Annotated in this window: 420 protein-coding genes, 6 tRNA genes and 2 pseudogenes (2 of these 428 cut by a window edge); 258 read left to right on the top strand and 170 right to left on the bottom strand. The window is 66.2% G+C overall.

Annotation, left to right across the window (positions count from 1 at the left end; translation table 11 throughout):
- Window positions 1-228, top strand: the 3' portion of a protein-coding gene (locus RD110_RS20430) for a hypothetical protein (protein ID WP_157900265.1). 66 nt of this gene lie to the left of the window's left edge; only the last 228 of its 294 coding nucleotides appear in the window; the start codon falls outside the window, past its left edge; its stop codon occupies window positions 226-228.
- Window positions 229-275: 47 nt separating this feature from the next.
- Here the strand turns inward: RD110_RS20430 and RD110_RS20425 are convergent, their stop codons facing one another.
- On the bottom strand, window positions 276-1,145 hold the full coding sequence (locus tag RD110_RS20425) for a DUF6279 family lipoprotein (protein ID WP_083686396.1): 870 nt from the start codon (window positions 1,143-1,145) through the stop codon (window positions 276-278).
- Window positions 1,146-1,170: 25 nt separating this feature from the next.
- On the opposite strand from RD110_RS20425, the gene glmU reads away from it, so the two are divergent.
- Complete coding sequence (gene glmU / locus RD110_RS20420; RefSeq protein ID WP_076201561.1) at window positions 1,171-2,583, top strand: bifunctional UDP-N-acetylglucosamine diphosphorylase/glucosamine-1-phosphate N-acetyltransferase GlmU; 1,413 nt, start codon at window positions 1,171-1,173, stop codon at window positions 2,581-2,583.
- A gap of 18 nt (window positions 2,584-2,601) precedes the next feature.
- Window positions 2,602-3,378: a sensor histidine kinase gene (locus RD110_RS20415; RefSeq protein WP_157900264.1), complete on the top strand. Its 777-nt coding sequence runs from the start codon at window positions 2,602-2,604 to the stop codon at window positions 3,376-3,378.
- 6 nt (window positions 3,379-3,384) lie between these two features.
- Here the strand turns inward: RD110_RS20415 and RD110_RS20410 are convergent, their stop codons facing one another.
- The gene (locus RD110_RS20410; RefSeq protein WP_076201553.1) at window positions 3,385-4,308 is read right to left on the bottom strand and encodes an EamA family transporter; all 924 of its coding nucleotides are present in this window, start codon (window positions 4,306-4,308) and stop codon (window positions 3,385-3,387) included.
- Between the two features lie 207 nt (window positions 4,309-4,515).
- Here RD110_RS20410 and RD110_RS20405 point away from each other — a divergent pair, with 207 nt between their 5' ends.
- Entirely contained in the window at window positions 4,516-5,109 is a 594-nt protein-coding gene (locus tag RD110_RS20405; RefSeq protein ID WP_076201552.1) for a DUF2059 domain-containing protein, read from the top strand.
- 12 nt (window positions 5,110-5,121) lie between these two features.
- On the opposite strand, the gene RD110_RS20400 is transcribed toward RD110_RS20405, so the two are convergent.
- Together RD110_RS20400 and RD110_RS20395 are read right to left on the bottom strand one after the other, a co-directional pair.
- Entirely contained in the window at window positions 5,122-6,399 is a 1,278-nt protein-coding gene (locus tag RD110_RS20400) for an Hsp70 family protein (protein ID WP_076201551.1), read from the bottom strand.
- Window positions 6,396-7,091, bottom strand: a complete 696-nt coding sequence (locus tag RD110_RS20395) for an alpha/beta hydrolase (RefSeq protein WP_076201549.1) — start codon at window positions 7,089-7,091, stop codon at window positions 6,396-6,398. Before RD110_RS20395 ends, RD110_RS20400 begins: the two co-directional genes overlap by 4 nt.
- 130 nt (window positions 7,092-7,221) lie before the next feature.
- Here RD110_RS20395 and RD110_RS20390 point away from each other — a divergent pair, with 130 nt between their 5' ends.
- Window positions 7,222-8,121 (top strand): LysR substrate-binding domain-containing protein, encoded by a 900-nt coding sequence (locus RD110_RS20390; RefSeq protein ID WP_076201548.1) that lies wholly within the window; start codon window positions 7,222-7,224, stop codon window positions 8,119-8,121.
- A 92-nt stretch (window positions 8,122-8,213) separates the two neighbouring features.
- Here RD110_RS20390 and RD110_RS20385 read toward each other — a convergent pair whose 3' ends face one another.
- Entirely contained in the window at window positions 8,214-9,422 is a 1,209-nt protein-coding gene (locus tag RD110_RS20385) for a D-amino acid dehydrogenase (RefSeq protein ID WP_204249989.1), read from the bottom strand.
- A 233-nt stretch (window positions 9,423-9,655) separates the two neighbouring features.
- Here RD110_RS20385 and RD110_RS20380 point away from each other — a divergent pair, with 233 nt between their 5' ends.
- From RD110_RS20380 to RD110_RS20370, 3 genes are all read left to right on the top strand, one after another.
- Complete coding sequence (locus tag RD110_RS20380) at window positions 9,656-10,540, top strand: transporter substrate-binding domain-containing protein (RefSeq protein ID WP_076201545.1); 885 nt, start codon at window positions 9,656-9,658, stop codon at window positions 10,538-10,540.
- A gap of 14 nt (window positions 10,541-10,554) precedes the next feature.
- A complete protein-coding gene (locus tag RD110_RS20375) occupies window positions 10,555-11,331 on the top strand; it encodes an aspartate/glutamate racemase family protein (protein WP_076201543.1) in 777 nt (258 codons plus the stop codon).
- A gap of 77 nt (window positions 11,332-11,408) precedes the next feature.
- Complete coding sequence (locus tag RD110_RS20370; protein ID WP_076201542.1) at window positions 11,409-12,185, top strand: hypothetical protein; 777 nt, start codon at window positions 11,409-11,411, stop codon at window positions 12,183-12,185.
- 7 nt (window positions 12,186-12,192) lie between these two features.
- Here the strand turns inward: RD110_RS20370 and RD110_RS20365 are convergent, their stop codons facing one another.
- Together RD110_RS20365 and ftsY are read right to left on the bottom strand one after the other, a co-directional pair.
- Window positions 12,193-12,948, bottom strand: coding sequence for a PEP-CTERM sorting domain-containing protein (locus RD110_RS20365; RefSeq protein WP_083686394.1), 756 nt, complete (start codon window positions 12,946-12,948; stop codon window positions 12,193-12,195).
- A gap of 253 nt (window positions 12,949-13,201) precedes the next feature.
- Window positions 13,202-14,533 (bottom strand): signal recognition particle-docking protein FtsY, encoded by a 1,332-nt coding sequence (ftsY, locus tag RD110_RS20360; RefSeq protein ID WP_076201539.1) that lies wholly within the window; start codon window positions 14,531-14,533, stop codon window positions 13,202-13,204.
- A gap of 28 nt (window positions 14,534-14,561) precedes the next feature.
- Here ftsY and RD110_RS20355 point away from each other — a divergent pair, with 28 nt between their 5' ends.
- The 10 genes from RD110_RS20355 (at window position 14,562) to RD110_RS20315 (ending at window position 28,595) form a co-directional block, all read left to right on the top strand.
- Window positions 14,562-16,004 carry a M16 family metallopeptidase gene (locus tag RD110_RS20355; RefSeq protein WP_076201537.1) on the top strand — a complete coding sequence of 481 codons (1,443 nt, stop codon included), beginning with the start codon at window positions 14,562-14,564 and terminating at the stop codon, window positions 16,002-16,004.
- Window positions 16,005-16,016: 12 nt separating this feature from the next.
- The gene (locus RD110_RS20350; RefSeq protein WP_076201536.1) at window positions 16,017-17,366 is read left to right on the top strand and encodes a M16 family metallopeptidase; all 1,350 of its coding nucleotides are present in this window, start codon (window positions 16,017-16,019) and stop codon (window positions 17,364-17,366) included.
- Between the two features lie 25 nt (window positions 17,367-17,391).
- A complete protein-coding gene (gene rsmD, locus RD110_RS20345; protein ID WP_076201534.1) occupies window positions 17,392-18,033 on the top strand; it encodes a 16S rRNA (guanine(966)-N(2))-methyltransferase RsmD in 642 nt (213 codons plus the stop codon).
- Between the two features lie 9 nt (window positions 18,034-18,042).
- On the top strand, window positions 18,043-18,543 hold the full coding sequence (gene coaD / locus RD110_RS20340) for a pantetheine-phosphate adenylyltransferase (RefSeq protein ID WP_076201532.1): 501 nt from the start codon (window positions 18,043-18,045) through the stop codon (window positions 18,541-18,543).
- 333 nt (window positions 18,544-18,876) lie between these two features.
- Window positions 18,877-21,285 (top strand): penicillin acylase family protein, encoded by a 2,409-nt coding sequence (locus RD110_RS20335; protein WP_157900263.1) that lies wholly within the window; start codon window positions 18,877-18,879, stop codon window positions 21,283-21,285.
- Complete coding sequence (locus RD110_RS20330) at window positions 21,275-21,916, top strand: tRNA-uridine aminocarboxypropyltransferase (protein WP_076201529.1); 642 nt, start codon at window positions 21,275-21,277, stop codon at window positions 21,914-21,916. Before RD110_RS20335 ends, RD110_RS20330 begins: the two co-directional genes overlap by 11 nt.
- Before the next feature lie 179 nt (window positions 21,917-22,095).
- Window positions 22,096-24,315, top strand: coding sequence for a glycoside hydrolase family 3 protein (locus RD110_RS20325; protein WP_083686393.1), 2,220 nt, complete (start codon window positions 22,096-22,098; stop codon window positions 24,313-24,315).
- Window positions 24,316-24,475: 160 nt separating this feature from the next.
- Complete coding sequence (locus tag RD110_RS20320) at window positions 24,476-27,235, top strand: glycoside hydrolase family 2 TIM barrel-domain containing protein (RefSeq protein WP_083686391.1); 2,760 nt, start codon at window positions 24,476-24,478, stop codon at window positions 27,233-27,235.
- 78 nt (window positions 27,236-27,313) lie between these two features.
- On the top strand, window positions 27,314-27,454 hold the full coding sequence (locus RD110_RS28110; RefSeq protein WP_157900261.1) for a hypothetical protein: 141 nt from the start codon (window positions 27,314-27,316) through the stop codon (window positions 27,452-27,454).
- 205 nt (window positions 27,455-27,659) lie between these two features.
- The gene (locus RD110_RS20315; protein ID WP_239467082.1) at window positions 27,660-28,595 is read left to right on the top strand and encodes a LacI family DNA-binding transcriptional regulator; all 936 of its coding nucleotides are present in this window, start codon (window positions 27,660-27,662) and stop codon (window positions 28,593-28,595) included.
- A 26-nt stretch (window positions 28,596-28,621) separates the two neighbouring features.
- Here the strand turns inward: RD110_RS20315 and RD110_RS20310 are convergent, their stop codons facing one another.
- Entirely contained in the window at window positions 28,622-29,119 is a 498-nt protein-coding gene (locus tag RD110_RS20310) for a DUF2059 domain-containing protein (RefSeq protein WP_076201526.1), read from the bottom strand.
- 94 nt (window positions 29,120-29,213) lie between these two features.
- Entirely contained in the window at window positions 29,214-29,741 is a 528-nt protein-coding gene (locus RD110_RS20305; RefSeq protein WP_076201524.1) for a GNAT family N-acetyltransferase, read from the bottom strand.
- A 188-nt stretch (window positions 29,742-29,929) separates the two neighbouring features.
- Between RD110_RS20305 and RD110_RS20300 the strand changes: the two genes are divergently transcribed.
- The 3 genes from RD110_RS20300 to RD110_RS20290 are packed head-to-tail and all read left to right on the top strand — an operon-like array spanning window position 29,930 to window position 32,574.
- The gene (locus RD110_RS20300) at window positions 29,930-30,340 is read left to right on the top strand and encodes a hypothetical protein (protein WP_157900260.1); all 411 of its coding nucleotides are present in this window, start codon (window positions 29,930-29,932) and stop codon (window positions 30,338-30,340) included.
- Complete coding sequence (locus RD110_RS20295; protein WP_076201522.1) at window positions 30,337-31,821, top strand: DUF7125 family protein; 1,485 nt, start codon at window positions 30,337-30,339, stop codon at window positions 31,819-31,821. The genes RD110_RS20300 and RD110_RS20295 overlap by 4 nt, the downstream gene beginning before the upstream one ends.
- A 39-nt stretch (window positions 31,822-31,860) precedes the next feature.
- Complete coding sequence (locus RD110_RS20290; protein ID WP_076201521.1) at window positions 31,861-32,574, top strand: GGDEF domain-containing protein; 714 nt, start codon at window positions 31,861-31,863, stop codon at window positions 32,572-32,574.
- An 18-nt stretch (window positions 32,575-32,592) separates the two neighbouring features.
- Here the strand turns inward: RD110_RS20290 and RD110_RS20285 are convergent, their stop codons facing one another.
- Complete coding sequence (locus RD110_RS20285; protein WP_076201519.1) at window positions 32,593-33,048, bottom strand: GNAT family N-acetyltransferase; 456 nt, start codon at window positions 33,046-33,048, stop codon at window positions 32,593-32,595.
- An 11-nt stretch (window positions 33,049-33,059) separates the two neighbouring features.
- Window positions 33,060-33,506 (bottom strand): SRPBCC family protein, encoded by a 447-nt coding sequence (locus RD110_RS20280; protein ID WP_076201518.1) that lies wholly within the window; start codon window positions 33,504-33,506, stop codon window positions 33,060-33,062.
- A 161-nt stretch (window positions 33,507-33,667) separates the two neighbouring features.
- Here RD110_RS20280 and RD110_RS20275 point away from each other — a divergent pair, with 161 nt between their 5' ends.
- The 6 genes from RD110_RS20275 (at window position 33,668) to RD110_RS20250 (ending at window position 39,725) form a co-directional block, all read left to right on the top strand.
- A complete protein-coding gene (locus RD110_RS20275) occupies window positions 33,668-34,990 on the top strand; it encodes a replication-associated recombination protein A (RefSeq protein WP_076201516.1) in 1,323 nt (440 codons plus the stop codon).
- A 237-nt stretch (window positions 34,991-35,227) separates the two neighbouring features.
- Complete coding sequence (locus RD110_RS20270) at window positions 35,228-36,157, top strand: branched-chain amino acid ABC transporter permease (RefSeq protein WP_076201515.1); 930 nt, start codon at window positions 35,228-35,230, stop codon at window positions 36,155-36,157.
- Between the two features lie 24 nt (window positions 36,158-36,181).
- Window positions 36,182-37,255 carry a branched-chain amino acid ABC transporter permease gene (locus tag RD110_RS20265; protein WP_076201513.1) on the top strand — a complete coding sequence of 358 codons (1,074 nt, stop codon included), beginning with the start codon at window positions 36,182-36,184 and terminating at the stop codon, window positions 37,253-37,255.
- Window positions 37,256-37,265: 10 nt separating this feature from the next.
- Complete coding sequence (locus RD110_RS20260) at window positions 37,266-38,051, top strand: ABC transporter ATP-binding protein (protein WP_076201512.1); 786 nt, start codon at window positions 37,266-37,268, stop codon at window positions 38,049-38,051.
- Between the two features lies 1 nt (window position 38,052).
- Window positions 38,053-38,781 (top strand): ABC transporter ATP-binding protein, encoded by a 729-nt coding sequence (locus RD110_RS20255; RefSeq protein WP_076201510.1) that lies wholly within the window; start codon window positions 38,053-38,055, stop codon window positions 38,779-38,781.
- A 128-nt stretch (window positions 38,782-38,909) separates the two neighbouring features.
- On the top strand, window positions 38,910-39,725 hold the full coding sequence (locus RD110_RS20250; protein WP_076201509.1) for a phytanoyl-CoA dioxygenase family protein: 816 nt from the start codon (window positions 38,910-38,912) through the stop codon (window positions 39,723-39,725).
- 10 nt (window positions 39,726-39,735) lie between these two features.
- Here RD110_RS20250 and RD110_RS20245 read toward each other — a convergent pair whose 3' ends face one another.
- The 5 genes from RD110_RS20245 to RD110_RS20225 form a co-directional block, all read right to left on the bottom strand.
- Window positions 39,736-40,569 (bottom strand): phosphatase PAP2 family protein, encoded by an 834-nt coding sequence (locus RD110_RS20245; protein ID WP_076201507.1) that lies wholly within the window; start codon window positions 40,567-40,569, stop codon window positions 39,736-39,738.
- Window positions 40,569-41,480, bottom strand: a complete 912-nt coding sequence (locus tag RD110_RS20240; protein WP_239467081.1) for a metallophosphoesterase family protein — start codon at window positions 41,478-41,480, stop codon at window positions 40,569-40,571. Before RD110_RS20240 ends, RD110_RS20245 begins: the two co-directional genes overlap by 1 nt.
- Window positions 41,450-42,427 (bottom strand): diacylglycerol/lipid kinase family protein, encoded by a 978-nt coding sequence (locus RD110_RS20235; protein WP_083686383.1) that lies wholly within the window; start codon window positions 42,425-42,427, stop codon window positions 41,450-41,452. The genes RD110_RS20240 and RD110_RS20235 overlap by 31 nt, the downstream gene beginning before the upstream one ends.
- A gap of 127 nt (window positions 42,428-42,554) precedes the next feature.
- Complete coding sequence (locus RD110_RS20230; RefSeq protein WP_076201500.1) at window positions 42,555-43,799, bottom strand: hypothetical protein; 1,245 nt, start codon at window positions 43,797-43,799, stop codon at window positions 42,555-42,557.
- Window positions 43,796-45,913 (bottom strand): TCAD7 domain-containing protein, encoded by a 2,118-nt coding sequence (locus tag RD110_RS20225; protein WP_083686381.1) that lies wholly within the window; start codon window positions 45,911-45,913, stop codon window positions 43,796-43,798. The genes RD110_RS20230 and RD110_RS20225 overlap by 4 nt, the downstream gene beginning before the upstream one ends.
- 297 nt (window positions 45,914-46,210) lie before the next feature.
- Here RD110_RS20225 and RD110_RS20220 point away from each other — a divergent pair, with 297 nt between their 5' ends.
- The 4 genes from RD110_RS20220 (at window position 46,211) to RD110_RS20205 (ending at window position 53,316) form a co-directional block, all read left to right on the top strand.
- The gene (locus tag RD110_RS20220) at window positions 46,211-46,927 is read left to right on the top strand and encodes a YebC/PmpR family DNA-binding transcriptional regulator (RefSeq protein WP_076201497.1); all 717 of its coding nucleotides are present in this window, start codon (window positions 46,211-46,213) and stop codon (window positions 46,925-46,927) included.
- A 184-nt stretch (window positions 46,928-47,111) separates the two neighbouring features.
- Window positions 47,112-48,551: an amidohydrolase family protein gene (locus RD110_RS20215; protein WP_076201495.1), complete on the top strand. Its 1,440-nt coding sequence runs from the start codon at window positions 47,112-47,114 to the stop codon at window positions 48,549-48,551.
- Window positions 48,548-49,822 (top strand): metallophosphoesterase family protein, encoded by a 1,275-nt coding sequence (locus RD110_RS20210; RefSeq protein ID WP_239467080.1) that lies wholly within the window; start codon window positions 48,548-48,550, stop codon window positions 49,820-49,822. Before RD110_RS20215 ends, RD110_RS20210 begins: the two co-directional genes overlap by 4 nt.
- Window positions 49,819-53,316, top strand: coding sequence for an ATP-binding protein (locus tag RD110_RS20205; RefSeq protein WP_076201494.1), 3,498 nt, complete (start codon window positions 49,819-49,821; stop codon window positions 53,314-53,316). Before RD110_RS20210 ends, RD110_RS20205 begins: the two co-directional genes overlap by 4 nt.
- A gap of 25 nt (window positions 53,317-53,341) precedes the next feature.
- On the opposite strand, the gene RD110_RS20200 is transcribed toward RD110_RS20205, so the two are convergent.
- The gene (locus RD110_RS20200) at window positions 53,342-54,352 is read right to left on the bottom strand and encodes a LacI family DNA-binding transcriptional regulator (RefSeq protein ID WP_076201492.1); all 1,011 of its coding nucleotides are present in this window, start codon (window positions 54,350-54,352) and stop codon (window positions 53,342-53,344) included.
- Between the two features lie 180 nt (window positions 54,353-54,532).
- Between RD110_RS20200 and RD110_RS20195 the strand changes: the two genes are divergently transcribed.
- The 3 genes from RD110_RS20195 (at window position 54,533) to RD110_RS20185 (ending at window position 57,073) form a co-directional block, all read left to right on the top strand.
- Window positions 54,533-55,492, top strand: coding sequence for a Bug family tripartite tricarboxylate transporter substrate binding protein (locus RD110_RS20195; protein WP_076201490.1), 960 nt, complete (start codon window positions 54,533-54,535; stop codon window positions 55,490-55,492).
- Between the two features lie 9 nt (window positions 55,493-55,501).
- A complete protein-coding gene (locus RD110_RS20190) occupies window positions 55,502-56,632 on the top strand; it encodes an L-talarate/galactarate dehydratase (protein ID WP_076201489.1) in 1,131 nt (376 codons plus the stop codon).
- 72 nt (window positions 56,633-56,704) lie between these two features.
- Complete coding sequence (locus tag RD110_RS20185) at window positions 56,705-57,073, top strand: response regulator (protein WP_239467079.1); 369 nt, start codon at window positions 56,705-56,707, stop codon at window positions 57,071-57,073.
- Window positions 57,074-57,080: 7 nt separating this feature from the next.
- Here the strand turns inward: RD110_RS20185 and RD110_RS20180 are convergent, their stop codons facing one another.
- Window positions 57,081-57,977, bottom strand: coding sequence for an AraC family transcriptional regulator (locus RD110_RS20180; protein WP_076201487.1), 897 nt, complete (start codon window positions 57,975-57,977; stop codon window positions 57,081-57,083).
- Window positions 57,978-58,080: 103 nt separating this feature from the next.
- Between RD110_RS20180 and RD110_RS20175 the strand changes: the two genes are divergently transcribed.
- Complete coding sequence (locus tag RD110_RS20175) at window positions 58,081-59,352, top strand: MFS transporter (RefSeq protein ID WP_076201485.1); 1,272 nt, start codon at window positions 58,081-58,083, stop codon at window positions 59,350-59,352.
- Between the two features lie 49 nt (window positions 59,353-59,401).
- Here RD110_RS20175 and RD110_RS20170 read toward each other — a convergent pair whose 3' ends face one another.
- Together RD110_RS20170 and RD110_RS20165 are read right to left on the bottom strand one after the other, a co-directional pair.
- A complete protein-coding gene (locus RD110_RS20170; protein ID WP_076201484.1) occupies window positions 59,402-59,713 on the bottom strand; it encodes a hypothetical protein in 312 nt (103 codons plus the stop codon).
- Between the two features lie 108 nt (window positions 59,714-59,821).
- Window positions 59,822-60,043, bottom strand: a complete 222-nt coding sequence (locus RD110_RS20165; protein WP_157900259.1) for a hypothetical protein — start codon at window positions 60,041-60,043, stop codon at window positions 59,822-59,824.
- Between the two features lie 164 nt (window positions 60,044-60,207).
- Here RD110_RS20165 and RD110_RS20160 point away from each other — a divergent pair, with 164 nt between their 5' ends.
- Window positions 60,208-61,734 carry a CYTH and CHAD domain-containing protein gene (locus tag RD110_RS20160; protein WP_076201481.1) on the top strand — a complete coding sequence of 509 codons (1,527 nt, stop codon included), beginning with the start codon at window positions 60,208-60,210 and terminating at the stop codon, window positions 61,732-61,734.
- A gap of 115 nt (window positions 61,735-61,849) precedes the next feature.
- Window positions 61,850-62,137, top strand: coding sequence for a hypothetical protein (locus tag RD110_RS20155; protein WP_076201479.1), 288 nt, complete (start codon window positions 61,850-61,852; stop codon window positions 62,135-62,137).
- A 7-nt stretch (window positions 62,138-62,144) separates the two neighbouring features.
- Here RD110_RS20155 and RD110_RS20150 read toward each other — a convergent pair whose 3' ends face one another.
- The 7 genes from RD110_RS20150 to RD110_RS20120 form a co-directional block, all read right to left on the bottom strand.
- Complete coding sequence (locus RD110_RS20150) at window positions 62,145-63,029, bottom strand: 2-hydroxy-3-oxopropionate reductase (RefSeq protein WP_076201478.1); 885 nt, start codon at window positions 63,027-63,029, stop codon at window positions 62,145-62,147.
- Window positions 63,030-63,045: 16 nt separating this feature from the next.
- Window positions 63,046-63,840 (bottom strand): HpcH/HpaI aldolase family protein, encoded by a 795-nt coding sequence (locus tag RD110_RS20145; protein ID WP_076201476.1) that lies wholly within the window; start codon window positions 63,838-63,840, stop codon window positions 63,046-63,048.
- 43 nt (window positions 63,841-63,883) lie between these two features.
- Entirely contained in the window at window positions 63,884-65,218 is a 1,335-nt protein-coding gene (gudD, locus tag RD110_RS20140; protein ID WP_076201474.1) for a glucarate dehydratase, read from the bottom strand.
- A gap of 220 nt (window positions 65,219-65,438) precedes the next feature.
- On the bottom strand, window positions 65,439-66,470 hold the full coding sequence (locus tag RD110_RS20135) for a LacI family DNA-binding transcriptional regulator (RefSeq protein WP_076205336.1): 1,032 nt from the start codon (window positions 66,468-66,470) through the stop codon (window positions 65,439-65,441).
- Window positions 66,471-66,526: 56 nt separating this feature from the next.
- Window positions 66,527-66,943, bottom strand: coding sequence for a VOC family protein (locus RD110_RS20130; protein WP_157900258.1), 417 nt, complete (start codon window positions 66,941-66,943; stop codon window positions 66,527-66,529).
- The gene (locus RD110_RS20125; RefSeq protein WP_076201472.1) at window positions 66,940-67,680 is read right to left on the bottom strand and encodes a CBS domain-containing protein; all 741 of its coding nucleotides are present in this window, start codon (window positions 67,678-67,680) and stop codon (window positions 66,940-66,942) included. Before RD110_RS20125 ends, RD110_RS20130 begins: the two co-directional genes overlap by 4 nt.
- A gap of 72 nt (window positions 67,681-67,752) precedes the next feature.
- Entirely contained in the window at window positions 67,753-68,517 is a 765-nt protein-coding gene (locus RD110_RS20120) for a hypothetical protein (RefSeq protein WP_239467078.1), read from the bottom strand.
- A 33-nt stretch (window positions 68,518-68,550) separates the two neighbouring features.
- Here RD110_RS20120 and RD110_RS20115 point away from each other — a divergent pair, with 33 nt between their 5' ends.
- Window positions 68,551-71,019 carry a UvrD-helicase domain-containing protein gene (locus RD110_RS20115; RefSeq protein WP_076201469.1) on the top strand — a complete coding sequence of 823 codons (2,469 nt, stop codon included), beginning with the start codon at window positions 68,551-68,553 and terminating at the stop codon, window positions 71,017-71,019.
- 31 nt (window positions 71,020-71,050) lie between these two features.
- On the opposite strand, the gene RD110_RS28865 is transcribed toward RD110_RS20115, so the two are convergent.
- Window positions 71,051-72,811, bottom strand: coding sequence for a methyl-accepting chemotaxis protein (locus tag RD110_RS28865; protein WP_076201467.1), 1,761 nt, complete (start codon window positions 72,809-72,811; stop codon window positions 71,051-71,053).
- A gap of 21 nt (window positions 72,812-72,832) precedes the next feature.
- Window positions 72,833-73,333 (bottom strand): chemotaxis protein CheW, encoded by a 501-nt coding sequence (locus tag RD110_RS20105; RefSeq protein WP_076205333.1) that lies wholly within the window; start codon window positions 73,331-73,333, stop codon window positions 72,833-72,835.
- Between the two features lie 295 nt (window positions 73,334-73,628).
- Between RD110_RS20105 and RD110_RS20100 the strand changes: the two genes are divergently transcribed.
- The 7 genes from RD110_RS20100 to arsH all read left to right on the top strand — a co-directional run bounded on the left by RD110_RS20100 (window position 73,629) and on the right by arsH (window position 77,680).
- Complete coding sequence (locus RD110_RS20100; RefSeq protein WP_076201466.1) at window positions 73,629-74,066, top strand: Hsp20/alpha crystallin family protein; 438 nt, start codon at window positions 73,629-73,631, stop codon at window positions 74,064-74,066.
- Window positions 74,067-74,095: 29 nt separating this feature from the next.
- On the top strand, window positions 74,096-74,497 hold the full coding sequence (locus RD110_RS20095) for an Hsp20/alpha crystallin family protein (RefSeq protein ID WP_076201464.1): 402 nt from the start codon (window positions 74,096-74,098) through the stop codon (window positions 74,495-74,497).
- A gap of 104 nt (window positions 74,498-74,601) precedes the next feature.
- The gene (locus RD110_RS20090; RefSeq protein ID WP_076201462.1) at window positions 74,602-74,820 is read left to right on the top strand and encodes a hypothetical protein; all 219 of its coding nucleotides are present in this window, start codon (window positions 74,602-74,604) and stop codon (window positions 74,818-74,820) included.
- Between the two features lie 71 nt (window positions 74,821-74,891).
- Window positions 74,892-75,242 carry an ArsR/SmtB family transcription factor gene (locus RD110_RS20085; RefSeq protein WP_076201460.1) on the top strand — a complete coding sequence of 117 codons (351 nt, stop codon included), beginning with the start codon at window positions 74,892-74,894 and terminating at the stop codon, window positions 75,240-75,242.
- Window positions 75,224-76,504, top strand: a complete 1,281-nt coding sequence (locus RD110_RS20080; RefSeq protein ID WP_076201459.1) for an arsenic transporter — start codon at window positions 75,224-75,226, stop codon at window positions 76,502-76,504. Before RD110_RS20085 ends, RD110_RS20080 begins: the two co-directional genes overlap by 19 nt.
- Before the next feature lie 41 nt (window positions 76,505-76,545).
- Complete coding sequence (arsC, locus tag RD110_RS20075) at window positions 76,546-76,977, top strand: arsenate reductase (glutaredoxin) (protein WP_076201457.1); 432 nt, start codon at window positions 76,546-76,548, stop codon at window positions 76,975-76,977.
- Window positions 76,928-77,680, top strand: a complete 753-nt coding sequence (gene arsH / locus RD110_RS20070; RefSeq protein ID WP_076201456.1) for an arsenical resistance protein ArsH — start codon at window positions 76,928-76,930, stop codon at window positions 77,678-77,680. Before arsC ends, arsH begins: the two co-directional genes overlap by 50 nt.
- An 84-nt stretch (window positions 77,681-77,764) precedes the next feature.
- Here the strand turns inward: arsH and RD110_RS20065 are convergent, their stop codons facing one another.
- On the bottom strand, window positions 77,765-79,726 hold the full coding sequence (locus RD110_RS20065) for a PhoX family protein (protein WP_076205331.1): 1,962 nt from the start codon (window positions 79,724-79,726) through the stop codon (window positions 77,765-77,767).
- A 440-nt stretch (window positions 79,727-80,166) separates the two neighbouring features.
- Here RD110_RS20065 and RD110_RS20060 point away from each other — a divergent pair, with 440 nt between their 5' ends.
- Together RD110_RS20060 and RD110_RS20055 are read left to right on the top strand one after the other, a co-directional pair.
- On the top strand, window positions 80,167-81,054 hold the full coding sequence (locus tag RD110_RS20060; RefSeq protein ID WP_076201454.1) for a hypothetical protein: 888 nt from the start codon (window positions 80,167-80,169) through the stop codon (window positions 81,052-81,054).
- A complete protein-coding gene (locus RD110_RS20055) occupies window positions 81,051-81,908 on the top strand; it encodes a hypothetical protein (protein WP_157900257.1) in 858 nt (285 codons plus the stop codon). The genes RD110_RS20060 and RD110_RS20055 overlap by 4 nt, the downstream gene beginning before the upstream one ends.
- 16 nt (window positions 81,909-81,924) lie before the next feature.
- Here RD110_RS20055 and RD110_RS20050 read toward each other — a convergent pair whose 3' ends face one another.
- From RD110_RS20050 to RD110_RS20040, 3 genes are read right to left on the bottom strand one after another with little or no spacing between them, the layout of a single operon-like run.
- Entirely contained in the window at window positions 81,925-82,728 is an 804-nt protein-coding gene (locus tag RD110_RS20050; RefSeq protein ID WP_076201450.1) for a BPSS1780 family membrane protein, read from the bottom strand.
- Window positions 82,725-83,720, bottom strand: a complete 996-nt coding sequence (locus RD110_RS20045) for a homoserine kinase (protein WP_076201448.1) — start codon at window positions 83,718-83,720, stop codon at window positions 82,725-82,727. Before RD110_RS20045 ends, RD110_RS20050 begins: the two co-directional genes overlap by 4 nt.
- A 15-nt stretch (window positions 83,721-83,735) precedes the next feature.
- Entirely contained in the window at window positions 83,736-84,089 is a 354-nt protein-coding gene (locus tag RD110_RS20040) for a hypothetical protein (RefSeq protein ID WP_076201446.1), read from the bottom strand.
- Between the two features lie 250 nt (window positions 84,090-84,339).
- On the opposite strand from RD110_RS20040, the gene RD110_RS20035 reads away from it, so the two are divergent.
- Entirely contained in the window at window positions 84,340-84,669 is a 330-nt protein-coding gene (locus RD110_RS20035) for a FlxA-like family protein (protein ID WP_083686377.1), read from the top strand.
- 56 nt (window positions 84,670-84,725) lie between these two features.
- Window positions 84,726-87,542 carry a DNA polymerase I gene (polA, locus tag RD110_RS20030; protein ID WP_076201436.1) on the top strand — a complete coding sequence of 939 codons (2,817 nt, stop codon included), beginning with the start codon at window positions 84,726-84,728 and terminating at the stop codon, window positions 87,540-87,542.
- A 3-nt stretch (window positions 87,543-87,545) separates the two neighbouring features.
- On the opposite strand, the gene RD110_RS20025 is transcribed toward polA, so the two are convergent.
- On the bottom strand, window positions 87,546-89,174 hold the full coding sequence (locus RD110_RS20025; protein ID WP_076201435.1) for a GGDEF domain-containing protein: 1,629 nt from the start codon (window positions 89,172-89,174) through the stop codon (window positions 87,546-87,548).
- Window positions 89,175-89,428: 254 nt separating this feature from the next.
- On the opposite strand from RD110_RS20025, the gene RD110_RS20020 reads away from it, so the two are divergent.
- Window positions 89,429-90,262 (top strand): ZIP family metal transporter, encoded by an 834-nt coding sequence (locus tag RD110_RS20020; RefSeq protein WP_076201433.1) that lies wholly within the window; start codon window positions 89,429-89,431, stop codon window positions 90,260-90,262.
- A gap of 15 nt (window positions 90,263-90,277) precedes the next feature.
- On the opposite strand, the gene RD110_RS20015 is transcribed toward RD110_RS20020, so the two are convergent.
- Window positions 90,278-90,652 (bottom strand): YXWGXW repeat-containing protein, encoded by a 375-nt coding sequence (locus RD110_RS20015; RefSeq protein ID WP_083686375.1) that lies wholly within the window; start codon window positions 90,650-90,652, stop codon window positions 90,278-90,280.
- A gap of 16 nt (window positions 90,653-90,668) precedes the next feature.
- Window positions 90,669-90,896, bottom strand: coding sequence for a hypothetical protein (locus tag RD110_RS28105; RefSeq protein WP_157900256.1), 228 nt, complete (start codon window positions 90,894-90,896; stop codon window positions 90,669-90,671).
- Between the two features lie 58 nt (window positions 90,897-90,954).
- On the opposite strand from RD110_RS28105, the gene RD110_RS20010 reads away from it, so the two are divergent.
- Window positions 90,955-91,941 carry a ferritin-like domain-containing protein gene (locus RD110_RS20010; protein ID WP_394329422.1) on the top strand — a complete coding sequence of 329 codons (987 nt, stop codon included), beginning with the start codon at window positions 90,955-90,957 and terminating at the stop codon, window positions 91,939-91,941.
- 40 nt (window positions 91,942-91,981) lie between these two features.
- On the opposite strand, the gene RD110_RS20005 is transcribed toward RD110_RS20010, so the two are convergent.
- Together RD110_RS20005 and RD110_RS20000 are read right to left on the bottom strand one after the other, a co-directional pair.
- Window positions 91,982-92,764 carry a hypothetical protein gene (locus RD110_RS20005; RefSeq protein WP_076201429.1) on the bottom strand — a complete coding sequence of 261 codons (783 nt, stop codon included), beginning with the start codon at window positions 92,762-92,764 and terminating at the stop codon, window positions 91,982-91,984.
- Between the two features lie 17 nt (window positions 92,765-92,781).
- Complete coding sequence (locus RD110_RS20000; RefSeq protein ID WP_083686373.1) at window positions 92,782-93,270, bottom strand: DUF4019 domain-containing protein; 489 nt, start codon at window positions 93,268-93,270, stop codon at window positions 92,782-92,784.
- 169 nt (window positions 93,271-93,439) lie between these two features.
- Here RD110_RS20000 and RD110_RS19995 point away from each other — a divergent pair, with 169 nt between their 5' ends.
- From RD110_RS19995 to RD110_RS19965, 7 genes are read left to right on the top strand one after another with little or no spacing between them, the layout of a single operon-like run.
- Window positions 93,440-95,782 (top strand): bifunctional salicylyl-CoA 5-hydroxylase/oxidoreductase, encoded by a 2,343-nt coding sequence (locus RD110_RS19995; RefSeq protein ID WP_076201427.1) that lies wholly within the window; start codon window positions 93,440-93,442, stop codon window positions 95,780-95,782.
- Window positions 95,779-96,552 carry an SDR family NAD(P)-dependent oxidoreductase gene (locus RD110_RS19990; RefSeq protein ID WP_076201425.1) on the top strand — a complete coding sequence of 258 codons (774 nt, stop codon included), beginning with the start codon at window positions 95,779-95,781 and terminating at the stop codon, window positions 96,550-96,552. The genes RD110_RS19995 and RD110_RS19990 overlap by 4 nt, the downstream gene beginning before the upstream one ends.
- Entirely contained in the window at window positions 96,549-97,121 is a 573-nt protein-coding gene (locus RD110_RS19985; protein ID WP_239467077.1) for a MarR family winged helix-turn-helix transcriptional regulator, read from the top strand. The genes RD110_RS19990 and RD110_RS19985 overlap by 4 nt, the downstream gene beginning before the upstream one ends.
- A complete protein-coding gene (locus tag RD110_RS19980; RefSeq protein ID WP_076201423.1) occupies window positions 97,118-97,969 on the top strand; it encodes an enoyl-CoA hydratase family protein in 852 nt (283 codons plus the stop codon). Before RD110_RS19985 ends, RD110_RS19980 begins: the two co-directional genes overlap by 4 nt.
- Window positions 97,970-97,971: 2 nt before the next feature.
- Window positions 97,972-99,159: an acyl-CoA dehydrogenase family protein gene (locus RD110_RS19975; RefSeq protein ID WP_076201421.1), complete on the top strand. Its 1,188-nt coding sequence runs from the start codon at window positions 97,972-97,974 to the stop codon at window positions 99,157-99,159.
- Between the two features lie 14 nt (window positions 99,160-99,173).
- On the top strand, window positions 99,174-100,784 hold the full coding sequence (locus RD110_RS19970) for an AMP-binding protein (RefSeq protein ID WP_076201419.1): 1,611 nt from the start codon (window positions 99,174-99,176) through the stop codon (window positions 100,782-100,784).
- A 43-nt stretch (window positions 100,785-100,827) separates the two neighbouring features.
- Entirely contained in the window at window positions 100,828-101,223 is a 396-nt protein-coding gene (locus tag RD110_RS19965) for a RidA family protein (RefSeq protein WP_076201417.1), read from the top strand.
- Window positions 101,224-101,242: 19 nt separating this feature from the next.
- Here RD110_RS19965 and RD110_RS19960 read toward each other — a convergent pair whose 3' ends face one another.
- From RD110_RS19960 to RD110_RS19945, 4 genes are all read right to left on the bottom strand, one after another.
- A complete protein-coding gene (locus RD110_RS19960) occupies window positions 101,243-102,274 on the bottom strand; it encodes an isocitrate/isopropylmalate family dehydrogenase (RefSeq protein ID WP_076201415.1) in 1,032 nt (343 codons plus the stop codon).
- 63 nt (window positions 102,275-102,337) lie between these two features.
- Window positions 102,338-103,234: a sulfurtransferase gene (locus RD110_RS19955; RefSeq protein WP_076201413.1), complete on the bottom strand. Its 897-nt coding sequence runs from the start codon at window positions 103,232-103,234 to the stop codon at window positions 102,338-102,340.
- A 25-nt stretch (window positions 103,235-103,259) separates the two neighbouring features.
- Window positions 103,260-104,171, bottom strand: a complete 912-nt coding sequence (locus RD110_RS19950; RefSeq protein WP_076201411.1) for a DMT family transporter — start codon at window positions 104,169-104,171, stop codon at window positions 103,260-103,262.
- A 97-nt stretch (window positions 104,172-104,268) separates the two neighbouring features.
- A complete protein-coding gene (locus tag RD110_RS19945; RefSeq protein ID WP_076201409.1) occupies window positions 104,269-105,411 on the bottom strand; it encodes an aromatic ring-hydroxylating oxygenase subunit alpha in 1,143 nt (380 codons plus the stop codon).
- A 251-nt stretch (window positions 105,412-105,662) separates the two neighbouring features.
- Between RD110_RS19945 and RD110_RS19940 the strand changes: the two genes are divergently transcribed.
- The 4 genes from RD110_RS19940 (at window position 105,663) to RD110_RS19925 (ending at window position 110,199) form a co-directional block, all read left to right on the top strand.
- A complete protein-coding gene (locus RD110_RS19940) occupies window positions 105,663-105,926 on the top strand; it encodes an exodeoxyribonuclease VII small subunit (RefSeq protein ID WP_076201407.1) in 264 nt (87 codons plus the stop codon).
- Complete coding sequence (locus tag RD110_RS19935; RefSeq protein WP_076201405.1) at window positions 105,923-106,942, top strand: polyprenyl synthetase family protein; 1,020 nt, start codon at window positions 105,923-105,925, stop codon at window positions 106,940-106,942. The genes RD110_RS19940 and RD110_RS19935 overlap by 4 nt, the downstream gene beginning before the upstream one ends.
- Window positions 106,943-107,023: 81 nt before the next feature.
- Window positions 107,024-108,961 carry a 1-deoxy-D-xylulose-5-phosphate synthase gene (gene dxs / locus RD110_RS19930; RefSeq protein ID WP_076201403.1) on the top strand — a complete coding sequence of 646 codons (1,938 nt, stop codon included), beginning with the start codon at window positions 107,024-107,026 and terminating at the stop codon, window positions 108,959-108,961.
- A 155-nt stretch (window positions 108,962-109,116) separates the two neighbouring features.
- Window positions 109,117-110,199, top strand: a complete 1,083-nt coding sequence (locus tag RD110_RS19925) for a TRAP transporter substrate-binding protein (protein ID WP_076201401.1) — start codon at window positions 109,117-109,119, stop codon at window positions 110,197-110,199.
- Window positions 110,200-110,368: 169 nt separating this feature from the next.
- On the opposite strand, the gene RD110_RS19920 is transcribed toward RD110_RS19925, so the two are convergent.
- On the bottom strand, window positions 110,369-112,153 hold the full coding sequence (locus tag RD110_RS19920) for a TRAP transporter large permease (RefSeq protein WP_076201399.1): 1,785 nt from the start codon (window positions 112,151-112,153) through the stop codon (window positions 110,369-110,371).
- A gap of 12 nt (window positions 112,154-112,165) precedes the next feature.
- The gene (locus RD110_RS19915) at window positions 112,166-112,768 is read right to left on the bottom strand and encodes a TRAP transporter small permease subunit (RefSeq protein ID WP_076201397.1); all 603 of its coding nucleotides are present in this window, start codon (window positions 112,766-112,768) and stop codon (window positions 112,166-112,168) included.
- A 234-nt stretch (window positions 112,769-113,002) separates the two neighbouring features.
- Here RD110_RS19915 and RD110_RS19910 point away from each other — a divergent pair, with 234 nt between their 5' ends.
- The 7 genes from RD110_RS19910 (at window position 113,003) to RD110_RS19880 (ending at window position 119,630) form a co-directional block, all read left to right on the top strand.
- The gene (locus RD110_RS19910; protein ID WP_239467076.1) at window positions 113,003-114,244 is read left to right on the top strand and encodes an SUMF1/EgtB/PvdO family nonheme iron enzyme; all 1,242 of its coding nucleotides are present in this window, start codon (window positions 113,003-113,005) and stop codon (window positions 114,242-114,244) included.
- 123 nt (window positions 114,245-114,367) lie between these two features.
- A complete protein-coding gene (locus RD110_RS19905) occupies window positions 114,368-115,354 on the top strand; it encodes an alpha/beta fold hydrolase (protein WP_076201393.1) in 987 nt (328 codons plus the stop codon).
- A gap of 7 nt (window positions 115,355-115,361) precedes the next feature.
- Entirely contained in the window at window positions 115,362-117,647 is a 2,286-nt protein-coding gene (locus RD110_RS19900; protein ID WP_076201391.1) for a RelA/SpoT family protein, read from the top strand.
- 81 nt (window positions 117,648-117,728) lie between these two features.
- Window positions 117,729-117,803, top strand: a tRNA-Val gene (locus RD110_RS19895).
- 64 nt (window positions 117,804-117,867) lie between these two features.
- A complete protein-coding gene (locus tag RD110_RS19890; RefSeq protein ID WP_076201389.1) occupies window positions 117,868-118,200 on the top strand; it encodes a hypothetical protein in 333 nt (110 codons plus the stop codon).
- A 116-nt stretch (window positions 118,201-118,316) separates the two neighbouring features.
- On the top strand, window positions 118,317-118,853 hold the full coding sequence (gene phaR / locus RD110_RS19885) for a polyhydroxyalkanoate synthesis repressor PhaR (protein WP_076201388.1): 537 nt from the start codon (window positions 118,317-118,319) through the stop codon (window positions 118,851-118,853).
- A gap of 159 nt (window positions 118,854-119,012) precedes the next feature.
- Window positions 119,013-119,630, top strand: coding sequence for a pyridoxamine 5'-phosphate oxidase family protein (locus RD110_RS19880; protein WP_076205321.1), 618 nt, complete (start codon window positions 119,013-119,015; stop codon window positions 119,628-119,630).
- Between the two features lie 4 nt (window positions 119,631-119,634).
- On the opposite strand, the gene RD110_RS19875 is transcribed toward RD110_RS19880, so the two are convergent.
- Window positions 119,635-120,534 (bottom strand): LysR family transcriptional regulator, encoded by a 900-nt coding sequence (locus tag RD110_RS19875; protein ID WP_076201386.1) that lies wholly within the window; start codon window positions 120,532-120,534, stop codon window positions 119,635-119,637.
- 144 nt (window positions 120,535-120,678) lie between these two features.
- Here RD110_RS19875 and rimO point away from each other — a divergent pair, with 144 nt between their 5' ends.
- A complete protein-coding gene (gene rimO, locus RD110_RS19870; protein WP_076201384.1) occupies window positions 120,679-122,091 on the top strand; it encodes a 30S ribosomal protein S12 methylthiotransferase RimO in 1,413 nt (470 codons plus the stop codon).
- A gap of 122 nt (window positions 122,092-122,213) precedes the next feature.
- On the opposite strand, the gene RD110_RS19865 is transcribed toward rimO, so the two are convergent.
- Window positions 122,214-122,298 (bottom strand) — tRNA-Leu (locus RD110_RS19865).
- A gap of 171 nt (window positions 122,299-122,469) precedes the next feature.
- On the opposite strand from RD110_RS19865, the gene rnr reads away from it, so the two are divergent.
- From rnr to RD110_RS19835, 6 genes are all read left to right on the top strand, one after another.
- Complete coding sequence (rnr, locus tag RD110_RS19860) at window positions 122,470-124,767, top strand: ribonuclease R (protein ID WP_083686693.1); 2,298 nt, start codon at window positions 122,470-122,472, stop codon at window positions 124,765-124,767.
- A gap of 87 nt (window positions 124,768-124,854) precedes the next feature.
- Entirely contained in the window at window positions 124,855-125,610 is a 756-nt protein-coding gene (locus tag RD110_RS19855; protein ID WP_076201382.1) for an SDR family oxidoreductase, read from the top strand.
- 133 nt (window positions 125,611-125,743) lie between these two features.
- Window positions 125,744-126,553, top strand: a complete 810-nt coding sequence (locus RD110_RS19850) for a GntR family transcriptional regulator (RefSeq protein WP_076201381.1) — start codon at window positions 125,744-125,746, stop codon at window positions 126,551-126,553.
- Between the two features lie 25 nt (window positions 126,554-126,578).
- On the top strand, window positions 126,579-127,859 hold the full coding sequence (gene kynU / locus RD110_RS19845) for a kynureninase (RefSeq protein WP_076201379.1): 1,281 nt from the start codon (window positions 126,579-126,581) through the stop codon (window positions 127,857-127,859).
- A gap of 3 nt (window positions 127,860-127,862) precedes the next feature.
- Window positions 127,863-128,684, top strand: a complete 822-nt coding sequence (locus RD110_RS19840; protein ID WP_076201377.1) for an alpha/beta hydrolase family protein — start codon at window positions 127,863-127,865, stop codon at window positions 128,682-128,684.
- Between the two features lie 140 nt (window positions 128,685-128,824).
- On the top strand, window positions 128,825-129,580 hold the full coding sequence (locus tag RD110_RS19835; RefSeq protein ID WP_083686371.1) for a GntR family transcriptional regulator: 756 nt from the start codon (window positions 128,825-128,827) through the stop codon (window positions 129,578-129,580).
- On the opposite strand, the gene RD110_RS19830 is transcribed toward RD110_RS19835, so the two are convergent.
- The 4 genes from RD110_RS19830 to RD110_RS19815 all read right to left on the bottom strand — a co-directional run bounded on the left by RD110_RS19830 (window position 129,565) and on the right by RD110_RS19815 (window position 134,633).
- The gene (locus RD110_RS19830) at window positions 129,565-130,314 is read right to left on the bottom strand and encodes a fumarylacetoacetate hydrolase family protein (protein WP_076201367.1); all 750 of its coding nucleotides are present in this window, start codon (window positions 130,312-130,314) and stop codon (window positions 129,565-129,567) included. The two genes, RD110_RS19835 and RD110_RS19830, sit on opposite strands and share 16 nt — an antisense overlap.
- 49 nt (window positions 130,315-130,363) lie before the next feature.
- A complete protein-coding gene (locus tag RD110_RS19825) occupies window positions 130,364-131,833 on the bottom strand; it encodes a bifunctional ADP-dependent NAD(P)H-hydrate dehydratase/NAD(P)H-hydrate epimerase (RefSeq protein ID WP_076201366.1) in 1,470 nt (489 codons plus the stop codon).
- Between the two features lie 49 nt (window positions 131,834-131,882).
- Window positions 131,883-133,154, bottom strand: a complete 1,272-nt coding sequence (locus tag RD110_RS19820; protein WP_076201364.1) for a D-amino acid dehydrogenase — start codon at window positions 133,152-133,154, stop codon at window positions 131,883-131,885.
- A 99-nt stretch (window positions 133,155-133,253) separates the two neighbouring features.
- Window positions 133,254-134,633, bottom strand: a complete 1,380-nt coding sequence (locus RD110_RS19815; RefSeq protein ID WP_076201362.1) for an amidase — start codon at window positions 134,631-134,633, stop codon at window positions 133,254-133,256.
- 245 nt (window positions 134,634-134,878) lie between these two features.
- Between RD110_RS19815 and rpsB the strand changes: the two genes are divergently transcribed.
- The 21 genes from rpsB to RD110_RS19710 all read left to right on the top strand — a co-directional run bounded on the left by rpsB (window position 134,879) and on the right by RD110_RS19710 (window position 157,321).
- Window positions 134,879-135,628 (top strand): 30S ribosomal protein S2, encoded by a 750-nt coding sequence (gene rpsB / locus RD110_RS19810; protein ID WP_076201360.1) that lies wholly within the window; start codon window positions 134,879-134,881, stop codon window positions 135,626-135,628.
- A 116-nt stretch (window positions 135,629-135,744) separates the two neighbouring features.
- A complete protein-coding gene (gene tsf / locus RD110_RS19805; RefSeq protein WP_076201358.1) occupies window positions 135,745-136,665 on the top strand; it encodes a translation elongation factor Ts in 921 nt (306 codons plus the stop codon).
- A 112-nt stretch (window positions 136,666-136,777) separates the two neighbouring features.
- The gene (gene pyrH, locus RD110_RS19800) at window positions 136,778-137,500 is read left to right on the top strand and encodes a UMP kinase (protein WP_076201356.1); all 723 of its coding nucleotides are present in this window, start codon (window positions 136,778-136,780) and stop codon (window positions 137,498-137,500) included.
- Window positions 137,501-137,572: 72 nt separating this feature from the next.
- A complete protein-coding gene (gene frr, locus RD110_RS19795; RefSeq protein ID WP_076201354.1) occupies window positions 137,573-138,133 on the top strand; it encodes a ribosome recycling factor in 561 nt (186 codons plus the stop codon).
- Window positions 138,134-138,174: 41 nt separating this feature from the next.
- On the top strand, window positions 138,175-138,918 hold the full coding sequence (uppS, locus tag RD110_RS19790; RefSeq protein WP_076201352.1) for a polyprenyl diphosphate synthase: 744 nt from the start codon (window positions 138,175-138,177) through the stop codon (window positions 138,916-138,918).
- Window positions 138,919-138,937: 19 nt separating this feature from the next.
- A complete protein-coding gene (locus RD110_RS19785) occupies window positions 138,938-139,789 on the top strand; it encodes a phosphatidate cytidylyltransferase (protein ID WP_076201350.1) in 852 nt (283 codons plus the stop codon).
- Between the two features lie 93 nt (window positions 139,790-139,882).
- Window positions 139,883-141,061 carry a 1-deoxy-D-xylulose-5-phosphate reductoisomerase gene (ispC, locus tag RD110_RS19780; RefSeq protein WP_076201349.1) on the top strand — a complete coding sequence of 393 codons (1,179 nt, stop codon included), beginning with the start codon at window positions 139,883-139,885 and terminating at the stop codon, window positions 141,059-141,061.
- A 21-nt stretch (window positions 141,062-141,082) separates the two neighbouring features.
- Complete coding sequence (rseP, locus tag RD110_RS19775) at window positions 141,083-142,447, top strand: RIP metalloprotease RseP (protein WP_076201347.1); 1,365 nt, start codon at window positions 141,083-141,085, stop codon at window positions 142,445-142,447.
- Between the two features lie 53 nt (window positions 142,448-142,500).
- The gene (gene bamA, locus RD110_RS19770) at window positions 142,501-144,798 is read left to right on the top strand and encodes an outer membrane protein assembly factor BamA (protein ID WP_076201345.1); all 2,298 of its coding nucleotides are present in this window, start codon (window positions 142,501-142,503) and stop codon (window positions 144,796-144,798) included.
- The gene (locus RD110_RS19765) at window positions 144,798-145,328 is read left to right on the top strand and encodes an OmpH/Skp family outer membrane protein (RefSeq protein ID WP_076201344.1); all 531 of its coding nucleotides are present in this window, start codon (window positions 144,798-144,800) and stop codon (window positions 145,326-145,328) included. Before bamA ends, RD110_RS19765 begins: the two co-directional genes overlap by 1 nt.
- A gap of 25 nt (window positions 145,329-145,353) precedes the next feature.
- Window positions 145,354-146,355, top strand: a complete 1,002-nt coding sequence (gene lpxD, locus RD110_RS19760; RefSeq protein WP_076201342.1) for a UDP-3-O-(3-hydroxymyristoyl)glucosamine N-acyltransferase — start codon at window positions 145,354-145,356, stop codon at window positions 146,353-146,355.
- The gene (gene fabZ / locus RD110_RS19755; protein ID WP_076201340.1) at window positions 146,352-146,795 is read left to right on the top strand and encodes a 3-hydroxyacyl-ACP dehydratase FabZ; all 444 of its coding nucleotides are present in this window, start codon (window positions 146,352-146,354) and stop codon (window positions 146,793-146,795) included. The genes lpxD and fabZ overlap by 4 nt, the downstream gene beginning before the upstream one ends.
- 8 nt (window positions 146,796-146,803) lie before the next feature.
- Window positions 146,804-147,592 (top strand): acyl-ACP--UDP-N-acetylglucosamine O-acyltransferase, encoded by a 789-nt coding sequence (gene lpxA / locus RD110_RS19750; RefSeq protein WP_076201338.1) that lies wholly within the window; start codon window positions 146,804-146,806, stop codon window positions 147,590-147,592.
- Window positions 147,593-147,624: 32 nt separating this feature from the next.
- The gene (gene lpxB, locus RD110_RS19745; protein WP_076205315.1) at window positions 147,625-148,761 is read left to right on the top strand and encodes a lipid-A-disaccharide synthase; all 1,137 of its coding nucleotides are present in this window, start codon (window positions 147,625-147,627) and stop codon (window positions 148,759-148,761) included.
- Complete coding sequence (gene rnhB, locus RD110_RS19740; RefSeq protein ID WP_076201336.1) at window positions 148,730-149,380, top strand: ribonuclease HII; 651 nt, start codon at window positions 148,730-148,732, stop codon at window positions 149,378-149,380. Before lpxB ends, rnhB begins: the two co-directional genes overlap by 32 nt.
- Window positions 149,377-150,159, top strand: a complete 783-nt coding sequence (locus RD110_RS19735; RefSeq protein WP_076201334.1) for a TrmH family RNA methyltransferase — start codon at window positions 149,377-149,379, stop codon at window positions 150,157-150,159. Before rnhB ends, RD110_RS19735 begins: the two co-directional genes overlap by 4 nt.
- Before the next feature lie 158 nt (window positions 150,160-150,317).
- On the top strand, window positions 150,318-151,685 hold the full coding sequence (gene yjjJ / locus RD110_RS19730) for a type II toxin-antitoxin system HipA family toxin YjjJ (RefSeq protein ID WP_204249988.1): 1,368 nt from the start codon (window positions 150,318-150,320) through the stop codon (window positions 151,683-151,685).
- Between the two features lie 173 nt (window positions 151,686-151,858).
- On the top strand, window positions 151,859-153,049 hold the full coding sequence (gene carA / locus RD110_RS19725; RefSeq protein WP_076205313.1) for a glutamine-hydrolyzing carbamoyl-phosphate synthase small subunit: 1,191 nt from the start codon (window positions 151,859-151,861) through the stop codon (window positions 153,047-153,049).
- Window positions 153,049-156,315 carry a carbamoyl-phosphate synthase large subunit gene (gene carB, locus RD110_RS19720; protein ID WP_076201330.1) on the top strand — a complete coding sequence of 1,089 codons (3,267 nt, stop codon included), beginning with the start codon at window positions 153,049-153,051 and terminating at the stop codon, window positions 156,313-156,315. The genes carA and carB overlap by 1 nt, the downstream gene beginning before the upstream one ends.
- Window positions 156,316-156,410: 95 nt before the next feature.
- On the top strand, window positions 156,411-156,887 hold the full coding sequence (gene greA, locus RD110_RS19715; RefSeq protein WP_076201328.1) for a transcription elongation factor GreA: 477 nt from the start codon (window positions 156,411-156,413) through the stop codon (window positions 156,885-156,887).
- Window positions 156,888-156,901: 14 nt separating this feature from the next.
- Entirely contained in the window at window positions 156,902-157,321 is a 420-nt protein-coding gene (locus RD110_RS19710; protein ID WP_076201326.1) for a DUF4149 domain-containing protein, read from the top strand.
- Between the two features lie 105 nt (window positions 157,322-157,426).
- On the opposite strand, the gene RD110_RS19705 is transcribed toward RD110_RS19710, so the two are convergent.
- Window positions 157,427-157,909: a YhbY family RNA-binding protein gene (locus RD110_RS19705; RefSeq protein WP_076201325.1), complete on the bottom strand. Its 483-nt coding sequence runs from the start codon at window positions 157,907-157,909 to the stop codon at window positions 157,427-157,429.
- A 21-nt stretch (window positions 157,910-157,930) separates the two neighbouring features.
- Between RD110_RS19705 and RD110_RS19700 the strand changes: the two genes are divergently transcribed.
- The 5 genes from RD110_RS19700 (at window position 157,931) to rlmD (ending at window position 164,543) form a co-directional block, all read left to right on the top strand.
- Window positions 157,931-158,608, top strand: coding sequence for an RlmE family RNA methyltransferase (locus RD110_RS19700; protein ID WP_076201323.1), 678 nt, complete (start codon window positions 157,931-157,933; stop codon window positions 158,606-158,608).
- Window positions 158,609-158,803: 195 nt separating this feature from the next.
- Window positions 158,804-160,729 (top strand): ATP-dependent zinc metalloprotease FtsH, encoded by a 1,926-nt coding sequence (ftsH, locus tag RD110_RS19695; RefSeq protein WP_076201321.1) that lies wholly within the window; start codon window positions 158,804-158,806, stop codon window positions 160,727-160,729.
- Window positions 160,730-160,819: 90 nt separating this feature from the next.
- Window positions 160,820-161,683, top strand: coding sequence for a dihydropteroate synthase (gene folP / locus RD110_RS19690; protein WP_076201319.1), 864 nt, complete (start codon window positions 160,820-160,822; stop codon window positions 161,681-161,683).
- A 68-nt stretch (window positions 161,684-161,751) separates the two neighbouring features.
- Window positions 161,752-163,113 (top strand): phosphoglucosamine mutase, encoded by a 1,362-nt coding sequence (gene glmM / locus RD110_RS19685; protein ID WP_076201317.1) that lies wholly within the window; start codon window positions 161,752-161,754, stop codon window positions 163,111-163,113.
- Between the two features lie 26 nt (window positions 163,114-163,139).
- Entirely contained in the window at window positions 163,140-164,543 is a 1,404-nt protein-coding gene (gene rlmD, locus RD110_RS19680; RefSeq protein WP_076201315.1) for a 23S rRNA (uracil(1939)-C(5))-methyltransferase RlmD, read from the top strand.
- Between the two features lie 42 nt (window positions 164,544-164,585).
- Here rlmD and RD110_RS19675 read toward each other — a convergent pair whose 3' ends face one another.
- Both RD110_RS19675 and RD110_RS19670 read right to left on the bottom strand, forming a co-directional pair.
- Window positions 164,586-164,942, bottom strand: coding sequence for a hypothetical protein (locus RD110_RS19675; RefSeq protein ID WP_076201313.1), 357 nt, complete (start codon window positions 164,940-164,942; stop codon window positions 164,586-164,588).
- 104 nt (window positions 164,943-165,046) lie between these two features.
- On the bottom strand, window positions 165,047-165,748 hold the full coding sequence (locus tag RD110_RS19670; RefSeq protein ID WP_076201311.1) for a Bax inhibitor-1/YccA family protein: 702 nt from the start codon (window positions 165,746-165,748) through the stop codon (window positions 165,047-165,049).
- Window positions 165,749-165,976: 228 nt separating this feature from the next.
- On the opposite strand from RD110_RS19670, the gene RD110_RS19665 reads away from it, so the two are divergent.
- Window positions 165,977-166,384, top strand: coding sequence for a GlcG/HbpS family heme-binding protein (locus RD110_RS19665; RefSeq protein WP_076201309.1), 408 nt, complete (start codon window positions 165,977-165,979; stop codon window positions 166,382-166,384).
- A gap of 308 nt (window positions 166,385-166,692) precedes the next feature.
- Window positions 166,693-172,815: a PA14 domain-containing protein gene (locus RD110_RS19660; RefSeq protein WP_076201308.1), complete on the top strand. Its 6,123-nt coding sequence runs from the start codon at window positions 166,693-166,695 to the stop codon at window positions 172,813-172,815.
- 150 nt (window positions 172,816-172,965) lie between these two features.
- Here the strand turns inward: RD110_RS19660 and hemP are convergent, their stop codons facing one another.
- The 15 genes from hemP to RD110_RS19585 all read right to left on the bottom strand — a co-directional run bounded on the left by hemP (window position 172,966) and on the right by RD110_RS19585 (window position 188,403).
- Entirely contained in the window at window positions 172,966-173,190 is a 225-nt protein-coding gene (gene hemP / locus RD110_RS19655) for a hemin uptake protein HemP (RefSeq protein WP_076201306.1), read from the bottom strand.
- A 126-nt stretch (window positions 173,191-173,316) separates the two neighbouring features.
- Window positions 173,317-173,730: an ExbD/TolR family protein gene (locus RD110_RS19650; RefSeq protein ID WP_076201304.1), complete on the bottom strand. Its 414-nt coding sequence runs from the start codon at window positions 173,728-173,730 to the stop codon at window positions 173,317-173,319.
- 2 nt (window positions 173,731-173,732) lie between these two features.
- Complete coding sequence (locus RD110_RS19645; protein ID WP_076201302.1) at window positions 173,733-174,449, bottom strand: MotA/TolQ/ExbB proton channel family protein; 717 nt, start codon at window positions 174,447-174,449, stop codon at window positions 173,733-173,735.
- 25 nt (window positions 174,450-174,474) lie between these two features.
- Complete coding sequence (locus RD110_RS19640; protein ID WP_076201300.1) at window positions 174,475-175,179, bottom strand: energy transducer TonB; 705 nt, start codon at window positions 175,177-175,179, stop codon at window positions 174,475-174,477.
- Between the two features lie 148 nt (window positions 175,180-175,327).
- Window positions 175,328-175,654, bottom strand: coding sequence for a (2Fe-2S)-binding protein (locus RD110_RS19635; protein ID WP_076201298.1), 327 nt, complete (start codon window positions 175,652-175,654; stop codon window positions 175,328-175,330).
- A gap of 152 nt (window positions 175,655-175,806) precedes the next feature.
- Window positions 175,807-176,925 carry an alpha-hydroxy acid oxidase gene (locus RD110_RS19630; protein WP_076201296.1) on the bottom strand — a complete coding sequence of 373 codons (1,119 nt, stop codon included), beginning with the start codon at window positions 176,923-176,925 and terminating at the stop codon, window positions 175,807-175,809.
- A complete protein-coding gene (locus RD110_RS19625; RefSeq protein WP_076201295.1) occupies window positions 176,922-177,605 on the bottom strand; it encodes a Fe2+-dependent dioxygenase in 684 nt (227 codons plus the stop codon). The genes RD110_RS19630 and RD110_RS19625 overlap by 4 nt, the downstream gene beginning before the upstream one ends.
- A gap of 162 nt (window positions 177,606-177,767) precedes the next feature.
- On the bottom strand, window positions 177,768-180,050 hold the full coding sequence (locus tag RD110_RS19620; protein WP_083686367.1) for a TonB-dependent receptor: 2,283 nt from the start codon (window positions 180,048-180,050) through the stop codon (window positions 177,768-177,770).
- A gap of 209 nt (window positions 180,051-180,259) precedes the next feature.
- Window positions 180,260-181,348, bottom strand: a complete 1,089-nt coding sequence (locus RD110_RS19615; RefSeq protein ID WP_076201293.1) for a DUF1513 domain-containing protein — start codon at window positions 181,346-181,348, stop codon at window positions 180,260-180,262.
- Complete coding sequence (locus tag RD110_RS19610) at window positions 181,338-182,258, bottom strand: imelysin family protein (protein ID WP_157900255.1); 921 nt, start codon at window positions 182,256-182,258, stop codon at window positions 181,338-181,340. Before RD110_RS19610 ends, RD110_RS19615 begins: the two co-directional genes overlap by 11 nt.
- Window positions 182,259-182,382: 124 nt before the next feature.
- A complete protein-coding gene (locus RD110_RS19605; protein ID WP_076201289.1) occupies window positions 182,383-183,867 on the bottom strand; it encodes a di-heme oxidoreductase family protein in 1,485 nt (494 codons plus the stop codon).
- Entirely contained in the window at window positions 183,864-185,054 is a 1,191-nt protein-coding gene (locus tag RD110_RS19600; protein WP_076201287.1) for an imelysin family protein, read from the bottom strand. The genes RD110_RS19605 and RD110_RS19600 overlap by 4 nt, the downstream gene beginning before the upstream one ends.
- Before the next feature lie 176 nt (window positions 185,055-185,230).
- A complete protein-coding gene (locus tag RD110_RS19595) occupies window positions 185,231-186,163 on the bottom strand; it encodes an exopolyphosphatase (protein WP_076201285.1) in 933 nt (310 codons plus the stop codon).
- 112 nt (window positions 186,164-186,275) lie between these two features.
- Window positions 186,276-187,421: an alpha-hydroxy acid oxidase gene (locus RD110_RS19590; protein WP_076201283.1), complete on the bottom strand. Its 1,146-nt coding sequence runs from the start codon at window positions 187,419-187,421 to the stop codon at window positions 186,276-186,278.
- Window positions 187,422-187,521: 100 nt separating this feature from the next.
- On the bottom strand, window positions 187,522-188,403 hold the full coding sequence (locus tag RD110_RS19585; protein ID WP_076201281.1) for a LysR family transcriptional regulator: 882 nt from the start codon (window positions 188,401-188,403) through the stop codon (window positions 187,522-187,524).
- A 118-nt stretch (window positions 188,404-188,521) separates the two neighbouring features.
- On the opposite strand from RD110_RS19585, the gene RD110_RS19580 reads away from it, so the two are divergent.
- Window positions 188,522-189,121: a short chain dehydrogenase gene (locus tag RD110_RS19580; protein ID WP_076201279.1), complete on the top strand. Its 600-nt coding sequence runs from the start codon at window positions 188,522-188,524 to the stop codon at window positions 189,119-189,121.
- A gap of 16 nt (window positions 189,122-189,137) precedes the next feature.
- Here RD110_RS19580 and pbpC read toward each other — a convergent pair whose 3' ends face one another.
- The 4 genes from pbpC to RD110_RS19560 are packed head-to-tail and all read right to left on the bottom strand — an operon-like array spanning window position 189,138 to window position 198,296.
- Window positions 189,138-191,387, bottom strand: a complete 2,250-nt coding sequence (gene pbpC, locus RD110_RS19575) for a penicillin-binding protein 1C (protein WP_076201277.1) — start codon at window positions 191,385-191,387, stop codon at window positions 189,138-189,140.
- A 4-nt stretch (window positions 191,388-191,391) separates the two neighbouring features.
- Complete coding sequence (locus RD110_RS19570) at window positions 191,392-191,796, bottom strand: GFA family protein (protein ID WP_076201275.1); 405 nt, start codon at window positions 191,794-191,796, stop codon at window positions 191,392-191,394.
- A gap of 51 nt (window positions 191,797-191,847) precedes the next feature.
- Window positions 191,848-192,270, bottom strand: coding sequence for a DUF488 domain-containing protein (locus RD110_RS19565; protein ID WP_076201273.1), 423 nt, complete (start codon window positions 192,268-192,270; stop codon window positions 191,848-191,850).
- Between the two features lie 23 nt (window positions 192,271-192,293).
- Complete coding sequence (locus RD110_RS19560; protein ID WP_076201271.1) at window positions 192,294-198,296, bottom strand: Ig-like domain-containing alpha-2-macroglobulin family protein; 6,003 nt, start codon at window positions 198,294-198,296, stop codon at window positions 192,294-192,296.
- Window positions 198,297-198,579: 283 nt separating this feature from the next.
- Here RD110_RS19560 and opgC point away from each other — a divergent pair, with 283 nt between their 5' ends.
- Window positions 198,580-199,851, top strand: a complete 1,272-nt coding sequence (opgC, locus tag RD110_RS19555) for an OpgC domain-containing protein (protein ID WP_239467075.1) — start codon at window positions 198,580-198,582, stop codon at window positions 199,849-199,851.
- On the opposite strand, the gene RD110_RS19550 is transcribed toward opgC, so the two are convergent.
- Together RD110_RS19550 and RD110_RS19545 are read right to left on the bottom strand one after the other, a co-directional pair.
- A complete protein-coding gene (locus RD110_RS19550) occupies window positions 199,781-200,626 on the bottom strand; it encodes an SGNH/GDSL hydrolase family protein (RefSeq protein WP_239467074.1) in 846 nt (281 codons plus the stop codon). The two genes, opgC and RD110_RS19550, sit on opposite strands and share 71 nt — an antisense overlap.
- 251 nt (window positions 200,627-200,877) lie before the next feature.
- Window positions 200,878-202,383, bottom strand: coding sequence for a Do family serine endopeptidase (locus RD110_RS19545; RefSeq protein ID WP_076201267.1), 1,506 nt, complete (start codon window positions 202,381-202,383; stop codon window positions 200,878-200,880).
- Window positions 202,384-202,503: 120 nt separating this feature from the next.
- Between RD110_RS19545 and RD110_RS19540 the strand changes: the two genes are divergently transcribed.
- From RD110_RS19540 to RD110_RS19500, 9 genes are all read left to right on the top strand, one after another.
- The gene (locus RD110_RS19540; protein ID WP_076201265.1) at window positions 202,504-203,496 is read left to right on the top strand and encodes a LysR family transcriptional regulator; all 993 of its coding nucleotides are present in this window, start codon (window positions 202,504-202,506) and stop codon (window positions 203,494-203,496) included.
- A gap of 161 nt (window positions 203,497-203,657) precedes the next feature.
- Window positions 203,658-204,653 (top strand): Bug family tripartite tricarboxylate transporter substrate binding protein, encoded by a 996-nt coding sequence (locus tag RD110_RS19535; RefSeq protein ID WP_157900254.1) that lies wholly within the window; start codon window positions 203,658-203,660, stop codon window positions 204,651-204,653.
- A gap of 30 nt (window positions 204,654-204,683) precedes the next feature.
- Entirely contained in the window at window positions 204,684-205,511 is an 828-nt protein-coding gene (locus RD110_RS19530) for an SDR family NAD(P)-dependent oxidoreductase (RefSeq protein ID WP_076201263.1), read from the top strand.
- Entirely contained in the window at window positions 205,508-206,503 is a 996-nt protein-coding gene (locus RD110_RS19525) for a Bug family tripartite tricarboxylate transporter substrate binding protein (protein WP_076201261.1), read from the top strand. Before RD110_RS19530 ends, RD110_RS19525 begins: the two co-directional genes overlap by 4 nt.
- Entirely contained in the window at window positions 206,503-207,507 is a 1,005-nt protein-coding gene (locus RD110_RS19520; RefSeq protein WP_239467073.1) for a Bug family tripartite tricarboxylate transporter substrate binding protein, read from the top strand. Before RD110_RS19525 ends, RD110_RS19520 begins: the two co-directional genes overlap by 1 nt.
- Complete coding sequence (locus RD110_RS19515) at window positions 207,504-208,583, top strand: Ldh family oxidoreductase (RefSeq protein WP_076201260.1); 1,080 nt, start codon at window positions 207,504-207,506, stop codon at window positions 208,581-208,583. Before RD110_RS19520 ends, RD110_RS19515 begins: the two co-directional genes overlap by 4 nt.
- 13 nt (window positions 208,584-208,596) lie before the next feature.
- Window positions 208,597-209,448, top strand: a complete 852-nt coding sequence (locus RD110_RS19510) for a sugar phosphate isomerase/epimerase family protein (RefSeq protein ID WP_076201258.1) — start codon at window positions 208,597-208,599, stop codon at window positions 209,446-209,448.
- Complete coding sequence (locus RD110_RS19505; RefSeq protein ID WP_076201256.1) at window positions 209,445-210,512, top strand: Gfo/Idh/MocA family protein; 1,068 nt, start codon at window positions 209,445-209,447, stop codon at window positions 210,510-210,512. Before RD110_RS19510 ends, RD110_RS19505 begins: the two co-directional genes overlap by 4 nt.
- 20 nt (window positions 210,513-210,532) lie before the next feature.
- Window positions 210,533-211,213 (top strand): DUF4286 family protein, encoded by a 681-nt coding sequence (locus tag RD110_RS19500; protein WP_076201254.1) that lies wholly within the window; start codon window positions 210,533-210,535, stop codon window positions 211,211-211,213.
- Between the two features lie 22 nt (window positions 211,214-211,235).
- Here RD110_RS19500 and RD110_RS19495 read toward each other — a convergent pair whose 3' ends face one another.
- Window positions 211,236-211,733, bottom strand: a complete 498-nt coding sequence (locus RD110_RS19495) for a hypothetical protein (protein ID WP_076201252.1) — start codon at window positions 211,731-211,733, stop codon at window positions 211,236-211,238.
- Window positions 211,734-211,847: 114 nt separating this feature from the next.
- On the opposite strand from RD110_RS19495, the gene RD110_RS19490 reads away from it, so the two are divergent.
- The 10 genes from RD110_RS19490 (at window position 211,848) to ntrC (ending at window position 222,288) form a co-directional block, all read left to right on the top strand.
- Window positions 211,848-212,591 carry a 16S rRNA pseudouridine(516) synthase gene (locus RD110_RS19490; protein WP_076201250.1) on the top strand — a complete coding sequence of 248 codons (744 nt, stop codon included), beginning with the start codon at window positions 211,848-211,850 and terminating at the stop codon, window positions 212,589-212,591.
- Window positions 212,592-212,727: 136 nt separating this feature from the next.
- Window positions 212,728-213,687 (top strand): YVTN family beta-propeller repeat protein, encoded by a 960-nt coding sequence (locus tag RD110_RS19485; RefSeq protein WP_076201248.1) that lies wholly within the window; start codon window positions 212,728-212,730, stop codon window positions 213,685-213,687.
- Window positions 213,688-213,694: 7 nt separating this feature from the next.
- Entirely contained in the window at window positions 213,695-214,513 is an 819-nt protein-coding gene (locus RD110_RS19480; protein WP_239467072.1) for a polysaccharide deacetylase family protein, read from the top strand.
- A gap of 3 nt (window positions 214,514-214,516) precedes the next feature.
- Window positions 214,517-215,485 carry a sterol desaturase family protein gene (locus RD110_RS19475; protein ID WP_076201246.1) on the top strand — a complete coding sequence of 323 codons (969 nt, stop codon included), beginning with the start codon at window positions 214,517-214,519 and terminating at the stop codon, window positions 215,483-215,485.
- A 71-nt stretch (window positions 215,486-215,556) separates the two neighbouring features.
- Window positions 215,557-216,462 (top strand): EI24 domain-containing protein, encoded by a 906-nt coding sequence (locus RD110_RS19470; protein WP_076201245.1) that lies wholly within the window; start codon window positions 215,557-215,559, stop codon window positions 216,460-216,462.
- Window positions 216,428-217,267, top strand: coding sequence for a competence/damage-inducible protein A (locus RD110_RS19465; RefSeq protein ID WP_076201243.1), 840 nt, complete (start codon window positions 216,428-216,430; stop codon window positions 217,265-217,267). The genes RD110_RS19470 and RD110_RS19465 overlap by 35 nt, the downstream gene beginning before the upstream one ends.
- 230 nt (window positions 217,268-217,497) lie before the next feature.
- Complete coding sequence (glnA, locus tag RD110_RS19460; RefSeq protein WP_076201242.1) at window positions 217,498-218,913, top strand: type I glutamate--ammonia ligase; 1,416 nt, start codon at window positions 217,498-217,500, stop codon at window positions 218,911-218,913.
- 186 nt (window positions 218,914-219,099) lie between these two features.
- Window positions 219,100-219,573 (top strand): hypothetical protein, encoded by a 474-nt coding sequence (locus RD110_RS19455; RefSeq protein ID WP_239467071.1) that lies wholly within the window; start codon window positions 219,100-219,102, stop codon window positions 219,571-219,573.
- Between the two features lie 23 nt (window positions 219,574-219,596).
- A complete protein-coding gene (gene glnL, locus RD110_RS19450) occupies window positions 219,597-220,667 on the top strand; it encodes a nitrogen regulation protein NR(II) (RefSeq protein WP_076201239.1) in 1,071 nt (356 codons plus the stop codon).
- Window positions 220,668-220,716: 49 nt separating this feature from the next.
- Window positions 220,717-222,288 (top strand): nitrogen regulation protein NR(I), encoded by a 1,572-nt coding sequence (gene ntrC, locus RD110_RS19445; RefSeq protein ID WP_076201237.1) that lies wholly within the window; start codon window positions 220,717-220,719, stop codon window positions 222,286-222,288.
- A gap of 54 nt (window positions 222,289-222,342) precedes the next feature.
- Here the strand turns inward: ntrC and RD110_RS19440 are convergent, their stop codons facing one another.
- The 5 genes from RD110_RS19440 to RD110_RS19420 form a co-directional block, all read right to left on the bottom strand.
- Window positions 222,343-222,933, bottom strand: a complete 591-nt coding sequence (locus RD110_RS19440) for a DUF4142 domain-containing protein (protein ID WP_239467070.1) — start codon at window positions 222,931-222,933, stop codon at window positions 222,343-222,345.
- 128 nt (window positions 222,934-223,061) lie between these two features.
- Window positions 223,062-225,761 (bottom strand): excinuclease ABC subunit UvrA, encoded by a 2,700-nt coding sequence (locus RD110_RS19435; RefSeq protein WP_076201234.1) that lies wholly within the window; start codon window positions 225,759-225,761, stop codon window positions 223,062-223,064.
- Window positions 225,739-226,137, bottom strand: a complete 399-nt coding sequence (locus tag RD110_RS19430) for a DUF4383 domain-containing protein (RefSeq protein ID WP_076201233.1) — start codon at window positions 226,135-226,137, stop codon at window positions 225,739-225,741. The genes RD110_RS19435 and RD110_RS19430 overlap by 23 nt, the downstream gene beginning before the upstream one ends.
- A gap of 102 nt (window positions 226,138-226,239) precedes the next feature.
- Window positions 226,240-226,845, bottom strand: a complete 606-nt coding sequence (locus tag RD110_RS19425) for an ATP-dependent Clp protease proteolytic subunit (RefSeq protein ID WP_076201231.1) — start codon at window positions 226,843-226,845, stop codon at window positions 226,240-226,242.
- A 106-nt stretch (window positions 226,846-226,951) separates the two neighbouring features.
- Window positions 226,952-229,387, bottom strand: coding sequence for a catalase (locus RD110_RS19420; RefSeq protein ID WP_076201230.1), 2,436 nt, complete (start codon window positions 229,385-229,387; stop codon window positions 226,952-226,954).
- A 224-nt stretch (window positions 229,388-229,611) separates the two neighbouring features.
- Here RD110_RS19420 and RD110_RS19415 point away from each other — a divergent pair, with 224 nt between their 5' ends.
- Window positions 229,612-230,649, top strand: a complete 1,038-nt coding sequence (locus RD110_RS19415) for an iron ABC transporter substrate-binding protein (protein ID WP_076201228.1) — start codon at window positions 229,612-229,614, stop codon at window positions 230,647-230,649.
- A 37-nt stretch (window positions 230,650-230,686) separates the two neighbouring features.
- Here RD110_RS19415 and RD110_RS19410 read toward each other — a convergent pair whose 3' ends face one another.
- Entirely contained in the window at window positions 230,687-230,959 is a 273-nt protein-coding gene (locus RD110_RS19410) for a hypothetical protein (protein WP_076201226.1), read from the bottom strand.
- A gap of 178 nt (window positions 230,960-231,137) precedes the next feature.
- Here RD110_RS19410 and RD110_RS19405 point away from each other — a divergent pair, with 178 nt between their 5' ends.
- On the top strand, window positions 231,138-231,734 hold the full coding sequence (locus RD110_RS19405) for a histidine phosphatase family protein (protein ID WP_076205300.1): 597 nt from the start codon (window positions 231,138-231,140) through the stop codon (window positions 231,732-231,734).
- Between the two features lie 19 nt (window positions 231,735-231,753).
- Here the strand turns inward: RD110_RS19405 and RD110_RS19400 are convergent, their stop codons facing one another.
- The 3 genes from RD110_RS19400 to RD110_RS19390 all read right to left on the bottom strand — a co-directional run bounded on the left by RD110_RS19400 (window position 231,754) and on the right by RD110_RS19390 (window position 235,415).
- Window positions 231,754-232,608: a PA4780 family RIO1-like protein kinase gene (locus tag RD110_RS19400; RefSeq protein WP_076201224.1), complete on the bottom strand. Its 855-nt coding sequence runs from the start codon at window positions 232,606-232,608 to the stop codon at window positions 231,754-231,756.
- A gap of 63 nt (window positions 232,609-232,671) precedes the next feature.
- Window positions 232,672-233,871 (bottom strand): DUF1501 domain-containing protein, encoded by a 1,200-nt coding sequence (locus RD110_RS19395; RefSeq protein ID WP_076201222.1) that lies wholly within the window; start codon window positions 233,869-233,871, stop codon window positions 232,672-232,674.
- 8 nt (window positions 233,872-233,879) lie between these two features.
- Window positions 233,880-235,415 carry a DUF1800 domain-containing protein gene (locus tag RD110_RS19390; RefSeq protein ID WP_239467069.1) on the bottom strand — a complete coding sequence of 512 codons (1,536 nt, stop codon included), beginning with the start codon at window positions 235,413-235,415 and terminating at the stop codon, window positions 233,880-233,882.
- A gap of 169 nt (window positions 235,416-235,584) precedes the next feature.
- Here RD110_RS19390 and RD110_RS19385 point away from each other — a divergent pair, with 169 nt between their 5' ends.
- Window positions 235,585-237,333, top strand: a complete 1,749-nt coding sequence (locus tag RD110_RS19385) for an ATP-binding cassette domain-containing protein (protein WP_083686363.1) — start codon at window positions 235,585-235,587, stop codon at window positions 237,331-237,333.
- A 9-nt stretch (window positions 237,334-237,342) separates the two neighbouring features.
- Here the strand turns inward: RD110_RS19385 and RD110_RS19380 are convergent, their stop codons facing one another.
- Entirely contained in the window at window positions 237,343-238,218 is an 876-nt protein-coding gene (locus RD110_RS19380; RefSeq protein ID WP_076201221.1) for an IclR family transcriptional regulator, read from the bottom strand.
- 207 nt (window positions 238,219-238,425) lie between these two features.
- On the opposite strand from RD110_RS19380, the gene RD110_RS19375 reads away from it, so the two are divergent.
- The 7 genes from RD110_RS19375 to RD110_RS19345 are packed head-to-tail and all read left to right on the top strand — an operon-like array spanning window position 238,426 to window position 245,084.
- Window positions 238,426-239,484: an ABC transporter ATP-binding protein gene (locus RD110_RS19375; RefSeq protein WP_076201219.1), complete on the top strand. Its 1,059-nt coding sequence runs from the start codon at window positions 238,426-238,428 to the stop codon at window positions 239,482-239,484.
- A gap of 2 nt (window positions 239,485-239,486) precedes the next feature.
- Window positions 239,487-240,344, top strand: coding sequence for an ABC transporter permease (locus RD110_RS19370; RefSeq protein WP_394329462.1), 858 nt, complete (start codon window positions 239,487-239,489; stop codon window positions 240,342-240,344).
- Window positions 240,345-240,350: 6 nt separating this feature from the next.
- A complete protein-coding gene (locus tag RD110_RS19365; protein ID WP_076201216.1) occupies window positions 240,351-241,145 on the top strand; it encodes an ABC transporter permease in 795 nt (264 codons plus the stop codon).
- 4 nt (window positions 241,146-241,149) lie between these two features.
- The gene (locus RD110_RS19360; RefSeq protein ID WP_076201214.1) at window positions 241,150-241,446 is read left to right on the top strand and encodes a (2Fe-2S)-binding protein; all 297 of its coding nucleotides are present in this window, start codon (window positions 241,150-241,152) and stop codon (window positions 241,444-241,446) included.
- Window positions 241,443-242,828 (top strand): FAD/NAD(P)-dependent oxidoreductase, encoded by a 1,386-nt coding sequence (locus tag RD110_RS19355; protein WP_076201213.1) that lies wholly within the window; start codon window positions 241,443-241,445, stop codon window positions 242,826-242,828. Before RD110_RS19360 ends, RD110_RS19355 begins: the two co-directional genes overlap by 4 nt.
- On the top strand, window positions 242,825-243,964 hold the full coding sequence (locus RD110_RS19350) for an NAD(P)/FAD-dependent oxidoreductase (protein WP_076201211.1): 1,140 nt from the start codon (window positions 242,825-242,827) through the stop codon (window positions 243,962-243,964). The genes RD110_RS19355 and RD110_RS19350 overlap by 4 nt, the downstream gene beginning before the upstream one ends.
- Window positions 243,965-244,016: 52 nt before the next feature.
- Entirely contained in the window at window positions 244,017-245,084 is a 1,068-nt protein-coding gene (locus tag RD110_RS19345; protein WP_076201210.1) for an ABC transporter substrate-binding protein, read from the top strand.
- Window positions 245,085-245,090: 6 nt separating this feature from the next.
- On the opposite strand, the gene RD110_RS19340 is transcribed toward RD110_RS19345, so the two are convergent.
- Window positions 245,091-246,290 carry a DNA topoisomerase IB gene (locus tag RD110_RS19340; protein ID WP_076201208.1) on the bottom strand — a complete coding sequence of 400 codons (1,200 nt, stop codon included), beginning with the start codon at window positions 246,288-246,290 and terminating at the stop codon, window positions 245,091-245,093.
- A 107-nt stretch (window positions 246,291-246,397) separates the two neighbouring features.
- Entirely contained in the window at window positions 246,398-247,663 is a 1,266-nt protein-coding gene (gene dinB, locus RD110_RS19335) for a DNA polymerase IV (protein WP_076201207.1), read from the bottom strand.
- A 122-nt stretch (window positions 247,664-247,785) separates the two neighbouring features.
- On the opposite strand from dinB, the gene RD110_RS19330 reads away from it, so the two are divergent.
- The 6 genes from RD110_RS19330 to RD110_RS19305 all read left to right on the top strand — a co-directional run bounded on the left by RD110_RS19330 (window position 247,786) and on the right by RD110_RS19305 (window position 252,922).
- Window positions 247,786-248,259 (top strand): BON domain-containing protein, encoded by a 474-nt coding sequence (locus RD110_RS19330; protein ID WP_076201205.1) that lies wholly within the window; start codon window positions 247,786-247,788, stop codon window positions 248,257-248,259.
- Between the two features lie 104 nt (window positions 248,260-248,363).
- Window positions 248,364-248,864: a GFA family protein gene (locus tag RD110_RS19325; RefSeq protein ID WP_076201204.1), complete on the top strand. Its 501-nt coding sequence runs from the start codon at window positions 248,364-248,366 to the stop codon at window positions 248,862-248,864.
- A gap of 117 nt (window positions 248,865-248,981) precedes the next feature.
- Window positions 248,982-250,049 carry an extracellular solute-binding protein gene (locus tag RD110_RS19320; protein WP_076201202.1) on the top strand — a complete coding sequence of 356 codons (1,068 nt, stop codon included), beginning with the start codon at window positions 248,982-248,984 and terminating at the stop codon, window positions 250,047-250,049.
- A 6-nt stretch (window positions 250,050-250,055) separates the two neighbouring features.
- A complete protein-coding gene (locus RD110_RS19315) occupies window positions 250,056-251,156 on the top strand; it encodes an ABC transporter ATP-binding protein (RefSeq protein WP_076201201.1) in 1,101 nt (366 codons plus the stop codon).
- 1 nt (window position 251,157) lies between these two features.
- A complete protein-coding gene (locus RD110_RS19310) occupies window positions 251,158-252,045 on the top strand; it encodes an ABC transporter permease (RefSeq protein ID WP_076201199.1) in 888 nt (295 codons plus the stop codon).
- A gap of 10 nt (window positions 252,046-252,055) precedes the next feature.
- Complete coding sequence (locus tag RD110_RS19305) at window positions 252,056-252,922, top strand: ABC transporter permease (RefSeq protein WP_076201198.1); 867 nt, start codon at window positions 252,056-252,058, stop codon at window positions 252,920-252,922.
- Between the two features lie 124 nt (window positions 252,923-253,046).
- Here RD110_RS19305 and RD110_RS19300 read toward each other — a convergent pair whose 3' ends face one another.
- Window positions 253,047-253,949 (bottom strand): DMT family transporter, encoded by a 903-nt coding sequence (locus RD110_RS19300; RefSeq protein ID WP_076201196.1) that lies wholly within the window; start codon window positions 253,947-253,949, stop codon window positions 253,047-253,049.
- Between the two features lie 178 nt (window positions 253,950-254,127).
- Here RD110_RS19300 and RD110_RS19295 point away from each other — a divergent pair, with 178 nt between their 5' ends.
- On the top strand, window positions 254,128-255,117 hold the full coding sequence (locus tag RD110_RS19295; RefSeq protein WP_076201194.1) for a quinone oxidoreductase family protein: 990 nt from the start codon (window positions 254,128-254,130) through the stop codon (window positions 255,115-255,117).
- Complete coding sequence (locus RD110_RS19290) at window positions 255,114-255,917, top strand: NUDIX hydrolase (protein WP_076201193.1); 804 nt, start codon at window positions 255,114-255,116, stop codon at window positions 255,915-255,917. Before RD110_RS19295 ends, RD110_RS19290 begins: the two co-directional genes overlap by 4 nt.
- A gap of 228 nt (window positions 255,918-256,145) precedes the next feature.
- On the opposite strand, the gene RD110_RS19285 is transcribed toward RD110_RS19290, so the two are convergent.
- Complete coding sequence (locus RD110_RS19285) at window positions 256,146-257,054, bottom strand: LysR family transcriptional regulator (RefSeq protein ID WP_076205293.1); 909 nt, start codon at window positions 257,052-257,054, stop codon at window positions 256,146-256,148.
- A 92-nt stretch (window positions 257,055-257,146) separates the two neighbouring features.
- Here RD110_RS19285 and RD110_RS19280 point away from each other — a divergent pair, with 92 nt between their 5' ends.
- Window positions 257,147-258,151: a bile acid:sodium symporter family protein gene (locus RD110_RS19280; RefSeq protein WP_076201191.1), complete on the top strand. Its 1,005-nt coding sequence runs from the start codon at window positions 257,147-257,149 to the stop codon at window positions 258,149-258,151.
- A gap of 316 nt (window positions 258,152-258,467) precedes the next feature.
- On the opposite strand, the gene RD110_RS19275 is transcribed toward RD110_RS19280, so the two are convergent.
- The 4 genes from RD110_RS19275 to RD110_RS19260 all read right to left on the bottom strand — a co-directional run bounded on the left by RD110_RS19275 (window position 258,468) and on the right by RD110_RS19260 (window position 264,794).
- Window positions 258,468-260,126, bottom strand: coding sequence for a Na/Pi cotransporter family protein (locus tag RD110_RS19275; RefSeq protein WP_076201189.1), 1,659 nt, complete (start codon window positions 260,124-260,126; stop codon window positions 258,468-258,470).
- Window positions 260,127-260,224: 98 nt separating this feature from the next.
- A complete protein-coding gene (gene lspA, locus RD110_RS19270; RefSeq protein WP_076201188.1) occupies window positions 260,225-260,734 on the bottom strand; it encodes a signal peptidase II in 510 nt (169 codons plus the stop codon).
- Window positions 260,734-263,676 carry an isoleucine--tRNA ligase gene (gene ileS / locus RD110_RS19265; RefSeq protein ID WP_076201186.1) on the bottom strand — a complete coding sequence of 981 codons (2,943 nt, stop codon included), beginning with the start codon at window positions 263,674-263,676 and terminating at the stop codon, window positions 260,734-260,736. The genes lspA and ileS overlap by 1 nt, the downstream gene beginning before the upstream one ends.
- A gap of 107 nt (window positions 263,677-263,783) precedes the next feature.
- Window positions 263,784-264,794, bottom strand: a complete 1,011-nt coding sequence (locus RD110_RS19260) for a bifunctional riboflavin kinase/FAD synthetase (RefSeq protein ID WP_076201184.1) — start codon at window positions 264,792-264,794, stop codon at window positions 263,784-263,786.
- 163 nt (window positions 264,795-264,957) lie between these two features.
- Here RD110_RS19260 and RD110_RS19255 point away from each other — a divergent pair, with 163 nt between their 5' ends.
- Both RD110_RS19255 and RD110_RS19250 read left to right on the top strand, forming a co-directional pair.
- Window positions 264,958-265,515, top strand: coding sequence for an HNH endonuclease (locus tag RD110_RS19255; protein ID WP_076201183.1), 558 nt, complete (start codon window positions 264,958-264,960; stop codon window positions 265,513-265,515).
- 258 nt (window positions 265,516-265,773) lie between these two features.
- Window positions 265,774-266,559 (top strand): Npun_F0296 family exosortase-dependent surface protein, encoded by a 786-nt coding sequence (locus RD110_RS19250; protein WP_076201181.1) that lies wholly within the window; start codon window positions 265,774-265,776, stop codon window positions 266,557-266,559.
- 144 nt (window positions 266,560-266,703) lie between these two features.
- On the opposite strand, the gene RD110_RS19245 is transcribed toward RD110_RS19250, so the two are convergent.
- From RD110_RS19245 to RD110_RS19235, 3 genes are read right to left on the bottom strand one after another with little or no spacing between them, the layout of a single operon-like run.
- Complete coding sequence (locus RD110_RS19245; protein ID WP_076201180.1) at window positions 266,704-267,819, bottom strand: acyl-CoA dehydrogenase family protein; 1,116 nt, start codon at window positions 267,817-267,819, stop codon at window positions 266,704-266,706.
- 13 nt (window positions 267,820-267,832) lie between these two features.
- Window positions 267,833-269,011, bottom strand: coding sequence for an acyl-CoA dehydrogenase family protein (locus tag RD110_RS19240; RefSeq protein WP_076201178.1), 1,179 nt, complete (start codon window positions 269,009-269,011; stop codon window positions 267,833-267,835).
- 44 nt (window positions 269,012-269,055) lie between these two features.
- The gene (locus RD110_RS19235) at window positions 269,056-269,763 is read right to left on the bottom strand and encodes a YceH family protein (protein ID WP_394329461.1); all 708 of its coding nucleotides are present in this window, start codon (window positions 269,761-269,763) and stop codon (window positions 269,056-269,058) included.
- Between the two features lie 13 nt (window positions 269,764-269,776).
- Between RD110_RS19235 and purN the strand changes: the two genes are divergently transcribed.
- The gene (gene purN, locus RD110_RS19230; protein ID WP_076201175.1) at window positions 269,777-270,373 is read left to right on the top strand and encodes a phosphoribosylglycinamide formyltransferase; all 597 of its coding nucleotides are present in this window, start codon (window positions 269,777-269,779) and stop codon (window positions 270,371-270,373) included.
- Window positions 270,374-270,378: 5 nt separating this feature from the next.
- Here purN and RD110_RS19225 read toward each other — a convergent pair whose 3' ends face one another.
- Window positions 270,379-271,263 carry an EF-hand domain-containing protein gene (locus RD110_RS19225; protein WP_076201174.1) on the bottom strand — a complete coding sequence of 295 codons (885 nt, stop codon included), beginning with the start codon at window positions 271,261-271,263 and terminating at the stop codon, window positions 270,379-270,381.
- Between the two features lie 201 nt (window positions 271,264-271,464).
- Between RD110_RS19225 and RD110_RS19220 the strand changes: the two genes are divergently transcribed.
- Window positions 271,465-272,214, top strand: coding sequence for a response regulator (locus RD110_RS19220; protein ID WP_076201172.1), 750 nt, complete (start codon window positions 271,465-271,467; stop codon window positions 272,212-272,214).
- Window positions 272,215-272,216: 2 nt separating this feature from the next.
- A complete protein-coding gene (locus RD110_RS19215; protein ID WP_083686360.1) occupies window positions 272,217-273,437 on the top strand; it encodes a sensor histidine kinase in 1,221 nt (406 codons plus the stop codon).
- Window positions 273,438-273,478: 41 nt separating this feature from the next.
- Here the strand turns inward: RD110_RS19215 and RD110_RS19210 are convergent, their stop codons facing one another.
- Window positions 273,479-273,715, bottom strand: coding sequence for a DUF1653 domain-containing protein (locus RD110_RS19210; protein ID WP_076201164.1), 237 nt, complete (start codon window positions 273,713-273,715; stop codon window positions 273,479-273,481).
- A 61-nt stretch (window positions 273,716-273,776) separates the two neighbouring features.
- Here RD110_RS19210 and RD110_RS19205 point away from each other — a divergent pair, with 61 nt between their 5' ends.
- Both RD110_RS19205 and RD110_RS19200 read left to right on the top strand, forming a co-directional pair.
- Window positions 273,777-275,096, top strand: coding sequence for an RsmB/NOP family class I SAM-dependent RNA methyltransferase (locus RD110_RS19205; RefSeq protein WP_076201162.1), 1,320 nt, complete (start codon window positions 273,777-273,779; stop codon window positions 275,094-275,096).
- Between the two features lie 117 nt (window positions 275,097-275,213).
- Window positions 275,214-276,428, top strand: coding sequence for a DesA family fatty acid desaturase (locus RD110_RS19200; protein ID WP_076201161.1), 1,215 nt, complete (start codon window positions 275,214-275,216; stop codon window positions 276,426-276,428).
- 222 nt (window positions 276,429-276,650) lie between these two features.
- Here the strand turns inward: RD110_RS19200 and pcaF are convergent, their stop codons facing one another.
- From pcaF to RD110_RS19185, 3 genes are read right to left on the bottom strand one after another with little or no spacing between them, the layout of a single operon-like run.
- Window positions 276,651-277,856, bottom strand: a complete 1,206-nt coding sequence (gene pcaF / locus RD110_RS19195; protein ID WP_076201159.1) for a 3-oxoadipyl-CoA thiolase — start codon at window positions 277,854-277,856, stop codon at window positions 276,651-276,653.
- A gap of 32 nt (window positions 277,857-277,888) precedes the next feature.
- Window positions 277,889-278,530: a 3-oxoacid CoA-transferase subunit B gene (locus tag RD110_RS19190; protein WP_076201158.1), complete on the bottom strand. Its 642-nt coding sequence runs from the start codon at window positions 278,528-278,530 to the stop codon at window positions 277,889-277,891.
- A 1-nt stretch (window position 278,531) separates the two neighbouring features.
- Window positions 278,532-279,248, bottom strand: a complete 717-nt coding sequence (locus RD110_RS19185; protein ID WP_076201156.1) for a 3-oxoacid CoA-transferase subunit A — start codon at window positions 279,246-279,248, stop codon at window positions 278,532-278,534.
- 77 nt (window positions 279,249-279,325) lie between these two features.
- Between RD110_RS19185 and RD110_RS19180 the strand changes: the two genes are divergently transcribed.
- Window positions 279,326-280,141, top strand: a complete 816-nt coding sequence (locus tag RD110_RS19180) for an IclR family transcriptional regulator domain-containing protein (RefSeq protein ID WP_076201154.1) — start codon at window positions 279,326-279,328, stop codon at window positions 280,139-280,141.
- A 500-nt stretch (window positions 280,142-280,641) separates the two neighbouring features.
- Entirely contained in the window at window positions 280,642-281,439 is a 798-nt protein-coding gene (locus tag RD110_RS19175) for a GntR family transcriptional regulator (protein WP_076201152.1), read from the top strand.
- 304 nt (window positions 281,440-281,743) lie between these two features.
- Here the strand turns inward: RD110_RS19175 and RD110_RS19170 are convergent, their stop codons facing one another.
- Window positions 281,744-282,115: a class II aldolase/adducin family protein gene (locus tag RD110_RS19170; RefSeq protein WP_076201150.1), complete on the bottom strand. Its 372-nt coding sequence runs from the start codon at window positions 282,113-282,115 to the stop codon at window positions 281,744-281,746.
- Between the two features lie 31 nt (window positions 282,116-282,146).
- Window positions 282,147-282,926 carry a tripartite tricarboxylate transporter substrate-binding protein gene (locus RD110_RS19165; RefSeq protein ID WP_157900253.1) on the bottom strand — a complete coding sequence of 260 codons (780 nt, stop codon included), beginning with the start codon at window positions 282,924-282,926 and terminating at the stop codon, window positions 282,147-282,149.
- Window positions 282,927-283,387: 461 nt separating this feature from the next.
- Between RD110_RS19165 and RD110_RS19160 the strand changes: the two genes are divergently transcribed.
- The 11 genes and pseudogenes from RD110_RS19160 to RD110_RS19110 all read left to right on the top strand — a co-directional run.
- The gene (locus tag RD110_RS19160) at window positions 283,388-284,524 is read left to right on the top strand and encodes a cupin domain-containing protein (RefSeq protein WP_076201147.1); all 1,137 of its coding nucleotides are present in this window, start codon (window positions 283,388-283,390) and stop codon (window positions 284,522-284,524) included.
- 145 nt (window positions 284,525-284,669) lie between these two features.
- Window positions 284,670-285,581, top strand: coding sequence for a fumarylacetoacetate hydrolase family protein (locus RD110_RS19155; RefSeq protein ID WP_076201145.1), 912 nt, complete (start codon window positions 284,670-284,672; stop codon window positions 285,579-285,581).
- A 61-nt stretch (window positions 285,582-285,642) separates the two neighbouring features.
- Window positions 285,643-286,842, top strand: a complete 1,200-nt coding sequence (locus tag RD110_RS19150) for an ABC transporter substrate-binding protein (protein ID WP_157900252.1) — start codon at window positions 285,643-285,645, stop codon at window positions 286,840-286,842.
- Window positions 286,839-287,753 carry a branched-chain amino acid ABC transporter permease gene (locus RD110_RS19145; RefSeq protein ID WP_076205289.1) on the top strand — a complete coding sequence of 305 codons (915 nt, stop codon included), beginning with the start codon at window positions 286,839-286,841 and terminating at the stop codon, window positions 287,751-287,753. Before RD110_RS19150 ends, RD110_RS19145 begins: the two co-directional genes overlap by 4 nt.
- A gap of 3 nt (window positions 287,754-287,756) precedes the next feature.
- Window positions 287,757-288,743 carry a branched-chain amino acid ABC transporter permease gene (locus RD110_RS19140; protein WP_076201143.1) on the top strand — a complete coding sequence of 329 codons (987 nt, stop codon included), beginning with the start codon at window positions 287,757-287,759 and terminating at the stop codon, window positions 288,741-288,743.
- The gene (locus RD110_RS19135; protein WP_076201141.1) at window positions 288,736-289,554 is read left to right on the top strand and encodes an ABC transporter ATP-binding protein; all 819 of its coding nucleotides are present in this window, start codon (window positions 288,736-288,738) and stop codon (window positions 289,552-289,554) included. The genes RD110_RS19140 and RD110_RS19135 overlap by 8 nt, the downstream gene beginning before the upstream one ends.
- Window positions 289,541-290,251 (top strand): ABC transporter ATP-binding protein, encoded by a 711-nt coding sequence (locus RD110_RS19130; protein ID WP_076201139.1) that lies wholly within the window; start codon window positions 289,541-289,543, stop codon window positions 290,249-290,251. The genes RD110_RS19135 and RD110_RS19130 overlap by 14 nt, the downstream gene beginning before the upstream one ends.
- 114 nt (window positions 290,252-290,365) lie before the next feature.
- Window positions 290,366-291,403 carry a carbon-nitrogen hydrolase family protein gene (locus RD110_RS19125; protein WP_076201137.1) on the top strand — a complete coding sequence of 346 codons (1,038 nt, stop codon included), beginning with the start codon at window positions 290,366-290,368 and terminating at the stop codon, window positions 291,401-291,403.
- Window positions 291,400-292,209: a maleate cis-trans isomerase family protein gene (locus RD110_RS19120; protein WP_076201135.1), complete on the top strand. Its 810-nt coding sequence runs from the start codon at window positions 291,400-291,402 to the stop codon at window positions 292,207-292,209. The genes RD110_RS19125 and RD110_RS19120 overlap by 4 nt, the downstream gene beginning before the upstream one ends.
- A gap of 4 nt (window positions 292,210-292,213) precedes the next feature.
- Window positions 292,214-293,098: an alpha/beta hydrolase gene (locus tag RD110_RS19115; protein ID WP_076201134.1), complete on the top strand. Its 885-nt coding sequence runs from the start codon at window positions 292,214-292,216 to the stop codon at window positions 293,096-293,098.
- Between the two features lie 191 nt (window positions 293,099-293,289).
- A pseudogene (locus tag RD110_RS19110) lies at window positions 293,290-294,108 on the top strand (IS481 family transposase); the annotation flags it as partial.
- A gap of 53 nt (window positions 294,109-294,161) precedes the next feature.
- Here the strand turns inward: RD110_RS19110 and RD110_RS19105 are convergent.
- Together RD110_RS19105 and RD110_RS19100 are read right to left on the bottom strand one after the other, a co-directional pair.
- Window positions 294,162-294,238, bottom strand: a tRNA-Pro gene (locus RD110_RS19105).
- Between the two features lie 26 nt (window positions 294,239-294,264).
- Window positions 294,265-295,296 (bottom strand): polyprenyl synthetase family protein, encoded by a 1,032-nt coding sequence (locus tag RD110_RS19100; RefSeq protein WP_076201132.1) that lies wholly within the window; start codon window positions 295,294-295,296, stop codon window positions 294,265-294,267.
- A 122-nt stretch (window positions 295,297-295,418) separates the two neighbouring features.
- On the opposite strand from RD110_RS19100, the gene rplU reads away from it, so the two are divergent.
- The 4 genes from rplU to proB all read left to right on the top strand — a co-directional run bounded on the left by rplU (window position 295,419) and on the right by proB (window position 298,398).
- Window positions 295,419-295,730 (top strand): 50S ribosomal protein L21, encoded by a 312-nt coding sequence (gene rplU, locus RD110_RS19095; RefSeq protein WP_076201130.1) that lies wholly within the window; start codon window positions 295,419-295,421, stop codon window positions 295,728-295,730.
- A 19-nt stretch (window positions 295,731-295,749) separates the two neighbouring features.
- Window positions 295,750-296,010: a 50S ribosomal protein L27 gene (rpmA, locus tag RD110_RS19090; protein WP_076201128.1), complete on the top strand. Its 261-nt coding sequence runs from the start codon at window positions 295,750-295,752 to the stop codon at window positions 296,008-296,010.
- Window positions 296,011-296,104: 94 nt separating this feature from the next.
- Window positions 296,105-297,184, top strand: a complete 1,080-nt coding sequence (cgtA, locus tag RD110_RS19085; protein ID WP_076201126.1) for an Obg family GTPase CgtA — start codon at window positions 296,105-296,107, stop codon at window positions 297,182-297,184.
- Between the two features lie 56 nt (window positions 297,185-297,240).
- Window positions 297,241-298,398, top strand: coding sequence for a glutamate 5-kinase (gene proB, locus RD110_RS19080; protein ID WP_076201124.1), 1,158 nt, complete (start codon window positions 297,241-297,243; stop codon window positions 298,396-298,398).
- A gap of 36 nt (window positions 298,399-298,434) precedes the next feature.
- Here the strand turns inward: proB and RD110_RS19075 are convergent, their stop codons facing one another.
- The gene (locus RD110_RS19075; RefSeq protein ID WP_076201123.1) at window positions 298,435-298,980 is read right to left on the bottom strand and encodes a CNP1-like family protein; all 546 of its coding nucleotides are present in this window, start codon (window positions 298,978-298,980) and stop codon (window positions 298,435-298,437) included.
- Window positions 298,949-299,620: an RNA pyrophosphohydrolase gene (locus RD110_RS19070; protein ID WP_076201121.1), complete on the bottom strand. Its 672-nt coding sequence runs from the start codon at window positions 299,618-299,620 to the stop codon at window positions 298,949-298,951. The genes RD110_RS19075 and RD110_RS19070 overlap by 32 nt, the downstream gene beginning before the upstream one ends.
- A 116-nt stretch (window positions 299,621-299,736) precedes the next feature.
- Here RD110_RS19070 and RD110_RS19065 point away from each other — a divergent pair, with 116 nt between their 5' ends.
- Both RD110_RS19065 and RD110_RS19060 read left to right on the top strand, forming a co-directional pair.
- The gene (locus tag RD110_RS19065; RefSeq protein WP_076201120.1) at window positions 299,737-301,488 is read left to right on the top strand and encodes a proline--tRNA ligase; all 1,752 of its coding nucleotides are present in this window, start codon (window positions 299,737-299,739) and stop codon (window positions 301,486-301,488) included.
- 19 nt (window positions 301,489-301,507) lie between these two features.
- A complete protein-coding gene (locus RD110_RS19060; RefSeq protein WP_394329421.1) occupies window positions 301,508-302,161 on the top strand; it encodes a lytic transglycosylase domain-containing protein in 654 nt (217 codons plus the stop codon).
- Between the two features lie 36 nt (window positions 302,162-302,197).
- On the opposite strand, the gene RD110_RS19055 is transcribed toward RD110_RS19060, so the two are convergent.
- The 24 genes from RD110_RS19055 to RD110_RS18940 all read right to left on the bottom strand — a co-directional run bounded on the left by RD110_RS19055 (window position 302,198) and on the right by RD110_RS18940 (window position 327,760).
- Window positions 302,198-303,562, bottom strand: a complete 1,365-nt coding sequence (locus tag RD110_RS19055; protein ID WP_076201118.1) for a virulence factor family protein — start codon at window positions 303,560-303,562, stop codon at window positions 302,198-302,200.
- Window positions 303,559-306,204, bottom strand: coding sequence for a bifunctional lysylphosphatidylglycerol flippase/synthetase MprF (gene mprF / locus RD110_RS19050; protein WP_076201117.1), 2,646 nt, complete (start codon window positions 306,202-306,204; stop codon window positions 303,559-303,561). Before mprF ends, RD110_RS19055 begins: the two co-directional genes overlap by 4 nt.
- Window positions 306,205-306,363: 159 nt before the next feature.
- The gene (locus RD110_RS19045) at window positions 306,364-306,912 is read right to left on the bottom strand and encodes an NUDIX hydrolase (RefSeq protein ID WP_076201115.1); all 549 of its coding nucleotides are present in this window, start codon (window positions 306,910-306,912) and stop codon (window positions 306,364-306,366) included.
- Window positions 306,913-306,988: 76 nt separating this feature from the next.
- A complete protein-coding gene (locus RD110_RS19040; protein ID WP_076201114.1) occupies window positions 306,989-307,684 on the bottom strand; it encodes a fumarylacetoacetate hydrolase family protein in 696 nt (231 codons plus the stop codon).
- Window positions 307,685-307,718: 34 nt separating this feature from the next.
- Window positions 307,719-308,729 carry a cell envelope integrity protein TolA gene (tolA, locus tag RD110_RS19035; protein WP_076201112.1) on the bottom strand — a complete coding sequence of 337 codons (1,011 nt, stop codon included), beginning with the start codon at window positions 308,727-308,729 and terminating at the stop codon, window positions 307,719-307,721.
- A gap of 8 nt (window positions 308,730-308,737) precedes the next feature.
- Window positions 308,738-309,160: a protein TolR gene (gene tolR, locus RD110_RS19030; protein ID WP_076201111.1), complete on the bottom strand. Its 423-nt coding sequence runs from the start codon at window positions 309,158-309,160 to the stop codon at window positions 308,738-308,740.
- Window positions 309,161-309,169: 9 nt separating this feature from the next.
- A complete protein-coding gene (tolQ, locus tag RD110_RS19025; protein ID WP_076201109.1) occupies window positions 309,170-309,862 on the bottom strand; it encodes a protein TolQ in 693 nt (230 codons plus the stop codon).
- Window positions 309,859-310,275, bottom strand: a complete 417-nt coding sequence (gene ybgC, locus RD110_RS19020; RefSeq protein ID WP_076205283.1) for a tol-pal system-associated acyl-CoA thioesterase — start codon at window positions 310,273-310,275, stop codon at window positions 309,859-309,861. The genes tolQ and ybgC overlap by 4 nt, the downstream gene beginning before the upstream one ends.
- 35 nt (window positions 310,276-310,310) lie before the next feature.
- Window positions 310,311-311,495 carry a pyridoxal phosphate-dependent aminotransferase gene (locus RD110_RS19015; protein WP_076205281.1) on the bottom strand — a complete coding sequence of 395 codons (1,185 nt, stop codon included), beginning with the start codon at window positions 311,493-311,495 and terminating at the stop codon, window positions 310,311-310,313.
- Between the two features lie 8 nt (window positions 311,496-311,503).
- A complete protein-coding gene (gene nusB, locus RD110_RS19010) occupies window positions 311,504-312,055 on the bottom strand; it encodes a transcription antitermination factor NusB (protein ID WP_076201107.1) in 552 nt (183 codons plus the stop codon).
- Window positions 312,052-312,525, bottom strand: coding sequence for a 6,7-dimethyl-8-ribityllumazine synthase (gene ribH, locus RD110_RS19005; RefSeq protein ID WP_076201105.1), 474 nt, complete (start codon window positions 312,523-312,525; stop codon window positions 312,052-312,054). The genes nusB and ribH overlap by 4 nt, the downstream gene beginning before the upstream one ends.
- Window positions 312,526-312,527: 2 nt before the next feature.
- Window positions 312,528-313,682 (bottom strand): bifunctional 3,4-dihydroxy-2-butanone-4-phosphate synthase/GTP cyclohydrolase II, encoded by a 1,155-nt coding sequence (ribBA, locus tag RD110_RS19000; protein ID WP_076201104.1) that lies wholly within the window; start codon window positions 313,680-313,682, stop codon window positions 312,528-312,530.
- The gene (locus RD110_RS18995) at window positions 313,679-314,350 is read right to left on the bottom strand and encodes a riboflavin synthase (RefSeq protein WP_076201102.1); all 672 of its coding nucleotides are present in this window, start codon (window positions 314,348-314,350) and stop codon (window positions 313,679-313,681) included. The genes ribBA and RD110_RS18995 overlap by 4 nt, the downstream gene beginning before the upstream one ends.
- 66 nt (window positions 314,351-314,416) lie before the next feature.
- Window positions 314,417-315,541, bottom strand: a complete 1,125-nt coding sequence (ribD, locus tag RD110_RS18990) for a bifunctional diaminohydroxyphosphoribosylaminopyrimidine deaminase/5-amino-6-(5-phosphoribosylamino)uracil reductase RibD (RefSeq protein ID WP_076201100.1) — start codon at window positions 315,539-315,541, stop codon at window positions 314,417-314,419.
- Window positions 315,542-315,584: 43 nt separating this feature from the next.
- Window positions 315,585-316,058, bottom strand: a complete 474-nt coding sequence (locus tag RD110_RS18985) for a hypothetical protein (protein ID WP_157900251.1) — start codon at window positions 316,056-316,058, stop codon at window positions 315,585-315,587.
- Window positions 316,059-316,177: 119 nt separating this feature from the next.
- Window positions 316,178-316,663 (bottom strand): type IV pilin protein, encoded by a 486-nt coding sequence (locus RD110_RS18980; protein ID WP_076201097.1) that lies wholly within the window; start codon window positions 316,661-316,663, stop codon window positions 316,178-316,180.
- On the bottom strand, window positions 316,660-321,678 hold the full coding sequence (locus RD110_RS18975; protein ID WP_076201095.1) for a pilus assembly protein: 5,019 nt from the start codon (window positions 321,676-321,678) through the stop codon (window positions 316,660-316,662). Before RD110_RS18975 ends, RD110_RS18980 begins: the two co-directional genes overlap by 4 nt.
- Before the next feature lie 44 nt (window positions 321,679-321,722).
- The gene (locus RD110_RS18970) at window positions 321,723-322,436 is read right to left on the bottom strand and encodes a pilus assembly PilX family protein (RefSeq protein WP_076201093.1); all 714 of its coding nucleotides are present in this window, start codon (window positions 322,434-322,436) and stop codon (window positions 321,723-321,725) included.
- Window positions 322,436-323,515 (bottom strand): PilW family protein, encoded by a 1,080-nt coding sequence (locus tag RD110_RS18965; RefSeq protein WP_076201092.1) that lies wholly within the window; start codon window positions 323,513-323,515, stop codon window positions 322,436-322,438. Before RD110_RS18965 ends, RD110_RS18970 begins: the two co-directional genes overlap by 1 nt.
- Window positions 323,512-324,216, bottom strand: a complete 705-nt coding sequence (pilV, locus tag RD110_RS18960) for a type IV pilus modification protein PilV (protein ID WP_076201090.1) — start codon at window positions 324,214-324,216, stop codon at window positions 323,512-323,514. The genes RD110_RS18965 and pilV overlap by 4 nt, the downstream gene beginning before the upstream one ends.
- Window positions 324,217-324,224: 8 nt before the next feature.
- On the bottom strand, window positions 324,225-324,827 hold the full coding sequence (locus RD110_RS18955; protein ID WP_076201089.1) for a GspH/FimT family pseudopilin: 603 nt from the start codon (window positions 324,825-324,827) through the stop codon (window positions 324,225-324,227).
- Between the two features lie 83 nt (window positions 324,828-324,910).
- Window positions 324,911-325,354 (bottom strand): transcriptional regulator NrdR, encoded by a 444-nt coding sequence (gene nrdR / locus RD110_RS18950; protein ID WP_076201087.1) that lies wholly within the window; start codon window positions 325,352-325,354, stop codon window positions 324,911-324,913.
- Window positions 325,355-325,390: 36 nt separating this feature from the next.
- Window positions 325,391-326,635: a serine hydroxymethyltransferase gene (glyA, locus tag RD110_RS18945; protein ID WP_076201086.1), complete on the bottom strand. Its 1,245-nt coding sequence runs from the start codon at window positions 326,633-326,635 to the stop codon at window positions 325,391-325,393.
- A 288-nt stretch (window positions 326,636-326,923) separates the two neighbouring features.
- A complete protein-coding gene (locus tag RD110_RS18940) occupies window positions 326,924-327,760 on the bottom strand; it encodes a lytic transglycosylase domain-containing protein (protein WP_076201084.1) in 837 nt (278 codons plus the stop codon).
- 973 nt (window positions 327,761-328,733) lie between these two features.
- Here RD110_RS18940 and RD110_RS18935 point away from each other — a divergent pair.
- Complete coding sequence (locus RD110_RS18935; protein WP_076201083.1) at window positions 328,734-332,750, top strand: DUF748 domain-containing protein; 4,017 nt, start codon at window positions 328,734-328,736, stop codon at window positions 332,748-332,750.
- Between the two features lie 189 nt (window positions 332,751-332,939).
- On the top strand, window positions 332,940-335,762 hold the full coding sequence (locus RD110_RS18930; protein ID WP_076201081.1) for a DUF349 domain-containing protein: 2,823 nt from the start codon (window positions 332,940-332,942) through the stop codon (window positions 335,760-335,762).
- A gap of 202 nt (window positions 335,763-335,964) precedes the next feature.
- On the opposite strand, the gene RD110_RS18925 is transcribed toward RD110_RS18930, so the two are convergent.
- Window positions 335,965-337,977 (bottom strand): 3'-5' exonuclease, encoded by a 2,013-nt coding sequence (locus RD110_RS18925; RefSeq protein WP_076201080.1) that lies wholly within the window; start codon window positions 337,975-337,977, stop codon window positions 335,965-335,967.
- A gap of 311 nt (window positions 337,978-338,288) precedes the next feature.
- Here RD110_RS18925 and gcvA point away from each other — a divergent pair, with 311 nt between their 5' ends.
- Window positions 338,289-339,299 (top strand): transcriptional regulator GcvA, encoded by a 1,011-nt coding sequence (gene gcvA, locus RD110_RS18920; protein ID WP_076201078.1) that lies wholly within the window; start codon window positions 338,289-338,291, stop codon window positions 339,297-339,299.
- Window positions 339,300-339,333: 34 nt separating this feature from the next.
- On the opposite strand, the gene efp is transcribed toward gcvA, so the two are convergent.
- The 3 genes from efp to RD110_RS18905 form a co-directional block, all read right to left on the bottom strand.
- Window positions 339,334-339,888, bottom strand: coding sequence for an elongation factor P (efp, locus tag RD110_RS18915; RefSeq protein ID WP_076201076.1), 555 nt, complete (start codon window positions 339,886-339,888; stop codon window positions 339,334-339,336).
- 160 nt (window positions 339,889-340,048) lie between these two features.
- Window positions 340,049-341,179 carry an elongation factor P maturation arginine rhamnosyltransferase EarP gene (earP, locus tag RD110_RS18910; protein WP_076201075.1) on the bottom strand — a complete coding sequence of 377 codons (1,131 nt, stop codon included), beginning with the start codon at window positions 341,177-341,179 and terminating at the stop codon, window positions 340,049-340,051.
- Between the two features lie 3 nt (window positions 341,180-341,182).
- The gene (locus RD110_RS18905) at window positions 341,183-342,091 is read right to left on the bottom strand and encodes a LysR family transcriptional regulator (protein WP_076205280.1); all 909 of its coding nucleotides are present in this window, start codon (window positions 342,089-342,091) and stop codon (window positions 341,183-341,185) included.
- A gap of 152 nt (window positions 342,092-342,243) precedes the next feature.
- Between RD110_RS18905 and RD110_RS18900 the strand changes: the two genes are divergently transcribed.
- The 13 genes from RD110_RS18900 (at window position 342,244) to RD110_RS18840 (ending at window position 354,824) form a co-directional block, all read left to right on the top strand.
- A complete protein-coding gene (locus RD110_RS18900; RefSeq protein WP_076201073.1) occupies window positions 342,244-343,458 on the top strand; it encodes a CaiB/BaiF CoA transferase family protein in 1,215 nt (404 codons plus the stop codon).
- Window positions 343,455-344,444: a hydroxymethylglutaryl-CoA lyase gene (locus tag RD110_RS18895; RefSeq protein ID WP_076201072.1), complete on the top strand. Its 990-nt coding sequence runs from the start codon at window positions 343,455-343,457 to the stop codon at window positions 344,442-344,444. Before RD110_RS18900 ends, RD110_RS18895 begins: the two co-directional genes overlap by 4 nt.
- Window positions 344,445-344,474: 30 nt before the next feature.
- The gene (locus tag RD110_RS18890) at window positions 344,475-345,455 is read left to right on the top strand and encodes a Bug family tripartite tricarboxylate transporter substrate binding protein (protein WP_076201070.1); all 981 of its coding nucleotides are present in this window, start codon (window positions 344,475-344,477) and stop codon (window positions 345,453-345,455) included.
- 28 nt (window positions 345,456-345,483) lie between these two features.
- Window positions 345,484-346,476 (top strand): Bug family tripartite tricarboxylate transporter substrate binding protein, encoded by a 993-nt coding sequence (locus RD110_RS18885; protein ID WP_076201069.1) that lies wholly within the window; start codon window positions 345,484-345,486, stop codon window positions 346,474-346,476.
- A 118-nt stretch (window positions 346,477-346,594) separates the two neighbouring features.
- Window positions 346,595-348,634: an excinuclease ABC subunit UvrC gene (gene uvrC / locus RD110_RS18880; RefSeq protein WP_076201067.1), complete on the top strand. Its 2,040-nt coding sequence runs from the start codon at window positions 346,595-346,597 to the stop codon at window positions 348,632-348,634.
- A gap of 17 nt (window positions 348,635-348,651) precedes the next feature.
- The gene (gene pgsA / locus RD110_RS18875) at window positions 348,652-349,218 is read left to right on the top strand and encodes a CDP-diacylglycerol--glycerol-3-phosphate 3-phosphatidyltransferase (RefSeq protein WP_076201066.1); all 567 of its coding nucleotides are present in this window, start codon (window positions 348,652-348,654) and stop codon (window positions 349,216-349,218) included.
- Entirely contained in the window at window positions 349,215-350,114 is a 900-nt protein-coding gene (locus RD110_RS18870) for a DMT family transporter (protein ID WP_076201064.1), read from the top strand. The genes pgsA and RD110_RS18870 overlap by 4 nt, the downstream gene beginning before the upstream one ends.
- 32 nt (window positions 350,115-350,146) lie before the next feature.
- Complete coding sequence (locus tag RD110_RS18865; RefSeq protein ID WP_076201062.1) at window positions 350,147-351,256, top strand: tartrate dehydrogenase; 1,110 nt, start codon at window positions 350,147-350,149, stop codon at window positions 351,254-351,256.
- 283 nt (window positions 351,257-351,539) lie between these two features.
- A complete protein-coding gene (locus RD110_RS18860; RefSeq protein WP_076201061.1) occupies window positions 351,540-351,812 on the top strand; it encodes an HU family DNA-binding protein in 273 nt (90 codons plus the stop codon).
- 16 nt (window positions 351,813-351,828) lie between these two features.
- Window positions 351,829-351,904: transfer RNA gene (locus RD110_RS18855), tRNA-Val, on the top strand.
- A gap of 56 nt (window positions 351,905-351,960) precedes the next feature.
- Complete coding sequence (locus RD110_RS18850; protein WP_076201059.1) at window positions 351,961-353,901, top strand: SurA N-terminal domain-containing protein; 1,941 nt, start codon at window positions 351,961-351,963, stop codon at window positions 353,899-353,901.
- A 27-nt stretch (window positions 353,902-353,928) separates the two neighbouring features.
- A tRNA-His gene (locus RD110_RS18845) sits at window positions 353,929-354,004 on the top strand.
- Between the two features lie 70 nt (window positions 354,005-354,074).
- Window positions 354,075-354,824, top strand: coding sequence for a DUF4145 domain-containing protein (locus RD110_RS18840; protein WP_204249987.1), 750 nt, complete (start codon window positions 354,075-354,077; stop codon window positions 354,822-354,824).
- 126 nt (window positions 354,825-354,950) lie between these two features.
- On the opposite strand, the gene RD110_RS18835 is transcribed toward RD110_RS18840, so the two are convergent.
- Window positions 354,951-355,802, bottom strand: a complete 852-nt coding sequence (locus RD110_RS18835; protein ID WP_076201057.1) for an FRG domain-containing protein — start codon at window positions 355,800-355,802, stop codon at window positions 354,951-354,953.
- Window positions 355,803-356,140: 338 nt separating this feature from the next.
- Here RD110_RS18835 and RD110_RS18830 point away from each other — a divergent pair, with 338 nt between their 5' ends.
- The 3 genes from RD110_RS18830 to nadA all read left to right on the top strand — a co-directional run bounded on the left by RD110_RS18830 (window position 356,141) and on the right by nadA (window position 358,599).
- Window positions 356,141-356,464, top strand: coding sequence for a hypothetical protein (locus tag RD110_RS18830; RefSeq protein WP_076201056.1), 324 nt, complete (start codon window positions 356,141-356,143; stop codon window positions 356,462-356,464).
- A 120-nt stretch (window positions 356,465-356,584) separates the two neighbouring features.
- Window positions 356,585-357,457: a carboxylating nicotinate-nucleotide diphosphorylase gene (gene nadC, locus RD110_RS18825; RefSeq protein ID WP_076201054.1), complete on the top strand. Its 873-nt coding sequence runs from the start codon at window positions 356,585-356,587 to the stop codon at window positions 357,455-357,457.
- Between the two features lie 2 nt (window positions 357,458-357,459).
- On the top strand, window positions 357,460-358,599 hold the full coding sequence (nadA, locus tag RD110_RS18820) for a quinolinate synthase NadA (protein WP_076201053.1): 1,140 nt from the start codon (window positions 357,460-357,462) through the stop codon (window positions 358,597-358,599).
- 9 nt (window positions 358,600-358,608) lie between these two features.
- Here nadA and nadB read toward each other — a convergent pair whose 3' ends face one another.
- Window positions 358,609-360,186 carry an L-aspartate oxidase gene (gene nadB / locus RD110_RS18815; RefSeq protein WP_076201051.1) on the bottom strand — a complete coding sequence of 526 codons (1,578 nt, stop codon included), beginning with the start codon at window positions 360,184-360,186 and terminating at the stop codon, window positions 358,609-358,611.
- Between the two features lie 443 nt (window positions 360,187-360,629).
- Between nadB and RD110_RS18810 the strand changes: the two genes are divergently transcribed.
- Window positions 360,630-361,661 (top strand): acyltransferase family protein, encoded by a 1,032-nt coding sequence (locus tag RD110_RS18810; RefSeq protein ID WP_076201050.1) that lies wholly within the window; start codon window positions 360,630-360,632, stop codon window positions 361,659-361,661.
- 379 nt (window positions 361,662-362,040) lie between these two features.
- Here RD110_RS18810 and RD110_RS18805 read toward each other — a convergent pair whose 3' ends face one another.
- The 15 genes from RD110_RS18805 to RD110_RS18730 all read right to left on the bottom strand — a co-directional run bounded on the left by RD110_RS18805 (window position 362,041) and on the right by RD110_RS18730 (window position 370,042).
- Window positions 362,041-362,442 carry a hypothetical protein gene (locus tag RD110_RS18805; protein WP_076201048.1) on the bottom strand — a complete coding sequence of 134 codons (402 nt, stop codon included), beginning with the start codon at window positions 362,440-362,442 and terminating at the stop codon, window positions 362,041-362,043.
- Between the two features lie 512 nt (window positions 362,443-362,954).
- Window positions 362,955-363,245 (bottom strand): hypothetical protein, encoded by a 291-nt coding sequence (locus RD110_RS18795; protein ID WP_076201045.1) that lies wholly within the window; start codon window positions 363,243-363,245, stop codon window positions 362,955-362,957.
- 24 nt (window positions 363,246-363,269) lie between these two features.
- On the bottom strand, window positions 363,270-363,791 hold the full coding sequence (locus RD110_RS18790; protein WP_076201043.1) for a hypothetical protein: 522 nt from the start codon (window positions 363,789-363,791) through the stop codon (window positions 363,270-363,272).
- Window positions 363,788-363,973, bottom strand: coding sequence for a hypothetical protein (locus RD110_RS18785; protein WP_076201042.1), 186 nt, complete (start codon window positions 363,971-363,973; stop codon window positions 363,788-363,790). The genes RD110_RS18790 and RD110_RS18785 overlap by 4 nt, the downstream gene beginning before the upstream one ends.
- Window positions 363,974-363,992: 19 nt before the next feature.
- Window positions 363,993-364,364, bottom strand: coding sequence for a hypothetical protein (locus RD110_RS18780; protein ID WP_076201040.1), 372 nt, complete (start codon window positions 364,362-364,364; stop codon window positions 363,993-363,995).
- Entirely contained in the window at window positions 364,361-364,633 is a 273-nt protein-coding gene (locus tag RD110_RS18775; protein WP_076201039.1) for a pyocin activator PrtN family protein, read from the bottom strand. Before RD110_RS18775 ends, RD110_RS18780 begins: the two co-directional genes overlap by 4 nt.
- Window positions 364,630-365,136, bottom strand: coding sequence for a hypothetical protein (locus RD110_RS18770; protein WP_076201037.1), 507 nt, complete (start codon window positions 365,134-365,136; stop codon window positions 364,630-364,632). The genes RD110_RS18775 and RD110_RS18770 overlap by 4 nt, the downstream gene beginning before the upstream one ends.
- A gap of 178 nt (window positions 365,137-365,314) precedes the next feature.
- On the bottom strand, window positions 365,315-365,704 hold the full coding sequence (locus RD110_RS18765) for an ASCH domain-containing protein (RefSeq protein WP_076201036.1): 390 nt from the start codon (window positions 365,702-365,704) through the stop codon (window positions 365,315-365,317).
- Window positions 365,704-367,809: a ParB/RepB/Spo0J family partition protein gene (locus RD110_RS18760; RefSeq protein WP_076201034.1), complete on the bottom strand. Its 2,106-nt coding sequence runs from the start codon at window positions 367,807-367,809 to the stop codon at window positions 365,704-365,706. The genes RD110_RS18765 and RD110_RS18760 overlap by 1 nt, the downstream gene beginning before the upstream one ends.
- A gap of 10 nt (window positions 367,810-367,819) precedes the next feature.
- Entirely contained in the window at window positions 367,820-368,374 is a 555-nt protein-coding gene (locus RD110_RS18755; RefSeq protein ID WP_076201033.1) for a hypothetical protein, read from the bottom strand.
- Window positions 368,371-368,604: a hypothetical protein gene (locus tag RD110_RS18750; protein WP_076201031.1), complete on the bottom strand. Its 234-nt coding sequence runs from the start codon at window positions 368,602-368,604 to the stop codon at window positions 368,371-368,373. The genes RD110_RS18755 and RD110_RS18750 overlap by 4 nt, the downstream gene beginning before the upstream one ends.
- Window positions 368,601-368,798, bottom strand: coding sequence for a hypothetical protein (locus RD110_RS18745; RefSeq protein ID WP_076201029.1), 198 nt, complete (start codon window positions 368,796-368,798; stop codon window positions 368,601-368,603). The genes RD110_RS18750 and RD110_RS18745 overlap by 4 nt, the downstream gene beginning before the upstream one ends.
- Entirely contained in the window at window positions 368,788-369,177 is a 390-nt protein-coding gene (locus RD110_RS18740) for a hypothetical protein (RefSeq protein WP_076201028.1), read from the bottom strand. Before RD110_RS18740 ends, RD110_RS18745 begins: the two co-directional genes overlap by 11 nt.
- Before the next feature lie 2 nt (window positions 369,178-369,179).
- Window positions 369,180-369,581 carry a hypothetical protein gene (locus RD110_RS18735; RefSeq protein WP_076201026.1) on the bottom strand — a complete coding sequence of 134 codons (402 nt, stop codon included), beginning with the start codon at window positions 369,579-369,581 and terminating at the stop codon, window positions 369,180-369,182.
- On the bottom strand, window positions 369,578-370,042 hold the full coding sequence (locus RD110_RS18730) for a hypothetical protein (protein WP_076201025.1): 465 nt from the start codon (window positions 370,040-370,042) through the stop codon (window positions 369,578-369,580). Before RD110_RS18730 ends, RD110_RS18735 begins: the two co-directional genes overlap by 4 nt.
- Before the next feature lie 115 nt (window positions 370,043-370,157).
- Between RD110_RS18730 and RD110_RS18725 the strand changes: the two genes are divergently transcribed.
- A complete protein-coding gene (locus RD110_RS18725) occupies window positions 370,158-370,583 on the top strand; it encodes a hypothetical protein (RefSeq protein WP_157900250.1) in 426 nt (141 codons plus the stop codon).
- 97 nt (window positions 370,584-370,680) lie between these two features.
- Here the strand turns inward: RD110_RS18725 and RD110_RS18720 are convergent, their stop codons facing one another.
- The gene (locus RD110_RS18720) at window positions 370,681-371,106 is read right to left on the bottom strand and encodes a helix-turn-helix domain-containing protein (protein WP_076201021.1); all 426 of its coding nucleotides are present in this window, start codon (window positions 371,104-371,106) and stop codon (window positions 370,681-370,683) included.
- 82 nt (window positions 371,107-371,188) lie between these two features.
- Here RD110_RS18720 and RD110_RS18715 point away from each other — a divergent pair, with 82 nt between their 5' ends.
- The 39 genes from RD110_RS18715 (at window position 371,189) to RD110_RS18525 (ending at window position 400,792) form a co-directional block, all read left to right on the top strand.
- The gene (locus tag RD110_RS18715; RefSeq protein WP_076201020.1) at window positions 371,189-371,464 is read left to right on the top strand and encodes a YdaS family helix-turn-helix protein; all 276 of its coding nucleotides are present in this window, start codon (window positions 371,189-371,191) and stop codon (window positions 371,462-371,464) included.
- Between the two features lie 113 nt (window positions 371,465-371,577).
- The gene (locus RD110_RS18710) at window positions 371,578-372,069 is read left to right on the top strand and encodes a phage regulatory CII family protein (protein WP_076201018.1); all 492 of its coding nucleotides are present in this window, start codon (window positions 371,578-371,580) and stop codon (window positions 372,067-372,069) included.
- Window positions 372,070-372,074: 5 nt separating this feature from the next.
- Window positions 372,075-372,368 (top strand): hypothetical protein, encoded by a 294-nt coding sequence (locus RD110_RS18705; RefSeq protein WP_157900249.1) that lies wholly within the window; start codon window positions 372,075-372,077, stop codon window positions 372,366-372,368.
- An 8-nt stretch (window positions 372,369-372,376) separates the two neighbouring features.
- The gene (locus RD110_RS18700) at window positions 372,377-374,761 is read left to right on the top strand and encodes a VapE domain-containing protein (RefSeq protein WP_083686357.1); all 2,385 of its coding nucleotides are present in this window, start codon (window positions 372,377-372,379) and stop codon (window positions 374,759-374,761) included.
- Window positions 374,762-375,137: 376 nt separating this feature from the next.
- A complete protein-coding gene (locus RD110_RS18695; RefSeq protein WP_157900248.1) occupies window positions 375,138-375,488 on the top strand; it encodes a hypothetical protein in 351 nt (116 codons plus the stop codon).
- Window positions 375,475-375,882, top strand: coding sequence for an antiterminator Q family protein (locus RD110_RS18690; protein WP_076201012.1), 408 nt, complete (start codon window positions 375,475-375,477; stop codon window positions 375,880-375,882). The genes RD110_RS18695 and RD110_RS18690 overlap by 14 nt, the downstream gene beginning before the upstream one ends.
- A gap of 255 nt (window positions 375,883-376,137) precedes the next feature.
- Complete coding sequence (locus RD110_RS28655) at window positions 376,138-376,344, top strand: HNH endonuclease signature motif containing protein (protein ID WP_239467067.1); 207 nt, start codon at window positions 376,138-376,140, stop codon at window positions 376,342-376,344.
- A gap of 161 nt (window positions 376,345-376,505) precedes the next feature.
- On the top strand, window positions 376,506-377,063 hold the full coding sequence (locus RD110_RS18680) for a P27 family phage terminase small subunit (RefSeq protein ID WP_076201009.1): 558 nt from the start codon (window positions 376,506-376,508) through the stop codon (window positions 377,061-377,063).
- The gene (locus RD110_RS18675) at window positions 377,060-378,760 is read left to right on the top strand and encodes a terminase large subunit (protein WP_076201008.1); all 1,701 of its coding nucleotides are present in this window, start codon (window positions 377,060-377,062) and stop codon (window positions 378,758-378,760) included. Before RD110_RS18680 ends, RD110_RS18675 begins: the two co-directional genes overlap by 4 nt.
- Entirely contained in the window at window positions 378,757-380,097 is a 1,341-nt protein-coding gene (locus RD110_RS18670; RefSeq protein WP_083686349.1) for a phage portal protein, read from the top strand. The genes RD110_RS18675 and RD110_RS18670 overlap by 4 nt, the downstream gene beginning before the upstream one ends.
- A complete protein-coding gene (locus tag RD110_RS18665; protein ID WP_076201006.1) occupies window positions 380,087-380,851 on the top strand; it encodes a head maturation protease, ClpP-related in 765 nt (254 codons plus the stop codon). Before RD110_RS18670 ends, RD110_RS18665 begins: the two co-directional genes overlap by 11 nt.
- A gap of 73 nt (window positions 380,852-380,924) precedes the next feature.
- A complete protein-coding gene (locus tag RD110_RS18660) occupies window positions 380,925-382,154 on the top strand; it encodes a phage major capsid protein (protein WP_076201005.1) in 1,230 nt (409 codons plus the stop codon).
- A gap of 71 nt (window positions 382,155-382,225) precedes the next feature.
- Window positions 382,226-382,567 carry a hypothetical protein gene (locus tag RD110_RS18655; RefSeq protein WP_076201003.1) on the top strand — a complete coding sequence of 114 codons (342 nt, stop codon included), beginning with the start codon at window positions 382,226-382,228 and terminating at the stop codon, window positions 382,565-382,567.
- Between the two features lie 75 nt (window positions 382,568-382,642).
- A complete protein-coding gene (locus RD110_RS18650) occupies window positions 382,643-383,140 on the top strand; it encodes a head-tail connector protein (RefSeq protein WP_076201002.1) in 498 nt (165 codons plus the stop codon).
- Window positions 383,137-383,490, top strand: coding sequence for a phage head completion protein (locus RD110_RS18645; RefSeq protein ID WP_076201000.1), 354 nt, complete (start codon window positions 383,137-383,139; stop codon window positions 383,488-383,490). Before RD110_RS18650 ends, RD110_RS18645 begins: the two co-directional genes overlap by 4 nt.
- Window positions 383,487-383,903, top strand: coding sequence for a hypothetical protein (locus RD110_RS18640; protein WP_076200999.1), 417 nt, complete (start codon window positions 383,487-383,489; stop codon window positions 383,901-383,903). Before RD110_RS18645 ends, RD110_RS18640 begins: the two co-directional genes overlap by 4 nt.
- A gap of 7 nt (window positions 383,904-383,910) precedes the next feature.
- Window positions 383,911-384,492: a phage tail terminator protein gene (locus RD110_RS18635; protein ID WP_076200997.1), complete on the top strand. Its 582-nt coding sequence runs from the start codon at window positions 383,911-383,913 to the stop codon at window positions 384,490-384,492.
- Window positions 384,493-384,501: 9 nt separating this feature from the next.
- Window positions 384,502-385,047, top strand: a complete 546-nt coding sequence (locus RD110_RS18630; RefSeq protein ID WP_076200995.1) for a DUF2635 domain-containing protein — start codon at window positions 384,502-384,504, stop codon at window positions 385,045-385,047.
- A gap of 91 nt (window positions 385,048-385,138) precedes the next feature.
- The gene (locus tag RD110_RS18625; protein ID WP_157900247.1) at window positions 385,139-386,449 is read left to right on the top strand and encodes an SGNH/GDSL hydrolase family protein; all 1,311 of its coding nucleotides are present in this window, start codon (window positions 385,139-385,141) and stop codon (window positions 386,447-386,449) included.
- A 10-nt stretch (window positions 386,450-386,459) separates the two neighbouring features.
- Window positions 386,460-387,026, top strand: a complete 567-nt coding sequence (locus RD110_RS18620; RefSeq protein WP_076200992.1) for a hypothetical protein — start codon at window positions 386,460-386,462, stop codon at window positions 387,024-387,026.
- Entirely contained in the window at window positions 387,026-387,595 is a 570-nt protein-coding gene (locus RD110_RS18615; protein WP_157900246.1) for a hypothetical protein, read from the top strand. Before RD110_RS18620 ends, RD110_RS18615 begins: the two co-directional genes overlap by 1 nt.
- Window positions 387,596-387,735: 140 nt before the next feature.
- The gene (locus RD110_RS18610) at window positions 387,736-388,422 is read left to right on the top strand and encodes an MltR family transcriptional regulator (protein ID WP_076200989.1); all 687 of its coding nucleotides are present in this window, start codon (window positions 387,736-387,738) and stop codon (window positions 388,420-388,422) included.
- A gap of 71 nt (window positions 388,423-388,493) precedes the next feature.
- Window positions 388,494-388,688 carry a DUF2635 domain-containing protein gene (locus tag RD110_RS18605; RefSeq protein ID WP_076200987.1) on the top strand — a complete coding sequence of 65 codons (195 nt, stop codon included), beginning with the start codon at window positions 388,494-388,496 and terminating at the stop codon, window positions 388,686-388,688.
- A 63-nt stretch (window positions 388,689-388,751) separates the two neighbouring features.
- A complete protein-coding gene (locus RD110_RS18600; RefSeq protein ID WP_076200986.1) occupies window positions 388,752-390,245 on the top strand; it encodes a phage tail sheath subtilisin-like domain-containing protein in 1,494 nt (497 codons plus the stop codon).
- 41 nt (window positions 390,246-390,286) lie between these two features.
- Window positions 390,287-390,646, top strand: coding sequence for a phage tail tube protein (locus tag RD110_RS18595; RefSeq protein ID WP_076200984.1), 360 nt, complete (start codon window positions 390,287-390,289; stop codon window positions 390,644-390,646).
- The gene (locus RD110_RS18590) at window positions 390,637-390,966 is read left to right on the top strand and encodes a phage tail assembly protein (protein ID WP_083686348.1); all 330 of its coding nucleotides are present in this window, start codon (window positions 390,637-390,639) and stop codon (window positions 390,964-390,966) included. The genes RD110_RS18595 and RD110_RS18590 overlap by 10 nt, the downstream gene beginning before the upstream one ends.
- Before the next feature lie 140 nt (window positions 390,967-391,106).
- The gene (locus tag RD110_RS28250; RefSeq protein ID WP_076200980.1) at window positions 391,107-392,798 is read left to right on the top strand and encodes a phage tail tape measure protein; all 1,692 of its coding nucleotides are present in this window, start codon (window positions 391,107-391,109) and stop codon (window positions 392,796-392,798) included.
- Window positions 392,799-392,806: 8 nt separating this feature from the next.
- Window positions 392,807-394,081 (top strand): DNA circularization protein, encoded by a 1,275-nt coding sequence (locus RD110_RS28245; RefSeq protein WP_076200979.1) that lies wholly within the window; start codon window positions 392,807-392,809, stop codon window positions 394,079-394,081.
- A complete protein-coding gene (locus RD110_RS18575; protein WP_076200977.1) occupies window positions 394,078-395,355 on the top strand; it encodes a phage baseplate assembly protein in 1,278 nt (425 codons plus the stop codon). The genes RD110_RS28245 and RD110_RS18575 overlap by 4 nt, the downstream gene beginning before the upstream one ends.
- Window positions 395,352-395,831: a phage baseplate assembly protein V gene (locus RD110_RS18570; RefSeq protein WP_204249986.1), complete on the top strand. Its 480-nt coding sequence runs from the start codon at window positions 395,352-395,354 to the stop codon at window positions 395,829-395,831. The genes RD110_RS18575 and RD110_RS18570 overlap by 4 nt, the downstream gene beginning before the upstream one ends.
- Complete coding sequence (locus tag RD110_RS18565) at window positions 395,828-396,268, top strand: phage GP46 family protein (protein WP_204249985.1); 441 nt, start codon at window positions 395,828-395,830, stop codon at window positions 396,266-396,268. The genes RD110_RS18570 and RD110_RS18565 overlap by 4 nt, the downstream gene beginning before the upstream one ends.
- On the top strand, window positions 396,261-397,289 hold the full coding sequence (locus RD110_RS18560; RefSeq protein WP_076200976.1) for a baseplate J/gp47 family protein: 1,029 nt from the start codon (window positions 396,261-396,263) through the stop codon (window positions 397,287-397,289). The genes RD110_RS18565 and RD110_RS18560 overlap by 8 nt, the downstream gene beginning before the upstream one ends.
- A complete protein-coding gene (locus tag RD110_RS18555; protein WP_076200974.1) occupies window positions 397,280-397,879 on the top strand; it encodes a YmfQ family protein in 600 nt (199 codons plus the stop codon). The genes RD110_RS18560 and RD110_RS18555 overlap by 10 nt, the downstream gene beginning before the upstream one ends.
- A gap of 22 nt (window positions 397,880-397,901) precedes the next feature.
- Window positions 397,902-398,435 carry a hypothetical protein gene (locus RD110_RS28100; protein ID WP_076200973.1) on the top strand — a complete coding sequence of 178 codons (534 nt, stop codon included), beginning with the start codon at window positions 397,902-397,904 and terminating at the stop codon, window positions 398,433-398,435.
- Between the two features lie 19 nt (window positions 398,436-398,454).
- Complete coding sequence (locus tag RD110_RS18545) at window positions 398,455-398,871, top strand: hypothetical protein (protein WP_076200971.1); 417 nt, start codon at window positions 398,455-398,457, stop codon at window positions 398,869-398,871.
- Between the two features lie 4 nt (window positions 398,872-398,875).
- On the top strand, window positions 398,876-399,328 hold the full coding sequence (locus RD110_RS18540) for a hypothetical protein (RefSeq protein WP_076200969.1): 453 nt from the start codon (window positions 398,876-398,878) through the stop codon (window positions 399,326-399,328).
- Entirely contained in the window at window positions 399,325-399,864 is a 540-nt protein-coding gene (locus RD110_RS18535) for a glycoside hydrolase family 108 protein (protein WP_076200968.1), read from the top strand. Before RD110_RS18540 ends, RD110_RS18535 begins: the two co-directional genes overlap by 4 nt.
- A complete protein-coding gene (locus tag RD110_RS18530) occupies window positions 399,864-400,439 on the top strand; it encodes a hypothetical protein (protein WP_076200966.1) in 576 nt (191 codons plus the stop codon). Before RD110_RS18535 ends, RD110_RS18530 begins: the two co-directional genes overlap by 1 nt.
- A complete protein-coding gene (locus RD110_RS18525) occupies window positions 400,436-400,792 on the top strand; it encodes a hypothetical protein (RefSeq protein WP_076200964.1) in 357 nt (118 codons plus the stop codon). The genes RD110_RS18530 and RD110_RS18525 overlap by 4 nt, the downstream gene beginning before the upstream one ends.
- 50 nt (window positions 400,793-400,842) lie before the next feature.
- Here RD110_RS18525 and RD110_RS18520 read toward each other — a convergent pair whose 3' ends face one another.
- Window positions 400,843-401,178, bottom strand: coding sequence for a hypothetical protein (locus RD110_RS18520; RefSeq protein WP_076200963.1), 336 nt, complete (start codon window positions 401,176-401,178; stop codon window positions 400,843-400,845).
- A gap of 24 nt (window positions 401,179-401,202) precedes the next feature.
- Complete coding sequence (locus tag RD110_RS18515) at window positions 401,203-402,222, bottom strand: site-specific integrase (RefSeq protein WP_239467066.1); 1,020 nt, start codon at window positions 402,220-402,222, stop codon at window positions 401,203-401,205.
- A 210-nt stretch (window positions 402,223-402,432) separates the two neighbouring features.
- Between RD110_RS18515 and dusA the strand changes: the two genes are divergently transcribed.
- Window positions 402,433-403,413, top strand: a complete 981-nt coding sequence (dusA, locus tag RD110_RS18510; protein ID WP_083686345.1) for a tRNA dihydrouridine(20/20a) synthase DusA — start codon at window positions 402,433-402,435, stop codon at window positions 403,411-403,413.
- A 17-nt stretch (window positions 403,414-403,430) separates the two neighbouring features.
- Here dusA and RD110_RS18505 read toward each other — a convergent pair whose 3' ends face one another.
- The 5 genes from RD110_RS18505 to RD110_RS18485 all read right to left on the bottom strand — a co-directional run bounded on the left by RD110_RS18505 (window position 403,431) and on the right by RD110_RS18485 (window position 410,072).
- Window positions 403,431-406,946: a PAS domain-containing hybrid sensor histidine kinase/response regulator gene (locus RD110_RS18505; protein ID WP_076200957.1), complete on the bottom strand. Its 3,516-nt coding sequence runs from the start codon at window positions 406,944-406,946 to the stop codon at window positions 403,431-403,433.
- Window positions 406,934-407,998 carry an ATP-binding SpoIIE family protein phosphatase gene (locus tag RD110_RS18500; RefSeq protein ID WP_076200955.1) on the bottom strand — a complete coding sequence of 355 codons (1,065 nt, stop codon included), beginning with the start codon at window positions 407,996-407,998 and terminating at the stop codon, window positions 406,934-406,936. Before RD110_RS18500 ends, RD110_RS18505 begins: the two co-directional genes overlap by 13 nt.
- An 8-nt stretch (window positions 407,999-408,006) precedes the next feature.
- On the bottom strand, window positions 408,007-408,378 hold the full coding sequence (locus RD110_RS18495; RefSeq protein ID WP_157900244.1) for an STAS domain-containing protein: 372 nt from the start codon (window positions 408,376-408,378) through the stop codon (window positions 408,007-408,009).
- Window positions 408,379-408,386: 8 nt separating this feature from the next.
- Window positions 408,387-409,283 (bottom strand): protoglobin domain-containing protein, encoded by an 897-nt coding sequence (locus RD110_RS18490; protein ID WP_076205260.1) that lies wholly within the window; start codon window positions 409,281-409,283, stop codon window positions 408,387-408,389.
- A 153-nt stretch (window positions 409,284-409,436) separates the two neighbouring features.
- Window positions 409,437-410,072, bottom strand: a complete 636-nt coding sequence (locus RD110_RS18485) for a GntR family transcriptional regulator (protein ID WP_076200952.1) — start codon at window positions 410,070-410,072, stop codon at window positions 409,437-409,439.
- A gap of 96 nt (window positions 410,073-410,168) precedes the next feature.
- Here RD110_RS18485 and scpA point away from each other — a divergent pair, with 96 nt between their 5' ends.
- Both scpA and RD110_RS28970 read left to right on the top strand, forming a co-directional pair.
- Entirely contained in the window at window positions 410,169-412,343 is a 2,175-nt protein-coding gene (gene scpA, locus RD110_RS18480; protein ID WP_076200950.1) for a methylmalonyl-CoA mutase, read from the top strand.
- 50 nt (window positions 412,344-412,393) lie between these two features.
- Window positions 412,394-412,555, top strand: a pseudogene (locus tag RD110_RS28970) (GIY-YIG nuclease family protein); the annotation flags it as partial.
- A gap of 387 nt (window positions 412,556-412,942) precedes the next feature.
- Here the strand turns inward: RD110_RS28970 and RD110_RS28650 are convergent.
- Entirely contained in the window at window positions 412,943-413,185 is a 243-nt protein-coding gene (locus tag RD110_RS28650) for a hypothetical protein (protein WP_239467324.1), read from the bottom strand.
- On the opposite strand from RD110_RS28650, the gene meaB reads away from it, so the two are divergent.
- The 6 genes from meaB to RD110_RS18445 all read left to right on the top strand — a co-directional run bounded on the left by meaB (window position 413,099) and on the right by RD110_RS18445 (window position 419,492).
- The gene (meaB, locus tag RD110_RS28645; protein WP_239467303.1) at window positions 413,099-414,061 is read left to right on the top strand and encodes a methylmalonyl Co-A mutase-associated GTPase MeaB; all 963 of its coding nucleotides are present in this window, start codon (window positions 413,099-413,101) and stop codon (window positions 414,059-414,061) included. The two genes, RD110_RS28650 and meaB, sit on opposite strands and share 87 nt — an antisense overlap.
- A complete protein-coding gene (locus RD110_RS18465) occupies window positions 414,058-414,852 on the top strand; it encodes a BUD32 family EKC/KEOPS complex subunit (RefSeq protein ID WP_076200948.1) in 795 nt (264 codons plus the stop codon). Before meaB ends, RD110_RS18465 begins: the two co-directional genes overlap by 4 nt.
- Before the next feature lie 22 nt (window positions 414,853-414,874).
- Complete coding sequence (locus RD110_RS18460; protein WP_076200946.1) at window positions 414,875-416,407, top strand: acyl-CoA carboxylase subunit beta; 1,533 nt, start codon at window positions 414,875-414,877, stop codon at window positions 416,405-416,407.
- Window positions 416,408-416,566: 159 nt separating this feature from the next.
- Window positions 416,567-418,696: an acetyl-CoA carboxylase biotin carboxylase subunit gene (locus tag RD110_RS18455; RefSeq protein WP_076200944.1), complete on the top strand. Its 2,130-nt coding sequence runs from the start codon at window positions 416,567-416,569 to the stop codon at window positions 418,694-418,696.
- Window positions 418,697-418,722: 26 nt separating this feature from the next.
- Window positions 418,723-419,007: a cupin domain-containing protein gene (locus RD110_RS18450; RefSeq protein WP_076200942.1), complete on the top strand. Its 285-nt coding sequence runs from the start codon at window positions 418,723-418,725 to the stop codon at window positions 419,005-419,007.
- The gene (locus tag RD110_RS18445; RefSeq protein WP_076200940.1) at window positions 419,004-419,492 is read left to right on the top strand and encodes a VOC family protein; all 489 of its coding nucleotides are present in this window, start codon (window positions 419,004-419,006) and stop codon (window positions 419,490-419,492) included. The genes RD110_RS18450 and RD110_RS18445 overlap by 4 nt, the downstream gene beginning before the upstream one ends.
- A gap of 4 nt (window positions 419,493-419,496) precedes the next feature.
- On the opposite strand, the gene RD110_RS18440 is transcribed toward RD110_RS18445, so the two are convergent.
- From RD110_RS18440 to RD110_RS18430, 3 genes are all read right to left on the bottom strand, one after another.
- On the bottom strand, window positions 419,497-420,684 hold the full coding sequence (locus tag RD110_RS18440) for a response regulator (protein WP_076200938.1): 1,188 nt from the start codon (window positions 420,682-420,684) through the stop codon (window positions 419,497-419,499).
- A gap of 95 nt (window positions 420,685-420,779) precedes the next feature.
- Complete coding sequence (locus RD110_RS18435) at window positions 420,780-423,503, bottom strand: response regulator (RefSeq protein WP_076200936.1); 2,724 nt, start codon at window positions 423,501-423,503, stop codon at window positions 420,780-420,782.
- Window positions 423,504-423,546: 43 nt separating this feature from the next.
- The gene (locus RD110_RS18430; protein WP_338053051.1) at window positions 423,547-424,065 is read right to left on the bottom strand and encodes a putative pterin-binding protein; all 519 of its coding nucleotides are present in this window, start codon (window positions 424,063-424,065) and stop codon (window positions 423,547-423,549) included.
- A gap of 188 nt (window positions 424,066-424,253) precedes the next feature.
- On the opposite strand from RD110_RS18430, the gene RD110_RS18425 reads away from it, so the two are divergent.
- Window positions 424,254-425,780, top strand: coding sequence for a methyl-accepting chemotaxis protein (locus RD110_RS18425; RefSeq protein ID WP_157900243.1), 1,527 nt, complete (start codon window positions 424,254-424,256; stop codon window positions 425,778-425,780).
- Window positions 425,781-425,783: 3 nt separating this feature from the next.
- On the opposite strand, the gene RD110_RS18420 is transcribed toward RD110_RS18425, so the two are convergent.
- Together RD110_RS18420 and RD110_RS18415 are read right to left on the bottom strand one after the other, a co-directional pair.
- Window positions 425,784-426,437, bottom strand: a complete 654-nt coding sequence (locus RD110_RS18420) for an RnfABCDGE type electron transport complex subunit B (RefSeq protein ID WP_204249984.1) — start codon at window positions 426,435-426,437, stop codon at window positions 425,784-425,786.
- A 1-nt stretch (window position 426,438) separates the two neighbouring features.
- A complete protein-coding gene (locus tag RD110_RS18415) occupies window positions 426,439-428,199 on the bottom strand; it encodes a polyhydroxyalkanoate depolymerase (RefSeq protein ID WP_083686342.1) in 1,761 nt (586 codons plus the stop codon).
- A gap of 259 nt (window positions 428,200-428,458) precedes the next feature.
- On the opposite strand from RD110_RS18415, the gene RD110_RS18410 reads away from it, so the two are divergent.
- The gene (locus tag RD110_RS18410; protein WP_076205252.1) at window positions 428,459-430,144 is read left to right on the top strand and encodes an isovaleryl-CoA dehydrogenase; all 1,686 of its coding nucleotides are present in this window, start codon (window positions 428,459-428,461) and stop codon (window positions 430,142-430,144) included.
- Window positions 430,145-430,243: 99 nt separating this feature from the next.
- Here RD110_RS18410 and RD110_RS18405 read toward each other — a convergent pair whose 3' ends face one another.
- Window positions 430,244-431,440, bottom strand: a complete 1,197-nt coding sequence (locus tag RD110_RS18405; protein ID WP_076200930.1) for an amino acid aminotransferase — start codon at window positions 431,438-431,440, stop codon at window positions 430,244-430,246.
- Window positions 431,441-431,666: 226 nt separating this feature from the next.
- On the opposite strand from RD110_RS18405, the gene uvrB reads away from it, so the two are divergent.
- The 10 genes from uvrB to RD110_RS18355 all read left to right on the top strand — a co-directional run bounded on the left by uvrB (window position 431,667) and on the right by RD110_RS18355 (window position 440,570).
- A complete protein-coding gene (uvrB, locus tag RD110_RS18400) occupies window positions 431,667-433,787 on the top strand; it encodes an excinuclease ABC subunit UvrB (protein WP_076200928.1) in 2,121 nt (706 codons plus the stop codon).
- A gap of 257 nt (window positions 433,788-434,044) precedes the next feature.
- The gene (iscR, locus tag RD110_RS18395) at window positions 434,045-434,581 is read left to right on the top strand and encodes a Fe-S cluster assembly transcriptional regulator IscR (RefSeq protein WP_076200926.1); all 537 of its coding nucleotides are present in this window, start codon (window positions 434,045-434,047) and stop codon (window positions 434,579-434,581) included.
- A 202-nt stretch (window positions 434,582-434,783) separates the two neighbouring features.
- Window positions 434,784-436,004: an IscS subfamily cysteine desulfurase gene (locus RD110_RS18390; protein ID WP_076200924.1), complete on the top strand. Its 1,221-nt coding sequence runs from the start codon at window positions 434,784-434,786 to the stop codon at window positions 436,002-436,004.
- A gap of 23 nt (window positions 436,005-436,027) precedes the next feature.
- Complete coding sequence (gene iscU / locus RD110_RS18385) at window positions 436,028-436,450, top strand: Fe-S cluster assembly scaffold IscU (protein WP_076200922.1); 423 nt, start codon at window positions 436,028-436,030, stop codon at window positions 436,448-436,450.
- A 1-nt stretch (window position 436,451) separates the two neighbouring features.
- The gene (gene iscA, locus RD110_RS18380; RefSeq protein ID WP_076200920.1) at window positions 436,452-436,775 is read left to right on the top strand and encodes an iron-sulfur cluster assembly protein IscA; all 324 of its coding nucleotides are present in this window, start codon (window positions 436,452-436,454) and stop codon (window positions 436,773-436,775) included.
- A 74-nt stretch (window positions 436,776-436,849) separates the two neighbouring features.
- Window positions 436,850-437,377 (top strand): Fe-S protein assembly co-chaperone HscB, encoded by a 528-nt coding sequence (hscB, locus tag RD110_RS18375; protein WP_076205249.1) that lies wholly within the window; start codon window positions 436,850-436,852, stop codon window positions 437,375-437,377.
- 35 nt (window positions 437,378-437,412) lie between these two features.
- Window positions 437,413-439,269, top strand: a complete 1,857-nt coding sequence (gene hscA / locus RD110_RS18370; RefSeq protein WP_076200918.1) for a Fe-S protein assembly chaperone HscA — start codon at window positions 437,413-437,415, stop codon at window positions 439,267-439,269.
- A gap of 10 nt (window positions 439,270-439,279) precedes the next feature.
- Window positions 439,280-439,618, top strand: coding sequence for an ISC system 2Fe-2S type ferredoxin (gene fdx / locus RD110_RS18365; protein ID WP_076200916.1), 339 nt, complete (start codon window positions 439,280-439,282; stop codon window positions 439,616-439,618).
- Window positions 439,619-439,754: 136 nt separating this feature from the next.
- Window positions 439,755-440,468, top strand: coding sequence for a DNA polymerase III subunit epsilon (gene dnaQ, locus RD110_RS18360; protein WP_076200914.1), 714 nt, complete (start codon window positions 439,755-439,757; stop codon window positions 440,466-440,468).
- A gap of 27 nt (window positions 440,469-440,495) precedes the next feature.
- Window positions 440,496-440,570 (top strand) — tRNA-Val (locus tag RD110_RS18355).
- A 102-nt stretch (window positions 440,571-440,672) separates the two neighbouring features.
- On the opposite strand, the gene RD110_RS18350 is transcribed toward RD110_RS18355, so the two are convergent.
- Together RD110_RS18350 and RD110_RS18345 are read right to left on the bottom strand one after the other, a co-directional pair.
- Entirely contained in the window at window positions 440,673-441,731 is a 1,059-nt protein-coding gene (locus tag RD110_RS18350) for a porin (RefSeq protein WP_157900242.1), read from the bottom strand.
- 118 nt (window positions 441,732-441,849) lie between these two features.
- Window positions 441,850-442,632 carry a FadR/GntR family transcriptional regulator gene (locus RD110_RS18345; protein WP_076200911.1) on the bottom strand — a complete coding sequence of 261 codons (783 nt, stop codon included), beginning with the start codon at window positions 442,630-442,632 and terminating at the stop codon, window positions 441,850-441,852.
- 175 nt (window positions 442,633-442,807) lie between these two features.
- On the opposite strand from RD110_RS18345, the gene RD110_RS18340 reads away from it, so the two are divergent.
- From RD110_RS18340 to RD110_RS18310, 7 genes are all read left to right on the top strand, one after another.
- Entirely contained in the window at window positions 442,808-443,962 is a 1,155-nt protein-coding gene (locus tag RD110_RS18340; protein WP_076200910.1) for a mandelate racemase family protein, read from the top strand.
- 52 nt (window positions 443,963-444,014) lie between these two features.
- Window positions 444,015-445,622, top strand: a complete 1,608-nt coding sequence (locus tag RD110_RS18335; protein ID WP_239467065.1) for an ABC transporter substrate-binding protein — start codon at window positions 444,015-444,017, stop codon at window positions 445,620-445,622.
- 24 nt (window positions 445,623-445,646) lie between these two features.
- Window positions 445,647-446,681 (top strand): ABC transporter permease, encoded by a 1,035-nt coding sequence (locus tag RD110_RS18330; RefSeq protein ID WP_157900404.1) that lies wholly within the window; start codon window positions 445,647-445,649, stop codon window positions 446,679-446,681.
- On the top strand, window positions 446,681-447,568 hold the full coding sequence (locus tag RD110_RS18325; protein WP_076200905.1) for an ABC transporter permease: 888 nt from the start codon (window positions 446,681-446,683) through the stop codon (window positions 447,566-447,568). The genes RD110_RS18330 and RD110_RS18325 overlap by 1 nt, the downstream gene beginning before the upstream one ends.
- 5 nt (window positions 447,569-447,573) lie before the next feature.
- Window positions 447,574-448,446: an ABC transporter ATP-binding protein gene (locus RD110_RS18320; RefSeq protein ID WP_394329420.1), complete on the top strand. Its 873-nt coding sequence runs from the start codon at window positions 447,574-447,576 to the stop codon at window positions 448,444-448,446.
- A 19-nt stretch (window positions 448,447-448,465) separates the two neighbouring features.
- Window positions 448,466-449,239 (top strand): ABC transporter ATP-binding protein, encoded by a 774-nt coding sequence (locus RD110_RS18315; protein WP_076205246.1) that lies wholly within the window; start codon window positions 448,466-448,468, stop codon window positions 449,237-449,239.
- 68 nt (window positions 449,240-449,307) lie between these two features.
- On the top strand, window positions 449,308-449,820 hold the full coding sequence (locus RD110_RS18310; protein ID WP_076200904.1) for a GNAT family N-acetyltransferase: 513 nt from the start codon (window positions 449,308-449,310) through the stop codon (window positions 449,818-449,820).
- 9 nt (window positions 449,821-449,829) lie between these two features.
- On the opposite strand, the gene RD110_RS18305 is transcribed toward RD110_RS18310, so the two are convergent.
- Window positions 449,830-450,128, bottom strand: the 3' portion of a protein-coding gene (locus RD110_RS18305; RefSeq protein WP_076200902.1) for a PP2C family protein-serine/threonine phosphatase. The gene runs 457 nt beyond the window's last position; only the last 299 of its 756 coding nucleotides appear in the window; the start codon falls outside the window, past its right edge; it ends in the stop codon at window positions 449,830-449,832.

Genomic DNA, 450,128 nt, shown 5'->3' with positions numbered 1-450,128 from the left:
CAGCCCATCCACCATCCGTTGCCGGGCCGCGTGGCACGGCAGCAGCAGCAGAACAACGGCTTTCCGGAGTTCCAGCCCAAGGCGCAGATGGGGGCTCCGGTGGTGGACGACCGCAACTACACGCTTTCGGCGTATCTGGAGCGTGCCGGCAAGGCCGGTGACCTGCCGGGCGCGCGGGTGCACGATCTGGGCGAAGTCCGCTCGCGCAGGCAGCAGCAACAATCCTGATCCCTGAGACGGCCATTCGCCGTCTCTTTCCTTGGTCCGCTGGACCGCTATTTCTGCGGCTGCGCGGCGAGTTCCTTCAGGTCCCTCTCGTAGCCGGCCAGCCATTTGAGGCCGTGCTGGCGCTGCGCCGCCGTGGTGCGGTTGTGCAGCGCGGCCACGCCTTCGCACATCTGCTGTGTCGCGGCCTCCTGGGCCTTCTGGCCCGGGACCGACGGACGCATCAGCCGTTCGATGGCTTCGCGCGCCTCCTGCACAGCCTGTGCCGGTTCGGGCGGGCGGGCCAGCCACTGCCGCAGCGTCTGCAGCGTGTCCTGCTGCCGACGCAGCCGTTCGGCATAACGCGTCTGTTCGTCCAATCCCGAGCGCGCCACCTGCTGGCGCAACAGTTCGCGCTGCTCGGTGTCGAGCCGGCCGTAGACGGTCTGCGCATTCTCCAGCGCCTTGTCGTAGCGTTTGTCCAGCACCTGCTCGGGCGAGCGATCGAGCCAGTCCTTGCGGAAATCGGCATTCGACCTGGCGTACTTCTTCTCCAGCGCGGTGATCTGTTGCGGCTGCAGCGTCATGGCCAGTTGCGCGGCCGTGGGTGCCGCGGCGACCACCAGGACATCCAGGCGTTGGCGCACATTGGCCCATTCGCTGCAGACCTGCGCCGCGTCGACGTCCTGCGGCATCAGCGCCTGGGCCTGGCGCAGCAGTTTGGCGTATTCGGGCAGTTCGCGGCGCCGGTGCCAGGCCTGGAGCTGGCCCAGGTCCTCCTTGAGCCGGATGGCCTGCTCGCCGGTAAAGTCCGCATAACCGTCGAGCCACCAGTAGGCCAGGTCCGGCCCGTTGTTGTAGCCGAGCTTGATCGCGCTGCAGGACTGCAGCACGGCGGCGGCCAGCAACAGGCCGATAATCCGGCCCAGCGTTGCAAACACATTTTTTCGGGGGAGATGCAGCTTTATGTCAGCAGTGGATGTGGTCATCATGGCCGCGGGCAAGGGGACCCGCATGAAGAGTCGGTTGCCCAAAGTGTTGCACCGTTTGGCCGGGCGTGCGTTGCTGGGCCATGTGGTTGACACCGCCGCCGGGTTGAAGCCGCGCCGCGTGGTCGTGATCACGGGCCACGGCGCGGACGAGGTGGAGGCGGCGGTGAGCGCCTGGCCTACCGGCCTCGACCTGAAGTTCGCCCGCCAATCGCCGCAACTCGGCACCGGCCACGCCGTGCAGCAGGCGCTGCCAGCCCTGGCCGACCTGCCCGACGACGGCATCGTGCTGGTGCTGTCGGGCGACGTGCCGCTGACCCGCATCGACACTTTGCAGGCGCTCATCGACGCTTCGGGCGGCGACAAGCTGGCGCTGCTGACGCTGGCCCTGCCCGATCCCACGGGTTACGGCCGCATCGTGCGCGAAGCCGGCTCGCCGGACGGCCACGTGCAGGCCATCGTCGAACACAAGGACGCGAGCGAGGCCCAGCGCGCCATCAACGAAATCTACAGCGGCATCATGGCCGCGCCGGCGGCGCAGCTGCGCCACTGGCTGGGCCGCGTGGACAACCGCAACGCCCAGGGCGAGTACTACCTGACCGACATCGTCAAGCTGGCCGTGGCCGATGGCGTGGCCGTGGTGGCGCACCGCATCACGGACGAGCTGCAGGTGGCCGGCGTGAACAGCCCGGTGCAGCTGGCCGAACTCGAACGCGCCTACCAGCGCGGCCGCGCACTCGCGCTCATGGAGCAGGGCGTGCGCCTGGCCGATCCGGCGCGGTTTGATGTGCGTGGCACGCTCGAATGCGGCCAGGACGTGGCCATCGACGTGAACTGCGTGTTCGAAGGCCGGGTCACGCTGGGCGAGGGCGTGCGGATCGGTGCCAACTGCGTGATCGCCAACGCCAGCATCGCGGCCGGCGCGGTGATCCATCCGTTCACCCACATCGACGGCGAACAGGCCGGCGTGACGGTGGGCGAGGGTGCGCTCATCGGCCCGTTCGCGCGGCTTCGCCCGGGCGCGCGGCTCGGCGCCGAAGTGCACATCGGCAACTTCGTGGAGGTCAAGAATTCCACGCTGGCCGCCGGTGCCAAGGCCAACCACCTGGCCTACCTCGGCGACGCCAGCGTGGGCGAGCGCGTGAACTACGGCGCCGGCAGCATCACCGCCAACTACGACGGCGCCAACAAGCACCGCACCGTGATCGAGGCCGACGTGCACGTGGGCAGCAACTGCGTGCTGGTGGCGCCGATCACCATCGGCGCGGGTGGCACGGTGGGCGGCGGCTCCACCCTCACCAAGGACGCGCCGCCCGGCGCGCTCAGCGTGGCACGCGGCCGGCAGGTCAGCATTGCGAACTGGAGCCGGCCCAAGAAGGCGGCGAAGTAGGCGGCGGCGGAGCACGCGATGGACCAGGGTTCGCCCGCCTCCCCCGACATGCTGGCTGCGTTGCAGGCGCGGCTGCACGAAAGCGAGGCCGCCAACCTGCGCCTGCAGGCCGAGCTGGACGCCACGCGGGCCGAGCTCGAGCACTTCATGCACAAGGTGTCGCACGACCTGCGCGCGCCGCTGCGCCACATCACCTCCTACGGCCCGTTGGTGCGCGAGATGCTGACCGACGGCGAAGACCCGTCGTCCTGCCTGGACACGATCGACCAGTCGGCCCGGCACATGGGCAAGATGATCGATGCGCTGCTGGCCCTGTCGCGCCTGGGCAAGACCGCGCTGCAGCCCGTGCCCGTGCCCATGGGGGAACTGGTGGCCGAGGCGCTGCGTGGCGCCCGGGCCCAGACCGGCGCGCGCCAGGTCGAATGGCAGGTGGCCGCCGACTGGCCCGTGGTGCAGGGCGACGCCGCGCTGCTGCGCGAGGTCTGGGGCCATCTGCTGGCGAATGCGCTCAAGTTCACGCGGCAGCGGGCGGTGGCGCGCATCGAGATCGGCTGGGGAGCGGCGGGCGAGGGTAAGCCTGTGCGCTTCTTCGTGCAGGACAACGGCGTGGGCTTCAATCCGGCCTATGCCGGCCAGTTGTTCGGCCTGTTCCAGCGCCTGCACAGTGCCACCGAATACGAGGGCACCGGCCTGGGCCTGGCGCTGGCGCGGCAGATCGTGCGGCGCCACGGCGGCGAGATCGAAGCCGAGGCCCGGCCCGACCAGGGCTGCCGCGTGAGCTTCACCTTGCCTTAGCTCGGATCATCGGGCCTTGGAAGTCGTCAGGAGCACGATGCCGCCGACCACCACCAGGCCGCCGAGCACCTGCAACGCGCCCAGCCGCTGGCCCAGGATCAGCCAGCCGAACAGCAGCGTGGCGATGGGTTCGCTGTTCATCACCGCCGCATTGCGCGCCATGTCCAGCCGCGGCAGGGTGATGAACATCACCGAGAACGCCGTGCCGTAGAGCAGCACCAGCAGACCCAGGCCAGTCCAGCCGGGCGCGTCGTGCGGCCAGGCCATGCCGCCGGGCACAGCGCCGCTCCAGCCGGCCAGCAGCATGGCCACGAAGACGATGGAGAGCGTCATCAGGCTGCGCACCGAGCCGCGCAGGGCCTTGAGCTTGTGGTCGGTGATCCACAGCGCCATGGCGAACGCGAGCGCCGCGCCGGCGGCGAAGGCGATGCCCTGGCCCCATTGCGGACCCGGGCCGGCGGCTTCCATCGAAGCCAGCCGCGTCGGCACGTCCAGCGCCAGCACCAGGCCCAGCAGGATCACGCCCATCAGCACGCTGGCGCGCCGTGTCGGCCGCGGGCCGCCGAGCGCCCAGGTCAAGAGCGCCAGCACCACCGGCAGGGTATTGCTGACCAGCAGGGCCAGCGCCACCGGGATGCGTGCCACGGCCGAGTACAGGCACAGGCTCTGGGTGGCGATCAGCAGGCCGACCGCGAGCTGCCACGGCCAGGCGCCGCGCGGCAGCCGCAGGGCTTCGCGCTGCCACAACACCACACCGAGCAGGGCCAGCATGGTCACGCCCGAACGGCAGACGATGGCCACCAGCAGGCCGGTGCCGTGGTCGAAGGCCAGCCGGGCCGAGATGTGGTTGCCCGCAAAGGCGCAGCCGAGCAGGGCGATCAACAGGACGGCGGTATGGCGTTGAAAAAGGGCAGGCGTGGCAGCGGACATTGGCGAAAGGGGGATGGCTGGACCCGCAAGTGTCCAGGCGGTCCGGCGGCGGAAAGGCGGGGAGGGGTGGAAGGCGGCGTGATTATGGGCGCTGGGGAGCAACTCGGCTGTAGCGCACCGGCATGCCCCCCTGTACGCAGGGCCATCGCGGCACGGGGTCATAATCGGCCCCATTGTGTGCAAGCTCGTCATTCTCTGAGGATTGGTATGAAGAAATATTTGTGGTCTGTCCCGGCTGTATCGGCCATCGCGCTGTTTGCCGTCACCGGCCTGGCCCATGCCGAATCCACGCCCGCGAAAAAGGAACTCGTCGCCAAGGTGATCCGCCTGCAGATGCCGGTGCGCGAGCAGATGATGCGCCAGATGGCACAGAGCCCCGTGGCATCGATGGCCCAGCAGGTCGGGCAGATCCTGCAGTTCCGCGTGCCGCCCGAAAAGCGCGAGGCGCTGACCAAGGAAATCCAGGGCTACATCGGCAAGTACGTCGACGAAACCATGGCCCTGCTGCGCGAGCGCGAAGCCAAGGCCGCAACGACGGTGATCGGTCCGATGCTCGAGGAGAAATTCTCCGAGGATGAGTTGAAGCAGCTCGTCACCTTCCTCGAGTCGCCGGTGCAGAAGAAGTACCTGGACACCACGGCCGAAGGCCTGAAGGCGCTGTCGACCCAGCTCGTCGCCGACACCCGTGGCGTGGTCGAGTCCAAGTTCAAGGTCATGGAGCAGACCGTGACCAAGCGCCTGAACGAAGTGGTCGGTCCGGCCGCCGCGCCAGCGTCGCCGGCTGCGCCTTCCACCAAGTAAGCGCCTGAACGCTCAGGCGTCGGCCGTCTGCCGGCCGGCGCGCTGGGCGGCAGACGCCACCGCGCCGCCGTAGGCCAGACCCGCTGCTACGCTGCCGAACCGGTCGCCCGAAGCCATGGTGGCATCGGGAAAGGCCGCCTGCATCGCCGCCTGCAACGGGGCGAGCGCGGAGGAGCCGCCGGTGAGGTAGACGGTATCGAGCCGGCCCACGCCGGAGGCGGCCACACATTCCCGCGCACAGGCCACGATGGCGTCCAGCTGGCCTTGCAGCACCTCGTGCAGGCCTTCGGGCGACAGAGGCACGCACAGGCCCGCCTCGATGCCCGACAGGTCGATCCGCTCGCCCTGGCCCGAGATGGAGCAAGCGATCTTCGCGGTCTCGGTCGCGGCCAGCAGCTGGTGGCCCATGTGCAGTTCCAGCACGTGCATCAGCCGCGTGTGCAGCATCCTGTCGCTGTAATCGCTGCGCAGCGATTCGCTGTGGGCGATGGCGCGGCGGCCGTAGCTCTGCTGGATCAGGTGCCAGGTCGACAGGTTGAAGAACACCGACGACGGCACCTCGCGACCGCTCGGTCCGTGGTGGCCCAGGCCGAGCAGCGGCATGGCGTGGCGCAGGTGCAGCGCGCGGTCGAAATCCGTTCCGCCCAGGTGCACGCCCGTGGTGGCCAGCAGGTCGCGGCTGCGGTCGACGTCGGCATGCCGGTCCGGGCCGACCCGCACCACGGTGAAGTCCGAGGTGCCGCCGCCGATGTCGACCACCAGCACGGTGGTCTCGGCTGTCACGCGGCGCTCGAAGTCGAACGCGGCGGCGATCGGTTCGAGCTGGAATTGCACCTCGTCGAAGCCCGCGGCCAGCGCGGCCTTGCCCAGTGTGGCCTGGGCCAGTGCGTCACGCGCGAGATCGTCGTCCACGAAGTGCACGGGCCGGCCGAGCATCGCCCGGCTGACGGCGTGGCCCAGGTGTTGTTCCGAGCGGCGCTTGAGTTCCTTGAAGAACAGCACCACGATCTCGAACAGGCTGGTGAGCTTGCCGTTGACCAGGGTCTGCTCGTCCATCAGGCTGGAGCCGAGCAGGCTCTTGATGGAGCGCATCAGCCGGCCGTCGGTGCCGCTGAGGTAGGCCTGCATGGCCGCGCTGCCGTAGAAGACCTGGCCACTCTCGTTGGAAAAGAACAGCGCCGTCGGCATCGACGGGCTGCCCGGCTCCAGCGGAATGCTGCGCAGCCGGCCCTCGCCGTCGACCAGCGCCACGGCCGAATTGGAGGTGCCGAAGTCGATCCCCAGCATCATCGGCTGGATGCCTTGGCGGCATCGCGCGGCAGCACGGTCTGCAGGAAGCGACTGATGTCGGCCACTTCCTGCGGATGCACGCTGTGCGGCATCGGATAGGTGTGCCACGAGACCTGGTAGCCCAGTGCCGCCAGCGCCTGGCGCGAGGCCTCGGCGCGGGCCAGTACCACCACCGGGTCGGCCGTGCCGTGGGCCATGAAGATGGGTGTGTCCTGGTTCGCCGGGCTGCGCTCGGCGGCCACGCTGGCGGCCAGCGGCAGGTAGCCCGACAGCGCCATGATGCCGGCCAGCCGCGCCGGGTGGCGCAGGCCGGTGTGCAGCGACATGGCGCAGCCCTGCGAGAAGCCGGCGAGCACGATGCGGTCGGCCGGGATGCCGCGCGCCACCTGGTCGGCGATCAAGGCCTCGATGGCGCGCGCCGAGGCCTGGATGCCGGCGGCGTCTTCGCGCCGCACCAGGTCGGCGGCGAAGATGTCGTACCAGGCCGGCATCACATAGCCGTTGTTGATGGTCACCGGCATGGTCGGCGCGTGCGGGAACACGAAGCGGATCGGCGCGCAGCCGTTCAGGTCGAGCTCGGGCACGATGGCGGCGAAATCGTCGCCGCTGGCGCCCAGGCCATGCAGCCAGATCACGGCCGCGGTGGGGTTCGGTGCGCTTTCGATTTCGATGGTTTCGAGCAGTTGGGTCATGGCGGTGCGGTGGATTGAGTGGCGGGCCGCCGAAAGAGCGGAACCGGCGATTTTAAGGAAGCCCGAACCCCATGGGCCGGCCAACGTATATTGCCCGCATCGCGCCAGCCGTTTCGGCGCCGGAGTTCCCATGCGCTTGCGACACATCGAGGTATTCAACGCCGTCATGCTCACCGGCAGCGTGAGCGGCGCCGCACGGCTCATCAACGTGACCCAGCCGGCGGTGAGCCGCATCCTGCAGCATGCCGAACTGCAGCTCGGCTTCGCGCTGTTCCAGCGCGCCAAGGGCCGGCTCGTGCCCACGCCGGAGGCGCTCACCCTGGCGCCGCATGTGGAGCGGCTGTTCGCGCAGCTCGACGAGGTGCAGCGCCTGGCCGGCAACCTGAAGCTGGGCCAGAGCGAGGCCGAACTGCGCGTGGTCAGCGTGCTCGCGCTGAGCTTCGAGATGCTGCCGCGCGCCATCCGGCGCTTCCGCGTCAGGCACCCCGACGTGCCGATCAGCCTCAAGGCCTTGCATTCGCCGCAGATCGTCTCGGCGCTGGTCCTGCAGGAGGCTGACATCGGCTTCCTCTTCAGCGCCGCCGGCCACGCCGCGCTGGCGCAGGAGCCGCTGGCCGAGGCGCGCATCGTCTGCGTGGCGCCCAAGGGCTTGTTGCCTGCGCGTCTGCTCAGGCGCGGCAGCGTGGCGCTGGCGGATCTGGCCAAGGCGCCGGTCATCGGTCTGGACGTGCACGATCCCGTCGGCCGCAGCCTGAACCAGGCCTGCCGCGAAGCCGCCGTGGGCCTGCAATTCCGGCTGACGGTGCAGACCTACCATGCGGCGCTGGCCCTGGCGCACCACGGGCTGGGCGTGGCCTTGGTGGACGGGTGCACGGCGGCTTCGGCGGACCCGGCGAAGGTCGATGTGCTCGCGCTCGAACCCTTGATTCCCGTGCCCATCATGGCCTTGCGGCCGGCAGGCAAGCCGGGTTCGGTGGCGGCGCGGGCTTTTGTGCGCTGCCTGCAGCAGACGCTGGCCGAGGTCGTTTAATCCAAGTCGGCGACACACTCCGTTCGTGCTGAGCCTGTCGAAGCACCTGTGTCCCTTCAAGGAGCACTTCGACAGGCTCAGTGCGAACGGGGTCACCCGAGGCTTTCGACCACACCTTCCGCCGTGCCGAAGGCCAGCGTGAAGCCGAGCGCGCCATGGCCCGTGTTGAACACCAGGTTGCTCGGCGCGCGCGGCAGCCGGCCGACGATGGGCAGGCCGGTGGGTGTGGCCGGGCGCATGCCGGTCCAGGGGTTCAACTCGGCAAAGCTGCTGCAGGCCGGGAACAGCGTTTTCGTGGAGACCACGAGCGAGGCGATGCGGTCGTCCGGAATGGCGTCGTCGTAGCCCACGAGTTCGGCCATACCGGCCACGCGCAGGCGTTCGCCGACCCGCGCGAACACCACCTTGCGCGCGCTGTCGGTCACGCTGACGCGCGGCGCGTCGCTTGCGGCGAGATCGGTGGGCACGGTGATGCTGTAACCCTTGAGCGGATACACCGGCAGGAACGCGCCGAGCATGCCGGCCAGCTTCGGCGAGAACGCGCCCAGCGCCATGACGAATTGATCCGCCGTGACCTCGCCACGCGCGGTGCGCAGCGCCACGAGCCGCTCGCCACGCCGCTCGAAGCCTTCGATGTGGGTGTCGAGCAGGAAGGCGACGCCGCGCGCGCGCAGCACGTCGACCAGGCCGCTACAGGTCTTCAGGCAGTCGGCTGCGCATTCGCTGGGCGTGTGGATCGCGCCGGCGATGTGCGGCGCGTAGTGCCGCAGCGCGGGCTCGATGGCCACACATTCGACCGCGTCCACGGCGCGCTGCTGCACGCCGAGCGACTGCTGCAGCGCGAGCTGTTTCGTCGCCTTCTCGAACGAAGCTGCCGTGGCGTACAGCACCAGCTTGCCGGTGGCCGAGAAATCGCAGGCCAGGGCTTCGCGCTGCATCATCGCTTCGAAGCCGAGCCGGCTGCGTGCGGCCAGCGCGAGCAGGGCCACGGTGGTGCTGCGCGAGGTCTCGGCATTGCAGGCCGCGAGGAACTGCAGCGCCCAGCGCCATTGCGCCGGATCGAGCTGGGGGCGCAGCTTCAGGGGTGACGACCTGGAGAACAGCAGCGTGGGCAACTGGGCCCAGATCGACGGATCGGCCAGCGGCTGCACATAGGAATAACTGAGCTGTGCGCCGTTGCCGCCGCTGGCGCCGCGGCCCGGGGCGGCGCGGTCGACCACGGTCACATCGAAGCCCGCATCGTTGAGCCGATAGGCCGTGGCCAGACCGACGATTCCCGCCCCCATCACGCAGACCCGCATTGGTTTTCTCCCTGAATGCGGCGACTTTACGGGGGATGGCAGACTTTGAACAATGCAAAAAGCGGGGCCGCCCATGACGCGAACTCATGGGCCGGCGGCCGGCCGTGGGGCGCCCTGCCCATAACTTTCCGGCATGGGCTGTCCCTCAAAATGAATTTCCGCGCCCAGGAAGCTCTGCCTACACTGGCGCTGCGTTTTCGATCCTCCCAACCGCCCCCCCCGAAAGGACTTGCATGAAATTCCACGTTGTGACCACCGCCTCCCTGCTGGCCTGCGGACTGCTGGCCGCCGCCCATGCCGACACGCTCTCCAAGGTGACGGAGAGCAACAAGATCACCGTGGCCTACCGCGAATCCTCCGTGCCTTTCAGCTACCTCGCGGGGGCCGGCGCGGCGGTGGGTTTCTCGGCCGACCTGACGGCGGCCATCGTCGATGCGGTGAAGAAGAAGGTCAACAAGCCCGCGCTTGAAGTGGTCATGATGCCCGTCACCTCGCAGAACCGCATCCCGCTGCTGACCAACGGCACGATCGACCTCGAATGCGGCTCCACCACCAACAACACGACGCGCGGGCAGGAAGTGGCCTTCGCCATCAACCATTTCTACACCGGCACGCGGCTGCTGGTGAAGAAGTCTTCCAACATCAAGAACTACGCCGACCTGGCCGGCAAGAACGTGGCCAGCACCACCGGCACCACCAACGCCCAGGTGATCCGCAAGTACAACACCGACAACAACCTCGGCATGAACGTCGTGCTGGGCAAGGACCACGACGATTCGCTGCTGATGGTGGAAGGCGGCCGCGCCGTGGCCTTCGCGATGGACGACATCCTGCTGTTCGGCCTGAAGGCCAACTCGAAGGATCCGGCCTCGCTCGACGTGGTCGGCGATTCGCTGCAGGTCGAGCCCTACGCCTGCATGCTGAGGAAGGACGACCCGGCCTTCAAGGCGCTGGTCGACGGCGTGATCTCGGGCCTCATGAAGTCGGGTGACTTCGAGAAACTCTACACCAAGTGGTTCATGTCGCCGATCCCGCCGAAGAACATCAACCTGAACCTGCCGATGAGCCAACAGTTGAAGGACAACTTGAAGGCGCTCAGCGACAAACCCGCGATGTGAGCGGAGCCGCGGCGATGAAATCCCCCAGCGTGGTCGGCATCCTCGGCGGCATGGGCCCGGCGGCCGGGGCGGATTTCGCACGGCTGTTCGTGCAGGCCTGCGCGGCGCATCTGCAGGCGCTCGGCCTGCCGGTGTCGGACCAGTCGTTCCCCGAACACTGGCTGGCCCAGGTGCCCGTGCCCGACCGCACCGCCGCCCTGGATGCGCCGCATGCCGGGCGAGCTGGCGCGCACCAGCCGCTCGACCCGATGCTGCAGGCCCTGGGCCGGCTCGCTGCGCTCGGCGCCACCACCGTGGCCGTGGCCTGCAACACGGCCCATGCCTGGCACGGCTTGCTGCAGCAGCGGTTCCCGCAGATCGAAGTGCTGCACGTGGCGCATGAAGTCGCTCACGACCTGCGGGCGCAAGGCGTGCGCGAAGTCGGCCTACTGGCGACAGCCGGCACTTACCGCGCAGGCCTGTACGACGGTGTGCTGCGAGACGCCGGCATCGCCTGCCATCTGCCCACCGAGGCCGAGCGCGAGCGTTTGATGCATGGCATCTACCACGGCGTGAAGGTCAACGACCTGGCGCTGGCACGCGATTGTTTCGAACCCGTGGCGCGCGCACTGGCCGAACGGCATGGCCTGTCCACGCTGATCCTCGGCTGCACCGAGATCCCGCTGGCGCTGCCCGCCGTGCCCGGTCACCCGCGGCTACGGTGTGTGGACCCGGCCTGGGTGCTGGCCCGGGCGCTCGCGCGGCGCGCGTATGCGGGCTTCCGCGAGGAAAGGCCGATGCTCGCGGCCTGAGTTGCATTTGGAGATGTATCCGCCCAACCCGGGAGATACCGGCAGGTAAACTGCGGCGGACCTCACTTCTGGACACCATGCCCCCGATCCGTTCCGCGCTCACCGGCCTGCTCATCACCCTTGGCGGCGCTGGCGCACTTGCGGAGACGGCCCCCGAGCCGGTGGCCAAGGACTTCCAGATGGTGCAGCGCATCGACGACGTGTTGATCGGCGTGGACACCATTTCGCTCGAACTGATCGGCAGCCGCTACGTGGTCGGCAGTTATTTCCTGATCAACATGCGCCAGCCGAGCCCGATTGCCGGGCGGGCGGAGTTCGTGGCCGATTGCCAGGGCCCGCTGCGCATCGCCACGCTGGCCTCCACGCTGCCTTCAGGGTCGCTGTCGCCCGATGCGCCGGTGCTGCCGCCGCAGCGGCGCGCGGGTGCGATCGACGTGGCTGGCCTGGCCTTCAACGCCGTGCACATGCTCGATGGCACCTGGATGGTGGCGGACTTCGCCTGCCAGGCCTCGAGCCAGCCCGGCCGGGCCGTGCAGTTGGCCAGGAAGAGCCTGGAAGAGGGGGGGCCGCCCGACATGCAGACGCTGTATTGCGATCTGCAATCCGACGGCAAGGGCGCCGTGCGGCGCGGGGTGCAGATCCGTTTCAGCGACAGCGAGGATGCCGTCGTGGTCAATCGGCAGTGGCTGAGTTCCGGCTACGTGACCGACACCGCCGTGGTGTTCGGCAGCGCCGCGCAGTGGGTGGTGGACCGCTCGGCGCGCGAGGCGCGGTTGATTGCGCCCAATGGCAAGCGGCTTTTCACCGGCGCTTGCGACAAGAGGCCGCCTGCCGACGGGCAGCCAGGCGGTTGAGCAGGGCTCAGACGGGGTGCGTCTTCCGGCGGCTTGCGACACCGCCCATGACCCCGAGCGCGCCCAGCATCAGGGCCAGGCTGCCCGGCTCGGGCACGTGGTTCTCGCCAGAACCGCCGCTCGACAGCTTGTCGACAACCAAGTAGTCCTGGTAGGTCGGATTGGTGTAGACGCTGATCTGGTATTGGCTGGTGACAGACTTCAACCCGTCCAGCCAGCCCTGGGCGAGCGCGGCGGTACCGACGCCGGTCGATGTTTCGATCAGATTGCCGGAAGCCAGGTCGTAGTGCAGGCTGCCGTCGATGCGATCGGTTTCCTGCACGATTTCCCAGATGGCCATTTGCAGTGCGCCGGTGGCCTGGGCGGTGAGCGGGCTGCTGCCATTCCATCGATCGAACTCGGTCATCAGGCGGCGAAGGTCGTCCGCCTTTTCCGCGCCGAAGTAGCTGAGGCCGTCGACGAGACTGTAGACGTTGGTGGCGTAACCGGAATACTGACTTAGTTGTACGCAGTAGGCCTGGAAGAGACTGGAGACCCCGTCGTCCGTTTTAATAAATTGCATCAAGCCCGCGTGGTAGACGGTCTCGCCGAACACGGGAGCGCTGTTGACATAGTCGACGGTTTGCCCGCCCTCGAAAGTGTCCTGGTAGGCCAGAGTGGTCGTGGCGCCTGCTGAGCTGGCCTGCAGGCCCCACAAAGCGACGGCAGCCGCAGTCCAGAGTTTGACCGATGGGATCCGCTTGAAAAACGAAGTGGTTGGCATGGTGCTTCCTCAAAATTTGCTGAGTTTTTGAACTAATTGAGGCTTGCATGCTATTCGTATACCGAAATACAGCTCGTCAAATTTTTAACGTCGATAAATTTTGTTCTTAATTTGTAATTTATATTTTTTATGTATACATCAAAAATATAAATAGAAACGCACTGGCCGACTCTTTGCAGCCAGTGGAAAGCGGATCGGTATGCGGGGAGGCGTCGATGCGTGGGAGGACGCTGCGCAAGCCGCCCGCTGGTGCCTAGCTCAGCAGCGCCTGCGCGAATTCGCGCGCGTTGAAGGTTTCCAGGTCCTCGAGCTTTTCGCCGACGCCGATGAAGTAGACCGGGATTGGCCGCTCCTGCGCGATCGCCGCGAGCACGCCGCCCTTGGCCGTGCCATCGAGCTTGGTGACGATCAGGCCGGTCAGGCCGATGGCGTCGTCGAAGGCGCGGACCTGGGCCAGCGCGTTCTGGCCGGTGTTGCCGTCGATGACCAGCAGCACCTCGTGGGGTGCGGTCGCATCCGCCTTCTGCACCACGCGGCGGATCTTCTTCAGTTCTTCCATCAGGTGCAGCTGCGTCGGCAAGCGGCCGGCGGTATCCACCAGCACCACGTCCTTGCCGCGCGCCTTGCCCGCGCTCACCGCGTCGAAGCTCACCGCGGCCGGGTCGCCGCCTTCCTGGCTGATGATCTCCACCGTGTTGCGGTCGGCCCAGACGCCGAGCTGCTCGCGTGCCGCGGCGCGGAAGGTGTCGGCCGCGGCCAGCAGCACACTCGCGCCTTCGGTGGCCAGGTGCTTGGTGAGTTTGCCGATGGACGTGGTCTTGCCGGCGCCATTCACACCCGTGACCATGATCACGGTCGGCGTGTACTGGCCGATCACGAGCGACTTCTGCAAGGGGGTGAGCAGGTCGGTGAGGGCGTCCGCCAGCAGGCCCTTGACGGCGGCCGGGTCGGCGGCCTTGTGCTCCTTCACGCGGCGCTTGAGGTCGGCGAGCAGGCGTTCGGTGGCCTTGACGCCGGTGTCGGCCATCAGCAGCGCGTCCTCGAGTTCCTCGTAGAGCGCGTCGTCGATTTGCGTGCCGGTGAAGACGGTGGCGATGCTCGAGCCGGTCTTGCGCAGGCCCGCCTTGAGTTTGTCGAGCCAGCCCTTGCGTGCGGGCGCGACGGCGGGCTCGGCGGCCGGGAAGTCGACGGCAGGCTCGGGTGCTGGCTTCCACGAGGGGGCTGGGCCGGGCGCCGGCGCGGCTGCGGGCGGCGTTGCAGGGGTCGGTATCGGGGCAGGGGCTGGCACCGGTTGGACAGGGGCCGCGGCATCGGGCTGCGGCGCCGGTTCGGCCGGCGGTTTGCCGCCGAAGGCGTTGCGCAGCCAGCCCAGGGGCGAGCTGCCGGATTTCTCGGCCGGCATCTCGAAGCGCGGCGCGAGCTCGGGCACGAGCAGCGCCGGATCGAGCGTGGCTTCGGGCGCAGGTTCAGCGGAGGGCGCGGCGATTTCGGGCGCGGGCGTCGCTGGTTCGGGCAGGGGCGGCGGCGCGGCGACTTCGGGCTGAACTGCGGGTGGAAGCGGTTTTTTCTTGAAAAAGCTGAACATTTGGTGCGTTCTTAGAATCAATGATTCTATGAAACGCTTCAACGTCCTGTTTTCTTCCTTGCTTTGTCTTGGATTCTGGCTTCCAGCCATCGCGCAGACCGCACCATCCCCCGGCCCTTCCGCCACGCCCCAGCCGAGCGCCTCGGCCTCCGCCCAGGCCACGCAGTTCGTGCTGCCCAATGGACTGACCGTGATCATCAAGCCCGACCGGCGCGCGCCGACGGCGGTGAACATGCTGTGGGTGCGCGTGGGCGCGATCGACGAGGTGGACGGCACGTCCGGCGTGGCCCATGCGCTCGAGCACATGATGTTCAAGGGTTCGGCCCAGTTGAAGCCCGGCGAGTTCTCGCGCCGCGTGGCCGCGCTCGGCGGGCGCGAGAACGCATTCACCACGCGCGACTACACCGGTTATTACCAGCAGATTCCTTCCAGCCGGCTCGAGGACGTGATCCGCCTGGAGGCCGACCGTTTCGCCCACAACCAGTGGCCCGACGGTGAATTCAAGAAGGAGATCGAAGTCGTGAAGGAAGAGCGGCGCATGCGCACCGAGGATTCGCCGCGCGCCCAGCTCTACGAGGCGCTGAACGCGGCCGTGTTCACGGCCTCGCCCTACCACCGCCCCGTGGTCGGCTGGATGAGCGACCTCGACGCAATGACACCAGACGACGTGCGCAACTTCTGGCGCACCTGGTACGCACCCCACAATGCCGCCGTGGTGGTGGCCGGCGACGTGGACGTGGCCGAAGCCAAGCGCCTCGTCGAGAAGTACTACGGCGCGATTGCGCAGCGCGCGCTGCCCGCACGCAAGCCGCGCATCGAACCCGCGCAGGCCGGCATCCGCCGCATCGACTTCAAGGCGCCGGCCGAGCAGGCCTACGTGGCGCTGGCCTTCCGGGTGCCGTCCTTTGCCGGCATCGACGCGACCGACGCCGGCAGCAACGACGCGCTGGCGCTGACCATCCTGGCCGAGGTGCTCGATGGTTATCCCGGGGCGCGGCTGGACCGCGCGCTCACCCAGGGCGAGGGCCGCGTGGCCGACAGCGCCGGCGCCGGCAACGGCCTGCTCGGCCGCGGCCCCCAGCTGTTCACGCTCGACGGCGTGCCCGCCGCCGGCAAGACGGCCGAACAGGTGGAAGCCGCGCTGCGCGAGCAGGTGGCGCGCATCGCCCGCGAGGGCGTGTCCGACGCCGAACTGCAGCGCGTGAAGACGCAGTGGGTGTCGAGCGAGGTCTACAAGCTCGACTCGGTGATGGGCCAGGCGCGCGAACTCGGCAGCAACTGGGTGCAGGGCCTGCCGATCGATGCCGGCGACCGCATCATTGCGCGGCTGCGCGACGTCACCGCCGCCCAGGTGCAGGCCGTGGCGGCGAAATACTTTGGCGATGACCAGCTCACCGTGGGCGTCCTGCGGCCCCAGCCGGTGGATCCGAACCGCAAGCCGCGCACCCCGCCACCCGGCGCCAGGCATTGAGAGCACCACGCCATGATCACTATCAAAAAAATAGCTAGCAGCGCAGCATTCATCTGCGCGAGCGGCCTGTTTTGCATCCATTCCGCCTGGGCGGCGATTCCGATCCAGCAGTGGACGCAGCCCAGCGGCGCGCGCGTCTTCCTCGTCGAAAGCCCGGCCATTCCGATGCTCGATGTGCAGATCGACTTCGACGCCGGCGGCCGGCGCGATCCACCAGCGCAAGCCGGCCTGGCCAGCCTCACGGCCAGCATGAGCAACAAGGGCGTGGCCGCACGCGGCGGTGAACCCGCGCTCGACCAGAACGCCTGGAGCGAGGCCTGGGTCGATCTCGGGGCGTCGTTCGGTGCGGGTGCGGGCGACGACCGCATGAGCTTTTCGCTGCGCACGCTGACCTACCCGGACCTGATGGACAAGGCCGCGCGCCTGGCCGCGCGCCAGCTCGGCGAGCCGGCCTTCGCCGCCGATCTGTGGCAGCGCGAACGCCAGCGCATCGCCGCCGCCCTGAAGGAGGCCGACACCAAGCCGGCCACCATCGCCGGCCGGGCGTTCCAGCATGCCGTGTATGGCGATCACCCGTATGGCTACGAGCTGACGCAGGCCTCCCTGGACCGTGTGCAGACCAGCGACATGCAGGCGTATTTCTCGCGCATGGTCCAGCCCTGCCGGGCCACGGTGAGCCTGGTCGGTGCGGTGAACCGCACGCAGGCCGATGCCCTGGTGCGCACGCTGCTGTCGCGCATACCGGCGACCGAAGGCTGCACGCCGCTGCCGCCGGTGGGCGAGGTGGCGCCGCTCGCGGCACCCAACGACATCCGCATCCCGTTCGCCTCGGCGCAGGCGCAGGTGTTCATCGGCCAGCCCGGCTTCAAGCGCGACGATCCGGACTTCTTCGCGCTGACGGTCGGCAACTACATCCTCGGCGGCGGCGGTTTCGTCTCGCGCCTCACCGAGGAGGTGCGCGAGAAGCGCGGCCTGAGCTACAGCGTCTACAGCTACTTCGCGCCGGGCCAGCATGCGGGTGCGTTCACCATCGGCCTGCAGACCCGGCCCGACCAGGCGGCCCAGGCCGTGCAGGTGTCGCGCGAGGTGCTGGCCAAGTTCGTGGCCGACGGGCCGACGCCGGCCGAGCTCAAGGCCGCCAAGGACAACCTGATCGGCGGCTTCGCGCTGCGCATCGACAGCAACCGCAAGCTGCTCGACAACGTGGCCAACATCGCCTGGAACAGGCTGCCGCTCGATTACCTCGACACCTGGACGCAGCGTGTGAATGCCATCACCGTGGCCGACGTGAAGGCCGCCTTCGCGCGCAAGCTGCAGCCGGAAAAGATGGTGACGGTGGTGGTGGGTGGCGGCGCCCCCTGATGCGGGCTTGCATTAAGCTCGCGGCATGACCACCGCTCCCCGCTCCGAACGGCCGCAGGCCAAAAAGAAACCGACCACGCCCCGGCGCAACACCACGCCGCCCGGTGAGATCCGCCTGATCGGCGGCCTGTGGAAGCGCACCAAGCTGCCCGTGGCCGACAAGCCCGGCCTGCGCCCCACGCCCGACCGCGTGCGCGAAACCCTGTTCAACTGGCTCGGCCAGGACCTGACCGGCTGGCGCTGCATCGACGCGTTCGCCGGCACCGGCGCGCTCGGCTTCGAAGCCGCCTCGCGCGGCGCGGCCGAAGTTATCATCGTCGAGCAGGATGGCATCCTGGTCTCGCAACTCATGGCGACCCAGAAGAAACTCGCCGCCAGCGCGGTGCAGGTGCGGCGCGGCGACGGCGTCGGCCAGTTGCGCCAGCTGGCCCCCGCGAGCCAGGACGCGGTCTTCCTCGACCCGCCGTTCGACGCCGAGGTCTACGAGCCGGCGCTGCGCGCCGCGGCCGCCGCGATCAAGCCCGATGGCCAGATCTACCTCGAGGCCGGCCAGCGCTGGACCGATGAAGCCCTGGCGGAGATCGGCCTGGCGTTGCACCGCCACCTGAAGGCCGGCGCGGTGCATGCGCACCTGCTGCGTCGCCTCCCCGATACCGCCACTGCCTAGGACCCCGCCATGTCGCACAAGATCATCGCCGTCTATCCCGGTACCTTCGACCCGATGACCCTGGGCCACGAGGACGTGGTGCGACGGGCCACGCAGCTCTTCGACACGGTGATCGTGGCCGTGGCCGCCGGGCACCACAAGAAGGCCATGTTCTCGCTCGAGGAGCGCATCGAGATGACACGCGAGGCGGTGAAGGCCCATCCGCGCGTGACGGTCGAGAGTTTCTCGGGGCTGCTGCGCGACTTCGTGGTGGCGCGCGGCGGCAAGGCCATGGTGCGCGGCCTCCGGGCGGTGACGGATTTCGACTACGAATTCCAGCTTGCGGGGATGAACCGCACGCTGATGCCCGATGTGGAAACCGTCTTCCTCACCCCGAGCGACAAATACCAGTTCGTCTCCAGCACTTTCGTCCGGGAGATCGCGGTGCTGGGCGGGGAAGTCGACAAGTTCGTTTCGCCGGCCGTGTTCGAACGGCTGATGGACAAGGTCAAGGCGCTGGGCCAGGCTTGAGGCCTGAAGCGGCGACGCAAGGTCGCTGACGCTCTGCCGTAGCGGCGTGATGGACGCAATTTGTCAAGTGCACTACGCCATTTTTACGTTTTGTGGCAAGGGAAGATTCCCGTAGTTTTTTACACAAAACCGCTATATTTTGTATCTGCTTGGCCTAAACTGTGGCTTGTCCAAGCGTCACTTGTATTCCGTGCGCATTGGCTTCGCTGCTTGTGAACAATTTTTCGTGCATCCACGGTGCCGAATTCCCGCGCAGGCTCCCCATCAGCCCTCACCGGCGCCTGAACCTGCGCCAAGGAAACCATCGTGCCCCAGCTTTTCACCAGATACCGGTTGCGCCTCCCCCTCTCCCTGTCGATGATCTCCGCTGCGGTGCTGTTGTCGGGGTGTCTCGGTGGCGGGGACGGCGGCGTGGCCAGCCCATTGGCCGCCAGCATCCGCTACACCACGGGCGGTGTGCCGCACATCAAGGCCGACAGCTTTGCCGGCGCGGGTTATGGCTACGGTTATGCCTTCGCCAAGGAAAACCTCTGCCTCTACGCCGAGGAACTGGTCACCCTGCGGGGTGAAAGGGCGCAGTATTTCGGCATGGCCAACGGCTACCTGGGCCAGTTCGGCACTACCTTCGGCAACGTCGATTCGGACTTCTTCTACCGGCTCCTGCTGACCGCCGACCAGGTCGCCAAAACCAAGGCCGCGGCCAGCACCCAGGTGCAGGGGCTGCTGTCGGGTTTTGCCGCCGGCTACAACCGTTATCTGCGCGACACCCCGGCCGCCCAATTGCCGGCCGCCTGCGCCGGCAAGCCCTGGCTGCGGCCGATGACCGAGTCCGACGCCTACCTGCGCGTGCTGCAGGCCGCAATCACGGCCAGTTCGCTGGGCTTCATCGGCGAGATCGGCAGCGCGCAGCCGCCCACGGCGTCCAAGAGTGCGAAGGTGGCCACCGCTGCCCCGGTGGCGGCCACGTCGGCGGCCTACGAATCCTCGCCGATCGGGCAGGCGCTTTCGAAGATCCGCGAACACGAGGTGGGCTCCAACGGTTACGGCCTGGGCAGCGACGTGACCGACAACGGCCGTGGCCTGCTGCTGGCGAACCCGCATTTCCCATGGTGGGGCGTGCTGCGCCTGAACCAGCTGCACCTTACGGTCGCCAATGAAAACTACGACGTCAACGGCGCCACGCTGCTCGGCGTTCCGCTGCCGCTCATCGGCTTCAACAGCAAGCTGGCGTGGACGCATACGCTGTCCACCGACAACCGCTTCACGCTGCGCTACCTGGCGCTCGACCCGGCCAGCCCCACGCGCTACATCAAGGACGGCCAATCCGTGGCGATGACGGCTGTGCCCCTGACCATCAACGGCACCGCCGCCGACGGCAGCGTGGTGCCGATCACGCGCACGCTCTACACCACGGAATACGGCCCGATGCTGATGGACAGCAGCTTCACCTGGAGCACCAGCGCGGCCTTTGCCATCCAGGACGCGAACCTGTCCAACTACAAGCTGATGGACCAGTTGCTGCTCAACGGCAAGGCCGACAGCGTGGACAGCCTGCGCCAGGCCTCGGCGACATACATGGCGCTGCCCTGGGTCAACACCGTCGCCGCCGACAGCGCCGGCCAGACCCTGTTCGCCAACTATTCCGTGGCGGCGAACGTGAGCGACGCGCAACTGCTCGGCGGCTGCGTGCCCGGCGCCTCGGTCGGCGCGCCGTTCGATGCGCTGCTGGCTTCGACCGGCGTGGTCGTGCTCAGCGGCACCACTGCCGCATGCGACTGGCGCGGCGCGGTGCCCGCGGCCGACCGCCCCTGGGTGAAACGTTCCGACTATGTGCTCAACACCAACGACAGCCATTGGTGGCCGAGCCTCGACACCTTCCTCACCGGTTTCCGCAAGATCATCGCCACCGGTCCGAATGCCGAAGGCCAGTTGCAGAACAACCGCACCCAGACCGGCCATGCGCAGGTCCAGGACCGGCTGGCCGGCACCGACGGCCTGGCCGGCAAGCGCTTCAACCTGGCCAACCTGCAGCAGGTGCTGGTGAAGACCCGTTTCTTGCGCGCCGAACGCTGGCTGCCCGACTTCACCACCGCCTGCCTGGCTTCGACCAACGCCAGCGCCGCCGCGCGCGACGCCTGCACCGTGCTGCAGGACTGGGACAAGACCCATGGCATGAGCAGCCAGGGGGCGATCCTGTTCCAGGAACTCTACCTGGCGCTCGGGGAACTCAATGCGCAGAGCTGGTGGGCCGTGCCTTTCGACCCGGCCAACCCGATGACCACGCCGCGCGGCGCGGCCAATACCGCGGCGGCGCTGGCGCAGCTGGAGACCCTGGTGGCTTCGACGCAGTTCGACACCCCGCAAAAGCGCCGCACACGGCCGCAGGACGTGCAGATCCTCGTGCGTGCCGACGGCAACATCGCCGTGCCCGGCGGCGCCAAGACCTTCTACAACTGGAACGGCCAGAAGACCGAAGTCGCACCCGGCAACTTCATCTACACCGCCGACCCACTGACCCAGGCCGGCGCGGCCGGCAACAGCTACATCCAGTTCGTCACCTGGGACAGCGCCGGCCCGGTCGCCGAAGGCCTGCTGACCTACGGCCAGTCGTCCAACCCGGCCAGCCCCTTCTACAGCGACCAGACGCGCAAATATGCGGCGGGCCAGTGGAACAAGCTGCCCTACACCGAGGCCCAGATCAAGGCCGACGCCGGCTACAGCGTCGTGGACATTGCCGAATAACCCACCGGTTTCGCGGCGCGCAAGCTGCGCCGCCTGCAACCGGCCGGCCAGCGCCTGCATCTGCGGCTGGGTGGTGCCGGTGGCGCACCGCGTCGAGGTGTTGATCCTGCAGCACCCGCTGGAAGTGGCCCATGCCAAGAACAGCGCGCGGTTGCTGCACTTGTGCCTGCCGCACAGCAGGCTGGTGGTCGGCGAGGCCTTCGATGACAAGACCTGGCTCACGGCGCCGTGGAACGCGGGCGACGCGCCGCGCCGGCCGGTGTTGCTCTACCCCGCAACACCGCTCGACCAGGCCGTGGACCTGGTACCCCCACCTGCGCTCGATGCGGCCAGCCTGGCCGAGCCGGCGCGGCTGCGCCTGGTGGTGCTCGACGGCACCTGGCGCAAGAGCCGCAAGATGCTCTACGCCAGCCCGGCGCTGCAGCAGTTGCCGCGGCTGGCACTGCGCGACATACCCCCATCCAGGTACCTGATCCGCAAGGCGCGCCGGCCCGATCAGCTGTCCACCCTGGAAGCCGTTTGCGCGGCGTTGAAGCAGATCGAAGGGGATGCCGTGGCGGTGGGGCCGCTGCTGGCTGCGTTCGACGGCTTCGTGGGTCAGCAATTGAGCCACCGGACACTCGGTCGATAGCGTCCCCGCGAGCGCCGACGCTCGAACGCCTTCAGGGGTTCCCGGCGCCGCCATGCCTTTTCCAGCGCTTAAGGGAAAGTCCCCATCAAAACGGGTTGACCGTCAAAATGTCATCGTTAACAATTCGGATAACGTTAACAATAGTTGACATTTCTTTGCATCAACACAACGGAGACAAGATGAAAAAAGCAGCAAGCGCGACGAGGGGACTGGTCCGGACGCTTCGGTTATCACCCATCTCGCTGTCGATCGTGGGCGCCTTCGGCGCGGTCGCATTCGCCGTGGCCGGCTGCGGCGGCGGCGGTGGGGAAATGGCCCAGCCGGATCTGGGTGCGCGCAGCAAGCCCATCCTGACGGTCGATGCGAAGAAATTCAAGGATCTGAACGGCAACGGCAAACTGGATCCTTATGAGGATTGGCGGCTTTCGGTCGACAAGCGCATCGACGACCTCGTCGGCCAGATGACCCTGGAGGAAAAAGCCGGCCTGATGCTGATCGACACCATGAATGCGGGGACGAACGGGGCCTTGCCGGCCAACGCAACTACTTTTGTTAACGACAACAAAATGCGCCGCTTCATCCTGCGCAGCGTGGTCACGGCCACGCCAACGTCCGGCCAGGTGACGCCGCTGCAGGCCGCGACGTTCACCAATGCGGTGCAGGAACTGTCGGAGGCCTCGCGCCTGGGCATTCCGTCGATCTTCAAGTCCAACGCGCGCAACCATTACGAGAAGGACGCACGTGTCGGCATCAACGAAGCCGCGGGCGCCTTCACAGAATTCCCCAAGGAAGCGGGCATCTCGGCCGCGGCCCTGGGCGAAGAGTCCCTGAAGTCCGGCAAGGAGCCCACCGTCGGCGACATGTCCATCGTCAAGACTTTTGCCCAGACCATGGGCGACGAATGGAAATCCATCGGCCTGCGTGGCATGTACGGCTACATGGCGGACATGTCCACCGAACCGCGCTGGTACCGCGTGCACGAGACCTTCACGGAAAACGCCGACCTCAATTCGAACATCATCAAGACACTGGTGGAGACCCTGCAGGGGCCGATGGTGAACGGCAGCTCGGTGAGCCCCACATCGGCGGTGGCCCTGACGATGAAACATTTCCCGGGTGGCGGACCGCAGGAGCTCGGCCTCGATCCGCATTACACCTTCGGCAAGACCCAGGTGTACCCGGGCGGCAACTTCGGCTACCACCTGAAGCCCTTCATGGCTGCGATCAACGCCGGGGTTTCGGCCATCATGCCGTACTACGGCGTGCCCATCAACGTGACGTACGAAGGCGTCAAATACGACCAGCTCGGCATGGCGTTTTCCAAGCAGATCGTGACCGATCTGCTGCGCGGCAAGCTGGGCTTCAAAGGCTATGTCAATTCGGACACCGGCGTGATCAACGATCGCGCCTGGGGCCTCGAGAACAAGACCGTGCCCGAACGCGTGGCCACCGCCATCAACGGCGGCACCGAAACGCTCTCCGGCTTCAACAGCGTGAAGACCATCGTCGACCTCGTCAACGCCAACCTGATCACCGTGGACCGCGTCAACGAAGCCGCACGGCGATTGCTGAAGGAGCAGTTCCAGCTCGGCCTGTTCGAGAACCCGTACGTGGACGCGAGCCTGGCCACGGCCGCCATCGGCAGCGATGCCAACCGCGCCAAGGGCATGGAAGTGCAGCGCAAATCGATCACGCTGCTGCAGAACCAGGACAAGACGCTGCCCCTCAAGGCCGCCGCCAAGGTCTACACCATGGGCATGGCCAAGTCCGACGTCGAGAAATACGGCTATGCCGTGACCGACGGTGAAGCGCTGGTCAACGGTGTACGCCCGAGCGCGGCCGGCGCCGACTACGCCGTCATCCGCGTGGAGGTCTCAAATCCACGTGCGGCCACCGGCGTTTATCGGAGCAGTGATCCGGCCACCGGCGCCAATCCGGCCTTCATCAGCCCCATCACCGGCAAGACCTACGGTGCAGACGATCCGACGAACCTGGACAATGGTTTGGGCTTCGGCGGTGCCTATCCGTGGGAAGCCAGCAACCTGTCGTTCACGGCGATGGCGGCATCGCAGTCCTGGCAGATCTCGCCCAAGCTTGCCGATATCAAGGCCGTGATGAACGAGGTCGGCGCCAAGAAGACGGTGCTGAGCATCTACTTCCGCCAACCCTATGTGCTCGACGACGCGAGCGGCCTGAAGAACGCTGGCGCCATCGTGGCCGGCTTCGGCGTGAGCAATACGGCGCTGCTCGACGTGCTGAGCGGCAAGTTCAAGCCGCAGGGCAAGCTGCCGTTCGCACTGGCCAACAACCTGCAGGCGATCGTGGACAACCAGCCCGACGTGCCCGGTTATCCGGCCAAGGACACGCTGTACCCGTTCGGATTCGGGCTGACCTACTGAGTGTTGTGAGTGGTGAGCGGCGTCGCCTCCTGGCGGCGCCGACTGTTCCCATCAATGGCGCCGCGCAACGCTGGTGCCTATTTCAAACCGGCCGACTTTCCCACGGCAAGCCTCACCGCGTGCGGGGTGTCGGGTCAATGACGTCGCCATAGGAGTTCCCATGCAATCCAAGATTTTCAAGATGAAGCGGCTGGTCGAAGCGCTTGCCCTGGGCCTGGTCGTCTCGACCGCACTCGTGGCCTGCGGTGGCGGCGGCGGTGGCAACGGTGCGGGCGCGGTGTCCGTGGACGCGCTGCGCAACCAGACCTCGCTGGCCAAGAACTGGAAGTTCGTTCAGGACGACAACCTGACGGACACCCAGGCACTGGCCGCCAGCGGTACCAACTGGGCGACGGTGAACCTGCCACACACCTGGAACGCGATCGACGCCGCCACCACGGCGCAGTCGACGCCGACGACGCCTGACTACAAGCGCGGCCTGGGCTGGTACCGCCTGGAATTCGATGCCGCCGCAGCGGCAGGCAAGACACGGTGGCTGCAATTCGATGCGGCCAGCATGGTGGCCGACGTCTGGCTCAATGGCGTCAAGCTCGGCCAGCACCGAGGTGCGTTCACGGCCTTCCGTTTCGATGTCACGTCCGGCCTGAAAGCCGGCAAGAACGTGCTGCTGGTGAAGACCGACAACTCGGCCGCGGCCAACGATGCGAGCCCGACGGCGATCGCCCCGCTCGGCGGTGACTTCAACGTGGCGGGCGGCCTGTACCGCACCGTGTCGCTGATCGAAACACCGTCCACCGCGCACATCGCGCTGGACGATCTCGGCAGCAGCGGCGTGTTCGCCAAGACCACCTCGCTGACGGGCACGAGCGCCACGGTGAACGTGCTGGCCAAGCTGAAGAACGACTCTTCCACCGACGGGACCTATACCGTGACGGCTTCGCTCGTCGAGGCCGACGGGAAGACCTTGAAGAAGTCGTCGACCGCACAGGTGACCCTGAAGGCTGGACAAAGCGCACCGCTGGCTCAGGACATCAACGTCGACCAGCCGCACCTCTGGCAAGGCTTGAGCGATCCCTACCTCTACCACCTGGTCGTGGAGCTGAAGGATTCGACAGGGGCGGCGGTCGACCGCGTGGTGCAGCGCTTCGGTGTGCGGGAGATGCGCTTCGATGCGAACCAGGGCTTCTTCCTGAACGGCAAGTCGATCCCTCTGCATGGCGTGAACATCCACCAGGACGAACTGGGCAAGGCCTGGGCGATCACCAACGAGGATATCGACCAGACCTTCGCCTTCATCAAGGAAGTGGGGGCCAACACGGTGCGGATGGCGCACTACCCCCATTCCGACTACACCGTGCAGCAGGCCGACAAGCTCGGTGTCGTCGTATGGGCCGAGTTGCCGCTGGTGAATGCCACGTCGAAGGCGAGCCTGGTCGATCCCGAAACCACCGGGTTCGCGGAGAACGCGCGCGTGCAACTCCAGGAACTGATCCGGCAGAAGTTCAACAATGCGTCGATCGGCCTGTGGTCCATCGCCAATGAAGTCACCGGCGGCAACGATGCACGCAACAACGTCCAACCCCTGTTGAAGAGCCTGAACCAGGTGGCCAAGTCCGAGGATCCGACCCGCGCGACCACCCTGGCCAACCAGGTCACCCGCAATGGCGACGTCGTGCTGCCCGATACGCTGACGCAGACCGGCTACACCGATACCTACGGTGTCAACCGCTACTTCCAGTGGTACTACGGCACCTCGGAGACGCAGCTCGGCGAAAACCTGGATGCGCTGCATGCGCAAATCCCGACACAGCCGATCGGCGTGAGCGAGTACGGTGCCGGCAACGCCATCACGCACCACACCGACAACGTGTTCGGCGGCCGGGTCTGCTCGAGGGACACCAGCGGCTTCACCCGCATCTGCTACCAACCGGAAGGTTATGCGAACTACGTGCACGAAAAGGCGTACAACGAGATCGTCAAGCGGCCTTATCTGATGGGCACCTGGATCTGGAACATGTTCGATTTCGGCTCGGGCAACCGGCACGAGGGCGACATCGGCCAGACCAATACCAAGGGCATTGTCACATTCGGAAGAGACGTCAAGAAGGACGTCTTCTACTTCTACAAGGCCAACTGGACACAGACGCCGGTGACCTACATCACCAGCCGCCGCTACACCCAACGCGCTTATCCGGTCACCGACATCAAGGTCTACAGCAACGCGAGTTCGATCACGCTGCAGGTCAATGGCCAGGCGGTGGGCAGCAAGGCCGCGGCGGACTGCCCGCTCAAGGTGTGCGAGTTCAAGAACGTGGCGCTCCAGGCCGGCAACAACAGCGTGGTCGTCAACGGTACCCACGGCTCGGAAACCGTCACCGACGCAGTGAGCTGGAACCTGGCGCAGGAGAACGCGACCAACTTCTTCATCGCCGCCGGCGGCTTGACCACCGGTTTCCTCTCCAACGACCCGCTGCTCGGCCAACACCGCTACGGTTCGGACAACTTCTTCGTCGGTGGCGAACTGCCGCCGATCACGGGGCGTTCGAGCGTCGGCCTGACAGGGGCCGTGGCGATCAATGGGCTCGGCACCACCACCATTCCGGAAACCGGCCGGGTCTGGGACATGTGGCGCGAGGGCAATGCGTTCAGCTACAACCTTCCGCTCGCCAACGGCTCCTACATGGTCACCCTGGGTTTCCTCGAGCCCACCGCCACGGCCAATGGCGCACGCGTGTTCAACGTGAATGCAAACGGTGCCAATCAAATTGCCAACCTCGATGTGCTGCAGGCCGCCGGCGCGCGCAACACGGCCATCGTGCGGAAGTTCCCGGTGACGGTGAGCAACGGCCGGCTGTTGCTCGACTTCCAGGGCGTCACCGGCAAGGCGATCGTCTCCAACATCGCGGTCGTCAAGCAGTAGACGCCATGGCGATCAGGGGCTCTCCGGCGCGAGAGCCCTTTCTTTGTCTTCCATCCTTTCCTCGACAGGTCGATGTCCATGGATTTCTGCCTTCCACTGCTGCTGGCCAGCGTGCCATGGATCACCGTGCTGCTGGCCCTGGCCGGTGCGGCGACAGACCTGGCCGAACAGGAGGCCCCATCGTTGCCGCCGTCGTCCGCGGAGCAGGCCGTGCTCTGAACCCTCGGCCGGGCGGCGGCGCTGTCTTCCTTCGTTGAGACCCGAATCCGGACCGGGTGACAGCACTACACTCTTCAGTTCCTCGATCTCGCTGCGTCGCCACGCGATGCGAGCATCGGCAATGCAAAGGAGCATCGGAACTGTGATCAAGAAGACCCAGGCGCTCACCGTCCATGACGTGGCCAGGCTGGCAGGCGTTTCGACGATGACAGTCTCACGCGCGATCAACACGCCGGACAAGGTCTCACCGTTGACGCTGCAGAAGGTCAAGCAGGTCGTCGCCCAGATCGGCTATGTGCCCAACGCCATGGCCAGCGGCTTGCGGCTTTCCCGGGCCAAGCTGGTGGCGGCCGTGCTGCCCACGCTCACCGGCCCGGTGTTCCAGGAAACCGTCCGTTCGCTGGCCAGCGCGCTGGACCAGGCCGGCTACCAGCTGATGATCGGGCAGACCGGCTACGAGACTTCGCGCGAAGATGCGCTGCTGGATGCGGTGATTCGCCGGCGGCCGGACGGTATCGTGCTGGTCGGCATCCTGCACTCCGTCGAGGGGCGCCGCCAGTTGCTGTCCTCCGGCATACCGGTGGTGGAAACCTGGGACCTGACGCCTACACCCATCGACATGCTGGTCGGTTTTTCCCATGAACGCATCGGCGAGTCCGTCTGCCGGTTCCTGGCGGGCAAGGGCTACCGCCGCCCGGTGCTGCTGACCGCCAGTGACCCGCGTGCGCAAAGACGGCTCGAAGGATTCCGCCGCGCCGCCGGGACGCTGGGCCTGGAGGTGCCCGCCGTCGTGGTGGATGCGCCGACCACGCTGGCGTCGGGGCGATCCGCCATTGCGGAAACGCTCGCGCTGTACCCGCAAACCGATGCCGTCTTCTGCAGTTCCGACATGCTGGCGCTGGGTGTGCTGATCGAGTTGAATGCGCGCGGTCTGGTGGTGCCGCGCGACATGGGCGTGGTCGGGCTCGGCGACATCGAATTCGCCAGGAGCCTGGACCCTCCGCTGACGACGGTGAAGATCGACGGCGTTCGCATGGGGGAACTCGCCGCGCAACTGATCGTGAGCCGGTCCCAAGGTGTGCGCATCGACCAGCACATCGTCGACATCGGGTTCGAAATCGTGGAGCGGGACAGCACCTAGGCGGCGCGGCGTGCCGCACGGCGCCTCTATTTGCTGGACTGCGCCTCGGCCATCGCCCGCGCGGTGGCGATGCGCATCTTCTCCATCATCGGCGCCACGCGCGATTGCACCAGGGCCATGGTCTTCTGCATCACGATCGGCATCTTGTTGGTCAGTGCCTCGCCGGCCGGGCTGCGGTAGAAGGCCACCAGGCCGTCCACCTCTTCCTGGGTGAAGCTTTCCTGGTAGAGCTGCACGTACAGCGGCTTCAACGTGGCCCAGGACATTTCCTCCTTCATGGCTTCGGCGAACTGGCGCGGCGCTTTGTCCAGGAAGCGCTGCAGCTGCGGCGTGACCTTGCGGCCGGCCAGCGTCTGGGCCATGCCCTGGCGCAAGGTGTTTTCCATGTTCGCGTTGACCGACTCCATGATGGCTTCGCTCTTGGTCGCCACCAGCAGCGCCTCCACGGATTCGGTGCTGGGCGGCTCGGCCCGGCAGGCCAGGGTGGCGGTGAGCAAGGCGAGGGCGAGCAGGGTTTTGCGCATGGCGAGGAAATGGGATGTCGGCATATAGAAAGAATAGCAGCCTGCGCCCTGGCCGCGCCCGCCGGAGGGCAATTGGACGTGTAAAGGGGTGGTATCAGGGTGCCGGCGCGTTCTTTGCGAGATCGCACCACATGTGCACCTTGGCCACGAACCCGTCGCCGACGCGCACGGCCAGCGGCTCGGTGCCGTAGGCCTCGAAGCCGCAGCCTTGGTAGAGGGCGATCGCCGCCTGGTTGCCCTCTGTCACGGTGAGCTGGAGGACGCGCAGGCCGGGCCGTGCGCGCGCGTGGGCCAGCACGGCCTGCACCAGTTGCCGGCCGAGGCCCCGGCCGCGGGCCTGTTCGCCGACCACCATGCCGAACAACGTGGCCTTGTGGCGCGTCTTCTCGCGGGTTTCGAAAGACAGGCCGGCCACGCCGAGGATGTGGCCGCCTTCGACCCACCCGAACACGCATTCACCAGCGTCCGCCGCCGGCTCCAGCCGTGCCGCCCACCAGGCCAGCGGCAGCGCGGCGCGGTCGGCCACGCTGGAAGTGAAGGCGTCCGGGTGGTCGGCATAGGCCTTCAGCATCAATGCGCGGTAGGCGGTTGCGTGGCTGGGAACGAGGCGTTGGACGGACATGGCGAAGCTTTCTTGTCGGGCCGGAGAGCGACAGTCAGTGCGCGATCGCGGCCAGGCGGTGGCGAGGGCAACGTACTGTAAGGGCTGGCTGTTGGTGCGGCAACGCACAGACGGCACTGCGGGAAGGGACGAAACTCCGAAAGGCATCCACCTTTGCCTTACAGGCCCCCCTGCGAAAGGCCTGCCCCATGAGCCGAACAGAATCCAGAGACGACCCCAGAGAGGACCCTAGCGGCGGCGCCGGCTTCGTTGCCGCCGCGGCCGTGGCCCGGTGGGGCAACATCGTCGATGCGCTCACGCCGGTGCTGGGCCAGCGCGGCCTGGCGGCGCTGTACCGGCGCACGCTGACCGTCGCCGGCCGAACCCATCCCTGCCTGCTGCAGGCCCTGGAAGACACCGAACCGGTGAGCTTCCAACCGCTGCGCAGGATGCTGGTGCAGCAGTCTGCCGATACCGCGGCCGCGGCCACCGATGCGTCGCTCGAAACCTTCCACGAATTGCTGAACAGCCTGATCGGTCGATCCCTGACCCAGCGCCTGCTCGGCACGCTGTGGTCCCCCGAATTCAGCGGCTCGCCCGTGCAGGACAAATCGAAATGAAGACCAAAGTAGAAATCAACCGGCTCGCCACCGGCGTGCCTGGCCTGGACGCAGTGCTCGGCGGCGGCCTGCCGGAGTTCTCGTTCAACCTGATCGCCGGCCCGCCGGGTTGCGGCAAGACCACGCTCGCGCACCAGATGATGTTTGCGCTGGCCACGCCCGAGCGCCCGGCGCTGTACTTCACCGTGCTCGGCGAGCCGCCGCTGAAGATGCTGCGCTACCAGCAGCAGTTCAGCTTTTTCGACAGCGGCAAGGTCAACGATTCGATCCGGTTCATCAACCTGTCCGACGAAACCGTGGCCGGCGACCTGGACGTGGTGCTCGAGAAGATCAGCTCCGAAGTGCAGGCGCGCAGTCCATCGCTGGTCTTCGTCGATTCCTTCCGCTCGGTGGTGCTGGCCAGCCAGGTCAAGGGCAAGCCGGGCAATGAACTGCAGCGCTTCGTGCAGCAGCTCGGCATGCTCATGACGAGCTGGCAAGCCACCACCTTCCTGATCGGCGAGTATTTCAACGAGACCGATGCCAACCCGGTCTTTACCGTGGCCGACGGCCTGATCTGGGTGCGCCAGAGCGTGCAGCGCAACTCCATGGTGCGCAAGATGGAAATCCTGAAGATGCGCGGGCAGCCCACGCTGCCGGGCTTGCACACCTTTCGCATCGGCCCGGACGGCATCCAGGTGTTCGCACCCGTGGGGCAGGCCACGGCGTCCTCTCCCGCCGCAGTGGCCGTGCCGGACGCAAGCCGGATCTCCATCGGCGTGCCTGCGCTCGACGAGATGCTCGGCGGCGGGCTGCCGCGCGGCTACTCGGTGCTGGTCGCCGGGCCTTCGGGCTCGGGCAAGAGCATTCTGGCCGCAGCCTTCCTGGCCGAGGGGGCGCGGCAGGGGGAGACCGGCGTCATTGCGGCGTTCGAGCAGCAGCCCAGCGGCACGCGCAACCGGCTGCTGGCCGATCTCATCGCCAGCGGTTCGGTGGGCATCGTCGACAGCCGCGCGCCCGATCTTTCGATCGATGAAATCGTGCTGTTGCTGCAGGCGGAAATCCAGCGGCTCAAGGCGACGCGGGTGGTGATCGACTCGCTGTCGGGCTTCGAATTGGCGCTGGCCCCCACCTTTCGCGACGATTTCCGAGAATCCCTTTCGAGGCTGGTGACGGCGCTGGCCAGCACCGGCGTCACGGTGCTGATGACCTCCGAGCTCGAAGACCGCTACACCGACCTGCGCTTCAGCCCCTACGGCACGGCCTTCCTCACCGACGTCATCATCGTGCAACGCTACATCGAGGTCGACAGCCGGCTGCGCCGCATGATCGCGGTGGTGAAGATCCGGGCCAGCGCGCATTCCGACGAGATGCGGCTGTTCCGCATCGATGGTGCGGGCATCCACATCGGCGAGATGCTCTCCGACCGCGAAGGCCTGCTCGGCGGCAGGCCGACCTACCGAAGCCCCGGGCCCAGCGATCCGGGGCGCACTCGCGGTTGATCCGGGCCGCAAGCAGCCACGCGCCCGCCAGGAGGTTTCATGGATGATGGCGCTGCGCAGCGAGCCGCTGCCGAACTGGCCTCCCTGGTGCGCCAGGTCACCTACGCACGCGGCGTGCTGGCCGCCCTGCACGCGCAGATCTCCACCGCACGCGCCCGGCTCGACCAGGGTGATTCCGCGCAGCTGCGCGAGGCCAACGCGCGCCTGGTCGTGGCGGCGATGCAGCAAAAGGACCAGACCGATTCCGCGCTGCAGGCGCTGGACGCGCTGGCGCGCTCGGCCGAACTCGATGGCCTGACGCAGCTGCCGAACCGCGCGCTGATGCTCGACCGCTTCACCCAGGCCATCGCCAAGGCCAGGCGGCAGCACACGCGGCTGGCGCTGCTGTTCATCGACCTGGATGGCTTCAAGCAGATCAACGACAGCCTGGGTCACGCCGCCGGCGACGACGTGCTGCGCCAGACGGCGCGTCGCCTGACCGGTTCGGTGAGGGACGTGGACACCGTGAGCCGCCATGGCGGCGATGAGTTCCTGATTCTGCTCGCGGACGTGGCCCAGAAGGCCGACGCCGTGCGGGTGGCCGACAAGCTGAGCCTGGCCATGTCGGCCTCCATGCTGGTCAACGGGCATGAACTGCACCTGTCCGTCAGCGTCGGCATCTGCATCTATCCCGACGAGGGCGCCGAGCCCGAAGCCCTGATTGCCTGCGCCGATGCAGCGATGTACCGGGCCAAGCGGCGCAGGGCGCCATAGCGAGCGAAGACCTCGAGATCAGGGCCCGAGGTGGGCGTTCGGGTTCAATATCTCCATCAGCCGCTCGGGCCGTGCCACCTCGGCAAAACCGAATTGCCGGTACAGGCCATGCGCATCCTTGGTCGCCAGCATGAAGCGGCGCAGGCCCTGCAGGGCCGGATGCGCGAATACGGCGGCCATCAATCGCTTCGACAAACCCCGTCCGCGGTGCGGCTCGAGGATGTACACGTCGGACAGGTAGGCGAAGGTCGCACGGTCGGTGATCACGCGTGCGAAACCGACCTGGCTGCCTTGGCAATACACGCCGAAACACAGCGCGCCCTGGACGGCGCGTGCCACCAGGTCCCTGGGGATGCCGGGCGACCAATAGCTGCGTGTCAGGTAGGCGTGGATGGCGTCGATGTCCAGCCGGGCGGCGTCGTCGGAGATGTCGTAAGGGTCCATGGCTGACTCGCTGTGGTCGGCTGATGTCATCGGTTTCCCGCCTACTTGATTTCGGGCTCGACCAGTTGCATCAGCAGCGTGAGGGATTCCTGCCAGCCCATGTAGCAGGCCTCGGCCGGGATCATCGCGGGAATGCCTTCCTGCACCGCGTGGAGCTCGGTGCCGCAGAATACCGGGCGCAGCGTGACCGTGGTCTGCATCTCGCCCGGCAGGTTCGGGTCGTCGAATGTTGCGCTGTAGCGGATCTTTTCGTTCGCCACCAGTTCCAGGTAGTCGCCGCCGAACGCATGGCTCTGGCCATTGGTGAAGTTGGTGAACGACATCCGGTAACTGCCGCCGAGCCTGGCGTCCATGTGGTGCACCTTGCCGGTAAAGCCATGCGGCGGAAGCCATTTGGCCATGGCGTCGGCATCGAGGAAGGCGCGGTAGATGCGTTCGGGCGTGGCGCGGATCACGCGGTGCAGGCGGACGGTGTGGGTCGTGGTCATGTTTTCGATCCTTGGTTTGAAAGCAGAGGACGGGCCTCTGACTGTACGACGAAGACGGGCGGCGAAATCGACAGGGGGCTTTGCACCGCTGGTCGGCGCGCGTGGCAGATCCCGGGCGCCCGGTATCATCCCATCGCCTCGTTCTTCCAGCCGGGCCCGCCATGTCCACCCGCCCACCCGCCAAACCTCCTAAAACCCTCGCCGCGGCGCACCAGCCGCTGGCCGAGCGCCTGCGTCCGCACACCCTGGGCGAAGTCATCGGCCAACAGCAACTGCTGGGCGAGGGCATGCCGCTGCGCATCGCGTTCGAGTCGGGCCAGCCGCATTCCTGCATCCTGTGGGGCCCGCCGGGCGTGGGCAAGACCACCATCGCGCGGCTCATGGCGGACGCGTTCGATGCGCAGTTCATCACCATCAGCGCGGTGCTGGGCGGGGTGAAGGACATCCGCGAGGCGGTGGAGCAGGCGCAGGCGGCGCGCGACGGCCTGATGCAGCAGCGCACCATCGTCTTCGTCGACGAGGTGCACCGCTTCAACAAGAGCCAGCAGGATGCGTTCCTGCCGCACGTCGAGAGCGGGCTGTTCACCTTCATCGGCGCCACCACCGAGAACCCATCGTTCGAGGTCAACTCTGCCCTGTTGTCGCGCGCCGCGGTGTATGTGCTGCAGCCGCTGTCCGAAGACGACCTGAAGCAGATCGTGACCAAGGCGCAGGCGATCCAGGCGGTGCCGGCGATCGAGGCCGTGGCGGTGGATCGCCTCGTGGCCTATGCCGACGGCGATGCGCGCCGGCTGCTCAACACCCTGGAAACCCTGGCTGTGGCGGCGCAGCAGGAGCAACTGGCGCAGATCGACGACGTCTGGCTGCTGCGCGTGCTGGGTGAACGCATGCGCCGCTACGACAAGGGCGGCGAGCAGTTCTACGACACCATCAGCGCGCTGCACAAATCCGTGCGCGGCAGCGATCCGGACGCGGCGCTGTACTGGTTCGTGCGCATGCTCGACGGCGGCGCGGACCCGCGCTACATGGCGCGGCGCTTCATTCGCATGGCCAGCGAAGACATCGGCCTGGCCGACCCGCGGGCCCTGCGCCTGGCCCTGGACGCGGCCGACGTCTACGAACGGCTGGGCACGCCCGAAGGGGAGCTGGCATTGGCCGAGTGCGTGGTCTACCTGGCCGTGGCACCAAAATCGAACGCCGTCTACAAGGCTTTCAACGAAGCCCGGGCCTTCGTGAAGAAGGATGGCACCCGTCCGGTGCCGATGCACCTTCGCAATGCACCGACAAAGCTCATGAAGGAGCTGGACTACGGCAAAGGCTACCGCTACGCGCATGACGAGGAGGGCGGATTCGCGGCGGGCGAGAACTACCTGCCAGAAGGCATGCCGCCGCCGGGTTTCTACCGGCCGGTGCCGCGTGGCCTGGAAATCCGCATCGCCGATAAGCTGGACGAACTCAAACGCCGCAACCATCACACCGACTAATGCCATGGCAATCCGGTGAATGCGGCCCGCGCGTGCCGTTTTTTCAAGGGTAAACCCCGGCCAAACCCGCTATTTGGGGTCCATGCGGCGTGGATACAATCCGCCCGGAACCCGCCAATGCACACCCTGGCGGGTTTTTTGCTAGATAAACCTTCGTGCCCAAAAGGAAGTCCGCCGGATCCAGGCCCGGTGGCGTTCGAGGTCTTCTGGCACATCACAAAAACGGAGTAATTCTTTATGGAAATATTGCTACAGCAGATCATCAACGGTCTGGTCCTGGGCAGCATGTACGCCTTGGTGGCCCTGGGCTACACCATGGTGTACGGCATCATCAACCTGATCAATTTCGCGCACGGCGAGGTGCTGATGGTCGGGGCGCTCACGAGTTGGACGATCATCGGCCTGATGCGCGACGCCTGGCCCACTTCCCCTGGCTGGCTGGTGTTGTTCGTCGCGCTGATCATCTCCTGCGTGGTGGCATCGGTGCTCAATTTCGTGATCGAGAAGGTGGCCTACCGGCCGCTGCGCAACAGCCCCAAGCTCGCACCGCTGATCACCGCGATCGGCATGTCGATCCTGCTGCAGACGCTGGCCATGATCATCTGGAAGCCGAACTACAAGCCGTACCCCACGCTGCTGCCGAGTGCGCCGCTGCAGATCGGCGGCGCGGTGATCACGCCGACGCAGATCCTGATCCTCGGGCTCACGGCGGTGTCCCTGGCCGTGCTGATGTGGCTGGTCAACTACACCAAGCTCGGACGCGCGATGCGGGCGACGGCCGAGAATCCGCGCGTGGCGGCCTTGATGGGCGTGAAGCCCGACATGGTGATTTCCGCCACCTTCGTCATCGGCGCGGTGCTGGCCACCATCGCCGGTGTGATGTATGCCTCCAACTACGGCACCGTGCAGCACACCATGGGCTTCCTGCCCGGTCTGAAGGCGTTCACGGCGGCGGTGTTCGGCGGCATCGGCAACCTGGCCGGCGCGGTGGTCGGCGGCATCCTGCTGGGGCTCATCGAGTCCATCGGCTCGGGCTACATTGGCGTGCTCACCGGCGGCGTATTCGGCTCCAACTATTCCGACATCTTCGCCTTCATCGTGCTGATCATCATCCTCACGCTGCGCCCATCCGGCCTGCTGGGTGAACGCGTGGCCGACCGGGCCTGACGAGATCGATCGAGGAACATCGACATGAAATCAACCAATACCAAATTGCTCATCGGCGCGGTCGCGCTGCTCGTGCTGCCGCTGATCCTGCAAGGCTTCGGCAACGCCTGGGTGCGCATCGCCGACATGGCGCTGCTGTACGTGCTGCTGGCCCTGGGCCTGAACATCGTGGTCGGCTACGCCGGCCTGCTCGACCTGGGCTATGTGGCCTTCTTCGCCGTCGGCGCCTACATGTTCGGCCTGATGGCGTCGCCGCAGCTCAGCGACAACTTCCCGGCCTTCGCCGCGATGTTCCCCAACGGCCTGCATTCGCCGCTGTGGCTCATCGTGCCGCTCGGGGCGGGGCTGGCGGGGCTGTTCGGCATCCTGCTGGGCGCGCCCACGCTGAAGCTGCGCGGCGACTACCTGGCCATCGTGACGCTCGGCTTCGGTGAAATCATCCGCGTGTTCATGAACAACCTGGACCACCCGATCAACATCACCAACGGCCCCAAGGGCCTGGGCCAGATCGACTCCATCAAGTTCTTCGGCCTGGACCTCGGCAAGAACCTCGACATCGGCAGTTACACGCTGTCGTCGGTGTCGCTGTACTACTACCTGTTCCTGGTGCTGGTGGTGGTGAGCGTGATCATCTGCCACCGGCTGCAGCTCTCCCGCATCGGCCGCGCCTGGATGGCCATCCGCGAGGACGAGATCGCCGCCAAGGCCATGGGCATCAACACCCGCAACATGAAGCTGCTGGCCTTCGGCATGGGCGCCACCTTCGGCGGCGTGTCGGGCACCATGTTCGCCGCCTTCCAGGGCTTCGTTTCGCCCGAATCGTTCAGCCTGATGGAGTCGGTGATGATCGTCGCCATGGTCGTGCTCGGCGGCATCGGCCACCTGCCCGGCGTGATCCTGGGCGCGGTGCTGCTGTCGGCCCTGCCCGAGGTGCTGCGCTACGTGGCCGGCCCGCTGCAGGCCATGACCGGCGGCCGGCTCGACTCCGCCATCCTGCGCCAGCTGCTCATCGCGCTGGCCATGATCGTGGTGATGCTGGTGCGTCCGCGCGGCCTGTGGCCCGCGCCCGATCACGGCAAATCGCTGCAAGCCAAGTAAGGAGCACAACATGAGCGAAACCCTACGAAAAGATGTTGTTCTCAAGGTCGGTGGCATCTCCAAGCGCTTCGGCGGCCTGCAGGCGCTGAGCGATGTCGGCATCACCATCGAGCGCGGCCAGGTGTATGGCCTGATCGGCCCCAATGGCGCCGGCAAGACCACGTTCTTCAACGTGATCACCGGGCTCTACACGCCGGACGCCGGCAGCTTCGAACTCGCCGGCAAGCCCTACCAACCCACCGCCGTGCACGAAGTGGCCAAGGCGGGCATCGCGCGCACCTTCCAGAACATTCGGTTGTTCGCCGAGATGACGGCGCTGGAAAACGTGATGGTCGGCCGCCACATCCGCACCGGCTCCGGCCTGCTGGGTGCGGTGTTCCGCACGCCCCGCTTCAAGAAGGAAGAACTCGAGATCGCCCAACGGGCGCAGGAATTGCTCGACTACGTCGGCATCGGCAAGTTCGCCGACTACAAGTCGCGCACGCTGAGCTACGGCGACCAGCGCCGTCTGGAGATCGCGCGCGCCCTGGCCACCGATCCGCAGCTCATCGCCCTGGACGAGCCCGCGGCCGGCATGAACGCCACCGAGAAGGTGATGCTGCGCGAACTCATCGACCGCATCCGCAACGACAACCGCACCATCCTGATCATCGAACACGACGTGAAGCTGATCATGGGCCTGTGCGACCGCGTCACCGTGCTCGACTACGGCAAGCAGATTGCCGAAGGCACACCCGCCGACGTGCAGAAGAATGAAAAAGTGATCGAGGCTTATCTCGGTACCGGAGGACACTGAGATGGCAACCACAAACAAAGACGTGCTGCTGAAGGTCAACGGCCTGCAGGTGGCGTATGGCGGCATCCAGGCCGTCAAGGGCGTGGACTTCGAAGTCCGCGAAGGCGAACTGGTCTCGCTGATCGGCTCCAACGGCGCCGGCAAGACCACCACCATGAAGGCCATCACCGGTTCGTTGCCCTTCGTGGCCGGCGACATCCAGTACCTCGGCCAGAGCATCAAGGGTCGCGGCGCGTGGGACCTGGTCAAGCTCGGCCTGGCCATGGTGCCCGAAGGCCGCGGTGTGTTCGCGCGCATGACCATCACCGAGAACCTGCTGATGGGCGCCTACATCCGCAGCGACAAGGGCGGCATCGCCTCCGACATCGAGAAGATGTTCAACATCTTCCCGCGGCTGCGCGAACGCAAGGACCAGCTCGCCGGCACCATGTCCGGTGGCGAACAGCAGATGCTGGCCATGGGCCGCGCGCTCATGAGCCGCCCGCGCGTGCTGCTGCTCGACGAACCCTCCATGGGCCTGTCGCCGATCATGGTCGACAAGATCTTCGAGGTCATCAAGGACGTGTACGCCCAGGGCGTGACCGTGCTGCTGGTCGAGCAGAACGCCAGCCGCGCGCTCGGCATCGCCAACCGCGGTTACGTGATGGAGTCGGGCATCATCACCATGAGTGGCGAAGCCAAGCAGATGCTGAACGATCCGAAGGTCCGCGCCGCTTACCTCGGCGAATGATCCCCCGTTCGCCCTGAGCCTGTCGAAGGGCCGGACAAGGCTTCGACGGGCTCGGCCCGAACGGCGGAACCCTGTCGAGGCGCAAGTCATCCGTTGGCCCTGAGCTTGTCGAAGGGCATTCCATCGACATGCCTACACCCAAAGTCTTCCGACTGCCCCCTGACGCCATCACCGACTACGCCCACGATGGTGCCGTGATCCTGCGCGGTGTGCTCGACGCGGCGGAGGTGGCGCGGCTGGCCGAAGGCATCGAACACAACCTCGCCCATCCCGGCCCGCTGGCTGCCGTCGCCAGCCAACCCGACGACCCGGGCCGTTTCGTCGAGGACTTCTGCACCTGGCAGCACAACCCGTCCTACCGCGAGATCCTGTTCGCGTCCGCGCTGCCGCACGTGGCGGCGCAGCTCATGCAAAGCGAGACCGTGCGGCTCTACCACGACCATCTGCTGGTCAAGGAAGCCGGCACGCGCCAGCCCACGCCATGGCACCAGGACCAGCCCTATTACAACGTGAGCGGCCGGCAGAACGTGAGCTTCTGGATCCCGGTCGATGCGGTGCCGCTGGCCAGCACGCTGCGCCTGGTGGCCGGATCCCACGCCGGCACCTGGTACATGCCGCGCAGCTTCCGCGACCAGCAGGCCAAGTGGTTTCCCGACGGCACGCTGGCCGAGTTGCCCGACATCGATGCCGATCCCCTGCGGTTTCGCCAACTGGCCTGGGCCATGGCGCCCGGCGACGTGCTGGCCTTCCACATGTTGAGCCTGCACGCCTCCAGCGGCGTCGGCCCCGCCGCGCGGCGCCGCGTGTTCTCCGCGCGTTACCTCGGCGACGACATGCGCCACGCACCACGGCCCTGGCGCACGTCGCCGCCTTTTCCGGGCTTGACCGAGCGGCTGGCGGATGGGGCGGTGATGGACGACGTGTTGTTTCCGCGGGTGTATTGAGTCAGTCGGCTCAGGCCGCCGCCCGGCGTTCGCCGCGCCGCCGTGCGAACGCGATGCTGGCGATGCACAGCACCAGCCAGGCCGCACCCGAGCACAGCCCCGCCACCACGTCGCTGGCGAAATGCACGCGCAGGAACACCCGGCTGGCGGCGGTGGTGAGGATCACGGCGGTGGCGCCCATGGCCGCGGCCACGTGCCAGCGCGGCGGAAGCAGGCGCCAGGCCAAGTAGGCGAGCATGCCGTAGGTGACCATGGCCCCCGAACTGTGGCCGCTGGGGAAGCTGAAGCCTTGCGCGGGCGTGGCGATGTCCAGATGCAGAGGCCGCGCACGTTCGAACACCTGCTTCAACAGCGGATTGAGCACGGCGTTGCCGCCCACCGCCGCCACCCAGCCCAGCGCCAGGCCGCGGTGGGCGCTTCGCCACAGCAGCCCGGCCACGGCAACGCCGAGCACGGTCAGCACCAGCGGCTCGCCGAAATGTGTGAGCCAGCCGAACGCCGCCAGGGCCGCCGCCGGCGCGCGGGTGGCCACAGTGCGGCTCAGAGCCTCGTCCGCCAGCTGCAGCGTGCCCCCGTCGCCGAGCAGCCGGGCGATGCCCGAGAACACGGCTGCCGTGAACAGCAGCAGCGCGAAACTCCCCACCACGCGCGGGCCGAGCCGCTGCAGGAAGCCACTGCGCACCGGCTGGCTGGTGTCGCTCGGTGCGGGTCCGCCGTGGGCCAGCCAGGCGGTGATGCCGCCTGTGGTGCAGGTGGCAAGCAGCAGCAAGCCGAGAAACAGCGGCCAGGCGTGCAGGCCAAGCTGTTCACCGATGGCGATCCATTGGGATGGGCTGGCCAGCATCAGAAGCTGTTGGAAGTGTGTTCAGAAAGCGGCGCAGCCAGCTCGAGCAGATCCGTATGGACCAGCACGAAGGCATCGGCATCGGCCAGGTAGTCCCAGCGCTCGACCGCGCAGCGTCTCCGGGTTGCGGTGCAGTCGGCCCGCAGCAGGTTCACCGAATTCGGCGCGCCGGGCCGGGTGCGCGAAGAGACGGCGGTACCCGCCTGCACGGCCCACATGGGGCGCGGCGCCGCACCGTTCGGCGTGGCGGGAAGCCATGGCGCGCGGCGGTGCAGCGGCACGACGAAGGGCAGGTGGATGTGGCCGCCGAGCACGATGTCGGCGCCCGCGGCAGCCCAGGCCTTCACAGCCGAAGCCGCGCCGCGCAACATGTTCTTCCGTTCACCGGCTTGTTGCACCGCGATGGGCTGGTGCACCGCCACCACGCGGATCTGCAGCGGGTTCGCCTGCACAGAGACCGCCAGCCGGCGGGCCGTGTCAGCGATCTGGGCGTGGGAAATCTCGCCGTGTTTGTGTCGGTACCAGCGCGTGGTGTTGTTCGACAGCAGGCACCAGGCCGGCGTCTGCAGTTCGGGTGCGAGCACGTCGCCGAAGGCGGCTCGGTAGCGGGCGTAAGGTTGGAAAAGCCGCGCGGGCAGGTCGAGCAGAGGGATGTCGTGGTTGCCGGGAATCGCCATGCAGTGCGCGATGGCGAGCCGGTCGACGAAGGCGCGCGCCTCGGCGAACTGCGCGCCGGTGGCGCGTTGCGTCACGTCGCCCGAAAGGATGGCCTGACCTGGCGCATGCATGCGCACCAGGCGGACCAGCGCCTCGATCACCTTCGGCTGTGCGGTGCCGAAATGGGTGTCCGACAGATGCAGCAGCGTGCCGGCGCCCATGGTCATGCAACCGCCGGCGGGCGGATCAGCCACAGTGGCTCCGGCGCGACGCGGAACCGCAGTGGCATCTGCATGAAGCCGACCTCGCCATCGGTGGCCACCTTCACCCGCCGCCGCAGTGCGCCACGGCTCGGCGCCACGTCCAGCGAGCGGAACGACAGAGTCTGCACCTTCTCCGCATCGTCGAGCCGGCTCGCCGCGCCGCGCAGCAATAGGCCGAGGCGCGCCAGCCGGTGCATGGGCCGCACCAGCACCGCGACGAGCGAGCCGCCTTCCAGCGCCTCGCCCTCGGCCACGCCCACCTGCTCGAACTGCAAGGCGTTGTTGCCAACGAACAGGCTGGCCGTGCGCAGCGAATGGACCTCGCCGCCCCAGGCCAGGCGCAGATCCCAGGGCCGGTGCTGGCCGAACAGCGTGCGCAACGCGGCGCCGAAGGCCACGAACCGGTTGCGGCCGTAGCGGGACTTGAAGGCCTCGCGGTCCTCGAGCAACTGCGCGTAGACGCCCAGACTGGCATTCACCAGGAACACGCGGTCGTTGACCAGCCCGACCTGCACAGGCTGCGGCGGCTGGCTCAGCAGCACGCGCAGCGCGCCTTCCATCTCCGTGGGAATGCCGTGGTTGCGCGCGAAATAGTTGAACGTGCCCTGCGGCAATACGCCGAAGGCGCAGCCGCTGCCCAGGGTGGCCTGGGCCACGGTGTTGATCGTGCCGTCGCCACCGGCCACACCCACGATGCCGCCGCCGGCCTGCGCCGCGGCCACGGCGGCGCCTGCCTGCTGCTGCGGCGGATGGCGCTTGTCAATGGCGAAAACCTGCAGCGTGCGGCCGGCGGCCGCGCAGGCCTGTTCGATCTCCGCGACAGCGGCGCCCGCCTCACCGTGGCCAGAGGCGGCGTTGAGCACCAGGCACAGCGGCCCGCCAGGCACCTGTCGGGGCGCGGATGAACGGGCGGCAGAGGAGGGGGAGGGTGAAGACATTCACCCGCCATGTTAGGGCAGCAGGGTGGAGCACCGGTCAGGACGCCGGCGCGTCCCGGTGTCGGAACACGCCTGCATCGGCGCGCTGCGTCACACGTAGGCCGCGCTTACCGGCACGCGCGTGCAGTCACGAAGCCAGCGTCTTGCGCAGCGCGCTGGCCAGTTCGTCGGACTCCCAGTAGATGGAGTGAGCCCAGCCCTTCTCATCGACCAGCTCGGTGGCGGTGTCCTGCACGGCGATGTCGGTGGGTTGGCTGCCGTCGGCCAGGCGAAAGACGGTGCCTGCCGTGAACGCGAGCAAGTCCATCGGGTCCCAGAGGTTGGTCCAGCGTCCGATGCTGGGCGGCAGCTTGACGGGTGTGTCGCGTCGGTAGGTGGCGAGTTCGGGGCGGCGGGGATCGACGATGTGGAAGAAGGCGGCCTGGCTGCCGAAGGTCAGGAAGGACCTGATCCACAGGCGTTTGTCTTCCGACGCCGGTTTCACCGCGGCGTCGAAGGCGATCACACCACCCAGGCTGTGTGCGACCACGCTGATCGGTTTGTTCTGGGTGCCCCAATCAGGGCCGCACTGCGCGAGGGCATCACGCAGCCTTTTCTGGGCTTGATCGGGTTGGCGCTGGTAGCTCATGATGTCGCCCAGCGTGGCCGAGATCGGTACCGCCAGGCGCGCGCGCACGTCCTGGTTCAGCCGGCCCAGCTGGTTGCCGACGAAGCGGCCGAGTGCCTCGTCGATGCCGTGCAGCACGTGGCCGGCGATGCGCTTGACCGGGTCGAGCAGGGCGCGCGTATCGACCGCTTCGACCTCTCCGGGCGCGTCACCGCCGCGCACGGCGTAGCCACCGCCGACCGCGAATTCCCCGGCAGGTGACGCCACCGTCGGCGCAGCGTCACCGTGTGGCAAGTCCCGCAACACGGCGTCGATGGCGCGCCCGACGATGGCCAGGGTCTCGGGGTCGTCGATGTGCTGCAGCACCTGGGTGGTGCCAAGCTCGTCGGCCACCGCGTCGCGCACGGCGTGGGGTTGCACGCCCGGCGCGCCGCGCACCAAGGAGTCGGGCTGCACCTGGCCGCTGACGAGGTCCGCGCGTTGTGCATTGTCGAGCTGCGGGCCGGCTCGGGCGACCAGGGCGCGCACGGCCTGCGGGCTGAGCGACGGGGAGGCGCCCTCGTCCGCGCGTACGTGCCATTCACCATCCGAGAATGCGGGCAGGCAGTCGGCCAGGTCGGTCGACTGGCCGCCGAGATCGCCCCAATAGACAGGCACCAGGCGCTTGCCCTGTCCGAGGATTTGCTGGAGTTGGTCCACCTGCTTCTGGAAGGGCGGAAAGTCATGGTTGTTGACGCCATGGATGACGAGGATCGGTTCGGTCATGCGTGCTCCAGCCGCGCGAGCGGATTGCCGTAGAGGGTGTAGGCCAGCGGTGTCGGGTCGCCGGGATTGGCGGCGCGCAACTTGGCACGTGCGGCCTGCATCGCTTCGCCGAGTGTCTGGCCTTTGATCAGCTCGTCGTAGAAGGTCTCCGAGAACTGCCGCGCGCTGACGTCGCGCACCTCCCAGAGCGTGCCGATGAAGGCGCCGCTGCCACACTTGAGGAAGCGATCGGCCCAGCTCGCCAGCTCGGTGTAGAGCGCGGTGGTGCCCGAGGTGGTGCACGCGTTCATGAAGACCAGCGGCGCCCGCGACTTGAATTTGTTCTGCGGCACCGCGCCCATGAAGGTCAGGTCCCAGCGCTGCTGGCCGAACGGCACGTAGGCGCCGCCTTGCACATTGGGCAGGTTCACGTTGTGGGCGGCGAAATGCAGCAGGTCGAAGCCGCCAGCGGCCAGCAGCGTGTTGAGGCTGGTGAGATCACCGATGGTGCTCGCACCGTTGAGCAGGGTCTGCAGGCGTTGCAGTTCGGCCTGGGCTTGGGGCGGTGCGTCGGCGGGCAGCACCAGCACCTTGGTGGCCCGCTTGAGCGAGCGGCAGGGCCCGGCACCGTAGCGCCAGCGCGCCACCGTCGTCGATGCGGCCAGGAAGTCACCCTCGCCCGTGTCGGGGTCGGCCAGGAACAGCAATTCCCATGGCGTCGGATCGGCCTCGGAAAGGATGTTGAGCACGCGGATGTTGCGCTTGTGCTCGATCAGCAGCGCCTTCAGCCCGTCCGGCACGAGTTGCTCGAACAGCAGGTTGCCCATGCCGCGCAGCCACACCGCCTGGTCTTCCTTCTTCAGCGCATAGAGGTTGCGCGCCTGGGCATTGAGATTGGCGATGGTCGCGTCGTAGTTCTGCTGCCGAGCATTCAGCAAAGGCTCGGAATACATCGGCGGCCAGACGTCCTTGCGGTCGCTGCGCAGCTGGAAGCGGTAGCGCCGCGTCTCGGCGTCCATCGCCACGTCCAGCGTGTACTCGCCGGACTCGGGCTCGCGCATGTCCATGTCGCCCACGGCTTCGTTGGCGCCCGCGGTGACCGCTTCGGTGGCCACCGCGATCTGCAGGGTCACGCCGGCCACCTGCGCGGAGCCGTTCCAGGCCATCACATCGACTTGCTGGATGCCTGGCTGCTGCGCCATGAAACCGAAGCGCAGGCTGGCCGAGTTGCCGCTGGCCGGCACCTGCAGGGTCAGCGTCGTCGGCCCGATGGCCTTGAGGCCAGGGGCATGCACGTCGATGGTCAACTCGCCGGTGAAACCGCCGATGGGGGCGTTGGCCGCTGCCGTGCCGGGTGCGGGCTGGGCCGCCTCGCCCGCCACCTGCACGATGACGTAGGTCTGCGCATTCAACGCGACACGGTCCGGCGTGCGGGCATTGAAGAATCGGGGCGGCGCAGGCGGTGGCAGGGGCGGGGCGTCATCGGGCAGCGCCGCGCCCGTGGGTTCGGGCAGCAAGTCTGGCGTTGGTTCGGCGCGGACGCTGAACTCGACGGTTTCTTCATCGGGCAGCTGGCGGCTCGGGGCTTCGCGGGAGTTGAACACCTCGCCGAACACATCCAGATCAGGCAAGCTGCGGGCCGCGTCGCGGCTGCTGCGATGCCGGAACAGCCTTCCCAGTTTCCCGAGTCCGCCGAGCCCGCCCAGTCCGCCCAACACATCCGGCAAGGACATGGGCGGGCTCGCGGGTGTGGGCGGCTCCGGACTGTCGGGCGCGACAAAGCCCAGGGCCCTGTCGCCGCGCACGACCACCGCGCCCTGGAACGGCGCCTCCTGTTCGTCCACGGTCGGGCTCGAGGTGGATGCGTGCAAGTCCAGCAAGATCGTCAGCGTCGATCGGGCCCTCTCCTGTTGGCTGCAGGCCCCCAGGCGCCCGAGCACTTCCGCGCTTTCGAAGAGATAGAAGTAGACCAACCCGCTGTGCTCGCGGCGCACGATCACGTGCCTGGCGCGCCTCCCATCGGGCTTTTGCAGGCGGTCCAGGGCGGCCTGGCCGGTCTGGGACGCGTCGAGTGCGGTGAAAGCGGTGGAATAGGCCCGCCCCGCGGGGGCCGGCTGCATGGCTGCGGACGACATGGTGATGTTCCTCCTGCGAACGCCGGGTCGGCGCCGCGTGAAACTTTAGGCGGCCGCGGTGCGGACGTAAAGGCGGGTGTACCCCGGGGCATCCCCCATCATGGGGGCGCGTTCCGCCGCTGTACGCGATGCAGGCGACCGTGGCGGGGTGCCGCAAAGCCGCCTCGGCGTCTGGGCCGGGCGTTGGGTGTATAACCGGGGCCCTCTTCGGCCACGCGCCGCCCCGTCCGGGCCGTGCGCGGGCCTCCGCACAACTCGGCCGGCGCATTGGGGCGCCGCCACCTCAAGGAAGACGACATGGGCGCGCAGTGGAAAGCAAAAGGCAAGGAACTGGCCGCGAACGCCAGGGGCCGGATGTTCGGCAAACTCGCCAAGGACATCATGATCGCCGCGCGCGCCGGAGCCGATCCGGCGTCCAACGCGCGGCTGCGCCTGGTGGTGGAGCAGGCGCGCAAGGTGTCGATGCCCAAGGAAACGCTGGAACGCGCCATCAAGAAGGGCGCCGGCCTGACTGGCGAGGCCGTGCACTTCGAGCACGTGATCTACGAAGGCTTCGCGCCCCACCAGGTGCCGGTGATGGTCGAATGCCTGACCGACAACGTCAACCGCACCGCGCCCGAGATGCGTGTGCTGTTCCGCAAGGGCCACCTCGGCACCTCTGGATCCGTGGCTTGGGACTTCAACCATGTCGGCATGATCGAGGCCGAGCCTACGGGTGGTTCGGCGGCCGATGCGGAACTGGCTGCGATCGAGGCCGGCGCACAGGACTTCGAGCCCGGCGAGGAAGAGGGCACCACGACGTTCCTCACCGATCCGGGCGACCTGGACCTGGTGAGCCGTGCCTTGCCGGCCCAAGGGTTCACCGTGTTGTCGGCCAAGCTCGGCTACAAGGCCAAGAACCCGGTCGATCCGGCGAAGCTCACGCCGTCGCAACTCGAGGAGGTCGAGGCTTTCCTGGCCGCGATCGACGCCAACGACGACGTACAGAACATCTTCGCCGGCCTGGGCGGCTGATCCGCGGTGCGGGCGCATGCCGCCGTTCGGGCCAGGCCGGTTTGATCGAAGGCAACCATTCCCGATTTCGCAGTCGGACGGCGCCGCGCCGCCCCGGCTCCCGTTAAGCTACGCATTGGCGTGAAACGCGCGATCAGGCGAGCCGCATCGTGTCGCGTCCATTCATCTCCCCGCGGAAGCTGCCATGAGAAACGAATCGAGAAAATGGGTGACGCACCAGGCCTGGGTCGAGGGCAAGTGGGAGCGCGACGTGGTGCTGGCGATCGGCGCCGACGGTACCTGGGCCAGCGTCCTGCCCAATGCCAGTGCGGCGCAGCAGGCCGGCGCCACGCGCCTGGACGGGCCGGTGCTGCCGGGCGTGGTCAATGCCCATAGCCATGTGCTGCAGCGCATGCGCGCCGGTCTCACCGAGCGGCGCGGCGTGGCCTCGCAGGTGGCGCAGGAGCGTCGAACGCATGCTGCCCAGCGTGTCACGCCGGCGCAACTCGAGGCCGTGGCCGGCCAGTTGTATGCGGAACTCCTGCTCGGCGGCTATACGCATGTCTGCGAATTTCTCTTCCTCCATGCCGAGGCCGCAGCCGAGCCGCTCCAGATGGCGCAGGCCCTGGCCCGTGCGGCGCGCGGCGTGGGCATCGGGCTGACGCTGTTGCCGGCGCTGGCCTCGGCCGGTCACAGCGGCCCCGCGCCGGTGGCAGAGTTGCTGGCGGTGGTCGAGGCCATCAACCGGCAGACCGCGGCCGCGGTGCGCGTGCCGGCGGTCTCGCGCGAGGCGTCGAGCGCCGGGGCGGTGCTGGTCGGTGCCGGTGTCGGCCTGGGCGGACTCGACACCGCGGACCGCAGCGCGATGCAGGCGCTGACCGCCGCGGCGCGCAAGACCGGCCTGCCGGTGCACATCCACATCGCCGAGCAGCCGTCCGCGGTGGACGACTGCCTGGCCCGTACCGGCCAGCGGCCGATCGAATGGCTGCTGGCCCATGCCGACGTCGATGCGCGCTGGAACCTGGTGCATGCCACCCATGCATCGCCGGCTGAAATCGGCGCGGTGCGCAGCGCGGGTGCGGCCATCGTCGTCTGTCCGAGCAGTGCGGCCAACCTGGGCCGCGGCGTGTTCGACCTGCCGGCCTTTGCGGCCGTGGGCGGCAACTGGTCGATCGGCTCGGACCGGCACGTCGCGCGCAGCTGGCCCGAGGAATTGCGCCTGCTGGAATACACCTACCGGTTGCAGCGTCACGCCCGCAATGTGGCCGCCGAGGCCGCGGGGCGCGAGAGCTGCGCGGCCGTCCTGTTCGACGCCGTGGTGGCCGGCGGCCAAGCGGCGACGGGGCAACGCGTCGGCCCGATCCAGGTCGGCCGGCGCGCCGACTTCCTGGTGCTCGATGCCGCATCGAACGCCCTGCTCGGCCTGCCCGCCGACCACCATCTCGACGCGCTGCTTTTCTCCAGCCCCTCGGCGCGCTTTCGCGACGTGTTCGTGGCGGGCGCGCGGGTGGTGCGGGAAGGCCGCCTGGTCGGCCCTCAGAACGACACGGCGCTGGCGGTCCGCATCGGCGAAGCCTTCGTGCCGGTGATGCAGGCGCAGCATGTGCGGCCGGCGCAGGCCGTCGCGGTCCCGAGGCCCGCTTGATTCGTTTCATCCACGCGGCCGACCTGCACATCGACAGCCCGCTGCGCGGCCTCGGCCGCTATGCAGGCGCACCGGTCGAGCGGCTGCGCAACGCCACACGCCGCGCGCTGGTGCAACTGGTCGATCTGGCACTGCGCGAGCAGGTGCATTTCGTGCTGCTGGCCGGCGATCTGTACGACCGCGACTGGCCCGACTTCCACACCGGCCTGTTCTTTCGCGAGCAGATGGTGCGGCTGGTGCGCGCCGGCACGGCCGTGTTCGTCGTGCAGGGCAACCACGACGCGCAGGGGGTGATCAGCCGGCAATTGCCGCTGCCCGAACAGGTGAAGGTCTTTGGCAGTCGCGCGGCGGAAACGGTGCTGCTGCGAGAACTCGGCGTGGCACTGCACGGCCGCAGTTTTCCGGACCGTGCGGTGGACGAGGATTTCGTGCCGAACTATCCCGAGCCCGTGCCCGGCGTCTTCAACATCGGCCTGCTGCACACCAGCCTCACCGGCGCGGCCGGGCACGACACCTATGCGCCGACCAGCCTGCCGGTGCTGCGCGCCAAGGGCTACGACTATTGGGCCCTGGGCCACGTGCATGCGCGCCAGGTGGTGAGCGAGGCTGCGCCGCGCGTGGTGTTTCCCGGCAACCTGCAGGGCCGGCACGCGAACGAGACCGGTGCCAAGGGCTGTGAACTCGTCACGGTGCATGGGGGCGCCGTCGACGCCGTGTTCGTGCCGCTGGACGTGGTGCGCTGGCACCAGTGCACGGTCCCGCTCGACGGCATCGATCAGCTCGGCGCGGCCACGCAGCGCGTTGCGCGGGCGCTGGCCGATGCCGCCGAGGAGGGCGCGGGCGGTGACCGGCTGCACGCCATGCGCATCCATCTCGTCGGCCAGACCGCGCTGCAGGCCGAAGAGGCGCGCCAGCCCGGCACGCTCGCTGCCATGGTGCACGCCGCGGCGCAGGACGTGCCCGGTGCCGAGGTCTGGATCGAGCAGGTACGGCTGGCCGTGTCTTCCCCCGTGGACCGAGCGCGTATCGCCCAGGGGCAGGATGCCGTGGCCGAACTCGTTCGCCTCGTGGATGAACTTGCGGCCGATCCCGCGCGGCTGGCCGACTGGTCGGCACGCATGCTCGGCGACGTGCTGCACAAGCTGCCCGCGGAGGTTTTGGCCGGACAGGCGGGCGACCTGCCGGTACTGGCCGATCCCGAGTCCCTGCGCGGACTCTTGATGGAAGCCGAAGCCACGCTGCTGGCCCGATTGAACGCCAATCCGGCATGAAGATCCGCAAGCTCTTCCTCCAGGCCTTCGGGCCCTTCACCGGTCGTGTGCTCGACTTCGGCGCCACACCCGCGCGGCTTCACCTGGTCTACGGGCCGAACGAGGCCGGCAAGTCCTCCGCCTTGCGCGCCATCGGCGACCTGCGTTTCGGCATCCCGCTGCGCAGCGCCGACAACTTCGTGCACGACAACGCGCAACTGCTGCTGGCCGGTGTGTTCGAACAGGCCGATGGCACGCCGCTGGCGCTCGCGCGGCGCAAGAAGAACAAGGACGCGCTCACCGCGGCCGACCCGCTCACCGGCGAGCCGCTGCTGCACAGCCCGGCGAACGCGGCCGTCGTGCAGGCCCTGACCGGCGGGCTGGACCGGGCGCGTTTCGAACTCGGCTTCGGCCTGGACCATGCCCGGCTGCGCGAAGGCGGCCGGCAACTGGTGCAGGGCGAAGGGGAGCTCGGTGCGGCGCTGTTCGAGGCCAGCGCCGGCCTGCAGGGCGTGAAGGCGCTGCTGGCCACCTTGCAGGAGGACGCCAAGGCCTACTACGGCCCGCGCTCGGCCCAGGCCGTGATCAACGACGCGGCCCGTCAGCTCGAAGAGCACAAGCAAGCGCTGAAGAAGGCCCTGGTGCGGCCCGAGGCCTGGCGCGAGCGGCAACGCGCGCTCGACGCAGCCGGCGAGCAGCTGCAGGCCCTGCAGGCTGAGATGGCCGCGCTGCGTCAGCGCGCGGCCACGCTCACCGAACTGCGTGCGGTGCAGCCGCTGCTGCGCCAGCGCGACCAGGCGCTGGCCGACAGCGTGCAGCTCGGCCCGGTGCCGGCCTTGCCCGCCGATGCGCGCGAACAACGGCTCGCCGCCCAGCAGACCCTGGCCACCGTGCAGCAGCAGATGGCCGAAGCCCAGGCCGAGATCGACGCCTGCGCCGACGCCCAGGCCGCGCTGCGCCTCGAACCCGGGCTCACCCGGCACGCGGCCGCGGTCGAACGCCTGGTGCAGGATTTCGCGGCCGTGCGGCGCCAGCGGCCCGAACTGTTGCAGACCCGCGCGGCTCTGCAGGCCGGCGGCCAGGCCCTGGCCGAGCAGGCCGCGCAGATCGAGACCGGGCAGGGCGTGGCGGCACTGCTGGCCGTCGCACCCACGGCCGCCGAGCGCCTGGCCCTGGACGAACTGCTGGCCGATGGCGCGCGCGTGGCCCAGGCGCTTGCCGATGCGCAGGCACGGGTCGCCCGTACCGCGGCCCAATTGCAGGCCAGCCTTGGCGTGGGCGACGCGGCCACGCCCGTGTTCGCATCGGTGGTCGCCGCGCTCGACGCCGCCTTGCAGCACGCCCAGGCCTGGAGCGAAGGCGCATCGCGCCAGACCGAGCTGCAGCGCGACGTGGATGCCACGGCGCGCCGGCTCGGCCAGGCGCTGCACGAACTCGGCATGCCCGACGCGGCCAGCTTGCAGACTGCGCGGCCGCTGCTCGCGGGTGAGATCGCCCAGGCCGAACAGGCCATGGCGGCGCGCGAGGCCGAAGGCCTGGCCCTGGTCAGAGAGGACATGCAGTTGCAGCAGGACCTGCAGGTCCACCTGCGACGGCAGCAGCAACTCGCGGCCGTGGGCGAACTCGTCACGGCGCAGACGTTGCAGGCCGCGCGCGAACGCCGGCACGGTTTGTGGCGAGAGTTCAAGCGCTTGCCCGGGCCCAGCGTCGACGTTGACGCCCTTGCCGCACTCGCCGAGCGTTTCGAACAGGCCCAGGCCGAAGCCGACCGCCAGGCCGACCTGTTGCGCGAAGGTGCGGAGCGCGCGGCACAGGCCGCCGAATGCGGCTTGCGCATCCAGGAGAACCAGGCCGCCCGCCAGGCCCACGGGCTGGCCCGCGCCGATTGGCAGCGTCGGCAAGACCAGGCGGCCATGGACTGGCGAGCCCGGCTGGTCGCGGCCGGCCTGCCTGCCCACGACCCGGCCGTGCTGCGCGACTGGCAACAGCGCCGTGCGCAGGCGCTGGAACTGGCGCAGCAACATGCCGACTTGCAGCGCGAGTCGGCCGACCTGGGCGAAGCCGTGCAAGCCGCGCTGTCGGACCTGCAGGCCGCACTGCGCGCCGCCGGCCAGGAGACGCCGGCGAGCCCCTCGCTCGCGGCGCTGGTGCAGCAGGCGCGCGGCTGGCTGCAGGCGCAGGTCGAAACCGCGGCCCGTGCCGAGGCCCGGGCCGCGCAACAGCAGCAGTGGCGCGCCGAGCTTGCCGCCGCCGAGGCCGACGTCGCTGCGCGGCAGGCCGAACATGCGGCCAATGCCGAGGCCCGTGCCGGCTGGACTCAACGCCTGCGCCTGGCACCGCACAGCACACCCGCCGCAGTCAAGGCGCGGCTGGCCGAGTTCGCGGGCCTGGCCCAGGCCCAGGCCGTGCTGCACCAGCAGCAGGCCAGCATCGACCGGGCCCAGGCGCTCGAAGACGCACTGGCCCGCGACGCCGCGGCGCTGGCCACGCTGCTGCAGGAAGCGGCGCCCAGCCATCTGGGCGACTTCATCGATCAGCTGCAGCGCCGCACCGCCGAGGCTTCGGCGGGCGAATCACGGGCTGCCGAACTCGAACGCCGCGCCGGCGCCGCACGCCGCCAGTTCGACCAGGCCCGGCGCCAGGGCCAGGCCGGTGCCGCCGTCCTGCAGGACCTGTGCGCCATGGCCGGCGTGGCCACCGTGGACGAACTGCCGCAGGCCGAGCTGCGCGCCGAAACCGGCCGCCGCCTGCAGCAGGACGTGACCAGACTTGCGGCCCAACTCGCCGCCGCCTCGGCGCGCTCCGTCGATGCCCTGCGCGAAGTCGTCGCCGACCTGGACACGGCCGGCACCGATGCCGAACGCGCGCGCATCGAAGCCGCGCTGCCCCTGCTGCAGGCGCGCATCGACGAAGCCCTGGCGAATCAACTGGCGGCGCGCCAGGCCTTCGAGGCGATCGACACCTCGGGCGCGGCCGCCGAGGCGCGCGAGGCCATGGAGTCGGCGGCCGCGCGTTACCGCGCCGCGGTCCGGCCCTGGGCGCAGCTGAAGATGGCGGAGAGCCTCTTGCAGGAAGCGCTACGGCGTTTTCGCGAACGCGCACAGGGGCCGATGGTGACGCTGGCTTCGGACTACTTCGCACTCGTCACTGGCGGCCGTTACCGACGCTTGCGCGTCGACGAGGCCGGCGACAAACCCGCACTGCAGGCCGTCGACGCCGAAGGCCGCGCCATCGGCGTCGAGGCCATGAGCGAGGGCACGGCCGACCAGCTCTACCTCGCGCTGCGCCTGGCCGCGCTGGAGTTGCAGCGCAGCCCGGAACGCGCCATGCCGTTGGTGCTCGACGACGTGTTGATGACCTCCGACGATGAACGTGCCGCGCAAATGTTCAAGGCCCTGGCGCGGTTCGCCGAAGGCGGTCAGGTGTTGTTGTTCACGCACCACCGGCACCTGGTACCGCTCGCACGATCGGTGCTGCCGGCCGAAGTGCTGGCCGTGCATGCGCTGGGGCCCTGACCGGCTGGCGGCGAGCGGTTGGGCTTCAGGCCTGGCTCAGTGACGTCGAGCGCCGCTCGATGATGCTGAAGCCCACGTCCACCACGGGGTTCTGGATCGGCGTGTCGTTGCAGCGGTCGATCACGAGTTGCGCGGCCAGCCTCCCGATCGCCGCGCCGTCCACGTGCACGGTGGTCAGCGAAGGTTGCATGTGCGCCGCGAAATCCGCATTGCCGAAGCCGCAGACGGCCAGCTCCTGCGGCACACGGATGCCGCGGGCCTGCGCCTCGGCCAGCACGCCTTGGGCCAGTTGGTCCGAACTGCAATACACGGCCTGCAGCTTGGGGTCCTGCCGCAGCAGATCGGCCAGAGCCCGACGGCCGAGCGCCAGGCTGCTCGGTGCCGGCACCACGGCGGTGGGCACGTCTTTGCCGATCGTGGCCAGGAAACCCTCGCGACGCAGTGCGCCGCGGTGGTCATCCCCGGTGGCGATGCCCACGCGTTGCCAGCCCTTGCCGAGGAAATAGCCGGCAATGGCGCTGCCCACCTTCAGGTGCGAAAACCCCACCAGCATGTCGATGGGCCGCTCGCTGAGGTCCCAGGTCTCCACCACCGGGATGCCGACGCGCCGCAGGCGTTCCCTGGCGGTGGCCGAGTGCACCAGCCCCGTGAACACGATGCCGTCCGCGCGCCGGCTGATCATGGTGTTGATGAGGGCCTCCTCGCGCGCATGGTCGTAGCCCGTCTGGCCCAGGATCAACTGGTATCCCGCATCCGCAAGCGTTTCGGTCAACGCCTGCACCGTCGGCAGGAACTGCGCCACCGAAATCGTCGGCACCAGGCCGGCGACCATCAGGCTGCGTTTCGACTTCAGCCCGCCGGCCAGCAGGTTGGGGATGTAGCCGACGGCTTGCGCCGCCGCCTGAACCTTGAGGATGGTGTTTTCCGAAACCAGCTTCGGATTGCTCAGCGCCCTGGAAGCGGTGATCGGCGACACCCCGGCCTGGCGGGCGACGTCATGCAGGGTGGCGGCTTTGAATGGGGTTGCTGGATGCATCGGCAATGGCGGGATGACGTTTGACAACGTTGGCATTTTACGGTCCGTGATTATTCCCATCCTGCATCGTGAGCGCTAGGGTAAACCCGAGGCATGAAGCGCTTGACGGTGAGACTGACAACGTTATCATTTGCATCTCAAAGCATCGACCGCAACAGCGGCGCCCACCCGGAGACCCGAATGAAGAAATACCTGACCGCTGCCGCTCTCGGCCTGTGTTTGCTCGGCGCGCACGCGCAAAACTGGCCCGAGAAGGCGGTGACCCTGGTCGTACCTTTCCCGCCTGGCGGCTCGACCGATCAGGTCGCGCGCGCGGTGGGACCGTTCCTCACGGAGAAGTTCAAGCAGTCCTTCCTGGTGGACAACCGGGCCGGGGCCACCGGCACCATCGGCGCCACCTTCGTCAAGCGCGCCGCGCCGGACGGCTATACCTTCCTGGTTACCTCGCTCGGCCCGCTGGTCATCGTGCCGCACCTGATCAAGGGGCTGCAGTTCGATGCGCTGAAGGACTTCGACCACATCACGGTGGCCGTGCAGTCGCCCAACGTGCTCGTGGTGCCGGCGAATTCGCCGCACAAGAGCCTGGCCGACGTGATCGCCTTTGAGAAAGCCAATCCCGGCAAGATGACCTTCGCCTCGGCCGGCAACGGCTCCAGCGATCACCTCACGGCCGAACTGTTCTGGCAGGAGACGGGCACCAAGGGCATCCATGTGCCCTACAAGGGCGGCGCGCCGGCGCACACCGACCTGATCGGCGGTCAGGTCGATGCCTCGTTCCAGAACGTCAACGCGGTACTGCAGTACATCAAGGGCGGCAAGATGCGGCCGCTGGCCGTGACCAGCGCGAAGCGCTCGCCCGTGCTGCCCGACGTGCCCACCATGGCCGAGGCCGGCGTGAAGAATGTGGAGGTCACGTCCTGGCAGGCGATCGTGGCGCCCAAGGGCCTGCCACCAGCCGTGCGGGAGAAGGCCCATGCCGCCTTCGTCGAGGCCTTGAACAGCCCCAAGGTCAAGGACCAGTTCACCAGCATCGGCTTCGAGATGGTGACCAACACGGCGGCCGAGTTCGCCACCTTCCAGCAGCAGGAATACGCACGCTGGAAGAAGGTCATCGAGACCGGCAAGATCACCATTGAATAAACCACGGCCATGACCCACGACAGCATCACCCACGTCCGCATTTCTTCCTGCTACCTGCCGCTGGCCAACCCGATCAGCGACGCCAAGGTGCTCACCGGCCGGCAGAAGCCGATGACCGAGATCGCCATGTTGTTCGCCGAGATCGAGACCCGCGACGGCCACAGGGGCCTGGGTTTCAGCTACTCGAAACGCGCCGGCGGCCCGGGCCAGTTCGCGCATGCGAAGGAGATCGCACCGGCCCTCATCGGCGAAGACCCGAGCGACATCTCCAGGCTCTGGACCAAGCTGCAGTGGGCCGGTGCCTCGGTGGGCCGCAGCGGCATGGCGGTGCAGGCCATCGGGGCCTTCGACGTCGCGCTGTACGACCTGAAGGCGCGCCGCGCCGGCCTGTCGCTGTCCAAGCTGCTGGGTTCGCAGCGCGATTCCGTACGCTGCTACAACACGTCGGGTGGCTTCCTGCACACGCCGCTCGATCAGTTGCTGGTCAACGCCGCGGCTTCGCGCGAGCGCGGCATCGGCGGCATCAAGCTCAAGGTCGGCCAACCCGACCAGGCGCTCGACATCAAACGGGTGGAGGCTGTGCGCAAGCACCTCGGCGACCACGCGCCGCTGATGGTCGACGCCAACCAGCAATGGGACCGGCCCACCGCACAGCGCATGTGTCGCATCTTCGAGCAGTTCAACCTGGTCTGGATCGAGGAGCCGCTCGACGCCTACGACAACGAGGGCCACGCGGCGCTGGCCGCGCAGTTCGACACGCCGATCGCCACCGGCGAGATGCTGACCTCGGCCGCCGAACACGCCGAGTTGATCCGCCACCGTGCGGCCGACTACCTAATGCCCGACGCACCGCGCGTCGGCGGCATCACGCCCTTCCTGCGCATCGCCGCCCAGGCCGAGAACGCCGGCCTGGCGCTCGGGCCACATTTCGCGATGGAATTGCACGTGCACCTCGGTGCCGTGTACGCCACCGAGCCGTGGGTGGAGCATTTCGACTGGCTGGAGCCGCTGTTCAACGAGCGCCTGGAGATCAAGGATGGCCGCATGCTGGTGCCGACCCGGCCCGGCCTCGGCCTGAGCCTGAGTGAGCAGGCAAGGACCTGGACGCGCGAAGTCGCCGAGATCGGCCAGCGGGCCTGAGGCGCCGCTGCTGGCACCGACGCGCTTGGGCGCAGGCAAAATCTACAATTGCCGAATTTGAGTGCGTAAAAATTGATTTCATACCTCTACGTCGAAGACAACGAAGACATCCGTGAAGCCTTCGGTGCCCTGATCGAAGCCGATCACCGGCACATCACGGCCGTCGCCGATGCGGAGGCCGCGCTGGCGCTGTTCGGCACGCGGCATTTCGACGTGTTGATCACCGACGTGAGCCTGCCGGGCCTGTCCGGCACCGATCTGGCGCGCGAATGGCTCAAGCCCGATCCGTTGCGCTGGGTGCTGCTGCTGTCCGGCTATGCATTCGGCCACGGGCTGCAGGGGATCGGGGCGAACGTGCGCGCCTTGGTGAAGACCTGCGATCCGGGCGAGCTCGAAGCGCTTCTGGAAAAGATCGAGGCCACGCTGGCCCCCAACGCCTGAGCGGCTCTCAGGCTGCTGCCTCGGCCGGCTCCACGCGGCCCGAGAAATGGCTCGGCGAGGCGCCCATCGCCGCCTTGAACATCGCCGAAAACGCGCTGTCGCTCGCATAACCGCTGGCCGCCGCCACCTGGCTCACGGGCAGCCCGCGCGCGAGCATGGGCAGCGCATGGGCCAGCACGGCCTGCTGGCGCCATTGCTGATAGCTGGTACCCAACTCGTCGCGGAACAACCGGGCCATGGTGCGTTCGCTCGCGCCCACGTCGGCGGCCCAGCCAGCCAGCGTGGCGCGCTGGCCGGGCGCGCGCAGCACGGCCTCGCACAGGGCGCGCAGGCGCTTGTCGCCGGTGTGGGCAGGGGGCAGCGGCACGCCGAGCGCCTGGGTGGCCGCATGCGTGATCTCGTCGAGCACCAGGCTGCCGAGCATGGTTTCGCGCGAGGAGGGGCTGGCGGGCAGCGGCGCGGGCAGGTCGAGCGCATGGATGAGTTCGCGCAGCAGGCTCGAGACCATGATGACCCGGCAGCCGCGCCAGCCCGCGGGGGTCACGCTGGCATCGAGGTACAGGGTGCGCAGCTCGGCGCGTTCGAGCACATGGATGGCGTGCAGTGCGCCGGGCGCGATCCATACCGCGCGCGAAGGCGGCACCATGTAGGTGACTTCGTCGGCCGTGGTGCGGACAGCGCCGCCGGCCGCGGCGTCCGCTTCCGTGGCGCAGACGACCTGCACCATGCCGGTGGCGCAATAGGCAAGTTGCGCCCAGGCGTGGCGGTGCGGCTCGAAATGGCTGTCGGCCGGCAGCACACGCGCGCGCACCCGCACGGGCCTGGCCGCTGTGGGCGTGAACAGGTCGGTGTCGCCGACCGGCATGAACCGCGGCGTCTTGCGGGCAGGCGAGAGTGAGTTCATCGAAGTCGATCAGGTAAGGGCTGGAGGCTGCTTGTCTGGAATTCGCCAGAACCTGTCTTTTTGTCGCATTCCGGAAAACAGGAGCGGATACTACGATAAGCGCATGAACACCACAACAGCCACCGGTGCCCCGATGTCGGGCACGCAGACCAGTCTCAAACAGGACGCGGGCGTGATCGGCCTGGTCGGCCTCGCCCACATGATCAGCCATTTCAGCCAGCTCCTGCTGGCGCCCCTGTTTCCCTGGCTCAAGACCGATTTCAACGCGAGTTATGCCGAACTCGGCTTCCTGATGTCGGTGTTCTTCGTGGTGTCCTGCGCGGTGCAGATGGCTTCGGGCTTCGTGGTCGATCGCTTCGGCCCGCGGCCCGTGCTGTTCGGCGGCCTGGCCTTGCTCGGCGTGTCCGCTTTCGGTTTCGCGCTGAGCACCGATTACTGGATGCTGGCCGCTGTCTCGGTGGTGGCCGGCGTCGGCAACGGTGTCTTCCATCCCGTGGACTACACGCTGCTCAACCGCAAGGTCAGCAGTCCGCGCCTGGGCCACGCCTACAGCGTGCACGGTATCACCGGCAATCTCGGCTGGGCGCTGGCGCCGGCGATGCTGGTGCCGCTCGCGCTCCTCTTTTCATGGCGCGTCGCGCTGGCCTCGGCCGGCCTCCTGGCGTTTGCCGTGCTGGCGGTGTTGTGGGTCAATCGGGACAAGCTGAGCCTGCCGCCGCCCACGCCGACGACCCACAAAACAGGTGTGCCGGCGCTCGAAGGCGGCAGTCTCGGCTTCATGAAAATTCCGGCCGTGTGGATGTGTTTTGCCTTCTTCTTTTTCTACGCCATGGCGCTGAGCGTGGTGCAGGCCTTCGCGCCGGAAGCCGCGCGGCAGTTGCACCAGGTGCCAGTGGCGCTGGTGGCCACCTGCCTCACGGTGTACATGGTCTGCAGCGCGGGCGGCATGGTGCTTGGCGGCTTTCTCGCGGCCGACCCGGCGCGTTGCGAACGCATCGTCGGCTTCGGTCTGGGTTTTGCCGCGCTCGTGGCGCTGGTGATCGGTTTTGCCGATGTGTCCGGCCTGGCCGTGCCGGCCTTGTTCGGGCTGATGGGCTTCGCCGCCGGCACGGGCGGGCCGTCGCGGGACCTGATCGTGAAGCGCGCCACGCCGGCGAATTCCACCGGCCGCGTCTACGGCGTGGTGTATTCGGGCCTGGACATCGGCCAGGCGGTCTCGCCACTGGTGTTCGGCAGCCTGATGGACCACGGGCAATACCGGGGTGTGTTCATCGGCCTGGCGCTGGTGCAGGCCGTGCTCATCACCACGGCCTTCAATGTGCGCAAGGCGCGGCGCACGGCGGCAGCACCGGCGCAGATGCCGGCCGGCGCCTAGTAACAGGAACGCGCGAGGCCGTGACGCGCAGGGGTTCCCTGCACATTCTTCAGGCCATGCGCACGTCGAACCAGGATTCCGGGCTTTCGCCCAGGCCCTGCATGGCGGCCTGGCGTGCGGCGTCGGTGGCCACGCGCCAGTGGGCGACGAGTTTGAGTTCCTCGGGCGTCGGCTCGTCGCCGCTGCCCCCGTCGGCCAGTTGTTCGACCGCGCGCAGGGCATGCACCACGTCTTCCGGCGGGCCGAGGCGGCGTTCCAGCGCACGGCAATAGCGCATCTCGGCCGCGACGCGTTCCTTGAGCGGCAGTTCGGGGTAGTCGCGCAGGGCGACGGTGTACAGGGTGTCGAGCGTGGTTTCCATCGGTTCGCCTCCGGTTGATGGTCAATGACTGTTTATTTGAACAGTATTATGACCACGTGGAGTGACCGAGTCCACCACGGGGCTATGCCCCCGCGCGTCTTCCGGAAACTAGGCGATGGCTTCTGGTTGCAGGCTGCGTTTGAGTTCTTCGCGCCCCATCGGCGTGATCGCCAGCACCCGCGCATAAGGCTTGGCCGAGCCGGGTGCCGAAACGAAGGCGGCGGCGTGGCCGGAAGCGCGCAAGGCGCGGACATTCTCGATCTCTTCCGGGCTCTCGATGGTCCAGGGCAGGACTTTTTTGGAAATGTCGCGCAGCAGGGTCAAATTCATCGATTTCTCCTTCACCATGGCCCGATTCTGCAAACTCTTCGTGGCCGTTTGAAGTCAATCCGGCGGATGGCGAAGGGTCATGGGTAAAAATCCGTATGCAGTTTTCGGGCCAGCGCCCCCGGGTTGAATCGCGTGCAAATGCACTGTCTGCGGAGGAAGTGACCATGGAAATCGAATTCAAGTTGGCGGTACCCGCCGAGCGCCTGGAAGAAGTGGAGCAGGCCTTGCGCGCGCAGAAGACCAGCCGCACCCGGCTGCAGGCGCGTTATTTCGACACGGCCGACGCCGCACTCGCCAGGCACGGCGTGGTGCTGCGGCTGCGCAAGGAAGGCACCCATTGGGTGCAGACGGCCAAGGCCGTGGTCGAAGGGCAAGGGGCTTTGCACCGGCTCGAGCACAACGTCACGCTAGACGGCCGTGCCGCCAAGGCCGTGCCCGATCCGCTGCGCCATGCCGATTCGCCGGTCGGCAAGTTACTGGGCAAGGCGCTTGGCGATGCGGCTTGCCCGCTGGGCGAGACCCTGTCCACCGACATCTGGCGCCTGGCCCGACACGAGCGGCTGGGCGAGACCACGGTGGAGCTCGCGCTCGACGTGGGTCAGGTGATGGGCGGCCTGGCCGAGGACGGCAGGCCGCGCAGCTCTGCGGTGTGTGAACTCGAGCTGGAATTGGTGCAGGGCCGTGTCGAAGATCTGGTCGAGATCGCGCGGGGCTGGTGCGAACGCCATGGCCTCTGGCTCAGCACCTTGTCCAAGGCCGAACGCGGACAACGGCTGGCGCACGCGGCGGATCAAGGCTACGCGGTGCGGGCAGAACCGCCGCAGCTGGCCGGCAAGACCGGGGCCCAGGTATCGGGCCCGGCTTTCCAGCGCGCCGTGCTGGCCGCGTGCCTGGCCCAGGTGTTGCCCAACGCGAGCGAGCTGGCCTCGGGTAACACCGATGCCGAGGTGGTGCACCAGTTGCGCGTGGGCATCCGCCGTCTGCGCACCGCCTTGCGCGAATTGGGCGCATTCGCGCCGGAACCCGCCCCGCAGTTCGACGCGAGCTGGGAGCCCGCGTTGACCGCGGTGTTCCGCCGCCTCGGTGCGCAGCGCGACACCGCATTGCTGCTCACCGAAATGGCGCCGAGACTGAAGGCGGCCGGTGCGCCGGAGATCCGCATCCCCAGGTCCGGCACCAAGGCGGTGGACATCCGTGCGGTGGTGCGTGCCGTGTCGTTCCAGGTGGCGCTGGTGGGCTTGATTGGTTTGGCCGCGCCGACAGATCAGCCCGCGCCAGGCGGTGATGACGATCTCCGACGCCTGCTCAAAAAACGCCTGCGCAAGCTGCAGCATCAATTGCTGGCCGACGGTGCGCGTTTCGAATCGCTGCCGGTGTCCGCGCAGCACCGCATGCGCAAGCGGCTCAAGCGGCTGCGCTACCTAGCCGAATTCGCCGCGCCGCTGTTCGATGCGAAGGCGGCCGCGCACGACATCGCCCATCTCGAGCCGGCGCAGGATGCGCTCGGCGCCTTCAACGACGCGAACGTCGCGCTGGCGCGCTACCGCGAAGCGGCGGTGAAGGATCCAGGTGCGTGGTTCGCCGTCGGCTGGCTGGTCGCGCAGCAGGGCCGCATGGCGCGTGCCTGCCGCAAGGCGTTGCAGCGGTTGGGCAAGCTGCACGGGTTCTGGGATAAGGCCGGCGGCGGATAAAAGCGGCCTCATGACGTCGATGATGATATGTCACAAATCTGAAACGCACATGTCATCTTCATAGCGACGTCGACGGTTCTAATCCTGCTTGACTGTCCCTTCCCTTCGGAACCCCATGAACGCCATCAAACAAGCCAAGAACCACATCGCCAAGAACCCGTTTACTGAATCGGCCAAGACCTTCGCCGACCTGGTGCTGTCGCTGGAATCGCAGGAGCCGTTCCGGCTCGAGCGGCTGTACGAACTCGACCTGGGTGATTTCGATCTGGCGCTGGCGATGCTCAAGGAATGGCGGCTGGAGCGTTATTACGCAGGCAAGGCCAAGCTCTACGACTTCGCGCTGCAGTTGAACCAGCTCGACACGACGACCGCGCAGCCCGCGGAGACTGCGCCGACGCGCTGAGCGTAGGTCAGGCCTTCGCCACCTCGTGCGAGGCCATCAGTTCCAGCGCCTTCACCAGGGCGGAATGGTCGAGGTCTTTCCAGCCATTGGCTGCGCACACCTGCATCAGCTGGGCCGCACCCGCGGTCTGCGGCAGCGCGACGCCGAGTTCGCGTGCGCCCTGCAGGGCCAGGCCGAGGTCCTTCTGGTGCAGGCCGATGCGGAAACCCGGGTTGAAGGTGCGCTTGACCATGCGCTCGCCGTGCACCTCGAGGATGCGGCTCGAGGCGAAGCCGCCCATCAGCGCCTGACGCACTTTCGCTGGATCGGCGCCGGCCTTGCTGGCGAACAGCAGGGCTTCGCCCACGGCGGCGATATTCAGCGCCACGATGATCTGGTTGGCCACCTTGGTGGTCTGGCCGTCGCCGTTGCCGCCGACGTGGGTAATGTTCTTGCCCATGAGTTCGAACAAGGGCTTGGCTTTGGCGAAGGCTTCCTCGGTGCCGCCGACCATGATGGTCAAGCTCGCGGCCTTGGCACCGACTTCGCCGCCCGACACCGGCGCGTCCAGGTAGTCGCAGCCGAGTGCGTTGATGGTCTTGGCGAAGGCCTTGGTTTCGATCGGCGAGATGCTGCTCATGTCGATCACGGTCTTGCCGGCCGAGAGCCCCGCGGCCACGCCGTCCTTGCCGAACAGCACGGCTTCCACGTCAGGGGTGTCGGGCAGCATGGTGATGATGACCTCGGCCTGCTCGGCGACTTCCTGGCCCGTGGCGCAGGCGATGGCATTGCTGGCCGCGATGTCGGCGTTGATCTTGTTGCGCTTGACGTAATACAGCTGGTGGCCGGCGTTGACGAGCTGCAAGGCCATGGGCGCGCCCATGATGCCGAGGCCGATGAATCCGATCTTCATGTGAATCTTCCTTGTTTCAGTAAGTGGAGGAGCCCGCGCCCGCAGAGGGTGGCGCGGCGCGCATGCTGGCCATCACCTGCTGCGCGCCGGCTGCCATCAGCCGCGCGTCGGAGCTGACGGTGACGAACTGGAAGCCCTTGGCGACACGCGCGAGCGCACCTTCGGGCGTGCCGTTGTGGATGCCGGCCACCACGCCATGGGCCTTGGCGCGCGCCAGGATGTGGTCGATGGCCTGCTGCGCCTTGTCGTCCACGTCGTCGAACACCGGCCGGCAGCCGAGTGCCAGCGATAGGTCGGACGGGCCGATGTAGATCGCGTCCAGGCCTTCGACCGAGAGGATGTCGTCGAGGTTGTCGAGCGCGGCCGCGGTCTCGATCATGGCGAAGGTGACGATGGTGTCGTTGGCGGCCGACGGGTAGTCCGCACCACCATACAGCGTGGCGCGGATCGGGCCGAAGCTGCGGGTGCCGCGCGGCGCGTAGTGCGTCCAGGCCACGAGTTTCTGCGCGTCCTCGCGGGTGTTGACCATCGGGCAGATCACCCCGTAGGCGCCCGCGTCGAGCGTCTTCATCAGGATGCCCGGCTCGAGCCAGGGCACCCGCACCACCGGCACCGTGGCGGTGGTGGAGATGGCCTGCAGCATGCCAACCATGGCCTGGTAATCGACCACGCCGTGCTGCAGGTCGATGGTCAGCGAATCCCAGCCCTGGTGGGCCATGGTCTCGGCTGAGAAGCCGTTCGGAATCGCCAGCCAGCCATTGACGGCAGCGCCGCCCGATTGCCAGATCTCACGCAGTCGATTCGGTCGCATCGTGGCGCTCCTTGGTGGTCTGTCGGTGATGGGGCGCTGCGGCTCAGCGGTCCAGCGCCGGCTTCTTCGGGTCGAACTTCCAGCCCGGGATCAGGTACTGCATCGCCATGGCGTCGTCGCGCGAGCCCAGGCCGTGCTGTTTGTAGAGCTGGTGTGCCTTTTCCACTTCGGCCATGTCGAGTTCGACGCCCAGGCCAGGCTTCTTGGGCACCTGCACCAGGCCGCCCCTGATCTGCAGCGGATCCTTCGTCAGGCGCTGGCCGTCCTGCCAAATCCAATGGGTATCGATGGCCGTCACCCGGCCCGGCGCGGCCGCGGCCACGTGGGTGAACATGGCCAGCGACACGTCGAAATGGTTGTTCGAATGCGAGCCCCAGGTCAGGCCCCAGTCGCGGCAGGTCTGCGCCACGCGCACCGAGCCGGCCATGGTCCAGAAATGCGGATCGGCCAGCGGAATGTCCACCGATTGCAGCGACAGCGCGTGGGTCAGTTGGCGCCAGTCGGTGGCGATCATGTTGGTGGCGGTGGGCAGGCCGGTGGCGCGGCGGAACTCGGCCATGATCTCGCGGCCCGAGAAACCGTCTTCGGCGCCGCACGGGTCTTCGGCATAGGCCACCACGCCACGCATGTCGCGCATCAGGCGGATCGCGTCCTTGAGCAGCCAGCCGCCATTCGGATCGAGCGTGACGCGCGCCTTGGGAAAACGCTCGTGCAGCGCCACGATGGCTTCGATTTCCTCCTCAGCGCGCAGTGCGCCGCCCTTGAGCTTGAAGTCGTTGAAGCCGTAGCGCTCATAGGCCGCCTCGGCCAGGCGCACGATGGCCTCGGGCGTGAGCGCGGCCTCGTGGCGGATGCGCGACCAGGCGTTGTCCGCATCAGGTTCGCTGTTGTAGGGCAGGTCGGTCTTGGACTTGTCGCCCACGTAGAACAGGTAGCCCAGCATCTCCACCGCATCGCGCTGTTGGCCTTCGCCGAGCAGCGCGGCGATCGGCACGTCGAGGTGCTGGCCCAGCAGGTCGAGCAGCGCCGATTCGATGGCGGTGACGGCGTGGATCGTGGTGCGCAGGTCGAAGGTCTGCAGGCCGCGGCCGCCCGCGTCGCGGTCGGCGAACTTCTGGTGCACTTCCTGCAGCACGCGTTGGTGCGAGCCGATCGGCTGGCCGACGACCAGGGGGCGGGCGTCTTCCAGCGTCTGGCGGATTTTCTCGCCGCCGGGCACCTCGCCCACGCCGGTGCGGCCGGCGTTGTCGGTCAGGATCAGCAGGTTGCGTGTGAAAAACGGGCCATGCGCGCCGCTGAGGTTGAGCAGCATGCCGTCCCGGCCGGCAACGGGAATGACGCGCAGGTCGGTGACGAGAGGGGTGGAAGTGTTCGGCATGGGATTCGTTGAACTGAAAAGCTGGTGAGAACGTGTGGATAAATTGCGGAATCGTTGGGGATAACCGTGGAGCACGATGAACAGGTTGGAGCATAGGGGTCAGCCGCGGGCTGTCGGCCCTCCAAAACCCTGTGTTGCCCGTGCAGCGGTAGCGCTACCATTCTAACCATCGAAAACCCGCTGGGCAAGGGGCGAACCCCGGGTGCCGAGGCCGGTTTTCTCAGGCGCTTTGCCGGTCGACGATCGAAAAGCCGATGTCGACCACGCGCTGATCCACCTCCCGGCCCTCGGCACGCGCCACGATGAAGCGTGCCGCCTGCTGCCCGATGGCGGTGCTGTCGATGTGCACCGTGGTCAGCGCCGGGTGCAAGTCGGCTGCGAATTCGAGGTCGCCGAAACCCACCACGGCGAGTTGCGCGGGCACGGTCAGGCCGCGCGCCTGCGCCTCGGTGAGCACGCCGAGCGCGAGCAAGTCCGAGCTGCAGAACACGGCGTCGATGCGGGTGTCGGCCTGCAGCAGCTCGGCCAGGGCTCGTCGGCCGCTCTTGAGCGTGGTGGGCGCCGGCACCACGACCATCGCCACCGGGGGCAGGCCGAGTGCCGTGGCGGCGGCCTTGAAGGCCTCGTGCCGGCGCGTGGAGCGCTCGTCGTCGCCGGCCACCACGGCCAGCCGGCGCCGGCCCCGGGCGAACAGGAATTCCGCGACGGCGCGGCCGACCTCGGCGTGCGAAAAGCCGACCAGCATGTCGATCGGCGTGGGCGTCAGGTCCCAGGTCTCGACCACCGGAATGCCGCAGGCCAGCAGGCGCCGTCGGCCCTCGGCGGAATGCATGATGCCGGTGAGCACGATGCCGTCGGGTCGGCGGCCGATGATGGCTTCGAGCAGCGCATCCTCGCGCGAATCCACATAGCCGCTCTGGCCCAGCATCAGCTGGTAGCCGTGTTCGGCCAGCGCCGCGGTCAACGCCTGGATGGTCTGCAGGAACACTGGGCCAGCAATGGTCGGCACCACCGCGGCGATCAGCCGGCTGCGCGTGGAGGCCAGGCCGCCGGCCAGCAGGTTCGGCACGTAGCCGGTGCGTTTGACGGCTTCGGCCACCTTCTGTCGCACCTCGGCCGAAACGCGCTCGGGCGTGTTCAGCGCACGCGATGCCGTGATCGGCGCCACGGCGGCGAGGCGTGCCACGTCGTGCAACGTCACAGCGCCGCTGCGGCGGCGGCTGCGTTTGGGGGGCGGGGGCGCTTTGGACATGGCCGGCATCCTAGCCGAAAGATAGCGCTACCCATTTCTTGTCCCTACACGGGAAATCAGGGCTCGTAGCCTTGGCCCGTCCATTGCAGGAAGCACAGGCCGTGGCCGAAAGGGTCGCCCAGCGTGGCGATGTAGCCCCAGGCGTGCAGGGTCGGCCCGGTTTCGAGGGTGGCGCCGGCCGCTATCGCGTTGGCCACGGCCGCGTCCAGGTCCTCGACCACGAAGTCCAGATGCAGCGGGGTCCAGTGCCTGGCGTACCCGCGGTTTTGCGGCACATGCGGGCCGGCGCCCGAGCCCTCGGGTTTCTCGAGCAGGTACACCGGTACCGCGGCGCCGCGCATTTCGGCCACGCTGCCGCCGAAGAGCCGGCGGTTCAGGCGAAGTCCGGTCGCGGCTTCGTAGAAGCGCACGGCGGCGGCCAGGTCGGGCACGTCGATGTTGATGAGCAGCGCCACTGGCGAGGGCGTGTTCATCCCCAGACGTCCAAGGGTGGATCGGAAGCGACCGCGCGCAGGATGTCGGTACGCGACACGAAACCGGTCACGCCGCCCGCATCGTCCACCACCGGCAGGCCGGGCAGCGCGGTGTCGAGCAGCACGCGGGCGACGCGGCGGATGTCGGTGTCGGCCGAGACGCTGGGCACCGGCGTCCACATGAGGTCGGCCACGGGCTGGGCCATCAGCGTGTCCCAGTCGGGCGCGGCCGGCTCGGGTGCGGGCTCGGTGGCGGGCGGGCCGACAGCCGTCGAGGCAGAGGCTGGCGGTGCCACGGCGGATGCGGCGCGCTGCGGGCGGAACAGGTCGGCGCGCAACAGCAGGCCAACCAGGCGGCCGAGCCCGTCGACCACCGGCATCTGGCCGATCCGGTGCTGGCTGAGCAGTGCGGAGGCCTCGCCGAGCGTGGCTTCGGCGCGCACGGTGATCGCGGGCTGGCTCATCAGCAGATCGACCCGGTCCAGCGGCTGGCGCGGCGTGTCGGGCACCGTGGCCGTGACGTAGGCGGCAATCGCGGAGCGCACGGGCGACTGCGGCGAGGGCGCGGCGCCTGCGAAGCCACCGGGCAAGCCTTGCACCGTCTGGTCGGGCGGCATGTCCACGTCGCCCGGCTCGATGCGGCGCAGGCGCGCGAGTGCGTTCACCTTGTCGATGTGGCGCAGCTGCTCGACGGTGCCGGTGAACACCTTGCCCGTCACGCCGTAGACCGAGAACATTCGGCACTCCCTTGGGGGTTGATCGATGGGTTCAAACTAACACAAGCCCGCCGTTGCAGCAAAAACCGCAGGTCATTCCTTCGGCGCGATGCACTTCGACTGCGCCGCACCGAACACCCGGCCCTGCGCATCCTGCACCCAGCCCAGCACGCGCAGGCGTTCGGGCCGCGCGCCTTCGGCAACACCCATCGGCCGCGATTCGAAAAGCCGCGGCACGGATCTGGTGCCGGCCGGGGTCTCGGCGGCTGGCGCGGCCTGGGCCGGGTTCCAGTCCTGTACCAGCACATTGCGCACCAGGTTGCGCGTGACCGGCGTGCCTTCGCTGCCGGCCGCGATGGTTTCCACCAGCACCAGCCAGGCCGTCCACGGCGCCGCTTCGGCGCGCGCCGGGACTGGCTTGAGCTCGATCGAGGCCCCGACGTAGCCAGCCAGCGGCAGGCCATGGGCCACGCGCAGCCGGCTCGCGCCACCAATGCGCCGCACGGGCGTATTGGTGAGTGTGTTGGCCGCGGTGCCAGGCGGGGGCTGGTGCAGCGCGGCAAGCCGGGCCAGGCTGTCGCGCGTAGCGGCGGCGGAAAGCGGTGCGTCGTCGCCGCGGCTGCCGGGCACGATCCAGTCGAGCACCATCGCATTCGCGGCGGGTTTGGCGCCGGCCGTGGCCCAGCAGCTTTCGCAGTCGGCGCTGATGAAGCGCTCGACGATGGCACTCGGCGCGGGCTGGCCGTCGCTGGCGCAGAACGACTGGGCGGCCGCGGCGAACGGCGAGGCCAACATCAGCGCACAGGCCCATCGGCGCCGGTGCAGAAGTGAAACCAGGGGTGATGTGGTCAGGGGCATGAGGTGGGGAGGTGCGGTTTCTACAATGGCCCTATGTTCTCAGCAAATCCAAATCCCGTCTCGGGTCATGTCGCAGCGCCCCTTGGTTCGAACTCGCCGCTGCTGCACAACCTCAATCCCGAGCAGCTGGCCGCCGTCACGCTGCCGGCTGAACACGCGCTGATCCTGGCCGGCGCCGGCTCGGGCAAGACACGGGTGCTGACCACCCGCATCGCCTGGTTGCTGCAGACCGGCCAGGTCACGCCCGGCGGCATCCTGGCCGTGACCTTCACCAACAAGGCCGCCAAGGAAATGATGACGCGGCTGGCCGCCATGCTGCCGGTGAACGTGCGCGGCATGTGGATCGGTACCTTCCACGGCCTGTGCAACCGCTTCCTGCGTGCGCACTACAAGCTGGCGAACCTGCCGCAGAGCTTCCAGATCCTGGACACGCAGGACCAGCTCAGCGCGATCAAGCGGCTGATGAAGCAGTTCAACGTCGACGACGAACGTTTTCCGGCCAAGCAGACGCAGTACTTCATCGCCGGCTGCAAGGAAGACGGCCTGCGCCCGAACATGGTGGAGGCGCGCGATGCGGAGACGCTGAAGAAGATCGAGATCTACCAGCTCTACGAAGAGCAGTGCCAGCGCGAAGGCGTGGTCGACTTCGGCGAGCTCATGCTGCGCAGCTACGAACTGCTGCGCGACAACGACCCGATCCGAGAGCACTACCAGCGGCGCTTCCGCCACATCCTGATCGACGAATTCCAGGACACCAACACCCTGCAGTACGCGTGGATCAAGATGCTGTCGGGCCACGGGCCGGCCGACATCGAATCCGGCGCGGCCTTGCGCCATGCTCCGGGCAGCGTGCTGGCCGTGGGCGACGACGACCAGAGCATCTACGCCTTCCGCGGCGCGCGCGTGGGCAACATGGCCGACTTCGTGCGCGAGTTCAACGTGACGCGGCAGATCAAGCTCGAGCAGAACTACCGCAGCGGCAGCAACATCCTGGATTCGGCCAACGCGCTCATCAGCCACAACAGCAAGCGCCTGGGCAAGAACCTGCGCACCGAGCAGGGCCCGGGCGAGCCGGTGCGCGTGGTCGAGAGCCCGCGCGACTACGACGAGGCGCAATGGCTGGTCGACGAGGTCAAGCAGCTGGTGCGCGACGACCACGAGCGCAAGGAGATCGCCGTGCTCTACCGCAGCAACGCGCAGAGCCGGGTGATCGAGACCGCGCTGTTCAACGCCGCCGTGCCGTACCGCGTGTATGGCGGCCTGCGCTTCTTCGAACGCGCCGAAATCAAACACGCGTTGGCCTATCTGCGCCTGCTGGAGAACGCCAACGACGACACCAGTTTCCTGCGCGTGGTGAATTTTCCGCCGCGCGGCATCGGCGCGCGCAGCATTGAGCAGCTGCAGGACGCGGCCAAGGCCGCAGGCTGTTCGCTGCACGACGCCGTGAGCAGCCTCGGCGGCAAGGCCGGCACCAACATCGGCGGCTTCGTGGCCAAGCTGGACGTGATGCGCGAGCAGACCGCAGGCCAGACGCTGCGCGAGATCATCGAACTCGTGCTCGACCACAGCGGCCTGGTCGAACACTACAAGGCCGACCGCGAAGGCGCCGACCGGCTGGAGAATTTGGCCGAACTCGTGAACGCGGCCGAAAGTTTCGTCTCGCAGGAAGGCTTCGGCCGCGACGCCGTGGCGCTGCCGGTGGATGAACTCGGCGGTGGCGCCCTGTCGCAGTCGCCCGCCAGCCAGGGCATCGACCCGAACCTGGCTACGGACGATCTTCCGCCGAGCTACATCGACCAGGACAGCGGCGAGACCCTGTCGCCGCTGGCCGCCTTCCTGACCCATGCCGCGCTCGAATCCGGTGACAACCAGGCCCAGGCTGGGCAGGATGCCGTGCAACTCATGACCGTGCATGCCGCCAAGGGCCTGGAGTTCGACGCCGTGTTCGTCACCGGCATGGAGGAGGGGCTGTTCCCGCACGAAAATTCCATGAGCGACCGCACCGCGCTCGAGGAAGAGCGCCGGCTGATGTATGTGGCCATCACGCGCGCGAGGAAGCGCCTGTACCTGAGCTTCTCGCAGACGCGCATGCTGCACGGGCAGACGCGTTACCACATCAAGAGCCGCTTCTTCGAGGAACTGCCGGAAGGCGCGCTGAAGTGGATCACGCCGAAACAGCCCGGTTTCGCCTCGGGCATGGGTGGGGGCTGCAGTGGCGGCTTTGCTCGCAATTCAGGAGCGGGCAGCGAAGGCTACGCCAGCGCCAGAGGCGCTTTCAATGCACAGACCGCCACCTTCGCCAGCCCGCCCGTGCCGCCGCAGAAGGCCGCGCCTTCACACGGCCTGAAGGTCGGCATGAAGGTGTTTCACAACAAGTTCGGCGAGGGCAAGGTGCAGACGCTCGAAGGCGCGGGCGACGATGCGCGCGCGCAGATCAACTTCCCGCGCCACGGGGTGAAGTGGCTGGCGCTGAGCGTGGCGAAGTTGACGGTGGTGGATTGAACGCAGCGGGCATGCGCCCTCCGCCGGCAGCCTAGAAACTGGTCCAGTCGTCATTGCCCGCCTTCTGCAACGGCAGGGAGACCGGCTCGGCCTTCTTCGGTGCGGCCTTGGCATGGCCTGCAAAGGCGGGACGGACCACATTGGCGGCCCGGTGCGGACCGCGGCGTTCGGTGAGCGGCGCACTGGCCAGCGTCGCCGCGTTGGCCGCATGCTGATGCTCGTGTGCGCCGAGCTTGAACACGGCCACGGCCTTGAGCAACTGCTGCGCCTGGGTGCTGAGGCTGTTGGCCGCGGCGGCGCTTTCCTCGACCAGGGCCGCATTTTGCTGGGTCACCTGGTCCATCTGCGTGACGGCTTCGCCGACCTGGCTCACGCCCTGGCTCTGCTCCGAACTCGCGGCGCTGACCTCCGCGATGATGTCGGTGACGCGGCGAATCGAAGACACCACCTCGGTCATCGTCGCGCCGGCGCTGGCGACCAGGGTCGTGCCCTGCTCGACCTGGGTCACGCTGGTGTCGATCAGGACCTTGATCTCCTTGGCCGCCGTGGCGCTGCGCTGGGCCAGGCTGCGCACTTCGCTGGCCACCACGGCGAAGCCGCGGCCCTGTTCGCCCGCGCGGGCCGCCTCCACCGCGGCATTGAGCGCCAGGATGTTGGTCTGGAAGGCGATGCCGTCGATCACGCTGATGATGTCGGCGATCTTCTTCGAGCTGTCGTTGATGCCCTTCATGGTTTCCACCACGCGGCTGACGACCTCGCCGCCCTGCACGGCCACGGTGGAGGCGTTCACCGCCAGTTGGCTGGCTTGGCGGGCGCTGTCCGCGTTCTGCCGCACGGTGCTCGAAAGCTCCTCCATCGAGGCGGCTGTTTCCTCCAGCGCGCTGGCCTGCTGCTCGGTACGCCCGCTGAGGTCCTGGTTGCCCTGTGCGATCTCGGCGCTGGCCGTCGTCACGCCCTCGGCGCTTTGGCGCACGTTGGCAACCACGCCGACCAGGCTGGTCTGCATGACCTTGAGTTGCGCCATCAGGCTGCTGTCGTCGCCCGCCTTGGTCGGGATGTCCGTGGTCAGGTCACCCTCGGCGACCGAGCGGGCCACAGCCGCTGCCGTGCCGGGCTCGCCGCCGAGGGCGCGCACCAGGCGGCTGGTAATGAGGTAGCCGAGCAGGACGGCCGAGGCGACGGCTGCCAGGCTGGCCGCGATCAGCAGCCAGCGGGCCTGGTTGTAGTTGGCCTCGGCCTGGGCCAGGCTCGCGTCGCCGTTCTTGTCGCTGAAGGTCTGGTAGTCGGCGCTGGCTTTCAACAGCGCGGCCAGCAGAGGGCGGCATTCCTTGTTCATCTTGGCGATGGCTTCGTCCTTCTTGCCGTCCAGCGCCAGCTTGACGATGCCCAGCGCCACGGGCCCGTAGGACGCCTCGATGCGGTTGATGTCTTCCACCAGCCGCCGTTCCTCCGCGGTCGTTTCGGGGGACTTGTTGAGTGCCGCATTCAGGGCCGCCAGGTGCTTCTGGGTGTCTTGATGCGCCACGGTCACGGCTTGCTGTTCCGCGGCAACGTCCTGCGGCGTGTTGACCAGCACCAGATTGCGCGCGGCCACCGCGCGCCGGTTCACGGCGCTCTCGATGTCGGTGACGAGTTGCGTGCGTGCCACGTTGAGATGGCTGTAATGCTGGAAGTCCCGGTTGCTATTGCCGAGTGCGCTGATCGCCACCAGGGAAACGGCCAGCACCAGAATGGCCAGAAGGCCGAAGGCAAAGCCCAACTGGCTTTTGACCGTGAGGTTCTTGAAGTTCATTGCGAGTTTCTCCGAAAGGGCTCAGACCAAGGCCTGTGTGGGCGACGCGCTTTCCGCACCGCAAAGAAGGGATTCGGCGTCGACGAGGATCAGCATGCGCTCACCGACGGTGGCCATGCCGGTGATGAAGCCTTCGCCGTGCCCGGTGTGGACGTCGGGTGCGGGCAGGACTTCCCCTGGCTCGAGGCGGACCACGTCGGAAACGGAGTCGGCGACCACGCCGACGACCTTCGTCCCCAGGTTCAGCACGATGACCACGGTGGACAGGTTGTATTCCGCGTTGGCGCAGTCGAGCTTGAGGCGCAGGTCGACGATGGGCACCACCACGCCGCGCAGGTTCATCACGCCCAGCACCTCGACGGGTGAATGGGCGATGCGGGTGGGCGAAGTGAAGGAACGGATTTCCTGAACAGTCAGGATGTCGATGCCGTAGTCCACGGAGCCCAGGGTGAAGGACAGGTATTCGCGAACGGACGAGGCTTCCTGCGTTCCGGCGCGGGTGATGAGTGGAAGGTCAAGCATGGTCACGGGATGGGTTGAAGAGGTATCAAATATATGAGTTATTTGATTAAATTGATACCAAATTGAACACGTATTTCTTGGGAAATTGAGGTGACTTGGCAGAAATCAAAATTCCGGTGGTTATTGGCATATTTGATAAATATGGGGAAGACGAAGTCCTTGCCAGAAGGCCGCTCCCTTACGACGCGTTTCCAGGCCCTTGAAACACGGACGCCCGCTCCCAGATGGGAAAACGGAAACGCTGGAGGCGCGTTCTCCGGCGTTCCGTTCAACCACTTTGAATGGAGTCACCGCCATGTACCGATCCTTTTTCCCGCGCGACGTCTTCGCCGAGATGGATCGCCTGCAGCGCGAGATGCAGCAGGCTTACGATCTGTCTCCCACCATTCGCGGCTTCGCCCGCAACGGCTTTCCGGCGCTGAACGTCGGTAGCACCCCCAAGGCCATCGAAATCTATGCCTTTGCACCAGGCGTCGACCCGGCCACGCTCGAGGTCCATCTCGAGCGCGGCGTGCTCACCATTGCGGGCGAGCGCAAGACGCCGCTGTCGTCGGCCGATGCCAAGTCCACCATCCACATCAACGAACGCTTCGACGGCAAGTTCCACCGCGTGCTGACGCTGCCCGAAGACGCCGATCCGGAAGCGATCGAGGCCCGGCTGCGCGACGGCGTGCTGCACGTGTCGGTGCAGCGCCGGGCCTCGTCCCAGCCGCGGCGCATCACCATCCAGTGAGTTCCCATTCAGAAACAGAGGAGCCAACCATGAACGACAAGCTTCAGACCGCCGGTGCCACGCAAGGCAACGCGCAAGCCGCATCCACCCGCTACAGCGATGCGGCCCTGACGCCGCCGGTGGATGTGATCGAGGACAACGGCGGGATCACGCTCTACGCCGACCTGCCCGGGGTGAGCCGGGAAAAACTGCAGCTGCAGGTGGAGGCCGGCACGCTGACCATCGAAGCGGAGGCCGACTTGGCCGTGCCCGAAGGACTGACCTCCAGCCACACCGAGGTCGGCCTGGCGCGTTTTCGCCGGGTCTTCACGCTCAGCAAAGAGCTCGACACCGAGAAGGTTTCGGCCGAGCTCGCCCAGGGCGTGTTGACGCTGCGCATCCCGAAGGCTGCGCACGCGCAGCCGCGGCGCATCGAAGTCCAGGTGGCCTGAGCCTGGCGCCTGACGCGCCGCCTGCCGGGGCGTCAGGCGCGACGGCCGCGCCGCAGTTCACGAAGCAAATTCTCCACACCGCCAATCTTGAAAGGAGACCCACCATGGCGATGGCGCTCTTGCGCGAACTGGCTTCCCAGTCCTTGCCCCTCACAGTACGAGACCCCTATGTCGTCGAGCAGCTCCGCTGGCTTCGGGCGGCGAACTTCATCGCCGCCGTGACATCGCCGCCGGATGCGGGCCAACCGTTCGGTACGGTTTTCTCCCTGACCAAACGGGGGCGAGAGGCCTTGACGCTTGAACAGCGGGCCAAGGCGGCCTGAGCCTTGCTGACGAAGCCTGTCAACGTGCCTGCGGATTTGCATGAATTAAATAATTCAATAATAATTGAACCATGGAAGAAAATGCCGTGGTTCGTTCTCTGTTGGCGCTGGCCCAGGTGGTTCGCCTGCGGGTGTTCCGCGCCCTGGTCGTCGCAGGGCCCGACGGCATGACGCCGGGCGCGCTCGCGGAGGCGCTCGAAGTTCCGGCCACCGGCCTGTCCTTTCACCTCAAGGAACTGGCCAATGCCGGCCTGGTTTCACAGGAGCGCCAGGGCCGCAATCTCATCTACCGGGCGTCTTTCGAGGAGATGAACCAACTCCTGGCCTTTCTCACCGAAAACTGCTGCCAAGGGCAGGCATGCGAGCTGGCCGGCGACGCTCTTCAATCTCATCGAACGCCTTCATGCCAGCGGCCATCCTGATCTTCATCTTCACGCTCGTATTGGTCATCTGGCAACCGCGCGGCCTGGGTATCGGCTGGAGCGCTTCGCTCGGCGCCGTGATGGCATTGCTTTTGGGCGTGGTCCACCTGGGCGACGTTGCGGTGGTGTGGGGCATCGTCTGGAACGCGACCGCCACTTTCATTGCCGTCATCGTCATCAGCCTGCTGCTCGACGAGGCCGGCTTTTTCGAATGGGCCGCCTTGCACGTGGCGCGCTGGGGCCGGGGAAGCGGGCGGCGGCTGTTCGCCTTCATCGTGCTGCTGGGCGCCGCGGTTTCGGCGCTTTTCGCCAACGACGGCGCCGCGTTGATCCTCACGCCCATCGTGATGGCGATGCTCGTCGCGCTCGGCTTCACGCCGGCGGCCACGCTGGCCTTCGTGATGGCGGCGGGTTTCATCGCCGACACCGCCAGCCTGCCGCTGATCGTGTCCAACCTGGTGAACATCGTCTCCGCCGATTTCTTCAAGATCGGCTTCAACGCCTACGCAGCGGTCATGGTGCCGGTGAACCTCGCGGCCGTGCTGGCCAGCCTGCTGGTGCTGATGTTCCACTTCCGGCACAGCATCCCGGCGCGTTACGACGTGCGGTCGTTGAAGGCACCGCATGAGGTGATCCGCGACCACCGGACCTTTCGCGCGGGCTGGATCGTGCTGGCGCTGCTGCTGCTGGGCTTCTTCGGTCTGGAGCCGATCGGCGTGCCGGTGAGCGCCGTGGCCGCGGCCGGTGCGGCCGTGCTGCTGGCGGTGGCGGGCCGCGGCGCGGTGATCAGCACGAAGAAGGTCCTGCACGGCGCCCCCTGGCAGATCGTGGTGTTCTCGCTCGGCATGTACCTCGTGGTGTACGGGCTGCGCAATGCCGGGCTCACCGATCACATCGCCGGGCTGCTGAACCTGTTCGCCCAAGGCGGTGTGTGGGGTGCCGCGTTGGGCACCGGCTTCCTGACGGCCCTGTTGTCCTCGGTGATGAACAACATGCCGACGGTGCTGATCGGCGCGCTGTCCATCGATGCGACCGGCGCCACCGGTGTGGTCAAGGAGGCCATGGTCTACGCCAACGTGATCGGCTGCGACCTGGGGCCGAAGATCACGCCGATCGGCAGCCTGGCGACCTTGTTGTGGCTGCATGTGCTGGCTCAGAAAGGCACGACGATCGGCTGGGGCTACTATTTCAGGGTCGGCATCGTGCTGACCGTGCCGGTGCTGTTCGTGACACTCGCCGCGCTCGCCCTGCGGCTGGGTTGACGATTGTTTTTCCGCCAATGACACCTCGATACCCGACTTCCATGAACGACATCACGATCTACCACAACCCCGGCTGCGGCACGTCTCGCAATGTGCTCGCGCTGATCCGCAACACCGGCGAGGAGCCGACGGTCATCGAATACCTGCGGCACCCGCCGGACCGCGAGACGCTGGAGCAACTCGTTGCCGCGATGGGCATGCCCGTGCGCGATCTGCTGCGCCGCAAGGGCACACCCTATGACGAACTCGGCCTGGACGATGCGAAGTGGACCGACGAGCAGCTCATCGGCTTCATGCTGCAACATCCCATCCTCATCAACCGGCCTATTGTCGTGACGCCGCTCGGCACGCGCCTGTGCCGGCCCTCGGAAACCGTGCTCGACATCCTGCCGCGTCCTCAACAAGCGGCGTTCACCAAGGAAGATGGCGAAGCCGTGGTCGACGCGAAGGGCCAGCGTGTCGGCAAACCCTGATCTTCCGAACCTCGATGCGCAGTACTTCCGCAAGCCCGATCTGCGGCAGCTGCTGCCCGCGGCGCATGCCGCCCATGCGCCGCGCATCCTGCTGCTCTATGGTTCGGTGCGCGAGCGCTCTTACAGCCGGCTGCTGACCGAGGAGGCCGCACGCCTGCTGCAGGCCATGGGCGCCGATACGCGCATCTACGATCCGCGTGGACTGCCACTGCCCGATGGCGCGCCGGAAGACCACCCCAAGGTCCAGGAACTGCGCGATCTGGCGCAGTGGTCCGAAGGCATGGTCTGGTGCTCGCCCGAACGCCATGGCGCCATGACCGGCATCATGAAGGCGCAGATCGACTGGATTCCGCTGTCCGTGGGCTCGGTGCGGCCCACACAGGGCAAGACGCTGGCGGTGATGGAGGTGTCCGGTGGTTCGCAGTCGTTCAACGCCGTGAACCAACTGCGCGTGCTCGGCCGCTGGATGCGCATGATCACCATCCCCAACCAGTCGTCGGTGGCCAAGGCCTTCCTCGAGTTCGAGGAAAACGGACGCATGAAGCCCTCGCCGTATTACGAACGCGTGGTCGATGTGATGGAAGAATTGGTGAAGTTCACGCTGCTCACGCGCGATTGCGCGGAGTACCTGGTCGACCGCTACAGCGAGCGGCGCGAGAGCGCGGAGGCCCTGTCGCAGCGTGTCCAGCTGCGCAGCATTTGACGCGAGCCTGTGCATCCGAATCACAGGCTCGGTTGACGAAAAAAAGGCGGCCCGCAGGCCGCCTTCACAACAACACCGTGGTGTTCAGGCGTTGACCGACATTGCCGTCAGGTCGCCGGTGAGGTAACCCACCGAGGCGCCGAAGCGGTCCTTGTAGTTGGCGCGGATCAGCGGGTCGAGCGTCGGCTGCACCTTGCTGTGCAGCGAGCTGCTCCAGTCGCCGGCGTGCTGGAAGTTGCTCATGATGTAGGTCCAGCCATTGATCTCGTCCACGGCATGCAGGCCGGTGGATTCGCCGCCCGCCGGGATCGACATGATGCGCGACAGCTTCTTGGTGTCGACGTTGTAGGCCCACAGGAAGTTGTTGACGTGGTAGCCGCTGTCCTCGCCGATGAACAGCGTGCGCAGCTTCTCGCTGAACTTCAGGTTGTCGGGATTGGCCACCTTGTCCGGGTTGGCCAGGTTGCCCAGGGCGTCTGCGGCGATGTCCTCGCCGATGATGAAGGCACGGGTCTGCACCGGCATCCATTCGCTGGCGATGGCAGCGCCGGCCGTGTCCTTCTGGCCGCCGGCCAGGTTGTGGGCGAACACGCCGCCGGCGTTGATGGTCTTCTCCACCGTGATGTTGTTGTTGGCGTTCCAGGCGGCGTTGCCGCGCACCATCGAACTCTGGATGTTCTGCAGCGCCGAATAGGCGATCTTGTCCTTGATGTTGACCGTCGTGCCTTCGAGCTTGGTGAAGCCCATGCTGGCGCCCAGCAGGTTGGCGTAGCGGTGCGTTTCCAGGAAGGCCGCGGCCTTTTCCATGCCGGGCTTGAGCTTGACCCAGTTGGCCGCGCCGTCCACATACATCTTGGTGTAGGTGGCATCCAGCGGGTCGGTCTTGGACACCGTCATGATGTCGGCCGGCTTCAGGGTGTTGGCCAGGTTCTCGACCTCCGCGCTGGTGGCGTGGCCGAGGTTGATCCAGGTGATCGGTGCGCCGGCGGCGGCCGGGTCCACGGAGAAGCCTGCGCCGAGCTTGGCCACATAGAGCGTGCCGGCGGACAGATCCTTTTCCTTGTCGGCGACGAAGACGAACAAGCCGCCGTTGGTGTAGTCGTCCCCCATCAGCACGGTGCGGTTGTCGGGCATGACCTGCACCAGTTCGTGCGAGATGCGGCCCAGGCAGTAGTGCTTCTTCACCGAGCCGGTGCCGTCGGCCTTGACGGTGATCTCCGGCAGGTGGCCGTAGTGGTAGGGGTTGGCTGCGGTTTCGCTGCCGAACACGTTCTTGCTGTAGGCCTTGAACTGGGCGTTGGTGCTGGCGAAAGGCGCGTCAGGTTCGTATTCTTCGCTGGACAAATGGGTGCCCCAGGGCGACAGGCTGGCACCGCAGGTGATCCAAAGGCCGTGGGCGCTGGACATGTCCACGTTGTGGTACTTCACCAGGGAGAGCTTGCCGGTGTTCTTGTCCTGGTCGAGCGTGAGCACGGCAATCGGCGAAGGCAACACGCCGTAGGTGCTGTTGCCGGCCTGGTCGCGGGTGGTGTATTCGAACTGCACCACGGCGAACACCGTGTTGCCCTTCACGCCGGCCACCGTGGGGTTGGCCACCGTCAGCAGCGAGGTGCCGTCGGGCGAATCCGAGAAGAACTGGCGTTCCTTGCCGGCCACCGACTTGTCGATGATGGGCTGGTTGTTGATGTCCACATAACCGCCGGCGAGGATGGTGCCGCCATTGCCGTTGGGCACCATGTCGCCGGTCATGAAGAAGGGCTGGTAGGCCAGCTTGTAGCTGCGCACGGTGTTGTTGTCGAAGGCCACGTCCAGCGACGAGGCCACATAGGTCTTGGCCATGTCCGCCGGGTTCGCCAGCGTGGGTGCGGCCATGCCGTTGAACGTGGCCGAGGTGAACTTGGCGCCGTCGTTTCCGCCGCCGCAGGCCGACAGCGAGAGGGCCGAGGTCAGCGTGCCCAGGGGCAACACGGGAGCCGCGCCGAGGAACTTCAGGATCTGGCGGCGGGAAGCGACAGCGGGGCCGGAGGATGGGGTGAGGTCGGTCATCGTGGTTTTGAAGAAGGGGTGGAACGGCCGGTCATCGCGGCCTGGGAGCCGGCGATGGACCGTGGTTCTTGCCACCTGTTTCATCGCCTTGCTCGACGATGGTAGGAAGCTTGTATGACAGTTTCTTGAATTGTGCGGATGCGGCATAGCAGCCGTGCGCTGTCGGCGGCCAAGACGCGGACCCACCCTATCGCTTTCCCAGGAAAGGTATTCTTCACATTAATCAACGTAAATTTGCATGCAGTTAATCATTTATGATTTGTTGTTTAACAAACTTTGCTAACAAAATGATTGATGGAACTGGGTCTTTTTCTTCGCGCGGCCTGAGGACGGTGGCTGGTGCCGTGGTGGTGTGTTCCCTGGCCGCATGCGGTGGTGGAGGGGGCGGCGGGGGCGATAGCGCCGGCGGCGGGGGGACTGTGGCGCAGCCCGATGCGAACTTGCTCAAACTGAGCGCTTCCAATTACGTGAACAGCGCCCGTGAGGTGTTGGCGGCCGATGCCCAGTTGCAGGGCAACACCAACGTTTCGTCCCTCGTCACCGGCGTCGACGCTGCGCAAGCCACGGGCACCAGCCGCTTCGTGCAGCAGCAATTGCCCAGGCTCGCCGACTGGGTGCGCGCCGCGAAATCCTATGCGGTGGGTGCCACCGCGTCAGAGTCCTATCCGTGCAGCGTGTCGGGCAGCCTGCTCGTCACCGCCACCGATGCCAACAACAACCGACGTCTCGACGGTGGCGACGCCGTGACCGTGGTGGCCAACGACTGCCGGGAGCCGAATGCGGACCCGATGACCGGTACTTTCACCATCACCGTCAACGCCATTTCGGGCGACATCGACTCCGACAAGTACGCCGTCGATCTCAGTGTTGCGTTCGGCAATCTGAAGTTCACCAGCGTCACCGGCGCTGCCACGATGGCGGGCACGGTGCGCCTCATCAATGAATCGTTCGGGGCTGATGGCTACAAAAACAGCTTCTCCACCGACAACTACAACATCACCGGTGATCTGGCCGGCATGGCCTACAGCCGGGTCTTCACCAATTACGCCAGCAGTTATGCCCATACGGGCACGGCACCCGACTATCGCGATACCTTGGTGATCAATGGCAGCTTGCTCAGCAGCCACTTCAACAACCAGTCGGTACGGATCAGCACCCCGACGCCGTTGGTCAGCGTTCCGGGCGGGCTGCAATCAGGTCAGTTGCTGCTGACCGGCGCCGCCGGAGGCCAGGTGCGCGTGAGCGCGGACGGCGCCCTGGCCGCGCTGGTTGAGTTCGACGAGAACGGCGACGGCAACTACGACACGAAGACCACCCAGCCGTGGTGAGCGTCGCCACAAGCCTGGCCGTGCCGCGCCGGGATTCCGGGGGGCCATGGCGGGTGTGCATGCTGCTGCTGGCCTGCGCATTGGCCCCGCCTGCGTTGGCGGGGTCTTGTGGCTCGCCGGTGCTGGACGCCAACGTCGGCACCGAGCGCAGCCGCTGGTCCGAGTTCGATGGCGCCGGGGGGCGCCTGGTCAAGGAAGGCGGCTGGCTGAAAACCGTCACTGTGGGTGCCGGCCTGGAATGCGCCGGCTGGACTTGGCAGGGGCACGTCCAGCACGCGCAGGGCAACCGCGACTACGATGGCCGCAGCAACAACGGCGCGCCGCTGCAGACCTCGAGCGACATACGCCGCCAACGGTTGGACCTGCAGGCCTGGCGACCCGGGAGCGAGGCGCTGGCGTTCGGCGCACAGTTGAACTGGACCATGCTGGACCGCGATATCGCCGGGGTGGGATGGGTGAAGGGTTATCCGGAGCAGTTCCGGTACCTGCAGGCCGCGGTCGGCGCGCGTTATGCCGTGTCCGACATCGCCGGCATGAGGTTCGGCGTCGAAGCCTGGCTGGGCGCTGGTCCGGCGGGTCACGTCACGGTGCAGTTGCCGGGTTTCGACGAGGCCCGCCTGCGGCTGGGCCGCAGCCAGTGGGCCCGGTTGGGTCTGTCGCTGTCGTCGACCGAGGCCGCACCGCAAGTCGCCGGGTGGGGCTGGCAACTTCGGCTCGACCTGCGCCAGGAAAACACCCGCGCCGGTCAGCCACAGCCCTTGTACCGGCACGGCGTGCTGGCCGGCGGCGCGGTGCAGCCCAAGTTCCGGCAGACCAGTGTCGGGCTGGATGCCGGATTGCGCTACCGGTTCTGAGCTTGGACGATGCCGGTTAGGGCAGGCTCACCTGCGCCCCGTCGCCGGCTTCCGGCGCATCCGCGACGAAGCTGTCGCGGAAGGTGAAGAAGATCGAGGTGAAGAACATCGTGGCCATGATCAGCGCCACCGGCACCATGGCCGCGGCGGCGAGTTGGGGCGAGTCGAGCAGCGCGGCGACGGTGGTCATGATGATGCCGGCCACGATGAACACGCCGACCCAGGCCAGGCCGAACACGGTGTAGGCGCCGAAGTTGCGCATGCAGGCGACAAAGCTGAAGAACAGGCTCTTGACCGGCGGCACGCCGTACCAGTGCACCAGCGCCGGCGCATGCCAGAACAGCAGCGACAGCGGCAGGTACAGTGCCATCCCGACCCACATCGCCGTCTGGAAGCTTGGCTCGGCCAGGGTTTCACGCGAAATCTGCGCGCCCAGCAAATACATCCGGGCGAAGCTGCCGCCGTCGAACAGGGCCGAGATGCCCATGATCAGCAGGAAGCCGAACGCATACAGCGCGCCGAGGGTGAGCATGGCACGCACGCGCTGGCGGCCGGCGCGAAAGGCGCTGACCAGGATCAGCGGCGTGGGGAACTTGCCCTTGGTCGCCTCCTGCGTGGCGGCCATCAGCCCGAGCGTGGCTGCCGGCAGCAGGCCGAGCGCGAGCGCACTGCCGAGCAATGGCAGCATGGTGGCGATGGTCATCACGGCCATGAACATGAAGAACAGGCCAGCCAGGGCCAATGGCTGTTTGAAGAAGGTCAGGATGCCCGACTTGACCCAGGCGGCGCCGGTGCGTGCCGGCACGATGTTGAGCTTCATGCGCAGACCGCCAGTTGGCCGATATCGGCCAGCGGATGAGCCACGCGCTCCCGCAACACCCGCTCGAAATGCGAGGGATCGTGCGCCTTGAGCATGTCCGCCGCGCGCGGCAGATGGAAATCCCAGAGCCGCGAGATCCAGAAGCGCAGTGCACCGGCGCGCAGCATGGCCGGTAGCAACTGGCGCTCGGGGCCGGTCAGCGGCCGCACGGATTCGTAGGCCTGCAGGAATGCCGCCGTGCGTGCCGCATCGGTCGCGCCGGTGGCCAGGTCGATGCACCAGTCGTTGAGGCACACCGCCAGGTCGAACAGCCAGGTGTCGTCGCCCGCGAAATAGAAGTCGAAGAAGCCGCTCAGTACCGGGCCTGCCTGGCCGTCGGCGCCGCTGTCGAACATCACGTTGTCGCGGAACAGGTCGGCATGCACCGGTCCGCGCGGCAGCGCCGCGTAGGCGGACGAGGCCGCGACGTGGTTCTGGAAAGCGAGTTCGCTCTGCAGCAGCGCGGCCTGTGGTGGATCGAGATAGGGCTTGACCACCGGCACGGTTTCATTCCACCAGGCCAGGCCACGCAGGTTGGGCTGGCTGCGGTTGAAGTCTCGGCCCGCCAGGTGCATGCGCGCCAGCATCGCGCCCACCGCGCGGCCGTGCGCGACGCCGGGCGCGAGTTCGCTCCTGCCAGCGAGCCTGGTCACCACCGAGGCCGGCTTGCCCTGCACGGTGTGCAGGACGTCGCCGTCGCGGTTGGCCACCGGGTCCGGCACGGGGATGCCGCGCTGCGCCAGGTGCTTCATCAGGTACAGGTAGTAGGGCAGTTGCTCGAAACTCAGCCGTTCGAACAGCGTGAGCACGTATTCGCCTTCGACCGTGCTCATGAAATAGTTGGTGTTCTCGATGCCGCCTTCGATGCCGCGCAGCGCGCTGGCCTCACCCAGACCGAGCTCGCGCGACAGCGCCTGCGCCTCTTCCAAAGAGACTTTCGTGTAGACAGCCATGACGGGGAAATCGAATCAGAAATTGAACAGTTTCCAGACCCGCTGGCCGGAATTGCCGGACGCGGCATCGCGCTCGCCCAGCGGCCGGTTGCGCGCGCCATTGGCCGGCACCACCTCATAGGCGGGCATGCCGTTGGTCGGCTGCACGGTGATGCTCTGGGTTTCGCCGCCGTAGCGGCGCTCTTCGATGTGCACGTCCTTATCTTCGACCTGGATGTGTTCGATGCGCTGGTCCACCCGGGAGCCGGGCCGGGCGGGTGCGGAGGCCGCTTCAGCGGGCGCGGCCGGGGCCGCCGGAGATTGGGCCCAGGCGGCGGCCTGCCCGAGCAGGAGGGCCGAAAGGAGCGGAATGAGGTGGAAGGCGCGCATGCCTGGATTGTAGGACCGATGCCTGACCCGCGTGGCGCCCACCCCACAAAACGCCAGGGCACACGGCCGGAATGGCCGCGCCTCCCAGGCGAGGGCGACGTGGAAGGCCTGGAGGACGTCTTTCTTGCATCCAGCCGAGCCGCCGCCATGGCGTTCGAGCCATGGAGTTCGAATCTGTCAGCCTCGACGTCGATCTGACGACCGCCACGACCGTCCTCAAGAAAGCGGCTCATCCGTCGATCAATATCCCATGAGAATCACATCTTCCGCTTCCGTCTCATCGCAAGACGCTCAGGCTGCCAGCCAAATCGCGGCGCTGGTCAAGCAGATGTTGCAACTCATGCAACAGTTGAAAGACGTGGCCGCGCAGGACATGGATGCGAAGGCCAAGGACTTGCAGGTCAAGCTGCTGCAGGCGCAGATTCAACTGGTGCAGGCCCAGATCGCCGCGATCCAGCGCCAGCAGCAACAGGCGCAATGGGACCAGCAGCGGGTGGCCCAGGCCGACCAGGATGCCCAGGCCGCGCCGCGCGTATCCCGATCACCCGGGCTGGGCGAAAACCTCGATACCTACGCCTGAAACGTCGGCAGCGTTCACCTCACGCCGGGTCGCGGGGGCGCAGGCAAAATGCCGCCATGACAAAGAAAACCCTGCTGCTGGTCGATGGTTCCAGCTACCTGTACCGTGCCTTCCACGCCATGCCCGACCTGCGCGCCGTGCCCGGCGACCCGACCAGCCCGGCCACCGGAGCGATCCGCGGCATGATCAACATGATGACCAGCCTGCGCCGCGAGCAGCCCGCCGATTTCGCGGCCTGCATCTTCGACGCGCCGGGCAAGACCTTCCGCGACGACTGGTATCCCGACTACAAGGCGCACCGCTCGCCCATGCCCGACGATCTGCGCAGCCAGATCGAGCCGATCCATGAGGTGGTGCGCGCGCTCGGCTGGCCGGTGCTGGTGGTGCCGGGGGTGGAGGCCGATGACGTGATCGGCACGCTGGCCGTGGTGGCCGCGGCGCAGGGCATCGAGGTCATCGTCTCCAGCGGCGACAAGGACCTGAGCCAGCTGGTGGACGAACACATCACCATCATCGACACCATGAACGGCAAGCGCCGCGACGTGGCCGGCGTCACCGCCGAGTTCGGCGTGCCGCCGTCGCTGATGGTGGACTACCAGACCCTGGTGGGCGACACCGTGGACAACGTGCCCGGCGTGGCCAAGGTCGGGCCGAAGACGGCGGCCAAGTGGCTCATGGAGTACGGCTCCCTCGATAGGCTGCTCGAGCGCGCCCATGAGATCAAGGGCGTGGCCGGCGAGAACCTGCGCAATGCGCTGGACTGGCTGCCGCAGGGCCGCAGGCTGGTGACGATCCGCACCGATTGCGACCTGGCCGCGCACATCGCCGGCCTGCCGGCGCTGGACGCCATGGCCTTCACCGAACAGCAGGCCGACGCGCTGCGCGCCTTCTACGAGAAATATGGCTTCAAGGGACTGGTGCGCACGCTGGAGGCCGCCGCGGTGGTCGATGCCGCCGTGCTGGCGTCGCCGACGCCGAAGCCGCGCGCCAGGCCGGGCAACGAACCCGGCCTGTTCGACGACCCCGAGGACATCATCGCCGACGAGGAAGCGCGCGTGGCGCAGGCCACGTCCCTGCGCTACGACACCATCCTGACCTGGGAACAGCTCGCGCCCTGGCTGGCGCGCCTCGATGCCGCCGAGCTGGTCGCGGTGGACACCGAGACGACCTCGCTCAACGAGGTGGTGGCCGAGATCGTCGGCGTGAGCTTCAGCGTCGAGCCGGGCGAGGCCGCCTACGTTCCGCTGGCGCACGATTACCCGGATGCGCCAGCGCAATTGCCGCGCGACGAAGTGCTGGCGCGGCTCAAGCCCTGGCTCGAAAATCCGAGCCGGAAAAAACTCGGCCAACACATCAAGTACGACCGCCACGTGTTCGCCAACCACGGCATCGAGGTGCAGGGCTACGCGCACGACACCATGCTGCAGAGCTACGTGCTCGAAGTGCACAAGCCGCACGGCCTGGCCAGCCTGGCCGAGCGCCACCTGGGGCGCAGCGGCGTGAACTACGAGGACCTGTGCGGCAAGGGCGCGAGCCAGATCCCGTTCAGCCAGGTCGACATCGGCAAGGCCTCGCATTACGCGTGCGAAGACTCCGACCAGACGCTGGACGTGCACAACACGCTGTGGCCGCAGTTGCAGGCCGATGCCAAGCTGCGTTTCATCTACGAACTGGAAATCGCATCGAGCGAGGCGTTGTACCGCATCGAACGCAACGGCGTGCTGATCGACGCACCGATCCTGGCCAAGCAGAGCGGCGAGCTTGGCGCGCGTATCCTGCAGCTCGAGGCCGAGGCGCACGAACTCGCGGGCCAGCCGTTCAACCTCGGCAGCCCGAAGCAGATCGGCGAGATCTTCTTCACCAAGCTCGGCCTGCCGGTGGTGAAGAAGACCGCCACCGGCGCGCCCAGCACCGATGAAGAAGTGCTCGAGAAACTCGCCGAGGACTACCCGCTGCCGGCCAAGATCCTGGAGCACCGCGGGCTGTCGAAGCTCAAGGGCACCTACACCGACAAGCTCGCTCAACTCGCCAACCCGCGCACCGGCCGCGTGCACACGCACTACGCACAGGCCGTGGCCGTGACCGGGCGGCTCTCCAGCAACGACCCGAACCTGCAGAACATCCCGATCCGCACCGCCGAGGGCCGGCGCGTGCGCGAAGCCTTCGTGGCGCCCGCCGGCCGCGTGATCGCCAGCGCCGACTATTCCCAGATCGAGCTGCGCATCATGGCCCACATCAGCGGCGATCCTGCGCTGCTCCACGCCTTCAAGGAGGGCCTCGACGTGCACCGCGCCACCGCGGCCGAGGTCTTCGGCGTGGCGGTGGACCAGGTGTCGAGCGAGCAGCGGCGCTATGCCAAGGTCATCAATTTCGGCCTGATCTACGGCATGAGCGCCTTCGGCCTGGCGCGCAACCTCGGCATCGACAACACCGCGGCCAAGAACTACATCGCGCGTTACTTCGAGCGCTACCCGGGCGTGAAGCACTACATGGACGAGACCCGACTCAGTGCCAAGAGCAAGGGTTATGTGGAAACGGTGTTCGGCCGGCGGCTGTATCTGCCCGAGATCAATTCACCCAACGGTCCGCGCCGCGGCGGCGCCGAGCGCGCGGCCATCAACGCGCCGATGCAGGGCACGGCGGCCGATCTCATCAAGCTCAGCATGGTCGAGGTGCAGCGGGTGCTGGACGCCGAGCGGCGCGGCACGCTGATGATCATGCAGGTGCACGACGAACTGGTGTTCGAGGTGCCCGAGGCCGAGATCGAATGGGTGCGCATGGAGATCCCGCGCATCATGGCCGGCGTGGCCGACCTGCAGGTGCCGCTGCTCGCGGAAGTCGGTTTCGGCGCGAACTGGGATCAGGCGCACTGAGCTTCAATCCGCGCTGCGTCCGACTGAAAATAGGTCGGTGATCTCGTAGCGGTTGCGGCCCGAATTCTTGGCGCGGTAGAGCGCCGCATCGGCCGCGTCCACCAGGGCTTCCGGCTTGAAGGCCGGGTCGGGCACGGCGCTGGCCACGCCGATGCTCAGCGTGAGCTGCGGCGCGGTGGCCGAGGCCGCATGCGGGATGTCGGCCAGGGCCAACTGCTCCATGCAACGCTGGGCCATGAAGCGCGCCTCGTCGTTGCTGGTGGCCGGCATCAGCAGGGCGAATTCCTCGCCGCCGTAACGTGCCACGACTTCACCCGAGCGGCGCAGGCAGCTCTGCAGCACCTGGGCCACGCGGCGCAGGCATTCGTCGCCGGCCAGGTGGCCGTAGTGGTCGTTGTAGCCCTTGAAATGGTCGATGTCGATGATCAGCAGGGCCAGCGGCTCCTGATGGCGCGCCTCGCGCAGCCATTCGGCGGCCAGCGTCTCGTCGAAGTGCCGGCGGTTGGCGATGCCCGTGAGCCCGTCGGTCACCGACAGCATGGCCAGCCGCTCGTTGGCGGCTTCGAGCGCCTGGCGCTGGTGCACCATCTCGGTCACCTCCATGCCCGCGGCCACCACATAGCCTTGCGGCGTGCGGATTTCGTAGATGTGCATCCAGCGGCCGTCGCGAACTTCCTGCAGCATCGGCGCCACGTGGGTGCCGCGACGGGCCAGGCGCTCGGCCAGCCATTCCTGCTCCCGGCCGATGGCGGCGGTGATCCACTGGTGCTGCAGGGAGTGCTGCATGATGTGGTCGAAGCTCAGGCCGACCATGGTGCGCAGGTTCATGTGCGGATGAAGTTGCACCGCATGTTCGTTGCAGATCACCAGCTTGTCCTGCGCGTCGTAGATTTCGATGCCCACCGGCATGCCCTCGATCGCCGACTCGAGCAGGGCCCGCGCCTCCTGGGAGGCCAGCCGCGCGAGCTCGAGTGCGCCGCGCTGCTTCTGGGCCAGGCGGCGCGCGCGCTCCAGATCGCGCTCCTTGCGCACGGCGTCGGTCACGTCGGTGTGCAGGCCGACCATCCAGCCATCGCCGCTGCGGCGTTCGTTGATGCGCACCCAGCGGTCGTCGGCCAGGGCCTGCGTCATCTGCGTGGCGGGCGCACGGTGCTGGGCCAGGCGCTGCTGGACCCAGGTTTCCTCGCGGCCCCGGGCTTCGACCACTTCGCCCAGCGCCACTGCGCGGCGCAGGATGTCCTCGTAGCGCGCTCCGGGGACGATGTGTGCCGCCGTCTTCGGAAACATCGCCATGAACCCCGCATTGGCGCGCACCAGCCGGTCCTGTGCGTCGAACACCGAACAGATGCTGTCCGCGGGCAGGATGTCGAACAGCGCGCGCAACTGGACCTCTGCACTGGCCGCGGCCTCGCGGGCCCGCCGGGCCTGGTCCAGCGCGCGGCGCTGGCCGACCAGCGCCGAGGCGGCCGTGCCGAGCGCCACCAGCAGGGCCACCAGCATGCTGAGCAAGGCTGCCGAGAAACCGCCCTGGCCGAGCTGCCAGATCGCGGCCAGCCCGAGCACCAGCGATCCCGTCCCCAAGAGGGGCAGACCGAGGCTGAATTTGGCGGGCTTGTCGGAGGTGTGTTTCATCAAGACGGTCCACCGCCTCTGGCTGAGTGGCTGCACAGTCTAGCAGTGGCGTCGAAAAAGAGTAACAAGGTGTACTTAGGTTCTTTAGGGGGTTGGGATGCCGGCACGGGGCACTTGTTAAGATCGACCACCGCTTGTCGGGCTGCCAGCGGCCCGGCCGGTGGCCGCGGGTGTCGCGGCCGCGTTCCTCCATGCCCACCGAAGTTTTAATATCAAAGTTGCCGCCAATGCAGTCGGGGCGTGCGTAAGTAGCTATGATTCTGGTAGCAATCCTGATCGGCACCCTGTGTGCCGGTATTGGCAGCGTCTGGCTCGCCGCGATGCTGACTTTCGGCGTATTGTCGCGTTACACCCAGCACATGCTGAGCCTGGCCGCGGGCGCGCTGCTCGCCACGGGCTTCATGCATCTGCTGCCCGAGGCCTTCGAAAGCCAAGCCGGCGCGCAGGAGTTGTTTGCCACGCTGCTGGCGGGTCTGGTGTTCTTCTTCCTGCTCGACAAGGCCGAACTCTGGCACCACGGGCACGAACACCACCACCACAGCGCCCAGGGCCAAGTCCAGGGCCACGGCCACGCGGAGGATCACCACACCCATGACCATCACGACCATGGCACCCATACCGTGCAGTCTCCGCGCACCGGCGGCTGGGCCGTGTTGGTCGGCGACAGTGTGCATGCGTTCGGCGACGGCATCCTGATCGCCTCGGCGTTCATCGCCGACCTGCGCCTGGGCTGCGTGGCCGCGCTGGCGGTGCTGGTGCACGAGGTGCCGCACCACATGGGCGACCTGGTGGTGCTGCGCGCCACGTCGGACAACCGCAAGGCGGCGCTGGTCAAGGTGTCGCTGGCGGGCTCGGTGACGGCGATCGGCGGCGTCGTCGGCTTCGGCCTGGTGGACATGCTGCACCAATGGCTGCCGTATTTCCTGGTCATGGCGTCGAGCAGCTTCATCTACGTGGCGCTGGCCGACCTGATCCCCCAATTGCAAAAGCGCCTGTCGGCACGCGAGACGGCCGCCCAGGTGGCCTGGCTGCTGGCCGGCATCGCGCTGGTGAGCGTGGTCAGCGGCCTGGCGCACGGTGGACACTGAGCGCGCCGCGCGCTTTCAACGGCGGTAGGGGTCATTGGGCCGCCGGTCGATGGCGTTGGGCACGCCGTCGCCATCGCGGTCGCCGCGCGCCCAGCCACCCTGGCGCATTTCCCATCGGCCGTCGCGCTGGACCCAGGTCGGCGTGGCGTAGTGGAAGCCCGGCCGCTCGCGCAGCCAGACCCCGCTGACCCAGACCGGATTCGGGCCACGCGCCTCCCAGTGGCCGGGCACCCAGATCTGGCCCGCACGCGGGGCAGGCACGACTTCATAACGCGGCGGTGGCGGGGCGCCACGCAGGCCGATGTTCGACTCGGCCAGGGCCGGCGTCGTGCTGGCGGCACCCAGGCAGGCCAGGGCAACGCAGGTGGCGGCAAAACTCTTGCTCATCATGAGGTTCTCCTTCGGTTCAACCCATGCGCCGAAGGCCGGCGCTTTCAGCCAGCTTCGGCGTCAGAGGTAAAGCCACCATGCGCTGAATGCGAAGAGATGTAAAGCCCTTGATGCGTTCGGGAAACCTTCGGGCCGTGTGGCTCATCTCCGTTGTCTCGCGGCTTGTTTTCCTACAACTGCCGTCGCGCACCGATGACATGGGCGCGCCGGCCGATTCATCAACATGAAGCTTCATCTTCGGCATGGCCTTCGAGACAAAAGGCGCCGGAGCCGGTTTCACCTTTCATCGAAGGAGCATCCAAATGGCTATGGCAGACGAACGCAACGAACGCAACCTGAATCTCGACCCGATCACCGACGAAGCCGGCGCACACCCGGTCGGCACCGGCATCGGCGCGGCCAGCGGAGGCATGGCCGGCGCAGCGGCCGGTGCCTTCGGCGGGCCCGTCGGCGCGGCCGTGGGACTGGTCGCTGGCGCGGTCGTGGGCGGCTTGGCCGGCAAGGCGACCGCCGAGGGCATCAACCCGACGGTGGAGCATGCCTACTGGCGCGAGCGCTACGGCAACGAAGACTATGTGCAGACCGGTTACACCTATGACGACTATGGCCCGGCCTATGAATACGGCTGGAGCAGCCGTGGCGCCTATCCCGGCGAATTCGAATCCGCCGAGCCGACGCTGGCCACGGCCTGGGCGGAGCGCCGCGGCACCTCTAGCCTGACGTGGGACCAGGCACGCCCGGCCACCCGTGCGGCCTGGGACCGCGTCGATCGGCAGTATGCGGGCGGCTATGTCGGTGACACGGCCGATGTCGGCGTTGGGGTTGACGGCGCGATGGACAACGACGACGTGGTCGACGTGCTGAACGACCTGCTGGAGACCTGCCGCGATGGCGAATACGGCTTCCGCGAAGTGGCCGAGCACACCAAGACCGCTACCTTGAAGACCACCTTCCTGCAGCGTTCCAACGAGTGTCTGAAGGCCGGTTCAGAACTGCAGTCGCTGGTCGTGCGCTACGGTGGCGAAGTCGCCGAGGGCGGGACGACCAGCGGTGCGTTGCACCGCGGCTGGGTGTCGGTGCGCGGGGCGCTGGGCGGCCTGAGCGACCTGGCCATGCTCAACGAATGCGAGCGCGGCGAAGACGCCGCACTGGCCCGTTATCGCAAGGCGCTGAAGGAAGAGGGCCTGCCGTCGGACGTGCGCGCGCTCATCGAGCGGCAATTGCAGGGCGTCCAGCGCAACCACGACCAGATCAAGCTGCTGCGGGATCAGGAAAAGGCAAGGGCGTAAAGACAGCCACCCAGGCTGCGCACTTCTGGAATATGGCAGGCTAGTTTTCAGGCGCTGTTGGTTCACCCAGCAGCGCCTGATTGTCTTCATCCAGCCCCGCCATCGGCGTGGCCTTGGCTAGGGCCATCCACAGGCCGAAGGGCAGCCGTGTGATCGCCCTGCGCGGTGCCTTGCGGGCCACGTGGAGCCGGTTCTGCTCCAGCAACAGCACGCCGCATTCGACCGGTACTTCGTCCGGCGCACCGATGCAGCGGCCCTTCTTGTCGCTGCCCAGCACATACCAGCATTCGCCGCCGAGATCGAGGTAGGCCGCGCGTTTCATCGGCTGGCGCAGATCGCCCAGCAGATCGGCGCGGCGTACCTTGATCTCGTGCACCACCGGTTCGGTGTAGGCCTCGACCGTGGTGTTGCGGATCGAGAACACGTCCGGCTGGGCAATGCACCAGCGTCCGGGCGTTGCGGGGTCCGGCCCGGGCAGCTGGGCACGCAGGCTCAGGCCGCGCCAGGCGATGCGGCCCGCGCGCTGCATCTCGCGCGCCACCCGCTCCACCAGCGCCTCGTGGTCCGAGCGCACGGCGCGGTTGCCGGCCAGGGTTTGCGCAAGCACGGCGATGCCGGCATCCGTCACCTGCAGGACGGTGTGGCCGCTCGGTGTGAGACAGCGCTTCACCAGCCCTGCCGCAAGCAGTTCCACTTCCAGCATGTCCTGGCAAGGCCATCCCGCCGAACGGTAGATTTCACGCAGCCTGCGCGTGTGCAACCGCGTCAACGCAGGAACCGCAGCGTCCGTGCCGGCCGCCGATGTCGATGCCTCGGCACCCATCGAAGGTGTTGCCGTGTTCAGCGCGTGAAATAACCCGTCACGCGCCAGCGTCCATCGGGCTCTCGCACCGTGGTCACGACTTCCTCCAGCGCTTTCTTGTTCGTGTATTCGGTGCTGAACACGGCCGTGACGTATTCCCCGTCGGGCCGGCCCTGCAGCGTCGTCTTGTACACCGCCGTGGTCGGGGTGCGCGAGACCAGTGTGCCGAGTGGCAGCCGGTCCTTGGGGATGGCGTTCATCCAGGTGTCGATCGGCACCATGCCACGAAACACCTGGCTGGCCGCGTCCCAGGCGCCACCCCAGTTCTGCCGGTCGAGCAGCAGCAGCCAGCCCTGGGCCGCGAGCTGGCCCGCGGCCTCCTTGTCGGCGGTTTCCTTGTCCGAAGCGCCGGGCGCGCTGGCCGCAGCGGCGGCCGGGGCGGCGGTCTGTGCCATGGCCGAGAAGCCCAGCAGTGAACCGCAAAGAAGCGCAGCCAGTGCGGCGCGCGAAACGGGGCGAATTTTCATGATGACTCCGTGCGTGAAAGACGATTGGAGCCAGTTTAGGCTCCAACGTGCACCGCGCCAAAGTAAAGACCCGTTTACAAGCTTTTGCAACGGCCGGAAAAATTGTTGACTTCTAAACTATTCACTCATAAACTGAATCCACGGAGACGCTTTTCCAACAGGAGCACAAATGAAGATTGTTTGTATCGGTGGCGGGCCGGCCGGCCTGTATTTCGGTCTGCTGATGAAAAAGCAGAATCCGGGCCACGACATCACCGTGGTCGAACGCAACAAGCCCTACGATACCTTCGGCTGGGGCGTGGTGTTTTCCGATGCCACCATGCAGAACATGCGCCAGTGGGACCCGGCCACCGCGGCCACCATCGAGCATGCGTTCAACCACTGGGACGACATCGAACTGCGCTTCAAGGGCGAAAGGATCCGCAGCGGCGGCCACGGCTTCGTCGGCATCGGCCGCAAGAAGCTGCTCAACATCCTGCAGGCGCGCTGCGAGGAACTTGGGGTGAAGCTGGTGTTCGAGACCGAAGCGCTGTCCGACGCCGATTTTCCCGACGCCGACCTGGTCATCGCCTCCGACGGCATCAACTCGCGCATCCGCCAGCAGCATGCCGACATCTTCAAGCCCGACGCGGTGACGCGGCCGAACCGTTTCATCTGGCTCGGCACGCACCAGCAATTCGACGCCTTCAACTTCATCTTCGAGAAGACCGAGCACGGCTGGTTCCAGGCCCACGTCTACAAGTTCGACGAGAACACCACCACCTTCATCGTGGAGACGCCGGAAGACGTGTGGCTGGCCCACGGTCTCGACAAGATGAATGTCGACGAGTCGGTGGCCTTCTGCGAAAAGATGTTCGCCGCCCACCTGGGTGGCCATCCGCTGATGACCAATGCGCGCCATCTGCGCGGTTCGGCCTGGCTCAACTTCCAGCGCATCAAGTGCGAGCAATGGTCGTTCCACAACGGCCACAGCCACGTGGTGCTGATGGGCGACGCGGTCCACACGGCGCACTTCGCCATCGGCTCCGGCACCAAGCTCGCGATCGAGGACGCCATCGAACTCACGCGGCAGTTCCAGCAGCAGGGCGCCACGGCCGAGAAGATTCCCGAGGTGCTCGCCACCTACCAGCAGTTGCGCAACATCGACGTCTTGCGCCTGCAGAACGCCGCGTGGAACGCGATGGAGTGGTTCGAAGTGGTGGGCCAGCGCTACGCCGACACCTTGCCGCCCGAGCAGTTCATGTATTCGATGCTGACCCGTTCGCAGCGCATCTCGCACGAGAACCTGCGCCTGCGCGATGCGGTGTGGCTCGGCGGTTTCGAGCGCTGGTTCGCCGAGCGGGCCGGCGTGGCCGTGCCGGCCGACAAGGCCGCGCCGCCGCCGATGTTCACGCCGTACACGGTGCGCGGCCTCACGCTGAAGAACCGCGTGCTGGTGTCGCCCATGGCGCAGTATTCCGCGGTCGACGGCGTGGCGGGCGACTACCACCTGGTGCACCTCGGCGCGCGCGCCATGGGCGGCGCGGCCATGGTCTTCGCCGAGATGACCTGCGTGAGCGCCGAGGGCCGCATCACGCCCGGTTGCCCGGGCATGTACAACGCCGAGCAGAAGATGGCGTGGAAACGCATCGTGGACTGGATCCACCACAACACCGACGCCAAGTTCGCGATGCAGCTCGGCCATGCCGGCGCCAAGGCATCCACCCGCCTGGCCTGGGAAGGCATCGACCAGCCGCTGAAGGAAGGCAACTGGCCGATCGTCTCCGCATCCGAGCAGCAATACCTGCCGGGCATCAGCCAAGTGGCCAAAGCCGCCACGCTGGCGGACATGGCCCAGATCAAGGCCGACTTCGTGCGCAGCGCGCAGGACGCAGCCGACATCGGCGTCGACTGGCTGGAACTGCATTGCGCCCATGGCTATCTCTTGTCGTCCTTCATCTCGCCACTGACAAACCAGCGGACCGACGACTACGGCGGCAGCCTGGAGAACCGCCTGCGTTATCCGCTCGAGGTTTTCAAGGCCGTGCGCGCGGTCTGGCCTGCCGACCGGCCGATGTCGGTGCGCATCTCGGCGCACGACTGGGTCGAGGGCGGCATCACGCCCGACGACGCGGTGGCCATCGCGCGCCACTTCAAGGCGGCCGGTGCCGACATGGTCGATTGCTCTTCCGGCCAGGTCAGCAAGAAGGAAAAGCCGGTCTACGGCCGGATGTTCCAGACACCGTTCGCCGACCGCGTGCGCAACGAAGCCGGCATCGCCACCATCGCCGTCGGCGCCATCTCGGAGGCCGACCATGTCAACAGCATCATCGCCGCCGGCCGTGCCGACCTCTGCGCCGTCGCCCGGCCGCACCTGGCGAATCCGGCCTGGACCTTGACCGAAGCGGCCAAGATCGGCTACACGCCGATCGCCTGGCCGAAGCAGTACATGTCGGGCAAGGCGCAGATGGAATCGATCTTTGCGCGCGAAAAGGCGATGGCGGCGGCGCCTGCGGTGAAGGAGCCGGCATGACGAGTTTGTCCGGACGCCATGTCATTGTCACGGGCGCCGCGCAGGGCATCGGCGCGGCGATTGCGACAGCATTGGCGGGGCAGGGCGCGAGCCTGACGCTCGTCGGCCGCCGCGTGGCGCTGCTCGAGGACCTGGCGGCGCGGTTGCCGACGGGCGCGAAACACGCCGTGGTGGCGATGGACGTGAGCAGCGAGGAGGCGGTGGCGCAAGGTTTCGAGCGCGCGCGCGCCGCGCTCGGCCCGGTGTCCATCCTGGTCAACAACGCCGGACAGGCCGAAAGCGCACCCTTCGGCAAGACCTCGATGGCGCTGTGGCAGCGCATGCTCGACGTCAACCTTACCGGCACCTTCCTCTGCAGCCAGGCCGCGCTGCCCGACATGCTGGCCGGCGGCTGGGGCCGCATCGTCAACGTCGCCAGCACGGCGGGACAGCGTGGTTATCCCTATGTGGCGGCCTACGTGGCGGCCAAGCACGGCGTGATCGGCCTCACGCGGGCGCTCGCGCTCGAAGTGGCGAAGAAGGGTGTGACGGTCAATGCGGTCTGCCCCGGCTACACCGAAACCGAAATCCTGCAGGCCAGCATCGCCAACGTCGTGGCCAAGACCGGTCGCAGCATCGAGGAGGCGCGCGCCGAATTCGCCAAGTCGAACCCGCAGGGCCGCATCGTGCAGCCGCTGGAAGTGGCCGATGCCGTGTCGTGGCTGTGTGGTACGGGTGCGGGTGCCGTCACGGGGCAGTCGATATCGGTTTCCGGTGGGGAGGTCATGTGACGAAAGCCAAGATGGTCTCGAAGAAGCTCGAACTCGAGCCGCTGCTCGACGATGACAACATGGGCCTGGAGGCCGGCACTTCATCGGACGACCACCAGTCGATCCGGTTGTGGCTGCGGCTGCTGTCGTGCAGCACCGACATCGAGACCGAAATCAGGAAGCGCCTGCGCCTGCAGTTCGGCATGACGCTCGCGCGGTTCGACTACCTGGCGCAGCTTTACCGCCATCCCGAAGGTTTGCGCATGAACATGTTGTCGCGCAACCTGATGGTCACTGGCGGCAACGTCACCGGCCTCACGGACGAGCTGGAGAAAGCCGGCTTCGTCGCGCGGACCAGCCAGCAGGAGGATCGGCGCTCCTTCGTCGTCGGCCTGACGCCCAAGGGCCGGCGGGCTTTCGAGAAGATCGCACGGGTACACGAGGGCTGGGTCATCGAATTGATGAGCGGCATCGGCGACGCCAACAAACTGCAGCTGCATGAGCTGCTGGGCCAACTCCGCGTGGCGATCTCCAGCCAGTTGAGCGCGGGCTACAACGCGGACGTGTCCGCCGACAAGGAAGCAACATGAACCAGAACATCGACGCCAGCCTGGTGGCTGGCAACCACAAACCTTGCGCCGGCTACCAGGCCGAGAACTTCCTGTGGGAAGTGCGCGACCGCGTGGGCATCGTCACGCTGAACCGGCCCGAGCGCAAGAACCCGCTGACCTTCGCGTCCTATGCCGAACTGCGCGACCTGTTCCAGCGGCTGCGCTACGCCGACGACGTCAAGGCCATCGTCGTTCATGGCGCGGGCGACAACTTCTGCTCGGGCGGTGACGTGCACGAAATCATCGGCCCGCTGATCGGCCTGAAGGCGCCCGAACTGCTGATGTTCACGCGCATGACCGGGGACCTGGTGAAGGCCATGCGGCACTGTCCACAGCCCATCGTGGCCAGCATCGACGGCGTCTGCGCCGGTGCGGGCGCGATCATCGCCATGGCTTCCGACCTGCGCCTGGGCACCTCGCGCAGCAAGACGGCCTTCCTGTTCAACCGCGTCGGCCTGGCCGGCTGCGACATGGGGGCCTGCAACATGCTACCGCGCATCATCGGCCAGGGGCGCGCTTCGGAGCTGCTGTACACCGGCCGGTCGCTGGGCGGTGACGAGGCCCTGGCGTGGGGCTTCTTCAATAGGGTGTGCGCACCCGAATCGGTGCTGAGCGAGGCCGTCAAACTGGCCAACGACCTGGCCCATGGCCCGACCTTCGCCAACGGCCTGACCAAGACCATGCTGCACCAGGAGTGGAACATGGGCATCGACGAGGCCATCGAGTCGGAAGCGCAGGTGCAGGCCCTGTGCATGCTGACGGAAGACTTCGGCCGCGCCTACCACGCGTTCGCCGCGAAACAGAAACCGGTGTTCGAGGGGAACTGACCATGAGCGATACGCGTTACCTCGACTGGCCTTTCTTCGGCGACAACCACCGGGTGCTGCAGGCTGAGCTCGAAGCCTGGTCGGCGCAGCACATCACGCAAGACCATCCTGCGGATGTCGATGCCGCCTGCCGCGCGCTGGTGAAGCGCCTGGGGCAGGGCGGCTGGTTGCGCCATGCGGTGGCGGGCAAGGCGCATGGTGGCGCCTCGGACGTGATCGACACCCGCGCGCTGTGCCTGCTGCGCGAGACGCTGGCGCGGCATTCGGGTCTGGCCGACTTCGCTTTCGCCATGCAGGGGCTCGGCTCCGGGGCGATCTCGCTGGCCGGCAGCGATGCGCAGAAGGAACGCTACCTCGGCCGCGTGGCGCGCGGCGAGGCGATTGCCGCGTTTGCCCTGTCCGAGCCCGATGCCGGCTCCGACGTCGCTGCGCTGGCGTGCGCCGCACGCGTCGAAGGCGATGAAGTGTTGCTCGACGGCGAGAAGACCTGGATCTCCAACGGCGGCATCGCCGACTTCTACGTCGTCTTCGCACGCACGGGGGAAGCGGCCGGCTCGCGCGGCATCTCGGCCTTCATCGTCGATGCGGGAACACCCGGCTTCGAGATTGCCGAGCGCATCGACGTGATCGCGCCGCATCCGCTCGCGCGGCTCAGGTTCACCAATTGCCGCGTTCCGCTGGTGCAGCGCGTGGGTGGGGCCGGAGAAGGTTTCAAGGTGGCGATGCGCACGCTCGACGTGTTCCGCACCTCGGTGGCGGCGGCCGCCCTCGGCTTCGCGCGGCGCGCCTTCGACGAGGGCCTGGCGCGGGCCACGAGCCGCAAGATGTTCAACGGCGTGCTGGCCGACTTCCAGCTCACCCAGGCCAAGCTCGCGCAGATGGCCACCACCATCGACAGCGCCGCGCTGCTGACCTATCGGGCCGCCTGGATGCGCGACCAGGGCCGCAACGTGACCCGCGAGGCGGCCATGGCCAAGATGGTGGCCACCGAGGGCGCACAGCAGGTCATCGACGCGGCCGTGCAGCTCTGGGGTGGCCTGGGGGTGGTGAGCGAGCAGCCTGTCGAGCGGCTGTACAGGGAGATCCGCGCGCTGCGCATTTACGAGGGCGCCACCGAGGTGCAGCAGCTCATCATCGCGCGCGACCTCCTGAAGGATGTGCCCGTTCCCTCTCCTGCAACCAACCCGTAATTCCGGAGCCCGCCATGACCAGCGCCCACATCGACACCTTTGCGCGTGACCGCCTGCCGCCGCTGGAGGACCAGCCCGAGTTCCTGTTCGAGCTGCCGTCGCTACAGTTCCCGGCGCAGCTCAACTGCGCGACCGAGCTGCTCGACCGCCATGTCGCCGAAGGCCGAGGCGATCGGCTTTGCCTGCAAGCCGAAGGCATGCGCTGGACCTATGCCGAACTGCAGGCCCACGCCAACCGGATCGCCAACGTGCTGGTCAAGGACATGGGGTTGGTGCCCGGCAACCGGGTGTTGCTGCGTTCGGCCAACAACCCGATGCTGGTGGCCTGCTGGTTCGCGGTGATGAAGGCGGGCGGCATCGCGGTGGCGACCATGCCCCTGCTGCGCGCCAAGGAGTTGACCCAGATGGCGGTCAAGGGCGAGGTCACGCACGCGTTGTGCGACGCACGGCTCGCCGAAGAGTTGAAGCGGGCGCAGCCCAGCTGTCCGCTGCTCACGCAGATCCGGTATTTCAATGGCACGCCAGCGGATGGCCTGGAAGCCGCGATGGCCACGCACCCCGCCACGTTCGACAACGTGGACACGGCCAGCGACGACACCTGCATCCTGGCCTTCACCTCGGGCACCACCGGCGAGCCCAAGGGCACGATGCATTTTCACCGCGACGTGATGGCCATCTGCGCCTGCTGGCCGCCTCACATCCTGCGCCCGACGCCGGACGACATCTTCATCGGTAGCCCGCCGTTGGCTTTCACCTTCGGCCTGGGCGGACTGGTGCTGTTTCCGATGTCGGTCGGCGCATCGGCCGTGCTGCTGGAGAAGGCATCTCCGCCGGACCTGCTGGCCGCCGTGCAGCGCTACGGCGCCACGGTGCTGTTCACCGCGCCGACCTCCTACCGCGTGCTGGCCCAGCAGGCCGACGCCCTGCGCGGCAGCACCCTGCGCAAATGTGTCTCGGCGGGCGAGGCCCTGCCCGCGGCAACGCGCGCCTTGTGGAAGCAAGCCACCGGCATCGAACTCATCGACGGCATCGGCGCCACCGAGATGCTGCACATCTTCATCTCGGCCGACGAGGCCCATGCGCGTCCCGGCGCCACCGGCAAGGCCATTCCCGGCTACGTGGCGCGGGTGGTCGACGAGGCGGGCGAACCCGTGCCAGCCAACACCGTGGGCAAATTGGCCGTGAAGGGGCCGACCGGGTGCCGCTACCTGGCGGACGTGCGCCAGAAACAGTACGTGAAGAACGGCTGGAACCTGACCGGCGACGCCTACCTGGTCGATGACGAAGGCTATTTCCATTACCAGTCGCGCACCGACGACATGATCATTTCCTCCGGCTACAACATCGCTTCACCCGAGGTGGAAGACGCTTTGCTGCTGCATCCCCAAGTGGCCGAATGCGGCGTGATCGGCGTGGCCGACGCGGAGCGCGGGCAGATCGTCAAGGCCTTCGTGGTGCTGCGCCCCGGTGCGGAGCCCACCGAGGCGATGGTCACCGAACTGCAGGAATTCGTGAAGGCCAATGTCGCCCCCTACAAGTATCCTCGCGCGATCGAGTTCCGCAGCACGTTGCCGCGCACCGAGACCGGCAAGCTGCAGCGGTTCCGCCTGCGAGACAAGCCGTGAGGCATCCGCCGAAATTGAGCGCCCACAACAACAGGAGATTCAGATGACACAAATCCTTCAACCCCCAGGCTGGCCCCGCCCGCGCGGCTACTCGAACGGCGTGACGGCCAGAGGCCGCATGGTCTTCGTGGCCGGCATGGTGGGCTGGGACGCCGAGGGCAAGTTCGCGCCCGGCGGCATGGCCGGCCAGGTGCGCCAGGCGCTGGAAAACGTGGTCGCTGTGCTGAAGGCCGGCGACGCCAAGCCCGAACACATCGTGCGCATGACCTGGTATGTCACCAACAAGCACGAATACGTGGCGGCCTATCCCGAAATCGGCGTCGCTTTCCGTGAGCTGATCGGCAGCTTCAACGCGGTGATGACGGCCGTCGAGGTGTCGGCGCTGATCGAGGACGAGGCCAAGGTGGAGATCGAGGTCACGGCCGTCGTTCCCGATTGACCGACGGACCGAAGTCCAATCAGATTCCCCTGATCCGGCTCACCAGTGCCGCGGTGAATGCCGCCGTGTTGGCCGTGCCGCCCAGGTCGCCGGTGCGCACCTTGTCGACATTCAGCGTCTGGTCGATCGCGGTACGCAGCCGCGTGGCGAGGTCGGGCAGCTTGACGTGGTCGAGCATCAGGGCGGCAGCCAGCAGCAGCGCCGTGGGGTTGGCGATGCCTTTGCCGGCGATGTCCGGTGCCGAGCCGTGAACGGCTTCGAAAATGGCCGCGTCGAGGCCGATGTTGGCGCCGGGCGCCATGCCCAGGCCGCCGACCAGGCCGGCCACCAGGTCGGACAGGATGTCACCGAACAGGTTGGTCGTGACCAGCATGTCGAACTGCTCGGGCTTGAGCACGAGCTTCATCGCGCAGGCGTCGATGATCACCGTGTCGATTTCGAACTGGCCCTTGTACTTGCGTTCGTAGAGCTCCAGGCCGGTCTCCAGGAAGATGCCGGTCAGCGCCTTCATGATGTTGGCCTTGTGCACGATGGTGACCTTCTTGCGGCCGGTGGCCACGGCGGTGTCGAAGGCGTACTCGAGCAGCCGACGGCTGCCGGCGCGGGTGTTGATGCCGGTGGCCATGGCCACGGCGTGCGGATCGTCGTCGATCTGCACGTAGTGCTCGTGGCCGATGTACAGGCCTTCGAGGTTCTCGCGCACCACCACCAGGTCGATGTGGTCGTAGCGTCCTCCAGGAATGATGGTTTTCGCTGGCCGCAGGTTGGCGTACAGCTTGAACTCCTCGCGCAGCCGCACGTTGGACGAGCGGTAGCCGCCGCCCGACGGCGTCTCCAGCGGGCCCTTGAGCGCCAGGCGGGTGCGGCGGATGCTGTCGAGCGTGGCCGCGGGCAGCGGGTCGCCGGCGAGCTGCACGCCACCCAGACCGGCGATCTGCCGGTCCCACACGAATGGCGCACCCAGCGCGTCGAATGCGGCCAGGGTGGCGTCGACGATTTCGGGGCCGATGCCGTCTCCGGGGATCAGGGTGGCGGGGATGGGTGTGGTCATCGGCTGGGCTTTCTTCGGTTGGTCAGGGCTCCAGCATACGCCCTGCGGCGTGGGCCTGGCGGCTCAGCCGCGCGCCACCGGGCGGGCGGCGTCGCTGCACCACTCGCTCCAGCTTCCCCCATACAGGCCGGTGGTGCCCAGGCCGGCGATTTGCATGGCGATCACGTTGGGGTTCGCCGACACGCCGCTGCCGCAATGGTGCACCACGGTGGCGGGATCGCGGCCGGCGAGCAGGGCTTCGAATTCTGCCCTGAGCTGGGCGGCTGGCTTGAACTTGCCGTCTTCGCCCAGGTTCTGGCCGAACGGCCGGTTCAGCGCGCCCGGGATGTGGCCGGCCACCGGGTCGAGCGGCTCGACTTCGCCACGGTAACGGGGCGCGGCGCGTGCGTCGATCACGGTCTGGCCGGGCTGGCCCAGGCCTGCCTCGACCGTTTGGGTGGTCACGAGCTTGGCCAGTTCGGTGCCGAGGGTGAAATTGCTTTGGAAGTGCGCTGGCTCCTTGCCCGTGGCCACGGCACCGCCTTCGGCCTGCCAGGCCTGCAGGCCGCCGTCGAGTACCGCCACCGCATCATGGCCGGCCCATTTCAGCATCCACCACAGCCGGCCGCAATAGTTGGCGCCATTGCGGTCGTAGACGACGGCCTGCATGTCGTTGGCGAAGCCGACGCTGCTGAGCCAGGTGGCGAATTTTTCGCGGTTGGGCAGGGGATGGCGGCCGCCGGAGGCCGGCGCGTCGGCATCGTGCGCCGTCAGAACGCCGGCGGGGCCTGGCGCGCCGTGCTTGGCGCTGAGGTCGGTGTCGAGGTTGGCGTAGACGGCGCCGGGAATGTGCCCACCCAGGTAGGCCTGTTCGCCGGCGTCGGGCTTCATCAGGTCGAAGCTGCAGTCGAAGACCATCAGCGGCTGGCCGCCGGCCTGCAGCGCCTTGAGTTGTTCGACGGAGATCAGGGTCGTGTACATGTGCGTTGGCTCCTTGGGAATGGGGTCAATGTTCTTCGGCCGGGGCATCCGGTGCGGCGCGCGCCCGCAGTACCGTGGCGGCGATGCCGCTACCGACGATCAGCGCCATGCCGGTCCAGCCCATGCCGGTGATCTTGTCGCCGAACAGCGCGATGCTGTAGCAGGCCGCGAAAACAATGCCAGAGTACTGCAGATTGGCCACCACCAGCATTGCGCCCTGACTGCCCGCGCGCGAATAGGCGCGTGTCATGCAGAGTTGGCCGGCGGCGGCCAGCACCCCGATGGGCAGCAGCCACAGAGCAGCATGCCAGTGCCAGGGCGATAGGCCGGTGAAGCACATGCCGATGGCGCCGGCCACCGCCGAGCCCAGCGCGAAGTAGAAAACCGTGCGGGTTTCGGGCTCGGCCAGCCGCGACAGGGCCATCACTTGCATGTAGGCGAAGGCGGCGCTCAGGCCGGACAGCAGGCCGACCAGCCCGGCAAAGCCTTCGCCTTCGTTGAGCGAGGGGCGCAACATCAGCACGACGCCGGCGAAGCCAGCGAGCACCGTCGCCACCAGTGGCCCATTGAGCATGGGAGCTGCGTCGTCCCGTCCCGGCCGCCAGCTCAACAAGGCCCCGCCGACGAGGAAGGCGGCGATCCACACGCTGCTCATGTAGTTCAGCGTCATGGCCGTGGCCAAGGGCAGGTGGGCGATGGCGTAGAACCAGGCACCGAGCGAGAACACGCCGATGGTGCTACGCCAGGCATGCATGCCGGGATAACGCGTGGCGAGCTTCACGCCCTGCGATCGCGCCAGCAGGGCCATCACCACGACGCCGATCACGCCGCGGTAGAAGACCAGTTCGGCCGAATTGAAGCTGGCCGATGCGAACTTCACACAGACCCCCATGGTCGCGAAGAAGAACGCGGCCACCACCATCCATAACGCTTGCATGCCGGGAACTACTTTCTTTGGAACAGGTGCTTCGACAGGCTCAGCACGAACGGGGAGGTAGCTCGGAAGAACGGGGCTCACTCCGGCTCGAACGGGTTTACCTGCCTACCATTTGCTGCCTGTACCACTCGTGGAAGTGCTGCATGCCGTCTTCCATTGGGCTCTGGTACGGGCCGACCTCGTTGTCGCCGCGCTGCAGCAGCGCCTTGCGGCCGGCGTCCATGCGCAGTGCGATCTCGTCGTCCTCGACGCAGGTCTCCATGTAGGCCGCCTGTTGCGATTCGACGAACTCGCGCTCGAACGCGGCGATTTCCTCGGGGTAGTAGAACTCCACCATGTTCAGCGTCTTCTGCGGCCCGATCGGGTGCAGCGTCGACACCGTGAGCACGTGCGGGTACCACTCCACCATGATGTGCGGGTAGTAGGTGAGCCAGATCGCACCATGCTTGGGCGGCTGGCCGTCGCGGTACTGCAGCAGGGCGTTCTGCCAGCGCTCATAGGCCGGGCTGCCGGCCTTGCCCAGGCGGTTGGCCACACCTACGGTCTGCACCGAGTAGTGTTCCTTGAGCTCCCAGCGCAGGTCGTCGCAGGTCACGAAGCCGCCCAGGCCCGGGTGAAACGGGCCGACGTGGTAATCCTCGAGGTAGACCTCGATGAAGGTCTTCCAGTTGTAGTCGCACTCGTGCAATTCGACGCGGTCGAGCACGTGGCCCGAGAAATCGAGGTCCGCGCGCGGGCCCATGTTCGCCAGGTCGCGTGCCACGTCGCGCCCGTTGCTTTCGAACAGCAGGCCGTTCCACGACTGCAGCGGGTAGTTGTTCAGGTTCAGGCAAGGATCCTGCGCGAAATGCGGCGCGCCGAGCAGCGTGCCCGCCGGGCCATTGCCGTGGCTGCCGCTGTAGGTCCAGCGGTGCAGCGGGCAGACGATGTTGCCGCCCGCGCTGCCCTGCTGCGTACCATGCAGCGAGCCGCGACCCTTGAGCATCACCGCCTGACGGTGCCGGCAGACGTTGGAGATCAGTTCCACGCCCTGGGGCGTGCGTACCAGCGCGCGGCCTCCGCCCTCCTGGGGCAGCGCGTGGTAGTCGCCCACGCTGGGGACGGCAAGTTCATGCCCGACATAGCGTGGCCCCCGCTGGAAGAGGGTTGTCAACTCGCGCTGAAACAGCGCCTCGTCGAAGTAGCTTGAAACTGGTAGTTGGCTTGCGGCCTGCTGCAGTTGAAGACTTAAATCAGACATGGGATGTCCTGACCTAGAGACTCCCCCTATGAAGGGGCAGGTGTTAGGCGCACGATTGCGCGGGAAGGGTAAGGGCCGGCAAAGCCGGTGAAGACGCCAGCCGGGGCTGGTAGGGGAGGGGCGATTGTAGCCGCGGGGCGCCCGGCGTGCCCGCGACCGAGAAAGGCCCATGCCGCCGGTTGTTACAAGTCCGACCCGCAAACCCCTAAAATCGCTCCCTTCCCATCGATTGCACAGGTTGCACCATTTCCATGCCCAAGGCCCCTGCCTCTCCCGTCCCAACGGCCGCCGTACCGGCGCTTTCGCCCGTACCTGCCAGTTTCGAGGCGGCGCAGGAAGAGCTCGAACAACTGGTGAGCCGGCTCGAATCGGGCCAGATGCCGCTCGAGCAGTTGCTCACGGGCTACCAGCGCGGCGCCGAACTGTTGAAGTTCTGCCGCGGCAAACTCGAAGCCGTGGAAGACCAGATCAAGGTGCTCGACCAGGGCGCCCTCAAGCCTTGGGGGCAGGAATGAGCGCTGTCTTGAAGTCCGAAGGCTTCGACCTGCGGGGATGGAGCGTCAGCCGGCTCGACCGGGTCGAACAGGCGTTGACCCGCTGGGTCGCGGCCGACGTGCCCGACGGGCACCACCATCCCGCCCGGGACGCGCTGGGCCACGACGCCCACGTGCTCGGTCACGAAGCCCCGGCGGCGCTGCGCGAAGCCATGCGTTATGCGGTGCTCGACGGCGGCAAGCGCCTGCGCCCGTTGCTGGTGCTGGCCGCGCGCGAGGCCGTGCGCGGCCACGAGCCCGATGCGGCGCACGCCGGCCTGGACGATGCGGCCCTGCGCGCGGCCTGCGCGGCCGAACTCATCCACGCCTATTCCCTGGTGCACGACGACATGCCGTGCATGGACAACGACATCCTGCGCCGCGGCAAACCCACGGTCCATGTGCGCTTCGGCGAGGCCCAGGCGCTGCTGGCCGGCGACGCCCTCCAGGCCCTCGCCTTCGAATTGCTGACGCCCGATACCGACGATGCCGCCCTGCCGGCGGTACAGGCGCGGCTGTGCCGGCTGCTGGCCAAGGCAGCGGGTTTCGAGGGCATGGCCGGTGGCCAGGCCATCGACCTGGCCAGCATCGGGCTGCAGCTCAGCGAAGACCAGTTGCGCGGCATGCACCGCCTCAAGACCGGCGCGCTGCTGCAGGGCAGCGTGATGCTGGGTGCGGCCTGTGTCCAGGATCGCGGCAGCCTGCCGGTCACGGCCCTGCCCGCCCTGGCCAGCTATGGCGCGGCGCTGGGCCTGGCTTTCCAGGTGGTGGACGACATCCTCGACGTCACCGCCGACTCGGCCACGCTCGGCAAGACCGCGGGCAAGGACGCGGCGCAGGACAAGCCGACCTACGTGTCGGTGCTGGGCCTCGATCGCTCGCTGAGCTATGCGCAGGAGCTGCTGTCCCAGGCGCTGACCGCGCTGGACGAAAGCGGCCTGGACGACACCCGGGCCCTGTGCGCGCTGGCCGACATGGTCGTCAACCGCGCCAGTTGATGCCCTGCCACCGCCCATTGCCAGCCCGCCCCACGCGGTTATAAGCGCTTCAGAACACAGCGCTCCAGAAGAATGGAATCTATGCCTACTGCCCACCCATCGTCCTATCCGCTGCTGCAGTCCATCGGCGAGCCGGCCGATCTGCGCCGTCTGCCCCGTGGCGAGCTCAAGCCGCTGGCCGACGAACTGCGCAACTTCGTGCTGGAGAGCGTGTCCAGGACCGGCGGCCACCTGAGCTCCAACCTGGGCACCGTCGAACTCACGGTGGCGCTGCACTACGTCTTCAACACACCCGAGGACCGGCTGGTGTGGGACGTGGGCCACCAGACCTATCCGCACAAGATCCTCACCGGCCGGCGCGAGCGCATGGCCACGCTGCGCCAGCTCGGCGGGCTGTCGGGTTTCCCGATGCGCGCCGAAAGCCCCTTCGACGCCTTCGGTACCGCCCATTCGAGCACCTCGATCTCGGCCGCGCTGGGCATGGCCCTGGCGGCCAAGCAAAAGGGTGAGGACCGCCGCGCGGTGGCCATCATCGGCGACGGCGCAATGAGCGCGGGCATGGCCTTCGAGGCGCTGAACAACGCGGGCGTTTCCGACTGCAACCTGCTGGTGATCCTCAACGACAACGACATGAGCATCAGTCCGCCGGTGGGCGCGCTGAACCGCTACCTTGCGCAACTCATGAGCGGGCATTTCTACGCGGCCGCCAAGAATGTCGGCAAGCAGGTGCTCAAGGCCGCGCCGCCGCTGTTCGAACTGGCCAAGCGTTTCGAGCAGCATGCCAAGGGCATGGTCGTGCCGGCCACGCTGTTCGAACAGTTCGGCTTCAACTACATCGGCCCGATCGACGGGCACGATCTCGATTCCTTGATCCCTACCCTGGAGAACCTGAGGGACCTCACCGGCCCGCAGTTCCTGCACGTGGTCACGAAAAAAGGCCGCGGCTACGGGCGTGCCGAGGCCGATCCCGTGTCCTACCACGGCCCGGGCAAGTTCGATCCCGCGGTGGGCCTGCAGAAGGCCACGGCCGCCTCGGCGCCGACGTTTACCCAGGTGTTCGGCCAGTGGCTGTGCGACATGGCCGCGCAGGACACGCGTCTGGTGGGCATCACGCCGGCCATGCGCGAAGGCTCTGGCCTGGTCGAATTCGAGAAGCGGTTCCCCAGGCGCTACTACGACGTGGGCATCGCCGAGCAGCATGCGGTGACTTTCGCCGCGGGCCTGGCCTGCGAAGGGCTGAAGCCGGTGGTGGCGATCTATTCCACTTTCCTGCAGCGGGCCTATGACCAGTTGATCCACGACGTGGCGCTGCAGAACCTGCCGGTGGTGTTCGCGCTCGACCGGGCCGGCCTGGTCGGTGCCGATGGTGCGACCCATGCCGGGGCCTACGACATCCCGTTCCTGCGCTGCATCCCGAACATGAGCATCGCCTGCCCATCCGACGAGAACCAATGCCGGGGCCTGCTGAGTGCGGCGTATGCGCAGAACCACCCGGTGGCCGTGCGTTATCCGCGCGGGGCGGGGGCCGGTGTCGCCGTGCAGCCCGGTCTCGAAGCCTTGCCATTCGGCAAGGGCGAAATCCGCCGCGCGGCGGGCCTGGGTGGCAAGCCGCGCGAGCCGGGCAAGGGCATCGCCCTGCTGGCCTTCGGCACCTTGCTGCATCCGGCACTGGCCGTGGCCGAAAAGCTCGGTGCCACCGTCGCCGACATGCGCTGGGCCAAGCCGCTCGATCTCGAGTTGCTGCTGCAGGTGGCCGCCGATCACGAGGCGTTGGTGACGCTGGAGGACGGTGCGGTCATGGGCGGCGCGGGCAGTGCGGTGCTCGAAGCGCTGCAGGCCGCGGCCATCCTGAAACCCGTGCTTCAGCTGGGCCTGCCCGACCGGTTCATCGAACACGGCGATCCCGTGAAACTCATGGCGATGCAGGGACTCGACGCCGCCGGCATCGAGAAGTCCATCCAGGAACGGTTTCCGGCGCTGGTCGAAAAAGCGCAGGCTGCTCTGAAATTGGTAGCATAAAAACGGGGCGATTTCTGGGGTGGCGAGCGGTCTTTTTGCGGGGGAAAACCCCAGCGGTCGAGCACGCTACGGTTCTTACAATTCGTCGGACAACCAGCCGGTCGTCTCTTCAAAAGAGGGACGGCCTTTTTCATTCAGCTCTTGGGAGAAACTCCATGGATCGTCGTTCCCTCATCAAGCACTCCGGCATCGCGGGTGTGATCGCTGCCGGCATCGCCCCGGCCGTGCACGCGCAGGCCGCCATTCGCTGGCGCCTGGCATCCAGTTTTCCTAAGTCGCTCGACACCATCTACGGCGGCGCGGAAGTGTTTGCCAAGGCGGTGAAGGCGATGTCCGGTGGCAAGTTCGAAATCTCGGTGCACGCGGGCGGCGAATTGATGCCTCCGTTCGGTGTCGTCGACGGCGTGCAGAACGGCACGGTCGAGATGTGCCACACCGTGCCCTACTACTTCTATGGCAAGAACCCCGCGTTCGCGCTGGGTTCCGCCGTGCCGTTCGGCCTGAACGCGCGCCAGATGACGGCCTGGATGACGCACGGCAACGGCCGCAAGCTCATGAACGAGTTCTACGCGGGCTACAACATGCTCAGTTTCGCCGGCGGCAACACGGGCACGCAGATGGGCGGCTGGTTCCGCAAGGAAATCAAGTCCATCGCCGACTTCAAGGGCCTGAAGATGCGCCTGGGTGGCGGTCTGGTGGGCGAGGTCATGCAGAAGCTCGGCGCGGTGCCGCAAAGCATTCCCGGCGGCGAAATCTACCAGGCGCTGGAAAAAGGCACGATCGATGCTGCGGAATGGGTCGGCCCTTACGACGACCAGAAGCTCGGCTTCAACAAGGTGGCGCCCTTCTACTACTACCCTGGCTGGTGGGAGGGTGGCCCCGAGGTCGACTTCTACATCAACCAGAAGGCATTCGACGGCCTGTCGGCCGAAAACAAGGCCATCGTCGAGGCCGCGTCGGCCCAGGCCAGCATCGACATGCTGGCCAAGTACGACGCACTCAACCCCACGGCCCTGAAGCAGCTGGTGGCGGCCAAGACCAAGGTCCTGCCGTTCTCGCAAGCCGTGCTCGAGGCCTCGTTCAAGGCGTCGATGGAGGTGTTCGCCGAAAACGACGCCAAGAGCCCGGAATGGAAAAAGATCTACGCCGACCTGCGGACCTTCCAGCGAGACCAGGTGCTGTGGTTCCGTTTTGCCGAAAGCCGTTTCGACGCTTTCATGGCAACGCAGAAGCTGTAAGCCGCGAAAAGGGCGGCTCTGGCGGCCGCCGTGGTGCTTTCTTGGCCAGTCCTCCTTCGGGAGGATTTTTTTTGCGTGTGTGTTTTGGCTGGCGCAAAAAAAGGCCCTGCGGCATCTGCGGCAGGGCCTTCGTTGCTGCGGCGCCTTTGACGTGCGCCTGTTGTCGGGTCTATTTCTTCTCGGTCGCCATCGAGTCCTGCAGGGCCTTCATCGGATCGTCCTCGGACTTGCTCTCCGGTGTGGCCGCACCTTCCGTGCCGGATGCGCCGCCTTCGGGTGTCGGCGCGGGTGCGTCGATGCTCGGTGCCGGCATGTCGGCCTCCATCTCGCGCTGCACTTTGTCGAGGTCGTAGACGACATTCTTGTCGAGGCCGCTGGAGACGATGCCGGGGAAGGCGATGATCAGGCCCACCATCACGATCTGGATCAGCACGAAGGGCACCGCGCCCCAGTAGATCTGCATGGTGGTCACGGGCTGGATCAGCTTCTTGGTCACCCGATCGGTGTAGGCCTTGTCGGGTGCCACGCTGCGCAGGTAGAACAGCGCGAAGCCGAAAGGCGGATGCATGAACGAGGTTTGCATGTTGACGGCCAGCAGCACCCCGAACCAGATCAGGTCGATGCCCAACTTCTGGGCCACGGGTGCCAGCAGCGGCACCACGATGAACGACAGCTCGAAGAAATCGAGGAAGAAGGCAAGGAAGAAGATCAGCACGTTGACCACGATCAGGAAACCGAGCTGGCCGCCCGGCAGGCTGCCCAGCAGGTGTTCCACCCAGCGCGGCCCGTCCACGCCCTGGAACACCAGACTGAAGACGGTGGAGCCGATCAGGATGAACACCACGAAGCAGGACAGCTTGGTGGTGGTATTGAGCGCCTGCTTGAGCAGCGAGAAGCTGAGACGGCCGCGGGCCATGGCCATCAGGAAGGCGCCCAGTGCACCCATGGCACCGCCTTCGGTCGGCGTGGCGATGCCCAGGAAGATCGTGCCCAGCACCAGGAAGATCAGCAGCAGCGGAGGGATCAGCACGAAGGTCACGCGTTCGGCCATGCGCGACAGCAGGCCCAGGCGGGTGACTTTGTTGATGAGCGCCAGCACCAGGGCCAGCATGACGCCGGCGCACATCGAAACCACGATGGTCTCGTCGGTCGCGACGGTCGCGACCGTCTCGCCCTTCCACCAGCTCAATACGTCGGCGTAGTGTTCACCGAAATAAACGGCCACGGCCGTGGAGGCGATGGTCAGCAGCAGCAGCGAGAGCAGGCCACCCTTGCCGTTGTCTTCGCGGATCGTGCGCGCCTCCGGCGGTAGCGCGGGCACCCAGGTGGGCTTGAAGATGGCCAGCAGCACCACGTAGCCCAGGTAGAAGCCCGTGAGGATGAATCCGGGGAGGAAGGCGCCTTTGTACATCTCGCCGACGCTGCGGCCGAGCTGGTCGGCCAGGATGATGAGCACCAGCGATGGCGGGATGATCTGCGCCAGCGTGCCCGAGGCGGCGATCACCCCCGAGGCCAGGCGCCGGTCGTAGCCGTAGCGCAGCATGATCGGCAGCGAGATCAGGCCCATCGAGATCACCGATGCCGCCACCACCCCGGTGGTCGCGGCCAGCAGCGCGCCCACCAGGATCACCGCCAGCGCCAGGCCGCCGCGGATGGGGCCGAACAACTGGCCGATGGTGTCCAGCAGGTCTTCGGCCATGCCGCTGCGCTCCAGGATCAGCCCCATCAAGGTGAAGAACGGGATCGCCAGCAGCGTGTCGTTCTGCATGATGCCGAAGATGCGCAACGGCAACGCCTGCAGCAGGGCCTCGGGCAGCAGCCCGAGCTCGACACCGATGAACCCGAAGAACAGGCCGCAGGCACCCAGGCTGAACGCCACCGGGAAGCCCATCAACAGGAAAACGATCAAGCCCGCGAACATGATCGGGGCCAGGTTGTGTGTCAGAAATTCCATGTCGGCTCCCTGTCAGTCGGCTTTGGCGGCTTTGGCTTCGGCCAGCCGAGCGATCGCTTCGGCCAGTTCTTCCTCTGCCGTCTTCTCCACCTTCTTGAGCGTGGGGTCCTCGATCAGGCCCATCAGGAAGGCAATCCGCTTGATCAGTTCCGACAGGCCCTGCAGCAGCAGCAGTCCGAAGCCCAGCGGGATCATGGCGTAGACAGGCCAGCGCACCAGCCCGCCGGCGTTGGACGACATCTCGCCCGAGGCATAACCCTTGAGGAAGAACGGAATGCCGTAGTACAGGATCACCAGGCACAGCGGGGTGAGAAACAAGGTGAAGCCGACGACGTCGAGCCAGATCTGCCCGCGCTTGGAGAAGCGGCTGGCCACCACGTCGATCCGCACATGTTCGCCTTTGAGCAGCGTGAACCCGGCCGCCAGCAGGAAGGCCGCCGCGAACAGGTACCACTGGATTTCAAGGTAGGCGTTGGAGCTCATGTTGAAGACCTTGCGGACCACGGCGTTGACGCCGCTGATCACGGTGGATGCGAGGATCAACCAGATCACGTATTTGCCGATCTGGGCGTTCAGCCAGTCCACGGCATTGGAGAACTTCAGTAATGCGCGCATTGAGTCGGTCCCGTGTAGTTCGAAAAGTAAGCGCCACGTCAGCAAAGACGGGCTCCAGATACAAAAACACGCAGCACATGCGCTGAAGGCCGTGCTGCGTGTCGTTCTGCCGAGCCGGAATTGTAGGGCGCAGGTTCGGGCCTGACCCGCGTCATCCACAAGGGAAAACCCGTGGCAGGGCGGGTTCCCTGGCCGGCGTGCCGGTGGTGCGGACATGGATGAATAATGCGGGGCATGTCCTCGCTCTTTTCCGCCGCACCGGCTGCCATCGATTCGCCCGACATGCGTCGGGCCGGCCGCGATCTGTTGTCGCTGGCGCTGATGGACGCGCGCAACCACACCCTGCACCTGCTTGACCAGTTCGAGTCGAAGGGACCGAAGGCGGCCGACGACGTGCCCGCCGCGGGCCCCGAGCCACGCTGGCTGGCCGGACATGTCGGCTGGATGGCCGAGGCCTGGCTGGGCCGCAACACGCAGCGCGCGCTGGGTACGGACTGCCCGGCGCAGCCCACGCGGCTGGGCTCGATCGAGCCGCATGCCGACCGCTGGTGGAACCCGGACCAGATGCCGCCATCAGGCGACGACTCCGGCGCTCCCAGCCTGGCCACCACCAAGAGCTTTCTGCTGGAGACGCTCGAGAGCACGCTGGAGTTGCTCGAGCGAACGCCGGACCAGGACCAGGCCCTTTACTTCTACCGCCTCGCGCTGTTCCACGAAGACCTGCGCGGCGAACAGCTCATCACCCTGGCCCAGGCGCGCGGCGTGCCGCTGTCGATCGCACTGCCCACCGGCGCGCATCTGCGCGAGCCCCTGCTGCTGCCGGCCACCCGGTGGCGCCTGGGGTCGGAGCCCGGCGGCTTTGTTTTCGACAACGAGAAGTGGGCACACGCCGAATCCTTGGCCGAATGCGAGATCGACGCCCAGCCGGTGACCTGGGCGCAGTATGTGGAGTTTGTCGACGATGGCGGCTATGACCGTCAGGCCCTGTGGCATCCCGAGGGCTGGGCCTGGCTGCAGGCGCAGGACGAGCGCGAAGGGCGGCGCGGCCCCCGCTATGTGGAGCACATCGGCGTGGCCAGCGGCGCGGTGATGCAGACGCGCTTTGGCGGCTCCGTCCGGCTGGCCGGCAACCAGCCGGCGATGCACATGAGCTGGTGGGAGGCCGACGCCTGGTGCCGCTGGGCCGGGCGCCGTCTGCCCAGCGAAGCCGAATGGGAGATGGCGGCAAGCACCGCCGTGCGCCGGGGTTTCCGCTGGGGCGAGGTCCATGAATGGACGGCCAGCCGCTTCCAGCCCTGGGATGGCTTCAGCGCCGATCCGTGGATCGGCTACTCCGTGCCGTGGTTCGGCCGGGCACGGGTGCTGCGGGGTGCCTCCTTTGCCACGCGGGCGCGCATGAAGCATCCCAAATTCCGCGGCTTCGCGCTGCCCGGCGACGACGTGCGTTTCGTCGGCTTCCGTTCATGCGCGCTGTGAGCGGCTGTCCGGCTCAGGGTTTCTCTGGATGATTTAGGATGGGCTCGGTGCCGCGCTGTCTTCCTTCGCGGCTACCGGCCCGTCGGCATGCCGTCCCGAATGCCTTTTTGTTTTGAGTCCGCCATGTCCGAACCGCAGTTGCACCATGTCTTTTGCCCAGGCGCCAGCGCCAAGAACGGGGCCGCCGGCCGCGAGGGCGGCCCGCTCGGGCATCGGATGGCGTACTGGCAGTGGGGCGACGCGCACAACCCGCATGTGATCGTCTGCGTGCACGGCCTGACGCGCCAGGGCCGCGATTTCGACGTACTGGCCGGCGCCCTGAGCCGGCATGCCCGCGTGATCTGCCCGGACGTGGTGGGACGCGGCCACAGCGACTGGCTGCAGGACGGCGGTGGCTACCAGATCCCCGTCTACGCCGGCGACATGCTCGCCCTGCTGGCCGAGTTGCACCGGCAGTCGCCGATTCGCACGCTCGACTGGGTCGGCACGAGCATGGGGGGGTTGATCGGACTGGCGGTGGCCGGAACGCCCGGTCTGCCTCTGCCTGCGCCGGTGCGCCGTCTGGTGCTCAACGACGTCGGGCCCGCGCTCGAACTCGCCGCGCTGCAGCGCATCGGCGGCTATGTCGGCCAGACCGGCCGATTCGACAATCTGCAGCAGGCCGCCGACGCGATGTGGGCGATCTCGAAGGGCTTCGGTCCGCACACGCCGGCGCAGTGGATTGCGCTTTCGCGCCACATGGTGCGCCCGCTGCACCAGCCCGGCGGCACGCCCTTCGATCCACTGGCCGAGGTCGACGGCCCGTTGACATTGCACTACGACCCGGCCATCGGCGACACCTTCCGCGATGTGACCGAGGAGGCCACCGCGCAGGGCGAGAAGGCGCTTTGGCAACTCTACGACCATGTCGGCGCGCAGACGTTGTTGCTGCGCGGTGCCCAGTCCGACCTGCTGTCGGCGAGCACGGCGTACGCCATGGCGCAGCGCGGGCCGAGAGCCCGGCTCGTTGAGTTCGACGGTGTGGGCCATGCGCCCACGCTGGTGGCCGACGAACAGGTGGCCGCAGTCACCGCCTTCCTGGTGGACGGACCGCCCGCCGATCTTTCCTGAACGCGGCATGAAGCATTCGCTCACGCCCAACCCGGACACGCAGCAGACCGCACTTTCCGTCGAACCCGCGGCCGGGCTGATCGTCGCCGCCGCCGGCCAGCAGGGGCCCGAGCTCGCGCTGGCGCGGGCGCGCGGCTTCGCCGAACCGCTCATCGCCAACGAGACCCTCGACTCCGGCGAGAACACGCTCGCTCATGCCGACGCGGTGGCCGCGATCCTGCGCGACGTCGGCGGTTCCGAGGCCATGCAGGCCGCGAGTTACCTGGTGCATGCCTGCGTGCACCTGAACAAGCCGCGCGAAGTCATCGCCAAGGCCTTCGGGGAAAACTTCGCCGCGCTGGCCGTGGAGACCACGCAACTCATGCGGGTGCAGCGCCTGTCGCGCGGCGCGGCGCATTCGGCGCACCTGGTGGACGACCCGGCGGTGCAGACCGAGACCGTGCGCAAGATGCTGCTGGCGTTTTCGCGCGACCTGCGCGTCGTCATGCTGCGGCTGGCGTCGCGGCTGCAGACGCTGCGTTTCCATGCGGCCAGCAAGACGCCGGTGGCGCCGCACTTGGCGCGCGAGTCGCTGCAGGTGTTCGCGCCGCTGGCCAACCGGCTCGGCATCTGGCAGATCAAATGGGAGATGGAAGACCTGTCCTTCCGCTTCCTCGAGCCCGACACCTACAAGCAGGTGGCCAGGCTGCTGGACTCGAAACGCGTGGAGCGCGAGGCCGGCATCGCACAGTTGCGCAGCACGCTCGAGGCCGAACTGAACGCGCAGGGCATCCGCGCCACGGTGCAGGGCCGGCCAAAACACATCTACAGCATCGTCAAGAAGATGCGTGGCAAGTCACTCGATTTCGACCAGGTGTTCGACATCCGCGCGCTGCGCGTGGTGGTGCCCACGGTACCGGACTGCTATGCCGTGCTGGGTTGGGTGCATACGCAGTTCGCGCCGGTGGACAACGAATTCGACGACTACATCGCCAAGCCCAAGGCCAACGGCTACCAGTCGCTGCACACCGTGGTGCGGCCGCGCGTGGCCGGCTCGAACCTGGGCGAGGGCCTGCCGATCGAGATCCAGATCCGGACCCAGGCCATGCACGACCATGCCGAACACGGCGTGGCGGCGCACTGGGCGTACAAGGAGGCCGGTGCCAAGGGTTATGCGGGGGTGTCGGCCAGTGGCGAATACGACACCAAGATCGCCGTGCTGCGCCAGCTGCTGGCCTGGGAGCGTGACCTGTCGGGCAGCCTGCAGCCGCGCGGCGAACTGCATGACGCGGGGCCCGACAAGGGCCACGACATGCTGAGCGACCGCATCTATGTGCTCACGCCGGATGCGGCCGTGGTCGAGTTGCCCGCAGGTGCCACGCCGGTCGACTTTGCCTACAGCGTGCACACCAGCCTGGGTCATCGGTGCCGCGGTGCCAAGGTCGATGGCGCCATGGTGCCGCTGAACACGCCCCTGCAGAACGGCCAGACCGTGGAGATCACCGCCGCCAAGGAGGGCGGGCCGTCGCGCGACTGGCTCAACACCGAACTCGGTTATCTGGTGAGCCACCGCGCGCGGGCCAAGGCCCGTGCCTGGTTCAACGCCATGGCTTTGCATACCACCGTGGCGCGCGGTCGTGAAGCGGTGGAAAAACTGCTCCAGCGCGAGGGCAAGACGGCCATGAAACTCGACGACCTGGCCGCGCAGCTCGGTTTCAAGACGGCCGACGATCTGTTCGAAGTGGTCGGCAAGGACGAGTTCTCGTTGCGCGCCATCGAGACCGTGCTGCGTCCGCCCGAGCCGGTGTTGCCGCCGGACGAGCAACTGTTGATCAGGAAATCGCGCAACACCGAGAAAACGCCGAAGGGCGGCGTGCTGGTGGTCGGCGTCGAATCGCTGATGACGCAGCTTGCCAAATGCTGCAAGCCGGCGCCGCCGGACCCGATCATCGGCTTCGTGACGCGTGGCAAGGGCGTGAGCATCCACCGTACCGATTGCAGCAACTTCCGCGAGATGTCGGCGCGCAACGGCGAACGCATCATCGATGTCGAGTGGGGCGCGGGCAAGCAGGCCGCCGGTGCGGTGTATCCGGTGGACGTGTCAGTGGAGGCGGCGGACCGCCAGGGCCTGCTGCGCGACATCTCCGAAGTCTTCGCGAAGGAAAAGATGAATGTCATCGGCGTGCAGACACAGAGCGTCAAGTCCACGGCCTGGATGACCTTTACCGTCGAGGTGGCCGACGCGGCGCGCCTGACCAAGGTGCTCGGCGTGGTGGCCGAAGTGCAGGGCGTGCGCTCGGCGCGGCGACGCTGAAAATTCACAATCCTTCGAGAAGCGAAAAAACTCTGCTAGAATTCGAGGCTGATCAGTTGCCTACCCAGGCAACTCTTCTTTAGGCGCGTAGCTCAGTGGTAGAGCATCTCTTTGACGTGGAGAGGGTCGGGGATTCGATCTCCTCCGCGCCTACCAAATTGTCGAACTGAACAAAGCCCCTTTCTGTCATGGAAAGGGGCTTTTTCTTTGTGGAGGTTCCATGCCGCTGCATTTCCAGAATGGCAAAGCCGTCGAAAAACTCGTGCCTGCTTCCACCAAGACCGTGAAGGTCATGGGGCCGCAGGCGGTGCCCGAGGCGACGCTGCACGAAGTATTGGCGCATCTGGCGGCGCTCGGTGTTTTCCAGCGCCTGCCGGCGCCGGCGGGTGCGCTGGCCGCCGATCTCTGGCAGGCTCTGGCGCACCTGGGCGATGCGTCCTGGCTCGCGGGCCATGCAGGCTTCGACAGGGATACGCAGGCCAATGCCCAGCGTTGGGTCGAGCGGTACGGTCGAGGGCTTGCCGTGCCGTCGCGCAACGACGTGCCGTCCTGAGCCGCACAGCCGACTGCCATCTCATCTCCAGGGTATTTCTCTACGCGCCTTGGCCGGGGTTTTTCTAGAATGCTGCAGTGCAGTAAAGTGCTGACACACCATCCAGAAGGAACGCAGTGCCAAGTCAAGCCCCCGCCAGCGAAAAGAAGCCGGCGCACCGTGTCATCAAGAAGTACCCCAACCGGCGCCTCTACGACACCGATACCTCCACCTACATCACCCTGGCCGAGGTCAAGAAGTTGGTGATGGAGCGCGCGCCCGTGCAGGTGCGCGACGCCAAGACGGGCGAGGACCTGACGCGCGCGATCCTGCTGCAGATCATCCTGGAAGAAGAGGCCGGCGGCGCGCCGATGTTCACCGAGCAGGCGCTGGCCAACATCATCCGCTTCTACGGCAATACCATGCAGAGTTTCCTCGGGCCCTATCTCGAGAAGAACGTGCAGACCTTCATGGACCTGCAAAGCAAGATGGGTGAGCAGGCCAAGGGCCTGTCTCCCGAAGCCTGGGCCAACTTGCTCAAGCTACAGTCGCCGGTGATGCAGGGCATGATGGGCAGCTATGTCGAGCAATCGAAGAACATCTTCGTGCAGATGCAGGAACAGATGCAGAAGCAGACCGAGCAGATGCTCGGCACGTTCGGCCTGAAACCTTAGGCTCGCGGGGCGCCGGGCACGCCTCAGCCGCCTCCGCCAGGCGGGTGTTTCCGAATGTGAAACGGTGACTTCGCCGCCGTGAGGATTCTCTTGCCGAGCCCGCCGTGCCACAGTTGCTTCTCCGCAGCCCACACCGGGTTGAGCCACGAAGGAGCCTTCATGTCACACGCTTTCGCCGATATCGCCTTCACCCCATCCGTCAAGGCCGCACAACAGCGGGACGGCAGCCGTGCGGGTTATGCGCGCAACTTCGAGGGAAGCGCAGAGGTCTCCAATGACCGGCTCGGCGAGGACGAGGCGGACTTCATCGAGGCGCAACGCAGCTTCTATATCGCAAGCGTGTCCGAAACCGGCTGGCCCTATGTGCAGCATCGTGGCGGCCCGGTCGGTTTCCTGAAGGTGCTGGACCCGAAAACCCTGGCGTTCGCCGACTATGCAGGCAATCGGCAGATGATCAGCGTCGGGAACCTGGCCGTCAACGACCGTGTCGCGCTCATCCTGGTCGACTACACCCAGCGCACGCGGCTGAAGCTGCTGGGTCGGCTGAGGCAACACGCGTTGAGCCCGGAAGACCCGCTGTCCGAAAGGCTGCTGACACCCGGCTACCGCGCCCGTGCACAGCGCGCCTTCGTGATCACGGTCGAAGCCTTCGACTGGAACTGCCCGCAGCACATCCCGCAGCGCTTCGAGGCCGAGGCCGTGCAGCAGGCGCTGGCCGAACGCGATGCCCGCATCGCCGAGCTGGAAGCGCAATTGCAATCGGCGCGCGCCGGCTGATGGCTCAGCGCAGCGCCGGATGGGCGCGCAAGGTCTCCACGGCCAGGTCGATGAAGCCGCGCACCTTCTGCGTCGCGCGCCGCCCCTCGCGGTGCACCACGTGGATGGGCAAGGCGGCCATCTCGAAGGGCGCCAACACGGCCTGAAGGCGGCCCTGGCGCAGGTGTTCGTCCACCTGGTAGCTGAGCAGCTGCGCGATGCCGAAACCGGCCACGGCTGCGGCGATCGCCGAATCGTTGCTGTTCGTGCGCATGCGTGCCCGGAGGTGCCGAGTGGTGATCTTGCCGTCCTCGACGAACTGCCAGTCGATCGTCGGCGAGTTGCCGCCCCGGGCGACCAGGGTGTGCTGCTCCAAATCCCTGGGATGCGCGGGCGTGCCGCGGGTGCGCAGATAAGCAGGGGAGGCCACGAGCACCCCGCGCACGCGCCCGACCCTGGTCGCCTGCATCGAAGAGTTCGGTAGTTCGGCGATGCGGATGGCCACGTCCACACCCTCTTCGTCGAGATTGACGATGCGGTCGACGAACAGGCACTGGGCGTCCACCTCCGGGCAGCGCTGGAGGTAGTCGACCAGCAACGGCATCACATACAGCTGGCCGAACAACACCGGCGCCGTCAACACCAGGGTACCGCGCGCGGCCGCATGGGTGCCGCTGGCGGCCACCTCGGCTTCGTCGATCTCGCCCAGGATGCGCCGGCAATCCTCGGCAAAGCGGGCCCCCGCCTCGGTCACCCGCACGAAGCGGGTGGTGCGCGTGAGCAGTCGCAACCCCAGGCGCTCTTCCAGTTCGGCGACGGCGCGGGTGACCACCGGGGGCGACATCCCGAGTCTGCGTGCGGCGCTGGCGAACCCGCCGCAATCCACCACGGTCACGAAAGCGTTCATCGCCTGCAGCCGGTCCATGCCATTTCTCCCGTTGATCCCCGGCGGGGTGGTTCGTATTCCATCGGACGCGAGGGTCTCGTTGCGCTGCACCAGCGCTGGATTTTCCGCCTCGCCTACAATACCGGCCCCAGCCCATCCGCCAGGTCGCCCTGCGAAACCCAAATGAAATCAGATACTTACGGCGCAGTCGCGACTCCGGAACCCGCCAAAATCCCCAAAGTCGGCTTCGTCAGCCTCGGTTGTCCCAAGGCCTTGACGGATTCCGAACTGATCCTCACGCAACTCAGCGCCGAAGGCTACCAGACGTCGAAGACCTTCGAAGGCGCCGATCTGGTGATCGTCAACACCTGCGGCTTCATCGACGATGCGGTCAAGGAGAGCCTGGACACCATTGGTGAAGCGCTGGCCGCCAACGGCCGGGTCATCGTCACCGGCTGTCTCGGCGCCAAGTCCGGCGGCGGCGGTGGCAACCTGGTGCGCGAGATGCATCCGAGCGTGCTGGCCGTCACCGGCCCGCATGCCACGCAGGAAGTCATGGACGCGGTGCATCAGAACCTGCCCAAGCCGCACGATCCGTTCCTCGACCTGGTGCCCAACGCCTTCGGCAGCGCCGGCGTCAAGCTCACGCCGAAGCACTATGCCTACCTGAAGATCAGCGAAGGCTGCAACCACCGCTGCACGTTCTGCATCATCCCGTCGATGCGTGGCGACCTGGTGTCGCGGCCGATCGGCGACGTGCTGAACGACGCGCGCGCGCTGTTCGAAGGCGGCGTGAAGGAGTTGCTGGTGATCAGCCAGGACACCTCGGCCTACGGTGTCGACGTCAAGTACCGCACCGGTTTCTGGGACGGCAAGCCGGTGAAGACCCGCATGCTCGAGCTGGTGCAGACGCTCGGCGAAATCGCCAGGCCGTACGGCGCCTGGGTGCGGCTGCACTACGTCTATCCGTATCCGAGCGTGGACGAGATCATCCCGCTGATGGCTACCGGCAGCGTGTTGCCTTACCTGGACGTGCCGCTGCAGCACAGCCACCCGGACGTGCTCCGGCGCATGAAGCGCCCGGCCAGCGGCGAGAAGAACCTTGAGCGCATCCAGCGCTGGCGCGAGGCCTGCCCCGAACTGGTGATCCGCAGCACCTTCATCGCCGGTTTCCCCGGCGAGACGGAGGACGAATTCACCCACCTGCTCGACTTCATGCGCGAGGCGCAGATCGACCGTGCCGGCTGCTTCGCCTACAGCCCGGTGGCGGGCGCCGCGGCCAACGAGATTCCCGGCATGCTGCCATTCGAACTGCGCGAAGAACGCCGCGCGCGTTTCATGGCCGTGGCCGAGGAAGTCTCGGCCGCCAAGCTGCAAAGGCGCGTGGGCGCCACCATGCAGGTGCTGGTGGATTCGGCACCGGGCCTGGGCCGCAAGGGTGGGGTGGGGCGCAGTTACGCGGATGCGCCCGAGATCGACGGCGTAGTCAAGCTGTTGCCGCCGGAGAAGATCAGCAAGACGATGAAGGCGGGGGAATTCACGAAGGCACGCATCGTCGGCACGCAGGGGCATGATCTGGTGGCGCTGCCGATCTGACCAAGACCGTGGGCATGAAGTTTTCTTCGCGCCCACGGCAACGCTGGATTTTGTCTGTCCCTGAAAACGGGCAAAAAAAAGCCGCTGAATCATCAGCGGCTTTTTCTTTTCGAGATAAGGTGTGGTGCCCAGAACTGGACTCGAACCAGCACGCCTTGCGGCGCTGCGACCTGAACACAGTGCGTCTACCAATTTCGCCATCTGGGCCCACGAGTTAGAGTATAACATATCAAAACCGGCCTCTTGGACTCGGCAGCAAAAAGTTGGTGGTCCAATCGCGTTTTCGTTTCATCCCACCCATTTCATCCAACCCCGTGGCCCGGAGGGGCGCACGCAGAAGAAAGAACATCTATCAAAACGATCAGCCAAACCAGTGGTCTGCTGGACGAAATCGAAGGAACCATCCAGGGTCACCGTGACGGGCACGGATTCGTACTCCGCGACGACGGCGAATCCGACATCTATCTCCCCTCGAACGAAATGCGTGCGGTGCTGCACAAGGACCGCGTCAAGGTCCGCATCGTGCGCAGCGACCGCAAGGGCCGGCCCGAAGGCCGCGTCGTCGAGATCGTCGAGCGACCGCCCCAGCCCATCATCGGCCGCCTGCTGCAGGAAAGCGGGATATGGCTCGTCGCCCCCGAGGACAAGCGCTACGGCCAGGACGTGTTGATCCCCAAGGGCGCGACCGGCACGGCCAAGCCCGGCCAGGTGGTCGTGGTCGAGCTCACCGAGCCGCCGGCGTTGTTCGGCCAGCCCGTGGGTCGCGTCAAGGAGGTGCTCGGCGAGGTCGACGACCCCGGCATGGAAATCGAGATCGCGGTGCGCAAATACGACGTGCCGCACATCTTCTCCGACGCCTGCATCGCGCTCTCGCGCACGCTGCCCGACAAGGTGCGGCCGCAGGACAAGAAGAACCGTGTCGACCTCACCGACGTGCCGCTGGTCACCATCGACGGCGAAGACGCGCGCGACTTCGACGATGCCGTGTACTGCGAGCCGGCCAAGGTCGGCCGCGGCAAGGGCTGGCGCCTGCTGGTGGCCATCGCCGACGTGAGCCACTACGTGGAGAACGGTTCGGCCATCGACATCGACGCCTACGACCGCGCCACCAGCGTGTACTTCCCGCGCCGCGTGATCCCGATGCTGCCGGAGAAGCTCTCCAATGGCCTGTGTTCGCTGAACCCCGACGTGGAGCGCCTGTGCATGGTCTGCGACATGCTGGTCAATGCCAAGGGCGAGGTGCATGCCTACCAGTTCTATCCGGCGGTGATGTTCAGCCACGCACGCTTCACCTACAACGAAGTGGCGGCCATCCTCGGCAACACACGTGGCCCCGAAGCCGTGCGCCGCAAGGAGCGGGTACAGGATCTGCTGAACCTCTCCGACGTGTACCGCGCGCTGCTGCTGTCCCGCCAGGCTCGCGGCGCGGTGGATTTCGAGACCACCGAGACGCAGATCGTCTGCGACGAGTCGGGCCGCATCGAGAAGATCATCCCGCGCACGCGCAACGAGGCGCACAAGCTCATCGAGGAGGCCATGCTGGCCGCCAACGTGTGCAGCGCCGACTACATCGCCCAGAGCAAGCAACCCGGCCTGTTCCGTGTGCACGAAGGCCCCACGCCCGAGAAGATCGAGGTGCTGCGCAACTACCTGAAGGCCACCGGTGTGGGCATGACGATCAGCGACGATCCCAAGCCCGGCGAGTTCCAGGCCATCGCCAACGCCACCAAGGATCGGCCCGACGCCCAGCAGATCCACTCGATGCTGTTGCGTTCCATGCAGCAGGCGATCTACACGCCGAGCAACAGCGGCCATTTCGGCCTGGCGTTCGAGGCCTACACGCACTTCACCAGCCCGATCCGGCGTTATCCCGACCTGCTGGTGCACCGCGTGATCAAGGCCATCCTGGCGCACCGCAAGTACCAGTTGCCGGTGCTGCCGATCCCGGGCGAGGCGCATGCCAAGCTGGCCAAGCGACTGCAGAAGAACAGCAGTTCGCGGCTGAACGGCAAGGTGGCCGATCCGGACCAGAAGATCAAGAAGCTCAGCCCCGAGACGCTGGCCTGGCAGGCCGCCGGCCTGCATTGCAGCGCCAACGAACGCCGTGCCGACGAGGCCAGCCGCGATGTCGAGGCCTGGCTCAAGTGCAAGTACATGCGCGAGCACCTGGGCGAGGAATACGGCGGCGTGGTCACCTCGGCCACCAGCTTCGGCATCTTCGTCACGCTCGATGCCATGTACGTCGAAGGCCTGGTGCACATCACCGAACTCGGCGGCGAATACTTCAAGTTCGACGAGGCGCGCCAGGAACTGCGCGGCGAGCGCACCGGCATCCGCTACGCCATCGGCACGCGCGTGCAGGTGCAGGTCAGCCGCGTCGACCTCGACGGCCGCAAGATCGACTTCCGGCTCATCCGCGAAGGCGAGGAACTGATGGCACGGGCCATGAAGGACAAGGGCCTGCCCCGGGAAGGGCGCGAGGGGCGTGAAAGCCGCGACGGCTCCTCGCGCGGCCACGCCGACGGTTTCGCCTCCAAGTCGGCTGGCAAGCGCGGCGGCGGGCGCAATGCCTCTTCTTCGTCGGTGGTGGCGCAGGAGCGCAGCCCGGCGGCCCAGCCCGCCAAATCGGCTGGTCGCAAAGCCACGGCGCAGAAGAAGAGCCGCAACCGGCGGTAGGATGGCAGCGGTTACCAACATGCAGGCGGGTTCCGCGCACCGGTGCGCGGCCAGCCGTTCGTCCACCCAAGAGGAGATACCGAAGAAATGAGTTCAAGCAACAAAGTCGCGATCGTCACCGGTGCGGGCTCCGGCGTAGGCCGAGCGGCGGCACTGGCCCTGCTGAAGGACGGCTACAGCGTGGTGCTGGCCGGGCGCAGGCTCGAGCCGCTCGAGCAGGTCGTCGCCGAGTCCGGCGCTGGCGCGCGCGGCAAGGCGATTTCCACCGACGTGGCCGATCCGGCATCGGTGCAGGCGCTGTTCGAAGGGGCGGTCAAGGCCTTCGGCCGGGTCGACGTGCTGTTCAACAACGCCGGTGTCAACGCGCCTGGCATCCTGCTCGAAGACCTGACGGTCGAGCAGTGGAAGAACGTGGTCGACATCAACCTCAATGGCATGTTCTATTGCATCCAGCAGGCCTTCCGCACGATGAAGGCGCAGAGCCCGCGCGGTGGGCGCATCATCAACAACGGCTCGATCTCGGCCCATGCGCCGCGGCCCAATTCGATCGCGTACACGGCCACGAAACACGCTGTGCAGGGCCTGACGAAGACCGCCGCGCTCGACGGCCGCAAGTACGACATCGCCGTGGGTCAGATCGACATCGGCAACGCCGCGACGGAGATGGCCATGCGCATGGCCAAAGGTGTGCCGCAGGCCAATGGCGAAATCGCCATCGAGCCGCTGATGGACGTGAACATCGTCGGCCAGTCGGTGTTGTACATGGCGAATCTGCCGCTCGAGGCCAACGTGCTGTTCCACACCGTGATGGCCACGAAGATGCCGTTTGTCGGCCGCGGCTGATCTCTCGTTTTCGCACCGTCAGGTGCTGCATCAAAGGCTGGTGAACTTCGGTTCGCCAGCCTTTTTTCATGGTTTGATCCCGGCTAAAAATATATGATTCAGCAAAAATCAAAATTTAATATATAGTTTAGCCATGGCAAATTTGAGCATCGGCGCCGATCCATCCGAGGGCAACAAGACCGAAGCGGCCTACCGGCGGCTGCGCCAGGCCATCCTCGGCGCGCAGTTGCCGCCCGGGGCCGCACTGCGCCCCGCCGCGCTGCAGGCGGCCTACGGCATGGGCTGGACGCCGCTGCGCGAAGCCTTGTCGAGGCTCGAGGCCGAGCGGCTCGTCACCACCGAATACAACCGTGGTTTTGCCGTGGCGCCGGTGTCGCTCGCCGAACTCGAGGACCTGACACGTGCGCGCCGCGCGCTGGAGGCGCCGCTGCTGGCCGAGTCCATCACCCATGGCGACAAGGCCTGGGAGGACGGCCTGATCCTGGCCCATTACCGCCTGCACAGCGGCACACTGCCGGCCACCGGCTGGAGCGACGAGGCGATCAACCAATGGCTCGACCTCCACCAGGCGTTTCATATGGCACTGCTCGGCGGCGGCCGCAGCATCTGGCTCATGCATTTCTACCGCCAGACCATGGAGCAGGAACGCCGGCACCACCGCGTGCTGATGATCGTGCCGCTGCTGCGTGAAGAAGCCAGCGCTCCCGGCGAAACCAGCCCTGCGATGGCCGCACTGCGCGATGCCATCACCACCGACCACCACACGGCGCTGATGCAGGCCGCACTCGCACGCGACCTGCCGCGCGCCAGCGCCCTGATGGCCGAACACGTGAACTACAAAAGCCAGGTGTTCGCGTCCTCGCAGCCGGCCGAGACCGTTTCCAAACCAGCGTCCGCGCCGCCGCGCCGCCGGGGCCGGCCGTCCAAACCAGTCGCTTCCTGAATTTTCACTTCGCCATCACCCCACCATGCACACGCTCCAGACCTGCCAAGAACTCGATGCCGCCGACACACTGGCCCCGCTGCGCCAGCAGTTTTCCCTTCCCGAAGGCGTCATCTACCTCGATGGCAATTCCCTCGGCGTGTTGCCGACTGCGGCGAGCGCCCGTGTTGCTGAAGTCGTGAGCCAGGAATGGGGCCAGGGTCTGATCCGCTCGTGGAACAGCGCCGGCTGGTTCGAACTACCCCGGCGCCTGGGTGACAAGATCGCGCGGCTCATCGGCGCCCGGCCGGGCGAAGTGGTCGCCACCGACAGCACCTCGATCAACCTGTACAAGGTGCTCAGCGCCGCGCTGAACATCGCCGCCGAGGATGCGCCCGCGCGCAAGCGCATCGTCAGCGAGCGCAGCAATTTCCCGACCGACCTGTACATCGCCGAAGGCCTGTGCCGCGAGCGCGGCTACACGCTGCAACTGGTGGAGCCCGAAGACATCGCCGCGGCGCTGACCGCCGACGTCGCGGTGCTGATGCTCACGCACGTGAACTACCGCACCGGCGCCATGCACGACATGGCCGCGGTGACGCGCGCCGCGCACGCGGCCGGCATCCTCACCGTCTGGGACCTGGCGCACAGCGCGGGCGCGGTGCCGGTCGACCTGAACGGCGCCCGGGCCGACTTCTCCATCGGCTGCGGCTACAAGTACCTCAACGGCGGGCCCGGCGCGCCGGCCTTCGTGTGGGTCAACCCGCGGCACGCCGACCGTTTCTGGCAGCCGCTGTCGGGCTGGTGGGGCCATGCGAATCCGTTTGCGTTCACGCCCGACTACCAACCCGCGCCCGGCATCGGCCGCTACCTGTGCGGCACCCAGCCCATCATCAACCTGGCGGTGCTGGAATGTGGGCTGGACACCGTGCTCGCCGCCGAGCCGCTGGGGGGCATGACCGCTCTGCGCACCAAGTCGCTGGCGCTGACCGACCTGTTCATCGCGCTCGTGGAACAGCGCTGTGGCGGCTATGGCCTGGGCCTGGCCACGCCGCGCGAACATGCGGCGCGCGGCTCGCAGGTCTGCCTGACCCGGGACGAGGGCGCCTTTGCCATCGTGCAGGCGCTGATCGCGCGCGGCGTGATCGGCGACTTCCGCGCGGGGGACGGCGGCCTGGGCCGGCACAAGGACATCCTGCGTTTCGGCCTGACGCCGCTGTACATCGGATTCGAAGACGTCTGGCACGCCGTCGAGCACCTGCGCCAAGTGCTCGAATCGGGCGAATGGCAGAAGCCCGAATTCAACCAGAAACACGCAGTGACCTGAGCCATGCTCAGCTGGGAAGCACTCGACGCCATGCCGCTGCCGGCGCCCGCGCCTCGCGCCGCCTACGGTCCGGCGCCGCAACAGTTCGGAGAACTGCGACTGCCTCAAGTCCCCGGCCCGCATCCGGTGATCGTGCTCATCCACGGCGGCTGTTGGCGCAACCGCTACGACCTGGTCTACATCACGCGCCTGGCCGCCTGGCTCACGGCGCAGGGCTGGGCCACCTGGACCATCGAGTACCGCCGGCTCGGCGATGCGGGCGGCGGCTGGCCCGGCACGCTGCGCGACGCGGGTGCGGCGCTCGATCATCTGCGCCGCCTCGCGCCGGCGGCGGGGCTGGACCTCGGCCGTGTCATCGTCGCCGGACATTCCGCTGGCGGCCATCTGGCCTTGTGGCTCGCGAGCCGCGCCCGACTGGCGCCGTCGAGCCCGCTGTACGCCGCCGATCCGCTGCCTGTGGCCGGCGTGCTCGGCCTGGCCGCGATCACAGATCTCGACGGCTTTCGCTTCGGCCCGGCCGACAGCTGCCATGGCGCGGTGGAGCCTCTGATGCAGGGCGGTCCGGCCGAGGTCCCGCAGCATTACGCCGATGCTTCTCCGCTGCGCCGCCTGCCGCTGGGCGTGCCGCAGGCCCTGCTGCAGGGCGAGGAAGACGACACCGTCTCAGCCGATGCGGTGCGGGACTACGCCCAGGCCGCCGCGCGCGCGGGCGATGCGGTGCGGCTCTGGGCTCTCCCGGACGCGGGCCATTTCGATGTCGCGGTAGCGGTCCAGGCCAGCGAGGCGGCGCTGCGCGAGGCCTTGACCTGGCTTCGGGTCGCCTGAGGGCGCGGCCCCCGGGCTCGCCATGCCCAGCGGAGCAGGGTCGGTTTTCTTGACCAAGAGCTGGCTATCATGCGCGGCACACAAAGAACCGTTTTGAAGAGATTGAGATGTTCAACTATTCTTGATCAAAGAAACCGTAAGTGAAGCATTTCAAATCGTCGTCGTCCTTGAGCGAGCCAGACGTCACCGAGCAATTGCGTGACGGCATCGTGAGCGGGCTGTTCGCCCCGCACAGCCCGCTGCGCATTGATGCGCTGGCCACGCAGTTCGGCGTGTCGCACATGCCCGTTCGCGAGGCCCTGCGCCGCCTCGAGGCCGAAGGCCTGGTCACCACCGAGCCGAATCGGGGCGCACGGGCGGCCGAGGTCACACCGGACTTCGTGGCCAACATCCTCGATCTGTTCACCTTCGTCGAGGCCTACGTCACGCGCCGCGCGGCCGAACGCGCCACCTCCGCCCAACTCTCCGAACTGCAGGCCATCCAGGCGCGTTACGAGGCTGCCGCCGAGCGGCAGGATGCGACCGCCTCGCTATGGACTAACCGCGAATTCCACGGTGCGATCCACGCGATGGCCGGCCACAGCGACGGCAGCCTGATCCTGGATCGCCACTGGCGCCTGATCGGTGCCTTGTGGCGCACCGACGGCCACCAGGTGCAAAACTTCACCCACGTGATCGCCGACCACCGGCAGATCTTGGCCGCGTTGATCGAACACGACAGCGACGGCGCGGCGGCACTGGCTGCGGCGCATGCGACTCGCGCCAAGCAGATTCTGCTGGCCCGCATGCGCGAAAACCGGGCCAGCCGCGCAGCCAGCGTGCGGGTCAAGGGTGAAGGCCCGGAGTCGGGTGTGGCGCTGCGGGCTGCGATGTTGAAGGCTCAGCTGGAGAGCTGAACCACGGCCTTGCCGAAGCCTTCGAAGCGGACCTCGACCTTGTCGCCGGGCCGCACCTTCTCGATGATCCAGGCGCCGGTGGTGACGAGGTCGCCCGCGCGCAGGCCACCCGTGTAGCGGGCCGCGTGTTCGGTCAGGCCCGGCATGCCGGACAGCGGGTCGCCGGTGGGATGCGTGCCCTTGGTTTCCTTGACCAGTTGGCCGTTGACCAGCAGCTGGCAGGGCTGGCGCGCCCAGTCTTCCAGCGTGTAGGCCGCGTAGGGCGCAAACGGCTGTTCGGCGCCGATCACCAGGCCGGCGTGCAGGCCCTGGTCGCAGAGCTTCCAGGCCGGCGGCGCGGTCAGGCCGCCGACGAGCCGGGTGCCGACGATCTCGATCGACACACAGACGGTGCCGATGCAGGCCGCCACGTCCTGCGGGCCGGTCGGCGTGCGGGCCAGGCGCAGCGCCAGTTCGGCTTCGATCACCACCTCGTCCGGGCCGGTCGTGGCCCAGGCCGCGGGGCTTTGCAGCACCTCGGGCAGGGCCGCCGCGCTGATCGGCCCCTTGCCGCCGACCTTCCAGGCCTTGGCGCCTTCGGGGAACCAGCCCAGGGCTTCGCCCACCGCGGCCTGGATGGCATAGGCATCCTCGGTGCTGGGCGTTTCGTCGAATGGCGCGGGCCATGGCTGGTTGCTGCGGCGGGCCTCGAGCAGGTGGTCGACGATGGCCTGGTTGCGCGCGGAAAGTGTCATGCGGGAACTCCGTGGTGAAGAGGGGTTGGAGGCTTATTTTCAGGCATGGTCAAGGGACGTGAAGCCGGGCGGCGAGCGCGCCTGCGGTCAGTGTGGTGTCGGCGGGCCAGCTGTCCGCCGCCAGGCCGTGCAGGTAGGCCGCGCTGCAGGCGGCACCGAAGGCTGTGTGCCCCGCCGCCAGCAGCGCGCCGGTGAAGCCGGCCAGCACGTCGCCGGTGCCGGCCGTGGCCAGCAGGGCATTGCCGGTGGAATTGATCACGGGCGGCGCATCGGGTGCGGCGATGACGCTGCCCGAACCCTTGAGCAGCACCACGCAGCCGAAACGTTCGGCCAGCCGTCGCGCCGCGTCGAGCCGATCGGCCTGCAGCGTCCCGGTGTCGATCCCGAGCAGCCGAGCGGCCTCCAGCGGATGCGGGGTCATCACGGTGAATTGGGCGCGATCGCCGCGGGCCCGTAGCTGGGTTTGCAGGGCCGCGTCCGCGGCGATGGCGTTCAGCGCATCGGCGTCGATCACCATGCGCGGCGCCTCGGCCAGCAGGCGCGGCAGTACCGCCGCCACGGCCTGGCCGCCGCCGCAGCCGCAGACCACGGTCTGCCGGGCTACATCGAGTGCCGACACGGCGCGCAGCATGAGTTCGGGATGCGTCGCGCCCAGCGCTGCGGCGATGCCCGCGGCCGCGGGCCGGTCGTCGAGCAGGCCGACCAGCACCCGGCCTGCTCCGCCGTGCAGCGCGGCCGACGCGGCGAGCAGGGCCGCACCGGTCATGCCGGGCGCGCCGCCGACGATGGCCACGTCGCCATAGCTGCCCTTGTGGCTGGCGTGGGCCCTTGGCCGTGGGGCGGGAGGGCCGCCGAGGATGGCGGTGGCGGGCTCGGCGGCCACCACGCCGAGGGTGTCGAGCCAGACCTGGCCCGCGGCATCGCGGCCGCCAGCCGTGAACAGGCCGGGCTTGAGCGTGAGCAGGCTCAGCGTGTGACGGGCCTGCACGGTGGGCGACGCGGCCGCGCCGGTATCGGTGTTCAGGCCGGTTGGCAGATCGACGGCCAGCACCGGTGCCGGGCCGCTGTTCATGCGCGCGATCCACTCGGCCATGCGGCCCTCGGGCGCGCGGCGGCTGCCCAGGCCGAGCAGGGCATCGATGGCCAGGTCCTGTGTATCGAGACGGGGCGGGGCCTCGGCGGCCAGCACCACGCCAGCGCCACGTGCGCGCAGCAGGGACGCGCGGGCATCGGCCGGGGCGTGGGCCTCGTCGCCGAGCCAGGTCACCACCACCGCCTTGCCCCACTGGTGCAGGTGCAGCGCCGCTTCCAGCCCGTCACCGCCGTTGTTGCCGGGCCCGCAGGCGATCCAGATGCGGCCGGCGTTCGGTGCCAGCGCCAGTGCCAGGCGTGCCACGGCGAGGCCGGCGCGCTGCATCAGCGTGTGGGGTGGCAGCATGGACATGGCCGCCTGTTCGATGCGGCGCGTGGCGGCGGTGCCGAACAGGGGCTGGGCCGAAGTGGCGTCGATGCGTTGCATGGCCTATTGTGATCCAGCCGACTTGGATCCCGCCACCTGCAAAGCCCGTTCAGCGCAGGCGGTCGAAGCCCAGGCCGTCCAGGTCCACTTCCGGCGTGCGGCCGGCCACCAGGTCGGCGATGGCGCGGGCGCTGCCGCAGCTCAGCGCCCAGCCGCTCGAGCCGTGGCCGAGGTTGAGCCACAGCCGGCGCTGGCCACTGGCATCCGGCGCCGCGCCGACGATGGGCGGGCCGTCGGGCAGCATGGGCCGCGCGCCCTTCCATTCCTGCACGCCACCGACGCCGTTGGCAAGCTGGGCGGCGCCCGGAAACCAGTCGTGCAGCACCTTGTAGAGGGTCTGCACCGCCGCCTCGCGCTTGGTTTGGAGCTGGCCGCCGATCTCGGCGCTGCCGGCCACGCGCACGCGCTGGCCCAGCCGCGAGATCGCCACCTTGTAGCGTTCGTCCATCACCGCACTGCGCGGCGCGTTCAGCGGCTCGCGGATGTTGGCGGTGATCGAATAGCCGTAGACGGCGGCCAGCGGTACTTTCACGCCCATGGGCCGCAGCAGCGCGGCCGAGGCCACGCCGGCGCACAGCACGATGGCGTCGAAGCTGCGAGGCGCGGGCTCGTTTGCTATCTTTACGGAAGCGCCTCCCGCAGTCTCTATCTGCGCTACGGTGCGATTGAACTCGAAATTCACACCCATGCGCTGGGCCTCGGCCTTGAGCAGCATGGTGAACTGCCGGCAGTTGCCGACCTCGTCGTCGGGCAGGTGCACCGCGCCGAGCAGCGGCGTGTCGGTGCTGAGCGCGGGTTCGATCTGGCGCGCGCCATCGGCGTCGAGCTCCTTGAATTTCACGCCCGCGTCGCGCAGCACCTGCACCCCGGGCTGCACCAGCGCGCGATCCTTCTCGGCGCGCAGCAGCACCATGTAGCCGTCGCTGCGGTCGTATTCGAAGCGCAACTCGGCCGTCAGCAGGTGCAGCCTTTCCCGGCTGTAGAAGGCCAGGCGCTGCATGCGGGCGCGGTTGGCCAGGTAGGTTTCGAGCTTGCACGCCTGGAACCATTTCCACATCCAGCCGATGTCGGCGCCCGACAGGGGCAGCGCCAGCTTCACCGGCGCGTGCCGGCTGAACAGGCTGGCCAGCACCTTCTTCGGCATGCCCGGCGCGGCCCAGGGGGTGACATAACCCGGCGCGATCAGGCCGGCGTTGGCGAAACTGGTTTCCTCGGCGGCGGCGCTGCGCCGCTCGAAAACCGTGACCGCGTGGCCGTCGGCGGCCAGTTCGAACGCGGTGGTGACGCCGATGACCCCGGCGCCGATGACGGCGATCTTCATGCGACCGTCCTGGAACTCAATAACTTCATGCAAACCTTGTACTGCGTTGGCGCATATCACTCATATGAGCCGCGGCGCAGATTCTAATTGCGCGACCAGCTATCGAAATTGCAGCAGCGGCTCGATGTCGAGTGCCAGGTTCAGCAAGACGTCGTCGTGCATTGCCGATTGCCACAGCATCAGGCCGACGGGCAGTTCGCCCGGCGCGTGGCAGGGCAGGGAGATGGCGCAGCCGTCGAGCATGTTGACCACGCTCGGGTTGCGCAGCAGCAGCGCGTTGACGCGGAAGAAGGCGTCGTCGTGCGCCGGGTTCGGCGCGAGGTTGGCGATCGGCGGCGGCACGATCGGCACGGTGGGAGAGACGACCGCGTCGAAGCCCTGCAGCGCGGCTTCCATGCGCGTGATCCAGGCGCGCCGAGCGGCCACCAGTTCGAAGTATTCATAGGCACGCATCTGCGCGCCGCGTTCGATGCGCGCCAGCACACGGGGATCGTATTGCGAACGCACGCTGTCGCCGACGCTGACCAGCCGGCGATGCCAGGCGTAGCTCTCCGCGGCCGAAAAGCCGCCGCTGGCGTTCATGCCGGCGAGTTCGCCGATCTCGGGCATCGGCACTTCCACCACGGTGGCGCCGGCGTCGCGCAGGCGTTGGAGGCTGCGCGAGAAGGCGTCGGCCACGGTGTGGTCCATGGCGTCGAGCATCACCGTGCGCGCCACGGCCAGGCGCATGGCCGAGACCGGCCTGGGCAAGCGCGGCACGCTGCGCGCGCTGAGGATCTCATGCGCCAGCACCGCGTCGCGCACCGTGCGCGTCATGGCGCAGACCGTGTCGAGCGTGGTGGACAGCGGGATCGCGCCCGTGGTCGGCACCAAGCGTGCGGTGTTCTTGAAGCCGACGATGCCGTTGAGCGCGGCCGGGATGCGGATCGAGCCGCCCGTATCCGAGCCCAGGCCGATGAAGGCCGCGCCGGTGGCCACCGAAACGGCCGCACCCGACGAGGAGCCGCCGGGCACGCGCGCCACGGTGTGGTCGGTGCCGGGGATCGGGCCGGGCGCCAGGTCGTAACGGCCGTCCCAGGCCGACGGTGTGCCGAAATGAGGATTGATGCCGACGCCGGAGAACGCGAACTCCACCATGTTGGTGCGCCCGACGAGGCTCCCGCCCGCGGCATGCAGGCGGGCCACGGCGGGGCAGTCGACGTGGGCCGGGGTGTCGTCGGCCAGCACTTTCGAGCCGGCGGTGCTGACCTGGCCGGCCACGTCGAACAGGTCCTTTACCGAAAACGCCAGGCCGGCCAGCGGCCGGGCGGCGATGCCGGGCTCGGCGGCCCGCGCCCGCGCGGTATCGAACATCGGCAGCAGGAACGCGTTCCTGCAGGCGGCGGACTGAGCCGCGGCGATGGATTTCTCGATCTCGGCCGAGGGGTTGGTGTGGTTGGAGCGAATCTGCTCCCGGGTCGCGGTCAGGTCTTGGATCATCTTGGGTACGGCGCCTATGGTAGAATCCCGGGGTTTTGCCGATCAGTCGAAAGGCTGTGTCAAGCCACTTCATCCAAACAGTCCGAAGCTTTCGGTTTCAGCGATGAAGCGACAACGGTAAAACTAATCGCAAAGCAGTCCATTCAAGGTGTTGCATTTTTTGCGCCAGCCCGCATTTCAGCGAATTGGTGTATGCAGTGTGCAAATCGGACTGAATTTTAGACCCAACCTTTGGAGTAAATCCCATGTCAGTCACGATGCGTGAAATGCTGGAAGCCGGCGTTCATTTCGGCCACCAGACCCGTTTCTGGAACCCCAAGATGGCTCCGTTCATCTTTGGTCACCGCAACAAGATCCACATCATCAACCTGGAAAAATCGCTGCCGATGTTCCAGGAAGCGGCCAAGTTCGTGAAGCAACTGTCGGCCAACCGCGGCACCATCCTGATGGTCGGCACCAAGCGCCAGGCCCGCGAAATCGTCGCCGGCGAAGCCCAGCGCGCTGGCGTGCCTTTCGTCGACCAGCGTTGGCTCGGCGGCATGCTCACCAACTTCAAGACCGTCAAGACCTCGATCAAGCGCCTGAAGGACATGAAGACCCAGCAGGAAGCCGGCCTGGACAGCATGAGCAAGAAGGAGCAGCTGATGTTCGCCCGCGAAATGGCCAAGCTGGAAAAGGACATCGGCGGCATCCAGGACATGAACGCGCTGCCTGACGCCATCTTCGTGATCGACGTCGGCTACCACAAGATCGCCATCGCGGAAGCCAGGAAGCTCGGCATCCCGCTGATCGGCGTGGTCGACTCCAACCACTCGCCTGAAGGCATCGACTACGTGATCCCCGGCAACGACGACTCGTCCAAGGCCGTCACGCTGTATGCCCGCGGCATTGCCGACGCGATCATCGAAGGCCGCTCCAACGCGGTCAACGACGTGGTCAAGGCCGTGTCCGAAACCAGCGACGAATTCGTGGAAGTGAACGAGGCCGCGGCCTGAGTTCGCAGCTCCCGGCAGCGCGTTGCGACGCACCGCGCAGGGAGCAAAGAGGAAAGCGGGGCCCTGGCCCCCTTTTTTTTAGTTTCAATTCAATGATGTGAAGACGGAGAACACAAATGGCTGCAATTACCGCAAGCATGGTCGCTGAACTGCGTGGCAAGACCGATGCCCCGATGATGGAATGCAAGAAGGCGCTGACCGAAGCCGGTGGCGACATGGCCAAGGCCGAGGAACTGCTGCGCGTCAAGCTCGGCAGCAAGGCCGGCAAGGCCGCTTCCCGCGTGACCGCCGAAGGCGTGGTCGTGAGCTTCATCGAAGGCCAGACCGGTGCGCTGCTCGAAGTCAACTGCGAAACCGATTTCGTGACCAAGAACGACAGCTTCCTGGCGCTGGCCAAGGGTGCGGTCGAACTGATCGCCAAGAACAATCCGGCCGATGTCGCCGCCCTGAGCGCACTGCCTTACGCCCAGGACGGCTTCGGCCCGACGCTGGAAGACGTGCGCGCCGGCCTGATCGGCAAGATCGGCGAGAACATGAGCTTCCGCCGCTTCAAGTATTTCAGCGGCAGCAAGCTCGCCAGCTACCTGCACGGCACGCGCATCGGGGTGGTCGTCGAGTTCGAGGGTGACGAAGTCGCCGCCAAGGACGTGGCCATGCACATCGCCGCCATGAAGCCTGTCGCGCTGACCAGCGCCGACGTGCCCGCCGAACTGATCGCCAAGGAGCGTTCGGTGGCCGCCGCCAAGGCCGCCGAAGACGCGGCAACCGCCGTGGCCGCCGGCAAGCCCGTGCAGTCCGACGAGATCGTCGCCAAGCGCGTCGAAGGCGGCGTGCAGAAGTACCTCAAGGAAGTCTCGCTGTTCAACCAGGCCTTCGTGAAGAACGACAAGCAAAGCGTCGAGCAGATGCTCAAGGCCGCCGGCACCAACGTCAAGGCGTTCACGCTGTACGTCGTGGGTGAAGGCATCGAGAAGAAGGTCGACGACTTCGCCGCCGAAGTGGCCGCGCAAGTGGCCGCCGCCAAGGCTTCGGCCTGATACGTCGTTTCTTTTAGCGACCAACTGCCTGTCCAGCGCCGATCAAGCGACACATTTTGCCGATACCATCCTTCCCATCTTCAATCCTCTTCCACCGTTTCAAGGAGTCTCCATGACCATCGCCAAGCCAGCCCACAAGCGTATTTTGCTCAAGCTGTCCGGCGAGGCTCTGATGGGCGACGATCAGTTCGGTATCAACCGCGACACCATCGTGCGCATGGTGGAGGAGGTGGCCGAGGTCACTCGGCTGGGGGTTGAAGTGGCGGTGGTGATCGGTGGCGGCAACATCTTTCGCGGTGTGGCCGGCGGCTCGACCGGCATCGACCGGGCCACGGCCGACTACATGGGCATGTTGGCCACGGTGATGAACGCATTGGCGCTGGCCGACACCATGAACAAGGCCGGCCTGGTCGCACGTGTGATGTCGGCCATCGCCATCGAGCAGGTGGTCGAGCCCTATGTGCGGCCGAAGGCGCTGCAGTACCTGGAAGAAGGCAAGGTCGTGGTGTTTGCGGCGGGCACGGGCAATCCGTTCTTCACCACCGACACGGCGGCCGCGCTGCGTGGCGCGGAGATCGGTGCCGAAGTGGTGCTGAAGGCGACCAAGGTCGATGGTGTCTATACTGCCGACCCGAAGCTCGATGCCACCGCGACGCGGTACACCAAGCTGTCGTTCGATGAAGCCATGTCGCGCAACCTGGGCATCATGGATGCCACGGCGTTTGCCCTGTGCCGTGATCAGAAGCTGCCGATCAAGGTGTTCTCGATCTTCAAGCACGGCGCACTCAAACGGGTGGTCATGGGCGAAGACGAAGGTACGCTGGTTTACGCCTGATTCGCACCTGGTTCGGGCCTGACCGTTTTCACCGGCTCGCGTGATCCTTCACCGGGCCAATGAGGAAGAAACATGACGATTGCTGACATCAAAAGCAACACCGAAACGAAGATGGACCAGTCCATCGCCGCTTTCAAGAACAACCTCACCAAGATCCGCACCGGCCGCGCCAATCCCGCGCTGCTCGACAGTGTGCATGTGGACTATTACGGTTCGGCGGTGCCGATCAGCCAGGTGGCCAACGTCTCGCTGCTCGACTCGCGCACCATCAGCGTCCAGCCTTGGGAAAAAGGCATGGGCGCCAAGATCGAGAAGGCCATCCGCGAAAGCGACCTGGGTCTGAACCCCGCGTCCATGGGCGATCTCATCCGTGTGCCGCTGCCGGCCATGAGCGAAGAGCGCCGCAAGGAAATGACCAAACTGGTGCGCAACGAGGGTGAAAGCGCCAAGATCGCCGTGCGCAACCTGCGCCGCGACGCCAACGAATCGGTGAAGAAACTGGTCAAGGACAAGCTCGCGTCCGAAGACGACCAGAAGCGCGCCGAAGCCGACATCCAGAAGACGACCGACCGCCACATCGCCGGCATCGACCAACTGGTGGCGAGCAAGGAACAGGAAATCATGGCGGTCTGAGGCAACGGCCTCATACTTCCCTGTTTTCTTTCATTCTGCCAATGGCTGTCTCTTCACGCGTTCCCCACCACATCGCCATCGTCATGGACGGCAACGGCCGCTGGGCGACGCGCCGTTTCCTGCCGCGTGTCGCCGGCCACCACCAGGGCGTGGAATCGCTGCGCCGATGCGTGCAGGCCTGCCTGGACCGCGACATCGGCGTGTTGACGGTGTTCGCCTTTTCTTCCGAGAACTGGGACCGGCCCGCCGAAGAGGTTTCGGGCCTGATGTCGCTGATGGTGACGGTCCTGTCCAAGGAAGTGCCCAAGCTCAAGGCCAATGGCGCCCAGCTGCACTTCGTCGGTGAGCTCGGGGCCCTGTCCGAGAAAGTGCGCAACGGCCTGCTCGAAGCCGAGAAGGCCACGGCCGGCAACAGCCGCCTGGTGCTCAACATCTGCTTCAACTACGGCGGCCGCTGGGACATCGCCCAGGCTGCGCGCAAGCTCGTCGCGGCCGGCGAGCCGGTCACCGAAAAAAGCCTGGACCGCGCCATGGCGCTGGCGCATTGCGCTGATCCGGATCTGCTGATCCGCACCGGCGGCGAATTCCGCATCAGCAACTTCCTGCTGTGGCAGTCGGCCTATACGGAAATGTATTTCAGCGACAAACTCTGGCCCGAGTTCGACGAGGCCGCGCTGGACGCCGCGATCGCCGAGTTCGGCCGGCGCGAGCGCCGTTTCGGCAAGACCTCGAGCCAGGTGGCCGCACCGGCGGCAACGGCATCCTCCTCCTCTTCATCGGCCTGATTCCTCGGGCCCACACTGCATGCTCAAACAGCGCGTCATCACGGCCATCATCCTGCTGGCCATCCTGCTGCCGGCGCTGTTCTATCCCTCTCCCGAGCCGTTCTGCGGCGTGGCGCTGGTGCTGATCGCCGCCGGCAGCTGGGAATGGGGCCGCCTGAACAAGCTGGGCCAGGGCGCTTCGCTCACGCTCGGCTTGATTGCGGTGCTGGTGTGCGGCTGGCTGTGGCAGGACGGCTGGCTGGCGCGGCCAAGCATTGCGCTGTGGGCGCCGGTCGGAGCGGCCTGGGTGCTCGCCGGCGGCTGGTTGATCCGCCGCGGCGTGCCGGGCTGGGCTCCGATCGCCGCGCCGCTGCGGGTGGCCGCCGGCCTGCTCGCGTTGTGCCTGACCTGGCTGGCCGTGGGCCAGGCGCGGGTGATCGGGGTGAACTTCCTGTTGTCCATCCTGGTGCTGGTGTGGGTGGCCGACATCGGCGCCTATTTCGCGGGCCGGGCTTTCGGGCTGCGCTTCACCAAGGTCAAGCTGGCACCCGCCATCAGCCCCGGCAAGAGCTGGGAGGGCGTGTGGGGCGGCATGGCCGGCGTGTTCGTCCTGGCGCTGGCCTGGATCTGGGCCGACCAGGCTGCGCAGGCGCCGGTGGCCAGCCTCTACACGCGGCTGGCCGCGCAGAATTGGCTCTTGCTCTTGCTGGCCGTGGTTTTTCTGGCGGCGATGAGCGTGGTCGGCGATCTCGTCGAGTCGTTGATCAAGCGCAGCGCCGGCGTGAAGGACAGCAGCGGCCTGCTGCCCGGCCATGGTGGCGTGCTCGACCGTGTCGATGCGCTGCTGCCGACGCTGCCGCTGGCGATGATGCTCTACGCCGCGGTGGCTTGACAACGAAATGCAATCCCCACGCTCATCGCTTCGCGTATCGCTGCTGCCCAAGGGGGCGCTTCAGTGGGCTTCGGGCGGCCGGGCGCCACTGAAATGAAACAACGCCTGACGATTCTGGGCTCCACCGGTTCGGTGGGCAGCAACACGCTCGACGTGGTGGCGCGCCATCCGGAGCGCTTCGAGATCTTTGCGCTCAGCGCCAACACCCAGGTCGAACTGCTGCTGCAGCAATGCGCGCAGTTCCGGCCTCGTTACGCGGTGATGGCCAGCCCGGCGCACGCCCGCGACCTGGCCCAAAAACTTGAGTCAAATGGCCTTCAGACGCAGGTTCTGTTTGCGCAGGATGCTCTGGAAACCATAGCATCGCACGAAAACGTCGACAGCGTGATGGCGTCCATCGTCGGCGCCGCCGGGCTGGCGCCCTGCCTGGCCGCGGCGCGCGCGGGCAAGCGCTTGCTCTTGGCCAACAAGGAAGCCCTGGTCGTCGGCGGCGAGGTGTTCATGGCGGCCGTGCGCGACGGCGGCGCGCTGCTGCTGCCGATCGACAGCGAGCATTCGGCCGTGTTCCAGTCGCTGCCCGAAGACCCGGCGGTGTGGCCGCGGCGCATCGAGAAGATCATGCTGACGTCGTCCGGTGGTCCGTTTCGCACGCGCGATCCGGCAAGCCTGCGCGACGTCACCCCGGAAGAGGCCTGTGCCCATCCGAATTTTGCGATGGGCCGCAAGATCTCCGTCGACTCGGCCACCATGATGAACAAGGCGCTGGAGGTGATCGAGGCCAAGTACCTGTTCGGCGTGGCACCGGCGCAGATCGAGGTGGTCATCCATCCGCAGCAGATCATCCACTCGATGGTGCAGTTCCACGACGCATCGGTCATGGCCCAGCTCGGCACGCCGGACATGCGGGTGCCGATCGCCTACGGTCTTTCCTGGCCGGAACGCATCGAAAGCGGCACGCCGCGGCTGGATTTCGCGCGGATGGCGGCGATGACCTTCGAGGTTCCCGATTTCGTGCGCTTCCCCTGCCTGAAGCTGGCCTGGGACAGCCTGCAGGCGCCTTCGGGCACCTGCGCCGTGCTGAACGCGGCCAACGAGGTCGCCGTGGCGGCGTTTCTCGACCGCCGCATCCGTTTCGACCAGATTCACCACGTCAACCTTGCAACTTTGGAGGCGGTTCGCCCCTCCAAGCCCGGCACGCTGGAAGACCTGCTCGCCATCGACGCCTCGGCCCGCGCGGCGGCAGAGCAGGCGGTCGGCCGTGCGCGGATGTAAGACGATGCACAAAGGACGGACCTGATGTTGACCTTCGTGGCTTTTGTGGTGGCGCTGGCGCTGTTGATCGCCGTGCACGAATACGGCCACTACCGCGTGGCCGTCGCCTGTGGCGTGAAGGTGCTGCGGTTTTCCGTGGGCTTCGGCAAGGTGCTGTACCGCTGGCAGCCCAAGGGTTCGCCGACGGAATTCGTGGTCGGTGCGTTTCCGCTCGGCGGCTATGTGAAGATGCTCGACGAGCGCGAGGGCCCGGTCGCGCCCGAGGAACGTCACCTGGCCTTCAACACCCAGCCACTCAGATCCCGCGCGGCCATCGTCGCCGCCGGCCCGATCGCCAACCTGCTGCTGGCCACGCTGCTCTACGCCATGGTCAACTGGGGCGGGGTGGACGAGCCGCGGGCCATCCTGGCGAGTCCGGTGGCGGGCTCGGTGGCCGAGAAAGCCGGCATCGTGGGTGGGGAAACCGTGCTGCGTGCCGGCTGGGACGGCGAGAGCCTGGACGCCACGCGTTCCTTCGAAGACCTGCGCTGGCTGATCACGCGCGGCGCGCTTGACGGCAGGAACGTGCGCCTGGAAGTGAGCGACTCGCCGCGCGGGCGGGTGCGCGAGGTGATGCTGCCGCTGTCCACGGTGGAAGCCAGCGAGGCCGATGCCCAGCTTTACCGTCGCATCGGCATCCTCGGCCCCTGGAACCAGCCGCGTATCGGCGAAGTCATGGCCGACGGCGCCGCCGCGCGCGAAGGCCTGATGGCCGGTGACGTCGTGCAGCGCATCGGCGCCACGCGCATCGTCGATGGCCAGCAGCTGCGCGAGGCGATCCGCGCTTCGGTGCGTGGCAACCAGCCGCTGGCGCAGACCTGGAGCGTGCGCCGCGACGGCCAGCCCGTCGAACTCGAGGTCAGCCCCGACGTGAAACAAGACGGCGCCGCCGTGTTCGGCCGCATCGGTGCCTACGTGGGTGCGCCGCCGGAGATGGTGACCATCGAATACGGCGTGTTCGATGGCCTCTGGCAGGGCGCGGTGCGGACCTGGGAGGTTTCGGTGCTGACCTTACGCATGATGGGCAAGATGGTGATCGGCGAGGCTTCGCTGAAGAATCTCAGCGGCCCGTTGACCATTGCCGATTTCGCCGGCAAGTCGGCCAGCCTCGGCCTGTCGCAGTACCTGGTTTTCCTGGCGCTGATCAGCGTCAGCCTGGGCGTCCTGAACCTGCTGCCGCTGCCCGTTCTGGATGGCGGGCACCTGATGTATTATCTTTGGGAGGCGGTGACAGGCAAAAGCGTGTCCGACGCATGGATGGAGCGCATGCAGCGCGGTGGCGTTGCGGTGCTGCTGGTGATGATGTCCATTGCGCTTTTTAACGACGTGACCCGTATCTTCGGCTAACCGTGAACCACATGTCATCTGGCATCGGCCGGCGGGTTTGCAAACCACTATTCATGAATAATCATTTCCGTAGTTTTCGCGTGCGTGCATTGAGCGCCGCAGTGGCCCTGCTTTTCGTGGCCAACACCGCCTGGGCCGTGGACCCGTTCTCGGTGCGCGACATCCGCATCGAAGGCCTGCAGCGCGTCGAGCCGGGTACCGTGTTCGCCTCGCTGCCCTTCCGTGTCGGCGACACCTACAACGACGAACAGGGTGCGGCCGCCATCCGGGCGCTGTTCGCGCTGGGCCTGTTCAAGGACGTGCGGCTGGAGGTGAGCGGCGACGTGCTGGTGGTGGTGGTCGAAGAACGTCCGACCGTGGCCGATGTCGAATTCATCGGCGCCAAGGAGTTCGACAAGGACGCGCTCAAGAAGTCGATGCGCGACGTCGGCCTGACCGAAGGCCGGCCCTACGACAAGGCCCTGACCGACCGCGCGGAGCAGGAACTCAAGCGCCAGTACATCAACAAGAGCCTGTACAGCGCCGAGGTGGTGACCACGGTGACGCCGATCGAGCGCAACCGGGTCAACCTGAGCTTCAACATCACCGAAGGCGAACCGGCCAAGATCAAGGAGATTCGCGTCGTCGGCAACAAGGCCTTCAGCGAGTCCACGCTGCGCGGGCTGTTCGAGCTCGATACCGGCGGCTGGCTCAGCTGGTACACCAAGTCCGATCGCTATTCGCGCGCCAAGCTCAATGCCGACATCGAGACCCTGCGCTCCTACTATCTGGCGCGCGGCTATCTCGAATTCCGCATCGATTCCACCCAGGTGGCGATCTCGCCCGACAAGCAGGACATCACCATCACGCTGAACGTGACCGAAGGCGAGCGTTTCGTGGTCTCCAGCGTGAAGCTCGAAGGCAACTATCTCGGCAAGGAAGACGAATTCAAGTCGCTGGTCACCATCAAGCCGGGTGAGCCCTACAACGCCGACCGGGTGACGGAAACCACCAAGGCCTTCAAGGACAACTTCGGCAACTTCGGCTTCGCCTTTGCCACGGTGGAGGCCCGGCCCGACATCGACCGCGCCACCAACCAGGTCGCACTGACGTTGCAGGCCGAGCCCTCGCGCCGCGCCTACGTGCGCCGCGTCAACGTGGCCGGCAACAGCCGTACGCGCGACGAAGTCATCCGCCGCGAATTCCGCCAGTTCGAGTCTTCGTGGTACGACGGCGACAAGATCAAGCTCTCGCGCGACCGGGTCGACCGGCTCGGCTACTTCAAGGAAGTCAACATCGAGACGGCGGAGGTGCCCGGCGCGCCCGACCAGGTCGACGTGCAGATGAACGTCGAGGAAAAACCCACCGGCAGCCTGCAGCTCGGCGCGGGCTTCTCCAGTGCCGAGAAGCTGTCGCTCTCGTTCAGCATCAAGCAGGAGAACGCATTCGGTTCTGGCAACTACCTCGGCCTCGAGGTCAACACCAGCAAGTACAACCGCGCCATCGTGTTGAGCACGGTCGATCCGTATTTCACGGCCGACGGCATCTCGCGTTCGATCGACCTGTTCCACCGCTCGTCGCGGCCCTACAACGACCAGGGCGGCAACTACCAGTTGGTGACCGAAGGCGCGGGCATGCGCTTCGGCATCCCGTTCAGCGAGATCGACACCGTGTATTTCGGCGGCACGCTGGAACGCACCACGATCAAGCCCGGCACCAACATCCCGGCGTCCTACCTGGCCTATGCCGAGGAGTTCGGCTACACCAGCACGTCGTTCCCGTTCACCGTGGGCTGGTCGCGCGACAACCGCGACAGCACACTCGCGCCGTCCAGCGGCCGCTACCAGAACTTCAACAGTGCCATCGCGCTGATCGGCGATGCCCGGTACGTGCGCACCAATTACCAGTTCCAGCAATACGTGCCGCTGAGCAAGCAATACACGCTGGCCTTCAATACCGAGGTGGGCTGGGGCAAGGGTTTGAACGGGCAGCCGTTCCCCATCTTCAAGAACTTCTACGGCGGTGGCCTCGGCTCGGTGCGGGGTTTCGAGCAGGGCACGCTCGGTCCGCGCGACGTGACCGGCGCTTCCATTGGCGGCTCGAAGAAGGTCAACGTGAACGTCGAGATGATGACGCCGTTCCCCGGTGCCGGTAACGACCGCACGCTGCGGCTGTTCGGCTTCCTCGATGCCGGCAACGTCTATGGCGACGGCGCCAAGATCCAGTTCAATGAACTTCGCGCGTCCACCGGTATCGGACTGAGCTGGATCTCGCCGGTCGGCCCGCTGCGCCTCGCTTATGCGTTCCCGATCAAGAAATTCGCTGGCGATAGAATCCAGAAACTGCAATTCCAAATAGGTACGTCTTTCTAATGAAGAATTTTTTACGTCAGAGCTGGTCAGCGGTCCTCGTGGGTGCAATGGCGCTGTCGGTGCATGCCCAGGCTCAGACGGAAGACTTCCGTGTCGGCTTTGTCAGTACCGATCGCATCTTCCGTGAATCGAATGCGGCCAAGGCCGCGCAGGCCAAGCTCGAGCAGGAATTTTCCAAGCGCGAGAAAGAGCTGACGGACATCGGCACCGCGCTCAAGACCGCCTCCGACAAGTTCGAACGCGAAGCGCCCACGCTGGCCGAAAGCCAGCGCGCCACGCGCCAGAAGCAGCTCGTCGACCAGGACCGCGATTTCCAGCGCAAGCGCCGTGAATTCCAGGAAGACCTGAATTCGCGCAAGAACGAGGAACTGCAGCAGGTGCTGGAGAAGGCCAATCGCGTGATCCGCCAGGTGGCCGAGACCGAGAAGTACGACGCGGTGCTGCAGGAAGCGGTCTACATCAACCCCAAACACGACATCACCGACAAGGTCATCAAGGCCTTGAACGCGGCCGCACCCGGCGCCAAGTGATCCAGCCCCGGCTGGAGGAAACAGCATGGCTTTGACCTTGAGTGAAATCGTGGCCGCGCTGGGCGGCCAGTTGCACGGCGACCCGGCCGTGACGATCGCGGGGCTGGCCCCGCTCGAATCCGCCGGTGCCGGCGAGCTGGCCTTCCTCAGCAACCCCAAGTACCGACAACAACTGGCCGCCTCCCAGGCGGCCTGTGTCATTGTGGGCCCGGCCATGCAGGCGGCGGCGCTGGCCCGTCCTGCGCATGGGGGCGCCTGCATCGTCACGCCCGACCCTTATCTCTATTTCGCGCGGCTCACGCAGCTGTGGCGGCGTGCGAGCGGCCGCGGGCCGAAGCCCGGCATCCATCCGAGCGCAGTGGTCGATGCGGAGGCCATCGTCGATCCCACGGCCTCGATCGGGCCGCTGTGCGTGGTCGAACGGGGCGCGCGCATCGGTGCCCACACCGTGCTGAAGTCGCGTGTGACCGTGAGCGAAGACTGCCGCATCGGCGCGCGCTGCCTGCTGCATCCGGGCGTGGTGATCGGTGCCGACGGTTTCGGCTTCGCACCGAACGCCGGGGCCTGGGAAAAGATCGAGCAGCTCGGCGCCGTGTCCATCGGCGACGACGTGGAGATCGGCGCCAATACCTGCATCGACCGCGGCGCGCTCCAGGACACGGTGATCGAAGACGGCGTCAAGCTCGACAACCTGATCCAGATCGGCCACAACGTGCGCATCGGCAAGCACAGCGCGCTGGCCGGCTGCTCGGCCGTGGCCGGCAGTGCCACCATCGGCGCGCACTGCACGGTGGGCGGCGCGGGCATGGTGCTGGGCCACCTGACCCTGGCCGACAATGTGCACATCTCGGCGGCGTCGCTGGCGACGCGTTCGCTGCTCAAGCCCGGCCAGTACAGCGGCGTGTTTCCCATCGACGACAATGCGAACTGGGAAAAGAACGCGGCCACCCTCCGGCAGTTGCACAAGCTGCGCGACCGCCTGCGCGCCCTCGAAAAATCGAACGAACAACGCCTTTCAGAACCATGATGGACATCCACACAATCCTCAAGCAATTGCCCCACCGCTACCCGTTCCTGCTGGTGGACCGGGTGCTCGATCTCGAGAAGGGCAAGAGCATCCGGGCGCTGAAGAACGTCACCATGAACGAACCCTTCTTCCAGGGCCATTTCCCGAACCGGCCAGTGATGCCCGGCGTGCTCATGCTCGAGGCGCTGGCCCAGACCGCGGCGCTGCTGGCCTTCCACGCGCTCGACGCCTCGCCCTGCGGCAATACGGTGTATTACTTCGCGGGCATCGACGGCGTGCGCTTCAAGCGCCCGGTCGAGCCTGGCGATCAGTTGATCCTGGAGGCTGAACTGCTGCGCATGAAGGCCGGCATCTTCCGCTTCAAGACGCGTGCCCTGGTGGGTGAGGAAGTGGCGGTCGAGGTCGAACAGCTGACCTGCGCCATGCGCACCATCGCCTGAGGTCGAGCGTGAGCGCCATCCACCCGACCGCCATCGTCGAGCCGGGCGCCGAGCTGGACTCCTCCGTCGCCGTCGGCCCCTACACCGTGATCGGCCCGCACGTGCGCATCGGCGCGGGCACGGCGATCGGTGCACATTGCGTGATCGATGGCCACACCACGATCGGCCGCGACAACCATATCTTCCAGTTCAATTCGCTCGGCGCCGTGCCGCAGGACAAGAAATACGCCGGCGAACCCACAGAGCTGGTGATCGGCGACCGCAACACCATCCGCGAGTTCTGCACCTTCAACCTCGGCACCGTGCAGGACGCCGGCGCCACGCGGCTGGGCGACGACAACTGGATCATGGCCTACGTGCACATCGCGCACGATTGCCAGCTCGGCAGCCAGATCACCATGGCCAACAACACCACGCTGGCCGGCCATGTGCAGGTGGGCGACTGGGCGACGATCGGCGGCCTTGTGGGCGTGCTGCAGCGCATGCGCGTCGGTGCCCACGCGATGGTCGGCTTTGCCGGGCACGTCAACAAGGACGTGCCGCCGTTCATGGTCGTCGACGGCAACCCGCTGGTGGTGCGCGCGGTGAACCTGGTCGGCCTGAAGCGGCGCGACTTCTCCGAGGCGCGGCTCAAGGCCATCCGCGAGATGCACAAGCTGATCTACCGCCAGGGCAAGACCCTGGACGAAGCCCGCACCGCCATCGCCGCGCTGGGCGAACAGGTGCCCGAGGCGGCGGCCGACGTGGCGCTGATGAACGACTTCCTCGGCAGCTCCGTCAGCGGCATCGCCCGCTGATGGCCCCGGCGATGTCGTCTCCCCGGCTCGGCATGGTGGCCGGCGAGGCCTCCGGCGACCTGCTCGCCGGCCTGGTGCTCGACGGCATGCGTGCACGTTGGCCCGCGCTGCAGGCCAGCGGCATCGGCGGCCCGCAGATGGGCCAACGCGGTTTCCAGGCGCTGTGGCCCAGCGACAAGCTCGCGGTGCATGGCTACAGCATGGAGGTGGTGCGCCGCCTGCGCGAACTCTTCGCCATCCGCCGCCAGTTGCGCGAACGCTTCCTGCGCGAACGGCCCGATGTGTTCATCGGCGTGGACGCGCCCGACTTCAACCTCGGCCTGGAAACAGCGCTGAAGGCGGCGAAGGTCCCGACCGTGCATTTCGTCTGCCCGTCGATCTGGGCCTGGCGCGCGAACCGCGTCGAGAAGATCCGCGCCGCCGCCGACCATGTGCTGTGCATCTTCCCGTTCGAGCCGGCGCTGCTGGCGCAGCACGGCATCAACGCGACCTATGTCGGCCATCCGCTGGCGAACGTGATCCCGCTCGTGCCCGACAAGGCCGCGGCGCGGCGCCAGCTCGGCCTGGCCGATGGCGACCAGGTGGTGGCGATCCTGCCGGGCAGCCGCAAGTCGGAGGTGCGTTACCTGGCCTCGAGGTTTTTTGCGGCCGCGGCGCTGATGCAGAAAGCGCATCCTGCTATCAAATTCGTCGTCCCGGCGGTGCCCAACCTGCGCAGCGAGATCGATGCCATGGCCGCCGCCTGCGGCATGGCCGGCCGGCTGCAGATCGTCGCCGGCCAATCGCACACCGTGCTGGCGGCCTGCGACGTGACGCTCATCGCCAGCGGCACCGCCACGCTGGAGGCCGCGCTGTTCAAGCGGCCGATGGTCATCGCCTACAACATGCACTGGCTGTCGTGGCAGCTCATGCGGCGCAAGCAGTTGCAGCCCTGGGTCGGCCTGCCCAACATCCTGTGCCGCGACTTCGTCGTGCCCGAACTGCTGCAGGACGCCGCCACACCCGAGGCGCTGGCCGCCGCGGTGCTGTTTTGGCTGGACGACCAGGCTTCGGGCTCTGCGAAAATCGCCGCGATCGAGAAAACCTTCACCGCGCTGCACCACGAACTGAAGCGCGACACCGCCTTGCTGGCCACCGATGCGATCGAAAAAGTCATCCACCGTTCCTGAGCAGACCGCCCTGTCCTGGTTCACGCCCGGGCTGATGGCCGGCGTGGACGAGGCCGGCCGCGGCCCGCTGGCGGGGCCGGTGATGGCGGCGGCAGTGATCCTCGACGACCTGCGGCCGATCCGCGGCCTCGCCGATTCCAAGAAGCTCACCGCGGCACGCCGCGACGCGCTGTACGACGAGATCCGCGCTAAGGCGCTGTGCTGCTCGGTGGCGCATGCCACGGTGGAAGAGATCGACACGCTCAACATCCTGCAGGCCACCATGCTGGCCATGCGCCGCGCGGTCGAAGGCCTGCGGCTCACGCCGGCGCGCGTGCTGGTCGATGGCAACCGCCTGCCCACGCTCAAGGTGATGGCCGAGGCCATCGTGCGCGGCGACGATCTCGTGCCGGCGATCTCGGCCGCGTCGATCCTGGCCAAGGTCACGCGCGACCGCTGGTGTGCCGAGATCGATGCGCAATATCCGCACTATGGCTTCGCCACGCACAAGGGTTATGGCACCTCCGCCCACCTCGATGCACTGCGCGCGCACGGCGCCTGCCCCTTGCACCGGCGCAGTTTCAGCCCGGTGAGCGAGGCGCTGGCACTGGCCGGGCGGGCGACGGAGGTGTTGCGATGACGGCGCCGCTGGTCACGCACCTGAGTTCGCGTGACAACCCGTTGCTCAAGGAACTGCGCAAGCTGTCGCAGGACAGCACGGCCTACCGCAAGCAGGGCCGCGTCTGGCTCGAGGGCGACCATCTGTGCCGGGCTGCGCTCGCGCGGGGCAGGCGCCCCGCCATGGCCTTGTTTGCTGAATCATTTTGGGCTGAGGCGCAGGCGGAATATGCGCAGGCTGCTATCAAAACCATGGTGTTGCCGGACGTGCTGTTCGCCGAACTCAGCGGCCTGGAGTCGCCGGCGCGCATGGGTTTCGTGCTCGATCTGCCGCCGCAGGCCGAGGCCGGCCTGACCCCGGGCGCTGCGGCCGTCGTGCTCGACCGCGTACAGGACGCCGGCAATGTCGGCTCCATCCTGCGCAGCGCCTCGGCGTTCGGTTTCACGCAGGTGATCGCCCTCAAGGGCACGGCTGCGCTGTGGAGTGCCAAGGTCTTGCGCGCGGGCATGGGCGCGCATTTTGGCCTGCGCCTGGTCGAGGGGCTTGGGTTGCCGGACCTGGCGCCGCTCGGCCTGCCGCTGCTGGTCACGAGTTCCCACGGCGGAAGCTTCCTGCACCGGGCCGAATTGCCCTGGCCCTGCGCCTGGGTGATGGGCCACGAAGGGCAGGGGGTTTCGCCTGCGCTGGAAGCCATGGCCGCGCAGCGCATCCGCATCGCGCAGCCTGGGGGCGAGGAGTCGCTGAACGTCGGCGCGGCGGCGGCAATCTGCCTGCACGCCAGCGCGTCGCGGCAATCTTGAGCAAGACCAGTGGCCAGAACCCACCAGGAATCTTCTCAAGAATATGGCGAAGATCGATGTAAATGATTGATTCATATAAGATAGAAGCCTTAGAATCTTCTCATTGATCGTTTCATACAGGGTGCATGGCGCGTAGCGAGCCGCTTGCGGCAACAACGATGGGTCTCGAAACTGCACTCGCCTTGCAGGCGCCTGCCAGCGCCGCTGGCCTGGCCGAGGCGGTTCGCGTGAGCGTGCCGACCCTGCACCGCATGTTGCAGCGGCTGCCGGCGGGCCGGCTCATCAGCGCCGGCCAGGCCCGGCGGGCGCGCTACGCCTTGCGACGCCCCCTGCGTGGTGTCTTCGCCGATGTTCCCGTCTACGCCATCGACACCGAGGGCAGGGCGGAGTTGCTGGGCCCGCTGGCCCTGCTGCAGCCGCAGGGCGCGTGGCTCGCTCTGGCCGGCTCCGATTGGCCCGTACCCGAAGACGCGCGCGATGGCTGGTGGCCTGGGCTGCCCTATCCGCTCTACGACATGCGGCCGCAGGGCTACATGGGGCGGCTGTTCGCGCGTGCCGAACACCGTGCGCTCGGCGTGTCGCCCGATCCGCAGGCGTGGACCGACGACGATGTCGTCCACGTGTTGTCTCAGCGCGGTTTCGACGCGAGCGGCCATCTCCTGCTCGGCGATGCAGCCTATGCCGACTGGCAGGCCCTGCGGCTCAATCAGCCGCCACCGTTGTCCCCGGACGAGACGCCCGCGGCCTACGCCGCGCTGGCGGCGCGGGCCGTGGCGACCGGCGTGCCAGGTTCGAGCGCGGCCGGTGAATTTCCCAAGTTCGCCGCCCGGCGCGAGGTGTCCGGCGATCTGCCGAGCGACACCCCGCACGTGCTGGTCAAGTTCTCCGGTGCCGACGATTCGCCCACCGTGCGGCGCTGGGCCGATCTGCTGGTCTGCGAGCACCTGGCGCTGCAGCAGGCGGCCACGCTGCCGGGCGTGGCGGCCGCGCGCAGCCGTGTCCTGCTGCACGAAGGCCGCACCTTCCTCGAAGTCGAGCGTTTCGACCGCCACGGCACACACGGCCGCAGTCCGCTGTGCAGCCTGGAAACCGTGAACGCGGCGCTGCTCGGCGACGCATCGCGCGACTGGACCCACCTGGCGCGCCGGCTGGCCGCGGCGGGCCGATTGGCCGAGGAGGGCGTGGCCAGCGTGGCCCATCTGTGGTGGTTCGGCCGGCTCATCGCCAACACCGACATGCATGCGGGCAATCTGAGTTTTCGGCCGGCATCCGGCCGCCTGCTGGTCGCGCCGGCCTACGACATGCTGCCGATGCTGCACGCCCCGCTGGCCGGCGGCGAGGTGGCGGCGCGCGAATTCGAACCGCCACTGCCCTTGCCGCCGCAGCGTGCCGTCTGGCAGGCCGCCTGCATGGCCGCGCTCGCTTTCTGGCAAGCCGCGGCCCAGGATCAGCGGATCAGCAGCGGTTTCCGTGCACTTTGCGAACGGCATCACGCGCGGCTGCAACAGGTCGCGCCCTACGCCTGACCCAGGGTTTTACCGGGTACCCACGGGTTGGGCGGTGGCCTGACGGTTATAATGATGGGCTTTCCCGCAAACACGTACGCCTAGCGCCGTTCACACCGAACCCCCTTCCAGAGCACTGCAAGAGTTTTCTCTTGAACAGCTTGGGCGTACCCGTCACCATTTCGGAGAACCCAGTGCTTTTGTCTCTACAGGGAACCTTCCCGCCCGCCATCCTGGCGCTCGCAGACGGCACGGTCTTTATTGGCAATTCGATTGGAGCTGCCGGCTCCACCGTCGGCGAGGTGGTGTTCAACACCGCCATGACCGGCTACCAGGAAATCCTCACCGACCCGAGTTATTGCCAGCAGATCGTCACCCTGACGTACCCGCACATCGGCAACTACGGCGTCAACGAGGAAGACGTCGAATCCAGCAAAGTCCACGCCGCCGGTCTGATCGTCAAGGACCTGCCTTTGCTGGCGTCCAACTTCCGCCAGTCGAGCTCACTCCACGACTACCTCGTGCGCGAGAAGACGGTGGCCATCGCCAACATCGACACGCGCAAGCTCACGCGCCACTTGCGCACCAAGGGCGCGCAGAACGGCTGCATCGTTGGCCTGAAGGCCGGGCAAGCGGTGAACCAGGCCGCCATCGACGCTGCCATCGCCGCCGCCAAGGGCGCGCCCAGCATGGCCGGGCTGGACCTGGCCAAGGTGGTGTCGGTGACCAAGTCGTACGCATGGACGCAGACCGAATGGCAGCTGGCGCGCGCCGACGGCACGCCCGGCTACGGTCAGCAGGACGCGGGCCGTTTCCACGTGGTCGCCTTCGACTACGGCGTCAAGTTCAACATCCTGCGCATGCTGGCCGAACGCGGCTGCCGCGTCACCGTGGTGCCGGCGCAGACCAGCGCCGCCGAAGTGCTGAAGCTGAACCCCGACGGTATCTTCCTGTCCAACGGCCCCGGTGATCCGGAGCCCTGCGATTACGCGATCGCTGCCACGCGCGAACTCATCGAAACCGGCATCCCGACCTTCGGCATCTGCCTGGGCCACCAGATCATGGCCCTGGCCAGCGGCGCCAAGACCTTCAAGATGAAGTTCGGCCACCACGGCGCGAACCATCCGGTGAAGGACCTGGACAACGGCCGCGTCAGCATCACCAGCCAGAACCACGGCTTCGCGGTGGACGAGAAAACCCTGCCCGCCAACCTGCGCGCCACCCACATCAGCCTGTTCGACGGCACGCTGCAGGGCCTGGCCCGCACCGACAAACCCGCGTTCTGCTTCCAGGGTCACCCGGAAGCCTCGCCCGGGCCACACGACATCGGCTACCTGTTTGATCGCTTCACCGCGCTCATGCAGCAAGCCGGGGAGAAAAAGTAATGCCTAAGCGTTCAGACATCAAAAGCGTCCTCATCATCGGCGCGGGCCCGATCATCATCGGCCAGGCCTGCGAGTTCGACTACTCCGGCGTGCAGGCCTGCAAGGCGCTGCGCGAAGAGGGCTACAAGGTCATCCTGATCAACAGCAACCCCGCGACGATCATGACCGACCCGGCCACGGCCGACGTGACCTACATCGAGCCGATCACCTGGCAGACGGTGGAGAAGATCATCGCCAAGGAGCGTGCGCTCAACCCCGGCGGCTTCGCGATCCTGCCGACCATGGGCGGCCAGACGGCGCTGAATTGCGCGCTCGACCTGTGGCACCACGGCGTGCTCGAGAAGTATGACGTCGAGCTCATCGGCGCCAAGCCCGAGGCCATCGACAAGGCCGAAGACCGGCTGAAGTTCAAGGACGCGATGACCAAGATCGGTCTGGGCTCGGCGCGCTCCGGCATCGCCCATTCGATGGAAGAGGCCTGGGTCGTGCAGAAGACGCTGGGCTTCCCGACCGTGATCCGGCCGAGCTTCACGCTCGGCGGCACCGGTGGCGGCATCGCCTACAACTCGGAAGAATTCGAGACCATCTGCAAGCGCGGCCTGGAGGCTTCGCCGACCAATGAGCTGCTGATCGAAGAGTCGCTGCTCGGCTGGAAAGAGTACGAGATGGAAGTGGTGCGCGACACCGCCGACAACTGCATCATCGTCTGCTCGATCGAGAACCTGGACCCGATGGGCGTGCACACCGGCGACTCGATCACCGTGGCGCCCGCGCAGACCTTGACCGACAAGGAATACCAGATCCTGCGCAACGCCTCGCTGGCCGTGCTGCGCGAGATCGGCGTGGACACCGGCGGGTCGAACGTGCAGTTCTCGATCAACCCGAAGGACGGCCGCATGGTCGTCATCGAGATGAATCCGCGTGTCTCGCGTTCGTCGGCGCTTGCTTCCAAGGCCACGGGTTTCCCGATCGCCAAGGTCGCGGCCAAGCTGGCCGTCGGCTACACGCTGGACGAGTTGCGCAACGAAATCACCGGCGGTGCGACACCGGCCTCGTTCGAGCCGTCGATCGACTACGTGGTCACCAAGATCCCGCGTTTTGCGTTCGAAAAATTCCCCACGGCCGACAGCCGCCTGACGACGCAGATGAAGTCGGTCGGCGAAGTCATGGCGATGGGCCGCACCTTCCAGGAATCGTTCCAGAAGGCGCTGCGCGGCCTCGAGGTCGGCGTGGACGGCATGAACGAGAAGACGCAGGACCGCGAGGTGCTCGAGAAGGAACTCGGCGAGCCCGGCCCCGAACGCATCTGGTACGTGGGCGACGCCTTCGCTCAGGGCATGAGCGTGGACGAGGTCTTCGCGCTGACCAAGATCGACCCTTGGTTCCTGGTGCAGATCGAGCAGATCGTGAAGATCGAGCTCGAGTTGGAAACCAAGAGCCTGGACGACATCGACGCCGCCACGCTGCGCCAGCTGAAGCAGAAGGGCTTCTCCGACCGCCGCCTGGCCAGGCAACTCAAGACCACCGACACCGCGATCCGCGAGAAGCGCCGTGCGCTCGGCGTGCGACCGGTGTTCAAGCGCGTGGACACCTGCGCGGCCGAATTCGCCACCGACACCGCCTACCTGTATTCGACCTACGAGGCCGAGGGCGGCGAATGCGAAGCCGATCCGTCGAGCCGGAAGAAGATCATGGTCCTCGGCGGCGGGCCGAACCGCATCGGCCAGGGCATCGAGTTCGACTACTGCTGCGTGCATGCCGCCCTCGCCATGCGCGAAGATGGCTTCGAGACCATCATGGTCAACTGCAACCCCGAGACCGTGTCCACCGACTACGACACCTCGGACCGCCTGTACTTCGAGCCGCTGACGCTCGAAGACGTGCTGGAAATCGTCGACAAGGAAAAGCCGTTCGGCGTGATCGTGCAGTACGGCGGCCAGACGCCTCTGAAGCTCGCACTCGACCTGGAAGCCAACGGCGTGCCGATCATCGGCACCAGCCCGGACATGATCGACGCGGCCGAAGACCGCGAGCGCTTCCAGAAGCTGCTGCACGAACTCAAGCTGCTGCAGCCGCCGAACGCCACCGCGCGTACCGAGCCCGAAGCGCTGGAAAAAGCCGCGGCCCTGGGTTATCCGCTGGTGGTGCGTCCGAGCTACGTGCTCGGCGGCCGCGCGATGGAAATCGTGCACGAGCAACGCGACCTGGAGCGCTACATGCGCGAAGCCGTGAAGGTGAGCCATGACTCGCCGGTGCTGCTCGACCGTTTCCTCAACGACGCCATCGAATGCGACGTGGACGCGATCTGCGACGGCAAGGACGTGTTCATCGGCGGCGTGATGGAGCACATCGAGCAGGCCGGCGTGCACAGCGGCGACTCGGCGTGTTCGCTGCCGCCGTATTACCTGGCTGCGGCCACGGTCGACGAGATCAAGCGCCAGACCACGGCCATGGCGCATGCGCTCAACGTGGTGGGCCTGATGAACGTGCAGTTCGCCATCCAGCATGTCGACGGCAAGGACGTGATCTACGTGCTCGAAGTGAACCCGCGTGCCTCGCGCACCGTGCCCTTCGTGAGCAAGGCCACCGGCATCCAGCTGGCCAAGGTGGCGGCGCGCTGCATGGTCGGCCAGTCGCTGGCGGCGCAGGGCATCACCAAGGAAGTCACGCCGCCGTATTTCAGCGTGAAGGAGGCGGTGTTCCCGTTCGTCAAGTTCCCGGGTGTGGACACCATCCTCGGCCCCGAGATGAAGTCCACCGGCGAAGTCATGGGCGTGGGCAAGACCTTCGGCGAAGCCTTCGTCAAGTCGCAGATCGGCGCGGGCACCAAGCTGCCGCGTTCGGGCAAGGCCTTCGTCTCGGTGAAGAACAACGACAAGGCGCGCGCGGTGGAAGTCGCGCGCGGCCTGGCGGCGCTCGGCTTCGAACTGGTGGCCACCAAGGGCACGACGCAGGCCATACAGGCCGCGGGCGTGGCCTGCACGGTGGTCAACAAGGTCACGGAAGGCCGGCCGCACATCGTGGACATGATCAAGAACAACGAGATTGCCTTGGTCATCAACACGGTCGAGGAGCGTCGCAACGCCATCGCCGATTCGCGCCAGATCCGCACCTCGGCGCTGCTGGCCCGCGTCACCACCTTTACCACCATCTTCGGCGCCGAAGCCGCGGTGGAAGGCATGCAGCACATGGACAAGCTCGATGTGATTTCGGTGCAGGAGATGCACGCGCAGCTGCAAGCCCAACCCACGGCCCAGGCCGCCTGATCCGCGATCCAAACGCGGCATAATCGGCCGCAATTGACGCACACCACACACCGCCGGACGGCAACGACCGGCGGTTTGCTTTTGGAGAACCAGATATGTCCACTTTCCCCGTCACCAAACGCGGCGCCGAGTCGCTCAAGGCCGAGTTGCACAAGCTCAAGACCGTCGACCGCCCGTGGGTCATCAGCGCCATCTCCGATGCACGCGCGCAGGGCGACCTGAGCGAGAACGCCGAGTACGAGTCGGCGAAGGACCGCCAGGGCTTCATCGAAGGCCGCATCCAGGAGATCGAAGGCAAGCTGTCGGCCGCGCAGATCATCGATCCCGCCGCACTCGACGCCGGCGGCCGGGTGGTGTTCGGCGCCACCGTGGAACTCGAAGACGAGGATTCGGGTGCCCAGGTGGTCTACCAGATCGTCGGCGAGGACGAGGCCGACCTGAAGCTGGGCCGCGTCAACATCTCGAGCCCGATCGCGCGCGCGCTGATCGGCAAGGAAGAGGGCGACACCGCCGAGGTGCAGGCGCCCGGCGGCATCAAGCGTTACGAGATCGTCGCCGTCAAGTACATCTGAACCGGCGCACCAGCATGCTGCAACGCCGCCTGCCGACCTTCGCCGCCGCGCTGTGGTGGGGCAGCCTGACAGCCGTCGGGTTCGTGGTCGTGCCGCTGCTCTTCGCCAACCTGCCCAGCCCGGCGATGGCCGGTCAGATGGCGGCCAGGCTGTTCACCGCGCAGACCTGGGTGTCCACCGCGTGTGCCTTGTTGCTGTTGTTGCTTTCGAGATCGAAAAGCACGGGAACGCTGATGCAATGGGCGCCGACAGCTCTTGTTTTCATAGCGGGCGGCTTGCTGCTGGCGCTGCTGGGTGAATTCGCCATCGCCCCGCGCATCGTGGCGCGGGAAAACCTCAAGCTCTGGCACAGCGTGGGCAGCGGCATGTACCTGCTGCAATGGCTGTGCGCGGGCGTCACGCTGTGGAAACTCACGCCGCGCGAAGCGGCGTGATTGCCAGGACGGCCGCGCGAAGCGGCGTGATTGCCAAGACGGCCGCGCGAAGCGGCGTGATTGCCAAGACGGCCGCGCGAAGCGGCCTGAACCCCCACCGCAGCCTCAGGTCTGGCTGCGTTTCTTCAAACTGGTTTTTGGCTTCGGCTTGGCGCGCTTGACGTTGCCGCCGGCCGTGAGCCGCTGGTTGCCGAGCACACGCAGCGTCTTCACTTCGGGGCGCTGGCCGCCGCGGGTGCTGTGCTTGAGCACCTTGAAGTCGCGCGGGCCGGGCATGCGGTCTTCGTCGTCGACGCGGGTCTTGGTGATTTCGGGTTTCGGCCGCCACAGCACCAGCAGCTTGCCGATGTGCTGGATCGGCGCTGCGCCGAGATCGTTGGCCAGGGTCTGGAACATGGTCTCGCGGGCCACGCGGTCGTCGGAGAACACACGCACCTTGATCAGGCCGTGGGCGTTCAACGCGAGGTTGGCTTCCTTGAGAACGGCCGGGGTCAGGCCGTCTCCGCCGATCATGACCACCGGGTTGAGATGGTGCGCTTCGGCGCGGTGCACCTTGCGCTGGGCGGGGGTAAGTTGAATTTGGGACATGGCCGTATTATCAAGGGCAACATGAAAGTCAAAACACAAAGCAAGAAAGTCAACAAGGCGTGGTTGAACGACCACGTGAATGACCCCTATGTCATTTTGGCCAAAAGAGAAGGCTACCGGGCCCGCGCCGCGTACAAACTGAAGGAAATCGACGAGAGCCTGCACCTGATCAAACCCGGCCAGGTGGTGGTCGACCTGGGCTCGGCCCCCGGCGCCTGGAGCCAGTACGTGCGGCGCAAGCTGTCGCCGAAGACGGCCACCGGCGGCGGGGCGGCCGCGGGCGAGCTCAACGGGACCATCATCGCCATCGATCTCTTGCCGATGGAGCCGGTGGAAGGCGTGCAGTTCTTCCAGGGCGACTTCCGCGAGGCCGAGGTGCTGGGGCTGCTCACCCAGGCGCTCGGCGGTCGGCTGGCCGACGTGGTGGTGTCGGACATGGCGCCGAATCTCTCGGGCCTGGCCTCGGTGGACACGGCGCGCGTGGCCGAACTCATCGAGTTGGCCGTCGAGTTCTGCCAAATCCACATGAAGCGCGAAGGCGCGCTGGTGGTGAAGGTGTTCCACGGCAGCGGCTACAACGAGCTGGTGCAACTGTTCAAGCGGTCGTTCAACACCGTGAAGCCGGTCAAACCCAAGGCTTCGCGCGACAAATCCTCCGAAACCTTCCTGGTCGGCCTAGGCCTCAAGGCGGTGGCTTGACCTGCCGCAACTTGTTCGAATTTCGCGCAGAAATCGCCCCGAAAACGGCGTAAACCCTTGTTGCGCCTATGGCCGGAGGGGGTAAAAAGCTGGGAGGCCCAGCTTGAAAGGCCTAAAATCGGACGCAAGTACCTGCAACCTGCCTCTGCCCTGCGATAGGCATGTGTCCCTAGCCCCCCATTACCGGAGTCTTGCTTGAAAAATCCGTGGTTTTCCAAAATTGCCGTTTGGCTCGTGATCGCCATGGTGCTGTTCACGGTGTTCAAACAGTTCGACACCCGCACGAGTGTCAGTTCGGGCTACATGGGCTACTCCGACTTCCTGGAAGAAGTGCGCGGTAAACGCATCAAGGCGGCCACCATCTCCGAAGGCCAGGGCGGCACCGACATCATCGCCACCACCAATGACGACCGCAAGGTGCGCACCACCGCCACCTACCTCGACCGTGGCCTGGTGGGCGACCTGATCGCCAACAACGTCAAGTTCGACGTCAAGCCGCGCGAGGAAAGTTCGCTGCTGATGACGCTGCTCGTGAGCTGGGGCCCGATGCTGCTGCTGATCGGCGTCTGGGTCTACTTCATGCGCCAGATGCAGGGCGGCGGCAAGGGTGGCGCCTTCAGCTTCGGCAAGAGCAAGGCGCGCATGCTCGACGAGAACAACAACCAGGTCACCTTCGCCGACGTCGCGGGCTGCGACGAGGCCAAGGAAGAAGTGAAGGAAGTCGTCGACTTCCTGAAGGATCCGCAGAAGTTCCAGAAGCTCGGCGGTCGCATCCCACGCGGCCTGCTGCTGGTCGGCCCTCCGGGCACCGGCAAGACGCTGCTGGCGAAGTCCATCGCCGGCGAAGCCAAGGTGCCGTTCTTCTCGATTTCCGGCTCCGACTTCGTCGAGATGTTCGTCGGCGTGGGCGCGGCCCGTGTACGCGACATGTTCGAGAACGCCAAGAAAAACGCGCCCTGCATCATCTTCATCGATGAAATCGACGCCGTGGGCCGCCAGCGTGGCGCCGGCCTGGGCGGCGGCAACGACGAGCGTGAACAGACCTTGAACCAGATGCTGGTCGAGATGGACGGTTTCGAGACCAACCTCGGGGTGATCGTCGTGGCGGCCACCAACCGTCCGGACATCCTGGACGCGGCCCTGCTGCGCCCTGGCCGCTTCGACCGCCAGGTCTACGTGACGCTGCCCGACATCCGTGGCCGCGAACAGATCCTCGGCGTGCACATGCGCAAGGTGCCGATCGGCCAGGACGTGAACCCCGGCATCATTGCCCGCGGCACGCCCGGCATGTCGGGTGCCGACCTGGCCAACCTCTGCAACGAAGCCGCGCTCATGGCCGCACGCCGCAGCGCCCGCGTCGTCGAGATGCAGGACTTCGAGCGCGCCAAGGACAAGATCATCATGGGCCCCGAGCGCAAGAGCATGGTCATGCCCGAGGAAGAGCGCCGCAACACGGCCTACCACGAGTCCGGCCACGCGCTGATCGGCAAGCTGCTGCCCAAGTGCGACCCGGTGCACAAGGTCACCGTGATCCCACGCGGCCGCGCACTCGGCGTGACCATGAGCCTGCCGGCGCAGGACCGCTACAGCTACGACAAGGAATTCATGCTGAACCAGATCAGCATGTTGTTCGGTGGCCGGATCGCCGAGGAAGTGTTCATGCACCAGATGACCACCGGCGCCAGCAACGACTTCGAACGCGCCACGCAGATCGCCCGCGACATGGTGATGCGTTACGGCATGACCGAGGCCCTGGGCCCGATGGTCTATGCCGAGAACGAAGGCGAAGTGTTCCTCGGCCGCTCGGTGACCAAGACCACCAACATGAGCGAATCCACCATGCAGAAGGTGGATGCCGAAGTACGCAAGATCATCGACGACCAGTACAACCTGGCGCGCCGCCTGATCGAGGAAAACAGCGACAAGATGCATGCCATGGCGAAGGCCTTGCTCGAATGGGAAACCATCGACACCGAGCAGCTCGACGACATCATGGCCGGCAAGGAGCCGCGTCCGCCGAAGGACTGGACGCCGCGCGTGCCCAACAGCGGTGGCAGCAACAATGGCGGCAGCGGTGGCGCTCCCGCAGTCAGCACGGACCCCGCACCAACGGCGGTCTGATCCGGTCATCGACCAGCATCACGGGGCCTCGCGCCCCGTTTTTGCGTTCCGGCCCGTCCCGACTTCTTTCGTTCTCTTTCGTCACGCTCCATGCATTGGCAGACCTCCCGCTTCCAGATCGACCTGACGCGCCCGCAGGTGATGGGCATCGTCAACGTGACGCCCGACTCCTTTTCCGACGGAGGCCTGCACGCGACCACCGCCGACGCCTTGCGCCATTGCGAAGCGCTGATCCGGCAAGGCGCGGACCTGCTGGACATCGGCGGCGAATCGACGCGGCCCGGTGCGACACCCTTGTCCGCGGCCGACGAACTCGCCCGCGTGCTGCCGGTGCTGCGCGAGGCCGTGCGGCTGGGCGTGCCGATTTCCGTGGACACCTACAAACCCGAGGTGATGCAGGCCGCGCTCGATCTCGGCGCCGACATCATCAACGACATCTGGGCCTTGCGCTGGCGTGATCCGGCGAATGGGCTGGCGGGTGCTGACGTCGTGGGCCGGCACCCGCGCTGTGGTATCTGCCTGATGCACATGCATGGTGAGCCGACAACCATGCAGCGCTCGCCGATGGACGGGGACGTGCTGCCCGAAGTGCTCCTGTTTCTGCAGCGCCAGGCGCAGGCCCTGCTTGCGCTAGGGGTCGAAAAGGCCCGAATACTGCTCGATCCTGGCCCGGGTTTCGGCAAGACCGTGGCGCAGAATTTTTCGCTGCTCTCGCGGCAGCGCGAACTGCTGGCCCTCGGGTATCCGCTGCTCGCCGCGTGGTCGCGCAAGTCATCGCTTGCCGCCATGGCCACCCCGGCCGCCGAGCGCGTGGCGGGCACCCACGAGCGGCTGTTGCCCAGCGTGGCCGCGGCGCTGATCGCCGTCGAGCGCGGCGCGCGCGTGGTGCGGGTCCATGACGTCTCCGCCACGGTGCAGGCCCTTAAGGTCTGGACGGCGGCCAGCCAGGGCTGAGCGGTGGCAAGTCGCCCGTCGAATTGCGCTCTAATCGCCACCCAAGCAAAAACAAAAAAGGAAAGAACATGACGCGTCTCTATTTCGGAACCGACGGCATCCGCGGTACTGTCGGCCAGGCCCCGATCACCCCTGATTTCGTGCTGCGCCTGGCGCATGCCGTGGGCCGCGTGCTGAAGGAAACCGAATCGCGCCCGACGGTGCTGATCGGCAAGGACACCCGCATTTCGGGCTACATGCTGGAAAGCGCGCTCGAGTCGGGTTTCAATTCGGCCGGCGTCGACGTGGTCCTGCTCGGACCGCTGCCCACGCCCGGCGTGGCCTACCTCACGCGCGCGCAGCGGGCGAGCCTGGGCGTCGTCATCAGCGCCAGCCACAACCCGTTTGCCGACAACGGCATCAAGTTCTTCAGCGCCGAGGGCACGAAGCTGCCCGACGCCTGGGAACAGGCCGTGGAAGCTGCGCTCGAAACGCCGCCCGTGTGGGCCGACTCGGCGTCGCTGGGCAAGACACGGCGGCTCGACGACGCGGCCGGGCGCTACATCGAGTTCTGCAAGAGCACGTTTCCGGGCGCGTTGACGCTCAAGGGGCTGAAGCTGGTGGTCGATGGCGCCCATGGTGCCGCCTACCACATCGCCCCGCTGGTCTTTCACGAACTCGGCGCCGAAGTGATCGCCATCGGCTGCAGCCCGGACGGGCTGAACATCAACCACCAGGTCGGCGCGACCCATCCGCAGGCCTTGATCGACGCCGTCAAGGCCCACAAGGCCGACTACGGCATTGCGCTCGACGGCGATGCCGACCGGCTGCAGGTCGTTGATGCCGATGGGCGCCTGTTCAACGGCGACGAGATCCTGTACCTGATGGTGATCGAGCGGCTTTCCCGCGGCGGCAGCCAGCGCAGTTCGCGCGCCGGTGATGCCGTGCCCGGCGTGGTCGGCACGCTGATGACCAACATGGCCGTCGAGGTGGCGCTCAAGGCCAAGGGTGTGGAACTCGTGCGCGCCAAGGTCGGCGACCGGTATGTGCTGGAGGAACTCGAAAAGCGCGGCTGGTTGCTGGGCGGCGAAGGCTCGGGCCATCTGCTCGCGCTCGACAAACACACGACGGGCGATGGCCTGGTCAGCGCGCTGCAGGTGCTGCAGGCCTGCATCCGGCGCGGCCAGACGCTGTCGCAGCTACTGTCCGAAGTCACGCTGTTTCCGCAGACGCTGATCAACGTGCGCCTGCGCCCCGGCCAGGAATGGAAGGCCAATGGCGACCTGGCCCGCGTGACCCAGGCCGTCGAAGCCGAACTCGGCCAGAACGGCCGAGTGCTGATCCGCCCGAGCGGCACCGAGCCGCTGGTGCGCGTGATGGTCGAGGCCCGCGATGCCCGCCAGGCCCAGGCCTGCGCCGAACGCATTGCCGCCGTGGTGCGGGCTTCCTGATCGTTTGAACCGAAAACTAAAACCGAATGACCGAGCCCACAGAAAAAACGTCGACCCTGCCGCCAGGCTGGCTTGACATCGAATCCCTCGACATCGAGGCCAAGGGCATCGCCCACCGCGAGGACGGCAAGGTCGTCTTTGTCGAGGGCGCGCTGCCTTTCGAACAGGTCAGCGCGAGCATCCACCGCCGGAAGAACAACTGGGAGGCGGGCACCGTCACCGCCATCCACCGTGAATCTTCGCAACGCGTGCGGCCCCAGTGCCCGCACTTCGGCCTGCACCCGGGGGCCTGCGGCGGCTGCAAGATGCAGCACCTGCACCCGGCCGCGCAGGTCGCGGTGAAGCAGCGCGTGCTCGAGGACAACCTCTGGCACCTGGGCAAGGTCAAATCCGAAACCGTCGCGCGGCCCATCGAAGGGCCGGCCTGGGGCTACCGCTACCGCGCGCGGCTGTCGGTGCGGCATGTGCTCAAGAAGGGCACCGTGCTCGTCGGCTTCCACGAACGCAGCAGCCGTTACGTGGCCGACATCCGCGAATGCCATGTGTTGCCGCCGCATGTGAACGCCATGCTGCTGCCGCTGCGCGCGCTGGTCGGCGCGATGGACGCGATCAACACCGTGCCCCAGATCGAACTGGCCTGCGGCGACGACGTAACCGCCCTGGTGTTGCGCCACCTCGAGCCGCTGAGCGAAGACGATCTGGCGCGCCTGCGCGCCTTCGCGCTGGAACATGGCGTTCAGTGGTGGCTGCAGTCCAAGGGGCCCGACACGGTCAAGCTGCTGGATGCCGATGGGGCGCAACTGGGCTATGCGCTGCCGGACTTCGACATCCAGATGCCGTTCAAGCCGACCGACTTCACCCAGGTCAACCCTCACATCAACCGCGTGCTGGTGTCCAAGGCGCTGCGCCTGCTCGACGCGCAGAAGACCGAACGGGTGATCGACTGGTTCTGTGGCCTGGGCAACTTCACGTTGCCGTTGGCCACGCAGGCGCGTGAGGTGCTGGGCATCGAGGGCAGCGAAACCCTGGTCGCGCGCTCGCGCGAAAATTATGAGAAGAACAATGCTCGACTGGGCACGGAAAGGGCGCTGGCAGCTACCAAATTCGTAGCACGCAACCTTTTCGAGATGACGCCGGAGATGTTGATCGCCGACGGCTCGGCCGACAAGTGGCTGGTCGATCCTCCGCGCGAAGGCGCATTCGCGCTGGCCAAGGCCCTGGCCGACCTGAACCAGCAGCGCGAGTTGCGTCAGGGCTGGACGCCGCCACGGCGCATCGTCTATGTGAGCTGCAACCCGGCCACGCTGGCGCGCGATGCGGGGCTGCTGGTGGCGCTGGGTGGCTACCGTTGCGTGTCGGCCGGGGTGGTGAACATGTTCCCGCACACGGCGCACGTGGAGAGCATGGCGGTGTTCGAGTTGGCCGAGTAAGCGGCCGCGCGCCATGAGCAAGGGGCCGGACCGGCCCCTTTTTCATTTGTGTTCGGTGGACTTTTCGCCCTTGCTGGCGACCGAGGTTTCTTCGACGACTTCCGCGGCCTTGACCGGCGACGGCGTCACGCCCTCGATCTTGTTCTCGCGCATGTAGGCGTCCATTTCCTTCCAGCCTGCGAAGACCGAGGCGCGGGGTGCTTTCGGATTCATCGCGTAGCAATCCTCCAGGGCGCGCATCGCATGCCGGCAGCCGCCGCCCGTGGCCTTGGCGTCGGCTTCTTTCGCCACCGTCTTGGGATCGGGGTAGATGCCGGGGATCTCGCAGCCGGCCAGCAGCAAGGCCGCCAGCGTTGCCAGCAGCCATCGCGAAGACCGGGAGTCGAGTGTGGTAACCATTGTTTTCATTATCGACCGATGGGAGCGCGTATTGAGCGTTATCCATGAACCGGAAAAGGAAAAGGCCCCGCAGGGCCTTTTCAATAGTTCGGCTCGATGCCGGGTCAGTCGCGGTCGCCGCCCATGATGCCCAGCAGGGACAGCAGGCTCTGGAAGATGTTGAACAGATCCAGGTACAGGGCGAGCGTGGCGCTGATGTAGTTGGTTTCGCCGCCGTCCAGGATGCGCTTGAGGTCATACAGCATGAAGGCGCTGAAGATGCCGATGGCGGCCACCGACAGGGCCATCATGCCGGCCGTGGAGCCGACGAACACATTGATCACGCTGCCCACCAGCAGCACCAGCACGCCGACGAACAGGAACTTGCCCATGCCCGACAGGTCGCGCTTGATCACGCTGGCCACGCTGGCCATCACGAAGAACACGCCGGCCGTGCCGCCGAAGGCGGTCATGATCAGCTCGGGGCCGTTCTTGAAGCCGAGCACCATCGCGATCAGGCGCGACAGCATCAGGCCCATGAAGAACGTGAAGCCCAGCAGCACCGGCACGCCGGCCGCGGAATTCTTGGTCTTCTCGATGGCGAACATGAAGCCGAAGGCGCCACCCATGAAGACGATCAGCCCCAGTCCGCCGCCGAGCGAACGGGTGATGCCGGTGGCCACGCCGAGCCAGGCGCCGAGCACGGTCGGAACCAGGCTCAGGGCCAGCAACCAGTAGGTGTTGCGCATGACTTTGTTGCGCTGCTCTTGGGACACGCCCCAGCCGTAGCCGGTGGGCGAGTCAATCGTGCGTACTTGGTCGTTCATGGATCAATCTCCTTCGATGCCTGCTTATGCAGATGGGGAAATTGTAGGTGGCTTCAAGTCAAAGGCCGAAATTTGTCACGGGCGGCTCCTAATTTTTGTAAGGGTACCGTGCGATCCCTGCCGCCACCTGGGGTGGCGCAGTTTTGCGGAGAACGGTGCCATCGGCGCGGCTTCCGCCGGGATTCCGCCGTTATGCTCGTGGCGTTCTTAACTCCAAGGGAAAACACCATGAAAACCAAAGCCGTGCTCGAACTCGCCGACGTCAAGGCCATTGCCGCCGCTGCCGAGGCCGAAGCCGTCAAGAACAACTGGGCGGTGTCCATCGCCATCGTCGACGATGGTGGCCACCTGCTGTGGCTGCAGCGCCTGGACGGTGCCGCGGCGCTCACGTCCCACATCGCCCCGGCCAAGGCGCACACCTCGGCGCTGGGCCGGCGCGAGAGCAAGGCTTACGAAGACATCGTCAATGGCGGCCGTACGGCTTACCTGAGCGTGCCCGAAATCCAGGGCCTGCTCGAAGGCGGCGTGCCCATTGTCAAGGACGGCCATTGCATCGGCGCGGTGGGCGTGAGCGGCGTGAAGTCGACGGAAGACGCGCAGATCGCCAAGGCAGGCATCGCGGCGATCGGCTTGTAAGCCGGCCGCGACGGCGCGACGTGCTTAATGCGGAACGGCGTGTCGCGCAAGGGATTCTTTGTCACTGAACATCAGAAGTGAACCCAAAAGTTTGAAATCGTGATTTTGTATGCAAATAAATATAATTGCATGTAAAGAATCAGGGGGTTTCAATGGGTTCATTTTGGTTCGGCCTGTCTCGGCGAGTGCAGGTTCCGCGCGTGGGTCGCTTGCTCGCATCGGCCTGTCTCCTGCTGTTGTCGTCCTGTGGAGGGGGTGACGGCGCCGCGGACGGCGCGGACGTCCAGGCCAGGGCGGCGGCAGCCGGCATGGCCAGCATCGATCAGGCGCAGTGGTCACCGCTGACGGCCACCAGTCTGGTGCCGGTGTCGGCCGCGAACCTTCCCAACGGCGAAGTCCTGCTGTGGGCGGCTGACGACCCCTTCAACTACGGCACGGTCGGCCAGGCTTATTCGACCACCTTCGATCCCGTCTCCGGCAAGTTCACCGACCGGCTCGTGAATAACACCGGCCACAACCTGTTCTGTCCTGGTACCACCAACCTCGCGGATGGACGCCTGCTCGTCAACGGCGGCTCGCAGGCCGGTGCGACCTCGCTCTACGACCCCTCGACCAACACCTGGACAGCCGGTGGGAAGATGCAGATCACCCGCGGCTACAACGCCAACACCCTGCTGCAGGATGGCTCGGTGTTCACCCTCGGCGGCTCGTTCAGTGGCGGTCAAGGCAACAAACATGGCGAGGTGTGGACCGCTTCCGCAGGATGGAAGCGCCTGACCGGCGTGCCGGTCGACAACATGGTCGGCCCGGATTCGGCAGGCGTCTACCGCGGCGACAATCACATGTGGCTGCTGCCCACCGGCAATGGGATGGTGCTGCACGCCGGGCCGAGCGCCAACATGAACTGGATCGACACCCGCGGCAACGGCAGCGTGACGCCAGCCGGCAGGCGGGGCGACGATGCCTACAGCATGAGCGGCACCGCGGTGATGTACGACGTGGGCAAGATCCTCAAGGCGGGGGGCTCGCCGTCCTACCAGAACGTCAATGCCACGGCCGGCAGTTACATCATCGATGTCAACGACGGCCTGCAGGTGCGCAAGATCGCCCCTATGGCTTATGCCCGGGCTTACCACAACAGCGTGGTGCTGCCCAATGGCCAGGTGATCGTGATCGGTGGCCAGAGCCGGCCGGTGATGTTCACCGACGGCAACGCGGTGCTGGTGCCGGAACTGTTCGATCCCGCGACCGAAAAATTCACCGCGCTGCCGCCGATTGCGGTGCCGCGCAACTACCACAGCGTGGCGCTGCTGCTGCCCGATGCACGCGTGTTGTCCGCCGGCGGCGGGCTGTGCGGCGAAGGCTGCGCGGCCAACCATGCCAACCTGCAGATCCTGAGCCCGCATTACCTGTTCAAGAGCGACGGCACGCCGGCGACGCGGCCGGTGATCACGAACGCTCCCGCGCGCACCGGCTACGGCCAGACCATGCAGGTCACGACCGACAGCCCGGTGACCGCATTCGCGCTGGTGCGCGCTTCCTCCACCACGCACACCGTCAACAACGACCAGCGGCGCATCCCGCTGACCTTCATCGGCACCGGCGTGAACAGCTACACCGTCAACGTGCCGACGAATCCCGGCTGGGCGCTGCCCGGCTATTACATGTTGTTCGCCTTGAATGCGGACGGCGTGCCGGCGGTGGCCAGGACGGTATTGCTGAGCAACAGCAATACGCCGGTGATCGCCACGGTGGGCGACCAGTCCACGGCGGTCGGCGCCACGGTGAACCTGGCGGTGGCGGCGACCAGCCCGACCGGCGCCGCATTGACCCATGCGGCGACCGGGCTGCCGCCGGGCCTGGCATTGAACCCGGCCACCGGCACGATCACCGGCACGCCCACCATGCCCGGGCGCTACGCGGTGAACCTGACGGTCGGCGATGGCGTGCAGAAGGTCAGCCACGAATTCGTCTGGACGGTGGCCGATGCCAGCCGGCCGCGTTACGTCAAGTTCGAAGCCCTCAGCGCGATCAACGGGCAGGCCCTGGCTTCGATGGCCGAATTCAACATCCTCGACACCAAGGGTGCGGTGTTGCCGCGCACTGGTTGGAAGGTCTCGGTCGACAGCGCCGAGACCGCGGCCGAATCGGGCATCGACGGCAATGCCATCGACGGCAATGCCGCCACCTACTGGCTGACCGCCGCCACGCCGACGCCGGCGCCCATGCCGCACTGGCTGGTGGTCGACATGGGGCTGGCGCAGAAGATCAGCGCCGTGCGTTACCTGCCGCGAGCGGGCGGCGGCGAGGGCACGGTAGCGGAATTCCGGGTGTATGTCAGCGCCGACGGCGTCAACTGGAACGCTCCCGTGGCGGCCGGTAACCTGGCCGATCTCGGTGCGGCAACGGCGGAGAAAACCATTCCCGTGGCGTTGGTCGGCGGCATCAACCAGGCGCCGATGATCGCAACGCCCGCGCCGCCTTCCGTGACCCAGGGGCAGTCGGTCTCCCTCAAGCTGAGCGCCACCGATCCCGATGGCGATGTGCTGACCTATTCCGCCAGCGGACTCCCCTCGGGCCTGACGCTGCATGCCTCCACGGGAGTCATCGATGGCGCTCCCGATGTCGGCGGCAACTATGCGGTCACCGTCACGGCCACCGACCCCGGGGGCATGAGCGCCAGCGCCAGCTTCAGCTGGAGCGTATCGAGCCTTCCGCCCGTCATCGCACCGGTGGCCACCGCGCCCGCGGTGAGCCACGGCGCGGTCCAATACACAGCCAGTGCCAACGGCGCCGGCCCGTTCCTGTACCAATGGGATTTCGGCGATGGCAGTCCGGCCACCGGTTTCAACAGCAGTGCCGGCGTGTCCCACGTCTACACGACACCCGGCATCTACACCGTGACGCTGACGGTGCGCAACGGTGCGGCGTCGTCCAGCCGCACGTTCCTGCAGGCGGTGGGCGCCCAGGCCGTGGCCGGCGCCGCAGCAGCGTCGTCGGGCCTGGCGCTCGAGAGGGGCGTGGGCAATACCCGGCTGTGGGCCGTCAACCCGGACAACGACACGGTGTCGGTGTTCGACACCGCCACCAGCCGCAAGCTGGCCGACATTGCCGTCGGTGCCCAGCCGCAGACGGTGGCCCAGGCGCCCGATGGGCGCCTGTGGGTCGTCAACAAGGACTCGGCGACAGTGAGCATCATCAGCCCGGGCAGCCTGTCGGTGGTGCAGACCATCAGCCTGGCCCGCGGGTCGCAACCCCATGGGCTGGTGTTCGCCAAGGATGGCAACGCCCTCGTGACGCTGGAGGCCTTGGGGCAGTTGGTCAAACTCTCTTCCGGCGGCGCGCGGCTGGCCAGCCTGGATGTCGGCCCGAATCCGCGCCACATCAGCCGCACGCCCGACGGAAGCCGTTTGCTGGTCTCGCGTTTCATCACCCGGCCCCAGCCCGGCGAGGGCACGGCCGCCGTGCAAACCACGGTGAACGGTGTGAAGCAGGGCGGCGAGGTGCTGGTGGTGGACGCGTCCGACCTCAGGCTCAGGCGCACCGTGGTACTGCAGCACAGCGACAAGGCCGACAGCACCACCCAGGGCCGGGGCGTGCCCAACTACCTCGGGGCGGCCGCGGTGTCGCCCGATGGCGCCAGCGCGTGGGTGCCGTCCAAGCAGGACAACATCCAGCGGGGTGCGTTGCGCGACAGGCTCGATCTCGATTTCCAGAATACCGTGCGCGCCGTTTCCTCGCGGATCGCACTGGGCAGCTTGAGCGAAGACTATGCGGCCCGGGTGGACCACGACAACGCCGGGGTGGCCAGCGCGGCGGTCTACCATCCCTCCGGCGCCTACCTTTTCGTCACGTTGGAGAGCAGTCGGCAACTGGCGGTGCTCGACGCGGCCGCAGGCCGGGAAGTCCTGCGGGTGGACACCGGGCGTGCACCGCAGAGCGTGGTCGTTTCGGATGACGGCCGCAAACTGTTCGTGTCCAACTTCATGGACCGCACCGTTGGCGTGTACGACCTGACCCGGCTGATCAACTTCGGCGAGGCCGACGTGCCGCTGCAGGCCGTGCTCGACAGCGGTGGCCCGGAAAAACTCGCACCCGAGGTGCTCAAGGGCAAACAGTTCTTCTACGACGCGCGTGACCCGCGCCTGGCCCGCGACGGCTACCTGAGTTGCGCCAGTTGCCACAACGATGCCGGCCATGATGGCCGCACCTGGGACTTCACCAGCTTGGGCGAAGGCCTGCGGCGCACGATCGCCCTGAAGGGCCGGGCGGGCATGGGCAACGGCTTTTTGCACTGGAGCGCCAATTTCGACGAGGTCCAGGACTTCGAAGGCCAGATCCGTAAACTGGCCGGCGGCACAGGCCTGATGAGCGACGACAAGTTCAACGCCGGCACGCGTGCCCAGCCACTGGGGGACCCGAAGGCCGGCCAGAGTGCCGATCTGGACGCCCTGGCGGCCTACCTACGTTCGCTCGCCAAGTTCGCCCCCAGTCCGTACCGCGATGCCGGAGGAGCGCTCACCGAAAGCGCGCAGGCCGGCAGTGCGATTTTCGCCGACCGCAATTGCGCCGCGTGCCACGGCGGCAGCGCCTTCACGGCCAGCAGCGATGGCAGCGGATTGAGGAACATCGGCACGCTCAAGGCATCCAGCGGCAAGCGCCTGGGGGCGGTCTTGACCGGGATCGACATTCCCACCCTGCGCGACGTGTGGAACGACTCGTCCTACCTGCACGACGGCTCGGCGCTCACGCTGGGCGACGCGGTGCAGGCCCACGGCACCGCCATTCCCGGCGCACTTCTCACCGCCACGGAGCTCACCAGGCTCTCGGACTACCTGCGCCAGATCGGCAGTGACGAAACGACGGCCCCGGCGATCTATCCGGTGGTGCAGGGGCCGGGCACCGTCAGCATGGCGGTGGGCAGCGGGCTGTCGCTGCCGATCAAGGCCAGCACGAGCGCAGGCGTGCTGAGCTACAGTGCCACCGGCCTGCCGGCAGGCATGCGGATCGATCCGGTGTCCGGCGAGATCAGTGGCACGGCGACCACGCCGGGCCGCTACGTGGTCACGGTGCTGGTGGGCAACGGTAGCCAGTCCGTGAACGTCGCCTTCCTGATCGACATCTCACCCGAGTTGGCCGGCACCGGACTGCTGGCGCAATATTTCGATAACCCCAACCTGCTCGGCACACCCGTCATGCAGAGCGTGAATGTGCCATTCGTCAGTTGGGGCGCGGCAGCACCGGTGCTTGGTGTGCCCGCCGACAATTTCTCCATCCGGTGGAGTGGCATGGTGGAGGCACCGGTCACGGGCAATGTGCAGTTCCGCGCCTACGCCGACGACGGCATGCGCCTGTGGATCGACAACAAGCTTCTCGTCGACGCCTGGAACACCCCGAACTCGGATTCGGCCACCATCTCGGTGCCGATGGTGGCCGGGCGCCGCTATGCGGTGACCCTCGAGTACAACGAGCGCCGCGGCAACGCCGCCATGCGGCTCGAATGGAAGCCGCCCGGCTCCTCCTTATGGACCGCAGTGCCCGCCGCACGCCTGTATGCGACGGCCGACATGGGCACCGGACTCTCCGCGCAATACTTCGGCAATGCCAGCCTGAGTGGCGCACCGGTGATGCAGCGCGTGGAAGCGCCGTCCTTCGACTGGGGTGGCGCAGCGCCGGCCAAGGGTCTGCCGGCCGACGGGTTTTCCGTCCGCTGGACGGGGACGATGGAGGCATCCGCCACCGGGCCGATGCAACTGCGGACCTTCAGCGACGACGGCGTGCGTGTCTGGATCGACGGCCAGATGATCATCGACGACTGGATGCCGCACGGCGGAAAATACGACACCGCTTCGATCGCGATGGTGGCGGGCCAGCGCCATGCGGTGACGATCGAGTATTTCGAGCGAAGCGGCAGCGCAGCCATGCGGTTCGAGTGGAAACCGCCTGGCGTGAGCGAGTGGCGCAGCGTGCCGGCGGCCTTCCTTTACCCCGCGGGGGCATCGGAACGCTCACCGATTTTCGGCTACCTGCAAGGCGGCACCGAGTTTTCCGACGGCCCCGTGAGTGGCCAGACGCTGGTGGGCATTGAACTCCGCGCGGGCCCTGGCGTGAATGCCGTCCAGGGGTTCGGCGCGCCGGTCTATTGGCCTTTGCACGGCGTGGCCAGCGGTGTGGCCAACCGTTTTGCGTTGTTCAATGGCGAATACCTGGTGCGGCTCTATGGCCAGATCGGGCAGTCCAGCGGCAGCATTGCCCAACTCAGCTTCGTCACGAACACGGGTCGCGTCTTGGGGCCGGTCGGTCTGCCGGACGGTCAGGAAGCCGTGTCCGGCTTCGACTACACGGTACCGGCCGGGCAGCGCGTCGTGGGGCTTGCAGGGCGCAGCAGCTCGAGCGTGAACGCCATCGGGGTGGTGCTCGGTCCGCGCTGAAGTAGGGAGGGGAGAGCGAAAGGGGCGCGCACCGGGTGCGGGAAAAAATGCATGGCTAGTCGGGCGTGAGCCCGTTGGCTAGCAAAAAACGACCCTTGGAGATTCAGATGAATCCCGGAGTCGCCCCACGATGAAACTAGGTTGCGGCGGTCACTTGGTCAGGATCAGCTTGCCGAGCTTGGTGCTCTGCAGGCGGTACACCGCGCCGTTGTGCCTGATCTCCACGGCCTTGTGGCCTTTGAGAAGGTCGCGGCTTTCGACCGACAGCGCCTGCACACCGGCGACGGCCGCGTCGCGCATGCCTTGCAGCACGCTGTTGGCATTCTCGCCGGAGGCGGCATTGAACGAGGGGCGGGCGGCAAGATTGGCGTACATGTTGGGCTCCTGGTCTGGATTCTCGATAAGTTAATGATAACTATTCTCAACAAAAAAGCAATAACAAACTGAAAAATTTCGACCTCGCCCTCTGACATGGCGGACCATGCCAGAGGAATGGGGACCTCAGTTGGCCTTCGGCTCCGTGATAAAGCCGATCTTGCGCACACCGGCCTGCTGCGCCGCCGACATGGCCTGCGCCACGCGTTCGTAGCGCACGTCCTTGTCGCCGCGGATGTGCAATTCGGGCTGCGGATCCTTGGCGGCCTCGGCCTTCAGCATCGGCACCAGGTTGGCTTCCTCGATGCGGTTTTCGTTCCAGTAGTAGTCGCCCTGGGCATCCACGCTCAGGCGGATGGTTTCGGGCTTCGCGTCCTGCGGCTGGCTGGTGGCGCGCGGCAGGTCGATGTTGACGGAGTGTTTCATCACCGGAATGGTGATGATGAAGATGATCAGCAGGACCAGCATCACGTCGACGAGCGGCGTCATGTTGATCTCGTTCATCACCTCGTCGGGTTCATCCTGGGTACCGAAAGCCATGCTCAGCTCCCTTTCTTCATCGGCACGACGTTGGCCGTGTTGCCGCTGACGACGCGGGCGCCGGTCACGAAGAACGCGTGCAGGTCATGGGCGAAGCTGTTGAGCTGCATCAGGACCGACTTGTTGCCCCGCACCAGCGCGTTGTAGCCCAGCACTGCAGGGATGGCCACGGCCAAGCCGAGCGCAGTCATGATCAGCGCTTCGCCGATCGGGCCGGCGACCTTGTCGATCGTCGACTGGCCCGACAGGCCGATCGCCAGCAGTGCATGGTAGATGCCCCACACCGTACCGAACAGCCCGATGAAGGGGGCCGTCGAGCCGACCGAGGCGAGGATGGCGAGGCCAGCCTGCATGCGTGCCGTGGACGCGTCGATGCTGTTGCGCAGCGACCGTGTGATCCAGTCGCTGATGTCCAGGCTGTCGTGCAGATGGGCCTTGGTGTTGCGGTGGTGCGCGGTGGCTTCGCGGCCTTCGGTGGCCAGTTGCAGGAAGGGATTGGCGGGGTCCTTGCCGAGCTTGTTGAGCCCCGTGGCGAAGTCTTCGCTGTGCCAGAAATCGGCCGCGGCACGCGCGTTTTTCTTGTAGCGGATGACGTCGAGCGCCTTGATGATGATGACCATCCACGAGGCCAGCGACATGACGAGCAGGATGATGGCCACGCCCTTGGTGACGATATCGCCCTGGGTCCAGACGTTGGCGATGCCGAATTGCGATTCCATTGAAAACTCCAGATAAGAAAAAAAACTATTCGAGGACCCAGTTGATGGGCGCGTTGTAGGTCATGGGCGTGGGCACGCCATTGCGCTTGCCCGGCACGTAGCGCCAGGACATCACGGCGGTGTAGGCAGCTCTATCCAGTCGGTCGAAGCCGCTGGACTGCACGAGGGTTGCACTCTGTGGTCGGCCGTCGACGCCGATCAACACGCTGTAGACGACCTTGCCCTGTTCACCCAGGCGCTTGCTGATGGCTGGATAGACGGGCTTGGGGTTCTGCAGATAGTCGGCATCGGTGGAGGGCAGTTCCACCTTGGGCGGCGCGGGCGGGGCCGGCGGGGCCGGCGGTGCGACGGCAACCGGGGCCGCAACCGGCGGCGCCGGCGGCTGGGGCTCGATGGCGCCGGTGGGCGCATTCGGCGACGGTGTCGGATCGGCGATGGCCAGGGGTTTGGGCGCGGGCGGCAGCGTGGGCGCCTTGGTCTTGACGACCGGCTGCTTGAGCACGGGTTGCGGCGGCACGGGTGGCGGCGGTGTCACCTTCGGCGCGGGCGGCTCGATGAATTCCGTGAGCATTTCCACCGGCACGATGACTTCGACGGCGCGGCGCAGCAACCCGCTCTGCAGGCCCCACAGCGCCAGCACGTGGAAACCCAGCACGCCAGCGACGATCACCGTGTTGCGGCTGAAGCGAGGCAGGGATGGAGGCGAGGCGCTGGGCAAGGTCGTTGACATGTTGAGAGCAGGGGAAATCCAGACCGCAAGCCTATTGGAGTACGGCGCACGGGAAAAGGGAAGATTGGCGGGCGGTCACTGGCCTTGTGCAGCTGGGTCCGGCGGACCTATCGGTGGAAGATCCACCATGCCGAGCCGATGACCAGGATCAGGCTGCCGCCGATCGATGAGATGAGTTCCATGCCTTGCTTTCCTTGATGGCGCTGGCGAGATGGACCACCGAGACATGTGCGTGCTGCGCAGGGGCCGCGGCATCGAAGCCCCGGCTGCCCTGTGTCGGCTCGAAGTCGCAGTTCAGCGCGGCCATGGGAGACGACGCACTGCACTGGGCGACCACGTCGCGCGCACAACTCTCGCATTGGCCGCACTGGGTCGCCACGCCGAGTTCGAACTGGATGTCATCGAAGTTCAGGCCCGCCCGCACATGGCGCGCGATTTCACGGTCGGAAACTCGGTGGCATACGCAGACGATCATGGCGGCAAGCAGGTAGCTGGCTGTTGAAGATGCACGATTATAAATACGAATCCGTCGCATTTGCAATGTCCATGGCCAATTCATTGACGCGCAAAGGTTATTCCCCTATCCGAATCGCGCCAGTCGGCTGCCTAAGGCGACAGGCGGCAGCTTCAGCCGGCCTTGAAAATCACCGCTGGCGTGATGTCGGCCAGCGTGGCACAGCCGCACAGCGCCATGGCGATCTCGAGTTCGTCGCGCAGCAGCCGCAGCACATGGGCCACGCCCACCGCGCCGGCATTGGCCAGCGCGTAGACCACCGGGCGGCCGACCAGCACGGCCGAGGCGCCGAGCGCCAGCGCTTTCAGCACGTCGGTGCCGCGCCGGATGCCGCCATCCACCAGCACCGGCGCGGCGCCGGCGACGGCAGCGACGATGCGCGGCAGCACCCGGGCCGTCGCCACCGCCGTGTCCAGCGTGCGGCCGCCATGATTCGACACGATCACGCCGGCCGCCCCCAGGCCCACGGCCTGCCGCGCGTCATCTTCGTGCAGGATGCCCTTGAGCAGGATCGGCAGCCGGGTCTGGGCCTGCAGCCAGGCGATGTCGTCCCAGGTCGGAGCGGTCTGCAGCAACCGGTCGAACAATTCGCTTTGTCCCGGCTTCAAGGCCGTGCTGGCGGGCGCCACCAGGCCGGCGAGGTTCACGGCCGAAACATTGGGTGGAAGGCGAAAGCCCGCGCGGCGTTCGCGGTCGCGTGCGCCATGGGTGGGCGCGTCGACGGTCAATACCAGCGCCTCGAAGCCCGCGCGTTCGACGCGTTGCACGAGTTCGCGGGTGAAGCCACGGTCGTGCTGCAGATAGAGCTGGAACCACAAGGGCCCGCGGTCGTGATCACCCAGGATGGCCTGGGCCACGGCTTCCATCGGCAGGCTCGCCTGCGTGCTCAGCACCAGGCCGGCGCCGAGCGCCGAGGCGGCCAGTGCGGTGGCCAGTTCGCCGTCGGTATGCGCCATGCGCTGGAAGGCGACAGGCGCGACCAGGATCGGATGCGCCAGGCTACGCCCGAGCAATGCGGTGCGTGTATGGCCGCCGGCGAGCGCGCGCAGCACGCGCGGTTGCAATTCGATCGCGTCCCAGGCACTTCGGTTGGCGCGCCGCGTGATTTCGTCGCCCGCGCCGCCGCTGAAATAGGCCCAGGCGTTGTCATCGAGCCTCTGGCGCGCATGGGCTTCGTGGTCGGCCAGGGTGACCACGCCTGGCGGAACTTGGCCGAGCGAGGGCTGGCTCATGTATCGGCCCACATGCGCAACAGGTTGTGGTAAGTGCCGGTGAGGGCGGTGGCGACTTCGGTTTCGCCGTGTTCCTGGCGCAGGCGCAGCAGGTTCATGTCGAGCTCGTACAGCAGGCGGCGCTGGTCGTCGCTGCGCACCATGCTCTCGATCCAGAAGAAACACGCAAGCCGCTGCCCGCGCGTGACCGGCCTCACCTGGTGCACGCTGGTGCCGGGATACAACACGAGGTCGCCGGCCGCGAACTTCACGCGCTGGCTGCCGTAGGTGTCCTGTATCTCCAGTTCGCCGCCGTCGTAGTCGGCGGGATCGTTGAGGAAGACCGTGCAGGAGATGTCGGTGCGCACGCGCTGGCCGTTCTCGGGCAGGATGCGCACCGCGTTGTCCACGTGGTTGCCGTAGAAGTTGCTGCTGCCGCCATAGCGGTTGATGCGCGGCGTGAACAGCTTCTTGGGCAGCGTGGCCGAGAAGAACAGCGAGCTGCGGTCCAGCCCGCGCGTCACCAGCGCGCGGATCTGTTGCGCCGCCTCGCAGTCATGCGGAAGCTGCTCGTTGTTCTTCACTTCACGGGCTTGGGGCCCGGCGCTGGCGCGGCCGTCGGTCCAAGGCGCGTCGGCCAGCAACGCCTGCGCGGTCCGGATGTCGTCCGCTGCGAGCACTTGAGGGACGTGCAATAACATGGCTTGGGTCTTCCTTCTCATCCAGTGTAGCGAGGGCCGATGCCGCGATCGAACCGGCACCACCGCGGCTGCGCTCCCCAAAAAAAACCGCCCGGGAAGGGGCGGTTCAAACCTTTGGAGAGAGTGGAGCGATGCGAAAGCATCGCTCGTGTTGATCAACGCTCAGAACTTGATCTTCGCTGTGATTTGCAGCTCGCGACCTGCACCCGGCACGTAGAACGAGGTGTAGAGCGCATCGCCGTACAGCTTGTTCGCCACGTTGGTCACGTTGGCCTTGATGATGAACTTGTCTTCGATCACGGTGTATTCGGCCAGCAGGTCGGCGGTGACGTAGCTTGGCGAGAAGAACCCAGGGTTGCGGTTGGGCTGTTGCTTGCCCTTGAAGTTCAGGCCGCCGCCGATGCGGATCTGTGGCGTGATCTGGTACGTGGTCCACACCGTGCCGCTGTATTTTGGCGTGAGGGACGGACGTTGACCCAGACCTTCGGCGCCTTCGGCCGCCACGTCGATGCGCGCCACCGGAATCCATGCATAGGAGCCGAACACCTCCCACTGCGGCGTGATGCGGCCGGAGAAGTCGAGGTCGATACCTTGGGCATGCCGCTTGCCGGACAGCACCTGGATGGGGATCAGCGGGTCGGTGTTGCGCTCATGCAGCTTGGTGGTCCGGAACAGCGCCAGCCGCGTCGAGAAGCGTTTGTCGGCCGACTCGATGCGGGTGCCCAATTCGAGGTTCTGGCTTTCTTCCGGTGGCACAGACGCATTCGTCGCGCCCAGGGAGTAGGCGTCGCCGGATGTATTGAACGAAGTGCCATAGGCGAAGTGGAACGAGGCCAGATCGGTCGGCTGGTACAGGACGCCGGCGCGTTTGCTCCACTTGGCAATGTTCATGCTGTAGGCGCTTGTGCCCGCACCGGTGTTCGCGTTGAACTGGTAGTAGTCGGCCTGCATGCGATCGAAGCGCAGGCCGCCCAGCAGTTTCCATTTCGGCGCGATCTGCACCAGATCCTGGGCGTAGATGCCCACCCCGTTGGACCGGTAATTCTGCGTCATGCCGAAGGGGCGGGTGCCTTCGGGGATGGAGGCGCCGTCGTCGGGTGTGCCGATGGTGGTGTTGGGGCGGGTCAATGCGGCCGTTTGCGCGGTCGTCAGCGTCTGGGCCCCATAGACCTTGCGCTCTTCATGAGCATAGTCCAGACCGGCCAGCAATTCATGTTTGTAGCCCAGCGCCTCGAACTTGCTGCTCAGGTCGGATTGACCGTACAGGTTGTCCATGTCCTGCACCTTGTTTTGCGCGCTGCGCGTGAGCACCGTGCCGGGGCCGAAATTGTTGAGCCCGATCGCTTGCCCGCCTGGTTGGGATGCGGCACCAGCGAAATTCCACAAGGTTGCGCGCTGGTCGCGTGAATAACGGCCCTTGCGGATCGTGGATTTCAGTTCGGTGTCGCTGGAGAATCGGTGCACATGGCTTAGCGTGCCATAGGTGGCCCGGCCATGGTTGTAGTCGCTGGCCATGCCGTAGTAAGCATCTGGATCAAGGTTGCCGTTGAGTTGCGAAGTGCTCGTTGGCGATGCTGATGTCGGCTTGATCCAGCGAATGCCGTAGTTGATGCCGTTGCGGTTTTCCAACTGATAGAAACCCACCGAAAATTCATCGACTTCCCCGATGCCGAAGCGGTAAGCGCCGGCAATGCCGCGCTTGTTGATACGGCTGCCTGCGCCGTTGTTGTCGGCGGTGTTGGTCATGGCGTTCAAACGCAATGCCGAGCTTTCGCCGGTCTTGAGATTGAAGTCGCCGGTCAGGCGGCGGTAGTCGTGGCTGCCGAGCGTGAAGTCGACTTCGTTCTGATCGACCAGCAGCGGCTGTTTGTTGACCTGGTTGACCGCGCCGCCGGTGGAGCCGCGGCCGAACAGCAGGGCGGCGGAGCCGCGCAGGATTTCCACGCGGTCGTTGTTGAAGGTGTCGCGCTCGTAGAAGGCCGGATCACGGATGCCGTCGACGAACACGTCGCCCGAGCCCTGCAGGCTGAAGCCGCGCAGCTTGATGTCTTCCTCGCCGCCTTCGGCCGCCTGGAACGAGATGCCGCCGGAGTTGCGCAGCACGTCCTTCACGGTATCGAAGTTGCGGTCGTCGATGAGCTTTTCGGTGATGACGGTGATCGACTGTGGGATGTCGCGCAGCAACTGGTTGCCCTTGCCGATGGTCGTGCGCTCGACCTTGAGCGTGTCCTTGCCTTCGGGGGCTTCCGCCTTTTCCTTGACCGTCACCGGCGCCAGCGTCTTGTTGGCTTCCGGCGCTGCTTGGGCGATCGCGCTCATCGAGCCCGCGAGCATCATGGCGCCGAGCGGCAGCATGGCGTAAGGTGCTATGGATTTGCTAGCTTCCTGCGCAATGGATGTCTGTGTAAAAGCCGGATTTTGTTTGCGATTTTTGTGTCGGGACATGGTGTCAGCCTGAAGGTTGAGATGGTGGCTGGCTGGCTCCTGACGACATTCCGGGGAACGATCGGGCGTGGCTGGCTGGTGTGAACAGATCGGCAATCATTGTAAAGTAATGCGAATCGTTCTTGTTGCGATGCGACGCATTTTGTGAGTCTCCCGGCATCCGAACTCAGCCGTTGTTGTCTGCTTGCAACGTTGGCCGTCGCCCGCGATCAAGCGGGCAACAGTTCGGCGTGGTTGTCCCAGCGCAGGCCGGGCAGCCGGTCGTTCAGTGCGTTGGCTGCGAGCCGGCCGCGCACGCTGCCGGCGTCGCCGCTGGCCAGCCACTGCGAACCGGCCACGGCGATGGCGCTGGCCTTGGGCAAATCCTGCTGGCCGCCCCATGCGCCGTCTTCCGTCCACCAGGCCAGCCGACCGGCGCGCGTGGCGCTGACCATGAAGCCACGGCCGGGCAGGTGTGCGATGTCGCCGGCATAACCTTCGAGCATCAGACCAGCCGGCAGTTCGAGGGTGCGCAGGCCTTGCGCGTCCAGCAGGGCCATCAGCGGCGCCGCGCGCCGGGCCGCATCGTCGGCATGTTCGGCCTGCGAGGCGACGGCAATGGCGCCGTGCGGCGCGCGGGCGATGTGGCGCAGGCTGAGAAAGGGATCGTCCACGCGCCAGGTGTCGAGCACCCGCGCGGTGCTGGCGTCCAGCCGCGCGAGGTTCGACGCCATGTGATCGCGGTTGAGCTTGCGCCGGCCGGTTTCGGGCAGGATCAGCAGGCCGCCGTTGGCCACCAGCAGCGTGCCTTCGGGTTCGACCAGCATCGCATGCGGGCCGATCCCGCCGCTCGCATATTCGTGGCGCTTGCGTAGGCTCATCGGATCGCGTTCGGCGATCAGGCCGGCGCCGCTTTCGGCGTCGAACTCGGTGGTGTAGAGCGTCTGGCCATCGGCGGAGAACGCGGCATGGCCGCAGAGGAAACGATCGAGTTCCATCTCGTGCCACTGCAGCGGCTGGGCGCGACGCGTATCGAAGCGCAGCAGGAATTCACCGGGCCGGCGCGCCACAGCCAGCGCCTGGCCGGCGTGGCCAGGGATTTTCAATACTTCGTGGGCGCGATTCGGCAAGGTCACGCCGTGTGGTCCCCGGCCCGGATGCCACAGCCCGGCCATGGCCTGGTCGCCAGCCACCCAGGCGGTGAGCAGGGCGGCATCTGCGTGGCTGGCCGCCTGGGCCGGCAACTGGCTCGCCAACAGCGCGGCGGCGGTTCCGAGCAGCCAATGCCGGCGTTGCAGCGAGGAAGGATCAATCGCCATCGGCGTCCGAGAATCCGACCATGATCTGCATCGCGGCGGCGGCCTTGTCTTCGAGCACGGACTTGGTCTGCGCCACGGCTTTTTGCGCCGAGGAGATGCTGGCTGGCTTGGCCGGATCCGCCGCAAAAACGCTGGCATGGGTTCGTTCGGCCGAAGCCTCCAGTTCATCGCCGATGTCGATGTCGCCTCGACCGCGCAGCAGGCCGGTCACGCCGGTGAAGGCCTCGTTGTTCTCCGGGCCGCGCACAAAGTCTTCCAGGCCGTTCCAGGTCGCCTGCCAGCTCGCGCGCGTGGTGCCGCTGGCAAAGCGAGGCCAGTCGGTCTTGCGCCCACCGCGCGCCGGTTTGCCGATCCTCTTCCAGCGCAATTGCTCGAGTCCACCCACGGCCTGGCCGATCCAGTCCTGCAGCACAGGCAGCGCCGTGTCGGTGGTCCATTCGCGCCGGGCCATGTCATGGAAAGCGGCCAGGATGGCCTTCGCCTCGGCCGCACACTCCTGCGCCAGCAGGGCGGCGTAGCTGCACTGCGCGGCGTCGGGTTGTGTCTGCCAAAGCAGGTATTCGATCGCAGGCAACCCCTTGGCCGGCGCGCCAATGCGCTCCAGCGCGGTGAGGTCGGCGGGGGCGGCGGCCACGGCGGCGTCCACCATGGCCGCCCGCGTGGGCCAGAAGTCCACAGTGCGGGCGGAGCGTCGCTCGATCAACGGCCCCACGGCCACGGCGGCCAGGCGTTCCCAGGCCAGAAGTGCCGCGCGCCAGCGCTCGCGAGCAGCCGGGAGTGGCGCGCAGCCTGGCGCCAACTGGTCGCTCAGCGCCGCGCTGGATGCGGCGAAGGCCTCGGCCGCCGGTAAGAAGTGCGCCTGCAGCGCGTTGCGCACGAAGTCGGCCGGGTAGACGAAAGGCCAGGCCACGCGCTGGTTCCGTTGGCGGCGGCTTTGCGCCCGGAGGGGCGAGCCGGCCATGGCAGAGACGCCAACGGCCAGTGCAAGCCATTGCCGACGTGACAGCGTGGTGGCGTTCATCGAAGAGACCGATTCACAACGAATTGACGAACTTGACCAGCGCATCGCGTTCCTCGCGTTTCATTTTCAACACCTGCTGACGCGAAGCCTCGGCCTCGCCGCCATGCCACAGGATGGCTTCGAGTGTGTTGCGCGCGCGGCCATCGTGCAGCAGGAAGCTGTGGTCGTTCACATCGGGCACCAGGCCGATGCCCCACAGTGGCGGCGTGCGCCATTGCCGGCCGTTGGCCAACTCGTCGGGTCGGCCATCGGCGAGGCCCGAGCCCATGTCGTGCAACAGCAGGTCGGTGTAAGGATAGATCTTCTGTCTGCTCAGCGAGGGAAACGGCGACTCGCCCGTGGTGTAGGACGGCCGGTGGCAGACCGCGCACTGCGCCTGGTTGAACAAGGCCTGGCCCCGGCGCACGTCCACGCCGTCGAAGTTACGCCGCGCGGGCACGGCCAGCGTCGCGGTGTAGGCGATGACTTTTTCGAGCGTGGCGTCGTCGATCTCGACCGATGTGCCTTTCGGCGCCGTGCCGGCGCGTTCCGCGGTGGCGGCCGAGGCCACTGCGGCCGGTGCGGCAAGCACGGCGCTGGTGCCGCGTGGCGCTACCGCGCAGTCGGTCTGCCTGGGCATGCATTCCTCGAGCGGGAAATGCGCCGACGTGATGCCGATGTCGCCGTTGAAGGCCGAGGCTGTCTGGTGCGCCACGCTGCCGGCGTTGGCCTTCCAGCCGAAGCGGCCGATGACCTCGCGGTTGGCGTAGACGTCGAACACCCGGTTCGGCATGCCGCGGATGGCATCGCTGCGCGCGGCCTGGTCCCGGGCGTTCTGCACGATGTCCTGTTCGGTGATGGCCTCGAGCAGGCCCATGCCGATCATCTGCGGCGCGATGCGCGGGCTGACCAGGGTCTTCGGGGCCATCGGTCCGTAGCCCAGGCTGGTGAAGCTGTAGGCCGGCCTGCGCAGGCTGTAGCGCGTACCGTCGGCGAACTTGCCGGGCACTTCGGTGTATTGGATGCGGACCTTGCCTTCGGCTTTCACACCCTGCGCCGCGGCCACGGTGAACTGGTGGCCGTAGGTCGGCTCGGGTTGCGGCTTGCCGTCCGCGCCCATGACCGAAAGGCGGAACAGCAGCGCGATCGGCTGCTCCGTGGCCAGGCCGTTCCTGAACGTGTTGGGTGGTGCGCCGCGGCCGTCCTGCACATGGCAGCCGCCGCACGAACGCGCGAGGAAATGCGGACCCAGCCCGTCACGCGCGGTGGTGGAGGAGGGCGCCTCCACCCAGTTGCGCCGGAAGAAGGAATTGCCGATGGCGAACGTGGTGCGGCCGGCCTCGTCGAGGTTGGCCACGGGGAACGAGAAGGCATTGCGGCCGACTTCGAAGACCGTGGTGTCGCCGCCGGCTTTTTCTTCGGCGGCGTCGATGGTCGACGCGGCGGCCCAGGCCAGCCAGGCGCCGCTGCAGGCCACGGCGGCTGCGGCGACCTTCCAGCGGCTACCGTGCGGCTTCATTCCTTGGCCGGATCGACCAGCGTGAGCTTGGTGATGCCCACCGCCTTGGCCGCGGCCACGAAGTCGTTGCTTTGCAGCTTCAGCGCATCGGCTACCGCCTGCACGCGTTTGCGGCCGGGTGCGTCCGGGCCGCCGACGATCTCGCGGTCGAACGGCGGCTGGATGGCTTCGGCCGCCTTCACGCTGGCGGCGACGTGGGCGGTGGCGCGCTCGGCCGTGGCCGCATCCTTCGCGGCCACCAGGTCGCGCAGCGAAGGGCCAGCGAGCACCGTGCCGTCGGCACGCTTGTAAGTACCGAGCCAGACGTTTTCGATGCCTCGGGCGTTGTTCACGATGTCGCGGTGCGTGTTGTCGGAGAAGCAGGAGTGTTCGTCCTCCTGGTTCTGCGATGCGAGGGCGACCTCGATGCGTTCGCCGGCCAGTTCACCACGCGACAGCGAGCCCACGCCCACCAGCATGCGCCGCACGGCGTCGGTGCCCGATTTCTCGAAGCGAGCCCGGTAGTTCTTCGCGCCGGGCGCCCAGGCCTTGACCAGGGTGCCGAGGTCGTCGACGAGCAGTTCGGTGACGACCTTCAGGTATTCGCGGCGGCGGTTGGCGTTGGGGGCCTTGCCATCGACGAAATCCTCGAAGGATCGGTCACCAGGGCCGGTTTCGCTCAGGTCCTGGCCCCACAGCAGGAACTCGATGGCGTGCCAGCCGGTGGCGATGTTTTCCTCGCCGTTGCGCTCGTTCAGCGCGGCCAGGCCTTTCTTGGTGATCTTGACCTTTGGGTTGTTGACGATGCCGGCATTGGGCTTGCCCTTCACGCCGTCCACATAGGCTTCGTCCATCGGCCAGGCGTTGATGCGGCCTTCGGGGCCGTTCTTGTCGTCGATCGGGCCGGCGTAGAAGCGGAAGGCCTCGGTCTGGCCGTAGAACTCGCGCGCGTCGATCCAGGCCTTGCGGGCCTTGGCCAGGCCTTCGGCACTCGGGCTGGCGATGAAGGCGTCGATGCTGGTCTGCATGGCCTTGGCGCTGTTCAGGGTGTCCTCGTAATTGGCATGGACCAGGTTCGCGTAGTGCGCGGCAACCAGCGGGGCGGTCGTGGCCGCTTGCGTGGCCGAGGGTGGCGCGGCGGTGGTGGCGGGTTGGGCGATGGCGCCGAAGGCGGCCAGGATCGCGGCGCTGAGCAGCAGAGACTTCATGGAATACCCCCTCGAGATCGACGAATTGGATGCGCGGCACGGCCGCGGATGAAAGCGATTCGCATTCTAAGACCAAATGAGATTCATTCTTGATTGCCATCATCTCGCAACCTGCCGAGTCGGTCATGCAAAGCAAAAGGCGCCCGCAGGCGCCTTCGCAATCGATTCGAAACGGCTCAGCCGTCCATGTTGATCTTGGCGATCAACTCGCGCAGCACGGTGTTGGCCTGGTCGTTCTCCACCTGGCAGGTGCCGGCCGCATGGTGGCCACCGCCGCCGTATTGCAGCATCAGCTCGCCCACGTTGGTCTTGCTGCTGCGGTCGAGGATGGACTTGCCGGTGGCGAACACGGTGTTCTTCTTCTGCATGCCCCACATCACGTGGATGGAGATCTTCACCTGCGGGAACAGCGCATAGACCATGAAGCGGTTCGTCGCCCAGATGGTTTCCTCGTTGCGCAGGTCCAGCACCAGCAGGCGGTTGTGCACGGTGGCGCAGCGCTGGATCTGGGCCTTGGCCTTTTCGGCATGCGCCATGTAGATCTCGACGCGCTCCCGCACGTCGGGCAGGGCCAGGATGTCGTCGATGCCGTGGTTGCGGCAGTATTTGATGAGGTCCATCATCAGCGCATAGTTGCTGATGCGGAACTCGCGGAAACGGCCCAGCCCGGTGCGCGCGTCCATCAGGTAGTTCAGCAGCGTCCAGCCGGTGGGGTCCAGGATTTCCTCGCGCACGTACTGTGCGGAATCGGCCTTGTCCACCGCTTCCATCATCTCGGTCGTGATGTTGGGAAAGGCCTTGGCGCCGCCGTAGTAGTCGTAGACCACGCGCGCCGCCGAAGGGGCGTTCGCGTCGATCACATGGTTGGTCAGGCCGCTGCGGTTGCGCAGGGTTTCCGAGAGGTGGTGGTCGAACGCCAGGTGCGCCCCGGCCACGTAGGGCAGGTTGGTGGTGATGTCGCGCTCGGTGATCTCGATCTTGCCATCCTGCATGTCCTTGGGATGGACGAACTTGATGTCGTCGATGATGTCCAGCTCGTTGAGCAGCACCGCGCAAACCAGACCATCGAAGTCACTGCGCGTGACCAACCTGAACTTCTCTGCACCCATGACGGCAACCTTTTTGTGTAACAACGAAACGGGCTTTACGCCCCGTAACGATTATGCCGCCAGACGCGACATGGACGTTGGTTTGTGACGTGCGGGAATGCGTCGAATCGATTCAGTAGCTCCCTGGCAACAGAATGCGGCGGTCGACCTGTCCGATCTGGGTGTGGCCGCAGAAGGCCATCGTCACGTCGAGCTCCTTGTGCAGGATCTGCAGGGCCCTGGTGACCCCGGCTTCGCCCATGGCGCCCAGGCCGTAGGCCATCGCGCGGCCGATCATCGTGCCCCGGGCGCCCAGAGCCCAGGCCTTGAGCACGTCCTGACCGCTGCGAATGCCGCCGTCCATCCAGACCTCGATCCGGTCGCCCACCGCGGCCACGATGGCGGGCAGGGCGCTGATGCTGGACGGCGCACCATCGAGCTGGCGTCCGCCGTGGTTGCTGACCACGATGGCATCCGCGCCGCTGCGGGCCGCGAGCTCGGCGTCTTCCACGTCCATGATGCCCTTGAGGATGAGCTTGCCGCCCCATTGTTCCTTCACCCAGGCCACATCGTTCCAGTTCAGGCGCGGGTCGAATTGCTCGTTGGTCCAGGCGGACAGCGAGGCCATGTCGCTGACGCCCTTGACGTGGCCGACCAGGTTGCGAAAGGTATGGCGCTTGGTGCCCATCATGCCCAGGCACCAGCGGGGCTTGCTCAGCATGTTCAACGCGTTGCCCAGCGTCGGAACGACCGAGGCGCGCATCTTGTTCTTCAGGTCCTTGTGGCGTTGGCCGATGACCTGCAGGTCCAGCGTGAGCACCAGGGCGCTGCATTTCGCGGCCTTGCAGCGGTCGATCATGCGCACCATGGCTTCGCGGTCGCGCATCATGTAGAGCTGGAACCAGAAAGGCGCGCTGGTGTTTTCGGCGACGTCCTCGATCGAGCAGATGCTCATGGTCGACAGCGTGAACGGAATGCCGAACTTCTCGGCCGCGCGCGCGGCGTGGATCTCGCCGTCGGCGTGCTGCATGCCGGTCAAGCCCACCGGGGCGATGCACACCGGCATCTTCACGTCCACCCCCACCATCCTGGTGGCCGTGCTGCGGTTCTCCATGTTCACCGCCACGCGCTGGCGCAGCTTGATCCTCTGGAAGTCCGAGGTGTTGGCGCGGTAGGTGCTCTCCGTCCACGAGCCGGAATCGGCGTAGTCGTAGAACATGCGCGGCACGCGTTTCTTGGCGAGGATGCGCAGGTCTTCGATGTTGGTGATCACGGGCACGGGCGGTCTCCTGGAACTTCTGGGCTGGGGAACTGCGGGGATGCTAACCAATTGCACACCGCGCCGGTTTGAATAAATTTGAGGCCGCGCGGAATTACTTTCAGCCGAAACGCGCGAGCATGAAGTCGATGAAGCGGCTCAGCTTGGGCACCGGCACGCGGTCGCGCGGATAGACGAGATGCATGGGCATCGGTGCGGGCAGGTGCTCGGCCAGCAGCGGCACCAGGCGGCCGGCGGCCACGTCCTCGGCCAGCAGCACCGAAGGCTGCATCACGATGCCGAAACCATGCAGGGCCGCCACGCGCAGCGCCTGGCCGTTGTTCGACAGCAGGCGGCTCGCCGGCAACGACTTGACCAGCTGGTCGTCGCGGTCGAGCAGCCAGCCGCCGCTTTTCGGCCAGTGCGCAAAGCCCAGGCATTCGTGATCCAGCAATTCGGTCGGGGCCTTTGGCGTGCCGCGGCGGGCCAGGTATTCGGGCGAGGCGCAGATTTGCATGCGGTAAGGCCGAAGGACCCGCGCCACCAGCCCCGAATCGGCCAGCGTGCCGACGCGCACCGCCACGTCGTAGCCTTCGTCGACCAGGTCGATCACGCGGTCGTTCAGCGTGAGCTCGGCCTGCACCTCGGGATAAAGCGTGAGGAATTCGGTGAGCGCCGGGGTCAGCATCACGCTGCCGAAAGACACGGGTGCGTTGATGCGCAGCTTGCCGCGCGGCGCCAGGCGCAGCGCGTCGGTGCCGGCTTCGGCCTGCCGCACCTGTTCCAAAATCTGGCGGCACTGCGCGTAATAGAGCTGGCCGATTTCCGTGAGGCTTTGCCGCCGCGTCGTCCGCACCAGGAGCCGCGCACCCACGCGCTGCTCCAGATGGCGGATGTGTTTACCGACCATCGGCTGCGAAAGCGCAAAGGCTTCGGCCGCCGCTGTGAGGCTGCCCTTGTCGACGACTGCGACGAACACTTCCATGCTCAGCAAACTGTCCATCGATTGAAAACCATTGGTTATGAATGATGGAAATGATACGGGCTTTATCCATGCATCGGTTATTCCGACAATATCTTCACCCAAGCCAACGGCTTGCCTTCAACCTCAAGGACACACCATGAAGATTCTCATCATCGGCGCCACCGGCACCATCGGCCAGGCCGTCATCGGCGCCCTTTCCCCGCGCCACGACATCGTTGCCGCCAGCCGCAGCAGCGCCGGCTTTCCCGTGGACATCACTCGCCACGACAGCGTGCAGGCGCTCTTCGAACGGGTCGGCCGTGTGGACGCGATCGTCTCCACGGCGGGCGGCCTGCATTTCGGCCCGCTGTCCACCATGACGGCGGCGCAGTTCAACGTCGGGTTGCAGGACAAGCTGCTCGGCCAGGTGGACCTGGCGCTCACTGGCCAGCATTTCCTCAACGACGGCGGCTCGATCACCTTGACCAGCGGCATCGTGGCCGAGGAGCCGATCGCCAGCGGCGCCAACGCGAGCGCGGTGAACGCGGCGCTCGACGGCTTCGTGCGCGGCGCGGCTGTGGAGCTGGCGCGTGGCATCCGCATCAACGTGGTCAGCCCCAACGTGCTGCAGGAATCGATGGGCGTGTACGGCCCGTTTTTCCCGGGCTTCGAGGCCGTGCCCGCCAGCCGGGTGGCGCTGGCCTACGTGCGCAGCGTGGAAGGCGTCCAGACCGGGCGGGTCTACAAGGTCTGGTGAGTGGTCCTGAGCAGCATCAACGGGCTGCGCGCACGTCCGCCGGCCGCGCGCCGGTAGCCAAGCCCGCGCCGCGCACCTCGAACCGGATTTCGTCGAGCAGCGCGCCGCGGGCGTCCATCAGTTGCAACGTGTGCCGGCCGGGCCAGGGCAGCCAGCGCAGCTCCGCGCCACGTGCCAGCGGCTTACCATCCAGGCGCCAGCGCTGGTCCGGCCCGGCGGCGGTGAAACGCAGGCGCTGGTGCTGCGGCGGGATGTCGGGATCGAGCGCGATGATGGTGCCGGCCACGGGCGAGGTGATGCGCGGCGTCGCCAGGGTGGCCTGTCCAGGCTGGGGCGCCGTCTCGCCGTCCGCATCGGTGGCGACCACCGCCTGCTGCGTGCCCTCGAGGAACCACTCGTCGCGACTCGCCTCGCGCTGGTCGCCGAACTGCACGGCCTGCCGCACCAGGCCTGCCGGTGGCGCCGGTGCGCGGCTGGGCAGCTTCTGGTGCAACTGCTGCATGAGGGCCGCCCAGACCGGTGCCGCGCCGCTGGTGCCGCTCACGTCCCACATCGGCGCGCCGGCGGCGTTGCCGACCCACACGCCGACCGTGTAGCGCTGCGACCAGCCGATGGCCCAGTTGTCGCGCATGTCCTTGCTGGTGCCGGTCTTCACCGCACTCCAGAAGCGCGTGCCGAGCACGCTGTCGGCGCCGAAGGTCAGGGCGCGTGCGTTGGCGTCGGACAGGATGTCGCCGACGATGAAGGCCGCGCGGCTGTCGATGGCCTGCGTGCTTTCGGGCTTGGCCTTGTTACCGGCGGCGGTGGCCGGCACCACCCGCGTGGGCCCGAAGCGCCCGCCGTTGGCCAGTGTGCGGTAGGCGTTGGTCAGGTTCAGCAGCGAGACCTCGGCGCTGCCGAGCGCCAGGCTGTAGCCGTAGTAGTCGCCGCTTTCCTTGAGCGGCAGGCCCGCGGCCTGGAGCTGGCGCTGGAATGCGTCGGGCGACACCATCACCAGCGTGCGCACCGCGGGCACGTTGAGGGATGAGGCCAGCGCCGTCCGTACCGACACCCAGCCTTTGAAGTGCCGGTCGTAGTTCTGCGGGATGTACAGGCCGCTGGCGGTGGCGATCTGCGCCTCGGAGTCCTCCAGCAGCGAGGCCGCGGTGAGGCGCTGCTCCGCAATCGCCTGCGCATACAGGAAGGGCTTGAGTGTCGAACCCGGCTGGCGCAGTGCCTGCACGCCATCGACCTCGGCCGCCGCGCTGAGTTCGCCGGACGATCCCACCCAGGCCATCACCTCGCCGCTGGCGTTGTCGAGCACCACCACCGCGCCGTCCTCGACGTGGCGGCCCTGCAGTTCGCGCAGCTGCTGGCGCAGTGTTTCCACCGCCAGCCGCTGCAGCGGCGCGTGCAGCGTGGTGCGCACGGCCAGCGGCGGCCGACTGCCGGGGTTTGTCGGATCGGCGCGCAGCAGCTGGCGCGCGAGATGCGGCGCGATGCCGTCGCCGGCGTTGAGGGTGCGCTGCTGCACGACGGTGCTGGCGAACAGGTCCAGCCCGGCGCAGCTCACCGGCGCAGACGCGTGGGGCGTGCCCGGGTCGGCCTGCATCACACGCAGCACCTCGCAGGCGCGCCGCGCGATCAGCGCCGGCTTGGCGTTGGGCCCGCGCACCATGGCGGCGGCGATGGCCGCCTCGCGTTCGTCCAGGCCGTGCGCGGCCTTGCCGAACAGGCTGCGGCTCAGCGCGTCGATGCCGACGATCTCGCCGCGCAGCGGCACCAGGTTGAGATAGGCCTCGAGCATCTGGTCCTTGCGCCAGCGGGCTTCGAGCTCGCGTGCGGCCAGGGTCTGGCCGATCTTCTGCGCCATGCTGCGCCCGCCGGGGCCCATGTGCAGCTCGCTGTCGAGCAGGCCGGCGAGCTGCATGGTAATGGTGGAAGCACCCCGCGTCTTGCGGTTCCACAGGTTGCCCCAGGCCGCGGACGACACGGCGCGCCAGTCGACGCCGCTGTGTTCGTAGAAGCGCTTGTCCTCGCTGAGCAGGATCGCGTGCCGCAGCGCCGGCGACACATCGCCCAGCGCCAGCCACTGGCCGCGGCGCACGCTGCTGTCGGTGCGCAGCCGCTGCAACACCTCGCCGTTGCGGTCGAGCAGCAGGCTGTCGCTGGGGCGGAAGTCGCGGCGTACCTCCTCGAAGCTCGGCAGGGCTTGGGCGCCGGTCGCCAGCATGGCTGCGACCATGAACGCGACGACCCTGGGCCGCACAACCGCCCTGTGCCTCATTCCGTCATTCCTTCTCTTGCCCCGGCACCACGCTCACGTCCTGGCCCCAGGCCAGCGCCGAACGGCACCAGATGCGGGTCTGCGGCGGCAGCTGGGCGCGCTCGGCCAGGGTGCCCACGCGCAAGGTGTAGGTCGGCGGGTCTTCCGCCACGGCGGAGGCGAAGACGGCCGCGCCGCAATTCGGGCAGAACGCGTGGGCACGCTGGTTGCCGCTGTCGCCGGTCTTGATGTAGATGCTGGGCAGTCCGGCCAGCAACCTGAAACCGGCTTTCGGCGCGGGCACGGAAACGCGGAAAGCCGAGCCGCTGAGCACCTGGCAATCGGTGCAATTGCACAGCTTGACCTTCGCCGGATCGACTTCCGCCTCGAAACGGATCTGGCCGCAATGGCAGGCGCCGTGGACATGCATGAAGGTCTCCTTGGTCGGTCGGTGTGGTGGTGATGCGCAGGAGCGCGGATGTTACTGCGTGCCCGCGGCCCCGCTGGCGTCGGTTGTCGGTTCGATCTTCGCGCCCTTTTCGAGCAGCAGTTCGCGCAGCACCGAGCGGTGGCAATGCGCCTCGTCTTCGCAGTAGCAGCCGACCGAGAAATGGCTGCGCGCCGACAGCGCCGCCAGCAGCTCGATCGTGCGGCTGTTCTCGGGCTTCGCCATCTCCGCACGGTACTTCTTCGTGAACGCCGCCCAGGCGGCGGGCGTGTCGGCCTGCTGGCCGAGCTTCATGGTTTCCGCGCTCGGGGCGAGATTCGGGTACCAGACGTCATACCAGTTCTGCGTGGCGAATTCCGTTTTCGGAACGCCGCGCGGCGGGCGCCGCACGGTGCCGATGCGGGTGCCCTCGAGGGCGCTGCGGGCGGTGCCCAGTCTCACGATGCGAATGCCCATGGCTTGTCTCCTCCTTCCGAAAACTACTTGCCGGCCACCACCTTGACCCGCGCATTCGGCGTCTCGCCGAACATCTCGGGCGCGTACATGGCCTCGACCCGGCTCGGTGGCAAGGCAAAGCTGCCGACGTTGTTCAGGCGCACGGTGTATTCCATCTTCAGCACGCCCTTGGGCACGTATTCGTAATAGCTGCGGAAGGCCTCGAAGCTGCGCTCCTCGAAGGCGGGCCAGCCGCCGCCGCTCTTTTTCTCGCCGCTGGTGGCGATCTGCGAATCGCGTCCCAGGCCGGAGCCGAGGATGGTTGCACCGCCCGGGATCGGGTCGGTGATCACGACCCAGGTCATGTCGGCGGAGGCGTTGACTTCGATGGCCACACGCAGCACGTCGCCACGCGTGTAAACGCCGGGCACGGCCTGCTCCACCGGCGTGATGGTTTTCTTGAGCTGGTAGCCCGCGGCGAACGGCGCCTTGAGTTCGATCGCGGCCACCGACTGCAGCGTGAGCCAGGGCTTGCCCGTGCCCTGCTGCGTGACGGTGAGGGTTTCCTTCGCATCGGTCCACGGCAGGAACATGCCGTTGTTGCGCAGGTTGCCGGGCGAAGCCGGTGCGCCGAACCAGGTCGTGACGTTGGGCGCACCCGCGGCATCCGTTGTCTTCACGCGGTCCACCTTGCTCCAGTCGACGCTCGCCGTGGCGGCGGCCAGCGAGGCCCGGGTGATGCCGGCCACCGGCGTGGCTTCGAACTTCGCCGAGAACTTCTCCAGTGCCAGCCCGCCCCAGAGGTTGGCCGTGGTGGTGTGCCAGGCGCCGCCCTGCTGCCGGCCGATGAAGCCGCTGGCCAGCCGGCCCATGTCGTCCTTCCAGGCCGGGTCATCCATCACGGCCAGCATCAGGCGTGCGGTGTTGACGTCACCGTTGGCCATGAGCCACCACCAGTAGTCGTCGCGTTCGGTGCTGAAGATGAGTTTCGTGCCCTGGAACGACAGCCGCGCGCGCAGCACCTGGCGCGCTTCGGCCAGGCGCGTCTCACGCTGCGGCACGTCGGTGACGCGCTGCAGGATGTCGATCCAGTCGATCACGGCACTGGTGGGCCACTGGTTCGGCGCGATGGTGATGCTGCCGAGCATGCGGCCCTGGGCGGCACCGTAGCGCGACAAGGCCTCCAGCGCTGCGAGCTTGCGCACGTCCAGGTCCTTGCGCGGGCTCCAGAAGTCGCGCTGGATGCGCCCCTCGACAAACGCCACCAGGCCGCGCTGCATGGCCGCACGCGCCTCGTCGGGCAGGGCGAATTCCGGGTGCAGGCCGGCCGCCTCGTGGCTGGCGGCGAGGAGGTAGGCGGTGAGCGTGTCGCTGCCGCGGTTGGCCTCGCCGTCGCGCGGCGGGAAGTAGTTGGCCAAGCCATCACCGTCGAGGTAGGTGGGCAGCTGCGCCACCACGCCCTGCCACATCTTCGCGTCGCGCAGGCCGATGGCCTTGCTGGTCTTCTGCTCCAGGCAGGCGAACGGGTAGTTGGCGAACCAGTCGCGCACGCCGGGCAGGCCTTCGGCGAGCTTGGGCACGAGCGACATCTTCAAGCCACCCCTTTTCACACCGTTCTCGGGCAGGGCGTCTGCCGGGCGCGCCACGTCCAGCGTGTAGCTGCCGTCGACCTGCACAAGCGTCGCCTGCTGCACGGTCAGCGGTACGGCGGGGATGATGCGCTGACGCGCCTTCAGGCCGTCGCGCGCACCACTCTCGCCACCGAGCGTGTCCCGGGCTTCGATCTCCCACAGGATGGCCTCGGCGCGGGTCTGCGCGAGCTGGGCGGGGGCGGTCACGTTCCAGGCCACTTCGCGCGCCTCGCCGGCAGGGATGTCGATGGTCTGCGGCTCCAGGGTCAGCAGGGTCGCGCGTGGCGAGGCCAGCACCTTCATGGCTTTCTGCGTGGTGTTGCGCAGCGTGATCTGCGCGCGAAACTCGTCGCCCTCGCGCACCAGCGGCGGCAGGCCGCTGATGATCTGCAGGTCCTGCGTGGTCTGCACGCTGGTCTGGCCGGTGCCGAACAGGCCGGTGGCGGCGTCGGCCACGGCGACGATCTTGAAAGTGGTGAGCGCATCGTTCATCGGCACCGTCACCACGGCCTGGCCCTGCGCGTCGAGCACGAGTTTCGGGTTCCACAGCAGCAGCGTGTCGAGCAGCTCGCGCGTACTGCCGCGACCACCGCCGCCGCCGGCGGGCACGGCCTTGCGGCCGAAATGCCGGCGGCCGATGATCTCCATCTGCGCGGTCGAGGTCTGCACGCCCCAGGCGCGGCGCTGCAGCATGGCTTCGAGCAGGTTCCAGCTGGTGTTGGGCATCAGCTCGAGCAAGGCCTGGTCCACGGCGGCCAGCGCGACTTCTGCGCCCGCGGCAGGTTGGCCATTGGGCAGCTTGGCGCTGATGGTGACACGCGCCTGCCCGCGCACCGGGTAACTCGCCTTGTCGGCGGTGACCTTCAAGTCGAGCTGGTGCGCCTTGGTGCCCACGCGGATCTCGGCCAGGCCGAGGCGGAACGCGGGCTTGCTCAAGTCGACCAGGGCCGTCGGCGCCACGTATTCGCGGCCCTCGTACCAGAAGGCCGTCCACCATTCGCGCGGCGCCTTGAAGCCCCAGGTGAAGAAGCTGTACCACGGCACCTCGCGCAGCCGGCCGCGCAGCGCCAGCACGCTCACATACACGTTCGGGCCCCATGAGTCCTGCACCTTGAGGCTGATGGTCGGGTCCTGGCCATTGAGTTGCACCACCTGGGTCTCGATGATGCCCTCGCGCTCCACCGCCACGAGGGCCGTGGCGAAGCGGAACGGCATGCGCACCTGGAACCGGGCCGTCTCGCCGGGCTGGTAACTCTTCTTCTCGGCCAGCAGGTCCATGCGGTCGTGGTTCTCGCCGCCGAACCACAGCTCGCCCTGGCGCGTCACGTAGACCGAACTCGCGGCCTGGCTGCTGTTGCCCGCGCCATCCTTGGCGGTGGCGACCAGTTCCACCTCGCCGGCCACGCTCACCGGCGTCTCGCACAGCAGCAGGCCGCGCGCGTCGCTCTTGCCGCTGCAGACCTGGCCGAGCGACTTCACTGTCGTCTGGTTGTCGTAGGTGTAGAAGCCGCCGACCATGCGTTTGCGCGTGGTGGTGACGGTGCGCGCCACGGCCTGGACCTCGATCGGCACGCCGGCCTGCGGCTTGCCGTTCAGGTCGAGCGCCAGGGCCTGGAAGCGCACCTGCTGGCTCGATCCGCCCGAGAGGCTGACCCAGCCTTCGGTCTTGATGCCGGCCACCACGCCAGCCGGCCACAGGGTGGATGTGCTGCGGATGGTCTGCACCTCGCCGTTCGGGTCGGCGTAGGTGGCTTCGAGCAGCAGCTCCTTGGGGCGCTTGGCCAGCAGGTCGGCCGGCAACTGGTCGATCGTCACCTTGCCCGCGCCGCTGCGGTCCAGGTTCAGCGGCAGCTTGTCGGCCACCACGCGTGGGCTGTCGGCGGCGCTGCTGTCTTCCTCGCCTTCGCTGCTCGTCGATTGCGCGCCGCGCGGCGGCGAGAAGCTGAAGGCGTCGTAGTCGGCGAAGCTCGGGTACTTGTTGCGCACCAGCGCCGACACGCGCACCGGCAGGTTGGCCGCGCCGCCGCCGGCCACGTAGTTGATCTGCACACTGGTGGGCACGGCCTTGACGTTGACGAGCGCCTCTTTCTGCGTCGGCGCGATGCGGCCTTCGAGCACGGGCAGGCGGAATTCCTCGACGCGGAACTGGCCGGTCGAGAAGCTGCGGCCGTCGGCTTCGGCCAGGGTGACGTCGTAGGCGCCGAGCTTGGCCGCGGGCGGCACCTGGAAAGTGCTCTCCGCGCTGAGCCCGCCGGTGCCGGTGCGGCGCCAGGTCAGGGCTTGCGTGAATTGCTGGCCGCTGCCCACGTGCGTGATCTGCAGCGTGGCGGGCTGCTGTGTCGGCAGCGCGAACCCGTTCTTCACTTCGGTGCGGATCAGGTGCTTCATCGACACCGTTTCGCCTGCGCGCAACAGCATGCGGTCGAAAATGGTGTGGGCGCGTTCATCGGGCACGGGCTCGCGGCTGGTCGGCACGTTGAAGCGCCAGGGTTCGATGCCCTGGCTCCAGTCGCTCCAGGTGAAGGCCAGATCTTCGATGCCCTTGCTGTCCTTGGCGCGGGCGCTCACGAAGTAGGCACCACCGTAGCCTCCTTCTTCATCGTCGTTGTCCGCGCCGTTGCAGTTCTGCGGCTCGGACGACAGGCCGGGCAGCTCGGCGATGCCTTGCGCATTGGTGCGCGCGTTCACCAGCGGCTTGCCGCGGCAATCCGACACCTGCACCACGGCGTTTGCCACCGGCTGGCCCTTGTCCAGCGTGGTGACCCAGGCCAGCGCGTTCTCGCGGCCGAGCTTGAAGTGCACGCCGAGGTTGGTGACCAGGGTGGAGGTGCGCACGACCATGGTCCGGTCCGGGCCGTGGTTCTCGTCGAGCAAGGACTGGCCGAGCCGCTTGGAGCTGATCTCCAGCACGTGGAAACCCGGCGTGAGCGGAATGCCGACCACCTCGAACGGCCGTGGGTCACTGCTGGCCGGCTGCGGCAGGTTCAGCGTCTTCACGTTCGCCCGGCCGGCCAGCAGCGATACCATGCGCGACTGCACCCAATCCTTCTGGTCCGCATCGATCACCTTGGGCAACGGGCCCTTGACGTCCTTCGCGGCCTGGCTGCGCGCGATCTGGAAGCGGTCGTAACGCTGCACCATGCGGTACCAGCCGATGATGTCGGCGTCGCTGCGCGGCTGCAGATCGGCCACCTGGCCGGCCGGCGACTCTGATGCATTCAACCCGCGGATCGGCAAGGCGGCTTCAACGTTGCGCAGCGTCACCGGCATCATCGGTGGCCCATCGGGCTCGGCGAAACGCTCCACGACGCCGAACGGCGCGGCGGCGAACTTGGCCAGCGGCGGCATCGCGCCGGTGCTGAACTTCATCGGGAAATTGGCCGCGTTGTTCAGTGGCCGGTCCGAAGCGTCCTTGAAGGCCGCGGGCAGTTCCAGCGTGTACGGCGTGGACTCGGCCAGCGGCGGGTTGAAGGTCACGTCGTTGACCGTGCCCTCGGCGTCCGCATCCTCGGCGAACGTCGGTTTGACTTCACCCTTGCCCGACTTGAGGCGGATGCCCTCGGCCAGCTTGCGCGGCACCGGCGCGTTGAAGTTCAGCGTGACCGGCCGGATCGGCAGGCAGCCGGACTGCGCGTTTTCGCGCTCGCAGGTGAAGCTGGCGGTGAATTGTTCGCGCACCTGGAAGTTGAAGCGCTTTTCCACCGTGTTGGCGATGCCCGACGGCGTGGCCACGCCCCGGCCATAGACCAGTTGCACCTTGGCCGCAGGCGTGAGCCGGCGGTTGCAGGCCAGCGTGGCGTAGCGCAGCGGCTCGCGTGCGGCGGCCTTTTCCAGGCCCTGCGCCTTGAGCAGCGCCGCGCGGTCCGCCCCTTCGATGGACCGCACGGGCACGCGTTCGCCCAGGCCGTCCACCGCGCACCAGGTGTTGGCCAGCAGGCTAGCCGTGGTGGCCGCGCCGTTGAGCTGCAGCGTGAAGAACTGCTGCTCGTCGATGGTGCTGCCGCTGTAGGGCCGGGTGTTCTGCACGAACGGGCCGCCGGTATTGAATTGATAGCTGGCCTTGCCCGCCAGCTCTGCGCCGGAGGGCGATTTGATGCCCGTCTTGCGCGACACGGTGCAGCGCACGCCGGGCGGCAGGTCGCTGTCGAAATCGAACACCCATTCGCGCTCGCTGGTCCAGCGGCCGGTGCCGCGGCTGGCTTCGGCGTCGCTGCAGCTCAAGGCCAGCGGTGCGGCGGCCTTCGGGTCGCCGAAGTTGACGGCGGCTTCATCGAACTTGGCGACCAGTTGGCGCACACGCGCCACTTCGCCCTGGGGCGACAGGCTGGTGATCTGCAGCGCCGAGGCGCCGGTGGCGGCGAACAGGACGCTGGCTGCCGATGCCAGGAAGAGAAAAGGGCGGAAATGACGACGCAAGCGGGGCTCCCAGTTGGCCGTCGAGCGTAGCCGATTTTGGATGTGTTCCGACCGGGCAGCGGTCGCCCCGAAATGGTTGGAACTTTGGCCGCCGCGGGGAGCCAAATGCGGGGGGAGGCCCGGCCGCGGACGACGTTCGTCTGGCGTAGGACGCACCGCAAGAGTCCGCAGGATGTTGTCCTGCACCGATGAGTCCTGGGGCTGTCTAGCATCCGGTTTGGCGTTGCGGGGCTGCCGCCAGCCGCGTCGTACTGCCGATCCTCAAACCATGGAGACCCTGCACGTGCCCCGTTCTTCCGGTTCGACCCGCCGCTGGGAAATCGACGCGCTGCGTGGCCTCATGCTGGTGCTGATGACCTTCACGCACCTGCCGACGCGGCTGTCGTCGCCCATGGGCCAGCCCTTCGGCTATGTTTCCGCCGCCGAAGGCTTCGTGCTGCTGTCGGCGTATGTCACCGGCATGGTCTACAGCCGGCTGGCGCAAAAGCAGGGCATCGCGGCGATGCGCAAGGCCTTTCTGCGCCGGGCCGCCAAGGTGTATTTCTGCCAGGCCGCGAGCCTGCTGGTGCTGTTCACCGTGATCGCGGCGGTCGGCATGAAGGTCGACCACGCGCCGGTGCGTGAAATCATTTCCTTCTACCTGCGCGAGCCGATCACGGCGCTGCTGAGTGGCCTGGCCCTGGTGTACGAGCCGCCGCTGCTCGACATCCTGCCGATGTACGTGGTGTTCATGCTGGTGAGTCCGCTGGTGCTGGGTTTTGCGCTGCGCAGCGGCTGGGGCCGGGTGATCGGGGCGAGCCTGCTGCTGTGGGTGCTCGCGCAGTTCGACTTCGGCCGCTGGCTGCATGGGCAGATGGTGGTGTTCACCGGCCTGCCCGTGAGTTATGTACAGACCGGACCTTTCGTCACCTTCGCCTGGCAGTTCCTGTGGGTGCTCGGGCTGTGGATGGGGTCCCACACCAGCGACAAGGCCGCGGGCACATGGCTCTTTCCGGGCTGGGCCGTGGTGGTGGCGGCTGTCTACGCGGCGGCGTGTCTGGTATGGCGGCACTGGTTCGGCCAGATTCCGTTTGCGCCCGGCTTCTGGGCCAACGACGCCTTCGACAAATGGCATCTGGCGCCTTTCCGCCTCATCAACCTGTTCGCGCTGATGGTGCTGGCCATGCATTTTGCCGACTGGCTGCGGCGTCATGCGCCCCGTTCACGCATCCTGGAGACCATGGGCTCGGCCTCACTCACGGTGTTCTGCACCCACTTGCTGATGGTGTTCCTGGTGCTGGCCTGGTGGGGCGATTCGGCCCAGGCCCGGCCGGTCTGGGGCGACATCGCGCTACTCGCCGCGGTGTTCGCCGGCCTGTACGGCGTGGCCGCCATCGTCGCGTGGCTGGAGAATTCGCCGGCTCGATGGGTGCCGGCGCATGAGCGGCATCCGGATTCCGGCGACACTGCGCCCGAACTCCCGCCGCCGCTCGAAGGTGCGCTGCTTACCGAGCGGCTGCAACTTGCGCCGGGGGTGGCGCAGCCGACGCGTCAGCGGCGGTGGCTGCGTTCGTGACCAGATAGGGCGTGATCAGCGATTTCCACAGCGCGTAGCCGGTCTCGTTGAGATGCAACAGGTCGGCCTGGAACAGTTCCGGCCGCGTCTCGCCGCTGGCGGTGAGCATCGGCGTGTGGATGTCGATGTACTTCGCGTTCGACAGCGTCTTCACATAGCCACCGATCAGCGCATTGGTCTCGTTGATGCGCTCCTTCAGCGCCACGCGGGCCGGGCTCGGCTTGATCGAGATGTAGGTGATCTGCGCCGAAGGCAATTCGCTGCGCACGGCGCTCACGAAGTGCTGGAAGCTCTCGAGCACCTGCTGCGGCGTGCGGCCCTCGGCGAGGTCGTTGTCGCCCGCATAGACCATCACCTGGCGCGGCTGGTACTGGATGACGAGTTCGCGCACGTAATGGTCGCAGTCGGCCAGCGTCGAGCCGCCAAAGCCGCGGTTGATCACCACCGGCACCTGGCGGAAGTCTTCGGACATGCTGCGCCACATGCGGATGGTCGAGCTGCCGACAAACAACACGCCGTCGCGGCCGGGGGGATGCGCGCGGTCGGCCGAGGCGAAATCGCTGAGGCTGGTCTGCCAGCGCAGCGCGTTGTGGGCCGTGGTCTGTGCCTTGGCCGTTGGCAGGCTCATCCAGCCGGCGGCCACCATGGCGCAGCCGACGAGCCAGGGGCGCGCGAAAGCCAGCGTGCGGCGGCGGGCGAACGGCGGCACGGTGGCGATCTCGCCAGCTTCGGTATGAACGGTGACGGGTCTGGAAATGAGGCGGCGACGGTGCATGTGGGCGCTTTCTTTCGGATGGGACAGCCGCATTGGAACGCGGTTCGTCGAAAAGTTCCCCCATTGGGCGCCCATGCGGGCCGAAGTTGGGGCTCCATTTCGGCCTATTCTGTGTCGGAATTTCCCCCGTACGGCCTATTTCCGATCAACGGGCGGGGCCATGCACGCACCGGCACGACCGAACACCAGCAACGACGCGGCCTCCGCACGGATGAGCGGAGGCCGCGTGTCAAGGGGATCGGAGCGGGATATCAGCCCAACCGCACCGGCACGAAGATCTTGTCCCCGCCGCGCTGGATCAGCAGCGCCACCGATTTGTCGGACTTCGCCACCGCCGCGCGCACCTGCTCGACACTCTTCACCGGCGTGCCGTTCACGGCCAGCAGCACGTCGCCCTGGGCCACGCCCGCGTTTGCGGCAGCGCCGGCTGCTTCCTCGATCAGCAGGCCCGAAGGCAGGCCGGCCGAACGCAGTTCGTCGGGTTCGAGCTGGCGCAGCGCCAAGCCGAGCTTGCCCTTCTGCGCGCCTTCGTCCGAGTTGGCCACCTTGGTCGCCTTGTCGTTCAGGCTGCCGAGCTTGGCCTCGATCTGCACCGGGCCGCCCTTGCGCCAGACGTCGAGCTTCACGGTCTCACCCGGCGTGGACAGGCTGATCGCCGAAGGCAGGTCGCCCGAGGACACGATGGCCTGGCCGTTCACCTTGCGGATCACGTCGCCCGGCTCCAGGCCAGCCTTGGCGGCCGGGCCGTTCTTGTCCACTGCGGAGACCAGCGCACCTTCTGGCTTGTCGAGCTTGAAGGAATCGGCCAGCGTCTGGTTCACCTCCTGCACCGCCACGCCCAGGCGCGCATGCTCGACCTTGCCGTGGGCCACGATCTGGTCCTTGATCTTGCTGGCCAGGTCGATCGGGATGGCGAACGACACACCCTGGTAGCCGCCGGTGCGGCTGTAGATCTGCGAGTTGATGCCCACCACCTCGCCACGCGTGTTGAACAGCGGCCCGCCCGAGTTGCCCGGATTCACCGCCACGTCGGTCTGGATGAAGGACACCGAGCTGTCGTCGGGCAGCGAACGGTTCTTGGCGCTGACCACGCCGGCCGTGACCGTGTTCTCGAAGCCGAACGGCGAGCCGATGGCCAGCACCCATTCGCCCACGCGCAGGTCGCTGACCTTGCCGATGTTGACCACCGGCAGGTTCTTCGCGTCGATCTTCAGCACGGCGATGTCGGTCTTCGGGTCGGAACCGAGCACCTTGGCCTGGTATTCGCGGCGGTCGGTGAGCTTGACCGTGACCTCCTTCGCGCCACGCACCACATGGGCGTTGGTGAGGATGGTGCCGTCGGCGCCTACGATGAAGCCGGAGCCCTGGCCGCGCACCATCTGGGGTGGCGCGTTGCGTTGGGCGCGGCCCGGCTGCTGGCCTTGCTGACCCTGGAAGCGCTTGAAGAATTCGAAGAACGGATCGTTGCCGAACGGGTCTTCCTGGCCGCCTTGCTGCTGCGCGATTTCGGCCTTGTCCTCGTCGCTGGCCACGCTGGTCACGCTGATGTTGACCACGGCCGGCCCGTATTGCGCGGTGATCTGCGAAAAATCGGGCAATGCCATCGGCACGCCGGCGACGGCCGGCGCCGTGGCCACCACTGGCGCGGCGGCATGGGCCATGCCGGTCTGGACCAGGCCGACGCCGGCGCCGCCAATGGCGCCCGCGGCCACGAGAGCCAGAACGAGTTTGGTGCTTTTGAGTGAAACGTTGCTCATGGACGGGTCCTCGGAAAGGGTTTGGAATGCATGAATGATGCGGACCCAGACTTAGACGAGACTTAAACCACGCTCCTATACTGGCCGCCACAAATCCCGAGCCATTCGGGAGCCCCGCCCATGAACCTTCGCCAACTGCAGTACTTCGCGCGCATCGTCGAAACCGGCAACATCACGCGTGCGGCCGAGCAATTGTTCGTGGCCCAGCCAGCGCTCGGGCTGCAGATCCGCCAGCTCGAGCAGGCGCTGGGCGTGAGCCTGTTGAGCCGGCATTCGCGCGGCGTGTCGCCCACGCGCGCGGGCCAGGTGTTGTACGAACGGGCCTGCGAGATCCTGCGCCTCGTGGACGAAACCGAGCGCCAGGTCACGGCCGCGGGCCGGCTCGAGCGCGAAGGCATCGTGCTCGGCCTGACCAACGGCTTCAGCAACCTCGTCGGCCGCCGCCTGGTGCTGCAGGCACGCCGTGACCTGCCGGCGGTGAACCTCAGCCTGGTGGAGGAACGCAGCCTGCTGCTGGTGGACGCACTGGAGCGGCACGAGATCGACATCGCGCTGGCCTACGAGGTCCACGAGCGGCCCGGCCTCTTGCGCGTGCCACTGGTGGAGGAGGAACTGCTGTTCGTGTCGCAGGGCGACGGAAAAGCCTCTGGCGTACTGGATGCGCCGATCGAGTTCTCCGATCTCGCGGCCCGTGCCTTGGTGCTGCCGGGCCAGCGCGACGGCGTGCGTCAACAGGTGCTGACCACGGCCAAGCGCCTGGCGCTGAACCTGAACGTGACCATCGACGTGTCTTCGATCTCGATGATGAAGAACCTCGTGGCCCACGGCGACGCCGCGGCGGTGATGCCGTATGGCAACGCGATCGAGGACATCGAGCGCGGCCGTCTGGCCGGGCGGCGCATCGTGAACCCGGCGCTCAAGCGCACGCTGTACCTGGTGCGCTCGCTGCGGCGCGCCCATTTCAAGTACGAGGAAGAATTGCTCGAACTGCTGGCCGCCGTGTGCGAGGCTTTCGCCGCCCAGCTCGGTCCGCTGGCGCGCCGGCTCGAGGCGTTGGACCAACCGATCTCCAGGACGCTGGAAACGCTGAAGCACGGCGCGGCTGCGCCCTGACGGCCACGCGCCGAACGCGGGATAACCCTGGGTTTTCGGCCCCAGCCACAACAAAAAACTTGGGACAGGCAGACACCGACGGTTTTGGACTTGGCGGGTTCGATTCGTTTTAATTCAGACGTGCCCAAGCCGCACGAACCTGAATGAAACGGAGACAAAAAATGACGATGCCAAGCTGGAGCCGCCGCGACCTGTTGCGCGGTGCCGCCGCCACCACGGCGGGCCTGGCGCTGCCCTGGATGGGCCATGCGCAGGACTATCCGAGCCGTCCGGTGAAGCTCAACGTGGGCTTCTCCGCGGGTGGCCTGACCGACGTGCTGGCGCGGCTCACCGCCACCAGCCTCGGCGAGAAGCTGGGCCAGCCGGTCGTCATCGAAAACAAGACAGGGGCCGCCGGCAACCTGGCCACCGAATTCGTGGCCAAGGCGCCGGCCGACGGCTACAACCTGCTGTTCTCGTCGGTGGGGCAGATTGTCGTCTCGCCGCACACCTACAGCGACATGCGCGTGAACCCGCAGACCGACCTCACGCACATCTCGATGATCGGCGAGGGCGACCTGATCCTCACCGTGAACAGCCAGGTGCCGGCCAACACCATCCAGGAGTTCATCGCGCTGCTGAAGAAGAGCCCGAACACCATGTTCTTCGGCGACTCCGGGGCGGGCGGCAACCTGCACCTGTACATGGAGTATTTCAACCTGCTGGCCGGCGTGAAGATGACCGGCGTGCACTACCGCGGCACGGCGCAGCTCATGCCCGACTTCATTGCCAACCATGTGCAGATGAGTCTGAATGCCTATCCCGCGATCGAGGCCTACATCCAGCAGGGCAAGCTCAAGCCGCTGATGGTGATCGGCAAACAGCGTGAACCCAAGCTGCCGGATGTACCGACCTGTACCGAAGCGGGGCTGCAGCCGCTGGAGGTCTGCACCAACTGGTTCGGCCTGCACGGCCCGAAGAACCTGCCCGAGCCGATCCGCCAGAAGCTGCGCGGCGCCCTGGTCGAGGCGCTGAAGCTCGATGCCTTCAAGGCGGGGCTCGCCACGCAGTCGATCCGTCCGGTGGGCGATACCGGGGCGGCGTTCACGGCGCGCATCGCTGCCGACTACGAGGCTTTCGCCAAGGTGGCCCGCACCGCAAAGATCCAGGTTGGCTGAGCCGGCGACACACCGAACAAAGGACATCCAGTGAACCCAGACAACACAGAAGGCCGCGGCCGGCTGGCCGTGGTGATTGGCGGCGGCAACGGCATCGGCGCGGCGACCTGTACGCTGCTGCATGCGCGCGGCTGGCGCGTGGCGGTGGCCGACCTCGATCTCGGCGCGGCCGAAGCGATGGCGGTCCGGTGTGCGGGCCACGCGGTCCGGATGGACGTGCTCGATGCGCAGTCCATCGCCGGTGGCGCGGCGGCCATCGAAGCCGCGCACGGACCGATCTACGCCATGGTGAATTCAGCGGCCATCTTCCAGCCGCAGATGGCGCCCGAGCTGCTGCCGCTCGACACCTGGGATCGCATCGTGCAGTCGGGCTACCGCGGCACCTACGTGAGCAATGTGGAATTCGGCCGGCGCATGGCGGCGCAGGGCGGCGGCGCCATCGTCAACATCTCGTCGATGGTGGGCCAGCGCCCGAACCACGGACACGCCTACTACTCGGCCAAGGCCGCGGTGAACATGCTCACCGAGGGCATGGCCGGCGAATGGGGGCGCAGCGGCGTGCGCGTGAATGCGGTGAGCCCCGGTTTCGTGGCCGTGCCGCGCATGGTGGCCAACATCGCCGAGGGTAAGCGGTACGCGGTGTCGCCGGTGGAAGTGAGCGCGCTGGGCCGGCTGGTCGAGCCCGCCGAGGTGGCCGAGTCGATCGCCTTCCTGCTGTCGGACAAGGCCTCCGCCATCACCGGTGCGAACCTCGTCATCGATGCCGGCGTTCTCGCCACGAACGGCTGGGTGGTGCATGGCGGCGTGCCACCGGCCCGGCCGCGCACGGATACCGCAACGGCGAGGACCGCGCCATGAAGCAGCCCACCATCTCCCGCCGCGGCCTCATCAAGGCGGGCACGGTTGCAGCTGCCAGCGTGGCGCTGCCGCTCGCCGGCTGGGCGCAGGCCTATCCGGGCAAGACCATCCGGCTCATCGTCGGCTTCGCGCCCGGCGGGCTCACCGATGCGTTGCCGCGCCTGTTGACCAACCCGCTGGCCGAACGCCTGGGCCAGCCCGTCATCATCGAGAACAAAGCCGGTGCGGCCGGCAACATCGCCACCGCCTATGTCGCGGGCGCGCCGCCGGACGGCCACACCTTGCTGGCCTCGGGCGTGGGCCAGATCGTGGTGCTGCCACACACCTCCAACCTCGCGGTGAATCCGCTGACCGACCTGGTGCACATCTCGATGATGGGCGAGGGTGACCAGATCCTCAACATCAGCTCGGAGGTGCCGGCGAAGAACCTGGCCGAATTCATCGCGCTGGCGAAGCAGAAGCCGGCCGCGATGTTCTACGGCGACGCCGGTGCTGGCGGCAACCAGCACCTGTACCTCGAATACTTCCGCATCCTGGCCGGCATCGAGCTGCAGGGTGTGCACTACCGCGGCGGCGGCCCGCTGATGCCCGACCTGCTGGCCAACCGCGTGCAGATCAGCCTCAACGCGCCGCCGGTGGTCGAGCCCTACATCGCGCAGGGCAAGCTGCGGCCCTTGCTGATCGTCGGCAAGAAACGCAACCCGAAGATGCCCGACATACCCACGGCAGCGGAAGCCGGCTTCGCGCCCCTGGAGGCGTGCAGCAACTGGTTCGGCCTGCATGCGCCCAGGGGCACGCCTGACGCCATCGTCCAGAAGGTGAACGCGGCGCTGGTCGACAGCCTCAAGACCGACGTCGTCAAGGCCGGCCTGGCCAACCTCGCGGTGCAGGGCATCGGCGACACGCCGCAGGCCTTCGGCGCCCGCATCGCGCGCGACCATGCACTGTTCGGCAAGGTGGCGAAAGACGCCAACATCAAGGCGGAGGCATGATGGGCCGGCCCCAAAGCGGTGTGTCGCGCCGCAGCATGATCCGTGTGCTCGGCAGCGCCGGCGTGGCTGGCCTGGTCTGGCCGGTGGCTCTGCGGGCCCAGCCGAGCTACCCGAACCGTCCGATCAAGTTCGTCGTCGGGTTTGCGGCCGGGGGCCTGGCCGACGCCATGCCACGCCTGGTCGCGCCGCGCATGAGCGAAACGCTGGGTCAACAGGTGGTGATCGAGAACCGTACCGGTGCGGCCGGCAACCTGGCTACCACCTTCGTGGCCAAGGCGCCGCCGGACGGCTACACCATCCTGGCCACTTCGGTGGGCCAGATCGTGGTGTCGCCGCACACCTCGAACCTGCCGGTGAATCCACTCACCGACCTGCGCCACATCGGCATGATCGGCGAGGGCGACCAGATCCTCAACATCAATGCCGCCGTGCCGGCACAGAACATCGCCGAGTTCGTGGCGCTGGCCAAGAAAAGCCCCGGCAGCATGTTCTACGGCGACGCCGGGGCGGGCGGCAGCCTGCACCTGTACATGGAATATTTCAAGCTGCTGGCCGGCATCGACCTGCAGCCGGTGCACTACCGCGGCACGAGCCAGCTGATGCCCGACTACCTGTCGAACCGCGTGCAGATGGGGCTGAACGGCTACCCCGCCATCGAGGCGTACATCGCCCAGGGCAAGCTCCGGCCGTTGATGCTGGTGGGCCGGCAACGCGACCCGCGCCTGCCCAATGTGTCGACCGCGGCCGAGGCCGGCTACCAGCCGATGGAGGCTTGCAGCAACTGGTTCGGCCTGCATGCGCCCAGGGGCACGCCCGACGCCATCGTGCAGCGCCTGAACGAGGCGCTTGTCGATGCGCTCAGGACCGAGGCCGTGAAGGCCGGCATGGCCGCCAATGCAATCCGTCCGGTGGGCGACACGCCCGAGGCGTTCACCGCGCGCATCGCCGCCGACCACGAGGCCTTCGGCAAGGTCGCCCGCACCGCGAAGATCCAGGCCGAATGAAAAATCCAACCACATGTTTCGTTCCGGTGGCGGCGCTGCAGTCCTACGTGGTCGCGGTGTTCGTGGCCGCCGGCCTGGTGGAGGCCGATGCGGTGACGATGGCCGACAGCCTGGTTGCGGCCGATCTGCGCGGCACGCATTCGCATGGCGTGATCCGTCTGCCGTTTCTCGTCGAACGCCTGCGCCAGGGCGGCGCGAATCTGCGGCCCCAGATCCGCGTCGTGCAGGACGCGCCGGCCACCGCGCTGCTCGACGGCGACCGTGCCTTGGGGGCCGTCACCGCCACCGCTGCCATGCGCCTGGCGGTGGAAAAGGCCCGCACGCAAGGCGTGGGCTTCGTGACCGCGCGCAACAGCGACTTCATCGGCACCTGTGCGCACTACGCGATGATGGCGCTGCCGCACGACATGGTCGGCCTGGCCTGGACCAATGGCTTTCCCGGCATGGCGCCGGCGGGCGGCCGCAGCAACACGATTGGCAACAACCCGATCGCCTTCGCCGCGCCGAGCCTGAGCCACGGCCCGGTCGTGCTCGACATGGCGCTGAGCGTGGCGGCCGGCGGGCGGATCCGGCTGGCCGCGAAGAACGGCGAGAAGATTCCGCACGATTGGCTCGTCGACAGCGAAGGCCTGCCCACCGACGACCCGGCGGCGCTGACGTCCGGCGGCGCCTTGTTGCCGCTCGGCTACAAGGGTTACGGCTTGGCGGTGTTCGGCGAGATCCTGTGCGGCGCGCTCACCGGCTCGCGCATCCTGGGCGAGATCCCCGCGTGGTTCCGCGCCACCGACCAGGCCATCGGCAACGGCCACATCCACATGGCCGTCGATATCCGCCGCTTCGTGGAACCCGAGGCCTTCAAGCAGCGTGTCGACACGATGGTGTCGATGCTCAAGGCCACGCCGCTGATGCCCGGGGCGCGCGAAATCCTCATGCCCGGCGAACGCGCCTGGCGCACCGAACAGGCCCAGCGGGCCAGCGGCATCGCCGTGCCCGAGCCCGTCGCCGCGGACCTGCGGCAACTGGCGGCGCTGCTGCGCGTCGACGTGCCGTCCAGCCTGTCCATCCATCCCTCCTGAACCGACCCTCCCCATGAAAAACCTCACCCTGGCCCATCTGAGCATCAGCGCCATGCCCACGCCCACCATCGACGCCGCCGCTGCCGCGGGCTTCGGCGCCGTTGGCCTGCGCATCTGCGGGCGCCGTCCGGGCGATCCGTTCGCCGAGCCCGTCGTCGGCGATGCGGCGGCTGCGAAGGGGCTGCGCAAGCGCGCGGCCGACCTCGGCATCCGCCTGTCCAACGTGTCGGCCTACCAGTTCTATCCCGAAGTGCAATGGCGCGACATTGCGCCGGTGGTCGACACCACGCAGGCGCTCGGCATCCCCATCATCGTGGCCAACAGCTTCAACCCGGACGAAGCGCAGTTCACAGACTTGTTCGCGAAGTATTGCGAGGCCGCCGCCAAGGCCGGCATCCGGGTCGCGCTGGAGTTCCTGCCCTACAGCGCGGTGCGCGATCTGCAGGCTGCGCTGCGCGTGGTCGAACGCAGCGGCGCATCCAACGCCGGCGTACTGCTCGATGCGCTGCATCTGGACCGCTCGGGTGGCAGCGCTGCCGACATCGCGAAGATCGATCCCGCCCGAATCGTCTTCGCGCAGTTGTGCGACGCCAGGAAGCTGAGCGGCCCGCGCAGCGATGAAGAACTGCTGCAGGAAGCCCGCTTCGCACGGCTTCCGGCGGGCGCGGGCGACTTGCCGCTGTTCGACTTTCTCGACGCGCTGCCGGCCGGGCTGGAGGTCGAATACGAGGTGGCGCGTGTCGACATGGCCGAGCGTTCCCCGCTGGCCAAAGCGCAGGCCGCGCACGATGACGCCGTGCGCTTCATGGCGGCTTATGACGCGCATCGCGCCTCGATGCGGCAGGCCGAGGCGGTGAGCCGATGAAGACCTCAGGCAACAAGCTGCTGCGCGTCGGCGTGCTGGGTTGCGGCATGATCAGCGCCGATCATTTCACGGCCTGGGCACGTTGCCAGGGTGCCCAGGTGGTGGCCGTGTGCGATCCGATGATCGACCGCGCGCGTGCGCGTGCCGGGCAGTTCGACATCCGCGCGGCCTATGACTCGCCCGGGGCCATGATCGCGGCCGAATCGCTTGACCTGATCGACATCATCACGCCACGCGAGACGCATGCCGCCATGGTGCGGCTGGCCGCGCGCGACGGCATCCATGCGCTCTGCGAGAAGCCGCTGTGCCCGACCTACGCCGAGGCGCAGGCGCTGGTGGAGGAGGTGGGCGGCCGCATCCGTGTGATGGTCAACGAGAACTGGCGCTACCGCGCGTATTTCCGCCAGATCGCCGAATGGCTGCAGGCCGGCAAACTGGGCACGGTGACGCTCGCGCGCCTCGCCCTGTGGCGCTCGAGCATGCTGCCGCGCGCCGAGGACGGCCGGGTGCATGCACTCACGCGGCAGGCTTTCCTGGCGCGAGAGGCGCGCGTGCTGATCGCCGAATCGCTGATCCACGAGATCGACGTGGTGCGGGCCTTGTTCGGTGAAGTCGAGGTCCTGGCCTGCAGCACCGGCCGGGCCTGCGGCGAAATCATCGGCGAGGACAGCGCCAGCCTGTTGCTGCGCACGGCGGATGGCCTTACGGTGAGCCTGGACGGCGTGATGACCGCTGCCGGCCATGAAACGCGTGCGCCCGATCGTTTAGAGATCGCAGGCACGCGCTGCAGCGTGGTGCTCGAAGGCGCGGTGCTGAAGCTCATCGGCGCGGAGCAGCAGACCATCGTCTACGACGAAGCCGAAGTGCGGCAGAACTGCTTCAACGCGTCGATTCAGCACTTCGTCGATCAGGTGAAAGGTGGCGGGCCCTTCTGGACCTCGGCGCAGGACCAGCTCGGCAGCCTGCGCGTGATGGAGGAGGCCTATCGCCTGGCCGGCGCACCGACGTTGCTAGGGCCGACGCGGCTGCCGCCGATCGCACCGCCGCAGATCACCGGTTTTTGAATTTTCTACAGGAGCACAACATGGCATTGGCAGGCACAGGACTGGTCGCGATCTGGAACGACATCAAACCCGAGCTGCGCGAGGATTTCTTCGAATGGCATCCGCGCGAACACATGGTCGAACGGCTGGGGATTCCCGGCTTCCTGCGTGGCCGGCGCTATGCAGCCGTGGATGGCGGCGTGGAATTCCTGACGCTGTACGAGGTGACGAGCACCGACGTGCTGGTCAGCGACGTCTACAAGCAAAGGCTCACCCAGCCCACGCCGTGGTCGACCAAGACCTTGCCGGGCTTCTTCAACAACGAACGCGGCGCTTGCCAGATCGAGTTCAGCGAAAGCTACGCCATGGGCGGCTTCATGCTGACGCTGCGTTTCGAGGCGGAGGAAGGACGCGAGCCCGCGCTGGTCAACGCGCTGAAGAAAAACGTGCTGGCCCGCATGATCGACACGCCGCGCGTCACCGGCGTGCATCTGGTGAAGAACGATGTGGCGCTGACCGCGGGCAACGCCGGCAACCAGCGCGGCCGCGTCATCACGCTGCCGCACCTGGTGGTGCTGGTTGAGGGATCGACGGCGGACGGGGTGAGGGCCGCGGGAGAAAAGTTCCTGTCGAGTGCGAAACTGGTGGAACTCGGTGCCCGCAGCGAGGTGGTGCGCGGGCTGTACCAGCTGGAATACAGCATCCAGAATCTCGCCGTCTGAAACGGCGCGGTGTGGGCCGCGTTCAGTGGCGGAATTCCTTGAGGTCGAGGCGGATGTCGTAGTGGATGCGGCCGCCGCTGACGGTCTCGACCAGCAGCGCTTCACAGGCGGTGGTCTGGCCGGCGCGGCCTTCGTAGGCCAGGCGGCGTTGGAAGCGACTGGCGTCGCCGCTCGACAGGAATGCCACGCGCTGGCCTTGCACGCGCACTTCCACCGGCTTGTAGACATGGGGCTGGCTGCCACCCATGTGCAGCGTGGCCAGGCATTGCTTGCCCTTGGCGCCGGTTGGGGCGGTGGCCGCGGCGCGTTTGAGCGCGCCCTGGTGGCTCTCGGCATCGATGACCGCGAAGTCGAACTTGCCCAGGGCCGGCCATTTGAACGTGGCTTCGTCGTCGATGGGGAACTGCTGGGTCGGTTCTTCGGAATGCACCAGACCCAGGTGGCTGTGGTGCGGGCGGATGGCGCGCCACAGCATGAAGGCGGCGGCGAAGACGAAGAGGGTGGTGAACAGTTCGCGCATGATGGGCTCCGGTGAGGCCTTGGTTGTAACTTCCCAAGCGCTTCGGGCCTTGTGAAAAATTCACGGATCGCCGGTCTGCCTGGACAGGGATGCGGCTTTGCGATACTCGCGGCCATGCAGTTGCAAGACATTCTTTATTCCCAGGGTTTCGGCACGCGCCGCGTCTGTGCCGGCCTGGTGCAGCAGGGCCTGGTCGAGGTCTATGCATCGAAAGACGCCACGGCGCCGGTGCTGATTACGGAGTCCGCTATGGATTTCGAAGAGGAAGGCCTGCGTTTTCGCGTACAGGGCGTGGACTGGGCCTACCATCGGCTGGCCTATGTGCTGCTCAACAAGCCTGCGGGCACCGAGTGTTCGCAAAAGCCTTCGACCTATCCGAGCATCTACACGCTGCTGCCGTCGCCGCTGCGCCTGCGCCCGCAGAAAAGCGCGGTGCAGGGCGTGCAGGCGGTCGGTCGGCTCGACCAGGACACGACCGGCCTGCTGCTGCTCAGCGACGACGGCCAGTTCATCCACCGCATGAGCTCGCCGAAGAAGCACGTGCCCAAGGTCTACGAGGTCACGACCAAACACGCGGTCGACGACAAACAGGTGCAGCGGCTGCTGGCCGGGGTGGTGCTGGACGACGATCCGAAGCCGGTGCGCGCCGCGGCTTGCACGGTCAACGGTGAAAACCAGCTCAGCCTGACGTTGACGGAAGGCAAGTACCACCAGGTCAAGCGCATGCTGGCGGCGGTGGGCAATCGCGTCGAAGGCCTGCACCGGTCGCGCATCGGCGAACTGGCGCTGCCGGCCGACCTGTTGCCGGGGCAGTGGCGCTGGCTCGATGCCGACGACCTGGCCAAATTGCGCGGCTGAAACAGCCCGATACACCCGGGGCAAAAACGCTGTCCGACCGCGGCGCAAGGGCATGGCCCGCGGCTACACTGACGGATTGTTCAAACCTTGGTGTACTGTGAAGTTGTCCCTTCGTTCCACAGCCCTTGCGGCTGCCATGGCCTGGATGCTGGCCGGTTCTTTTGCCGCCGGGGCGGCGGAAACCAAGCTGACCCATCCCATCTTCGTCCTGAACTCGCTCGACGCCGACGTCAGCATCGTCGACCCCGCCACCTGGACCGTCACCGAGCGCATTCCCACCGGCAAGGAGCCGCACCACCTCTACCTCACGCCCGACGAGAAGTCGCTCATCGTCGCCAATTCGGTGGCCGATTCGCTGACCTTCCTCGATCCGCGCACGGCCCAGGTGCAGCGCACGGTGCGCGGCATTTCCGACCCCTACCAGCTGCGGTTCTCACCCGACATGAAGTGGTTCGTCACCGCGGCGAACCGGCTCAACCACGTGGACATCTACCGCTGGGACGGCCAGAACCTGACCCTGGCCAAGCGTGTGTCGACCGGCAAGACGCCGAGCCACCTGTGGATCGACAGCAAGAGCACGACCATCTATTCGTCGATGCAGGACAGCGACGAACTCATCGCCATCGACCTGGCCACGCAGACCGTCAAGTGGCGCACGCCCACCGGTGCGATGCCGGCCGACGTGTTCGTCACTGCCGACGACAAGACGCTGCTGCTCGGCCTGACCGGCAGCGATGGCGTGGAGGTCTACGACGTCTCCGGCAAGCTGCCGGTGCGCACGCGCGTGCTGCCCACGGGCAAGGGCGCGCATGCGTTCCGCGCGGTCGGCGATGGGCGGCATGTCTTCATCAGCAACCGCGTGGCCAACACCATCAGCAAGATCGACCTGCAGACCCTGTCGGTCGTGGCCAATTACCCCGCGCCGGGCGGGCCGGACTGCATGGACGTGAGCGCCGACGGCAAGCTGCTGATGGTGACCTCGCGCTGGGCCAAGAAACTCACGGTCATCGATACCGAGGCGAAGAAGGTGGTGCGCCAGGTCAATGTCGGCCGGTCGCCGCATGGCGTGTGGACGCTGGACCACGCGCCGCGCTGAGCGCCACATGCGTTTCGCAGTTGCTATCGTTCTGGGAGCGGCCAGCGCCGGTGCGATCGGGGCTGGTGCACCAAACAGTTGTGAAAAACCGGTCTACCTGACCTTCGACACCGGCCACATGGCCGTGGCGCCGCTGATCGCCGAGGTGCTGAACCGTCAGCACGTCAAGGTGACCTTCTTCGCGGCCAACGAACGCACGCAGACCGGCGACGGCAGCCTGGGCGATGCCTGGGCGCCCTGGTGGAAGGCGCGTGCCGCCGAAGGCCATGAATTCGCCTCGCACACGTTCGACCACGTGTACTGGCGCGGCGACGTGGCCGGCAAGTCCGCCAAGTCCGCCAAACCCGGCGATCCGGTGCAATTCCGCATGCGGCCCTCGGCCGGCCCCGACGAAGGCCGCGAGCAGGTCTGGACGGCTGCGCAATACTGCGAAGAGATCGACCGTTCCGAAAAGCGCCTGCAGGCCATCACCGGCAAGGCGCCGCTGCCGCTGTTCCGTGCGCCCGGCGGCAAGACTTCACCCAGGTTGCTGGCGGCGGCCAAGTCCTGCGGCTACGCCCACGTGGGCTGGGCGCCGGCCGGTTTCCTCGGCGACGAACTGCCGAGCGAGGCCTATCCGAACCAGGCGCTGCTGGACAAGGCCCTGAAGGGTATCCGGCCCGGCGACATTTTGCTGGCCCACCTCGGCATCTGGTCGCGCAAGGACCCGTGGGCGCCAGCGGTGCTCGAGCCGCTGATCGTCGGCCTCAAGGCCAAGGGCTTCTGTTTCGAAACCCTTCGCGCGCATCCGGATTACGCCGCCTGGATCGCCGCCCGGCGAAAATAAGCCATGGACATGTTGACGGATTGGTTCTCGATGGCGCAGCAATGGCTGTTCGAGAGCGTGGTGCAGCCTTTTGTTTTTGCGATTGGCCTCGGCGGCTGGACGGAGGACGCTTTCGACGCCACCGGCTGGCTGCTGGTGGGCCTGATCCAGGTGCTGGTGCTGCTGGCCGTGATCGGGCCGCTGCAGCGCTGGCGGCCGGTGGAGCCGGTGACCGACCGCGCCGCCATCCGGGAGGACATCCTCTACACGCTGATCCACCGGCTCGGCGCTTTCCGGCTGCTGCTGTTCTTCACGCTCGAGCCGGTGATGGACGACATCTTCGGCTGGTTGCGGGTGGCCGGCTTGCCGACGTTCCAGCTCGACGAACTCTGGCCCGGCGTCACCGACCGGCCGCTGCTCAGCTTCGCCCTCTACCTCGTGCTGTTCGACCTGGTCGACTACTGGATCCACCGCGGCCAGCATGGCATCGAATGGTGGTGGCGGCTGCATGCGCTGCACCATTCGCAGCGTCAGATGACGATGTGGAGCGACAACCGCAACCACCTGCTCGACGACATGCTGCGCGACGTGATCATCGTCGTCGTGGCCCAACTGGTGGGTGTGGCGCCGGGCCAGTTCATCGCGCTGGTGGCCATCACCCAGCTCAGCGAGAACCTGCACCACGCCAACCTGCGCATCTGGTTCGGCCGCATCGGCGAACGCCTGTGGGTCAGCCCGCGTTTCCACCGCCTGCACCACAGCATCGGCATCGGCCACGAGTCGGAAGGGCGGGGCACCATCGGCGGCAAGAATTTCGCGGTGCTGCTGCCGGTGTGGGACATCCTGTTTCGCACCGGCAATTTCGAAAAGCGTTTCGATCCGACCGGCATCCGCGACCAGGTCGAGCCCGGGCCGCACGGCCTGCGCGACTACGGCCGCGGTTTCTGGGCGCAGCAATGGCTGGGCCTCAAGCGCCTGGCCGGCCGCGCTTGAACCACGTTACGCCACGGTAAATCCGGCCCGCCACGCGGCTGGCGCGCAGTCGGCCGGGTTATGCTCAGCGCATGCGTTTGTTGCTTGATTCCTTCTGGCGCGCGGCCGCTTATTGCGTTCACCCGCGCGTCATCGCGCTGTCGTTCCTACCGCTGGTGCTGATGGTGGCGCTGTCGCTGGGCCTGGGCTATTTCTTCTGGGAGCCGGCGCTGGACATGGTGCGCGGCATGCTCGATGCGTCGGAGTGGATCACCCGCCTGTGGTCCTGGCTCGAGGGCATGGGCGCGGGCAACCTCAAGATCGCCCTCGCGCCGCTGATCGTAATCTTCGTGGTCACGCCCTTCATCGTGGTCGTGGCCCTGCTGGTGGTCGCGATGATGATGGCGCCGGCCATGGTGTCGCTGGTGTCCGAGCGGCGTTTTCCCCAACTCGAAAAGAAGCAGGGCGGCTCGTTCCTCCTGAGCCTGGCCTGGTCGCTCGGCTCCACCTTGCTGGCGCTGCTGGCCCTCGTGGTGTCGATCCCGCTGTGGTTCGTGCCGCCGTTGATCCTGGTGCTGCCGCCGCTGATCTGGGGCTGGCTCACCTACCGCGTGATGGCTTTCGACGTGCTGGCCCTGCATGCGAGCAAGGAAGAGCGTCGCGAAATCTTCCGCCGCCACCGCACGTCGCTGTTGCTCATCGGCGTGCTCAGCGGCTACCTCGGTGCGGCGCCCAGCCTGGTCTGGGTGTCGGGTGCGCTGTTCGCCGCGGCCTTCGTCGTGCTGGTGCCGCTGGCCATCTGGATCTACACGCTGGTGTTCGCGTTCTCGGCGTTGTGGTTCGCCCACTATGCCTTGTCTGCTTTGCAGGCGCTGCGTGCGCAAGCCCAGCCCCAAGTCACCGACATCGTTGAAATCACCGACGCCGTCGCGCCGGTTTCCCGCTTACCGCAGGCACCTTCCCATGACCCAGGCCAACCCATCCTCCCCGGCCCCTGAGGCCGCAGTGCCGTCGTTCGGCCTGATCGTCGTCGGCGACGAAATCCTCTCGGGCAAACGCGCCGACAAACACCTGCCCAAGTTCATCGAATTGCTGGGCGCACGCGGCCTGCCGCTGGCCTGGGCCGAATACGTGGGCGACGATCCGGCGCGCATCACGGCCACGCTGAAACGCGCCTTCGCCTCGGGCGACATCGTGTTCTCCACCGGCGGCATCGGCGCCACGCCGGACGACCACACCCGTCAATGCGCGGCGCGCGCGCTCGGTGTGCCGCTGGCCTTGCACCCGGAGGCGGAAGCCTTGATCCGCGAGCGCATGCAGGACACGGCGCGCGAGCAGGGCACGGTCTACGAGCCAGACCGGCCCGACAACGTGCACCGCCTGAACATGGGCGTGTTTCCCGAAGGCGCGAGCATCATCCGCAACCCCTACAACAAGATCCCGGGCTTCAGCGTCGGGCAGGTGCATTTCGTGCCGGGCTTCCCGGTGATGGCCTGGCCGATGATGGAATCGGTGCTCGACACCCGGTATGCGCACCTGTTCCGCCACGAGGCCTGGATCGAGAAATCGGTGATCGTCTTTGGCGGCATGGAGGCCACGCTCACGCCGCTGATGGAGCAGATCGAATCCCGGTTCGCAGGCACCAAGGTCTTCAGCCTGCCCAGCGTGGACCATCCCCAGCATGGCCGGCACATCGAGCTCGGCGTCAAGGGCACACCGGAGCAGGTGGCCGAAGCCTATCCGGCCTTGCTGGCCGGCCTGGCCACGTTCCCTGTCCAGCTCGGCCCCGAATTGGTGCGATGATCAATTGCACCAATGAAGTGCGTTTTAATGTTGGAACCAATATGGTGCAATATGCCGGTTTTCCCGGGGATGCGAACGGATGATCCGTGCCTCGCGGCCCTTGTCTGAGGGGTCTTCCGACCTTCCGCGCGGATGGCCGATCGCTGAATTTGGTGCACGCGGCTTTGGCATAAAAACTGCATTCCCACCCAGTCGTTCTTTTTTTTGCAACACCCTAACAGGAGAATTTGATGGCAAAGACCGTCGCAGACGTGATGAAGATGGTGACCGAGAGCGAGGTCAAGTTTGTCGACTTCCGCTTCACCGATACCCGGGGCAAGGAACAGCACGTGACGGTGCCGGTCTCGCATTTCGACGAAGACAAGTTTGAAGCCGGCCACGCTTTCGATGGCTCCTCCATCGCCGGCTGGAAGGGCATCGAAGCCTCGGACATGCAGCTCATGCCCGACCCGAACACCGCGAACATCGATCCGTTCTTCGAAGAAACGACGATGATCCTGACCTGCGACGTCATCGACCCCGCCGACGGCAAGCCCTACGAACGTGACCCGCGTTCGCTGGCCAAGCGCGCAGAAGCCTACATGAAGGCCTCCGGCCTGGGCGACACCGCCTACTTCGGACCGGAACCCGAATTCTTCGTCTTCGACAGCGTGCGCTGGAAGAACGACATGTCCGGCTGCTTCGTCAAGATCGACTCCGAAGAAGCTTCCTGGAACACCGACAAGGAATACGAACACGGCAACACCGGCCACCGGCCTGCCGTTAAGGGTGGCTACTTCCCCGTGCCACCGGTCGACAGCTTCCAGGACATGCGTTCCGAAATGTGCCTGATCCTCGAAGGTCTGGGCATTCCGGTCGAAGTGCATCACCATGAAGTGGCCAATGCCGGCCAGATGGAACTCGGTACCAAGTTCAGCACGCTGATCCAGCGCGCCGACTGGGTCCAGCTGCAGAAGTACGTGATCCAGAACGTGGCCCATGCCTACGGCAAGACCGCCACCTTCATGCCCAAGCCCATCGTTGGCGACAACGGCTCCGGGATGCACGTGCACCAGTCCGTGTGGAAGGACGGCAAGAACCTGTTCGCCGGCGACGGCTACGCAGGCCTGTCGGAATACGCGCTGTTCTACATCGGCGGCATCATCAAGCACGCCCGCGCGCTGAACGCCATCACCAACCCCGGCACCAACAGCTACAAGCGCCTGGTGCCTGGTTTCGAAGCCCCGGTGAAGCTGGCCTACTCGGCCAAGAACCGCTCGGCCTCGATCCGCATCCCGTTCGTGGCCAACCCCAAGGGCCGCCGCGTCGAAGCGCGTTTCCCCGATCCGCTGATGAACCCGTACCTGGGTTTCGCCGCGCTGCTGATGGCCGGCCTCGATGGCGTGGAAAACAAGATCCATCCGGGCGAAGCCGCCACCAAGGACCTCTACCACCTGCCGCCGGAAGAAGACAAGCTGATTCCGACCGTCTGCCACAGCCTCGACCAGGCGCTGGAGAACCTGGACAAGGACCGTGCTTTCCTGACCAAGGGCGGCGTGTTCACCGACGCCTACATCGATGCCTACATCGATCTGAAGATGCAGGAAGTCACGCGCATGCGCATGGCCACCCATCCTGCCGAATTCGACATGTATTATTCGCTGTAATGGCCCACTGCCTCCGGCTGCAACTTTATGCAGCCGGTGTCATCGAAGGACGGCGCAGGCCGTCCTTTTGCGTTATGGACAGACTGCGCTGGAGGCCTTGCCGCGTTGACCCTTACGACCCTGTACCATCCGCCGCGCCCCGGGCAGCGGTTCCAAACCATGAAACATGTTTTCGCCTTGCCTCTGATGCTTCCCCTGGTCCTGATGGCGTCCGGCGCCCAGGCGCAAGGCAACGTCTACCGCTGTGGCAACGAATACACCAACAGTGTCAAGGACGCGAAGGAAGCCCAGGCACGTGGCTGCAAGCTCGTCGAGGGTGGCAACGTCACGGTGATCCAGACACCGCGTCAAGGCGGCAACAGCGGTGCCGGCCAGGCCCCGGTGCGCGCGCCCGTGGCGCCGCCGCCCGACAACGCCGAGCAGCGCGCGCGCGATAGCGACACGCGCATGATCCTCGAGTCCGAACTGCGCAAGGCCGAGGCGCGCCAGACCGACCTGCTGCGCGAGTACAACAACGGCGAACCCGAAAAAATGGGCAGCGAAGCGCGCAACTACCAGAAATACCTGGACCGCGTGGCCGAACTCAAGGCCGCCATCGCGCGCAACGACAGCGACATCGCCGGCATCAAGCGCGAACTGGCACGCCTGCCCGCGCGCTGAACGCCCCCACAACCGGCAGCACCATGAAAAAGACCAACCCCTACATGGCCCGGTTCCAGTCGTTCGACCTGCTCGCCACCCTGGTGGCGGTGCTCGACAGCGGTGGCACGGTGCTGTTCGCCAATGCCGCGCTCGAAGACGCCATCGGCACCTCGCGCCGCACCATCGAAGGCTCGCATTTCCCCGATTGCTTCACCGAGCCGCACATCCTGCAGAACGCGCTCGAAGGCGCGGGCAGCAACGAATTCGCGGCGCTGCGCTACGACGCGTTCCTCAAGCGGCTCAACCACGAGCCGATGCCGGTGCACGTGATCGTGGCCCAGACCGAACGTCCCGGCGAGATCATCATCGAACTGCTGCCGCTGGAGCAGCAGGCCAAGCAGGACCGGGAGGAGCGGCTCATCGACCAGGCCCAGGCCAACAAGGAACTGATCCGCAACCTCGCGCACGAGATCAAGAATCCGCTCGGCGGCATCCGCGGCGCGGCGCAGTTGCTCGAGATGGAGATCGACTCGCGCGAACTCGTCGAATACACCCAGGTCATCATCCACGAGGCCGACCGGCTGCAGAGCCTGGTGGACCGGCTGCTCGCGCCGCACCGCCGGCCGCACGTGGTGGGCGACGTGAACATGCACGAGGTCTGCGAACGCGTGCGTTCGCTGATCCTGGCGGAGTTCCCGCGCGGCCTGCGCGTGGTGCGCGACTACGACATCTCCATCCCCGAGTTCCGCGGCGACCGCGAGCAGCTCATCCAGGCTCTGCTCAACATCACGCACAACGCCGCGCAGGCGTTGCACGAGCGCATTGCCGACGGCGACGCGGAGATCATTTTCCGCTCGCGCATCGCGCGCCAGGTGACCTTCGGCAAGCAGCGCTTCCGACTGGCACTGGAATTGCATGTCATCGACAACGGCCCCGGCGTACCGGCGTCGATCAAGGACCGCATTTTCTATCCGCTGGTGTCGGGCAGGGAGGGCGGCTCGGGACTGGGGCTCACGCTGGCGCAAACCTTTGTGCAGCAACACCAGGGCTTGATCGAATGTGAAAGTATTCCGGGCCGCACGGACTTCAAACTATTGATACCACTGCCGTAGCCCCGGGTCTGCCTGGGCACGCGCAGTCTGACCCGAGGTGACGACACACATGAAACCGATCTGGATAGTAGATGATGACCAGTCGATCCGTTTCGTGCTGGAAAAGGCGCTGCTGCGCGAAGACCTGCCCACGCGCAGTTTCACCAACCCACGCGAAGTGCTGCAGGCACTCGAGACTGCCACCGACGAGGACGGCCCGCAGATCCTGGTGAGTGACATCCGCATGCCCGGCGGCTCCGGCCTCGACCTGCTGGGCAAGGTCAAGGAGATGCATCCCGGCCTGCCGGTGATCATCATGACGGCCTTCTCCGACCTGGACAGCGCCGTCTCGGCCTTCCAGGGCGGCGCTTTCGAATACCTGCCCAAGCCTTTCGACCTGCCCAAGGCGGTCGAACTCATCCGCCGTGCTGTCGAGGAAAGCCAGCGCGAGGAAGTGGCCGAGGAGCGCATGGCCGCTGCGCCCGAGATGCTGGGCCAGGCCCCGGCGATGCAGGACGTGTTCCGCGCGATCGGCCGTTTGAGCCAGAGCAACGTCACGGTGATGATCACCGGTGAATCCGGCTCGGGCAAGGAGCTGGTGGCCCGCGCGCTGCACAAGCATTCGCCGCGCGCCAACGGTCCGTTCGTGGCCATCAACACCGCGGCCATCCCCAAGGATCTGCTCGAGAGCGAGCTCTTCGGCCATGAGCGCGGCGCCTTCACCGGCGCGCAGACCATGCGCCGCGGCCGCTTCGAACAGGCCGACGGCGGCACGCTGTTCCTCGACGAGATCGGCGACATGCCGTTCGACCTGCAGACGCGGCTGCTGCGCGTGCTCAGCGACGGCCATTTCTACCGCGTCGGCGGCCACAACGCCGTGAAGGCCCAGGTCCGCGTGATCGCCGCCACCCACCAGGACCTGGAACAGCGCGTGCGCGACGGCGTGTTCCGCGAGGACTTGTTCCACCGCCTGAACGTGATCCGCCTGCGCCTGCCGGCGTTGCGCGAACGCGTGGAAGACGTGCCCATGCTCACCCGCCACTTCCTGCAGCAGAGCGCCAAGCAGCTCGGTGTCGAGCCCAAGCGCATTTCCGATGCGGCGCTGGCGCAGCTCGGCATGTTCAGTTTCCCGGGCAACGTGCGGCAGCTGGAGAACGTGTGCCATTGGCTCACGGTGATGGCGCCAGCCCAGGTGATCGAGCCCAAGGATCTGCCGCCGGAGGTCGTGGGCACGGCCGCGTTCAACGGCTCCAGCCTGGGCCATGTGATGGCGCCGGCCCGCGTGCAAGGCACGGCGCTCGGCACCGAGGCTGGCGCCGAAGCGCTGGCCGATCCGGTGTCGGGCGCGGGTGCCGGTGCAGGTGCGGGTGCGGGTGCGGCGGATGCCGATCGCCCGATCGCCCTGCCGGCCGACGCGCTCGGCGCGGGCCGCGGCTGGGAACTCGGCCTGGAGGCCGAGGCGCTCGAACTGCTGGCCAACGACCGGCACGACGTGTGGGACGTGCTCTCGCGCCGCTTCGAGTCCAAGCTCATCCTGACCGCCTTGCACAACACGCGCGGGCGCCGCATCGAAGCCGCGCAGAAGCTCGGCATCGGCCGCAACACCATCACGCGCAAGATCCAGGAACTCGGCCTGGAATGAAAAAATCCCGCAGGGCCTCGGCGGCCACTGCGGGATTTCAGTCGCGCTGCGGGCTCACTTCATCGCGGCGAGCTGCTTGGCCATCTCCAGGTGGTGTTCCACGGTCGGCAGCATCTTGTCGGCCAGGGCCTTCAGGTCGGCGTCCTTGGCCTCGGCCTGGATCTTCTTCAGCAGCTTGACCGTGCTTTCGTGGTCACCCACGCCGGCGCGCTTGGCGTACTGGCTGTCGAAGGTCTTGCCGCTCAGCGCCTTGAGCGCGACTTCCTTGGTCTTGTGCACGGCGCCCACGCCGTCGGGCAGCTTGGTGTCCTTGCTTTGCGCCAGGGCTTCGACTTCGGTCAGCGCTTTGCCGTGGTCGTCGATCATCATCTGGGCGAACTTCTTGACGTCGGCGTTCTGTGATTTTTCCAGTGCCAACTGGCCGGCCGCGACTTCGGCGCGGTTGCCCTCGGCCAAGTCCACCAGCATGCTTCGGTCGGCGCGCACCAGCTTGCTGGCGTCGGCGGCGGCGGCGCTGCTGGCCGGCTTGGCGGGGGAGGTCTGCGCGAAGGCCGGTGCAATGCTCAGGGCCATGGCGGTGGTGGCGATGACGGAGGCCGCCACCAGCATGAGGCTGCGCTTATTGGAATGGTTGGGTTGGGACATGGTGAGCTCCTTGGTTTGTTGTGTGCCGGAACTATCGCGCAGCGAGGGCGCGCACGTCGAAGGCCGGGCGGCCGATCCGTTGTAAGACATTCCTTGCCGGTGGCGGCCGATGGCGGCTGACGTCGGCGTCACGGCCCCAGCGCCTCGGCGAGGTAGGGCGCGGTGCGGCTTCCCGGGGCGGTGGCCACCTCGGCCGGTGTGCCGCTGGCCACGATCCGGCCGCCCTCGTCGCCGGCGCCGGGCCCGACATCGATGACCCAGTCGCTCGCCGCCACCACGCGCATCTCGTGCTCGACCACCACCACCGTGTTCCCGGCGCGCACCAGCGCATCGAGCTGGGCCACCAGCCGGTCCACGTCGGCCGGGTGCAGGCCGGTGGTGGGCTCGTCCAGCACATAGAGCGTGTGGCCGCGCTGCGGGCGCTGCAGTTCGGTGGCGAGCTTGATGCGCTGCGCCTCGCCACCCGAGAGTTCCGTGGCCGGCTGGCCCAGCCGCAGATAGCCCAGGCCGATGTCGCGCAGCACGGTCAGCGCGCGCAGCACCGCGGGCTCTTCGGCGAAGATGTCGCAGGCCGCGTCCACCGTGAGGTCCAGCACCTCGGCGATGTGGATGCCCCGCCACCGGACCTGCAGCGTGGCGGCGTTGTAGCGCGCGCCGTGGCAGGTGGGGCAGGGCGCATAGACGCTCGGCAGGAACAGCAGCTCCACGCTCACGAAGCCTTCTCCCTCGCAGGTCGCGCAGCGCCCCTTGGCCACGTTGAAGGAAAACCGGCCCGCATCGAAGTGACGCTTGCGCGCCTCCGGCGTGGCGGCGAACAGCTTGCGCACCACGTCGAACAGGCCGGTGTAGGTGGCGAGGTTGGAGCGCGGCGTGCGGCCGATGGGTTTCTGGTCGACCTGCACCAGCCGGCGGATCTTCGCCATGCCGCCGGCGATGCGGCCCGTGGTGGCAGCGGCCAGCGGCGCCTCGGCGGCGCCCGGATCGTCGTCGCCCAGGGCGGCGAGCGCCGGCACCGGTGCGGCTTCGTCGTCGCCATCTTCCGCGCCGGCTGCCGCCGTGCCGAGTTGCGCGGCCACCAGCTGCAGCAGCGCCTGGCTCACCAGGCTCGATTTGCCCGAGCCGGAAACCCCGGTCACCGCCGTCAGGCAACCGATGGGAAAAGCCGCGTCCACCCCGCGCAGGTTGTTGCGCGTCACACCCTCCAGTGTCAACCATGAAATCGGCTTCTGCCGCACACGCAGAGCGCGTGGAGAGCTATCGAAAAGATAGTTACGGGTCTGTGAAGCCTCGATCTGTGCCAGGCCCGCGGGTGGCCCGCTGTACAGCACCTGGCCGCCGTGCACCCCGGCGCCGGGGCCGACATCCACGAGCCAGTCGGCGCGACGCATGGTGGCGATGTCGTGCTCGACCACGAACACGGAGTTGCCCGCGGCCTTGAGCCGCTGCAGCGCGGCCAGCAAGGCTTCGCCATCCGCGGGGTGCAGGCCGGCCGACGGTTCGTCCAGCACGTAGACCACGCCGAACAGCTGCGAATTGAGTTGGGTCGCCAGGCGCAGCCGCTGCAGTTCACCGGGCGACAGCGTGGGCGTGGCGCGGTCGAGCGCCAGGTAGCCGAGGCCGAGGTCGGTGAGCGTGGCCACGCGGCCGAGCAGGTCGGCGCACAGGCGTTGCGCGGCGATGACCTTCTCGGGCGAGTGCTGCGGCGTGCGCCGCACGTCGGGCGCGGCGGCGTGGGCCGAGCCGCCGGCCTGGACCCGGCGCGCCGTCTCGCGGCGGTGCGCGGCGCGGTCCCTGGTGTTGTGTGCGTCCTCTTGTGCATCCGAGGCCGGCATTTCGCCGCGGGCAAAAGGCGCAAGCAAGGCCGCCAGGGCCGACAGCGGCAGGCGCGCCATCTCGCCGATGTCCAGGTCGGCAAACGTCACGGACAGCGCCGCGCGGGTGAGGCGTTTGCCGTCGCACGTGGGGCAGAGGCTGCCGACCATGAACTGCGACACGCGTTTCTTCATCATCGCGCTCTGGCTCTTGGCGAAGGTCTGCAGCACGTACCGCCTGGCGCCGGTGAAAGTGCCCATGTAGCTGGGCGTCATCTTCTTGCGGATGGCTTCGCGCACCTCTTCGCGCGTAAAGCCGGCGTAGACCGGCACCGTGGGCTGTTCCTCGGTGAACAGGATCCAGTCGCGGGTCTTCTTCGGCAGCCGCTGCCAGGGCAGGTCCACGTCGTGGCCGAGCGTGGTCAGGATGTCGCGCAGGTTCTGGCCCTGCCAGGCCGTGGGCCAGGCGGCCACGGCACGTTCGCGGATGCTGAGGGTCGGGTCGGGCACCATCGAGGCTTCGGTCACTTCATAGACGCGACCCAGGCCGTGGCAGGTGGGGCAGGCGCCCTGCGGCGTGTTCGGCGAGAAATCCTCGGCGTAGAGCATCGGCTGCTGTGCCGGATACAGACCGGCGCGCGAGTACAACATCCGCAGCAGGCTGGAAAGCGTGGTGACGCTGCCGACCGAAGACCGCGCCGTCGGCGTTCCGCGTTGCTGCTGCAGGGCCACGGCCGGCGGCAGGCCTTCGATGGCGTCCACGTCGGGCACGCCGGCCTGGTCGATCAGCCGGCGCGCATAGGGCGCCACCGATTCGAGGTAGCGCCGCTGCGCTTCCGCGAACAGGGTTCCGAAAGCGAGCGAAGACTTGCCCGAACCCGAGATGCCGGTGAAGACGACCAGCGCGTCGCGCGGGATGTCGACGTCGACATGCTTGAGGTTGTGTTCGCGGGCGCCCCGGACGCGGACGAAGCCGTCCCGCGCCGCCCCGTCGCTAGCGCTGGCGCTCGAAGACACGCAGCAGCAGGGCGAGTGCGCCCACGACGATGTCGAACACCGCGACGGGCAGGTTCACCTTGAGCAGCGTGGACAACACGCCCGCAGCCATTGGGACGAAGTGCAGCAGGCCCACGCCCAGCAGCATGGCACCCAGGAGCAGCAGGTAGCCGGCCGGCTCGCGGCCCAGCCCGACCGCGATGCCGTACAGGCCCATCACGATGTGGACCAGGGACTGGGGCAGGTTGATGGTGAAGATGCCGAACACGCTGGGATTGGCCAGACCCCACAGGCCGGTGGCCAGCAGCAGCACACCGACGCCCAGCGCAAATGCGCTGGCCGGCGAATGGCGGTTCGGCGGATGTTCCTGATCGACATAGGACGTGGTCGCATTCATGTTTGTCTCCGGCAGCGGCGGGTTTATCCAGAGTATCGGGGCGCGCGCGCGGTGCCGGCGTCGGACCCTGGGTGCAAGCCCTGTAGGCGGCCTTCGCGCCGCTCAACGCTCCAGGAAGCTGCGGTCCTGGTCGTTGTCGTACAGAAGTGCGCCCACCAGCCCCTGCGTCAGCGCCTCGGCGGCGGTCAGGTACCAGTCCTTGGTGAACACCTTCTTCTCGAGGTCCTCGAGGCTGACCTGGCTGCCGCGCACCAGTTGGGCAAAACCGTCGCGTTCCAGCCATTGGCCGGATTCCACTTCGGCGATGGCGTCGTTGAGCTGGCCCAGGCAGGAGCGCAGCGCGCCGCTGAGCTCGATCGTCTTCTTGATCTTGCGCTCGTGGATCAGCAGCAGCGTGTCGCTGGTCAGGAAGCGGCGCTCGCGTGGAAAGGCCGACATGATGGTGATGCCGGCGGAATAGACAAAGGTCTTGCCGAGGAAATACACCTCGCGCTGGCCCTGGCTCTGCCAGAGCTTGATCTCCTGGGCGATGCGCCGGCCGATGTCGGCGTCGCCGCCCGAGGTGCTGAGCTCGACCACCATTGGTTTGTTGGCATGCGCTTCCGACTGCTGGCGGAAGAACTCGCCGAGCATGTGGTCGTTGACCTTGCCGAAGAGGCGGATGTCGGGCGCGAGGGAAGGGAGTTGGGGTGTTTTTTGCGGTTGCATGAAGGAGTGGCCGGGGAGTGGGAGGCGGAAAAGGAAACCCCGCCGGGTGGCGGGGGGAAATGGCGAGGGTGGCGGAAGTGGCGGAAGTGGGAATCCGTCGAACCGGTCAGACCGGCGGCGGGTCCATCTCGCGCTGCGGGTGCCGGTGCAGCGCCACTGCCGAGATGAAGGCCCGCGCGGCGGTCTCGGCATCTTCGGCCAGGGCGATGATCACGCCCGCATCGGCGCTGCCGTCGGGCAGCTTGTCCGAGACCTCCGCCTTCTGCAGCAGGGCCGACGAGGCGCCGAGCGCGAGGATGGTCTTGCCATGGCGGTACTGGTCCTTGATGAACTCCATGGTGTGGCCGTCCTTGGCCAGCGCGGCCACGGCCTGCTCACCGTCTGGCAGCACCAGCGCATCGAACAGGAAGCCGGGCTCGTTTTCCATCGAGGCGTCGGCCTGCAGCGGTTCGCCGTCGGCCGTGGCCACCGAGCCGATGCGCGGGCCGACCAGGCGCGGCACGGCGCCTTGTTCCAGCAATGCGGCCTGCAGCAATGCGACAGAGCCGGCGACGACACCCGGCGCGACCAGGATCGCGATCTTGCGCGCCTGGATCGAACCGTCGCCCGGCCGTGCCATCAGCGAGAGCGCCGGCGACCTGTCGACCTCGGGCTTGGCCGGCTGGGCCAAGGCGCGCGGCAGCGGCTCGGGCAGCGGGGCGATGCCCAGGCCTTCGGCCACCTGGCTCGCGAGCTGCTCCGAGGCGTTGCGCAGCGACGCCACCATGCGCTCGCGGATCGCGGGCACGGTCACCTTGCTGAGCTCGAAGCGGAAGGCTGCGGCGATGTGGGCCTGCTCGACCGGCGTCTGGCTCTCGAAGAACAGCGTGGCCTGGGTGTAGTGGTCGGCGAATTTCTCCGGTTTGCCACGCACCTTGCCCTGCTCTTCCTGCGCCTGGATGCGCGCGGGCACACTCACGAAACCTTGCGCCGCGCCGGCCTGGAACGGGCAGCCGCCGCCGAGCGAGTTCGGCTCGTAGGACACGCGGCCGCGCGGAATGGCCTGGCGGTGCAGGCCGTCGCGCTGGTTGTTGTGCACCGGCGCCACCGGCGCGTTGATCGGGATCTCGTGGAAGTTCGGTCCGCCCAGGCGCGTGATCTGCGTGTCCACATAGGAGTGGATGCGGCCGGCCAGCAACGGATCGTTCGAGAAGTCGATGCCTGGCACGACGTGGGCCGTGCAGAAGGCCACCTGTTCGGTCTCGGCGAAGAAGTTGTCGGGGTTGCGGTTGAGCACCATGCGGCCCACCGGGATCAGCGGCACCAGTTCCTCGGGGATCAGCTTGGTCGCGTCGAGGATGTCGAAGCTGAACTGCTCGGCCTGTTCCTCGGTGAAGATCTGCAGGCACAGCTCCCATTCGGGATAGGCGCCGGCCTCGATGCGCTCCCACAGGTCGCGGCGGTGGTAGTCGGGATCGGCGCCGGAGATCTTCACGGCCTCGTCCCACACCAGGGAATGCGTGCCGTATTTCGGCTGCCAATGGAACTTGACGAACACCGAGACCCCGGCCTCGTTGACCAGCCGATAGCTGTGCACCCCGAAGCCCTGCATGGTGGCGTAGCTGCGCGGGATGGCGCGGTCGCTCATGGCCCACATCAGCATGTGGGTGGATTCGGGCATCAGCGAAACGAAGTCCCAGAAGGTGTCGTGGGCGCTGCCCGCCTGCGGCATGCCGTGGTGCGGCTCGGGCTTGACGGCGTGGACCAGGTCGGGGAACTTCATCGCGTCCTGGATGAAGAACACCGGGATGTTGTTGCCGACCAGGTCCCAGTTGCCTTCGTCGGTGTAGAACTTCACGGCGAAGCCGCGCACGTCGCGCGCCGTGTCCTTGGAGCCGCGTTCGCCGGCCACGGTGGAGAAGCGCACGAACACCGGTGTCACCTTGCCGGCTTCCTGGAACGGTGCGGCCTTGGTGTATTCGGTCTGCGGTGCGTAGCACTCGAAGAAGCCGTGCGCCGCGGAGCCGCGCGCATGCACGATGCGTTCTGGAATCCGTTCGTGGTCGAAATGCGTGAGCTTCTCGCGCAGCACAAAGTCTTCGAGCAGCACCGGCCCGCGCAGGCCGTATTTCAGCGAATTCTGGTTGTCGGCGATCGGCACCCCCTGGTTGGTGGTGAGGCGCTGGCCGGCGGAGTCCACACGCACGCGGTCCAGCGGCTCGATGGTGGAGTTCACGCCGGCGGGCGCCATGCTGCCGGTTTTTTCCGTGCCGTTTTCTTCCGACAGCGTGCTGCCGCCGGGCAGGCGCGACAGAGGCTCGACCGTGCCGCCGGGCTGCGGCGCGACACCGTTGGCGAAGCCGTGTTCGGCGGCCTTGGTCGGGTTGTGGGGCATGCCGGCGGCGAGGGCCTGGGTCTGTGCCATTTTTTCGGCAGCGACATCGGGCACGGCGCCCGGGCCTGGCCCGGTGGCGGGCCCGCTGTCGGTATTGCGCGCGGCGGCTTTGGCGGTCGCCGCAGCCTTGTCGTTCTTGCCGGGAGTGGCCTGGTTGGTCTTGGGCATGGTGGGCAGTGGTGGGGATTCGTGGAGGGGGCAGGATTGCCTTGCCCTAGGCTAGGTTTGCCGCTTTCCCCGATCTGTAGGACGGCACCGGGAGGCCGTGCGGAGGAAATTCGGCCGCAAGGGGTCGGTTCTATAATTCAAATGAAACTTATTCTTGTTTGGACGAACCAAGCTGCTCGTTCCTTTTACATTCCGTTCCCTTGCCCCTGGAGGATCTCCCGCTCATGTTTTCCCGCCCCGACCCGACTCGCCGTTCCCTGCTGCTGGCCCTTGGCCTGGGTGTTTCCACGGGAGCCGCCGTGTTCGCGCCGCTGGCGGCGCAGGCCCAGGGCAGCGATGGCCTGGTGATCTACAACGCGCAGCACGTCTCGCTCACGCGCAGCTGGGTCGAACAGTTCACGCGCGACACGGGCATCAAGGTCACCGTGCGCGACGGCGGCGACTACGAACTCGCCAACCAGATCCTGCAGGAAGGCGCGGCTTCGCCGGCCGACATCTTCCTCACGGAAAACTCGCCGGCCATGACCATGGTCGACAACCGGAAGCTCTTCGCGCCGCTCGATGAAGCCACGCTCGCCCAGGTGCCGCCTGCCTTCCGCCCGGCCGACGGCCACTGGACCGGCATCGCCGCGCGCAGCACGGTGTTTGCCTACCGCAAGATCAAGTTCACGCGCGACACCCTGCCCAAGTCCATCATGGACCTGGCCGACCCAGCCTGGAAGGGCCGCATCGGTGCGGCCCCCGCGGGCGCCGATTTCCAGGCCATCGTCAGCGCCGTGCTGCAGCTCAAGGGCGAAGCCGCCACCGCGGCCTGGCTCAAGGGGCTGAAGGAGAACCTGGTCACCTTCCGCGGCAACAGCGTGGCCATGAAGGCCGTCAACGACGGCGAGATCGACGGCGCGGTGATCTACCACTACTACTATTTCGGCGACATGGCCAAACGCGGCGAGAACACCGAAAAGCTCGGCCTGCACTATTTCCGCAACCAGGATCCGGGGGCGTTCGTGAGCGTGTCCGGCGGCGGCATTCTGGCCTCGAGCAAGCGGCAGCCGCAGGCCCAGGCGTTCATGAAGTGGCTCACCGGCAAGGGCGGGCAGGACATCCTGCGCACCGGCAGTTCCTACGAATACGCCGTGGGTGTCGGCGCGGCATCGAACCGCAACCTGGTGCCGCTGGCCGAGCTGCAGGCGCCGGCGGTCGACATGTCCACCTTGAAGACGGGTGAAACCCAGGAGCTGATGCGCAACACCGGCCTGCTGTAGGCCCGGTCAGCCGCGGGCGAGGACGCCCGCCTTTGCATCAGCCGACGAGCCAGTCGCAACGCAGCCGCTGGCGCTGGTGCGCCCGGGCGCGCAGGCGCACGTAGCCGGTAGGCAGGAGCATGGCCAGCGCGCACAGCGGCAGCGTCCACAGCACGTGCAGCATCAACGCAGGAATCCAGCCGACCCAGCCCATGAGCCACAAGGTCAGCACCAGGTCAAGCAGCTCGTATTCCAGCGGATGTTCCGCCTTGTGGGCGACATGCCATTTCTTGATGCGATGCAGTTCTTTGAGGGAAACGGCATGGAACATGGAAATCTCCAATATCTTCCGGAGGTCATCCCAATTTAAGGGTTTACCCTAGATACGGTCAAGCGGGCGATCGGCACCGCCGCTCCTGAAAAAATAGCTGATGTCGCGGAGGCCCGCAAAGCGGGAAGCTGTTTTTATGCACAAGACGGAGGACGCATCGGATGGCTACGATGTGGCCATGCATCCACAAGCCATCTTCATCACCCACCCCAACGTGGTCATCAGCCGCGAGGTGCCGGTGCCGCGCTGGCCGCTTTCGGCGCTGGGCCGCGAGCGCATGACCAGCGGCCTGCGCCAACCCTGGCTGGCCGAGGTGCGCGCGCTGGCCTGCAGCAGCGAGCAGAAAGCCATCGACGGCGCGCAGATCCTGGCGCAGCACCTCGGGCTTTCCATCATCCAGGACGCCGGCCTCGACGAAAACGACCGCAGCGCCACCGGCTTCCTGCCGCCGCCGGCGTTCGAGGCCATGGCCGACGCGTTCTTTGCCGAGCCCGAGCGCTCGGTGCGGGGCTGGGAGCGCGCCGTGGATGCCCAGGCGCGCGTCGTGGCCGCCGTCACGCGGCTGCTCGCGGCGCACCGTTCGCAGGGCGAGACGGGGGCGCTGGCCATCGTCTCGCACGGCGCGGTCGGCACCTTGCTGTACTGCCACCTGGCCGGCGTGCCGATCGACCGGCGCTGGGACCAGCCGCCCAACGGGGGCGGCAACTATTTCCGCTTCAGCCTTTCGCCGAGGGCCGTCGATGGCTGGTGGCGGGCGTTCGACGCCGTGGACTGACCCGGGTGTGTGTCCCCGGTCAGCGCGGTGCCTGCGGTTGCAGCCGCAGCCGGCGCGCGGCTTCCTCGTCGCGTGCTGCGGCGATCTCGCGCAGCACGGCGCCCATGTCCACGCTGCCCGGTGTGCGCTCGTGGCGCCCGGTCAGCGCGCTGTCTGGGCGCAGCAGCCCGCCCTGGTACAGGTCCCACATCTCGGGGCCGTAGGCGGTGGCCAGCAGCTCGGGCGCGAACTGGCCGAAGAAACTGCTCAGGTTGCCCACGTCGCGCAGCAGCATGCGTTGCGCGTGGTTGTTGCCGGCGGCGTCCACGGCCTGGGGCAGGTCGATGATCACCGGGCCGTCCTCGGCCAGCAGGATGTTGAATTCCGACAGGTCGCCGTGCACGACCCCGGCGCACAACATGCGCACCACCTCGGTGACGAGGGCGGCGTGGTGGCGCAGCGCTTCCTCCGGTGTGAAGGCCACGTCGTTCAGGCGCGGCGCCGCATCGCCGGCCGCATCGGTGACGAGTTCCATCAGCAGCACGCCCTCGAAGAAGTTGTAGGGCTTGGGAACCCGGACGCCGGCGTCGGCCAGGCGGTACAGCGCATCGACTTCCGCGCTTTGCCAGGCCGCCTCCTGCGCCTGCCGGCCGAACTTCGTGCCCTTGGCCATGGCCCGGCCCTGGCGCGAGTTCTTCACCTTGCGGTTCTCGGTGTAGTCCACCGCCTGGCGGAAGCTGCGCTGCGTGGCCTCCTTGTAGACCTTGGCGCAGCGGGTCTCGTCGCCGCTGCGCACGACGAAGACCATCGCCTCCTTGCCGCTCATGAGCTGGCGCACCACGGTGTCGATCAGCCCCTCTTCGATCAGGGACTGCAGTCTGGCGGGTGGTTTCATGGGTGAGGGGCGGGTCGCTGAACGGGGAAAGGGCCTCGACTCTAACCGCCCGCCGCCCCGCCGCTAGATCAGCTGCAGATCGCGCGGCGCCACGCCGTCGAATACCTGCTGCAACTGGCCCGGATTCAGTCCGAACTGGCGCTGGAACAGCCCGGCCAGCACGGCGCGGCATTCGTTGAGCACGGGGTAGTCGCGCTGCTGGAACAGCGTGGCCGCTTCCACGCGCACCTGTTCGCCGGCGATGCGGCCAGCCCCATCGCCGTTGCTGCGCAGGCCGCCGCCGAGCACCCAGTACACCGAGCCGTGGCCATGGTCGGTGCCGCGGTTGCCGTTCTGGCGGAAGGTGCGGCCGAACTCGCTGACCACCACCACCGTGGTGTCGCGCCATGCCGGCCCCATCGCCTCGGCGAAGGCCGCGAGGCCACGGCCCAGCTGGTCGAGCCGCGACGCCAGGTAGCCGCTGGCGCCGCCCTGGTTCACATGGGTGTCCCAGCCGCCGACATCGACGAAGCCAAGGTTGAAACGCTCGCGCATCAGCCGTGCGATGCGTTGCGCTTCGAGCTCGAAGCCCCTGGCGCTGATCGCGCCCCGGCTCGCGGCGAGCATCTCGGCCCCGATCTCCCGGTTGACCTCGTCGCGCAGTGCGAAGCCGCTGGCCACCGGCGCGGCCAGCGGCGTGCCCTGGTACATCGCGCTGATGATGGCGGCCTGGCGCGCATCCACCGCCGGCTTGGCGAGCGAGGCCAGCGAGGTGTTCGGCACTTCGACCTGTCCTTGCAGCACCAGCGGCAGCCGGTCGGTGAAGGCCATCGGCTGGGCTCCTTGGACCACGGTGGCCAGCCGGTTCAGGAAACCCGAGCGGAAGTTGCGCCGCGCCTGCAGCGGCTGGCCGAGTTCGAGGCTGTCCTGGCTCTCGAAATGGCTGCGCGACAGGTCCTCGGTGCCGGCGAACGGGATGAAGCTGGCTTCGCCTTTTTGGAACATCGGGTACACCGAGGCACGCAGCGCGGGATGCAGGCCCCAATCGGCATCGAGCGGCAACGCCGTATCCGACTCGGGACCCGGCCGGCGGATTGCGATGTCGGGCCGGGCCTCCAGGTAGAACGGGCTGGACGTCGGCACCAGCAGGCTGGCCGCGTCGTAGGCGCCGCGCAGGAACACCAGCAGCAGGCGGGAGCGGGCGGCCGGCGCGGCCATGAGTTCGCCCGCGTAGGTGCCGAACGGCAGGACGGCGAGAGAGCCAAGAAGGTGGCGTCGTTTCATTTCAGCCCTTATCGGTTCATGAATTCAGGCGCGGACAGCAGGAAGCCATTCCATTCCTGTGCCGAAGCCGCCTGGGCCAGTGCGGTCTTCGTCGCGGCGCCGAGCGTGGCGTCGATGGATTGGTAATAAAGCGCGTTGGTCAGCTGCGGGAAAGCCGGGCGCTCCACCGGCTGGGGCCCTTCGGTTCTGAACAGCCCGGCACTGCCCGCGCCGATGGCCCGCGCGATCTCGAAACGCGTGGCCATCTGGCCGGGGCTGGCCCAGGCCGCGGCGTCCAGCGGATAACCGTCGGGGGTGGCGCGGCCGTACAGGGGTTCGCCCATGCGGCCGAGCCAGCCGAGCATGGGGCCGACGTTGAGCACGGTCCGGTCGTCGTACGCCAGCCGCACGGCAGAGACCACGTAGCGCAGCGGGTCCTTGAACTTGCGGCCCGCGCCCTCGGCGAATTCGCGGGATGTCATCAGCGTTTGCAAGGTGGCCGCGATGTCGCCGTCGCTCTGCAGGAAAGTGCGCGCCATGCGGTCGATCAGCGCGGGCTCCGGCTGGTCGCTGAGCCAGTAGCGCACGAGCTTCTCGCTGATGAAGCGCGCCGTGGCCGGATGGCGCGCGAGCCGGTCCAGCGCCTCGTCGAACTCGGCCGCGCCGCGGCGCGTGATCGGCTGGCCGAGCAGGCGCTTGGGCCCGTAGTCGTGCCGGTTGGGGTTGAATTCATACAGGCCGCGGCGCACGAGGTCGGCCTGCAGTTCCGGCCGCAGCTTCGGGCTGGCGGGCTGGTCGGCGATGCCGTTGCCCGTCAACACGCGGGCCATCTCCTGCACGTCCTGCTGGGTGTAGCCCGCGTTCACGCCCAGGGTGTGCAGTTCCAGCAATTCACGCGCGTAGTTTTCGTTGATGCGGCCGGCCGCGTTCTGCGCGTTGTCCAGGTAGCGCAGCATCGCCGGATGGTGCGCCACCGCGCCGAGCAGCGTGCGGAACTTGCCCAGCGCATGCGGCCGGATGGCCTGCTCCTCGTAGTCGCCGACCATGGCGCGCAGATTGCCCTTGGCCTGGCTCACGCTGAAATGGTTGAGCCAGAACCAGGTCATCTGCTCCTGCAACTGGTTCGGCGAATACAGCGCACGCAGCAGGTGCCGCGTGGCGGCTTCCCGGGCCAGGCGGTTCATGTCCTGCTGGTAGGCCTGGCGCGCGGCCGCCTTTTCTCCCGCGCTGGCCGTGCCGCTGTTGCTGTCTCGGTTGCGCTGGTCCATCTCGCGCACCAGTTCCTCGAACGGCCGCTGGCTGATGGTCATGGCATCGATCTGCTGCTGCACCGCCGGCGGCAGGACGGCCGGGCCGGGGTGCAGTTGACGGGCCAGGTAGGCGCTGGCGCCTTCGGCCCGGGTCTCGGCGACTTCGCGCCGGTTCGCCCCCCAGCTCAGCCGGTTCGCGGCCTCGAAGGCGGCTCTGGGCGTGGTCGCCGATGGCGGCGCGGCGGCGCAGCCCCACAGCAGCACCGCGGCCGCCCCCAGGCACAGGCGCCACGGCATGGCGGGAAACAGCAACATCGGCAAGACCTCCGGGTTGGATCCGGTGCAACGGACAGGCAGGCAATTGCGATGACGGTCTTTACATTCTGCTCGCTCAGCCCACGCGAGCCGGACGCGACGGTACCTGGGGATCGGCACAATCGCCCTGATCCGCTCCGTCGCACCGACTCGCCTTTTTCCATACCGCATGACAGTCACCGCAACCACTCCCACCGCACGCCCATCCACCACCGGCCTCGGCAGCGCCGCGCGCGACCTGTACCGCGCACTGTGGCGCCACGCATCCGGCGTGCGCAACCAACTGCTCGGGGCCGCCGGCCTGCTGTCGGCCGCGCAGCTCATGCGGCTGACCATGCCCTGGCTGGCGGCGCAGGCCATCAACGCGCTGCAGGGCGACAACCTGGCAGCCGCCGGCCGCTGGATCGTGTATCTCATCGGCATCTACCTGGCGGCCTGGCTGCTGCACGGCCCGGGGCGGGTGCTGGAGCGCAACGTGGGCGTGCGGGTGCGAGAGCGGCTGGCCGACCAGCTGTATGCGCGCATCGCCGCGGCGCCGCTGGCCTGGCGCGACGGCCGGCATTCGGGCGAGCTGCAGCACCGCGTGACGCAGGCCAGCCGTGCGCTGTCGGACTTTGCCCAGAACCAGTTCGCCTACCTGCAGAGCGCGTTCAACTTCGTCGGTCCGATCGTCGCGCTGGCCCTGCTGTCGCGCACCAGTGGTGCCATCGCGGTGACGGGCTACGTGGTCATCGCCGCCATCATCCTGCGCTTCGACCGCGTTCTGATGCAGCTCGCCCGCGCCGAGAACGACGCCGAGCGCCGCTACGCCGCCGCGCTGCTCGACTTCGTGGCCAATGCCGGCACGGTGATCGGGCTGCGGCTGCAGGCCGCCTCGCGCAGGCTGCTCGGTCGCCGCATGGATGCGGTGATCGCGCCGCTGCGCCGCGCGGTGATGGTCAACGAGGGCAAGTGGTTCGCCGTGGACCTGCTGGGCATGGCGCTCACCTGGATTTTGGTGGTGGTCTACGTGCTGCAGGCACGCCAGCCCGGGCAGGCCGTGCTGCTGGGCACCGTGTTCATGATCTACCAGTACGCGCAGCAGGCGGCTTCGGTGGTGGGCGCGATGGCGTCGAACTTCCAGGGCTTCGCGCGCATGCACACCGATTACGGCAGCGCCGAGCCGATCTGGCAGGCGCCCGGTGATCCCGATGCCGCCGTGCCGGCCGTGCGGCCCGATGCAGCCTGGCAGACGCTGGCGCTGCGCGGTGCCACCTGGCGTTATGCCGACGATGCGCGCGGCGGGCTGCAGGGCATCGACCTGCTGCTGCGCCGCGGCGCGCGCGTGGCGCTGATCGGTCCGAGCGGCGGCGGCAAGAGCACGCTGCTGCGCCTGCTGGCTGGGCTCTACCCCCCGCAGCAGGGCGAACTGTGCCGCGACGGCGCCGTGGCGGACTGGGCCGAACTGCGAACGCTGGCCACGCTGATCCCGCAGGAGGCCGAAGTGTTCGAAGCCAGCGTGCAGGAGAACCTGACTTTCGGCGAGCCGGCCGACGCGGCGGCGCTGGCGGCCGCGGTGCATGCGGGCGTATTCGACGAGGTGCTGCAGCGCCTGCCCGAGGGTCTGGCCAGTGCGCTGAACGAGCGCGGCAGCAACCTCTCCGGCGGCCAGCGTCAGCGGCTGGCGCTGGCCCGTGGCGCGCTGGCGGCGCGCGGCAGCTCGCTCCTGCTGCTCGACGAGCCGACCAGCGCACTCGACCCGCAGGCCGAGGGCCGGGTTTTCGACCGCATGCTCGCCGCGTTCCCTTCGGCCTGCGTCGTCGCCTCGGTGCACCGGCCGAGTTTGCTCGCCAGGTTCGACACCGTCGTGGTGGTGGAGGCCGGCCGCGTGGTCGACGCCGGCCCGCGCGACGAGGTGCTGGCGCGGCGTCCCCACTGATCTCTGCGGTCAACCCGGCGCGGGGATGCGCTGCGTCGCGGCGGAACCAGCCAGGCTTTGCGAGGGCCGGCGCAGGCTGGGGTCGAAGGGGTGGATCTTCGGGCCGACGGCGGCGGCCTCGCGCTTGAGCAGTTCCACCACGGTGGGCAGGCGGTCCGGGTTCAGCCGGTCGGCGATGGTGCCCACGCTCAGCGCGGCCACGGCGCGGCCTTCGCGGTCGCAGATCGGCACGGCCACGCCGGCCATGCCTTCGAGCAGGCCGGTGTTGCGCGCGGCGTAGCCGGCCTGGCGCACGCGTTCGATCTCGGTGCGCAGGTAGACCTCGTCGTAGACGCCGTATTCGCGCACCCGCGACAGGTTGAAGCGGATCACCTCCTCGCGCTCGGCTTCCGGCAGGAAGGCCAGGATTGCCAGCGAGCCCTGGCCGACGCCGAGCGCGATGCGTCCGCCGACGTCGCCGGTGAAGCTGCGGATCGGGAACGGGCCTTCGCTGCGGTCCAGGCAGACCGCGTCGAAGCCGCTGCGCACCAACAGGAAGATGCTGTCGCCCAGGCTGGCGCACAGGCGCAGCAGCACCGGCCGGCACAGGCTGCGCAGATCGCCGGCATTGCCTGCCTTGGCCGCGAGCGCGAAGAAATCGATGCTCAGCCGGTAGAGCTTGCTGCGTTCGTCCTGTTCGACCATGCCCTCGGCCATCAGCGACTGCAGCAGCCGGTGCGTGGTGGCCTGCGTGAGGCCCACGGTGCGCGCCAGTTGCGTGACACGTCCGCCTTCGGCCTGCACCTCGGTGAGCGCGCGGATCACCGCAAAGAGGCGCGGCACGCCGCCTGTGCCGGTGCCAATGGCCGCTTCCGGCGTGTCTTTCGGTGCAGGGGATGTAGGCATGGCATCTTCCTTCGGAATTCAGTTGCGATCGTTGTGCCTAATTATTCCATTCATTGGAATAAATTACAGAAAAATTCTGATTAATGGAATACCCCATGCAAGCTGGTTTGTTTATTGCAATAGATTCGTCTGAGAGCAGAGGAAGGTTCGAGGTCCGCCTCGCCTGCACCACCGCTGTGCGCCGTTCCCCACTGAAAGAGGTTTTCGATGTCATTCCTGAAGTTGACCGACGTGACCAAGTTCTACGGCACGACCCGTGCGGTGTCGGAGGTGAACCTCTCGGTGGAAAAGGGCGAATTCGTCTCGCTGCTCGGCCCCTCGGGCTGCGGCAAGACGACGACGCTGCAGATGGTGGCCGGTTTCGAGGCCGTGAGCAGTGGCCGCATCGAACTCGACGGCCGCGACATCACCCATGCCAAGGCCAACACACGTGGCCTGGGCATCGTGTTCCAGACCTATGCCCTGTTCCCGCACATGACGGTGGCCGACAACGTGAGCTTCGGCCTGGAGATGCGCAGGTGCCCCAAGGTCGAGCGCGGCGAACGCGTGAAACAGGCCCTGGCGCTGGTGCACCTCGAAGCCCATGCCGCGCGCTACCCGCGCGAGCTCTCCGGCGGCCAGCGCCAGCGCGTGGCCCTGGCGCGCGCGCTGGTGATCGAGCCGCCGGTGCTGCTGCTCGACGAGCCCCTGTCCAATCTCGATGCCAAGCTGCGCGAGGAGATGCAGTTCGAGTTGCGCCAGATCCAGCGCAAGGTCGGCACGACCACGGTCATGGTCACGCACGACCAGAGCGAGGCCATGTCGATCAGCGACCGCGTGGTGGTGATGGAGGCCGGCCGCGCCACGCAGATCGACCATCCGCACCGCGTCTACGAACACCCGGGCAGCCGGTTCATCTCGACCTTCGTGGGCAAGGCGAACCTGCTGCCGGGGCGGATCGCCGCAGGTAACCGCGTCGAACTGGGGACACTGACGGTGGCTGCCGAAGACGCTGGATTCCGGCCCGGTGCGGCTGTCTTGTTCAGCGTGCGGCCCGAGAAGCTGCAACTCGTCGAGGCCGGCCGCGGCCGCATCGACGGCACGGTGCGTGAACGCTTCTTCCTCGGCAGCCAGTGGATGTACGCCGTGACCACGCCGCTGGGGGAACTCACCGTGCTGAGTCCGAACGACGGCCGGCCCGCGCTCGACGAGGGCCATGCGGCGGGCATCGACTGGCCCGACCATTGCGCGCGGTTGCTGCCCGCCGACGAGCAGGTGGCGGCATGAGCATGGGTGTCAAGGGCCGCGCCACCCCGTGGTGCCTGTCCGGCCCGGCAATCGTGATGTTCACGGCGCTGCTGCTGGTGCCGCTGCTGCTCACGGCGATCCTGTCGTTCAACGTCTACGACCCGGCGACCGGGCCGAAGGCCGGCGAGTTCACGCTCGAACACTATGCCCACGTGTTCACGGATTCCTACTACGGCACCATCTTCTGGCGCACCTTCTGGATCTCCGGCGTGGTCACGCTGATCTGCGTGGCCATCGGCGCGCCCGAGGCCTACATCCTGAGCCGCATGGGCAACCCCTGGCGCTCGATGCTGCTGCTGGTGGTGCTGGCGCCGCTCCTGGTCTCGGTGGTGGTGCGGGCCTTCGGCTGGAGCATGCTGCTCGGGCCCGAGGGGCTGGTCAACAAGGCGTTCGCCGCGGTCGGCATCGGCCCGGTGAAGCTGCTCTACACCGAGGCCGCGGTGATCATCGCGCTGGTGCACGTGATGCTGCCTTTCATGGTCATCCCGGTGTGGACTTCGCTGCAGAAGCTCGACCCGGGCGTGGAGAACGCCGCGCTGTCGCTCAGGGCCACGCCGTTCACCACGCTGCGCCGCATCGTGCTGCCGCAGGTGATGCCGGGCATCCTGTCGGGCAGCCTGATCGTGTTCGGCCTGTCGGCGAGTTCGTTCGCCATTCCCGGCCTGCTCGGCGGGCGCCGGCTGAAGATGGTGGCGACCGTGGTCTACGACGAATACCTGCACGAACTGAATTGGCCGCTCGGTGCGGCGATCGCACTGGTGCTGCTGGTGGCCAACCTGGTCGTGATGCTGAGCTACAACCGCTTGGTCGAAGGTCGCTATAAGAAGTCCCTCGGATAAACCGCTATGCGTAAAAACGGACCCATTGCCCTGGCGTTCAACGCGCTTGTCATCGCCTTCATGCTGGCGCCGCTGCTGGTGGTCTGCGTGGTGGCCTTCACGCCCGAGAACACGCTCACACTGCCGACCACGCATCTCTCGCTGCGCTGGTTCCGCGCGGCCTTCGAACATCCGGACTTCATGCAGTCGTTCTGGAACAGCCTGTGGCTGGCGCTGGCCTCGGCCACGCTGGCGACGCTGCTCGCGGTGCCGGCCGGCATGGCCATCACGCGGTACGAATTTCCCGGCCGCGGTTTTCTGAACGGGCTTTTTCTCTCGCCGCTGATCATTCCGCACCTGGTGCTGGGCGTGGCGCTGCTGCGCCTGTTCGCGCTGATCGGCGGCACGGGCAGCTTCGGCTGGCTGGTGCTCGCGCACGCGCTGATCGTCACGCCCTACACGCTGCGCCTGGTCGTGGCGGCGCTGGTCGGCTTCGACCGCAGCGCGGAGCAGGCGGCCCTGTCGCTGGGCGCGAGCCAGGCCACGGTGTTCAAGCGCATCACACTGCCGATGATCCTGCCCGGCGTCACCGGCGGCTGGATGCTGGCCTTCATCAACAGCTTCGACGAGGTCACGATGTCGATCTTCGTGACCGCGCCGAGCACCGTGACGCTGCCCGTGCGCATGTACATGTACGCCACCGAATCCATCGACCCGCTGATGGCCGCCGTGTCGGCACTGATGGTGGCGGTGACGGCGGTGGCGATGGTCGTGCTCGACCGCATCTACGGCCTGGACCGCGTGCTGGTCGGAAAAAGCTGACGACATGAGCAACAAAGCCCTGCTGCACCGCGTGGCCGAGACCGGCCGAACCCCGGTGCCTTTCACCATCGACGGCCAGGCCGCCACCGCATTGGCCGGCGACACCGTGCTCACCGCCATGTTGACCCACGGCGCCCGGCTGCGGCGCAACGAATTCAGCAGCGAGCCGCGCGCCGGCTTCTGCATGATGGGCGCCTGCCAGGACTGCTGGATCACCACCGCAGACGGTGCCAGGCTGCGCGCCTGTTCCACCTTCATCGCGCCCGGCATGGCGGTATTGACGGGCGGAGGCGCCGCATGACGTTGCAGCCCGTGATCGTGGGCGCCGGCCCGGCCGGCATCCGCGCGGCCCAGACGCTGGCCGCGCATGGCCAGCGGCCGGTGTTGATCGACGAGGCTGCGCGTGCGGGCGGCCAGATCTACCGGCGCCAGCCGGCCAACTTCGGGCGGGCGCCGGCGCAGCTGTACGGCACCGAGGCCGGCCGGGCCACGGCCTTGCATCAGGCCATAGACGGCCTGGAGGGCGCCATCGACTACCGACCCGACAGCCTGGTGTGGAACGTGCAGGATGGCCTGCTCGACGTACTGCACGGCCCCACGCAGACGAGCCGCTCGGTGCCGTACCGCCAGCTCGTGGTGGCCACCGGCGCCACCGACCGTGTCTTGCCCGTGCCGGGCTGGACGCTGCCCGGCGTCTACACCCTGGGCGGTGCGCAGGTGGCGCTGAAGTTCCAGGCCTGCGCGATCGGCAAAAGGGTTGTGTTCATGGGCACCGGGCCGCTGCTGTACCTCGTGGCCTACCAGTACGCGAAGGCCGGAGTCGATGTGGCGGCTGTGCTCGACACGGCGCGGCTCAAGGATCAACTCGCCGCGGTACCCGCCATGCTCACGCAGCCGGCGGTGTTCACCAAAGGGGTCTATTACGTGGCCTGGCTGCGCGCGCATGGCGTGGCCTTGCACAACGGTGTGCGACCCTTACGGGTGCTCGGTGATGAACGTGTCCAGGGCGTGGCCTGGCATGACGGCACGCGTGAACACACGCTGGCCTGCGACGGCGTTGGCTTCGGCTACGCGCTGCGCTCCGAGACCCAGCTCGCCGACCTGCTCGGCTGCCGGTTCGCGTTCAGCGCGATGCACCATGCCCATCTGCCCGAACGCGACCCTGCGGGCCGGTCCAGCGTGGAAGGCGTGTACCTCGCGGGCGACGGTGCCGGCATCCTGGGCGCGGATGCGGCCGAATGGGCCGGCGAACGTGCGGCGCTGGCGTTGCTGGCCGACCACGGCGTGGCGGTGGACACGGCGCGCGCCGTACACCTCGAGCGTCAGCATCAACGCCTGCTGACTTTTCGCCGGGGGCTGGAGCGCGCCTTTCCGTTTCCTGACGATTGGGCCGCGCACGCGCCGGACGACCTCGTGGTCTGCCGCTGCGAGAACGTCACCGCCGGCACCTTGCGCGACACGGTGCGCACGCAGGGCGCGGACGAGATGAACCGGCTCAAGGCTCTGTCGCGCGTGGGCATGGGGCGCTGCCAGGGCCGCATGTGCGGCGTGGCTGCCGCGGAGATCCTGGCACAGGCCACGGGCCAGCCGGTGCCATTCGTCGGCCGGCTGCGCGGTCAGGCGCCGATCAAGCCGATCCCGATTCACCTGCAGATGGCGGCTGGCGAAGAGGCGGCGACATGAAGCGCATCGACACGGACGTGGCCATCGTCGGCGGCGGCATCGTCGGCGCCTCCGCGGCGTTGGCCTTGCGCCGCAAGGGCGTGCAGGTGGCGTTGCTGGAACGCGACCTCTGCGGCTCGCGCTCCAGCGGCGTGAACTTCGGCGGCGTGCGGCGCCAGGGCCGACCGCTGAGCCAGCTGCCGCTGGCGCAGCGCGCCCACCGCATCTGGGCCGAGCTGCCCGCGTTGATCGGCACCGACGGCGAATACCTGCGCACCGGTCATTTCAAGATCGCACGCAGCGAAGCCGACCTGGCCGCGCTGGAGCGCTATCGCGCTTTGAGCCGCGATTTCGACCTCGGGCTGGAGATGGTGTCGGGCACGGCGCTGCGCGCCCGCTGCGCATGGCTCGGCGACCGTGCGGTGGGCGGCTCGCTGTGCGCCGAAGACGGCCAGGCCAATCCGCGCCTGGTGTCGCCGGCGTTCGCGCTGGCCGCCGCGCGCGCAGGCGCGCAGATCTTCGAGCGCAGCCCGCTCACCGAGGTGCGGCACGACGGCCGCCTGTTCACGCTGCGCTCGGGCGATACGCTGGAATTGCGCGCCCCGGTGCTGCTGAACTGTGCCGGCGCCTGGGCCGGCGGCATCGCCGCGCAATTCGGCGAGGCGGTACCGATGCAGAGCGGCCATCCGGCCATGGCCGTGACCGAGCCGCTGCCGTTCTTCCTGCCCTGGAGCCTCGGGGTTGAAGGCGGCGGCATCTACTGCCGCCAGGTGGCGCGGGGCAACCTGGTGCTCGGGGGCGGCGCCGGCATCATGCTCGACGCCGACCGCGCGCGCTCGGACCGCGCTGCCATCGCCGCGCTGTCCACCCAGGCGATCGAACTGCTGCCGGCGCTGCGCCACGCCCATTTCATCCGCACCTGGAGCGGCACCGAAGGGTACCTGCCCGACCGCCAGCCGGTGCTGGGCGCAAGCGGCACCACGCCCGGCCTGGTGCACGGCTTCGGCTTTGCGGGCGCGGGTTTCCAGATCGGGCCGGCCGCGGGCGAAGTGCTCGCCGAAATCGCGCGCGATGGCCGCAGCGGCACACCGACCGAGGCCTTCTCGATCGGACGTTTTCACCCCGCCGCGCAGCCCCTGGCATCGGTCGCCCATTGAGTTCGTCGATTTCCTCCGCCATCATCCCACCCACCATCGAAAGGAAGCCACCATGTCCCATTCCCACAAGTCACGCTTCTTGCGCCGCGCGCTGTTCGGCGTGGCCGCCGCGGCCGCCCTGGCCGCCGGGGGCGCGGCCTTCGCGCAGACCAAGACGCTGTACATCGGCATGAACGGCGGCACGATGGAGAAGGCGTACACGCAGTATGTGTTCCCGGCCTTCGAGAAGCTCAACAACGTGAAGGTGGTGGTGGTGCCCGGCACGTCATCCGACATCCTGGCCAAGGCGCAGGCCAACAAGGACAAGCCGCAGATGCACGTGATGTTCCTCGACGACGGCATCATGGTGCGGGCCATCGGCATGGGCCTGTGCCAGAAGCAGCGGCCCAGCCCGGCGCTGGCCGAGATCTACCCGGCCGCGCGCTTCAAGGACGACATGGCCAGCGGCGTGAGCCTGGGCATGACCGGCCTGGCCTACAACACCAAGATGTTCAAGGAAAAGGGCTGGGCGGCACCGACCTCGTGGATGGACCTGGCCGACCCGAAGTTCAAGGGCAAGGTGGTGTTCCAGTCGATGTCGTCGTCCTCGTTCGGCCTGCACGGCTTCCTGATGTTCAACCGCATCCAGGGCGGCAACGACAAGAACGTGGAACCCGGCTTCAAGGCTTGGCCGACCACCATCGGCCCGAACGTGCTGGAGTACATCCCGAGCTCGGCCAAGATCTCCGAGATGGTGCAGACCGGCGAGGCCGCGCTGTTCCCGCTCACGCCCACCGCAGTGGCCGCACTCAAGACCAAGGGCATCCCGGTCGATTACGCGCAACCCAAGGAAGGCTCGGTGGTGCTGATGGTGGGTCAGTGCGTGATCGCCAACAACAGCGAGCCGGAGCTGTCGCAGAAGCTCGCCGAGTTCCTGCTCAGCCCGCTGGCCCAGGCCAATGTGCTGCAGTTCGGCAGCCAGATCCCGACCAACCCGAAGGCGCCGGCCGTGGGGGAGGGCGCGCAGCAGGTCGCGGAGATCAACAAGTGGATGAAGAACGCCGTCACCATCGACTGGGACAGCGTCAACGCCAACCGCCCGGCGTGGAATGCACGCTGGAACAAGACGATCGAGCGCTGAGGCCGGTCAGGCCGTCTCGGCGGCCTTGGTGGCCTTGGCGGTCTTCACGCTGGGCTTGACCGCCGGTTTGGCCGAAGCCTTCACGCGTTTGCCCTCGGCCGTGGCGGCGCGCTGTTTCACCGGGGGGCGTGACAGCCGCGACCCACGGCGATTCAACCGAAGAAAGGCCTGCAGCCGGCCTTCGGCGGCGCTGAGTCTGCGCTGAGACTGTATGCCGGCCAGGCGCCGCCAGATGGCGCTGCCCGATGTCGGATCGGCCGCGAGTTCGGTACCGAGCTCGAGCACCGCCGGATGGATGTAGGCCTTGCGGCAGACCGCCGGCGTGTTGCCTAGCAGTTGCGAGACTTCTTCCACCACCGTCTTCACATCGAACCGTTCATCCGCCTGGCGCGTCCGCGCCTCGTAGGTCAGTTCCAGCGCCTTCACCGTGCCATGCCAGGTACGGAAATCCTTGGCGGTGAAACGCGCACCGGCCGCTTCGGCAATGTAGTCGTTCACATCGCTGGAGCCCAGCGTGTGCGTCTGGCCTTCCTCGTCGAGGTACTGGAACAACTCCTGCCCCGGCAACTGCTGGCAGCGGCGTACCACCTTGGCGACCCGCGGGTCGTCCAGGTTCACGTCGTGCATCACGCCGCTCTTGCCGCGAAAGCGCAGTTGCACCACGCTGCCGCGCGCGACCGCATGTGGCGTGCGCAGGGTGGTGAGGCCGTAGGAGCCGTTGCTGCGCAGGTACGCGTCGTTGCCCACGCGCACCAGCGTCGTGTCGAGCAGGCGCACCAGCGTGGCCAGCACGACGGTGCGGCTCAGCGGTTCGCCCCGCATCGGCACGAGGTCGCGCGCCACGTGGGCGCGGATGCGCGGCAACACCAGGCTGAAAGCCTCGAGCCGTTCGAATTTGTTCTCGTCGCGTTCGGCGTTCCACTGCGGGTGGTAGCGGTACTGCTTGCGCCCGCGCGAATCGATGCCAGTGGCCTGCAGGTGGCCGTCGGGCCAGGGGCAGATCCACACGGACGTGTAGGCCGGCGGGATCGCCAGCTTGTTGATGCGGTCGATGTCGTCGTCGTCGGTCAGCCACCGTCCTTCGCTGTCGCGGTAGCGGAACGCATCGCCCTTTCGCAGGCGGGTCAGGCCCGGTATCTCATCGCTGACATAGCGCAGCGACGACACGCTTGCATTCTTGGACGAAGGGGATTTTTCGGTAGCCATGGCAATAGTCACACTTTGAAACTTGAGGTGTAGCCGTTACGAGTCTGATAAAGCGTAGGACGTTGCGCCGATTTTGTGCGAGAAAGTAACAAAAGCCACAGCGGCTGTCAAAACAAAGAAGCCGTCTTTGCTTCAAAATTGATAGCTGATACCGCTGTTTTCACATGGTATTCGTTGGATTTTATTCCAGAGTTACCGAGCAGTTCAAGTTTCGTGAGAGATCCCATTCGCACGCCCAATAGTCGCAATTTTCGATCAAATGTTGCACGTTTCAGACATTGCCCCGCCGCCTGGCGAATGGTTCTGGCGTCCGCGGTGAACGTCTCGAGCGTGTGGTCGCGTGTCGCGATTCGGAAATCGTCGTAACGCAGCTTGATGCCGACGGTCTTTCCGACGTAGCCCTTGCGTTGCAGGTCTTCCGCGAGCTTTTCGCAGAGGTGGGTAAAGATGGCGCCGAGTTCGGCTTTGTCGCGCACCACGTGCAGGTCGCGGTCGAAAGTGGTCTCGCGGCTCATCGACACAGGCTCGCTTTCCGTCACCACCGGCCGGTCGTCGCGCCCATGGGCGGCGTTGTGCATCCACGCGCCGTAGGCCTTGCCGAAATGCGCCAGCAGCCACTGCGGATCGCAGGCGGCGAGTTCGCCGATGGTGTGGATGCCCAAAGCAGCCAGCTTCTCGCCGGCCTTGGGCCCGATGCCGTTGATCTTGCGCACGTTCAGCGGCCAGACCAGGGTCTGCAGGTCCGCCTCGTGCACGATCGAGATGCCGTTGGGCTTGTTGAACTCGCTGGCCATCTTGGCGATCAGCTTGTTGGGTGCCACGCCGACGGAACAGGTGAGGCCGGTCTCCTCGAACACGGTCTTCTGCAGCAGGCGGGCTAAGGCCCGGCCGCCATCACGCTGGCCGCCGGGCACATTGGTGAAGTCGGCGTAGACCTCATCGACCCCGCGGTCCTCCATCTGTGGCGCGAGGCTGGTGACGATGGCCTTGAACTTGCGCGAATACCGCCGCACCTCGTCGAAGTCCACCGGCAGCAGGACCGCCTGCGGGCACAGCTTCGCCGCCTTCATCAGGCCCATGGCCGAGCCCACGCCGAACTGCCGCGCGGCATAGGTGGCGGTGGTGATCACGCCGCGGCCCACATAGTCCTTGAGCAGCGGAAACGCCTCGACCGGGATCTGCGCCAGGCTGCGCCCGCCCTGGGTCTGCAACAAGGTTTCGTCGACCTTGCGCCGGCCGCCGCCGATCACCACCGGCAGGCCCTTGAGCTGCGGATAACGCAGCAACTCGACGGACGCGTAGAACGCGTCCATGTCGATGTGGGCGATGCGGCGCGGAAGCGGCACCTTGGCCGTTGCGGGCGGAGTCGTCATGCGGGTGCGGAACGGATGGGGCGGGTCATTCGGCCGCGGGGCGTGCGGATGTTGACCGGATTTCTGGTGATTTGTACAGTATATCGGCGCATACTGCGACGAAAACCCCTGCGGGATTGACCATGCCTGTTGTACACCTTGGCGCGCTCGCGCTTACCTTCGTTTTCCTGGCCTGCGCCGTGCAAGCCGAGACCACGCCGGAGCAACCGGCCAACCATTTCAACGACCCTTTCCTGCAGGTCACCAGCGCCATCGCGGATTGCCCGCCCGAGCCAGGCCCGTTGATCACGCTGGCGCAGCAGCAGGCCGAGGCGCATTGGCGCGCGGAACGCGGCACGAGCTGCTTCCGTTCCGGCCGCTGCCGGCTGCCGAACGCCTACCTGTACGACGCCGAAATCATTCCGCGCGTGCAGAAGGCGATCCTGGCCGATGGGCGTTTCGGCGACACCAGCATCTGGGTCGAGGGCCAGCGCCGCTGGGTCTGGCTCAAGGGCTGCGTGCGCCGGCCGGAGCAGGCTGCGGCGCTGGAGCAACTGGTGCGTGGCATCGACGACGTCGAGGCGGTCATCAACGAGTTGAAGCCACGCGGGCCGTGAATCCTGCCAGGGCAGGCAAGGGAAACTGCGGGGGCGGGCGGCTGGACGTGTCGGCAGAATCGTTGCGCAGCGCAACAAGAAATACACCCGGAGGAATCCTGCCCATGCGAGCCGTCGATGAGCCGCCTTTCGATGGCGGCTGCACCTGCCGTTTCGTGCGTTACCGCATGGCGACGCGCCCCGTCTTCGTGCATTGCTGCCATTGCCGCTGGTGCCAGCGCGAGACGGGTGCGGCTTTCGCGCTCAACGCCATGATCGAAGCCGACCGGGTGAAGCTGTTGCAGGGTGCGGTGGAGCTGGTGCATACGCCGTCCTTCAGCGGCAACGGGCAGATGATCGCGCGCTGCCCGCAGTGCCGTGTCGCGGTGTGGAGCCATTACGCGGGCGCGGGCGACGCCGTGTGTTTCGTGCGCGTGGGCACGCTCGACGAGCCCGGCCAGATGCCGCCCGACATCCACATCTTCACCGCCTCGCGCCAGCCATGGGTGCAGTTGCCGACGGACGTGCCGGCGTTCGAGGCGTATTACCAGGCCTCCAAGGTCTGGCCGGCCGAGAGCCTGGCGCGCCGCGCCGCCTGGATGGCTGCGAAGGCCGGTGCACGCTGAGCGGATTGACTTGGAAATGAAATGCGCACACGCTATGCTTTTGCGCACCGTTCTGCGGCACCTCATCCGGCATCAAAGTTGCTCCGCGTTCTCAACCCGTTCATCCGAAAGCCCTCCATGAAACTGTCCCGTCTCGTCCTCGCCACCGGCCTCCTGGCCGCCGTCATGAGCAGCCCGCTGCTGGCCCAGGAACAGAAGTTGCGCCTGATTACCTGGGCCGACTATGTGCCGGCCGAAGTCGTGGCGCAGTTCAAGAAGGAGACCGGCATCGACGTGGAGATCACGCTGTCCAACAACGAGGAGATGATCTCCAAGCTGCGCGCCACGGGCGGCGCCGGCTTCGACCTCGCCCAGCCTTCGCAGGACCGCATCACCGGGCCGCAGCAGGAATTCGCCATCTACAAGCCGATGGACCTGAGCAAGGTCAAGACCGAGCTGTTCATTCCGTCGATGCTCGACGCCACCAAGGCCAACACCACGCTGGACGGCAAGGTCTACGGCCTGCCGCACATCTGGGGCACCGACGGCCTCGTCGTCAATACCAAGCTCGCGCAGATGAGCGACTACCCCGACCTGTGCAAGCCCGACGTCAAGGGCAAGGTCGCCGTGCGCCTGAAGCGGCCCACGCTCTTGGCCTTTGCCTTTGCCTCGGGCAAGGACCCGTTCGCGCTGTACAAGGACCCCAAGGCCTATGCCGCGCTGATGGACGACGTGGGCAAGACGCTCACCGCCTGCAAGGCCAACGTGAAGTTCTACTGGGACAACAAGGACCAGCTGCTCAACGGCATGCGCGCGGGTGAGGTCGTGGGCGCGATGATGTGGGACACCGGCGGCTGGAAATTGAACAGCGAGAAGCCCGAGATCCAGTACATCGCCCCCAAGTCAGGCGCGCTCGGCTGGATCGACACCTTCGCGATTCCCGCCAAGGGCCGCAACGACGCCGCAGCTTACGCCTGGATCAACTTCAACATGCGCCCGGAGATCGCCGCCAAGGTGGCGGGCACGGCCGGTAACTTCACCGCTTCCAAGGGCGCGGACCAACTCGCCGATGCCAAGCTCAAGGCGCAGTTCGCCGCGAGTTTCCCCGAGGCCGCGCTGAAGAACGTGAAGTGGTACCCCGCCGTGCCGGCCGGCATCGAGGACATCGAAGGCCGCGTGCTCGATCGCATCAAAGCTGCGCAATAAGCCGCGGTGCCAGCGGACTTACAGGCCGACCACGTCGGCAAGATCTATGGTGGCCAGGTTGCCGTGCGCGACCTGTCGTTCACGGTCGAACGCGGCAGCTTCTTCTCCATCCTCGGCCCTTCGGGCTGCGGCAAGACCACGCTGCTGCGCATGATCGCGGGTTTCCTCGCGCCGGATTCGGGCCAGATCCACATCGGCGGCCAGCCCATGAACGGCGTGCCGCCGAACCGCCGGCCGGTGAACATGGTGTTCCAGCACCTGGCGCTGTTCCCGATGATGTCGGTGGGCGAGAACGTGGGCTACGGCCTGGCGCGCCGCGGCGTGGCCAAGGCCGAGATCGCGAAGAAGGTCGGCGACATGCTGGCGCGCGTGAGCCTGCCCGGCATGGAAAAGAAGCGCGTGGACCAGCTCTCCGGCGGCCAGCGCCAGCGCGTGGCCATTGCGCGCAGCCTGGTGCTGGAGCCGACGCTGCTGCTGCTCGACGAGCCGCTCGGCGCGCTCGACCTGAAGCTGCGCGAACACATGAAGGTCGAGCTCAAGCAGCTGCAGGCGGCCTTCGGCACGACCTTCGTCTACATCACGCACGACCAGTCGGAAGCGCTGGTGTTGTCCGACCATGTGGCGGTGATGAACGCCGGCAGTTTCGAGCAGGTGGGCACGCCGCAGGCGCTGTATTACCAGCCGCAGACGCCGTTCGTGGCCGGCTTCGTGGGATCGAACAACCGCATTGCGGCCAAGGCCAGTGCCGCATCGGCTTCGGATGGCCTGGCCAGCTTCGTGACAGACCAAGGCTTGACGATGCGCGCGCGGGCGGTGGGTGCGATTGCCGCCGGCCAGAAGATCGAGGCCTTCGTGCGGCCCGAAGCCGTGAGCCTGGCGCGTGTGGCGAGCGAGTTGCCGGCGGACCATCCGGCGCACACCGGTCAGGTCGAAAGCATCCTGTTCGACGGTGCGAATTCGGCTGCGCTGCTGCGCGAGACCGCGAGCCGCACCGAGTTCCGCATCGCCCTGCCGCAGACCGGGCGCTTTGCGGATTTGAAGATTGGCGAGACGGTGTCGTTCAGCTTCGATCCGCAACAAGCCGTCTGCTTTGCAGCGAAGGCCTGAAGTGGCTGCCTCGAATGGTTCTTCCACCTCCGCGCAGGCCAGGCTGATCCTGCTGCTGTTGCTCGCGCCGGCCATCGTCTGGCTGGTGGGGCTGATCGTGCTGCCGCATGTGGACCTGGCCGTGCTGTCGCTGCGCGAACGCGTGGCGCCGCGGCAGTACGCGCCGAGCTTTGCGCAGTACCGCACCTTCTTCGAGGAGCCACTGTACTGGCACACCTTCGTGCGCACGGCGACGATGTCGATCGTGGCCACCGCCATCACGCTGCTGCTGGCCTTTCCGATCGCCTGGACCATCGCCAAGCTGGTCAAGGGCCGCACCAAGTCGCTGCTGCTGGTGTTGTGCCTGATTCCATTCTGGGTGAGCGAAACCGTGCGCACACTCGGCTGGATGATCCTGCTGCGCGAGTCGGGCGTGCTGCCCGCGCTGTTGGTGAAGCTCGGCATCACCGATACGCCGGTGGAACTGCTGTACCGCGACGCGACCATCCTCGTGGCCCTGGTCTACACCTCGATGTTGTTCATGGTGGTGCCGCTGATCAGCGCCCTGGAGAGCCTGGACGACAGCCTGATCGAGGCCGCCTACGACCTCGGCGGCAACGGCCCGTCCATCCTGTGGCAGATCGTCATTCCACACGCGGCGCCGGGCATCCTCGCCGGCTGCATCGTGGTGTTCATGCTCACGCTGGGCAACTACCTTACGCCGACGCTGCTTGGCGGCAAGAACTCGCTGTGGTTCACCGAGCAGATCTACACGCAGTTCATCACGCGGTTCAACTGGGAGCAGGGCGCGGCCTTCGGTTTCCTGCTGCTGGGCCTGTCCACGGCCATCGTCTGGGCGGGCCTGAAAATCACCGGGCAGAAGTTCGGTGAAGTGATGAGCAAAACCTGAGCGCAGCACCATGATCGCCTCCCTGCCTCGTCCCACCTGGCTGCGCGCCAGCACCGTCGTGTACTGCGTCGCGTTCTTCGCGTTCCTGTTCCTGCCGCTGGTGGTGGTGGCGGTGTTCGCCTTCAACGATGCGCCTTATCCCGCACCGCCGTGGCGCGGCTTCACGCTCGACTGGTTCTTCGGCAGCGGTGCGGCGGGCGGCGGCCGTGTCGGCCTGTTCGCCGACAAGCCCCTGCTCGGCAGCCTGTGGACCAGCGTGGTGGTGGCGGCCTGGGTGACGCTGCTGTCGGTGGTGGTCGGCACCACCAACGCCTTCCTCATCGAGCGCAGCCGCTTTCCCGGCAAACAGGCGCTGTCGCTGCTGATGCTGGCGCCGCTGGTGATTCCGGGCGTGATCCTGGGCATCTCGATCCTGGCCTTCGCCAGCCGGCTCGCGCAGTTCGCCGACGACACCTGGGGGTTGGAACTCGACTTCCTGCGGCCCGGCCTGCCGCTGGTGGTGCTGGGCCAGTTCGCCTACATCGTGTCCATCGCCTCGCTCATCATCACCGCTCGCCTGAAGCGCTTCGATCTCACGCTCGAAGACGCGGCCTACAACCTCGGTGCCACGCGTGCGGCGGTGTTCATGACGATCACGCTGCCGTACCTGGCACCCGCGCTGATCGGCGCGGCGGCGATCGCTTTCCTGATGTCGTTCGAGAACTTCAACACCACGCTGATGCTGGTCGGCTCCGATGCACCGCTCACGGTGATGATGTATGGCCGCATGCGCGAGGGCGCCACGCCGGTGCTCAATGCGGTGAGCCTGTTCCTGATGGTGGCCTCGGCCGCGCTCGCGTTGACGCTGATGCGCAAACCGGCGGACAGGCCGGTTTAGCGTTTTCTCCGTTCGCCCTGAGCTTGTCGAAGGGCCTGGTGCAGATGCTTCGACAGGCTCAGCACGAACGGGGGTATTTGTTCCCCGTTCGCCCTGAGCTTGTCGAAGGGCCCGGCTCAGCCCATCACCGCTTCAACCCCGAAACCACGATCCCCCCCACGATCAGCGCGAACGCCGCCGCGTGGTACCAGTGCGGCGCTTCGCCCAGGAACGCGGTTGACATCAGCGCGGCGAACAGCGGCGTGAGGTTCAGGAAAAACGCGGCCACGTTGGGCCCTGCACGTTGCACACCCGTGCCCCAGGCGCGGTAGGCCAGGATGGCCGGGCCCACGGCGATGAAGACCAGGGCCGCGGCCAGCGGCAGGCCCCATTGCACCGGTGTGCTGCCCAGCACCTGCTCACCCGCGGCGAAGACGCCCGACCAGCCCAGGCCGAACACCAATTGCGCCATCAGGAACGCGGCCCAGTCGCCGCGGATCGTGGCCGGCTCGCGCGTGCCCATCAGCAGCCAGCTGTAGAAGGCCCAGGCGATGGTGGCCAGCAGCATGTAGAGGTCGCCGGGCACGAGGCGCAAGGCGAGCAACTGGCCCCATTCGCCGCGGCTCAGCACCAGCAGCACACCGAGCATGGACAACACCGCGCTGGCGATCTGCCGCGGCGAGACCGTGGCGCGGAAGAACAGCCATCCCGTGGCCAGCATCCACACCGGCATGCTGGAGGTGACCAGGGTGACGTTGATCGGCGTGGAAGTCTGCAGCGCCAGGTACTGCAGTGCGTTGTACATGCCCACGCCCAGCAGGCCGAGCACGGCGTAGCGGCGCCAGTGGGTCCAGAGCGGGCTGTCCTTGCGCAGGACCTGGCTGGCCAGCGGAAGCAGCAGCACGAAGGCCAGCGCCCAACGCAGGAAATTCAGCGTCATCGGCGGCACCAATTCGTGCACGAGGCGGCCGACGACGGCATTGCCGGCCCACAGCAACGGGGCGAGCGTGAGGTAGAAGATGGCGGAGGCGGGGATGCGCTGGGTCATTGATGGGGAGCGGGGCTGGGCGAGTGCGGCGAACCCCAGACTGTAACCACCTCGGCTTCCCCGAGGCCGGAGCCTCGGTCGCCCCGGACCGGCGGCCGTTGCCCACGCGTGCCACGCGGCGGCGCAAAACATGGCAGGATGCGCGTCGACCTCGTTCCCAACATCAAGGAAGACATCCATGACACTCACCACCAAAGCCATCCGCATCGACCAGCACGGCGGCGCCGACCAGCTCAAGCTTGTCGAACTTCCGGTGGGCGAGCCCGGCCCGGGCGAGATCCGCATCCGCCACAAGGCCATCGGGCTGAACTTCATCGACATCTACCAGCGCTCCGGCCTGTACCCACAGAAGATGCCGCTCTCGCTCGGCATGGAAGGTGCGGGCGTGGTGGAGGCGGTGGGCGAGGGCGTGACCCACCTGCGCGCCGGCGACCGCGCGGCCTATGCCAGCGCGCCGCCCGGCAGCTACTGCGAACTGCGCGTGATGCCGGCCAAGACGGTCTGCAAGCTGCCCGACGCCATCTCCTTCGAGACCGGCGCAGCCATGATGCTCAAGGGCCTGACGGTGCAGTACCTGCTCAAGAAAACCCTGCCGCAGGGCGGGCTGCAGGCCGGCGACTTCGTGCTGTTCCATGCCGCCGCCGGCGGTGTCGGCCTGATTGCCTGCCAGTGGGCGCGGGCGCTGGGCCTGCAGCTGATCGGCACGGCCGGTTCGGACGCGAAGTGCGCACTCGCCAAGGCCAATGGCGCCGCCCACGTGATCAACTACGGCACCGAGGATTTCGCCGCGCGCGTGAAGGAGATCACCGGCGGCGAAGGCGTGAAGGTGGTGTACGACTCGATCGGCAAGGACACCTTCGACAAGTCGCTTGAATGCCTTCGCACCTTCGGGCTGCTCGCGAGCTTCGGCAACGCCTCGGGCGCCGTGCCGCCGTTCGCCCCAGCGATCCTGGCGCCCAAGTCGCTGTACCTTACCCGCGCCACGCTGTTCGCCCACATGACCACGCGCGAGAACACCCAGGCCATGGCCGACGACCTGTTCGCGGTGGTGGAAAGCGGTGCGGTGCAGATCCACATCGACCAGCGTTATCCGCTGGCCGAAGTGCAGCAGGCGCACCAGGACATGGAAGCGCGCAAGACGACCGGCTGCAGCATCCTCACGCTGTGAGCCAGGACACCGAACGCGCGGCCTGGCTGGCCGCGCTGCGCGCTGGCGCGGAGGTGCCGCCGCGCCGGCCGCGTGTGCCCTTGTATGCGGGACCGCACGAGATCGGCTCGGTCGAGCCTGATTTTCTAAGCCGAATCGACCTGCAGCCCTTGGTGGATCAGCGCGAGGTGCTTCAAAAAACAGAGCGCGGTTGGCGCTTGCATGGCGAGCCGACCAGCAGCCTGGCGTTGCTCGCCGACGCCTTGCGCGAAGCCGGCCTAGCCCATGCCTGGCGCGACGAGCAACTCGCCGTGCCGAATCGGGGCGGCGAACGGGTGGCCACCGTCGAACGCGCCGTGGTGCGCGGCCTGGGCATCACCACGCAGGCCGTGCACCTGGTGGGGCTGGCGCCCGACGGCCGGCACTGGGTGCAGCAGCGCGCCTTCGACAAGCCCAACGACCCGGGCCTGTGGGACACCTTGATGGGCGGCATGGTCTCGGCCCGGGACACAGTGCAGACGGCGCTGCTGCGCGAGACCTGGGAGGAGGCCGGCCTGCGGCTGCACACCTTGCAGGGCCTGCGCCACGGCGGCTTCGTCACCACACGCCGGCCGAGCGACGATGGCGGCGGCGCGGGCTACGTGATCGAGCGCATCGACTGGTTCGTGGCGACGCTGCCCGAGGGCCTGCTGCCGGTCAATCAGGACGGTGAGGTGGAACGATTCGAGCTGATCAACGACGAGGAACTCTGGCGACGCATGCTGGCCGATGAATTCACCACCGAGGCGGCCTTGATACAGGCGGCTTTTCTGGGGTATTGACGATTTGAGCCGTTCGCGCTGAGGCGGTTGGAGGGCAAGGTGCGGGTGCTTCGACAGGCTCAGCACGAACGGTATCCGTCGTCCGTTCGGAGGCGGCACCCATGGTATTCGTCATCCGTTGCCCTCAGTACGAAAGGCATCTCGCGTCCGTTCGCCCTGAGCCTGTCGAAGGGCCTGGTGCGGGTGCTTCGACGGGCGCAGCACGAACGGGTCAATACCTCGAGGTCGCTAAATCCCCGCCGGCACCTGCGCCGCCACCGCCGCCACCAGTTGCCACACCAGCGCCACCATCGGCGCCAGCGCGCGGTGTTTGCGGTGGACCAGCATGATGCGCCGGTCGATGTGCGGCGTGAGCCGGCACACGCTGAGCGCGCGGCCTTGCAGTTCGGCGTCGGTCAGCGCGAGCGCGGGCAGCACGGTGATGCCGATGCCGGCCTCGACCATGCGGAACACCGTCGTCGGATGGCCGAGTTCCTGCACCACGTCCACCTCGGCCTGCTGGTCGGCCAGCGCCTGGTCGATGAGCCGGCGGCTGCCCGAGGCATGGTCGAGCAGCACCAGCTTCTGGCCGGACAGCGCGCGCCAGGGCAGGCTTTTGCGCCGGGCCAGTGGATGGTCGCTTCGGCAGACCAGGCAGAACGGTTCGCGCAGGATGGTTTCGCAATGCAGGTCATCGGGCGCCGAGGGGTCGATGACCACGCCGAAATCCACCTCGCCCGCGCGAACGCTGCCGAGCACGTCCAGCTGCACCCGGTCGAGCAGCACGAGCTGGATGTCGGGATGCAGCTCGGCGCAACGTGCGATGCAGGCCGGCATCAGGTTGGCCGACAGCGTGGGGCTGCTGGCCACCCGCACCTTGCCGCGGCGCACGCTGGCCATGCCTTGCACGTCGAGCAGGGCCAACTCCATTTCGTCGAGCAGGCGGTCGAGCTGGGCAGCCAGGCTGCGGCCGGCTTCGGTGGGTGCCACCTCGCGCGTGGTGCGGTTCAGCAGCTGCAGGCCGAGCTGGCCTTCCAGTTCGCGGATGCAACGGCTGACGGCGGGCTGTGTCAGCCCGACCGCATCTCCCGCGCGGCTGAAGTTGCGTGCCGCCACCACGGCCTGGAACACACGCAGCTGTCGAAGGGTGACATTCATCATGATTAATCATAAGTCCATTTGAATAATCCATTTCTCTTTTGAATACCGCACAGGTCCAATTGGTGCATTGATGATTCCGAGGTGTCTTCATGACCCGTCCCAAGTACCTTCCCGACAACTTCACGTTGATGCTTGTCGTCACCGTCACGCTGGCGAGCCTGCTGCCCGCCAGCGGCCCTACGGCGCACGGCTTTGAGACGCTGACCACGGTGGCCATCGGCCTGCTGTTCTTTCTGCACGGCGCCAAGCTCTCGCGCGAGGCGGTGATCGCGGGCGCCACGCACTGGCGGCTGCACCTGCTGGTGCTGGCTTCGACCTTCGTGGTGTTCCCGCTGCTCGGCCTGGCGCTCAAGCCGCTGCTGGCGCCGCTGGTCACGCCCGAGCTGTACCTCGGCATCCTGTTCCTGTGCTGCCTGCCGGCCACCGTGCAATCGGCCATCGCCTTCACCTCGATGGCGCGCGGCAACATCCCGGCGGCGGTGTGCAGCGCCTCGGCCTCGACACTGCTCGGCATCTTCATCACGCCGGTGCTGGTGAGCCTGGTGGTGGTGCCGCACGGCAGCGCCGGCATCTCCTACGATTCGATCGGCAAGATCATGCTGCAGCTCATGGCGCCGTTCATCGCCGGCCAGCTGCTGCGGCCCTGGATCGGCGGCTGGGTGAAGAAGCGCGCGGCGGTGCTGAAGTTCGTGGACCAGGGCTCGATCCTGCTGGTGGTCTACACCGCCTTCAGCGCGGCCGTGGTCGAAGGCCTGTGGAAGCAGATTCCGGCCACCGCCGTGATCGGCGTGCTGGTGGCGTGTGCGGTGGTGCTGGCGATTGCGCTGGTGTTGACGACCTGGACCAGCCGCAAGCTCGGCTTCTCGAAGGAGGACGAGATCACCATCGTCTTCTGCGGTTCGAAGAAGAGCCTGGCCAGCGGCATCCCGATGGCCAAGGTGCTGTTCGCTTCCAGTGCGGTCGGCGCCATCGTGCTGCCGCTGATGCTGTTCCACCAGATGCAGCTCATGGTGTGCGCGGTGCTGGCCCAGCGTTATGCGCGGCGGGCGGTGGGCGTAGAGAAGAACGAGGGTCTGGCGCAGACCCGCGCCTGAGATGAGAAATCGTTTGAGCTGAGGCTGGGTCGTCCGCCAGGCCCTTCGACAAGCTCAGGACGATCGGATGCCCTTCGACAGGCTCAGGGCCAACGGGCGGGGGAGAGTGCCCAAGGTCAGCAAACAGCCGTGCGTGCTGAGCCTGGCGAAGCACTGGTTCTCCACTAGGTCCTTCGACTGTGCTCAGGACGATCGGGTGCTCTTCGACAGGCTCAGGGCGAACGGGGTGAGAGGTCGCCCGAGCTCAGAAAAAAGCCGTTCGTGCTGAGCTTGTCGAAGCATTCCTGTTCTCAGGCTGAACGGGACGGGGCTGGTGTCAGACCGGCGTCGGCGTTTCCGGTTCGCGGAAGCGGTTCGGTGCCAGGGCACCCGCCGAATCCAGGATCGGGTAGGCGATCGAGCAGATGTGCGAGTTGATGCGTTTCAAGTCGCTGATCAGGTCGATGTGCAGCGAACTCGTCTCGATGCTCGACATGGTCTTGTCGGACAGCCGGCTCAGGTGGGTGGCCGCGTAGTTGCGCTCCAGGTCGCGGAAGCGCGCCTTTTCCTCGAGCAGCTTGCGCGCATCGTGCACGTTGCCGTTGAGGAACACGCTCATGCTCAGGCGCAGGTTGGCGATGAGGCGGGTGTGCAGCTCGGTGATTTCGGCCATGCCGGCTTCGGAAAAATTGCGGCCGGGCCTGATCTTCTTGTCTTCGATGTCGATCACCACCCGCTCGATGATGTCGCCGATCTGCTCCATGTTGATGGTGAAGCTGATGATGTCCGTCCAGCGGCGGCTTTCGTCGTCGGCCAGCGCCTCGCGCGAGATCTTGGTCAGGTAGTACTTGATGGCGGAGTAGAGCTGGTCCACCGTGTCGTCCATCTTGCGCACTTCGTCGGCAAGCTTGACGTCGTTGTTCTTGATCACCGTGAGGATGGCCAGCATCATGGTCTCGACGATGTCGGCCTGGTGCAATGCCTCGCGCGCGGCGCACGAGATGGCCAGCGACGGCGTGGACAGGGCGGAGGGGTCCAGGTGCTGCGGCCGCATCTGGCTCGCGGCTGGCGCGGGCTTGGGCAGCAGCTTGGCCACCACGTTGGCGATCAGCTGCGTGAGGCCGATGAAGGCCACGCTCATCGCCACGTTGAACGCCAGGTGGAACAGCACCACGCCTTCGGTGATGCCGGGCAGCATGGGCTGCACATGCTGCAGCCACAGGCCGACGCAGGGGGCCACCAGCGCCACGCCCATGAGCTTGAACACCAGGTTGCCGACGGTGACCTGGCGCACCTCGGTGATCGACTTGGCCGTAGTCAACACGGCGAGCACGCCGCTGCCGAGGTTGGCGCCGAGCACCAGGCCCAGGGCCACGTCGAGCTGGATCACGGTGGAGGCGGCCAGCGCGGCGATCAGCAGCACCACGGCCAGGCTCGAATAGGCGATCACGGCCAGCAGCATGCCGAGGAAGATCTCCAGGAAGATGTCGCTGCTGACCGCACCGAGCAGCGCGCGCACGGCCGGCGATGCCAGCAGCGGCTCGGTGGCTTCGACCACCAGGCGCAGCGCCAGCAGCATCAGGCCCAGGCCGATCAGCACGCGGCCGATGCGCCCGGGCTTGCGGTCCTGCCCCGAGAGGAACATCACCACGCCGACAAAGATGAACAGCGGCGACAGCCAGGACAGGTCGAACGAGAACAGCACCGACATCAGGCTGGTGCCGATGTCCGCGCCGCGCATCACGGCGAGCGCGGCCGGCAGCGTGATCAGGCCCTGGCCGACGAAGGACGAGGTCATCAGCGAGGTGGCGGTGCTCGATTGCACCAGGGCGGTGACGCCGATGCCCGAGAGCGCCGCGGTGAATCGGTTGCCCATGCTGCGCGCGAGGATCTGGCGCAGGTTGGCGCCGAACACGCGCAACACGCCGGTGCGTACGAGATGGGTTCCCCAGACCAGCAGCGCGATGGCTGCCAACAGATTCAGTAGATGCTTCATGGCTCAATCGAACCGGACACTATACGCCCGCGTCCGGCCGCTTTGCCGCCATGCGGGCAAATACCAATGCCGATTGGCCCGATGCGCCGCAACAAGCGTCAGGACTTGCCGCGCCGCACGCGCAGCAGCTCGTCGAGGATGAGGCAGGCCGCGCCGATGCTGATGGCGCTGTCGGCCAGGTTGAAGGCCGGGAAGTGCCAGTTGCGCACATGGAAGTCGAGGAAGTCCACCACGTAGCCGTGCATCATGCGGTCCACCACATTGCCCACCGCACCGCCCAGGATGCAGGCCAGCGCGAACGAAAAAAGCTTCTGTCCCGCATGCGACTTCAGCAGCCAGACGATGAACAGTGCCGCCGCCACGCCGATGCCGGTGAACAGCCAGCGTTGCCAGCCGGAGGCGCCGGCCAGGAACGAGAAGGCCGCGCCGGTGTTGTGCGCGCGCACGACGTTGAAGAAGCCGGTGACGAAGGTGCTGTCACCCAGGCGGTAGTAGTTGAGGATCAGCACCTTGGTGAACTGGTCCGCCAGGAAGATGATCAACGCCAGGCCCAGCCACGGCACCAGGCTCGCGCCCGAGGATTTGACGAAAGTCGGTTTCTTGGCCATCACGCGAACGCCCGAGCTTCGCCAGCGCCAAACAGGTTGCTGGTGCAACGGCCGCACAGCGTGGGATGGGCCGCATCCACGCCCACGTCGTCGCGGTAGTGCCAGCAGCGGTCGCATTTCACGGCGGTGCTGGGCTTGACGGCGATGGCCGGCACGTCGCTCGCCGTTTCCGCGTTCGACAGTTCGACCGCCGAGGTGATGAACACGAACTTCAGGTCGTCGCCCAGGCTGGCGAGCAGCGCGTGGTCGGCGGCGCCGGCCTGCAAGGCCACGGTGGCCTGCAGCGATGAGCCGACCTGGCCGTTGGCGCGCAGCACCTCGATGTCCTTGTTGACCGCGTCGCGGATCTCGCGGATGCGCGCCCACTTGGCCAGCAGCGCTGCGTCCGGCGCGGCCAGCTGGCTGTAGGTTTCCTGGAAGATCGTCTCGCTGGAGCCGAAGATCTTCCACGCTTCCTCGGCGGTAAAGCTCAGGAACGGCGCCATCCAGCGCAGCATGGCGTGGGTGATCTGCCACAGCGCGGTCTGCGCGCTGCGCCGCGCCAGCGACTTCGGCGCCGTGGTGTAGAGCCGGTCCTTCAGCACGTCGAGGTAGAACGCGCCCAGGTCTTCCGAGCAATACACCTGCAGCTTGGCCACCACCGGGTGGAATTCATAGACCTCGAAATGCGCCAGGACTTCGGCCTGGAACTGCGCCGCGCGGCTCAAGGCATAGCGGTCGATCTCGAGCAGTTGATCGGCCGGCACGGCGTCCGTGGCCGGGTCGAAGTCGCTCACGTTGGCGAGCAGGAACTTCAGCGTGTTGCGGATGCGGCGGTAGGTGTCGACCACACGCGCCAGGATCTTGTCGTCGCCGGCGATGTCGCCCGAATAGTCGCTCGCGGCCACCCACAGGCGGATGATCTCGGCGCCGAGCTTCTCGCTGGTCTTCTGCGGATCGACGCCGTTGCCGAGCGACTTGCTCATCTTGCGACCCTGGCTGTCGACGGTGAAGCCGTGCGTCAGCAGGCCCTTGTACGGTGCGTGGTCGTACATGGCGCAGGCGGTCAGCAGCGAGCTGTGGAACCAGCCGCGGTGCTGGTCGTGGCCTTCGAGGTACAGGTCGGCCGGCCAGGTGGATTGGGCCGCATGGCTCTTCTGCAGCACGGTGTAGTGCGTGGTGCCGGAGTCGAACCAGACGTCGAGGATGTCGTTGCTCTTGGTGTAGACCTCGGCATCGGCACCGATCAGCGATTCGGGCGTGGCCTTGCTCCAGGCCTCGATGCCGCCGGCAGCCACCATGTCGGCAGCCGTGTCCATCAGTTCCATGGTGCGCGGGTGCAGTTCACCCGTGGCGTTGTGGATGAAGAAGGGCAGCGGCACGCCCCAGTTGCGCTGGCGCGAGATGCACCAGTCCGGCCGGCCGGCGATCATGTCGCGCAGGCGCACCTTGCCGTTCTCGGGGTAGAAGCTGGTCTCCTCGATGGCGTTGAGCGCGAGCTGGCGCAGCGTCTGCAAAGCCTTGTCCTTGGTGAACACGCCCTCGCCCTCGTCCATGCGGATGAACCATTGGGCGGCGGCCCGGTAGATCACCGGTGTCTTGTGGCGCCAGCAATGCGGGTAGCTGTGCGTGATCGTCTCGGTGGCCAGCAGGCGGCCCGCGTCGCGCAGCGCGTCGACGATGACGGGTGCGGCCTTCCAGATGAACTGGTTGCCGAACATGGGCAATTCGTCCACGTACACGCCGTTGCCCTGCACCGGGTTCAGGATGTCGTCGTGCGAGATGCCATGGGCCACGCAGGAGTTGAAGTCGTCCACGCCGTAGGCCGGCGAGGAGTGCACGATACCGGTGCCGTCGTCGGCCGTGGCGTAGTCGGCCAGGAAGATCGGCGACAGGCGGCGGTAGCTGTACTGGCCGGTGCCGGGGTCGGCCACGTCGTGCAGCGGGTGCTTGAAGTTCAGCCCGGCGAGTTTTTCGCCGAGCACGGTGGCCAGCACCGTGCCTTCGAGCTGGTAACGCGCGAGCGCCTTCTCGACCAGCGCCGAGGCCAGGATCAGCAGGCCGCGGGGTGTGTCGACGAGCGCGTATTCGAGCTCGGGATTCAGGTTCAGCGCCTGGTTGGCCGGGATGGTCCAGGCGGTGGTGGTCCAGATCACGGCGAAGATGGATGGCCCCACCCCGTTCGTCCTGAGCTTGTCGAAGGACCGGGTTGAGCCTGACGAAGCCTCCGACCCAGGCACTTCGACAGGCTCAGTGCGAACGGAGGTGGGTGAGAGCCCGAAAGCGGCAAGCAGCTTCTCCGGCTCGGCACTCTCAAAGGCCACGTCGATTGTTTGCGACTTCTTGTCCGCGTATTCGATCTCGAACTCGGCCAGCGACGAGCGGCAGTCGAAGCACCAGTACACCGGCTTCAGGCCGCGGTAGACGAAGCCGCGTTCCATGATGCGCTTGAGCGCACGGATCTCGTCGGCCTCGTTGCCGGGGTTCATCGTCAGGTAAGGGTTGTCCCATTCGCCGAGCACGCCCAGGCGCTTGAAATCCTGTTTCTGCTGCGCGATCTGCTCGGTGGCGTAGGCGCGGCTCTTGGCCTGCACCTCGTCGCGGCTCAGGTTGCGCCCGTAGGTCTTTTCGATCTGGTTCTCGATCGGCAGGCCATGGCAGTCCCAGCCCGGCACGTAGATGGCGTCCAGGCCCTTCAACTGCCGCGCCTTGACGATCATGTCCTTCAGGATCTTGTTGACCGCGTGGCCCATGTGGATCTGGCCGTTGGCATAAGGCGGGCCGTCGTGAAGCACGAACTTGGGTGCGCCGGCGCGCACGTCGCGCAGCTTCTTGTAGATGCCTTTTTCGTCCCATTCCTTGACCCAGCCGGGCTCGCGCTTGGGCAGGTCGCCGCGCATGGGGAAGGGGGTGTCGGGCAGGTTGAGGGTGCTGCGGTAGTCGGTCTTTGCGGATTCGGTCATGGCAATGCTTGAAACAGGTTGGGTCCGGGCAGGCCGGAGGCGCAAGGCAAACGGAGATGGCCGTCGCGGGCCAGCACGGGGCTGGCACTGGACGCGGCAGAGATCGTCTAAATTCGGTCGCGCGTCGTCTGACGGCTGGTCTCTGCATGCATGCCACCGAAGAAATCACGCGCGTCGGCGCAGTCCTTGGCGATGCCCGTCTTCAGGGCTTCCAGGCTGTCGTATTTCAGCTCGTCATGCAGTTTGTGCAGCAGTTCCACGCGGATGATTTTACCGTACGCCCCCTCGGCGCCGAGCGCGGCGGGCCAGTCGAGGCAATGGGTTTCGAGCAGCACACGGCCGCCGTTGACGTCGCCCGGGTCGAGCGACGGCCGGATGCCGAGATTGGCCACGCCCACGAGCGCGGTTTCCGCCAGGCCGTGGACGCGCACGGCGAAGATGCCGCTGGCGGCGGGCTTCCAGTGCGCAAAACGCAGGTTGACGGTGCGAAAGCCGAGCTCACGCCCGAGCTTGCGCCCGTGCACCACGTGCCCGCTGATGCTGTAGGGCCGCCCGAGCAGCCGCGCGGTGGCCGCCATGTCGCCGCGGCCCAGCGCCTGCCGCACCTCGGAGCTGGAGACGCGCAATCCATGCACCTCATAGCTGTTCATGCGCGCGACATCGAAATCGTGGTGCGCGCCGGCGGCGTCGAGCATGGCGTAGTCGCCCGCGCGTTTGGCGCCGAAGCGAAAGTCGTCGCCCACCAGCACGTAACGCGCACCCAGGCCGCGCACCAGCACGTCGTCGATGAAGGCCTCCGGCGTCTGCGCAGCGAGCCGCGCGTCAAAGGGCAGCACGATCACCTGGTCCACGCCGCAGCGCGCCAGTTCGGTGAGCTTGTCGCGCAGCGTGCCGATGCGCGCCGGCGCGAGTTCCGGCCGGCCGGTGGCGGCGGCGAAGTAGTCGCGCGGATGCGGCTCGAAGGTCAGCACGCAACTCGGCACGCCGCGGTGTTCGGCTTCGCTGTTGAGCAGGGCCAGCATGGCTTGGTGGCCGCGGTGCACACCGTCGAAATTGCCGATGGTCAAGGCACACGCCCCCTGGATGGCAGGGTAGTTGAAGCCGCGGAAAACCAACATGGGTTGTTATCTTTTTGATAGCTGATTGCGCCCGTCGATCAAGCGCCGTCAGCCGAATTGACATGAAAACAGGGTATATTGTGACGCAGCAGCCGTGTTGCAAGCGGCTGTTGACATCTGCGTTCCGGTTCTGTGGTCTCTAGACTATTTCAGGAGGCGTGTTGTGAAGGTCTTGAAGCTGTCGGCCCAAGGGCTGCCCCAGTCATGGATTTCGCTCGAGGAAGCGGTCATCCACTATGCGGCGGAAGACGTGCGCTGGGAGCTCGGCGCGCAGATCGCCGTGTTCCATGGCGGGCACAACGCCATCACCGGCGAGCAGTCGGTGATCGCGGTCAGCAGCATCATCGGGACGCGCGGCGTGCCCAACATCAACCCCTTCGACCTGCGGCCCAGCCTCACCAATTCCAAGCTGTTCACGCGCGACCGCAATGTCTGCGCCTATTGCGGCCAGCATTTCCATGAAGATGTGCTGACGCGCGAGCACATCAAGCCCCTGGGCCAGAAGGGCGCAGACACCTGGATGAACGTGGTCACCGCCTGCCGCGCCTGCAACCACCGCAAGAGCAATCGCACGCCCGAGCAGGCCCACATGCCGCTGCTGTACGCGCCCTATGTGCCCAGCCTGTGGGAAGACTTCATCCTGCGCAATCGCCGCATCCTGGCCGACCAGATGGATTTCCTGATGGCCCACGTGCCTAAGTCCTCCCGATTGCTGATCTGAATGGCCTGTATTTTGGCTGGCAGGGCATTCTCGTCTGGCCGGAAAATGAGCGATTTAAATTGATTATTTAATCGTTAATTGAAACTTAAAAATATTCAGTTACTTCTAATCTGTCGGCGCATTTAACAAGTCATTTTCATTTGGATCTGAATAAAAATGAAGATGAATGATTTATAAGGAAATATTAATCCTGGCGCATTATTTGCTCGAAAACTACTGCCGAGTTTCGGTTTGTTTTGACGATCAAGGAGTGTCCAGATGAAGAAGGTTATTCTCAGCGCCATGCTGGCCATCGCCGGCCTGGCTTCGTTCTCCGCCCAGGCGGTCACCGTCAGTTTCAATTCGACCAACACCAACGTCGCCGGAGGAGACCAGTCCGGCAAGACCAGTCCGTACCTGGACGCGGCCAATGTGGCCAAGGGCACGGTGTTCGTCGAGACATTCGACCATCCCGCAGCGGGCAGCGCCGTCACCTCTCAAGGTTGCGGCATCGACACGCCTTCGAACCTGGTGTCGATCACCGGCGGCAGCTACGGCACGCGCAAGGGGACCGTCGCCGGTGCCGCCGCGGCACCTTCCGGCGATTCGACCTGTTTCGCCTACGGCCCTGCGATCGGCGGCGCGCTGCCCGATACCGTGACCTTGGACTACACCGGTCTGATCAATTCCTTGGGTGGGAAGACCTTGAACTACCTCGGGCTGTATTACGGCTCCATCGACACGTACAACGACCTGATGTTCTACGACGCCAACGGCGACCTGATCCAGACCATCACCGGCCAGTCGCTCATCGACCTGTTCAACGGAACCTCCGGCGACCAGACTTCCAGCGCTTCCAATATCTATGTGAACCTGCTGTTCACGGATGCGGAGGCGTTCACCAGCTTCAAGTTCACGACCCGCGCCATTGCCTTTGAAATGGACAACGTGGCCGTCGGCTACAACGTCAGCGCAATTCCGGAGCCCGGCTCCATCGGCCTGCTGGGCCTGGGCCTGGCCGCGCTGGGTGTGAACCGCCGCCGTAGCAAGGCGAAGAAGGCCTGAAAGAAGGCCTGAAGTCGAGGTTCAGCGGCTTCGAAGCTGGGGCCGCTCAGGAAAAATGCCCGTCCGGCGCTGGCCTGACGGGCATTTTTTGCTGCTGGCCAGCCAGGGGTTGCCTGGCCGGCCGACGGGTCCTCTCCAACCGTCTCAGGCGAATACGCCGGCGGTTTCCTGCATCCGCTCCGACACCTCGCCCAGATGGTGCAGGGTGTCGCCGAACGTCATTTCCAGCTGCGTGAGCTTCTTGAAATAGTGGCTCACGATGTATTCGTCGGTGACGCCGATGCCGCCGTGCAGCTGCACCGCCTGCTGCCCGACGAACCGCATCGATTGTCCCAGCTGGTACTTGGCGCGGGCCATGGCGCGGCGTCGTTCTCCGGCCGGGGCATTGAGTTGGAGCGAGGCGTAGTAACTCATCGAGCGCGCGAGTTCGAGCTGCATCTTCATGTCGGCCACGCGGTGGCGCAGGGCCTGGAAGCTGGCGATGGCCACGCCGAACTGCTTGCGTGTGTTCATGTATTCGACGGTGACGGCCAGGGTCATGTCCATCACGCCAACGGCTTCCGCACAAAGCGCCGCAATGCCGATGTCCACCGCGTGTTCCAGCGCCGCGAGGCCTTCGCGGGTCAGCAGCGTGGCCGGTGTGTCGGCCAGGGTCAGTTCGGCCCCGCGGGCGCCATCCTGCGTCGCATAACCACGGGTGGTGATTCCGGCTGCGCCGCGCGCCACCAGAAACAGCGCGATCCGGCCATCGAGTTGCGCGGGCACGAGGAAGGCGTCCGCATGGTCGCCCGCGGGCACGATGCTTTTGTGCGCCGACAGGCTGAAGCCGCCCGCAGTGGCGCTGGCCTGCGCCTGGCACATGTCGAGGTGGTAACGCGCCGCACGCTCTTGGTGGGCCAGCACCACGAGCGCCTCGCCCGAGGCGATCTTCGGCAGCCATTCGGCCCTGACTTCTTCCGGCGCATAGGCCGACAGGATGCCGCTGCCGACCAGCGTCTGGCCGAAAGGTTCGAGCACGATGCCGCGACCGAGTTCTTCCATCACCACCATGCCTTCGACCGGCCCCATGCCCAGCCCGCCATCGGCCTCGGGGATGTACAGGCCGCCCAGGCCCAGGTCGGTGATTTCCGAATACGCCTCGCGCGAGAAGCCGCCCGTGGCGGCGATCTCCCGGCGGCGCGCGAAGCCGTAGCCCTTTTCGACCCATTTGCGCACAGCGTCGCGCAGCTGTTCCTGGTCATCGCTGAAGTTGAAATCCATGAATTGATCCTTTTCAGCCCAGAACGACCTGGGCGACGATGTTGCGCTGCACCTCGTTCGAGCCACCGTAGATCGTGGTCTTGCGCTGGTTGAAATAGGTGGAGGCCAGCGGCGCGCAGTGGGCCGCGCCCACGTGGTCGCCCTGCCAGCCGGCTTCCATCGCCTCGAAGATGAAGGGCAGGCTGTAGGGGCCGGCGGCGAGCATCATCAGTTCGCTGTAGCGCTGCTGGATCTCGCTGCCGCGGATCTTCAGGAGGGCGGCGACGTCGAGCGAGTTCTTGCCCGATTTCTCGGCTGACAGCACCCTGAGCACCATCATCTCGAGCGCGACCACGTCGACTTCGAGCTTGGCGATCTCGTCGCGGAAGCGCTGGTCTTCGTACACGCCTTCGGCCTTGGCGATGCGTTTGAGGCGTTCGAGTTCGCGCTTGGCGCGGTTCACGTCGGCGATGTTGGTGCGCTCGTGGCTCAGCAGGTGCTTGGCATAGGTCCAGCCCTTGTTCTCCTCGCCGATCAGGTTTTCGGCGGGCACTTCGACGTTGTCGAACCAGACCTCGTTGACCTCGGCCTCGCCGTCCAGCAGCACGATGGGCCGCACCGTCACGCCGGGCGACTTCATGTCGATCAGCAGGAAGCTGATGCCGGTCTGCGGCTTGCCCTCGGTGCTGGTGCGCACCAGGCAGAAGATCCATTCGCCGTACTGGCCCAGCGTCGTCCAGGTCTTCTGGCCGTTGACGATGTATTTGTCCCCTTGACGCTCGGCCCGGGTCTTCACCGAAGCCAGGTCGGAGCCCGAGCCCGGCTCGCTGTAGCCCTGGCTCCACCAGACTTCGCCGCTGGCGATGCCGGGCAGGAAGCGCTGCTGCTGCTCCGCATTGCCGAAGGCCATGATCACCGGCGCCACCATCACCGGCCCGAAGGGCACGATGCGGGGTCCGCCGGCGCGCGCGCATTCTTCTTCGAACAGGTGTTTCTGCACCGCGTTCCAGCCCGGCCCGCCGAACTGCTTGGGCCAGCCGTAACCGAGCCAGCCCTTCTTGCCCAGGATCTTGGCCCAGCGCTGCAAGTCGTCGCGGCTCAGGCGCAGGGCGTTGTGCACTTTATGAGCGATATCGGCGGGAAGATGGGCTGCGACCCAGGCACGGACCTCCTCGCGAAACGATTGTTCTTCGGGCGTGAAAGCAAGGTCCATTCTTTTGTCTCCAGAGAAGCCTGCTTTCTAGCATGGCGAGGGGGTCAATCCTGTCCGCGGGGGGACACGGGCGGCGGCAAGGGCAGACCGAGTTCCTCACACAGTTTGTGCACCGTGGCGCGCAATTGCGCCACCTCGTTTTCCAGCACATCGATGCGCGCCTGCAGAAGCATCGACGCGCCTGCGCCGGGCTGGGCCGCATCGGCGTCGGCGGCGGCCAGCGCGGCCAGGTCGACCGGCCCGCACAGCAGATGGGCCCAGCGCTGTTCGCGGGCGCCGGGTGCGCGCGGCAGCTTGACGACCAGCGGGCCGCCTTTTTCGGCGGCCCGGTCCTGCAGTTCCTCCAGAAAGCCCTCGACCGAGGAGATGTCGGCGAACCTGTACCAGCGTTCGGTGTTCAGCCGCAGTTCGCCGGCCGTCTGCGGCCCGCGCAGCATCAACAGGCCCAGCACCACGGCCGACTGCTCGGGCACGCCGATGCCGCGCTGGAAGTTGTGTTCGAAACGCGCCACCCGGCTGCCGCTGGCCTCGCGCACCAGCCCGGCGGACTTGAGCTCGTCCAGTGCGGTCAGCGCCTGGGCATCGCTGATGTTCATGATCGGGTCGCGGCTGGTTTTCTGGTTGCAGCCCAGCACCAGGGTGTTGAGCGACATCGGATAGCTGTCGGGGACGGTGCGCGCCTTCTCCATCAGGGTGGCGAGCACGCGCGCTTCGATGGGGGTCAGGATGGGTGTGGGTGTGGTCACGGGGATAATTCCGGCAGGTATGAAAAACATTGTCATTTTGATCTCAGGCGGCGGCTCCAACATGGCGGCCATCGTGCAGGCCTCGCAACGCGAGGATTGGGCCGGACGTTTTGGCGCCCGCGTCAGCCTGGTGATCGCCAACAAGCCGGCCGCGCCGGGCCTGGCAACGGCCCGTGCGGCAGGGATCGCCACCGCGGTGGTCGAGCACAAGGCCTTCGCCGCCGCTGCCGATCCACGCGCGGCCTTCGACGCCGAACTCGCCGCGGTGATTGATCGCGAGGCGCCCGCGCTGGTGCTGCTGGCCGGCTTCATGCGCATCCTCACGCCGGGTTTCGTCGAACGTTATGCAGGAAGATTGATCAACATCCACCCGTCATTGCTGCCGGCCTTTGCCGGGCTGCAGACGCACCAGCGCGCGCTGGACGCGGGTTGCCAGTTTGTGGGCGCCACCGTGCACCGCGTGACGCCCGAGCTGGACCACGGCCCGATCCTGGGCCAGGTGGTGGTGCCGGTGCTGCCCGGCGACACGGCGGAGGGCCTGGCGCAGCGCGTGCTGAGCCAGGAACATCGGCTGTACCCGCGTGTCGTGGCGGGACTGCTGGCGGAAATGGCCTGACGGCTTCAGGCCGTGGCGTTCAGCGTCGATGCCGAGGTTGAGGCCGACGACCCTTGGCTCGCGATGGCCTCGTATTGCTTCAGCACGAGTTGGGCCAGGGTGCGCAGATCGAAAGGCTTGTCTTCCGCGGTGCCGCCGTTGCCGTCGCTGTTGCCGGTCATGCTGGAAGCCTTTTGCAATGTCTCCAGTGCCGTGGCCGCCTGCTTGGCCAGGGCATCGGTTTCGCTGACGCTGAGTTTTTCGTCACCGTCGGTGTCGACGGCTTCGAACAGCGCCGCCAACGGATCGGTTGGGGCGGCACCTGAAGCGGTGCCCGCGGCCAGTTCCAGTGCGGAGACCACGCCGTCCTTGTTGGTGTCGAACCGATCGTCGTTGGCGCTGTTCGCACCGGGTGAACTGGTGGTGCTGCGAGTGGCCGGCTCGTCCTGCGCCATCGCTTGCATCAGGGCATTGAGTTCGGTTTTGTCGATACTGCCGTTCCCGTCGGCATCCACCTTGGCGAACAGGTCGTCAGCGGCCTGGCTTTTCGCAGCCATGGCGGCGGTGTTGTCGGCCGAGCGCGACTGGGCGAAATCCATGGTCGACGGCGGCGGCAGCGCGCTCTGCAGCGCCTTCTCGAGTTCGGCCGCGCCGAGGCTGCCATCGCCATTCTGGTCCGCCTTGGCGAGCAGGTCGGTGGCCTTGGTGTCGACCGCCACGCCGGTTTTCTTGGCGATGGTGTCCAGCGCCGTCTGCAATTCGCTGCTGTCGACGCCACCGCTACCATCCGCATCGACCTTGGCCAGCAGTTGATTCTGGATGCGGCTCTGGGTGGCCGCCCGCGCGGCCCGAAGCTGGGCCCAGGCGTCGCCGCTGGCGCCGCCACCGCTGATGCCATTGATGCTGGACATGGTGCTTTCCTCGGACAGAAGGGTTGGCGACCATTGTTCTGCCCCTGTGTAAACGGCGTTTGTCGGGGATGTACCAAGCCTGGTACGAACGGCGGTTCTAAAGCCGAAAGTAAAGAACTTTCACGGTGCTGTTCGGGGCATCGAATCGCGTGGCTTCGTCGCTACACTTTCGTGAGAAATCATGAAAAAGGCTCCCATTCCATGAAACCTCAATCGCAAATCCTGGTGGTTGACGACGACGAAGGCATCACCAGCCTTCTGCGCGACTATCTGGCGCGATTCGATTTCGGCACCCATGCGGCGGCCGACGGCCATGCCATGCGGGCCCAATTGGCCAGCCAGCCGATCGACCTGGTGGTGCTCGACCTGATGCTGCCGGGCACCGACGGCCTGACGCTGGCGCGCGAACTGCGCCAGCGCTCGACGATCCCGATCATCATGCTCACGGCCCGTGCCGGTGCGGTCGAGCGCGTGGTGGGGCTGGAGGTCGGCGCCGACGACTACATGGCCAAGCCTTTCGAGCCGCGCGAACTCGTGGCCCGTATCCAGACTGTGCTGCGCCGCTCGGTGGCGCGCAACGACCCGACGCCGGACGGCGTCGGCGGCGACGTCGTGCGTTTCGATGGCTGGTCGATGCTGCGGCACGAGCGGCAACTGAAGTCGCCGACGGGCATGGTCGTGCCTCTGTCCAACGCCGAGTTCCGGCTGCTGTCGATCTTCCTCGGTGCGCCGCGCCGTGTGTTCGCGCGTGAGCAACTGATGGCGCAGGCGCGTGGGCGCAGCATGGATGGCTACGAGCGCAGCATCGACCTGCTCGTTTCGCGGCTGCGCCAGAAGCTCTCGGAAGATCCGCAGAACCCGTCGATGATCAAGACCGTGCGCGGCGTCGGCTACATGTTCGACAGCCAGACGGTGCAGAGCACCGCGGCCTGGCATTCTTCCGGACTGTGACGATGCCGGCGTCGGCGCGCGGTGCTGCGACGACGCCGTTGCGTTCTGTCGGCGCATGTTGCGCACGCTGGTTGCGGCGGTCGCTGCCGCGCAGCCTGTTTGGCCGCCTGGCGCTGCTGCTGGTGGCGGCCGTGCTGGTCGGGCAGGTGCTGGCCATGGCCCTGATGTTCGAACTTCGGCCGTTTCCCGCGCGGCCGCCCGAGGCAGGCGTTTTCGCGGGTGACCGTCTGCCGGTGATGCCAGCGCAGATCGGGCCTGCCAGCCCGCGTGCCGGCATCCCGCCGCGGTCCGCGGCAGGCGCATTCCCGCCGTCGCTTTCACCACCGCCGCCACCCCGGCCTCCGCCACCCGAATTCCCGCTCATGCACGGCGGCCTGCTGCTGGACATTGCGGTGCGGGTGGCCGCGCTGTTGCTGGCCGCCTGGGTCGGTGCCCGTTGGCTTTCCGAGCCGATCCGCCGGTTGGCCAGGGCCGCGCGCGCCCTCGGCGACGACATCGAAGGCCCGCCGCTGGCCGAAAACGGCAGCACCGAGGCGCGCGAGGCCAGCCGCCTGTTCAACCAGATGCAGGCGCGCATCCGCGAACAGCTCAACGAGCGCGACCGGCTGGTGGCCGCGGTGTCGCATGACCTGCGCACGCCGCTCACCCGGTTGCGCCTGCGGGCCGAGAATCTGGCCGATCCCGAGCGCAAGCGCCAGTTCGCCCAGGACATCAGCGAGATGGACAACATGATCCGCACCACGCTCGACGTACTCAGCGGCGCGGCCGATGCCGAACCGCGCGTGCTGCTCGACGTGGTGGCGCTGCTCGACAGCATGGCCGACGACCTGCGCGACGCGGGCCACGCCGTGGCCGTGCACGGCACGGCCGCGCCAATACGCGCGCAGCCGCAGTCCTTGCAGCGCTGCATCAGCAACCTGCTGGAGAACGCGATCCGCTACGGCGGCTGTGCCGAGGTCCGGCTGGACGATGCGCACGACACGCTGCGCATCGCCATCTGCGACCGCGGCCCGGGCCTGCCGCCGGAAGAACTCGACCGGGTGATGGCGCCGTTCTACCGGCTGCAGGCTTCGCGCCAGTTGAACCAGGGCGGCGTCGGCTTGGGCCTGTCGATCGCGCTGGACATCGCGCGCCGGCACGGCGGCACACTCACGCTGGCCAATCGCGAGGCAGGCGGCCTGGTGGCGACGCTGGATTTGCCAAGAGTGCTATCGAAAGTGTAGCTCGCTACGCAGGTGGGGCGGGCGCTATCGCCATTTTTTATTCAAGACTCCGGTGCGAAGCGGCGCCGCGTGACGCCTTCGATGACCACCGTCTCCTCGAACATCGCCGCCGGCCGCACCCACAGGCCCATCTCGCCGTACAGCGCGCGGTACAGCGTCATCGGCTCCAGCGTCTCGCTGTGGCGCACCGTGCCCATGACTTCGTACAGGCCGCCCTTGTAGTGGCGGTAGCGGCCGGGTGGGGTTTCGATCAGGGCGGGCAGGTCGTTGTCGGTCATGGCGTTTGGCGAAAGAGGCGGGCCTACGCGCGAAATGGGGCGCGTGGGACAATCGGGGACTATGCATCCTAAAGCCGTTCTGGACGAGTGCTCCGAGCTCGTCCGCCAAGTCCTCCGTTTCGAACACCCCGCCGACGCCACCGTTTCGCGTTATTTCCGCGAGAACCGCGCCTTGGGCCCGCGCGAGCGCGCCACCATGGCCGAGACCGTCTACACCGTGTTGCGCAACAAGCTGCTGTTCGACCATCTGGCACCGTCCGGCAGCGGCCCGAAGGAGCGTCGGCTGGCCATTCTCGGCTTTGCGCACAGCGAAGACGAGCCCGGCGCGCGTCCCGGTGCCAATGCCAAGCAGGGCGCCCGCGACTTCCTCGCCGGCGCGCTGAACGACCAGGAAAAACACTGGCTCGCCCAATGCGACCAGGTGCAGCCGCACGACCTGATGGAGCGGCATCGCCACAACCTGCCCGAATGGCTGGTGCAGCCGCTGCGTGAGCAGTTGAAGGACGAGTTCTGGCCGCTGGTCGACAGCCTGAGCCGCCCCGCGGGGCTGGACCTGCGCGTCAACACCATGACCAGCAAACGCGCCGAAGTGCAGGCCGAACTGGCCAAGGCCGGCGTGGCGGCCACGCCCACGAAATATTCGCCGAACGGTCTGCGCATCGAAGGCAAGCCGAACCTGGCCAAGCTCGACGCCTTCAACCGCGGCGCCATCGAGGTGCAGGACGAGGGCTCGCAGCTGCTGGCCCTGCTGCTCGATGCCAAGCGCGGCGAGATGGTGGTCGATTTCTGCGCCGGCGCGGGCGGCAAGACGCTGGCGATCGGCGCCGGCATGCGCAGCACCGGCCGGCTGTATGCCTTCGACACCTCGGCGCATCGCCTGGAAAGCCTGAAGCCGCGGCTGGCGCGCAGCGGCCTGTCGAACGTGCATCCGGTGGCCATCGCCCATGAGCGCGACGACCGCATCAAGCGCCTGGCCGGCAAGATGGACCGGGTGCTGGTCGATGCGCCCTGCAGCGGTCTGGGCACGCTGCGGCGCAATCCGGACCTGAAATGGCGCCAGTCGCCCACCACCGTGGCCGAATTCGCCACGCTGCAGGCCGCCATCCTGCAAAGCGCGTCGCGCCTGCTGAAGCCCGGCGGCCGGCTCGTCTATGCCACCTGCAGCATCTTGCCGCAGGAGAACGAAGCCATCGCCCAGGCTTTCTCGGCCGCGAATACTGGCTTCACGCCACTTGAAACCGTGGACATATTGACGCATCTGAAGGTGGAACACGCGGCTAGCCTGTGTACCGGGCCCATCAGCGGCGGCGAATTCCTGCGCCTGTGGCCGCATCGGCACGGAACCGACGGCTTCTTCGCCGCCGTGTGGCAAAAACAGTAGAACAACTAGGTTGCTCAGCCTAGTAGGTGTTTTGTGGTATCCGAATTAAAATAGTGGACTGGCCAGCTTTTCGCACATAGGAAGCCGGTCTATTTATAAACCGAGGCTATTGAATCTATGTTGTTACCCGACTGGGCCGTGCTGAATGCGGCTGTTGACTGGCTGGCCAATGGGCTGTTGAATTTGTCCTGGTGGCAGATCGTGTTGTACACGCTCGTCACCACGCACATCACGATTGCCAGCGTCACCATCTACCTGCACCGCCACCAGGCGCATCGCGCCATGGACCTGCACGCGCTGCCGGCCCACTTCTTCCGTTTCTGGCTGTGGCTGGGCACGGGCCAGGTGACCAAGGAATGGGTGTCCGTGCACCGCAAGCACCACGCCAAGTGCGAAACCAAGGACGATCCGCACAGCCCGCACGCCCACGGCATCGAAACCGTCTTCTGGAAGGGCGCCGAGCTCTACCGTGCCGAAACCAAGAACCAGGAAACGCTGGCCAAGTTCAGCCACGGCTGCCCGAACGACTGGATCGAGCGCAACCTGTACAGCCGCTACAGCTGGCAGGGTGTGGGCCTGATGCTGATTCTGAATCTGGCGCTGTTCGGTATCGCCGGCCTGGCCGTGTGGGCCGTGCAGATGATCTGGATTCCCGTCACCGCCGCCGGCATCATCAACGGCATCGGCCACTACTGGGGCTACCGCAACTTCGAGGCGCCTGACGCCAGCACGAACATCTCGCCTTGGGGCATCATGATCGGTGGCGAAGAGTTGCACAACAACCACCACACCTACCCGACGTCGGCCAAGTTCTCGGTCAAGCCGTACGAGTTCGACATCGGCTGGGTCTACATCAGCATGATGGAAAAGGTCGGCTTGGCCAAGGTCAAGAAGACCCCGCCGAAGCTGCAACTCGGCGATGTCAAGGCAGTGGCGGACGAGAACACGCTCGAAGCTTTGATTGCGCACCGCTACGAAGTGATGGCCGGCTACGCACGCGAAATGCGCCGTGCCTGCAAGTCCGAGATCGAAGCATTGAAGGCCCGCCAGGCCGACGTGTCCGTGCTCGAATCCGCCAAGCGTTGGCTGCACCGCGACGCGGAAAAGATCCCCGCCGCCGCCCATCCGCAACTCGCTGAAGCGCGCGCCGCCCATCCCGTGCTCGACAAGATGGTCACGATGCGCGAAGAACTGCGCCAGATGTGGCTCAACACCTCGCAGTCGCGCGAACAGCTCACGGCCGATCTGCAGGCCTGGTGCCACCGTGCGGAGAGCAGCGGCATCGCCGCGCTGCAGGAGTTCTCGCTGAAGCTGCGCGCCGCTCGCGCCTGACCGATAAACCGCCTCGGCGGTCGACCAGCAAAAAGCCCGCATTGCGGGCTTTTTGCTTTCTGCGAAGGAACTTGAAGCTATTCCTGGCGACAGGGCCCCAGGCCATGTTTCAAACGCCCCTTCCATTGACACCGCGGAACTGGCTTTGCCAGGCCGCCAGTGTCGCCCCCGGCGAGGGGGTAGGCGCTACACGAAGTGAGCAACTTGGCGGTGTGCCAGTGACTAGACGCGTTCCAGGATCAAGGCAATGCCCTGGCCGACACCGATACACATCGTGCAAAGCGCATAACGTCCGCCCGTCTTGTGCAGCTGATTCACTGCCGTCGTGGCCAGGCGGGCGCCGCTGGCGCCGAGTGGATGGCCGAGCGCGATCGCGCCGCCGTTGGCGTTCACACGGGGGTCGTCGTCCTGCAGTCCGAGCTGGCGCAACACCGCCAGGCCTTGCGCGGCGAAGGCTTCATTGAGTTCGATCACGTCGAGTTGCGCGAGCGTCAGGCCGGTGAGGGCGAGCACCTTCTGCGTGGCCGGCGCCGGGCCGATGCCCATGATGCGCGGCGCCACACCGGCCGTGGCCATGCCGACCACCCGTGCGCGCGGCGTGAGGCCGTTGCGCGCGGCCGTGGCCTCATCGGCCAGCAGCAGGGCGCAGGCGCCGTCGTTCACGCCGCTGGCGTTGCCGGCCGTGACCGTGCCGTCGGGTCGTACCACGCCCTTGAGTTTCGCCAGCGACTCCATCGAGGTCTCGCGCGGATGTTCATCGCGGCCCACCACGATGGGGTCGCCCTTTTTCTGCGGGATCGTGACCGGCGTGATCTCGGCATCGAAGAAGCCGGCCTTCTGCGCCGCAACGGCGCGCAGCTGCGACGCCAGGGCCATCTTGTCCTGGTCCTCGCGGTTGATGTGGAAGTCGGTGGCCACGTTCTCGGCCGTCTCGGGCATGGAGTCGACGCCGTACTGCGCCTTCATGAGCTTGTTGACGAAGCGCCAGCCGATGGTGGTGTCGTAGACCGCGTTGGCGCGCGAAAACGCCGATTCGGCCTTCGGCATCACGAAGGGCGCGCGGCTCATGCTCTCCACGCCGCCGGCGACCATCAGCGTGGCTTCTCCGGACTTGATGGCGCGTGCGGCGATGCCCACCGCGTCCAGGCCCGAGCCGCACAGCCGGTTCACCGTGGCGCCCGGCACCTCGAGCGGCAGACCGGCCAGCAGCGCCGACATGCGGGCCACGTTGCGGTTGTCCTCGCCGGCCTGGTTGGCACAGCCGTAGATCACGTCGGTGACGGCCTGCCAGTCGACGTTCGGGTTGCGCGACATCAGCGCACGCAGCGGGATGGCGCCGAGATCGTCGGTGCGCACGCTGCTCAGCGCGCCGCCGTAGCGGCCGAAAGGGGTGCGGATCGCGTCGCAGATGAAGGCCTGCTGGTTCATGGTGTGTCCTTGTTGTTGAAGTTGTGGTCTTGTCAGATCGAAACCGGCAGCCCGATCAGGCGTTCGAGTTCCGCGTGTTCCAGGCCGTCCACCTTGTCGACGAGGCGCAGGCCCTGCGGCGTGCAGTCCAGCGTGGCCACGTCGGCGTAGATGCGCTTGACGCAGGCGATGCCGGTCAGCGGATAGGTGCAGCGCTCCACCACCTTGCTCACGCCCTGCTTGGTCAACAGGTCCATCATGACCCAGGTCTGCTTGGCGCCGATGGCCAGGTCCATCGCGCCGCCGACGGCGGGGATCGCGTCCTTTTCGCCGGTGTGCCAGTTGGCCAGGTCGCCGGTGGCGCTGACCTGGAAGGCCCCCAGCACGCAGATGTCCAGGTGGCCGCCGCGCATCATGGCGAAGCTGTCGGCGTGGTGGAAATAGGCGCCGCCCTGGAGGAGGGTCACCGGTTGCTTGCCGGCGTTGATGAGGTCGTAGTCTTCCTGCCCCGCAGCTGGCGCCGGGCCCATGCCGAGGATGCCGTTCTCGCTGTGCAGCAGCACTTCGTGGGTGGCGGGAATGTGGTTGGCGACCACGGTAGGCATGCCGATGCCGAGGTTGACGGTGGCGCCGTCAGGGATGTCCTGCGCCACACGCGCTGCGAGCTGGTCTTTGGTGCGTCTTTGGTAGGTCATTTCAGGCTGCCTTCTTGAAGCCGCCGGCCTGGGTGGCCACGCGGTCGATCTTGACGATCTGGTGCACGAAGATGCCGGGTGTGACGATGGCCTCGGGGTCGAGCTGGCCGAGTTCCACGATCTCGTGCACGGTGGCGACGGTCTTCTTCGCGGCGGTGGCCATCACCGGGCCGAAGTTGCGCGCCGCCATGCGGTAGGTGAGGTTGCCCCAGCGATCGCCGCATTCGGCCTTGATCAGCGCCAGGTCGGCGTGGATCGGGTACTCGAGCACGTAATGTTTGCCGTTGATCTCGCGGGTTTCCTTCGGCGTGCCGTCGGCGTGCCGTGCCAGTTCGGTGCCGAAGCCCGTCGGCGAGAAGAACGCGCCGATGCCCGCGCCGGCCGCACGGATGCGTTCCGCCAGGTTGCCCTGCGGCACGAGTTCGAGTTCCAGCTTGCCGCTGCGGTAAAGCGCGTCGAACACCTGGCTGTCCGCCTGGCGCGGAAAGCTGCAGACGATCTTGCGCACCCGGCCGGCGCTCAGCAGCGCGGCCAGGCCGGTCTCGCCGTTGCCGGCGTTGTTGTTGACCACGGTCAGGTCCTTGGCGCCCTGGGCAATCAGGCCGTCGATGAGTTCGGACGGGATGCCGGCCGTGCCGAAGCCCCCGATCAGCACCGTTGCGCCATCCTTCACATCGGCCAGTGCGTCCGCGACCGAGCGCGCGATCTTGTTGATCATTGTCTTGTATCTCCGGATAAAATGTTCGCTATAAGAACAATAGTTCTTATAATGAATTTTAGGAGATTGTGAAACCCATGGCAACTCGCCCGACCGAAGCTCTCGCCGAAAGCCCGTCCACGCCCGCTCCGGGCGACAGTTATGTGCAGTCGTTTGCGCGCGGGCTGGAGGTGATCCGTTCCTTCAGCGCCCAGGCGCCTTCGCAGACCCTGAGCGAGGTGGCCGATCGGGCGGGTCTCACGCGTGCCGGCGCCCGGCGCATCCTGCTGACCCTGCAGACGCTCGGTTATGTGGTCACCGACGGCCGGCAGTTCCGCCTCACGCCGCGCATCCTCGACCTGGGCTTCGCCTACCTGTCGTCCATGCCGATCTGGAACCTGGCCGAGCCGGTGATGGAGTCGCTGGTCGAGCAGGTCAAGGAGTCGTGTTCCGCCGCGGCGCTCGACGGCACCGACATCGTCTACGTGATGCGCGTGCCCACCCACAAGATCATGCGCATCAGCCTGGGCGTCGGCTCGCGGCTGCCGGCCTATTGCACGGCGATGGGACGCATGCTGCTGGCCGACCTGCCGGTGGACGAGGTCGTCGAGCGGCTGCGGCGCAGTGAGATCAGGGCGTTGACCAAGCACACCATCACCGACACCGAGACGCTGCTGGCCCGCATCGCGCAGGCACGCAAGCAGGGCTGGTGCCTGGTGAACCAGGAGCTGGAGGAGGGGCTGATCGCGTTGGCCGCGCCGCTGGTGAACCGCGCAGGCCGCACCGTGGCTGCGCTCAACATCAGCGGCCAGGTGAACCGCACCACGGCCAAGGTCATGCAGGAGACGATGCTACCGGCGTTGCTGGCGGCGACGCGGGAGATGTCGAGGTTGCTGGAAATGCAGAAGGGGTGATGGCCTGCGCCTTCCGCAGCATGGCGCGGCGAGATGGTGCCGCTGTGAAAAGCAGCGTGGCGCGTTGTGCATCTGGTCGGGGTGAGAGGATTCGAACCTCCGGTCTCTACGTCCCAAACGGGCCGATAGCCCCAAAACAGCACCTACATGTCGTTCTTTCTTCAGTTTCACCCTATAAGAATCAACAACATAGAAAATCGGTGAAAACGGCGGGGGCTAGTTTCGTCTACTTTCGTGCGCCTTCGCGCACCTACCGTAGCCACAGAATAGACACAGAACGTGCCACCTCAGACCCACTGCTTCGTCCGCTTGCCACCACGAAAGGGAATGGTCAGAGCACTGACATCAATTCCGTGAACGCATTTCGGTCGGCCAGACTTGATGCAATCCCCGATCGCCAGCTGCTCAAGAAGTTGATAGCAGCTCGAAGTTTTGTAGTATGTCAAGCCGTGTGGACGATGTTTTCGATAATGCCTTGTGCTTTCGAATAAAATTGCCGCATGAAAGCACGATCTCGGGCCATGCGCCTCGCTACAGTCGACGGTCAGCCTCCCGATGACAGTCATCAAGACATTTCGCTGGCCGAGCAAGCGCGCCGATCTCTGCGTCGGGATATCACTCTTGGTTTACTGCAGGCTGGTCAGACCTTGCGGCTGGAATTCCTAAAAGAGCGTTATGGCATCAGCTTCTCGCCGATCCGCGAGGCGCTGACCAGCCTTGAGGGAGAGCGCCTCGTCGTGTCCACACCGTCGAAAGGCTTCCGGGTTGCGCCGCTGTCCGAGGAGGAGATGTGGGATGCAATCGAAACGCGCATCCTCATCGACTGTGAAGCCCTGCGGCGCTCTCTGAAAGCCGGTGACGACGACTGGGAGGTGCAACTCGTCAGTGCTTTCCACGCCTTAAAGCTCGCGGCGAAGGCGGCCGACCAAGGGGGCGCTGATCCCGATGCGCAAGAGGCGCTGGAATTACGCCATATGGAATTCCACAACAGCCTTGTGGCGGCTTGCGGCTCGACGTGGCTCAGGCAGCTTTCGGGCCAACTCTATGCGCACACCGAGCGTTACCGCCGGCCCAACCTTCGGCCCCGCTACGGGCCGCTCCAGTCGGCCACCGCCGGCGAGCGCGACGTCAACAAGGAGCATGCCCAACTACTGGCGGCAGCTGTCGACCGTGACGTCGAGCGCGCCTGCGAGTTGGTGGCCAGCCACTACCGGGCGACGGGCCACATGATCGTGGATGCGTTGCGCAGGAAGTCCGAGCAAGCATCGCAGACAGAGGCCGGTATGGAGGACACCTGAGGTTGTGAAAGCCTGTACCGGTCCCTAGCGCCGGAGTCCGGCCGTCCAGCGATGAAAGAGGCCGCGCGTTCAGACAAACGCACGGCTTTTGCATTCAGCCGTCAGGTAGACAGGGAAGTTGCCCAAGTCGAATTCACCCAGGCTCAGCCGCCACAGTTCGAAAGGCCGCTCCATGCTTGCATCCATGGTCGCCGGGGTAGCTCGACCGCACCAGCAGGTCGGTCTTCCCGCTATCCGCGATGTCGAAGTGCCCCACCCCCAGGCCGAGAAAGCCGGCCATGTGAAACACAAGCCGGAGCGGCGTTTAGGTGGCGCCGGAAGGAATGACGGACGCTGAGTGGCTGTGCACCATCGCCTGCACGTCGAGGCGCTGCCGATAAATCTCCGCGTGGACGAAGCGCTCCAGGTAGGGCTTGAGGCCAAGGCTGGTAATGTCCTCCCCGTCCAGGTCGTACAGCATTACATCCTGCCGCTGCACCAGTCCGGGAGCGCGGCTGCAGGCCAGAAAAAATTGACCCGGCTCCGTCGGATGTCGTGCGCTGATGTGTCCCATTCCGTCGACGGTACCTTCGGCGTAGAGTATGCGCTTGGCGCAGACCAGCAGGTCAACTAGGCTGTGCAGCCCCTGGCGGTCGGATAGTCGTTGCGCCGCCAGGGTGGAATCGGCGAAGGTCATGGCGTTTCCCGCATGCTTGAGGCGCGCACGGTCATTCCGCCTTGATGTTGTTCTGGCGCGCCAATTCGAGGTAGCGGTCGGAGTCTTCAACAATTCGGGTTTTGAGTTCCTGCGCCGTGCCCTTGCTGATGTCGATGCCGAATTCAGCCAGAGCACTGCGGACAGAAGGCTCGTCCAGCACCTTGAGCACATCGGCCGTGATCTTGTCCGCTAGCAGCGTCGGCAGCTTCCCGGGAGCCATGAGTGCATACCAGCTGTCGTAGTCAAAGTTGCCGCCGCCTTGTTCGGCGACGCTGGGTGTCGTGGGCAACTGCGGGTAACGTTTGGCGGTGGTCACCGCCAGCGCCTTGAGCCTGCCGGTTTGTGCATAGGTGGGCACGAGGTTGGCGCTGAGGATAGCCACCGGCACCTGGCCGCCCAGCACGTCGACCAGTGCGGGGGCACAGCCTTTGTAGCCAACGTGCAGCATGTCGATATGCATGTTTTGCCGCAACACCTTCATGGCAAAGTGCTGGGGTGTGCCGATACCACAGGAGGCGTAGGTCAGCTGACTTGGCGCAGCCTTGGCTGCGTCCACGAGTTCGGCAATGCTGGAGATGTGGGCTCCAGGGTGGGCGACGATGGCGTGCGGCGTAGAGCTCAGCAGCATTAGCGGCGTGAGGTCGGTCGTGAGCGCGTAGGGCAGCTTGCCCTGCGCCGCGTCATTGGTCGCCATTGACACGTTCTGCAGCAGCAGCGTGTAGCCATCGGGTCGGGCGCGCACAACTTCCATCGTGACGATGTTGCCGGACGCGCCGGTGCGGTTGTCCATGGCCACGCCTGGGCCCCCTGTTTCTCCTGGCCGCGGCCAATCTGCCGCGCGAAGACGTCGGCGCCGCCGCCGGTTCCATAGGGCACCACGATACGGACTGCGCGGGTGGGAAAGTCCTCGGCTCTGACAACCACAACCGCCATCAACATCGAGAGCGAGGCCCTCACCGACAAGGCGCATCGAAGACAGGCGGCAGGGGACGACCGGGTTTTTACAGGGTTCGACATCACACGCCTTTTCAAAAATTCGAAAAACTTTCGAAAATATCAATGAAAATATAAAAAATCACAAGAAATCTACGATTTTCGACGTTGAGGCTAAAAGATGGCGGTCTAGGGTGTCGCCCCTCCAGAGGTGAGGCCGCCTAAAAGCTTGTCTGAGCAGAATTTTCGAAAGCTCATTGACAACGTTCTTTAAATTTATAAAAATCTAAAAACTTTCGAAAATATGGAGATGCAATCATGATCACCAAGCCCCATGACCACTACCGAGAAGATATTCCCGGCCGTGCCGACGTGGCGGACACGCCGGAATTGCTTGACTACTACGCACAGCTGGATGCGCTGAAGACGGGCGCGCTCTGGACGGTCGCCAACAAGATCGAGCCCTGGCACCCGAAGTCAGCATCGGTGCCCACGTTGTGGCGCTACCGCGACTTGCGCGACCATGTGCTGCGTTCCGTCGACCTGGTCACCCCGGAGAAGGCCGGCCGTCGGGTTATCTATCTGAACAACCCAGGCCGGCAGGATGTTTCAGCAGCTGTCGGTTGGCTGTATTCCGGGCTGCAGGTGATGCGCCCTGGTGAAGCCGCTTCGGCCCACGCCCATTCGGCCTCGGCGCTGCGTTTCATCATGGAAGGCTCCGGTGCATACACCGTGGTCGACGGCCACAAGATGACTCTGGGCGTCAACGATTTCGTGTTGACGCCCAACGGCACGTGGCATGAACACGGCGTAAGCGCCAAAGGCTCGACCTGCATATGGCAAGACGGGCTCGACATCCCGCTCGTCAATTCGATGGAGGCCGGTTTCTATGTGGTGCACCCCGAACTGCGGCAGGCGGTAACGCACCCGGTCGATGACTCGACGGCTACCTGGGGCGGCGTCGCGCTGCGACCGCAGATCCATGGCGCCGCTGGCACCTGGACCAAGAACTACTCCCCACTGTTCAAGTACGAATGGGCGCCGACTTACGATGCGCTGCAGCGCATGGCTTCACTGGGCGACAGCAACCCCTTCGACGGTACCCTGATGCACTACGTGAACCCGCTCACGGGCGGGCCTGTCATGCCGACGATTGGCGCCAGCATGCAGCTGCTGCGCCCGGGTGAGCACACTCTGGCGCACCGTCATACCGGCAGCTTCGTCTATCAAGTTGCCAAGGGTCGGGGTTTTTCCATCATCAATGGCCAGCGCTTCGACTGGCAGGAGCGCGACATTTTTTGCCTGCCCTCGTGGATGTTCCATGAACATGCGAACGCCTCGACCACCGAAGACGCCTGCCTCTTTTGCTTCCACGACCTTCCTGTGATGCAGTCCCTTGGGCTGTACCGCGAGGAGGCCCTCGCAGAAAACGGAGGCAGGCAGCCCGTCGCCTAGCCCTCCACTACCGCAGCAATCCCACTCCTAAAAAACGCGCGCAAGGACGCGTGAGGGGAGCGCTTTGCTCCTTTTAGCTTACCGCACCGAGGCTCGAGCCGCCCGATGCCCGAATTCACCGTTTTGATTCCCACAAGGAGACTTTATGCGCCTCGTTACTTACCGGACTCACCCCGCCGCTGCCGCCCGACTAGGCGCGATTGTCGATACCCAGGTGGTGGACATCGCCGCGCTCGGCCTCGCCGCTGGCGTGCCTTTGCCCGCCGATATGCTCGAATTCATCGACCTTGGTCCGGATGCCGTCCGCGCGGCCTCCGAACTGCTGGCCGAGTATGCCGGCCGCTGGCCTGTGGGCACGGCTCGGTCGCTGTCCAACGTGGATTTGCTGGCGCCGATCCCTCGTCCACGCAAGAACATCTTTGGCATTGGCCTGAACTATGTGGAGCATGTCGCCGAATCCAGCCGCACGCTCGACACCTCCAAGGAGCTGCCGAGCCAGCCGGTCATCTTCAGCAAGCCGCCGACCACCATCATCGGCACAGGCGAAGGCATCGCCCACAACGCCCGGCTAACGCAGCAGATGGACTGGGAAGTCGAGCTCGCGGTCATCATCGGCCGACGTGCGCAACGTATCGACGAGGCCGCCGCGCTGGAACATGTCTTCGGCTACAGCGTGATGGTCGATATCAGCGCCCGCGACTGCCGCCGTGCCGGCCAGTGGATCTATTCCAAGGGTCAGGACACCTATGGCCCCTTCGGCCCCTGCATCGTCACCGCGGACGAAATCAGCGATCCGCACGACCTGGACCTGTGGCTCACCGTCAACGGCGTGGAGAAGCAACGCTCCAACACGCGCCACATGCTTTTCCGGATTCCCCACCTCATCGCCGACATCAGCGCCGGCATCACCCTGGAGCCGGGTGACGTCATTGCCACGGGTACGCCGGAAGGTGTGGGCGCCGGCCGGACGCCCCAGGAATGGCTTTGGCCGGGCGACGTGGTCGTGGCCTGTGTCGAAGGCATAGGCCAGCTGCGCAACCCGGTCGTGACCGTGTGAACCCGCACCTTTCCATCCCCTTCATATCCACTCACCACCCAACCTCGTCAGGACCACCAGCATGCTCAACAAGCGCCGCCTTTCCAGCCTGGTCATCGCAGGCCTCATTGCTGCTCCGCTCTTCACCACCGTGTTTGCGCCGTCGGCCCATGCCGCCGAAGCGGTGAAGATCGGTTTCATCACCACGCTATCCACGCCCGCCGGATACATCGGCGAGGATGAACGCGACGGCTTCAATCTAGCCGTCACCCAGGGCGGCGGCAAGCTAGGTGGCGTGCCGGTCGAGCTGGTCGTGGAAGACGACGGACTCAAGCCTGCCAATGCCAAGCAGGCGGCCGACCGCATGGTGGCCTCGGGCATCAAGCTGTTCACCGGCGTCAATTTCTCCAATGTCCTGGCCGCGGTGGTGCCCGGCGTGCTCGAAGCCGACCGCTTCTATGTGAGCCTGAACCCTGGCCCGTCCAACTTCGCCGGGGAGAACTGCAACCGCAACTACTTCGTTGCCTCGTACCAGAACGACGCCTTCCACACGGCCGGCGGCGTGGCGGCCAATGAGTTGGGCTACAAACGGGTCGTCCTGCTGGCGCCCAACTACCAGGCGGGCAGGGACGCTCTGAGTGGCTTCAAGCGGACATTCAAGGGCGAGGTTCTGGCCGAAATCTACACCAAGCTCGACCAGTCAGACTTCTCGGTCGAGCTGGCCCGCGTGCGTTCGCTCGCACCGGACGCGATCTACCAGTTCCACCCCGGGGGGGTCGGCATCAACTTCGCCAAGCAGTACGCCAATGCCGGCCTGGGCAAGACCGTGCCGATGCTGATGCCCGGCTTCTCGATGGACGCACGCATGGTCGCGGCCACCGGCGCCTCGTCCGAAGGCTTCTACACGACCGGTATCTGGTCCACCGCAATGGACAACCCTGCTTCCCGGCAATTCGTCGAGGCTTTCCGCAAGGCCTACGGTCGCTTGCCCACCGACTACGCCATGCAGGCCTACGACACCGCACAGTGGATAGGCGCGGCGCTAAAGGCGGTCGGTGGCGACCTGTCGAAAGGCGATGCCTTCCGGACCGCGCTGCGCAAAGCCGACTTCACCTCGCTGCGCGGCAAGTTCAGCCTGAACACCAACCAGCACCCCATCCAGGACGTCTACCTCATGCGCATCGAGAGGTCCGCCAGCGGCGATCTCGCGCCCAGGGTCGTACGCAAAGTCGTGAGCGACGACAAGGACGCCTACGCCGCCCAGTGCAGGATGCCGTTGTGACCCTCCTGCTCGAGCAACTGCTCAACGGCCTGCAGTTCGGCGCGATGCTGTTCATGCTGGCCTCGGGCCTGACCCTGATCTTCGGCATCATGGGCGTGGTCAACCTGACCCACGGCTCCTTCTACATGGTGGGCGCGTACTGCGCCGCGATTGCCATCACCAAGACCGGCTCCTTCGGCGCCGGCGTGGCCGCAGCCGTCATCGGCGCGACGCTCTACGGCGTGGTGGTCGAGCTGCTGGTGATCCGCAGGCTCTACCTGCGCGACCATCTTTACCAGGTGCTGGCCACCTTTGGCCTGATCCTGTTCACCAACGAGGCGGTCAGCCTGCTGTTCGGCCGTCGGCCGCCCACTGTGACGACGCCGGCTATCCTCGACGGCTCGGTCACGCTGGCGCCTGGTTTGCAGTACCCGGTGCTGCGCCTGGCATTCATTGCCGTCGGCGCCGTAGTGGCCGTCAGCCTTTGGCTGCTGGTCAATCGCACACGCGTCGGCATGTTGGTGCGGGCTGGTGCGGACGACCGTGAGATGGTCGATGCCCTGGGCGTCGACATTCGCAAGCTCTACACGCTGGTCTTCGGGCTGGGCGCGCTGCTGTGCGGCCTCGCTGGCGTGATGGCGGCACCGCTGCTGGCCGTCGAGATCGGCATGGGTGAGAGGGTACTGATCACCACCTTCGTCGTCATTGTCATCGGGGGCGTCGGTTCGGTGCGCGGGGCGCTGGCCGGCGCGCTGCTGGTCGGCATGGTCGATAGCCTGGGGCGGGCCTTCCTGCCGCAGTTGCTGGGCAGTGCGCTGTCGCCGGCCGTGGCCGATCCGCTGGCAGCTGGCCTTGCGTCCGCCAGCATCTACGTGCTGATGGCCGCCGTGCTCATCGTTCGCCCGCTCGGGCTGCTTCCCATGAAGGCCTGAGCGATGACTACACCTCGCACACTGTTCACTCGCTACGCTGCCTTCGGCGCCTTCGGGCTTGCGCTGCTGCTCGTCATGCCGCTGGTGGCGTCGCTGACGGGCACGCCGTACCTGACCAACCTCGTCACGCGCTTCGTCATCTACGGACTGGCTGCCGTGTCGCTTGACCTGGTCATCGGCTATGGCGCGATGGTCAGCTTCGGCCATGCCATGTTCTTCGGACTGGGCGGTTACGCGGTCGCCATCATGAGTTTTCATGCGACGTCGGGCGGACCGCTCTTCGGCTGGTCAGGCAGCCAGCAGGCGCTGGTGGCCTGGCCGCTGGCACTGATTGCCTGCGGGCTGCTGGGTGCGGCCGTGGGCTATCTGGCGCTGCGCACCCGGGGAGTTCAGTTCATCATGATCACGCTCGCCTTCGGGCAGATGGTGTACTTCGTACTGGTTTCGCTGCAGGTCTACGGCGGCGACGACGGGTTGATGATGGGCAAGAAAAGCCTGTTGCCAGGGATGAACCTGGCGCAGCCTGTGGTCTTCTACTACCTCTGCGTGGCTTTGCTGGTTGGCTGGACCTGGCTGTGCATGCGCATAGTGAACTCGAGTTTCGGCATGGTGCTGCAGTCGTTGAGGCAGAGCGAGCGCCGGGCCGTCAACCTGGGTGTTGCACCCACGCCGTATCGTCTGACCGCCTTCGTGGTTTCGGCCGTCGGAACGGGACTGGCCGGCATCCTGTGGGCCAACTTCGCCGGCCTCGTCACGCCCGACATGGCGGCCTGGACCAAGTCCGGCGAATTAATGGCCATCGTCATCCTGGGCGGCGTCGGGACCTTGCTCGGGCCCATTGCCGGCGCCGCGGTTTTCCTGGGCCTGGAATTGGCGCTGTCGGCCTGGACGGAGCACTGGATGCTCGTCATGGGGCCCTTGCTCGTGGTGGTCGTGCTGGCCGGTCGCAACGGGCTGTTCGGCGGCTGGCTGGGAGCGCGACATGGCTGAACAGCTTCACGGTCAACCGCTGCTGCGCGTCACTGGCCTGCGCAAGGCCTTCGGTGCGGTGCAGGCCACCAACAACGTCAACATTGACGTGCGCGCTGGAGAGATCCACGCGCTCATCGGACCCAATGGCGCCGGCAAGTCCACGCTCATTTCCCAGATCTGCGGCGAGCAGATGCCGGACAGCGGCTCCATCTTCCTCGACGGGCGGGACGTGACCTCCTCGGCTGCCTTCGCCCGCGCGCGGCTGGGGCTGGGGCGCTCCTTCCAGATCACCGAACTCTGCGCCGACTTCACGGCGCTGGAGAACGTGGTCCTTTCGGTGATGCTGCGCAAGGGCCGCCCCTTCGGATGCTGGGGCAATCCGCGGCACGACGAAGCACTGGTCGCCGAGGCGCGGACCCAACTGGCGCATGTCGGCCTGTCGAGCCGTGAGCAGGTCGCCGTGGCCGATCTCGCCCACGGCGAGAAGCGGCAGCTCGAACTGGCCGTGGCACTCGCGCGCCGGCCGCGCCTGCTGCTGCTGGACGAGCCCATGGCTGGCATGGGGGCAGAGGAGTCGGCCAGCATGACGCGGCTGCTGCGCAGCATGAAGGGCTACTACGGCATCCTGCTTGTCGAACACGACATGGACGCCGTCTTCGCACTGGCCGACCGCATCAGCGTCTTGGTGTACGGCAGGACCATCTTCACCGGCACGCCCGACGAGGTGCGACGCCACCCCGAGGTGCGGGCGGCCTACCTGGGCGAAGACCACGCCTTGCAGCCCGCCCTCGCTGCCACCACGCCAGGAGAAGTCCATGCTCACACTTGAACACGTCACCGCCGGTTACGGCAACAGCCAGGTGCTCTTCGGCATGCAGCTGCAGGCCCGGGACGGCGAGGTCGTTTCCATGGTCGGCCGTAACGGCATGGGCAAGACCACGACGGTGCGCACGCTCATGGGCATGCTGCCCTGTCGCGCGGGTCAAATCGCGGTGGGGGGCACGCCGCTGAACCGGTTGCCGCCGCACGTTATCTCCCGCTTGGGCGTAGGGCTGGTGCCGGAAGGCCGGCGCGTGTTCGGCTCGCTCAACGTGCAGGAAAACCTGGTCGCCACGGCGCGGGCGGTGCAGGGGGAGGGCCAAGCCCGGGGCCATTGGTCGCTGGGCCGTGTGTTCGCCCTGTTCCCCCGGCTCGAAGAGCGCAGGCGCCAGTCGGCACGCACGCTGTCGGGTGGCGAGCAGCAAATGCTGGCCATCGGACGTGCACTCATGACCAACCCGCGCCTGCTGGTACTGGACGAGGCGACCGAGGGCCTGGCCCCGCTGATCCGGCGCGAAATCTGGCAGTGCCTGCAGACGCTCAAGGGCGAGGGACTGACCATCCTGGTGGTCGACAAGAACTTGGCCGAGATGGCGGCGTTGGTCGATCGCCATCACATCGTCGAGAAAGGCCGCGTCGTCTGGACCGGCTCGCCAGCCGAGTTGGCCGTGCAGCCCGAACTGGCGCAGCGTTACCTGGGGCTTTGAGGCCCATGTAACGCCGTCCCGCAGGTCGTCCGTATTGCCTTTCCACCGCCCTTCATTTCCACCTTTGCCAACCCGTGATCCGCTTCCGGTATCTCACGTCAGGAGTTCTCTTTCATGCTTACATTGTCCCGTTTCAAGGCCGCCGCCGTGCAGGCCTCCCCGGTGTTCCTCGACACCGATGCCACCGTCGACAAGGTCATCGACCTCATCGGTGAGGCCGCGGGCAACGGCGCGCGGCTCGTTGCCTTCCCTGAAGTCTTCGTCGCCGGTTATCCCTACTGGAGCTGGATCGGCAACCCGATCGAGGGCAGCCCCTGGTTTGAGAGGCTTGCGCGCTCGGCCATCGAGGTGCCAGGCCCCGAGATCGCCAAAATCGCGGCCGCCGCCGCGCGCCACCGCGTCAACGTCGTCATCGGCGTGAACGAGCGCAGCCGGGGCGGCATCGGCACGATCTACAACACCGTCCTCACCCTCAGCGACGAGGGCCGCATCCTGGGTCGCCACCGCAAACTGGTGCCGACCTGGGCCGAGAAGATGACCTGGGCACCGGGCGACGCCTCGGGGCTGCGGGTGCACGACACCAGCATCGGCAAGCTGGGCGCGCTGGCTTGCGGCGAAAACACCAACACCCTGGCCCGATTCGCACTGCTGGCCCAGGGGGAGCTGGTGCACCTCGCCAATTACATCTCGCTGCCGGTGGCCCCGCCCGACTACGACATGTGCGAAGCCATCAAGGTGCGGTCGGCCGCACACAGCTTCGAGGGCAAGGTCTTCACCGTGGTCGCCTGCTCCACCGTATCCGAGGAGATCATCTCCGCACTGGAGGTCGATTTCCCCCGGGCGCGCGAGCTGCTGTCGCGTAGGAACAGCGCGTTCTCCGGTGTGATCGGCCCCGATGGCCGCGTCATTGGCCAGCCGCTGATCGATGAGGAGGGCATCGTCTATGCCGATATCGATCTGGGCCGATGCATCCAGCCGCGCCAGATGCACGACATCGTCGGCCACTACAACCGCTTCGATGTCTTCGACCTGCGCGTGAACCGCAAGCCTCTGCAGGCCGCGCGGTTCGACGATGACGCCGAGAAGGACCTCAACGCCGGACTGGCACCGTTTCTCGCCCCACTGATCGACACCCAGGAAGTCCAACCATGAGCATCAACACGCCCGATACGCTGCAAAATTCCGCGTCACGCAGCACCACTTCTTACCGCATCGGTCAGATCGTGCCCTCGTCCAATACGACGATGGAAACCGAGATTCCCGCCATCCTTCGGGCGCGGGAGTTGGTGCATTTCGAGCGTTTCACTTTTCATTCCAGCCGCATGCGCATGAAGAAGGTGACCCAGGAAGAACTCGCGGCCATGGATGGTGACAGCGACCGCTGCGCGCTTGAGCTGTCCGATGCACGGGTGGACGTGCTCGGCTACGCCTGCTTGGTCGCCATCATGAGCATGGGGCGCGGTTACCACCGCGTCTCGGAGCAGCGCTTGCACCAGCGCACCGTCGACAACGACGGGCCGGCCCCAGTGGTGACCAGCGCCGGCGCGTTGGTCGACGGCCTGCACGCGATCGGCGCGAAGAAAGTGTCCATCCTCACGCCCTACATGAAGCCTCTAACCCAACTGGTCATCGACTACATCGAGAACGAAGGCATCGAGGTGGTTGACAGTATCTCGCTGGAGATTCCGGACAATCTGGACGTCGGCCGCCAGGATCCGCGCGCGCCAGCGGAGATCACCAAGCGCCTGAAGACCGCCGGTGTCGATGCAATCGTCGCCTCGGCCTGCGTGCAGATGCCGTCGCTGCCTTCGGTGCAGCCCATCGAGGACCGCACCGGGCTTCCGGTACTGTCGTCCTCGGTGGCGACCACCTACATGATGCTCAGGAAGCTGGGTCTCGACACCCGCGTGCCGGGCTTCGGCGCGCTTCTGTCGGGCCGTTACTCACGCGGCGGGTAAACCCATGATCGACCTGATGTTCGCCACGCGCGCGGAGCGCGATCGGCAGTACAACGCCCGGGCCTCCGTGCCGGATTTCGAAGCCAGCATCGGAGAATATGCAGCGCTCTCGGATGCTGCGCGTCGGCACTGTGTCGGCCTCTTCGATCTGCCCTATGGTCTGGGTGCGGCCGAGCGGCTGGACCTGTTTCCCGTGCTTCATCACCTCATGCCTGCGCCCGTGCTCGTTTTCATTCACGGCGGCTACTGGCGCGCGCAGACCAAGGAGAACTCGGCGCTGATGGCCCAGGCCTTCACGGATGCCGGTGTGGCCGTTGCCACCCTCGAATATCCCTTGCTGCCCGGCGCGACGCTGGCCGAGACCGTGCGTGCCGTGCGTAGCGCCGTCGCGTGGTTGCATCGTCATTCGGCGGCTCATGGCATCGATCCAGGACGCATCTATGCCTGCGGCAGCTCGGCTGGCGGCCATCTTACGGGCATGCTGCTGGCGCCGGGCTGGCAGGCCGAGTACGGCCTGCCAGAAGACGTGGTACGCGGCGGGGTTGGCCTGAGCGGCCTCTATGACATCCGCCCATTGTGCGATACCCACATCAACGACTGGCTGCGCCTGCATCCCGAGCAGGCCTGGCGCCTGAGCCCATTGAGCCAGTTGCCCGACAGGCCGGTTCCTTTGGTGCTGGCCGTTGGAGGCGAGGAGACTGACGGATTCAAGCGACAGACCGATGCCTATGAGCTGGCATGGCGCGAGCGCGGCCATCCGGTGACCAGGGTGGCCGTGCCGCAGTGCAACCACTTCAACCTGCTGTGCGAAATGGCTGAGGCGGGGAGCGATTTGACGCGCGCCGTGCTGGACATGATCGAGCACGACAGGGTGACTTTAGGCGGCTGATTCGCGCGTCAGGACAGCTAATTGTCTCGGGCTTCGACCTTCAAGGTTGCCAATCTCAATCCCAATCCAGACCCGGATCTAATCGCGATCTAACTGTGAAGTTCCAATAGGTTGTTGCGGGTGTTCACCCGGAGAGGTTCTGAGAGACTGGAAATCGCCAAACCCCCAGTCAACTCAAATTACCAAACCGAATGAACACTCATAAGAATGCCCGATTGACCTACCTGCGTCGCTTGGAGATGGTCCAAGACCTCACAAAACGTGGCATGAGCGCATCAGATGCGGGCGCCAAGCATGGCGTCAGTGCCGTGACTGCACGCAAATGGCTGGCTCGCTACCTGGCAGACAGTGCCAATGGTCTGCTGGACAAGTCCTCGCGTCCCGAGAAGTCACCGCGCGCCATCGAGCCGCATGTCGCGCTGGCCATCGTGAAGCTGCGCCGCAAGCTGTGCCTGCAAGCCTATATCGCCTCGTACATGGGCGTGTCCAAGGCGACGGTCAGCCGTGTCCTGCGCCGAGCCGGGCTGTCGCGGCTAAGCGATCTGCGGCTCAACGAGCCTGTGCAACGGTACGAGCGCGAGAACCCCGGTGAGCTGCTGCACATCGACATCAAGAAGCTGGGGCGCTTCGAGCAGGTCGGCCACCGCATCACCGGGGACCGGACCCAGCGCGCCCGCAATGTCGGCTGGGAATACATCTTCGTGGCCGTGGACGACCACGGCCGGCTGGCCTTCACGCAGGTCTACCCCGACGAGACGAAGATCAGTGCCGGGGCGTTCCTGCGGGCCGCAGTCGCCTACTTCGCCGGCTTGCGCGTACCCATCCAACGCGTGCTCACTGACAACGGCATGTCGTTCCGATCGGCGCCGTTCGCTGAGGCGTGCCTGGAACTGGGCATCACCCAGAAGTTCACACGGGCCTACCGCCCTCAGACCAACGGCAAGGCCGAGAGGTTCATCCAATCTGCCCTGCGCGAGTGGGCCTATGGCCACACGTACGAGAGTACGGCGGAAGGGGGCAGGTCATGCGACTTCAGAAAGTCGTTGATCTACAAGGAGAATTCTGGTCGGGGTGAGAGGATTCGAACCTCCGGTCTCTACGTCCCGAACGTAGCGCTTTACCAGACTAAGCTACACCCCGAGTGGCGTCACAAACGCCTGAAGAAATCAGGATCTGCGCTCCAACAATTGAGCCGCCAATTGTAGCAAACCGCTGGTATAGGTATTGGCCGGCAACAGGCTCGTCGCCTCGATGGCGCGGCGGGCTTCGGCCGCGGCGGCGTCACGTGTGGCTTCCAGCGCGCCGGTGGCTCTGACGATCTGGATGATCTCTTCGATCTTCTCGACTTCGCCGTTCTCGATGGCATGGCGGATCGTCGCGCATTGCGCTTGCGAGCCGCGCTGCATCGCGATGATCAGCGGCAGCGTGGCCTTGCCTTCACGCAGGTCGTCACCCAGGTTCTTGCCCATCTCGGCCACGTCGCCGTCGTAGTCGAGCACGTCGTCGATGACCTGGAAAGCGGTGCCCAGCGCCTGGCCGTATTCGGCGCAGGCCTGTTCGATCTCAAACGTGGCGCCGTTCAGCACGGCCGCCAGCCGGGTGCTGGCTTCGAAAAGCTTGGCGGTCTTGGAGCGGATCACGCGCAGGTACGCCGCCTCTGTGAGCGTGGCATCGTGCATGTTCACCAGCTGCAGCACTTCGCCTTCGGCAATCACGTTGACCGCATCGGCCAGGATCTGCATCACGCGCATGTCCTGGATCTCGACCATCATCTGGAAGGCCCGCGAGTAGAGGAAATCGCCGACCAGCACGCTCGCCGGGTTGCCGAACACCTCGTTGGCGGTGGCGCGGCCGCGCCTCAGGCTGGAGTCGTCGACCACGTCATCGTGCAGCAAGGTCGATGTATGGATGAACTCCAGCACGGCCGCCATGTTGAAGCGCTGCGTCTGCCGGTAGCCGAGCGCGCCGCACATCAGCAGATGGATGGCGGGCCGCAGGCGTTTGCCGCCGGCGGAGATGATGTACTGTGCGACTTCGCCGACCAACGGAACGCCGGACGACAGGCGCAGCGCGATGACTTTGTCCACCTCGCGCATGTCGTCGGAGATCAGGGCGAGGGCGGCGGCGGTGCTTGTGGGATGGACGGACAAAATGCGAGCGGAAGTAGTTGGCGAATTATAGGAAATTTGGCACTTCATCCCGGGCGCGTGAAGGCGCGCCGCACCCGCCCGGGCGCGGGCTGTGGCTGGAATCCCGGCGCTATGCTAAACTATAAGGCTCTGCGGAAATCCGTCCCGGAGCTAAATTGAAGAGGTCATTCATGTACGCGGTCATAAAAACCGGCGGCAAACAGTATCGTGTTGCTTCCGGCGAAAAAATTAAAGTAGAACAGATTGCTGCGGACGTAGGCCAAGAGATTGTGTTCGATCAGGTTCTGGCAGTCGGCAACGGCAGCGAGATCAAGGTTGGCACGCCCTTGGTGTCCGGCGCATCGGTTACGGTCACGGTTGTGGCTCACGGCAAACACGACAAAGTGAGCATTTTCAAAATGCGTCGCCGTAAGCACTATCAGAAACGTCAAGGGCATCGCCAGCAGTTCACCGAACTGCAAATCGGCGCCATTGCAGGTTAAAGCTTAAGGAGCAGGAACCATGGCACAGAAAAAAGGCGGCGGCTCAACGCGCAACGGACGTGACTCCAAGCCAAAGATGCTGGGTGTGAAGGCCTTCGGTGGCCAGCTCATCAGCGCAGGCTCCATCATCGTGCGTCAACGTGGCACCCAATTCCACCCCGGCACCAATGTCGGCGTGGGCAAGGACCACACCTTGTTCGCTCTGGTTGACGGCCACGTGTCGTTCGCCGTCAAGGGCGCGATGAACAAGCATCATGTGATCGTGACGCCGGCGGCTTGATACCCCGGCTCAGGTGATCATCCTGATCCTCAGAAGCCCCGCCTCGCCGGGGCTTCTTTGTTTCAGGCCCTAAACTAAATAAACTGGAACGACCATGAAGTTCGTTGACGAAGCCTTTATCGACATCTCTGCCGGAGATGGCGGGGCAGGGTGCGTGTCGTTCCGGCATGAGAAATACAAGGAATTCGGCGGGCCGAACGGCGGCGACGGCGGCCGTGGCGGCCACGTTTTCGCGGTGGCCGATCCGAACCTCAATACGCTCGTGGATTTCCGCTTCTCGCGCCGTCACGACGCCAAGCGCGGCGAACACGGCATGGGCTCCGACATGTTCGGCGCCGCTGGCGACGACATCACGCTGAAGATGCCGGTCGGCACCATCATCACCGACGCCGAGACGGGCGAGGTTCTGTACGAGCTGCTCGTGCCCGGCGAGGTGATCACCATCGCCAAGGGCGGCGACGGCGGCTTCGGCAACATGCGTTTCAAGAGCGCGATCAACCGCGCGCCGCGCCAAAAGACGCCAGGCTGGCCCGGCGAGAAGAAAAGCCTGAAGCTCGAGCTCAAGGTGTTGGCCGACGTGGGCCTGCTCGGCATGCCGAACGCGGGCAAATCGACGCTGATCACGGCGATCTCGAACGCGCGTCCACGCATCGCCGACTATCCTTTCACCACCCTGCACCCCAACCTGGGCGTGGTGCGCGTCGGGCCGGAGCAGAGCTTCGTGGTCGCCGATCTGCCCGGCCTGATCGAGGGCGCGTCCGAAGGCGCGGGCCTCGGCCATCTGTTCCTGCGCCATCTGCAGCGCACCCGGCTGCTGCTGCACGTGGTCGACATGGTGCCGTTCGACGACAGCGTCGACCCAGTGGTCCAGGCCAAGGCCATCGTCGGCGAACTCAAGAAATACGACGAAAACCTGTACAAGAAGCCGCGTTGGCTGGTATTGAACAAGCTGGACATGGTGCCCACCGAAGACCGCGCCGCGCTGGTCAAGGATTTCGTCAAGCGCTTCAAGCACAAGGGCCCGGTGTTCGAGATCTCGGCGTTGAACCGCGAAGGCTGCGAAGCCCTGGTCAAGGCCGTGTACCAGCACATCAAGGCACAGCAGGTGGCCGAGCAGGCGCCGGTGGAAATCGACCCGCGCTTCACCAACAGCGACACTTCGGCCTCCTCCTGAAATTGTTTCAAAAATAATAGCTGGCGTCGCAAGGTGGACGGGCGCTACAGGCAGAAATGACTCTTAAAGCAACATCCACCGTCCTGCGTGATGCGCGGCGCATCGTCGTCAAGGTCGGCTCCAGCCTGGTGACCAACGAGGGGCGCGGGCTCGACGAAGCCGCCATCGGCGAATGGTGCCGGCAACTGGCGGCGCTGGTCGGCAGCGGCGCCAACCGCATCGGGCACAAGCGCGAGGTGATCATGGTCTCCAGCGGCGCGGTGGCCGAGGGCATGAAGCGGCTCGGCTGGGCCACGCGGCCACGCGAAATCCAGGAACTGCAGGCGGCCGCGGCCGTGGGCCAGATGGGCTTGGCGCAGATGTACGAAACCAAGCTGCGCGAGAACGGCCTGGGCAGCGCCCAGGTGCTGCTGACCCATGCCGACCTGGCCGACCGCGAGCGTTACCTCAATGCGCGCGCCACCCTGCTGACGCTGCTGCAGCACGGCGTGGTGCCCGTCATCAACGAAAACGACACCGTGGTCAACGACGAAATCAAGTTCGGCGACAACGACACGCTGGGCGCGCTGGTGGCGAATCTGGTGGAGGCCGACGCGTTGGTGATCCTCACCGACCAGAAGGGCCTGTACACCGCCGACCCGCGCAAGCATCCATCGGCCGAGTTCGTCTCCGAAGCCAAGGCCGGCGATGTGGCGCTGGAAGTCATGGCGGGGGGCGCTGGCTCGAGCATCGGCCGAGGCGGCATGTTGACCAAGATCCTCGCGGCCAAACGCGCCGCGGGTTCGGGTGCGTCCACGGTGATCGCCTGGGGACGCGAGCCCGACGCGTTGCTGCGCCTGGCGCGCGGCGAAGCCATCGGCACGCTGCTGGTGGCCCAGACGCAGAAGACGCAGGCGCGCAAGCAGTGGATGGCCGACCACCTGCAACTGCGCGGCGCGGTGACGATCGACGCCGGCGCCGCCAGCAAGGTGCGCGACGAAGGCAAGAGCCTGCTGCCCATCGGCATGGTGGCGGTGGAGGGCGACTTCTCGCGTGGCGACGTGATCGCCATCCGCGACGCCGACGGCTTGCACATCGCGAGAGGTCTCGCCAATTATTCGAGCTCTGAAGCGCGGCTCTTGTGCCGCAAGCCCTCGGGTGAGTTCGAAAGCCTGTTGGGCTACGTGGCCGAGCCGGAGATGGTGCACCGCGACAACCTGGTGCTGACGCGCTGATATCGCGCCGACATGGCACGCCTGGGGCTTCCGGCCTCAGTGCGTGCTCTCGGCCCGCGGGTATTTGATGTTGCGCACCATGTCTTGCGCACTGCGCGGCGGGCTGGTCTGTTCACACGCGCCCATCCGGGCCAGCGCCAGCGAGTGCCGGTAGGCGCCGTTGCCGAACAGCCGGCTCCACTCGGGTGATTTCGCCAGGTTCCATTGACCGTCGTTGTAGCGGCCGTAGGTCTTGACTTCGCCGGTGGCACAGCGGATGCCTTCATACAGCCCCGTGGTTGCCCCGGGGCTCGTGGCCACCACCACGTACCGGACCACGTCGTCCTTGCCGATGCTGACGGACTTCGGGTCGAGCCCGAACTTCAGCGCCACATTCGGCCCCAAATCGATATTGATGAGCTGGCTGGTGCTGAAGGCCGGCGGTGGCGGCACCTCGGTCTCGGCCCAGACCGCCGGATCGTCGGAGGCCCTGAGTTCGGGAGTGGACTGCGCGGCGCCGGCCGTCAGCGCCAGGGCCGCGAGCGCGGCAGCGAGGAACGGCGTCGTGTAGTTACGGAGGCAGCGTGGGAACGAACGGAGCATGGTTCTTTTCTTGCGGGTCGCGTTGCTGCGCCAACTGGGGATCGGGTTCGAAGGTGGCACCAGGCGGCAGTTCGAAGTGAGCGCCTGGCACGGCTTCGAAATGCGCGTCGGCATGGCCGCTTTCGCGGGTGCGCATGCTGCTGCGCAGATAACGGTTGCGCGAATCGTGTCGCGGCAGGAAACGCGCGAGTTCGGTCAGCGCCATTTCGTACACGCCGCGCTTGAACTCGACCACCACGTCCAGCGGCACCCAATAGTCGTTCCAGCGCCAGGCGTCGAACTCCGGATGGTTGGTGGCGCGCAGATTCAAATCCCAGTCGTGGCCGACCAGTTGCAACAGATACCAGATCTGTTTCTGTCCCTTGTAGTGACCACGTGCATCACGCCGGATAAACCGGTCTGGCACCTCGTAGCGCAACCAGTCACGGGTGCGGGCAACAACGCGTACATGCTCCGGATGCAGCCCCACTTCTTCGTGCAGTTCACGGAACATGGCCTGCTCGGGGGTTTCGCCCCGGTCAATGCCACCCTGCGGAAACTGCCAGGAGTGGGTGCGAATGCGCTTGCCCCAAAATACCTGATTCTTCTGGTTGAGCAGGATGATGCCGACGTTAGGCCTAAAGCCTTCTCGGTCAAGCATAATCAAACCCCAATTTTTAAACTGTTTCCATTATGCACAGCACTGGCTGTGTATCAAGCGATGCGGTCCGTCTTTCTCTGCCCCGATCACCCCCTAATTTCGCCCCCCAATCGCCGATGAAAGCCTCCCAGTTCCTTATTTCCACGCTCAAAGAAGCCCCTGCCGACGCCGAGGTCGCAAGCCACCGGCTCATGACCCGGGCGGGCATGATCAAGAAGCTGGGCGCCGGCATCTACAGCTACATGCCGATGGGGCTGCGCGTGATCCGCAAGGTCGAGGCCATCGTGCGCGAGGAGATGAATCGGGCCGGCGCCATCGAAGTCACCATGCCGGTGATCCAGCCGGCCGAGTTGTGGCAGGAGACCGGTCGCTTCGAGAAGATGGGCCCCGAGCTGCTGCGCATCAAGGACCGCCATGCGCGCGACTTCGTGGTGCAGCCGACGAGCGAGGAAGTCATCACCGACATCGCGCGCCAGGAATTCCGCAGCTACAAGCAGCTGCCCAAGAACTTCTACCAGATCCAGACCAAGTTCCGCGACGAGCGCCGGCCGCGTTTCGGTCTGATGCGCGGTCGCGAATTCACCATGAAGGACGCCTACAGCTTCGACCGTGACATGGACGCGGCCAAGCAGAGCTACCAGGTGATGGCCCAGGCCTACCGCAGGATCTTCGACCGTTTCGGCCTGAGCTACCGCGCCGTGGCGGCCGACAGCGGCGCCATCGGCGGCGACCTGAGCGAAGAGTTCCAGGTGATCGCCGCCACTGGCGAGGACGCGATCGTCTACTGCCCGACCAGCGACTACGCGGCCAACATGGAAAAAGCCGAGGCGCTGGCGCCGCAGCAGGCCCGTGGCGCCGCCACGCAGCCCCTGACCAAGACGGCGACCCCCGGCAAGGCCACCTGCGCCGACGTGGCCGAACTGTTGAACCTGCCGTTGAAGAACACGGTGAAGTCGCTGGTGCTGGCCACCGACGAGCTGGACGAGCAGGGCGCGGTCGCGAAGACCCAGGTGTGGCTGCTGCTGCTGCGCGGCGACCACGACATGAACGAAGTCAAGGTTGGCAAGGTGCCCGGCCTGAACAACACCTTTCGCTTCGCCACGCTGCCCGAGATCGAGGCTCACTTCGGCTGCAAGCCCGGCTACCTCGGCCCGCTGAACCTGGTGCAGCCGGTGAAGCTGGTGGTAGACCGCGAAGTGGCGGTGATGAGCGACTGGGTCTGCGGCGCCAACGAGGCCGACTTTCACATGACCGGCGTGAACTGGGGCCGCGACCTGCCCGAGCCCGAACTCGTGGCCGACCTGCGCAACATCGTCGCCGGCGACCCGTCGCCCGACGGCCAGGGCGTGCTGGCCATCGAGCGCGGCATCGAGGTCGGCCATGTGTTCTACCTCGGCACCAAGTACAGCCGCGCGATGAACGCGACCTTCCTCGACGTCAACGGCAAGCCGCAGTTCCTCGAGATGGGCTGCTACGGCATCGGCATCACCCGGCTGCCGGCGGCCGCCATCGAGCAGAACCACGACGAGCGCGGCATCATCTGGCCCGACGCGATCGCACCGTTCACCGTCGCCATCTGCCCGATCGGGCCGGACCGCAGCCCCGAGGTGAAGGCCGCGGCGGAAGCGCTCTACGCCGAACTGATGGCCGCGGGTGTGGATGTGATCCTGGACGACCGGGGCGAGCGCCCCGGCGCGATGTTCGCCGACTGGGAACTCATCGGCGTGCCGCACCGCGTCACGATCGGCGACAAGGGCCTGAAGGAAGGCCTGGTCGAATACCAGCACCGCCGCGACGCCGCCGCCACCAAGGTCGCGGTGGGCGAGGTGTTCGCGCACCTCCAGTCCAGGCTCGCGCCTGTGGCTTGATCCAGGGCTGATCGACAACGTGAACGACACGCTGCCCCGCGCTTTGGCCCCCCCCGGCTTTTCAAGAAGAAAAGCCCTGTGGTGGACGGCCGGCGGGCTGGGGCTGCTATCAAAAACGGAGTTCGCGCACGCCGGCGGGCAACTGGAGGAGCCGTTGGCCGATTCGGTGCGCTCGGCCCTGAGTTCGGCGGTGGGCAACGCCGCGCCGCCGGTGCCCGAATTCGCCAGCACGGAGGCGCGGCTGGCCTACCTGCGCTGGCTCGGCGCCATGAGCGATCGATTGCGCCCGAAAAAGCCCGACTGGAACGTGCGCCGCGAGTTCCTGGAAACCGTGTGGTACGAGAGCAAGCGCGCCGGCCTCGACACCGCGCTGGTGCTGGGCCTGATCCAGGTCGAGAGCAATTTCCGCAAGTTCGCGGTGAGCCCGGTCGGTGCGCGCGGCTACACCCAGGTGATGCCGTTCTGGACGCGCGTGCTCGGCGACGGCGACGCGGGCAAGCTGTTCCACATGCAGACCAATCTGCGCTTCGGCTGTGTGATCCTGCGCCACTACCTGGACCGCGAGGGCGGCAACCTGTTCATGGGCCTGGGCCGCTACAACGGCTCGCGTGGCAAGGCGCTGTACCCGGATGCGGTTCTCGGGGCTAGAAAGCGCTGGGAATTCTCGGCCTGAGGTCGGACCGGCCCGAACGGGCGGCTGAAAAGCGCCTCAGGGCCCGGCCGTGCGCAGGATGCGGTCGGCCAGGCCGGCGTAGTCGCCGTCGAAGTGGTGGGCGCCCTTGAGCATGACCACCTGCGCGTTATTGGGTCCCAGTTGCGGGCACAGCGAGCGCTTCTCCTCGCTGCCATGCACGCACAGCGTGCGCGCGGCCTCCATCTTCCGGGCCTCCGGCAGCACCGGCTTGTCCCCGCTGGGGCCGAGCCAGTTGCTGACATGGAACTCGAACGAGGCCTTCTCGGCCGGCGCCAGCAGCACCGACAGCCGCACCATGGCGCGCGTGCGTTCGGGCAGCCGGTTCAGCGCGAAAGGCAACACGTCGGCCCCCTGCGAGAAGCCGATCAGGATCACCTCGCTGCGCTGCCAGCGCGCGGCGTAGTGGTGCACCAGCCGGTCCAGATCGGCCGCCAGGCCTTCGGGCGTGCGCTTGCTCCAGAAATAGCGCAGCGAGTCGAAGCCGGCCACCGGCACGCCCTGGCGCGCCAGGGCGGCGGCGATGTCCTTGTCGATGCCGGCCCAACCGCCATCGCCGGACAGCAGCACGGCGAAGCGCTTGCCGGGCTGCTGCGTCGGCACTTCCACGACGGGCAGGTCGGCCAACTGCGCGGGCGCGGCCTCCAGCACGGGTCGCTGCGCGGTGATTTCGGCCGCGGCGGCGTCGAAGCTCGCAAGCAGGCGGGCCTGCGGCACCTGGGCGACGAAGGCCTGGCCTGCCGCGGGTTCGCAGGCGGCCGTGCCGTTGGTCGATGACGCGGTCGCAGCCATCCACGGAATGCCGAGCGGCACCGGCGCCATGTCCACGGACTGGCCCTGGCCGGCTTGGCTGACCAAACGCCAGCTGAGCTTGTTGACCGCGCACAGCGGTGGTTGCACGACCAGCCGTGGGCAGAAGCCTGCGGTCAGCAGCGCGCCGAAGGCGCCGGCCGGTGTCTGCGCGACCATGCCGTAGGCGTAGGCGGCGTAGTCACCCGCGCCAACCACGGTGCTCTCGAAATACGCCGGCAGCTTGAGCATGGCCTGGATGTGGCGCGCGAGGTTCTCGAAGTCGCCGCCCGCGTAGCTGCACGGCGCCTTCTGCGCGCGCACCTTGGCCTGGTAGGCGGCCATCGAGACCTCGGCGACCATGGCGCCACCGGCCAGCAGCCGGCTGCGCATGGCCTGTTCCTGCGCCGAGGCCGTGCTGCCTTCGACCAGCAGCAGCGCGAACTGGCGCACCGGCCCGGCGGGTGAATGCACCTGCACACGCTCGAACTGGCCGTGCGTGATGCTTTGCACGGGGCTCTGTATCGCCGGCTGGGCCTGGGCCAATGCAGCGCCGGCGGCCAGCAGCAGCCCGAGGGTCAGTGCGGATTTCATTTGGACACCACCCCTTTCACGCCGCCGCCGATCAGCGTTGCGACATCGGCCAGCACCAACACCGGCTCCAGGCCGCCCGGTGCGGCCAGGTAACGCGCATCCCACACGGGTTCGAACTTGTCCTTGAAGCTGTGCAGGCCGCGGAAGTTGTAGAAGCGCTCGCCGTGCTCGAACAGCAGCCGGCCGATGCGCTGCCAGCGCGGCGCGCGGCGGCGTTCGGCCATGCCGGCCATGGGCGCCATGCCCAGTCCGAAGCGCTGGTAGCCCTCGGCCTGCAGGTGCAGCATGGTCTTGGCGAACAGGAAATCCATGGTGCCGGGCGGGGCGTCGGGCACATAACGCATGAGGTCGATGCTGGCTTCTTCCTTCTGGCCCGTGACCAGCAGGTTGGCGAAGGCGATGATCCGGCCCGCGTGCCGCACCACCGCCACCGGCAAGCGCTGCAGGTAGGCGTCGTCGAAGCGGCCGACCGAGAAGTTTTTCTCGCGCGCACTCTGCTTCTGCATCCAGGCGTCGGAGACGCTGCGCAGCGCGGGCAGCAACTGTGCCACGCTTGCTGCCGGCACGACCTCGAACACCAGGCCCTCGCGCTCGCCGCGGTTCACGCCGGAGCGCAGGTTCGCGCGCTTGGCGCCCTTCAGGTTGAACTCGGGCAGCGGCACATGGGCGTATTCGCCGAGCTTGAAGGCCTGCAACCCGCAGTCGAGGAACAGCGGCAGCATGGACGGGCGTACCTGGTAGAAGGCCGCGCGCCCACCATGCGCGTTGGCGTGCTCGATGAAGCGCCAGACCAGGTCGGCCCACTCGCGGCGCTCGCCAATCGGGCCGAACAGCGCGACCCACGAGCGGCCCTGCTTGCCGTACATGATGAAGCTCTTGCCCGAGGGCGAGAACATCAGGTTCTTGTCGCCGACCAGCGCGAAGCAGCCGCCGGCGCTGGGGCTGGTGCGCACAATGGCGGCGGCCAGGTCGATTTCCTCCTGCGTGGGCGGCGCCACCCGGCCCGCGGGCGGGCGCATGAGCTGCCAAAGGCCGATGGCCAGGGCGCAAAGCGCCACGCCCAGCAGTGCGCGCAGCGAGCGGGGCGCCTGGGCATCGAGCTCGAACTGCCACCACAGGCGGTTGCTGTAGTGCACCTCCTGGTAGACGAAGAACAGGATCCAGATACATGCGGCCAGCACCCCGCACATGGCCAGCAGCCAGCCCGGCTCCAGCCGTTGTGCGAACAGCGAGGACGGCCGGTCGAACTGGCGGCGCGACAGCACCAGCAGCACCGCCAACGTGGTCAGCAGCGCGGCCTCGCCCCAGGCGATGCCCTTGGGCAGGGCCAGCAGCCCGGCCACGATGGACAGCGCCAGCGCAGCCCACCAAGCCGCGTCGAGCCGATGCAGCAGGCCGCGCGCGACCAGCAGCAGCCCCAGGCCGGCAATGCTCCCCAGAAAATGGGCGGCTTCCACCACCGGCAGAGGCACGCTGAGCGACTCGAGCAGCAGTTGCCCATCCTCGGTGAACGGCGTCACCCCCGAGACCAGCAGCCACAGGCCGGCCACCAACGTCAGCGCGGTCAGCAGCCGTGGGCTCAGGCGTGCGGCCGCGTGCATGGCCGGCACTGCCGCGCGGCCGACCTGTGCGCCCAGGCCCGCGCGCATCTCGAAGCCGGCCAGCAGCGCGGTGGCCAGCACCAGCGGCAGCACGTAGTACAGCGCGCGGTAAAGCAGCAGCGCGCCCAGCACCGTCTCGGTCGGCAAGTAGGGGCCGCTGGCCAGCAGCATCACGGCCTCGAACACGCCAATGCCACCCGGCACATGGCTCAGCAAGCTGGCGCTGATGGCGATGGCGTAGAAGGCCAGAAAGGTCGCCAGCGGCAGCGCCGAGCCGGGCAGCAGCACCCACAGCGCCAGCGCCGAGGCGCCCAGTTCCACGGCCGAGATCGCCAGCTGGCGCAGCGCCAGAGTTGGCGGCGGCAAGCGCAGTGTCCAGCGGCCCGCGATCTGCACCACGCGCTGGCGCGCGCAGAGCCACAGCAACACGCCCACGCCGGCCAGCAGCACCAGGGCGGCCGTGCGCAGCAGGAAGGCGGGCAGGTGCAGCAGCCGGGCCACGTCGGGCGCGCCCCACAGCAATGCCAACGCACCAAACACCGACATGCCGAGCAGGAAAGCGCTGGCATTGAAGGCCACCACCTGGGCGATCTTGGATGGCTCCACGCCGGCGGCGGCGAACAGGCGCATGCGCACGGCGCCACCGGTCAGGGTGCCAAGGCCGATGGTGTTGCCCAGCGCATAGGCGACAAACGAGGTCAGCAGCAGCATGCCGCGCGAGACTTTGGCATGTGCATAGGCGAGTGCCGACGCGTCGTAGCCCGAAAGGGCGAGATAACTCACGGCTGTGAAGGCCAGGCCCAACAACACCTGCAACGGCGGCGTGCCGTGTACGGCGTTCATGATCTCGACATAACGCACCTCGCGCAGCAGGCTGTGCAGCGCGACGCCCACGAGCAGGATCAGCGCGGCCGCAACGCCGCCGATGACCCAGGGCTGCCAGCGCTGCAGAGCGTCGCGGATCCAGGGGGCCGGGGGGCGCAGCCCGGCCTGCTGGGCCAGGTCGGGCAATGTCGCGGTGTTTTTCGCGGTATTCGGCATGGGAGTGTCGAGTGCACTATAGCCATGCACGGGTACGGGCGCCCTGAGCCGAAAGCCTTATGTTCTGTGAGACTTTGCGCTGTGTCTGGATCAGGTCGTCCCGGTCAGGTCGGTCTGTGAACGATGCATGCCATGGAAAACACCGGCGAATCAAAAAGATCAGACGATGTCGCCGTGGTGAATGCCGAAGCGCCCCGCTCGGCGGTCGGCGAAGTAATGCTCCAGCGTTTCCTTGACGGTGCGAAACGCGATCTCGTCCCAGGGAATTTCGGCCTCGGTGAACAGCCGGGCCTCGATGGTCTCGGTGCCCGGCTCGAAGGCGTCGCTCAGCAGCTGGGCCAGATAGAACAGGTGCACCTGGCCGACCCGGATCACGCTCATCACGCTGAACAGATCGCCCATCTCGAACTGTGCGCCGGCTTCCTCGATCGTCTCGCGCGCCGCGCCCTGGCTGGTGCTTTCGCCGAGTTCCATGAAGCCTGCGGGCAGCGTCCACTTGCCGTAGCGCGGCTCGATGTTGCGCTTGCACAGCAGCACCCGGTCGCCCAGGTAGGGCACGGTGCCGACCACGTTCAGCGGGTTCTCGTAATGGATGGTGGCACACGCCGGGCACACCGCGCGCTGCTTGGTGTCGCCATCGTCGGGCACGCGGTAGACGACGGCCGCGCCGCAGTTCCTGCAGTGTTTGATCGGGCTGCGAAAAATCATGCGGCGAGTGTAGGGGAAGTGCGTGGGGCGCAAAAAAGGGGCCGCGATGGCCCCTGGGTTGAAGGCGGCCGGCAGCTTAAAGGATCTTGATGGACAGTTCGCCGATGCCCGCCACACCGCCCACCAGCGTGTCGCCGGCCACGACCGCGCCCACGCCTTCGGGGGTGCCGGAGTAGATCAGGTCGCCGGGCTGCAACTCCCATGCCGCCGACAGGTGCTCGATGGTCTCGGCGATGTTCCAGATCAGCTTGGCCACCGTGCTGCGCTGGCGCTCCTGGCCGTTCACCGACAGCCAGATCGCGGCGTTTTCCACGTCGCCGGCCTGGGCCACGGGCGTGATCGGGCCGATCGGCGCGGACTCGTCGAATGCCTTGCCGATGCACCATGGCCGGCCGACTTTCTTGGCCTCGTTCTGCAGGTCGCGGCGCGTCATGTCCAGGCCGACGGCGTAGCCGAAGATGTGCTTGTGCGCATCGGCGGCCACGATGTTCTTGCCGCCCGTACCGATGGCCACCACCAGTTCGATCTCGTGGTGCAAGTTCTTGGTCAGGCTCGGGTAGTGCATCTGGCCGGTCTCGCCCGCCGGCACGACCACGATGGCATCGGCCGGCTTCATGAAGAAAAACGGCGGCTCGCGGCCGGTGAAGCCCATCTCCTTGGCGTGGTCCTCGTAGTTGCGGCCGACGCAGTAGATGTGGCGCACCGGGAAGCGGGCGGACTGGCCGACCACGGGAACCGAGGGCACGGAAGGCGGGGCGAAAACGTAGCTCATGACAGGCTTTCTGGTGGGTTGAGCGGAGGGAGGGTCAATTCTTGGGGCTGAAGCCGATGATCAGCGGCGAGGGCACGCGGCCATCGGTGTCGCGCGGCATGGTCTCGGTCTTGTCGATGGCCTTGAGCACGGCATCGTCCCAGGACTTCACGCCGCTGGACTTGACGAGCCGGCGGCTGATGATGGTGCCGTCGGGCGAAGAGCGCACCTCGACGTCGGCCGTGGGGTTGCCGGCGATGTCGTCGGGGAACACGATGTTGGGCTTGACGCGGGCGCTGACGCGGCCGGCGTAGCTGCTCGACGGCCCGCTGGACTTCAACGCGCTGCCCGTGGCGTCGGCCGCGCCGGAGGCGCCGGCCATGCCCTGCAGGCGTTTGAGGTTCTCGGCGCGCATGGCGGCCTCAGCGGCTTTCTGCTGCTGCGCCTTCTGGGCTTGGGCCTGCGCCTGGGCCTGGGCGGCTTCGGCCTTCTTCTTGGCCTCCGCGGCGTCGGCCTGCTTACGCTTGGCATCGGCCTCGGCTTGCGCTTCGCGCTGGGCTTCGAGTTCGCGCGCCTTCTGTTCCAGCTTCTTCTTGTCGGCCGCGGCCTTCTGCGCCTGTTCGCGTTTTTCCTGCAGCTGCTTTTCCCGCAGCTTCTCCTGCTGTTGTTCCAGCAGTTCCTGCTGCCGCTGTTTTTCCTGTTCGCGCTTCTTCTTCTCGCGCTCGAGTGCGATGTCGGCGTCGCGCACCACAGGGGCGGGCGGAGGCGGTGCCACCTGTTGCACGGGCGGCGGCGGGGGAGGAGGGGGTTCGACCTTGGGTTGCGGCACCGGTGGCGGTGGCACCGGTGTGGGCGGCGTGACCACGGCTTCGCGCGGCGCGGCCTGTTGCGTCACCGAGGACCAGATCTCGGCCTCCACTGCCGGGCTCTCGGTCTGCTTCCAGTGCACACCCCAGGTCAGTGCGGCCAGCAGCAGCGCATGGGCCACCAGCGCCAGCAGCAGCGCACGCAGCATGCCCGGCGGCTTCGGCGGCGTAAGGACCAGGGTGTCGTGGGTCGCCTGCATGTCCGTGTCTATTTGCCGCCGAGCTGCACCGACAGGCCGACGCGCTGCACGCCGCTGCGCTGCAGCGTGTCCATGACCTTCACCACCGATTCGTACTTGACGTTGCGGTCGGCGCTGATCACCACCGGCGTGTTGGTGTTGTCGCCCTGGGCCTTCTTCACCGCGCTGGCCACGTCCCTGGTGGTGAGCCGGGTGGTCGTGCCCTGGTCCTTGAGCTCGAGCGTCTCGTCCTTGGCGATGACGATCTGGATCACCTTGTCCGGCGTCTTGCCGGCCTTGCCCACGCTGGGCAGGTCGATCAGGCTCGGCGTGACGAGCGGCGCCGTGACCATGAAGATGATCAGCAACACCAGCATCACGTCGATGAAGGGCACCATATTGATCTCGTTGATGGTGCGCCGGCCGCGGCCTCTGGAAACCATACTTGGCATGGGTATTCCTCAGTGGCCCGAGGCCGATTGCGCCGAGACGTTGCGCTGCAGGATGTTGGAGAACTCTTCGATGAAGGTCTCGAGCCGGATGGCGGTGCGGTCGATGTCGCGCGCGAAGCGGTTGTAGGCCACCACGGCCGGAATCGCCGAGAACAGGCCGATGGCCGTGGCCACCAGCGCTTCGGCGATGCCGGGCGCCACGGTGGACAGCGTGACCTGCGCCATGCTGGCCAGGCCGGTGAAGGCATGCATGATGCCCCACACCGTGCCGAACAGGCCGACATAGGGCGACACCGAGCCGACCGAGGCCAGGAAGGACAGGCTGGATTCGATCACGTCCATCTCGCGCTGGAAACTCGCGCGCATGGCGCGGCGCGCGCCGTCGAGCAGCGTGCCGGAATCGGTGATGCGGCGCTCGCGCAGCTTCTGGTATTCGCGCATGCCGCTGGCGAAGATGCGTTCCATCGGGCCGGCGTTCTTGGCGTTCTGTGCGGCGCTGGCAAACAGGTCGTTGAGGCTGGTGCCCGACCAGAACTCGCGCTCGAATGCTTCATTCAGGGTCTTCACCTTGCCCAGCGCAAACAGTTTTCTGAAGATGGCCGCCCAACTCGCGACCGACACCCCCACCAACAGCAGCATCACCAGCTGCACCACAAAGCTGGCGTTCAGCACCAGTTGGACAATCGAAAGATCTTGGCTCATTTCAGGGCTTCTAGAAGTGTTGGCGGAATGCGGGCAGGTTTCAGGGTTTCGGCGTTCACCCAGCTGATGCGGATGCGCCCTTCGCACAACACGGTGCTGCTGGCGATGTCGGCGCGGTCGGTGCCGGCCAGCACTTGCTGCCCTATTGTGAGAGACGCACGCCCGCTTTGTTCCAGACGGGCTGTAACAAGAAGTTCATCATCGAGCCGGGCGGGTTGCAGGTAGCGCAGCGAGGTGTCGGTGACGACGAACATGCAGCCCGTGTCGGCCTTCAACGTCCGCTGGCCGATCCCGAGGGCGCGCAGCCATTCGGTGCGTGCGCGCTCCATGAACTTCAGGTAGTTGGCATAGAACACGATGCCGCCGGCGTCGGTGTCTTCCCAGTACACGCGGATGGGGAAAGCAAAGCCAATGTCTGAGGAGGCGAGGGCTGCGGTCATGTACCTGCTCAGCCCAGCATCTCGCGCAGCCGCGCTACCGCGGTCTGCAACTGGGCCATTGAGTTGGCGGTGGAAAAACGGACGAAGTGGCCGGTGTCGGCCGTGCCGAAGTCGCGGCCCGGCGTGACGGCCACATGCGCGCGGCGCATGACTTCGAAGGCGAAGTCCCAACTGCCGGTAATGCCTAGCCTGCTACAGATTTCGGAGCAGTCGGCCCAGGCGTAGAAAGCGCCATCGGGCTCGACGGGCACTGAAAATCCGAGTGAACGCAGTGCCGGGATGAAGTAGTCGCGCCGGGCCTTGAATTCGGCGCGGCGGCGTTCGTATTCGGCCAGCGACTCGGGCTCGAAACAGGCCAGCGCCGCGTGCTGCGCCACCGTGCTGGCGCAGATGAACAGGTTCTGCGCGATGCGTTCGACCACCGGCACCAGTGCCTCGGGCACGACCAGCCAGCCCAGGCGCCAGCCCGTCATGTTGAAGTATTTGCTGAAGCTGTTGATGCTGATGATCTGATCATCGATCGCCAGCGCGCTCTGGCCGAAGGCTGGGTCATGGCTCAGGCCGAGGTAGATTTCGTCGATGACGGTGATCCCGCCCTTGCGCGTCACCACCTCGTGGATGCGGCGCAGTTCTTCGGGGTGGATCGAGGTCCCGGTCGGATTGGAGGGCGAGGCCAGCAACACGCCGCGCGTCTTGGCAGACCAGGCGGCTTCGACCTTGGCGGCACTGAGCTGGAAACGCTCTTCGGCCGTCGTCGGGATCAGCACCGCCTTGCCATCCGCCGCACTCACGAAATGGCGGTTGCACGGGTAGCTCGGGTCGGGCATCAGGATTTCGTCGCCGGCATCGATCAGCGCCAGGCAGGCGAGCTGCAGCGCGGCCGATGCACCGGCGGTGATGACGATGCGACCCGCCGGCACATCGACGCCGAAGCGGCTTGCGTACCAGGCGCTGATGCGTTCCCGCAGCGGCATCAGGCCCAAGGCCTGCGTGTATTGCGTGGCGCCTTCGGTGATGGCCCGGGCGGCCGCCTGCTGCACCAGCGGCGGCGCGGTGAAATCGGGCTCGCCGATGTTGAGGAAGATCATCGGCCGCTCGCTGTCGGCGACTTCCGCCGCGAGCGCCGAAGCGGCCTTGGCCACTTCCATCACGTAGAACGGCTCGATCGCCTGCGCGCGCTGCGAGATGCGCATCACGCTGGTCACGCGGCGGCCGGGCGGCTCTTGCCCGATGCCTGGTCGGCCTGCACTTCAGCGCTGCGCAGGCTGGGCGCCAGGCCGTTGAGGATGCCATTGACGTATTTGTGGCCGTCGGTGCCGCCGAATTCCTTGGCGAGTTCGATGCATTCGTTGAGCACCACGCGCCATGGCACGTCGAGGCAATGCTGCATCTCGTAGACGCCGATCCACATCACCGCATGCTCGATCGGCGAGATTTCTTCCATCTTGCGGTCGAGCAGCGGCACGATCAGCGCGTCGAGTTCGGCGGCGTGTTCGATGCAGCCGTGCAGCAGCGCGTCGTAGTGCGCCGAATCGGCCTTGTGGAAGCCGGCCAGGTCGCGTGTGAACGCGTCGATGGACGCGGCGTCGTTGCCGCCCACCAGGTGCTGGTACAGGCCCTGCAATGCGAATTCGCGCGCGCGGCTGCGCACCGATTTGGCGGCGGCCTTGCGCGCGCCGGTGCTGGTGAGGCCGGTGCGCGACTGGCGCGCAGGTTTGCCCGCCGGGCTGAGGTGGCTGGATTCGTCGGTCATTTGAGTTGTTCCAGCAGGTTGGCCATTTCCACCGCCACGCGGGCTGCGTCGCGGCCCTTGTCGGTCTGGCGGGCCACGGCCTGTTCCATGTTTTCGGTGGTGATGATGGCGTTGGCGATCGGGATCTGGTAGTCGAGCGCGATGCGGCTCACGCTCGCGCCCGATTCGTTGGCCACGAGTTCGAAGTGGTAGGTTTCGCCGCGGATGATGCAGCCGAGCGCCACCAGCGCATCGAAGGCTTCCTGCTCTGCGAGCGCCTGCAGCGCCACCGGGACTTCCAGTGCGCCGGGCACTTGCACATGGACGATGCGGTCCGCCGCCACGCCGAGCGCGGCCAGCTCATCCTTGCAGGCCTTGGCCAGCGCGTCGGTGATGCCGGCGTTGAAACGGGCCTGCACGATGCCGATGCGCAGCTTGCGGCCATCCATGTGTGGCTGTTGCGGGTCGTAGCCCTGGTCTGCAGCTTGCATCTTTATTCCTTGGAATCGATTGGAGTCGGGGTCTGTTTGGCGAGGTAGCCGACGGTTTCCAGGCCGTAGCCGGTCATGCTCGGCATGCGGCGCGGCTGGCCCAGCAGGCGCATCCGGTGCACGCCGCATTCGCGCAGGATCTGCGCGCCCACGCCGTAGGTGCGCAGGTCCATGCGGCCGCGCTCGGGCGCCTGCGCGGGCCGTGCCGTGCCTTCGAATTGTTCGAGCAGTTCGGCCGCGCTTTCACCGCAGTTGAGCAGCACCGCCACGCCCTTGCCCTGCTGCGCGATGTGGCGCAGGCTCGCGTCCAGGCTCCACGAATGCAGGGAACGGTCGACCTCGAGCAGGTCGAGGATGGACAGCGGCTCGTGCACGCGCGCATCGACCACGTCCTCGGGCGCCCAACTGCCCTTGACCAGGGCCAGGTGCAGTTCGCGGCTGGGCTTGTCGCGGAAGGCGTGGGCCGTGAATTCGCCGAACGCGGTCTTGATCGGCCGGCTGCCGATCTTCTCGATCAGCGATTCGTTGCGGCTGCGGTATTCGATGAGATCGGCAATCGTGCCGATCTTCAGGCCATGCTGCGCGGCGAAGACCTGCAGGTCGGGCAGGCGGGCCATGGTGCCGTCGTCGTTCATCACCTCGCAGATCACGGCGCTGGGGCTGCAGCCGGCCATGGTGGCCAGGTCGCAGCCCGCCTCGGTGTGGCCGGCGCGCATCAGCACGCCGCCGTCCACCGCCTGCAGCGGGAAGATGTGGCCGGGCTGCACCAGGTCCTGCGCCGTCGCGTTCTTGGCGACGGCGGCCTGCACGGTGCGCGAACGGTCGGCGGCCGAGATGCCGGTGGTCACGCCCTCGGCGGCTTCGATCGACACGGTGAAGGCGGTCGCATGCTTGGCGCCGTTGCGCGCCACCATCGGCGGCAGGTGCAGGCGTTCGCACATCTCGCGCGACAGCGTGAGGCAGATCAGGCCGCGCGCATGGCGGGCCATGAAGTTGATGGCTTCGGGCGTGACGTGGTCGGAGGCCAGCACCAGGTCGCCTTCGTTCTCGCGGTCTTCCTCGTCGACCAGGATCACGATGCGGCCGGCACGCATGTCGGCCACGATGTCTTCCACCGGTGAGATGCCCGCCGGGGCGAGGGTGGTGGGAGCGGTCATGGCTGGGCTTTCGCGACGGTCGAAACGATGGAATGCGGTGTGGGGTGCTGCGGATCGGCCTGCAACATGCGCTCCACGTAGCGCGCGATGAGGTCGATCTCGAGGTTCACGCGCGAGCCGGCCGCCAGGCTGCCGAGCGCGGTGTTTTCCACCGTGTGCGGGATCAGGTTGATCGACATCTCGCAGCCCTCGGCCACGTCCGCCACCTGGTTCACGGTGAGGCTCACGCCGTTGACGGTGATCGAGCCCTTGTAGGCGAGGTACTTGGCCAGGCTTTTCGGTGCCAGGATCTGCAGCAGCCAGCTTTCGCCGACCTGCTCGAAACGGACCACGCTGCCGATGCCGTCCACATGGCCGGCGACGATGTGGCCGCCGAGCCGGTCGTGCGCGCGCAGCGCCTTCTCGAGGTTGACCGGGCCGGGCGCGTCCAGCCCTGTGGTCTTGTCGAGCGACTCGGCCGAGATGTCGATGGTGAAGCGGTGCTGGGCGGTGTCGAGCGTCGTGGCCGTCATGCACGCGCCGTTGAGCGCGATGCTGTCGCCCAGCCCGACGTCGGCCAGATACCCGGCGGGCGCCTCGAGGGTGAGGCGTTTGCCGAATGAAGAAGAGCTACCCAGGTCGTGGACGGCGACGATGCGCCCCACGCCGGTGATGATTCCGGTGAACATGGCGCTATTTTCGCAGGGTTTGCGGCCATGTTCCTTGACGCGGGAAATACGGCGGATGGCAGGTCGTCAGAACCGATCGCGACCGGGGACGCGCGCCAGGATGCGCAGGTCGGGCGGCAGCAGGTCCACGCTCTTGAATTCGAGCGCCACGGCCTGCGACAGGGCGGACAGCGGGCCGAGATTCGCCATGTCCAGGCCCTGGCCGATGAACTTGGGCGCAAGGTAGACCAGGAACTCGTCGACCAGGCCTTCGCGGATCAGCGAGCCGTTGAGCTTGTGGCCGGCCTCGACGTGCAGCTCGTTGATTTCGCGCCGGCCGAGGTCCTGCAACATGGCCGCCAGGTCGACCTTGTTCTCGGTGCCCGGCGCGCGGCCTGGCAGATGGATCACCGTGGCGCCGTGGGCTTCCAGTTCTGATTTTTTGGCATCATTTGGGGCTGCGGCGTAGATGAATACGGCGCGGCCAGCTATGAAAAGGCGAGCATCGAGCGGCGTCTGCAATTGGCTGTCGACAATCACGAGATGCGGCTGGCGCGGCGTGTCGACCAGACGCACATCGAGCCGCGGATCGTCTTCCAGCACCGTGCCGATGCCGGTCAGCACCGCCGAGGCGCGCGCGCGCCAGGCGTGGCCGTCGGTGCGTGCCGCCTCCGACGTGATCCACTGGCTGGTGCCGTCGGCCAGCGCAGTCTTGCCGTCCAGGGATGCCGCGATCTTCATGCGGACCCACGGCGTCTTGCGCACCATGCGGCTGAAGAAGCCGATGTTGAGTTCGCGCGCTTCCTCCGCGCCCGGTCCCACTTCGACCACGACGCCCGCCGCGCGCAGCCGCGCGAAGCCATTGCCGGCGACCAGGGGGTTCGGGTCGGCCAGCGAGGCCACGACTTTGCCGATGCCGGCCGCAATCAGCGCGTCGCAGCAAGGGCCGGTGCGGCCGTGGTGGGAACACGGTTCGAGCGTGACATAGGCGGTGGCGCCTTCGACCGAATGCCCGTGCGCCGCCGCATCGCGCAGGGCCATGACCTCCGCGTGCGGGCCGCCGACCTTCTGGGTGTGGCCCTGGCCGAGGATCTGGCCGGTGGGGGAGGTGATGATGCAGCCGACGGCGGGGTTGGGCGACGCGCCGCGGCTGGCGTGCTGGGCCTGCAGGTGGGCCTGGTGCACGAAATCAGAAGGGACCGAAAAATTCATTCGCAACGAACCGAAGCGGAAAGGCGAATGGTACCGCGGTGGGTCATCGTGTCAGAACGATCTCCAACTGGCGAACACTCGGTACGGGCAGGTGGTTGAGGAAGGCCGGCTGGATCAGCGTCTCGGGTAGGCGGGCCAGGGCACGCCGGGCCAATGTTTCGTCATCGTCTTGCACGCCGGAGAGCGCCCAGTGGTCGATCACCCCGGTTGCCGAAATCCATAACTTCAGCACCACGCGCAAGGACTTGCCTCGCGGCAGGACCTCGGTGTCGATCATCCAGTCACCGAGCGGTTCGGCCGGCTGGTCGACCGCATCGAATGGCAGGTAACCGATGGGCTCCGGCACGGCGCTCGGCTTGTCCGGCTTGATGTACGCCGATTGCGGCTTGGGTGTGGGTGGCGTGTCGGTAGCCGTGGGAATGCTTGGTTGCGCCTGCTGCACGATCGGCGCCTCCCCTGAAATCACATCGGATGCTGAACGAGACTCTGGCAGCACCACCGCCTCGATGTAGACCACGGCGTTGCTTGCCAGCCGTGGAGACGGTTCCGACCAGGCCCAGACCAGGGCGACTGCGTGCAGTCCAAGCGCCAAGCCAACGCCCCACCAGCGCTCGCGTCGGTACACGGGCCTCGCGCCTACTTCCAACAGTAGGTGATGGCGTTGGCGGTGGAGCTTCCAAACTTGGCCGAGCTGTAGTTCACCACGCTGCGCCGGCCCAGATGATCGACAGTCATGTCGCCGCAGCGATCTGTTGCCATCGCGGTGCCCGACTTGCGGGTGGCCGTGATGGTGTAGGTGTCGCGCGTCGGCGCGCTCACGGCGATGGTGTAGAGCGGCGCACCTTGGCCGGGGGCAGGGGAGGTGCTGAAGCGGGATGGAAACAGTGCGCTGTCGTCCACAGCCGTTCCCGCGCTGTTCTTGTCATAACGGTAGTTCTCCGTGTAGAACCGCTCCATCCACTGTTGGCCGGCCAACAGAATGGTCTGCGCTTCCGTTCGCCGGCTTCGCGCGATCTGTTCGGTGAAAGACGGGTAGGCGATGGCCGCCAGAATGCCCACCACCGCCACGGTGATCATCAGCTCCATCAGGGTGAAACCCCGCTGGGCTTGCTGCTTTTTCATTTGTCGGTCCTCAGTCCTGGAATCTCACGCCACTGCACGCGGCCGAGGGGGTTGTAGCACAGGTTGCGCGAGCCGCCCGAGCCGCCGATGGTTTTGCAGATGCTATCGGGAGAAGGGGGTACCGTCTTGCCATTGACGCAGTTTGATCCCGTTGTGCAGTTCTTGACCGCGTAGGGATCGGATGTCTTGTTCGTCACGACAAACCATTTCTGGTCAGAAGCCGAAATGCCCACATTGAAAGTACCGTTGCTGGCCACATCAAGGGCCTTGCGCGTGGCGATGCCGGCGATTGGGTCGATGATGTAGAGCGTCGAGTTGGGCGTGTCGTAGCAGTTCTCGGTCGTGGTCTTCGGCCGGATGGTCTGGAACAGCAGGAAATTGGCGACCAGTTCCGGACTGGTGTTCAGGGCTTCCGAGGTGCCGGGCAGATTGATGTACCAGCCGTCCTTGCTGGTCCAGTCGATGCCGTTGTAGGTCGATACCCCCCCGGTGGTGGTGTCTGCCGTTGCCGTGACCGTGCCCGTGGCGGTGTTGAGAACATAGTTGCGCTGCACCAGCCGGCTCATGTCGGCGGGAATCATCGGGCCGGTGCCGGTGGTGGTCGTTGCGAAAGAGGGCCGGTCCCAGACGCCGTAGAAGCGCTGCTGCACGCCTGGCTTGGGAAAGTCGCCGGCCTCGAAGGAGTTGCCGGTGCCGAAGTTGATGATCAGACCATCGAAGGCCGGGTAGACATATTCCGGCGCGTTCGTGATCGGCAGCGGCGTGACCGTGGTGGTGTTGCCTGAGGTGACGCTTTGCTGCGCGGTGAACAGCGGGCGGTTGACGGCATTGTTGCCGGAGCCCGAGGTATAGGCCACCTTCCAGTTGGTGGCGGTGGTGCTGCTGATGTCGAACTTCCACAGGTTGCCCTTCAGGTCGCCGGCGTAGACCACGTCGGCCGTGCCGTCGTTGTTGCGGTCGACCCAGGACGGCGTCATCAGCCCGTTGTCGGAGCCGGCGTCGGCAACGATCTTGGTGTACTGGCCCGTCCAACTGGTCGTGATGCTGTTCGACGTGGGGCCGTCCACATACAGGAGGAAGAGCACGGCCTTGCCGCTCAGCGACTTGTAGCCGTTGCCCAGGATGATGGCGAACTTGCCGTTGTTGAGCCTCACCACGGGGCTCGCCTGGGCGGTGTTCGCGTTCTTGCGCACCTCACTCACGATGTAGCCGAGGTCGTTGTCGTCGTCCGACGTGAACTGCCACTTGAAGATCGAACCGGGGTTGCTCTCGCCGCTGGCCAGGGTAGCGACACTGGTCACGTCGAGCGCGAAGACGCCGCGGCCGCCGCGCCCGAGCGAGCCGAACAGATAGGTCTTCCAGGTGCCGCTCTCCACATTGTTGCTGTCGGTGCTGATGTTGACCTTGACGTCCGCGGTGTAGGCGCTGCCATCGACATACGGCCACACCGTGCTGTCTGGCTGGGTCTCGGCCGAATCCAGCGTGAAGTTCGCGTTGTTCAGCCGGGTACGGCTCACCGTACCGCGCTGCAGGGGAATCTCGGCCAGCCGGTTGGCGAGCGCGCCAGGAATGTAGGCAAACAATTCCTTGCCGGCCGAGGGACAGGTGGCCGAACCCGATTTGTCTTCAGCGCAGAACGCATGCAGCATGCCATCGTTGGCGCCGACCCACAGTAATTTTTCGCGAGACGCCTGTGCAGTGACAAAGGCGCCATAACCCTTGAATTGGGATTCAAGGTAGGTAGCCGAGGGTGGACCTTGTACCCACGGGCCGGAGTTGACGATCGGGCCCAGCATCGTGGTGTCGCCGCGCTCCCGCAGGCCGGTCGACGCGTTTTCCAGGGACTGGTCGCCACGGATGTAGTTGAGCGCAATCTCGGCGTTGGCGGCGCTCAATTTGTTGGTGCTGGCCGTGGTCATCATTGCCTTGTAGTCCGTCGACAGGCTGGCCCAGCGAAAAGCCATCGCCGTGGCGGGCACGGTGCTGGACTGGTAATTGGTAATGATCTGGCGCGAGGCACCCTTGTCGCCCGGCGTATTGCCCACGCCGCTCGTTCTGGCGCGCAATAGCACACCCGCAGACCATGTAGGACTCGCAAGGTAGGTGCCATCGTCCTGCGCCTTGAATGCATCGAGGTCTCCGGTCACGGTGGTGGAGTCGAACCTCGCCACATATTTGAAACTGCCAACTGTCAATTCGCCCGACGAGGTGATGGGTGCGGCGTTGGATGTCTTTGCAAGGCTGTCCAGCGCCTTGCGAAGCTGCTGCTCGAGCAATTCCGGCCGGCGGGCGAGGAAATAACCATCGGGGACGCCATCGGCGCCGACGGTGCCGTCGGTCTTGTATTTGTCCCACGAGGCGACATTGGGTGGCAGCGTCAGGTCGGTGAAGGTGCCGTCGGCATTCTTGGTGCTCGAATCGAAATCGCCGTACTTGGCGGCGTAGTACATGGGATCCTTGATCAGTGCATCGCTTTCACCCACCATGTGGAACGTGGTCGACACGGGGAAGTCCACGTTCTTGACCGTGCAGTAGTTGACCAGGGTAGGAATTCCGGGGTCGCCGGTGGTTCCGTCTCCCGTGACGTTGCAGACCGTGTTGGCATAGGTGCCGGTGAACAACGTGCTGGTTTGGGCACGGTAAGTGGCATCGCCGCATAGGTATTCCGAAGTCGGCGGCATGCCTGACAAAACCCCGCTGCTGTAGTGCTGGTGCGTCAGGTAGCGCCCGTTGCCGGAGCTTCCGGTCATCGTCTGAACGCCGATCACGCTGAACCCATGGGTGCCGGCACCGCCACCGCAGACGCCGGGGATGTCGGTGGTGATCTTGACGTCCCAACCCGAAGGGCTGGAGCTGTTGGCGATCAGGTCATAGCGCAGGAACCCGGTGATGTCCATGTCGTAGTCGCCACCCATCAGGATGTCGTTCCAGGTCACGATGAACGCACCGTAGGTGCTGCTGGAACTGATGGATGCAAAGGTCAGCGGCGCGCTCACCTTGCCGCCCGCCTGGACGCTTTCCGGCGTGATGTAGACGTATTTGGTGGGTGAGGTGCCTGGTACAGGGATGTCGATCCGAGGCGAGCCTCCGGTCAGCGAAGCCGCGAGCGTCTTGACCTTGAGCGCGTTCTGAACGTATTTGAGGTCGGCCGGTGGCGTGGCAATCGTTCGAATCTTCGATGTGTTGCCGTACAGCGCCGCGCCCGCGATCTGGTAGGTGCCGCCCATGGCAGGCGCTTCAGGGCAGATGCCGGACACATTGGAAAGATTGCCTACGGTCTTGGCCGAGCAGGAGTCGCCATATCCGCCCGTCACCGAGCCAATCGAACGCAGCGAGTTGTTGATCCCCTCCGCCGTGCCGACGGCATTGGTGTAGCTGGCCAGGTCGCCGGTTCGGTTCGGCAGCGTCGTGAAGGGTGTGTCGGCCTGTCCATCGAAACTGGTTGCACTGCTGGAGAGCAGCAAGGTATTCAACGGGCGGCAAACCGAGTTGCCGTAGAGCGCGGCGCGTGTTGCATTGCTGGTCGACAGAGGGTCCGTCCATGCCCGTACCGGCGCGCCTCTTGCGGTGTCCTTCGACGTCGAAGAGGGATTGGACGGCGTTGGCGCCGTCCCGTTATAGGCGTAATACTGGAGGGCCTGCACCAGCATCTCGCCGATGGGATTTCCCCACGACGACAGGGATCCCTCCGAAACCGTGCTGGGAACGCCCGAGGTCGCATACGAGTTGTTGTTGCGGTCGTTCAGGATGATGGCATCAAAGGCCTTGATCGCGCCTTGGCCGGTGGTCCGTCCGTCTGGAGATGCCAGCGTCGTGGCGCATCCCGACGAGGCGCTGTGGCAGAAAACACCTGTCGTCGCATTGATTTCATCCGCGAAATCGCCCATGTTCTTGCGCAATGCGCCGGCGGTGTAGTTCAAGTCGTAGCTGCCGGTGATTACGCCGAATTCGGCGCGTGCTGCGCCATTGGCGTTGGGATAGCCGAATTCCTGGAACAGGCCATAAGGCTTGTAGTTCGTGAGCGAGTTGGCGGGAAAAGCCTGGCAGCGCTCTTCGCCCAGAAAGTTCGGGTCGCACACCTTGACGCGCACGGTCAACTCCGGGCCGATGTTGCTGTCGTACGTGGCGCCGTCCGTGGATTGGCTGGGAATCGTCAACTCGTGCGCGATGCCGCCGCCGCCTTTGTCCGCATCCTTGTAGTACCTGGCCAGCTTGGGGCCGAAGGTACCGGAGCTGTAGTTTTCACGCCAGCGGCACACCTGCACTTCCACCGTGGCCCAGAAACGGACGTTGCCCTTGACCATGCGCATCACGGGCGCGTTGGGCGAGGCTGTCGTGCTGTCGGCCGAACCGGTGTTGCAGATGCTCAGGCCGGCGTAGACGTTGGCATTGCTGCCGGTGGTCTTGGTCAGGGCCGCGGTCGTGAATGGCGTGTAGTCGCGGATGTCCGTGCCGCGGTAGTACTTGACGAAGGAGTGCGCGTCGTAGTTGAGCTTGGCGCGTTCCAGCACGGTGCTGCCATTGGCATCGGTGCTGCGCGTGCCGCCATAGAGCATCTTGCGCACGACATCCAGCCGCGTCATGGACGACCAGTTCAGAAAGTTGCCGCTCCAGTAGCTTTGCGTCGAAGGGCAGGTGTAGCGGGTCGTGGTGGTGGTACCCACCGTGGCCGTGACAACGGTGGCCAAGGCCGCCGGTTCGAACTGGCCGTTGGCCGTGCTGTAGGCGTAGCACTTGGTGGCATCGAAATAGCCGTAGTACTTGAATGTGGGGATGAAAGTGGTGTCGATGACGCCGTCGCCGTCCACGTCTTCGAAGTCCGTGTAGATGGGGCCGAACAAGGTATGGTCCTTGGAGGCCGCGAGCACCAGCATCGGCTTGTTGGATGTCGTGGTGATGTTGGGCGGAATGGCCTGGCGGGGGGTCGACACCTCGGTCGGCGTGGCCTTGGCGGACAGCCCGCTCAGAAGCGCCAGTGCCAGAAGCAGCGGCCTTGCGAAGGATGTGATGGTCATGTTGGAGCTCCGAAGGGATCTGGCGTGCCGCGGACTTCTGGCGATCACTCAGGCAAAAAGATGGATTGCAGCACCACTTGCGTGCGCAGGCTGTAGCCGAAGCCGCGGGCGGTGATCCGGTAGACCGGCATTTCCTTGCGCCCCGGAATCGAGCGGCGGAAATACTCGATGAGGTATTCGGGCTGCGCGGCAACGCCCCTGATGGCGGGCGCACCGGTGAAAGTGCCTAGGGGCACGCCGCCAGTAAAACCGCAATTGCTGCTCCCTGTGGGGGGGACGCGAATCGGTTTTGTATTGGTGGAGGCCGATGGATCATTGACATCGTTCCACAACCCGCCTTTGCCGATCGGCCACCACGGTTCCGAGTTGACCGTGGAGCCAGCGGTCGCATTGGCCCACTGCGAAGTGCCATAGTCGCTGTCCGGCCGGTAACACAGGCCCCCCTGGCAGGAGGGGTTGAATTTGACGGGCAATATTGCCCCACCCCGGCTGCAAGAGAAATTGGCCAGCGGTGTCACGTTCTTCAGATCGCGCTCGGCGTCGCGAAGCGCCGATTCGGCCGCCTGCCGGGCTACTTCCAGATCCTGTTGATTGCGCGCCATGCCTTCGCCCAGCATGGCCTGCCGGGCCGCCCAGACGGTGAGCCCGGTGATCGCCACCAGGAACAGCAACACCATGATCAACGCCACCCCACTTTGCTTCACAGCCTGGTTGTTTGACGGCGCGACGAAGTTGTCCAATGAAGAAGGGGCGCGCATCAGTACACCACGCTCATGCGGTTACGCAGCACGAAGGTCTGCTCGAATTTCCTGCGCAAACTACTGTCCGAAGCCCCTTGAGTTTGCGTCGCGCCCTTGCAATCCACATAACTGCGTTCTGCGCCAGCCTTGTCTGCAATCTTTGGATTCGCACCCTGGCTTTTCACCATGATGCAGACGCGGACCGCCGATACGCGTGACCAGGCAGGCGTCGATACGACAAACATGCCGTTGTCGACATTCACGGCGGCAAGAGCGCTCACTTCCGTGGCGGTGTAGAACTTCTCCGGGGTTCTTGAACCCGAGTCTGCCGAGACCGCAAAGACACCGTAGGTGAACTGCATGTCTTCGATGCCGGGCAGCAGCGGCTGGTAGATGTTCGTGGGTGTTGTTGCACCATTTCCGTTGCACGACAAGCTGAACGTCGACACCGCCTGTTTTTCGATCTCGGTTTGGGTAGCGGTGATGGCAAAACGGTTGGAAACAAACAAAGGTTGTAGCGGAGGCGCCTCGATGTTGGTCGTATTCAGTCGATTGGTGTTGCTCGGATCATTGGCGACGTCGGCGCCAGTGCAATCAGTGCGGTCTCCCACTCCTGCACCCAGTTTGTCATTGGTGAAATAGTTGATGACGATGGAATCTGGCGCCGTATCGCTTGACGCGGGGCATGTTCCCGTAGCGGGCAGATACGTCCCGCCATTGCATCCGAATAGACCCGACAGGTAAATGCCTGGGGTTGCGGTGGTCGGGGGTGTCCAATCGGTAGCTTGGGCGGCATTTTCAGCCAGTTTGGTGGGCGGGTAATAGCTGAGCTTGGGATAGCCCTCTGCGGCCGTCAGCACCCGCGAAGTGTTGGCCGGGTAATAGCCGGCCTTCATGATCTCCTGCCCGATCAGTTGCATCGCGAACGTGCCCGTGTCGACGTTGCTGCTGTTGCGTTCGACGGCGCGCTGCGTCTCGCGCGTGCCGAGATACACGTAGGCCGCTGCGGCGACCAGGAACATGGTGATGGCCATGGTGACCATCAACTCGATCAGGCTCACGCCGCGCTGGCGATGAAAAAGTTTGCGCTGGTTCATGGCATGAAGGAAAAGCGGGCGCAGCGCACCCCGGCTGGCACACTGGCGGCTGGCGGGCAGCAGGTTTGCTGCGCCAGACCGGTTTCGGTGTTGTTGGTACTGCAATTGGCCGAGGTAACCAGGGACACCTGGGTGGCACTCGTGCGGTCGTCGGTCCTGGCGGTCTTGTCGGTGTTTTCCTTGTCCATCCACATCATCGTGACGTCGATGCCGGTACTGCGATTGCCCGCGATGAACACCGCGCCTTGCGGAAGGTTTTCGCGCACGCGTTTGCGCCAGGTCAGCATGTCGTAGTCAGCACGCTGGCTTGGCGAGCAGGTCGACGAGGCATCGCATGCCGTCGAGACCAATTGGTTGTCCTGGACCCCCTGTTGCACCGCCCAGGTCGCCTGGTAGGTGTACTTGGAACTGTCGATGTCGGACGAACCGATATCGGGCGACGTCTGGCCGGTGAGCCAGTTCGGCCCGGCCATCGTCGGATTGAGCCGCACGCGATCGGTGAAGTCCGAATACAGGACGGCGATGGCGGAGCGCACACCGCTGCCCATTTTGTACTTCGTCGTGACCACCTGAAGGCCGGCAATGCCCAGAAGTCCGACGGACAGCACGATGACTGCAATCAGCACTTCAACCAGGGTCACGCCACGAGAATTCCATGCGGCGGGGTGTCGGACGCGCTGATGTGCTGGAATGTTATTCATCACGGAATTCAGTAGGTGCAGGTTGATGTCACGGGAATCGACCTGCTTCGGCCCATGGTGTCCAAGCAGATGTTGAATCCATATTTCAACTCGAGTTGGGTGTCGGTATAAGTAAGATCAAATCTGTCTGCCGTGCTCAAACCCACATTGCCGCGGGCGTTGAACATCATTTTTCTCGTTGAACTCTGGGCCATGAGAGCGTAGTCCGGATTGCCCGCGCGACGGACAAGAATCATGTCGGCCGCGGCCACGGCTTTCGTGCTGGCATTTTTTCCGTAATCGACATCGCACGACGGATTCATAAAAACAATCCATCCGACCTGCCAGTCCTGGCCAGACTGCTTGCAGAACGGAACGGCCGCGTCGACCGTGTTGCTCATGCACATCGTGGCGCAGATGTTCTTGCTCACCGCCTCGTTGCGAGCGCGCAGGAGGCTGCCCTGAAACTCGTTGCCGATACTTGAAAAGGCGTTCCGGACAAAAAACCCCCGCAAGGACGGAACAGCCAGTGCGCCAAGAATCGCCACGACGGAAACAGTAACCATCAGCTCAATCAGCGTGAAGCCGAGGCGGTGCTTCCGAAGATAAGGGGAGAGGGCAACGGGGCGCATGCTGCGATTGTGTCCAACGCCGGGACAACAATCGATTCCGCTGGTCGCGCCGCACAGACCGCTGGTCTGGTCTATTCTCGCTCTCAAATATCCTGAATCAACCGGCTGAATTCATCCACATCTTCAAAGCTGCGATACACCGAAGCAAAGCGCACATACGCCACCTTGTCCAGCTTCTTGAGCTCGCGCATCACCAGTTCGCCCAATTTGGCGGTGGTGATCTCCTTGGTGCCGCTGGTCAGCAGCTTGCGCTCGATGCGTTCGAGCGCGGCGTCGACCTGTTCCACGGCGACGGGGCGTTTGCGCAGCGCCAGGCGCATCGAGGCCTGAACCTTGCCCAGGTCGAAGTCGGCGCGGCTGCCGTCCTTCTTGACCACGCTGGGCATGGCCACCTCGGCACGTTCGTAGGTCGTGAAGCGTTGCTCGCAGCCGCCGCAGCGGCGGCGGCGGCGGATCAAATCGCCGTCCTCAGACTCGCGCGTCTCCACGACCTGGGTTTCGCCGTGACCGCAAAAAGGGCATTTCATGGCTGCAGGTTGCGGAGGCTGCGCAAGGCGGACGGATCAGCGATAGACCGGGAAACGCGCGGTCAGCGCGTTGACCTTGGCGCGCACGGCGGCGATGTTGGCTTCGTCGCGCGGGTTGTCGAGCACGTCGGCGATCAGGTTGGCCGTGATGCGGGCTTCCTCATCCTTGAAACCGCGGGTGGTCATGGCTGGCGTGCCGATGCGCACGCCGCTGGTGACCATCGGCTTTTCCGGGTCGTTCGGGATGGCGTTCTTGTTGATCGTCATGTGCGCGCTGCCCAGTACGGCTTCGGCTTCCTTGCCGGTGATGCCCTTGGCGCGCAGGTCGACCAGCATCACGTGTGACTCGGTGCCGCCGCTGACGATGCGCAGGCCGCGCGCCGTCAGGGTTTCGGCGACGATCTTGGCGTTCTTCACCACCTGTTGCTGGTAAGCCTTGAACTCGGGCGCCATGGCTTCCTTGAACGCCACCGCTTTGGCGGCGATCACATGCATCAGCGGGCCGCCTTGCAGGCCGGGGAAAATCGCGCTGTTGATGGCCTTTTCATGCTCCGCCTTCATCAGGATGATGCCGCCACGCGGGCCGCGCAGGCTCTTGTGCGTGGTGGAGGTGACGACGTCGGCATGCGGCACTGGGTTGGGGTACACGCCCGCGGCCACCAGGCCGGCGTAGTGGGCGATGTCGACCATGAAGATCGCGCCGACGGCCTTGGCCACCTTGGCGAAGCGTTCGAAGTCGATGCGCAGGCTGTAGGCCGAGGCACCGGCGATGATCAGCTTGGGCTTGGTTTCGTGCGCCTTGCGCTCCATCGCGTCGTAGTCGATCTCTTCCTTGTCGTTCAGGCCGTAGCTCACCACGTTGAACCACTTGCCGCTCATGTTCAGCGCCATGCCGTGGGTCAGGTGGCCGCCTTCGGCCAGGCTCATGCCCATGATGGTGTCGCCGGGCTTCAGGAAGGCCAGGAACACGGCTTCATTGGCCGACGCGCCGCAATGCGGCTGCACGTTGGCGGCTTCGGCGCCAAAAATCTGCTTGATGCGGTCGATGGCCAGCTGTTCGGCCACGTCCACGTATTCGCAGCCGCCGTAGTAGCGGCGGCCGGGGTAGCCTTCAGCGTATTTGTTGGTGAGCTGCGAACCCTGTGCAGCCATCACGGCCGGCGAGGCGTAGTTTTCGCTCGCGATCAGCTCGATGTGGTGTTCCTGGCGCGCGTTTTCCTTCTGGATGGCCTGGAAGATTTCCGGGTCGGCTTGCTCGATCAGAATGTTGCGGTCGTACATGGCAGTCCTTGCAGTTGGTGCATATGGCGGACCCTCGCCGCGATGCCGCGAAACGAGGGGTGCTGCCCAGGCGAACGGCTGATCACTCGTCTGCTGGCTGTGCCATGCGGTGCGGGTGGTACGCTTCCCAGTGGTTGCCCGGAGGGCGTCTTGCCGGTGTTGTGCCGGAAGGCGGCTGCGGTGGTCCACGTCAGCCCGAGCGCCCGGTTGCGTCAACCAGGGTCAGGCCTATCGCCAGTCGCGTACCCCGCTAGTGTAGCCGAGGCCGGCCCTGCTCGGCTCGAAGGCTTAGTACAGCCCGGCGACCTTCTCGTCCTGCGTCGGTGCCGGCTTGGCCGGGGCCACCACGGGGATCGGGCCGACAGCCTGGGCCGGTGCGGGTCGCGGCGTGGCAATCGATGCGCTGCGGCCGTTGGCCACCTGCTGCAGGCGGACGTGTTCGGCAATCACCTTGCCGGCATAACCGCCATCGTCCTCGATGTTGGCCGCGCCGACGTAATAGCGCAGGCCGCCTTCGATCGAGCCGGCGCGGGAGATGCATTCCTGCAGCACCTTGACGCCCACGCGCAGATTCGTCATCGGGTCGAACGCCGCCAGGTGGCCGCCCACGTTTTCGTACTTGTCGGTGTGGACCTTGGTCATCACCTGCATCAGGCCCTGGGCGCCCACCGAGCTCTGGGCGAACGGGTTGAAGCCGGATTCGATGGCCATCACGGCCAGGATCAGCGTCGGGTCGAGCTTGGCGCGGCGGCCAATGTCGTAGGCCTCGGCCACCAGCGCGCTCAGCGGCTCTGGTGCCACGCGGTATTTCTTGCTGAGCCAGTAGGCCACGGCCGCCTGCTGCTTGGGCAGATCCTTCGGATCGCTGGCCATCGGACGGTCGACGACTTCGACTTCCGCCTCGGGTTGCGGGCCGAGCATCTCGACGCGGCGTTCCTGCAGCCAGGCCATGAGCTTGACTTCTCCTGCTTCGCGCAGGTCCGGGCGGGCGGTCATGGTGATCACGGCAAAGGCCACGATCAGGCCCAAGAGCGCGAATCCGTTGTGGGTGATTTCAAAAAAGCCCTGGGCAATGTCCGATGCAACGGTACGCATGCCCTGGCCCATCTTCTTTAACGCTGTCATAGCACTTCCTCATCTCGCGCGGTTCCCGACCACGGCTCACAGGGGAGCTGCGGCATCGGTGGAAACTTCGAATGGTTGGTACGCCATCAGGATCCTGCGGTGTCTTCAAGACTTTCACAGCGATCTGACTTAGCCGGGGTCGGCAGCGGTCGGGGTCTCCAAGGGGGGTGGGGGGAAACGGGCGGATTCTATGGGGACTTCAAATATCGAGTCAAGAATATCAAATTAAATTTATATCTCTATAAATTGTTAAAAAAGCTGTATTTAAACACAGATTTACAATTTACCGGCCCCGCCAAGCGTGGGTGTCAGACGCCTTCGACAAGGCGTCTGGAGCGCCGCCGTGCTACTGAAATGAAAGCAGCGGGCGAGCGGAATCGCGTGTTTTCCGCTGTATACATAAAAATGAACAGAAATTGTCTGTCGTGAAGAAGCGGGCTTCCAACATCCGTGCGCCGCGAGGCGTATGAACAGGATTTGTAACTGGCCCGTTTCGCCATGACTTTTGGACATCGGCCGACCAACGGTCGTTGTGTAGGAATGGTCCGACAGTTGCAGGCAGCGGGCAGTTGATCGGCCGTTTTCCGGAGATTTGTCAATACAAACGGACCAATGATGGCCTCTCCAACGATTGAAAAGTCTGTTTTGAATTCGTCCGCGCAGTGGACTAGAGTGAAGACGTCTGCAACGGCAGACACCCAACCGGTAGGAGCCAGCAGCCATCTGACACCAAGCGATGATGGCGCGAAGCAGCCCCGGTCCACCATGGGGGCAATCTCTTGCCTCCGCCGCAACCAGGGACATCACTCTCCCTGTTGCGAACCCAGGCGACACGGACCTTAGTTCAGTCGCCCAGCCCGGCGGCAAGGGTCATTCCTGCCGTCCGGGCTTTTCATTTGGGCGCCCGGATTTTTGAACCCGCGCTTACATCCGATGCTTCTGGACAGTCCGATCTGCGATCAAAATCGGGCGCATGAAATTCGATCTGATCTCGCGGCACAAATGGCTGCGGCGCGTGTTGTGGTGTGTCGTGGGCCTGCTGGTGCTGTGGGCCCTGGGCTGGCTGGCCTTGCCGCCCTTGTTGCGCAGCCAGGCCGAACGCATCGGCAGCGAGCAACTGGGGCGCAAGCTCAGCATCGGCCGCATCGGTTTCGAGCCCTGGAGTCTTGAGCTCGTGGTCGACGAGCTGGCCATCGCCGGCGACCCGGCCACCCCCGCAGCGCCGCCCCAGTTGCAGATCAAGCGTATCTATATAGATGCAGCGCTCATTTCCCTGGCGCGGCTGGCGCCGGTGGTGGATGCGATCTCGATCGAGGAGCCCAAACTGCGCCTGACGCGGCTTGGCGCAGGACGCTACGACATCGACGACATCCTCGCGCGCCTTGGGGCGCCAAGCGGCAAGCCACCCGGCGAGCCGATGCACTTCGCGCTGTACAACGTGGAACTCAAGGGCGGCACCATCGAATTCAACGACGAGGCCTTGGCCCACAGGACGCACAAGCTCGACAACATGCACCTGGCCGTACCTTTCCTGAGCAACCTCGACTCCCAGCGCGAGATCAAGGTGGAGCCGCACCTGGCCTTCGAATTCAACGGCAGCCGCTTCGATTCCGCCGCGCAGACCACGCCGTTCTCGGCTTCGCGCAAGACAGACGCCAGCTTCAAGCTCGCCAATTTCGACCTCGCGCCCTACCTGGGCTATCTGCCCGACAACCTGCCGTTGAAGCTGCAGGGCGGCGCGCTGCAGGCCGATCTGCGGCTGCAGTTCGAGCAGCAGCCCAAGCTGTCGGTGCGGCTCAGCGGGGTGGTGCAGGCCGAACACGTGAAGGCGGCCGACGCGCGCGGCGGCGACGCCGTGGCATTCGATGCGCTCAAGGTGGTGCTCGACGACGTGCGCCCGCTCGAGCAGATCGTGAAACTGTCGGCGGTGGAGCTCAGCGCGCCGCAGATCGCAGTGCACCGGGATGCGGCTGGCCGGCTGAACCTGATCGGCCCGGCCAGCCTGCCATCGGCGTCCGCCGCGCCCGAGAAAGCAGCGCCTTCCACCAGTTCTGCCAGTGCCGCCAGCGCCGCCAGCGCCGCCAGCGCCCCGGCCGCGAAGGATGCGCCGGCCTGGCACCTGGAACTGGCCCGACTCAGTCTCAAGGGCGGCGCGGTGCGCTGGACCGACGAGATGGCGCTGCTGCAGGCCAAGTCGGCCACGGTGGCGCTGCGCGATGTCGGCCTCGAGGCGACCGAGATCAACTGGCCGTTCGCCAGCGACACGCCGCCGCTGCAATTCGAGGGCTCGGCCGCGCTCGATCCGGCCACGGCGGTGGTCGCGCCTGTGGCCCGGGCGGATGCCGGCGCGGGCAAGAAGGCCACCGGCAAAGCGTCCGCGTCTCCGGTGCCGATACCGCTCGGTCCGATCACCTTCAAAGGCTCGGCCACCGACAAGGCCGCCAGCCTGCATGCCACGGCGGGCGGCGTGCCGCTGTCGCTGGCCGCGCCGTACCTCGCTTCCTTCCTCGAGCCGCGGCTCGATGGCCAACTCAGTGCCGAGGTCGACGTCGACTGGCAGGCGCCCGACCTGTTGAAGATCGACGCGCGGCAGCTGTCGCTCGACGGATTGGCGTTGACGGGCGCGGCGGCTGCGACTGGCAAGCGCAGCGCGGCGGCGTCGGCAGCCACCACGGCCAGCAGTCTCGCCAGCATCCAGAAGCTGCAGATCACCGGCGCGGACGTCGACCTGGCACAGCGCAGCGTGAAGCTGGGGCGTATTGCGGTCACCCGGCCCGTGGCCCGGTTGGAGCGCGGCAGCGACCAGCGGTGGATGTATGAAGCCTGGCTCAAGACACCGCCCGCCGCAGAAGCGTCACCGGGCAAGTCCGCCCCAGCCACCGCCGCGGGCGGCAGTTCACCTTGGCGCGTGGCGATCGCGGACCTCGCGGTCGAAGGGGGGAGCATCGCCATGCTCGACCAGGCGCCCGCGAGGCCGGTGTCATTCGAGTTGACCGGCCTGGAGGTGCAGATGAAGAACATCGCGCCCGGCAGCGCCACGCCGTCGCCGCTCACCGTGGCCGCACGCATCGCCGCGGGCCGCACGGAGCCGGGCCGCCTGTCCTACCGCGGCACGTTGACCCTGCAGCCGCTGGCGACGCAGGGTCAGGTCGACATCGCGCAGTTTCCGCTGCATGCCTTCGAGCCGTACTTCGGCGGCGCCCTGAACATCGACTTGGTGCGTGCCGACACCAGCTTCAAGGGCCAGTTGCACTTTGCCCAGGCGGCGGCCGGCCCGACGCTCAAGCTCACCGGCGACACCACACTGGAGGAATTCCGTGCCAACAGTGCCGCCAGCGTGCCGACCGCGGCTGCACCGGCCTCGTCGGCGGCATCGGGCAAGGGGGCCTCGGCCCGTGGCCCGGCCCCCGCCCCAACGCCTGAGGAGCCGGCGGCGGCTGCCGTGGCCGCACGCGGTCGCGAACTGCTGAGCTGGAAGGTGCTGAACCTGCGCGGCCTCGACGTGGCCATGGCGCCGGGCAAACCCACGGCGGTCGAAGTCAAGGAAACCGCGCTCACCGATTTCTACGCACGGGTGATCGTCAACGAGAACGGCCGCATCAACCTGCAGGACCTGGTGAAGTCTTCCGATCCGGCGAGCACGCCGGCGGCCGCGGCGGGGACGCCCGCGGCAAGCGCCCCGGCCCGGGCCGTCACGTCACCGGCCGCTTCGGCATCCGCCCCGTCGGTGGCACGTGCCGAGTCCGGCCCGGCGGCCGTGGTGCGCTTCGGCCCGATCAGCCTGGTCAATGGCCGCGTGTTGTTCTCCGACCGGTTCGTCAAGCCCAACTACACGGCCAACCTCAGCGAACTCACCGGCAAGCTCAGCGCCTTTTCCAGCGTGCAGCCCGAAGGCGCGCCGCAACTGGCCGACCTGGAACTGCGCGGCCGCGCCGAGGGCACGGCGTCGCTCGACATCCAGGGCAAGCTCAACCCGCTGGCCAAGCCGCTGGCGCTGGACATCGTCGGCAAGGTGCGCGACCTGGAGTTGCCGCCGCTGTCGCCGTACACCGTCAAATATGTGGGCCACGGCATCGAACGCGGCAAGATGAGCGTGGATGTGCACTACGTGGTCCAGCCCGACGGCCAGCTCACCGCCACCAACAGCATCGTGCTGAACCAGCTCACCTTCGGCGAGCCCGTGGCCGGCGCGCCCACCAGCCTGCCGGTGAAACTCGCCGTGGCCCTGCTGGCCGACCGCAACGGCGTGATCGACCTGAACCTGCCGCTGAGCGGCTCGCTCAACGATCCGCAGTTCCGCATCGGGCCGGTGATCTGGAAGATCCTCGGCAACCTGATCGTCAAGGCCGTCACCGCACCGTTCAGCCTGCTGGCCAATGCGTTCGGCGGCGGAGGCCAGGAATTGAGCGAGGTCGCCTTTGCCCCGGGCAGCGCGCAACTTTCGGCCGAGGCGCAGCAAGGGCTCGACAAGGTGGCCAAGGCCTTGACCGACCGGCCGGCGCTCAAGATGACGGTGGTCGGCACCTCGAGCCTGGAGATCGAGCGCGAAGCCTACAAGCGGCAGCGCCTGCAGCGCATGGTCAGCGCCGAGAAGCGCCGCAACAGCGTGGTGGCGGGCAATGCCGGCAGCGCATCGACCGCGTCCACGTCTGCCGCGTCGGACGGCACGGCCGATATCACCGTCAGCGATGCCGAATATCCCGAGCTGCTCAAGGCCGTGTACAAGCGCGCGGATTTCCCCAAGCCACGCAACCTGATCGGCCTGGCCAAGGACCTGCCGGTGAAGGAAATGGAAGACCTGCTGCTGGCCAACCTGCAGGTGTCCGAGCAGCAGATGCACCAGCTCGCGGTACAGCGCGGCGTGGTGGTGCGCGACTACCTGGCGGCGCAGAAGCTGCCGCTGGAGCGCCTCTTTCTCGGTGCGCCGAAGGACGTCGGCGGCGACACCAAATGGACGCCGCGCGCCGACTTGAGCCTGGCCACACCCTAGTGTGAACACCCGTACTGCGGGGCCATTTTGAAGCTCCGGCAAAAAGCGGCGAAAATAGCCGTTTAGCCCCCAACTGGACGCATGCGCCTTGCGGGGCCGGCGGCCATGGAGGCCGCTTGTTTTTGTCGATGTATTTTCCCCTGGCGGCGCCTGCCGCCTCGCCTCCCGGCTTACCCAGAGACTGATTGCATGTTCGGCTTTTCCGTACCCAAATCCACGCCCGCAACCCCAGCAGAAAAAACCGTGACCACGCCCACCAAATCCCAGGAACCGCATCCGCTCGACGCATTGACCGGCGGCGCCTTCTCCGCGCAGACCGCCGGCGAACGTGCGCAGCGCATCCGCGACTGGCTCGCGGGCAACCCGTCGGCCGAGCAGATCCAGCAGGTGTTCACCGAGATCAGCGTGCGCGATCGCGGCGCGGCCAAGCCGCTGCGTGAAAAGCTGGACGAGCTCAAGCGCGCCAAGGGCCAGGAAGTGCTGGCCGCCGAATGGGCGCGCAAGGCCTCGGCCCTGCTGGAACTGCCCAAGCTCAACATGGCTGACGCGATGGCCTGGCAGCGCGATGCGGCCAAGGCCGGTGCGCCGCTGAGCAAGGAACCTTTGGCTTCGTTGAAGGTGCAACTCGCCGACCGCGTCAAGGGCATCGAAGACCTGCAGCACCGCGTGCAGGTGCAGCGCGAGGCCGCGGTGTTGCTGGCCCAGCGCATCGAGGTCCTGTCGACCAAGCCCTGGCGCGACGCCCAGGCCGCGCTCGAAGTGCTGCGCAGCGACGTGAGCCACTGGCAGGAGCAGGCCGGCGCGCTGGCCGTGGACGCCAACTGGGCCAGCGTGGATCCGAAGTTCCCGACGATGCTCGATGCCTCGCGTGGCCAGTTGCTGGTCGTCTGGGAAGCCTTCCAGGGCGCGCTCGCGCTGACCGTCACGGCCGCGGAAGACAACAACGCGCCGCTGCCGCCTGTGACCGTCTGGGCCGATGAGTTGCGCGTGGTGCGCGGCGTGCCCGCCGAAGCGGAAGCCAAGCCCGCACAGAACCAGCGCGCGCCGCGTGCGCCTGTCGACCCGGCCCAGCGCGAAGCCGCCAACAAGGCCGTGCAGGACGCGCTCACCAAGGTTGAGCAGGAAGTCGCCGAAGGCCACGGCAAGGCCAGCGCCGGCGCCGCCGCCGCGCTGCGCAATGCGCTCAAGGAACACAACAAGCTCGTCGACGAAAAGCTGAGCAATGCCGCGCAGGCCGCGCTCGCCGCCGCCGGTGAGCTCGAAGGCTGGCAGCGCTGGCGCGCGGACCAGTTGCGCGAAGAACTGCTGATCAAGGCCGAAGGCCTGCTCAAGCGCCCCGAAGGCCATGCGCTCGGTGGCCGCAAGATGCAGGAAACCCTGCGCACCATGCGCGAGCAGTGGAAGCAGACCGACCAGGGTGGCGTGCCCAACCATGCGCTGTGGAAGCGTTTCGACGACGCCTGCAACGAAGCCCACAAGGTGGTCGAGGCCTGGCTCGAGAAGGTCAAGGCCGAATCCGCCGAGCACAAGGCCCAGCGCCTGGCACTGATCGAGGAGGTGAAAGCCTGGGCGGCCGAGAACACCACCGCCAAGGATGGCGACTGGAAGGGCTTCAACCGCGTGCTGCACCAGTTCGGCGACCGCTGGCGCGAAGCCGGCCACCTCGGCGAAAAAGCCTTCGCCGAGATGCAGCCGCTGTGGAAAGAGGCCATCGGCCTGGCCGCCGCGCCGCTGGAAAACCTGCAGAAGCAAAGCGTCGAGCGCCGCCAGGCCATGATCGAGGAGGCCAAGGTGCTCGGCGCTGCGCCGGTCCTGCGCATCGACGCCGTGAAGGCATTGCAGCAACGCTGGCAGGCCGAGGCGCAAGGTGTGCCGATGGACCGCAAGTTCGAGCAGAAGCTGTGGGACGCGTTCCGCAAACCGATCGACGACGCCTTCAACCGCAAGACCGAAGAGCGCGAGAAGGCCGCAAGCGCCCTGAGTGACCGCGACCGCATCGTGCTCGAAGCCGCCAAGGCCCTCGAAGCCGCCAATGCCACCGGTGACGCCGGCAAGATCCGCGCCGCGATGAACGGCCTCGACGCCGCGCTGCGCGGCCAGGCCCAGGCCCAGGCCGTGGTGAACGCCGACAAGGCCGATGCCGCAGCCCAATCCGCGGCCCAGGCCGAATCGCAGGCCGCCGCGCCAGCCGCTGAAATTTCTGAGGAAAATCAGCCCGCAGCGCCCGCCGAATCTGCGCAGTCTGCTTCTGAAAACGTAGCACAGGCCGTTGTGGCGGCGGAAGCCCCGGCGCCTGTGGAGCCACCGAAACCCGCGCGCAAGCCGGTGGTGGCGATGCGCGGCGACGACCGCCCGGGCATGAAGAAGACCGAGCCCGCAGCCGCGGGCCGCGGCGGCAAGTTCGGCGACCGCAAGGACGGCCCGCGCGGCGCGCCGCGTCCCGGCGACAACAAGTTCGAGCCGATCCGCAGCGACCGTCCTTCGCGCGACGGCCGCGACGGTGGTGGCCGCTTCGGCGACCGCCCGGCCTTCGAAGACCGCGGCCCGCGCCTGGGCGACGTGGCCTTCCGCGCCCAGCGCGAAGCCCTGGAGCACGCGCAGCTGGCGTTGAAGAAGCTGGCCGCACAGGCCCATGGCGAAGTCCTGACCGAACTGCTGGCCGCCTGGGAGAAGCGCGACGTGGAACAGTTGCCGACCGTGCAGGCCCTGGGCCACGGCGTCACGCCCGCCACGCGCAGCGCCTGGTCGCAAAGCCTGGCCGCAGCACCGAAGGCCGACGACAAGGCCACGGCCGAAGCCCTGTTGCGCCTGGAAATTGCCGCCGAAGCGCCGACGCCGGCCGAACACGTGAGCGCGCGCCGGATGCTGCAGTTGCAACTGCTCACCCGCCGCAACGATCCTTCCCCCGCGCAGACCTGGGCGCAGGACGCGGCCAAGGTCTGGGCCAGCAGCTTCGACGCCGGCAACGCGCGGCGCATGCAGAACGTGCTGAAGGTGTTGTTGAAGAAGTGAAGGTATGAATAAACCTACTGCGCGCCCCGATCCTGCACCTGCGGTCCTCGCAGTACATTTGTACAGCTCCGGTCCTCGGCACAGCCTCGGGGCGCTCGCTACGGTTTCTTCACACCTTCACGTTTCAATGCTGGGATTTCAACGGACTTACGCCCGACGGCCGTGCTGAAGGGTCGTCCGTCTTTCGCTTGATAAAGGCTCCTCAGGGGGCCTTTTTGCCGGGCGCCTTCTTCTCGATCCGCCCCATGAATTCGCTCGGCCGCTCGGCACTGGCGTGGAGCGTCAGGAAGCGCCGCGCACGCGTGATGCCGACGTAGAGCGTGTTCAGCTCTTCCTGGGCGTCCGCATGCGGCGCGGGGAATTCGCCCTGGGCGAGATAGGGCAGCGACACGCAGTCGAACTCCAGGCCCTTCACGCTGGCGATGCTCGCGAGCACGAGGCTGGCGGCCTTCGCGTTCTTGCTCTCGCGTTGCTTCTGTTCGGCGGCGTTCAGGTGCTGGAAGAACTGTGTGGGGCTGGCGAAACGCTCCGCCGCGCGGGCCAGCCAGGCCAGGTTGGCCGCGGCCTCAATCCGGCGCTGGTGCGACACCAGCACGTTGTTGACCAGCGCCTGGATCTGCAGTGCGGCCAGCAGCGCCTGCAGCAGGCCCGGGCCGCTGTGGCTGCGCGCAACCTGCACCGCCGCGGCGAGGCGTTGGCGCGTGGCGGGCTCGGCGTTGCGCAGGATCTGGTTCTCGAAGAACGAGGTGAGGAACAGCGGGTTGTCGGTCACGCTGCGGATCGCGTCGTCCAGCAGATCCTGCTGCGATTCGCGTTCGCGGCCCTCGACCTGGATGCGCGAAGCCGAGAAGAACATCAGCGCGCGCATGACCTCGCGGCGCGTGGCTTCCACGGCCACGCTGCTCAGGTCGTCGGCGGCCACGGCCAGCAGGCCGCGCACGAACAGCACCTCGGGCCGCATCACGTAGCTGTCGAAGCCTTGCGTGGTGTAGGGAATGCCGGCCTCGATCAGCGCGTTCTCGATCTCGACCGACTGGTGCGCGTGCCGCAGCAGCACGGCGAATTCGGCCATCTTCGCCTTGGGCCGGGCCTTCCAGGCCTGAGCGGCCTGCACCACCTGCTGTGCGCAGTCGGCGGTGTGTTGGTATCGAACCACCGCGACCTCGGTGTCGTGTGATGCCATCGATGCATACGGCTTGCCGGCAATACGACCGGCAAGGCCGGCCAGCGTGGCGCTGAAGCGGAAACTGTGCGTCAGCGGATAGAACACCGTGTTGTGGGTGTTCTGCGCGGCGAGTTCGGTGCGCATGAAGCGGGCGTCGGCGCCGGCCGCCTTGTGGATCACCTGGTCGATGTCGCCCACGCCGCAGAAGAAGGCGCGGTTGCTGGCCAGCAAGGCCTGGAGCACGGTGAACATGGCCTGGTTCATGTCGTGCATCTCGTCGACGACGATGACGCGGGCGGTCCTGGGCCAGCGCGCATGGTGCCTGAGCGCCTCGCCGGCATGGATCATGCAGGCCAGGTCGTAGGTTGCGTCCTGGCGGCTGCGGAAAGCCGGCTTCTCGGGATTGGCGCGTCGGATCTTCTCGAAGGCCAGGAAGATCCTGAGCTGGGTGTATTCGACGCCGATGGAGGCCGCGTAGTCGGGCGAAACCGTCTGTTCCTCGCGCTGCAGCAGATCGGCCATCGTGCCCTTGAGCACCTCGGCCTGCTGCAGGAAGGCGTCCGTCATGCCGTGGTCGCCCAGCGTGGGCATCAGCAGCTCGGAGCGCCAGCGCGCGCCGGGGTGTTCGGCCACCCAGTCCACCGCCTGCCAGATGAAGGGGCTAAGCTGCTCGGCCTCGGTGTACACCGGCACCGCACCGCCTTCGATCTCGGCCAGCACTTCGGTGCAGAAGTCCTCGAAGGTGGCGATGCGGAACTGCGCCACCACGGCCGCGGCCACGCCGAGCTTGCGCAGCGCCGCCTTCAGCGCCGTGGACGCCGCCTCGGTGTAGGTGAGCGCCAGGATGTTGTCGGGATGCGTATGCCGCGTCCAGGCCTCGGCCATGCGCAGCGCCAGCACCGTGGTCTTGGACGCGCCCGCATTGGCCTCGACGATGGCCATGCGCGCCGGGCTGATCTGGATGGCCAGTTGCTCGGCCGTCGGCACGATGGCCTTGGGCACGAAATGGGCGATGGTCTTGGCGCTGGCGTGGCCGGCTGGGAGGTTCATGAATGCTGTGCGGGCGGTGAGGGCGTGAAGCCGGAGGCGGCAAGGTGAAGGCTTGCATTGTCGGCGCTCGGCGAGGGTCGCAGCCTCGGGATTGCATTCGCCGTGCGAGGCAGCTGCAGAGGTGCCATTGCGTCCGACGGCAGGGCGTCCGGCGCGCACTGGCCAAACGGCGCGTCCAAGGTACTCGCGCCACCCCGGTATATGATGAGTAAATCTATTAGGTTGTGTTGGATCATGCCCGCATCGTAGAAAAGAACGGCCGTGGCGAATATCGACTTATTCTTCGTGAAGCATGAATTAAACTCATGAATATGCGCTCCAGACCCGCGAGCAGTGCGCCGCTCCAGCAGGCGCGCCGCCTACCCTCGCTGAACAACCTGCGCGCCTTCGAGGCCGCGGCACGGCTGCAGAGCGTGACGCGTGCCGCACAGGAACTCAGCGTGACGCAGGGTGCGGTGAGCCACCAGATCAAGGCGCTGGAGGAATGGCTGGGCGTGGCCCTGATGCGGCGCGAAGGCCGACATCTCGCGCTCACGGCGCAGGGCGCGGCCTATCTGCCCGAGCTGAGCAACGCGTTCGACTTGCTGGCGCATGCCACGGGTCGCATCGAACGGCTCACACGGCGCAATGGCACGCTGTCGGTAAATGCCATGCCCACGTTGTCGGCGCAGTGGCTCATCCCGCAGCTCGCGGGCTTCTGCGCAGAGCGGCCGCACACTGATGTGCGCCTGGCCACCACCGTCAGCGTGCTCGATTTCGAGCCCGCGGCTTTCGATGTGTCGGTGCGCTGCCTGTCGGCGAACGAGCTGGCCATGCTGCGCGCACGGCCGAACTGGCGAGGCGTGGTGTTTGGCGGCTTCCTGCCCGATGCGCTCACGCCCGTCTGCAGCCCCCTGCTGCTCGCGCGAACCGGGCCACTGACCGAGCCCGCCGATCTGCGCCGCCACACCTTGCTGGTGAGCCGCTCGGCGCCGCTGGTCTGGCGGGACTGGCTGCGTGGCGCCGGCGTGGCGCCGATGCGCCCCGTGGGCGAGCTGGTGTTCGACCATGCGCACCTCGGTGTGCAGGCCGCGATGCAGGGGCTGGGCGTCGCGCTGGCCAATCCCTACCTGGTGGCGGAATCCTTGGCCAGCGGCCTGCTGGTCACGCCGTTTCCGCAAGTGCGGCTGCACGAGAAAGAGTTTTACTGGATTCTTTCGTCGCAGGCCGCCGATGACGAAGAGGCGCAGGCATTCTGCGACTGGCTGCGGCAGTGCGGTCGCGCAGCCATTGCCAGCAGCGGGAATCCAGAAATTCAAAAGGCTCCCGAAGGAGCCTTTTGAGCTGACGCAGCGCGCTGCCGAAGCAGCGGCAACATCAGACGCGCTTGCGGTATTCGCCGGTGCGGGTGTCGATTTCGACCTTGTCGCCTTGCGCGACGAAGATCGGCACGCCGAATTCGAAGCCGGTAGCGATCTTGGCGGGCTTGAGCACCTTGCCGGACGTGTCGCCCTTGACGGCGGGTTCGGTCCAGGTGATTTCGCGCTGCACGCTGGTGGGCAGTTCGACCGAGATGGCCTTGCCTTCGTAGAACACGACTTCGAGTTCCATGCCGTCTTCGAGGTAGTTCAGCGCGTCGCCCATGTTTTCGGCTTCGACTTCGTACTGGTTGTATTCCGAGTCCATGCAGATGTACATCGGGTCGGCGAAGTAGGAATAGGTGCATTCCTTCTTGTCGAGGATGACCTGGTCGACCTTGTCGTCGGCCTTGAACACCTGTTCGGTGTTGAAGTTGGCGATCAGGCTCTTGAGCTTCATGCGCACGGTGGCCGAGTTGCGGCCGCCGCGGCTGTATTCGGTCTTGAGCACGACCATCGGGTCCTTGCCGTGCATGATCACGTTGCCAGCGCGGATTTCTTGAGCGATTTTCATAGCAGTTTCTAGTGGTTGGGCCGTGCAAGGCTTCGACGCTTCAGGGTCGAGGCATGCGCGCGGCGGTAGGGGAAGGGGTTCGGAGCGGCGCGGGCCGTGTCGGCGTGAAGACACGCAGGCATGGCCAGCGGGGCGGCGAGTTTTCGCAAAGCCTTGAATTTTATCGTTTTTCCAGCACGAATTGAAGCAGGGCGGTGACGAGGTCGGCTTGCGCGCCGAATCCGGCGCCAGCCTCGTGCACGGTCTGCCGCCAACCGGCGAGGTTTTGCGCGATGTCGGGCAGCGCCGCGCCGGCGGCTGGTCCGTTCCACGCATGGTGCGCGGCGCGCAGGCTCGCAGGCGCCTGCAGCCGGTCGAGGAAGGCGTCGAGCTTGGCATGGTGCACGCCATCTTCCTGCGGGTAGATCTGCCAGACGAAGGGCTGGCCGGCCCAGATGGCGCGCACCACCGAGTCTTCCCCGCGCACGAAGTTGAGCGCACAGGCCCACAGCAGGTGGTCGTAGTCGCGCTGCGTCAGCATCGGCAGGTATGAAATCGATAGCTGGCTGCGCCCGTTAATACTGCGGTTGAAGCTGTTTTGATCATCAAGAATCGCCTGGACCGCCGCCGTGGCCCGGCCGCTGGTCACGAGCAAGTGCGTGGGCGTCTCGGCCTCGTCCAGCTGGCGCAGCAGCGCCGCCAGCGCGGCCGGCTCGTAACAGAACAGGGACACCAGCCTGGCGGCGGCTGCGGGGCGGGCGGAGCGGGGCTCCCAGCGCAGCCGTGGCCTCAGTTGCGCCAACCAGCCCGGTGCATCGAAAGCCGCCTGGCGCTGCCGCAGGTCGGGTTCGCGCAGCAGCCCGCCGGTGCGTGGCGTGAAGCCGGGGTAGAAAAACCATTTCATGCCACCGGCGACCGGGGCGCCGCGCGCGGGCGAGGGCAGGGCGTGGCTGCGCTCCACATAGGGCTCGGCCGACAGGTACTCGAGGTTGAGCCAGACCGGGCGGCCGATGCCGGCAGCGATGCGGGATGCGCCGGCCGCGACGAATTCGGCGGGCAGGTCGCAGCCGAAGGTTTCCACCCAGACATCGCTCCCGGGCAGGCCCGACACCAGCGCCACATCGAGCGCCTGTGCCCAGGCCAGCACCTGCACGCCCGCGCAGCCTTCGGGCGCCATCCAGGCGAGCGCGCGGGCGTCGTCGACCCACAGGCGGACCTGCTCGCCGCGGCCCGCGAGATCCGCCGCCAGCCGCCACGCCACGCCGATGTCGCCGAAGTTGTCGATGACCTGGCAGAAGATGTCCCAGCGCATCGCTCAGGCCTCGCCGTGCTGGTGGGCGACGGATGCGCTGAGGTAGTCGACCAGCAGCCGCGCCACGCTGGAGAGCGATTCCAGCGAACGCACGCACAGCGCCAGTTCGCGTTTCGCCCAGGGCTCGGCCAGCGTCACCGCGCGGATCTTCAGCGTGGCGGCGTAGAGCGCGGCGCTGGCACGCGGCATCACGCCGATGCCCAGGCCGGCGGCGACCATCAGGCACAGCGCGTCATAGCCCGTGACCTGCATCCGCAGCTTCAGCGGCAGGCCGGCCTCGGCCGCCGCGCGGATCAACTGGTTGTTGATCGCGCTGCCCGGGTGCATGCCGACGAAATCGTTCGCCAGTGCCTCGGCCAGACGTACGGACTTGCGTCGCGCGAGCGCGTGCGCGGCGGGCACGATCAGCACCAGCTCGTCACCGTGGTAGGGCAGCAGCACCACGTTCTCGCCGTAGCTGCCGCGGTTCAAGATGCCGATGTCGGCCGCGTTCTCGGCCACCGAATGGGCGACCGTGGTGCTGATCTGCTCCTGCAGCCGCACGTCCACCTGCGGGTGCGCGGCCATGAAGCGCTGCAGCTCGGCGGGCAGGAACTGCGTGATCGCCGAGATATTGGCCACCACGCGCACGTGGCCGCGCATGCCCGCGCCGTAGTCGCGCATCTGGCTGGCGATGCCGTCCATGTCGTTGAGCACGCCGCGCGCCAGGTGCAGCAGCGCGAACGCCGCCGCCGTGGGCGTGACCCCCTTGTTGCTGCGCGCGAACAGGTCCACGCGCAGCCCGGCTTCGAGCTCGGACAGCCGCCGGCTCGCGGCCGAGGGCGCGATATGTTCGCGTGCACTTGCGCCGGCGATGGTGCCGTCCTCCATCACCGCCACGAACAGGCGCAGGGACACGGGATCGAGTTTCATGCGGCCATGGTAGCGGTGTTCGTAGCGGTGTTCGTAGCGGTGTTGCCGCTGCCATGCCGGTTTGCGATGGCAGCTTCGCACTTCAGCGTTTTACGCGCGGCCCGCTTGCTGGAATCATCGGCGCCTTCGAACAACTTGGCGGAGACAAATTCATGCCAGACCCCTCCAGTCCACTCACGCCCGCCGCGCTGCAGGGCGTGAAGGTGGTGGAAATGGGCCAGCTCATCGCCGGCCCGTTCTGCGGCAAGACGCTCGGCGAATTCGGCGCCGACGTGATCAAGATCGAGGCGCCCGGCGGCGGCGACCCGCTGCGCAACTGGCGGCTTATCAAGGAGGGCACCTCCGTGTGGTGGCAGGTGCAGTCGCGCAACAAGCGCTCGATCGCGCTCGACCTGCGCCAGAAGGAGGGCCAGGACATCGCGCGCCGGCTGATTGCCGAGGCCGACGTGCTGGTGGAGAACTTCCGCCCCGGCACGCTCGAAGCCTGGGGCATGTCGCCGGAGGAACTGCACCGCCTCAACCCCGGCCTGGTGATGTTGCGTATCTCGGGCTACGGCCAGACCGGCCCCTACCGCGACCTGCCGGGCTTCGGTGCCATCGGCGAGGCCATGGGCGGGCTGCGCCACCTCACCGGCGAGCCGGGCCGGGTGCCGGTGCGCGTGGGCGTGTCCATCGGCGACACGTTGGCCGCGCTGCACGGCACCATCGGCGTGCTGACGGCGCTCTACCACCGCAAGGTCAACGGCGGCCAGGGCCAGGTGATCGACGTGGCGCTGCACGAGGCCGTGTTCAACGTGATGGAAAGCCTGGTGCCCGAATACAGCGCCTTCGGCGCGGTGCGCGAGCCCGCGGGCAGCGCGCTGCCGGGCATCGCGCCGTCGAACGCTTATGCCTGCACCGATGGCTGGGTGTTGGTCGCCGGCAATGGCGACAGCATCTTCAAGCGCCTGATGGAAGCCATCGGCCGGCCCGACCTGGCCGCCGCGCCCGACCTGGCCGACAACGCCGGCCGCGTGGCGCGCGTGGCCGAGATCGACGCGGCCATCGGCGCCTGGAGTGCGCCGCGCACGGTGCAGCAGGTGCTGGATGCGCTGAACGCCGCGCGCGTGCCGGCCGGCAAGGTCTACACCGCGAAGGACATCCACGAGGACCCGCATTTCCGGGCGCGCGACATGCTGCTGCAGCAGCAGACGCGCGACGGCTACACGGTCGAGGTGCCGGGCATCGTGCCCAAGCTCTCGGCCACGCCGGGCACGATCCGGTCGAGCGCGCCGCACGTCGGCGACGACACCGATGCGGTGCTCAAGGAAGCCGGTCTCACCGCCGAACAGATCGCCTTGCTGCGTGAAAAAGGAGTTGTTGCATGAATACTGGAAACAAGCTTTGGCGAGGTTCCCAGCGCCCCATCCACATCCAGGAAGTGGGCACACGCGACGGCCTGCAGGTCGAGCCGGTCTTCGTGCCGACCGAGGACAAGATCGCACTGGTCAATGCGCTGTCGGATGCGGGCCTGGCCAAGATCGAGGTCACGGCCTTCGTTTCGCCGCAGGCCATTCCCGCGCTGCGCGATGCGGAAACCGTGCTGCGCGAGATCCAGCGCCGGCCGGGCGTGGTCTACAGCGCCCTGGTGCCCAATGTGCGCGGCGCCGAGCGCGCCATCGATGCCCGCGCCGACGAGTTCAACCTGGTGATGTCGTGCAGCGAGACGCACAACCTGGCGAACCTGCGCATGACGCGTGCCCAGTCGTTCGCCGCACTGGCCGACGTGATCGCGTTGGCCAAAGCGACGGCCAACGGCCCGGCTTTGAACGTGTCGCTGTCCTGCAGCTTCGGTTGCCCGATGGAGGGTGACGTGCCGGCCGAGGTCGTGCTCGACTGGGCCGCGCGCTTCGTCGACCTTGGCGTGCGCGGCGTCACGCTGTGCGACACCACGGGCATGGCCTATCCTTCGCAGGTGGCGGCGCTGACCGAAGCCTTCCGTGCACGCTGGCCGGCCACCGAACTCACGCTGCACTTTCACAACACGCGTGGCATGGGGCTGGCCAATGTGCTGGCCGCGATCGACGCCGGCGCCGACCGTTTCGATGCGTCCCTCGGCGGCCTCGGCGGCTGCCCGTATGCACCGGGCGCCACGGGCAATGTCTGCACCGAGGAGATCGTGCATGCGCTCGAACTCATGGGTTATGCCACGGGCGTGGATCAGGACAAGCTGCTGGGGGCCGCACGTTGGCTGCCGGCACTCGTGGGCCATGACGTGCCGAGCCAGATCGTCAAGGCCGGCCGTCGGCTCGACCTGCATCCCGTGCCGGCCGATTTCGAGGCCATCCGCGAACGCGCGCTGGCGCGCGGCTGAACCGTTCACCACAACGAAGGAGACAAAAAGATGCGTATTTCCCACTTGCTTTCGCGCCGTGCCACGCTGCTCGTGCTGGGTGGTTGGCTGAGCCTGGCCGCCAATGCCCAGGACAAGTTCCCGTCGAAGCCCATCACCCTCGTGGTGCCGCAGGCCGCGGGCGGCGCCAACGACGCCATCGCCCGCGTCGTCGCGCACCGGCTCACCGAGCAGCTCGGCCAGACCGTGCTGGTGGACAACCGGCCCGGCGCCGGCGGCAACGTCGGCACGGCGGCCACGGCCAGGGCCAAGCCCGACGGCTACACCCTGCTGGTCACGGCCGACAGCGCGCAGGTCATCAACCCCTGGCTGTACAAGAACACCGGCTTCGACCCGGTGAAGGACTTCGAGCCCGTGGCGCCGCTGGCCACGGCCGGCTATGCCCTGGTGGCCAACCCCGCCTTTGCGGCGAACAACGTGGCCGAACTGATTGCGCTGGCCAAGGCCAGCCCGGGCAAATACGCCATCGCCTCGGCCGGCAACGGCACGCTGAACCACCTGATCGGCGAAATGCTGCAGCGCGCGGCCGGCATCAGCCTGCAGCACATTCCGTACAAGGGTTCGGCCGCGGCCGCCACCGACGTGGTGGGCGGCCAGGTGCCGCTGTCGGTGCAGAGCCTGCCTTCGTCCATCGCCTTCATCAAGGGCGGCAAGCTCAAGGTGCTGGGCGTGGTGAACGAGAAACGCGTGGCGGCCCTGCCGGATACGCCGACCATCGGCGAGACCCTGAAAGGCTTCGGGCAGACGCCGTGGTACGGCATGTTCGCGCCCACCGGCACGCCGCCGGCCATCGTGGCCCGGCTGCAGGCCGAGGTGGCGCGCGCGCTCGACCAGAAGGAGGTGCTCGATCAACTGGGCGTCGTCGGCTGCGAACCGCTGAAGGGCAGCTCGGCGCAACTGGCGGCGCTGGTGCAGAAAGACCTGGCGCGCTGGGGCGTGCTCGTCAAGGAAACCGGCGCCAAGATCGATTGAGTCCCCACACCATTACCAAAGAGACAACATGACCACCACACGCAAACAATTCAACACGCTGCTGATCGCTGCACTCGTCGGCGCCGGCTTCGGCACGGCCCACGCACAGGGGAGCCAGGGCGTCTACCCGGCCAGGACCATCACCATGGTCGTGCCGACCGCGGCTGGCGGCACCACCGACCTTTCGGCGCGCATGCTGGCGCTGCCGCTCGGCCCGGCGCTGGGCCAGTCGGTCATCGTGGACAACCGCGGCGGCGGCAACGGCAACATTGCGGCCTCTTATGTGAAGCGCGCCGAGGCCGACGGCTACACCATCCTCATGCAGTACTCGGGCTACCACGTGATCACGCCGCTGGTCAGCAAGACGGCGCAGCAGTGGGAACAGAAAGACCTGCAGCCCGTGGCCAACGTGATTTCCGCGCCGCAGATCATCGTGGTGCGCGCCGAGCTGCCGGTGAAGACGCTGCCCGAACTCGTGGCCTATGCCAAGGCGCATCCGGGCAAGCTGAACTACGCCTCGTCGGGCAACGGCTCGCTGCAGCACGTGACCGGCGCCATGCTGGAGCAGCAGGGCGGCATCCACATGGTGCACGTGCCGTACAAGGGCACGGGCCCGGCGCTGCAGGACCTGCTCGGCGGCCAGGTCGACCTGACCTTCGGCACCGCGCCGCCGTTCATGCCGCACATCCAGGCCGGCAAGCTGCGGGTGCTGGCCGTCACCGGTAAGACGCGGCTGGCGAGCCTGCCCGACGTGCCGACCACGGCCGAGGCGGGTTATCCGAACGTGGATGCCACCTCCTGGTTCGGCGTGTTCGTGCCGGCGGCCACGCCCAAGCCCGTGGTCGACAAGCTCACGGCCGAGATCGGCAAGGTCGTCAACACGCCGGCCTTCAAGCAGAAGGCCGAGGAGCAGGGCGCCACGGCCGACTACCAGAACCCGCAGCAACTCGGGGACCGCGTGAAAGCCGACCTGGCGCGTTGGGCGGTCGTGGTGAAGTCCTCCAAGATTGAAGCCGATTAATAACCAAAAAGTCCTGCGGCGCGCTTTCATCAAGCGGGTGTAGCTATCGATTGAATAGCACTGCGGTGATCGATGCCGATGCCTGAAAGCGCCCGGCGAAGCGGTGACAATACGCGCCATGTCCAGCTTGCATTCCGAAGAACTGCTGGCGCAGGTGTCTGCGCTGCCCGCCTTGCCCGGCGTCTACCGCTACTTCGACAAGGACGGCGCGGTGCTGTATGTCGGCAAGGCCAAGAACCTCAAGAAGCGCGTGAGCACCTATTTCCAGCGCGAACAGGGCGGCACCCGCATCGGCCACATGATCGGCCAGATCGCCTCGATGCAGACGACCGTGGTGCGTTCCGAGGCCGAGGCGCTGCTGCTCGAGAACAACCTCATCAAGGCCCTGAGTCCGCGCTACAACATCCTGTTCCGCGACGACAAGAGTTATCCCTACCTGAAGATCACGGCGCTGCCGGCCAGGCTGCCTTCGGTGCCGTCCCCCCAGCCCCAGGCCGCGACTTACCCGCGCGTGGCCTACTACCGCGGCGCGGTCGAGAAGAAGCACCGCTACTTCGGCCCGTTCCCGAGCGCCTGGGCGGTGAAGGAATCGATCCTGCTGCTGCAGAAGGTGTTCCGCCTGCGCACCTGCGAAGACACGGTGTTCAGCAACCGCACGCGGCCCTGCCTGCTGTACCAGATCAAGCGCTGCTCCGGCCCGTGCGTGAACTACATCGAGCCGGCCGCGTATGCCGAGGACGTGCTCAACGCGGAGCGGTTCCTCGACGGCGAGACAGCCGAGGTGCTCAAGGGCCTGCAGGACCGCATGATGGAACATGCCGAACGGCTCGAATTCGAGCAGGCGGCCGAGCTGCGCAACCAGATGTCGGCCTTGTCCACCGTGCTGCACCAGCAGACGGTGGACAACGTGTCCGACAAGGACGTGGACGTTCTCGCTGTGAAGGTGCAGGGCGGGCGTGCCTGCGTCAACCTGGCCATGGTGCGCGGCGGGCGGCACCTGGGCGACCGGGCTTACTTCCCGACCCATGTGGAGGATGCCGTGGCGCTGCAGGCCGCCGACGTGGAAGGCGAGGGCGGTGCTGTGCAGCAGCCGGTGGAGGTGCAGGTGCTCGAGGCTTTCATCGCCCAGCACTACATCGACATCCCGGTGCCGCCCACGCTGATCACCAGCGAGCCGGTGGGCAAGCCGCTGCTCGATGCCCTGTCCTCGCAGAGCGGCAGCCGGCTCACCGCCGTGCACAACCCGCGCGAGCAGCGCCGCCAGTGGCTGGAGATGGCGCAGAAGAACGCCGGCCTGCAACTGGCGCGGCTGCTGGCCGAGGAAGGCTCGCAACAGGCGCGCACGCGGGCGCTGGTGGATGCACTCGATCTCGCACCCGACGAGCTGGAAAACTTTCGCATCGAATGTTTCGATATCTCGCACACGGCCGGGGAGTCGACGCAGGCCTCGTGCGTGGTGTTCCACCACCACAAGATGCAGAACTCGGAATACCGGCGCTACAAGATCGAAGGCATCACGCCGGGCGACGACTATGCGGCGATGCGGCAGGTGCTCACGCGGCGCTACATCAAGTTCGCCCAGGCCGAGCCCGAGGTGCTGCAGTCCCCGGACGATGGGCAGGCCGTGACGGCCGACGCCAAGGCGGCGGAGCCCGATGCGCAGGCGGTGGCCGATGCGCTGGTGGCGCCGGCCACGCCGGCCACGGCCCGCATGCCGGACCTGGTGCTCGTGGATGGCGGCAAGGGCCAGGTGTCGATGGCCAAGTCCGTGTTCGAAACCCTGGGCCTGGACATCGGCCTGATCGTCGGCGTGGAGAAGGGCGAGGGCCGCAAGGTCGGCCTGGAGGAACTGGTGTTCGCCGACGGCCGCCACAAGGCCACGTTGGCGCGCGACTCCGCGGCCCTGATGCTGGTCGCCCAGATCCGCGACGAGGCGCACCGCTTCGCCATCACCGGCATGCGCGCCGCGCGCGCCAAGGTGCGCGTGGGCGGCAGCAAGCTGGAGGAGATCCCCGGCGTGGGCCCGAAGAAGCGCGCCAGCCTGCTGCAGCGCTTCGGCGGCATCCGCGGCGTGGCCGCGGCCAGCGTGGACGACATCGCCAAGGCCGACGGGATTTCGCGCGAACTGGCCGAGGAAATCTACCGCGCCCTGCGTTAATGCCACAATCGCCCCCCATGTTCTGGACCATCCCCACCATCATGACCTGGACGCGCATCGTCGCGATCCCTTTGATCGTCGGGGTGTTCTACCTGCCCCTCGACGAAGCCCACCGCAACCTGATCGCGACCGTGATGTTCGTGGTCTTCGCCGCGACCGACTGGCTCGATGGCTTTCTCGCGCGCCGGCTCAACCAGACCTCGTCCTTCGGCGCCTTCCTGGACCCGGTGGCCGACAAGTTCCTGGTCTGCGCGAGTGTGCTGGTGCTGGTGCACCTGCAGCGCGCCGACGTGTTCGTGGCCCTGATCATCATCGGCCGCGAGATCGCCATCTCGGCGTTGCGCGAATGGATGGCGCAGATCGGCGCCTCGCGCAGCGTGGCCGTGCACATGGTCGGCAAGCTCAAGACGGTGGCGCAGATGGTGGCGATCCCGTTCCTGCTGTTCCATGGCGTGCTGTTCGGCCGCATCAATACCCAGCTGTGGGGCACCTGGCTGATCTGGGTGTCGGCCGTGCTCACGGTGTGGTCCATGGTCTATTACCTGCGCAAGGCCCTGCCCGAGATCAGGGCGCGCACCAAATGAATCCGGCCGCCGGGTCGGCGCAGGCGGCCACGGCCAACGCCTGGCTGCGCGTCATGCCGGCGGTGTTCGTGGTGATTTGGAGCACGGGGTTCATCGTCGCGCGCTACGGCATGCCGCATGCGCCGCCGCTCAAGTTCCTGGCGCTGCGGTTCGGGCTTTCGGTGTTGTGTTTCGGCGTGTGGGCGCGCATGTCCAGGGCGGCCTGGCCGAGCGACCGTGGCCAGTGGAAGCACCTGGCCGTCACCGGCATGCTCATGCATGCGATGTACCTGGGCGGCGTGTGGAGCGCCGTCAAGCTGGGCATGGGCGCGGGCCTGATCGCGCTGCTGGTGGGGCTGCAGCCGGTGCTCACCGCCGTGTGGGTGTCGGCGCGCGGCGGACGGGTCGGCAAGGTGCAATGGCTGGGGCTGGCCTTCGGCCTTGCCGGGCTGGCGCTGGTGGTCTGGCAGAAGCTCGGGCTGGGTGAAATCCATCCGTTCAATTTCCTGCTGGCGCTGGGCGCGCTGCTCAGCATCACCGTCGGCACGCTCTACCAGAAGCGCTTTCTCAAGCCCTGTGCCGTGCCGACGGCCAACCTCGTGCAGAACCTCGCCGCCTGTGTGGTGACCTGGCCGCTGGCCGTCTGGCTCGAGCAGGAGTCGATCCATTTCAATGCGCCGCTGATCGCCTCGATGGCCTGGTCGGTGCTGGTGCTGACGCTGGGTGGCAGCTCGCTGCTGTACCTGCTGATCCAGCGCGGTGCGGCCACCGCGGTGACCAGCCTGCTGTACCTCGTGCCGCCCACCACGGCCTTGATGGCCTGGGTGTTGTTCGGCGAGCCGATCACCGTCCTGACGCTGGCCGGAACCGCCTTGACCGCGCTCGGCGTGAGCTTGGTGGTGCGCAGCCGCCACTGAATTCTGTTCGTCCAACGTTAAGGAGAGAGACCATGAATCAGAAGACCAGCCAGAAGACCGGGCAGAAAAGGATCGCCGTGATCGCCGGCGACGGCATCGGCAAGGAAGTCATGCCCGAGGGCCTGCGCGTGATGGAGGCCGCGGCCAGCAAGTTCGACATCGACCTGAAATTCGACCACTTCGATTTCTCGAGCTGGGACTACTGCGAGCGCCACGGCAAGATGCTGCCCGACGACTGGAAGGACCAGATCGGCGGGCACGACGCGATCTACTTCGGCGCCGTGGGCTGGCCCGAGAAGATCGCCGACCACGTGTCGCTGTGGGGTTCGCTGCTGTTGTTCCGCCGCGAGTTCGACCAGTACATCAACCTCAGGCCAGCACGGCTGATGCCCGGCATCATCGCGCCGGTGGTGCGGCGCGACGGCAGCCCGCGCCAGCCCGGCGAGATCGACATGTACATCGTGCGCGAGAACACCGAGGGCGAATATTCGAGCATCGGCGGGCGCATGTTCGAAGGCACGGAGCGCGAGATCGTGATGCAGGAGACGGTGATGAGCCGCGTCGGCGTCGACCGCGTACTGAAATTCGCCTTCGAGCTGGCGCAGTCGCGGCCCAAGAAGCACCTGACCAGCGCCACCAAATCGAACGGCATCGCCATCACCATGCCTTATTGGGACGAACGCGTGGCGGCGATGGGCCAGGCCTATCCGGACATCCGGCTCGACAAGTTCCACATCGACATCCTGACCGCGCATTTCGTGCAGCGGCCCGACTTCTTCGACGTGGTGGTGGCCAGCAACCTGTTCGGCGACATCCTGAGCGACCTGGGGCCGGCCTGCACCGGCACCATCGGCATCGCGCCCAGCGCCAACCTCAATCCGTCCCGCAAGTTCCCGTCCCTGTTCGAGCCGGTGCACGGCTCGGCGCCCGACATCGCGGGCAAGCAGATCGCCAACCCGATCGGGCAGATCTGGTGCGGCGCGATGATGCTCGAGTTCCTCGGCCACAAGGACGCGCACGACGCCGTGCTGGCCGCGATCGAGAAAGTGCTGGAGCCGGCCAGCGGTGCGCCGCGCACGCCTGATATTGGCGGCAGCGCGAGCACGGCCGATGTCGGGCGGGCCATCGCCGCGGCCCTGTGAGCGGCCCGGTCAGCAGCCATGGAATGGGGGCTTCGTCGGGCCGCGCGGATTTGCACTTTGACGTGAGAGACGGGCCGTAAAACCGTCTAGAATCCGCCTCCGCGCCGCCGATAAGCTGTTTGGCCGATTGACACCTGCGAGGTCCGTGGTTTTAATTGCATGGGCAGCGGCGCTGCAAAGTTACGTGGTCTCCTGTACTGGTTGCTCTACGCACCGTAGAGCCCCAGGCAGGGGGCCATTTTAAATCTGGCGTATTGAAACAAATTAGATTGAGGGGCTCCTTGTGAATAAAACCGAATTGATCGAACACATCGCGAAGCATGCTGACATTTCCAAGGCCGCCGCGACGCGGGCCTTGGAGTCCACCATCGGCGCGGTGAAGACCACGCTGAAAAAGGGTGGTACGGTTTCGCTGGTAGGATTCGGCACCTTTGCAGTCGGCAAGCGCGCAGCCCGTGCCGGCCGCAATCCGCGCACCGGCGCCGCGATTAAAATCAAGGCGGCCAAAGTGCCAAAGTTTCGTCCAGGCAAGGCATTGAAGGATGCGTTGAACTGAGTTCCTGTTTCAGGTGGGGTGCTTAGCTCAGTTGGTAGAGCAGCGCCCTTACACGGCGTAGGTCGGCGGTTCGAGCCCGTCAGCACCCACCACCTCCAGGCAAAGGCGAACATCACGTTCGCCTTTTTGTTTTACAGAGAGTTTTCCCATGTTCGATTTCGTTCGCAAGCACACCAGGATCATGATGGGCTTGATGTTCTTGCTGATCATCCCGTCCTTCGTGCTGTTCGGCATCCAGGGCTACAACCGCATGAACGAAGGCGGCGAAGTCGTGGCCAAGGTGGCCGGCCATGACATCAAGCAAGCGGAATGGGACATGGCGCACCGCAACGAAGTTCAACGGGTGTTGACCAGTTCGCCGAGCGTCGATCCGAAGATGCTCGACTCGGCCGAAGCCCGCTATGCCACGCTCGAGAAAATGGTGCGTGACCGCGTGTTGGCCGCCGCGGCGGACAAGTCCCATCTCGTCACCAGCGACGCCCGCCTGGCGCGCAGCCTCGAATCCGATCCGTCGATCGCCGCTCTGCGCAAGCCCGACGGCACGCTCGATGTGGAGCGGTACCGCCAGATGGTCGGCAGCCAGGGCCTGACGCCCGAGATGTTCGAGGCGCGTGTGCGCTCCGACCTGTCGGCACGCCAGGTGCTCGCCGGTGTGATCGGCACCTCGTTCGTGCCCACGGCCGAAGCCGACGTGGCGCTCAATGCCTTCCTCGAAAAACGCGAGGTGCAGGTGGCGATGTTCAAGTCCGGCGATTTCGCCTCCAAGGTCACGCTCACCGACGCCGAACTCGAAGCCTGGTACAAGGAGCACACCGCGCAATTCCAGTCGCCCGAGCAGGCCACCATCGAATACATCGTGCTCGATCAGGACAGCGTGAAGAAGAGCATCGTTCCCAACGAACAGGACCTGAAGACCTATTACGAACAGAACGCGAGCAAGCTGGCCGGCCAGGAAGAGCGGCGCGCGAGCCACATCCTGATCGCTTCGCCGAAGACGGCTTCCGCCGACGAACGCAAGAAGGCGCGTGCCAAGGCCGAGGAACTGCTGGCCGAGGTGCGCAAGGCGCCGGCCTCGTTCGCCGACGTGGCCAAGAAAAATTCGCAGGATCCTGGCTCGGCCGCCAACGGTGGCGACCTGGACTTCTTCACGCGCGGCGCCATGGTCAAGCCGTTCGAGGATGCGGCTTTCGGCATGAAGGTCGGGGACATCAGCGACGTGGTGGAGTCCGACTTCGGCTACCACATCATCAAGCTCACCAGCATCCGCGCGCCCAAGCAACGCAGCTTCGAAGAGATGCGGCCCGACCTCGAAGCCGAACTCAGGAACCAGCAGGCCGCGCGCAAGTTCGCCGAGGTCGCCGACACCTTCACCAACGGCGTGTACGAGCAGGCCGACAGCCTCAAACCCGTGGCCGACCGCCTGAAGCTCACGGTGCAGACCGCCACCGTGCAGCGCCAGCCCGCCGCCGGCGCCAAGGGGGTACTGGCCAGCGGCAAGTTCCTCGATGCCCTGTTCTCCAACGACGCCATCGAAAAGAAGCGCAACACCGAGGCCGTCGAGACCGGCCCGAGCCAGCTCGTGTCCGGCCGCGTCGTCCAGCACACGCCGGCGCACACGCTGCCATTTGCGGAGGTGAAGGATCGCGTGCGCCAGCAACTGCTGGCGACCCGCAGCGCAGCGCTGGCGAAGACCGAGGGCGAAGCGCGCCTGGCCGCCTGGAAGGCGAACCCTGCCAGCGCCACCACGCTGCCCGCGGCCGTGGTGCTGTCGCGCGAAACCACCCAGCAGCAACCCGCCACCGTGGTCGATGCCGCGCTGCGCGCCGACCCTGCGGCCCTGCCGGCCTGGGCGGGCATCGACCTGGGCGATCAGGGCTATGCCGTGGTCAAGGTCAATAAGATCATGCCGCGCGAAGCCGGCAAGGAAGAGCTGATGAAACAAGGCCGCGATCAGGTCGCCCAGGCCTGGGCCACGGCCGAGAACGCGGCCTACTACAACCTGCTCAAGGAACGCTTCAAGGTCAAGATCAACGTGCCGCAGCCGAGCTTTAAAACCAGCGCCGATGCGGCCGCCGTCGTGAAGCAGTGAGGATTCGCGCTATAATCTGAATCTACGGTGGCTGTAGCTCAGTTGGTAGAGTCCAGGATTGTGATTCCTGTTGTCGTGGGTTCGAGCCCCATCAGCCACCCCAAGTACAGTAAAGAAAGCCTGCTATTTAATCGATAGCAGGCTTTTTTGTTGAGCGACCGATGTAAGGGCGGATGTATGCCGATTTATCTCCGCTGATTCTTAACCAATCCCACACCGGGTTCAAAAAAATGTCTGAGCTGACTGCAAACTGTCCTCGATGCGGCACGAAGCACGTGACCTTTGAACTATCTGCGGCATCCGTTGTTTCAGCGAATGGCTGGCAGAACAGTTATGAAGCGTTTTGCGTCTGCAGGAAGTGCGCCAAGAGCACAACATTTGTGTTGCGGGAGGTCAGTCCGGGCGCTCATCATGTCCTCGAGAACACTCCGCTTCCAAAATTGAAAGGGATTGTGGACGACCTCGTTGAGAACGTCGCTCATGTCTCTCTCAAGGATGTTTCGAGTCACAAACCACCCCAGCACCTTCCGGAATCCATCCAGGCCGTTTTCGAGGAGGGTGCAACGTGCCTCGCCGTTGGTTGCTACAACGCTGCTGGCACGATGTTTCGTTTGTGCATTGATCTGACAACTAAAACGCTGTTGCCACAAGGTGAGGTGGAGGGGCTCAACTCAAAAACTCGCCGGGACTTAGGCTTGCGCCTTCCTTGGCTGTTCGCCTCCGGGCGCCTTCCACGGAGTCTGGAGGATCTGTCGACGTGCATTAAAGAGGATGGCAATGACGGCGCCCATGCCGGCAACCTAACTGAGCATGATGCCAACGATCTGCTGGACTTCTGCTTTGTGCTGCTGGAACGGATTTTTACTGAGCCCGCTCAGTTAGCTATCGCCAAAAAGAGACGTGAGGCGCGCCGGGCGATCTAAACGGTAAACGTTTTGGCCTAGATTCACCTGGTCGGCGGCCCCCGCGAGACAGAGGTTGCTAAATCCCTGATCGCTACAGCTTTGTTCAAAGCCGAAACATTGATGCCTGCCGACTATTCCTGAACCTCAGAGTAGCTGCGATCTTAGCGCCTCAAATTCCGCGCCAAGGAAGCGGCCGAGGCCAACAATGTCTGGAAACAGCGTTCGCGCGCTTACGCCCTTCTGCGTATCGAGGAAGCGAAGGATGTCACCTTTACGCTCGGGCCGGAAAATGTACCGACCGAATGAGCTGCCTGGATGGTCGCCCCCAGTTCTTTTGGTAGCCAGCTTCCAAAGAATTTGTGCATGGTCGTAAGTCGCGTAGTCGCTGGCGGTCAGCTTTCCACGCTGGGCCTGGAGTCTCGAATTTACGATCGGTTCGATGACAACCAAAAAAGGCATTCCCCAACTTGGATGGTAGTCGCCGGGCCGAGAACTTACTGACTTAGACACCGCATCGCGTATTTTTTCGACTGGCATGCCGGTCGGATCAACTTCCAGCAATGTCTCGTCCATGACCCATAGCTCGCCAGGCTTGCCAGAGTTTGAGGCACAGGCGAAATACGCCGCTACCCAAATACTCTGCGTCCAATCCAGAAGGCGACTAGGCACCTCGTAATGCTGCATCAAGCTCATGACCTCAACGTCCGACGCTGCATGGACGTGGCCTGCAGGGGGCATATCGCCTGGAAGCGCCGGCAGATTGGCGTAATGGGTACGAAAGCTTTTCAGCAGTTGGCTTTCGAGGATGCTGACCGCACCGTGTGGAGCGCCGTCCACTTTACGAGCCAAGGTTGGCTGCAAGTTCCCATAATCGCTTGGTTGACCCCGAAACAAGAGCGACGACCCGGAAACCGCCATTTCCTCGAACATATCTGACAGGGTGATCAAGTCGGATGGTGAACCGATTTCGCGCTGGGTTAGTGTGGTCAGATTCATTGAGAAATTGTGGTTTGCCGCGCATGTCACTGCGCGGAAGCGGTCGCCGGATCGTAACCCGTGCGCAAGCCTTCAGTCAGGCCGAATCAACATCCGACACGGACGAGCTTCCGCCGTATCAGAGCGAAAAGCCGCTTGCTATGGGTGGCCAGCGCCGGTCTCTTGCGCGGCAGCGCTGTGCCGAACCCCGGGCTGCTTCCTCGGCGCTGTTTCCTGATAAGCAACCCCCTCTTTCTGCGGGTTGAGCCAGGTTGCCGGATCCAGACAATCCTGCGTCAGGACCAGGAGTTTGCACGGCTTCGCTTTTCGTATGGGACCAGCTGACGCTGCTGAGCATCGTGCGCGCGGCGCAGTCCACGCCACGGGCGTGCGCCACCTTCGACCTGGTCGCGAACCCACGCCAATGGATCCAGTTCGGTGGCGGCCAGCTCAATGCGTGTTATCCGCGGCAGCGGCATCCGTCCGCGCTGTTGTACTACCTCGGCGGTGAGTTGGACAGCTGGCAGGCGGGGCGGTATCTCACCGTGCAGATGGGTGAGAAGGATCCGGTCTGCATCGCGAACTGGATCCTCGGTTACGCGCGATCGGTGCTGGAGGGCGGGCCGGCGCCGATCTTCAGCGCCAGCCTCGGGCGGCTGAGGGCGCCGAATCCCATGGCCTAGGCAGACGCCCCAGCAGCCAGAAAACGGGAAGGCGGGTCGGCGCTTCAAAAGCGCGGGCAAAATGCGGGCTCGATTGTCGTCCACACGACAAAGAGTCCGTATTTCTTTTTCATCAGAACCATGACAGACCTATTCACCGATTCGCAGGCCGGCATTGCCGCGTTGGCAGCGCGGGATGCCGCCCTGGCATTGCAGGAGGACGTCGGCACCGGCGACCTGACCGCAGGGCTGGTTCCGCCCAGCCGGGCCGTGGCCCGCATCATCGCGCGCGAAGCCGCCGTGATCTGCGGTGCGCCCTGGCTGGAGGCGGTGGTCCGCGCGCTCGATCCCGTCGCGCACGTGCAATGGCACTGCGCCGAAGGCGAGCGCTGCGCGCCGGATCAGGCCATTGTGGAAATCGCCGGCGATGCGCGCAGCCTGCTGAGCGCCGAGCGCACGGCGTTGAACTTCCTGCAACTGCTCAGCGCCGTGGCCACCAAAACGGCGAGCTACGTGGACGCCGTGCGCGGCACGCGTGCGCAGATCGTCGACACGCGCAAGACACTGCCCGGGCTGCGGCTGGCCCAGAAATACGCGGTGCGCACCGGCGGCGGCACGAACCACCGCATCGGCCTGTTCGACGCGATCCTGATCAAGGAAAACCACATCGCCGCGGCCGGCGGCATCCGGGCGGCCATGGCCGCTGCGGCGCAGGTGACGGCGCCGCTGAAGTTCGTGGAGGTCGAGGTCGAGACCCTCAACGAACTCGACGAGGCGCTGGCCGTCGGCGCGCGCATGATCCTGCTCGACAACATGGACCTGCCGACGCTGCGCGAAGCCGTGCGGCGCAACGATGCCATGGGTGAAGGCCGCGCCGTGCTGGAGATCTCGGGCGGCGTCACGCTGGACAGCGTGGCGGCGCTGGCCGCCACCGGCGTGGACCGCATCTCGATCGGTGCGCTCACCAAGGACGTGAAGGCCATCGACTTCTCCATGCGTTTCCAGGAGGCCTGACCATGCAGGCCTCGATCATCGACGTCGACTACGAGCAGCCGACGAAGGAAACCCTGTCCGCACCATCGTCACCGGGCGCCGCCTGCGACACACGCCGGGCCTGGGCGCGCGTGCCGGCCGAGCCCGGGCCGACGGAGCGCGATGCGCTGAAGGCGCGCATCCGCCGCCTGCTGCGCGAGCGCAATGCCGTCATGGTGTCGCACTACTACGTGCACCCTGACCTGCAGGACCTGGCCGAGGAAACCGGCGGCCTGGTCAGCGATTCGCTGGAGATGGCGCGCTTCGGCCGCGACCATGCGGCGCAGACGCTGGTGGTGTCGGGCGTGAAGTTCATGGGCGAGACGTCCAAGATCCTGTCGCCCGAAAAACGTGTGCTCATGCCCGATCTCGACGCCACGTGCTCGCTTGACCTCGGTTGCCCGGCCGAGGCCTTCAGCGCTTTCTGCGACCAGCATCCCGACCGCACCGTGGTGGTCTATGCCAACACCAGCGCAGCGGTGAAGGCGCGTGCCGACTGGCTCGTCACCTCTAGCTGCGCGCTGGACGTGGTGGCCGCGCTGCACGCGCAGGGCCGCAAGATCCTGTGGGCGCCGGACCGCCACCTCGGCGACTACATCCGCCGCCAGACCGGCGCCGACATGCTGAGCTGGCACGGTGCCTGCATCGTGCACGACGAGTTCAAGGCGCTGGAGCTCGAATTGCTGATGAAGTCGCACCCTGGCGCGCGTGTGCTGGTGCATCCCGAGTCGCCGGCCGACGTGATCGCGCTGGCCGATGCCGTGGGCTCCACCTCGGCCATCCTCAATGCCGCGCGCAGCATGGAGGCCGATACCTTCATCGTTGCCACCGACACCGGCATGCTGCACAAGCTGCGCGCGCTGAACCCCGGCAAGACCTTCATCGAGGCGCCCACCTCGGGCAACAGCGCCACCTGCAAGAGCTGCGCGCACTGCCCCTGGATGGCCATGAACGGCCTGGCCGATGTGGCCCGCGTGCTGGAGACCGGCGCCAACGAAGTCCATGTCGATCCGGCGCTGGGCCGGCGCGCGCGCGTGCCGATCGACCGCATGCTGGCCTTTACCGCGGGCCTGAAGAACGGGCTCGCGCCGGGCGGCCTGATCGCGGGCATCGGCGCGGCCTGAGGCGCCGCATCAAGGCCTGAGGACCGTCGGCACGCCTTCCGCGGCCTGCGCAGGATAGTCCCGGCTGAAATGCAGGCCCCGGCTTTCCTTGCGCGCCTGCGCGCTGCGCACGATGAGTTCGGCCACCTGCACCAGGTTGCGCAGTTCCAGCAGGTCGCGCGTGACGTGGTACTGCGCATAGAACTCGTCGATCTCGCCGGCCAGCAGGGCAATGCGGTGCGCCGCGCGCTCCAGCCGCTTGTCGGTGCGCACGATGCCCACGTAGTCCCACATGAAGCGGCGCAGCTCGTCCCAGTTGTGCGACACGACCACGGCCTCGTCGGCGTCGATCACGCGGCTGTCGTCCCAGGCCGGCAGTGCGAGCGGGGCGGGGACAGGCGCCTCGCGGATGGCCTGCGCCGCCGCGCGCGCGTAGACCATGCATTCCACCAGCGAGTTGCTGGCCAGCCGGTTGGCACCATGCAGGCCGGTGCAGGCCGTCTCGCCCACGGCATAGAGACCGGGCAGCGCGGTGCGGCCGGCCAGGTCGGTCTGCACGCCGCCGCAGGTGTAGTGCGCCGCCGGCACCACCGGGATCGGCTCCCGGGTGATGTCGATGCCGAGCGAGGCGCAGCGCGCCAGGATGTTGGGGAAGTGCTCCTGCAGGAAGGCCGGGCTCTGGTGCGAGATGTCGAGGTAGACACAGTCGAGGCCGTGTTTCTTCATCTCGAAATCGATGGCGCGCGCCACCACGTCGCGCGGCGCGAGTTCGGCGCGCGGGTCGTGGGCCGGCATGAAGCGTGTACCGCCGGCCGAAGCCGGCAGCTTGAGCAGGCCGCCTTCGCCGCGCACGGCTTCGCTGATCAGGAAGGACTTGGCATGCGGATGGAACAGGCAGGTCGGGTGGAACTGGATGAACTCCATGTTGGCCACCGGGCAGCCGGCGCGCCAGGCCGCGGCGATGCCGTCGCCGGTCGACGAGTCCGGGTTGGTGGTGTAGAGGTAGACCTTGCCCGCGCCGCCCGTGGCCAAAATGGTGTGCGGCGCGCGGAAGGTGGCCACGCGGTTGCTGCGCGCATCCAGCGCGTAAAGGCCGAGGCAGGCCCTTTCCGCGCCGCCTGGCTCGCCGCGCGTGATCAGGTCCACCAGCACGTGGTCTTCGAGGATGGTGAGGTTCGGCGTGCGCCGCGCGGCCGCCACCAGTTGCTGCTGCACCGCGGCGCCGGTGGCGTCGGTCACGTGCACGATGCGGCGGTGGCTGTGGCCGCCTTCGCGCGTGAGGTGCAGCGCGCCCGCGTCCGTGGAAAACGGCACGCCCATCGCCTGCAGCCAGGCGATGGCCTCGGGCGAATGCTCCACCACGAAACGCGTCGCCGCCAGGTCGCAAAGCCCGGCGCCGGCCACCAGCGTGTCGTCCACATGAGATGCGAAGCTGTCTCCGTCGCCCAGCACCGCCGCGATGCCGCCCTGTGCCCACTGGCTGGCGCCATCGCCGAGCCGGTCCTTGGTCAACACCGCCACGCGGTGCGTGGGCGCGAGGTGCAGCGCGGCACTGAGCCCGGCCAGGCCGCTGCCCACGATGAGTACGTCGAAGTCTTGTGATGCCATGTCTCGTCCGGCGGAAGGGAGTCAATCGCGCGGGGATGTGGCGATGTGGAAATCTGAAGCCGGGCCCATGTGCGGGGCCAAGGCGTTGCGGCCCGCAGGGTGTCGGGGCCGCGGCGCATCTTAAACGATGCGTTTTGGGTCGAGGCGGGTTGCGGCGGCATCGGAGGACATGGCCCCAGGCCGGCGTGGATGGGCGCTTTCGACGAAAATACGCTGCCGCCTCGCACGCCAAGGCCTCCAACGCGAGCTTGGCATCGAACAGCCTTTTCCCCATGAATCCAACGAAATTCCCCGTAACGCCGGTCAGCGTGGCCCCGATGATGGATGGGACGGACAATTAGAAAAAATCCCAATTGGATCAATGTCCTATTGGGATTCTGATTTCTCATGTAGCACTATTGTGGCCCCGGCTACTTTCAACGTTGACCTGCTAAGCTCATCGAATGGGTTTAATTCGCTTGTATCTGGCACTTGTTGTGCTTTTCTCTCACATCGGCTCGGTCCCGTGGTTCCCAATTTTCGACTCGGGCACGGCGGTGATGATCTTCTTCATCTTTTCGGGCTTTTACATCACGATGGGACTGAACGAGCGATACAAGACCCCGGCGAGTAACCGTACCTTCTACTTGGGGCGCTTTCTTCGGCTGTGGCCGACCTATGCCGTCTCGCTGGCGATCCTTGTTCCGATCGGAGTAATGGCGCAGCAGTTGCAGTGGATCGCCGAGCTACCGCTGGTGATGCGAGTGCTCGCTTATGTCGCCAACTTCAGCATGTTCGGCATCGACCTGCTCGTGCACGTCAGCGCGCGCCACGGACAGATGGTCTTTTCTGAGTTTGGAATCGACCCGAAGCACAACGGGGCCAACTACATCCTCAACATGCCAGCCTGGTCCTTGTCGATGGAGATGCTGTTCTACGTGGCAGCACCATTCGTCGCGCGCGATTTCCGCCGCTGCCTCGCCTTCTGCGCCGTCGGTGCAATTACCCAAGCGCTTTTCCACTTTGTGGTGAGTCCCGCGTTCTACAAAACATTCCGCTATGACCTCCTGTACCCGTACGTCATGGCGTATTTCGGGCTCGGCATGCTTGCGTACTGGATAAACGCAAAGCGTGCGGTGATCCACTGGGAATATTTTGCCCTGGGCTTCGCGGTCGCGGCTTTCAGCACTGGATGGCACTACGCAGCGATCGCGGCCTTTGTGCCGTATGTCTTCGCACTAACGAAAAACAGCCGTGTGGACAAACTCCTCGGCGACCTGGCGTTTCCGGTCTACGTCTTGCAACTCCCTGTCGCCGCTGCAGTCCGCGCCAGTGGGGTAGAACCGACGCTGTTGAACTATTTCCTCGCGGTCATGGGCACAAGCCTGCTTGTGCTGTTCGTGCTGGAGCGTCCCATCGAGATGTTCCGCGCTCGCCTTCGTCGTGCAAAGGTTCGGCCGATGCCCGCCGTTGCCAGCGCCGCCCCCGCTATCTAAGCCTCACCGGCAGCGGCTTGGATAAAGCTTGTTTCTAAGACTTGCCATATCCAAGGAAAGCTTTATAAGCCGTTGATTTTGTTGATGTCTCAAGCGCCGTTTGGCGCAAACTTTGGCGAACGATTGGCGCCATTGGCGCACCGAGGATGGGTTGATGGTGCTTGCCGCTCTGCCAGGCTTCGCAGCCGCAGCGGTCCCAGGGCTTTCGCACTGCTGGGGCAAGAACTCCGTCAGGCTTTCGCCTTCACCATCAAGTTAGACCGCTAGAACCCTCGCTACCAGCCGCCCGCTTTCACCGGCTTATGGTCATTGATGGGAGTCGAACCCTGTAGCGATCTAACTTGATGGCCCTGGCACTTGGCCAGGCCTGTCGATTATCCTATCCTCCTGCCTCGGGGTGCCGGCGCAGCCAGTCGGCACGATCAGCCTCAGACATCTCATCCCAAGCCGGGAATCGGTTGCTGTGGATGCCGTGATGGGCAGTCCACTTGCCGTAGCGGGTTTTGATGCGGTCTGCCTCGGCGATGGGCGCGCCGGGTAGCGCGCGCGCACGATCCACCAGAGCCTGGCTGATATGCCCTGCCGCGACCAGCGCGCGCAAAGCAAACGCGTCGGCCCGTTGCGCCTCGATATCGCGGGCCTGGGCCTCTTTCCCTGCGCGCCAGAAGACGGCGCACTGTGCACCGCTGGCACGGCCCCACACGTCATGCTCGCGGGCCAGCGCTTCAAACGCTGGATCGTCGTAAGGATCGCCTTCGCGGATGTTTTCGGGTGTGGTCATGTCGGCGGTTCCAGGTAGGAGGGTGGGTTATGGCGCGCGCCGGGCCACACGGGCGCCTGGCGGATAGTAATCAGACCAGAGGATGGTCTTCACCGGGGTTGGGTATCTCGCCCACTCTGCGGCAAGCTCCGCGGTGTCGGTGGGCATAGACGGACCGCCCCAATGCATGCCGTCCCACCAGCGCCAGAAGTCGAACGTGCTGCTGCGGCGCTTCGTTAGCCACCACCCGATGTGCGGTGGATTGCCGGCTTTGAAAATGATCTTGCCCATTTGCTCAGACAGAGGATGGGGTTGTAGGTGTGTGGTCCGGGCGGTGTAAGCCCCTGACGACACATTGATCGCAGTAGTCTTTGTTTCCGACTTGACGCCACCCGCCGAACTTTTGATGTTGCTTCCGCTGTTCGGCCGCAGAGTCGGAACGGTTCACGTCTGCGGCGTTGTAACCACAGCCATCGCAACTGATGAATTTTTCAATGACGACTGTCATGTGCTTCTCGGGCAGTGGGTGGGAATCAGCGCTTCAAGGCCGACAACAGCGCGTCATTCTTGCGGGCGATGGCCTCCAGGATCAGCGAGTTGCCATTCGCACAAGCGGCCTCTTCCGGGTCGATGCCGAGCGCATCGCTGATCTGCGCAAGGCTGGATACCGCTGCATTAAACATGGCGCGGTAGTCGCTGCCGGCTCCCGCGATCAGGTCTTTCACGGCACTCACCGTGATCTGTGGGTCATTGGTTCCCGCGCCTGGTTGCCCCAGCAACAAGTCGATTTCGCGGAGCGCTTGGTTGTTCGTGTCAGTTTTCATGGTGTACCCGGCAAGGGGGTGGGGTTAGTGGTCGTCTATGCCGCCATCGGCCGTGGAGCCCATGTGGCCACGGGTCCGTTTTTTGGCCGCCAGCGCAGCGTGTGCTATTGAGCGGCATTCCGCCTTGTCGTCAGCGTGCAACTCGTCGTAGGGCGCATTGGTCATCCACAGGTTGCTGGATGCCTCGTAGACAGCCTGGGCAACTGGCTCAATATCGAGGGATGCTTCATCCGTCGCTGAGCCGTCGAAGCCCGGTGTGCTCAGCACAGCCTCGGCCAAAAGCACCGCGCCGTGCGAGTCCTTGAATGCGCCCTGAATCAAGTTGCACACCTCCAAGAATGCGGCGCGGGTTTCATCAATTCGTACCTGCTGCTCTGCGGATGGCGTGGGCCAGTCGGCTGCGTGACAAGCTGCAGCCCAGTCTGCGCCTAGGCTGAACAGCGGCGCGTCTTCGGGCTTGAGCATCATGGTGGATTTTCCTTCGGCGGCTTGCATGAGCTGATCGTCGTCGCGCGGGTCGTCTTCTTCGGGCGGTTGAAAGTTCATGATGTGCGGCGGGCCAGGGACGCGGCCACAAAGAGGTCTTGGCGGTTGACGATCAGTTCTTTGATGCGAAGCGACGCCGGAACGTTGCGGCGCTCGCGCGCGCACTTCTTGGTGTGCACTGCGATGAGGTAAGCGCCGTTGCCCAGGAAGCCGCGAAACGGTTGAATGGCTGGTTTTTTCATGATGTGCGTCGGGCGGGGGTTAGATTGACGCGGCGCGGCAAGCGTCCGCGTATTCGGGGCACAGGCCTATCACCTGTGGCATGCAACGGATGGCTATTTCCAACACTCTGAAGTCTGGTTCGCGAACGTCTTCGCAGGCGCCAATAAACAGGGAAACAGAACGAAGCAGGGTATGAAGATTGCTGACTTCCTCCCAGAGGATGTATCGATGTTCATCACTGGTCGCGCATGCCCAGTCGCTGATCAGCATTTCCATGATTCCGGCCGAGAGACCGACCAGGTTGCCAAGGTCGTACTCTAGATTCGGATCGTCGATGTCGATCGATGCAAACTCGGCATGGATGTCCACGAGTAGCGCCAGGTCGGCCTGACCAGCATCTTCGCGCGTCATTGTTTGACCCCATTCATCTGCTCGAATTCCTTCTGCGCTGCCTGGCGCCGTGCGTCGATGTATTGGGCGAGATCGGTGAGATGCACGCCCTTGGCAGCTTTCTGGCTCCCGGCTTCGATGCGTAGCAGGGGAATCTTGATCTCCCCGATGGCGACCTTGCGGACGAACTTGTCGATTGCCAGGTGGGGGAAGTAGTCGCGCACCACCAGGTCGACAGGGATGACGGCCTGTCCATCGTATTGCGCCATCAGTAGGAATGCCGTATTCATAGGGCCTCCAAAAGTAGTTGTTGCGCCGGCTCGCGGGCGGGCTTGACGATCGCCAGCACCACGCCGCCCCCGCTCGCTACCTCGGCGCGTGCATACGTCTGCACGCGGCGGTACTCGGCATAGGTGCACTCACGCAGCCGAGCCTGGTACAGCTCGATGCCGGTGCGGATGTCCTCGATCTCCTGCGAATGCACCTGGACGGCCAGCCACTCACCCGATTCCATGGCGCGGCGCATGATCTCGTCGAGCGCCAGCTGTGCGGCCTGGATGTGGCCGCGTGCGCCGGATCGATTAATGGCCACCTCAAAGCCATCGGCCATGTTCATGACGCTGACAACGGCGGCCCATTCGACTTCCGTGGCAACGCCCTGGCGCAACGCCTTGAAGCCGACAAGTGCATACGCCACCTCGGCGATGCGCTCTTGTGCAGTGAGCATCGACACCAGGCGCGTCGGTGTCTTCGCCGCCCAGCGCGGCTGGCGCGGTTTGCGACGGCCGTTCACGTCAACGTCTCCGCAGTTGGGGCGGCTGGGTCAACGGCTCGATACTTCTCACAAAGGTGGTTCGGCCCCATGTGCACAAAGGCAGGGCGCAGCTGGCACAGGCAGAAGCCCATCTTTGCCCAGGTGGGGTCGTGTTCGGGCAGCTTATGGCTGCAGTTGCTGCAGGCGGATCTTGTCGTCATGACCACACTCCCGAGGCATTGAAGTAACCGAGCCGGCCCGTCAGCGGGGTGAACGGCAGCGGCCGCGCGTTGGCCAGCACGTGGCCGAATGGGCCGACGAAGAAGGGCGATTCGTGGGCGCGCTGGCAGGCCACCACATCGGCGCGTCCGACGATGCCTCCGCGCGGCAGATATAGCGGCTGGGGCAGCACGTCGACCAGGTGCCGAGTGAGAGGATCGCTGGCCAGAAAGATCTGGCAGGCCTCGAAGTCGGCGGCCGTCATCGTCTTGCTGGCGTGCATCAGCACCGGGCCGCGATACAGCGTCTCCCACGTGCGGTTCTCCACGGGCTTGTAGCCGTTGACGATGAGCCATGCCCAGGGCTGGCGAACAGACAGAGCCTTCATCATGCCGCCACCAGCACCTTCCTGGCGAACGGGAATTCGTCCGCCACCTTGCTGACGGCGCCGGCCTTCTCCAGCGCGGCCATCATCTCCAGCGCGGCCTTGGTGCCGATGCCGAATGCGGCCTTGAGCATGCGCACGTTGACCTTTTGCTCGGCCTTGACCAGGTCGATGGCTTTCTGAAGGGCAGGATCGACGGCGGGTGGCGTGTCCTGCGCGAACGTGCCCGGAAAGGCCCATGCCTCCGCTGGCTGGGCATCGGCAGGTGCCGATGCTTCAATGCCCCGCATCGCGTTAGCGATGCCTGAAGCTGCCTCCTCTGCGCTCATTCTCGGCTTGAGCGTCGGCCGCGCAGCTGCTTTCGATTTTTTCACGCCTCCCGGTCCCTCCTGCGGCCGCGCAGCTGGCGGAAGGGGTACATCAGATTTCGCTGCCTTGACCTTGGGGAAGAACTTGTCGTACGACTGGGCCTTCACGTCGCTCACCACCGTGGCGAAACGCTGGCCGAAGACGATGCCGGCGACCAGGTTCAAGCCTACGTTTTCGACACGTTCGCCATCGACATAGGTGCAGTCATGCGGCCCGGCATCGCGCTGCATGGTGACCAGCAGCATCAGCAGGTCCGGGCTGGTGGTGGTCTTCGCGAAGTCGATCAGCGCGCTGTAAGTGCTGACCTTGCCCAGGCCGAGCAGCGTGCACAGGGCGTCCGCATCGTCGGTGCGCAGGCTGCTGACTTCACGCACCACCAGGTGGCGGTGCACTTCGAGCGTGAAAGCGGCCGTGCTGCCGTCCTTGAGCATGTCCCACGTGCGGGTGAGCAGCTGGACGCGCCAGTCTTTCTCGTGCTGCTCGGTGGCCTTGGCTTTGGCCTTGGCCTTCTTGTCCTCGGTGAACTCGCGCACTTCCTTGCTCACCGTCTTGGTGGCTTCTGCCTGGCCTTCCACCGCCTTGAGCAGGCGCAGCACCACTTCGTTCGGCAGCGCGGCGACCAGGTCACCTTTTTTCAGGTGGCTCTCGATCATTACGGGGTGGATGCCCTCGGCTTTCATCTGCGCGCCGATGATCTTGCGCAGCGGCTGGCCGGTCGGGCTGTCATCCGCCACGTCAAGGCGCCTGTAGCCCTTGAGCTTGGCGTTGTAGCCGCTGGTCACCAGCTCCTGCGCGGCCTTGCCGGCGATGACAGTCTGTCCCTTGGCTTTGGCTTCCTGCACGATCGAGGCGGCGTGCGCTTCCTCCTTCTGGCGGTAACACGTCGGGTCGGTGCAGACGTCTGCACCCTTCACGTCGGCGAACAGATCCGGCGCGTAGCCGGTGCGCTTGGGACATTCGCGGCAGGAGCCGGCCGACGGCACCAGGCTCGCGTCGGTGATCTTGAACTTGGCTTTCGACAGGTTCAGCATGAAGTTGTCGTGAATGTGCTCGCGGGCCTGCTTCTCGCTCATCGACTTGCCGTAATAGTCGGTTCGTGTGACGTCCGCGAGCGCCTTTTCCTGCAGTCCTTCATTCGGGATGCGGGCGATGAGCAGCGCCTTGCTCGGGTCGAGCTTGCCATCGGCCAGCGCCTTGCGTGGCGCCTGGGCGAGGTCGAGCAGCTTGAGCTGGCTGTACACGTGCGACTTGCTCATGCCGATCTTCGCGCCGACCTGCTCGGCATTCAGGCCGGTGTGACGCATCAGGTGGTCGAAGCCTTCGGCCTCCTCCAGCGCACTCAGGTCCTTGCGGTGCATGTTCTCCACGAGCTGCACTTCCATGGCCTCGGCGTCGGACAGGTGGCGCACCCACGCAGGCATGTCGTCGATGCCTGCCATCTGGCTGGCGCGGAAGCGGCGCTCGCCGGTGACGATCTCGTAGGCCGGGCGCGCGCCCTTGGTGTGGCTGGTTTCTTCCAGGCGATCCGCCGGCAGTGGCCGCACCACGATGGGCGTGTTTACGCCGAGCGAGCGGATGCTGTCGGCCAGCTCCTGCAGCTTCGCCTGGTCGAAGTTTTTGCGCGGATTGGTCCGGCTCGAAACGATCAGGCCCAGTTCGATGTGGGCGAAGCGGTCCAATGACTCCGGTGTTTCGTCCAGTGCTGTGCCGCCCTCGGCGGCGTATTCCTTGAGTGACATGATGGGCCTTTCAGGCTGTGCGGCCGAGAGTGAGCGTGGCCGCGCCAGCGGCGCGCGTGATGATGTAGCGCTCCTTCGTCGTCTGGTGGCGCTGGGTGACGGCCTTGCGCAGTGAGGAGTGGGCGCCTGCGGGAAGATCGCATTGGCGATTCGGCTTCAGCCGATCGAGCAGAGGCGTCCAATCGACCTCGCGCCGCCGGTTGGGCCGGGGTAGGCCATCCCTGATCGGCAACGTGGCAAGGTCCGGCACTTCCCACCTGAGCGCCTTGCGTCGAGGCGCGGCGGTGGCAGCAGCGGATGCGGCAACGGGAGGTTCCGCCGGCGCAGGCATCAGATCCTTTGGCTTGAACGCCTTCGATGCTGGCCCTTGATAGACATAGCCGTGCTCCGGATCACTTCTGCGCACGAGCTGGGCCGTGCGAAGTGCGCCTGCCAGATGCGTGTGAATGCTGCTTTGATGAACGCCGAACTTGGCGGCAATGTCGGGTAGCGTCAGAACCTCGTCGGGGTTCTGCTCGAAGAATTGAACGAGACGGCTCGCCAGGGGGGGTGGGGTAGTGCTCATAAGGCTTCCTTGCGGTAGAGGAGGGACCCGGCCAGGTCGGTGACACGGCCGTCGCGGTGGTGCAGTCGATCGCCCACGCGGCTCGGCGCCTGGTGCGCTACGTGCGCGCCGGGGCGGTGGCAGGTGTTGCCGAGTTCGGGGCATTGGTACGGATCGCCCTTGGTGCGGTCGATGCCGATGGCGCGCGCGTAGGGCACGCGGGCGGTGGTATAGGTGTTGGCGCGGTTCATCGTGGTGCCTTTTCAGCGTCGGCGGTCGCCTTGGCGTTGAGCACTGAGCGAATCCACAGGAATTCCTCGCGGAAGATGCGGCCGGCTTCCGAATCGAATGGGAAGCGGCAGGCGTCGTTGACGTTGTCGTGTGAAACGACGGCGGTCTGCGCCTCCCGCTTGATTTCGTCGGGCGTGAGTACCTCAATGAACATCGGACACTTTCGGGGGAGAGGGAACGGGGACGATGGAAACCGCGTTGGGCAGGGTCCAGCGGGCACCCGTCAGCGGGGCCTCCACGCTGACCCACATGCCACGTTTGAGCTTGAGCGCGGCCGCATCGGCCACGATGCGGTGGGAGGCCTCGAAGGGCTGCTCGACATGCACCTGGTGCAGCCCGGGGCCAACGTGGTCGAGGTCGAGGCAGAGCACCGGACGGGCATGCCCGTGGTCGGCGCCCTGCACGCGCACCACGGCGTCCTGCGTCAACCGGCCGTGCAGCGCCATGTGCACGGCCGGCGGGCGGATCGGATCGCCGAAAAGGTCGGCCTCGGGAACGTGTGCAGACGTCTGCACGGCGTGGACGCTGTGCATGGCTACTTCCCGTCCCGGCGATCAGGATCGGGCTGCGGGATCGAGTTGCCATGCTCCAGGTCGGCGAGAAGCCGCTGCTGGAGTGGCGTCGGCTCGAACGGATCGAGCGGCGCGCAATACGCTGCCGCCATCATGGCCGCGACGACCGCGCCGAATGCCACCAGGGCGCAGCACACCCATACCAGCCAGTCGGGGTCGCTTTCCGTCGCGGTCGCCGACACGGCTGCGTGTACGGTCGGCACGATGGCGTTCGCGATGACCAGGCCGATGAACGCCGCCAGGCCCCAGGCCCATCCAGGCGGGCGCCACGCGCGTTTGGGCATGCGGCAGGCGCAGAGGTTGACGAGGCGATCTGGCTGGCTGGCGGGCACCCAGCCACGGCCGTTGCAGTGGGGGCAGTTCATGCGTAAGCTCCCCAGATCGCGTCATTGTCGAATCCACGGAGCACGGGCACCAGGGTGCCGAAGTCGTCAACGGTGCAATACCGTTCGCGGCGCCATATGCAGCCTTCGGCGTCTATGCGCTCTTCGTCGATCTGCCAGGCCGGCCACATGCGCGTCTGGAAGTTCCGCTGGTAACGGATCACAGTGGCGTAGGTAGCCGAGTCATACCCGCGAGACGTTATGTCGCTGTGGGTCCAACACAAGGGGGCGTGCGGCGGCAGCAGGATGCTGCCCGGCTCTGGCGCATGGCCTGCCGCCTTGATCAGCTCGGCCTGCATGTGATGCAGGAAATCCGCCATGAACGGCGGTACGGGTGCCAACACCACGGCGGCTGCGTCAGCCCATGCGATGGGGGGCAGTGCCGCGTGCTGCGTTAAGGCTCGGCGGCGGGCTGTCTTGGGGGGATGGGTAGCGGTTTGCATTTCGCCCTCGTTTGTTGAACTCGGGCGAATTATTAGCGGTAGCTAATCGATTGTCTAGTAGCTGTAGCTAATTATTTTTGCGTGATGATTTGTAAAGCTTTTGGGAGGGCTGCTGGTGGACACGATTTTTCGCAGGTTGGCTGGTGGGCTCGCCTTCGCTCTTGCCTCGGCGGGTGGGTATGCCGCAAGCCTCACGCCGCCTGAGTTGGCCGCCGAGGTGATCCGATCGACACCGATCAAAAGCGCGGCGAGAGTGGAGGCGACCGTCGCCACAGATGCTCGATACACCTATTTCGTTTGGTACAAGCAAGGAGAGGGGAGCGTCGCCAAGGCACGGGCCGACACGCAGAAGCTAGTGCGTGCCACGCTTTCCGCCCTGGTTAAGCAGGGCGTCAAACCTGCGGAAGACTGGAAGTTCATTCACGCGCACGGCGTTGAAGAAGTTCGAGGTGAGACGCGCAAGATGGCAGCGGAACTGGGCGATGCCGCTTACAACTTCACCACTGATCAGATCGAATTCAAGCCGCCTTCACTCAAGTGATCGGCAAGCTCCCTTTTCTTCCTGTCCCTCATGATCTGAGAAGTTCAAATGTTGTTGCGCTGGATTGACAGGTTTCGCCCTGCCACGTGGGCTCCGTTTATCTAACGGCCATTTGTAGAGCTTGGCCGTCACTGGGAGGTCCGAGATTCTGAGCGTAAGACCTGAGCACAGCGAGTGCCCCTCGTCGATCAGCCTCCCGCATACGCTCAAAAATCCCTATTGCCTCTAGAGTCCACGCGTCGAATTCGCGCTGTGGGCGGTATTCCCGTTCGGCTTCGCGCACTGAATTGTTCGCGCCCTCGCTGGCGGGGAATTTGGTCCCCTTGCCACTGGCCAACCATTCGGGGGTAACCCCAAGGGCTTTGGCGGCACGCAGCAGCGGTTCACCCTTGATGTTCTTTGTGCGCCCATTCGCCCAGTTGAAGGATGTAGGCGGTTTGACTCCGGCAGCCTTCGCCAACTGCGCATTGGTGAGTTTCATCACTCCCATGCGTTCGTTGATGCGGTCCTGTAGCGTAGTCATTAGCCTAGCCTAACAAAATTAAAGTTAGCTGCAGCTTGCCAAAGAGATTAGCGATAGCTAATAATGGCGCCCTATGGCAACAATGACCGACCCCGAAATCATCCAACTGCTCGGCGGCGTGACTTCGGTCGCGCGTATGTTGGTGATCAAGCCTCCCAGCGTCCACAAATGGCTCAAGAAGGGCATCCCCGAGGAGCGCCTGATCGCACTGGCTGGGCAAGTCGAGCTTCGCAGCAATGGACGTTTCAGCCGGCGTGAGCGCTGGCCGAAGAAGTACGACTTCTATTGGCCCGAACTTGCCCGGCCCGCGGAGTGCGCGTCCGCGCAGCCACAGGGAGGTCCTACTTCCTCGAGTTAGCCAGAAATTGCACCGGACGAATGAATCTCTTAGGTGGAGGTTTTGCGTCTTCATGCCCCAATCATGGGCGTTTCTAGCTCTTATTTCTATAGCAAAAAACGGAGAAAATTGCTATGTCGATGAACGTTTTGGATGCCGCTTTCAACACGGTGAATGACTACCCCGGCGGTGCGGCATCGCTCGCCCCGCGCATCGGCAAAAGCGGTTCGACGCTGGCGCACGAGATCAAGAAGCAGGGCTCGGCCAAGCTGGGCCTGGAGGATGCGGTGAAGATCATGGACATGGCGGACAACAACGCCATCCTGGAGGCGATGGCCGAGCATCGAGGCTGCGACGTGATTCCCCGCTTGCCTGACCTGGACCCCGCCAGCTGCACCGGCAAGGGCCTGCGCCTGATGTTCAAGGAAGCCGGCGCGTTCGCGGAGCAGGTGGTCGAGGCCGAAGAAGATGGCCGCTTCACGCTGAATGAAATCAAGGCGGCTGAGCGGCACTGGCAGCGCGTGACGGCCCAGGGAGGGGCGGTGCTGCGGGCCATGCGCGCCAAGCATCTGCTGGACTTCCCCGACAGCAGCGATCCTTTGATCAGTTCAGGTGATGCATCTTGAGGCCGGTGGGTGAAGTGCGTCAGGCCTTGTTCGATTCCGCGCTGCGCCTGACCACGCCGACCAGCTCGCCCACGCTGCTGGAGCTGGCGCACGACGCGAAGGTGGGCTTCAAGGATGCGCGCGTCACGGTGGACAACATGCGCCGCGCTGGCGTGCTGGTGGTAGTGCGCACCCGCGTGGTGTCGTACCGCAATCGGCCCGTGGCCGAATACTGCACGCCGGCCAGGCTGGAGGTGTTGGGGGTGAAGCGTTGCGCGCTGCGTGATGCCTTCGCCAGCTGGGCGACCCCGATCGTCTGAACCCGCCCATGACAGACCCGATGATTCCAGCGGTGCCAGCGCCGTTGTGGGACAGTATTCCCGCATCCCTGGCTGCCCGGCAGCAGTGGCTGCTGTGGCGCTTCGAGCAGAAGGAAGGCAAAGACAAGCCTCAGAAGATTCCGTATTACGTTGGCGGTGGTCGGCGCACGGGCGGGCAGGGCGATGATCGCGACCGCCAGCGCCTGGCGACATTGGCCGTGGCCCGGCGTGCCTTCGAGCGGCCTGGGTCGAACTGGGCCGGTGTGGGTTTCGCGCTCCTGCCTGACGATGGCCTCATCGGCATCGACCTGGATGGCCAGATCGACCCGGGCACGGGCGAGATCTCGGAGCGGTGCCAGAACATCGTCAAGGCGTTCGCCAGCTACACGGAGTTTTCGCCGAGCGGCAAGGGCGTGCACATCCTGGTCGAAGGCCAGACCAACATCAATAAGTCCGACGACATTGGCGTCGAGATCTTCTGCGGCAGCCAGTACTTCACATTCACCGGGAACCATTGGCCCGACACGCCGGCCGAGGTGGCGCCGGTGGACGAATTGGCCTTGCGCCGCCTGCACAAGACGGTGGACGAGGCCAAAGCCGCACGCAAGGCCGCGAAGTCGGCAAAGCCGGTGAAGGCCGCGCCCGCGCCAGCCAGTAGGCCGGCGGCGGAATCCGGTGCCGAGCTGTTCGCCCAGGTCAACCGTGAGGCGTTACGCGCCATGGCCTCGTGGGTGCCGGAGTTGTTTCCGAAGGCGACGACGGCGCCCGGTGGCTACCGCGTGACTTCGAAAGACCTCAACCGCAAGTTGCAGGAAGACCTGTCGATCCATGCCGATGGCATCCAGGATTGGGGCGAGGAGCAAGGCTACACGCCGATAGATCTGGTGATGAAATGGCTGCCCGCGTCGAAGAGCGGCGATGCGATGCGCTGGCTTGCCCAGCGCGTGGGCGTCGATGTGCCGAAGCCAGACCGCACGCCAAAGAAAAAAAATCGCGACCAGGGTGCTCCCGCTGGGGGAGATCAGGGGGCAGGGCCTGACGGCGGCGGCGATGACGACGGCAAGGGCGATGGCCGATGGCGCGAAGGCGAGGTGGTCAACGTGCTCGATATGTTGGTCATGGCGCGTGGCAACCCGTTGGACTGCCGGGAGAACGTCCTCTATTGCATGACCCACGATCCCGAGTTGCGCGGCCTGGTGCGGCGCAATGACTTTACGCTGCTGTTGGAGCGTAGCCGCACCACGCCCTGGGGCCGCGAGGATGGCGAGTGGGACGAAGAAGACGACCTGATGCTGGGTGAGTACCTGATGCGAACCTACCGCCTCGGCGTCAAGTCCAAGGGCACCCTGCGCGACGGCGTGATGATGGCCGCGCGCTTGTTTCGCTACAACCCGGTGGTGGACTGGATCAAGGCTGAGACCTGGGATGGTGTCGATCGGCTGGAGCACTGGCTGACCGATGTATTCGAGGTGGAGGAGCGGCCCTACACGCGGCTCATCGGCAAGTGCTTCATGCTTGGCCTGGTGCAGCGGGCCATCCAGCCAGGCTGCAAGTTCGACTACATGTTGATCTTGAAGGGAGCGCAGGGGCTGTCGAAGTCGGGCGCCTTCCGCGCGCTGGCCTATCCGTACTTCACCGACAACGCGATCCGGATCGGCGACAAGGATTCGCAGATGGCGCAGCAGCTGGCTTGGATCGTCGAGTCGGCCGAGCTGGAGTCCCTGAACAAGTCCGAGAGCACGCTGGTGAAGCAGCACTTGTCGGCCCAGGAAGACTGGTATCGCCCGCCCTATGGGTCGGCCATGAAGAAGGCACCGCGCCATTCCGTGAGCGTAGGGACGACCAACGCCGAGACCTTTCTGAAAGACGCTACTGGCGACCGACGCATGTGGCCGCTGGAGGTGCATGTGGTGCACCTCGATGTGCTGACGGCCATGCGCGCGCAGCTGTTGGCTGAGGCGCTGCATCGGCTGAATGCGGGTGAGCAAACTTTCCCGTCGCGCCAGGAGGAGAAGGATCTCGTCTTCCCCGAGCATGAGCAGTTCCGACGGGGCGACCCGTGGGAGTACTACCTTGATGAATACGTGAACGCGGACGTGCAGATCGGCCCAACCGATGTATTGCGCAGCTCGCGTGACTTTTTCGCGACCACAGAGCTGTACGACAAGGCCTTGAGCGTCAAGGCGGATCGCATCGATGGCAATGGGCAGATGGACACCCGCCTGGGCAATGCGATGAAGACGCTGGGCTTCGAGCGCCATCGCCAGAAGACGGGCAAGCGCCTGCGCGGATGGCTCCGGCTGTCCATGAAATCGACTGCCGTCGAATCCTCGCCCGCGCCAGCGGATGGATGGATCGACCCCGCTGGGGAGGCTGATGACCTCCCGTTTTGATCACCACGATGGTTTGCTGATGGCTGGATGCCACGCGGATCGGTCTCGACCCCTGGACGCCCGTCGCCCAGGCCCTGACACCACCGCCGTCCACCCGTCCACCCTCCGTCCACCCCGGGGTGGACGGCGCAAGCTGTTGATTTTGTTGGGTAAGTACCCAATCCGTCCACCCGTCCACCCCTTCGGGCGGTTTCCCATCACAGGTGTGCAGGCGCGCAGACAGGCGGGCGCGTGTCTGCGCGCGCGCACGTGCGCGGATCACCCACGCCTCTACCTATGGTTCTATGGACAGATGGACAGATCGAGCATTGGCGCGGGTTTGCGCCGTCCACCCCACGTCCACCCCCTTCGATTTCAGGCCCGCCAGGAGTACGCCATGTCCGACGTTTCAGCCCGTCCCTCCCTTCCCGTCAAGCCCATGCCTCGAATGGGCGATGCAATGCCGCTCACGGCAGCTTGGATCAACGAGCGCCGCGAGGAATGGGGCCGAAAGCATGTCGATGCGATGGTGCGCGCCGGCATGCAGGGCGAGCGCAACTGCTTCTATGCGATCGAGGGCGGTTACATCATCGGGATGCCGTTCGACTGGAGCGTGGAGGTGGTGAGCGCCATCAGCATGGGTGTCATGAGCGGCGCGCGCTACCTGGTCGCGCTGCGTGACCCGAAGACCGGCGAGGCTGTGATCGATGCGGCCTATCCAGCGGAGGTGTTCCATGGCGCGCATTGAATGGGTGAAGCACCGCCTGAACAACTGGGCGCTCTGGAAGGTGCAGGAAGCCAGCGGCGGCATGGGCTTCGCGAAACAGTCGGCCTTTCTGAACGACGCGCCGCAGGAGACCACGCCCGAGGCGCGCATTCCAGTGGATGAGATCGATGCATCCGTTACCAATGAGGGAGTTGAGTCGATGAAGTTGTCCCGCCCGCAGCTGTACGAGACCTTACAGTGCATCTACCCGAAGGGCATGGGCATCAAGGCGACCGCGCGCGAGCGCTGCTGTGGCGAGTCCACCATCAAGGCGCACCTGGACATCGCGGACGGCGTGCTGGCCGTGTGGTTCCGCGAGCGGGCAGACAAGAGCGCGAAGTTGCGCGAAGCCATCAAAAGGAGTTTTACGGCATAGACTTTTCTGGCACATTTCAGGCACTCTGTGTGACAGGCAACCCGATGCACATATTCACCCGCTCCCGAGCAATCGGCAGCGGGTTTTCTACTTCTTGGAGCGACCATCGCACGCGCTGCACCACGCCCCTGTACGAAGCCTGGCTGTACCCAGCTGGTGCATGACGGATCAGGGCGATGCGCAAAGCATCCTCGCGAGGCCTGGCGTCAGGCGCGTACGCCGACGAAGCGGATCACCGGTCGGCGGCTGCAGGCCATGCGTGCCGCGCTGTTCATGCGTCAACCGCTGTGCGAGGTGTGTGATGGTCTCGGCATCGTGACGCTTGCCACCATCCGCGATCACCGCATCCCGTTGGCGGAAGGCGGCGCGGATGATGAATCGAACGAGCAGGCGATCTGCGCGCCGTGCCATGAAGAGAAGTCGCTCGCCGAGGCCCTGCGCGGTCGCCGTCGTCCTCGATAGGCGCACCACCTCGGTGCATTGCCGAACCCGGGGGGAGGTCGAAAGTCTGGGCGCCTCGACCGGAAACTGATCGCCCCCCCATTTTTTTACGCGCGCAGGTTAGGGGGGAGGGGGGGAGTGCAGACGTCTGCACAGCAACATTCAAAAGGAACGAATTCATCATGGCGAAGCCCGGCCCGTCTGCGAAGCCGTCCGCGCTGAAGGCCCTGGAAGGCAATCGCGGCCATCGCGCCCTGAACCTGGGCGAGACATTCCGGCCCGAGGTCGGCATGCCCTCGGTACCGAAGGGGCTCGGGCCCGGCGCCCGCAAGGTGTGGAAACGCCTCGGCCCTGAACTGCTTCGCTACAACCTGATGTCGGTCGTCTACAGCGACCTGTTCGAAGACCTTTGCGAGTCGGTCGCCGATGTGAAGGAACTTCGCCATTCGCTGCGCGCCCGCCAGGCCCTGCTGCGCTCGCAGGGCAAAGACCCGGCGGAAGCATTCGAAACCATCACGCCGGGCGGCATGCCCGTGCAACACCCTCGTTACCAGATTCTGAAAAGCGAGCGGCAAATGATGTACCAGCTGCTCGCCAAGTTTGGACTGAGCCCGGCCGAGCAGGCCAACGTCACCACGGCCATCCGCGCGCAGCTCAAACTGTTTGAAAACAATGAGCCTGGTGAGCCCGCGCCGGCCGATCCGAACCGGAAGCCGAAAGGCTTCGCTGAATTCCGGTGAGCCTGGGCTACGCAGAGCGCGCGCATGCGTACGCGCGCCGCGTCGTCGATGGCGTTGAAGGTGCGGGCCTGTATGAGGTCCTGATGTGCAAGCGCTTTTTCCGGGATCTCGCCAGGCAGGGGACGCCGGAGTTTCCCTACGTCCTGAATGACGCGAAGGGCGAGCGGATCTGCCAGTTCATCGAACTGCTCAGCCACATCAAGGGCGAGTGGGCCAAGCCGATCTACACCGACGGCGTGTTGAGCTACGCGAAGATCCGGCTCGAAGACTGGCAGATCTTCATCGAGTACAACCTGTTCGGATGGGTGCACGTGGTCACCGGCCTGCGCAGGTTTCGGCGGTCGTACGAAGAGATCGCCCGGAAAAACGCGAAAAGCACCCGCGTCGCGGGTCGTAAGCTCTACCTGTGCTTTGCCGATGAAGAGCCTGGAGCGCACGTGTACAGCGCGGCCACCACCGCCAAACAGGCGCGCGAAGTGTTCGACCCGGCGCGGGAGATGGTGCTCCGCGACGAAGAATTCCGCCAGCGTTTCGGCTGCACCGTGGGGCGCTACGACATCACGGCGCCCGAAAGCGCCAGCAGCTTTCAAATCCTGGCGTCGGAAGCCTCGACTCAGGACGGCCTGAATGTTCACGGCGCCGTGGTCGATGAGGTGCATGCGCACAAGAAGCGCGACCTGTGGGACGTGATCGAGTCCGCCGACGGCTCGCGGTCGCAGCCGCTGATCAGCGCCATCACGACCGCCGGTAAGGACATGAACGGTATCTGCTACGAGTTGCGGGGCATCACCATCAAGGTGCTCCAGCAGATCACTACCGACGAAACATGGTTCGGCGTCATCTTCACGATCGACAAGGGCGACGACTGGACCGATCCGAAGGTCTGGCGCAAGGCCAATCCGAACATCGGCATCAGTGCCAAGCTGGACAAGCTGGAGTCGGCGTGCAACCGGGCGAAGTCCACGCCGAGCGCGCGCGGCAACTTCATGACGAAGCACTTGAACGTGTGGACCAATGCCGGCAGCGCGTGGATGGACATGGAGAAGTGGAATGCGTGTGAAAACCCCGACCTGAAGGAAGAAGAGTTCGCGGGACAGAAGGGCTACGGCGGGCTTGACCTGGCGCAAAAGAGCGACTTCGCTGCCAAGGCAAAGGCTTTTCAACGCGGGCCGAAGTGGTGCGTTTTCGTCGAGCTGTATTACAACGCCCACGCGGTCGAAGAGAGCTCGAATGCCCACCTGCCAGGCTGGGTCGAAGAGGGATGGGTCAAGGTCTGCGAAGGTAACCTGACCGACTTCGATGTCATCGCCGAGGACATGCGGGCCGACTGCAGGATGCACGAGATGGCGGAGATCGGCTTCGACCCAGCGTTGGCGATGTACTTCGCCGGCAAGTTGGTCGAGGAAGGTCTGCCCATGGTCGAAATTCAGCAGCGCTCGCTCTTCTTCACGCAGGCGCTGTTGCAGGTTGAAAACCTGGTGCTCGGCGGCCTTCTAGAACACGACGGCAACCCGCTGCTTTCGTGGATGGTCAGCAACCTGGTCGTGCGCGTCAGCAAGTTCAATGAGCTGCGCAGCCCGACCAAGGACCGCGACGAAGACAAGATCGACGGCGCCATCGCCATCTTGATCGCCCTAGGCCGTGCACTGTTGCTCGCGCAGGACGATAGTATTAACCAAGGATTCGTGCAACTATGAACGCCATCGCAAACCAGGGCGCGGGCCCAGGTCGCAACCAGGCGGCCGGCTCCCGCATCCTCACCGCCTGGCGGGCCGAGCAGGAGGCGGCGCGCGCCGGCTTGACCGTGCGCAACGACAGCACCGACGGGCAGGGCACCGTCATGAGCAGCGATCGCGTTGGCATGATGGAGTTCTTCCATGTGACCCCAGCGGCATCCGGCCTGCACGTGACGCCGGATTCGGCCATGCGCGTGTCGGCCGTCTTCGCGTGCGTGCAGCGGATTGCTGGCGCGGTGGCATCGCTTCCCCTGCAGCAGTACGAGCGGCGTGAGGGCGAACGCGAGCTGGTGGACAACCCACCGCTGTGGTGGCTGCTCAATGAGCAGCCCTGCGCTCGTTTCACCGCAGCCAGCAGCTGGGAGCAGTCGCTGTGTGGCATGCTGCTGCGCGGTGACGGGTTCGTCTACCTCCGGCGCAACCGCATCGGCGACGTCAAGGAAATGGTCCCACTGCCTTGGGATGGTGTCTCCCCGAGGCGAGTCACCACCGACGACAGCGATCGCCTGAACTACTCCATCAGCGACGTGCGCACCTGGGGCTGCGACCAGGACGACATGCTGCACTTCCCCGGCTTCGGCTTCAATGGGTTGCGCGGCATGAGCGTCATCCAGTGGGCTGCGCGCAATGCGGCGGGCGGTGCCATGGCCATGGACGAATACAGCGGGAAGTTCTTCGCTGGCGGTGCGCACCCGTCCATCGTGCTTGAGACTTCCGGCAAGATGAGTGACACGCTGCAGGAGCAGACACGAAATGCTTTCGCCGCACGTTACAGCGGCATCGCCAATGCGCATCGGCTGCCACTCATCCTGACCGAAGGTATCAAGGCCACGAACCTGAGCGTGTCGGCCGAAGACTCCCAGCTGCTGGAAGCACGCAAGTTCGGTGTCATCGACATCGCCCGCGCGTTCGGCGTGCCGCCGCACATGATCGGCGAGACCAGCGCCAGCACCAGCTGGGGCAGCGGCATCGAATCGATGAACCGCGGCTTCGTGCAGTACACGCTGGAAACACACCTGCAGCGCATCGAGCAGGAGTTGAATCGGAAGCTGTTTCGCACGGCGAAATACTTCCTCCGGTTCGACCGTGACGCCATGCTGGAAAGCGACAGCGACGGCCAGGCCAAGTACTACCGCGCGGCAGCCGGCGGGCCGGGTTCAGGTCCTGGCTGGATGGCCATCGACGAGATCCGCAAGAAGAAGAACCTGAAGCCCATGGGCGGCGACTCCGCAAAGATCTATTTCCCACCGAACAAGCCCGTCAGCGCAAAACCCGAGGACCCCAAGAATGAACCGTAAATACCTGCAGCTCATGCGCGACAACGCGGGCAACGAGCGGCAACCGCTCAATCTGGTGCGCGCCGAGGACTCCACCGACGCCACGCTCTACATCTACGATGTGATCGATGCGTGGTGGGGCGTCTCGGCCGCGCAGGTGGCGCCCGCGATCGCGGCCCTCGATCCCTCCACCACGCTGCACCTGCGCATCAACAGCCCGGGCGGCGACGTGTTCGAGGGCCGCGCCATCCGCACGGCCATCCAGCAATTCAGGGGGAAAACCATCGCGCACATCGACGGCCTGGCCGCCAGTGCCGCGACCACCATTGCCGATGCGGCCGACGAGATCGAGATTGCCGAGGGCGGTTTCTACATGATCCACAACGGCTGGACGTTTGCCATGGGCAACAAGCACGAGATGCGCAAAAACGCCGAGTTGCTGGACAAGGTCGACGCGGCGATCGTTGCCGACTATGCGCGCCGTACCGGTCTCGACGTGAAGCAGCTCGCCGACTGGATGGATGCAGAGACCTGGTTCAGTGCCGACGAGAGCATCGAACACGGCTTCGCTAACCGGCTTGCCACGCTGCCCGACAAGGCGGGCGACGGCGCCAACAACGCCAGCTCGCGCAAGTGGAACCTGACAGCCTTCGACAGGACGCCCAAGGCCCTGCTGGAGGCGCCGCCGCCGAAGCCAGATCCCGAACCGGAACCCGACTACGCAGCCTTCCGCGCCCACGCCGAGCGCCGGCTAAGGCTCCTCCAGATCGCCTGACGCTTCCGCATCAGCGAACAGCCACCCACCCGGGTGGCTTTTTTTTAGCTCAACTTTTTTATAGGAAACCGCCATGAGCATCCAAGCACTCCGGGAGCGTCTCTCCGCTCTGAACAAAGACGCCAAGAACCAGATCGCCGAGGCCGGCAGCAAGACCTGGACGAAGGAAGAAAAAGAGAAGTTCGACAGCGTGATGGACGAGGCCGAACGCGTCCAGTCGCAGATCGAGGCCTCGCAGCGCGTCCTCGACATGGAAGCGGAGAAGGAATTTCGCCACCTGCCGACGAAGAAGGACGGCCCGCAAGATGCGCAGATGGAAGGCTACGAAATCTTCCTGCGCAAGAGCGACCGCCAGATGAGCCAGGAAGACGCGGCCAAGGTGCGCAACACCATGAGCACCACGACCGGTTCCGAAGGCGGCTACACCGTGCAGACCACGGTGGCAAAAACCTTGATCGAAGCGCTCAAGAGCTACGGCGCCATGCGCCGGGTCGCCACCCAGATCACCACGGCCGCCGGTGAGGATCTGTCCTACCCCACCACGGACGGCACCGCCGAGGAAGGTGAAATCGTGGCGCAGAATGCCGGCGCCTCCGACCAGGACGTGAGCTTCGGCACCCGTTCGCTGAACGTGTTCAAGTTCAGCTCCAAGGTCGTCACGATTCCGATCGAACTGCTGCAAGACAGCGGCATCGACGTCATCAGCCTGGTGAACGGTCGGCTGCGCAGCCGCATTGGCCGCCACCAGAACAAGAAGTACACCACTGGCACGGGCACGGGTGAGCCCTGGGGCATGGTCACCGCCGCGTCGGTCGGCCGCGTCGGCGCTGCGGGCCAGGTGTCCACGGTGATCTACGACGATCTCGTGGACCTCATGGACTCGCTCGATGTCGCCTACCTCGATGAAGAATCCGGGGACGACGATCTGCCAGGCGCAGCGCCGTGGTTCATGTTCTCCCAAACCATGCGCCGCGCGGTGCGGAAGATCAAGGACACGGCCGGCCGCCCGATCTGGACGCCGAGCTACGACGAAGGTATGACGGCCAAGCGCCCCGACCTGCTGCTGGGCTATCCGGTGAAGATCAACAACGACATGCCGACCCCGGCGGCCAATGCCAAGTCGATCGCATTCGGCAACCTCAGCCAGTACACGGTGCGCGATGCGATGAACGTGACGATGTACCGGTTCGACGACAGCGCATACGCCAAGAAGGGGCAGGTCGGCTTCCTGGCGTTCAGCCGTGCTGGCGGCAACCTGATGGACACCGGCGCCGTCAAGCTGTACCAGCACCCGGCTTCCTGATCCCTGCGATCAGCTTTCAGGCCGTGCAGACGTCTGCACGGCTTTTCTCATCCCCTTCTCCGGAGATCCCCATGTCCAAGAAACTGATCGCCCTTGCCGCCATTGCCGCCGCAGCCTACTTTCCCAACCAGCCCGCCTATGCCGAAGCAGAAAAGTTCGAAATGGACGATGACATCGCCGACCGCATGGTGAGCGACCAGGTCGCCAAGCTCGACGACGCCGCCGACGCGAAGGCCGCAACCAAGCTGACCAAGGCGCGTCTGCTGGTCGATAGCGCACTCGGCAACGCCAACGACGTCGTCGAGCTGGACGCCGCCACGCTGAAGCAGGCCAAGGCCGACAGCCTGGCCGACAACAGCAAAGAGGCCGTCGCCTACGCGCTCACCTTGCCGCAAAACAAACCGCCTGCCTAACGGCCCCTGCAAGGCTCGCCCCGCGAGTCCTTGTGAAAGCGCACCGCCCGTGTGCTTTCACAAGCCGCAACCACCATGTACACCAAGATCATCACCCCGCCCGAGCAAGTCATCGACCTGGCCCGCGCCAAGCTCCAGTGCAAGATCACTGGCAGCGACCGCGATCCTGACGTCGCAGATGCGATCGCGGCCGCGCGCGACTACGCGCAGCGCGAGATCGGCCTGCCGATCGGGGAGCAGACCGTGGAGTTCACCTACCCCACCTGGTGCGGCAGCGTCGAACTTCCCTGCGACGTCACCTCGCTGCTCTCGGTCAGCGCGGCGGGCGCCGACGTCTCGCCCTTGCCGTCGCTGGTCGGCCGTCGGCTCACGCTGGCGGCTGCGGCCCCGGTGGTGGTCACCATCACCTGCGGCTGGACGGCGGCCACACTACCAGCCACGGTCAAGGCCGCCATGCTCCTGCTCATCGCCGACCTGGTGCGCAACCCGCAGGCGCAGAGCGAAACGCAGCTCTACAAAAACGAGACCTTCAACGGCCTCATGTGGATGTACCGCGAAAGGCTGCCGCTGTGAAGGCCCCCGACATCGGCGAGCTCGACCGCCTGGTCAAGCTCAGGCTGTGGCATGACGCGCCGTCCACCGGCTTCGCCGTGGATCAGGTCTTTGACGTCGGCCAGGATGCTTGGGCCCGCATCGAGCCGGCCGGCACCGCCTTGTTCTACGGCACGCAGCAGATTGAGGCAGGGACGACGCACCGCCTCGCCTGCTGGCGCACCAGCACCATCAACGAACGGGCGATCACCGGCAAACATGTCGTCGAGCACGACGGCCTGCGCTACCGCGTGCGCCGCGTCACCGACATCAACGGCCGCAAGCATTTCGTGCTGATGGACCTCGAAGAACTGGGCGCGATCGCACCATGAGCAATGCCGGCGTTCACGTTTCCGTCAGCTTCGCAGGCCACACGCGGATCGACTTCGACAAGAAGCCGATCAAGCGCACGCTGCGCCAGGAAGGCGCGCAGATTCGTAAGCAGGCTCGGCGGCTGCTGTCGCGTCGCGCGGTGTCGGTTCCCGGCGAGATGCCAGGCCGGCAGACCGGCGCGCTGATGCGCTCCATCAAGGTCAAGGTCGCCAGCGGCGGCTTCTGGGCCAAGGTGGCGCCGTACAAGACCAATGAAATGAAGAAGTTCTATCCGGCCTTTCTCTTCTACGGATCGACCAAGCGCAACTTCGAGAAGCGGGGCAACTACATGGAGTCCGCCCTCGACACGCGCCGCGCGGCCGCGCAGAGCGCGATCCGTTCCGCGCTGCAGGGCGCATTGAAACCACGGTGAGCACCTTATGGACATCGAACTTGTCATCGCCCAGATGCGCACCTATGCACCAGTCTTCGCGCAGCGCGTGGCGGGAGCGGCCGAATTCAAGGCGCTCTCCGAAAAGACCGCCTTCCCGATGCCGGCCGCCTGGGTCATCCCGTTGGAAGACAGCCCGGAGCGGCCGAAGTCTCTCAACGCCGTGCGGCAGGATCTGGCGGAGAGCTTCGCCGTCATCGTGTGTATCGACAACGCCGTCGATGAGCGCGGACAGGCGGCGGTCATCACCCTGCACACCGTGCGTGCAGCGGTCTGGCGGGCGCTGCTCGGCTGGCGCCCCACCCTGGGGCACAACGGCGTGTACTACGACGGCGGCACGCTGTTGCAGATGGATCGTGCGCAGCTCTGGTACCAGTTCGACTTCGCGGCCGACATGCAGATCGGCCCCTCAGACGGCTGGGAAGAAACGATGCTGGAGGGCCTCCCCGCCTTGAACACCGTTCACGTCAAGACAGACGTCATCGACCCCATCGTCGACAAGAGCCTGGCGCCGGCTGGCCCTGACGGCCGCATCGAGTTTGAGTCCGACATCAGCAATTTGAACCTGTAGGAGTTACCCATGTTTGTCACCCCTAAGAACGGCGTGAACGTGCCGGACGTCGATCGCGGCGGCTTCCTGTCGCCCGCTGGGCGCGAGGTCGATGCCACGCCCTACTGGAACCGCCTGGTGCAGGTTGGTGACGTCGTCCTTGCGACGCCGCCTGTCGTTGTGCCTCCCGTCGGGGAGACCATCAGCGCGGGCGATCTGTTGTTCGGTCGCCGTAACAACACCACGCTGCTTTTCGCGCCGCCAGCGGTCGGCACCGGCGGCGTGGTTGGCACCTATTCCACGCTGGCGGCGCTGCAGGCCGCGTTTCCGCCCGCTGTCAATGCAGGCAAAACGGGGTTGGTCGGCGCGGCCGCGCCATATACGGTTTACACGAGCAATGGCTCATCCTGGGTGGAAGGGGGCGGGAGCGTTGGTGTTTTCGCGACTGCCTCTGCGTTGCAGGCCGCATTCCCAGCCGCTGCAAATGCTGGGAAGGCTGCTCTGGTTGGCACGGTTGCTCCATATGCCATTTATGACTCGAATGGTGTGTCGTGGGCAGTCCGGGGGTCGGGGTAGCTCGGGTAGCTCTGGTAGCGCTGGTGGCGTCGTCTCTCCGCTGACGCTGCGCGATGGGTCACCGGTGGTCATGCGTGATGGTGTGACCCCAGTGACGACCACCAGCCGTGTGGTCGCCGCTAAGTCGACCGTGCCGCCTGCCGTAACTCCCTGGTTCACGAAGCGACAGGCATCGTCTCGGGTCAGCACGCGCGCTTTCACAAGCGTCATCGCTGGCACGCGGCATGACGCGGGCATTGTCCACACGGCTGCCGAAAACTCGGGGGGACTGAGCGGCTTGGTGCTGGCGTACGCCGGCTTCACCTTCTCAGCTGCCGCCATCGGCGACGTGGCCTGTGCGTACGACAAGACCATCACCGGCTGCTCCATCGAATATCCGCTGGGTCAGATCAACCGCGTCACCTTCGGTGGTGCCAACGGCATCCTGGTGCCGGGTGGTGTCAATAGTCTGGTCTACTCGGATCAGGTGCTGGACAGCGTCACCGGCAAAGTGCTGAAGATTCCGGCCGGTGCCAAATTCATCGAGCACGTCTCGTACACCCGCAGCGACGGCGGCACCACCTGGGACATGCCGCAGGAGGTCTGGAACAGTTTCGACGGCAACAGCGACCCCAACCTGGGTGAGTACTCGAACTATCACACCGGGGCCGATGCCAGTCAGACGGCGTTTGCGGCCAATCCCTACAAGGCCATCAACCTGCGTCAGGCATGGGGTGCGTGTGGCATCTTCGCTGACGGCGTTGCGCCGTTCGTATCCGTGCTGATCGATGGCGACAGCATTGCCACCGGGAGCGGCGGCGACAACACGACCGTGAAGATCGAGAACACTGGCTACGTCGCTCGTGGGCTTGGTTCAAACGTCGCAGGCGGGTCGGGTTGCGTGATTCCCTATATGCGGATGACCTGCCCGCAGGCCTCCCTCGACAGCTCGATCAACTCGCAGGGCAGCTATTCGTTGATGGCGAATGGTCGCGTGACGCACGTCATCCAGGAGATGTTGATCAACAACGTCTTCGGTAGCAACAGCTTTGAAATGATTCAAAGCAAGCTGCTCACGCAATGGCTTTTGTGGCGAGCTCGCGGCGTGAAGGTCATTCAATGTACCGCGCTCCCGGCCACGGACTCGACGGACGGCTGGGCCACGGTTGCCAATCAGACGGTGCGTGCCACGGAAGCGGTGCGCGTCAAGATCAACGACTGGATTCGCACCGTCCCGTGGCCGCTCGAAGCCGTGTTCGATGCCGCAGATCGTGTTGAGGTCGATGCCAGTGGCGCCCTTGCGCGCAATGGTGGCCGTTGGATCGTCTCTCTCGGGCAACCCACGCCAGATGGCACGCACCCGTCGCCAGTCGTTGCTGCGGCAGCGGCGGCGGCCATCGACAAAACCAAGCTCTTTCTTTAAAGGAAAAATCATGGCAAATCAGATCATTGACGACCTCCGGCTGAACACCAGTCCGGGCATCAACACGGGCTTGTGGAAATTTCCGCCGGCCCAGTATCCAGCATCGACCGCAGCGGCGATCGGCACATTCCGGTATTACGCCGCCTTCATCCCGGCGTGCTCGGGCCTCATCGGGACGGTGGGGTTCGAGGCCACCGTGGTCCCCGACGCGACCAACAAGGCGCGTTGCGCCTTCTACACCAACGCCAACGGCTTCCCGGGGTCGCTCATCCAGGAGGCCGATGCCGAGATCACCCCTGCCGTCGGGACCAACTTGTTTGCGTTCACCGGCGGCGTGCGAAGTGGGCCGAGCGGTGTCTGGGTCGTGATCATCATTTCGGCGACGTCTGCACCGACGCTGCGCGCAGGGCAGACCGGCGATCCGTGGGCCGGCCCTGGCGCGCTGGATTTTCAGACGGTCAACAAGGGGTGGTATTCGCCGGTGCGTTCGTACCCATCGGTCATGCCGACGGTCTTCGACATGACCGGCGTGCTGGGCCATGCCGCGACCTTCCCGCTGATTGGAGTGCGACCATAATGCCTAACATTGAAGACCTCCCAATCGGCACCTGCCCCGGACTGCAGGGTGGCGGCTGGTACTTCAGCCCGGAAGGCGGTCCATCCGGCGCCGCTCAGGTCATGGTGGCCGACCTGATGTTCATCGGCTACTTCCCGCACTTCGGCGACACGATGAAGCGGGCCGGCATCTCGGTGACGGCGATCCCCGGGACGGCGAGAGCGCGCTGCGCCATCTACACGAACGAGGACGGCGTGCCAGGCGATCTCATCGCCGAAGCCGATGCCGAATTGGTGCTGAGCGTGGGCATCAACACGTTCACCTTTGCCGCCGGCGTGAAGAGCGATCCGAAGGGCTTTTGGGTCGGTGTCACCTTCGCGTTCTCTGGTGGCGCACCGTCGTGCCACGGATCGGCGCAAAGCCGCTCGACTGGATGGGCTTCGGGTGCGTATGACTTCACGCTGGCTCGATGGGGGCTTACCAGTGGGCAGTACTACTACCCGCCGATCCAAGGTGCGATGGCTCCGCGCTTCCCGCAGGGTGGTTCGTGGAACAGGAGCAACATGCCGCTGATTGGCATTGCGGCCTGATTTAATCAACATCTGTCGAAGCGGCGAACCGGCATCCCTTGCTTGACCACGGGTCCATTCGCTGTGTTATCCGCAATCGCTGATACTGGAGCCCTTAACTTCAGGAGGCGTCTTTGGCAGACAACACAGAATCAGCGTGGATGAATGATCCTGACCACATTGCGGCGCGAGACAAGTCCAAGGGCGAGCTCCGCGCTAAGATTTTGGCGGGACTTTCCGAGAGAGAGGCGGCGTTAACTTCGGAGTTGCTCGATTTCAAAGAGTCTCTTGCGGGTGAGAGTGATCGGGCTGCAGTGGTAAGGGCGGGGCAGTTCCTGGATGATCGTCTGAAGTTGCTCATAGCGGCTTCGATGGTTGATGAGAAGAAGCCTGTGAATGAGTTCCTTGAATACAAAGGGCCTGCTGGGGAGTTTTCGGCTCGGATCAAACTGGCTTACTTTTTCGGCTTGATACCGGTCAACGCGCGCAATGAGCTGCGCGCCCTCAAAGAAATCCGGAACAGATTCGCTCACACAGCCTCGTCGATGACGTTCGAAGATGACAAGGTGAAAAGCTTCTGTGGCCAATTGAAATTTCACGGCGTTCCGAAGGGCGCTACGCAGCTTGATGGGCAAGAGATTCCATTAATAAGCATTTTTCGGCGCTCGATGTTCGGCCTGGCAGTGCATATCACGCGAGCGATTTGCAAAGCCACGCATGCCTCGTCGCCGACCGACTACGAAATTCCAAACGGGAAAGAGGTGATGTCGATTTACGCCCGATCGCTCATTTCCAACTCGAAATACGCGCACCTCCTTGTTGATCCAACCGGGAGTCAGGAAGGGTAATTTCACCCAAACGACGAAGTGTCCAGTTCAGCCGCCCATTCGAGGCGGCTTTTGTTTTTTTGGAGGTATCCATGTTTCTGAAACCCGCCCCGAACATCACTGTCCCCGATCCCGATCGGGGCGGCACCTTGCCGCCGGAAGGCCGCGAGGTGACCCCGTCAACCTACTGGCACCGCCGGATCGAATCCGGCGACGTCGAGGAGTTGACCGCCGAGGTCGAGCCCGTGCAGACGTCTGCACAGGATGAGGCCAACACCCCAACCTAACGCAACCAAGCCCACCACCAGGCCCGCCATCAAGCGGGCCTTTTCACTTTCTGGAGCACCTTCATGACCGTTCCCTTTGCCAACATTCCGCAGCAGGTCCGTGTGCCGCTGTTCTATGCCGAGATGGACAACAGCCGGGCCAATGGCGCCGTGTCTGGCGTCCGCCGTGCGCTCGCCATTGGCCAGAAGCTGGTGGGCGGCACTGCCGCCGTCAACGTGCCGGTGATCGTGTCCACGGTCGCCCAGGCCATCGCCTTCTTCGGCCGTGGCTCCCAGCTGGCGCGCATGGTCAAGGCTTACCGTGACAACGACAACTTCGGCGAACTGTGGTGCATCCCGGTGGCAGAAGGTACTTCGTCTGTGGCGGCTACCGGCACCGTCACCGCCGTGGGTACGGCCACCAGCACCGGTGTGATCGCCCTATACATCGCCGGTCAGCGCATCCAGGTGCCCGTGTTGTTGGGCGACACCGCTGCGGTGGTGGCCGCGTCGATCGTCACCGCCATCACGGCGAACACCGACCTGCCCGTCACCGCTGCCGCTGCAGCTGGCGTCGTCACGCTCACGGCCAAGTGGAAGGGCCTCACCGGCAACGACATCACGATGGTGGACAGCTTCGCAGGTTCCGCCGGCAGCGAAGCCTTGCCAGGCGGCATCACGCTGTCCTATTCGGGCGCCACGTTGGCCTCCGGCGCGGTCAATCCGGCCTTGGCGCCCGTCATTTCGGCCATGGGGGACGAAGAGTACGACTTCATCTTCCACCCCTTTACCGACAGCACCAGCCTGGACACCATCGGCGCCGAGCTGAACGACACCACCGGCCGCTGGAGCTGGAGCCGTCAGCTGTACGGCCATGTGTACACGGCGCTGCGCGGTTCGCTCGGCGCCCTGGTCACTGCCGGCGGCCTGCGCAACGATCAGCACCACACCATTGCCGCGATCGATGTGGACTGCCCGAACCCGAGCTGGGAATACGCCGCCGCCTACGCCGCGCGCAATGCCGTTTTCCTCAACGCTGATCCAGCCCGCACGGTGCAGACCGGCGTGTTGACCGGCCTGCTCGTGCCACGCGCCGGCAAGCGCTTCCTGTTCGCCGAGCGGCAAAGTCTGCTGAACTACGGTGTTGCCACCAGCTACGTCAGCGGCGGCATCCTGCGCGTCGAGCGGGCCATCACCACCTACCAGAAGAATGCCTTCAACCAGGCCGATGACTCCTACCTGGACAGCGAGACCCTGCAGCTCTCCGCGTACGTGTTGCGCCGCCTGCGCTCGATCATCACGAGCAAGTACCCGCGCCACAAGCTTGCAAATGACGGCACCCGCTTCGCCGCTGGCTCGGCCATCATCACGCCGGCCGTGGCCCGTGGCGAGATCGTGGCCGACTACGCCAAGATGGAATTCCAGGGCTATGTCGAAAACAGCGCGATGTTCGCGGCCAACCTGATCGTCGAGCGCAATGCCACCGATCCGAACCGGCTCGACGTGCTCTTCACGCCGGACTACATCAACAACCTGCGCGTCTTCGCCGTGCTCAACCAGTTCCGCCTGCAGTACTGACCTGCGGCGCGATCCCTACATAACCTCGAAAGGAAGAAATCATGGCTGACCGCATTGCGGGCGTCTGCTACATCAAAGTAGACGGCGTCCAGTTGGAAGTCAAAGGGGGCCTCGAGTGCCCCATCATGGCCGTCAAGCGCGAGCCGATGATGAGTTCGGGTGGCCCTGTGGGCTACAAGGAAACACCGCTGTTTCCATTCGTGAAGCTCACCGCCGTCTTCACGCGCGATTTCCCCATCGCGAAGCTGCAGGCCGGCACCGATATGACGTGCACGGCCGAATTCGCGAACGGTAAGGTCTACGTGCTCTCCGGCGCCTGGCTGGCTAACGAGGCCAGCGGTAAGGGTGAAGAGGGCGAAGTCGAACTCGAGTTCAACGGCACGAACGGGGCATGGCAATGAGCGGCGAGGAAAACAAGGTCGAGCTCAACACCATCCAGCTGAAGAAGCCGATTCGGGCGCACGGCGCCGACGTCAGCGAGGTCACCCTGCGTGAAGTGACTACCGAGGACATCATGGATCTCGGCCAGCCCTTCCTGCTGATCATGGACAACGGCTCCACGGGCGTGCAGATCCAGCACAAGACCGTGGCCGCCTGGATCGTGCGCCTGGCGGGCGTGCCGCTTTCCAGCGTCAAGGCCATGGACCCGGCTGACTTCGGCAAGGCGACCGCCATGGTGATGGGTTTTTTCGGGGCGAGCGACGAACCCGAGAGCAGCTGACCGATAGCGTCTATGAGGTGGCGCGCTTCTGGCGCCTAGATCCGGCCGCAGTGATGCGGCTTTCCCTTTCCCGTTTCCAGCAATACGAAAGTCAGGCCTACCGCATCGCCAAGCTGGAGCGGCCTTCCTGAGAGACCCACATGGACAAATTCACCCTCAAGGCGATCCTGAGCGCCGTGGACAACCTGTCGCCCGTGCTGAAGAGCGTGCAGGGCGTGGCCAAGACCACGCGCAAGTACCTCGGCGATGTGGGCACGAGCATTAACAACCTCACGTCGAAGTTCGGCGTTCCATTGGGTATCATGTCCACCATCGCGGCGGGCTTCGGTGTGGCCGCTGTCAAGCACGCGGTGGTCTCATTCACCGAGCTGGCGGAGTCGCTGCAGAACGGGGCCATCAAGGCCGGGATGACTTCGGATCAGTTCCAGCGCATGAAGTATGTGGCCGACCAGGCCGCACTGCCGATTGACGTTTTGCAGCTCTCGATGGGCAAGCTCAACAAGGGTCTTGGGGCTGCTGCAATGGGTAAGAACGATAGCTTGCTCGGGTTGATGAAGGCTCTCAAGATCCCGCTGAAGGATGCCAGCGGCCAGATGCGCACTGCTGCGGATCTGCTGCCCGAGATCGCGGAATCGTTCAAGCTCAACGAGGACCCCGTGAAGCGGGCCGCCATGGGCACAGCCTTGTTCGGCAAGGCCTACCAGGAAATGCTGCCGTTCCTGAGTGAAGGCCGTGAGGGCATTGATCAAAGCCTGGCCCGCTTCGCCAAGCTCAAGGGCACCATCCCCGAGGCCGATATCCGCGCCGCGAAAGAGTTCGGGGACAAGCTGCAGGACTTGGATTTCGTCACCAAGGGTTTTCAGTCCACCATCGCGCGCGAACTGATCCCGGTACTCAGTCCGTTGGTCGAGGGTTTCGTGCAATGGGCTGCTGCCAGCAAGAAGGTGGTAGGGGCGCAGGTGAAGAAGGTCGTTCAAGAGCTGGTGGCAGGGCTGCAGTCGATCGACTGGGAGAGTTTTCTGAACGGCATCCGTTCCAGCATCGATGCTCTGAAGTCGGCGGTGGACCAGGTAGGCGGACTCAAAAACGCCCTTGTCATTCTGGCGGTGATCATGAACGCGCAGACGATCTTCGCCATTGGCGGCATCATTGGCTCGCTCATTCGCCTGGCGGGGGCTTTCGGCGGCGCGTCGCTGGCCGCGTGGAACGCTGCCGGCGCCTTTCTTGCCAGTGCGGCCGCGTCGGGTTCCGTCACCGCTGTCATGACCGCGTCGCTGGCGGCAGCCGCGAAGTCGGCCGGCCTTATCGGTGCCGCCGGCCTGGTCGGCTACGCGGTCGGCAGCGCCATCTACAAGGCTATAGAGGACTGGGATTTCACCAAGGCGCTCGGCGAAGGCATTGCGCGCGTCCTGGCCTTCTTCGGCAACGAAAACGCCAAGCGCTCGCTGGAGGTCACCGACGCCTATGCGAAGACCTTGACGCGGCCCGTCGCGCAAGCGGCGCCCGCATTTCGGGCCATGGGGCCGCAGGTCCGGGCTCTGGGGCCCGTGGTGCGCAATGCCGCCGCCGCTGCCGCTCCATTAGCGGAAAGCCTGGGCCCGCAGTCCTTCGACGGCTCTACGCGAGCACCGGCACCAGGCCAGATCGGCTCAGGCTCGTTCAACTTGGTTCAGCCCTCCAACCCGACCGCCACGCTCAACGGCAAGGTGGACATCAACTTCGCGAATGCGCCTCCTGGCATGCGCGTGGAGCAGGCCCAGTCCACCGCGCCGCGCGTGGCCGTCAACACCAACGTGGGCTACCGCTCACTCGCCACCGATACCGGTTTTTAGAAGGCACCATGACCTACCTCAGTGAATCGCTGCAGCCGGCGAGCTTTCGCGGCGTGCCCTTTTACGTGGACGCCGCCGGTGTCGAGGTAGGCCGGCGCGTGCAAGTGCACGAGTATCCGCAGCGCGACCAACCATGGGCGGAAGACCTGGGCCGTGCAACGCGCAGCTTCACGGTGGATGCCTTCGTCGTCGGGCCCGGCTACATCGCCGACGCGAACGCACTGATCGCCGCTGCGGAGGAAGAGGGCACCGGTACGCTGGTGCATCCCTGGCTCGGCACCATGGAGGTGTCGCTGCGCGAACTCATGCGCGTGCGCTTTGACACCGCCGCCGGCCGGGCCGAGGTCAGCTTCAGCTTCGTCGAGGGCGGCGAGCTGGAATTCCCTTCCGCGCAGAGCAGCACGCCGATGCTCAGCCGCATGTCGGCCGACAGCCTGTCGTTCGCCGGCGCCAGCAGCTTCGCCAGTGGCTTCGCGGTCGATGGTTTTGCTTCCTTCGTGCGTGATGCCGCCGCGCTGGACCTGAACAGCGCATTCGACTTCATCGGCTCGCTCAGCGGCGTCAGCCCGCTTGCCAGCTGGGCCTCCGGCCTGGGCGCGTCTGTCGGCTCCCTGGTGCAGCAGCTGTCCACGCCGTTGGATTTCGCGCAGTCGCTCATGGATCTGTTCGACCTGTCGCCCCTGGTGGCCTCGCTCTTCGGTGGTGGCGATGATGTTGCGCCCGCCTACTCGGGCAGCAGTGCGGCCAGCACCGCCGGCACCGCCAACGGCGACCCCATGGCCGCCATGGCCCTGGCCATCGTCGGCGTGGCCGGCAACGGCGGCGCGGGTGGCGTGCTCAACGCGCCGGTGCCGGCCGCCACGGCCACGCCCGCGCGCCGGCAGCAAGTGCTCAACACCGCCGCCATCAACGCGCTGGTGCGCCGCGCCCTGCTGGCCCAGGCCGTCGGCATCAGCAGCCATGTGGATGCCACCGTGCAGGCCGACGCGCACACCGTGCGCAGCGCCGTGTGCGCCGCGCTTGACGCCGAAAGCCTGGTCGCCGACGACACGGCCTACAACGCGCTGCAGGCCGCCCGCCAGGCCGTATGGGCCGACCTTACCGCCCGCGCGTCTGGCGGTGCCCGCCTGGTGCCGCTCACGCCGCCGCAGGTGTGCTCGGCCCTGGTGATTGCCTACGACCGGTATGAGGACGCCACGCGCGCGGATGAAATCGTCTTGCGCAACCGACTGGTCCATCCCGGCTTCGTGCCGCAGAAACCCCTGCAGGTGCTCTCCAAATGATCGACGAATCCAACCTGGTGCGCCTGGTGGTGGACGGCACGGAATTCGGCGGCTGGAAAAACGTGCGCATCGAAGCCGGCATCGAGCGCCAGGCGCGCAGCTTCGACCTCGAAGTGACCGACCGCTGGCCCGGCCAGACCGACGTGCCGCGCCGGGTGCAGCCCGGTGACGCCTGCACGCTGTACATCGGCGAAGACCTGGTCGCCACCGGCTACATCGACGGAACGCCCATCCGGTACGACGGCACATCGCTCAGCGTCGGCATTCGTGGCCGCAGCAAAACCGCCGACCTGGTGGACTGCTGCCCCATCCAGGGCAGCAAGGGCGCTCCCGGCGGCACGGGAAGCACCGGTAAGGGCTGGGCCGCGCTCAACCTCACGGCGGTGGACGGCACGAAGGCCGCCGCCGCGAAGACGGTCAAACCCAACGCCAAGGGCGGCAGCGGCGGCCAGTGGCGCGGCGTGAAGCTGGAGCAGATCGCTTCCGACATGGCCGCACCCTACGGCGTCACGGTCCGTGCGGAGGTGGACACCGGAGGCACGCTGGCCTTTCAGGTGCAGCAGGGCGAGACCGTATTCGAAAGCATCGACCGCATGCTGCGTATCCGGCATTGCCTCGCGACCGACAACGCGCAGGGGGATCTGGTCTTCATCGTCGCCGGCAGCGGCGGCAAGGCCGGCGTGGCGCTGGAGCTGGGTGTGAACATCCGTGCAGCCGAAGCGGCGCTCGATTTCAGCAAGGTCTTCAGCGAATACATCTGCAAAGGGCAGAAGTCCGTTACCAGCCAGCAGACCGACGAAGACGAAGCCGGTGAGGACGTGGACACCGCCGTCACATCGTCGATCGGCAGCAGCGCCAGCGTCACCGACAACCGCGTCAGCCGCCACCGCCTGCTGGTGCTGCGGCAAAGCGGCCAGGTGGACGAAGGCACCTGCGCCGATCGCGTGCGCTACGAGCGGGCCCACCGTGCCGCCAAGGCGCTGGAAACCACCTACACCGTGGACGGCTGGCGGCAGAGCGACACGGCCGGTCTGTGGGTGCCGAACCAGATCGTGCGCGTGGTCGACAGCGTGATCGGGTTTGAGACGGAAATGCTTGTGGCCGAGGTGAAGTACCTGCTGGACGAACAAGGCCAGCGCACGGAACTGCGCGTCGGCCCGGTTGACGGCTACGTGTCGGCCGCACAGAAGAAACAGAAGAAAGGCAAGAACGTGAAGATCGTCAAAGACCGCTACGCCTCCGGTGGCCTGGGATTGAGTGGAGAGTCCGAATGAGCGCCGAACTGGATGCGCTCCGTCGCATGGCGACACGCATCGGCAACATGTTCGTGCGCGGCAAGGTTACCGCCGCCAAGGCCACCACGAAGATGCAGACCCTGCAGGTGCAGCTGCTCGACGAAGAAGCGAAGGACCGCATGGAGCACTTCGAGCCCTACGGCTTCACCTCGCACCCGCAGGCCGGTGCCGAGGTGGTGGCCGGCTTCTTCGATGGCGATCGCTCGCACGGTGTGGTGCTGGTGGTTGCCGATCGGCGCTACCGTCTCACCACCCTGCAGCCGGGCGAGGTGGCGCTGCACGACGACGGCGGCTCCACCATTACGCTCAAGCGCGGCGGCGTGATCGAGATCGCCGCCAGCAGCGCCATCCATCTGCTGGCCCCGCAGCTCTCGCATAACGGCGTAAACATCGGGGCCACGCATGTGCACGGCGGCGTGCAGCCAGGTGGTGCCAGCACCGGAGGCCCGGCATGACGCCCGAACAACCGCTCACCATCGTGGTCGATGGCGTCGAGCGCTCGCTCGGCATGGGCCTGCGCGATCCGCTGCCCCGCGCCGTAATCATCAGCCTGTTCACCTGGGGCCGCGCCCGCCCGGCGGATGACCTGCCGGGCACCGAGCGCTGCGGCTGGTGGGGCGACAGCTTCGCATCCGTACCAGGCGACCGCATCGGCTCGCGGCTGTGGCTGCTGGCCCGCGCGAAGATCACCCAGCAGACGGTCACCCAAGCGCGGGAGTATGCCGAGGAGGCCCTCGCCTGGCTGGTGGCCGATGGTGTGGCCAGCCAGGTCATCGTCGAGGCCGAACGTGCCGGTGTGTCGCAGATCTCGCTGCGCTGCCAGATCGTGCGGCCCGATGCGGCCAATCTGGATATCCGTTTCAACGATGCATGGAGCTTTCTGAATGTTTAACCGACCGCCTTTGACGGCGCTGGTCAAGTCCGTCCGCGACGACATGCTTTCGCGTGTCGATGGCGAGCAGCTGCGGCGTGCCGATGCCGAGGTCTATGCCCGCGTTTTCGCCGGGGCGCTGCATGGCGTGTATGGCTACGCGGATTGGATCGCGCGCCAGATCATCTGGGACACCTGCGACGACGACATCCTGGAGCGTTGGGCCAGCATGTGGCTCGAGGTGCCGCGCAAGCCCGCAGCGGCCGCTACGGGCGCAGCTGCCTTCGTGGTGGCCTTGGGCGCCACTGTGCCCACGGGAAGCGTGCTGCAGGCGTTCGATGGCGTGCAGTACACCACCACGGCCGACAGCGTAGCTGGCAGCGCGCCCATCGTGGCGGCGCTGGCCGGCGCCGCCGGCAACCGCGCGGCCGGCCAGGCGCTCTCGCTCGTGTCGCCCGTGGCCGGCGTGCAGACGCAAGCCACGGCCGGCGAAATTTCGGGCGGTGCGGACATCGAGTCGATTGACAGCCTGCGCGCCCGGCTCATTGCCCGCGTGCGGACCCCGCCGGACGGCGGCAGCGTCACCGACTACAAGGCTTGGGCTCTGGAGGTGCCGGGCGTCACGCGCGCCTGGGTGGCCCCGTTGGAGCAGGGCGCCGGCACGGTAGTGGTGCGCTTCGTGCGCGACGACGACGCCTCGCTGATTCCAGACGCGGGCGAGGTGGCCGCCGTGCTGGCCCACATTACGCCACTCGCACCAGTGACGGCAGAGCTTTATGTGATGGCGCCGGTGGCCGACCCGGTGGCGTTTCAGATCTCGCTCACGCCCAACAGCGCTGCGGTACGCACAGCGGTGGAGGCCGAACTGCGCGACCTGCTCAAACGCGAGGCAGAGCCAGGTGTCACGCTGTTGGTCTCGCACATCCGCGAAGCCATCAGCGTGGCCGCTGGAGAGACCGACAGTGTGCTGCTGGCGCCGGCCGCCAACGTCACGCCGGGCATCGGCCACATGCCGACCTTCGGGAGCATCGCATGGGTGTGATCAGGACGACAGCGGCCGACTACGCACAGCAGCAGCTCGGGCTGCTACCCATAGGCCCGGCCTGGCCGGTTGAAGGCGACAACGCCAGCGTGCGCATCTTCGATCCCACCGCCACGGCGCTGCAGGCACTTCACCAGCGCGCCGAGCAGCTCCTCGAAGAGGCGGATGCGCGCACCGCAAGTGAGCTGCTCGACGACTGGGAGCGCGTCGTCGGCTTGCCTGATCCGTGCCTCGATCCACCGGGCAGCACCGCCGAGCGAAGACGCCGGGTGGTGCAGCGCTTGACCTACCAGGGCGGCCAATCGGCCGCCTTTTTTATTGGGTTTCTCGCGGCGCTGGGTTATGCCGGCGCGACGGTGGACGTATTCCGGCCAATGCGTGCGAACAGCAAATGCAATGCCGCTATCAACCAGGGTGGCTGGCGATTCGGCTGGCGCGTCAATGTGCCTGCCGCAGCAAACAAGAAGGTAATGACTGTGCGCGGCCGCTGCAGCGACCCGCTGGCGAGCTGGGGCGACCCTGGCTTGGAGTGCCTTCTTGCCATTCACAAACCCGCGCACACCCGGCTCTTCGTCGGGTATGGCGCCTGACTTTTAACCAAAGGAAAACAACATGAGGCGTATTACGACGATCACGGCGGTGGCCGGCAAATTCGGCGCGGGAAAGCCTGGCTTTACCGATGGTGATGTCATTGGGGGCGTTGCAGCCACTGATCTGAACGCGGACTGGTTTGACCAGGTGCAGGAAGAGATTTCGAACGTGATCGAGCTGGCTGGTATCGCGCTGAGTGGCGGAACGCTCACACAGTTGAAACAGGCCATTGACGCGATGATTGGCGCCAAGGCGATTGGCGTTGGCCAGACCTGGCAGAACTTGCTGGGTAGCCGGGCCATTAACACGACCTACACCAACACCACCGGCCGGCCGATCACCGTGTCGGCCACTGTCACAGGTACTGTCGCCAGCAGCACTGTCTTTGTGAGTTGGACAGTAGCCGGCGTTAACAGCATTGCTGCGAACGGAAGCATCACGGGCGCAACGCCTGGGAATACGTCATTACACGCGACGGCGGTCGTTCCGGCTGGCGCGACCTACCAATTGGTCGTCACCCAGGGCTCTCTGTCGTTTTGGAATGAACTGCGCTGAGCGCTGAAAGGGACTAGACGTGAAATACTTCAAAGACGCATCCAGCGCCGTTTTTGCTTTTGAGTCCGATGGCTCGCAAGACGACTACATCGGAGACGGCCTGACGCCTATCACTCAAGCCGAAGCCGACGCGCTACGACGCCCTGCGGCGCTCACGGTTGCGCGGCGGATCGATCTGCTTCGAGCACGCGTCCAGACCCATCTGGATGAGCGTGCTCAGGCGCTCGGCTACGACGATATCAGCACTGCCGTGACGTATGCCGATGAGCCGGCGGTGGCGAAGTTCCAGGCTGAGGGCCAAGCGTTGCGTGCTTGGCGCTCGCTGATCTGGGCCAAGTGCTACGAGATTCTCGCGCAGTGGGAGGCGGGCACCGTAGTTGAGCCCACTGGCGATCAGCTCGCCGCCATGCTTCCCGAGCTCGCCCTGCCGGATTGAATCCATGCTCAAGAGCTTCATTGAGGTGTGGAAGGAGCTGACGCTCACGAAGCTGTTGCTGGGCGTTCTGGCCGCCTTCAGCGGCATCGTGTTGTATTGGGTATGGGAACAGCGCCAGGCCGTTTTCATCACGCTCACCGGTTCACCGTTTTCCCTGATCACCATCGCAGCTGTCGTCGTGTTGGTGGTCATGGCCTGGGTGGCCGCCATGTTCGTCAGCATGAGTGAACAGCGCACCGCTTTGGTGATTGGGCAGATGGCCGATCGCATCAAGGCCGGTGAGGTCCACAGCGAACGGCAGGACGTCGAGATCACGCGGCTGCACAAAGTGATCGACCAGGCCGTGAGCGACGAGCGCCAGGCCTGCGAGGCCCGCATCGCGCAGCTTATCGAGGTGATGGGCAGCCACGGCATCAAAGACCGCCGACTCAACAGCAAATTTGGAGATCTCCGATGAACTTCGATACCTTCGTCAACAACATCATCGCCGTGGAGAAAGGCTACGTGGACCACCCCGATGACAAGGGCGGCCCGACGAACTATGGCATCACGCTGGCCGTGGCCAGGGCCAACGGCTACCAGGGCGACATGCGCGATCTGCCGGTAGATCTGGCCCGCAAGATCTACGGAGCGCGTTACATCAGCGAACCGAAGTTCGACCAGGTCGCGGGCATCAACATGGAGATCGCCATGGAGCTGATCGACACCGGTGTCAACATGGGCCCCGGGAAGGCGGCCGAGTTCTTGCAGCGCTGGCTCAATGGCTTCAACGACACGGGCTCACGCTACGCGGATCTGTTCGTCGACGGCCGGCTCGGCCCGGTCAGCCTGGCTGCGCTGCAGGCCTTCCTGCGCTGGCGCGGCATGGAGGGGATCAAGGTCATGCTCAAGGCCCTCAACGGCGTGCAGGCGGCCCGGTACCTGGAGATCACCGAGGGCAACCGCTCGCAGCGCGCCTTCTTGTATGGCTGGATTAACCAGCGGGTGGCCTGATGGGTGCCGCCTTCGACTGGAGGACTTTCGTCGGCAGCTTGGCGCCGGTGCTTGGCGCGGCCTTGGGCGGCCCCATGGCGGGTGCAGCCGTCAAGGTCCTGGCCAGTGCCATGTTGGGCACAGAAAACGCGTCTGAGGCCGACGTAGCGAGCGCACTGACCAGCGGCCAGCTCACGGGGGAGCAGATCGTGGCCATCAAGACGGCGGAGCAGCAGTTCGCGCTGCAGATGCGCACGCTCGAGATCGATGTGCTCAAGATCAACCAGGCGGCGGACGATGCGCAGCTGCGCGACGTGCAGGACGCGCGGGCCAGGCAAATCGCCACGAAGGACTTCATGCCCCAGGTGATCTTCTTCGTGCTGCTGGCCCTGTTCGCGGCCGAGGTGGCGATGTTCTATTTCGGCAAGATGCCGTCCGATGAATACACACGCGCTCTCTTGACACGGGCGTTTGGCACGGTCGAGGGTGGCATGGTCGCGGCTTTGACCTATTTCATCGGCTCTAGCCGGGGAAGTAAGGCCAGCGGAGATGCGGTGCGCAAGATTGCCGAGCAGGCGGGGAGGGCGTCGGAATGATCCGCGTCGAGCGTCTGCCCGACGCTGGCTCGAAAGAAGTGTTTCGCTTCTTTCATGACGATGCGGCTCCGGCAATGGCCCCTTACGACGCGCTGTGCGGCGTGCACTGGTTGCCGGGCGAGATGTGGATCAAGGGCCTGCTGGTGCGCAATGGCCGCGTCGGGCGTAAGTGGCTGCTCGAATTGCTGGAGGAGGCGGAGAGGGGCGGCGCCGAGTGGATCAAATCCACGCGAGGCTTCGGTCATATCCTGCCATTCGGCCACGAGCAGCCTAACGGCGAGATCTGGATCAATGTCGCCGAGGTGCGCGCCAGGTTCCCGTTTGACAGTCGGCTCATGCCCCTGATCAAGTAGTTGCAGTTGTCTCCTCCTGTGCTTCGGCGCGGGTTTCAGCTCTCCATCCTTCACGGGGTGGAGGGCTTTTTTGCGTTGGGGTTCCAGTCGCCGGCCATGGCCTGGATATCGGCGTCCTCGCGGAGCATGGCTTCCTTCATGGCTGCCATCTCCAGCGCGAAATGGTCAACGTAGGGCACGCTCGGCGGAATGTCATCACGGTCCAGACCGGTCGCTCTGGCCCAGTACGCGCAGCCGTCTCGCGGGGTGGACTTCACGAGCCGGCTCTGCACGCACCAAATCGACCCGTCCGGGTAGCGCGGATTGGTGGGGCCGCCCCAGTGCTCGCACCACTGGCAGTGGCGCGGGCCTCGCTCTCCCTGCTGGCGGAAGAAATGCTCGCTCATGCTGTGAAAGCATACAGTAGCCCCTCAGGTCGCGCCGAGCAGCTTCTTTTTCCAGGGCCAGTCCTGATACTTGTCCCCTGTCTGTTTGACGTGGGTGTAGCGCTGCAGGCTCTGCCACGAGCGATGCGCCGACACGGTGGCCACGCGTGGAATGTTCCAGCCCATCTCGAATAGCCTAGAAATGCCGTCGTGCCGCAGGTCATGGAAACGTAGATCCTCGATGCCCAGAATGGCGCAGGCACGGGTGAACGAGGCGCTGACCGAACCTTCGTTGTAGGGCCAGATCCGCCCTTTCTTGGCGCCCAGCCGCTGGATGATCTGCAGGGCCTCGGGCGTCAATGCGGTCACCACGTCGTTGCCGATCTTCTCGCCGGGGTTCTTCATGTCGCGCACGGTCAACTCAGCGTGCTCGGCGTTCAGATCTTCGGCGGTGATCCGGCAGGTTTCTTCCTGGCGCCGCGTCGAGAAGATGCTGAACAGGATTAACGCGCGCATGGGGATGGGGTCGGCGTTCTTGAGCTCGTAGGCGCTGTAGTGCGCCATCAGCTTGTCCAGTTCGTCCAGTGTCGGCCGCCTGGTGCGTTGTTTCGAACGGCTGATCAGTCCCAGCTTGACTGCCACGACGCGGGCGTCCTCGGCCGCCTGCTGGTCGAGCGGGTAGCCCCAGGCCGGCCTGGCCACGCTGTAGACCGCCGCCAAGTGGGAGAGGTAGTTGCCTCGCGTCTGCGGCTGCGATGTGAGCGTCTGCAGATACTTGATGATCTCCGGGCTGGTGGCCTCGCTGCAGCGCAGCTTCCCGAAATCCGAGTCCTTGATGGTGCGCAGCACCTGGGTCTTGGTCTTGCCGTGGGCCTTGTGCTTCTCCTGGTTGTACTGGTCGATCACGTCGGCCATCAGCGGGTCGGCGGGCTTTGTCAGCGCGCCAGGCACCGCGAGCTCCGTTTCGCGTTTCTTCATCCAGGCCTTGGCGGCCTGTTCCCGGTCGAAGGTCTCGGTTTCCCGGAAGATGACCTTGCCGCCTTTTTTGATTCGCACCGTGGCCATATACCCAGTCGTGCCGTCTTTTCGGGTGCGTGCGAGAATTGTTCCCATGGGTGGTGCTACATCGGTTTTTTTGTCGCCCCGAATGTAGCACCGACATTGAAAAATGAGCGAAAAACGCAGGAAATCACATTGAATCAGACACCGCTAGAACAGGGCGTTTCCAGAGGGAAAACGGGTCCTCAGAGCTACGCGGCTGTTAGCGTGGCCCCGATGATGGACTGGACGGACCGCCATTGCCGTTACCTGCACCGCCTGCTCTCGCGCCACACGCTGCTCTACACCGAGATGGTGACGACCGGCGCGCTGATCCATGGCGACGTGGGGCGGCATCTGCGCTTCGATGCGACGGAGCATCCGGTGGCGCTGCAGCTCGGCGGCAGCGAGGCCTCGGACCTGGCGCATTGCGCGCGGCTGGGCGAGCAGTGGGGCTACGACGAGATCAACCTGAACTGCGGCTGCCCTTCGGAGCGCGTGCAGCGCGGCGCGTTCGGCGCTTGCCTGATGGCCGAGCCCGACCTCGTGGCCGATGGCGTGAAGGCCATGGTCGACGTGGTCTCCATCCCGGTGACGGTGAAGCACCGCATCGGCATCGACCGCACCGAGAGTTATGCGTTCGTGCGCGATTTCGTGGGCAAGGTCAGCGAGGCCGGCTGCGACACGTTCATCGTGCACGCGCGCAACGCCTGGCTCAAGGGCCTGAGCCCGAAGGAGAACCGCGAGATTCCACCGCTGCGCTACGAACAGGTGTACCGACTCAAGCGCGATTTTCCGCGGCTCACCATCGGCATCAACGGCGGCATCACCACGCCTGCGCAGATCGCCGAGCACCTGCAGCATGTGGACAGCGTGATGGTCGGCCGCGAGGCGTACCACAACCCCTGGCTGCTGGCTGGCTTCGACGAAGCCTTCTTTGGTACGACGCCGCAGTTGGCGAGCCGCGAGGCGGTCGAACTGGAAATGGTGGCCTACATGGAGCGCATGGCCGCCTCGGAGGGCACGCCGTGGTACCCGATCGCACGCCACATGCTGGGCTTGCGCCATGGCCTGCCGGGCGCGCGCCGCTGGCGCCAGGTATGGAGCGACCACCGCCTCAAGACACTGCCGCCGCGCGAGGTGATGGCCATGGCGCATGCAGCGCCGCCGCGCGCCGAAAGAGCCGAAGTCGCCGCTGAAAACGAAGCCGCTGCCTGACCGAAGCCGCTGCCTGACTAACGGGGTGCGGCGATCTCCAGCGTATGGAGTGCTTCCTCGAAGTCGTAGCCGCTGATTGCGGCCTGCACTTCGCCATGGGCCTGGCCAAGGGCCTCGCGCAACATCTGGCTGTGTTCGCTGAAGTAGTCGCCGGCCTCGGGATCGGCATCGTCGAGCAGTGCGCGCAGCCGCGCGAGCACGGGGCCGACGTGTTCCGCCGGCACGGCTTTGGCCTGTGCCGCAGGTATCGCCGATGCCACCGGAGCCGGCCCGGCCAGCGCCACGGCCAGTGGCTGGACGATGGTCGCCAGGGCGCGCTCCAGGGCCATCAGCAACGCATCGACCGTGTCCACGTCCTCGCCCTGGGCCATGGCCCGCTCGGCATCTCCGGCTGCCTGTTGCAGCGCGCTGGCGCCGATGTTGCCGGCCAGTCCGCGCAGCGTGTGGGCCAGGCGCAACGCCAGCTCGCGTTGCCCGCCGTCGAGTGCGCTGCGGATCTGCGCGGTCGCCATGCCCTGGCCGGCCACGAACTTGTGCAGCATGCTCAGGTACAGGGATTCCTTGCCCATCACCCGCCGCAGGCCGAGCTGGGTGTCCAGGTCGGGGATGTGGCGGGGGATGTGGTTTTCGGTGGAGGCCTGCGCGGGCGGTGGGGCTACCGGCGCAGGTACGCCCAGGCCGTCGCGCAGGCGAATCCAGCGGCTCAGCGCCAGCCACAGGGCATCGGGGTCGATCGGCTTGGTCACGAAGTCGTTCATGCCCGCGGCAAGGCAGCGCTCGCGGTCGATCTGCATCGCATTGGCGGTCATGGCCAGGATCGGCATCGCCGCCAGCGCGGGTTCGCGGCGCAGGAGGCCTGCGGCAGTGACGCCGTCCATCACCGGCATCTGCATGTCCATGAGCACCACGTCGTAGAGCTGCCGTCGCGCGCGGGCCGCGGTCACCTTGTCGAGCGCCACCTGGCCGTTGTCGGCCACATCGACCTCGAACCCGGCGTCCTGCAGCAGTTCGCTCGCCACCTGCTGGTTGAGTTCGTTGTCTTCCACCAGCAGGATGCGTGCGCCGCGCAGTGGCGCCAGCGCGGCCAGCGCCTGGGAGGCGGTCGCTGCGGCGAAGTCGTTCAAGGCCTTCGGCGCCTTGTCGTGGCCCAGCACCCGCATCATGGTGTTGAACAGCACCGAGGCGCTCACCGGCTTGAGCAGCCACTCGGCCACGGTGATCGTCTGTTGGCGCGCCAGATCGTCGCGCCCGTAGGCGGTCACCATGACCAGCCGCGGGGCACGGGCCAGACCCAGCGCCTCGATGCGTTCGGCCGTCTCCACGCCCGACAGGCCGGGCATCTGCCAATCGAGCGTGGCCACGTCGAAGCCACCACCTTCGGCCGCGGCCTGGCGCACGAGTTCCACCGCCTGCGCCCCCGAATGCGCCACCGTCACCGCGAAGCCGAGCGCGGCCAGCATCTCGGACAGCACCGTGGCCGCGTTGTCGTTGTCGTCCACCACCAGCACGCGCAGGCCGCGCAGGTCGATGTGCGGCATCAGCCGTGGCTGCTGGCGCCGGCCCAGCCCCAGGCGCGCGGTGAACCAGAAGGTCGAGCCCTGGCCGGGCACGCTGCGCACACCCACGTCACCGCCCATCAGCTGCGCCAGGCGCTTGCTGATGGCCAGTCCCAGGCCGGTGCCGCCGTACTGGCGCGTGGTCGAGGTATCGGCCTGCTGGAAGCTCTGGAACAGCCGCGCGATCTGTTCCGGCGTCAGGCCGATGCCGGTGTCGTGCACCTCGAAGCGCAGCAGCACGTCATGCGCGGTGCGTTCCTCGGCCCGGACCACGATGTCGATCTCGCCCTTCTCGGTGAACTTGATCGCGTTGTTGGTGTAGTTGATCAGGATCTGGCTCAGCCGCAAAGGGTCGCCGAGCAGGCTTTGCGGCACCTCGGCCGGCAGGTCGCAGACCAGTTCCAGTCCCTTGCCTTGGGCCTTGTCGGCCACCACGCCGGCGACGTTCTCCAGCACCCTGTCGAGCTCGAAGGGCACCTGCTCGATCACCAGCTTGCCGGCCTCCACCTTGGAGAAATCGAGGATGTCGTTCAGGATGCCGAGCAGGTGCTGGCCCGACTGCTGGATCTTCTGGATGTAGTCGCGCTGGCGCGGATCGAGCGCGGTCTTGAGCGCGAGATGGCTCATGCCGATGATGGCGTTCATCGGCGTGCGGATCTCATGGCTCATGTTGGCCAGGAAGTCGCTCTTGGCCTGGTTGGCCGCGTCCGCGGCTTCCTTGGCAAGCTGCAGCGCTTCCTGGCTGCGCTTTTGGTCGGTGATGTCGACGAAGGCGCAGATCAGGCCGCCGGGCGTTCCATCCTGCTTGCGGAAGCCGCGCTTCCAGGTCACCGTCTCGTGCATCTCGCCGTCCACGAAGCGCCGGGGCATGACCTGGCGCAGGACCAATCCGCCATGGATGACCTGCTCGTCTTCCTTCATCTGCACCTGCCGTTCCGGCAGCGGCAGCCCCTCCAGGTCGAGCACGGTCTTGCCGATCATCTCCTCGGTGATCAGACCCTGGCTTTCCGTGTAGCCGCGGTTGAAGCCCATGTAACGGCCATCCGCGTCCTTGTAGAACACGGCCACCGGAATCGTGTCCAGCAGCACTTTCTGGAACGCCACCTGGTCCGCCAAGCGCGCCTGCAGCTGCTTGCGTTCGCTGATGTCTTCGATGACCCAGATCGCCGCGCGCTGGAATCCTTCGAGCTGGATGCCACGGCCCGAGACCATGCCGGCGAACATCTCGCCGTCGAGGCGGCGCAGCGTCCATTCCAGCTTGACCGCCTCGCCCAGCGCGAGGATCGGGCCGACCTCCGCGCCGAAGGCGGCGTAGCTTTCGGGGCCGTCGAACATCACCTGCGTACGCTGGCCCAGCAGCGCGGCTTCGCTGCCGCGCAGGATTTCGGCGAAGCCGCGGTTGAGCTGTTTGATCAGGCCATCGGCCGTGAAGATCACGCCCGAGGGGGTGTTCTCGAAGATGGCGCGTTGCTGCTCGACGAGCTGGCGCATGTCGCGGTCGGAGCGCTGGGATTCGGCGAACAATTCGTCGCGCGAACGTTCGGCGAACATCGCCTGCAGGCCCGGCAGCGCGTCGGCGGCGATGCCTTGCGACAGGGGAAAGCCCAGGCGCAACTCATGCCGCCCGGCGGCCTCGAAGCGCTCGGCCGTGGTGCTGAAACGCGAGAGCTGCACCGGCGTGGCGGGCAACGGCGCGGTCGATACGAAACTCACCACGGCGCGGGCGCCGCCAGGCCCGTTCTCGCACGCCATCTCGATGCTCGCCGGCTGCTGGGCCCCGGCCGCGGCGCCAGCCTGCCGCAGCCAGCGGCACATCTCGGACACACAGGAGGCGATCAGTGTGCAGTGCGCGACATGGGAGGCGTGGCCCGACGTGCCTTCCAGCGTGAGCAGCGCCTGGTGGACCTTGCGGCGCGCCTCGAGGTACGCGTCCGGCCCATGCAGCACGACGCGTCCGATCCAGGCTAGCGCCGACATTTCACCACGATGCAACTCGCATCGTCCGTGCTGCGGCCGGCCTGCCGCAGGAGGTTGTCGGCGATCTGCTGCGCCGAGCTCAGGTGCAGCCGCGCCATGGCCTGGCTGCTCAGCGATTGGCGCACGCCGTCGGAGTACATCAGTACCAGGTCCTCGGCATGCAGCTCGAAACGCTGCACATCGGGTGAGGGAAACCGCTCGCCAAGCACGCCGTCTCGGGCGATGCCGGTCCAGGGCGTCTGGCCGAGGCACCGGATACGGATGTTGCCGATGCCGGCGAAGCGCAGTTCGGCGCCGGCCGTGTCGACGAAGGCCAGCGAAACGGCCGCGCCGATGCTGCCCACGGCCAGGGTGTGCAGGGTGCGCAGCAGCCGCGCCAGGTCGGGGCTGGCCGCCGCGCGCACGCCTTCGGTCAATCGCTGCGCCAGCAGATGGGCGGCCTTGCCGTGGCCCGAGGCGTCGATGCAGGCCAGCAGCATGCCGCCGGCGACGGGCAGCACCAGTGTGCTGTCGCCCGACACGTGCTCCGGATAACAGGGGCGGTTGGCGGTGCCGATCTCCAGGCGCAGCTGGTTCGACGTACTCTCGCCGAGGGCTGGCACACCGGCGATGCTCGCGCGGTCGGCCGTGCGCGGGTACGACGGGTCCCACTTGCGCGCGACGATGCGCGTGCCCCGGCCGGGGGTAGAGACCACGTCCAGCTCCGACACCATGCGCTGCACGCCCGACAGGCCCATGCCCAGGCTGCCCGACGAGCTGTAGTGCTCCTGCATGGCTTTCGGGATGTCCGCGATGCCGGGGCCGTGGTCTTCGGCCACCAGTTCCACGCCGCTGCGCAGGCCGTCGTGCACGCCCTGCACGCGCAACTGGCCTGCGCCTGCGTACTTGAGGATGTTGCTGCCGAGTTCGGCCACCACGGTGGCCACCAGCGTCTGGTCGACTTTGTTGAAACGCGCGAGGCAGGGCAGGCGGGGCACTTCCAGCACCGCCACGCGCAGATCCAGGCTCGACTGGAGCCGGAAGCAGACGGGCTTGCCGAGGGCTGCGTGCATGACCAGCCTTAAGTCTGGCGCCTGGCGAGGAGGGCGAAGGCGTCCTCCATCTGCAGGCAGAAGCGCATGCCCTCGGTGTCGACGTCGGCATGGGCCAGGAAGGCCGCAATGCCGGGGGTCAGGCCGACCAGCACCACGCGCGCACCCAGCAGGCCGGCGACCCGAGCCAGCCGGGCGAAGCGGTCGAACTCGTAGGCGTCGAGGATCTGCACACCGGAGAAATCGAAGATCGCCGCGTCGAGCTGGCTTTCCACCAGGCGTTCGGTCACCGCCCGATGCACGCCGCCGAAGGCCTCGTCGGTCAGATCGGCCTGCAGGGTGATCACCAGGCAACCCTGGGCCTGGGTCATGGATACACCGGCCGTGGCTTGGGCGGACATGGCCTGCCTCAGTGGCCGATACCCGCGCGGTGGCCGTGGCCCAGGTCGACCACGCCGACGGCCTTGAGCGCGAGTTCGAACGCGTCGCGCAGCGTGGCGGTGGTCTTGACTTCGCCGATCGACACACCGAGTTCGACCATGGTCCGCGCGATCGATGGCGACACGCCGGAGATGATCGACTCGCAACCCATCAGCCGCGTGGCCTTGGTGATCTTGATCAACTGGTTGGCCACGCCGGTGTCGACCGAGGCCACGCCGCTGATGTCGAGCACGAACACGCGCGAGCGGCTCTCGGCGATCTTGGTCAGCGTCTTGTTCATGATCTCGGCGGTGCGCGTGGAGTCGATGATGCCCACCAGCGGCAGCAGCAGGATGCCTTCCCAGATCGGCGTGACCGGGGTGGACATCTCCATCATGGCGCGGCTGTGGTCGGCGATGCGTTCGCGCGCGATGCGGGCGATGGTGTCGATGACCAGGAAGGTGTCGAGCTTGATGAGCTTGTTGATCGAGACGGACATGTCCAGCAGTTCGTCGGCCGGCACGCCCTGGCTGCGCAGCGTTTCGATGATCAACTGGAACCAGCGGCCCATGCCGGCGAAGTAGATGTCGTTGGGCAGCTCGATGTGGGCATGCACCGCGCCGATGTGGGTGCGGCGCGCCACGTAGAAGTCGTTCACTTCGGCGGCGAAGAATTCCTGCCAGTGCCTGACCTGCAACTGGCTGACGCGGGCCTGGTTGCCGCCGTCGGGAAAGAACTGCGCGTACTCGGGCTGGCCGCGCAGCCAGACGTACCATTGCTCGACGAAGGCCTCGAGTTGCGGTGTGATCATCCGGCCGGCGGCGCGGATGTTCTCGACGTCACGCGGAAACACGGAAAACTTGTCCAGGAGTTCGGCTGAAGTCATGGTCATCCTCGTGATGGCTGCGCTCTCACGCAGAGGCTGGAAAGGGCTCAAGACATCGAGAAGATAACATTTGGTAACCAGCTGCACAACTTGACGGCGTTGCGGTCCGTCTGTGGCAGCGGGTCGCAACGCCGCGAGGCGAGGGGGTTTCGTTCAGATCGCGGCTTCCAGACCGCTTCGGAAATGCGCCTGCATGCGCTGCATCGCCGCCGGCGCGTCGCGTGCCAGCAGTGCGCGCATGACCTCGGCATGCTCCTGCAGGGATTCCTGGATCCGCCCGGACTTGAGCAGCGAGTTGTGCCGGTTGAGCTTCATCACCTTGCGCAGGTCGGCCACCATCTGGTCGCGCCAGCGGTTGTCGGCGATCTCGAGCAGGCGCATGTGAAAGCGTTCGTTGACGGCGAAGAACGCCTCCCGATCCGCCACGGCGGCTTCGAGTTCGGCATGCAGGGCCTGCAATTCCTCGAGCTGCGCATCGGTGGCGCGCGCAGCCACCACGCCCGCGGCGTCGCTCTCCAGCAGGCTCAGGAGATGGTAGACGTCGGCCAGGTCGCGTTCGGACACCTCGGTCACATACGCGCCGCGCCGCACCTTCATGGTCACCAGGCCCTCGGTCGCCAGCACCTTCAGCGCCTCGCGCAGCGGTGTGCGGCTGATGCCGTATTCCTCGGCGAGCTTGAGTTCGTCGATCCAGCTGCCCGGCGCCAGTTCGCGGTTGAAGATGCGCTGGCGCAGCAGTTCCGCCACTTCTTCGTAGAGCGCGCGGGGGGTCAGGGTCAAGGCAGCCATGGCTGGATTTTACTCAAACAAAATTTTGCATCAATAATTATAAATGATGTAGACTTCCGCGGACCGTGGAAAACCCGTGGAACGAGAGAGACGCGCATGCCAAGCCCCCAAGCTGATTCCCCTGCCCAAGCCGAATTCAATCCATCCGACCTGGCCGCATGGGCCAAGGCCGCCGCCAAGTCGGCGCCTGGCGGCGACGTGGCCGCGCTCGGCTGGCTCACGCCGGACGGCATCATGGTCAAGCCGCTCTACACCGCCGAGGACACGGCCGGCCTTGCCTACACCAACACCTTGCCCGGCTTCGAGCCCTACATCCGCGGCCCCCAGGCGACCATGTACGCGGTGCGGCCCTGGACCATTCGGCAATATGCGGGCTTCTCCACGGCCGAGGAATCGAACGCCTTCTACCGCAAGGCGCTGGCCGCCGGCGGGCAGGGCGTCTCCGTGGCGTTCGACCTGGCCACGCACCGCGGCTACGACAGCGACCATCCGCGCGTGACCGGCGATGTCGGCAAGGCCGGCGTGGCCATCGACAGCGTGGAGGACATGAAGATCCTGTTCGACCAGATCCCGCTGGACAAGGTCAGCGTCTCCATGACCATGAACGGCGCGGTGCTGCCGGTGCTGGCCGGCTACGTGGTGGCGGCGGAAGAGCAGGGCGTGGCGCAGGACCAGTTGAGCGGGACCATCCAGAACGACATCCTCAAGGAGTTCATGGTCCGAAACACCTACATCTACCCGCCCGAGCCGAGCATGCGCATCATCGGCGACATCATCGAATACACGGCGCAGAAGATGCCGAAGTTCAACTCGATCAGCATCAGCGGCTACCACATGCAGGAGGCCGGCGCGAACCAGGCGCTGGAGCTGGCCTTCACCCTGGCCGACGGCAAGGAATACGTGAAGACGGCCATCGCCAAGGGCATGGACGTGGACGAATTCGCCGGCCGCCTGAGCTTCTTCTGGGCCATCGGCATGAACTTCTACCTCGAGGTGGCCAAGATGCGCGCGGCGCGGCTCCTGTGGTGCCGCATCATGAAGGGCTTCGACGCCAAGAAGGCCAAGAGCCTGATGCTGCGCACGCACTGCCAGACCAGCGGCTGGAGCCTGACCGAGCAGGACCCCTACAACAACGTGGTGCGCACCACCATCGAGGCCATGGCCGCGGTGTTCGGCGGCACGCAGAGCCTGCACACCAACAGCTTCGACGAGGCCATTGCCCTGCCCACCGAGTTCAGCGCGCGCATCGCGCGCAACACCCAGCTCATCATCCAGGAAGAAACCCACATCACCAATGTGATCGATCCCTGGGCCGGCAGCTACATGATGGAAAAGCTCACCCAGGACATGGCCGATGCCGCCTGGACCATCATCGAGGAAGTCGATGCCATGGGTGGCATGACGAAGGCCGTGGACAGCGGTTGGGCCAAGCTGAAGATCGAAGCGGCGGCGGCCGAGAAACAGGCACGCATCGATTCGGGCAAGGACGTGATCGTCGGCGTCAACAAATACAAGCTCAAGACGGAAGACGCCATCGAGAGCCGCGACATCGACAACGTGGCCGTGCGCGACGGGCAGATCGCGCGCTTGAAAAACATCAAGCAAAAACGCGATCAGGCGCAGGTTGAAAGCGCGCTGGCTGCTCTCACTTTTGCAGCAGAAAGCGGTGAAGGCAACCTGCTCGACCTGAGCATCCAGGCCGTGCGCCTGCGCGCCACCGTCGGCGAAGTCTCCGACGCACTGGAAAAAGTCTACGGGCGCCACCGCGCCGATACCCAGAAGGTGACCGGCGTGTACGCAGCAGCCTATGACTCGGCCGAAGGCTGGGAAAACCTCAAGACCGAGATCAACGCCTTCGCCGAAGCCCAGGGCCGCCGCCCGCGCGTGATGATCTCCAAGCTCGGCCAGGACGGCCACGACCGCGGTGCCAAGGTGGTGGCCACGGCCTTCGCCGACCTCGGCTTCGACGTCGACATGGGCCCGCTGTTCCAGACCCCCGAGGAATGCGCGCGCCAGGCCATCGAGAACGACGTGCATGCGGTCGGCGTGAGCACACTCGCCGCGGGCCACAAGACGCTGGTGCCGGCGATCATTGCCGAACTCAAGAAGCAGGGCGCGGACGACATCATCGTCTTCGTCGGCGGCGTGATTCCGCGGCAGGACTACGAGATGCTTTACGAGGCTGGCGTGAAGGGCATCTACGGGCCGGGCACGCCGATCCCGGCCAGCGCGAAGGACGTGCTGGAGCAGATCCGCAAGGCGGTCTCGTAAGGTGCATCTCCTCCGTTCGTGCTGAGCCTGTCGAAGCATCTCCCTGATCCATGCAGCCTTTTTTTGTCTACCTGCTTCGTTGCGCCGATGGCTCGTATTACTGCGGGCACACGGACGACGTGGATGCGCGCATGGAGCAGCATGCGGTGAGCGACAGCGGCCATCTGGCGACACGTAAGCCTTTGGAGCTGGTCTGGCAGGGCGAATTTGAGACCCGGGCTGGCGCGATCGAGTTCGAGCAGCAGGTGAAAGGGTGGTCGCGGGCGAAGAAGGAAGCGCTGATTGCGGGGGATTGGGAGCGGATGAGGGTGTTGGCGCGGGCGGGGGCTCATCGTGGCCCCTCCACCGTTCGTGCTGAGCTTGTCGAAGCATCTGCCCCGCAACCAAGCCCTTCGACAGGCTCAGGGCGAACGGAGGCGGGCCGTATCCCAACGCCTCAATCAACCCCCGTTCGTGCTGAGCCTGTCGAAGCAAGGGCATCGGAACCAAGCCCTTCGACAAGCTCAGGGCGAACGGGGGAGGGCATCATCCCCACCCCAACTCCCGTTCGTGCTGAGCCTGTCGAAGCAAGGGCATCGGAACCAGGCCCTTCGACAAGCTCAGGGCGAACGGGGGATGGCATCATCCCCACCCCAACTCCCGTTCGTGCTGAGCCTGTCGAAGCACGCCCGATCATCCCGAGCCGAGTCGAAGGGGCTGAGCCTGTCGAAGCTCAGCGCATCCTCCACGCCGACCCGCTCCCCCAGCGCCGCGCGATCGCCAAGGCCATCACCCTGCTCGAATCCACGCGCGCCGACCATCGCGCGCAGGCGGACGAACTGCTCACGGCCCTGCTGCCGCATACCGGCAGATCCTTCCGCCTGGGCATCAGCGGCGTGCCGGGCGTGGGCAAATCCACCTTCATCGAGGCGCTGGGACTGCACCTGATCGCGCTGGGCCACCGGGTGGCGGTGCTCACCATCGATCCGTCCTCCACCGTCTCCGGCGGCTCCATCCTCGGCGACAAGACGCGCATGGAAAAGCTTTCGGTGCACGAGCGCGCCTACATCCGGCCGAGCCCGAGCAGCGGCACACTCGGCGGCGTGGCCGAGAAGACGCGCGAGGCGATGCTGGTCTGCGAGGCGGCGGGCTACGACGTGGTGATCGTCGAAACCGTGGGCGTGGGCCAGAGTGAGACGGCGGTGGCCAGCATGACCGACATGTTCGTGCTCATGCAGTTGCCCAATGCCGGCGACGACCTGCAGGCGATCAAGAAGGGCGTGATGGAAATCGCCGACCTGGTGGTCATCAACAAGGCCGACCTCGATGCCGATGCCGCCATGCGCGCAGGGTCGCAGATCACCTCGGCCCTGCGGCTGTTCGGCCTGGTCAACAACGCCATGGGCCATGCCCAGGCGGAGGATTTCGACAGGCAGTGGCAACCGCGCGTGCTGCAGCTCAGCGCCCTGCACAACCGCGGCGTGGATGCCTTCTGGACGACCGTCACGCAGTTCCAGGCGTTGCAGGCGGCCAATGGCCGGCATGCGGCGCGGCGCGAGCAGCAGGCGCTGGCCTGGATGTGGGAGCGGATCGAAGCCGGGCTGAAGAATGCATTCCGCGCCGATCCGGCCGTGCAGGCCTGCCTGCCGGAACTCTCGCGCGCCGTGGTGGCCGGCCAAGCCGTACCGTCGGCGGCGGCGCGCCAGTTGCTGGGCCTGCTGTTCAAGGGGGCCGCATGAGGGCCGAGCTGCCGCGCGAACTGTTGCCGGACGATCTGCAGCGCATCCGCGCCTCCGAGGGCTGGCGGCGCGACCGCGTCGAAGTGCTCGAAACATCGGCCGGCCCGGTGGTGGTCAAGGGCCAGCGGCCGCCGCGCAGCGTGACGCCGCGGCGCATGTTCAACTGGGCCATGCAGGCCGCCGGACTGGCCACGCTGAAGGTGCCGCTGCGCGACGGCGGGCCCGAGGCGCAGCAGGTCGAGGTGCGGCGGCTGGCCGAACTGCGCGCGGCCGGTGTACGGGTGCCGACGCTGATGCACGTCGAGCCCGGCTTCTTCGTCCAGGAATACCTGACCGGCCCCGATCTTTCGCGCGAGCTCAGCCGGGGTGCCGGCGACAGGCTCGCGGTGTGGCAGCAAGGCGTGGCGGCCGTGCAGGCCGTGCACAGCCGCCAAGAATGCCTGAGCCAGGCCTTCGCGCGCAACTTCATCGTCACGCCCGAGGGCATCGCCGCCATCGACCACGAGGAAGACCCGCTGGAGGTGGTGAGCCTGCCGCAGGCGCAGGCGCGCGACTGGCTGTTCTACCTGCATTCCACGTTGTGGCTGCTGCCCGAACGGCGCGCCGAGATGCTATCGGTGTGGGAGCGCGTCGTGGGCGCGGAGAGCCGGCTCGTGGCCGATTTCATGCACAGGCTGGCACGCCGCCTGGCGCCGCTGCGCCACCTGCCCAGCCAGCGCAAACCCTGGGGCCGCGACATCGTCAGCGCGCAGGCCGCCGCTTCGTTTCTCAACACCTGGTCCAGAAGCTGAACAGAACACTCACGGAGATCCCATGAAAGACATCCTCGAACAACTCGAGAAAAAGCGTGCCGCGGCACGGCTCGGCGGCGGCCAGAAGCGCATCGCCGCGCAACACGGCAAGGGCAAGCTCACGGCGCGCGAGCGGCTCGACATCCTGCTCGACGAGGGTACCTTCGAAGAGTGGGACATGTTTGTCGAACACCGTTCGGTGGACTTCGGCATGGCCGACAACAAGATCCCCGGCGACGGCGTGGTCACCGGCTACGGCATGATCAATGGCCGCCTGGTGTTCGTCTTCAGCCAGGACTTCACCGTGTTCGGCGGCGCCTTGAGCGAGGCCCATGCCGAGAAGATCTGCAAGGTGATGGACCAAGCCATGAAGGTCGGCGCGCCGGTGATCGGCCTGAACGACTCCGGCGGCGCGCGCATCCAGGAAGGCGTGGCCTCGCTCGGCGGTTATGCCGACGTGTTCCAGCGCAACGTGATGGCCTCGGGCGTCGTGCCGCAGATCAGCATGATCATGGGCCCCTGCGCGGGCGGCGCCGTGTACTCGCCGGCCATGACCGACTTCATCTTCATGGTGAAGGACAGCAGCTACATGTTCGTCACCGGCCCCGAGGTGGTGAAGACCGTGACGCACGAAGAGGTGACGGCGGAGGAACTCGGTGGCGGCATCACCCACACCACGCGCAGCGGCGTGGCCGACCTGGCCTTCGAGAACGACGTGGAGGCGCTGCTGATGCTGCGCCGCCTCTACAACTACCTGCCGCTGAACAACCGCGAGAAGGCGCCGGTGCGGCCCAGCAACGACCCGGCCGATCGGCTCGACGCCAGCCTCGACACCCTGGTGCCGAACAACCCGAACCAGCCCTACGACATGAAGGAGCTGATCGCCAAGACGGTGGACGACGGCGAGTTCTTCGAGATCCAGCCCGAATACGCCAAGAACATCGTCATCGGCTTCGCGCGCATGGAGGGCCAGACGGTGGGCATCGTGGCCAACCAGCCGCTGGTGCTGGCTGGCTGCCTGGACATCAAGAGCAGCATCAAGGCCGCGCGCTTCGTGCGCTTCTGCGATGCGTTCAACATCCCCGTGATCACCTTCGTCGACGTGCCCGGCTTCATGCCCGGCACCAGCCAGGAATACGGCGGCATCATCAAGCACGGTGCCAAGCTGCTCTACGCGTACGCCGAGTGCACGGTGCCCAAGATCACCGTGATCACGCGCAAGGCCTACGGCGGCGCCTACGACGTGATGGCCTCCAAGCACCTGCGCGGCGACGTCAACTTCGCCTGGCCGAACGCCGAGATCGCGGTGATGGGCGCCAAGGGCGCGGTGGAGATCATCTTCCGCGAGGACAAGAACGACCCGGCCAAACTCGCCGCGCGCGAGGCCGAATACAAGGCGCGGTTCGCCAACCCTTTCGTGGCCGGCGCGCGCGGCTTCATCGACGACGTGATCCTGCCCAGCGAAACGCGCAAGCGGATCTGCCGTTCGCTGGTGATGTTGAGGGACAAGAAGCTCGAGAACCCGTGGCGCAAGCACGGGAATATTCCGCTGTGAGGTTTGGAGAGACGTCTCACACTCCGTTCGGGCTGAGCTTGTCGAAGCCTCTGTCAACGGTCCTTCGCCAAGCTCAGGACGAACAGGTATGCGGTACGGGATGTGTAGTAACCAGTCCTTCGACAGGCTCAGGACGAACGGGTAGAAAAAGGAAGTTCCATGTTTGAAAAAATCCTCATCGCCAACCGCGGCGAGATCGCCTGCCGTGTCATCAAGACCGCCAGGAAGATGGGCATCAAGACCGTGGCCGTGTACTCCGATGCGGACCGCGATGCGCGCCATGTCGAACTCGCCGACGAGGCCGTGCACATCGGCCCCTCGCCGAGCCGCGAGAGTTACCTGCAGGCCGACAAGATCATCGCCGCCTGCAAAGAAACGGGTGCGCAGGCGGTGCATCCGGGCTACGGCTTCCTGAGCGAGAACGCGGGCTTCGCCAAACGCGTGGAAGAAGAGGGCATCGTTTTCATCGGTCCGAAGCATTATTCGATCGCGGCCATGGGCGACAAGATCGAATCCAAGAAGCTCGCGGGTGCGGCCGGGGTGAACTGCATCCCCGGCGTGAACGACGCCATCGACACGCCCGAGCGCGCGGTGGAGATCGCCCGTGGCATCGGTTATCCGGTGATGATCAAGGCCAGTGCCGGCGGCGGTGGCAAGGGCTTGCGCGTGGCGTTCAACGACAAGGAAGCTTTCGACGGCTTCACCAGTTGCCGCAACGAGGCACGCAACAGCTTCGGCGACGACCGCGTGTTCATCGAGAAGTTCGTCGAGGAGCCGCGCCATATCGAGATCCAGCTGCTGGGCGATTCGCACGGCAATGTGTTGTATCTGAACGAGCGCGAGTGCTCGATCCAGCGGCGCCACCAGAAGGTGATCGAGGAGGCGCCTTCGCCCTTCATCAGCGACGCCACGCGCCGCGCCATGGGTGAGCAGGCCGTGGCGCTGGCCAAGGCGGTGAAGTACCAGAGCGCGGGCACGGTGGAGTTCGTGGTCGGCAAGGACCAGAGCTTCTACTTCCTGGAGATGAACACCCGGCTGCAGGTAGAGCATCCGGTCACCGAATGCATCACGGGTCTGGACCTGGTGGAGCTGATGATCCGCGTGGCCGCGGGCGAGAAGCTGCCGCTCACGCAGGCCGAGGTCAAGCGCGAGGGCTGGGCCATCGAGTGCCGCATCAATGCCGAGGACCCGTTCCGCAACTTCTTGCCCAGCACCGGCCGCTTGGTGAAGTTCCAGCCGCCGAAGGAAACCATGTTTGCCGCCTCCGTTCGTCCTGAGCCTGTCGAAGGCGCTTTTCAGGATGATCCGTTTGCCAGGGCTTCGACAGGCTCAGCCCGAACGGATGTATTCGGCGTGCGGGTGGACACCGGCGTGCAGGACGGCGGCGAGATCCCGATGTACTACGACTCGATGATCGCCAAGCTCATCGTGCATGGTCACGACCGCCTCGAGGCCATCGCCAAGATGCGCGAGGCGCTCAACGGCTTCGTGATCCGCGGCATCAGCAGCAACATCCCGTTCCAGTCAGCCCTGCTCGCCCATCCGAAGTTCGTGGCCGGCGACTTCAACACCGGCTTCATCGCCGAGCACTACGCCCACGGCTTCCGCGCCGAAGACGTGCCGCATGGCGATCCGGACTTCCTGCTGGCGCTGGCGGCCTTCGTGCACCGGCGCTACCGCAACCGCGCCACCGGCATCAGCGGCCAGATGGCCGGGCACGAGGTGGAGGTGGGCAACGCCTTCGTGGTCGTCGCGCTGGGCGCGCAAGGGCAGAAGACGGCGCATCCGGTGCAGGTCACAGAGTTTGAAGGAAAAACCGGCTCCAGCCTTGTACAGATGGGCGGCAGGAGCTATCAGTTTTGTAGCAACGCGCGGCTTGGCAGCGAACGCATCCACGGCACCTGCAACGGCGCGCCGTTTACCGCGCAGGTGGAGCGCGGCGGGCCGGGCCGGCCTTCGCGCAATCCGCTGGCCTTGCGCATCGCCCACAACGGCACGCAGATCGACGCGATGGTGCTGTCGCCGCGCGCCGCCGAACTGCATGCGCTGATGCCGTACAAGGCGCCGCCGGACATGAGCCGCTACGTGCTGTCGCCGATGCCCGGCCTGTTGGTGGAGGTGGCGGTGCAGGTCGGCCAGAAGGTGCAGGCCGGCGAGCGGGTGGCGGTGATCGAGGCGATGAAGATGGAGAATGTCCTGTTCGCCGCGGCCGATGGCGTGGTGGGCAAGGTGCTGGCCGCCAAGGGCGAGTCGCTGAGCGTGGACCAGCCCATCGTCGAATTCGCCTGACCCGGTCCAACCCCGAAGGAGCTTCCATGACGCCCGAAGAGTTCAAGCTTGAACTGGCCGCCCACCGTTTCCCGCCGCCCGTTCTGGTGTCGCGTGACGCGACCTATGCGCTTGGCGACCATGCGCACGATTTTGATGCCTGCGCGCTGATCCTGGAGGGTGAGATCACGCTGACGCTGGCCGGCGTGGCCACCACCTATGCCGCGGGCGACGTGTTCAGGGTGCCGGCGGGGCAGGTGCACGAGGAACAAGCCGGTGCCGCGGGTGTGCAATACCTGGCGGGCCGGCGTGATCCGAAGGATCGGCCATGACGACCTCCCGGCCACGTCCCTTCAAGGTCCTCGGTATCCAGCAGATCGCCATCGGCGGCCCGGACAAGCTGCGGCTGCAGAAGCTCTGGGTCGACATGCTCGGCCTGGAAGTCACCGGCACGTTCAAGAGCGAACGCGAGAACGTCGACGAGGACATCTGTGCCATTGGCAGCGGTCCGTTCAAGGTCGAGGTCGACCTGATGCAGCCACTCGACCCGGATCGCAAGCCCGCCGTGCACGCCACGCCGCTGAACCACGTGGGCCTGTGGATCGACGACCTGCCCAGTGCGGTGGCATGGCTCACGGCACAGGGCGTGCGCTTCGCGCCGGGCGGCATCCGCCGGGGCGCGGCCGGCTTCGACATCTGCTTCCTGCATCCGAAGGCGAGCGACGACTTCCCGATCGCAGGGGAAGGCGTGCTCATCGAGTTGGTGCAGGCGCCGCCGGAGGTGGTGAGCGCGTTCGCCAGGCTGGCCGCCGGCTGAGGCGCTACAGCTTCGAATCCAGCTCGATGTGTTCGGCCGGCATGTCGGCCGCCAGGCGCGCCACCTGGTGTGCGAGCACGGCTTCATCGTCGGCATAACGCTGCGCGATGTGGCGGAATTCCTCGGCGACGCCGACGAAGGCTTCGACCACGTCGGGATCGAAATGGCTGCCGCTGCCGGCCTGGATGATGTCGAACGCCGTCTCGTGCGGGAATGCGGACTTGTAGGCACGTCGGGAGATCAGCGCGTCGTACACGTCGGCCACCGCCATCAGGCGTGCCGAGACCGGGATCAACTCGCCGATCAGGCCTTCGGGATAGCCGCTGCCGTCCCACTTCTCCTGGTGGCTCTTGGTGATCTCCTTGGCGAAGCGCAGGAACGGCATTTCCGTGCCCTGTTCGCTTTCGGCGTTCACGATGGCATCGTGCCCCAGCGTGGTATGGGTCTTCATGATCTCGAACTCCTCGGGCTCGAGCATGCCGGGCTTGAGCAGGATGCGGTCCGGAATACCGACCTTGCCGATGTCGTGCAGCGGTGCCGACTTGAACAGCAGGTCGATGTTGTCCGGCGTGAGTTCCTCGCAGAAGCGCGGGTGCCGCTGCAGCGCCAGGGCCAGCGCGCGCACATAGTGCTGCGTGCGGCGGATGTGGTTGCCGGTCTCGTTGTCGCGGGTTTCGGCCAGCAGCGCCATGGCGCGCACCGTCACGTCCTGGATCGCCACGATCTCGCGCGTGCGCAGCTGCACCTCGTGCGCAAGGAGGCGGCGCTGGTCCTGCAGGAAGTCGCGCGCCAGCTTCAGTTCGATGTGGTTGTGCACGCGGGCCAGCACGATGGCCGGGTTGATCGGCTTGGTGATGTAGTCGACCGCACCCATGTCCAGGCCGGTTTTCTCGTCGTCGCTGGCGCTCATCGCGGTGAGGAAGATCACCGGGATGTCGGCGGTCTCGGGGTCGGCGCGCAGGTGGCGCATCACCTCGTAGCCGTCCATGTCGGGCATCATGATGTCGAGCAGGATCAGGTCGGGGAGCGGCCTTGCGGTGGTGATCTGCAGCGCGCGCGCGCCGCTCGAGGCCAGCTTCACGCGGTAGGTGTCCTTGAGCAGCCCGCTCATCAGCGCCAGGTTGTCGGGCGTGTCGTCGACCACCAGCACGGTGCGCTTCGCGGTGGTTCGCAGCGGTGTGTGTTCGTCCATGGCAACTCTCCGATTCACCCGCACGGGCGTTGGCTGACCGACGGCTGGGTGGCCCCGCCCGCGCGCGGCGTCCACCCTCCAACCCCCTGGTCTTCTCAGGCGAGCGAGGCGACGCGGTGTCGCACCTGGCGCAAGGCCTCCAGTGCCTCGTTGAGCATGAAGCCGCCGATGGCATTGTCGATCAACTGGAATTCCGCGCCTAGTGCCGGACGCAATTCGGCACGCGCGTTCTGAAACAGTTCGACCGCTTCGGCATCGTCTTCGGCCAGCAGGGCTTCGAGCCGATCGAGCAGCCCGCGCACGGCCGGCCAGTCGATGGGGCCGGCGTCGGGCTTGGCGGGCTCGTTCGCCGACGCAGGCAGGGCCTCGCGCAGCGCCTGCACCAGCGCGGCGGTGGCGGCCTCCACGGGTGTGAACAAGGCATCGAAGCCGGCGGGATCGCCCTGTGGGTTCGACAAAGCCATTTCCGCCTGGCCGGCCAGGGCGGCCAGCGCCGCAGCGCCGATGGTGGCCGCTGTGCCCTTGAGCGTGTGCATGGCGCGTTCGGCATCCATCTGCCGGCCTTGCGCCAGCGCCGTGCGGGCGTGGGCCACGGCGTCGGCCTGGCCGTCGACGAACTTGCGCAACAGGCCTTCGTAGGCATCGCGCTTGTGAAGCACGCGCCGCAGCCCGGCGTGCACGTCCAGGCCGGGAATGTGCGCCAACGGATCGTCGGCAGGTGCCAACCACGTTTCCCGCATCGCGGCTGGGGTCGTCGATGGCGCTGGTGTCGCGGCCGGTGGCGCGCGGTGCGGCACCCACTGCAGCAATTGCGCGAACAAGTCCGCGGGGTCGATGGGCTTGGCGATGTGGCCGTTCATGCCCGAGGCCAGGCAGCGTTCGCGGTCGCCGTGCATGGCGTTGGCGGTCATGGCCAGCACGGGCAGATGCGCCCAGCGCGGATCGGCGCGGATGTTGCCGGTGGCGGTGCAGCCGTCCATCACGGGCATCTGCACGTCCATCAGCACGATGTCGAAGTCGGCACCGGTGCGTGCCAGGGTATCGAGCGCCAACTGGCCGTTCTCGGCCACGGTGACCGTGAGTCCGGCGGCTTCGAGCAGTTCCGTGCCGATCTGCCGGTTGAGGTCGTTGTCGTCGACCAGCAGCACCCGGGCCCCGCGGATGGGGCTCGTGTCGGGCCCGACGTCTTCGGGGATGGCGTGAGTCAGGGTCGGGTCGCCGGCGGGAGCGGGGCTGTCGTCCACAGGCCGGGGTGCGGCGAGTGCGGTGGACCCGGTTGCAACGCCCAGCCGTGCCGTGAACCAGAAGCGGCTGCCCTGGCCAAGGCGGCTTTGCACGCCCACCTCGCCGCCCATGAGTTGCGCGAGCTTGCGCGCGATGGCCAGGCCCAGGCCGGTGCCGCCGTACTTGCGCGTGGTGGAGGCGTCAGCCTGCTGGAACGATTGGAACAAGCGCGCCTGCTGCTCGGGCGACAGGCCGATGCCGCTGTCCAGCACCTCGAAGCGCACCAGCAGCGTGTCGGTGGCCGCCGCGTCGGCGGGGCCGGGTTCTCCGGACGCTGCGGGCTCTGCCGGCACCGGACGCACGCGCACCACGATTTCGCCTTGTTCGGTGAACTTCACCGCGTTGTTGGCGTAGTTGATCAGGATCTGCCCCAGGCGCAGCGGATCGCCGCGCAGGGTCGCGGGCAGTGCGGGGTCGATGTCGAACACCAGCGCCAGGCCCTTCTGCGCGCATTTCTCGCCGATCAGGTTGGCCAGGTTGTCCAGCACACCCCGCAACTCGAAGACCGTGCTTTCGACTTCGAGCTTGTCGGCCTCGATCTTGCTGAAGTCGAGGATGTCGTTGAGCAGTCCGAGCAGGTGCTGGCCCGAGCGCCGGATCTTCTGCAGGTAGTCGCGCTGCCGCGGATCGGTCGCGTTCATCAGCGCCAGGTGGCTCAGCCCGATGATGGCGTTCATCGGCGTGCGGATTTCATGGCTCATGTTGGCCAGGAAGCTGGACTTGAGCTGCGAGGCCTCTTCCGCCTTGGCGCGTGCCAGCCGCAGCTCGGCCTCGTTGTCGCGCAGCGCCTGGTTGGCGTCCTGCAGCGCGTGCGTGCGTTCGTCCACCCGCGCCTCCAGCGCTTCCTCGCTGCGCTGCAGCGTCTGCACGAGCGCCTGCTGCGCCGCCAGCGCGCTGGCCTTGGCGCGCTCGCGCTGCCGGAACTGGCGCAACATGGCCCACGCCAGCAGGAAGGTCAACAGCGCCTGGAAGGCCGTGAGCGCGATGGTCTGCAGGATCTGCCGCTGGACCTGTTTGCTGCGCGTGTCGGACACCCTGGCGATGACGCTGGAGGCCAGCAAGGAGACGCCTTGCACGGGCTCCCGAAGGGTGGCGAATTCCGCCCGCAGGCCCGGCAGATCGGCCAACGCGGCGGCGGTGTTGCCGCTGTTGCCCATGTAGTGGTCGCCGAGGGCGACGAACCCCTCCACCAGCGCCATCGTCTGCTGGTATTGCGCCTCTTCCCTGAGGAGCCGGCTCGGCATGCCCTCGCGGATCGCGCTGAATTGGCTCACGAAGATGTCGTAGCGCAGTTGCAGGTTGTCCAGCGCTTCCTCCTTGCGTTCGACCTGAAAGCGGTACATGGCCCCGTCCAGCCGCTGGTATTCGACATTGAGCTGCAGCACGGACCACAACGAATTGCCGTCGCTGAGCTGCATCACTTCCTCCAGCGCCACCAGCTGCCGGTATTGCACCGTGGCGATGGCCAGGTATGCCGCGAGCAGGCTGGCGCCGAGGAGGCGCAGCAGGTTCTTGCTGGAAGGAGGTTGCGTCACGAAGATCTGGTCAGGAACGCGGGATGGTCGGGCTGCAGGCGACTCAAGGGATGACGGTGAGTGCCTTCAATTGCCAGGCGGAACGGTTGTAGTAGATCTCCGAGCGCAGTTCGCTTTTCGAGTCGTAGGGATAGACGATGAACAACGGGCCCTTGCCCCGTACCGGCATGGGTTGGTCGTTCATCAGCCGGGCGACGATGGCGTCCTGGCGCAGCGCGTCGTCGAACGGGATCTCGGTCTTGTAGTCGTTCAGGGCTGAGGCCACGATCTTGCTGCCCCGCGCGCCGGCGGCCGCGAGCACGTCGCGCAGCAGCGGCCCGGTGAAGCTCATCGCCTCCGGATACCACGGCGTGCGGGTGGAGAAGGTCTTCTGCGGCAGCTTGGCGAGCATCTTCATGTCGAAGACGGCGTCCTGTCCCTTGTTGGCTTGGGTCACCGGACCGCTGATGGTCAGCACGACCGGATCGGCCGGCGCCTCCAGGGCCAGCGCCTGGCCCGCGGCCAGGAGGATGCCGCACGCCATCAAGATGAGCAAGCGGTAGAGGGGGTAGAGACGATTCATGGACGGCTCCAAGAAGTAAGTCAAATTGTTACAACACTATCACAGGCCTCGCGTCCGCGCCATCGAAATGCGTTGGGCCAAATGTCGGGCATGCCAGAATGCAAGCGCAATCCGAACCACGATTCGTTCAAAAAGCGGACAAGTGACGTGCATCACCTCGCACACCGAAGACAACGGGAGACAACGACATGGCAACGACAGCCTCTTTCCACCCACTCGGTCCGGGCCTGTGGCTGATGCGGCGCCTGCGGCTCGGTGCCAAGTTCGGTTCGATCGCCTTCGCCGTGGCGGCGGTGCTGGCCGGTGCCGTGTTCGCGCCGCCGGCGGCCGAAGCGCCCGTCTGGATCGCCGTGCTGCTGCTGGCCGGCGCGACGGTGATCGGCTACCTGATGGCGGCCTTCTACCTGAGCTTCAGCGCCGATTTCGATGCCATCGTCCAGGTCATGCAGCAGGCGACGCAGGGCGACCTGCGTGCCCAGGCGCGCATCCATGGCCGCGACGAGCTGGCCGGCATGTCGGCGCTGATGGACCGCATGGTGCTCACGCTGTCGGCCATGGTGGCCGACATCCGCAGCAACGCGGCCCTGGTGGCGCATGCGGGCCAGAGCCTGGCCACCGGCAACCGTGAACTGGCCGACCGCACCGAACAGCAGGCGGCGAATCTGGAGCAGACTGCGGCCAGTGTGGAGCAGCTGTCGAGCACCGTGCAGCAGAACGCGCAGACGGCGCAGGCGGCCAATGGCCGCGCCGGGCAGTTGCGCCAAGCCTCGGCAACCGGGGCCGACGCGATGGACCGGGCCGTGGCCTCGGTCGAAGGTATCCAGCACAGCGCCAGGCGCATGGGTGAAATCATCGGCGTGATCGACGGCATCGCGTTCCAGACCAACATCCTGGCGCTCAACGCCGCCGTGGAGGCGGCCCGCGCGGGCGAGCAGGGGCGCGGCTTCGCGGTGGTGGCCGCCGAGGTGCGCATGCTGGCCCAGCGGTCGTCGGCTTCGGCGCGCGAAATCCGCGAACTGATCGGCACCTCGGCCACCCAGGTCGAGGGCAGCGCGGCGTTGATCCGCACCGCCGGCGGCAGCATCCAGCAGATGGCCTCGGGCATCCGCGGCGTGACGGGCAGCATGGCCGAGATTTCGGCATCGAGCACGGAGCAGAGTGTCGGCCTGGCCGAGATCACGTCCGCCGTGCGGCAGCTCGATCAGATCACGCAGCGCAACGCACAGATGGTGGAACAGGCGGTGGAGCAGGCCGTGCGGCTCGAAGGGCGGGCATCCACGCTGTCGCGCGCAGTGTCGGCGTTCCAGCTGCAGCAGGGCACGGCGGACGAGGCGATGGCGCTGGTGCAGCGCGCGCTGCATGAGCGTCGGGGCCAGCCACTGGCGCAGTTTCTGCGCAGCATCACCGACCCGGCGCGGCGCTTTTTCGACCGCGACATGTATGTCTTCGTGCTCGACGCCGCGGGGACCTACCTCGCTTTCGGTGGCAACCCCGCCAAGGTGGGGACCCGCGTGCAGGACATCGCCGGCATCGATGGCGACCGGTTGCTGGCGGCCATCGTCGACCAGGCCAGCGTGGAGCCGGGCTGGGTCGAGTACGACATCGTCAACCCGATGTCGGGCGCGGTGCAGACGAAGATGTCGTTCGTCGAGGAAGTCGACGGCGTCTATGTCGGCTGCGGCGTCTACAAGAGCCTGGCGGCGCGCGCGGCCTGAAGGTTAAGCCGGCGGCGCGGCCCGTTTGGCGCGAGCCCGTGCCAACGCGGCTTCGATCACCGCGCGCTTGGGGTCGGCCGACGGGAAGTCGGCGGTCGCCTCGGATGACGGCGCTGCCACGGCCTCGCGCTTCGGTCGTTCGGTGCGGGCCTGTGCTTCGAGGCGTGAACGGTGCATCGCATAGCGTTGGCGGGCGTTGGCCGCATCGCCGTCCGACCACGCGGCCCAGCCGGTGCGGGCGCCGCTGGCATTCTCGAGGCTGATGCAGTCCACCGGACAGACCGGGATGCACAGTTCGCAGCCAGTGCAGTGCGCCTCGATCACGGTGTGCATGAGCTTGTTGCTGCCGAAGATCGCGTCGGTCGGGCAGGCGGCGATGCACAGCGTGCAGCCGATGCACCAGGCCTCGTCGATCACGGCCATGAAGCGCGGTTGTTCCAGGCCGTGGTCGGGGTTCAGCGGCAGCACCGGTCGGCCGGTGAGCCGCGCCAGCCGCGCCACGCCGTCGGCTCCGCCTGGCGGGCACTGGTTGATGCCGGCCTCGTCCATCGCCACGGCCCGCGCATAGGCCGCGCAGTCGGGGTAGCCGCAGCGCGTGCATTGCGTCTGCGGCAGCACCGCGTCGATGGCTTCGGCCAGCGAGGCCCGTTGGCTCAATTCAGGCGCGGCGGCCAGGCTTCCTGGCTGTCGCTGGCTTGGCGGCGGAGGATGCGGTGGCCCGGCTGGTTTCGCCGCGCTTTTGGCTCGTCTTGGCTGGGGTGGCTCCGGTCTGCGTTGCGGCCTCGGCCTTCAGTGGCGGCTTGCCGGTCGGGCTCGGCGGCTCTTCCACGGGCGGGCCGGCGGGGGCCGGCGCCGGATCCTTGATCGGCTCCTTGGTCGGAATGCCCGAGGCTTTGGCTGGCGCCGTGCGCGCAGTGGACGCCGGCTCCAGCGGCAGGGTCTTCTGGGCGGATTCGACGTTGCTGGCCGGTGCCGCCGCCACGGGCTTGGCTGCGACCGCCTTGGCGGAGGCCGGTTTGAGCAGCGGCCGGGTTTTCTTCGCCGGTGCCTTGGCAGCGGCTTTCACGGGCGACTTTGCAAGCGCCTTTGCAGACGCTTTGGTGGGCGTCTTCGCAGATGGTTCGGCGATGGCCAAGGTGGCGGGTTGCTGTGCCTTCGGCGTGTGCGCCTGGATGAAGGCCTTGACCTGCGGGTAGACCATTTCGCGCCACCGGCGGCCGCTGAAGATGCCGTAGTGACCCGCGCCCTTGGCCTCGAAATGCGTTTGCTGGCTCCTCGGGATGCCGCTGCACAAGTCGTGTGCGGCCTTGGTCTGGCCGGAGCCGGAGATGTCGTCGAGTTCGCCTTCGACCGTCAGCAGGGCGGAGTTGCGGATGTCCTGCGGCCGCACCAATTCGATCTTGCCGTTGGGACCCTTGACCGTCCAGGTGCCTTGCACCAGCTTGAAGTCCTGAAACACCGTGGCGATGGTTTCGAGGTAGTAGTCGGCGTCCATGTCGAGCACGGCGTTGTACTCGTCGTAGAACTTGCGGTGCACCTCGGCGCTCACGTCGTCGCCCTTGATCAGATCCTTGAAGTAGTCGTAGTGGCTCTTCGCGTGGTGCTCGGGATTCATCGCCACGAAACCCGTGTGCTGCAGGAAGCCCGGGTACACGCGCCGGCCCGCGCCCGGGAAACTGCCCGGCACGCGGTAGATCACGTTGTTCTCGAACCATTCGTAGCTCTTGTTCATGGCGAGGTTGTTCACCGCCGTGGGCGATTTGCGCGCGTCGATCGGGCCGCCCATCATCACCATCGACAGCGGCGTGGTCTCGCCGCGCGAGGCCATCAGCGACACCGCGGCCAGCACCGGCACCGTCGGCTGGCAGACGCTGATGACGTGGCAGTTGCCGTAGATCTTCTGCAGATGGCGGATGAACTCCTGCACGTAGTTCACGTAGTCGTCCAGGTGGAAGCTGCCATCGGCCAGCGGTACCAGGCGCGCGTTCTTCCAGTCGGTGATGTAGACCTTGTGGTCCTTGAGCATGGTTTTCACGGTATCGCGCAGCAGCGTGGCGTAGTGGCCCGACAAGGGCGCCACGATCAGCACGGCCGGCTGGCCCTTGAGCTTGGTCAGCGTGTGCACGTCGTCGGTGAAGCGCTTGAAGCGGCGCAGTTCACAGAACGGCTTGTCCAGCTCGACGCGTTCGTGCACGGCCACTTCCACGCCGTCCACGCTCACCGTCTTCAGGCCGAACTCGGGCTTTTCGTAATCTTTGCCCAGGCGATAGAGCAAGTCGTAGCCCGCCGACACACGCTGCGAGAAGGTGTTTCTGCCCAGCGGGGACAGGGGGTTGCTGTAAAGCTTGGAGGCGGCCTGCGCGAAGTCGGCGAACGGCTCCATCAATGCGCGTTGGTTTTCGTAGATCTGGTAGAGCATGGGGACGACCGGGTGAAGAATGTTGCAGTGCAATATAGCAGTTGTGCTGCGGCGTCGTGTGAAGTGGAAACACCAATACGGCGCACTTTATGCGCGTTTGAGGTGCATTGGCTGGGGAATTTGCAACGGATCTAGGTGTCATTGGCTGCGAATCAGAAGCAAATCCACCGGAGCCTCCGCGCGCTGCATTTCTGGAGTGGGCTACCTATACTTGTGCGAGCTTGGATGAAGCCGCAGCCGCGGCGCTGGAGAGATGCCCATGGCCTGGACGACGCACGAAATCACCAATGTGGTGCCTGAACTCAAGGACTTCGATCTTTTTGCCTGCGACCTGGCACTGAGCGAAGCACTACGTCGAGCCGGGGCGCAGGCGCAACAGGCTTCGGTGGCGGCCTACGGCCAGGCGCTCGGCCGCGAGCAGACCATCCGTTGGGCCGAGGAGGCGAACCGGCACAAGCCCGAGCTGCAGCGTTTCGACCGTGGCGGCCGGCGCGTCGACAGCGTGGCCTACCACCCGTCCTGGCACGCCGTGATGGGCATGCTGCGCGCACAGCATCTGGTGTCGCTGCCGTTTTCCGACCCGCGTCCCGGGGCGTGGAGCGCCTATGCGGCGGGGTTTTACCTGCACGCCCAGGCCGAGAACGGCTCCCTGTGCCCGGCCTCGATGACCTTCGCCAGCATTCCGGTGCTGCAGCAGGAGCCGGCGCTCTTCGCGCAGCTCGCCCCCAAGCTGTTCGCCACGGTCCACGACCCGCGCGACCTCCCGATCGCACAGAAGGATTCGATCCTGATCGGCATGGGTATGACGGAAAAGCAGGGCGGCTCCGACGTGCGCAGCAACACCACCATCGCCACCCGCCTGGCCACGCCCGGCCGCGGCCAGCCCTACAGCCTCGTGGGCCACAAGTGGTTCTTCTCGGCGCCGATGAGCGACGCGCACCTGGTGCTGGCGCGGGCCGAAGAGGGCTTGTCCTGTTTCTTCGTGCCGCGCTTCCGGCCCGACGGCACGCGCAACGCGGTGCGCATCCAGCGCCTGAAGGACAAGCTGGGCAACGCCTCGAACGCCAGCAGCGAGGTCGAGTTCGAGGACGCCTGGGGCCTGATGGTCGGCGAGCCCGGCCGCGGCATCCCGACCATCCTGCAGATGGCCACGGTGACGCGGCTGCACTGCGTGATCGGCAGCGCCGGCACGGTGCGCGCGGCCACGCTGCAGGCCATCCACTACGCGCGCCAGCGCATGGCCTTCGGCAAGTGGCTCGCGGACCAGCCGCTGATGCAGAACGTGCTGGCCGACATGGCGCTCGAGAGCGAGGCCGCAACGCAGCTGATGATGCACCTGGCCCAGGCTTTCGAGCACGCGGACGCGCCGCTGGCGCGCGCCTACCAGCGCATCGTCACGCCGGCGGCGAAGTTCTGGATCTGCAAACGCGGTGTGGAACTGGCGGGCGAGGCGATGGAGGTGTTCGGCGGCAACGGTTATGTCGAAGACGGCCCGATGGCGCGGCTTTTTCGCGACATGCCGGTGAATTCGATCTGGGAGGGTTCTGGCAATGTGATGTGCCTGGACGTGCTGCGCGCCATCGGACGCGAGCCTGAGTCGTGGCAGTTGCTGTTGGACGATCTGGCCACCCATTGCGCAGGCGACGCGCGGCTCGCGCCGACGCTGCAGTGGCTGCGCGAAGCGGTGGTTGGCGATGCGATCGCGTTGGAAGCGGAAGGCCGGCATTTGGCGCAGGCGTTGGTGCTTCTGGTGCAAGCCGGTCTGCTGCGTGCTCACGCGCCGGAATTTGTGGCCGATGGCTTCATCGGCTCGCGTTTCGACGCAGGCTGGGGCAGGGTGTTCGGGAGTTTGCCGCGGGGCGTGGCGCATGAGCGGATCATCGATCGCGCTGCGGTCAATGTGGGCCGCAACGCGCCGGCGGCAGACAGCGCGAAGACTGCGTAGCGAGCGGGCCGAGGTCAGGTCGAGCACCGCAACCGTACTTCCGTACGGTAAGGCGCGCAGACCTCAGATCGGCTCGCGCAGCAGGAAGATTCGCGTTGTCTAGATGACCTTGGCGATCGCGGCGCAGACGTAGTCGATGTTCTTGCTGTTCAACGCAGCAACACACATGCGGCCGGTGTCGGTGCCGTAGACGCCGAATTCCGTGCGCAGGCGCACCATCTGGTCCTTGGTGAGGCCCGAGTAGCTGAACATGCCGACCTGGGTGGTGATGAAGCTCATGTCCTGCGTCACACCCGCGGCCTTGAGTTTTTCGACCAGCGCCAGGCGCATCTGCTTAATGCGCAGGCGCATGTCGCCGAGTTCCTTTTCCCACACGGCGCGCAGGTCGGGGGTGTTCAGCACGGCCGCGACCACGGTGCCGCCGTGGGTGGGCGGGTTGCTGTAGTTGGTGCGGATGGCGATCTTCAACTGGCTCAGCACGCGGCCGGCTTCTTCCTTGGACTCGCACAACACGCTCAGCGCGCCGACGCGTTCGCCATACAGGCTGAAGCTCTTGCTGAACGAGGTGGAGACGAAGAAGCTCAGGCCGGCGGCGACGAACTTGCCGATGACCGCGCCGTCTTCGGCGATGCCCTGGCCGAAGCCCTGGTAGGCCATGTCGAGGAAAGGCACGAGGTTCTTCGCCTTGACGGCGGCGATCACGCCGTCCCACTGCTCGGGCGTGATGTCGTAGCCGGTCGGGTTGTGGCAGCAGGCGTGCAGCACGACGATCGTGCCTTCGTCGGCGGCGTTCAGGTCGGCCAGCATGCCCTCGACATTCACGCCGCGCTTGGCCGCGTCGTAGTAGGCGTAGCTCTCCACCTTGAAACCGGCGTTGGTGAACAGCGCACGGTGGTTCTCCCAGCTCGGGTCGCTGATCAGCACCTTGGACTGGGGCTTGAGTTGCTTGAGGAAGTCGGCGCCGATCTTCAGGCCGCCGGTGCCGCCGATGGCCTGCACCGTGGCCACGCGGCCGGATTGCACGGGTTCGCTGTCGGCGCCGAACACCAGGTTCTTCACCGCGGTGTCGTATGCGGCAATGCCGTCGATCGGCAGGTAGCCACGGGCCTTGGGCGACTCGGCCATGGTGCGTTCGGCGGCCTGCACGCATTCGAGCAGGGGCAGCTTTCCGTTGTCGTCGTAATACACACCCACGCCGAGGTTGACCTTGGACGGGTTGGGGTCGGCGGCGAATTGCTCGTTGAGGCCGAGGATCGGGTCGCGCGGTGCCATTTCGACGGCAGTGAACAATGACATGGAAAGTCCTATGAGTTGGTCTGGAGCGGGTCGCCCGCGGCTGGCGCAGCGCAGCGCTGCAGGCAACTCCGAATTTTAGCCCGGCCCCGCGCCGCGCCGGGCGAAGGGCTTGGGAATGCGCGTTTCGTCACCACATGGTCTGTATTCCTATACAGTATTGTTATTTTGCCGAAGCCGAACGGGCGCCACGGGCCCGACTTTGCGCAACCCACGGAGCGATCGACCCATGTCCGAACCCCTTTCCATCGAAGCCGACCCGGAAGTGCTGGAGGCGCCGCCCAAGGGCGAGTTCGTGAGCTTCGAAGGCTCGCCCTTCCAGCTGTTCATGCCTTACCCGCCGGCTGGCGACCAGCCGGAGGCCATCGCCAAGCTAGTCGAGGGTGTGAACGACGGCGAGGTGTTCCAGACGCTGCTGGGCGTGACCGGCTCCGGCAAGACCTTCACCATGGCCAACGTGATCGCCAGGCTTGGGCGTCCCGCGATTGTTTTTGCGCCCAACAAGACGCTGGCCGCGCAGCTCTACAGCGAGTTCCGCGAGTTCTTCCCGAAGAACGCGGTGGAGTACTTCGTGAGTTACTACGACTACTACCAGCCCGAGGCCTATGTGCCGCAGCGCGACCTGTTCATCGAGAAGGATTCGGCGATCAACGAGCACATCGAGCAGATGCGCCTGTCCTGCACCAAGAGCATCATCGAGCGGCGCGATGTGGTCATCGTGGCCACGGTGTCGGCGATCTACGGCATCGGCGAGCCCGAGAGCTACCACCGCATGGTGATGACACTGCGCCAGGGCGACAAGATCGGCCAGCGCGACGTGATCGCGCAGCTGATCCGCATGCAGTACCAGCGCAACGATCAGGATTTCTCGCGCGGCAAGTTCCGTGTGCGCGGCGACACCATCGACGTGTTTCCGGCCGAACATTCCGAACTCGCCATCCGCATCGAACTCTTCGACGACGAGATCGAGACGCTACAGCTGTTCGACCCGCTGACCGGCCGCATCCGGCAGAAGATCCCGCGTTTCACCGTCTACCCGAGCAGCCACTACGTGACGCCGCGCGACAAGGTGCTGGGCGCGGTGGAGACCATCAAGATCGAGCTGGCCGAGCGGCTGAAGGAGCTGGTCGGCGCCGGCAAGCTGGTGGAGGCACAGCGGCTCGAACAGCGCACGCGCTTCGACCTGGAGATGCTCAGCGAAATCGGCCACTGCAAGGGCATCGAGAACTACACGCGGCATCTGAGCGGCGCGGCGCCGGGCCAGCCGCCATCGACGCTGACGGACTATCTGCCCAAGGACGCGCTGATGTTCCTCGACGAGAGCCACATCCTGATCGGCCAGTTCGGCGGCATGTACAACGGCGACCGCGCGCGCAAGACGACGCTTGTCGAATACGGCTTCCGCCTGCCCAGTGCCCTGGACAACCGGCCGCTGAAGTTCGAGGAATTCGAGACCAAGATGCGCCAGGCGGTCTTCGTCTCGGCCACGCCGGCCGATTGGGAAAAGCAGCACACCGGCCAGGTGGTAGAGCAGTTGGTGCGTCCCACGGGCCTGGTCGATCCGGAAGTCGAGGTGCGGCCGGCCACGCACCAGGTGGACGACGTGCTGCAGGAGATCCGCATTCGCGTGGAGAAGAACGAGCGCGTGTTCATCACCACGCTCACCAAGCGCATGGCGGAGCAGCTCACCGACTATCTCAGCGACAACGGCGTGAAGGTGCGTTACCTGCACAGCGACGTGGACACGGTGGAACGCGTGGAAATCCTGCGCGACCTGCGCCTGGGCACCTTCGACGTGCTGGTCGGCATCAACCTGCTGCGCGAGGGGCTGGACATTCCCGAGGTGTCGCTGGTGGCGATCCTCGATGCGGACAAGGAGGGCTTTTTGCGCTCCGAACGCTCGCTGATCCAGACCATCGGCCGCGCCGCGCGCAACCTCAACGGCCGCGCAATCCTGTACGCCGACAAGATCACCGATTCGATGAAGCGGGCGATCGACGAAACCCAGCGGCGGCGGACCAAGCAGATCGCGCACAACCTGGCGCAAGGCATCACGCCGACCAGCATTGTCAAGCGGGTGAAAGACCTGATTGACGGGGTCTACAGCGAAAAAACGGGCCGTGAGGCGGAAAAACTCGAGCAGGAAGCCATGCGCCGCGCGAAGGTCGAGGACATGAGCGAGAAGGACATCGCACGCGAGATCAAGCGGCTCGAGAAGGCCATGCTGGAGCATGCGCGCAACCTCGAATTCGAGCAGGCTGCCCGGGTGCGCGACCAGCTCACGCAACTCAAGACCCAGGCTTTCGGCGCGCCGGGAACCGACCACCTGGTTCCGCTGTCCAAAGGGTGAGAGGCGATGGTCCGGGCTCGGCCCGGGCATGCCGTCGGGCGGGAATACCAGAAAGATAAAATACGACTGACTGGTATATTAACCCGACAGATTTGATAGGGTTTTATGGTATACTTGGCACCTACCAAGAAAAACCCAGCAGTTGAGGGCTCGAAGCCGCCGCCATCGGTGGCCAGAGCTGGAGGAAAACACCCCGCATCGTTCAAAAGACGCGGCGGGCCATCAACGTCAGGTTTAAGCGAACACAAGGAGCTGCGATGCGTCTCACAACCAAAGGCCGTTTTGCGGTCACCGCCATGATCGATCTGGCCCTGCGCCAGAACAACGGTCCGGTCACCCTCGCGGCGATCAGCCAGCGGCAACAGATTTCCCTGTCCTACCTCGAGCAGTTGTTCGGCAAGTTGCGCCGGCACGACCTCGTGGAGTCTACCCGCGGCCCCGGTGGCGGCTACACGCTGGGCCGCAAGGCGGCGGACATCACCGTGGCCGACATCATCGTGTCGGTGGACGAGCCCATCGATGCCACGCAATGCGGCGGCAAGGAAAATTGCCTGGGCGAAGCCGGTCGCTGCATGACCCACGAATTGTGGGCGGCGCTGAATGCGCGCATGGTCGAATTTTTGGATTCGGTCAGCCTGCAGAAACTCGTCGACGAACAGATCGCCAAGGGCGTGCAGATCGAGAACAAGCCGATGATCAAGCGTGCCATCTCCAGCATGCCGGTCGTCAAGCCGATCCGTATCAATGCGCCGAATTCGGTGTTCGCGCTGGGTAACGTGTTCGCCAAGTCCTGAAGCCGGGCCCCGCGCCAGTACTGGTGTGCGTGGCTCGACAAGTCATGTTTGCGGCAAGGTCTTTGCCAATACCTGACAATTTAGTTCTGGTATTCGTTTTGTAAATTTTGTGTGTTGAAAGAAGCCTGGTTGCAGCGCCGTCCGGCGTCGGCCCGGCGCAGTTTCAAGCCAGCCCTGATTCAGATTCTCGAGAGCTAGCCAAATGGACATGACCCCGCATTTCCCGATCTACATGGACTACAGCGCCACCAACCCGTGCGACGAGCGCGTGGTGGACGCGATGATCCCCTGGTTGCGCGAACACTTCGGCAACCCGGCGTCTCGCAGCCATGCCTGGGGCTGGGAAGCCGAAGCGGCGGTCGAGAAGGCCCGTGAACAGGTGGCGGCCCTCATCGGCGCCGACCCGCGCGAAATCGTCTGGACTTCCGGCGCCACCGAGTCGAACAACCTCGCCCTCAAGGGTGCGGCGCACTTCTACAAGACCAAGGGCAAACACATCATCACGGTGAAGACCGAGCACAAGGCCGTGCTCGACACCTGCCGCGAACTCGAACGCCAGGGTTTCGAAGTCACCTATCTCGACGTCCAGGCCGATGGCCTGATCGACCTGGAGGTGTTCAAGGCGGCGATCCGTCCCGACACCATCCTGGCGAGCGTGATGTTCGTCAACAACGAGATCGGCGTGATCCAGGACATCGCGGCCATCGGCGCGATCTGCCGCGAAAAGGGCGTGATCTTCCACGTCGACGCCGCGCAGGCCACCGGCCGTGTCGAGTTCGACCTGGCCAAGCTGCCGGTCGACCTGATGAGCCTGACCTCGCACAAGACCTATGGCCCGAAAGGCATCGGCGCGCTGTTCGTGCGCCGCAAGCCGCGCATCCGCATCGAAGCGCAGATGCACGGTGGCGGCCACGAGCGCGGCATGCGTTCCGGCACCTTGCCCACGCACCAGATCGTCGGCATGGGCGAGGCCTACCGCATCGCCAAGGAAGAGATGACGGTCGAGAATGCGCGCATCCAGGCGCTGCACGACCGCATGCTGGCGGGACTGAAGGACGTGGAGCAGGTGTTCATCAACGGCCACCTCGAAAAGCGCGTGCCGCACAACCTGAACATCAGCTTCAACTACGTCGAAGGCGAGTCGCTGATCATGGGCATCAAGGGCCTGGCGGTGTCGAGCGGTTCCGCCTGCACCTCGGCCAGCCTCGAGCCCAGCTATGTGCTGCGCGCGCTGGGCCGCAGCGACGAACTGGCGCACAGCAGCCTGCGCATGACCATCGGCCGTTGGACCACCGAGGCCGATATCGACTACGCCGTGGAAACCATCAAGCTCAACGTGGCCAAGCTGCGCGAGCTGAGCCCGCTGTGGGAGATGTACAAAGACGGCATCGACATCAGCACCATCCAGTGGTCTGCCCATTAATCTGAATTGAAGAGGTAAACACCATGGCTTATTCCGAAAAAGTGGTCGACCACTATGAAAACCCCCGCAATGTCGGCTCGTTCGCCAAGGATGACGACAGCGTTGGCACCGGCATGGTCGGCGCGCCGGCCTGCGGCGACGTGATGAAGCTGCAGATCAAGGTCAACCCCGTCACCGGCGTGATCGAGGATGCGCGTTTCAAGACCTACGGCTGCGGCTCGGCGATCGCCTCCAGCTCGCTCGTGACCGAATGGGTCAAGGGCAAGACGCTGGACCAGGCGGCTGCGCTGAAGAACAGCGAAATCGCCGAAGAGCTGGCACTGCCGCCGGTGAAGATCCACTGCTCCATCCTGGCCGAAGATGCCATCAAGGCTGCGGTCAATGACTACAAACAACGTCACGCCGCACCAGCAGCCTCGGCTGCGGTGCCAGAAACGGTCAACTGAGATGGCGGTCACGCTCACCGAAGCCGCGGCGCGGCATGTCACCCGTTACCTGTCCAAGCGCGGCAAGGGTGTGGGCGTGCGCCTGGGCGTGAAGACCACCGGTTGCTCGGGCCTGGCCTACAAGCTGGAATATGTGGATGAACTGGCGCCGGAAGACATCGTCTTCGAAGACCATGGCGTGAAGGTGCTGGTCGATCCGAAGAGCCTGGCCTACATCGACGGCACGCAACTTGATTTCGTGCGCGAGGGCCTGAACGAGGGCTTCAAGTTCGAGAATCCGAACGAGCGCGACAAGTGCGGTTGCGGGGAAAGCTTTCGCGTTTGACCGGCTGAGCTGGTTGATCACCGAACCGCCCGCGCGCTGCGTGCCGGCGGTTTTTTCATGTGGTGTGCAAGCAAGTGAATCTTCAATCCAACGACTTCGAACTGTTCGACATCCCGCCGCGTTTCGTGCAGGACCGTGCCGCCATGGAAGCGCGCTGGAAGGCGCTGCAGCGCGAGGCCCATCCCGACAAGTTCGCGGCGCAGGCCGGCGCGGCGCAACGTGTGGCGATGCAATGGTCGGTGCGCATCAACGAAGCCTGGCAGCGCCTGCGCGATCCGCTCAAACGCGCAGCCTATCTGTGTGAACTGAACGGCGCGCCGATCAACGCCGAGAACAACACGGCGATGCCCTCGGCCTTCCTGATGCAGCAGATGGCATGGCGCGAGGCGCTCGACGACGCATCGTCCGAAGCCGAACTCGAGGCGCTGCAGGCCGAGGTGTTGCACGCGCAGAAGCAGACCCTGGCCGGCATCAAGACACTGCTCGACACCCAACACGATTACCCCGGTGCCGCGCAACAGGTGCGCACGCTGATGTTCATCGAGCGTTTCAAGACCGACATCGCCGACCGCATCGATGCGCAGGCGGACGCGGGACAATAGGCCCCGGCCACATTCAAGCAGAACAATTCCACGCCATGGCGCTCCTTCAAATTTCCGAACCCGGCCAAACGCCGGACCCGCACCAGCGCCGCATCGCCGTCGGCATCGACCTCGGTACCACGCATTCGCTGGTCGCGGCCGTGCGCAGCGGTGTGGCCGAATGCCTGCCAGACGCACAGGGCCGGGTGATCCTGCCCAGCGTCGTGCGTTACATGGCCGACAACAAGCGCCAGATCGGCTGGGATGCACTGGCCGCGCAGGCCACCGACCCCGAGAACACCATCGCCTCGGCCAAACGTTTCATGGGCCGCGGCCTGGCCGACATCGCCCAGCGCGAGAAGCTGCCGTACCGCTTCGTCGACAAGCCCGGCATGGTCGGCATACAAACGGTGCAGGGCGAGAAGTCGCCGGTGGAGATCAGCGCCGAGATCCTGGCCACGCTGCGTTACCGCTCGGAAGACAGCTTCAACGACGACCTTTATGGCGCGGTGATCACCGTGCCCGCGTATTTCGACGACGCCCAGCGCCAGGCCACCAAGGATGCGGCGCAACTCGCCGGCCTGAACGTGCTGCGCCTGATCAACGAACCCACGGCCGCGGCCATCGCCTACGGCCTGGACAACGCCAGCGAAGGCGTCTACGCCGTCTACGACCTGGGCGGCGGCACCTTCGACATCTCCATCCTGCGGCTCACGCAGGGTGTGTTCGAAGTCATCGCGACCGGTGGCGATTCCGCGCTCGGCGGCGACGACTACGACCGCGCGCTGGCCGACTGGGTGGTCGAGCGAACCGGGCAACAGGCCGTCACCCCCGCCGACAAGGTGGTGCTGCAGGCGGCGGCCAGGGCCTGCAAGGAAGCCTTGTCTGCTGCGGAATCCGTAGCATTCCGCGCAGAGTTGGCGGGCGGAAGCGTGCGAATCGACGTCAAGAAATCGGACTTCGAAGCCATCACCGCCAAACTGACCGCACGCACCATGTCCGCCGTGCGCAAGGCGCTGCGCGATGCCGACCTGGCCCCCGCCGACATCCAGGGCGCGGTGATGGTCGGCGGCTCCACTCGCATGCCGCAGGTGATCGAGGCCGTGCGTGCCTTCTTCGGCCAGGAGCCGCTGATCGACCTGAATCCGGACGAAGTCGTGGCGTTGGGCGCGGCCATCCAGGCCAACCAGCTGGCCGGCAACAACGGTACGGGCGATATGCTGCTGCTCGACGTGATCCCGCTCTCTCTCGGCATCGAAACCATGGGTGGCCTGGTCGAGCGCATCGTGCCGCGCAACCAGACCATTCCCACCGCCATGGCGCAGGACTTCACCACCTACCAGGACGGCCAGACCGCGCTGGCCTTGCACGTGGTGCAGGGCGAGCGCGACTTGGTGGCCGACTGCCGCAGCCTGGCGCGTTTCGAGTTGCGCGGCATCCCGCCAATGGCCGCGGGCGCGGCGCGCATCCGCGTGACCTTTACTGTGGATGCCGACGGCCTGCTGAACGTCGCCGCGCGCGAGCAGGTCAGCGGCGTAGAAGCCCGCATCGACGTGAAACCATCCTACGGCCTGAGCGACGACCAGATCGCCGCCATGCTGCAGGACAGCTTCGCCACCGCCGCACAGGACATGCAGAGCCGCGCCCTCGTCGAAGCCCGCGTCGATGCCGACCGCATGCTGCTGGCCACACGCGGTGCGCTGGCGGCCGATGGCGACCTGCTCGACGCGGCCGAACGCGCCGAGATCGACGGCCTGCTGGCCGCACTTGAGGAGGCCAAGGCCGCCACCGACGCCAAGACCGTCGAAGCCGCCACAGACCGTGTCGCGAAAGGCACGGAAGCCTTTGCCGCGCTGCGCATGAACCGTGGCATCCAGCAGGCCCTGTCCGGCCAGAACATCGAAAACATCTAGCACCACTACCATGCCCGTCATCCGCATCCTGCCCCATCCCGAATACTGCCCGCAGGGCGCAGAGATCACAGCGCCCGCCGGCACCTCGATCTGCGAAGCCATGCTGGACAACCACATCAACATCGAACACGCCTGCGACATGAGCTGCGCCTGCACCACTTGCCACGTGGTGGTGCGCGAGGGCTTCAAGTCGCTGGGTGAACTCGACGAGAATGAGGAAGACCTGCTGGACCGCGCCTGGGGCCTGGAGCCGAACTCGCGGCTGAGCTGCCAGGCGTTCCTGGCGCAGCAGGACGTGACGGTCGAGATCCCAAAATACTCGATCAACCACGCCAAAGAGAATCATTGAACACCCCCAGATCGCTCACTGCGTGTAGCTCCCACCCCCTTGCAGGGGGCAACACCAGCAGCCTGGCAAAGCCAGTTCTGCGGTGTTTCTGGAAGGGGCAGTGCGCCATTCCTACGTCGTCATAAAGAGATAGTCCATGCGCCAGATCGTTCTCGACACCGAAACCACCGGCCTGTCCGCTGCGGGCGGCGACCGCATCATCGAAATCGGCTGTGTGGAGTTGCTCAACCGCAAGCTCACCGGCAACAACAAGCACTTTTACCTGAACCCCGAGCGCGACAGCCATGAAGACGCGCTGAAGGTGCACGGCATCAGCAACGAATTCCTGCGCGACAAGCCGAAGTTCGCCGCCGTGGCCGACGAGTTGCTGGAATACCTGAGCGGCGCCGAAGTCATCATCCACAACGCGCAGTTCGACGTGAGTTTCTTGAACAAGGAACTCGAGTTGATCGGGCGCGAGCCTTTGAGCGCCTTCGTCGGCAGCGTGACCGACTCGCTGGCGATGGCCAAGGAGCTGTTCCCCGGCAAGCGCAATTCGCTCGATGCGCTGTGCGATCGACTGGAGGTCGACAACTCGGGCCGCACGCTGCACGGCGCCTTGCTCGATGCCGAGTTGCTGGCCGACGTCTACATCAACCTCACGCGTGGCCAGGACGCGCTCTTGATCGACGCGGGCTCCGAAGACACCGAGGCCGGGACGACCATCCGCGTCGACCTCAGCGGCTTCGAGCTGCCGATCCTGCTGGCCAATGAGCAGGAAGATGCGGCCCACCAGGATCTGCTCAAGCAGCTCGATAAATCGAGCGGCGGCAAGACGATCTGGCGGACACTCGAAATTTTTGTGGCATAATTCGAGGCTCACCTGAACACGAATTCAGGGCGATTAGCTCAGGGGTAGAGCACTGCATTCACACTGCAGGGGTCGCAAGTTCGAAACTTGCATCGCCCACCAAAATTGAAAAAGGACCTGGCAAAAGTGCCCGGTCCTTTTTCTTTTGGCGCGTCATTTGCCGTGAGCGGCCGTCGAGGGCGCCGGCCTGCGGCGCCTCGATCTTCAGAACTTCTGCGTGATCCCCACGCCCAGCCGCGATGCGTCCAGTGAGGTGCTGCCGTCTGCGCGGGTTGTCTTCAGTTGGCGGAAGGCGGTGTAGAGCCGGGTGCGCTTGGACAAGTCGTAAGTGCCCATCAGGCTGAAGCCCTTGGCGTCGATGACGCGCCTGCCGGCACCGTCCTTGGTCTTCGAGCTGGCGTAACCCACGGCAATGGTGGCGGCGCCAAAGGGCGCGTCCAGGCCGAGTTCCCATTCGTTGGATTTGAGCTGACCGGCCACGCGGCCGTCGATCTGGCGCTGCGCGGCGCCCACCATCTTGAAGGCGCCGAAGTCGTAGTTGCCGGCGACGATGTGGTACCGATTCGTGCCGGTCGTGTAACGCTCGGCCTGCTGGCCGTAACCGATGCGAAGGGGACCCGAAGTGTATTTCACGTGGCCGGTGGCCAGGCGCGGATTGCCGGTGGCGGTGGCGGTCTTCTCGTCGTAGCTGTAGCTGAACGAGGCGTTGAAGTCGCCGATGTTCGGTGTTGCGTAATAGGCGGTGTTGTTGCCGCGTGCGAGGTAGTCGCTACCCGTGACCTCCGGCAGGCCGTTGGCCGCCGTGGTGCTGGCGCCCCAGACTTGGCCGGTGGAGGCAAAGCCCGAAGAGTCGTAGAGATGGTTGGTCGAGCCGCGCAGGGCGTCGAAGGCGGTGAGCATGCGGCCCACGCGCACTTCGCCGAAGTCGCCGCTCAGACCGACATAGGCGCCGCGGTTGAAGCCGTTGTCGGAAGCGGAGACCCGCGTCGTGGCGCCACTGTCGAGGCTGATGCCTTGTTCGAGCACGAAAAATGCGCGCAGCCCAGCACCCAGTTCTTCCGTGCCACGCATGCCCCAGCGACTTGCCTGCGCACCGCCGCTGTCCACCACGCCGGAGCTGCCAGGCGGCGTGGCGCCGACCTTGTGCCGGGTCTGGCCGATCCAGGCATCGGCGATGCCCCACAACATCAGGCCGGATTGGGCGGAGGCTGGTGTAGAGATGGCGCAAGCGAGCAGCGCGACGGGCAGCAGGATGGTTTTCATGGATTTCATGGTTCGTTGAAACTTCACATATGACGTCGGTCGTCAGATGTGTTGAGGTATCGTAAATTTTCAAACTCTGCGGCGATACCCGTGAAAACCCTTTGTCGCTGCTTGGCGACTAGTCGCCGATGCTGGCTTTCGGTGCGCTCGCAGCCAGGAGACTGAGTCGCATGCGCTCCCGACTGTTGGTGAGGTGCATGAACATCGCCGCGCGCGCCGAGGCTGGATCGCCGCGATGGATCGCCTCGTAAATGGCTTCGTGTTCGCGTTGCGTGACGGCTTTGCCGCTCTCTAGCACGGGTTGCGCCTCGCCGAAGCGTGCTCCGGTGGAGGCAGGCGACGTGGGCGCGGCCGAGCCCGCGCCAGCGGGGCGGGGGATGGTGGCATTGCCCAGGCTCTGCAATACCTCCTGGAAATACTCGTTGCCCGTGGCCGCGGCGATCTGCACGTGAAACTGAAAGTCGGCCTCGGTGGTGCTGCCGCCGGCCCTGCGCTGCGCATCGAAGGTGTCGAGTGCGGCTCGCATCGCGGCCAGATGCGCGTCGGCGCGGCGCGCGGCCGCCAGGCTCGCTGCCTCGGACTCGAGGCTGATGCGCAGCTCCAGCATGGCCAGCTTCTGTCGCACCTGGATGTCGCGTGGGCCGACCGACAGCAGCGGGCTGGCCATCGGCGTGGCCAGCACGAAAGTGCCAACACCCTGGCGCGTTTCGACCAGGCCGCTGGCCTGCAGTCGCGACATGGCCTCGCGCACCACGGTGCGACTCACGCCGAACTCGCGCATCAACGCTGGCTCGGCCGGCACGCGGTCGCCCGGCTTGAGGGCGCCGCCGTGGATGCGTTCCGAGACGCCGTCCACCACGCGTTGCGGCTGGCTTTTGACCCGGACGGGAATGTCGTTCATGGTTGGTCTCTCGGAGAGCAGGATGGGCAAATATACAGTTTGCGCGAAGGGGCCGCCAGACGACAGATGACGACTTTGATATCTGGTGATTACTAGGGTTTACACCCATCAACACGTCTGACGACATGCATAAAATGGGAGCCAGTCTGACGACTGATGATTTAGAAAGATGGCTATGAAAATTGCAAGCGTGCATGGCACCGAATTCACCTACCCGACCCGCCGTTCCGTAGACAGCGCGGGCCATTCCCATCCGGGGCCCGAGGGTACGGCCAAAATGGCGCTGCTGACCATCACCACCGACGAAGGCCAGTCGGGTTACGCGTTCGCACCGGTGGAAGTGATTCGTCCGCACGTGCTGGAAGCCTTCGTTCGCAAAGTACTGATCGGCCAACATCCGTTCCAGCGTGAATCGCTGTGGCAGGGGCTGGAGCACTGGCAACGCGGCAGTGCTGGGCAGTTGACTGACCGGGCGCTTGCCGCCGTCGACCAGGCCTTGTGGGATCTGGCCGGCCGCATCCTCGGTCAACCCGTGTACCGCCTCATCGGCGGCTACCGCGACAAGGTGCCGGCCTACGGCAGCACCATGTGTGGCGACGAACTCGAAGGCGGCCTGTCCACCCCGGACGAATACGCGGCCTTCGCCGAAAAGCTTGTGGCGCGTGGCTACAAGGCACTGAAGTTGCACACCTGGATGCCCCCGGTGTCTTTCGCCCCGAGCGTCGAGATGGACATCAAGGCCTGCGCCGCGGTGCGCGAAGCGGTCGGCCCGAGCATCCCGCTGATGCTCGACGGTTATCACGACTACAGCCGCATGGAGGCGTTGACCATCGGTCGTGCACTCGAGAAGCTCAATTTCACCTGGTTCGAGGAGATGATGAACGAGCAGAGCATGGCTTCCTATGCCTGGCTCGCAGGCCAGCTCGACATTCCGATCGTCGGACCGGAAAGTTTGTCGGGCAAGCACCATAGCCGCGCCGACTGGGTAGCGGCCGGTGCCTGCGACATCCTGCGTGCAGGTGTGCCGGGCGTGGGCGGCATCTCGCCGACACTCAAGGTGGCGCACCTGGCCGAATCCTTTGGCATGCAATGCGAAGTGCACGGCAACGGTGCGGCCAATCTGGCGGTGTGCGCGGCCATCAAGAACTGCCGTTGGTACGAACGCGGCCTGCTGCATCCATTCCTCGAATACGACGAAGTGCCGGCCTACCTGAACACGCTGGCCGACCCGATGGATGCCGACGGTTATGTGCACCTGTCGCAACGCCCCGGCCTGGGCGAGGACATCAACTTTGACTACATCGAAGCCCATACGCGTCACAAGTACTGACGCATTGCCTCGCTTCGCCACAAGGGCCCGACGAAAACAAGGAGACAAGTTGGTGAATCACAAGAGATGGCTGCGACCGCTCGCCCTGGCATTGCTGCTCGGCGTCGCTGCCGCGGGGCTGCAGGCCAGGACCCCGGTGGATCAGTTGATCGTCGGCTTCAGCATGAACAACCTGCTGTCGCTCGACCCGGCTGCTGCCACCGGCAACGATGTGGTGGAGATCAACACCAACCTGTATGACTACCTGATCGAGCTCGACGCCAAGCAGGTCGGCAAGATCGTGCCCGGCATCGCCGAGCGCTGGACGGTGTCGCCCGACGGCCGCACCATCAGGCTGGCGTTGCGCCAGGGGGTGAAGTTCCAGTCGGGCAATCCGCTCACGGCGGAAGATGCGGCCTGGTCGCTGCAACGCGTGCTCAAGCTCAATCTGGCGATGGCCTCGCCCTGGAAGAGTTACGGCTTCACAGCCAAGAACGTCGACAAGGTGGTGACCGCCCCGGACGCGGCCACGCTGGTGATCAACCTGCCGGCGCCCACCGATCCGAAGATGGTGCTGTACACGCTGGCCACATCGGTGAGTGCCGTGATCCTCGACCGCAAGAAAGTGCTCGAGAACGAAAAGAATGGCGACCTCGGCAACGCCTGGCTCACCACGCACGCGGCCGGCTCCGGCCCGTTCACGCTGCAGGAATGGCGCGCCAAGGACACGCTGATCATGAACCGGTTCGACGGCTACTGGCGCGGCCCGGCGAAGATGAAGCGCGTGGTGATGCGCCACATGACCGAGTCACAGACGCTGCGCCTGATGCTCGAGCGCGGTGACCTGGACCTGGCTTCGGGCATGTCCGTACCGGATCTCGAGGCCATGAAAAAGAACCCTGATGCGGTGGTGGAGGCCATGCGCCGCGGCACCATGTATTACGTGGCGGTGAGCATGAAGGACCCAAAGTTTGCCGACCGGCGCGTGCGTCTGGCCATGCGCAAACTCATCGACTACGATGGCATCAACACCGCGGTGATGCCCGACTACGGCGTGCCGAACCAGCGCCCGGTGCAGCTCGGCCTGGCCGCCACGTTGCCGTCGCCTGGCTACAAGCTCGACGTGGCCGGCGCGAAGCAGTTGCTGGCCGAAGCCGGCTTCCCAAACGGCTTCAAGACCACCATCCGGGTGCTCGCCGATCCGCCGTTCATCAACATCGCCACCAGCCTGCAGTCCACGCTGGCGCAGGCTGGTATCCAGGCCAGCGTTTTGTCGGGTACGGGCAACCAGGTCTATGGCGCGATGCGCGAGCGCAAGTTCGAGATCCTGGTCGGCCGCGGTGGTGGCGGGGTCGAGCCGCATCCGCACGGCAGCCTGCGGGCTTTGGTGCTGAACCCGAACAACGCCGACGCCGCGCGGCTCACCAATTTCCAGGGCTGGCGCACCTCTTTCTTCAGCCCGGAGTTGAATCAATTGATCGGCGAGGCCGAGGTCGAACGCGACGAGGCCAAACAGACGGCCGACTACCAGGAAGTGCAGCGGCTCTACGACACCCAGGTCGGCGCCATCCAGCCGATCTCGCAGATGGTGGACACGGTGGTGCTGCGCCGTGACCTGCGCAACTACCAGGCCCATCCCTCGGCCACGACGCGACTGCGCGACGTGTACAAGCAACGTTGAGTCAGGCCTTCGCCCCATGGAGAAATTCCCTTGTCCTCAATCGTGACCGCCCCGACCTTGCGGGCCGCAGGCAACCGCGCGCTCAGCGTGGTGCTCACGCTGCTCGGCCTGTTGCTGCTGACCTTTGTGATCGGCCGCGTGATGCCGCTCGATCCGGTGTTGTCCATCGTCGGTCCCGACGCCGACAAGTCCACCTACGACCAGGTGTTTAGACAGCTCGGCCTGGACCGGCCGATGCCGGTGCAGTTCGGCTACTACTTGCGCGACCTGCTGCATGGCGACCTGGGCAAGGCCATGCTCACCGGCCATCGCGTCACCGATGACCTGGCGCGGGTGTTGCCCGCCACCATCGAACTCGCGACCATGGCCATCTTGCTCGGTACCTGCGTCGGCATTCCGCTCGGCGTCTACGCCGCCACGCGCAAGGGGCGGCTTGCCGACCATGTTGTGCGGGTGATCAGCCTGTTCGGCTACTCCACGCCGGTATTCTGGTTCGGCATGATGGGCCTCCTGGTGTTCTACGCATGGCTCGACTGGGCCGGCGGGGCAGGTCGGGTCGACTTGGCCTTCGACGGCGTGGTGCCGACGCGCACCGGCCTGCTGCTCGTCGATTCGGCCATGGCCGGCGACTGGGAAGTGTTTCGCAGCGCGCTCAAGTTCCTGATCCTGCCGGCCTGCATCCTGGGGCTGCATTCCATGGCCTACATCAGCCGCATGACACGCAGCTTCATGCTGGCCCAGCTCTCGCAGGAATACATCACCACGGCGCGCGTCAAGGGGCTGTCGGAGCGCGGCGTGGTCTGGGGTCATGCGTTCCGCAACATCCTGGTGCAGTTGCTGACCATCATCGCCCTGGCCTACGGTGGCCTGCTCGAAGGTGCAGTGCTGATCGAAACCGTGTTCGCCTGGCCCGGCTTCGGCCAGTACCTCACCAGCAGCCTGCTGCTGGGCGACATGAACGCCGTGATGGGCTGCGTGCTGGTGGTGGGGGTGATCTTCATCACGCTGAACCTGTTGTCCGACGCCCTGTACCGCGTCTTTGACCCGAGAACCCGCTGATGACCTCCATCGCCTACCAAAAAACACCGGACAGCGCCGCCCAGGCGTTGCTGCTGAGCCTGCGCCAGGGCGTTCGCCGCCTGCTACGCAATCCGATGACCGTGGCCGGTGTGGTGGTCGTTGCCGCACTGTTGCTGGTGGCTCTGTTCGCGCCCTGGCTTGCCACGCACGAGCCGCTCGCGCAGGACCTTCAGCGCGCGCTGCAGGGGCCTTCGGCCGCCCACTGGTTCGGCACCGACGAATACGGCCGCGACGTGTTCAGCCGGCTGGTGCACGGCTCGCGCATCTCGCTCTACATCATCGCGCTGGTGACGGTAATCGTCGGCCCGGTCGGCCTGGCCGTGGGCAGCATGGCCGGCTACTTCGGCGGCTGGGTGGACAACCTGTTCATGCGCATCACCGACATCTTCATCTCGTTCCCGAGCCTGGTGCTGGCACTGGCCTTCGTGGCCGCGCTCGGCCCGGGACTGGACCACGCGGTGATTGCCATCGCGCTCACGGCATGGCCGCCGATCGCACGGCTGGCGCGGGCCGAGACCCTGTCGCTGCGCCATGCCGACTATGTGGTGGCCGCGCAGCTGCAGGGCGCATCGAGCGCGCGCATCCTGCTGCGCTACATCGCGCCGATGCTGATGTCCTCGGTGGTGGTGCGGCTGACCATGAGCATGGCCAGCGTGATCCTCACTGCGGCCGGCCTCGGCTTCCTGGGCCTGGGCGCACAGCCGCCGCTGCCCGAGTGGGGTGCGATGATTTCCAGCGGCCGTCGTTACATGATCGAGTGCTGGTGGCTCGTGGCCGCACCCGGCGCCGCCATCATGATGGTCAGCCTGGCCTTCAACCTGCTCGGCGACGGCTTGCGCGACGTACTGGACCCACGCAGCGAGTAAGGAAGATGAGCATGCAGAATCCCCCCCCATCCATCGCCACGTTGGCGCCCAAGCTACAGGTTCAGGACCTGAACATTCGCTTCGCCACGCCCGAAGGCCCCATGCATGCGGTGCGTGGTGTGTCCTTCGATCTGGCGCGGGAAAAGCTGGCCATCGTCGGCGAGTCCGGCTCGGGCAAGTCCACCGTGGGTCGCGCGCTGCTCAAGCTGCATCCGGCCAGTGCGCGCATCGAAGCGAAAAAACTCAGCTTCGACGGCATCGACCTGTTGAACGCCGGCCCCAGGGCCATGCAGGCCATCCGCGGCAAACGCGTGTCGATGATCATGCAGGACCCGAAGTATTCGCTGAACCCGGTGGTACGCATCGGCCAGCAGATCGCCGAAGCCTATCTTGCGCACAACGACGTGCCCCGTCGCGAAGCCAGCGAGCGTGCCCTGGCCATGCTCGAGTCGGTGCGCATCCGCGATCCGCAGCGTGTGTTCGGTCTGTATCCGCACGAGGTGTCAGGCGGCATGGGGCAGCGCATCATGATCGCCATGATGCTCATCACCGAGCCCGAACTCCTGATCGCCGACGAACCGACTTCCGCGCTCGACGTTTCGGTGAGGCTGCAGGTGCTGGCCGTGCTCGACGATCTGGTGGGCCGGCGCGGCCTGGGCCTGCTGTTCATCAGCCACGACCTTAATCTGGTGCGCCACTTCTGCGACCGCGTGCTGGTGATGTACGCCGGCCGCGTGGTCGAAAGCATCGCCGCGGCCGACCTGGACCGCGCCGAACATCCCTACACCCGCGGCCTGCTCAGCGCCTTGCCCAGCATCGACCAGCGGCGCAAGCGCTTGCCCGTGCTGCAGCGCGACCCGGCCTGGCTCACCACTTGAGAGTTCCTCCATGACGACCATGATCGAAGTCAACGGCCTGCATCTGGCCTTCGGCACGGCCAACGTGCTCAACGACGTGAACCTGCAAGTCCGGGCCGGGCAATCGTTCGGGCTGGTGGGGGAGTCCGGCTCGGGCAAGACCACGGTGTTGCGCTGCCTCGCGGGCCAGTACACGCATTGGCGCGGCGAGGCGCAGATCGGCGGCCGCGCACTCACGCACAAACTGGATCGCGCGCAAAAACTGACCCAGTGTCGCGAAGTGCAGATGGTGTTTCAGGACCCCTATGGTTCGCTGCATCCGCGCCATACCGTGCATACCGTGCTGGCCGAGCCGCTGCGCATCCACGGCATGGACCGGGAGCGTGAACGCATCGAGAACATCCTCGTCAAGGTCGGCCTGAATGCGAGTTTTCGTTTCCGTTACCCGCACCAGCTGTCGGGCGGGCAGCGCCAGCGTGTGGCCATTGCGCGGGCGCTGATCCTGGAGCCGCGCGTGTTGCTGCTCGACGAGCCGACATCGGCGCTCGACGTGTCGGTGCAGGCCGAGATCCTGAACCTGCTGTCCGATCTGCGCGAGCGTGATGGCCTGACCTACCTGATGGTCACGCACGACCTCGGCGTGGTCGCCCATTTGTGCGACGAACTCGCCGTGATGCAGCAGGGCCGTATCGTGGAGACGTTGACCACCGATGCCTTGTGCAATGGCGAGGTGCAGCACGAATACACGCGCATGCTGGTGGATGCGAGCCGTTCCTACAGCCGTGACATGGCCGAGGCAACGGTCGCAGCTTAGGCGACAACGCCTTTGCGGGCCGTCCAGGGGCGTTATGCTCGACGGATCTTCTGTTGCCGAGCCTTGCCATGAGCACCGTTGTTCCAACCACCAGCAGACAGTTCCAGATCGTCCGCGCCGATTACCGAAACACCGACCATGCACGCGCCGTCGTCGCCTTGCTCGACGCTTATGCCGTGGACCCGGCCGGCGGCGGTCATGCGCTGAGCGCGTTCACGCGCGACCACCTGGTCCCGGCGCTGGCCGCGCGGCCGCAGGCCTTCAGCGTGCTGGCCTTCGACGAAGGCCAGGCCGTGGGGTTGGTGAACTGCTTCGAGGGCTTTTCCACCTTCGCGTGCCAGCCGCTGGTCAACGTGCACGACGTGGCCGTGCTGTCGGCCTACCGTGGCCGCGGCGTGGGGGCGCAGATGCTGTCCCTGGTCGAGGAGATGGCGCGAGAGCGCGGTGCCTGCAAACTCACGCTCGAGGTGCTGCAGGGCAACCACGGCGCCGCGCGCCTGTACGAGCGGCTGGGTTTTGCCGACTACCAGCTCGACCCCTTGATGGGCCATGCGCGGTTCATGCAGAAGTGGCTGCCGTAGCCCGGGCGTTTAGAGCGATTCGATCTTCACGATGACCAGCGAGAGGTTATCCCCACCGCCGTGCGCGCGCCGGCGGGCTTTTTCGATGAGGAACTCGGTGGCTTCGCGCGGTGACATGGCGTCCAGCACGGAGCCGAGTTCCATGTCGGTGAAGTAGTGCCATACACCGTCGCTGCAGGCGATCAGGGTGTCGCCCGGGCGCAGCATCGGGATGCGGTAGACGTCGCTTGGCGGATCGGCCTCGGTTCCCAGGCAGCCGAGCAGGATGTTCGAATCGGGGTGGCTGTTGGCTTCCTCGGCGGTGATTT

It is taken from the genome of Rhodoferax koreense, assembly GCF_001955695.1.
GTDB classification, from domain to species: domain Bacteria; phylum Pseudomonadota; class Gammaproteobacteria; order Burkholderiales; family Burkholderiaceae_C; genus Rhodoferax_B; species Rhodoferax_B koreensis.
The sequence above is the reverse complement of the archived record's forward strand: the minus strand, read 5'-3'. Positions and strand labels throughout refer to the sequence as shown.

Bases quoted from the DNA above. Each gene is read 5' to 3' on its own strand.
- RD110_RS19510 (WP_076201258.1), top strand. From the start codon at position 208,597: ATGAAAAACCTCACCCTGGCCCATCTGAGCATCAGCGCCATGCCCACG.
- RD110_RS19135 (WP_076201141.1), top strand. From the start codon at position 288,736: ATGGCTGAACAGCTTCACGGTCAACCGCTGCTGCGCGTCACTGGCCTG.
- RD110_RS28865 (WP_076201467.1), bottom strand. From the start codon at position 72,811: ATGAACTTCAAGAACCTCACGGTCAAAAGCCAGTTGGGCTTTGCCTTC.
- RD110_RS18460 (WP_076200946.1), top strand. From the start codon at position 414,875: ATGAAAGACATCCTCGAACAACTCGAGAAAAAGCGTGCCGCGGCACGG.
- RD110_RS19260 (WP_076201184.1), bottom strand. From the start codon at position 264,794: ATGTTGGTTTTCCGCGGCTTCAACTACCCTGCCATCCAGGGGGCGTGT.
- RD110_RS18995 (WP_076201102.1), bottom strand. From the start codon at position 314,350: ATGTTCACCGGAATCATCACCGGCGTGGGGCGCATCGTCGCCGTCCAC.
- RD110_RS19595 (WP_076201285.1), bottom strand. From the start codon at position 186,163: ATGGGTGCAGAGAAGTTCAGGTTGGTCACGCGCAGTGACTTCGATGGT.
- glmU (WP_076201561.1), top strand. From the start codon at position 1,171: ATGTCAGCAGTGGATGTGGTCATCATGGCCGCGGGCAAGGGGACCCGC.
- RD110_RS18660 (WP_076201005.1), top strand. From the start codon at position 380,925: ATGAGCATCCAAGCACTCCGGGAGCGTCTCTCCGCTCTGAACAAAGAC.
- RD110_RS19250 (WP_076201181.1), top strand. From the start codon at position 265,774: ATGAAGAAGGTTATTCTCAGCGCCATGCTGGCCATCGCCGGCCTGGCT.
- RD110_RS18730 (WP_076201025.1), bottom strand. From the start codon at position 370,042: ATGCAAACCGCTACCCATCCCCCCAAGACAGCCCGCCGCCGAGCCTTA.
- RD110_RS19935 (WP_076201405.1), top strand. From the start codon at position 105,923: ATGAGCGCTGTCTTGAAGTCCGAAGGCTTCGACCTGCGGGGATGGAGC.
- folP (WP_076201319.1), top strand. From the start codon at position 160,820: ATGCATTGGCAGACCTCCCGCTTCCAGATCGACCTGACGCGCCCGCAG.
- RD110_RS19410 (WP_076201226.1), bottom strand. From the start codon at position 230,959: ATGTTCCATGCCGTTTCCCTCAAAGAACTGCATCGCATCAAGAAATGG.
- RD110_RS19215 (WP_083686360.1), top strand. From the start codon at position 272,217: ATGCCGGCGTCGGCGCGCGGTGCTGCGACGACGCCGTTGCGTTCTGTC.
- RD110_RS18505 (WP_076200957.1), bottom strand. From the start codon at position 406,946: ATGTCGGCGCTAGCCTGGATCGGACGCGTCGTGCTGCATGGGCCGGAC.
- RD110_RS20365 (WP_083686394.1), bottom strand. From the start codon at position 12,948: ATGCCAACCACTTCGTTTTTCAAGCGGATCCCATCGGTCAAACTCTGG.
- RD110_RS20250 (WP_076201509.1), top strand. From the start codon at position 38,910: ATGCCTACACCCAAAGTCTTCCGACTGCCCCCTGACGCCATCACCGAC.
- RD110_RS19015 (WP_076205281.1), bottom strand. From the start codon at position 311,495: ATGCGCATCTCGCAGCGCGCGCAGGCGATCGAGCCGTTCTACGTGATG.
- lpxD (WP_076201342.1), top strand. From the start codon at position 145,354: ATGGCTTTGACCTTGAGTGAAATCGTGGCCGCGCTGGGCGGCCAGTTG.
- RD110_RS19240 (WP_076201178.1), bottom strand. From the start codon at position 269,011: ATGGACCTTGCTTTCACGCCCGAAGAACAATCGTTTCGCGAGGAGGTC.
- RD110_RS20295 (WP_076201522.1), top strand. From the start codon at position 30,337: ATGAAGACCAAAGTAGAAATCAACCGGCTCGCCACCGGCGTGCCTGGC.
- RD110_RS18325 (WP_076200905.1), top strand. From the start codon at position 446,681: ATGACCTCCATCGCCTACCAAAAAACACCGGACAGCGCCGCCCAGGCG.
- RD110_RS19815 (WP_076201362.1), bottom strand. From the start codon at position 134,633: ATGATCCAAGACCTGACCGCGACCCGGGAGCAGATTCGCTCCAACCAC.
- ileS (WP_076201186.1), bottom strand. From the start codon at position 263,676: ATGACCGAATCCGCAAAGACCGACTACCGCAGCACCCTCAACCTGCCC.
- RD110_RS19675 (WP_076201313.1), bottom strand. From the start codon at position 164,942: ATGGTTACCACACTCGACTCCCGGTCTTCGCGATGGCTGCTGGCAACG.
- RD110_RS19045 (WP_076201115.1), bottom strand. From the start codon at position 306,912: ATGATTTTTCGCAGCCCGATCAAACACTGCAGGAACTGCGGCGCGGCC.
- RD110_RS20255 (WP_076201510.1), top strand. From the start codon at position 38,053: ATGGCAACCACAAACAAAGACGTGCTGCTGAAGGTCAACGGCCTGCAG.
- RD110_RS18885 (WP_076201069.1), top strand. From the start codon at position 345,484: ATGACCACCACACGCAAACAATTCAACACGCTGCTGATCGCTGCACTC.
- RD110_RS20300 (WP_157900260.1), top strand. From the start codon at position 29,930: ATGAGCCGAACAGAATCCAGAGACGACCCCAGAGAGGACCCTAGCGGC.
- RD110_RS19140 (WP_076201143.1), top strand. From the start codon at position 287,757: ATGACTACACCTCGCACACTGTTCACTCGCTACGCTGCCTTCGGCGCC.
- RD110_RS19170 (WP_076201150.1), bottom strand. From the start codon at position 282,115: ATGACCTTCGCCGATTCCACCCTGGCGGCGCAACGACTATCCGACCGC.
- RD110_RS20395 (WP_076201549.1), bottom strand. From the start codon at position 7,091: ATGACCCAACTGCTCGAAACCATCGAAATCGAAAGCGCACCGAACCCC.
- RD110_RS20325 (WP_083686393.1), top strand. From the start codon at position 22,096: ATGAAAAAAGCAGCAAGCGCGACGAGGGGACTGGTCCGGACGCTTCGG.
- pbpC (WP_076201277.1), bottom strand. From the start codon at position 191,387: ATGAGGCACAGGGCGGTTGTGCGGCCCAGGGTCGTCGCGTTCATGGTC.
- RD110_RS19820 (WP_076201364.1), bottom strand. From the start codon at position 133,154: ATGAAGATCGCCGTCATCGGCGCCGGGGTCATCGGCGTCACCACCGCG.
- earP (WP_076201075.1), bottom strand. From the start codon at position 341,179: ATGCGCTGGGACATCTTCTGCCAGGTCATCGACAACTTCGGCGACATC.
- RD110_RS19100 (WP_076201132.1), bottom strand. From the start codon at position 295,296: ATGAAGTGCCAAATTTCCTATAATTCGCCAACTACTTCCGCTCGCATT.
- RD110_RS20005 (WP_076201429.1), bottom strand. From the start codon at position 92,764: ATGGGTGCCGAGGCATCGACATCGGCGGCCGGCACGGACGCTGCGGTT.
- RD110_RS18450 (WP_076200942.1), top strand. From the start codon at position 418,723: ATGACGCCCGAAGAGTTCAAGCTTGAACTGGCCGCCCACCGTTTCCCG.
- RD110_RS18605 (WP_076200987.1), top strand. From the start codon at position 388,494: ATGTTTCTGAAACCCGCCCCGAACATCACTGTCCCCGATCCCGATCGG.
- RD110_RS19905 (WP_076201393.1), top strand. From the start codon at position 114,368: ATGTCCGAACCGCAGTTGCACCATGTCTTTTGCCCAGGCGCCAGCGCC.
- RD110_RS18425 (WP_157900243.1), top strand. From the start codon at position 424,254: ATGGCAACGACAGCCTCTTTCCACCCACTCGGTCCGGGCCTGTGGCTG.
- coaD (WP_076201532.1), top strand. From the start codon at position 18,043: ATGTCGCACAAGATCATCGCCGTCTATCCCGGTACCTTCGACCCGATG.
- RD110_RS19625 (WP_076201295.1), bottom strand. From the start codon at position 177,605: ATGTTATTGCACGTCCCTCAAGTGCTCGCAGCGGACGACATCCGGACC.
- RD110_RS19055 (WP_076201118.1), bottom strand. From the start codon at position 303,562: ATGAAATCCGCACTGACCCTCGGGCTGCTGCTGGCCGCCGGCGCTGCA.
- RD110_RS20025 (WP_076201435.1), bottom strand. From the start codon at position 89,174: ATGAAACACACCTCCGACAAGCCCGCCAAATTCAGCCTCGGTCTGCCC.
- RD110_RS18465 (WP_076200948.1), top strand. From the start codon at position 414,058: ATGAGGGCCGAGCTGCCGCGCGAACTGTTGCCGGACGATCTGCAGCGC.
- RD110_RS19540 (WP_076201265.1), top strand. From the start codon at position 202,504: ATGAACCTTCGCCAACTGCAGTACTTCGCGCGCATCGTCGAAACCGGC.
- RD110_RS18445 (WP_076200940.1), top strand. From the start codon at position 419,004: ATGACGACCTCCCGGCCACGTCCCTTCAAGGTCCTCGGTATCCAGCAG.
- RD110_RS18530 (WP_076200966.1), top strand. From the start codon at position 399,864: ATGGGTGCCGCCTTCGACTGGAGGACTTTCGTCGGCAGCTTGGCGCCG.
- RD110_RS19580 (WP_076201279.1), top strand. From the start codon at position 188,522: ATGAAGATTCTCATCATCGGCGCCACCGGCACCATCGGCCAGGCCGTC.
- RD110_RS19220 (WP_076201172.1), top strand. From the start codon at position 271,465: ATGAAACCTCAATCGCAAATCCTGGTGGTTGACGACGACGAAGGCATC.
- RD110_RS18780 (WP_076201040.1), bottom strand. From the start codon at position 364,364: ATGACGCGCGAAGATGCTGGTCAGGCCGACCTGGCGCTACTCGTGGAC.
- RD110_RS19325 (WP_076201204.1), top strand. From the start codon at position 248,364: ATGCGAGCCGTCGATGAGCCGCCTTTCGATGGCGGCTGCACCTGCCGT.
- RD110_RS19355 (WP_076201213.1), top strand. From the start codon at position 241,443: ATGACGTTGCAGCCCGTGATCGTGGGCGCCGGCCCGGCCGGCATCCGC.
- RD110_RS20265 (WP_076201513.1), top strand. From the start codon at position 36,182: ATGAAATCAACCAATACCAAATTGCTCATCGGCGCGGTCGCGCTGCTC.
- RD110_RS20175 (WP_076201485.1), top strand. From the start codon at position 58,081: ATGAACACCACAACAGCCACCGGTGCCCCGATGTCGGGCACGCAGACC.
- uvrC (WP_076201067.1), top strand. From the start codon at position 346,595: ATGTCCAGCTTGCATTCCGAAGAACTGCTGGCGCAGGTGTCTGCGCTG.
- RD110_RS19650 (WP_076201304.1), bottom strand. From the start codon at position 173,730: ATGGCTTTCGGTACCCAGGATGAACCCGACGAGGTGATGAACGAGATC.
- RD110_RS20275 (WP_076201516.1), top strand. From the start codon at position 33,668: ATGTCCACCCGCCCACCCGCCAAACCTCCTAAAACCCTCGCCGCGGCG.
- RD110_RS19890 (WP_076201389.1), top strand. From the start codon at position 117,868: ATGCCGCTGCATTTCCAGAATGGCAAAGCCGTCGAAAAACTCGTGCCT.
- RD110_RS19320 (WP_076201202.1), top strand. From the start codon at position 248,982: ATGAAACTGTCCCGTCTCGTCCTCGCCACCGGCCTCCTGGCCGCCGTC.
- RD110_RS19850 (WP_076201381.1), top strand. From the start codon at position 125,744: ATGGCAAATTTGAGCATCGGCGCCGATCCATCCGAGGGCAACAAGACC.
- polA (WP_076201436.1), top strand. From the start codon at position 84,726: ATGACAAAGAAAACCCTGCTGCTGGTCGATGGTTCCAGCTACCTGTAC.
- pgsA (WP_076201066.1), top strand. From the start codon at position 348,652: ATGTTCTGGACCATCCCCACCATCATGACCTGGACGCGCATCGTCGCG.
- RD110_RS18750 (WP_076201031.1), bottom strand. From the start codon at position 368,604: ATGAACCGCGCCAACACCTATACCACCGCCCGCGTGCCCTACGCGCGC.
- efp (WP_076201076.1), bottom strand. From the start codon at position 339,888: ATGAAAATCGCTCAAGAAATCCGCGCTGGCAACGTGATCATGCACGGC.
- RD110_RS19950 (WP_076201411.1), bottom strand. From the start codon at position 104,171: ATGCAAGCGTTATGGATGGTGGTGGCCGCGTTCTTCTTCGCGACCATG.
- RD110_RS20120 (WP_239467078.1), bottom strand. From the start codon at position 68,517: ATGCCCCTGACCACATCACCCCTGGTTTCACTTCTGCACCGGCGCCGA.
- RD110_RS18895 (WP_076201072.1), top strand. From the start codon at position 343,455: ATGAATACTGGAAACAAGCTTTGGCGAGGTTCCCAGCGCCCCATCCAC.
- gcvA (WP_076201078.1), top strand. From the start codon at position 338,289: ATGCGCTCCAGACCCGCGAGCAGTGCGCCGCTCCAGCAGGCGCGCCGC.
- pcaF (WP_076201159.1), bottom strand. From the start codon at position 277,856: ATGAACCAGCAGGCCTTCATCTGCGACGCGATCCGCACCCCTTTCGGC.
- RD110_RS18620 (WP_076200992.1), top strand. From the start codon at position 386,460: ATGGCAAATCAGATCATTGACGACCTCCGGCTGAACACCAGTCCGGGC.
- RD110_RS19375 (WP_076201219.1), top strand. From the start codon at position 238,426: ATGTCATTCCTGAAGTTGACCGACGTGACCAAGTTCTACGGCACGACC.
- RD110_RS20235 (WP_083686383.1), bottom strand. From the start codon at position 42,427: ATGTCTTCACCCTCCCCCTCCTCTGCCGCCCGTTCATCCGCGCCCCGA.
- RD110_RS20095 (WP_076201464.1), top strand. From the start codon at position 74,096: ATGAACGACAAGCTTCAGACCGCCGGTGCCACGCAAGGCAACGCGCAA.
- RD110_RS19965 (WP_076201417.1), top strand. From the start codon at position 100,828: ATGACACAAATCCTTCAACCCCCAGGCTGGCCCCGCCCGCGCGGCTAC.
- RD110_RS18810 (WP_076201050.1), top strand. From the start codon at position 360,630: ATGGGTTTAATTCGCTTGTATCTGGCACTTGTTGTGCTTTTCTCTCAC.
- RD110_RS20320 (WP_083686391.1), top strand. From the start codon at position 24,476: ATGCAATCCAAGATTTTCAAGATGAAGCGGCTGGTCGAAGCGCTTGCC.
- RD110_RS18340 (WP_076200910.1), top strand. From the start codon at position 442,808: ATGAAAATTGCAAGCGTGCATGGCACCGAATTCACCTACCCGACCCGC.
- RD110_RS19430 (WP_076201233.1), bottom strand. From the start codon at position 226,137: ATGAATGCGACCACGTCCTATGTCGATCAGGAACATCCGCCGAACCGC.
- glyA (WP_076201086.1), bottom strand. From the start codon at position 326,635: ATGTACGACCGCAACATTCTGATCGAGCAAGCCGACCCGGAAATCTTC.
- RD110_RS18955 (WP_076201089.1), bottom strand. From the start codon at position 324,827: ATGCGCCCCGTTGCCCTCTCCCCTTATCTTCGGAAGCACCGCCTCGGC.
- RD110_RS19825 (WP_076201366.1), bottom strand. From the start codon at position 131,833: ATGCAACGCATCGACGCCACTTCGGCCCAGCCCCTGTTCGGCACCGCC.
- RD110_RS19070 (WP_076201121.1), bottom strand. From the start codon at position 299,620: ATGCTTGACCGAGAAGGCTTTAGGCCTAACGTCGGCATCATCCTGCTC.
- RD110_RS20315 (WP_239467082.1), top strand. From the start codon at position 27,660: ATGACAGTCTCACGCGCGATCAACACGCCGGACAAGGTCTCACCGTTG.
- RD110_RS18650 (WP_076201002.1), top strand. From the start codon at position 382,643: ATGTACACCAAGATCATCACCCCGCCCGAGCAAGTCATCGACCTGGCC.
- RD110_RS19200 (WP_076201161.1), top strand. From the start codon at position 275,214: ATGTTGTTACCCGACTGGGCCGTGCTGAATGCGGCTGTTGACTGGCTG.
- tolR (WP_076201111.1), bottom strand. From the start codon at position 309,160: ATGCCAAGTATGGTTTCCAGAGGCCGCGGCCGGCGCACCATCAACGAG.
- iscA (WP_076200920.1), top strand. From the start codon at position 436,452: ATGGCGGTCACGCTCACCGAAGCCGCGGCGCGGCATGTCACCCGTTAC.
- RD110_RS19205 (WP_076201162.1), top strand. From the start codon at position 273,777: ATGCATCCTAAAGCCGTTCTGGACGAGTGCTCCGAGCTCGTCCGCCAA.
- RD110_RS19190 (WP_076201158.1), bottom strand. From the start codon at position 278,530: ATGACCTACCAAAGACGCACCAAAGACCAGCTCGCAGCGCGTGTGGCG.
- RD110_RS19370 (WP_394329462.1), top strand. From the start codon at position 239,487: ATGGGTGTCAAGGGCCGCGCCACCCCGTGGTGCCTGTCCGGCCCGGCA.
- RD110_RS28650 (WP_239467324.1), bottom strand. From the start codon at position 413,185: ATGCGGCAGCAGGGCCGTGAGCAGTTCGTCCGCCTGCGCGCGATGGTC.
- mprF (WP_076201117.1), bottom strand. From the start codon at position 306,204: ATGCCGAATACCGCGAAAAACACCGCGACATTGCCCGACCTGGCCCAG.
- RD110_RS19455 (WP_239467071.1), top strand. From the start codon at position 219,100: ATGCTTCCCCTGGTCCTGATGGCGTCCGGCGCCCAGGCGCAAGGCAAC.
- gudD (WP_076201474.1), bottom strand. From the start codon at position 65,218: ATGCCGAACACTTCCACCCCTCTCGTCACCGACCTGCGCGTCATTCCC.
- RD110_RS19940 (WP_076201407.1), top strand. From the start codon at position 105,663: ATGCCCAAGGCCCCTGCCTCTCCCGTCCCAACGGCCGCCGTACCGGCG.
- bamA (WP_076201345.1), top strand. From the start codon at position 142,501: ATGAATAATCATTTCCGTAGTTTTCGCGTGCGTGCATTGAGCGCCGCA.
- RD110_RS19345 (WP_076201210.1), top strand. From the start codon at position 244,017: ATGTCCCATTCCCACAAGTCACGCTTCTTGCGCCGCGCGCTGTTCGGC.
- RD110_RS19485 (WP_076201248.1), top strand. From the start codon at position 212,728: ATGGCCTGGATGCTGGCCGGTTCTTTTGCCGCCGGGGCGGCGGAAACC.
- RD110_RS18795 (WP_076201045.1), bottom strand. From the start codon at position 363,245: ATGAAAACTGACACGAACAACCAAGCGCTCCGCGAAATCGACTTGTTG.
- RD110_RS18840 (WP_204249987.1), top strand. From the start codon at position 354,075: ATGTATGCCGATTTATCTCCGCTGATTCTTAACCAATCCCACACCGGG.
- RD110_RS18930 (WP_076201081.1), top strand. From the start codon at position 332,940: ATGTTCGGCTTTTCCGTACCCAAATCCACGCCCGCAACCCCAGCAGAA.
- RD110_RS18525 (WP_076200964.1), top strand. From the start codon at position 400,436: ATGATCCGCGTCGAGCGTCTGCCCGACGCTGGCTCGAAAGAAGTGTTT.
- RD110_RS18680 (WP_076201009.1), top strand. From the start codon at position 376,506: ATGGCGAAGCCCGGCCCGTCTGCGAAGCCGTCCGCGCTGAAGGCCCTG.
- RD110_RS19525 (WP_076201261.1), top strand. From the start codon at position 205,508: ATGAAGCAGCCCACCATCTCCCGCCGCGGCCTCATCAAGGCGGGCACG.
- RD110_RS18890 (WP_076201070.1), top strand. From the start codon at position 344,475: ATGCGTATTTCCCACTTGCTTTCGCGCCGTGCCACGCTGCTCGTGCTG.
- RD110_RS19970 (WP_076201419.1), top strand. From the start codon at position 99,174: ATGACCAGCGCCCACATCGACACCTTTGCGCGTGACCGCCTGCCGCCG.
- ribD (WP_076201100.1), bottom strand. From the start codon at position 315,541: ATGAATTTTTCGGTCCCTTCTGATTTCGTGCACCAGGCCCACCTGCAG.
- RD110_RS19710 (WP_076201326.1), top strand. From the start codon at position 156,902: ATGCTGCAACGCCGCCTGCCGACCTTCGCCGCCGCGCTGTGGTGGGGC.
- RD110_RS19910 (WP_239467076.1), top strand. From the start codon at position 113,003: ATGTCCTCGCTCTTTTCCGCCGCACCGGCTGCCATCGATTCGCCCGAC.
- tolQ (WP_076201109.1), bottom strand. From the start codon at position 309,862: ATGAGCCAAGATCTTTCGATTGTCCAACTGGTGCTGAACGCCAGCTTT.
- RD110_RS18595 (WP_076200984.1), top strand. From the start codon at position 390,287: ATGGCTGACCGCATTGCGGGCGTCTGCTACATCAAAGTAGACGGCGTC.
- RD110_RS18975 (WP_076201095.1), bottom strand. From the start codon at position 321,678: ATGACCATCACATCCTTCGCAAGGCCGCTGCTTCTGGCACTGGCGCTT.
- RD110_RS19995 (WP_076201427.1), top strand. From the start codon at position 93,440: ATGAAGATTGTTTGTATCGGTGGCGGGCCGGCCGGCCTGTATTTCGGT.
- RD110_RS20375 (WP_076201543.1), top strand. From the start codon at position 10,555: ATGAAATCCCCCAGCGTGGTCGGCATCCTCGGCGGCATGGGCCCGGCG.
- RD110_RS19075 (WP_076201123.1), bottom strand. From the start codon at position 298,980: ATGCTCCGTTCGTTCCCACGCTGCCTCCGTAACTACACGACGCCGTTC.
- RD110_RS19505 (WP_076201256.1), top strand. From the start codon at position 209,445: ATGAAGACCTCAGGCAACAAGCTGCTGCGCGTCGGCGTGCTGGGTTGC.
- RD110_RS19040 (WP_076201114.1), bottom strand. From the start codon at position 307,684: ATGAGCTACGTTTTCGCCCCGCCTTCCGTGCCCTCGGTTCCCGTGGTC.
- RD110_RS18430 (WP_338053051.1), bottom strand. From the start codon at position 424,065: ATGAATCGTCTCTACCCCCTCTACCGCTTGCTCATCTTGATGGCGTGC.
- RD110_RS20085 (WP_076201460.1), top strand. From the start codon at position 74,892: ATGGAAGAAAATGCCGTGGTTCGTTCTCTGTTGGCGCTGGCCCAGGTG.
- RD110_RS20015 (WP_083686375.1), bottom strand. From the start codon at position 90,652: ATGATGAGCAAGAGTTTTGCCGCCACCTGCGTTGCCCTGGCCTGCCTG.
- RD110_RS18415 (WP_083686342.1), bottom strand. From the start codon at position 428,199: ATGCTCTACCAGATCTACGAAAACCAACGCGCATTGATGGAGCCGTTC.
- hscA (WP_076200918.1), top strand. From the start codon at position 437,413: ATGGCGCTCCTTCAAATTTCCGAACCCGGCCAAACGCCGGACCCGCAC.
- scpA (WP_076200950.1), top strand. From the start codon at position 410,169: ATGCCAAGCCCCCAAGCTGATTCCCCTGCCCAAGCCGAATTCAATCCA.
- rpsB (WP_076201360.1), top strand. From the start codon at position 134,879: ATGTCAGTCACGATGCGTGAAATGCTGGAAGCCGGCGTTCATTTCGGC.
- RD110_RS20390 (WP_076201548.1), top strand. From the start codon at position 7,222: ATGCGCTTGCGACACATCGAGGTATTCAACGCCGTCATGCTCACCGGC.
- rimO (WP_076201384.1), top strand. From the start codon at position 120,679: ATGAAATCAGATACTTACGGCGCAGTCGCGACTCCGGAACCCGCCAAA.
- RD110_RS19275 (WP_076201189.1), bottom strand. From the start codon at position 260,126: ATGAAGCATCTACTGAATCTGTTGGCAGCCATCGCGCTGCTGGTCTGG.
- purN (WP_076201175.1), top strand. From the start codon at position 269,777: ATGAAAAACATTGTCATTTTGATCTCAGGCGGCGGCTCCAACATGGCG.
- RD110_RS18615 (WP_157900246.1), top strand. From the start codon at position 387,026: ATGCCTAACATTGAAGACCTCCCAATCGGCACCTGCCCCGGACTGCAG.
- uppS (WP_076201352.1), top strand. From the start codon at position 138,175: ATGGCTGTCTCTTCACGCGTTCCCCACCACATCGCCATCGTCATGGAC.
- ftsY (WP_076201539.1), bottom strand. From the start codon at position 14,533: ATGTTCAGCTTTTTCAAGAAAAAACCGCTTCCACCCGCAGTTCAGCCC.
- RD110_RS18925 (WP_076201080.1), bottom strand. From the start codon at position 337,977: ATGAACCTCCCAGCCGGCCACGCCAGCGCCAAGACCATCGCCCATTTC.
- tsf (WP_076201358.1), top strand. From the start codon at position 135,745: ATGGCTGCAATTACCGCAAGCATGGTCGCTGAACTGCGTGGCAAGACC.
- RD110_RS19600 (WP_076201287.1), bottom strand. From the start codon at position 185,054: ATGAAGTCTCTGCTGCTCAGCGCCGCGATCCTGGCCGCCTTCGGCGCC.
- RD110_RS18700 (WP_083686357.1), top strand. From the start codon at position 372,377: ATGACAGACCCGATGATTCCAGCGGTGCCAGCGCCGTTGTGGGACAGT.
- RD110_RS19285 (WP_076205293.1), bottom strand. From the start codon at position 257,054: ATGAATGTCACCCTTCGACAGCTGCGTGTGTTCCAGGCCGTGGTGGCG.
- RD110_RS18440 (WP_076200938.1), bottom strand. From the start codon at position 420,684: ATGGACGAACACACACCGCTGCGAACCACCGCGAAGCGCACCGTGCTG.
- RD110_RS19305 (WP_076201198.1), top strand. From the start codon at position 252,056: ATGATCGCCTCCCTGCCTCGTCCCACCTGGCTGCGCGCCAGCACCGTC.
- RD110_RS18560 (WP_076200976.1), top strand. From the start codon at position 396,261: ATGTTTAACCGACCGCCTTTGACGGCGCTGGTCAAGTCCGTCCGCGAC.
- RD110_RS18345 (WP_076200911.1), bottom strand. From the start codon at position 442,632: ATGAACGACATTCCCGTCCGGGTCAAAAGCCAGCCGCAACGCGTGGTG.
- RD110_RS20400 (WP_076201551.1), bottom strand. From the start codon at position 6,399: ATGATGCTGGGGATCGACTTCGGCACCTCCAATTCGGCCGTGGCGCTG.
- RD110_RS18785 (WP_076201042.1), bottom strand. From the start codon at position 363,973: ATGAAAAAACCAGCCATTCAACCGTTTCGCGGCTTCCTGGGCAACGGC.
- RD110_RS20020 (WP_076201433.1), top strand. From the start codon at position 89,429: ATGATTCTGGTAGCAATCCTGATCGGCACCCTGTGTGCCGGTATTGGC.
- iscR (WP_076200926.1), top strand. From the start codon at position 434,045: ATGCGTCTCACAACCAAAGGCCGTTTTGCGGTCACCGCCATGATCGAT.
- RD110_RS19635 (WP_076201298.1), bottom strand. From the start codon at position 175,654: ATGATCGTCTGCGTATGCCACCGAGTTTCCGACCGTGAAATCGCGCGC.
- RD110_RS18640 (WP_076200999.1), top strand. From the start codon at position 383,487: ATGAGCAATGCCGGCGTTCACGTTTCCGTCAGCTTCGCAGGCCACACG.
- RD110_RS28110 (WP_157900261.1), top strand. From the start codon at position 27,314: ATGGATTTCTGCCTTCCACTGCTGCTGGCCAGCGTGCCATGGATCACC.
- RD110_RS19615 (WP_076201293.1), bottom strand. From the start codon at position 181,348: ATGGCGATTGATCCTTCCTCGCTGCAACGCCGGCATTGGCTGCTCGGA.
- RD110_RS19925 (WP_076201401.1), top strand. From the start codon at position 109,117: ATGGATCGTCGTTCCCTCATCAAGCACTCCGGCATCGCGGGTGTGATC.
- RD110_RS19990 (WP_076201425.1), top strand. From the start codon at position 95,779: ATGACGAGTTTGTCCGGACGCCATGTCATTGTCACGGGCGCCGCGCAG.
- RD110_RS19945 (WP_076201409.1), bottom strand. From the start codon at position 105,411: ATGTCTGATTTAAGTCTTCAACTGCAGCAGGCCGCAAGCCAACTACCA.
- RD110_RS19785 (WP_076201350.1), top strand. From the start codon at position 138,938: ATGCTCAAACAGCGCGTCATCACGGCCATCATCCTGCTGGCCATCCTG.
- RD110_RS18630 (WP_076200995.1), top strand. From the start codon at position 384,502: ATGTTTGTCACCCCTAAGAACGGCGTGAACGTGCCGGACGTCGATCGC.
- RD110_RS20195 (WP_076201490.1), top strand. From the start codon at position 54,533: ATGAAGAAATACCTGACCGCTGCCGCTCTCGGCCTGTGTTTGCTCGGC.
- RD110_RS20380 (WP_076201545.1), top strand. From the start codon at position 9,656: ATGAAATTCCACGTTGTGACCACCGCCTCCCTGCTGGCCTGCGGACTG.
- RD110_RS20105 (WP_076205333.1), bottom strand. From the start codon at position 73,333: ATGCTTGACCTTCCACTCATCACCCGCGCCGGAACGCAGGAAGCCTCG.
- RD110_RS20245 (WP_076201507.1), bottom strand. From the start codon at position 40,569: ATGCTGGCCAGCCCATCCCAATGGATCGCCATCGGTGAACAGCTTGGC.
- RD110_RS28655 (WP_239467067.1), top strand. From the start codon at position 376,138: ATGCGTGCCGCGCTGTTCATGCGTCAACCGCTGTGCGAGGTGTGTGAT.
- RD110_RS20225 (WP_083686381.1), bottom strand. From the start codon at position 45,913: ATGTCGTCCGCAGCCATGCAGCCGGCCCCCGCGGGGCGGGCCTATTCC.
- RD110_RS19160 (WP_076201147.1), top strand. From the start codon at position 283,388: ATGATCACCAAGCCCCATGACCACTACCGAGAAGATATTCCCGGCCGT.
- RD110_RS19520 (WP_239467073.1), top strand. From the start codon at position 206,503: ATGGGCCGGCCCCAAAGCGGTGTGTCGCGCCGCAGCATGATCCGTGTG.
- RD110_RS18520 (WP_076200963.1), bottom strand. From the start codon at position 401,178: ATGAGCGAGCATTTCTTCCGCCAGCAGGGAGAGCGAGGCCCGCGCCAC.
- ribH (WP_076201105.1), bottom strand. From the start codon at position 312,525: ATGCAAGCTGCAGACCAGGGCTACGACCCGCAACAGCCACACATGGAT.
- RD110_RS19545 (WP_076201267.1), bottom strand. From the start codon at position 202,383: ATGAGCAACGTTTCACTCAAAAGCACCAAACTCGTTCTGGCTCTCGTG.
- RD110_RS18610 (WP_076200989.1), top strand. From the start codon at position 387,736: ATGAATGATCCTGACCACATTGCGGCGCGAGACAAGTCCAAGGGCGAG.
- greA (WP_076201328.1), top strand. From the start codon at position 156,411: ATGTCCACTTTCCCCGTCACCAAACGCGGCGCCGAGTCGCTCAAGGCC.
- RD110_RS19975 (WP_076201421.1), top strand. From the start codon at position 97,972: ATGAGCGATACGCGTTACCTCGACTGGCCTTTCTTCGGCGACAACCAC.
- RD110_RS19475 (WP_076201246.1), top strand. From the start codon at position 214,517: ATGGACATGTTGACGGATTGGTTCTCGATGGCGCAGCAATGGCTGTTC.
- yjjJ (WP_204249988.1), top strand. From the start codon at position 150,318: ATGGGTCTCGAAACTGCACTCGCCTTGCAGGCGCCTGCCAGCGCCGCT.
- RD110_RS19395 (WP_076201222.1), bottom strand. From the start codon at position 233,871: ATGAAACGACGCCACCTTCTTGGCTCTCTCGCCGTCCTGCCGTTCGGC.
- RD110_RS19960 (WP_076201415.1), bottom strand. From the start codon at position 102,274: ATGACCACACCCATCCCCGCCACCCTGATCCCCGGAGACGGCATCGGC.
- RD110_RS19665 (WP_076201309.1), top strand. From the start codon at position 165,977: ATGAAAACCAAAGCCGTGCTCGAACTCGCCGACGTCAAGGCCATTGCC.
- RD110_RS18790 (WP_076201043.1), bottom strand. From the start codon at position 363,791: ATGAACTTTCAACCGCCCGAAGAAGACGACCCGCGCGACGACGATCAG.
- RD110_RS19840 (WP_076201377.1), top strand. From the start codon at position 127,863: ATGCTCAGCTGGGAAGCACTCGACGCCATGCCGCTGCCGGCGCCCGCG.
- RD110_RS18690 (WP_076201012.1), top strand. From the start codon at position 375,475: ATGGCGCGCATTGAATGGGTGAAGCACCGCCTGAACAACTGGGCGCTC.
- RD110_RS20270 (WP_076201515.1), top strand. From the start codon at position 35,228: ATGGAAATATTGCTACAGCAGATCATCAACGGTCTGGTCCTGGGCAGC.
- RD110_RS20135 (WP_076205336.1), bottom strand. From the start codon at position 66,470: ATGTCCAAAGCGCCCCCGCCCCCCAAACGCAGCCGCCGCCGCAGCGGC.
- RD110_RS18655 (WP_076201003.1), top strand. From the start codon at position 382,226: ATGTCCAAGAAACTGATCGCCCTTGCCGCCATTGCCGCCGCAGCCTAC.
- RD110_RS19550 (WP_239467074.1), bottom strand. From the start codon at position 200,626: ATGCACCGTCGCCGCCTCATTTCCAGACCCGTCACCGTTCATACCGAA.
- RD110_RS19640 (WP_076201300.1), bottom strand. From the start codon at position 175,179: ATGTCAACGACCTTGCCCAGCGCCTCGCCTCCATCCCTGCCTCGCTTC.
- RD110_RS18635 (WP_076200997.1), top strand. From the start codon at position 383,911: ATGGACATCGAACTTGTCATCGCCCAGATGCGCACCTATGCACCAGTC.
- RD110_RS19420 (WP_076201230.1), bottom strand. From the start codon at position 229,387: ATGCCCAAGACCAACCAGGCCACTCCCGGCAAGAACGACAAGGCTGCG.
- RD110_RS20415 (WP_157900264.1), top strand. From the start codon at position 2,602: ATGGACCAGGGTTCGCCCGCCTCCCCCGACATGCTGGCTGCGTTGCAG.
- RD110_RS19605 (WP_076201289.1), bottom strand. From the start codon at position 183,867: ATGAAGCCGCACGGTAGCCGCTGGAAGGTCGCCGCAGCCGCCGTGGCC.
- RD110_RS18535 (WP_076200968.1), top strand. From the start codon at position 399,325: ATGAACTTCGATACCTTCGTCAACAACATCATCGCCGTGGAGAAAGGC.
- RD110_RS20160 (WP_076201481.1), top strand. From the start codon at position 60,208: ATGGAAATCGAATTCAAGTTGGCGGTACCCGCCGAGCGCCTGGAAGAA.
- nrdR (WP_076201087.1), bottom strand. From the start codon at position 325,354: ATGAAATGCCCTTTTTGCGGTCACGGCGAAACCCAGGTCGTGGAGACG.
- RD110_RS20410 (WP_076201553.1), bottom strand. From the start codon at position 4,308: ATGTCCGCTGCCACGCCTGCCCTTTTTCAACGCCATACCGCCGTCCTG.
- RD110_RS18755 (WP_076201033.1), bottom strand. From the start codon at position 368,374: ATGAGCACTACCCCACCCCCCCTGGCGAGCCGTCTCGTTCAATTCTTC.
- RD110_RS19175 (WP_076201152.1), top strand. From the start codon at position 280,642: ATGAAAGCACGATCTCGGGCCATGCGCCTCGCTACAGTCGACGGTCAG.
- RD110_RS19440 (WP_239467070.1), bottom strand. From the start codon at position 222,933: ATGTCCCAACCCAACCATTCCAATAAGCGCAGCCTCATGCTGGTGGCG.
- RD110_RS19645 (WP_076201302.1), bottom strand. From the start codon at position 174,449: ATGGAATCGCAATTCGGCATCGCCAACGTCTGGACCCAGGGCGATATC.
- RD110_RS20035 (WP_083686377.1), top strand. From the start codon at position 84,340: ATGAGAATCACATCTTCCGCTTCCGTCTCATCGCAAGACGCTCAGGCT.
- uvrB (WP_076200928.1), top strand. From the start codon at position 431,667: ATGTCCGAACCCCTTTCCATCGAAGCCGACCCGGAAGTGCTGGAGGCG.
- RD110_RS18405 (WP_076200930.1), bottom strand. From the start codon at position 431,440: ATGTCATTGTTCACTGCCGTCGAAATGGCACCGCGCGACCCGATCCTC.
- RD110_RS18600 (WP_076200986.1), top strand. From the start codon at position 388,752: ATGACCGTTCCCTTTGCCAACATTCCGCAGCAGGTCCGTGTGCCGCTG.
- fabZ (WP_076201340.1), top strand. From the start codon at position 146,352: ATGATGGACATCCACACAATCCTCAAGCAATTGCCCCACCGCTACCCG.
- RD110_RS18870 (WP_076201064.1), top strand. From the start codon at position 349,215: ATGAATCCGGCCGCCGGGTCGGCGCAGGCGGCCACGGCCAACGCCTGG.
- rpmA (WP_076201128.1), top strand. From the start codon at position 295,750: ATGGCACAGAAAAAAGGCGGCGGCTCAACGCGCAACGGACGTGACTCC.
- RD110_RS20385 (WP_204249989.1), bottom strand. From the start codon at position 9,422: ATGCGGGTCTGCGTGATGGGGGCGGGAATCGTCGGTCTGGCCACGGCC.
- dinB (WP_076201207.1), bottom strand. From the start codon at position 247,663: ATGACGACTCCGCCCGCAACGGCCAAGGTGCCGCTTCCGCGCCGCATC.
- RD110_RS18935 (WP_076201083.1), top strand. From the start codon at position 328,734: ATGAAATTCGATCTGATCTCGCGGCACAAATGGCTGCGGCGCGTGTTG.
- RD110_RS20145 (WP_076201476.1), bottom strand. From the start codon at position 63,840: ATGCGACCGAATCGACTGCGTGAGATCTGGCAATCGGGCGGCGCTGCC.
- dnaQ (WP_076200914.1), top strand. From the start codon at position 439,755: ATGCGCCAGATCGTTCTCGACACCGAAACCACCGGCCTGTCCGCTGCG.
- RD110_RS19360 (WP_076201214.1), top strand. From the start codon at position 241,150: ATGAGCAACAAAGCCCTGCTGCACCGCGTGGCCGAGACCGGCCGAACC.
- RD110_RS19535 (WP_157900254.1), top strand. From the start codon at position 203,658: ATGACGATGCCAAGCTGGAGCCGCCGCGACCTGTTGCGCGGTGCCGCC.
- RD110_RS18565 (WP_204249985.1), top strand. From the start codon at position 395,828: ATGACGCCCGAACAACCGCTCACCATCGTGGTCGATGGCGTCGAGCGC.
- RD110_RS20350 (WP_076201536.1), top strand. From the start codon at position 16,017: ATGATCACTATCAAAAAAATAGCTAGCAGCGCAGCATTCATCTGCGCG.
- RD110_RS19415 (WP_076201228.1), top strand. From the start codon at position 229,612: ATGTTTTCCCGCCCCGACCCGACTCGCCGTTCCCTGCTGCTGGCCCTT.
- RD110_RS18900 (WP_076201073.1), top strand. From the start codon at position 342,244: ATGCCAGACCCCTCCAGTCCACTCACGCCCGCCGCGCTGCAGGGCGTG.
- RD110_RS19735 (WP_076201334.1), top strand. From the start codon at position 149,377: ATGACGGCGCCGCTGGTCACGCACCTGAGTTCGCGTGACAACCCGTTG.
- RD110_RS18455 (WP_076200944.1), top strand. From the start codon at position 416,567: ATGTTTGAAAAAATCCTCATCGCCAACCGCGGCGAGATCGCCTGCCGT.
- RD110_RS19340 (WP_076201208.1), bottom strand. From the start codon at position 246,290: ATGGCTACCGAAAAATCCCCTTCGTCCAAGAATGCAAGCGTGTCGTCG.
- RD110_RS19855 (WP_076201382.1), top strand. From the start codon at position 124,855: ATGAGTTCAAGCAACAAAGTCGCGATCGTCACCGGTGCGGGCTCCGGC.
- RD110_RS19225 (WP_076201174.1), bottom strand. From the start codon at position 271,263: ATGTCCAGCATCAATGGCATCAGCGGTGGCGGCGCCAGCGGCGACGCC.
- RD110_RS18555 (WP_076200974.1), top strand. From the start codon at position 397,280: ATGGGTGTGATCAGGACGACAGCGGCCGACTACGCACAGCAGCAGCTC.
- RD110_RS18495 (WP_157900244.1), bottom strand. From the start codon at position 408,378: ATGTCCGCCCAAGCCACGGCCGGTGTATCCATGACCCAGGCCCAGGGT.
- RD110_RS19065 (WP_076201120.1), top strand. From the start codon at position 299,737: ATGAAAGCCTCCCAGTTCCTTATTTCCACGCTCAAAGAAGCCCCTGCC.
- RD110_RS20230 (WP_076201500.1), bottom strand. From the start codon at position 43,799: ATGACCGAACCGATCCTCGTCATCCATGGCGTCAACAACCATGACTTT.
- RD110_RS20130 (WP_157900258.1), bottom strand. From the start codon at position 66,943: ATGAACACGCCCTCGCCAGTGGCGCTGCTCATCAACATCGACGTGCCC.
- RD110_RS18745 (WP_076201029.1), bottom strand. From the start codon at position 368,798: ATGTTCATTGAGGTACTCACGCCCGACGAAATCAAGCGGGAGGCGCAG.
- RD110_RS18500 (WP_076200955.1), bottom strand. From the start codon at position 407,998: ATGCACGCAGCCCTCGGCAAGCCCGTCTGCTTCCGGCTCCAGTCGAGC.
- RD110_RS20290 (WP_076201521.1), top strand. From the start codon at position 31,861: ATGGATGATGGCGCTGCGCAGCGAGCCGCTGCCGAACTGGCCTCCCTG.
- glnL (WP_076201239.1), top strand. From the start codon at position 219,597: ATGAAAAAGACCAACCCCTACATGGCCCGGTTCCAGTCGTTCGACCTG.
- arsH (WP_076201456.1), top strand. From the start codon at position 76,928: ATGGCGAAGCCGTGGTCGACGCGAAGGGCCAGCGTGTCGGCAAACCCT.
- ispC (WP_076201349.1), top strand. From the start codon at position 139,883: ATGAAACAACGCCTGACGATTCTGGGCTCCACCGGTTCGGTGGGCAGC.
- tolA (WP_076201112.1), bottom strand. From the start codon at position 308,729: ATGCAGGCGACCCACGACACCCTGGTCCTTACGCCGCCGAAGCCGCCG.
- pilV (WP_076201090.1), bottom strand. From the start codon at position 324,216: ATGAATAACATTCCAGCACATCAGCGCGTCCGACACCCCGCCGCATGG.
- RD110_RS20040 (WP_076201446.1), bottom strand. From the start codon at position 84,089: ATGCGCGCCTTCCACCTCATTCCGCTCCTTTCGGCCCTCCTGCTCGGG.
- RD110_RS19670 (WP_076201311.1), bottom strand. From the start codon at position 165,748: ATGAACGACCAAGTACGCACGATTGACTCGCCCACCGGCTACGGCTGG.
- RD110_RS19365 (WP_076201216.1), top strand. From the start codon at position 240,351: ATGCGTAAAAACGGACCCATTGCCCTGGCGTTCAACGCGCTTGTCATC.
- RD110_RS20200 (WP_076201492.1), bottom strand. From the start codon at position 54,352: ATGCATCCAGCAACCCCATTCAAAGCCGCCACCCTGCATGACGTCGCC.
- RD110_RS18485 (WP_076200952.1), bottom strand. From the start codon at position 410,072: ATGGCTGCCTTGACCCTGACCCCCCGCGCGCTCTACGAAGAAGTGGCG.
- lpxB (WP_076205315.1), top strand. From the start codon at position 147,625: ATGGTGGCCGGCGAGGCCTCCGGCGACCTGCTCGCCGGCCTGGTGCTC.
- RD110_RS19765 (WP_076201344.1), top strand. From the start codon at position 144,798: ATGAAGAATTTTTTACGTCAGAGCTGGTCAGCGGTCCTCGTGGGTGCA.
- RD110_RS19465 (WP_076201243.1), top strand. From the start codon at position 216,428: ATGACCCAGGCCAACCCATCCTCCCCGGCCCCTGAGGCCGCAGTGCCG.
- RD110_RS20155 (WP_076201479.1), top strand. From the start codon at position 61,850: ATGAACGCCATCAAACAAGCCAAGAACCACATCGCCAAGAACCCGTTT.
- RD110_RS20215 (WP_076201495.1), top strand. From the start codon at position 47,112: ATGAGAAACGAATCGAGAAAATGGGTGACGCACCAGGCCTGGGTCGAG.
- RD110_RS19620 (WP_083686367.1), bottom strand. From the start codon at position 180,050: ATGTCCCGACACAAAAATCGCAAACAAAATCCGGCTTTTACACAGACA.
- RD110_RS19405 (WP_076205300.1), top strand. From the start codon at position 231,138: ATGCATCCACAAGCCATCTTCATCACCCACCCCAACGTGGTCATCAGC.
- RD110_RS18490 (WP_076205260.1), bottom strand. From the start codon at position 409,283: ATGACTTCAGCCGAACTCCTGGACAAGTTTTCCGTGTTTCCGCGTGAC.
- RD110_RS19300 (WP_076201196.1), bottom strand. From the start codon at position 253,949: ATGACCCAGCGCATCCCCGCCTCCGCCATCTTCTACCTCACGCTCGCC.
- RD110_RS28105 (WP_157900256.1), bottom strand. From the start codon at position 90,896: ATGCCGAAGATGAAGCTTCATGTTGATGAATCGGCCGGCGCGCCCATG.
- iscU (WP_076200922.1), top strand. From the start codon at position 436,028: ATGGCTTATTCCGAAAAAGTGGTCGACCACTATGAAAACCCCCGCAAT.
- RD110_RS19400 (WP_076201224.1), bottom strand. From the start codon at position 232,608: ATGAAACCACCCGCCAGACTGCAGTCCCTGATCGAAGAGGGGCTGATC.
- RD110_RS19700 (WP_076201323.1), top strand. From the start codon at position 157,931: ATGAAAGTCAAAACACAAAGCAAGAAAGTCAACAAGGCGTGGTTGAAC.
- nusB (WP_076201107.1), bottom strand. From the start codon at position 312,055: ATGACCGACGAATCCAGCCACCTCAGCCCGGCGGGCAAACCTGCGCGC.
- RD110_RS18720 (WP_076201021.1), bottom strand. From the start codon at position 371,106: ATGACTACGCTACAGGACCGCATCAACGAACGCATGGGAGTGATGAAA.
- RD110_RS20125 (WP_076201472.1), bottom strand. From the start codon at position 67,680: ATGTTCTCGGTCTACGGCGTGACGGGCAAGGTGTTCACCGGCACCGTC.
- RD110_RS20165 (WP_157900259.1), bottom strand. From the start codon at position 60,043: ATGAATTTGACCCTGCTGCGCGACATTTCCAAAAAAGTCCTGCCCTGG.
- dusA (WP_083686345.1), top strand. From the start codon at position 402,433: ATGATGGACTGGACGGACCGCCATTGCCGTTACCTGCACCGCCTGCTC.
- RD110_RS18715 (WP_076201020.1), top strand. From the start codon at position 371,189: ATGACCGACCCCGAAATCATCCAACTGCTCGGCGGCGTGACTTCGGTC.
- RD110_RS19630 (WP_076201296.1), bottom strand. From the start codon at position 176,925: ATGAGCCAGCCCTCGCTCGGCCAAGTTCCGCCAGGCGTGGTCACCCTG.
- RD110_RS19515 (WP_076201260.1), top strand. From the start codon at position 207,504: ATGAAAAATCCAACCACATGTTTCGTTCCGGTGGCGGCGCTGCAGTCC.
- RD110_RS19115 (WP_076201134.1), top strand. From the start codon at position 292,214: ATGATCGACCTGATGTTCGCCACGCGCGCGGAGCGCGATCGGCAGTAC.
- RD110_RS18390 (WP_076200924.1), top strand. From the start codon at position 434,784: ATGGACATGACCCCGCATTTCCCGATCTACATGGACTACAGCGCCACC.
- RD110_RS18665 (WP_076201006.1), top strand. From the start codon at position 380,087: ATGAACCGTAAATACCTGCAGCTCATGCGCGACAACGCGGGCAACGAG.
- RD110_RS19165 (WP_157900253.1), bottom strand. From the start codon at position 282,926: ATGGACAACCGCACCGGCGCGTCCGGCAACATCGTCACGATGGAAGTT.
- RD110_RS20285 (WP_076201519.1), bottom strand. From the start codon at position 33,048: ATGACATCAGCCGACCACAGCGAGTCAGCCATGGACCCTTACGACATC.
- proB (WP_076201124.1), top strand. From the start codon at position 297,241: ATGACTCTTAAAGCAACATCCACCGTCCTGCGTGATGCGCGGCGCATC.
- RD110_RS20355 (WP_076201537.1), top strand. From the start codon at position 14,562: ATGAAACGCTTCAACGTCCTGTTTTCTTCCTTGCTTTGTCTTGGATTC.
- RD110_RS19155 (WP_076201145.1), top strand. From the start codon at position 284,670: ATGCGCCTCGTTACTTACCGGACTCACCCCGCCGCTGCCGCCCGACTA.
- RD110_RS20100 (WP_076201466.1), top strand. From the start codon at position 73,629: ATGTACCGATCCTTTTTCCCGCGCGACGTCTTCGCCGAGATGGATCGC.
- RD110_RS19280 (WP_076201191.1), top strand. From the start codon at position 257,147: ATGACCCGTCCCAAGTACCTTCCCGACAACTTCACGTTGATGCTTGTC.
- RD110_RS18320 (WP_394329420.1), top strand. From the start codon at position 447,574: ATGAGCATGCAGAATCCCCCCCCATCCATCGCCACGTTGGCGCCCAAG.
- RD110_RS19920 (WP_076201399.1), bottom strand. From the start codon at position 112,153: ATGGAATTTCTGACACACAACCTGGCCCCGATCATGTTCGCGGGCTTG.
- RD110_RS19495 (WP_076201252.1), bottom strand. From the start codon at position 211,733: ATGCGCGAACTGTTCACCACCCTCTTCGTCTTCGCCGCCGCCTTCATG.
- rsmD (WP_076201534.1), top strand. From the start codon at position 17,392: ATGACCACCGCTCCCCGCTCCGAACGGCCGCAGGCCAAAAAGAAACCG.
- RD110_RS19380 (WP_076201221.1), bottom strand. From the start codon at position 238,218: ATGCCTACATCCCCTGCACCGAAAGACACGCCGGAAGCGGCCATTGGC.
- RD110_RS19705 (WP_076201325.1), bottom strand. From the start codon at position 157,909: ATGTCCCAAATTCAACTTACCCCCGCCCAGCGCAAGGTGCACCGCGCC.
- dxs (WP_076201403.1), top strand. From the start codon at position 107,024: ATGCCTACTGCCCACCCATCGTCCTATCCGCTGCTGCAGTCCATCGGC.
- RD110_RS20080 (WP_076201459.1), top strand. From the start codon at position 75,224: ATGCCAGCGGCCATCCTGATCTTCATCTTCACGCTCGTATTGGTCATC.
- RD110_RS19500 (WP_076201254.1), top strand. From the start codon at position 210,533: ATGGCATTGGCAGGCACAGGACTGGTCGCGATCTGGAACGACATCAAA.
- RD110_RS18695 (WP_157900248.1), top strand. From the start codon at position 375,138: ATGTCCGACGTTTCAGCCCGTCCCTCCCTTCCCGTCAAGCCCATGCCT.
- RD110_RS19330 (WP_076201205.1), top strand. From the start codon at position 247,786: ATGCCTGTTGTACACCTTGGCGCGCTCGCGCTTACCTTCGTTTTCCTG.
- RD110_RS18315 (WP_076205246.1), top strand. From the start codon at position 448,466: ATGATCGAAGTCAACGGCCTGCATCTGGCCTTCGGCACGGCCAACGTG.
- RD110_RS19210 (WP_076201164.1), bottom strand. From the start codon at position 273,715: ATGACCGACAACGACCTGCCCGCCCTGATCGAAACCCCACCCGGCCGC.
- ribBA (WP_076201104.1), bottom strand. From the start codon at position 313,682: ATGACCGCTCCCACCACCCTCGCCCCGGCGGGCATCTCACCGGTGGAA.
- kynU (WP_076201379.1), top strand. From the start codon at position 126,579: ATGCACACGCTCCAGACCTGCCAAGAACTCGATGCCGCCGACACACTG.
- RD110_RS19830 (WP_076201367.1), bottom strand. From the start codon at position 130,314: ATGACACTTTCCGCGCGCAACCAGGCCATCGTCGACCACCTGCTCGAG.
- RD110_RS19130 (WP_076201139.1), top strand. From the start codon at position 289,541: ATGCTCACACTTGAACACGTCACCGCCGGTTACGGCAACAGCCAGGTG.
- hemP (WP_076201306.1), bottom strand. From the start codon at position 173,190: ATGTACGCCAATCTTGCCGCCCGCCCCTCGTTCAATGCCGCCTCCGGC.
- RD110_RS19480 (WP_239467072.1), top strand. From the start codon at position 213,695: ATGCGTTTCGCAGTTGCTATCGTTCTGGGAGCGGCCAGCGCCGGTGCG.
- RD110_RS18835 (WP_076201057.1), bottom strand. From the start codon at position 355,802: ATGAATCTGACCACACTAACCCAGCGCGAAATCGGTTCACCATCCGAC.
- rplU (WP_076201130.1), top strand. From the start codon at position 295,419: ATGTACGCGGTCATAAAAACCGGCGGCAAACAGTATCGTGTTGCTTCC.
- RD110_RS28245 (WP_076200979.1), top strand. From the start codon at position 392,807: ATGACCTACCTCAGTGAATCGCTGCAGCCGGCGAGCTTTCGCGGCGTG.
- glnA (WP_076201242.1), top strand. From the start codon at position 217,498: ATGGCAAAGACCGTCGCAGACGTGATGAAGATGGTGACCGAGAGCGAG.
- RD110_RS19880 (WP_076205321.1), top strand. From the start codon at position 119,013: ATGTCACACGCTTTCGCCGATATCGCCTTCACCCCATCCGTCAAGGCC.
- rnhB (WP_076201336.1), top strand. From the start codon at position 148,730: ATGCGATCGAAAAAGTCATCCACCGTTCCTGAGCAGACCGCCCTGTCC.
- RD110_RS28100 (WP_076200973.1), top strand. From the start codon at position 397,902: ATGAGGCGTATTACGACGATCACGGCGGTGGCCGGCAAATTCGGCGCG.
- RD110_RS19490 (WP_076201250.1), top strand. From the start codon at position 211,848: ATGCAGTTGCAAGACATTCTTTATTCCCAGGGTTTCGGCACGCGCCGC.
- frr (WP_076201354.1), top strand. From the start codon at position 137,573: ATGACGATTGCTGACATCAAAAGCAACACCGAAACGAAGATGGACCAG.
- nadB (WP_076201051.1), bottom strand. From the start codon at position 360,186: ATGGCATCACAAGACTTCGACGTACTCATCGTGGGCAGCGGCCTGGCC.
- RD110_RS19585 (WP_076201281.1), bottom strand. From the start codon at position 188,403: ATGGACAGTTTGCTGAGCATGGAAGTGTTCGTCGCAGTCGTCGACAAG.
- RD110_RS20310 (WP_076201526.1), bottom strand. From the start codon at position 29,119: ATGCGCAAAACCCTGCTCGCCCTCGCCTTGCTCACCGCCACCCTGGCC.
- RD110_RS18965 (WP_076201092.1), bottom strand. From the start codon at position 323,515: ATGAACCAGCGCAAACTTTTTCATCGCCAGCGCGGCGTGAGCCTGATC.
- RD110_RS18865 (WP_076201062.1), top strand. From the start codon at position 350,147: ATGAATCAGAAGACCAGCCAGAAGACCGGGCAGAAAAGGATCGCCGTG.
- RD110_RS20190 (WP_076201489.1), top strand. From the start codon at position 55,502: ATGACCCACGACAGCATCACCCACGTCCGCATTTCTTCCTGCTACCTG.
- fdx (WP_076200916.1), top strand. From the start codon at position 439,280: ATGCCCGTCATCCGCATCCTGCCCCATCCCGAATACTGCCCGCAGGGC.
- RD110_RS20170 (WP_076201484.1), bottom strand. From the start codon at position 59,713: ATGGAAACCACGCTCGACACCCTGTACACCGTCGCCCTGCGCGACTAC.
- RD110_RS20065 (WP_076205331.1), bottom strand. From the start codon at position 79,726: ATGACCGACCTCACCCCATCCTCCGGCCCCGCTGTCGCTTCCCGCCGC.
- RD110_RS18410 (WP_076205252.1), top strand. From the start codon at position 428,459: ATGGCCTGGACGACGCACGAAATCACCAATGTGGTGCCTGAACTCAAG.
- nadA (WP_076201053.1), top strand. From the start codon at position 357,460: ATGCAGGCCTCGATCATCGACGTCGACTACGAGCAGCCGACGAAGGAA.
- arsC (WP_076201457.1), top strand. From the start codon at position 76,546: ATGAACGACATCACGATCTACCACAACCCCGGCTGCGGCACGTCTCGC.
- RD110_RS19125 (WP_076201137.1), top strand. From the start codon at position 290,366: ATGCTTACATTGTCCCGTTTCAAGGCCGCCGCCGTGCAGGCCTCCCCG.
- RD110_RS20090 (WP_076201462.1), top strand. From the start codon at position 74,602: ATGGCGATGGCGCTCTTGCGCGAACTGGCTTCCCAGTCCTTGCCCCTC.
- RD110_RS20220 (WP_076201497.1), top strand. From the start codon at position 46,211: ATGGGCGCGCAGTGGAAAGCAAAAGGCAAGGAACTGGCCGCGAACGCC.
- RD110_RS18765 (WP_076201036.1), bottom strand. From the start codon at position 365,704: ATGAAGGCTCTGTCTGTTCGCCAGCCCTGGGCATGGCTCATCGTCAAC.
- RD110_RS19955 (WP_076201413.1), bottom strand. From the start codon at position 103,234: ATGTACACGACCCTGATCTCCGTCGAACAACTCAAGGCGCTGCAGGCC.
- RD110_RS18540 (WP_076200969.1), top strand. From the start codon at position 398,876: ATGCTCAAGAGCTTCATTGAGGTGTGGAAGGAGCTGACGCTCACGAAG.
- RD110_RS20370 (WP_076201542.1), top strand. From the start codon at position 11,409: ATGCCCCCGATCCGTTCCGCGCTCACCGGCCTGCTCATCACCCTTGGC.
- RD110_RS20050 (WP_076201450.1), bottom strand. From the start codon at position 82,728: ATGAAGCTCAACATCGTGCCGGCACGCACCGGCGCCGCCTGGGTCAAG.
- RD110_RS19185 (WP_076201156.1), bottom strand. From the start codon at position 279,248: ATGATCAACAAGATCGCGCGCTCGGTCGCGGACGCACTGGCCGATGTG.
- carB (WP_076201330.1), top strand. From the start codon at position 153,049: ATGCCTAAGCGTTCAGACATCAAAAGCGTCCTCATCATCGGCGCGGGC.
- RD110_RS18515 (WP_239467066.1), bottom strand. From the start codon at position 402,222: ATGGCCACGGTGCGAATCAAAAAAGGCGGCAAGGTCATCTTCCGGGAA.
- RD110_RS20045 (WP_076201448.1), bottom strand. From the start codon at position 83,720: ATGGCTGTCTACACGAAAGTCTCTTTGGAAGAGGCGCAGGCGCTGTCG.
- RD110_RS18740 (WP_076201028.1), bottom strand. From the start codon at position 369,177: ATGCACAGCGTCCACGCCGTGCAGACGTCTGCACACGTTCCCGAGGCC.
- RD110_RS18350 (WP_157900242.1), bottom strand. From the start codon at position 441,731: ATGAAAACCATCCTGCTGCCCGTCGCGCTGCTCGCTTGCGCCATCTCT.
- RD110_RS19980 (WP_076201423.1), top strand. From the start codon at position 97,118: ATGAACCAGAACATCGACGCCAGCCTGGTGGCTGGCAACCACAAACCT.
- RD110_RS19385 (WP_083686363.1), top strand. From the start codon at position 235,585: ATGACAGTCACCGCAACCACTCCCACCGCACGCCCATCCACCACCGGC.
- RD110_RS19350 (WP_076201211.1), top strand. From the start codon at position 242,825: ATGAAGCGCATCGACACGGACGTGGCCATCGTCGGCGGCGGCATCGTC.
- RD110_RS18980 (WP_076201097.1), bottom strand. From the start codon at position 316,663: ATGAAAAAGCAGCAAGCCCAGCGGGGTTTCACCCTGATGGAGCTGATG.
- rlmD (WP_076201315.1), top strand. From the start codon at position 163,140: ATGACCGAGCCCACAGAAAAAACGTCGACCCTGCCGCCAGGCTGGCTT.
- RD110_RS19660 (WP_076201308.1), top strand. From the start codon at position 166,693: ATGGCCAGCATCGATCAGGCGCAGTGGTCACCGCTGACGGCCACCAGT.
- RD110_RS28250 (WP_076200980.1), top strand. From the start codon at position 391,107: ATGGACAAATTCACCCTCAAGGCGATCCTGAGCGCCGTGGACAACCTG.
- RD110_RS20150 (WP_076201478.1), bottom strand. From the start codon at position 63,029: ATGAAGATCGGATTCATCGGCCTCGGCATCATGGGCGCGCCCATGGCC.
- RD110_RS19390 (WP_239467069.1), bottom strand. From the start codon at position 235,415: ATGTTGCTGTTTCCCGCCATGCCGTGGCGCCTGTGCCTGGGGGCGGCC.
- RD110_RS18670 (WP_083686349.1), top strand. From the start codon at position 378,757: ATGAACGCCATCGCAAACCAGGGCGCGGGCCCAGGTCGCAACCAGGCG.
- RD110_RS20280 (WP_076201518.1), bottom strand. From the start codon at position 33,506: ATGACCACGACCCACACCGTCCGCCTGCACCGCGTGATCCGCGCCACG.
- pyrH (WP_076201356.1), top strand. From the start codon at position 136,778: ATGACCATCGCCAAGCCAGCCCACAAGCGTATTTTGCTCAAGCTGTCC.
- RD110_RS20260 (WP_076201512.1), top strand. From the start codon at position 37,266: ATGAGCGAAACCCTACGAAAAGATGTTGTTCTCAAGGTCGGTGGCATC.
- RD110_RS18760 (WP_076201034.1), bottom strand. From the start codon at position 367,809: ATGTCACTCAAGGAATACGCCGCCGAGGGCGGCACAGCACTGGACGAA.
- RD110_RS20115 (WP_076201469.1), top strand. From the start codon at position 68,551: ATGTTCTCAGCAAATCCAAATCCCGTCTCGGGTCATGTCGCAGCGCCC.
- RD110_RS18570 (WP_204249986.1), top strand. From the start codon at position 395,352: ATGAGCGCCGAACTGGATGCGCTCCGTCGCATGGCGACACGCATCGGC.
- RD110_RS20205 (WP_076201494.1), top strand. From the start codon at position 49,819: ATGAAGATCCGCAAGCTCTTCCTCCAGGCCTTCGGGCCCTTCACCGGT.
- RD110_RS19900 (WP_076201391.1), top strand. From the start codon at position 115,362: ATGAAGCATTCGCTCACGCCCAACCCGGACACGCAGCAGACCGCACTT.
- RD110_RS18940 (WP_076201084.1), bottom strand. From the start codon at position 327,760: ATGACAGCGTTAAAGAAGATGGGCCAGGGCATGCGTACCGTTGCATCG.
- RD110_RS18775 (WP_076201039.1), bottom strand. From the start codon at position 364,633: ATGAATACGGCATTCCTACTGATGGCGCAATACGATGGACAGGCCGTC.
- RD110_RS19915 (WP_076201397.1), bottom strand. From the start codon at position 112,768: ATGCGCGCATTACTGAAGTTCTCCAATGCCGTGGACTGGCTGAACGCC.
- RD110_RS18310 (WP_076200904.1), top strand. From the start codon at position 449,308: ATGAGCACCGTTGTTCCAACCACCAGCAGACAGTTCCAGATCGTCCGC.
- RD110_RS18590 (WP_083686348.1), top strand. From the start codon at position 390,637: ATGGCAATGAGCGGCGAGGAAAACAAGGTCGAGCTCAACACCATCCAG.
- glmM (WP_076201317.1), top strand. From the start codon at position 161,752: ATGACGCGTCTCTATTTCGGAACCGACGGCATCCGCGGTACTGTCGGC.
- RD110_RS19565 (WP_076201273.1), bottom strand. From the start codon at position 192,270: ATGGGCATTCGCATCGTGAGACTGGGCACCGCCCGCAGCGCCCTCGAG.
- RD110_RS18905 (WP_076205280.1), bottom strand. From the start codon at position 342,091: ATGAAACTCGATCCCGTGTCCCTGCGCCTGTTCGTGGCGGTGATGGAG.
- RD110_RS20405 (WP_076201552.1), top strand. From the start codon at position 4,516: ATGAAGAAATATTTGTGGTCTGTCCCGGCTGTATCGGCCATCGCGCTG.
- RD110_RS19245 (WP_076201180.1), bottom strand. From the start codon at position 267,819: ATGGATTTCAACTTCAGCGATGACCAGGAACAGCTGCGCGACGCTGTG.
- RD110_RS20000 (WP_083686373.1), bottom strand. From the start codon at position 93,270: ATGAAAATTCGCCCCGTTTCGCGCGCCGCACTGGCTGCGCTTCTTTGC.
- RD110_RS18805 (WP_076201048.1), bottom strand. From the start codon at position 362,442: ATGACCACACCCGAAAACATCCGCGAAGGCGATCCTTACGACGATCCA.
- RD110_RS19425 (WP_076201231.1), bottom strand. From the start codon at position 226,845: ATGCAACCGCAAAAAACACCCCAACTCCCTTCCCTCGCGCCCGACATC.
- RD110_RS19150 (WP_157900252.1), top strand. From the start codon at position 285,643: ATGCTCAACAAGCGCCGCCTTTCCAGCCTGGTCATCGCAGGCCTCATT.
- RD110_RS19180 (WP_076201154.1), top strand. From the start codon at position 279,326: ATGGCAACTCGCCCGACCGAAGCTCTCGCCGAAAGCCCGTCCACGCCC.
- RD110_RS19120 (WP_076201135.1), top strand. From the start codon at position 291,400: ATGAGCATCAACACGCCCGATACGCTGCAAAATTCCGCGTCACGCAGC.
- RD110_RS18575 (WP_076200977.1), top strand. From the start codon at position 394,078: ATGATCGACGAATCCAACCTGGTGCGCCTGGTGGTGGACGGCACGGAA.
- RD110_RS18850 (WP_076201059.1), top strand. From the start codon at position 351,961: ATGTTCGATTTCGTTCGCAAGCACACCAGGATCATGATGGGCTTGATG.
- RD110_RS19875 (WP_076201386.1), bottom strand. From the start codon at position 120,534: ATGGACCGGCTGCAGGCGATGAACGCTTTCGTGACCGTGGTGGATTGC.
- RD110_RS18710 (WP_076201018.1), top strand. From the start codon at position 371,578: ATGTCGATGAACGTTTTGGATGCCGCTTTCAACACGGTGAATGACTAC.
- RD110_RS20305 (WP_076201524.1), bottom strand. From the start codon at position 29,741: ATGTCCGTCCAACGCCTCGTTCCCAGCCACGCAACCGCCTACCGCGCA.
- RD110_RS19295 (WP_076201194.1), top strand. From the start codon at position 254,128: ATGACACTCACCACCAAAGCCATCCGCATCGACCAGCACGGCGGCGCC.
- RD110_RS18735 (WP_076201026.1), bottom strand. From the start codon at position 369,581: ATGAACTGCCCCCACTGCAACGGCCGTGGCTGGGTGCCCGCCAGCCAG.
- ntrC (WP_076201237.1), top strand. From the start codon at position 220,717: ATGAAACCGATCTGGATAGTAGATGATGACCAGTCGATCCGTTTCGTG.
- RD110_RS19570 (WP_076201275.1), bottom strand. From the start codon at position 191,796: ATGCATGTCCACGGCGCCTGCCATTGCGGCCAGATCCGTTTCGAGGCG.
- RD110_RS18970 (WP_076201093.1), bottom strand. From the start codon at position 322,436: ATGCGCGCCCCTTCTTCATTGGACAACTTCGTCGCGCCGTCAAACAAC.
- RD110_RS19470 (WP_076201245.1), top strand. From the start codon at position 215,557: ATGCGTTTGTTGCTTGATTCCTTCTGGCGCGCGGCCGCTTATTGCGTT.
- lspA (WP_076201188.1), bottom strand. From the start codon at position 260,734: ATGGCCAAGAAACCGACTTTCGTCAAATCCTCGGGCGCGAGCCTGGTG.
- RD110_RS20180 (WP_076201487.1), bottom strand. From the start codon at position 57,977: ATGAACTCACTCTCGCCTGCCCGCAAGACGCCGCGGTTCATGCCGGTC.
- RD110_RS20010 (WP_394329422.1), top strand. From the start codon at position 90,955: ATGGCTATGGCAGACGAACGCAACGAACGCAACCTGAATCTCGACCCG.
- nadC (WP_076201054.1), top strand. From the start codon at position 356,585: ATGACAGACCTATTCACCGATTCGCAGGCCGGCATTGCCGCGTTGGCA.
- cgtA (WP_076201126.1), top strand. From the start codon at position 296,105: ATGAAGTTCGTTGACGAAGCCTTTATCGACATCTCTGCCGGAGATGGC.